Here is a 459,916-nt window from a genome sequence, read left to right on the forward strand (position 1 = left end):
CGGTGCCGACCACGGCTCCGGCGTCACGGGCCAGGCCGGCCATGGCGTCGACCAGCACCCGGAACCCGCCCAGCGGGTAGCGGACGCCGTCGGCCAGGTCGAGGTGGCTCATCAGGTGGTACATCGCGGGGGCCCGGTCGGGCGAGGACCCGAGGAAGACGGCCGGGTAGCCGAGCACCTGGCGCAGCCGCCGGTCGCGGAACCGCGAGGCGACGAAGGACTCGAGCGACCGCGACAGCAGCCCCGCCAGCCGCGGACCGTTGCGCAGCACCCGGCGACCGACGTACGCCGCGGCGGAGTCGAAGCTGGTGTAGAGGAACTGCTGCGTCGCCAGGTCGTAGACCTCGCGCGCCGAGGTCAGGTAGTCACCCAGCGCCGCACCGGCCCCGGGCTCGATGGCCTCGAACGCCGCCCGGTTGCCGGCCTCGTCGGCGACGACGTCGAGGGTCGCCAGACCCTCGCTCCAGACCCGGTAGCCCGGGTCGAGGGTCACCAGCTCGAGCTGCTCGGCGGTCGTGGTGCCCATCATCGCGAAGAAGTGGTCGAAGACCTCGGGCATCAGCCACCACGACGGGCCGGTGTCGAAGCGGAAGCCGTCGCGCTCCCACAGCCCGGCCCGGCCGCCCAGGTCGGCGCCCTGCTCGAGCAGGTGCACCTCGTGCCCGTCGCGCGCCAGCAGTCCCGCCGTGGCCAGCCCGGAGACGCCGCCGCCGATGACGACGACACGGCTCATCCGGCGAACCGCCGGACCCGGACCGTGGCGCCGCGCGGTCGCCCGCGGCGTACGACGGCCCCGCCGAGCACCCGCAGCTTGCCGGCCGTCGGCACCCGCACCCGCCGTGAGGTCAGCTCGGCGGCCGGGGTCGCCCGCAGCCGCTCGGACAGCCGGGCGAACAGGTCGTGGGCGGCGCACACCGCGAGCCGGCTCCCCCGCGGCAGCAGCGGCACCACGCCGGCGGCCGCGTGCAGGTCGGCGTCGATGTCGTCGAGCAGCCGGTCGCGCTCGGCGTCGGTGAGCCGCTGGGGGTCGATCCCGGGGAAGTAGCGCCGGCCGAGCAGGTCGGCGTCCTCGCCGAGGTCGCGCAGGAAGTTGACCTTCTGGAAGGCGGCCCCGAGCCGCTGCGCGCCGGGGGCGCACCGCGCATAGGTCCGCTCGCGATCGGGGTCGTCGGCCAGGAAGGCCCGCAGGCACATCAGCCCGACCACCTCGGCCGAGCCGTGGACGTAGGCCGCGAAGCTGGCGTCGTCGTGGGCACGTCGGTCGAGGTCGGTGCGCATGGAGGCGAAGAAGGGGCGCACGAGGTCGGCGCGGAGGTCGCAGGCCCGGGCGGTGCGGGCGAACGCGTGCACGACCAGGTTGCTGCTGTGGCCCGACTCGAGCGCGGCCAGGGTCTCCAGCTCGAGCTCGTCGAGGACGGCGGACTGGGCTCCGCGGGCCGCCCCGGGCCGGGGCGCATCGACGATCTCGTCGGCGACCCGCACCAGGGCGTAGACGTTGCGCACGTGGGTGCGGACGGGCTCGGCCAGCAGCCGTGAGGCCAGTCCGAAGGAGGACGAGTAGGCCCCGATCACCACCGCCGCGCTCGCGCTGGCCACGGCGTCGTAGCTCTCGTGCGCGGCCGGTCGCGTCCCGCGGGTCGCCCGGTCCAGTAGTCCACTCATCGTCGTCCTCCCGACCCCAGTCTCGGGGCTCGGGGCTCGTGACGGTCCACCCCTTCGACGCGCCGTCCGGCGCTCGTGCCGTCGGTGGCGCCCGCCTTCCCCGGGACCACGGCGTACGGGGTCCCGGGGAACGACGAACCCGGCCTGCGGGTGCGGAGTGTCCTGCGTGGTCACCCGACCTGGGCGGAGCCGGCCCGACGGTCCTCGGTGCCCGTCTCCGGGTCCCGAGGCCGCACGGTCGAGCGTGGCGCAGGGCGAGGCGGACGGCCAGGGCCCTTCGACCCTGGTGACGGGCGGCGCCGCGACGGGAGGCGTCAGGCCGGCACGCGACGGGTGTAGACCACGACGTTGGACTGGTAGCCGCCGCGGGCGGCGTCGTACTCGCCGCCGCAGGTGACCAGGTTGAGCGCCGCCCGGTCGTCCTCACCGGCGTAGACCCGGTCGGCCGGGAAGTCCTGGTTGGGGTACGACGCCACCTGGCGCACCTCGAAGACCTCGGTGCGGCCACCCTGGAGGTCGACCTCGACCCGGTCGCCGGGGCGCAGCTCGGCGAGCCGCGCGAAGACCGCGGGCCCGTCCACGGAGTCGACGTGGCCGAGCAGCACCGACGAGCCGACCGAGCCCGGGGTGGGCCCCAGGGAGAACCAGCCGACCTGCTCGGGCCGGTCGGGCACCTCCACGGTGCCGTCGTCCTGCAGACCCAGGCCGACGATCGAGGACGACACCCCGATGCGGTCGATCCGGACCCGCCGCGGGAGCGCGGGTGCCGCGGCGACCGCGGTCGGCGGCCGCGCGGTGTCCCCCACGTCCGCCACGCCTGCCACGTCCTGCGCGGTGGTGACGGCCGCCCGCGGGGGCCGTGGGACGGCGAGGTCGCCGACCGAGCCGCTGCCGACGCCCTGGACCAGCAGCACCAGGCCGACCGCCACGAGCGCGACCACCCCGATCAGACGCGCCAGCGGCAGCCGGGCGCGGTGCCGGGGTCGTGCACCGGTCGAGGGAAGGTTCACACCGACCGCGTCGAGCGCGTCGGCCGCGTGCGCGGCGTACGCCGTCCGCTGCCGACGGCGATGGCACCGACCGCGCACAGCACGGCACCGACGAGCAGGCCGATGCGCAGCGGCTCGGCGCCACTCGGAGCGACGCTGGGAGCGGCGCCGGTGTCGGGGCGTCCGAGGGGGACGACCGGGCCGGATCCGCTGTCCGAGCCGCCGGACCCGCCGGACCCGCCGGACCCGGTGGTGGAGCCGTCGCCCGGGGTGTCCGTGCCGCCACCGGTGCCGCCACCGGTGCCGCCACCGGTGCTGGAGCCGTCGCTCGGGGTGTCGTCACCACCCGTGGTGGGACCGGAGCTGGGCGACACACCCACAGCGCTGGGGACGGTGCTGGGGGCCGAGCTCGGCACGACCGGCGCGCACCCGGGCCGGGTGATCACGTTGTTGTCGAGGGTGACCGACCCGTTGCGGGCCAGGACACGTCCTTCGACCGTGGCGCCGTTGCGGATCGTGGCGCTGGTCAGGGCCATGATCGTGCCGACGAACCGGGTCGAGGTCCCGAGGGTCGCCGAGCTGCCGACCTGCCAGAAGACCCGGCAGGCGCGGGCGCCGCCGACCAGCGCGACGCGGCTGCTCGAGGCGGAGATGAGGGTGGAGCCGGCCTGGAAGACGAAGACCGCGTCGGGGTCGCCCTGGGCGTCGAGGGTCACGGTGCCGGTGAGGGACATCGCGCTGGAGGCGCGGTAGACGCCGGGCAGCAGCCGCTGGCCGCCCAGGTTCTTGCCGGTCTGGTCGGCGGCGGGGCCGCGGCCCGCGGCGTCGTCGTACGCCGTCACGAGGTCCTGCTTGGCCTGCAGCGCCTCGGCGTCCCCCAGGTGCTGCGCACCGCCGACCTGGCCCGGCGGGAAGCCGGTGACCGCGGTGCCTGGCGCGACGCCCAGGTCACCGGCCAGGACCGACGGCCCGGTGTTGGTGACCCGCTGGCCGGCGAGCACAGAGTACGAGGACGCGGTCCCCAGGCCGACCGGGGCGGTGACCGCCGCGGTGGCGTCGGGCGCCGTGACGACGAAGGCGAGCCCGGCCGTGCCGGCCGCGCCCAGCAGGAGCAGCGTCTTCAGCCGGGCGGAGACCCGAGCGGCGAGTGTCGAGCGCGCGGACCTCGAGGTCGGGTCAGGCGTCGAGTCAGGGGTCGCCGCGGGGGGATGGGATGTCATGAGGGGGGCTCCAACGGGGTCGGAGCGCGGTTCGCAGGACCGACCACCAACCGCAACTGAGTACGTCTGAGACCCCACGGCATCGCGCCGTAGTCGCAGTAGACAACGACAGGCGCGGCGCGAGCACACCCCTAATGGTCAACTTCAGGCATACCGGCGGTACGGCCCGGGCCCCCGACGAGCTTGTCGGATGGCTCACGTCGCCGATCGGAACACTCCTGCGGACGCGAGCGCTCTACCCCGTACGACGTCCCCGCATCCCATCCGCCCAGCACCCCAGGAGTCACCATGTCCCACGTCCTCGTCATCGGCGCCCACGGCAAGGTCGCCCTGCTCGCCCAGGAGCTGCTCGTCCGCGACGGCCACGCGGTCACCGGGCTCGTGCGCAAGGCCGAGCAGGCCGACGACGTGCGCGCCACCGGCGCCGAGGTCGTCCTCGCCGACATCCAGACCATCGGCGACGACGAGCTGGCCGCTCTGCTGGGCGAGCACGACGTGGTCGTGTGGTCCGCCGGGGCCGGCGGCGGCAGCACCGAGCGCACCTACGCGATCGACCGCGACGCCGCGATCCGGACCGTCGACGCCGCGCAGGCCGCCGGCGACACCCACGTCGTGCTGGTGTCCTACTTCGGCGCCGGGCCGGACCACGGGGTCAGCCCCGACAGCGACTTCTTCGCCTACGCCGACGCCAAGAGCGCCGCCGACGCCCACCTCCAGGCGTCCTCGACGGCGTGGACGCTGCTGCGTCCCAGCGCGCTGACCGACGGGCCGGCGACCGGGGTCAGCACCTCCGACGACGAGGCCGCCGAGGTCTCACGCGCCACCGTCGCGGCGGTCATCGCCACCGTGGTGTCCGCTCCCGCGGCTGCCGCCGGTCGGGTGATCACCTTCAACGCCGGCGACGACGACGTCACCACCGTCGTCGACTGAGCGGCCCCGACGAGTCCCGACGAGTCCACCGGGCCGGACCGGCCCACCAACCGGGCCCGGCAGGCACCGACGTTTGGAGTCGACGGCGTGGGCGCGGACCGGCTGCCCGAACACTCGGGAGCAGCTCACGGCTGGTGGGCGGTTGCCGGGCGGGGGACAGCTCCCGACCCCTCGATCATCCCCTCCCGCAGGGGGCCGGGCATCCCCGACCGTGGGGATATCGCCCGACTGCCCGTCCGGCCACATACCCACGATGGGGTACGCCGCTCGGCTCGCGACGCGCTCTCGCCCCTAGCGTCCCTCGGGCGCGGCCGCTCGGGCCGTTCCACAACAGAGGCGACGCATGCACCCCACCACCACACTCGTCAGGACCACGGTCGCGGCAGCCATCCTGTCCCTGGTCGCCGGACTGGCCCTGGTCGTCCCGCTGTCCCGGGAGTCCCAGGCAGCCGTCCGACCAGGACTGGTCAACGGTCGCGTCGAGGCCGGCACGACCGGCTACCGGGTCTCCTCGTTCGGCGACGTGTCGCTGAACCCGTCGCGCGTGGCCCACTCCGGGGCCCGGGCGCTGCGGGTCCACAGCGCGCAGCCGGCTCGAGCCCGGCTGCACACCACCAGCACGCGGGCGGTCGTCGCGAAGGGGACCACGGCCAAGGCCCGGATCTGGGTGCGCACCGCCCACACCGGCCAGCGGGTCACGCTCTCGCTGCGGGAGACCGCGGCCGACGGGAGCATCCAGACCCGCAGCGCGTCGGTGACCCTGCGCCGCGGGGCCTGGCGGGCCGTGCGGACCGGCCTGGTCACCCGGGGCAGCCGGTCCACCCTCAGCGTGACCGCCCTGCTCCCCCAGACGTGGCACAGGCTCGACGTCCTCGTCGACGACCTGGCGCTGTCCACGGCGCGGCCCGGGAGCTCGGGCGCTCCGTCGGACCCGAGCGTCGCCGGCCGGCTGAGCAACGGCTGCACCTACGACCGGCGGGGGCTTCCCTCTTGCGGGGCCTATCTCGGCGCGACGTACAAGTCCAACACCGACCCGGCGCCGCTCGAGTCGCAGGTCGGCCGCCGCCTCGGCGTGCGTCGCACCTTCTGGACCGCCACGGGCGTCCAGAAGGCCGTGGCCACGGCCCGGTACGACGTCAGCCACGGCCGGCTGCCGTGGATCAGCTTCAAGCTGCCCCACTCGTGGGAGGCGATGACCGCGGGCCAGGGCGACGCCTGGGCCCGCGACCTCGCGCGCCGGCTCGCCACCGTCCCCGGACCGGTGTGGGTCGCGTTCCACCACGAGCCCGAGGGCGACGGCGACATCACCGCGTGGCGCACGATGCAGGAACGGCTCGCGCCGATCGTGCGCCGGGCCGCACCCAACGTCGCCTACACCGTCGTGCTCACCGGCTGGAACCAGTTCTTCGGCGAGACCAAGTACGACCTGGCCCACGTCTGGCCCCGCGGCGTCACGATCGACGTCGCCGGGTTCGACCTCTACAACGAGTACGGCGTTGTGAAGAACGGCAAGACCATCACCGCGTGGCCCGACTTCGACCGCGACTACTACCGGCCGATCCAGGCCTGGGCCGCCAAGCACGGCGTGGCCTGGGGCGTCGCCGAGACCGGGTACACCAACCGGGGGCACGCCTACCGACCCACCTGGATCGAGCGGAGCTACGACCAGCTCGTGGCGCGCGACGGTGTGGCCTACGCCTACTTCGACACCACGCTCAACCAGGGTGGCGGGTCGTGGGCGCTGAGCTCGGCCTCGAAGCGGGCGGCGTTCGCGGAGCCGCTGCGCGGCTCCGCGACGCTCCCCCGGCCCTGACCCGGCTCTCGACTACCCGACGCGCAGCAGCGCCCCGGGGCCGAACAGGGGTCCGGTCACGTAGACGTCGCGACCGACCACGTCCACCCCGCCGGGCGTGAGCAACCGGTCGGTCGCCAGCTCGTGCAGCCGCGTGCCGTGGCGGTGCTTGCCGATCAGGTAGAGGCCGCCGATCTCGGAGCCGGGGAGCCCGAGCTCGGTGGCGAACCAGCTCTGCTTCGACAGCTCCAGGGCGTAGACGCCCCGGCTCCCCGCAGCCAGGTCGACGACCGAGGTGAGGCCGTCGGCGTACCGGGTGCACCGGCCGGTCCACGGGGCCTCGGGGTCGCAGGTCGCCCCGACGGTCCCGGGCTTGATCCGCCACACCTGCGAGGTGCCCGGGGTCGCCGGGAAGCCGCGCAGCTCACCGACGTACCACGCCCCGTCCGGGCCCACGGTCACCGACGTGGCCACGGCCTCCGACGGGATGGGGGTGCCTGCGGGGGGCAGCGGCCCGCCTGCCTCCGGCGGCAGCTCGGGCAGGCCCTCCGGCACCTCGACGACCCGCGGCAGCAGCCTGGCGACCGTCGTGATGTCGCCGTGCTTGTCGACGCGGAGCAGGTCGTTGCCGGCCGCGTCGGCCACGAGCACGCTGCCGTCCGCGAGGGCGGCGAGCCCGAACGGGTTGCTGTCGGCGGGCAGGTCCTCGAGGTCGGCCGGGTCGGGGTCGCCGACCTGGTAGGCGCCGATGTCGGCGAACGGTCGCGGCGCGTCCCATCCCGGCCGCCACCGGTAGAGCGTGGCGCCGGCGGCGGGCTCGGGCTCGACCTCGTCGGCGGTCAGCACGCTCGCCGCGCGTGCATCCTCCGGTGGGCCGCTGCTCGCTCCTGTGAGCAGGAAGACCGTGCCGTGGCGCCCCAGGGCGACGGCCGGCGGGAAGTCGGTCGCCAGCGCGCCGAGCCCGATCACCTTCGCGGGGCCGTGCCGGCGCTCGACGACCATGCTGAAGGATCCGTCGGACTCGGTCACCAGGGTCCGGCCGTGACCCAGGGCGTCGACCCCGCGGGGCCCGTCCAACGCGGTGACGACCCGGGGCTCGTCGTACGACGGGCCGTGGTGTCCGCCGGCCGCCGCCGGGGAGAGCCCCGGAATCACGAGCGCCGAGACGGCGCCGGCGGTGACGAGTGCTGCTGTGGTCCTGTTCATGCGTGCTGCCTTCCGAGGTGGGGGGTGTGATGGTGCTCCCGGCGGAGGGGACCGGGGGGCGAGGAGGGATCGGTCAGGGGGACGCGACGGTGACCGATCTGGTCGTCGTCGCCGCCTTGCCCCAGCCGTCGGTGACGGTGAGGGTCACCAGGTAGGTGCCGGCGGCGGGGAACGTGTGTGCCGGCGAGGTCGCGGTGCTCGTGGGGGTGCCGTCGCCGAAGGACCAGAGGTAGCCGAACGTGTCCCCGGTGTTGGGGTCGGCCGAGCCCACGCCGGAGATGTTGCACGCCAGGGCCGCGCACGCCGGCTGGTTGATCACCGGCACCGGTGGCAGGTTGCCGGCCGGCTCGACGATCTGGACCTGGTGCGCGGCCGTCGCGGTCAGCCCCCACTCGTCGCGCACGGTGAGGGTCACCGTGAAGGTGCCGGGGACCGCGTAGGTCCGGGTCGGCAGCGGCCCGGTGCCGGAGCCGTTGCCGAACGCCCAGCTGTAGGTCAGGGTCGGCGCGTTCTCGTCGGTGGATCCGCGACCGTCGTAGGTGCACACGTTGGTGGCGCCGCAGGCGACGGTGAAGCTCGCGACCGGAGGGAGGTTGCCCGGCGGATGGGTGACCGTCACGCGCCGCTCCGAGGGCACCGCCGTGACGAGGTCGTGCTGGTCGACGGCGCGCACCCGCACGGTGTAGGTCCCCTCGGGGACGACCGGCGTGGTGAACGAGAAGTTGGACCCGGGCGTGCCGGGGCTGGTCAGGAACGCCGTGCGCCAGCTGGCTGTCGTGCTGGTGAACGTTCCCGACGACGACATGTACTGACCCGCGGCGTTGACCACGCCGACCTCGACGCGCTGCATCGCCTGGTCGTCCTCGGCGCGGCCGCTGATGAAGATCTTGCCGTCGGCGAACGTCGTGCCCTCGAGGGGGTTGAGCAGGGCGTCGGTCAGCACCGGGGGCGTGTCGCCCGGATAGATCCGGTAGCGGGCCGTGGCGCCGCTGGTCGAGGTGTCCTGCTGGCCGGCCGTGTCGTAGGCGTAGACCGTGACGGCCCAGTCGCCCTGCGTGGGCAGGTCGATCGGCAACGTCCACCCGGTGCTCGTGCCGTGGGGCGTGGCCAGCACCGCGCTGCGGGTGGCGTACGCCGCCGCGAGGCTGCCGTTGGGCTGCAGGTAGCGGCTGGAGTCCTGCTCCTCGAGGGCGACCCTGACCTCGGCCACCCCCCGGTCGTCGGTGGCGGTGCCGGCCAGGTCGAGGTGCAGCGACTGACCGCCGGTGACGGTGCCGGTGACGCTGAGCAGGCCGTTGGGCGGTGCGTCGCCGATGACCTGGACGCTGATCGTCAGCCGGCCCTGGTTGGCCGTCGACGTGGTCAGGCCGAGCTTGTCGGTGGCCCGCACCGTGAACGAGTAGGTGCCGGGCCGCAGGTCGAAGGGCGTCGTGTAGCTCCACGCGTGGCTGCGCCCGGTCAGGTTGAGGGGCGAGACGCGGTACGCGCCGGCGATCGCGTCGGTGCCCCAGGTCCCGTCGGAGGCGAGCTGCTCACGGGTCGTGGCGTTGCGCAGCGAGATCTCCACCGTGTCGAGCGCCTCGTCGTCGTCGGCCGAGCCCGAGAAGGTCAGCGGCTGGCCCGGCGCCAGGACGAGGGTGGGGACCGACGTGGGCGGGACCATCGTCGTGGGCGCACTGATCGAGACCGAGGGGGCGACGCCCGTCTCGCTGACGATCCAGGACCGGTCGGAGGTGTCGAGGTCGGACTGCCCTGCGGTGTCGGTGGCTCGCGCCTGCGCCTGCCACTCCCCCTCGTAGGGCAGGGTGACCTCGTAGGTCCAGGTGGTGCTCGTCGCCCCCACCACGTCGGGCGTGATGCGGAACGCGTTGTAGGTGGCGCTCGCCGTCCCGTCGGCCTGGAGGTAGCGGTTGTTGACGTCGCGCACCGTCAGGCTGACCGAGTTGACCCCCACGTCGTCGGTCGCCGTCCCGGTGATGGTGAACGTCATCGTGCGTACCGGGCTCGCGGGTCCGCTGATGCCGGTGTTGGGCGGTTGGTCGTCGAGCCCGAAGGTCTCGAACTTCTTGGTGTCCTTGGTCGGGTCGCTCGCGCCCGTGCTCGAGATCGTGCGTGCGAGCAGCTTCATCTTGCGGTTGCCGGTGACGGTGAGCGGAAGCGACCAGGTCGCCGTGCGCGCCCCGGTGGAGGTGAGGGTCGCGTTGATCGTGTTGGCGGCGGTGCCCCACGTGGTCAGGTCGTCCTGCAGCCAGCGCTGGCGGTCCCGGTCCTGCACCTCGACCTCGACGCGGCCCACGCTGCCGGTGGTGACCGAGGCGGTGCCGGTGACGGTGAAGGGCGCGTCGGCCTCCCTGACCCGGCCCTCGATCGGGTCGGTGATCGTGGTGTCGATCCCGTTGGCCGCCGGCAGGCTGTTGAAGTCGTAGATCGCGATGCGCCCGACGTTGTACTCGCCCTGGGTCGTCGCGTCACCGCCGGTGACGAGCCCTCGTGCGGTCACCTCCATGGCCTTGTTGCCCTCGAAGGAGTTGCTGCCGGGGTTCCAGTCGACCGCGGTACCGTCGACCGGGTTGAGCGCGCCGATGTGCTCGCGGTTGACGACCGCGTCGCCGAGGCCGTAGCCGGACAGTCCCTGGCCGGTGCCGTAGCCGACGTCGTCGAGGCCCGGCCAGGGCAGCGGAGCGGTGGGCGACTCCTGCCAGGCGAAGTGACCACCGACGTAGATCGCCTTCTCGGAGATCGCGACGGAGTAGACGCTGTCGAAGTGACGGGAGATCCACAGCGGCCGGCTGTCGGCTCCGCCGTCCATCGAGAAGGCGATCACCGTGTCGTTGATCGGAGGCCGGTCGCCCCCGGAGCCGCTGGTCACGACGAAGTAGCTGCCGTCGGGCGAGATGTCCCCGCCGTAGATGCGCTGGATGCCGCCGACGAACTGCAGGTTGTCCTCCCAGATGTCGGAGGTGAACGGCAGCACCTTCGCGCTGCGCGTGTTGATCAGCGCCACCCCGTAGTGGTCGACCCCGTTGACCTGGCGACCGGTGTGCACGACCAGCAACCGGCTCTCGTCGCGGGAGAGCTTGAGCCGCTGGACCGTCAGCTCGCCGTTGGTCCCGATGCCTCCGGTGATGTCGTTGACGAAGCCGGGGACGACCGAGCCGGTCACGCCGTCGAGAGCCACCAGCGACTTGCGCACCACGTTGTTGACGAGGTCGAAGCGGCCACCGGCGTAGACGGTCGTGCTGCTGACGGCGAGCTCGGAGGCACGGGCGTTGGTGTTGGCGGTGAACTCGGCGACGGGGGCGCCGGTGGTCGGGTCGAGTCGGGCGATGGCCTTCTTGCTCACGCCGTCGACGGTGCCGAAGCTGCCGGCGACGTAGAGCCTGGTGCCGTCGGGCGAGGCCTCGACCGCCTCGACGCCGCCCAGCCCGAACGTCGGACGGAACGTGGCGTCGACCAGCCCGGTCGTCAGGTTGAACGACGCCAGTCCTGCCTGCTGGTAGGTCGTGGAGCTGCCGGTGGTGCGGTTCTGGATCGTGGTGAAGTTGCCCGCCACGAAGACGCGGTTGCCGACGACCTCGAGGTCCCAGATCTCGCCGTCGACGATCCGCGGCGTGTTGGTGCGAGGGATGTCGGGCACGAGCCGGGTGTGACCGGGTGGCGGTTGCGGGGCCGACAGCACGACCGACCGGGTGGCCTGGTCGGTCGCCGTGCCGTCGCCGACGGTGAGCGTGATCGTGCGCGTGGTCGCGGCGGCGTAGGTGTGGGTGGCCGTCACCCCCGTGGCAGTGCCGCCGTCACCGAACGTCCAGGCGTAGGTGAGCTCCTCGTCGTCGGGGTCGGTGGAGGTCGAGGCGTCGACGTCGCACGCCAGCGTCGCGCACGACACCGTGAACGCGGCGTCGGGGGGCTCCTGACCCACGTCGTCGCCCGCGCGGACGACGACCGAGAACATCAGGCTGCGGCTCGACGGGGCGCTCGTGGTCGCCGTACGCCCCGCGGCGGTGCCGGGCGGCACCGCCCCGGCCGAGTCCCCGACGACCGAGCTGACCTTGCCGCTGCCGGTCGAGGCCGCCGCGGTCCGCGAGGTGACCGAGCCCGGCGCGGTCCACGTGGAGACCGCCGAGGACTTCTCGCTCCAGTAGCTGACGAGCCAGGCGTTCGTCTCCGTGACCGGGACCGAGGGGGTGGTGTGGCTGGTCGCGGCCGTGTTGACCGCACTGCCGGCGGAGGCCACCGCCGCGGCGCCGTCGCTGCGGTAGGCGGTGATGCTCATCGCCGACTTGACGTAGGCGCTCGAGGCGACCGTCACGTCGCTCCCGGCGTCGCTCGGACCAGCCTCCTTGGTCCACACCCGGCCCCGGATGCCGTTGCCCTCCCGGGTCTGCAGCAGCGTCCAGCCGGGCACCTGGTCGGGCAGCGTCCCGGTCGTGTCGTTGGTGGTGAGGAACAGCAGCAGGGTGTCGCGGGTCCGGACGCCGGCCGGGACGCGCACCGTGTGGGCGCTGCGGTTGCCGGCGGTGCTGTCCGCGGCCACGAACTCGAGCTCGCCCTGCGTCTGGGTCGGAGCGCTCACGACCGTGCGGGTCGTCTGCGCGGTCGTGCTCCCGTCACTGGCGGTGAGCGTGACCGTGCGGGTGCCCCCGGTGGCGTAGGAGTGCGAGGGCGCGGCCCCCGTCGCCGTACCGCCGTCGCCGAAGGTCCACGAGTAGGTGAGGGTGTCACCGTCCGGATCGGTCGAGGACGTGGCGTCGAAGGCGCAGACCAGGCCGGTGCACGACGCGGTGAAGGCCGGGACAGGTGCGTCGTTGACGTCGACCCCGGGGCTGACGGCGAAGGAGAACAGGACGCTCCGGCTGACCGCGACGCTGGTGGTGGCGGTGGCCCCGGATGCCGTCCCGGCGCCGACCGGTCCGGCCGAGTCCCCCAGGACCGCGCTGATCCGGCCCGAACCCGTGCCGGCCGCGGCCGTGCGCTGGGTGGTCGCGGCGGGCACGGACCAGGTGGCGTCGCTCGTGGACTTCTCGCTCCACACGTCGACCACCCAGGACCCGGGGTCGCGCACCGCCACGTCGGGAGTCTGGTGACTGGTCGCCGGGGTGTTGACCGCGAGGCTGGCCGATCCCGTCACCGAGGCGGGACCCAGCGAGCTCCGGTAGGACGCGATCCCGACGACCGACTTGGTCGCCGTGGAGGTGCTCACGGTGACGTTCACGCCGGCGTCGGCGGCCGTCGCGGTCCGCGTCCAGGCGGTGCCGCGGGCGCCGTTCCCGTCACGGGACTCCAGCAGGGTCCACCCGGCCGGCGCCGTCACGACCGGGCCCGTGTCGTTGACCACGAGGTAGAGGACGAGCGCATCCCCCGCCCGGACCGCGCTCGGGGCTCGGACGACGTGGGCGGTCCGGTTGCCTGCCGTGCTGTCCCCTGCCACGAAGCTCACCACCCCGTCCACAGCCCTGGCCGGTGCGGCGCCGAGCAGGGCCAGTGTCGACACCACCACGACCGTGAGGGCCACCAGGGCGACGGCGGGGCTGCCGAGCCCCGGGCGGAGGCGGGGACGGGGACGGGGGTGCGACCCTGGCTGGTGCAACGCTGGCTCCCGCCGACCGTCGGGCCGCCGGATGCGGACCTCGCGACGAGGGTCCCAGCGCCGGGGGCCGCCCCGCATGCCCCAATTTGGTCAAGCGCCGCAGGTCCCGAGCCGACTCGTCACCACTTCTGGGTACCTGCGACGCGACGGCACCGAGAGCAGTGCTCTGCGACCTAGGGTCGCGTCCTCCGGGGCCGCGCGCCCACCTCCACCTCCGGGGCGACGATGCGATCAGGTGCCACCCACGTCCGACTCGCGCTGGTCTGCGCCCTGATCGGCGCTCTCGTCGTCGCGCAGCCGGCGGCAGCGCCCGTGCGGGCCGAGGCATCGCTCCCCCTCGTCGGGCGAAGCGATCCGGCTCGGCCCGTCGCCGGGCTCGTCTCCGCCTCGGTGGCGGCAGGCACCCCGCACGTGCTGGACGGCCGGGTGCTGTCCGTGGCCCAGGTGGGTCGGACGATCGTGCTGGGCGGCACCTTCACCCGGGTGCGCGAGGCCGGTCGTCCCCACACGTTCGTACGCCGCGGCCTGGTCGCCTTCGACGCCGTCACCGGCCGGGTCCGGAGGGGGTTCGACCCCGGCCCCAGCGGCGACGTCCGGGTCGTGCTGCCCGCGGCCGACGGGCTGTCGGTCTACGTCGGCGGCAAGTTCACCTCGATCGCCGGCACGCGGCAGGGGCACCTGGCCCGGGTCCGCATCGGCGACGGGTCCCCGGTCCGCTCCTTCCGCCCGGGCCGGGTCACCGGATCGGTCAAGGACCTGGCGCTGGTGCGCGGCCGGCTCTGGGTGGCGGGGGCGTTCACGCACGTCGACGGACACCCGCAGCGCGCCCTGGCGACCCTCTCGCCCCGGACCGGGCGCTGGTCCGGCTACATGTCCCTGGCGCTGCGGGGGCACCACCGGCGCGGGGTCACCCAGGTCCTCAAGATCTCCGCGACGCCCGGCGGCGGACGCGTCGTCGTGATCGGCAACTTCGACACCGTCGCCGGCACGAGCCGGCACCAGCTGGCCGTGCTGGACACGACCGGACGCAGGGCCCGGACCGGCGGCCTGCGCACGACCTTCTACACGTCGCGGTGCTCGCCGCGCGTCGACACGACGATGCGTGACGTCGACGTGTCCCCCGACGGCCGCTACTTCGTCGTGGGCACGACGGGGGGCTACGGCGGCCACTCCGGCTCCTGCGACACGGTGGCCCGGTTCGAGACCGACGCCGTCGGCCGCGACGTCGTCCCGTCGTGGGTCGACTACAGCGGCGGGGACACCACCTTCTCCGTCGAGGCGACCACGGCAGCGGTCTACGTCGGAGGGCACCAGCGCTGGTGGAACAACCCCGACCGGTCCGGCGCCCCCGGGGAGGGCGCGGTCGCCCGGCGCGGTGTCGCCGCCCTCGACCCGCTCAACGGGCTGCCGCTGACGTGGAACCCGGGTCGCGACCTCGGGGTCGGGGTGTTCGACTTCCTCGCGACCCCCGACGGCCTCTGGGTCGCCTCCGACACCACCCGGATCGCCGGGCGCACCCGGGGGCGGATCGCCCGGTTCCTGCCCGGCGGGGCGGCCGTACCGGCAGCGTCCGCGGCCACCCTCCCAGCCGATGTCTACGTCGGCGGCGCCGTCGACGACACCCTCGATCCGCCCCCGTCGGCGTCCGGCGCCCGCTCGACCCTGCGGCGCCGGGAGTTCACCGGCGCCGGTCCCGCCGCACCTGCCACCCCCGCACCCGACGGCGACCTCGACTGGACCACGGTCCGGGGTGCGTTCGTGGCCGCGGGCGACCTCCACGTCGCCGGCGGCGACGGCCGGCTCACCCGGCGGTGCTTCGACGGCGCGAGCTACGGCCCCGCCACCGACGTGTCGACGTCCGACCGGCTGGTCGCGATGCGCGGCTGGGCGAGCGACGTACGCCGCGCCAGCGGCATGTTCTTCGACCAGGGCCGCATCTACTTCACCCTCGTCGGGTCGCCGTACCTCTTCTACCGCTACTTCACCCCGGCCAGCGGCGTGGTCGGGGCCCGGCGCCTGGTCGCCTCGAGGTCGGTCCCCGGGTTCGACCCCGCCCGGGTCCGCGGCATGTTCGTCGGGTCGGACACGCTGTTCTGGTCCGACACGCACGGCACCCTGCGCTCGGTGGCGTGGCGCCCCGGCTGGCCGTCGGGCCACCCGGGCGGCGCGCCGAGCGTGCAGGACGCGACCGGGGGCGACTGGACCGCGCGCAGCCTCTTCGTCCTGCCGCGCGTCGACCGGACCTGCTAGGGATGCTCGAGCCGATGCCGAAGAATTGAAGATTTCCCCGAGGTGAAATGCAGGTGACCCGTGATATGCCGTAGGTGGAACAGAGGCCGTCCTGCGACTGCGCCACGACGGCACGACCGATCGGGGGGCGATCGTGACCGGAGAACCGCCGCGCACCGCCGCGGGTGAGCTCGCCGACCTCACGGCGCTGCTGCCCGGCATCACCACCGTCGACGACGCCGCCGAGGCCGTCCTCACCTGTGCCCGACGCTGTCTGGACGCGGAGGTCGCCGCGGTCGCCCGACACGGGTCCGGCGGGCCGGTGGTGCTCGCGCAGACGTCGCCCGGCGTCACCGATCTCTACGCGCTGGCCCCGCCCGGCACCTTCTGGGAGGCCACGGGTGGGCGCGAGCCGGGGCGGGCCCCCGTCCTGACCGGCACCAGCACCAGCACCCGCACCAGCACCGGGTTGTCCCGCCACCTGGGGGCGCGGGGGGTCGAGGCCGTCGCGAGCACCGTGCTGACCACGACCCGCGGGCGTCCGGTCACCCTCGACGTGTTCGCCGCGACCGTGGAGCGACTCGTCCCCCACCCCCCGCACGTGCGGCTCTTCCTCGACTTCGCGGGCCTGGTGATGACCACCCTGGACCGGGCGGAGCACCTCGACGCGGCCCTCGAGAGCCGCGAGGTGATCGCCCAGGCGCAGGGCATCCTGCGCGAGCGCTTCGCGCTGACTCCGGCCGAGGGCATGAGCGTGCTGCGCCGCTACTCCCAGCAGTCGCACACCAAGGTCCGCGACGTCGCCCGCGAGATCGTCACCCAGCAGTCGTCTCCGGCACCGACGACGGTCCCGCGTCACCCGGACGACACCTCGTGTTCGGTTTGACGTTCCTTTGACGTTTCTTTGAGCGTCGTCCCCCAACTTGGGGAGATGCCGAGGAGCAACAAGGGGGCATGGGCCACCCGACACGCAGCGCCCATCTCGTTCCACGGCGGACTCAGGATCCTCGGGCGACGGTTCCGCCACCTACGTACGCACCGTCCCGCGCCACCACCACCCTGGTCCACGATGGTCGTGGTCTCGCTGCCCACCCTGCTCGGCCTGCTCCTGCAGTCGCCGGCCGACGGTGAGCGCACCCTGGGCGACGTCGCCGCGGCCGCGTGGCCATTCATGATGCTCGCCGCCGCCGTCGGGCTCGCCGTGCACCGGTCGGTGTGCGAGGCACCGGCCTCCGGGTGGCTCGCGGCTGCGACCGCGCTGCCGCCGGTCGGCGTGGGGTTGATGTCACTGGCGACCACGGCCGCGCCGACCACCGCGACCCCCGCGGCCCTCCACCTGATGGGGCTGCTCAGCGGCGCCCTCGCCCTGGGCCTGGTCGCGCTGGCGTACGGCGGCTCACCGCCGCCGCGAGATCCGCTGCTGGTCAGCCTCGTCGGCGGCACCGTCGCGTGGGGCGCGGCGATCGCGGCCTCGTGGGCACCGGTGCCCGACGCCCGGGTGGGCGAGGCGGCCCACGCGACCATCGTGATCCTCGTGATCTGCGGACTCGCCCTCGCCGGTCTGGCGGGTGCCATGATCCCCGCGACGTGTGCCGTCCTCGAGCGGACCGGCCTGCCCCAGCCGGCCCGGGGCGCCCTGGTCGTCGGTGGCTGCGCCTTGGCCGTCGAGGCCACGGCGGACGCCTCGCTGACCTCGTGGTCCCGGGTCCCGGCCGCCGACACCGCCCTCCAGCTGCTGGCCGCGGTGTGCTTCCTCGCGGTGGCCCTCCAGCTCTCGTCCCTCGTGGGCGACGCCACGAGGGCCGGCCGGCACCGCGACCTCGTGCGCCTGCGCACGCACGAGGAGGACCTCCGCCGCGCCCGGTCGACCCTGCACGAGGCACGGTCCACGGTGGCCGGCATCGCCAGCGCCTCCCGCTTGATGGTGGAACGTGACGACCTTCCCGACGAGACGCGGCAGCGGCTGCTCGCGATGAAGCGCGCCGAGGTGGCCCGGCTCGAGCGCATGCTCGCCGACGTCACGCCGATCACCCCGTGCGTCACCGACCTGAGTGACGCCCTGCTCCCGGTGGTGGAGTCGGTCCGGGCCCGTGGCCACCAGATCGACCTGCGCACGGTTCCCGGCCAGCCGCACGAGGACGCCGACGAGGTGGCGCGCATCGTCCACCTGCTGCTCGACAACGCAGCCACGCACGGGAGCGGACCGATCGCGGTTGACCTCGAGCACGGTGACACCGGCGTACGGATCAGCGTCACCGACGCCGGGCCCGGCGTGCCCGTCGACCTGGCCGACCGGGTCTTCGACTGGGGGGTCAGCGGGGCCGGCTCCTCCGGGATCGGCCTCCACGACGGCCACAGCCGGGCCGAGGCCCTCGGCGGCCGCCTGCGCCTGGACGACCGGTCGCCGGGGATCACCCGGTTCGAGCTGCTGCTCCCCCACCCCGGCGAGGAGGCCCGATGACCCGCCAGCTCGGTGCCACCCGGGTCGCCATCGTCGAGGACCACACGCTGTTCGCCGAGTCGCTCGACGTCGCCCTCACCTTCGAGGGCCACGACGTACGACGCATCGCCCCCGGCACGAGCCACTGCACGACGACCGGCTCCCTCCTGCGCACCGTCCTGCAGCTCAAGCCCCGGGTCGTGCTGCTCGACCTCGGTCTGGGTCCCACCGGCAGCGGCCTGCCGCTCGTCGAGCCGTTGACGCGGGCAGGCGCGGCCGTCGTGGTCGTCACCGGGTCGAGCGACCGCGTCGAGTGGGGCGAGTGCCTGCGGGCCGGGGCCAGCACGGTGCTCTCGAAGTCGCAGCCGCTCAACGACATCCTGGCCACGATCCGCCACCTGGGCGAGGGCCGGGCGGTGATGTCGCGCGACCGGCGCGACGAGCTCACCGCGACGTTCCTGCGCGACCGGTCCGAGCGCCACGAGCTGCGACGGCAGCTCGAGACGTTGACGACCCGCGAACGCCAGGTCCTCGAGCAGCTGATGTACGGCCGGACGGTGCGTGAGATCGCCGCGGCGAGCGTGGTGTCCGAGGCGACCGTGCGCACGCAGGTGAAGTCGATCCTGGCCAAGCTGCACGTCTCCTCGCAGCTCGCCGCGGTGGGGATGGCGCACCGCTGCGGCGGGCTGTCGTACGACAGCGCGTCCTGACCACGTCTCCCCGCCGGATCTCCCCGCCGGTTCCCCAATTTGCGGCATGCCCGGCGGTCCGGCGGTTCCTAGGTTGAGGACATCCCCCTCGACCTCCAGGAGATGTCATGAGAGTGCTGCTCGTCTGCTCGTCCGGGGGCCACCTGGCTCAGCTGATGTGCCTGGAGCCGTGGTGGGGCGAGCAGGAGCGGCAGTGGGTCACCTTCGACACCACCGACGCCGTCGGCAAGCTCGACGGCGAGGACGTCGTCTGGGCCCACCACCCGACCACCCGCAACCTGCGCAACCTGGTGCGCAACACGGCGCTGGCCTGGCGGACCCTGCGCCGGTTCCGCCCGGACGTCGTGGTCACCACCGGCGCCGCGGTCGCCGTGCCGTTCTTCTGGATGCACCGGATCTTCGGCGCCAGGACGATCTACCTCGAGGTCTTCGACCGGATCGACTCCCGGACCCTGACCGCCCGCCTGTGCCGGCCGGTGACCGACCTCTTCCTGGTCCAGTGGCCCGAGCAGCAGCCGCTCTACCGGCGCAGCGTCGTCCTGGGTGGTGTCTGGTGACGTCGTTCGGGACCAGTCCCTCCCCGTTGGTCGCGGTACTGGTCGGCACCGACCACCACCCGTTCGACCGGCTGGTGGACTGGGTGGCCACCCTGGCCGCGGCCGGCTCGACACGGTGGTTCGTCCAGCACGGCACGACCGCGCTGCCGGCGGGGGTCGACGGCGCGCCGATACTCAGCCCGGACGCGCTGCAGGACCTCCTGGTCCGAGCGGACGCCGTGGTCTGCCACGGCGGCCCCGGCCTCATCATGGAGGCGCGCTCCCTCGGCCACCGTCCCATCGTCGTGGCTCGGGACCCCGCGCGCGGCGAGCACGTCGACGACCACCAGCAGCGGTTCCTGGCGTTCCTGGGTCCCCGGGGCCTGGTGACCCCGGCCGGGTCGCTCCGCGAGCTCGACGAGGCCGTCCGGACCGCCGTCGCCACCGACGACCGCCAGCTCCTGGCGGCCACCGCCGGAGCCGCTGCGTCAGCGCGCTTCGGTGACCTGGTCGACCTCCTCCTGCAACGTTCCTGACGCCCGTGACGACGGCCCCCCACGTCGGTCTGCTCCAGGCGCCACCGGCGACCCGGGCCGGCTCACCGTCAGCGTCGTCAGCCGGGCGTACGCCGCAGGTCGAGGTGCCCGCCAGCGTCCGCGATGCGCTCCCGCCCACGGGCCGGCGCACCGAGGTGCTGACCGTCGTCGTCGACCTGGTCGCGGCCGCCGTGCTCTCCGCCCTCCTGGTCGCTCCGACGGCATCGTCGGCGCCGGTCCACGTCGTGGTCGGCGTCGTCTGGGTCGTGCTGCTGTCCGGCGCACGCTGCTACGCCCCCGGACCGCTCGCGAGCGGGAGCGGCGGGCTGCGTCGCATCGTGCGGGCGGCGACCGCCCTGGTGGCCGTCCTGGCCCTGCTGCCCGCGGTCGTCCCCGATCGGCTCGCCCCGCCGACCGACCCGACGCGCCTGCTGCTGGTGGCCGGTGGCTGCGCGGCGGTGGCGCTCCTCCAGCGCAGTCACCAGCTGAGCCTGCTCCACGTGCTCGGCCTGCCCACGGGACGGCGCACGGCCCGGGGGCGCCCGCCGCGGGCCATCGTGGTGGGCCACGGTCGCGACGTGGCGCGAGTGCTGGCCGAGCTCGCCGCGGACCGCCGGCCCGGCCTGCAGGTCGCCGCCGTGTGCACCCCGGCCAGCTCACGTACCCGGTTCGAGGTCCCCGCCGTCCGCGGCTTCGACCTGGTGCCCACGGCCGTGCTGGCCCAGCGGGCCGAGGTCGTGGTCGTGCTGCCCTGTCACCACTTCGACCCACTGACCCTGCGTCGGCTGGGCTGGCAGCTCGAGAGCGCCGGCGCCCACCTCGTGGTGGCCTCGGGCCTGCTCGACGTCGACCGGTCCCGGGCCCGCACCCTGCGGGCGGGCGGCATGCACCTGGTGCACGTGCGTCATGCCGAGCTCACCGGGGCGCGGCGGCTGCTCAAGCAGCTGTGGGAGCGGCCCGCCGCCGCCCTGGCCCTCGTGCTGCTCGGTCCCCTGCTCGCCCTCCTGGCCGTGGCGATCCGCCTCGACTCACCGGGCCCGGCGTTCTTCCGCCAGGTGCGCATCGGCAAGGACGGCCAGCCGTTCGTGATGATCAAGGCGCGGACCATGGCCGACGGTGCCGAGCACCAGCTGGACGACCTGACCAACGACCTGACCCGGGACCCGACCGGTGACCCGACCGGTGACGGCGGCCGGGCCCACGTGCTGTTCAAGATGCGCGGCGACCCCCGGGTGACCCGGATCGGGCGGGTCCTGCGGCGCTACTCGGTCGACGAGCTGCCCCAGCTGGTCAACGTCGTACGAGGCGAGATGTCGTTGGTGGGACCGCGGCCGGCGCTGCCCGCCGAGGTGCTCCAGTACGACGGCGACACCCTGCGTCGACTCGCCGTGCGTCCCGGCATGACGGGGCTGTGGCAGGTGTCCGGCCGCTCCGACCTGCCCTGGGACCGGACGGTCCGGCTGGACCTGAGCTACGTCGACAACTGGTCCCTGAGCCTCGATGCGGCCATCGTGCTCCGCACCCTGCGGGCCGTGCTCAGCCACCGCGGCGCCTACTGAGACGCGCGCCGGCGAGCCCCGAGTCCCGACGAGCCCCGACGAGTCGTCGTCCTACCGGTAGCCCGCCTCGCCGAGCTGCGGCGGGACGTCCTCGGGCCGCGCCCGCGCCACCAGGGCGACCGCCGCCAGCTGCGAGGTGACCTCCAGCTTGCGCAGGATGGCCTTGACCTGGGTCCGCACGGTCGTCTCGGCGACGTCGCGCAGCTCGGCGATGCGGCGCACGGACAACCCGGCGCTCAGCAGCTGCAGCACCTCGGCCTCACGCGGCGTCAGCCGACCGAGTCGCCGCGCCACCTCGTCCATCCGGTCGCGCCGCACCCGCCAGTCGCGCACGATCCGCTGCCGGGAACCCGGTGACATGAGGTCGGCTCCCGCCATCAGCCGCACCAGCCCCGAGGAGAGGTCGTCGAGCGAGATCCAGGTCGGCAGCAGGGTGGCACCCGCCTCGACCAGCTCGCCCCACTCCACCTCGTCGTGGTGGCTGACCACGAGCACCCAGCGCAGCGGCACGGTCCCCACGAGCATCCGGGCCTGGGCCCGCCGGCGAGGGTCCTCGAGGTCGCCGAAGACGACGCCGACATGAGGGCGCAACGACGTCACGGCGCGGCGCAGCTCGGTGGCGGGACGGTGGGCGGGCGGCCAGGGGACCAGGACGACGTCGAGGTACCGACTGCTCAGCGCGGCGCGGACCGCGTCGCCCACGAGGCGTTGCTCCGCGAGGAGCACCACACGGGGCCGACGTTCCACGGCCCGCAGGTGACCCGTCGGCGTACCTCCGAGCTCCCCCGTCACCGGGTGCTCCCTCCCTCGAGGGCCGTCCCGTCCGGGAGCACGTCGACGAACACGTTGTCCACGGCACCGTTCAGCAGGTCGCTGCTGCCGTCCGGGATCCGGCCGTCGGCGCCGACCTTGCCACCCACGGACAGCGGTACGACGGTCCCGTCGGTCCGGTCGAACGACATCGCCCCGACCGGGCGTCGCGACACCGTGCGGGTGCTGTCGGCCCACGAGTCGCCCCACGAGTCGCCCCGCCACGCACGCACCTCCAGGACGAGCTCGTCGCCGTGGCGCCGGCACCTCAGGCGGTACCACCGCCCCCGGGTCACCGGGGCGTCGGCCTTGGCCACGGCCGTGCCGCCGGCGCCCGCCAGCCGGCACGACGGCCTGCCGTGGTCCAGCTGCAGCTTGTACTGCACCGCATCGGCGAACAGGCCCCGTTGCAGGACGTTGTCACCGTTGTCCCCCGGTCCCTCGCTGACCTCGTCGAGCACGACGTCGGCACCGAAGGAGAAGTCGTCCTCGCCCGGGGAGAGCCGGTCCGGCTCGGTCGGTACGACGACCACGACGGCCAGCGGCCGGTTCGGTCCCCCGACGGCCGGGAACCGTCCCACGAGACCGTCGGGGCCCTGGTCGGCGACGACCCGGCCCCCGCCGCTGGTCCGGACCCGGGTCTGGCTGGGCGCCGTACCGAGGTCGCGCGGGCCGGGGAGCACGGCTCCGGAGCCCGGGGAGTCCTCGAAGGTGAGGAGCATCTCGGCTCCCGACGGCGCCGGTGGTGCGAGGTCGGCCTCCCGCGACCGGGAGGCCCCGGCCGACGGACGGCAGCCCGTGGCGGCGACGACGGTGACCCCGACAACGGCGACGAACCCCACCCACGGTCGCCGGGTCGTGCTCATCCCGGGCTGATCGCCGTCGTGAACATCACCGTCCGGGTCACCGCGGGGCTCGACGTGGCCGTGACGTCACCGGTCGGGCCGGACGCGCGCGGTCCGCCCGAGTCACCGACCACCGTCGTCAGCCGACCACCGCCGGTGCCGGTGACCCCGGAGCGGGGCACCGTCGGCGACGAGGCGACCAGCTGGGTGTCGACCGAGGACTTGGCGGTCCAGGACGTGACGACCCAGGCGCCGGGGTCGGGCAGCACGACCGACGGAGCGGTGTGCGAGGTGCCGGACACGGCGTCCACGGAGGCGGCGTGGGCGACGATGGTGCTGGTGCCCGTGCTGGACCGGTACGCCGACACCGACACCGCGCTCTTGGCCGTGGCCGAGGTGGTGGCGGTGACGCTCGAGCCGAGGTCAGCCGCGGTGGCGATCCGCGTCCAGCTGCGGCCGAGGACCCCGGACCCGTCGACGGAGTCGACGCTGGACCATCCCGGCGGTCCCGCCGCGACGACGGTGCTGTCGTTGACGGTCAGGTGCAGGAGCAGCCGGTCGCCGGCCTGGACGCCGCTCGGCACGGTGACCCGGTGGGCCGTGCCGTTCGCCGTGGCGGACGCGCTCGCGACGTGGGCGAGGGTCCCCGTGACCGGCTGGCCGGTCCCCTGGCCGTCGGCACCCTGGTAGACGAACAGCGAGCGCGCCCCCCAGTCCGTCCCGTCGAGGGCGGGACCGGAGACCGTCGCCGACGTGCCGGCGACCGGGTAGCCGGCCGGCCCGGCCTGCGCCCAGCCGATCCGGTGCAGGCTGCCGTCGCTCTCGCCCCAGTAGAGGTGGGTCGGCGTGACGAACATGCCGCGGACGTCGCCGAAGCGCGATCCGACGACGGGACCCGAGGCGACGAGCCGCTTGGCACCGACCACGCCGCTCTGAGGCGAGAAGTAGCGGTAGTAGAGCTCCGCCGACCCGGTCAGCGTGTAGTAGATGCGACCGCGGTCGAAGAACATCCCGGTGGCCTTCTGGATGTCGTCGCGCCACGACGTGAGCGGCACGATCGCGTCGGAGGTGGCGACCGGCGACGCAGCCCCGTAGGTACTGCCGTCGAACGGGCGCTGGGTGAGGGTGCCGTCGGCACCCGCGACGTAGAGCGACCCGTTGACCATGAACGCACCGCGGGTGGCGGCCCAGTCGATGCCTCCGTCCGCCGCAGTGACCGTCGGCCCGGCGGTCGTGCCGTCGTACGCGCGACGGCGCAGGCCCGAGGGCGCCGCGGGCGGCGCGACGTCGGTCCGGACGATCTCGATGCCGTTGAGGAGCGGGTTCTCGATCTCGTGGCGGAGCACCACGTCGACCGTGCCGTCGCTGGTGACCGGGAAGGACCGCATCGTGCCGACGTCGTGGCCGACCGACTGGACCAGGTCGAGGTCGGACAGCACCCGGGTGCCGTCGACGTCGACGTCGAAGGTCCGCTGACCGACTCCCGAGGTGCAGCCGCAGCGGTTGGCGAAGTAGAGCCGCACCTCGACCGGCGTGCCGGCCGGCACGGGGAAGGCCCAGGTCTGGTCGGGCCCACCGGAGGGGTCCCACAGCTCGTCGTCGAAGAGCGCCGACGGCGTCCCGGTGGGAACGGTGGCATCCACCGTGGTGATCGGGGCGTAGCCGGCCCGGTTGCTGCCCGGACCGTGGAGCGCGGACGGCTGGGCGTCGGTGTCGGCGGCCCAGTCGGGGCCGGTCGCGGCCGCGAGCGCGGGACCGGCGGCGTTGACCCGGTACAGGACGCCGGGGGCCGTGGCCGCGCCGACGGGGCCGCCGACGTAGACGTCGCTCGGCAGGGTCGGCGTCCGCACCGCTGGGAAGGTGACGCCCTGCGGGTTGAACCGCGCGATCCGGCTCTTGAGCTGGAAGTTGCCGATGCGGTCGGTGTCGGAGGCGACCCAGAGTCCCTGGGTCGTGGAGAGGAAGTCGAAGACCCCGACACCCTTGGCGCGCCCGGGGTTCCACGTCAGCGGGAGACCGTTGACCGGGTCGAGCGCGGCGATGCCCTCGCGCGAGATCGCGCCCTGGCCCGCACTGTCACCAGCGAAGGGGTTGTTCCACCAGCGCTGGTGGCCGCCGACGTAGACCACCCCGGGCGTCGCCTCGACGCTGTACGTCGTGTCGCCGCCGGTGTAGTCGACCCACGACGGCCGCACGTCGCTGCCGCCGGTGCCGAGGTCGAAGCGGGCCACGGTGTCGCACGCCGCCTCGGGGCCGCCGTACGCCCCGGTGGTCCCCACGACGAAGTAGGAGCCGTCCGGGGAGAAGTCGACGTCGCGCATGTAGGTGTCGAAGGACCCGGAGCAGGGCGTCGTGTAGAACGAGGTGCGGAAGGTGCTCGGTGCTGCGCTGGTGCCCGTCAGGTCGAGCACGAGGAGCTGGTGGTTGGTGGCCCCCGCGAGCGTGTCGAAGTTGCCGATGGCCACGAGCCTGGACCCGTCGGGGGTCACGTCCATCTTGAGGACCTGGGTGGCGCCCTCGTTGTGGTAGCCGGCGATCGGCAGCGACATGTAGGGGCTCACGGCGCCCGTGGTGGGGTTGACCGTCGCGAGCGCCGGGTGGGACACGCCCCCGACGTGGGTGAAGGCGCCGCCGAGCCACAGCCGCCCCGAGCGCAGCGAGAGGTCGCGGACCTCGCCGGTGACGCCGCCGGCGTTGAAGGTCGTCACGAGGGAGCCGTCGGACACCCGGACCCGGGCGACCCGCTGTCGCGCGACCCCGGCGATCGAGGTGAAGGAGCCCCCGACGTAGACCGTGGTGTCGTCGCCGCTGGGCAGGACGACCCGCACGCCCCCGTTGGGGTTGGGCGCGAAGGTCGTGCTGATCCGTCCGGTGACGGCGTCGAACGCCACGAGACCGTTGCGGGTCAGCTCGGTGGTCTCCCCGTCGTTGCGCACCCGGGTGAAGGTGCCGCCCAGGACGATCGTGCCGCCGACCTGGACCACGGAGTAGACGCGGCCGTCCAGGACGTGGGGCGTGCCGGGGGCGGCGACCTCCGTGACGAGCCGACCGGCCGGCGCGTCGGTGTCGGCCGCCGAGGCCGTCGGTCCGGGCACCGCCGTGACGAGCAGGAACGCGGCGGCCGCCGCGAGGATCTTGGACATACGCATCGGGACCACCCAGGCTCTCCGTGGCACAGCCTCACGGCTCGGATCTCGGACAGTAGGGAGCCGGAATCCCCCCGGGACCGACCTCGACGCCAGTTACCCACTTTCGGTGACGGTCGGGACCCGCGCACGGGGTTGGGTGGGGGCGGTGACCCTGGTGGCCCCGAGCATGCGCGTCGAGCGGGGCCCCGCCGTCCTCTCCCCGTCGAGCAGCAGGCGCACCGGGGGGTGGCCCGCGCACTGGCCGCTGACGGTGCTGGTGCTCGGCTACCCGGTCTGGTGGCTCCTCGGCATCGACTCGCTGCTCCCGTTCGTGCTCGCCGTACCGATGTGGTGGCAGCTGCGGGCCCGCCGTCGGTGGCGACTGCCCCCCGCGACCGGGTGGTGGCTGCTGTTCGTGCTGTGGGTCGCCCTGGGGGTCACCATGCTCTGGGTGGACGCCCCGGGCGGCGTCCCGGGCGGCGGGGCCTCCCGGCTGCTGGTGTTCGGCTACCGGCTGGCCTGGTACGCCGCCTGCGGGATCGTCCTGCTGTGGGTCACCAACCTGGACCGGTCGGTCACCGACCGCCGGCTGCACGCCCTGCTGGGCTACCTGTTCGTGGTGTGCGTGGCCGGCGGCCTCCTCGGCCTCGCCGCGCCGGGGTTCGAGGTGCGGTCGGCGGTCGAGCTGCTGCTCCCCCGGGGACTCACCTCCAACGAGTTCGTGTCCTCCCTGGTGCACCCCCAGGCCGCCGACGTGCAGACGGTCCTGGGTCGCCCGGAGGCCAGGCCCAAGGCGCCGTTCCCCTTCACCAACACCTGGGGCAGCTGCCTGTCGATCACCCTGGTCTTCTTCGTGGTGCTGCTGGCCCAGCACAAGCGGTGGCGCGGCCCGGGCGCGGTCGTCCTGGTCCTGGCAGCGATCCCCGTCGTCTACTCGCTCAACCGTGGCCTGTGGGCGTCCATCGCGCTCGGGGTCGTCGGGATGACCCTGCTGGCCGTGCGTCGGGGCAGCCGCGCCGCCGTCCTGGGCGTGATCGCGGGGACCGTCCTCGGCGTGGTCCTGCTGCTCGCCAGTCCTCTCGGCACGCTCTACCAGGACCGGCTCGACCACCAGCACAGCAACGACCGGCGCGCCCAGCTCCTCGAGGCCACGGTCGGCTCGGTGTCCACCGGATCCCCCGTCCTCGGGTTCGGCACGACGCGCGACGTCGAGGGCAGCTTCGCCTCGATCAGCGGTGCCGCGACCCCGGACTGCCCGGCCTGCGGGGTGCCGCCCCTCGGCACCCAGGGACAGCTGTGGCTGGTCGTGTTCTCGCAGGGCTGGCCCGGGCTCCTGTTCTTCCTGGGGTTCCTGTTCCGCAGCCTGGCCGCCGTCTGGCGGTGCCGCACCGCGACGCAGGCCGCGGCCAGCTTCGCGATCGCGTTCTTCGTGCTCCAGCTGCCGATCTACGACACCCTCGGGCTGCCCCTGTACGTCGTGATGGTGGCGATCGGCATGGCCGCACGCGAGCAGCTCCCCGCCCGGGCGCCTACCCCCGCCCCGTTGACGCCGACCGCGGTCGTGGTCGCCGTCCTCGCACTGGCCTCGGTCGCGGGGGCGGTGGCGGGGCGGGCCGTGGGCGGGGCCGAGCGGACCACGGAGTACACCAGCCGGGTCTCGGTCCTCATCACCCCCGCTCCGGTCTACCTCGACACCGGTTCGACCCTGGACGGCGGCCGGCTGGCGGCGGCGCCCGTGCCGCGGGAGGTCACCGTCGACACCGAGGCCGCCCTCCTCCGGTCGCAGCCGGCGCTCTCGCAGGCGGCCCGCGCCTCCGGGGTGCCCGTCGCGGCGCTCCGCACCGGGGTCACGGTCACCGCGCCACCGAGCTCGCAGGTCCTCGACGTCGACGTCCGCGCCCCGGGGGCACCGCAGGCCGAGCGGGCCTCGGCCGCCGTCGCCACGGCGTACCTCGACGTGCGTCGCTCCTACCTCGAGAGGCGTCGCGACGAGACCCTGGCCGCGCTGCGCGACCAGCTGCGCCATCTCGGCACGGGCTCGGCGCGTCTCACGACGGCCCGGGAGGTCCTGTCCTCGCGGATCACCTACCTGCTCGTCTCGCGTCCCACGATCGGCCGGGTCATCCGCCACTCCGACGCTGTCCCGGTCGGCAGCCAGCCCCTGGTGCCCGTCGCCTCCGGCGCCGCGCTGGGGCTGCTCCTCGGGATCCTCCTGCTGCGCCGCATCCGTCCCGTCCCGTCGACCACGAGGAGCCGTCCATGACGCCCAGCACCGAAGGCACCCGAACCCGTCGCGATGTCGACGTCGTCATCGCCACCCGGCACCGCCCCGAGATGGTCCGCGAGGCCATCGCCGCCGTCGGCGCCCAGGAGTACGACGGCACCGTGCGCTGCCTCGTCGTGCACGACGGGACCGAGCCCGACGCCGACCTCGTCAGCACCGACCGCGACCGGCCGGTACAGGTGCTCGGCAACGTGGGCACTCCGGGGCTCGCGGGAGCCAGGAACACCGGGGTCCGGGCCGGGTCCGCGCCCTACGTCGCGTTCTGCGACGACGACGACCTGTGGCGTCGCGACAAGGTGGCCCTCCAGGTCGGTCTCCTCGAGAGGGAGGGGGTCGACACGGTGGTGACCGGGGTCCGGATCCACTACGGGGAGGGGTCCGTCGACCGGGTCCCGCGCCCCGAGGAGCTCCGGGCCGAGGTGCTGGCCCGGCGCCGGGTCGTGGCCGCCCACCCGTCCACGGTCCTCGTACGGCGCTCGGCCCTCGAGGGCGACATCGGCCCGTTCGACGAGGCCATCCCGGGGAGCTACGGCGAGGACTACGACTGGATGCTGCGCGCGGTGGCGGTGGGCCCGGTCGCGGTGGTCGAGGCGGCCCTGGTGGACGTGCGGTGGGGCTCCTCGCAGTTCTCCCGACAGTGGCGGACCATCGTCGACGCCCTGGACTACCTGATGGCCAAGCACCCGGTCTTCCAGGCCGATCCGCGGGCCGTGGGCCGGCTGCACGGGCAGCAGGCCTTCGCGCTCGCCGCGCTGCACCGGGGCGGCTCGGTGCCCGCCATCGCCCGCACGCTCCGTGACGCGCCGACCGAGCCGCGCGCCTACCTCGCCGCCGCGGTCGCGCTGCGACTGGTCAGCGCCGACCGGGTCCTCGACCTGGTCAACCGCCGCGGCCGGGGGATCTGACCCGCCGGATCCGGGCCTCCAGCGCCGAGACCATCACCTCGGCGGGCCCGGTGATGTCGGCGCCGCGCTCGGCGTCGAGGAGCGCGGCGTAGCGACCGGCCACCGCCGCCAGGTAGAGGTCGGCCACGAGGCCGGCCCGTGGGTCCGCGGACCCGCCGGGCTGCAGCGCCGAGAGCACCACCGCGACGTCGATCCCGCGGGCCCGGGTGGCGGTCTGGACCCGGTGGTGCCACGGGTCGAGGCCGACCGGGACGCCCGACTCGAACCGTTCCCAGTCCCACAGCATCACGCGCGACCGGTGCCGCGCCATGTTCCAGGGCGTCCAGTCGCCGTGCCATGCCCCGACGTCGACCGTCGTGCGTCCGTGCTCCTCGTCGAGCGCCGCCAGGCAGCGGACCAGGCGCCGGCGCAGGTCGCCGTCGTCGCCCGCACGGGCGGTCGTCAGCTGCCGGCGCCACCACGCCAGCTCGGCCAGCGGCCGCGGCGCCTCCCCGAAGGCGCCCGACAGCTCCGCCATGGCCTCGAGCGGCGGCCGTACGGCGGCGCGCCGGCGCAGGGTCGGCACGCCGCGCAGGGGCGAGACCACCAGCACGTCCATGCCGTTCCAGGTGGAGGCGGCGAGCACCGCCGGCACCTGCAGGTGCTCGAAGCGGTGGCCTGCGAGACGTCGCAGCGCCCGGGTCTCGGCGCGCACGTCGCAGCGCGCCTGGGCCGAGTCCCCGACCTTGGCGAAGGCGACCGTCCGACCGTCGCCGTCGAACACCTGGAGGACCGGCTTGCGGTTGACCCGCGCGGGCCCCACCCCGAGCGCGATGTCGACCGGCATCCCCAGGACCCGGCCGAGGTGGTCGCGCAACGCCGTGTCGTGCGGCGCGCGCTCCACCACGACCCGGTCGCGCAGCACCGCGCCTCCCGTGGCCCGGGTGAGCGCCGCCGCGGCGAGTCGCGTGACGACGTCGCGGCCGCTGCTGGCCGCGCTGAACCGGCGCACCGCGGACGACGCCGCGGCGGCCGGACGCACGGGCACGAGGAGCTGGGCCCGGCGGGCGTCGGGCAGCAGCGCGTAGTGCTCACCCCCGCTCCCGGGGTCGGCCCGGCCCCGGGCGACCAGCTCGACGCTCGCGCCGGGCCACAGCGAGCGCGCGGTCGCCAGCAGCGCGGGAGCGCCCTCCGCGGGCCCGGGTGCCGATCTGTCGACCGGCGCCGTACCCGACGTCATCGGTCCCGGACGCAGGCGAACAGGTGCCTGCCGTAGTTGCCGTCGTACGGCGCGACGTCGTCCTGGTCGGCGCCGAGGTCGATGACCCGGTCGAAGGTGCCGTGACGCACGAGGAAGTCGCGCACGTGGTCGGTGTCCCACTCGCGCAGCGAGTCGCGGAACCACGCCTCGTGCGCCTGTCCGGTGTCGAGGAACAGCACCCGCCCGGTGACCCGGTCGAGCAGGCTCAGCAGCCCGACCGCGTCGACCTCGCCCCGGCCGAGCGCGAAGTGGTGCAGCAGGCTGAAGCACGACACCACGTCGTAGGTGCCCTGGCGCTCCCGCAGGAGCTGGACGGCGTCGCCGGTCGTGACGCGCTCGGGCGCCAGCCCGTAGGCCGCCGCCGCCAGGGTCGGCGCCAGCGGGTCCCGCTCGATGCCCTGGACGTCGTGGCCGGCGTCGGCCATGGCGGCCAGGAACCAGCCGTAGCAGCTCGCCACGTCGAGGTACGTCGCGCCGTCGAGGTGCAGGTCGCGCAGCACGGCGCGCATCTTGTCGAGGCGGTCGGTGCAGCGTCGTACGGTCGCCCACGACGTCGCGAGCTCGGGCGCGTCCACGGGCTGGTAGAGCTCGCGCTCACCGCCGATCCACGACATCCGGTCCAGGAGGTCCTGCAGGGGCGTGGTCACCGCCCGGCGTCGTACCCGCACCTCGACCGTCGGCGCCCCGTCCACGGCCAGGCGGGCGACCCGGTGGTGCCCGTCGACCACCTGGTAGCAGTCGGACCCCTGGATCGGCGCCACCAGGATCGGGGCGCCGGGCCGCGAGCCGGCGGGACGCACCGGCGTGTCCTGGCCCGGGGGCAACGGGGCGGGGTCGAGGAAGCCCCGGGCCACGCGCACGATGCCGGCGTCGTCCGTGGCACCGAACCAGTGGCCGGACACCGCGATGCTCCGCCGGGCCATGGCGGCGTAGTCCGTGCCGAGCAGCTCGTCGTCGCGCAACGGGCCGGCGCCCGCGGCACGCAGGAGGTCGGCGTGCGGACCGTCGGCGACCCGACGCGAGGTCCACATGAGGTCGCCGGTCGCCCGGGCGTAGTCCGCCCCGCGCAGGCCGTTCTGGCCGCCCAGCAGGATGCGTGGCACCGGCACCGACCGCGGGTGCGGCTCCCAGACCAGGGGGTCGGCCAGCCGGGCGCGGACCGGGGCCGGGACGGGCAGCTGCCCGGCGCGCGCCGCCCCTGCCGAGAGCCGGGCCTGCAGCACGCTGGCGCCCCGGCGTCGGGCCCGACGCAGCCGCAGCCGGGTGCCGGTCGGTACGCCGATCACGACGCCGCCCCGACCCGGCGCCACGAGGGCTCCCGACCGATCAGCTCGGCCAGCTCGCCGTCGTACGGCTCGAAGTGGCGCCTCAGGCTCCGGCGCAGCTCGTCGTCGGGCGGGGGGCCGGGCCGCGCGTTCCACGCCTCGACCTCCGTCGGCACCCAGGGCGTGAGGCCGAGCTCCTCCTGCAGCTGCAGGAAGCGGCCCCGGGTGTCGGTGAAGAAGTCGTCGGCGTCGACCACGTGGACCCGGGAGGGCCCCAGCGCGGTGAGGTAGCGCCGTACCTGGGGGGCGTACTCCCCGCGCTGGAGGTAGGCGTGGTGGCGGTGCGCGAAGCTGCGGTAGCCCGGCTCGTGGCGCAGCCGCTCGGACTCCCCCGCGGTCCGGACGCCCTCGGCGTCCAGCGCCTCGCGCAGCGGCAGCGTGTCGAAGCCGCGCGCCACCTCGTGCCGGTGTGCGGACAGGGCCCGGCTCACCGGGTCCCGGAGGAGCACGACGACGTGGGCGTCGGGGAGGTCCCGGGCGATCCGCTCGGCCGCGAGCGGGTGGAAGAGGTAGTAGCCGCTGCACTCGAAGGCGATCGGCGCCTTCCCCGACGCCCCCGGAAGGCCACGACGGACCGGGAAGTGACCCAGGTACCAGTCGCGGGGGCGGGCGTACTCGTCGTCGAAGTAGCTGGTCCCCTTGCTCAGCGTCGGGCGCCGTAGGTCGGGGTGGGCCGCCATCAGGCGGAACATCGTGGTGGTCCCGCACCGTTGCGCACCGACCACGACGATGCCCGGCCCCGGCCGCAGCCCCCAGGTCGCCCGACCCCAGGCCAGGGCCGCGTCGCGGACGCGGCCGGACGCAACGGGGCCCAGACGGTCTCCTACGGCACGTACGGCGTCTCGAGCCCGCATGTCGGGTCACGCTCCTCAGCTGGGGTGGTGGGTCGGTCGGTCGGTGGCGTGGGGGCCGTCGTGGGGGCCGTCGTGGGGGTCCGGGGCGGACGGGCCGGGAGCAGCAGGGGCAGCGCCAGCTCGTGGCGCCAGTGGTGCAGTGCCGCTGCGTAGGCGGTCAGGCCCACGCCCAGCCCGACGCACCACGACCACGGGGCGGGGCCGAGGACCGCGGAGGCGGTCACCGCCGGCGGCACGAGGCAGAGCGGCGGCAGGGCCGCGGCGAGCAGGACCTGCCGGTCCGGCCCGACGCCGAGGTCGGCGCGCACCTGCCAGGTCGCCAGGCCGCACCGGGTGACCACGGCCACCGCCCAGGCGACGGCGGCCCCGGTGATGCCCCATCGCGGGACGAGGACCACGCACAGGGCCACGTCGAGGACGAGGGTGCCGACGGCGTTGAGCATGCTGAGGTCGCTGCGTCCGGCCATCACCAGCAGCGTGTCCACCGGACCGGTGGCGACGGCCACCAGCATCGCCAGGCTCATCACCACGACCACGGCGGCGGCGTCGGCGTACCGCTCCCCGAAGAGGGCGAGGTAGCGCGACGGCGTGGTGGCCACGACGAGGTAGAGCGGCCAGGCGAGCAGGATGCCCCACGACGTGGCGACCCCGAACACCGTGGTCAGGGTGCGTCGGTCCTCGTGGACCAGGATCGCGGTGAAGCGGGGCTGGAGCACCTGCTGCAGCGCCTGGACCGCGAGCTGCCCCACCGGCACGAAACGCGTCGCCGCGGCGTAGAGCGCCGCGTCCACCGGCGTCAGCAGCACGGCCACCACGACGATGTCGGCCTTCTGGATGCCCATCTGGGCCAGCGACCCGACGCCGCGGGGCCAGGTGAATCGCCAGTACTGGCGGCCGATCCCCGACCCCTGGTCCAGCGCCGACTCCTGCAGCGACGGTCGTCGCGTCGCAGGGGCCGCGCCGGCGCGGCCCCGCAGCGACCGGACGGCGGTGACGGCCGCGTACGGCGCGGAGACGAGGTACGCCGCGGCCCACCCGAGCACGGCGGCCACGAGCCCGCCGCCGCCCGCGAGGAGCGCGGCCGGCACCGCCACCTGCAGCCCGCTCCGCACGAGGCGGTCGCCGATCACCGTCGGACCGAGCGATCCGACTCCACGTGTCGAGGCCAGCAGCACGTCGGCGAGGACCGCCGCGGGCAAGGCCAGCGCGATCCACCCGAGGAGCCGGGCGCGACCGCCCTCGATCCCGATCCAGGCCGCCACGGTGTCGCCGTGCGTCACGAGGAGGACGGCCCAGGCGGTGGCCACCAGGCTGGTCGGGACCACGGCCCACAGCACCACCCGCCGTACGGCGTCGTCGTCCGAGACCGACTCGAGGCGGAGCATGAACCGGGCCAGACCCGCCTCGGTCCCGAAGGTGGACGCGCTGACGAGCAGCGCGAACCCGGACGTGAGGGCGAAGAACCGTCCGGCGTCGGCCGGGTCGAGCCCGTGCGTGATCGTGACGGCGAGCCCGAAGCCGGCGACCGCCGCGAACCCGGACCCGGCGAGGCCCAGGGTGGCTCCGCGGGCGACGTGACGGAGCTGGACGACCGCAGGATCGGCCGGGATCACGCGCCCTCCCGCGGCCGGACGCCGACCGGTGCGGCGTCGCGCGGGGCCAGTCGGGCGAATCGGGCGAGCCGCGCGAGCCTGGCGAGACGGCGGGTGGCCCGGACGTCCCGGCCCTGGGTCCGCTCGAGCGGGTCGGCCTTCAACGGCCGGACGTTGTTCGACGGCGTACCCGCGCGTGGTTCACCGGGCCGCGGCGTCCCGCGCTCGCGCGGGTCACGGGACACGAGCACCAGCCCGATGGACCCGGCGCCGGCACGCGACAGGCTCTCCAGGTCGCTCCTGAGGGAGGCGAGGCTCACGACGCCGACCGGCACCTCGAGGACGACCAGGTCGGCACCGGCCGCCAGGGCCTGCGCCCGCGGCGAGGCCGGCGCGTCCGCGTGCAGCAGCACCAGGTCGGCGGTGGCGCGGAGCTCGAGCAGGACGGCGTCCATCTCGGGCGTGGCCACGAGGTCGTCGAACGCCGCGCCGTCGCGGCCCAGGCCGAGCCGGCCGAGCTCACCGTCCCAGTCGAGCGCCGATCCCGGGTCCGACGTCCCCTGCACGACGTCGACCAACCCCGCGGCGCCACCGCGCGGATCGTCGCCGGTGTGCCCGCCCACGTCGACGAGCACGGTGCGCAGTCGGGCGGCCGCCAACGACGTCGCGAGCGACTCCACGCACGACGTCGCGAGCGCGCGCCTCCCCGACGGTGCCCCGGCCGGACCGGCGCGACAGACCAGGACGACGGTGGTGGGACCCTGCCGTGCCGCCAGCAGGACGGCCCGCAGTCGCGCCGCGCCGGCGCGGTCGGACGCGGCGATGCTGCCCCAGCAGAGCGCGTCGAGGTCGTCCAGGTCGTCGCGACCGCGCACCAGGTCACCGCGTCGGCTCAGCTGGGCGGCGCCGACCCCACCGCAGACGGCCCCGAGCAGCAGTCCGAGGCCGGCCGGGGCCCACGGGCCCGCCGGCAGCAGCCCGCCGCCCGAGGCGGACGCCGGGGTCACCAGCTGGCCCGGGTCGAGGGAGACCGAGCCGACCTCCCCCAGCTGGGTCCGCAGCTCGCTGATCTGGGTGACGGCCGCCAGGATCTGCTGGGTCAGCAGGGAGCTGCCCGGCGAGCCGGGCTCGAGGGCGTCGAGACGGGAGACCAGGGCGGAACGCTCGGTCGTGCGCTGCTGGATCTGCTCGTCGATGTTGGCCCGCTGGTTGAACAGGGCCGACTGGGTGCGCGCCTTGCGGTAGTCGAGGTAGAGCGTCGCCAGGGCCTGGGTCGCCGCCTCGGCCTCCTGGTCTGTCGCCCCGGTCACCGAGATCGAGAGCAGCTGGGTGTTCGGCGGGACCGCGACGGACACGTCGTCCCCGGTGACGACCGGGGCCCGCGGCAGCGTCGCCGCGAGCTTGTCGAGGACCGAGTCGGAGGTGACCAGCTGCGCCTCGGTCTCGAGGTTGACCAGGTCGTCGCCGCGGGCGTCCGGGCTGAACGGGTTGCCCTGGAGCGGGTTCAGCAGGATGACGGCCGTGGCCTGTCTCTCCACCGACTGCCGCTCGCCCCACCACGCTCCGACCGCAGCCCCGGCCACGGCCAGGAGCAGCGCGGTCACCACGACCAGGCGGGGCACGGTCGCCCCGTCGAGCCGGCGGACCGTCGCCCCGACGAGCCGGCGGACGGGTCGGGCGCCGGCGGGCTCGTCGTGCGGTCGGCTGCTCACGGCCCTCACCTGGTCTCCTCCCGGCGTCGCGTGGACGCATGCTCTCCCGGCCACGGGCGGGGCAGGGACGGGATCTGGGCGACTTCCCCACAATTGGGGACGGCGCGGCGCCGGGGATCCGGTCACACTGGCGGGGCGAGGAAACGCCTGCGGCAAGCAGCCGGATGACGTAGCCTCGACGGGCGGTCAGACCGGAGCTGCGAATCAATACCACGGCGCGCGTCTGATCAGCGCACGGGGTAGGTGGTCGGGGGGCGATGGATGGATCGTGAGCTGAGCTGTTCGGTGCGCGTCCTGGGGGGACTCGAGGTGACCCGTGCCGATGGCACGGGCGTCGAGCCCAGCGCGTGGGGCACCAGCAAGACCATGGACCTGCTGCGGATCCTCGCCCTCGAGCAGGGCCGCGCCATCCGGTCGAGCACCCTGGTGGGACTGCTCTGGCCGGACGTCCCACCCGAGCGCGGGCGAGGAAGCCTGCGTACAGCGGCCAGCCGCATCCGGGTGGCGATCGGAGCCGACTGCGTGGCCCGCCGGCACGGCGAGCTCCTGCTCGTCAACGCGACCGTGGACGTCAGCGAGCTGCGCCAGCTCGCGGTCGCCGTCCGGCACGCGGCGGCTCGCCGCAGCTGGGACGAGACGATGCTGCTCACCGAGACGGCCGAGACCGTCTACCGCGGCGACTTCCAGGCCAGCAACGACGAGGCCGGCTGGGCCGTCCTCGCCCGCGAGGACCTGCGGCAGGTACGCCTGCGCATCCTCCTCGACGCCGCTCAGTGCGCGATCGAGACCGGCCGCTTCGTCGAGGCGCGCGACCTGGCCCAGACCGTCGTGACGGTCGACCCCGCCTCCGAGACCGCGCACCGCAACCTGATGCGCGCCCACGCCGAGCTGGGTGAGATCGGCCAGGCGATCCGGGTCTTCGAGGGCTACCGCACGGTCCTGGCCGACGAGCTCGGCATCGACCCGTCCCGGGTCACCCGGGAGCTGCACCTGCGTCTGCTCCAGGACCGGACCATCTGAGCGACCCGCGCGGGTCGCTCAACGTTGGTCGGTGCTCATGCCCACGGCGTCCTGAGGCGGAGCCTGCGTCGTGCCGGCGGCCGGGGAGATGTGCCACTGCAGGTGGGTCATCGGGTCGCCGAGCACGGCACCGCACACGTCGCACGTCACGTTCGGATCACCACCGCACGACTCTCGTTGCTCACGAACCACCAGGGACCTCTCAAGTCTGCGGGTCGGAAGGCAACCCCGTCAATACATGTCAACTCTGACTGCGTCCAGTGCTGCACCTTGCGCCGCGGTCAATCGTCCGTACCCCGGCGCACCGCGACCCATGCTCCCTCACGGCTCCTTTCGACCCCACCCCGGCCCGGGTGGCCGACACCCCGCCACCTCACGCCAGAGCGACGCCCGTCCGGGCGCTGCCCCGGTCCGCCGACGGACTCGCCAGCACCACGAGCACCACGAGCACCACGACCATGCCGGCCGAGCGCGCTCCCCAAGGCTGCTCGCCGGGCGTGGAGCACGGCCGGCCGTCCCGCCCCGGGTTCGCCGACGTGCCGTGCCGAAAGCGGGAAGTGACCCACCCCACGTCGCTTTCGCACCCTGCCCAAAACCGAAAACGACCCACCCCACGTCACTTCCGCACCCTGCCCAAAACCGAAAACGACCCACCCCGGGTCGGTTCGCGATCCCGGGGTGGTCGAGAAACCGAGGCACCCCGGGTCAGTTCACGATCCCGGGTGGTCAAGAAACCGAGGCACCCCGGGTCAGATCACGATTCCGGGCGGTCGAGAAACCGACGCACCCCGGGTCACGGGCCGGTGGCGACCGGCCTGTCGAGGTTGCTCCACTGCGACCACGACCCCGGGTAGAGCGCAGCCTCGAAGCCGGCGACGGCGAGAGCGGCGATCTCGTGGGCGGCGGTGACGCCCGACCCGCAGTAGGCCGCCACGGGCGCGTCCGCGGTGACACCGAGAGCCTCGAACCGGGCCCGCAGCTCGTCGGCGGCGAGGAACGTCCCGTCTGCGGCGAGGTTGTCGGTCGTGGGAGCGCTGACGGCGCCCGGCACGTGGCCGGCCTTCGGGTCGATCGGCTCGACCTCGCCGCGGAACCGCTCCCCCGCGCGCGCGTCGAGCAGGACCCCGGCGAACGACGGGACAGCGTCGGCCTCGAGGACCGGCACGGCCCCGGCGCCGAGCACCACGTCGCCCGGCTCCGGCACGACGTCGTCGGTCGCCACGGGGCGCTCGGCCCAGGTCCACGCCGACCACGCCCCGTCGAGCAGACGCACGTCGTCGAACCCGGCCCATCGCAGCAGCCACCAGGCACGCGCCGCCGCGAGGCCGCCGTTGTCGTCGTAGGCCACGACGGTGCTCCCGGCGCGCACGCCCCAGCGGCGCGCAGCCGCCTCGAGGTCGGCCGGCGACGGCAGCGGGTGCCGGCCCCGGGTCGGCTCGCCGGGCGCCGCGAGCTCCGCCTCGAGGTCGACGTAGACCGCCCCGGGGACGTGGCCGGTCAGGTAGGCGGCGTGACCCGGCGGTCCCCCCAGGGCCCAGCGGACGTCGAGCACGACGACGTGTCGGTCGTCGTCCGCGAGCAGGTCGGTCAGCTGGTCGGCCGTGACCAGCACGGAGTTGTCGGGCATGTCGGGCATGTCGACCAGTCTCGACCACCTGCGCGACCATGGCCACGTGACGACCAGCCACCGCCCCCTGCGACGACTCGGGTTCCTGACCATCGGGCTCTTCGACCCCGCCGACCCGGGTCCCGGCCACGAGTCGGTGCTCTCGATCATCGAGCTCGGCGAGCGCCTCGGGTTCGACAGCGCGTGGCTGCGACACCGCCACCTGCAGCACGGCATCTCCTCACCGCTGCCGGTGTTGGCGGCTGCCTCCCAGCGCACCAGCCGGATAGAGATCGGCACCGCGGTGACCCCGCTCGGCTGGGAGAACCCGCTGCGCCTGGCCGAGGACCTCGCCACGGTCGACGTCCTGTCCGGCGGGCGGCTCAACCCTGGTCTCAGCGTCGGGCCGCCGATGCACCTCGACGACGTCAAGGGCGCGCTCTACCCCGACACCGCCGAGCTCGAGGACTTCACCTACGGCCGCGTCGAGCGGCTCCTGCGCCTGGTGCGGGGCGAGCCGGCCAGCTCGTTCTCCGGCGTCCAGGGGATCGAGACGTTCTCCGAACGCGTGGAGCCGCACTCCCCCGGCCTGGCGTCGCGACTGTGGTACGGCGCCGCCAGCACCCGCTCCGCGCAGTGGGCCGGGGAGCAGGGCCTCAACCTGCTGACCAGCAGCGTGGTCAAGGCCGAGTGGGCCGAGGGCGAGGAGCCGCTCGACTTCGCCGAGATCCAGCGCGGCCAGATCGAGACGTTCCGCGCGCACCACCCCCTCGGCGCCGCGGCCCGTGTCTCCCAGGGCCTCGTGGTCGTCCCGACCGACTCGGCCACGCCCGACCAGCGTCGGCGGTACGCCGACTACGCCGCGTCGCGCCTGACCCGCACCGCGACCCCGCAAGGACCGGGGCGGCTGATGTTCGCGCCCGACCTCGTCGGTCCCAGCGACGAGCTCGCCGAGCGCCTGCGCGCCCACGCGGGCTTCCGCGAGGTCGACGAGGTGGCCGTCGCGCTGCCGTTCACGTTCGGGCACGACGACTACGTGCAGATGCTCACCGACCTGGCGACGCGTCTCGGTCCCGCGCTGGGCTGGTCGCCGGCTGGCTGATCGGCCGCGTGAGCTCGTGGACACAGGTCGCAGCGGTCGGCCGGTAGCCGAGTGCCTCGTACAAGTGCAGCGCCCCGGAGGCGTTGTCGGCGTCCACCCCCAGGCCGGCCGCGTCGAGGCCGGCCGCCGCGAAGCGACGCATCGACTCGGCCAGCAGCGCCGAGCCGATCCTCCGCCCGCGGTGGCTGGCCGCGACGGCGAGCTCGTCGGTGTAGCCCTCGGTGTAGCCCTGCACCGCCCAGTCCTGCTCCCACGCGCAGTTGATCGCGGAGCCCACGACGGCGCCGGTCTCCTCGTCGAGCGCGAGCACGCTCCAGTCGGCCCGGAAGGCGTGCGAGCCCACGTGCTCCGCCCACATCTCCTCAGTCCGGTCGACGTGGCCCCAGTGGTCGCGGAAGGCGAGATCGACGAACCGGTGCAGCTCGGGCCCCCGCGTCGGGTCCCAGCCGACGAGCCGCACCCCCGGCACGACAGGACCCGACGTCCCCGGGTCGATGTCGTCGAGGCGGCGCGACAGCTCGAAGAAGAACCGCTCGACCACGAGCCCGTGCCGCGTCGCCAGGTCGCGTACGTCGTCCTGCCCGGTCGGGGCGTAGAGGCGCAGCACGAGCGGGCCATAGTCGTCCTCGCGCGACGCGGCGTCCCAGGCGAGCCCGTGGGCGAGCTGCCAGCGCAGCACCGCCCGGCCGATGCCCTGTCCGCGGCGGTCGGGCCGCACGGCACCCCCGAGGTGCACCCCGCGGCGCTCGGTCACGGCCCGGTTGCACCCGGACCACGCCACGGCCACCGCCGCCCCCGCCTCGTCGCGCCCGAGCAGGGTGTCCTCGTCGGGCCGCGAGCGCGGGGAGTCCCAGTACTCCTCGAGGTCGGCCAACGACTGCCGCTCGGGGTTGGCGTCGTACGTCTCGCACTCGGCGTAGAGGGCGGCCACCTCCGGCAGGTCGTCACGCCCGAGCGGGCGCCAGGTCAGTCCGGGGAGGGCGTCGAGGTCGTCTCGGCACTGTCGTTCGGCATGGGGATCGTCGAGGAGCACCTGGTGATCCTGGGTGCTCGACCACGGCGGGCACAACCCGATTGCCCGCACCTCGCGGGTCCGGGTCGCGGTCCGCGTCGGCGTCGGCGTCGCCACCGTCCCTCCGAGACGACCTCGACTCTTAGATCCGGCTCATGACCCCTCGCTACCGTTCGGGCATGAGCCTGTTGAGCAAGCTGACCAAGACCGGGATCGCCGCCAAGGCGATCAGCGAGGCCCGCAAGCCCGAGAACCAGGCGAAGGCGAAGGCCGCGCTGCAGAAGCTGAAGGACAAGCGCAAGCCGCGTCCGCAGGCCCGGTGACGTTCGTCAAGATCTGCGGCCTGAGCACCCCCGCCGACGTCGACGCCGCGGTCGAGGCCGGCGCCGACGCGGTCGGGTTCGTGATGAGCAGCCGCAGCCCGCGCCACGTCACGCCCGCGCTGGCCACGACGCTCGTCGACCACGTGGCCGGCCGGGCGCTCACGGTCCTGGTGACCAACGACCTGCCCGTCGACGAGGCGGTGACCCAGGCCGTCGCGACCGGTGTCGACGTCCTGCAGCTGCACGGTCCGGCGTACGACGCAGGCGCGTTCGCCGTCGCCGCCGAGGCGGGCGTCCGCACCTGGCGGGCCACGTCGCTCGCGCAGGATCCGCACCCCCGCACGGGCAGCCACGGCGAGGACGCGCTGCTGCTCGACTCCCCCGTGCCGGGCTCGGGCCACCGGTGGTCCGCCGCCGACCTCACCACGCGGCCGACCGGGCGGTGGCTGCTCGCCGGCGGGCTCGACCCGGACAACGTCGCGGCGGCGGTCGCCGAGCTGGCGCCGTGGGGCGTCGACGTCTCCAGCGGTGTCGAGAGCAGCCGCGGCGTCAAGGACCACACAGCAGTCCAGCGGTTCGTGGCCGCCGTCCGCGCCTGAGGCTCAGGCGGTCGCGCCCTTGGCGGCCAGTCGCTGCCAGGTCGCCACGACCGTGTCGGGGTTGAGCGACATCGACTCGATGCCCTGCTCGAGCAGCCAGTCGGCGAGGTCGGGGTGGTCCGAGGGGCCCTGGCCGCAGATGCCGACGTACTTGCCGCGGGCCTTGCAGGCCCTGATCGCCAGCTCGAGCATGTGGAGCACCGCGGGGTCGCGCTCGTCGAAGCCGTCGGCGACCAGCGCGGAGTCGCGGTCGAGGCCCAGGGTCAGCTGGGTCATGTCGTTGGACCCGATCGAGAAGCCGTCGAAGTGGTCGAGGAACCGGTCGGCCAGCACCGCGTTGGACGGCACCTCGCACATCATCACGACCTTGAGGTCGTTCTCGCCGCGCACCAGGCCGTTCTGGCCGAGCAGGGCGATGACGCCCTCGGCCTCCTTGAGCGTGCGGACGAACGGGATCATCACCCAGACGTTGGTCAGGCCCATCTCGTCGCGCACGAACCTCAGCGCCTCGCACTCCATCGCGAAGCACTCCGCGAAGTCCTCCGACAGGTACCGCGACGCGCCGCGGTAGCCGATCATCGGGTTCTCCTCGTGCGGCTCGTAGTGCTCGCCGCCGACCAGGTTGGCGTACTCGTTGGACTTGAAGTCGCTCATCCGCACGATGACGGGGTACGGCGCGAACGCCGCCGCCAGCATCGAGACGCCCTCGGCCACGCGCTGCACGAAGTACTGCCGCGGCGAGTCGTACGCCGCCACGGCGGCCTCGACCTCGGCGCGCAGCCTGGGCTCGAGGCGGGACGGGTCGGCCTCGAGGTCGAGCAGGGCCTTGGGGTGGATGCCGATCTGGCGGTTGATGACGAACTCGAGCCGCGCGAGCCCGACCCCGCGGTGGGGCAGCTGCGCGAAGGAGAACGCCTGCTCGGGGGTGCCGACGTTCATCATGATCTTGACCGGCACCTCGGGCATCGCGTCGAGCTCGGTGCGCTCGATCGCGAAGTCGAGGATGCCGCCGTAGACCAGGCCGGTGTCGCCCTCGGCGCACGAGACGGTGACCTCGGCGCCGTCGGCGAGCTCCGTGGTCGCCGAGGTGGTGCCGACGATCGCGGGGATGCCGAGCTCGCGGGCGATGATCGCGGCGTGGCAGGTGCGTCCGCCGCGGTTGGTGACGATCGCCGAGGCCCGCTTCATGATCGGCTCCCAGTCGGGGTCGGTCATGTCGGCGACGAGCACCTCGCCCTCGACGAAGTCGCCCATCTGGTCGACCGACCGCAGCACCCGCACCGGACCGGCGCCGATCTTCTGCCCGATCGCGCGCCCCTCGACCAGCACCGTCGCGTCCTTGGTCGTCGCCGCCTCGATCGAGAACCGCTCCTGCGCGCCGGAGCGCCGCGACTGCACCGTCTCGGGGCGGGCCTGGAGGATGTAGAGCAGGCCGTCGACGCCGTCGCGCCCCCACTCGATGTCCATCGGGCGCCCGTAGTGCTCCTCGATGACCAGGGCGTGGCGGGCCAGCTCGGTGACCTCGGCGTCGGTCAGTGACAGCCGCTGCGACTGGGCAGGGTCGACGTCGACGAACTCCGTCGTCCGGCCCACGGTCGGGTCGTCGGTGTAGACCATCTTGGTCAGCTTGGCGCCCAGGCCGCGCTTGAGGATCGCCGGCCGGTCGGCCCGCAGCGCCGGCTTGTAGACGTAGAACTCGTCGGGGTTGACCGCGCCCTGCACCACACCCTCGCCCAGGCCCCAGGCCGAGGTCACGAACACCGCGTCGGTGAAGCCCGACTCGGTGTCCATCGTGAACATGACGCCCGAGGCACCGACGTCGGAGCGCACCATCTTCTGCACGCCCGCCGACAGCCCGACGTCGGCGTGCGCGAACCCGTGGTGCACCCGGTAGGCGATCGCCCGGTCGTTGTAGAGGCTCGCGAACACCTCACGCACCGCGTGCAGCACCGCGTCGATCCCGCGCACGTTGAGGAACGTCTCCTGCTGCCCCGCGAAGCTCGCGTCGGGCAGGTCCTCCGCCGTCGCCGAGGAGCGCACCGCGAACGAGGCCTGGTCGCCGGAGCCGGCGGCGAGCGTGTCGTAGGCCGAGCGGATCTCGGCCTCGAGGTCGGCCGGGAACTCCTGGAGCACAACGGCCTCGCGGATCTCCTTGCCGACCTCGGCCAGGCGGCGTACGTCGTCGGTGTCGAGGCCGTCGAGCAGGCCGGTGATGCGCTCGGCCAGGCCCGTCTCGCCGATGAAGCGGTGGTAGGCCTCCGACGTCGTCGCGAAGCCGTCGGGCACGCGCACCCCGAGGTCGGTGAGGTGGGAGACCATCTCGCCCAACGAGGCGTTCTTGCCCCCGACCTGCTCGAGGTCGGCCAGGCCGATCTCGGAGAACCAGCGGACGTTGCTACTCGGGGTGCTCACGGGGTGCCTCCTGGGCGTCACGGGCCTTGATGCGCTCACGGCTGGGGACGCCGCCGCTGCGCTTGAGGGTCTGCAGGACGAGGGTGGCCATCTCCTCCACCGACTTGGCCGAGGAGTCGATGACCGGGATCCGGTGGGCGGCGTAGAGCTCGCCGGCCTGGCGCAGCTCCCACCGGCACTGGCTGATGTCGGCGTACTTGGAGCCCGGCCGGCGCTCGTTGCGCACCCGGCTGAGCCGCTCGACGGTGGTGGTGATGCCGAAGCACCGGTCGGCCAGGTCGGCCACCGGGCGGGGCAGGTCGCGGGACTCGAGGTCCTCCTCGACGAGCGGGTAGTTGGCGACGAAGAGCCCGTGCTGCAGCGCGAGGTACATGCTGGTCGGCGTCTTGCCGCAGCGCGACGGCGCCAGCAGCACCACGTCGGCCCGGTCGAGCGCGCGCAGGCTCTGCCCGTCGTCGTGCTCGATGGTGAACTCCACCGCGGCCATCCGGGTGTTGTAGCGCTTGATGTCGCCCACGCCGTGCAGCCGCGCGACCTCGCGCACGCCGCGCCGGCCGAGCACGCCCTCGACCTTGGCCATGTGCATCTCGAAGAAGTCGATGATGGGGGCGCGCGTCTTGGCCAGCTCGGTGCGGATGTGGTCCTCGGCCGCCGTGGTGAAGGCCAGCGGTGTGACCGGCCCGTCCATCGCCTCGTCGAGGATCTGCACGACCTCCCGCGCCTCTTCGACGCTCTTGATGAACGGGATCGTGGTGCGCTCGAAGACCAGGTCGGGGAACTGGATCAGCAGGGCGTTGCCCATCGTCTCGGCGCTGATGCCCGTCGAGTCGGACAGGAAGAACACCGGCACCGGAGCACCGTTGCGCGGGTCGGGCTCCTCGAGGATCACCGCTGTCCCCCTTTCCTCGTGAGCGGTCGCCACGCGTTCGTCGACCATCGCTGGACCCTAGTCCGCGCCTGCCCCGGAGGGCGTGTCATCTCGCCCATCACGACCACCCCTGCGGGCGAAGGGTGCCGACAGCAGCCCCCCGGCCGGGTTAGTTTCACCCCACCACCCACCGACGGAAGTGCGCCATGACCGAGACCCCGCTGCGCGTCGGCGGCCGCTACGACCTGGCCGAGGTCCTCGGCCGGGGCGGCATGGCCGACGTACGACGAGCGCGCGACTCGGTCCTGGGCCGCGAGGTCGCGATCAAGCTGCTGCGCACGACCGACGAGCTCGACCGGTCCCGCTTCGACTCCGAGGCCCGCCTGCTCGCGCTGCTGTCGCACGAGAACATCGTGACGGTGCTCGACGCCGGTGTCGACGACGGCCGGGCGTGGCTCGCCCTGGAGCTGATCGACGGCGACACGCTGGCCGACCGCTACCGTCTCGGGCCGCTCGACGCGACGTCCCTCGCCGCGCTCGGCGCCCAGGTCGCCGCCGCCCTCCAGCACGCCCACAGGCACGGCATCGTGCACCGTGACGTCAAGCCGTCCAACGTGCTGGTCGACGGCACCGATCGTGCCCGGCTCACCGACTTCGGGATCGCCCGGCTGGTCGACGACCGGTCGGCGCTGACCATGACCGGTCACGCGGTCGGCACCGCCGCCTACATCGCCCCGGAGCAGGTGAGCGGCGAGCCGGTCACCACGGCCAGCGACGTCTACGCCCTCGGCCTGCTGCTCCTCGAGGGCCTCACGGGCCGCCGGGAGTACCCCGGTCCCCCGGTCGAGGCCGCCCTCGCCCGGCTCCAGCGCAGCCCCCTCGTGCCCGTCTCGCTGCCGACCGGCTGGCCGTCCCTGATCGCGGCGATGACCGCACGCCGACCCGAGGACCGCCCGACCGCCGACGCCGTGGCCCAGCGGCTGCAGGCCCTGGGATCGGTCCGAGCTCCCCAGGTCGCCGGTCCCCTGTCCACGGCCTCGCTCCCGGTCCTGGTCCCGCCCCCGGCCCCCGTCGGAGCCGAGCGTGGCTCGAGGCGCCGCCCGGGCTGGGTGCTCGCCGGCGTGGCCGCTGCGGTGGCACTCGTCGTCGCCGGGAGCGCCCTGCTCCTCAGCGGCTCACCGGGCGAGTCGCCGGTCGACTCCGTCGTCGAGACGACCCGGCCGCCCACCTCCGCACCGGCCCCGGTCGCGCGCACCACGACCCCGGTGGCCACCTCGGCACGGGCCAGCTCCACGGCCAGCTCCACGACCGTCCCCGTGGTCACCGACCCCGACCCGACCACGCCCGCAACGCCCACCCGACCCACCAAGCCCACGACGACGAAGCCGAAGGGCCCGACCAAGCCGAAGGGCAGCGACAAGGACACGACCGGCCCGAAGGGCCCGGGCAAGGACAAGGGCAAGGGCCCGGGCAAGAGTCCGGGCAAGGGCCCGGGCAGGCGCTGACCACAGCCTTCTAGGCTGCCCGGGTGACCTCCCCCGACGACCGCACCATGCGCGAGCGGATGCTCGCCGGCGACGACTACATCGCCGACGACCCCGAGCTGACCGAGCTGAGCCACGCCGCGCGCGACCTGACGACGGCCTACAACGCCACCGGGTCGCGCGAGCAGCCGCTGCGCCGCCACCTGCTCGAGCGGCTGCTGGGCGCGGTCGGCGACGACACCGAGATCCGGCCGCCGTTCCAGGTCGACTACGGCACCCACATCTCCATCGGTGCGCGGTGCTTCGCCAACTTCGGGCTCGTCGCCCTCGACGTCGCCACGATCACCATCGGCGACGACGTGCAGATCGGACCCCACGTCCAGCTCCTCACCCCCACCCACCCGCTCGCCCCCGAGCCCAGGCGCGCCAAGTGGGAGGGCGCCCGGCCCATCGTGATCGGCGACAACGTCTGGCTCGGCGGCGGCGTGATCGTCTGCCCCGGCGTGACCATCGGTGCCGACACGGTCGTGGGCGCCGGCTCGGTCGTCACCAAGGACCTGCCGGAGCGGGTGCTCGCCGTCGGCAACCCCGCCCGGGTGATCCGCGAGCTGTGAGCTGGACGACGTGCTCGCTCGGGCACGCCCACTGGGGCCGGTACGGCGCCGCCGGGCTGCTCGCGCGCGACGCCACGGTGCTGCTGCAGCTGCGGGCGGGCTGGGCCCACCAGGGCGGCACCTGGTCGGTCCCGGGAGGCGCCCTCGACCGCGGTGAGTCCCCCACGCAGGCCGCGCTGCGCGAGTCCCACGAGGAGCTGGGGCTCGACGCCGGCGCCGTCGTCGTCCGCGGGTCGCGGGTCGCGCTGTGCGGCGGGTGGGCCTACGAGACGGTGCTCGGCGAGCCGGCGACCGCGTCGTGCGAGATCGTGCTGCGCGACCGCTCCGAGAGTGCCGGGCACGGCTGGGTGCCGGTCGACGAGGTCGACGCCCTGCGGCTGCACCCGGCGTTCCGGCGGGCGTGGAACGACCCGGACCGGGTGCTGCGCGACTTCGCGTCAGGCATTACGACGTAAGGTGGCCGCATGATCGGATTCCTCGTCGCCGGACTCATCATCGGAGCGCTCGCGCGCCTGCTCAAGTCGGGCAAGCAGGACCTCGGCCTGCTCGGCACGCTGGGCCTGGGCGTGGTGGGCTCGATCATCGGCGGCACCATCGCCTCGATCATCGGCAGCGGCGACATCTGGGAGCTCAACGTGCTGGGCTTCATCTTCTCCGTGATCGCCGCCGTGCTGCTCATCGGCGTGGCCCAGACCATCGTCGGCGACCGGTCCAAGGGCCGCGTCTGAGCCAGCCGGTCGATCCGGGCGAGCCGGTCAGCCGACCAGCTCGAAGCGGACCGTCCGGGTCGCCACGTCGGCGGCCGTCAGGCGCACCGTGACGTCGTGCCCCAGCGGCAGCGCGGTCGTCCCCGTCACCGGCGCCTCGACACCGAGCGACCCGACGGTGACCTTGCCGCGCGTCTCGTTCTTGTCGTCGACGGTGACCACGACGCCCTCGAACGTCTCGCCGACCCGTCCCGACAGCAGCCCCGCCTCGACGAGGTCGACGACCGCGCGCTCGTAGGCCGAGGCCTTCTGCCCCGACGTACGCATCTCGTCGGGGAGCGCCGGCAGCGCGGCCAGCACCCACCCGGGCACGGGCTGCTCGGCACACAGGGCGACGCACACCTCGCCGCCGTAGCGGTCGACCAGGCGGCGCAGCGGGGCGGTCACGTGGGCGTACTCCGAGGCCAGGGCCGAGTGCTGCGGCTCGGCGGGGACCTCGCCGTCGAAGGCGACGTAGCCGCTGCCGCGCAGCAGCCGGGCACTGGCCACGATGACCGCGGCGTGGGCCGGGTCGTCGGGGTCGAGCGAGCGGATGAAGTCGGGGTGCAGCTGCTCGGCGGGCCAGTCGACGCCCAGGGCCCGCGCGGTGCGGTGCAGACGCTGCACGTCACGCGGGTCGGGCGGCGGCAGGGTGCGCAGCACGCCGACGCGGGCGTAGACCATCAGTGCGGCGGCCCCGAAGCCGGTGAGCAGCGAGACCTGCGCGTTCCACTGCTCGACCGGCAGCAGCGTGCGGAACTCCAGGCGCCACGCACCCGGCTCGCCCTCGACGCAGGTGTCGACCTCCTGCTCGGGCAGCGGCAGCGAGACACCGCCGCGGGCGGCGTCGCGCGCCAGCCGCTTCTCGCCGATCTCCTTGACCAACATCAGCACCTCGGAGGCCGACCCGTCGTCGATCGCGGCCTGCGCGCCCTCGTAGGTGAGCTGGGCGGTCGAGCGGACCAGCGCCCGCTCGACGTGCACGTCGGTGCCCTCGCCGTCGGCGTCGACCCGGATCGTCCAGAGCAGCGCCGGGCGCACCTGGTCGGGCAGCAGCGACGCCGCGTCCTCGCTGATGACGGGCGGGTGCAGCGGCACCTTGGAATCGGCGCCGTAGAGGGTCTGCCCACGCCGGTGGGCCTCGAGGTCGACCGGGTCGCCGGCGGTGACGAACGCCGCCACGTCGGCGATCGCGTAGTGCAGGACGTAGCCACCGGGCCGCTCGGCGTCGCGCTGCACGTGCAGGGCCTGGTCGAGGTCGCGCGCACCGTCGGGGTCGATGGTGACGAACGGCAGGTCGGTCCGGTCGAGATCGGGAAGCCGGGGTGCGGCGGCGGCACGCTCGGCGGCCTCCTGGACCTCGGGCGGGAACTCCGGCGTCACCTCGAGCTCGGCCTGGATCTGCTCGATCCCGTGGCGGAGCGTGGTGACGACGGCACTGTCGTCGGTCCGGACCCGGACCACGCGGCTGCTGGACATGGCTTTAACCTAGCGCCGTGCCGCAGCCCGGGATCGAGACATGCTGATCCTCCTGCCGCCCAGTGAGGGCAAGGCCGCGCCGCGGCGCGGCAAGCCGCTCGACCTCACCGCCCTGTCGTCGCCAGGCCTGACCGAGGCCCGCACCCGGGTCCTCGACGCGCTCGTCGCCCTCTGCGAGGGCGACCCGGAGGTGGCCGCCAGGACCCTCGACGTGCCGAGGTCGCAGCTCGACCTCGTCGCGCTCAACGCCCGGGCCGCGTCGGCCCCGACCGCGCGCGCCGACGCCGTCTACACCGGCGTCCTGTACGACCACCTCGCCCTCCCCACGCTGACGCCGGCCGCCAAGCGACGCGCCACCACGCGGGTCGCGGTCAGCTCGAGCCTGTTCGGCCTGCTCCGTCCGGGTGACCGGATCCCGGCGTACCGCCTGTCCGGCGACGCCACGCTGCCCGGACTCGGGCCCGTCGCAGGGGTCTGGCGCGACGCGCTCGGGCCGGCGGTCCACGACGCGCTCGGCCGCGGGCTGCTGGTCGACCTGCGCTCCGCGATGTACGCCGCCTTCTGGCGTCCGCCGGCCGGGCTCGCGAGCCGCGTGGCCACCGTGCGGGTGCTGCACGAGGTCGACGGCCGACGGTCCGTGGTGAGTCACTTCAACAAGGCCACCAAGGGCCGCATCGTGCGTGCGGTCCTCGAGGACGGCCGCGACCCGCGCACCCCCGCTGCGCTGGCCGCCCTGCTCACCGACCTCGGCTGGACCGTCGAGGTCGGGCCGGTCACGACCAAGGGCACCCAGCTCGACGTCGTCGTCACGCAGGTCTGAGCGAGACCAGCCGGTCGAGGAGCTCGACGCTGATGCCGGCCAGCTCCCAGCGCGCCCAGGCCGGCTGTGCGCGGTAGATCCCCTCGTAGGACACGAGCGTGAACACCCGGTCGCCCACCTCCGCGAGGTCCCAGGCCCGGTCGAGGTCGACGTCCGGGTAGGCCTGGCGCCACACGTCGAGGTAGGCCCCGCGCACCACGACCGCCACCGTCTCGCCCAGGTGGTGCCCGACACTGGAGGCGAGGTGGCGGGCGTCGAGGAACGGGTGGGCGAGACAGGCGTCGGTCCAGTCGAAGAGCAGCGGGACCGCGTCGCGCCACGTCACGTTGCCGAGGTGCAGGTCGCCGTGGACCAGGGTGAGCGGGAGCCCGAGCCCGTGCAGCTCGGCGACCCGGTCGGCCCACCACGGCTCGGCGTCGGCCGCGGCCCTGCGCTGCTCGTCGGTCATGGTCGGACGCTCGACGCCGTCGGCGACGACCCGACGCAGTCCGGCCACGGTAGGAGCGAGTCCGCGGTCGGGTGCGCCCGCAGCGACGAGCGCCGGCAGGTGGGCGAGCGAGGCGAGCTGGAGTCGGGCATGGGCGGCGGCGACGTCGGCGACCTGCTGGGCGGTGGGGTCGTCCTCGGACTCGGGGAACGCCTCGAGCAGCATCCAGGCGCGCGACGCGTCGAGGGCGAGGACCCCCGGCACGGTCACGGGGTCGATCGTCGCGATCGCGGCGGTCAGGGTCGGCTCGGCCCGGAACGCCGCGCCGGTCGCCTTGAACCACACGTCGGTGCCGTCGCCGACCGGGTAGCGCACGACGGCCGACAGGCTCCAGACCTTCACCAGCTCCCGTGGTCCGCTGCGCACGCGGCCGAGCCCCTCGAGCGCACGCTCGACCCAGGCGTCCACCTCGTCGATCCAGCCCGCGACGAACCACGGCTCGCGCCCGTCGTCGGGAACCACCCCGGTGCGCAGCTCGGCGACCCGCGCGGCCAGCGTGGCCGGCGCCTCCACCTCGGCCACCGGGAGCCATCGCGTGCCGTCGCCCGTCGGTCCGCCCGACCAGGCGAGGACGTCGAGCACGGTGCCGTCGGGCTCGCGCACCGGCGGGGCGGCCAGGACGGCTCCGGGGTCACCGACCGCCGCCACGAGGGCCGGGTGGGCGGGCCACTCGTCGTCCAGCGTCGGAAGGTGCCCCTGGGCGTCGACCAGGACGCGCTCGCCGGACACGTCGAGCAGCGCGGCGAGATGGCGTCGGGTGACGGGCACGGGTCGGAGGCCGGATCTACCAGGTCGCGGCGACGAACGCGTCGCGCGCCGGCGGCAGGGCGTTGTAGAGCCGCAGCGACGCGCGGCCGTCGTCGAACCACGACAGCACCGTCACCGAGGCCGGCGTGAGCTCCATCTTGTAGACCGCCTCGAGCGGGGCGTCGAGCGCGTGCGCGACCAGGGTCTTGATGGGGGTCACGTGGCTGACGACGACCACGGTGCCGCCGGCGTGCTCGGTCAGCACCCGGTCGAGCCCGGCGAGCACCCGCGTCTGCACGGTGCGGAACGACTCGCCACCGATCGGAGCGACGTCGAGCGAGCCGAGCCAGGCGGACAGCTCGTCGCCGTGCTGCTCGCCCACCTCGGCGAAGGTCAGGCCGTCCCAGTGTCCGAACTCCATCTCGGCGAAGCCGGGCTCCTCGACGACCTCGACCCCGATCGCGGCGCCGATGATCTCGGCCGACTCGCGCGTGCGGCGTACGGGCGAGGCCACGACGGCGTCGACCCGCTCGGCGAGCGGCTGGAGCCAGTCGCCGACGGCGGCGATCTGCTCGCGGCCCTCGTCGCTCAGCGGCGGGTTGTCGCCGCCGAGCCCGCCGGAGAAGCGCTTGGCCGACGTGTGGGTGGTGACCCCGTGGCGGACGACGACCAGCGTCGTCGTCGACCCGGCCCCGCCCCAGCCACGTGCGGGCGGCTTCTCGACCTCGGCGATGACCGAGTCAGAGGTGTCGGAGGTGTGGGCGGAGCCTGTCGGCCCGGCCACCGTCAGACGCCCGACTCGGCGGTGCGCACGAGGATCCGCTGACACTCCTCGCAGCGCACCACGGTGTCGGCGGGCGTGGCCCGGATGACGCCGATCTCGGCGGGGTCGATGGCCATCTGGCACCCCGTGCACCGGCGCTGCAGCATCTCGGCGGCACCGACGCCGTTCTTGGTGGCGCGCAGCTTGTCGTAGAGCGCGACCAGGTCGGCGGGCAGACCCTCGGCGGCCTGCTCGCGCTCGGCGACGAGGCGGTGGAGCTCGTGGTCGATCACCGCGGACTTCTCGTCACGCTGCACCGCCAGCTCGGCCAGCCGCTCGTCGGAGGCGGCCAGGCGCTGCTGCAGCTCGGCGAGGACGGCCTGCGCCTCCTCGAGCTGCTCCATGATCTCGAGCTCCTCGTCCTCGAGGGTGCCGATGCGACGCTCGAGCGACTCGAGCTCGCGCTGCATCCGCTCGAGGTCCTTGGGGTTGCTGATCAGGCCCTGGGCCATCCGGTCGGTGTCGCGCGCACGCCGGGCCCTGACCTGCTCGACGTCGACGTCGGCCTTGCGCTGCGCGGCCGTGAGGTCGTCGACGACGACCTGCTGGTCGCGACGCTGGTCGTCGACCTCGCGACGGCTGGCCGCGAGGACCTCCATCTCGGCGAGCTCGGGCAACGACCGGCGCTGGTGACGCAGCTGGTCGGCCCGCGCGTCGAGCCGCTGGACCTCGAGGAGCTGACGCTGGGCCTCGACCGGAGCCTTCACGGTGTGGCCTGGAGGAACGGTGGGGCGTACATCGAGTCGGTCACAACCGCATTGTCCACGGATCGGTGACGAGCTCGCTGACCCGGGTCTGCACGCTGTCGCCGAGCTCGGTGCCCAGCCGCGCCGACAGCACCGGGAGCCAGGTCCACTCCGCGGCCCAGTGGGCGACGTCGACCAGGGCCGGGCCGCCCTTCTCGACGAACTCCGCCGTGGGGTGGTGCCGCAGGTCGCTGGTCACGTAGACGTCGGCGTCGGTCCGCAGCACCTCGTCGAGCAGGAAGTCCCCGGCGCCTCCGCACACCGCGACCCGACGCACGCGCCGCTGCGGGTCGCCGGCCACCCGGACGCCGTGGTGGGTCGTCGGCAGCGCCGTGGCGACCACCCCGGCGAACTCCTCCAGGGTCATCGGCGTGATCGTCCCGATCCGGCCGCTGCCGGTCACCGCGGCACGGGTGTCGATACCGGGCGCGACCTCGACGACGTCGTACGCCGGCTCCTCGTAGGGATGCGCCGCGCGCAGCGCCGCGACGACGGCGCGGCGCCGGTCGCGGGGCAGCACGACCTCGATACGCGTCTCGTCGACCTCGGCGATCTCGCCGACCGTGCCGATCGTCGGGTCGGCCCCCTCGAGCGGACGGAAGCGGCCCTGCCCGCGGGAGGAGAAGGACGCGAAGTCGTAGTCGCCGATCGCGCCGGCCCCGGCCTCGGCGAGGGCCGCCCGGACGACGGCGGCCGCGTCGAGCGGGACGTAGACCGTGAGCTTGTCGACCCGCTGGCCCTCCCCCGGCACGATCGGCGCCTGGTCGGCGAGTCCCAGCGCGGTGGCCAGCGACTCCGAGACACCACCGACCGCGTGGTCGGCGTTGGTGTGGGCGGTCAGCAGCGCACAGCCGGCCTCGACGAGGGTCGCCAGGGTGCGGCCCTTGGGGGTGGTCGCGGCGAAGCCGTGGACCCCCTTGAGGAACAGCGGGTGGTGGACGACCAGCAGGTCCGCACCCCAGTCGGCCGCCTCGGCCGCCACCTCGGCGGTGACGTCGACGGCGAGCATGACCTTGCGCACGTCGTGCTCGGGGTTGCCCCACACGAGCCCGACGGCGTCCCAGGACTCGGCCGTGTGCGGGGGGTACCAGGCGTGGAGGAGATCGGTGACGTCTTGCAGGCGGGGCACCGGATCACCCTAGAGGCAGCTGTGCCTACGCTTCCCGCATGCTTCTCATCTGGGGCTTCAAGTCCTACGTCACCCTCCTCGCCTCCGGCAACCTGGTCTGCGCTCGCTGCGGCAACCCGGCGGCCCACCGGCTGCACCAGCTGCGGAAGAAGTTCACGTTCTTCTGGATCCCGCTGTTCGCGACCTCCACCAGGTTCTTCCTCGACTGCACGTTCTGCGGCCAGCAGACCAAGCTGACCAAGGAGGAGGCCGACCAGTGCGCCGAGCGTCTCAACGCCGCGCACCCGGCACCCCAGCAGCAGCCGCTGCCGTCGTACGAGCAGCAGCCGCTGCCGTCGTACGAGCAGCAGCCGCCCCAGGCCTGACCGCCCGACCCGCCTCGACGCCGGTCGAGGAGGTTGCGCTAGCAACCGTCTCGAGACCATCCGACCGCCACCGCGCGGTCAGACTGGGCGGATCCTGCGGTCGCGTGGTCTCGAGACAGGCGCGGGCACCTTCCTCGACCACCGGTCAGTTGATCTGGCGGTCGCGACCCTCCCAGTACGGCGCCCGCAGCTTGAACTTCTGCAGCTTGCCGGTGGCGGTGCGGGCGAGCTCGTCGCGGAACTCGATCGACGTCGGCGCCTTGTAGCCGGCCGCCTTGTCCTTGCACCAGGCGATCAGGTCGGCCTCGGTGGCCTCCTCGCCCGGAGCCAGCACGACCAGGGCCTTGATGGTCTCGCCCCACTTCTCGTCGGGCACGCCGATCACGGCGACCTCGGCGACGGCGGGGTGGGAGAACAGCACGTCCTCGACCTCGATCGAGGAGACGTTCTCGCCGCCGGTGATGATGACGTCCTTCTTGCGGTCCTGGATGGTGACGTAGCCGTCGTCGCCGATGACCGCCCCGTCGCCGGTGTGGAACCAGCCGCCGGCCAGGGCCCGGGCCGACTCCTCCGGCTGCTCCCAGTAGCCCTCGAGCACCACGTTGGACCGGGCCAGCAGCTCTCCCCCCGCCGTGGGCTCGCCGTCGGCGTCGGTCGACCCGTCCGACACCGACAGCCGTACGCCGAGCGCGGGCGCCCCCGCACGGGTCAGCTTTTGGGCTCGCTCCTCGGGGCTCAGGTCGTCCCACTCCGCGCGCGAGCGGTTGACGGTGAGCAGCGGCGAGGTCTCGGTGAGCCCGTAGATCTGGATGAACTCCCAACCGAGCTCGGCCTCGACCCGGGCGACGGTCTTGGTCGGCGGCGGCGCCCCGGCCATGATGATGCGCACGGTGTCGCGCCCCGGGATCTCCCCCTCCCAGGACTGGGCGGCCTCCAGCACCGCGGCCGCCACGGCGGGAGCCGCGCACATCACGGTCACCCCGTGGTCGCGGACCCGGCGCAGGATCTCCGCGCCGTCGACCTTGCGCAGCACGACGTGCTTGACGCCGAGCCCGGTCATCGCGAAGGGCATCCCCCAGCCGTTGGCGTGGAACATCGGCAGCGTGTGGAGGTAGACGTCGCGGTCGGTGACCCCGGCGTGCAGCGCGAAGGTGACCGCGTTGGTCCAGATGTTGCGGTGGGTGATCTGCACGCCCTTGGGCCGCGCGGTCGTGCCCGAGGTGTAGTTGATCGTCGCTGTGGCGTTCTCGTCGGGCTCCCACGGGCGCGGCTGAGCGTCCTCGCCGTCGGCGAACAGGTCCTCGTCGTCACCGAGCACGAACCGGTGCTCGGCGCCCACGTCGGCCAGGACCTCGTCGAGCTCGGGGTCGACGTAGAGGACCCGGGCGCCGGAGTGCTCGACGATGTAGCGGACCTCGTCGGGCCGCAACCGGAAGTTGACCGGCACCAGGACCCGCCCCGAGGCCACCACCCCGAAGAACGACGTCAGCAGCCGAGCGCTGTTGTGGCTCACGACCGCCACGCGGTCACCCACCTCGATGCCCAGCTCGTCGAGCCGGACGGCCTGACGGCGTGCGAGCCTCCCGAGCTCGGCGTACGAGAGGTCGCCGAGGGAGGACGCCGGTTGGTCGGGCTCGTCCACCACCCCGACGCGCTCGCCGTAGACCTGGACGGCGCGGTCGATGAAGTCGCGGACGGTGAGCGGAACGAGCATGCGGACTCCTGTGATCGAGTCGAGCGGTGACCCGGGTCACTGTAGTGACGACCCTCCACGGCCGACGCCATGAGAGTCCTCTCATCCGTGGCTCACGCCCAGCCCACGATGGGGCAGGATCGTCCTCGACATGACGAAGTGGCAGACCATCCTGATCGCGGCCGTCGTGCTGCCCGTCGCGGGCTTCACGGCCGGCACCGTCATGTCCTCCCAGGCCGACACCCCGCCCGACCGCGGCGACATCGTCGTCCCGGCGGACGCCCCGGGCAGCGACGCTCCCACCTCCCCCGGCTCGGCCCCGACGTCGGCGCCCACCTCCGACCCGACGTCGGACCCGACGTCAGACGACGAGCCGACGTCGTTCACGAGTGTCACGCCCTCGCCCGACAGCTACGACTACGACGACGACCGGGGCGACGACCGGGGCGACGACCGGGGCGACGACCGGGGCGACGACCGGGGCGACGACTCCGGCTCCGGCCGCTCCGGCGGCGACCACTCCGGCGGCGGTCACTCCGGTGGCGACCGCTCGGGGTCCGACTCCGGACACGGGAGCGACGACGACTGACGTCGGTGCCCCCGCGCCCACCCGACCGTCCCGGTCGGGGTTCTCGGTGCGCGTGCGCATCACCGCGACCGTCGCCCTGCTGACCCTGGCCGGCCTGGCCCTGGCCGGCTTGAGCGTCTACGTCATCGAGCAGCGCCGCATCGACGACCGCAGCGTCGAGGGCGCCCAGCAGGAGCTCGACGAGTTCGCCAAGCAGCTCGACCTGCTGACCACGGCCTCCCCCGGAGGTCTGAGAGCCGCACTGGAGACGTTCCTGCAACGCAACGTCCCCGACCCCGACGAGGCCCTCATCGGCTTCGTCGGCACCCAGCCGGCGGTCGGCAACGGCAACGACGCGGCGGAGCTGCAGGACGAGGCCGTGTTCCGCGAGGCCGCCGTCCCCCTCGTCGACTCTGGCGGGACCACCCGCGTCGACCACTCCGAGCGTGGTCCCCTGCTGCTCAGCTCGCAGCCGGCCACCGTCGCCGGCCAGCACGGCGCCCTGGTCGTCGTGACCTACCTCGACGTCGGGCGCTCCGACCTGCGCGACACCATGCGCACCTACGCCGTCGTCGCCGCACTGGCCCTGCTGCTCATCACCGGCGTGGCCTTCAGCCAGGCCGGGCGGCTGCTGCGTCCCCTGCGGGCGCTGCGTACGACGGCCGACGACATCAGCGAGAGCGACCTGTCCCGTCGGCTCCCCACGACCGGCAACGACGACATCACCGCCCTGACCCGTACGTTCAACGGCATGCTCGACCGGCTCGAGACCGCGTTCGTGGCCCAGCGCCAGCTCCTCGACGACGCCGGTCACGAGCTGCGCACCCCGCTGACGATCCTCCAGGGCCACCTCGAGCTGCTCGACACCGACGACGCGGTGGAGGTCGCCGAGACGCGCGACCTGCTGCTCGACGAGGTCGACCGGATGGCGCGGCTCGTCGACGACCTCATCCTGCTGGCCAAGACCGAGCGGCCCGGGTTCCTCGACCTCGCACCGGTCGACGTCGCCGCGCTCACCGAGTCGGTCGCGGCCAAGGCGACCGGGCTCGGCGAGCGCGACTGGTCCGTCGACGGAGTCGCCGACGTCAGCGTGCCTGCCGACCAGCAGCGCATCACCCAGGCGTTGCTCCAGCTGGCCCACAACGCGGTCAAGCACACCCGGCCGGGCGACGCCGTGGCCATCGGCTCGACCCGCGAGGCCGACGCGGTGCTCTGGTGGGTGCGCGACACCGGCCCCGGGGTCCCTCCCGACGACCGGGCGCGCATCTTCGAGCGGTTCGGGCGCGGCAGCGCGGCCGAGGAGCGCCACGCCGACGGGTTCGGCCTGGGGCTGTCCATCGTCACCGCGATCGCCCGCGCCCACGGCGGAGACGCCTGGCTCGACACCGACTACACCGCCGGCGCACGCTTCGTGCTGTCGGTCCCCCTGCCCGCCGGGTGGGCCGAGCCCGCCCGTCCCGTCCCGTCCTACTCGGAGGTCTGACCCGTGGCACGCATCCTCGTCGTCGAGGACGAGGCCCGCATCGCGGCCTTCCTCACCAAAGGACTCCGGGCCGAGGGCCACACCACCACCATCGCCACCGACGGCCGGGCCGGCCTCGACGAGGCGATGAGCGGCGGCCACGACCTGGTCATCCTCGACCTCGGCCTGCCGCTCCTCGACGGCCACGCCGTCCTCGAGCGGCTGCGCGACCAGGGCAGCCGGATCCCGGTCATCGTGCTCACCGCCCGCGACTCGGTCACCGACACGGTCTCCGCGCTCGAGGGCGGGGCCGACGACTACATGCCGAAGCCGTTCCGCTTCGCCGAGCTGCTGGCCCGGGTCCGCCTGCGGCTGCGCCAGCAGTCCCCCGACGCCGGAGCCCCCGGGCAGGAGGCGCTCGAGGCCGGCGGCGTACGCCTCGACCTGCGTTCGCGACGGGCCCTGGTCGACGGCAAGGAGATCGACCTGTCGGCGCGCGAGTTCACCCTGGCCGAGACGTTCATGATCAACGCCGGCAACGTCCTGTCGCGCGAGCAGCTGCTCGACCACGTCTGGGGCCTCGACTTCGACCCGGGCTCCAACGTGGTCGACGTCTACGTCGGCTACCTCCGCAAGAAGTTCGGCGCCCACACCATCGCGACCGTGCGTGGCATGGGCTACCGGTTCGTGGCGAGCGCCCCCGCCGCCGCACGCCCGGACTAGCCGGAGCGGGCCGGGGCCCGGCGACGGTAAGGTGTCCTCCGGTCATCACGGGCGTGTAGCTCAGCGGTAGAGCCCCTCGCTTACAACGAGGTGGTCGGGGGTTCGATCCCCTCCGCGCCCACCAGACGTGTTTCGGTCGACCCGCCGACCAGCGGATGACCGGTGGTTCATCGTTCCCAGAGCGCGCTGCCCTGGGCATCCCGGCCGTCCAGCGAAGCCGAGTCCGGCCAGGGCTCGAAGCTCCCGGGTCAGTACTGGAACGGGCCTACGACATCAGACACCACGGTGCCGCCAGTCCCGGAGAAGGTCACCCGCAGATATCCCGAATAGTTGTCCACCGAGGCGGGCAGGTTCCGACACGTCTCCGAGTTGTCGCCGCCGTTGTCCGCGACGTCGATCTGTCCGGTGGCCGGCGTGGTGATGGACGCGTAGGCCGTGGCGCCGTTGACAGCGTTGAAGGCCTTCGCGCAGAGCTGGTTGGCCCCGTCGTTGTAGTCCGCGCGGGCCTTGAGGGCTCCGTTGACGGAGACCTGTGCCGTACGGGAGTCGGCCGCGGCGGGCAACGCGGCCGCCAGGACGAGGCTGCTAGCGACCGCTGACAGGGCAAATACGCTTTTCGAGGTGTGGGAGAACATCGCCTGGCTCCTTCGTCGGCACCACCCGACTGGCAGTGACTCCCTCCACCATAGACATGAAACGGCAAGATTGAACAGGTTTCGATTGCCCGATATTGGCAACGCGTTTCCTATTTGATCGAACGGAGATGACTCGTCGCGAAGCGACGAACAGGGGAAGCGCCTCGCGGGCTCCGACACGTCGAGCCGGCACACAGAAACGTCGCCCCATCTCCAGCACGCAGCTTCGGAGACGGGGCGACGCTATTCGACGCTATTCAGCGCGTTGACGGCACCACGCCGGACCTAGTGGACGGCGTCGTACGCCTCTCGCACCGCCGCAGGGATCCGGCCGCGCTCGGGCACGTCGTGCCCGTTGGACTGGGCCCACGCTCGGACCTCGGCAGCCGACGGCCCAGAACCAGAAGGAGCCTTCTTCTTGCCGGTGCTTGACTTGGTGACCTTCGTAGCCACGCTGAGGTACTTCTCGAGCGAGTTGTAGAACTTCTCTGCCTCGCCAGCGGTCAGGTCGATCGTGTAGTCAGTGCCGTCCCAACCGAACGAGACGGTCGGCTGATCGCTGTCGACAATCTCCTTGCCGGACAGGTCGGAGACATAGGTAATGGTGGTGTTCTGTGCCATGCACATAATGAAAGCACATCTCCTCGCAGCTGGTTATCGCAGGTCGGCCGACGGTGATTGGATACCCGCCCGGGCCGCGACCCCACAGGGTTAGGCCAGAGCTGAGTCAGGGGCTTACGACGTGATACTCCTGAGCATGATTTGCTTTGACAAGTTTCATATTGATCGCTCTTGTCACCCACGAGGTCGTGTGGAAGCCTGACGCCATCTCGGGCTCCTTCCACGATTGGACGACGCCATGTCGATCTCCGCGATGACGACCCTGAGCCTGGTGCGAGACACCAGGAACCCGATGAAGTCCGACATCGGCGCGCAGCCGCCCGCCGGCCCCCAGGCTCCGTCGGATCCACCGGGAGACGGAGGAAAGAAGCCCTCGCTCCCCGAGCTGCTCGCCAAAAGCCTGCCGACGGAGATCATCGTCCCCTACACGGCATTCATCGCAGTCCTTGCCCAACTCACGAAGCCCACTGCTGACGACCCCCACCCCGACCAATTGCTGCTCTACCGCTGGCTTGGGTTTGCGGTGCTGGTGGGTGGCACGGCAGCTCTCAGCTACGTCTCGTACCGCAAGAAGGCGACTGCTGCGAAGCAGCCCAGCCAAGCCAAGGACATCGGCTCGCCGCTGGTCGAGGCGTCCGCCTTGACCGTGTCAGCGATCGCGTGGGGGCTGTCGATTCCCGAGTCGCCTCTCCTGACCAAGCTGGATGGCGTCGAAGGCGTGGTCTCGCTCGCGCTGGTCTCCCTGGTCGCCCTGGTGATCAACGCAGTCTTGGCGAAGACGATGACGACGGCGAAGAGTGGGGGCTGACGGCAGATCGGATCTGGTCCGGTCGAGCACGCGGCGCGTCGTCAGGCGTCGCGGGTTCGGTCGGCCGGCCCGCCACGTCCAGCTGATCAGTGAATGAGCTGCGAGCAGTAGTAGATGGCCGGGTACGTCGCCAAGAACGCCCACAAGAACGTGTTGAGACCCATGCAGATGGCAATGCCGACATGCATCAGGGCGCCAGCGATGAAGAAGGCGATCGCCGTAGGGCCACCGACCAGGGCCGCCGCGAGAAACGTGCACTCGAACGCCACGACTCCCCAGGTGAGGAGCTGTCCCAGTAGGGGCTTCGCGGCCAGCAACGCGGCCACATCGCGACGTCCGTAGGTCGAGGTGTTCACGATGGCCCCGACAGCTTCGCCACGGCGCCACGTGGGTGAGACCGCCTTGGCCACACCGGACGCGAGATAGGACAGGCACGATTGTGCGGCGATGAACGCGATCGCCGCAGTGCCGGCGAAGGAGCCGACCGGGCTCCATGCGTAGACGGCCGTGGCGGTGACGATGATGAGCGACATCTGGTCGGAACCGTCGAGCCCGTAGGAATGACGAAAGCTCACCGCGAGGGACGTCAGCAGCAAGAGAGCCGCTCCGACGGGCGGGATCGAGCCGTCGACGACGACGGCACACGCCACCCAGGCCGCTGACAGCAGTCTCAACCCGAGCAAGAACCAGACTCCTGGCGTATCCAGGAGCCGGTTGCCGATCCGCCACACCAGTGGTCGACGAACCAGGAATTGCCTCTCGCCAGCGATCGCCCACGAGTAGAGCCCGCCTGCGGCGTACGACCGATAGGTGGTCAAGAACTCCAGGCTGGCGACACCCACCCCCAGCGATCCCACGAGGGCGGTGAGCTGGAAGGCTTGGTCCAGGGTCAGGTACGAGCTCATCAGGGGAGACCGTGCAGGCCCGAGTGCAGCACGGTCCGCGGTGCTCGTGTGGTGTGAAATCCGAAGGTCTGCAGGACAGCGAACTGAGTGGCTACTGCCTCGCTGGCATGGCCGTCCGCGTTCGACACATAATGCAGCAGGCCGATGTAGGGCAGGCTGAGCTGAAGCGTCTCGGGGTCTGAGCCGAGATTGCGGTAGGTGCGACTCAGGCTTCGCATGAAGTCCGATATCGCTTTCTGTCGGCGCTTTCCCGGATTCCATACACTGACGATCAACCGCCGCTCCCCAGGACTGTTGAGCTCGGACCACGGCGTCAAGCTCCCACCAGGGAGCTGATCGCGGTAGTAGAGGTGGTAGTCGCTGCGCGCCGGGTTGGGTGCGAAGAAGGTCCACCGGGGAATCAGTCCGAAGTAGTCCTTCCGTTTGAGCTTCTTGACAGCCGGCATCTGAAATTGATTGAGCGCCGAGACGATCAACCAGACCGAGAACGTGACGGCGACAGTCACGCTCCAGGCAGCGCTCAACGGCGAACGACTGCTGCTCGCCGGGCCGCGATCAGATCGCTCGCGGTCGGGTTGCTCGGGAGTCCCTGCGCGCTGGCCTTGAGCCTGCCCCGTGCCGTCGGTTGGTCGATGAGCTGCTCGGCCTCCGCCAGGATCGCCGCCTCCGCGATGTCCTCGGTGACTGCCTCGGCTTCGTCCGCAAAGTCGTCGATGTCGTTGCAGTCCTCGCAGCCGTGGAAGTCGTCGTCATTGCCCGGGGAGCTCTCGATGTCGCAATCCGGGCAGGCTTCAGACGCCATCCACACGCTTCCGGGGATGTCCGAGGTCAGTGCCTCGAGCTTGTTGTCAATGGTCATGATGTCTCCTGTGGGGTTGGGCTGAAGCAGACGAGTCTCGTGGTAGGTGGGCAAGAAAACTGGTGTCGTCGAATACGACGTCGATCGGCGGGCCTGACATTGTCCGAGACCGATTCCGATCTCCGGCCGCACCTACGACGTGCTCGAAAGTGACGTATTGAATGCCGTCCCTCCCCATGTGGAATCCTGGTCCATCCGGACGTCAGCTCGATCAGACAGCACCCCGCGGGGGACGACGCCGCCGGGTTTGTCGATGACGTCGAACAGGTGGGAAGCGGAGAAACAGTAGTCATGAAATAGTGCGTCAAACCACGTCAGCAGCACAGGTCTTCTGAACCCGGTCGTGAATCCCCGATATGGCGAACGCGATCGGGCGCCCATGCGGCGGCGCGCGGAGGAGGTCGAGCCAGCTCCACCCTCTTCGGAAATCCGTCGACCGGGCCGGACTTCGGGACGGCGGAGGAACGAACGTGGTGACGCCCATGCCCAAGAACGGCTCGTCACGGCAACGAGTGTATGGCGACATGCTGGCTCCTCGGGATGCCTGCGGACACGTATAGTCAAGCACCGACGATATCAAGAATCACCCAAAAATGTCTTTGCGTGCCAGAGATTTACCGGTTGATCAGATGAGTCGGTCCGCCCGGGGCACGCGTAAGGCCCGCCACCGCTTCGTCGTGAACGGGCCACGACTGCGCGCAGACTCGTGCACCGCAGCACAGGGCCTGGTGCTGCCCTGCGAAGCCGAGAAGTTCATCGCCGGCCCCGGCGTCTACATCTGCAACGAGTGCGTCGAGATCTGCGTGAACATCCTGGCCAGCAGACCCACGACGTCTTTTCCTCCACTCGACGAGAGGAGCGACGACGAGCTCCTCACCGACATGGCCCAGATCGCAGCGTCCCGCGACCAGGTGGAGGAGGCAGTCATCGATCGTGCCCGACGACTACGGGCCCGCGGTGTGACCTGGGCCAGGATCGGCGAGAACCTGGGGATGACTCGTCAGTCGGCGTGGGAACGCTTCTCGACCGACTCGGACTGACCCCCGCACGTGCCGCCGCGCATCGTCGTGCAGACAAGGTGCTCCGTGCCCCGCGACGGCGTCGTACGGGAGAACGGGCGTCGCCACTCGCTCCGGTCGTCGGGCCTCTAGAGTCCGTGGGTGCACAGACTGGTGGCAAGGCTCGCGTGGGCGGTGCACATGCTCTTCGTGGCGTTCGTCGTCTTCGGCGGCTTCCTGGCCTGGCTGGTTCCCTGGGTCCTCATCCCCCACCTCGGCACCGCCGCGTGGGGCGCACGGATGGCGGCGTTCAGGCCCGCCTGTCCCCTGTCGAGGATGGAGAACTGGGGACGCCGCGGCGCGGGCGAGGATCAGCTGGACAAGGCCGGGTTCGTGGCGCACTACTTCGAGAACAGGGTCTACCCGGCACGATGGTCCCGCCGCGTGGAGATCGGCGTCGGGACCCTGGTCCTCGGGTCCTGGATCGGGCTCTCACTGAGGTGACCGGAAGGGGCGGTGCTGGGCGGCGATTCATGTGCGCGTCATGTGGTGGTGCGTCGGGAGGTCGGATCGTAGAGTCTCGACGTGATCGAGCCCGTGCCCTTCGACAGGGTGGGACATCAGGTCCGGATACCCGTGACCGCTGGGCATCTCGAGGGCCGGTTCCTGCTCGACAGCGGGATCGGACTGACCACTGTGTCCACCGACCTGGCCAGACGGCTCGGTCTGGAGCTCACTCGCACGTCGTTCACCGGTCATCGAATGTCGGGTCAAGAGATCACGGTGCCGCTGGCCCGGCTCCCGCGACTGACGGTCGGGGGGCACGTCGTCAGGGACGGTCTCGTCGGCGTGTTCGATCTGGGGCCGACCGAGGGAGAGTCCGGGCTCGACGGCATCCTCGGACTCGATCTCCTGGGTGACGTCGTGGTCCAGGTGGACCCGTCCGCGCGGCTCGTCGAGCTCCAGCCCGACCCACTGCTGGTACACCGCTACGACAACGAGGTGCCGGTCCGGGTCCACCGCGATGGACCGTCGGTAGCCCTCTTCGTCGAGCTGCGGCTGCCCAGCGGTCGCGTCGTCGACGTCGAGGTCGACACCGGCTCGCGCTGCCTGATCCTCGACACGCGGTTCATGTCCGACTGCGGGGTAGGTCCGGACGACGTCACCGAGACGCTGACCGGGACGGACGAGACGGGCCACGACTACTCGCGTTCCTTCGCCACTGTCCGAGGTGCCGTGGGCGTGATCGGCGCGCCATCGGCCGACCAGCCGAGCCCGCGCGTGATGTTCCAGAGCATCGTCCACGACGGTCTGCTCGGCTCGGACTTCCTCGACCGGTTCGTTCACGGTTTCGACGTACGTCGCCGTCACCTCATGTTGTCGGCACTCGAACCCCTTCGGAGTGCGCCCGGCCGTGCCGCGAGCTGACCCGGAGCGGGGAGGCTCGGCACCGGGGTGCTCTCGACCCGTCCTGGTGTCACTCTGTCGTCGATGCCGGTGGCCGGACGACTGGCGGAGGTGGGACCAGGGGTCGCTAGTTTGATCGCGTGACGACGGCAGCCACTCGAGGCGGCACCCGTCTCGGGCTGCTCCAGGTCTGCACTGCGGGGGTTCTCTGGGGCACCGGTGGCCTCGTCGTGACCGTGCTCAACGACCGTGACGGACTGGGCGCGATGACGGTCAGTGCGTGGCGCATGGCCCTGGCCGCACTGGCGCTGCTCGGATTCGTGGTCGCCACCAGGCGGGCCGCGCTGACCGTCTCCACGATGCGGGCTCACCCCGTGCTCGCGACGTCGGTGGGGGCCGGTACGGCCGTCTATCAGGGGCTCTACTTCGTCTCGGTCCTGCTCGTGGGTGTCAGCATCGCCACCGTGGTCTCGTTGGGACTGGCGCCCATCCTCACGGCGAGTTGGGAGCACCTGGCCTCTCGCACGCTGCCCTCGCTGCGCGAGGTGATGGTCCTGTCCGCCGCGCTGGTCGGCCTCGTGCTCATCAGCGCGACAGCCGGGCCCGGATCGAGCTCTCCAGGTGACAACCCCACCCTCGGACTCGCTCTCGCGGTCATGGCAGGAGCGACCTACGCGGCGACCACGGTGCTCGGCCACAGCCTCGCCCAACGCGTCGACCCCGTTGCACTGACCATGTGCGCCACCGTCGCCGGGACCGTCGTCCTCCTCCCGTTCCTCGTGGTCGCCACCGGAACCGGAGACCAGGTCCTGCCGTCCTCACCGTCGTCGTACGCACTGTTGGTCTATCTCGGGGTGGCGACCATGGCGCTGGCCTACGGGCTGCTCTACGCGGGACTACGGACCACGTCTGGGTCCGCGGCCACCGTCGCCACGCTCGTCGAACCGTTGTCGGCAGCGGTCCTTGCTGCGGTTCTGCTCGACGAGCGGTTGCCCTGGCCCGCCTTGCTGGGCGGGGCCTTGATCTTGATGGCCGTCGTGGCCTTGCGCCCGGCCGAGGAGACCCCTGCTTTGACGTGAGCGGAGCCTCCTGGGCCGTGGCGATCCAGGTCGCAGCCGTCGAGTCCGTCGCGGCTCGGCCGACGATAGGGTCGCGCACCGTGGCCGACACCCTCCGACTGGCGATCGCCCAGCTGCCCGTCACCGGTGACCCACGGCGCAACGGCGCGGCCGTGCGGGAGGCGATGCGCGAGGCGGCCGGCCAGGGCGCTCGGTTGCTGCAGCTGCCCGAGGGTCTGCTGTCGGGCTACGCCCTCAACCCCGTCCAGGACTGGGCCGAGGTCGACTGGGACGTCGTCCGCGACGAGCTCGACTCCATCACCCGGCTCGCCGGTGAGCTACGGCTGTGGGTGGTGCTCGGCTCGGCCCACCCGCTGACGCCGCCGAGGTGGCCGCACAACAGCCTGTACGTCGTGTCCGACGAGGGCGCGGTGGTGACCCGCTACGACAAGCGGTTCGTCTCGCACACCGAGGCCACCCGGTTCTACACAGCCGGGTCGGACCCCGTCACGTTCGAGGTCGACGGCTTCCGGTTCGGCTGCGTGATCTGCGTCGAGATCAACTTCCCCGAGCTCTTCATCGAGTACGCCGGGCTGGGCGTCGACTGCGTGCTGCTGTCGGCGTACCCCGTCGACGCGATCTTCGCGGTCAAGGCCCGGGCGTACGCCGCCCTGCACTGCTCCTGGGTGACCCTGTCGACGCCGTCCGACACGGCGTCGTTCATCGCGTCGTCGGCGTTCGCCCCCAACGGCGACGTGCTGGGCGAGGTGGCCGGCAGCGAGGGCCTGCTCGTCGTCGACCTCGACCGCACCGCACCCGAGCTGCAGGTGGCGCTGACCAAGGCCCGGCCGTGGCGCGCCGCTGTGTCCGCGGACCCGACCTACCGCAGCGGCGCCCCCGACGACGCCCGCAGCGTCGACCGGACCTGCCGGTGACGCCGGTGACGATGCGTCGACCCGGTCAGCCGAGCTTGCGGTCGGGGTTCTCCAGCTCCCACTGACCGAGCTGGGCCTGCAGCGCCTTCATGACCTCCCACACCTGGGCGGCGGGGATCCTGACCCGGGTGACGACCTGCGCGTCGATGCGCGCGACCTGCCCGCCCTCCTCGGTGCGGGTGGGCTGCGCCGGTCGGCTCATCGACACGAAGTCGAGGATGAAGGTCTCGTTGTTGTGCCACACACTGGCGAAGTCGGCGTAGTGGCCCTCGAGCTTCTCGGGCGGGACGGTGATGTTGAAGGCGGGCGTCAACGGCTTCTCGGTCATGGCGCCAGTGTGCCGAGACCGCCAAGAGCGGGTGACGGAGCCCGCACCAGTCACCCCCACGGAAGCCGGCGCGGGCTCCGAGAGTGGTTCGGCACCGACGCCCGACCGGATGGGACCAGATCGCGCCGCAGCCACCCGTGATCTCGAGACAGGCGCCAGCGCGCCTTCCTCGACCACCGTGTGGTCGCCCGACCCGCGACAGCGGAGTCGGCGAGCCAGCCGCGGCCAGCCGGAGACGACCATCCCGGCCGCACCGCCCACAAGGCGCCCCAACCCCTACCCAGGCCGACCACAGTGCGCAGGAGTCGCAGGCCGACCCGGCGGCTGGGCGGCCGACTGCCACACCGGCGGCAGCGAGGCCAGGCGGAGTCGGCCAGCCAGCCGTGGGAGGCCGGAGACGACCAAATGAATCGAACCGCTGGAGTCTCGGGTCTCCAGCGGTTCGACGTGAGGAACTCTACTGACGCCCGGCCGATGGTCAACCGGTTGCGGACAACTCCAGCGAATTCGCCCCGGCCGGTCTAGGCCAGCGCCTGCAGCTGACGCAGGTGCTCGTCGAGGTCGCGGGCCTGGGAGGTGGCGTTGTGGACCGCCCACCGCACCGTGCCGTCGCGGTCGACGACGTACGACGAGCGCCGCGGGCAGCCGCGCTCCTCGTCGAGCACGTCGTAGGCCCGGGCGACCTCGCCGTGCGGCCAGAAGTCGCTGAGCAGGGGGAAGTTGAGCCCGTCCTGGTCGGCGAAGGCACGCAGCGCGAACATCGGGTCGCACGAGATGCCGAGCACCTCGGTGTCGAAGGTCATGAACTCGTCGAGCCGGTCGCGGATGCCGGACATCTCGCCGGTGCAGACGCCCGAGAACGCGTAGGGGTAGAACAGGATCGCGACGGCCTTGCGGCCCCGGTAGGCCGACAGCGTGACGTCCTGGCCGAACTGGTCGCGCAGGGTGAAGTCGGGGGCGGGGCCACCGAGCAGGAGGCCGCTCACCGGTCGCTCGACCCGCTGTCGTCCTGGGCGAGCTCGCGCTTGAGGACCTTGCCGGTGGCGTTGCGGGGCAGCTCGTCGAGGAAGACGATCACCCGGGGCACCTTGTAGCGGGCGAGGTTGCTCCTGACCCAGTCCTGGAGGTCGGCCTCGGTGACGTGGGCGTCGGCCTTGACGACCACGAACGCCTTGAGCCGCTTGCCGAAGTCGTCGTCGTCGATGCCGACGGCGGCCACCTCGGTGACGGCCTCGTGGCGGGCCAGGCAGTCCTCGACCTCCTGGGGGAAGACGTTCTCGCCGCCGGACACGATCATCTCGTCGTCGCGTCCCTCGACCATGAGCCGGCCGTCGTCGTCGAAGCGGCCCACGTCGCCGGTCGACATGAGGCCGTCGACGACCTCCTTGTGGCCGCCGCCGGTGTAGCCCTCGAAGAGCAGGCCGTTGCCGACGAAGATCCGCCCGGAGGCGCCCGCGGGCACCTCCGCGCCCTGGTCGTCGAGGATCTTGACGGTCGTGGCGTACGGCGGCCGCCCGGCCGTCGCGGGGTTGGCCCGCAGGTCGGCGGGGCCGGCGATGGCGGCGTAGGCCACCTCGGTCGAGCCGTACGTCGAGTAGAGGTGGTCTCCGAACTGGTCCATCCAGGTCAGCGCGAGGTCACCGGGCAGCGCGGACCCGGAGCTGGCCACGACGGTCAGCGAGCTGACGTCGTAGCGGTCCTGGGCCTCCTGCGGCAGGGCGAGGGTGCGCTGCAGCATCACCGGGATCACCGCGGCGGCCTCGCAGCGGTGCTGCTGGACGGTCTCCAGGAACGACTCGGGCTCGAAGCGCCGGCGCAGCACCACCGTGGAGCCGAGCAGCATCGACAGCGCTAGGTGGGCGTAGCCCCAGGTGTGGAACAGGGGCGCGGCGATGTGGACCCGCTGCCCGGCCTTGAGCGGGATCGACCCGAGCAGCGCGACGGCGGCCTCGACACCGGCCTCGCTGCGCGGGGCGCCCTTGGGCGTGCCCGTGGTGCCCGAGGTGAGGATGATCAGCCGCCCGTGGCGCGACGGGGGGTCGAGGTCCGGGGAGTCGTGCGACTCGATCAGCGACTCGAGCGTGGGGACGTCGCCGACGGTCGCGCCGTCGGTCCAGGCGACGACGCGGATGCCGACCGACGCCTGCGCCACCAGGTCGGTGAACTCCTCGTCGTAGATCAGCACCGTCGGCTGGTCGCGCTCGAGCACCTCGACGAGCTGGGGCCCGGCGAACGCGGTGTTGAGGTAGATGATGTCGGCGCCGAGCTTGGCCACCGCGATGCTGGCGTCGACGAAGCCGCGGTGGTTGCGGCACATGATCGCGACGCCGTCTCCCTCGCCCACACCGAGGTCACGCAGCGCATGCGCCAGGGAGTTGGACCGGGCGTGCAGCTCTCCCCAGGTGAGCTCGCCGAGCTCGTCGACGATGCCGACCTGGTCGGGCACCCGCAGCGCCAACGAGGTGAACCCGCCCGCGGGACCAGTGCCCCACGCCTTGAGCGTGCGGGCCAACCGGGCCAGCGTGAGCGGGGAGTAGGGGCGGATCACCCCAGCACCCCCGAGGACCTTCAACGAGGTGGCGGCAGCGGCGGCGCCGGACGTCAGCTTCTGGAGCACGACGTCACCTTAGACCTGGGCCCGGGCGCACCCGGGCCGGGCTCAGGCGACCGTCTTGGGCGCGACCAGGCGGGTCGCCGACCAGTCCTTGCTGACCGCGGCGGACGTCGTCTGCGACAGCCCCGCGATGGGTGCGGCCTCGGCGATGTCGGCGGCGTCGACCGAGTTGGGCCGGCCGATCTTGGGGGTCAGCAACCAGATCACCCCGCCGCCGACCAGGTCGGTCAGGGCCTCGACCAGGCCGTCGACCAGGTCGCCGTCCTCGTCGCGCCACCACAGCAGGACGGCGTCGACCACGTTGCCGTAGTCGGCGTCGACCATGTCGGCGTCGATCCCGTCCTCGATGGCGACCCGGAGGGCGTCATCGGTGTCGTTGTCCCAGCCGAGCTCTTGCACGACCAAGCCCTTGGTCAGGCCGAGCCTCTCGGCCGGACCCGTCTGGCCAGTTGGGGTTTGGGTGCCGCCACCGGCGGTCGAGCTCACGGGAGATTCCTCCTGAAGGAATGGGAGAGAAAGAAGAGGTTGTCGGGCGTAGTCCATCGGACTGGGGCGCAACCTGCAAGACCCGGGCGATCCGCGTCCCGGTGCTGGACACCGGCTGGACACGGGCTGGGCACCTCCGGGCGACCGGATGCCGGGGCTACCGGCAAGTAGGCCGGGCGTCTCATTCGCACGCCCGGATGCGTGCCAGGATGGCGGGGTGAGCGGCGAGACATCCACCTCCCCCGACCAGACCAGCCAGAGCGACGGACAGGCCGACCAGACCCGGTCGACTGCCCGCGCGGTGATCCACGAAGGGCTGCCCACCCAGCTGCCCGACATCGATCCCGACGAGACCCAGGACTGGCTCGACTCCTTCGACTCCATGCTCGACGAGCGCGGCCGCGAGCGTGCGCGCTACGTGATGCTGCGCCTGCTCGAGCGGGCTCGTGAGAAGCAGGTCGGCGTGCCCGCCCTGCGCAGCACCGACTACATCAACACGATCCCGCCCGAGCGCGAGCCGTGGTTCCCCGGCGACTACGAGGTCGAGCAGCGCATCCGCGCCTTCCTGCGCTGGAACGCCGCCGTGATGGTCTCCAGCGCCAACCGCAAGGGCCTGGAGGTCGGCGGTCACATCGCGACCTACCAGTCCTCGGCGTCGCTCTACGAGGTCGGCTTCAACCACTTCTTCCGCGGCAAGGACGCTCCCGGCGGGGGCGACCAGCTCTACATCCAGGGCCACGCCGCGCCGGGCATCTACGCCCGCGCCTTCCTCGAGGGCCGGCTCAGCGAGCAGCAGCTCTACCGCTTCCGCCAGGAGGTCCAGCACGGTCCGCACGCCGGGCTGTCGTCGTACCCGCACCCGCGGCTGATGCCGGAGTTCTGGGAGTTCCCGACGGTGTCGATGGGCCTGACGGCGATCAACTCGATCTACCAGGCGCGCTTCAACCGCTACCTCCACAACCGCGGTATCAAGGACACCTCCGAGCAGCGCGTGTTCGCGTTCCTCGGCGACGGCGAGATGGCCGAGCCCGAGTCGCTCGGCGCGATCCGGGTGGCTGCTCGCGAGGAGCTCGACAACCTCACCTGGGTCGTCAACTGCAACCTGCAGCAGCTCGACGGACCGGTCACCGGCAACGGCAAGATCATCCAGGAGCTCGAGGCCAACTTCCGTGGCGCCGGCTGGAACGTCATCAAGGTCATCTGGGGCCAGGGCTGGGACGCCCTGCTCGCCCGCGACGTCGACGGCGTGCTGGTCAACAAGATGAACACCACGCCCGACGGCGCGTTCCAGACCTACTCGGTCGAGGACGGCGCCTACGTGCGCGAGAACTTCTTCGGACCCGACCCCCGGCTGCGGCGGATGGCCGAGCACATGAGCGACTCGCAGATCCAGAAGCTCCCCCGCGGTGGCCACGACTACCGCAAGGTCTACGCCGCCTTCGACTCCGCCACCAAGCACGTCGGGCAGCCGACGGTGATCCTGGCCAAGACGATCAAGGGCTGGACGATCGACTCCCTGGAGGGCAAGAACGCCACCCACCAGATGAAGAAGCTCACCCCCGAGGACCTCAAGCGCTTCCGCGACCGGCTCAAGCTGCCGATCTCCGACCGCGACCTCGAGCGCTCCTACGAGGAGACCGGCTCCGCGCCGTTCTTCCACCCGGGCGAGAAGTCCCCCGAGATCGAGTACATGATGCAGCGCCGCGAGGCCCTGGGCGGCTCGGTGCCGCGCCGCGTCGTCCGTGCCAAGGCGCTCAAGCTGCCCGGCGACGCCGTCTACAGCGAGCTCACCAAGGGCGGCGGCAAGCACGCGGTCGCCACCACGATGGCCGTCGTCCGGCTGCTCAAGGACTGGATGAAGGACCCCGAGATCGGTCAGCGCCTGGTGCCGATCGCGCCCGACGAGTACCGCACGTTCGGCATGGACTCGATGTTCCCGAGCGCCAAGGTCTACAACCCGGGCGGCCAGCAGTACGAGTCGGTCGACCGCAAGCTGCTGCTGAAGTACACCGAGTCCGAGAAGGGCCAGATGCTGCACGAGGGCATCTCCGAGGCCGGCGCGATGGCCTCGGCGACCGCAGCCGGGTCGGCGTACTCCACCCACGGCGAGCACATGATCCCGTTCTACATCTTCTACTCGATGTTCGGGTTCCAGCGCACGGGCGACTCGATCTGGGCGATGGCCGACCAGCTGGCCCGGGGCTTCCTGATCGGGGCCACCGCCGGGCGGACCACGCTGACCGGCGAGGGCCTCCAGCACGCCGACGGCCACTCCCCGCTGCTCGCGGCGACCAACCCCGCGATCGTCCACTACGACCCGGCGTTCTCCTACGAGGTCGGCCACATCATGCGCTCGGGCCTCGAGCGGATGTACGGCGAGGGCGGCAGCGACGGCACCGGTGAGAACGTCATCTTCTACGTCACCGTCTACAACGAGCCGGTCGAGCAGCCCGCCCAGCCCGACGACGTCGACGTCGAGGGCATCCTGCGTGGCGTGCACCGGGTCTCCGTGGCCGAGGGCGAGGGGCCGCGCGTGCAGCTGCTGGCCTCCGGCGTCGGCTTCCCCTGGGTCAAGAAGGCCGCGCGCCTGCTGGCCGAGGAGTGGGGTGTACAGGCCGACACCTGGTCGGTCACGTCGTGGAACGAGCTGGCCCGCGACGCCGTCGCCGCCGAGGACCACAATCTCCTCCACGCCGACGACGCCCCCCGCGTGCCCTACGTGACGTCGAAGCTCGACGGCTCCGGCGGACCGTTCGTGGCCGTGTCCGACTACATGGCCGCGGTGCCGCTGCAGATCGCGCGCTGGGTCCCGGGCGACTACTGCGTCCTGGGCGCCGACGGCTTCGGCTTCGCCGACACCCGCCCCGCCGCCCGCCGGTTCTTCAAGATCGACGCCGAGTCGGTCGTCGTCCGCGCCCTGCAGGCGCTCGCCGACGCTGGCGAGATCGACCCGGCCCTGGTCGCCAAGGCCGCCCGCCAGTACCGCATCGACGACCCGATGGCTGTCGCCGACGTCAAGCAGGAGGGCGCCGGCGCCTGACGCCGGCCCCCGGGGCTCTCGGGGCCGCCCGCTCCCGCCCGGCACTTACTGACCGTCGTGACCACTACCTGACAGCTACAGCCGTCAGGTAGTGCATCGGACAGTCAGTAAGTGGCCGGGCCGGGCGGGCCGCAGCGTCAGACCACGACGACGGTGGTGCCGAGCGGGGCGAAGGCCCACAGCGCCTTGGCGTCGGGGGTGGACTGGCGGATGCAGCCGTGGGACCGGGGGGTGCCGAGCTCGGCGCGGCTCTGGACGACGCGGCCGTCGTCGACGGGGATCGTGTGGAAGCCGATCGCGGCACCCGACGGACCGCGGGTGAAGCGGACGAACCACTGCATGGTGCCGGAGTCGTCGATGCCGACGGCGTTCTCGGAGCGGGAGTAGACCTCGTAGGTGCCGGGGTCGAGGTTGTCGGTGACGCTGCCCGACACCAGGTAGGTGCGTCGGATGGCCCCGGTGCTCGACACCAGCCAGACCCGCTGCCGGTCCTCGCTGAAGACGACCCGACGGCCGGTCCCGGACCGGGCCGGCAGCGTCTTGTCGTCGGCCGGGTCGACCCGGGCCGGTGTCTGAGTGGTCGGCTCGGACGTCGGCTTCGCAGCGGGCTCGTCCGGCAGCTCGACCGGCGCCGCGGCACCGACCCTGGTGTCGGCGACGTTCACCCCGGTCGCCGAGGCGGTCGTCCGGATGGCGGAGACGAGGACATCGGTACGGTCGCGGCCGTCGCTGTCGGCGGCCGAGGGCAGCACGCCCACCCCGCCGAGCAACGCGACCGCGGTCGTCAGCAGCGACACCGTCAGCACGACGATGCGGCCGTAGTGGGTCTGGTGGTGCTGCGGGGGCTCGGAGCGGTGGCGGCTCATCGCGACCTCACCGAGCCGCTCGGGTGACCAGGTTGGCGGCCACCTGTCGGTACGCCGCGGCGCCCTTGCTGCTGCGGCTGGTCGACAGGATCGACCGGCCCGCGGCCGGGGCCTCGGCGAACTTGATGGTCTTGGGGATCGGCGGCTCGACGACCTCGAGGTCGTAGGTCTCCGAGATCGTCTCGAGCACGGTCCGGGCGTGGGTGGTGCGGCCGTCGTAGAGCGTCGGCAGCACGCCCCACACCTCGAGCTCACGGTTGGTGAACCGGCGTACGTCGTGGACGGTGTCGAGGAGCTGGCCGACACCACGGTGCGACAGGGTCTCGCACTGCAGCGGGATGAGGACCCCGTCGGCGGCGGTGAGCGCGGCGACGGTCAGCACGCCCAGCGACGGCGGGCAGTCGAGCAGGATCCAGTCGAAATGGACGCCCTTGGCGGCGAGGTCCTCGAGCATCGAGCGCAGCACGTGCTCACGGCCGGTACGGGTGAGCAGGTCGGCCTCGGCGCGGGCCAGCTCGATCGTGGCCGGCAGCAGCGAGACGCCGTCGTCGGTCTCGACGATGACCTCGGTCGGGTCGAGGCCCTTGGTGAGCACCTGGTGGACGGAGAGCTCGAGGTCCTCGGGATCGATGCCGAGGGAGAACGTCAGGCAGGCCTGCGGGTCGAGGTCGACCAGGAGCACCGCATGACCCAGCTCGGCCAACGCGGCACCGATCGAGGCGACACTGGTCGTCTTGGCGACGCCGCCCTTCTGGTTGGCGATCGCGAGGGTGGTGCTCGGCGGGCTCATCCCGGGTCATTGTGCCCGACCGACCGCGTCGAGGGCAGGCGACACGGCGTGGTCCGAGGTCCGGTGCGCGATCACCGGAGCAGGTCCTGGGCGTCCCTGGTTGGATCACAGCCATGCCCACCGCACTCGTCACCGGCGCGACCGCCGGCATCGGCCACGCCTTCGCCGTCCACCTCGCCCGCCGCGGCCACGACCTGGTCCTGGTCGCCCGCGACGGCTCCCGGCTCGAGGACGTCGCGGCCACCCTGCGCACCGACCACGACGTCGACGTCGAGACCCTCGTGGCCGACCTCGTCGTCCCCGACGACCTGCTCCGCGTGGAGGACCGGCTGCGCGACGTCTCCCGCCCGGTCGACCTGCTGGTCAACAACGCCGGGTTCGGGCTCAAGAAGCGGTTCCTCGACAACTCCGTCGGCGAGGAGGCCGCCATGCTCGGCGTCCTGGTCACCGCCGTCCTGCGCCTCAGCCACGCCGCGCTCGGACCGATGACCGAGCGTGGCAGCGGCGGCGTCATCAACGTCTCGAGCGTCGCGGCCTTCCTCCCCCGTGGCACGTACGCCGCCGCCAAGGCCTGGGTCAACAGCTTCAGCGAGTGGGCCGCCACCGAGTACCGCAGCCAGGGCGTCACCGTGATGGCACTGTGCCCGGGGTTCACCAAGACCGAGTTCCACGAGCGGATGCAGGTCAAGCGCGGCGACAGCTTCATGTGGCTCGACGTCGACTTCCTCGTCGACAAGGCCCTCAAGGACTTTGACAAGGGTCGCGCCCTGTCGATCCCCGGCGCCCACTACAAGGCCATCGCGGGCCTGACCCGGCTCATCCCCTCTCGCGCCCTGCAGACCTACCAGTCCATCGGCCGCAAGTAGCCGACAGACCGGCCCCCGGCGTCGGTCGAGGTGCGAGGAGCCCCGGCGACGAGCCTCGAGACCACCCCAGCCGGCAGACCGACCCCCGGTGGAACGTCCGGCTGCGGTGGTCTCGACGCGCCTGCTCAGGAGCGGCGCTCGTGCCTCGCGCGGTCCTGAGCATCACCCCACGTCGGTCGAGGTGCGAGGAGCCCCAGCGACGAGCCTCGAGACCACCCCAGCCGGCAGACCAGCCCCGGTAGGACGTCCGGCTGCGGTGGTCTCGACGCGCCTGTCGCGGGTTCGTTCCTCACCCGCGACGCTTGCTCGACCCTTCGGCGCCCACGCCGTCCGCTCGTTCCTCGCGACCGGCTGCGCCTCACCCCTCGCCGGCGATGAAGGCTCGGACCGCGTCGGCGACGAGCTGGACGGCGATCGCGGAGAGCAGCAGGCCGGCGATGCGGGTGACGAGCAGGACCCCGCTCTCGCGGATCACCTTGAGGATCGGCAGCGAGAAGCGCATCGCCGCCCAGAGGCTGGCGTGCACCGCGACGATGCCGAGCGCGACCGCGGCGAAGGTCGACCAGCCGTCGACGTCCTCGACGAACAGCATCGTCGCCACGATGGCGCCGGGCCCGGCGAGCAGCGGGGTGCCGAGCGGCACGAGCGCGACGTTGGTGCCCGCCGCGGCGGTGGGCTCCTTCTCGTTGCCGGTCAGCAGCTCGAGGGCGACCAGGAGCAGCAGCAGGCCGCCGGCGCACTGCAGCGCCGGCAGCGAGATGTGGAGGTAGGACAGGATCTGCTGGCCGAAGAAGGCGAAGACCGTGATCACCAGGAACGACACGGCGACGGCCTGCCAGGCCGCGCGCTTGGCCGCAGCGGGCGAGCGGCCGTTGGTGAGGGACAGGAAGATCGGCACGGTGCCGACGGGGTCCATGATCACGAAGAGCGTCACGAAGACCTCGACGAGCAGCACGGTGTCGAGGACCGAGCTCATGACCCGACGACCTGGGGCGTCTTACGGCCGGACGCGGCCGAGGCGGCCGCCGCCCGCTCGAGCAACCGCGCGTACTGCTCCGGGTCGGTGGTGTTGACGCCGAGCCCGTGGTCGACCTTGCCCAGGCCGTGGTGGTCGCTGGACCCGGTGGCGACGAGGTCGAGGGCGCCGGCGATGGCACGCAGCTCGGCACGGGCGTCGGCGTCGTGGTCCTGGTGGTCGACCTCGATGCCGGCCAGGCCGACCTCGGCCAGCCGGCCGAGCTCGGCCACGGGCAGCGTGTCGCGACGCCCCCGTCCCCACGGGTGGGCGATGACGCTGGCGCCGCCTGCCTCGGCGACGAGGCGGATCGCGGTGGTGAGCGGGGTCGCGTAGCGGTCGACGTACGCCGGGCGCCCGGGGTTGAGGTAGCGCTCGAAGGCCTCGTCGCGCGAGGCCACCTCGCCCCGGCGTACGAGTGCGTCGGCGACGTGGGGTCGCCCGGGCACCTCGGCGACGATCTCGTCGGCGTGCAGGTCGATGCCGAGCCGGCGCAGCGCGGCCAGGATCGCCGGCGCACGCGATCCGCGACCGTCCAGCACCCGGGCCAGCTCGGCTGCGAGACCGGGGTGGGTCGGGTCGGGCAGGTAGGCCAGCAGGTGCACGCCGCGGCCGTGGTGGTGGGTGCTGAGCTCCATGCCGCGCACCAGGCCGATGCCGGTCTCGCGGGCCGCGGCCACCGCCTCGTCCCACCCGGCGGCGGTGTCGTGGTCGGTCAGGGCCAGGACGTCGAGTCCCGCCTCGTGGGCCGCGCGCACGAGCTCGGTCGCGGTCTGGGTGCCGTCGCTGACGACCGAGTGGGTGTGGAGGTCGATGCGCACCGGCCAACTCTACGGAGAGCCGCGCTCACCAGGCGGGAGCGGGACCGCCGAACGGCAGCTCGACCAGGTGCGGACCCGCCTGCGAGGCGTCGCGCAGGAACCAGTCGTTGCGCAGCAGCAGGATCGCGGACGCCGGACGGAGCACCAGCCACAGCCAGCGCCCGTCGGCCTCCCCCGCGACCACCGAGCGGTCCCACTCGGCGGTGGCGGCGCTCGTCGACACCGGCCACAGCGGCACGACCTGGCGGTCGAGACGCACCCGCACGCTCGGGGGCCCGTCGCCCAGGTCGGCGCCGGGATCGTCGTGGGCCGTGCCGGCGATCCGGGCCCCGAGGCCGGTCCCGGCCTCCTCGGTCACCACGATGACGTCGACCGGCCCGTCGAGCTCGCTGGGTCCCGACGAGCAGGTCATGGTCGCGCGGGCCCGGTCGGGGTCGGCCCCCACGGCGGCGAAGTCGCTGACGCTCCACCCCGGGCTCAGCGGCCAGGGCAGGTAGGTCGGCACCGACGACGAGCGACGCAGGTGGTCGGCGAAGGCGTCGTACGACGGCTCCGCGGGACGCCACAGCGGCTCGATCTCGGCGTGCTCGACGCACACCCAGCCGGCCGGGGTCTCGGTGACCGGGGCGGCGCAGCGGGGGCACCCGATCAGCAGGGACATGGCCCTACGGTCCTGTCCGCCACCGGCAGGAGTCAAGCGTTCCAGCGCCGGACGACGGGGGCGCCGCGGTCCTCACCGAGCACCGACACCGTCGCGGTGTCGAGGTGGAAGTGTCGGCCGTCGGCCACGGGCAGGCCGAGCCAGCGGGCGGCCAGCACCCGCAGCGAGTGACCGTGGGCGAAGGCCAGCACCGGCCCGTCGGCGGCCCGGGCCCGGGCGACGATGCGGTCGAGCCGGGCGCCGACCTCGTCGGGCGACTCCCCCGGCGACTCGCCGTCGGGGCAGCCGTCGGTCCAGATCGACCACCCGGGCGCACCCTCGCGGATGTCGGGCGTGGTGACGCCCTCGTAGGCGCCGTAGGCCCACTCGGCCAGGTCGTCGTCGACCTCGGCGTCGGCGAACCCCGCCAGCTGCGCCGTACGACGCGCCCGCAGCCGCGGACTGGTCAGCACGAGCACGGGGTCGACGTCGGCCAGGCGCGGCGCGAGGGCCCGGGCGTCGTCCTCGCTGTCGGGCAGCAGCGGCAGGTCGGTGATCGACGTGTGCCGCCCGTTGCGGCTCCACTCCGTCGGTCCGTGCCGGACGACCCAGAGCTCACCCTCGTGTTCAGCCACGGTCAGGAGTCTGCCAGCACCACCACCCGGTCCCCCGCACCGACGTCGAGGACCGAGGACTTGTCGGGGTTGACGGTGACCTGCTGACCGGTCTTGAAGCCGATCGCGGTCTCGCCGCGGCGGGTGGCACCGGCCACGACCGTCGCCCAGGAGACCTGGCCCGGGCGCACGTAGAGGTCGGCCGGGCGCAGGTAGACCTCGGCGCCCTCGTCGCCGAGGAGCTGGTCGAAGACCGCCTCGAGACGCTGGTCCTCGGAGAGCTGGGTGACGAGCAGGCTGATGATCTCGCCGCTCACCACGACGTCGTCGACCTGCGCGACCTCGGCGAGGACCCGGTTGCGGTCGTCGAGCATCTCGCTGACGACCGGGGTCGAGACGCCCAGCCGGCCGAGGATGTCGCGCACGTGGAGCAGCGTGACGAGCGTCTTGGCGTCGGCGGCCTGCTGCTCGAGGTGCTCGGAGTAGCAGAGCACCATCACCTGGTCGAGGTCGGCGGTGACGTGCCGGTCGAGCGTGGCCCGGTCGGTCGTCGGGCCGGCCTGCACGGTCACCGCGAGGTGCTCGAGCGGGGGCAGCTCGGAGGCGAGGTCGTCGCCGTACGACGTGAGGACGGTGAGGGTCGAGCCGGCGGGCGCGTACTTGTCGAGCTCGCGCAGCACGATCGGGGCCCGCTCGTTCCAGCCGACGAGCAGCGCCTGGGTGGGCTCGGGCTCGCTCTCGACAGCCGTGCCCAGGGCGCCGAGGTCGGGGCGGGTCGTCGAGCGCGGCGAGGCGGCCAACCCGTCGTCGTCCTCGGCGACCAGGATCAGCGTGCGGTGGCCGATCACGGTGTCGGGGGCCGGGTTGAGGACGGGACCGCCCGGGTCCACGACCCCGATGACCGAGGCCTCCTCGAACGCCAGCTGCGCCTCGGCGTACGTCGAGCCCGCGAGGTCGGGTGCGTCGAGGAAGTAGATCTCGTCGCCGTCGTAGTCGAACAGCTCGACGTAGACCGCGGCGGCCCCGGACTGCCGCGACGTCTGCACCAGCAGCTTGGCGACGGTGTCGCGGATGTCGAGGAGCACCGTGCGGTCGGTGCCGACCAGGCGCGCGGCCTCGAGGTTGGACGGGTTGCGGATCTCCGCGACGATGCGCGGGCCCTCGGCCTCGGGAACCTCGCCGGTGCGGTGGGTCAGCGCCAGCAGGGCCTTGATGACCTCGCTGTCGGGGTCCTCGGACTCGGGCGAGAGCAGGATGACCGAGCGGGCCGTCGTGGGGCTGCTCAGCCCCAGGTCGTCGACGTCCATCGGCGAGCCCGACCGGCAGATCACGCGGGTGCCGCGCAGGTCGGGCACCTTGGCACGCAGGGCGTCCTCCATCTCGACCTTGTCGCGGGGGGCGAGCACCACCACGACCGGACGGCGGCGGCTCTCGTTGGCGATCGTGAGCTCGCTGATGATGGTGAAGATCGAGTCGGACCAGCCGAGGATCACGGTGTGGTCGGCCTCGATGACGACCGACCGGCCGCGGCGCAGCTCGGCCAGCTTCTCGTCGATGCCGGCGGCGATCACGCCGATGAGGGCGCTGACGATGAACAACCCGGCCAGCGTCAGGGCGAGCATGGTGAGCAGGAACTGCCACGACCCGGTGTCACCGCCGATGAAGCCGGCGTCGAGGGCGTGGTTGAGGCTGAGGAAGAGCTCCTTCCAGAACCCCTCGTCGCTGTCGCCGCGCAGACCGGTGAGGGTGGTGATGACCGCGAAGGCGACGATCAGGACCAGCGTGACCACCGCGAGCCAGGCCACCAGCGCCGGCGTGCCCCGCGACATCGAGTTGTCGAACGCGTAGCGCAGCCGGTCGGCCAGGCTCGATCGCGGTTCGCGGGCCGCCGCGGTGGGCTGGGCGCTGCCGGCCGCACGGGCGCCGACCTTCTTGGCGGTGCGGCTGCGCAGCTGCTGGGACGTCTTGGGCATGAGCGCATCGTGACGGACCGACGACGGGTCGGACTGCCGTTCGGCCGAATTGGGAGCCCGTCCGTGCCACGATCCTCCGGTGAGCCCGCTCGTGCAGCACCGTCGCGCCGCTGCCGCGGCGTTCGCCAGTCAGGGGCTGGTCTTCATCAGCCTGACCACCCGCCTGCCCGACACCGCCGACCGGTGGGACCTCGGCGAGCTCGAGCTGTCGGCACTGCTGCTGATGATGGTGCTGCTCGCCGGGGCCGGGTCGGTGCTCGCCGAGCGCCTGGCCGCCACCCGCGACAGCGCGCTGGTGCTCCGCGCGGGGCTGTTGCTGACGGCGGTCGCCGTACCCGCGCTGCTGCTGGCGCCCGTGGTCGCCGGCTTCGTCGTCGGGCTCGCGGCGTACGGCGTCGCGCTGGGTCTCGTCGATGCGACCACCAACATGCAGGCGGTGGCCGTCGAGCACGCGGCCGGGCGGCCCCTGCTCCCGTCGTTCCACGCGGCCTGGACCCTCGGGGGGCTGCTCGGTGCCGGCCTGACCCTCGCGACCTCGGGCCTGCCCGACCGGGCCGGGGCCGCGGTCGCCGTCGTCCCGCTGGTGGTCGCCTTCGGCGCGTTCGTGACCCGGGCCGAGGTGCCCGGCACGGCGGTCGCGCTCGACGACGCCGTCCCGTGGCGCCCGATCCTGCTGGTCGGGCTCGGCATGGTCGTCTTCTACATGGTCGACACCGCCGCCACCACGTGGGGCGCGACCTACCTCGACCGCACCGTCGTGGCCCCCGAGCGCCTGGTGGCGCTGGCGACGCTGCCCTACCTGGGTGCGAGCCTGGTCGTGCGCCTGGCCGGGGACGGCCTGGTCGCGCGGCACGGCGTCGTGCCGGTGCTGCGCGTCGGCACCGTCGTGGGCTGCCTCGGCCTGGTCACGGTGGTGGCGGCGCCGACCTGGCCGGTGGCGGTGCTGGGGTTCGCGATCACCGGTGCCGGCATGGCGGTGGTCGCCCCGCTCAGCTTCTCCGCCGCGGGCCGGATCGCCGGCGGGTCACCGTCACGCACCGATGCCGTGGTGGCCCGCTTCAACCAGTTCAACTACGCCGGGGCCCTGGTGGGCGCGGTCCTCACCGGCGTCGTCGGCAGCGGCTCGCTGCGGTTCGGCTTCGCCGTACCGGCCGTGCTGGTGCTCGCCCTGCTGCCGCTGGCCCGGGCGTTCGCCGCCGAGGTGCCGGGCCGCAGCGGGTCTCAGACGGTCTGAGGACCGGGCCAGTTCTTGTCCGGCTGCGGGACGGGGCGACCGGGCTGCTCGCCACCGCGCGCCTGCAGGTAGCTGTCCTTGGGCACCATCACCTTGCGGCGGAAGACGCACACGACCTTGCCGTCCTGGTTGTAGCCGATGGTCTCGACGTAGACGACCCCGCGGTCGTCCTTGCTCCTGCTCTCGGTCTTGTCGAGCACGGTGGTCTCGCCGTAGAGCGTGTCGCCGTGGAACGTCGGCGCGACGTGGCGCAGCGACTCGACCTCGAGGTTGGCGATCGCCTTGCCCGAGATGTCGGCGACCGACATGCCGAGCAGGATCGAGTAGACGTAGTTGCCCACCACGACGTTCTTGCCGAACTGCGTCGTCTTCTCGGCGTAGTTGACGTCGAGGTGGAGCGGGTGGTGGTTCATCGTGAGCAGGCAGAAGAGGTGGTCGTCGGCCTCGGTGACCGTCTTGCCGGGCCAGTGCTTGTAGGTCGCACCGACCTCGAACTCCTCGTAGCTTCGACCGAACTGCACGACTGGCTCCTGACCTCGTCTGGGGTACGACGGGGGTCAGTCTGGCAGGGCGTGACCGGCGGCAGTCTCGAGGGCCGTGATGCGGTCGAGCTGACGCTGCGGTGGTTTCGACTCGCGGTCGCGACCTCGTTCCTCGGTCGCGCGCTCGCTCAACCCTCCGCTTGCGCGACCCGGCCTCGTTCCTCGGCCGGCTCGCTACGCTCCGCCACCGCCGGCCTTGCGCCGGTGCATCTTCGGCCCGCCGGCGGCGACCTCGGAGCCGTGGGCCTTCTCGTGGAGCGGCGCGTCCTCGTGGACGCCCTTCTCCTTGCGGTTCTTGCGGTCGAGCGCCTCGCGCATCTTGGCCTTCAGGTCCTCGTTGGCGTCGGTCATGCCTCCACCTTGGCACTCCCCTGGTCATCCGTCGACGGGGTTGCTGCTCAGACGGACAGCCAGTCGACAGGGACGCCGTGGGCCCGAGACCGCGCCAGGAACCGCGACTCCGCGCCCGGCCAGGTGCGCAGCACCAGCCAGAACTGGCGGTCCTCCTCGGGCGTACGGCGCCGCGGCTCGAGGCTCAGGTGGGCCAGGGGCGTCTGCGCGGTGGCCTGCGCCCCCAGCTCGTCGAGGCAGGTGAGGACCTCGTCCTGCTCGGCTCGGTCGAGGTACTGCCACATCACGCTGTGCCAGACCACGGTGACCAGGCCGTCGGCCAGCGAGAGGCCCCGGACCAGCTCGCGGGCACTCTCGCGGCGCAACGTCACCGGCGTGTCGGCCGCCACTCGCAGCGCCCCGCGCAGGCGCTCGTGGCGCGCCGTCTGGTCGGGCCAGACGTAGGCGGTCAGGGTGAGCCGGCCGGCCGTGGTCGCCACGTCGACCGGCATCACGTCGGAGCCGATCCGCTCCACGACCCGAGGCCAGCGGGCGTCGGGATCGGTCCATGGCCCCGGCCCGGTCCACGCGCCCTCGAGTCGCACCGGAGACCCCTGGTCGCCGTACGCCACATCCGCGTCGTCGACGTACGAGTAGCGGTCGGCGAGCAGGTTGAGCCCGCCGGAGGACCCGATCTCGAGGAGTCGCAGCGGGAGGTCGGTCCGCCGGGTGATCTCGAGCAGCCCGGCCATCAGCGCGGCGGACCGCCCGACCTCGTTGGTCTGCGGCGGCCGGTCGAGCCACTCGCCCACGGCGTCGGGCTCGTCGGCGACGAGTGCCCGGAACGCCTCCCAGCACCCCTCCGGCTCCCAGGTGCCGCCCACGCTCGGGTAGTACGCCGCCAGCGCACCCGCCCGGCGCTCGAGCACCAGGCGATGCACCGAGCCCGCCAGCCGCAGCGCCAGCGCCGACGGACCGGCCATGCCCTCGTGCCCAGCGAGCACGCGCGCGAACGGCGCGGCCGCCTCGCCGCCCTGGTGCAGCGCGTCCGCGACGCGGCCCAGCAGGTCGGCGTACATCGGGGAGCCGAGGTGGCCGCACGCCTCGGCCTGGCTACGGAACGCGTCCTCGAGGTCCATGCGACCAGCCTGCACCACCCCACGTCGGTCGAGGTGCGAGGCCGGCCACGGCCGAGCCTCGAGACCACCCCAGCCGACGATCCCGGGTCGACCTGAGGCTGCGGGGTCTCGAGGCTCGTCGCTAGCGCTCCTCACACCTCGACCGGCGTCGTGTGCGTCAGCCCTTGAGCTTGTAGTCCTTCAGCAGCGAGCGCCCGATGATCATCTTCTGGATGTCGGCGGTGCCCTCGCCGATCAGCATGAACGCGGCCTCGCGGTAGAGGCGCTCGATCTCGTACTCCTTGGAGTAGCCGTAGCCGCCGTGGATGCGGAAGGAGTCCTGGACGACCTCGTTGCAGTACTCCGCAGCGAGGTACTTGGCCATGCCCGCCTCGACGTCGTTGCGCTCGCCCTTGTCCTTGATGCGGGCCGAGCGGACCATCATCGCGTGGGCGGCCTCGACCTTGGTCGCCATCTCCGCGAGGCGGAACAGGATCGCCTGGTGCTCGGCGATCGGCTTGCCGAAGGTCTCGCGCTGCTGGGCGTAGGCGATGGCCAGCTCGAAGGCCCGGTTGGCGATGCCGCAGGCCCGGGCCGCGACGTTGACGCGGCCGACCTCGACGCCGTCCATCATCTGGTAGAAGCCCTTGCCGGGCTCCCCGCCGAGAATCTGCTCGGCCGCGACCTGGTGGCCCTCGAGGACCATCTCGGTGGTGTCGACGCCCTTGTAGCCCATCTTGTCGATCTTGCCGGGGATGGTGAGCCCGGGCGCGGTCTCGCCGAAGCCGGCCTCCTTCTCGAGCAGGAACGTCGTCATGTTCTTGTAGACGCTGTCGCTGCCCTCGTCGGTCTTGACCAGGGTCGCGACCAGGGTGGAGGTGCCGCCGTTGGTCAGCCACATCTTCTGGCCGTCGATCGTGTAGTCGCCGGCGTCGCCCCGCACGGCCTTGGTCTTGATCGCCGCGACGTCGGAGCCCAGCCCCGGCTCGGACATCGAGAACGCCCCGCGGACCTCGCCGGTGGCCATCCGCGGGAGGTACTTCTGCTTCTGCTCGTCGGTGCCGTGCTGCATCAGCAGGTAGGCCACGATGAAGTGGGTGTTGATGACCCCCGAGACGCTCATCCAGCCGCGGGCGATCTCCTCCACGCACAGGGCGTAGGTCAGCAGCGACTCGCCGAGGCCGTCGTACTCCTCGGGGATCATCAGCCCGAAGATGCCGAGCTCCTTGAGCCCGTCGACGATCTCCTGGGGGTACTCGTCGGCGTGCTCCAGCTCCGTGGCGACCGGGAGGATCTTGTCCTCCACGAACGTGCGGACCGCCTTGAGGATCTCGGTCTGGTCTTCGGTGAGGCCTTCGGTCTCGCAGAGGCGACCCATGATGGGTCCTTTCTCGTCGGGGCTGTCGATGTCGGCGCAGTGTTACCGGTCGGTAATCCTGCTGGACACGGTAGACGCGCGGGCCACCCCGTCCGGGCGGACCCATGGTGAGATGCGTCACCGCGGATCGCGCCGGCGTCGACCGTAGCGTCCTGACCGAGCACGACCCGGCAGGTGGTTGAATCGTCGCGGACCGAGACGACCGAGGAGGCCGCGTGAGCAGCACACCCAACCGCGTGTACGCCGCCCGGCTGGTCGGGCTCCCCATCTTCGACCCCCAGGGCGACCAGGTCGGCAAGGTGCGCGACATCGTCGTGACCATGCGCTCCGAGGCGAGCCAGCCGCGCGTGCTCGGCCTGGTCGGCGAGGTCTTCGGGCGCCGCCGGGTCTTCGTGCCGATGACCCGGGTCACCAACGTCGACAGCGGCCAGGTCTACACGACCGGGCTGCTCAACATGCGCCGCTTCGAGCAGCGCTCGACCGAGACGCTCGTGATCGGCCAGATGCTCGACCGGCACGTGACGATCCCCCACGGCTCGAGCAACGACGTCCGCATCGCCGGCACCGTCTACGACGTCGCGATGGAGCAGGGCCGCACCCGCGACTGGGTGCTCAGCCGGGTCGCGGTGCAGGAGCCGGCCAAGGCGCTGCGCCGGCGCGGCCAGACCCACGTCGTCGAGTGGCGCGACGTGCAGGGCCTGACCCGGCCAGGCGGCGAGACGCAGGGCGCGACCGCCCTGCTCCACGCCCTCAACGAGATGCGTCCCGCCGACGCCGCGACGATGATCCACGACCTGCCGCTGGAGCGCCGTACGGCGGTGGTGGCCGCCCTCGACGACGAGCGACTGGCCGACGTGCTCGAGGAGCTGCCCGAGGAGGACCAGGTCGCCATCCTCGAGCGGCTCGACGCCGAGCGCGCCGCCGACGTCCTCGAGGAGATGTCGGCCGACGACGCCGCCGACCTGATCGCCGACCTGCCGCCCGAGACCGCCGAGATCCTGCTCGACCTGATGGAGCCCGAGGAGGCCGAGGACGTCCGGCGCCTGATGTCCTACGTCGAGAACACCGCGGGCGGGATGATGACCCCCGAGCCCGTGGTGCTCGGCACCGACGCGACCGTCGCCGACGCCCTCGCCCACGTGCGCAACCCCGACCTGACGCCGGCGCTGGCGGCCCTGGTCTACGTCTGCCGCCCGCCGCTCGAGACCCCGACCGGCCGGCTCATCGGCGTCGCCCACATCCAGCGGCTGCTGCGCGAGCCCCCGTCGAGCCTGGTGGCCGGCGCGCTCGACGACTCCATGGAGAACCTGCGCCCCGAGGCCACCATCGACCAGGTGGCCGCCCACCTGGCGACCTACAACCTCGTGTGCGCCCCCGTGGTCGACGAGAACGGCCACCTGCTCGGCGCCGTCACCGTCGACGACCTGCTCGACCACATGCTGCCCACCGGGTGGCGTGACCAGGCCCTGAGCAGCTCCGGGGGCCGCGGCCGTGGCTGAGCGCTCCGACCGCTCCGGTCGCCTCGACACCCCCCGCGACAACCGACGTCAGATCGTCCGGCGACCGGCCTACGACTCCGACGCCTTCGGGGTGTTCGCCGAGCAGTTCGCGCGCTTCATGGGCACCGCGACGTTCCTGATCTACATGACCCTGTTCGTGGTCGCCTGGGTCGGGTGGAACGCGCTCGCGCCGGGCGACGCACAGTGGGACGGCTACCCGTTCATCTTCCTCACCCTGATGCTGAGCCTCCAGGCGTCGTACGCCGCCCCGCTGATCCTGCTCGCGCAGAACCGTCAGGAGCAGCGCGACAAGGTGGTCAACGAGCAGGACCGCCAGGCCAACGCGCGTGCGCACGCCGACATGGAGTTCCTGGCCCGCGAGGTCGCCTCGCTGCGCATGGCCGTCGGCGAGGTCGCGACCCGCGACTACGTGCGCGGCGAGCTGCGCTCGCTGCTCTCCGAGCTCGACGACCGGGTCGAGGACGTCGCGCACCGGGTGCTCGACCGGCGCCAGGGGCTGAGCGACGACGCCGAGGGCGGTTCCGCGACCCCCCACTCGTAGACTGGGGACATCATGACCGCACCCACTCGCGAGCAGCTCGACGCCGCTCTGGCCACCGTCAACGACCCCGAGATCAAGCGACCGATCACCGAGCTGGGGATGGTCGACTCGGTCGAGATCGACGAGGCCGGCATCGTCCACCTCACGGTGCTGCTCACCGTCGCGGGGTGCCCCCTCAAGGACACGATCACCCGTGACGTCACCGGGGCCCTCACGCCGCTCGACGGCGTCACCGGCGTCGACCTCACCCTCGGGGTAATGACCGCCGAGCAGCGCTCCGGCCTGCGCGAGACGCTGCAGGGCGGTCAGGCGCAGCGCGAGATCCCGTTCTCCCAGCCGGGCAACCTGACCAAGGTCTTCGCCGTGGCCAGCGGCAAGGGCGGCGTCGGCAAGTCGTCGGTGACCGTCAACCTCGCGATCGCGATGGCCAAGCAGGGCCTGCGGGTCGGCGTGCTCGACGCCGACGTCTACGGCCACTCGGTGCCCGCCATGCTCGGCGTCGCCGACTCGCGTCCCACCCAGGTGGACGACCTGATCATGCCGGTGCCGACGGCCTCCGGCGTCTCGGTCATCTCGATCGGCATGCTCAAGCCGCGTCGCGACCAGGTGGTCGCCTGGCGCGGCCCGATGCTCGACCGGGCCCTGGTGCAGATGCTCTCCGACGTGTTCTGGGGCGACCTCGACGTCCTCCTGCTCGACCTGCCCCCGGGCACCGGTGACGTCGCCATCTCCCTGGGCCAGCACCTGCCTGGCGCCGAGGTCGTGGTCGTCACGACCCCGCAGGAGGCCGCCGCCGAGGTCGCCGAGCGCGCCGGCACGATGGCCTCGATGATGCACCAGCGCGTGGTCGGCGTCGTCGAGAACATGAGCTACCTGCCCTGCCCGCACTGCACCCCGGCGGGCCCCGACCACGCCGACCACCGCATCGAGATCTTCGGCTCCGGTGGCGGCGACCGCGTCGCGGCGACCCTCGGGCAGCGGTTCGGCTACGACGTGCCGGTCCTGGGCCGGGTGCCGATCGACATCTCCCTGCGCGAGGGCGGCGACGTCGGCAAGCCCATCGTCGAGTCCGACCCCACGGCCCCGGCGGCGCTCGAGCTGACCTCGATCGCCGACCAGCTGTCCGGTCGCAGCCGCGGGCTGGCCGGCATGCAGCTGGGCCTCACCCCGAGCAGTAGGTTCTGACCCATGACCGGCCCGTCGCCCCTGCTCATCGGCGACGTCGGCTTCGGCGAGCTGATGGTCATCGCCCTGGTCGCCGTGCTGGTCTTCGGGCCTGACAAGCTGCCCGAGCTCGCCAAGCAGGCCGGGGCACTCCTGCGCCAGGCCCGCGCGTTCGCCAACTCCGCGCGCGACGACCTGCGCGAGGAGCTCGGCCCCGAGTACGCCGACCTCGAGCTGCGCGACCTCGACCCGCGCGCCATCGTGCGCAAGCACATCGTGGAGGCCATGGAGGACGCCGGCGACGAGGCCACCAAGCCCAAGAAGCGGGGCCTGCGCCCGCTCCTCGAGGGCGAGACGCCGCCGTACGACCTCGAGAGCACCTGACCGAGGGACGAGGTCAGGTGCTCTGACGGAGGTCGAGCGAGCCGTCGTGCCCTGAGCCTGCGGACGGAGACGCGCCAGCGGCTCCGTCGACGGTGATCGAGCGAGCCGTCGTGCCCTGAGCCTGCGAAGGGCACGAACCGGCGTGTCGAGATCTCTGGCCGGACGCTGCCAGGTCTCGACGCCGCTGAGTCACACTTCCCGGCTCTGCACCGCCGCCACCGCGTCGTAGGCCACCAGGACCACCCGGGCGGGCTCCCCCTCGAGCACCTCCACGAAGTCCGCACCGACCCGGCGCAGGGCCCCGTCGTGGCGCCCCCCGTCGAGGCGGTGCACCACGCACCGCTCCCCCGCGTCGGCCAGGCGGCGCAGGGCCGACCCGAGCCCCAGCCGCGCCACCGGTGACCACGCGACCTCCGGCACCGCGCGGTCCGAGGCCCCCTCGACGGCCATGATCGCGGCCAGCCGGACGATCCAGTCCTGGGCGGGCCCGGCGAGCAGGCACCACCCGTCCGCGACCCGTTCGAGTCGTCCCGCCAGGGTTCCGACGCCGGCGACCAGCAGGGTGAGGTCGAGGTCGACGGAGGCCATCAGCCGGGTCGACAGCGCCACCTGCTGGTACTCCGACCGCTCGCGGTCGGCCAGCTCGGGAGCCCGATCGGCGTCGTAGAGCGCTCCGGCCCGTTCCTCGAGGTCGTCGAGGAAGGCGAACAGCTCGTCCTCCCACGCCATGGGATGACTGTATGACGCGGGGCCGAACCTGTGGACAAACGATTGACGAAGGCGTTCAACAGGCGTTGAGTGGCTCAAACACACGCAAACGCATGGTTTGCCACGTCACACGAGGTCTCGGGATGTTTCTTCGCTGTCGCTGCCTGCTCGTCTGGCTTGCGCTCACCGCCAGCGCCGCCGGCGTCGCCGGGTGGGCCGGAACTGCCGCCGAGCCGGCCGTCGGATCGGTCGTTGGGCCGACCGCCCGTTTCGACGAGCTGGTGGTCGCGATCGCCGCGATCTCCCTCGTGGCGTGCGCCGCCTGGGCCTGGGTCGTCGGCTCCGTCGTGGTCGTGCAGGCGCTGCGCCGCCCGGGGCGACCCCCGACCTCGACCCGAGGAGTGCCGTCCTGGGCGTCACGGGTGGTCCTGGCCGCCTGCGGGCTCGCGCTGGTCGCGACGGTCCCCGCGCAGGCGTCGTACGACGTCCACCACCCGCCCCGGCACCCGCCCCGAGCAGGGCAGTCCGTCGACGGGCTGCCGTTCCCCGACCGGGCCGTCGGGCCTGCCACCGCCGCCCGAGCCCCGCAGGCGCTCCGCCCGGCACCCGCGCAGGCATCGCTGGCCGCCGCCTCTGTCGTCGTCCGGCCCGGCGACAGCCTGTGGCGGATCGCCGAGCGCCTGCTGGGGGCCGACGCCTCCGCCGCCGAGGTCGCCACCGCGACCCGGACGCTGCACGACCTCAACCGCGCTGCGATCGGCCCCGACCCCGACCTGATCCACCCCGGACTCCGGCTCCGCACGCCCGGGTCCTGACCAGAGGAGACACGACATGTCCACCCCGCTGTTCCACGAGAACGTCGTCCCGCTGCACCTGCCGATGCCGGTCGCGATCACCCAGGGCACCCTCGCGCTCGACCTGCAGCCGCGCCTGGAGCCACCGTCCCCCGCGCCCGGCGACCTGCGCCGCCGACGCGAGGTCGATGCCTGGGCACACCGGTTCGTCCAGGCTGCCGTCGAGATCGTGGGCGGCGACCGGCCACCCTCCCAGCTGGTGCGCCACACCTCCCGCGAGGTCTACGCCGACCTCGAGCGTCGCGCCCAGCTCGTCGCGCGGGCGGGCGGCCACGTCCCGGGTGCCGCGCGCGTGCAGCCGGTGCGACCGCGGGTGCTGTCGGTGCGGTCCGCCTTCCCCTCGGCGCAGGCCGCCGAGGTCAGCGTGCACCTGCGGTACGGCGCCCGCTCGCGGGCCGTGGCGGCGCGCTTCGAGCGTCGGTCGGGGCGGTGGCTATGCACCGCGCTGGAGTTCGCCTGACTCGCACCGCGCGAGGGACGAGCGCGGTGCGAACGTCAGGCGGGTCGAGGGAGCGCGCGACCGAGGAACGAGGTCGCGACCGCGGCTCGAGACCACCTGACGACACGTGCGCGAGGGACGAGCGCGGTGCGAACGTCAGGCGGGTCGAGGGAGCGCGCGACCGAGGAACGAGGTCGCGACCGCGGCTCGAGACCACCTGACGACACGTGCGCGAGGGACGAGCGCGGTGCGAACGTCAGGCGGGTCGAGGGAGCGCGCGACCGAGGAACGAGGTCGCGACCGCGGCTCGAGACCACCGCAGCGACACGGCCACCGGACCGTGGTCGGGTGGCCGTGAGGCGGCAGGGGTCTCGACTCGGGCTCGCTGGCGCTCGCCCGGCTCGACCACCGTGGGGCGGCGGGAGGGTTACCCGATGCGGGCCGTGACGCCCTTCGGGCCACCGGGTGCACCGTGGCACTGCTTGAACTTCTTGCCCGAGCCGCAGGGGCACTTGGCGTTGCGGCCGATGCCGGCGTACTCGTCGTCGGCATCGAGCGGGCCGGTCTCGACGACCTCGTTGTCGCCGTCGATGCCCGGCGCCGAGGTGCGCAGGTTGCTCGGCAGCGACTGCTTCTCCAGGCCCTTGGCCCGGATGTGCGGCGCCGCCTGCTTCGTCAGGACGGGGCCGGCGGCGGGCTCCTCGTCGGGCTGCGGCTCCGAGCGCAGCTCGCGGGCCAACGGCTCCTCGACCTCGACCTCGACGGGGACGTCGTCCTCGTCGTCGTCGACCTGCACCTCGAGGTTGAACAGGAAGCCGACCGCCTCCTCCTTGATGCCGTCCATCATGGCCGCGAACATGTCGAAGCCCTCGCGCTGGTACTCGACCAACGGGTCGCGCTGGCTGTAGGCGCGCAGGTAGATGCCCTCGCGCAGGTAGTCCATCTCGTAGAGGTGCTCGCGCCACTTGCGGTCGAGCACCGAGAGCAGCACGCGCCGCTCGAGCTCGCGCATGACCTCGTCGCCGACCTCGGCCTCACGGGCGTCGTAGGCCTCCTGCGCGTCCTTCTGCAGGACCTCGATCAGGTGCTCCTTGGTCAGCCCGCCCTGCTCGCCGCCGGCCTCCTCGATCAGCTGCTCGCGGGAGATCGACACCGGCCAGAACTGCTTCAGGTCGGTCCACAGCTGCTCGAGGTCCCACTCCTCGGCGAAGTCCTCGAGCGTGCCGCGCACGGTGCCCTCGACGACGTCGTCGACGAAGGTGCGGACCTGCTCCTCGATGTCGGCGCCCTCGAGCACCTCGCGGCGCTCGCTGTAGATCACCTTGCGCTGGCGGTCCATCACGTCGTCGTACTTGAGGACGTTCTTGCGCGACTCGAAGTTCTGCGACTCGACCTGGCCCTGGGCGTTGGCGATCGCGTTGGTGACCCGCTTGTTCTCGATCGGGACGTCGTCGGGGATCTTGAGCATGGTCAGGACGCGGTCGACCCACTCGGACTTGAACAGCCGCATCAGCTCGTCCTCGAGCGAGAGGTAGAACCGGGACTCGCCCGGGTCGCCCTGTCGTCCGGACCGGCCGCGCAGCTGGTTGTCGATGCGGCGCGACTCGTGGCGCTCGGTGCCGACGACGTAGAGGCCGCCGAGCTCGCGGACCTCGTCGTGCTCGTTGCCGACCTGCTCCTTGATCTTGTCGAGCATCTCGGGCCACGCGGCCTCGTAGGCCTCGGCGGTCTCGCCGGCGGGCTCGAGGCCCTGCTTGCGCAGCTCGGCGTCGGCGAGGAACTCCACGGACCCGCCGAGCATGATGTCGGTGCCACGGCCGGCCATGTTGGTGGCGACCGTGACGGCCCCCTTGTGACCGGCCATCGCGACGATCTTGGCCTCGTCGGCGTGGACCTTGGCGTTGAGCACCGAGTGGGCGACGCCGCGGATCTTGAGCTGGTCGGAGAGGTATTGCGACTTCTCGACCGAGACCGTGCCGATCAGGACGGGCTGGCCCTTCTCGTGACGCTCGACGATGTCCTCGACGACGGCTTCGTACTTGGCCTTCTCGGTCCGGTAGACAAGGTCGGCCTGGTCGCTGCGGATCATCGCCCGGTTGGTCGGGATCGGCACGACGCCCAGGCTGTAGATCTTGTCGAACTCGGAGGCCTCGGTCATGGCCGTGCCGGTCATGCCGGAGAGCTTCTCGTAGAGACGGAAGTAGTTCTGCAGGGTGATCGTCGCCAGGGTCTGGTACTCCTCGCGGACCGTCACCCCCTCCTTGGCCTCGATCGCCTGGTGCAGGCCGTCGTTGTAGCGGCGACCGGCGAGCATGCGGCCGGTGTGCTCGTCGACGATGAGCACCTCGCCGTCCATGACGACGTACTCCTTGTCGTTGCGGAACAGCGCCTTGGCCTTGATGGAGTTGTTGAGGAACGAGATCAGCGGGGTGTTGACCGACTCGTAGAGGTTGTCGATGCCGAGGTGGTCCTCGACCTTGGTGATGCCGGGCTCGAGGACCGAGATGGTGCGCTTCTTCTCGTCGACCTCGTAGTCCTCGTCGACGACGAGCTTGGCGGCGATCTTGGCGAACTCGTCGTACCACTTCACCTCGTCCTGCGTCGGGCCGCTGATGATCAGCGGGGTCCGCGCCTCGTCGATGAGGATCGAGTCGACCTCGTCGACCACCGCGTAGAAGTGGCCGCGCTGCACGCACTCCTCGATCGAGCCGGCCATGTTGTCGCGCAGGTAGTCGAAGCCGAGCTCGTTGTTGGTGCCGTAGGTGATGTCGCAGTTGTAGGCCTCACGACGCTCCGCCGGGCGCATCGACGGCATGATCACGCCGACGCTCAGGCCCAGGAAGTGGTGGATGCGGCCCATCTGCTCGGACTGGAACTTGGCGAGGTAGTCGTTGACCGTGACGACGTGGACGCCCTTGCCCGCCAGGGCGTTGAGGTAGGACGGCAGGGTCGCGACCAGGGTCTTGCCCTCACCGGTCTTCATCTCGGCGATGTTGCCGAGGTGGAGGGCCGCGCCACCCATGATCTGGACGTCGAAGGGCCGCATGCCGGTGACGCGACGCGACGCCTCACGGACCGTGGCGAACGCCTCGGGCATGATGTCGTCGAGCGTGGCGCCCTCGGCCAGGCGCTCCTTGAACTCGCCGGTCATCGCCTGGAGCTCGGCGTCGCTCATCGCCTTGAACTCGTCCTCGATGGCGTTGACGGCCTTGGCGATGGTCTCGAGCTGACGCAGGGTCTTGCCCTCGCCGATGCGGAGGAGCTTGTCGATGATGGCGGGCACGTCGGTGACATCCTCTGGGGTGGGCTGCTGATCCGGGAGGCCCGAACAGGGCCACCGTCCATCTTAACGAGCCGTGGTGGCGGACCGTTCCTCGGCAGTGACCTCGGCAGTGACCTCGGCAGTGAGCTCGACGCTCACCTCGGCCGCCAGGGCGGGCGCCAGGTCGCCGCGCGCCTCGACGACGACCTCGGCGAGGCCGAGCCAGCCGGCCAGCCGCCGTAGCTCGGCCGCCAGCTGTGGCGCGGTGTCGTGGGGCGCGCCGTCCTCGGCGTAGACGCCCCGGACGAGGAGTCGGCCGGTGGCGCGGTCGGCCTTGAGGTCGGCCCGGGCGACGAGCTCGTCGCGCAGCAGGAACGGCAGCACGTAGTAGCCGTGCACCCGCTTGTCGGGCGGGGTGTAGATCTCGATGCGGTAGTGGAAGTCGAAGAGCTGCTCGGCACGCTCGCGGCGCCACACCACCGGGTCGAACGGGCTGAGCAGCGCCCGCGCGCCGACCGCCCGCGGCCGGCGCGCGTCGCGGTGGAGGTACGCCGGGCGCGCCCACCCCTGGATCGAGACCGGCTCGAGCTCCCCCGACTCGACCAGCGTCGCGACGGCGCGCTCGGTCGGGGTCACCCGCATCCGGTAGTAGTCGGCCAGGCAGCCGACCGTGGCCACGCCGTGCGACATCGCGGCGCGTCGTACGAGGGCGAGGTGCTGCTCCTCGACCGTGAGGTCGGGCGCGGCCAGGACGTGGTCGGGCAGCACCCGCTCGGGCAGGTCGTAGCGCACCTCGAACTGGCTCGTGCGGCCCGCGATCGCCAACCGGCCGGTCATGGAGAGGTAGTCGAGGCCCTTGCGCGCCTCGGACCAGTTCCAGCCCCAGTGCTCCTTGGACCGCGGCGCACCGTCGTCGAGCTCGCGCGCGGTGGACGCCCCGAGGTCGGTGACCTGGTCGACCAGGCGGTCGGCCAGCTCGTCGCTCACCCCGCCCCACCACGTGCTCCGGCCCTCGACGTAGTGCCGGCGCCGATGGTCCATGGCCGGCCACAGCTCCACCGGCATGAACGCCTGCACGTGTGCCCAGTACTCGACCAGCCGGCGCCGCTGCCGCCCCGTCGACGCCCGCTCGAGCAGCGCCGGGTCGTAGGCCCCCATCCGGGAGTAGAGCGGCATGTAGTGCGCCCGCGTCAGCACGTTGACCGAGTCGACCTGCAGCACCCCGGTGCGCTGCAGCGTGCGTGCCAGGGTGCGCATGGTCGGCGCCTCGTGCGGCTTGTCGAGGAAGCCCTGCGCCGCCAGTGCGACACGACGCGCCTGCGCGCGCGACAGGGACGTGGGTCGTGGGGACACACCACCGTTCTACCGTGTTCCGCGGACGGTTTCGGGCCGTATGCCGTCCGCCCCACGCCGGTCGAGGTGCGAAGGCCGCCAGGCCTGAGCCTCGAGACCCCCGCAGCGTCGCTGGAGACCGCGGGACGCTGCGGTGGTCTCGAGGCTCGGCGCTAGCGCGCCTCGCACCTCGACCGACGTGCGCCTCGCACCTCGACCGACGGGGGTGGGCTACGGGAGCTCGAGCAGGTTCTCGCGCACGGCGTACATGACGGCCTCCATGCGGGAGTGCAGCTGCAGCTTCTCGAGCATGTTGCGCACGTGGTTCTTGACGGTGTTCTCGCTGATGAACAGCCGCGCAGCGATCTCCTTGTTGCTGTGGCCCTGGGCCACCAGGCGCAGCACGTCGAGCTCGCGATCGGTCAGGCGCAGGGCGGGTCCGGTCTCGCGCTCGGGGCGCGCCATCTGCTTGAACTCGTCGATGAGCTTGATGGCCATCGACGGGCTGATGAGGGACTGGCCGTCGGCGACGACGCGGATGGCCTGGGCGACCTCCTCGATCGAGGAGTCCTTGAGCAGGTAGCCGGAGGCGCCGCTCTTGACGGCCTCGTAGAGGTCGGCCTCCTCGTCGGAGACGGTGAGCATGATGATCTTGGCCGACGGGACGCTCTGCTTGATGGCCAGGCACGCCTCGATGCCGGACCGCTTGGGCATCCGTACGTCGAGCAGGACCACGTCGGGGGCGGCGGTCTCGGCCAGCACGGTGCCCTCGACGCCGTCGCCGGCCTCGCCCACGACCTCGAGGCCGGGCTCGACCGCGAGGAGCATGGTCAGTCCGCGACGGAACAGCTGCTGGTCGTCGACGACCAGCACCCGGATGGGCTCGCGCTCGCCCTGACCTGGTACCGCGGGATCTGCCACGGGGCGATCATCGCACGCCCCGCGGCCGATCCCGCTGCTGTGGCTCGCTCAGGCCAGCTCGTCGGCCTCGAGGTCGAGGGAGATGACGCCGTAGTCGTAGCCGCGGCGACGGTAGACGACTGCGGGCCTCTCGCTCTCCTTGTCGACGAACAGGTAGAAGTCGTGACCCACGAGCTCCATCTCGTAGAGCGCCTGGTCGAGGGTCATCGGCGTGGCCGGGTGGGTCTTCTCGCGCACGACCAGCGGCCCGTCGCCGGTGACGTCGATCGGGCCGACGGAGCGCTCGATCACCTCGTCGGCGACGGGGTCGGGCGTGAGGTCGGGCGTGGTCGTCACGTCGGCGAGGGCCTCGCCCACCGAGACGGGGGCGCGTCGGCCGTGGTGGACGCGGCGGCGGTCGGCGGCGCGGCGCATCTGGGAGGCCATCTTGTCGAGCGCGAGGTCGAGGGCGCCCATCTGGTGGTCGGCGGCCGCCTCGGCCCGGATCACCGGTCCCTTGGAGAACGCGGTCAGCTCGACGTGGATGGACTTGTCCTGCTGGCGCCGGTTGGTCTCGCAGTCGACCTCGACGTGGACCCGTTGGATCCGATGGTCGTGCTTCTCCAGCTTGGCCAGCTTCTCCTCGCAGTGACCCCGGAACGAGTCCGTGATCTCGCAATGGCGCCCGGTGACGACAACATCCATGGTGAACCTCCCGCTAGCGATTGGTTACTCGTTGAATCAGCCGTGGCCGGTGTCCTTCACCGTGCGCACGACGAGAGGAGTCCGTCCGGCCGACCTGGTCTTCGACCCCACAACCGCCTGCTGAGGTGCTCGCGGCTCAGTGCCACTACTGACCTTCTCCCGACGCCCCGAGGGGCTGGCCGTATCTGACGGCCGGGACGGGGCAGGACTTACTACTAAGCCGCACCGTGATCCCCTTGCCCTTCCCTTGCGGGGGGCACACGGGGGGCGAGGCCCTCCGTGCATCGGGTTACGTGGACCGTTTCGCCTGCGACTGGCATCGGCTAGCCGAGCCGGGGGGGACCCCGGTTCGACGCAACCACGGACCCGGACGGACTCCATACAGAGACGTTAGTGCGTGGGCGGGGGTGGCGGAACCTCTGAACCTGAGTTGTCGCCGTGAAACCGGTCGTCGCCCCGAGCCGGCGTACGACGAACGGTCGCGGCGACCACCGCCACGGCGAGCACGTCGATCCCGACGGCGCGCAGCGCGCGTTGGGCCTCTCGCGCGGTGCTGCCCGTGGTCAGGACGTCGTCGCACACGACGACGTGGACGGCCTCACCGCGCCGCGCCAGGCCGCGCAGGGCCCGCGGTCGTACGGCCATCGAGCCGGCCAGGTTGGCCCGCCGGTGGGCGATGTCGAGACCGGCCTGGTCGACGACGCCCGGCCGCGACCGCAGCAGGGGTACGACGCACACGCGGGTCCCGAGCAGGGCCGCGGCGACCCGGGTGGTGGCGAGCATGGGGTCGTGCCCGCGGGCCCGCACGGTCGCCGGACGCGAGGGCACCGGCACCAGCACGACGGGCGCCTCGCCGGACACCGGGGCGAGGGCGGCCGCGACCGAGCACGCCAGCAGGTCGCCCAGCAGCGGGGTGAGCGCCAGCAGGCGGTGCTCCTTGTGCCCGATCACCAGGGCGCGCACGAACCCGTCGTAGTCGGCGACGGCGTACGGCGTGACCAGACCGGGCGGAGGCGGGCTCGGCCAGCGCGGACCGGCCCGGGTCGGCAGCGCGTCGCGGCAGGCCGGGCACACCAGCCGGCCCGGCAGGGCGCAGCCCAGGCAGCTGCCGCCGAGCAGCAGGTCGGCGGCGGCGTCACGCATCCGCGCGGGGTCACGTGACATGCCGTCGATGGCACCAGGGATCGCCGGTCGTGACCAGCGCCCACCGCCGCCCTGTGGACAGCCGGTCAGCCGGCGTAGTCGACGCTGGTCGCCGGCGAGCCCACGAACCCGTAGGACCCGCCGTCGGTGAGGTCGACGAGGTTGTCCTTGGTCACGACGTAGAGCGGCAGCGTCGTGATCGGGGACCCGGCGAGCCCGATCACCGGGCCGACCACCGGCGTGGGGAGCGACTCGGCGCTGCTCGGGGAGCCGTCGACGCCGATCTGGCGGACCCCGTAGATCCGGTCGGGACCCAGGGGGCTCAGCACCGCGAGCGTGGTCGGCGAGGTCCAGGCGATGTCGTCGATGCGCAGGCTGGTGCCCGGATCGACGTCGATCACCCGGGTGCTGCGCACCCGGACGACGTCGCCGACCCCGTCGGCCTCCACCCGGCCGACGCGAAGCTCGTCGCGGTTGGCCCCACGCACGACGGCCACGAAGCGCGTGCCGTCGCGCGAGACGAGGAACGAGCGCACGTCGAGGCCGCTCACGCCGGCGACCTCGACCACACGGTCGCGCCCGTCGACGACGAGGTGGACCACCGCGCCGGCCTTGGTGCGGTCGACGACCCAGACCCGGTCGGCGAAGTCCCAGGCCGGGGTCAGCAGCGAGGTGCCGGTGAGGACGACGTCGGGCTTGGCCGGCGGCTCGCCGTCTGGCTCGTCGGAGTCGGCGGGTCGGACCAGGTCGGCGACGAGCAGGTCGCGACGGCCGACGGCCACCGCGGCCGCGCGCGCGCCGTCGATGTTGGGCGTGGCCGTGCTGATCGGGACGTCGCCGTTGCCGAACACCCCGGGCACCGCCTTGAGCTCGTTGCCGTCGCGCCGCTGCAGCCGGTGGTCGCGTACGGCGAACAGGTCGGTGGACGGGGCCGGCCCGTTGGGGCCGTAGCGATCGGCCTCGCTGACGTCGTAGCGCTCGTCGCCGTCGGGAGCCAGGACGGCCGCGCCGCCGAGCGTGACCTGGATGGCGCGCACGCCCGACTGCTGGCGCAGCGTCCACGCGAGCTGGGCCAGCAGCCGTTCCGAGGCGGCCTTGCTGATCTCGGTGGCCTCGCCGCCGAGGTCGATGTCGGCCACCCCGTCGGCGATGGACACCTGGACCTGCCCGTCGAGACCGGGTGGGAAGTAGGACTGCACCAGCCCGGTCAGCGACGACCGGCCGGTGCTCTCGACGAGTCGGCGGACCAGGGTGGCCGGCAGCTCCTTGCCCCGCGGGACGTAGACCGGCTGCGGCACCAGGATGCGTCCGCTGGGGTCGAAGAAGTAGAGCGACGCCGTGCGGAAGCGCTGGGTGAACCAGCCGCGGGGCACGACGAGCGCGTCGGGTGGGTTGTCGATGCGGTACTCGCCGTCCTCGAGCTCGAGGTCGAAGCGCAGGTCGCCACCGGCGAGGTTGTCGTCGTAGCCGCCGTAGCGGTCGAGGTGCTCGGCGTCGACGAGCTGCACCGACACCGACAGCTGGGTCTCGCGCGGCTGCTGCCGGTCGAGGTAGGTGATGGTCCCGTCCTCGGGGTCCCACGCCGTGGCCGCGGCGGGCGTGAGGTACTGCTTGGCGACGTCGAGGCGGATCGGCGAGGCGTACAACGAGTCGAGGAACCCGTTGACCACCGCACTCGGGGTCATCCCCGGGGTCGGCGGGACCGCGTTGATGTCGCTGGCCTGCTCCTCGTCGACCGTCGAGCGGGCCCCGCCGTCGACCACGGGGCCGGACTCGGGCAGGCCGCTGCACCCTGCGAGCACCAGGCCGGCGAGCAGGCCGACCACGAGGGCGGACACCGGTGCCGGTACGCCGCCGCGGCGGCGGGTCCTGCTGGTCGCGCTCGTCGCCGCCCTCATCGCCGTCCTCATCGCCGCACCGTCTCGGCGGCGGGGTCGACGGCGTCCTCGGGCTGCAGCGGGAGCGGGCTGCGCCGCAGGGCGAACCCGGCGCGCCGGGGCAGCGTCAGGCGGAACTGCGCGCCGCTGCCCGGTCGCCCCCACGCCTGCAGCCAGCCGCCGTGCAGGTGGGTGTCCTCGAGCGCGATCGACAGCCCGAGGCCGGTGCCGCCGCTGGTGCGCGCCCGGGCCGGGTCGGCGCGCCAGAAGCGGTTGAAGACCATGGCCGACTCCCCCGGCTCCAGGCCGACGCCGTAGTCGCGCACGGCGACGGCCGAGGCGTCGTCGTCGACGGCCAGGCGGACCACGATGCCGGGCTCGCGACCGCCGACCGCGGCGTGGTCGATCGCGTTGGTCACCAGGTTGCGCACGATCCGCTCGACCCGCCGGGCGTCGGCCTCGGCCAGGCACGGCCGGCCGGCGTCCTCGACGGCGATGCTGACGCCGCGCTGCTCGGCGAGCGCCCGGGTCGAGTCGACCACCCGGCGTACGACGTCGCCGAGGTTGACGTCCTCGAGGTCGAGCACCGCGGCGCCAGCGTCGAAACGGCTGATCTCGAGCAGGTCGGCGAGCAGGACCTCGAAGCGGTCGAGCTCGGTCTGGAGCAGCTCGGCGGCCCGGGCGGTCCCGGGGTCGAACGTGCCGCGGGCGTCGTGGAGCACGTCGCCGGCCATCCGGACGGTGGTGAGCGGGGTGCGCAGCTCGTGGGAGACGTCGGAGACGAAGCGGCGCTGGACCCGGCTGAGCTCCTCGAGCTGACGGATCTGGCGCTGCAGGTTGCTGGCCATCTGGTTGAACGAGATCGCGAGCCGCGCGACGTCGTCCTCGCCCTTGACGCGCAGGCGCTCCTGCAGCCGGCCGGCCGCGAGCCGCTCGGCGACCTGGCGGGCGAGCCGGACCGGTGCGACGACCTGACGGGTCACCAGCCAGGTGATGCCCGCGACCAGCACCAGCAGCAGCACCGCGGCCGTGAGCAGTGCCCGACCCACGAGGTCGAGGGTCTCCTGCTCCTCGACCAGGGGGTAGATCAGGTAGATGACGTAGATCCGGTTGTCGGCGGGCAGCCGTACCTGGGAGCCGACGACGATGGCGGGGGTGCGCTGCACCGTGCCGTCGGCGGTGGTCACGACGCTCGTGTAGGTCCAGGCGGGGGCGGCCCCGATCGTGGCCAGCCGGTCCTGGAGCTCGGCCGGGACGCTCGCGGCCAGGTCGAGGCCCGCGCTGTAGGTGGCGGTGCGCTCGGCGATGGGGCGGTCGTCGTCGACGGGGCCGGCGACCGCCACGCTGTAGCCGCGGGTCTCGGCCCGGGTGATGATCGAGTCGGCCAGGGTGCGCAGCTGGGCTTGGGCGTCGGTCTCACGGCCGGACTCGGTCTCGAGGCGGCCCTCGGCCTCGGTGGTCTCGTTGGCGGCCTCGGCGAGCACGGTGTCGACGCGGCTGTCGAGCAGGCCGTCGCGGGTCTCGCGCAGGAGGTACCAGCCGACGGCGCTGATCACGATGGCCGACAGCACGAGGGTGCTCACGACGACCCGGGCCTGGGTGGAGCGGCGCCAGAAGGTGAGCGCACGGCGTACGCCGGACGGCAGGCGGGGCCCGCGGCGCGGCCTCACCACGCGCTAGGCCTTGCCGGCCTTGTAGCCCACGCCGCGCACGGTCACCACGATCTCGGGGTGCTCCGGGTCGTGCTCGACCTTGGAGCGCAGCCGCTGCACGTGCACGTTGACCAACCGGGTGTCGGCGGCGTGCCGGTAGCCCCAGACCTTCTCGAGCAGCATCTCGCGGGTGAAGACCTGCCAGGGCTTGCGGGCCAGGCAGAGCAGCAGGTCGAACTCGAGGGGGGTCAGGCTGATGATCTCTCCGTCGCGCGCGACCGAGTGGCCGTCGATGTCGATGGCGAGGTCGCCGATCGACAGCGACTCCTGCTGCTGGGCGGGTGTCGTCGCGGCGTCCTTGCGGCGCACGCGCGCCCGGATCCGGGCGACGAGCTCCTTGGGCTTGAACGGCTTGACGACGTAGTCGTCGGCACCGGACTCGAGGCCCACGACGATGTCGACGGTGTCGCCCTTGGCGGTGAGCATCACGATCGGCACGCCGGACTCGGCGCGGATCTCCTTGCACACGTCGATGCCGTCGCGTCCCGGCAGCATCAGGTCGAGCAGCACGACGTCGGGGCGGTAGTCGCGGAACGCGGCCAGGGCCTGGTCGCCGCGTCCGACGGTCTGGGAGTCGAAGCCCTCCTGGCGCAGCACGATCGACAGCATCTCGGCCAGGGCGGCGTCGTCGTCGACGACGAGCACACGACCGTTGGTCGCCAGGTCGCTCGTCGGCTCACTCATGCTCACCATTGTGTCAGCACACCTCGAAACGACTGGCCCCGGAGACACACGAACGCCACCACGGGGATCGTGGTGGCGTTCGTGACGTTGCAGGCTTGCCGACTGCCTCTACCCGCGTGAGGCGCCCCGACCCGAGCCGGAGCCGACCACACGGCGCACGTCGCGGAGGGTGGCCCCCCGCGCCGGTCGGGTCCGCCGGACCAGGCCGGCGGCAGCCCTACGAGGATGGTGCGGACCGCGCGGCGCGGGGCCGCCCGTAGCGACCATTCAGTCAGTACCGGTAGGTGTCGGCCTTGTAGGGCCCCTCGACGGCGAGGCCGAGGTAGGAGGCCTGGTCGTCGGTGAGGGTCGTCAGCTTGACGCCGAGGGCGTCGAGGTGGAGACGGGCGACCTCCTCGTCGAGGTGCTTGGGCAGCACGTAGACGCCGACCGGGTAGTCCTCGGTCTTGGTGAAGATCTCGATCTGGGCCAGCACCTGGTTGGTGAAGGAGTTGGACATCACGAACGACGGGTGGCCGGTGGCGTTGCCGAGGTTCATCAGACGACCCTCGGACAGCACGATGATGGCCTTGCCGTCGGGGAACGTCCACAGGTCGACCTGCGGCTTGACCGTCTTGCGGACGGCGACGCCGTCGGCCTCGAGGCCGGCCATGTCGATCTCGTTGTCGAAGTGGCCGATGTTGGCGACGATCGCGTTGTGCTTCATCGACCGCATGTGGTCGACGGTCACGACGTCGCGGTTGCCGGTCGCGGTCACGATGATGTCGGCGAAGGGGAGCGCCTCCTCCAGCGTGGTGACCTGGAATCCGTCCATCGAGGCCTGCAGCGCGCAGATCGGGTCGATCTCGGTGACGATGACGCGGGCGCCCTGGCCGCGCAGGGACTCCGCGGAGCCCTTGCCGACGTCGCCGTAGCCGGCGACGACCGCGACCTTGCCGCCGATGAGGACGTCGGTGGCGCGGTTGATGCCGTCGATGAGCGAGTGGCGGCAGCCGTACTTGTTGTCGAACTTCGACTTGGTGACCGAATCGTTGACGTTGATGGCGGGGAAGAGGAGCGACCCCTCCTTCATCATCTCGTAGAGACGGTGGACACCGGTCGTGGTCTCCTCGGTGACGCCCTTGATCGAGTTGGCGATCGGGCCCCAGTAGTCCTTGTTCTGGGCCAGGACGTCGTTGAGGACCTGGAAGATGATCTTCTGCTCGCCGCTCTTGGCGGAGGCCGGGTCGGGCGCGACGCCGGACTTCTCGGCCTGGACCCCGAGGTGGACCAGCAGGGTCGCGTCACCACCGTCGTCGAGGATCATGTTGGGCAGCTCGTTGCCCCAGTCGAGGATCTGCTGGGTGCACCACCAGTACTCCTCGAGCGACTCGCCCTTCCAGGCGAAGACCGGCGTGCCCGACGGGGCGTCGACGGTGCCGTGGGGGCCGACGACGACGGCGGCCGCCGCGTGGTCCTGGGTCGAGAAGATGTTGCACGAGGCCCAGCGGCACTCGGCGCCGAGGGCGGTGAGCGTCTCGATCAGCACGGCGGTCTGGATCGTCATGTGGATCGAGCCGACGATGCGGGCGCCGGCGAGGGGCTGCGAGTCGGCGAAGCGCTCACGCATCGCCATCAGGCCGGGCATCTCGTGCTCGGCGAGCTCGATCTCGGTGCGGCCGAAATCGGCCAGGGAAAGGTCTGCGACCTTGTAGTCCACGGTGTCTCCTCAGGAGGGCGAAGCTGGCGTCTGCGTCGCGCATCTGCGCGTTGTCGGGATCTCCCACGCGACGAAATTCAGCGTAGGACAGCGCCGGGCCGATCCAGGAATCCCCAGAGGGGTGGCGAGACCGCGAGGGCGTGTCTCTAGTGGGCCGCGGCGCCCTTGCGCGGGACGACGTGCATGACCGCGACGACGACAGCGCCCACGACGATGCCGACGACGGCGGAGAGCGCGGTGTTGACCAGCCACCCGGCGACACCACCGACGGCTCCCAGCGCATGTGCGACCTCCTCCTCGAGGTGGTGCACGGCGTCGTACGGCGGATCGACGCCGAGCTCGTGGAGCTGGACGAGCAGGATGTGGCCGCCCACCCACAGCATCGCGGCCGTGCCGACGACCGAGATGACGGCGAGCAGGCCGGGCATGGCGCGCACGAGGGCGAGGCCGACCTTCTGGGCCGCGGCCGAGGAGCGCTGCGCCAGGGCGAGCCCGACGTCGTCCATCTTCACGATCAGGCCGACCACGCCGTAGACCAGGACCGTGATGCCGATCGCGACGACCACCAGGATGATGGCGCGCGACAGGAACGCCTCGTCCTTCACCTCGTTGAGCGCGATCACCATGATCTCGGCGGAGAGGATGAAATCGGTCCGGATCGCCCCGGCGACCATCGTCTTCTCCTGCTCGGGGCTGATCTCCGACGACTTCTCGGCCTCGTCGGGGTGGTGGCCGCGGACGCGCTCCCAGACCTTCTCTGCGCCCTCGTAGGCGAGGAACGTGCCACCGCACACGAGGATCAGCGGGAGCACCCAGTCGGGGGCGAACTGGCTGAGCAGCAGCGCGGCCGGGAGGATGAAGAGGATCTTGTTGCGCAGCGAGCCGACGGCGATCTTCTTGATGATCGGCAGCTCGCGCTGGGCCGCGACGCCCTGGACGTACTGCGGGGTCACCGCGGTGTCGTCGACGACCACCCCCGCGGCCTTCGCGCTGGCCCGACCCGCGGCAGCGGCCACGTCGTCGACCGAGGCCGCGGCCAGGCGGGCGATCGCCGCGACGTCGTCGAGAAGTCCGAACAGGCCAGCGCTCACCCGCGTCAGCGTAGACGAGTGTGGTGGGCGAGCTCGGGTCGTGGTGCCCGCAGCGGCGTCACGTCGACCCGCGGGCCGACGACGACGCCGTCGCCACGGCGGGTGCGCCAGGCCCCGACGGGGTCGACCAGCGGACCGAGGCGACGGATCGCGGGCGGGGTGGCCAGGAGCAGCGCCAGGGCCACGGCGCACCCGACGACGACGAGACGACCGAGCATCGGGTGCACGACGGCCCAGTCGAAGACGCCGAAGGCGTCGGCCGCCCGGATGACGAAGGGGTGCCCCAGGTAGACGATCATCGTCGCCGAGCCCATCCGGGTGAACCAGCTGTCGCGGCTCGGCACCAGGGCGAGGGCACCGAGCGCGCAGCCCAGGCCGAGGAGCAGCAGCGAGCTGCGCACGAGCGCACCCTCCACCAGCCCGGCGCCCAGGACGTCGTAGGGGCGGTAGTAGAGCCACCACGTGCCCGCCCACGAGTCGAGGTCACGCACCAGGACCAGCGTGAGCAGCAGGCAGACCACGCCGGCCTGCTGGGCCGCGGGCGTGCGGATCCGGTCGATCCGCTCCGGGGTGGCGAGCAGTCCGATCACGAAGAACGGCAGCAGGCCCAGCACGCGCGACAGGGAGAGGTAGGGGATGTCGACCATCCCACCGAACAGGCTGATCGCGAGCGCCGCGCCCATCGCCACGACGGGCGGGACCGCGAGGAACGCCGGGGCGGCCAGCCGCCAGGCCGCGAGCGCGACGAGGTACCAGAGCGGCCAGAGCGGCTCGAGGAACGGGTGCTCCGGCGGCGCCCACCCGAGCAGGCCCTGGAACCCGACGAGGGCCGCCTGGTAGAGCACGAACGGGACGACGACCGTGGCCACCAGGGCCCGCACCCGGCGCGAGGACCAGTCGAACGAGCGGGAGAAGTAGCCGCTGACCATGATGAACGCCGGCATGTGCCAGACGTAGAGGTAGTCGTAGAGCCAGCTATTGGTCGCCGAGTCCGGCAGCAACAGGCTCCAGGCGTGCCCGACGACCGCCAAGGTGACCAGGGTCATCTTGGCGTTGTCGAACCACGGGTCCCGAGCAGCCATTCGCACGACCGTAGACACGGTGCCTGAGAGGCGGCCAATCGTTCACCCGCCCGGAGAGGTGCGTTCCGCGTCGTCACGCGGTGTCGCGGTGCGGGACGTGGTCGAGGTCACTCCTTCGGTGCGCCCGCCGGTGGCCGGAGCCGGGGCCGGGGTCCGGGTGACCCGGGGTGGGTCATCAACGCAAGATCCCTACACACGAACTGACCCACCGTGCGTCACTCTGCGTAAGCGGCCTCTCCGCATCTGATGCAGGGTGGGTCACTGTGCGAAGACGGCCCCGTCCACATCCGATGCAGGGCGGGTCACCTTGCGAAAACGACCCCCTCCACATCCGATGCAGGGCGGGTCACCTTGCGAAAACGACCCCCTCCACATCCGATGCAGGGCGGGTCACTGTGCGAAAACGACCCCCTCCACATCCGACGCAGGGTGGGCCACTCTGCGAACCCGGCCTTTCCACCACCGGCGCCAGGCGGAGGAACCCGCGCTCCGGGACGCGCCCGGGCCGGTCAGTCGTCGACGAGACCCAGTCGGAGGAACTCGGCTGCGTAGGTGCCGGTGAGGAGCAGCTCGGCGTAGCGGGCGACCTCACCAGGGGCGTCGGCGGTGACGGTCTCGATGCGGACGCCGCGTGCGGTGGCCGCGGCCTGGAGCAGGCCACGGTGCTCGCGGACGACGGGGTCGTCGGCGCCGTCGTCGAGGACGAGCAGGACCGGGCGCAGGTCACCGGGACCGCCGTCCTCGGCGGCGAACGGGTCGTCGAAGACGTCGCGCTGGCGGGTGGCCTCCAGGACGGGCAGCAGGTGCTCGGCGTCGCCGGCCAGGGCGGTGCGCCCGCTGGCGCGCCGGATCGACTCGGCGACACGGCGGGCGGCGCGGGCGGCCAGGACCGAGCCGCCCCACACGAGCGGGTTGGCGTCGGCCAGGGAGATCGCGAGGATCTTGGCGGGGTTGATGGAGATGTCGCGGTGCGGCGAGCAGGAGATCGCGACCGCGTCGAGGGCCTCGGCGACGGTGTCGGCCTCGGCCTCGGGCCCCAGCCCCACCTGGTGCAGGTAGGACAGCATCACGACGGCGGTGGCGAGCTGGTCGTCGGTGACGGTCGGGAGCACGGTGGTCCAGCGACCCTCGGCGTGCTCGGCCACCATCGAGGCGGGCGGGCAGGCGACGACGACCTGGCAGCCCCGGCGTACGGCCTCGGCGACCGCGGAGGCGGCACCGGAGTCGGACCCGACGGGGGCCAGCACGACGACCAGGTCGAGGCTGCCGGCCCAGCCGGGCAGCGCGGGGCCGGGCCAGGCCACGAACGGCACGGGGCAGAACGGCTCGAGGACGGCGCGCAGCAGGCGGGAGTCGGGGCCGGCGGCGATCACGGCGCGCGGGCGCGCGTCCTGGGCCCGGGTCACCCCGATGGCGGTGGCCTCGGCGGCACCCGCGGCCTCGCGGCGTACGCGGGCACCGGACTCGGCGAGGGTGCGCAACCGGAGGTCGGCGGCACCCAGCGCCGTCTCGTCGTCGAGGCGCGACTCGTCGAACCAGGTCATCGCGCGCTCACGGCTTGCGGGCCTCGTCGACCAGGAGGACCGGGATGTCGTCGCGCACCGGGTAGGCCAGGCCGCACGAGCCGCAGACCAGCTCACCACCGTCGGCGGCGAGCGTCAGGTCGCCGTGGTCGGCCGGGCACACGATGATCTCGAGCAGCGCAGGGTCGATCGCCATCAGTTGTCGCCTTCGCGGATCAGGGCGAGCACGGTGTCGCGCATCGCCGTCATGGTGGCCTCGTCACGGCCCTCGACGTTGAGCCGCAGCAGCGGCTCGGTGTTGGACGGACGGACGTTGAACTGCCAGTCGGCGTGGCTGACCGACAGCCCGTCGAGGTGGTCGATGGTGACGCCGTCGCGCCCGGAGTAGTCGGCCTGGATCGCGGCGACCACCGCGGCCTGGTCGGCGACGGTGCTGTTGATCTCGCCCGACAGCGGGTAGCGCTCGTACTGCGCGAGCAGCTCGCTCAGCGTGCCGTCGTACGACGCCAGCGCAGCGAGCGCGTGCAGCGCGGCCAGCATGCCGGAGTCGGCACGCCAGAAGTCGCGGAAGTAGAAATGGCCGCTGTGCTCGCCGCCGAAGATCGCGTCGGTCTCGGCCATGGTGGCCTTGATGAAGGAGTGGCCCACCCGGGTGCGCACGGGGGTGCCGCCCAGCTCACGGACGAGCTCGGGGACGGCGCGGCTGGTGATCAGGTTGTGGATGACCGTGGCCCCGGGGTGCTTGGCCAGCTCGCGCTCGGCGATCAGCGCGGTCAGCGTCGACGGCGAGACCGCGCGGCCGCGCTCGTCGACCAGGAAGCACCGGTCGGCGTCGCCGTCGAAGGCGAGGCCGATGTCGGCGCCCTCCTCGAGCACCTTGGCCTGCAGGTCGACCAGGTTGGCGGGCTCGATCGGGTTGGCCTCGTGGTTCGGGAAGGAGCCGTCGAGCTCGAAGTAGAGAGGCACCAGCTCGACGGCGTCGCCGATCCGGCCGAAGACCGCCGGGGCGGTGTAGCCGGCCATGCCGTTGCCGGCGTCGGCGACGACCTTGAGGCGGCGCCCGGTGACCGGGGCGAGCGCGAGGAGGTGGGCGGCGTAGGCCTCGAGGACGTCGTGCTCGGTGATCGAGCCGATGCGGGTCGGCGGGGCGACGTCGCCCGAGACGACCAGGTCGCGGATCTCGGCCAGGCCGGTCTCGAGACCCACGGGCTGGGCGTGGGCCCGGCACATCTTGATGCCGTTGTACTGGGCGGGGTTGTGGCTGGCGGTGAACATGGCGCCGGGCACACCGAGGTGGCCGGAGGCGAAGTAGAGCTGGTCGGTCGAGGCGAGTCCGATCAGGGTGACGTCGGCGCCGGCCTGGCTGGCCCCGTCGGCGAACGCCCCGGCGAGCCCGGGCGAGCTGGGCCGCATGTCGTAGCCGACGACGACCTCGGTGGCGCCCACGACCTGCACGAAGGCCCGGCCCGTGGCCCGGGCCAGGTCGTCGTCGATCTGGTCCGGAACGGTGCCCCGCACGTCGTACGCCTTGAAGACGGCCTGGATGGTGGCGGGGTCGAGAGCCATGCGGCAGACCCTAGTGGGCCACGCGACGACGCGGATCGTCAGTCGGTGGTCAGCACGCGCAGGTGGCCGCGGCGTCCGGTCTCGCGCCCGGTCTCGTCGGCGGGAGCGGGCCGGGGCTGCGGCGCCGGGCGCCCGGCCTCGCGGACGGCGTCGGCCAGCGCGAGCAGGTCGTCGTGGTTGGGGCCGCGGTCGACCAGGTCGCTGGCCAGGCGCAGGACCTCCCAGCCGCGCGGAGCCGAGAGGCGCTCGCTGTGCACGGCGCACAGGTCGTAGGCGTGCGGCTCGGCGTAGGTCGCCAGCGGGCCGAGCACGGCGGTCGAGTCGGCGTAGACGTAGGTGAGGGTCTGCACCGCGGGTCGACCGCAGGGGGTGCGCGAACAGCGCCGGGCGAGACTCACGTGAGGGAGGCTACCCGTCAGCGGCACCGGCCTGACCTAGGCTCGCGGTCGTGGGGAGCAGACGTCGTACGCGTGACCGGCGCGACCGGGGCATGCGGGGTCCCGGCGTCGTGCCGCGCGACCCCGGCACCCCCGAGCTGCGCGGCCCCCGGGAGCGATTCGACGCCCTGGTGCTCGCGGTCGTCGGAGACATCGAGGAGCGCTGGCAGGAACACCTCGGCCTGCTCGAGTACGCCGTCGAGGACACCCCCCAGGTGCCCGACGACTGGGACGCGACGTCGGTGCCCCTGGCCTCGCTGGTGCGCGGCTCGGGGGCGACCCCGTCCCGGCTCGTGGTGTTCCGTCGCCCGATCGAGCACCGCAGCACCTCCCGCAGCGAGCTCGAGGCGATCGTCCTCACCGTCGTGGTCGAGCAGGTCGCCGAGCTGCTGGGCGTGACGCCCGAGACCGTCGACCCCCGGGTCGTCGACGACGACGACTAGTCGCCGGCCGTCAGGGCCGGCCCGGCGCGACGTCGGGCACCAGGCTGGTCGTGGGCGCCTCGCGCAGCCGCACCACCGTGGCGCCGCGCGTGCTGGTGACCAGCACGACCGCGGCGATCGGGGTCCGGGTCGGGGTGACGGTGACGAGCCGGGCCCGGCGCGACAAGTCGAGCGTGTCGCCGCGCCCCGGGGCCACCTCGACCCGCTTGCGGGACAGCACGGTGCCGCCGGCATCGCGGGTCTCGACGGTCACCACACCGGCCGCGCGGGCGCCGCCGAGGACGAGCTGCTGGGAGCCGCCCGGCAGGACCGCGGTGGCGGCCGTGGTGAGCGGCGCGGGGGGCACGGACGTGGCGAGGTCGCGGTCGACGTAGGTCGACAGGTTGCTGGTGACGGGGACGGTCGAGCGGATCTGGAGCCCGACCGCCGCCTCGTCCCCGGTGCCGGCCGAGCGGATCGCGCTGGCCACGGGGACCTCGACGACGCTGCGCGGCGGCAGCGTGATCGGCTTGAGCCCGACCGGCGCGAACACGGCGTCGCGGGTCACCAGCGACACCGTCGCCCGGCCCTGCGACCCACCGGGGTTGGCCAGGACCAGGGTGCGCGAGCCGCCGCCCTCGGGGATGCCGAGCACGAGGTTGCCCCTGGCCGGGGCGGCCTGGGAGGCAAGCCCGTCGTCGCCGGTGCGACCGCTGCTGAGGTCACGGGTGGTGTCCAGGACGCTCGCGGCGACCCGGCCGCGACCCACCGTCACGTGGAGCGCCAGCTCGTCGGAGCGGGGCACGACCTCGGCGAGCCGGAGCGTGCGGACCGAGCCGCCCTCGACGGTGATGCCGCGCAGCCGCGGAGCGTCCACGGTGCCCTCGCCTCCCAGGACGGTGACGTCGACCACCGCGCGTCCCGCGTCGGGGTTGACGAGCCGGAGGACCGAGCGGTGCCCGGCGCCGGCGCCGACCCCGGTGAACCACTGGTCGAACTGGGGGGCCTGGCACTCGACGCCGGCCGGCGGCGTCGCGAAGCGGCCGGCGACCAGCCCGGGGGCCACGTCGCCCTCGCCGGTGAGGACCACGACGCCCCCGCCCAGGCGGACGCTGCCCGTGGTCCCGGGTGCCACCCGGGCCTCGGCGGAGGCGTCGCCGGCGCGGGCCCGGATCGACCCGGACGCCCCGGAGGTCGAGGCCACGAGGACGGGGCTGCCGCCCGGCGGGCACACCACGGTGCTGCGGGTCAGCCGGGTGTCCTCGGGCTGGCTGCCGACGCGTGCGGTCGTCGTACCGGTGTGGGCGAGGAACGCCACGAGGAGGGCGAGCACCGGCACCAGCACGGCGACGACCGTGATGGCGTCGGGACGGGTCCGTGCGCCGGGCGCCGTACGACGTCCGGCCCGGCGGCTGCCGGGAGCCCGGTCGGGGGCGCGGTCGGGGGCGCGGTCGGGGGCGCGGTCGGGGAGGTCCGGGGTGCTCATGACTCCCTCTCGGTCCGCAGGGTGGGCGCGGCCAGCACCAGGACGGCGAGGAACGCCAGGCCCTGCACGACGAGCAGCAGCACGCGGAACCACGAGGTGCCGTCACCGTCGACGGCGCCGGCGGCCAGCGGCCGGTCGACCTGCCAGGCGCGGCTGCGCGGCCCCGAGCTCGACTGGACCAGACCGGTGGCCCCGTCGAGGGCCGCCGCGACGGTCCCGTCGGCGGGCGCGACCAGCAGGACGTACTCGACACCGAGGTCGCCGAGTCGGTCGACCACCTCGGGTGTCGGTCGCGAGAGCAGGGCCCGGACGGTGGCGGTGACGTCGGAGCCGGGGGTCGTCAGGTCGAGGACCTCGTCCTCGCCCAGCGTGAGGCCGTCGCCGCGACGCACGGTGTAGATGAGACCGTCGTCGACGCTGCCACGGACGACGAGCACGCCGTGCTCGGGCCCGAGCTCGGAGCGCTGCACCATGTATTCAGGCACGATCGAGGCGTCGCTGCTGGTGAGGCTGTCGTCGGCGGTCGCCCACCACGCGGCGCCGGCGATCGGCACCGCCAGGGCGGCGACCGCGCCGGCTGCGGCGAGGACCCGCCAGCCGGTCGCGAGCCGGCCGCGCACCGCCCCCTGGGCGCCCAGCACGACGGCCGTCACCAGGCAGGCCTGGACGACGAGCATCGGGGCGCCGAGGCCCGTCGGGGTGTCGGTGCCGGTCAGCCCGATCGTCACCGGCGTGAGCAGCGCGCCGACCACGACCGCGACGAGCGCGACGATCCAGCACAGGATGACGGGGATGCGACTGGCTCGGGGCAGCAGCGCGAGCAGGCCGACGACGACCAGCACGACGCCGATCCAGGCCGGGGCGCCCAGGTCGCCCAGACGACCCAGGAGCAGGCCCCACCGCCCGGTCCCCGGTGCGGGCGCGCGCCCGGTCTCGAGCAGCAGCGCGCCGCCGTGGCCGCCGACCAGGGCCGGCAGCCACCAGGGCGCGTGCAGCACGAGCGGGACGCCGAGCGCGGTGGCCGGAGCGCCCCACACGTCGCGTGAGGTGACCGCGTCGCGTGCCAGCGCCAGCGCGCCGACCAGGGCCACCGCGACCAGGGCGAGGGCCACGAACCAGGCGACCGGCGCGAACGCCGCCACCAGGGCCAGGAGCAGGCCGACCCGCCAGCCGGCCCGCCGCCGCCGGTCGACGCCCGGATCGGCGAAGCCGAGTGCGGCGTGGGCGAGCCACGGCAGCAGCGCTGCTGCCACCACCAACCCGAGGCGTCCCTCTCCCCAGGCCCCGGAGGTCACCGGTGCGAGGGAGTACGTCGTCGCGCCGCCCACCAGGAGCCAGCGCGGCGCGCCCCGGGGGCTGACCAGTCGGCCGGCGACCCGCAGGAACCGGAACGCGCCCCACAGCCCCAGCGGCAACGACAGCACGAGCAGCGCGCTGACCGTGGCGGTCGGACCGAGGACGCTCGCCAGGAGCGCCAGCAGGACGACGTACGGCGGAGCCGGCACGTCGGTGCCGAAGCCCAGGGGGTGCCAGGTGTCGTAGTGCAGGGCCCACCACGAGCCGGTGTCGTCCGGCACCGGTGACAGGGCTCCCCCGCTGACCTCGCCGAGGGCGGTGCGGGAGGCGACGAGCATGCCGACGACCACGAGGACCAGCAGCAGCGCGACCGGGTTGGTGAAGAAGCGGGCGACGGCACCGGAGTCGGCGAGGTCGTCCTCCTCCTCGCGGGCCGCGCGCTCGGCGCGCAGCCGGGCGGCGGCCTGCGAGGACGGATCGAGCTCGGCAGCGGCGACCCGTCGGCGCTCGGCGACGTCGGCCGCCTGGCTGGTGAGGGCCGAGACCAGGTCACCGACGAAGTCGAGGCCGTGGCGGTAGGGCACCCACGCCGGGGCGAGCAGGCGGCGTACGCGCTCGGTGTCGGGCGCCCGTCCGGCCCGCTGGAGCCACTCGCGTCGCTCCCGGCGTCCGGCACGCAGCGCCCGCGGCTGGAACACCACGGTCACCAGTGCGGCGAGGTCGTCGACCGCCTCGCCCGGTGAGCGGATGACGAGGAACCCGAGCATCCGCACCACGGTGCCCAGGGTCAGCCGCAGCAGCCGCCACGGCAGTGCGGCGGCGCTGCTGTTGACGAGCAGCGTGTAGAGCGCGGCCCGGCGCTCGTGGACGTGGGTGTGGCCGCCGAGCGTGGTCTCCCGTACGCCGCGGTGCGCGGCCTCGGCGTGGAACACCACGGCCGACGGCACGACGAGCGTCGTGTGCCCGGCCGCCGCGGCCCGCCACCCGAGGTCGAGGTCGTTGCCGAACAGGGGCAGCCGCGGGTCGAACCCGCCGAGATCCTCGAGCACCCGCCGGCGCACCAGCATCCCGGCTGAGCTGACGGCCAGCACCTCGCGCTCGTCGTCGTGCTGGCCCTGGTCGTACTCCCCGCGCTCGAGACCCGTCTCGCGACGCCCCGTGCCCGAGATCGTCACGCCCAGCTCGAGCAGCCGGCGCAGCGACGGCCACTCGCGCAGCTTGGGCCCGAGCAGGTCGACGTCAGGACGCCGGGCCGCGGCGTCCAGCAACGACGAGAGCGCCCGCGGCGCCGGGCGCGAGTCGTCGTGCAGCAGCCAGACCCACTCGGCGTCGGCGTGCGTGACCGCGATCCGCTCGAGACCGCGCCGCACCGCCTCGGGGTACGACGTGCTGGCCGCCACACTCACGACGTCGTGGTGCTCCGGGAGCAGGTCGACGCTCTCGTCCCGGCTGCCGGTGTCGACGACGACGACCCCGTCGGGCACCACGACCTGCTCCCCCAGCCCCTCGACCACCCCGGGTAGCCAGCGCGCGCCGTCATGGCTGACCAGCAGCACGACGACACCGCTCGAGGACCCCAGGGAAGACACGGTCGCCGACACTATCGGGGTGGTGGAGGGCGAGCGATTCGTCTGTCGAGGTGTCTGCTCCGCACCGGGTCCCAAAAACGCGAGGGCCCCGACCAGACGGTCGGGGCTCCCTCGAATGAGCGGGTGGTGCTCAGACCACCTTCTTCTTCAGCTTGCGGCGCTCTCGCTCGGAGAGCCCGCCCCAGATGCCGAAGCGCTCGTCGTTCATGAGTGCGGACTCCAGGCAGTCGTCGCGGACCTCGCACGTGAGGCAGACCTTCTTGGCCTCGCGGGTGGATCCGCCCTTCTCCGGGAAGAACGCCTCGGGGTCGGTCTGGGCGCACAGTGCGCGCTCCTGCCAACCTGCTTCTTCATCGTCCCCTGGGGCTTCCAGGAGGAACAGCTCCCTCATGATGGTGACCTCTCGACCCGGCATTCGACCCCGAACAACATTGTTCGAATTACATGCCTGTCATACCCGGAAGTCAAGCGGAACTCTGATAAGGACCTGAGATCAACCGCCCCGGTCCAGACGGCTCGGGGCGACCCGGCAGAGTAGGCCCATGTCGATCACGCGGATCACCGTGCTCTCCGGTGGCATGGGCGGGGCCCGGTTCCTGCAGGGACTGCTGCACGGGATCGCCGCCGGGACGGTCCCCGGGGTGAGTCCTGGGGCCGAGGTCACGGTGGTGGCCAACACGGCGGACGACCTGTGGATGCACGGGCTCAAGATCTGTCCCGACCTCGACACCGTCATGTACACCCTGGGCGACGGCATCGACCTCGACCGGGGCTGGGGACGTCGCGACGAGACGTGGAGCGTCAAGGCCGAGCTGGCGGCGTACGGCGTCGAGCCGACGTGGTTCGGGCTCGGCGACCGCGACATCGCGACCCACGTGGTCCGCACGCAGATGCTCGACGCCGGCTACCCGCTCTCGGCGGTGACCGAGGCGCTGTGCCGGCGCTGGCAGCCGGGGGTGCGGCTGCTGCCGATGAGCGACGACCGGGTCGAGACCCACGTGGCGATCGCCGACGAGGCGGCGCCCAGCGGGCGTCGGGTCGTGCACTTCCAGGAGTACTGGGTGCGGTTGCGCGCCGAGGTGCCGGCGGAGTCGGTGATCGTCGTCGGGCTCGACGCGAGCAGCCCGGCCCCCGGCGTCCTCGAGGCGATCGCCGAGGCCGACCTCGTCGTGCTGCCCCCGTCCAACCCGGTCGTGTCGGTGGGCACCATCCTCGGCGTGCCGGGCGTGCGCGAGGCGCTGCGGACGACCGCGGCGCCGGTGGTCGGCCTGTCCCCCGTCGTCGGCGGCTCCCACGTGCGCGGCATGGCCCACCAGATGCTGACGTCGATCGGGGTCGAGGTGAGCGCGGCGGCAGTCGGCCTCCACTACGGCGACCGGGCGACGACCTCCGAGGGGGTGCTCGACGCCTGGTTGGTCGACGAGCGCGACGCAGACCAGGTCGACCGGGTCCGCGGGGCCGGCCTGGCCTGCGCCGCGGTCCCGCTGATGATGAGCGACGTCGACGCCACGGCCGCCATGGCTGCCGCTGCGGTCGCGCTGGTCACCGACCGCGGGTCGGTGGACGGCGCCCGGTGACGGTCTCGGCCACCGCGCCCGACGGCGTGCCCGAGGTCCGGGCCGGTGACGACCTGGTCGACCTGCTGCTCGCGGCGATCGGGACCGCCGGCCTGCGCGACGGCGACGTCGTCGTGGTGACCAGCAAGGTCGTCAGCAAGGCCGAGGGCCGCGTGGTCGCCGGCTCCCGCGAGGAGCACCTGGTCGCCGAGACCGTCCGCGTCGTGGCCCGGCGCGGCCCGACCACCATCGTGCGCACCCGGCACGGCCTCACGATGGCCGCCGCCGGCATCGACGCCTCCAACGTCGCGCTCGGCTCGGCCGTGCTGCTGCCGCTCGACCCCGATGCCTCGGCCCGCCGGCTGCGTACGACGCTGCTCCAGCGCACCGGGCACAACGTCGGCGTCGTGGTGACCGACACCGCGGGCCGGGCCTGGCGCGAGGGCCAGACCGACATCGCCGTGGGCGCGGCCGGTCTCGTCGTCGCCGAGGACTTCGCCGGCCGTCTCGACGCCCACGGCAACGAGCTCGCGGTGACCGCACCGGCCGTCGCCGACGAGATCGCGGGACTCGCCGAGCTGGCCCAGGGCAAGCTCGGCGGGCGACCCTTCGCCGTCGTGCGCGGACGCGCCGACCTGGTCCTGGCTCCGGACGACCACGGACCGGGGGCCGCCGCGCTGGTCCGGCCCGAGGGGGCCGACCTCTTCGGCTACGGCGCCCGTGAGGCCGTCGTCCGCGCGCTGGGCGGCGTCGCCTCCGACGCGGTGCCGTTCGGCGCCCCCGTCGCGGTCGGCGAGCTGCTCGACGTCGCCGCCCGGGCGCTGGGCGTGACCCTGCGTGTGCTCGACGACGACGTGGTCGTCGCGCCGGCCGACGCCGACCCGCGGCTGACGGTCCTCGCGTTCGCCCACGGCTGGCTACCGCACCCCGCGACGGGTGACCACGACACCGACCTGCGCTTTGCCAGGTCGACTCCGTAGACTCTGCGCGTTCCCCACCCCAGAAGAGGTATGTCGAGCGTGGCCAAGCCGTCCAAGACCGCCAAGACCGAGCGTCAGCGGCTGATCGACGAGACCCTGAAGAAGCAGAAGTCCGCCGAGAAGCGCCGCGGCAACGCGATCGTCGCCGGGGCCGTCGTGATCGCCCTGGTGATCATCGGCATCGCCGCCGTGCCGCCGCTCCTGGGCAGCTTCAAGGAGGCGGCGTACGCCGACACCCCGATCAACGAGATCGGCGCGAAGGCCTCGGTGTGCCAGAAGCCGATCGAGAAGGCCGGCAAGGACGTCGGCACCCACGTGGAGCAGCCGCAGACCGTCGACTACGACACCGCCCCGCCCGCGTTCGGCGCCCACTGGAACGTCGCGGGTGTCGCACCGGCGTCGTTCCGCGAGAAGTTCTACGACGCCGACGACCGTCCCCCGCTCGAGGCGCTGGTGCACAACCTCGAGCACGGCTACACGATCATGTGGTACGACGAGACCATCGCCGACAACACCGGCAAGCTCGCCCAGGTCAAGGCCATCGCGCGCAAGTACAAGGACTCCGGCGACAACCAGAACTTCCGCAACAAGTTCATCGCCGCACCGTGGACCGACGACGACGAGGGCGGCAAGAAGTTCCCGAAGGGCCAGCACGTCGCCTTCACCCACTGGAAGGGCGACTCCGCCACCTCCACCGGTGTGTGGCAGTACTGCTCCGACGTGTCCGGCCAGGCGCTGGTGTCCTTCACCGACACCTACCCCTACACCGACGCGCCCGAGGCCACCGTCCCCTGACCCGCCGACCCGGTCGGGTCCCCCGGGACCCGCTCGGTCAGGTCAGGTCGGCGCGCCCGGAGTCCTTCAGGGCCGCCACGATGGCCTTGACGTCCTGCGCCCGCGCCCGCGTGGTGACGAGCAGGGCGTCGGGGGTGTCGACGACGACGACGTCGTCGAGCCCGACCACGGCGACGACCTTGCCGCTGGCCGGTACGACGAGCCCCGTGGCCGCGCTCGAGCGGACCAGGTCGGCGTCGCCCAGCACGGTGATCGAGGCGGAGTCGGTGTCCTCGAGCAGGGTGGCGAGGGAGTCGAAGTCGCCGATGTCGTCCCACCCGAACGACGCCGGTACGACGGCCACCCGGCCCGCGGCCGCGGCCGGCTCGGCGACGGCGTGGTCCAGGGCGATCTTGGGCAGCCCGGCCCAGGCCGCCTCGAGCGTGTCCGGGTCGGCGGCGATCGCCCGCAGCGCCGCGGCGAAGCCGGGGTCGCCCTCGGCGAGCAGGTCGAGCAGCACCGTGGGGCGCACGACGAACATGCCGGCGTTCCAGCGGTAGCGTCCGGTGGCGAGGTAGCCCGTGGCCACGTCGACCGACGGCTTCTCGACGAACTCGACCACCGCGTGGGCCCCGGGGTGGCCCGCGAGGTCGTCTCCGAGGTGCACGTAGCCGAACGCCGGGGACGCGAAGGTCGGCTCGATGCCGATCGTCACCAGCCAGTCGTCCCGCGCGGCGGCGCAGGCCAGCCGCACCGACGCGCCGAAGGCGACCGGGTCGGCGATCACGTGGTCGGCCGCGAAGGACCCCATCACCGCGTCCGGGTCGCGTCGCTCGAGCATCGCCGCGGCGAGGCCGATCGCCGCCATGGAGTCGCGGGCCGACGGCTCGGCCACGACCGAGGCGTCGTCGACGTCGGGCAGCTGGGCGCACACGGCGTCGCGGTGGGCGCGACCGGTCACCACGACGAACCGGTCCTCGACCAGCGGGGCCAACCGGTCGTGGGTGCCCTGGAGCAGGGTGCGGCCCGAGCCGGTGAGGTCGCGCAGGAACTTCGGCGAGGCCGACCTCGACAGCGGCCACAGTCGCGTCCCGGCCCCGCCGGCGGGCACCACCGCCCAGAAGCCCTCGATCGGGCCGTCGAGGGAAGCCGTGCCGGGGCTGGTCGTCGCAGTCATGGCCGGAGCGTAGTGACTCCCCGTGGCTCGTCGGTGCGGGTTCGGGAGACTGGACCCGTGACCACCTTCACTGCCGTCCTCACCGATCTCCTGCGCGGCGACTCGGGGCGCCCGCTCGTGACGTTCTACGACGACCACACCGGCGAGCGGACCGAGCTGTCGGTGACGACGTACGCCAACTGGGTGGCCAAGGCCGCGTCGCTCCTGGTCGACGAGCTCGACCTCGAGAAGGGGCAGACGCTGCGGGTCGACCTGCCGGCGCACTGGCTGGGACCGGTGTTCCTGGGAGCCGCGTGGACGGCCGGTCTCGTGGTCACCGAGGACGACGACCCCGATGCCGTGGTCTGCGGTCCCGACACCCTCGAGCGGTGGGCTCCTCGGGCCGACGACCTCGTGGTGCTGGCCTCTGCGCTGCTCCCGATGGGGGTGCGACACCCCGACGGTGTTCCTGCCGGCGTGCACGACGTGGGGGTGGAGATCTGGTCGCAGCCCGACGCGTTCGTCGCCTGGGACCCGCCGACGGGCGCCGACACGGCGCACGACCTCGGGGGCCGGCCCGTCTCGCAGGACGACCTCTGGTCGGCGGCCGCCGCCGGCACTCTCGTGTCCGACGGCGACCGCCTCCTGACGGAGGCGAACCCGGCTTCCCCACCGGGGATCGCCACCTTCACCGAGCCGCTGCTACGCCGCGGCTCCCTTGTCCTGGTCGCCCGGGCCGAACGGGAGCGCCTCGAGGCGACCTACGTCGCCGAGCGCGCTACCGCTCGCTTCCCTGCCTGAGCGACCAGACATCTCTCTCGATCCTCTCGGCCCGATCAGCCGAACAGGTCGAACTTCCCGTAGCCGACCCCGATCGCCTGGGGAGCGGCGAGCTTGGTCGACGAGCCGGCGATGAACACCAGGGTGCCGGTGGAGCGCCGCCGGGCGATCAGGTCGGGGTGCCCGGTCAGGTCGATGTCGCTGACCCCCATGATCTTGTCGTACGGCGTGGTGTTGAACGGCAGGGTCCGCGCTCCGGTCAGGCCGCCGGGCCCGTTGCCGGGGTAGAGGATCAGCTTGGAGCCGTTGCGGACCAGGCTGTCGGGCGCGCCGTCGCCGTCCCACAGCCCGACCGGGATCTGGTTGGTGCCCTTGATGCCGCTGTAGGCGACGTAGCTCGGCCGGAGGCCCTGCTTGCCGCGGCCGGGATAGATCCGCATGTCGCCCTTGACCGGCTGTCCCATCAGGTCGGGCCAGCCGTCGCCGGTCATGTCCCCCACCGCGGCCAGCAGCCCCACGCCCTTGAACTTCCCGATCCGGACCGCGTCACCGAACCGGCCGTTGCCACGGCCCGGTCGGAAGTAGAGGTTCCCCGAGCTCGCGAGCCGGGTGATCATGTCCGAGGTCCCGTCACGGTCCCAGTCGCCGGCGTTGAAGATGCGGTCCATGGCGGACAGGTTCACCTTCATCGGGATCGCCGTACCGCGCACGACCTTGCCGTTGACCCGCCGCAGCGGGATGACGTAGCCCTGCCCGTCCGAGGCACGACGCGCGAGCAGGTCGGGCGGATCGCCCGCGACCACGTTGGACTCGAGCTGGCGCCCCGAGAACGAGGCCTGCGCCTGCTTGGCCAGGGTCCGGATCTGCGGGATCTTGGCGTAGAGGTACTTGCCCGGGCACGCGGTCGAGCCGGCGTCGCGGTGGCCGTTGATCGCCTTGAAGTACTTCTTGGTGACGTACTGCCTGGTCGAGGACGCCTTCACGCCGTGCAGCGCGAGCTTCCAGCCGAACAGCGCCCCGTAGGCCTGCACCATCGCGTTGGTGGGCTTGGCCTCCTCGAAGTTGCCGATCGCCGACATCGCGAACGAGTCGTCGTTGTAGCCCAGGGTGTGCGCACCGACCACCGGGCGGTCGACACCGCCGTAGCGGCCCTCCCAGATCCGGCCGAACCGGTCGACCAGGAAGTTGTAGCCGATGTCGGACCAGCCCTTGGACTTGGTGTGGTAGGCGTAGATGCCGCGCAGGATCGCCGGCACGTCGGAGGCCTTGTAGTTGTTGGCGTTGACCGTGTGGTGCACGAAGCCGGCGTGCACCTCGAAGTAGTGCAGCGAGCTCTTGTCGCGCAGCTTCTCGTCGGCGCCCCACTGGGCGCGGGAGTAGATGACCGGCTTGCGGGTGTAGGCGGCCGCCGAGAGCTGGACGTCGCCCGCGGACGTCGGCAGCGTGCCGGCGGCGGGGGGTGCGGTCGACTCGGTCGGCTCGGTCGGCTCGGTCGGCGTGGCCGGCTCGGTGGGCGTAGCCGGCTCGGTCGGCGTGGCCGGCTCGGTCGGCGTCGTGGGCTCGGTCGGCGTCGTGGGCTCGGCCGGGGTGGCCGGCTCGGTCGGCGTCGTGGGCTCGGCCGGTGCGGTCGGCTCGGGGGCTGTGCCCGACTCGTCGAGCGTGCTGGTGTCGATCGCGGGCAGCTCCTCGGCCGAGGTGGCCGCGACGCCCGGGTCGATGACGGCGAGCTTGAGGTCGGCCGGTGCGGCGTGCACCGTGGTGACCTTGACCTGCACCTGGTCGACGTCGCCCACCAGCAGCTCGTCGGTGCCGGGGCGGGCGTGACGGGCCTCGTCGCTGTCGGGGTCCGGGCCGTGGTCGTCGTGGTAGTCCATCGGCGTCCAGCCCGACCAGGCGCCGTTGTCGAGCAGGCGCACCTGAGCGGTGATCTCGCCGTCGGGCACGACCTCGCCGTGCTTCCAGGTCAGCCCGACGGCGCCGTACCCGGTCACGTCCTGGGGGGCGCTGATGATCTCCTGGCCGCTCACGCCGACCGACCGGGAGCTGTCGAGCGCGCGGCGCGACACCGCCCCGCTCGCGGCGGAGGTCAGGGCGACCTCGCGGACGACCGGGTCGACGACCGCGGTCGGCACCAGGGTCGGGATCGTCTGGGCCTTCTCGTACGCCGTCATCGACAGCGCCGGCAGGGTGCCGGTGGCGGGCGCGGCGTCGCCGTCGTCGGGCGACGGCGCGAAGTCGATGGAGACGACTCCGGCCGCAGGGGTCAGGGCAGCCACGATGACGCCCAGGACCAGCAGCTGCTGGCAGGTCGTCACGAAGCGCGGGCGGACGTCGCGCGACCGGGGTCGGTCCGGGTCGGCGAGCGTGGGGGAAGGGGGGAAGAACGGCATTCGAAGTCAGCTCCTGTGCGAGGGGAAGAGTCACACGGGAAGCAACTGTCACAGCAGTCACACGACCTGGGAAGAGGATCTGAGTAACTACAGATCTGTAATTTCCACTCGACACGCCGATGTCTGTGGAAAAGATTGTGGAGGACGGGCACGGTGCACGTCGATCGAGGTGCGAAGGCCGCTAGGCCTGAGCCTCGAGACCCCCGCAGCCGACACGCCCAACCCGACCGAGCGTCCTAGATGTCGGCGCCGATCTCGTCCTCGAGGACCTCGTCCTTCTCGCCCTTGTCGTAGCCCAGTCGCTTGATGCCCGCCTTGGGCTCCCCGTCGAAGACGAGCTTGCCGTCCTCGAGGACCAGGACGCGGCTGCACATGCGACGCACCGACCCTGCGGAGTGCGAGACGTAGAAGAGGGTGCGCCCGCTGTCGCGGATCGCCTCCATGCGTTCCATGCACTTGGCCCGGAAGGGCTTGTCCCCCACCGCGAGCACCTCGTCGGCCAGGAAGATGTCGGAGTCGACGTGGATCGCGATGGCGAAGCCCAGGCGGGCGGCCTGCCCGGACGAGTAGTGACCGACCTGCTGGTCGAGCTGCTTCTCGACGCTGGGTCCGGCGAAGTCGACGATGGCGTCGAACTTGCGGCGGGTCTCCTTCTCGGTCATGCCGAGGATCGCCGCGTTCAGGATGATGTTGTCGCGCCCGGAGAGCTGGGTGTGGAACCCCGCGCCGGTGGCGATCAGCCCGGCGATGCGGCCGCGGACGAGGATCGAGCCGTCGTCGGGCTTCATCACGCCGTTGATCATCTTGAGCATGGTGCTCTTGCCGGAGCCGTTGAGGCCCATCAGCCCGATCGACTCGCCCTGCTCGACGGTGAACGAGACGTCGTCGACGGCCTGGAAGGTCTCGACCGTGCGCTGCCGCCGCACCTTCGCGACGGTGATCTGCTTGATGGTGCGCTGGTAGCGCCGGGTGAACGTCTTCGAGACGTTCTCGACACGGATGGCGTCGGCCACGACTCAGAGCCTCTCGGGGATCTTGTTCTCGAGCCGGGAGAACACCACCTGCCCGATGGCGAGCACCACGAGGCTGATCCCGACCGCACCGAGGCCCACGAGCAGCAGGTGGTCCGGCAGCAGCGCACTCGTGTCGCCGTCGATGGTGCCGATCCAGAAGGCGCGCTGCGAGAGCATCACGGCGTCGGCGATGGGGTTCCAGACGTAGTAGGGGGCGACCGGACCGAAGCGGTCCTGCACCTGGGTGTAGCTGTAGATCATCGGGACGACGAAGCGGATCAGGTTCTGCACGATGCTGACGGCGTTGCCGACGTCGGCGAAGAACACGTTGGCCGCGCTGAGGAGCAGCGCGATGCCGAGGCCGAGGATCATGATGATCAGCAGGGCGAGGACGAAGGCGGCCACCCCGTAGAGGTCGGGCCTCCAGCCGGCCAGCGCCGACACGACCGCGAGGATCACGACCTGCGGCCCCACGTGGTAGAGGGAGGTCAACATCGTCGCCACCGGGAACATCTCCCGCGGCATGGCCATCTTCTTGACGATGCCGCCGTTGCGCACGATCGAGCGGGTGCCGGCGCCCATGGTCTCGGTGAAGAAGTGCACGATCACGATGCCCGAGAAGATGTGGATGGCGAAGTTGGGGATCGCTTTGTGCAGGCCGAAGATCGTGCCCATGATGAAGAAGTAGATGCAGAACTGCGACAGCGGGTTGATGTAGGACCACAGCAGGCCCAGGATCGAGCGCTGGTAGCGGGCCTTGATCTCGCGCTGGACCAGGAGCTTGAGGATGTAGCGGCGCTCGAACGCCGCCTTCAGCCCGGTGACGTCGGACGGCGGCCGCAGCGGCGGCAGGTGGGACGGGTCGAACGTCGCGTGGCCGAACTCGGGCAGGCCGGCGTCCGCGTCGGCAACGACGCGGGAGCCCAGACCTTCGGTTGCGGCAGACACGATCGCTGAGTCTACGGATCGGTGGGCGCGGGCTGGAAACCGCCGCGCGCCGACCGCATCACATCACGCGTGGATAGCACGCGCGGATACCGATTTCGGCCGAATCCGGCTTTACGCTGGCTCTCATGGAGGAATCTCGACCGCACCGCGGCCTGCGTGGCGCGCTGGAGCGCAACTTCGGCTACGCCTGGGCGGCCGGCCTGGTGATGGCCGCCGCCACCGTGATGTTCTCGGTCGTCGCCGAGCTGCCGATCCGCGACCCCGACAGCCTGATCCCGGGCTATATCCGCTTCCCGGCCATCGTGCTCGGTGCCGTCGCCCTCGACGTCGTCCCCCGCGTGGTCGCCCGGGCGCGTGGTCGGCTCTCCGACTACGGCTCGACCTTCGCCGCGGTGCTGCGCGAGCGCTGGACCCGCGCCCACTGCCTCTACGCCCTCGGCGGGGTCGGTGCCTGGTACCTCACCTACGCGACCTTCCGCAACCTCAAGAGCTTCGTGCCGTTCGTCAACAGCCACAACTGGGACACCGAGCTGCGCCACCTCGACCGGTTCCTGTGGTTCGGCCACGACCCGGCGGTCGTGCTGCACCACCTGTTCGGCACGGGGTGGGCCGCCCAGTTCTTCTCCGGCGTCTACTTCGTGTGGATCGGGCTCGTGCCGATCAGCATCGCCATCGCCCTGGTCTGGACCCGTCGTACCACCGCGGGCTCGTGGTACGTCACCGCCGTGGCCTTCGACTGGATGCTCGGCGCCGCGGTCTACCTGATGGTGCCGTCGACCGGTCCGATCTACACCGCCGCGCAGCGCGGCCAGTTCGCCGACCTCCCCCACACCTACAACACCGACCTGGCCGACTCGCTGTGGGACGACCGCGTCACCGTGCTGGGCGACGTGTTCGGCTCGGGCACCCTGCAGACGATCGCGGCGTTCCCGTCGCTGCACGTCGGGATCATGGTGACGATCTGCCTCATCGTCCAGTACGTCGGGCTTGCCCGCTGGATCCGCGTCGTGTCCTGGGTCTTCCTCGGCCTGACCGTCCTGGCCACCATCTACCTCGGCTGGCACTACTTCGTCGACGTCCTCGCCGGCGCAGCCGTCGGCTCGGTGACGGTCTGGGCCGCGGCCCTGGCCACCGGCAACCACGTGGGCCTGCGACCCAGGCTCGCGCAGGAGAGTGACGAGCTCGTCGACGCCTGACGCGGCCTGACGACGGGCCCGTCCGGGGCCGCCCCTAGGGTGGTCGTGTGGACACCGACGCGATCACCACACTGCTCCAGGACGTGGCCGCCGAGGTCGTGACACCGCGGTTCCGGAGCCTGTCGGCCGACCAGGTGAGCGAGAAGAACCCCGGTGACCTGGTCACCGTGGCCGACCGCGAGGCCGAGGTCCTGATCACCGACGCGCTGACCTCGGCCTACCCCGACGCGGTGGTCCTGGGCGAGGAGGCCTCCGCAGGCGATCCCTCGGTCCTGGAGCGTTACGCCGCCGCCGAGCACGCCTTCACGGTCGACCCGGTCGACGGCACCCGCAACTTCGTGCACGGCTCCCCCGACCACGCCGTGATGGCGGCCGAGCTGCGCGGTGGTGAGGTCGTGCGGTCCTGGATCTGGCAGCCGCAGCACGCACTGATGTACGTCGCCGAGCGCGGCGCCGGCGCGTTCTGCAACGGGCAGCGACTGTCCACCACCCCACCCACGGGCGAGCCGGCCTCGTGGGACGTGCGGACCTCGCGTCGGTCGTGGGTCGGTCGGCGGCACGCCGCGGTCGGTGTGCTGTCGCTGACGTGGGTCTCGTGCGGCATCGACTACCCGCGCCTGGTCGAGGGCCGGTGCGACGCCCTGCTCTACAAGTCCACCAAGCCGTGGGACCACGCCCCCGGGCAGCTGCTGCTGACCGAGGCGGGCGGGGCGCTGCGCCACCACGGAGGCGACGACTACGACCCCCGACGGACCGCCGATCGCTGGCTCGTCGCGGCGGCCGACGAGGCGACGTACGACGTCATCGACCGGGGCTGGGACGTCACCTGACCAGGGCCGACGGCACCAGCGTGACCGGGAACGGGTGGCTCAGCACCAGTGCCTCGGCGCCCGAGGCCCGACCGCTCTCGACGTAGCCGCCGTCGACGAGGTCCCAGGCCACGACTGACGGCGCGGCCGGGTCGACCACCCAGTAGGACGCCACCCCGGCCACCTCGAACCGGCTGCGCTTGAGCCCGAGGTCGATGTGGCGGGTGCTGGGCGAGAGGACCTCGACCGCGAGCAGCGGGACGCCCTCGTGGTCGTCGCCGGATGCCTGGGCGGCGGTGGTGACCAGCAGGTCGGGCTGCACGACCGTGCGCTCGCCGAGCACGACGTCGAGCGGGGCGACGTAGACCCGCATCGTCTCGGGACAGGCGGCTCGCAGTGCCAGGTACAGCTCGCCGACCGCGCCCTGGTGCGGCAGACGGGGCGACGGCGTCACGACGATCGCCCCGTCGATGAGCTCGTAGCGGTTGCCGTCGTCGGGCATCGCGTCGAGGTCGGCGCGGGTGAACTCACGTCCGCGCGGCAGCGTGGTCATGGTCTCCATGGTGCCCCCTGCTCGTCATGCGGACCAGGGTGCACCGGACGACGCATGGCTGCCGGCGTCATCAACAGGGCCCTGCTCAGCAGGCGCTGGCGACGTCCTCGGAGTCGTTGGCGGCGTAGCCCTCCTTGAGGGTCCCCCGCGAGCCGCCCGTCATCGAGGTGCTCGACGCGGACCTCTTGCGCTTGGCCGGGGCCTTCGCCTTGCCCTCGGAGCGGTCGATGGCGTTGCGGACCATCTGGCGCACCTTGGCGATGTCGGGGTGGGCGGTGACGATGGCCGGTGGCACCAACGAGATCGAGCCGATCTTCTGGCTCTTGGCCTTCATGCCCAGGTCGAGGAACGTGTCGAACTCCGAGGCCGGGATGCTCGTCTGGACCATGTCGGAGGTCGCCTTGGCGATGGAGGCGAAGTTCCTCACCGCCGAGGCCGGGCTGACCTGGGCCAGCATGGCGCTCATCACGCACTTCTGCCGGGCCATCCGCGAGTAGTCGTCGGACCCCTCGCGGGACCGGGCGTACCAGAGGGTCTGGTAGCCGTTGAGCCGGCGCTTGCCGGCGGGCAGGGTGTTGACGACGCCGTCGTGGGCGTTGCCGATGTTGAGCGGCTCGCGGACGTCGAGGGTCACGCCGCCGACCGCGTCGACCAGGCCGCGGAAGCCGTCGAGGTTGACCATGACCCAGTAGTTGATGGTGAGGTCGGTGATGCCCTCGATCGCGGAGATCGTGGCGTCCATCCCGGGGTCCTTGATGTCACCGAACAGCTTGGTGTTGTCCTGCGCCCAGGTGCTGACACCGTTGAGCATGCACCCGTCGCAGTCGAAGCCGTCGGGGAACTGCTCGGCCATCACCGAGCCCTTGCGGAACGGGAAGTTCGCCATGTTGCGCGGCAGGCCGACCAGGACCGTCTTGCCGGTCTCCTCGTCGATCGAGGCGACCGTCATCGAGTCGGTGCGCAGCCCGAACCGGTCGTCGCCGGAGTCGCCGCCGATCAGCAGCACGTTGTAGCGGCCGTGGGTGGCCGAGGTCGCCTCGCCGTCCCCGGACACGGCCACGATGAAGCCGCGCTGCACCGCGACGATGTGGGCGCTGAACAGCAGCACCCCCGCGACACCGAGCGCCAGGACGCCGTTGAGGCCGACCGACAGCCGACGGTGGCTCATCGAGTAGCTCTGCGGCTGCCCGATCCGCCAGGCGTCGACGAAGAGGTACGCCCAGCCGATCGCCACGGCCATCAGGACGATGTTGAGCCAGAACAGCAGGGTCGTGTTGACCGCCAGGTCGAGCGCGAGCCCGTGGTCGAAGGCGATCATGACCACGGTCACCGCGCCGATCGCCAGGAGACCGAGATAGGTGCGGAACGCCACCAGCCCGACCCTGCGGTTGCCGGCGACCAGCTGGGCCGTGCCCGGCGCGACGAGCGTCATGGCCATCAGCGACAGGGCGCGGCGAAAGCGCACCTGGGCGGCACGATCGGCCAGGGGGGTGGCGGGGGCGCCCGAGGGTCGACCGAGGCCGGACGGGCTGGACGGACTGGACAGCGAAGACATCAGGGGAAGAGCTCTCTGCTGGGGAAGGAAGCAGACTGCGGCTCAGTATCACCAGTCACACGCGCCACATCGGGCATGACGCGCCGCCCGGGGTGGATTGCCCGGATTGGTCGGTCCCCCCGGCCGTCGGGCACGACCGGGTCCCCGGGTTCCCACGCCTCGGGCGGTAGCGTCACGCGTCATGAGCGATCGTCCCGGCAACGGCGGACCCGACGAGGGTCCTGAGTTCGGCTGGCTCTACGGCCGGCCCGGTGCCGGCGACGAGCCGGCGCCCGAGGCCACCCGTCGCATCCCGGTGCAGCCGCGTCCCACGCAGCCGCGGCGGACCGAGCCGCGTCCTGCTCCCCAGGGCGCCGGCGTCGAGCCGCGCCCACCCGTGCCGGCCCCGGCGCCGTACCAGCAGCCGTACGAGCAGCCCCAGCCGCAGCCGCCTCATCAGCCACCCCAGCAGCCGGGTCGGGGAGGCGGCGGCTTCTGGGCGCGCCGGCTGCGCCGCCCGGGGTTCTACCTGCGGATGGCCCTGGTGCTGCTCCTGCTGTGGGCGACCTACATCGTGGCGGTCCCGTTCATCACCTGGCGCAGCTCGGAGAAGGTCGCCTACGCACCCCAGGGCGACCGACCCGCCGAGCAGGACGGCACGACGTACCTGCTGGTCGGCAGCGACTCCCGCAAGAACCTGTCGGCCGCGGAGCGCAAGAAGTACCGCACCGGCAACGTGACCTCCGTGCTGACCGACACCATCATGCTGCTCCACACCGGCGGCGGGCCGAGCGTGCTGCTGTCGATCCCCCGCGACACCCGGATCGACGAGTCGTTCTACTCCGGCAAGATCAACGGCGCCTTCAGCCGGGGCGGTGCGCCGCTGCTGACCAGGATCATCGAGGCCGAGACCGGCATCCGCATCGACAAGTACGTCGAGATCGGGCTAGGCGGCGTCGCCGACGTCGTCGATGCGGTCGGCGGCATCGAGGTCTGCCCCAAGGAGCGGCTCCTGGACGGCCAGGCGGGCCTCAACATCTACAAGGGGTGCCAGGAGGTCGACGGCACCACCGCCCTGGCCTACTCACGCTCCCGCAAGAAGTCGGCCCTGGGCGACCTCGAGCGCGTACGCCGCCAGCGCGAGGTCATCGGGGCGATCGGCAAGAAGGTGCTCTCCCCGTGGTCGGTGGCCAACCCGGTCCGCTGGTGGCGGCTCAACAAGGCGGTCCCGTCGTTCTTCACCTTCGGCGAGGGCACCAGCGCCCTCGACGCCAGCAGGTGGGCGCTGGCGATGACCAGGACCGGGAGCGGCGACAACCTGACCTGCACCATGCCGGTGACCGACGGCACGGCCGAGACGTGGGACCGCGACCGCGCCGACCCGATGTTCGCGGCCATCATCGACGACAAGACCGACGAGATCACCAAGGACCAGTGCACCCCCAACGGCGTCAAGCCCTGACCGTCCGGTGAGGATGGGCTCCATGGCCACCGCTGCGAGCTACGAGACCCTGGACTGGTCGGTCGACGCCGACGGCGTCGCGACCCTGACCCTCAGCCGACCCGACGCGCTCAACGCCTTCGACCTCACCATGGCGCGCGAGCTGCTGAGCGTCTTCACGACCGACGCGCTCGACGACGACGTGCGCGCCGTCGTGGTGACCGGGGCCGGCCGGGCCTTCTGCGCCGGCATGGACCTCTCGGCGCCGGGCAACGTGTTCGGGCTCGACGAGTCCCTCGAGGTCACCCCCGAGACCCTGCGGGACCACCTCTCCGACCCGGCGTACGACGACGGGGTCCGCGACACCGGCGGCAAGGTCACCCTCGCCATCCACGCGCTCCCCAAGCCGGTCATCGCCGCGATCAACGGCGCTGCCGTCGGCATCGGCGCGACGATGACGTTGGCGATGGACCTCCGACTCGCCTCGACCAAGGCCCGCATCGGGTTCGTCTTCGGTCGGCTCGGCATCGTGCCCGAGGCCGCCTCGACGTGGTTCCTGCCGCGCATCGTGGGCGTGCAGCAGGCCCTCGAGTGGGTCTACGCCGCCGACATCCTCACCGCCGAGCAGGCCCTGGCCGGGCGGCTGCTGCGCTCGGTCCACGAGCCCGACGAGCTGCTCCCGGCCGCGCTCGAGCTGGCGCGCTCGTTCGTGGTCGACCGCTCCCCCGTCGCCCTCGCGCTGGCCAAGCAGCTCGTCTACGCCAACAGCGCCGCCGACCATCCGCTCGACGCCCACCTCGCCGACTCCGTCGCCATGTGGCACACCTCGATCGGCGACGGCAAGGAGGGGGTGGCCGCGTTCCGCGAGAAGCGCACCCCCCGGTTCACCGGCCTGGCGTCCCAGGCGCCCCGCATCCTCCCGGAGTCCTGAGCCCGGCCCGCTCAGGCGACCCCTCGGCGAGGGTCAGGCGGCCAGCGACGCGCGCAGCCGACGCAGGATGCCGCTGATCAGGCGCGACACCTGCTCCTGGGTGACGCCGACCTCAGCACCGATCTCGGACTGGGTCCGGTTCTCGAAGTAGCGCAGCTCGAGGATGCGACGGTCCCGCGCGGGCAGGGACCGCATCAGCGGCACCAGGGCCAGGCGCGCCTCGGCGCTGGCGAAGGCGGGGTCGAGGTCGCCCATCCGCTCGATCGGCGCCTCGGCGGTCTCGGCACCGGCTCGCGGTGCGTCGAGCGAGTCGGGGCTGAAGCAGCCGTGGGCCGACAGGGCGTCGGTGACCAGCCTGAGCGGGACGTCGAGGTGGTCCGCGAGCTCGCTGGGGCGTGGGCCGCGTCCCCACCGCTGGGTCAGCTCGACCTCGGCCTCGCCCAACCGGGCCTGCACCTCCTGGACCGACCGGGGCGGGCGTACCGCCCAGCCGGCGTCGCGGAAGTAGCGGCGGATCTCGCCGCGCAACGTCGGCACGGCGTAGCTCAGGAAGTCGACGCCGCGGGCCGGGTCGAAGCCCCGCACCGCCTTGACGAGTCCCAGGTAGGCCACCTGGTCGATGTCCTCGGCGGGGATGCCCCGACCGTGGTAGCGACGCGCGACCTCGGAGGCGACGACCATGTTGGCCTGGATGGCCTGTTCCTCGTAGCGGGCCCGGACCTCGCCGCGACTGGCCCGGGCGCGGGAGAGCAGCAGGGCGGTGTCGACGCGGCGGCGCGCCTCACTGGTGGTGCGATGCGACCCCATGTCGACTGACCTTCCGCGCTGGACCGCGACTACCACCGCGGGGCGCACATGCTGACACGGCCCACGGGCCCGGCACAACAGCCTTGTGGACGCCGGGTCGTCATGGGTCGCGGTCGGGGAGGAAGGGGTGGAGGCGCCGCCGAACGGGGGGATCCCGGCGGCGCCTCCACGCTCGCCGTACCCGGCGGGGCCGCGGGTATGCGTTGACTACGCTGGAGATGTGCCCACCGACCCGACGAACACCCCCGCCAGCGGCGCGGCGGCGAGCTGGCAGGACCCCGCCGCGGTCTCGTTGATGCTCGACGACTGCCAGACCTGGGCCGTGGTCGGGCTGACGACCAACACCGGGCGCACGGCCCACTCCATCGCCGCCCTGCTCCAGCACCGCGGCAAGCGGATCGTCCCGATCAACCCCGACGGGGCCGAGGTGCTCGGCGAGACCGGCTACCAGCGGCTGTCCGACGTGCCGTTCCCGGTCGACGTCGTCGACGTCTTCCGCCGCTCCGAGGCCGCGGGCGAGTTCGCCGACCAGGCCGTCGCGATAGGCGCGCGCGGCGTGTGGTTCCAGCTCGGGGTCGTCGACGAGGCCGCCTTCGCACGCACCCGGGCCGCCGGCGTCGCGATGGTGATGGACACCTGTCCCGCCATCGAGTTGCGCAAGCGCTGAGGCCGGCGTGGCGGGCCCCGGTGACGACCTGGAGGTGCGGCCCGGGGTGGTGATCCCCGCGGTCGAGCTCGTCGAGCGGTTCAGCCGCTCGTCCGGCCCGGGCGGCCAGTCGGTCAACACGACCGACAGCCGCGTCGAGCTGGAGTACGACGTCATGACCACGATCGCCCTGACCGACGCCCAGCGGGTGCGGGTCGTCGGCCGGCTGAGCTCGCCCGTCCTGATCGTCGCCTCGGAGCACCGCTCGCAGCACCGCAACCGGGTCGCCGCGCGCGAGCGGCTCGCCACCCGTCTGCGCGACGCGCTGCTCCCCCCACCGCCTCCGCGGCGGGCCACCAAGCCCACCAAGGGCTCGCAGCGACGTCGCCTGGAGGCCAAGAAGCAGCGCGGGACGACGAAGTCGCTGCGCGGGCGCGTCCGCGACGAGTAGGGCGGTACTTCGGGCCAGCCGACCGGCACTTGCGGCCGATGCCGCGCCGCCCCGCCGGTTCCTAACGTCCTCCTTGTGCTGACCGACACCGTCCTCCTCCTGTCCGACCCGTGCGTGGCCGCGGTGCCGGTGCTCGACTCCGGCGAGCCTCTGGTGCGGCTGCCGCGCTACCTCTCCCCCGGTCGCGTGCCGGTACGACGTGGTCTGGCCGACCGGCTCGCCCGCGCCGCGGACCGCCTGCCCGCGGGCATCGGCCTCCGGGTCGTCGAGGGCCATCGCTCCGCCGCCGACCAGGAGGCCATCGTGGCGTCGTACTCGGCCGAGCTGCGGACGCTGCACCCCGGCATCGACGACGCGTCCCTGCGGGTGCTGACCAGCCGGTTCGTCTCGCCGCTCGAGGTGGCGCCCCACGTCGCCGGGGCGGCGGTCGACCTCACCCTCGTCGACGCGTGCGGGGAGGACCTCGACCTGGGCACCCCGATCGACGCGACCCCCGAGCAGAGCGACGGCCGCTGCTGGACGGCCGCCGACGGCATCGGGGCCGACGCCCGAGCCCACCGTGACCTGATGGCCCACGCGCTGGGCGGCGCGGGGCTCGTCAACTACCCCACGGAGTGGTGGCACTGGTCCTACGGCGACCGCTACTGGGCGCTGTCGACCGGCGCCGACCACGCGCTCTACGGTCCCCTGCGATGACCGCGGTGCTCGCCACCCGTGCCCCCGCCGGGGCCCGCCTCGAGGTCGACCTCGGCGCGGTCGCGAACAACACCCGCCTGCTCTCGGCGTGCACGCCCGGCGCCCTCATGGCCGTGGTCAAGGCCGACGGGTTCGGCCACGGCGCCGTCGGCGTCGCGCGGACCGCACTGGCGCACGGCGCCTCCTGGCTCGGGGTCACCAGCATCGACGAGGCGCTGGCACTGCGGGCCGCGGGCCTGCGGGCGCCGGTGCTGAGCTGGCTCAACACGGTCGACGCCGACTTCGTCGCGGCCGTGGGTGCGGGCGTCGACGTCGCCGTACCGAGCCTGGCGCACCTCGAGGCCGTCACCCGGGCCGGCATCGGGGCGCGCGTGCACCTCCACCTCGACACCGGCATGGCCCGCGACGGGGCCGCACCGCACGAGTGGCCGGCGCTGTGCCGGGCCGCTCGCCGGGCGGAGCGGAGCGGGGTGCTGCGGGTGGTCGGCGTGATGGGGCACCTGGGGTGCTCCGACGTGCCCGACGATCCCGCCAACGCTGCCGGCCGCACGGCGTTCGACTGGGGCGTCGGCGTCGCCCGCGGGGCCGGTCTGCGGCCGCCGCTGCGCCACCTCGCCGCGACGGCCGCGACCCTGACCGACCCCGCGTCGCTGCACACGATGAGCCGTGTCGGCGCCGGGCTCGTGGGCATCGACCCGAGCGGCACGACCCGCCTGTCCCCCGCGCTCACGCTGACCGCGCCCGTCGTCGGCACCCGGCGCGTGGCCGCCGGCACCTCGGTCGGCTACGGGCACGCCTGGCGCGCCGACCGCGCCACGACGCTCGCCCTGCTGCCCCTCGGGTACGCCGACGGCCTCCCCCGGACGACCGGCGGTCGCGCGCAGGTCTGGCTGGCCGGACGACGCCGCGCGGTCGTCGGCCGGATCTCGATGGACCAGGTCGTCGTCGACCTCGGCGACGACGCGGTCCTGCCGGGGGCCGTCGCGACCGTCTTCGGCCCCGGCCACCACGGCGAGCCGACGGCCGCGGAGTGGGCCGCCTGGGCCGACACCATCGAGCACGAGATCGTCACCGGAATCGGCGCACGGGTGGCCCGCGGATGACCGCGCGTACCCGCGTCGCGGTCATCGGCGGCGGAGCCAGCTGCGAGCACGAGGTGTCGCTGGCCAGCGCCGCCTCGGTCGCCGACGCCCTGGCCGGTGCCGCCGACGGCGAGCGCTACGACGTCGTCCGTCTCACCATCGACCCGCACGGCACCTGGCTCGACGTCGGCGGCCGGCCGGTCGGACTCACCGGTGCCGCCTGCCTGCTGCGGCGCTGCGACGTGGTGCTCCCCGTCGTGCACGGCCCCCACGGCGAGGACGGCACGCTGGCCGCCCTGTGCGACCTGGCCGGACTGCCCTACGTGGGGTCCGGGCTGCGTGCCGGCGCCCTGGCGATGGACAAGTGGACGACCAAGCTCGTCGCCGCCGCGGTCGGTGTCGCCACGGCCCCCGGCGTCCTGCTGACGCCCGGCACCCGGGCGGCGTACGCCTGGACGCACCCGGTCGTCGTCAAGCCGGTCGCGGCCGGGTCCAGCCACGGGGTCTCGATGGTGGCGCGCACCGAGGACCTCGACGCCGCGCTGGCCGCGGCGTTCGCGCTCGACGACCGGGTCCTGGTCGAGGACGTGGTGGTGGGCCGCGAGATCGACGTCGCCGTGCTCGCGCGCCCCGACGGCAGCCGGGTCGTGGCCCCGACGCTCGAGATCGTGACGGCAGCGTCGGACGGCGTGTTCGGCTACGAGGAGAAGTACGGCGGCACCGCCGACTTCCGGATCCCCGCGCCCCTCGACGAGACCGACACCAAGACGCTCGAGGACGCGGCGGTCGCGGTGTTCGACGCACTGGGGTGCGCCGGGGTGGCCCGCGTCGACTTCTTCTGGACCCAGGACGGGCCGGTGCTCAACGAGGTCAACACGATGCCGGGCTTCACCGAGCAGTCGCAGGTCCCGAAGATGTTCGCCGCAGCCGGTCTCGCCTACGCCGACCTCCTCGACCTGCTGGTGCGCGACGCCGTGGCGCCGGGCATGGAACGATGACCGCACCATGAGTCCCCGCCCCGTCCCGCACCCGTGAACGACCGGGTGCGCGCCTGGGCCCCGTCGGTCTCCCTCGGGCTGGTCGTGCTGGTCCTCGGCGTGGTCGAGCTGCTCAACACCGACCCCATCGTCGACCGGGCCTACGACCGCGGCCTGGCCGTCCTGGTGCTCGCGACGGCGGTGGCCGTCGGGCTGGCGCGCCGGGCGCCGGCGGCGGCGCTGGCCCTGTCGGGCGGCATCGGCCTGGTCCAGTACACGACCGACAACCAGATCATGCTGATCGAGGTCGCGTTCTTCGTCGTGGTCTTCGCCGCCGCCCGGTGGGGTCACGTCGTCACGGTCGTCGCCGCTGCCCTGGCCGTCCCGCTCGCGGCCGCCCTGGCGGTCCACCTCGCCATCACGCAGGAGTACGTCCCCCTGTTGTCCAACGACGACATCCGGACCCTGCTCGACACCGCCGAGCGCGTCGGCAACTCCTCCGCCCGGGCCGGCATCACGGTCTTCCTGGTGCTGGTCCTGGCCTCGCCCTGGCTGCTCGGGGTCGCGTTCCGCTTCGGCGATCGCGCCCGCGCGTCGCGGATCTCGCAGGTGCGGGCCGAGGACTCGGCTGCGGTGGCCGTCCAGCAGACCGAGCAGGCCCGCGAGATCGCCCGGTTGCGCGACGAGCAGGCCCGCCTGGCCCGCGACGTCCACGACGTCGTCGGGCACTCCCTGGCCGTGATCCTGGCCCAGGCCGAGTCGGCGCAGTACCTCCCGGACGACGACCCCGACCGGCTCAAGCAGACGATGGCGACGATCGCGGGCTCGGCCCGCTCGTCGCTGCAGGACGTGCGCCAGGTGCTCTCCGCCCCCGACGCGCCCACCGTCACCCGCCCCCTCGACACCCTGGTCGACGGCGTCCGCGCGGGCGGTCACGAGGTCGTGGTCCGCGAGCTCGGCACCGCCCGGCCGCTGCCCCCCGAGCTGGAGGTGACGGCCTACCGGGTGCTGCAGGAGATGCTCACCAACGCCGTCAAGCACGGTCGCCGCGAGGAGCCGGTCTTCGTCGAGCGGCACTGGCCCGACGACTCGCTGTCCGACGAGCTGCGCATCGAGGTCCGCAACTCCGCGTCGAGCGCCGTCGGTGAGCGCGGCTCGGGCCTCGATGGCATGCGCCAGCGTCTCGCGGCGGTCGGCGGACGCCTCGACGTACGCCGCCGCGAGGAGCCCGACACCACGACGTTCACCGTGACGGCATGGATACCGTTGGTCCCGAGATGAGCGACATCAGGGTGCTGCTGGTCGACGACCAGGACCTCTTCCGCGAGGGCGTCCGGGTCATCATCGACGCCCAGGAGGGCATGGGGGTCGTGGGCACGGCGGGTGACGGCGTCGAGGCGGTGCGGCTCGTCGACGAGCTCGCCCCCGACGTGGTGCTCATGGACATCCGGATGCCGGAGATGGACGGCGTCGAGGCGACCCGTCAGCTCCTCGCCCCCGACCGGGTGGCCCGCCGCGCGGCCACCGGGGCGGCGCCGGTCCGCGTCATCGTGCTGACGACGTTCAACCTCGACGACCGGGCCGCGACGGCGATCCGCCACGGCGCGAGCGGCTTCCTGCTCAAGGACACCACCCCGCTGCAGCTGCGCGACGCCATCCGCACCGTCCACGCCGGCAACGCCGTCCTGGCGCCCGACGACCTCACGGCGCTGATGGCCGGCAGCTTCGTGGCGCCGACGCCCACGCCCACGGCGTACCTCGAGCTGACCGACAAGGAGCGCGAGGTCTTCGCCGCGGTCGCGCGCGGGCTGTCCAACATCGAGATCGGCGCTCTCGTCTTCGCCTCCGAGTCCACGGTGAAGACCCACGTGGGGGCGATCCTGCGCAAGCTGACCCTGCGCGACCGGGTGCAGATCGTGGTCTACGCCCACGAGCACGGGCTCGTCTCCTCGTGAACCCGGTGCCGTCACCCGGCACAATCGGCACCATCGACACCGTCGACACCGCGACGTGAGTCCCTGCACTCAGGCGCGCCGACCGTCTGCCCACCAGGCTCCGGACATGCCCACGATCCCGCGTGCCCCGCGCCTCGTCCTCGTCCCCTCCCTCCTGCTCGTCGGCCTCGCCGCCACCGCCTGCGGCAACGACGTCACCACCGACATCATCGGGAGCGCCGGCGTCACCGTCGACGCCCAGGGCGGCGCCGTCGTGCTCGTCACGGTGTGCCGGGACGACGTCGACTCGATCGACCTCCTGGGCGGCCGCGGCGGCCTGGAGCCGGATCAGCCCAACCCGACGATCGCCTCCTGGTCCGCGAGCACTCCGCAGCGCGGCACGATCGTCCTCGACCTCGACACCCCCACCCCGACCTGGGACGGGCCCGCGTCGGTCGACCTCGAGGACTCCGAGCTCTACATCGTGTCGGCCGACCGCTCCGACGCCGACGCCGAGGTCACCCAGACCTCGTTCCGGGGCCGTGACCTCGCTGCCCTGTCCCCCGACCAGGTCATCGTCCGCGACGGCACCGTCGTGACCCGCGCGGCCTTCGACGCCGAGGCCTGCGACTGACTCGACGACCTCGTCGCGGTCCGCAGCCAGGGGGCCTCGAACAGCCAGGTCCCGCCGAGCCGGCGCACGCCGCCGTGCAGCGCCAGGCAGACGGCGAGCACGACGCCCGTGACCACCGCCGGGTAGAGCACGGCCAGCGGCAGCGACCGGGCCGGGGCCGAGCCCTCTCCCACCAGCTGCACCGACCCGAGGTGGACCAGCGCGACCAGCGGCAGGTGCAGCACGTAGACGGGCAGGGTGCGGCGTCCCAGGCCGGCGAGCGCCGACCCGAGCCGCGGCACCCGGGCCAGCGTGGCGGCGACGGTGAGCCCGGCCGCGATACCGAGCGCGCCGAGTGCCGGGCGCACGCCGAGCCACTCGTCGGCACCCAGCACCTGCCACAGCGCCGCCCCGGCCGCGAACGCAGCCACTGCGGCGACCAGCGTGGCGCGGGTCGGACGGGTGAGCCGGGTGACCCAGCGGGTGAAGTGGGGCAGCCGGGTGCCGAGCAGGAACCACACCAGGTTGGTGAGCAGCCCATAGCGGTTGCCGGGTGTCGGCACCCACCCGGCCGCGGCGACCGCGCTCAGCAGCAGCGCGACGCCCAGGGCCCAGTGCGGGGCCCGGCGCGTGGCCCGCGCCACGACGACGTACGACGCCAGGGCCAGGAGGTACCAGAGGTTGCCCGGGGTGATCGTCAGCTGCACGAGCAGCTCGCCCGGCGACCCGGCGACGGCGGTGTCGAAGCCCGGCGTCAGCTGCAGGAGCAGGGTGTGGAGCAGCGTCCAGAGCACGAACAGGTAGAGCAGCGGCGCCACCCGCCCGACCCAGACCTGGCGCCACGGGCGCGCGAGCCGGCCGACCGCGAACAGGCCGGAGATGAGGAAGAACAGCGGCATCCGCACGGGCAGCAGCACCTCCGACAGCGTCCCCCAGCCTCCGGTCACCGGGCCCTCCCCCGCCCACGGGAGCAGCAGGAAGTCCTTGCGGGTCACGTGCCAGAGCACGACCAGGACGATGCAGAGACCCTTGGCCACGTCGGCCCACCGTTGACGTTCGTTCACGCCCTGATCCTCGGTGGGCGGGGACCGCACCGGGATCGGTCCGAGGTGCCGGTGACGTGGTCGCAGGTACCGGGTCTCACGTGGTGACGACCAGGGTGAACCCCGGAGTCGTTTAAGCGTAGTGTTTCACGTAACTTAGTCTCCACAAGGAGGGAGGAACCATGACCAGCACCCTCGACCGTGCCGACCTGCGGGTCCGCCAGGTCGGCGGCCGGGTGGGCGCCCACATCGAGGGCGTCCGGCTGGGTGGCGACCTCGACGAGGCCACCGTCGCCTCGGTCCGCGCGGCCCTCCTGCGGCACAAGGTCGTCTTCTTCCGCGGCCAGGACCACCTCGACGACGCCGAGCACCAGGCCTTCGCGGCCCGGATGGGCCCGCTGACCACCGCCCACCCGACGGTCGACACGGGCTCCGGCCGGGTCCTCAAGGTCACCGCCGACAAGGGCATGGCGGCCAACGCCTGGCACACCGACGTGACCTTCGTCGACCGGGTCCCCGCGATCAGCGTGCTGCGCGCCGTCGCCCTGCCTCCCTACGGCGGCAGCACCGTGTGGGCCAACTGCGTCGCGGCCTACGAGGCGCTGCCCACCTCGCTGCGCGCCCTGGTCGACGACCTGTGGGCCGTGCACACCAACAGCTACGACTACGCGCAGCTCGACGAGGAGTCCGAGGAGCCCGACGCCCACTACACCCGGGCCGACTTCACCTCGCAGGTCTTCGAGACGGAGCACCCCGTCGTCCGGGTGCACCCCGAGACCGGCGAGCGGGCGTTCGTGCTCGGCCACTTCGTCAAGGGCTTCACCGGACTCAGCACGAGCGAGTCGACGGCGATCTTCCACCTGCTGCAGAACCGGATCACCAAGCTGGAGAACACGGTGCGCTGGACCTGGGAGCCGGGCGACGTCGCCATGTGGGACAACCGCGCCACCCAGCACTACGCCGTCGCCGACTTCGACACCCACTACCGCGAGATGCGGCGGATCACCGTCGCCGGCGACGTGCCGGTCGCGATCGACGGGCGTCGCAGCCGGGTGGTCCGGGGCGACGCGACGGCCTACTCACGCCTCGACGAGCTCATCTCCTGACCTCGTCGCGGGACTGCGACCGGATCCGCGCCGGTAGCCAGCCGACCAGCCGCTCGAGCGGGCCTCGACGTCGCAGGGCGGCGTACACGCTGCCGATCCAGAGCACGACCACGACGTGCCACACGTACGACGACGGCACCTCGTCGGGCCAGACCCGCTCGGTCCTCATCACCACGTGGAGCGTGTAGAGCGTCAGCGTCATCGCACCGGCCCCGAAGGCCACCTGCACGGCGCGCTCGGCGTGGTCCGAGAGGTCGCCGAGCCAGTCGACGACCAGCAGGCAGAGCCCGATCACCAGGGCCGCGCTGCCCGCGGTCTGGGCCAGGTCGAACGGGGTCGAGGAGTGGGGCGCGACGACGGTCAGCCACCGCCAGCCCGAGCCCGGCCCCTCGGTCGGGGTCTGGCCGTACATCCCGCCGGCCATCTCGTCGAGCTCGCGCACGGTGAACCGGCTGCGTGTCAGGGCGTCGGAGACGAGGACGGCGGCGACCGCCACGGCCAGTCCCGCCGCCGCCAGCACCGCCGCGACCCGGCGTGAGCGCAGGTCGAGGCGCCCGATCGCCAGGCCGAGCAGGAGGTAGGTCAGCCACGGCACGGCCGGGTAGTAGCCGGTGAACAGCAGCTCGGACAGCAGGGGCCAGGGCGTCTCGACCTGGTCGAACCCCGGGCTCGCGAACTGGCGGACGGGCAGGTGCGGGACCAGCAGCCGGCTCGCCACGGGAGCGGCGACCGCCCACCCGGCCGCGAGCGCCAGGAGCGGTCGCCAGGTGAGCCCGAGGAACGGCAGGCCCAGCACGAACAGCACGGCGTAGTAGGTGAGGATCACCGCGATCCCGGTCTCGAGCCGGCCCAGCGCCAGCCCCAGCACCGCGATCGCGAGCGACCGTACGGCGATCGCCAGGCTCACGCGCACCCGCACCTGGCCCCGGACCGGCGTACGCCGCCCGGAGACGAGCGCCAGGGCCACCCCGGCCAGCACGGCGAACAGCGCCGAGGCGCGGCCGCCGGCCAGCCAGTGCGACGTGGTGATCTCGCCCGCGGGCGTCCGGCCGTCGAGCACGTGGGTGGCCATCATGCCCAGCAGCGCCAGGCACCTCGCGACGTCGAGACCGACGAGTCGGGGGCTCCTCGTCGAGCTGTCAGAAGCCGAGGCGGCGGCCACCGGTGTCTCCGCGCACGGCCGCTCCCTTGTCCTGTGCCGCCTTCTTGAGGTCGGCCTGGAAGGTCACCATCTGCTCCTGCAGGGCGGGGTCGGACGCCGCCAGGATGCGTACGGCGAGCAGCCCGGCGTTGCGGGCGCCGCCGATCGCGACGGTCGCGACCGGCACCCCGGCCGGCATCTGCACGATCGAGAGCAGCGAGTCCATGCCGTCGAGGGTCTTCAGCGCCACCGGCACCCCGATGACCGGCAGCGGCGTGACGGCGGCGAGCATGCCGGGCAGGTGGGCGGCACCGCCGGCGCCGGCGATGATCACCGACAGACCGCGACCGGCGGCCTGCTTGCCGTAGGCCAGCATCTCCTCGGGCATCCGGTGCGCCGAGACGACGTCGGCCTCGTGGGCGACGCCGAACTCGGCGAGTGCCTCGGCCGCCTGCTTCATCACCGGCCAGTCGGAGTCGCTGCCCATCACGATGCCCACGCGGGGGCCGGTCTCGCTGCTCATGTCGTCACTCGCTTTCGTTGCCGAGGTCGCCACGGAACCACGCGGCGGCGTGCCGCGCGCGCTCCAGGCAGTCGTCGAGGTCGTCGCCGTAGGCGTTGACGTGGCCGACCTTGCGGCCCGGGCGCAGGTCCTTGCCGTAGAGGTGCACCCGCAGGTGGGGGTCGCGGGCCATCGCGTGCGGGTAGCCGTCGTAGAGGCGGCCGACCTGGTGGTCGGGCCCGCCGAGGATGTTGACCATCACGGTCCACGAGGCGCGCGCCGCGGGCGAGCCGAGGGGCAGGTCGAGCACGGCGCGCAGGTGGTTCTCGAACTGCGAGGTGACGGCGCCGTCCTGGGTCCAGTGGCCGGTGTTGTGGGGTCGCATCGCGAGCTCGTTGACGAGGATCCGACCGTCCTGGGTCTCGAACAGCTCGACCGCGAGCACCCCCGTCACGTCGAGCTCGCCGGCGATCGTGAGCGCGACCTGCTGGGCCTGGGTGGCGAGCTCGGGGTCGAGGTCGGGCGCCGGGGCGACGACCTCGTGACAGATGCCGTCGACCTGCGTCGAGGCCACGACCGGGTAGGCCGCCGCCTGGCCGCTGGGCGAGCGCACCACCAGGGCCGACAGCTCGCGGCGGAAGTCGACGAGCTCCTCGGCCAGCAGTCGGACGCCCTTCTCGGCGGCGACACGCAGCGGCTCGGCCACGTCGGCGGCCGAGCGGACGAACCAGACTCCCTTGCCGTCGTACCCGAGGCGGGTGATCTTCAGGACGCACGGGAGCCCGAAGGCCTCGACGTCGGCCGGTGAGGCGACGATGGCGTTGCGCGGGCACGGCAGGCCGAGCTCGGCGAGCCGCTCGCGCATGACGCCCTTGTCCTGGGCGTGCACGAGCGCGCTGGGGCCCGGGCGGACGGCCACGCCGTCGGCCTCGAGGGCGTGCAGGTGCTCGGTCGGGACGTGCTCGTGGTCGAAGGTGACCACGGCCGCGCCGGCGGTGACCGCGCGCAGGTCGGCGAGGTCGGTGTGGTCGCCGACGAGCTGGTCGACGATCACCTGGGCGGCCGAGACCCCCTCGGCCTCGGCGAGCAGGCGGAGCGGGACGGCCAGCGCGGCGGCCGGCTCGGCCATCATCCGGGCGAGCTGTCCGCCCCCGACGACCGCGACGAGCGGAGCAGAGGTCACGGGACGAGACTAGTGAGAGGTCACGTGGCCCTCACGGGCGCCTCGGTCTCGAAGCGCAGACCGCGCCCGCGCAGGGTGGTGATGAGGTGGGGACGCCGGCTGTCGTCGTGGAGCTTGCGGCGGACCCACCCCAGGTGCACGTCGATCGTCTTCGACGACGTCCAGAAGGTGGTGTGCCAGACATCGCGCATCAGGTCCTCGCGGGAGACGACCTCGCCGGCGCGCGAGATCAGGGCGAGGAGCAGGTCGAACTCCTTGCGCGAGAACGTGACCTCGTCACCGTCGACCCAGACCCGGCGGTCGACGGGGTCGACCCGCACTCCCTGCACCTCGTGCACGGTCCCCAACGTAGGAACGCAGCCCGCCGCGCACACCCGTTCGGCCAAAACCGGGCCGGGTGATCTAGACCGGTCGGTGCCGTCGGTGCCCCGTCGGTGACCCGTCAGTGCCGTCGTACGGCGACGGGCTCGACCAGGCCGAACCCGCGGACCGGCCGCTCGGGCAGCCGGCGGGTCTCGAACTGGTCGCTCGGCAGCAGCTCGGCGGTGGCGGCGTCGATGATGATCCGGTTGCGGCGGGCGACGGCGGTCAGCCGCGCGGCGAGGTTGACCGGGGGGCCGAAGACGTCGCCCAGGCGCATCACCACGTTGCCGCTGGCCAGGCCCAGACGTACGTCGGGCATCCGGCTGTCGCGGCCGATGACGTTGATGATCCCCTCGGCGGTGTCGTAGGCCCGGATCGGGTCGTCGTTGACGAAGAGGATCGAGTCTCCGATGCTCTTGATCACCCGGCCGCGCTGCGCGGCGACCACGTCGGCGCACCGCGACTCGAACAGCTCGACGAGGTCGCCGATCCGCTCGCGCGAGATCTCGTTGCTCAGCGCGGTGAAGCTGACGATGTCGGCGAACCCGACGGTGAGCTGCGTGGTGTGCAGGTCGTCGGCCTCCCCCAGCGCCACGATGCGCGACACCGCGGCCGCCAGGTGACGGCGCCAGGCGTAGATCATCATCGCCTCGAAGCCGTCGCTTAGGTCGTCGAGCATGCGCAGCGCGGTCGTCGTACGGTCGGCGGCCTGCTCGCCGTTCTCGGCGGACTGCTGCTCGAGCTCCTCGACGCGGTGCACCAGCGCCGCGACCTCCCAGTCGGCCAGCCGGGCCATCGTCTGGCCCAGGGCCCGGGTGATGGTGATCGCGAGGTCGAAGTCGAGGAGCCCGGTGTCGATCGCGGCGCTCAGCGCGCGGATCGCCTCGACGTCGGAGGCGGTGTAGACCGCCGCCCCCTCGGCCTCGGGGAAGCCCAGCGCGCGCCACAGCCGGCGTGCCTCACCGAGGGTGATCCCGGCCTCGCGGGCCACCTGCGAGGCGGAGTACGACGGCACCTCGCGCAGGATCGCCTCGACGATCTCGTTGGGGTCGCCCCACGCCCGCGGGGTGGGGTCGGCAGGCTCGTCGATCAGTGGCCCTCGGCGCTCTGGGTCTCGCCGCCGTGGAGCTTGTGCAGCAGCTGGTTGAGGTCGCGCTGGGTCTCCTCGACGTGCGGGATGTCGTAGATCAGCACCTGGCCGTTGGTGCTCGCGTCACTGATCACCAGCGTGCCGCAGCCCAGCATCCGGTCGATGAGGTCGCGCTCGTAGGCCACGTCGCTGATCCGGCTCAGCGGGATGTCGTGACCGCGGCGGGTCAGGATGCCGTTGCGGGTGATGAGGCGGCGGTTGGTGATCGTGTAGGACGCCATCAGCCAGTCGAGGGTCGGCCACACGACCCGCCACAGCACCAGCACCAGCACGACCCCCCAGATGATCAGCTCCAGGATGCGCTCGGTGTCGGCGTCGTCGAGGTCGATGAGCACCTGCGCCGCGACCCCCACCGCCAGCAGCACCACGAGCGTCAGCAGCGGCAACAGCAGCGCCTTGGCGTGCGTCCGGGTGCTGACCATGATCTCTTCGCCGGGGTTGAGCAGCTTCTGGGAGATGGCCACCCCGGGATCATTCCACCTTCGCGGCGTCCGCGGGACGCAACCGGCGGTCGGGGTGTCTCGGAACCACCCGCCGCGAGGTGAATGCCCACGTCGGTCGAGGTGCGAAGGCCGCCAGGCCTGAGCCTCGAGACCCCCGCCGCCGACGCACCCGACCCGACCGCGGTGTCGTTGGATCGGGGCTCTCGACGGCGCGGGTCTCACGGGGTCGGGGTGTCCGCGCGCCTACCATTCCGGTCCTCGCCGTCAAGGACGTCGCTTCGCTCCGCCGCTACGCGGTCGCTACGCGATCCTTGACCGCGAGCCTCTCCCGGAATGGTTGACGGCGCAGACAAGGGCGGGCTCCGCCGCGCCCTCGTCCAGCGCGGACACCCCGACACCCAGGTCTCTGGCGACTGGAGAGAATCCCGTGAACCTGGTTCACGAGAATCTCTCCAGTCGAGCCACCCGCCACGTGAGCGGTGCGCCAGCCACCGAACCCACCCGCCCCCAGACCCCAGAACTGTGGCTCACGCGCCGCCGCCCGACCCGGACGACGTGAGACCTAGGGACGAAAGACGTCGCTGCTGACCGGCGTACCCCTGCGGAGGTCTCGAGGCTCGGCGCTAGCGCGCCTAGCACCTCGACCGACGTCGGGCCTGGCGGCTTCGCACCTCGACCGACGTGGGGAGCCGACGTGCGCTCAGACGGCCCGCACGTGGACGACGTCACCGGCCGAGACGAAGGTCCGCCTGCCGTCGGACTCGACGACGAGCTGGCCGGCGGGGTCGATCTCGGTGGCGCGGCCCTCGAGGACCGAGCCGTCGGGGAGGTCGACGCGGACGTCCTGGCCGACGGTGACGCAGGCGGCAGCGTACGACGAGTGCAGGCGCATGCCGCTGTCGTCGCCCCCGAGCTCCCAGGCGTCGACGGCCTCGCGGATGGCGTTGAGGCTCTCGACCAGGACGTCGGTGCGGTCGACGGGTCGGCCGAGCTCGAGCTCGAGGGAGGTGGCGGTAGGCACCGGGAGCTCGTCGGCGGTGAGGGAGACGTTGATGCCGACGCCGACGACGGCGGCGGGGCCCTGGGGGGTCTCGACGCGCTCGACGAGGATGCCGGCGACCTTCTTGTCACCGACCAGGACGTCGTTGGGCCACTTCACGCCCGCCTCGAGACCGGAGGCGCGGATGGCCTTGTCGATGGCGTACCCGGTGAGCAGCGGCAGCCACGGCCAGGCGCGGGTGGGCGTCGTGGGGCGCAGCAGGATGGAGAAGGTGACCGAGGTGCCGGCGGGTGACTCCCACGTGCGGTCGAGCCGGCCCCGGCCCCCGGTCTGGTGGTCGGCGACGACGACGAGCCCGTCGGGTGCGCCCTCGAGCGCGCGACGGATCACCTCGGCGTTGGTGGACCCGAGGGAGTCGACCACCTCGACGGTGAGGTCGGGCATGAGCTCGGGGTTGCCGCTGCCGAGGCGGGCCTTGTCGAGCGGTGGGCGTGCGGCCGAGTCCGTGGTCACGAGGTCTAGCCTGTCCTACCGAACCTCCCAGTCCAAGCACCCCCTCAGTTCAGGAGAGCCGTGAGCGCACAGCCAGGAGTCGGCATCGAGGTCCCGGACGATCTCGACCTCCACACGACCGCGGGCAAGCTCGCGGACCACGAGCGCCGGATCGACGCGGCCATCCACGCCGGCTCCCAGGCGGCGATCGAGAAGCAGCACGCGAAGGGCCGGCTGTCGGCCCGCGAGCGCATCGAGCTGCTCTTCGACGAGGGCTCCTTTGTGGAGCTCGACGAGCTGGCCCGCCACCGCTCCACAGCGTTCGGGCTGGAGAGGACCCGTCCCTACGGCGACGGCGTGATCACCGGCTACGGCACCATCGACGGCCGCCAGACGTGCGTGTTCAGCCAGGACTTCAGCGTCTTCGGCGGCTCCCTGGGCGAGGTCTACGGCGAGAAGATCGTCAAGGTCATGGACCTGGCGATGAAGGTTGGCTGCCCGATCATCGGCATCAACGAGGGCGCCGGCGCCCGCATCCAGGAGGGCGTCGTCTCGCTCGGCCTCTACGGCGAGATCTTCCGCCGCAACGTGCACGCCTCGGGCGTCATCCCCCAGATCTCCATGATCATGGGCAACTGCGCCGGCGGTCACGTCTACTCCCCCGCGGTCACCGACTTCACCGTCATGGTCGACCAGACCTCGGCGATGTTCATCACCGGGCCCGACGTCATCAAGACCGTCACCGGCGAGGACGTCTCGATGGAGGACCTCGGCGGCGCGCGCACCCACAACACCAAGTCCGGCAACGCCCACTACCTGGCCGCCGACGAGGCCGACGCGGTCGACTACGTCAAGGCGCTGCTCTCGCACCTGCCGCAGAACAACCTCGACGAGGCCGTCGTCCTCGACGACGAGACCGACCTGGCCGTCACCGACCTCGACCGCTCGCTCGACACCCTGATCCCCGACAGCGCCAACCAGCCCTACGACATGCGCGACGTGATCACCGCGGTGCTCGACGACCAGGACCTGCTCGAGGTCTCCGAGCTCTTCGCGCCCAACATCATCACCGGCTTCGGCCGCGTCGAGGGTCGCCCGGTGGGCGTCGTGGCCAACCAGCCGATGCAGTTCGCCGGCACCCTCGACATCGACGCCTCCGAGAAGGCCGCCCGGTTCGTCCGGTTCTGCGACGCCTTCAACATCCCCGTGCTCACGTTCGTCGACGTGCCCGGCTTCCTGCCCGGCACCGACCAGGAGTGGAACGGCATCATCCGCCGCGGCGCCAAGCTGATCTACGCCTACGCCGAGGCCACCGTCCCGCTGGTCACCGTGATCACCCGCAAGGCCTACGGCGGCGCCTACGACGTGATGGGCTCCAAGCACCTCGGCGCCGACATCAACCTCGCCTGGCCCACGGCCCAGATCGCCGTCATCGGCGCCCAGGGCGCCGTCAACATCGTGCACCGCAAGACCCTCAAGCAGGTCGAGGCCGACGGCGGGACCCCCGAGCAGGTCGAGGCCCGGCGCGCCGAGCTGATCGACGAGTACGAGACCACGCTGGCCAACCCCTACATCGCGGCCGAGCGCGGCTACGTCGACGCCGTCATCAGCCCCCAGGAGACGCGCGCCGAGATCATCAAGGCGCTGCGCCTGCTGCGCTCCAAGCGCGCGACCCTGCCGCCCAAGAAGCACGGGAACATCCCGTTGTGACCGGTCAGCCACCCCCGTCGGACGACCCGCGCCCGACGCTGCGCATCGTCAACGCCGACGCGACGCCCGAGGAGATCGCCGCGGTGGTCGCGGTGTTCGCCGGCCTGGGCGGCGACGAGGCGCCGACCCGGCGTCCCCGGGCCCAGTGGGGGGCGCCGCACCGTCACGTACGCCGTCCGCTGTCCCACGGCGCCGGCGGCTGGCGGTCCAGCTCGCTGCCCGGCTGACCCCGACCCCGAACCCGGGCCCCGGCTGGGGACCGGTCGCGGGCCACCGGGCGAGAATGGGACCCGTGCCGATCTTCGTCCTCGCCTCCGCCTCCCCCGCCCGCCTGCAGACCCTGCGCAGCGCCGGCCTCGACCCGCTCGTCGTCGTCTCGGGGGTCGACGAGTCGCAGGTCGCGGGGGTCCCGCCCGCCGAGCTGGCGCTGGCGCTGGCCGAGCTCAAGTGCGCCGCCGTGCTCGACCGCAGCGAGGTGCCCGACGGCGCCCTGGTGCTGGGGTGCGACTCGGTGCTCGACCTCGACGGCGTGGCGCTCGGCAAGCCCGACGACGCCGCCGACGCGGTCTCGCGGTGGCGCGCGATGCGCGGACGCTCCGGTGTGCTGCGCACCGGTCACAGCCTCCGCGACACCTCCTCCGGCCGGGTCGTCTCGGCGACCGCCTCGACCACGGTCCGCTTCGCCGATGTCACCGACGCCGAGATCTCGGCGTACGTCGCCACCGGCGAGCCGCTGCACGTGGCGGGCGCGTTCACCGTCGACGGGCTCGGCGGCGCGTTCGTGACCGCGATCGAGGGCGACTTCCACAACGTGGTCGGGGTGAGCCTGCCACTGCTGCGCACGCTCGTGGCCGACCTCGGCCACGCCTGGACCGACCTGTGGGCCGCGAGCGCCCGGCAGGGCTAGCGACACGCCCTACGGCGCGGCTAGCCGAAGAGCGCCGACGCCTTGCGGATGGTCTCGACGAGGCCGTAGACGAGCGGGATCCCGACCAGGGCCCAGGCGGTGACGAGTCGCGCACTCATGCCGCACTCCTCTCGTTCAGCTTGCCGGTCGGGCTGTCGTCGTCGGACCGGGGTTCGTGGAAGCGCTCGGCGACCGGGCGCACCAGGAGGTTGGCCACCAGGCCGACGGCGAGCACGCCGACCATGGTCAGCAGGGCCGGACGGTAGGCATCGGCGGTGAGCGAGCCGGGCTCGCCCTGGGCGTCGAGGAAGCGGTTGACGATGAACGGTCCGGCCACGCCCGCCGCCGACCACGCCGTGAGCAGGCGGCCGTGGATCGCGCCGACCTGGAAGGTGCCGAACAGGTCGCGCAGGTAGGCCGGGATGGTGGCGAAGCCGCCGCCGTAGAAGCTGATGATCACCGCCGCGAGCAGCACGAAGAGCGCGGTGGAGGTCGAGCCGACCGTCGACAGCAGGACGTAGAGGGCCAGGCCCAGGCCCAGGTAGATCAGGTAGATGGGCTTGCGGCCGACCACGTCGGAGGTGGACGACCACACGAACCGGCCGGCCATGTTGGCGATCGACAGCAGCCCGACGAAACCGCCGGCTGCGGCGGCGCTCACGGTCGACGTCTCGCCCTCCCGGAAGAAGTCCTGGATCATCGGCGAGGCCTGCTCGAGGATGCCGATGCCCGCCGTCACGTTGCAGAACAGCACGACCCACAGCAGCCAGAACTGCGGGGTGCGGATCGCGTTGCCGGCCGACACCTGGGCGGTGGTGACGAGCTTCTTGGCGCGCACCGTCGACGGGTCCCAGCCCGCCGGGCTCCAGTCGTCGGCGGGGACCCGCACGGTGAACGCGCCGAACAGCATGAAGACCGCGTAGCCGGCGGCCAGGGTGACGAACAGCAGCGCCACCGCACGGCCGTCGGCGAGCGAGGTCGCGTCGGTGGAGTCGTACGCCGAGTCGTAGAGCGACATCAGCCGCCCGCTGAGCGGGCTCGCGACCAGCGCACCGCCGCCGAAGCCCATGATCGCCATACCGGTCGCGAGACCAGGCCGGTCGGGGAACCACTTGATCAGCGTCGAGACCGGCGAGATGTAGCCGATGCCGAGCCCGATGCCCCCGATGAACCCGTAGCCCACGAAGACCAGCCAGAGCCAGCCGAGGGCGATGCCGAGAGCGGCCACCAGGAAGCCGGTCACCCAGAAGCAGGCGGAGACGAACATCGCCGCGCGCGGGCCGTTGCGGTCGACCCAGGTGCCGCCGAACCCGGCCGCGAGGCCGAGCATCACGATCGCCAGCGAGAAGACGAGCCCGATCGTGGTCAGGCTGCTGTCGAAGTGGGCGACCAGCGCGGTCTTGTAGACGCTGGTCGCGTAGACCTGACCGATGCACAGGTGCACGGCGAGGGCTGCCGGTGGGACCAGCCAGCGGTTGAAGCGAGGACCAGCGACCGTGCGGTCGCGAGCGAGGAACGAGGGGAGCACGGTGGACCTTCCGAGACGGAAAGGCCCAGCGTGGGCGTCAGGCGGAGACGGTCGCCACACCCCTCAGGACGGGGCGCTCACCGCGGACGTGGGCGCCTCGAGCGGCCGGCGGAACACGAACCGCTTGAACAGGTAGAACCGGGCTCCGAAGGCGAGCACCAGGCCCACCCCGTTGGCCGACAGGTTGTCGGCGAGCATCGAGTCGAGGTGGAGCACGTGGCGGGTCAGGAACAGGCAGCCCACGGGCAGCACCATCGCGAGCAGGTTGATGACGACGTAGGCGGTCCACCCGCCGTCGGCCTGCCGGGGCGGGCGGTGCGGGAACACCCAGCCGCGGGCGCCGTGGTAGCTGATGACCATGCCGACGCAGTTGGCCAGGACGTAGGCGACGATCGGCTGGTCGCCCATCACGGTGGTGCCGACGAGCCAGCCGTGGGCCAGCACGTTGAAGATCACGAACGACACCCACGTCGCCAGCTGGGCGACGGCGAAGAATCGCCACACCTCGCCCAGGAGGCGCTGCCAGCGGTCGGACATGGGGCGATCCTATACGGAGAGCGACTCCGGTCGTGGCAGCGGCGCTACTCGACGGGCAGGCCGAGGCTGCGCGCGATCAGCATCCGCTGGACCTCGGAGGTGCCCTCGCCGATCTCGAGGACCTTGGCGTCGCGGTAGAAGCGCGCCACGGGGTACTCCTCCATGAAGCCGTAGCCGCCGAAGACCTGCGTCGCGATGCGGGTCGCGGTGACGGCGGACTCGGTGGAGTAGAGCTTGGCCACCGAGGCGGCACGCTTGACCTCCTGGTGCGGCGCACCGGCGTCCTTGAGGGCCGCAGCCTTGTAGGTCAGCAGTCGCGAGGCCTGGAGCATGACCTCGAGGTCGGCGATCTGGAAGGCGACCCCCTGCTTGCGCCCGATCGGCCCGCCGAAGGTCTGCCGCTCACCGGCGTAGGCGACCGCCATGTCGAGACAGGCCTGGATGCAGCCGACGGAGAGCGCCGAGATCGCGATCCGGCCGTCGTCGAGGGTGGCGAGGAACTGCGCGTAGCCGCGGCCCTCGTCGCCGAGCAGGTGGTCGGCCGGGACGTGGACGTCCTCGAACGACAGCGGGTGCGTGTCGGAGGCGTGCCAGCCGAGCTTGTCGTAGGCCTTCTCGGCGGTGAAGCCGGGCGTGCCGCTCGGCACCATGATCGCGCTGATCGCCGGTCGGCCGTCGTCGCGAGAACCGGTACGGGCGGTGACGGTCACCAGGCTGGTGATCTCGGAGCCCGAGTTGGTGATGAACTGCTTGGCCCCGTTGACGACCCACTCGTCACCGACGAGCTCGGCCTTGGTCTGGGTGGCCCCGGCGTCGGAGCCTGCTCCGGGCTCGGTCAGCCCGAACCCCGCGAGCGCCTCGCCGGCGACGAGCGCCGGGAGCCAGCGCTCCTTCTGCTCGGTGGTGCCGTAGGCCAGCAGCGGGTTGATGCCCAGGCCGACCCCGGCCTGCAGGGTGATGCCCATCGACTGGTCGACGCGACCGAGCTCCTCGATCGCGACGCAGAGGCTGGTGAAGTCGCCGTCGTCGCCTGCTCCGCCGTACTCCTCGGGGGCGGTGAGGCCGAAGAGGCCCAGCTTGCCCATCTGGTGCACCACGTCGACCGGGAAGTGGTGCTCGCGGTCCCACTGCGCCGCGTGCGGCGCGATCTGCGCCTCGGCGAACTCCCGGACACTGCGGCGGAACTCCTCGTGCTCACGACTCAGCTCGAACGTCATGCCGGAGATCATGCCACGGTGGTTAACGTTTGTTAACCACCCGGGCGGGGTGCCGACGAGGTCGGCGTCAGGTGCGCAGGTGCCGCACGGCCTGCCACCCGGGATCGGGGGTGTGGACGACCTCGACGCGACCCTGGGTCCAGCCGCCGACGGCGGCCTCCACCATGCCGGCGGTGGGTCGGGCGGAGTCGACGTAGTAGTGGAGGGTACGGCGACCACGACCGGTCTCGTGGGCGACCAGGCGCCCCGAGCCGGCGAGCCGGGTGGTGACGTGGTCCTCCAGCGCGCGCAGGTCGTCCAGCGCACCGGGGGCCGGCAGCCCCTCGTCGGTGGTGTCGGTGAACGGCACGTCGACCGCCAGGTGGGCGTCGAGGTGGGGCGCGAAGCTCGAGGCCAGGGGCACCTGCGCGACCGCCATCAACGGGGACCCGTCGAGCTCGCCCTGCAGCATCACCCAGGTGGGCTCGCCGTCCTCGCCGATCGCGTCGGCACGCACCTCGGCGACCAGGTCGCGCAGGCCGGCCAGGGTCACCGCGTCGGCCGGGGGGTCGAGGGCGGGCTCGACGTTGCCGATCCACGTCTCGCAGTCGGTCTCACCGAGGGTGTGGTCGAGGGAGATGAACACGACCACGCCGCGCGCCTGCTCGGGCAGGTCGCGCAGCAGCGGGTGGTGCACCGCGACGTCGACGTGGTGGCCGACCCGGGTGGCGGCGACACGGATCTCGGCGAAGTCGACCTCGGTGTCGCCGACCCGGATCGAGCCCGACTCCGGGTCGGGGTCGGCGGGGCGGGCGTCGGCGTAGGTCCAGGTCTCGGTGGGCTCTGGCGCCGCCAGCAGCCACCGCCGCGCCGTGGCCCGGGCCGCCGGGTTGCCCTCGGGGCTGACCACCAGCCGGTGGGCCGAGGTCTCGCTCGGCCCGAGCTCCCAGGTGAGCTCGGGCGACAGCGCGTGCACGCGGGCGTTGAGCTCGTCGACCAGGTCCTCGATCGTGCCGGCCTCGATCCCGGCCTCGCACGCCGCGGCACCCCCCGCGCCCCACCAGGCCCAGAACGCGTCGAAGTCGGGCGGGTTGGTCCCTTCGTCAGCCATGCGTCCGAGCCTAGGAGGTAGGCCGGCTGCGGTGGCTTCGAGGCTCGTCGCCAGGGCTCCTCGCTCCTCAGCCGACGTGACGACCCAACCCCTGAGAGGCGCCCCACGCCCCACCCAGGCCGACCACACGGCGCACGGAGACGGAGGCCGGCCGGAGTCGACCAGACCGACTAGCCGCAGTTGTCGCAGACGCCGGTGGCGGGGATGGCCATGAAGCACGTGGGGCACACGTTGACCGGGCGGTCGGAGGCGGCGATCCGCTTGGGCGCGGCGACCGTGGGCTCCTTCGGGGCGCGCGGCGCCTTGGGGGCGCGGGTGCCGGCCGCGGTCGTGGAGCGGGGGGCCCTGCTGCGGGTGGTCGAGAGCACCTCGGCCGGCACCCCGCCGTCCTCCGGCGCCGAGCCGGCCCACTGGTAGCACTCCAGGCGGGCGCGGGCAGCGTGCCGCTCGCGGGCGGCCGGGGTGGCGATGGGCAGCTCCTCGATGGCGCGCAGCACGTCGTCGTACCGCTCCCCCACCCAGCCGTGGCCGTCGACGACCAGCGCGGTCAGCGGCGGGTAGCCGTCGCGGTGGTGCAGGTGGGCCAAGGGCTGGAGCACCTTGGGCAGCCACCGCTCGAGCGGCCGGGTGGTGCGGATGGCGCTGGCGGCCTGCACCCGTTCGGCGAGGTCGGCCTCGCGGACGACGGCGTGGTAGGTCGTCGCCGTCTCCTCGAGTACGTCGTGGGCCGCGCGGGCCCAGTGCTCCAGGGCGATCGCCTCGGTGGTGGGCCGGCCCTCCGGCTCGTGCCAGAAACCCTTGCGCTCCTGCATGTACTCGGACATCCCGCCCAGGATATGCCCCCGCCCGGAGGTCCCCGACACGGAGTCAGGTCCCGTTCGGCGATCTGCCACCCGCGGAGCCTTCCGGACCAGATAACGTGCCCGACGGCCCCGGACCGCCACTAGTCTGCGCCAGTCCCCACGCCAGCGCCCGCGCTGGCACCGAGTCGCACCAGGAGCACGTGTTGCCCGACGTCAAGCCGTTGCAGAAGGTCCTGATCGCCAACCGCGGCGAGATCGCGGTCCGGGTCATCCGGGCGTGCAAGGACGCCGGGATCGGCAGTGTCGCCATCTACGCCGACCCCGATCGCGACGCCCAGTTCGTCCGGCTCGCCGACGAGGCGCACGCCCTCGGTGGGGCCACGCCCGCTGACTCCTACCTCGACATCGCCAAGATCATCGCGGTCGCGGAGCGCTCCGGGGCCGACTCGGTCCACCCGGGCTACGGCTTCCTGGCCGAGAACGCCGACTTCGCCCAGGCCGTGCTCGACGCCGGGCTGATCTGGATCGGTCCCCCGCCGGCCGCCATCGAGGCCCTCGGCGACAAGGCCAAGGCCAAGCACATCGCCGAGAAGGCCAACGCCCCGCTCGCCCCCGGCACCAAGGACCCCGTGAAGGACGCCGACGAGGTCGTCGCCTTCGCCAAGGAGGCCGGGCTGCCGGTGGCCATCAAGGCCGTCTTCGGCGGCGGCGGCCGTGGCCTCAAGGTCGCGCGCACCCTCGAGGAGATCCCCGACGCCTACGAGTCCGCGGTCCGCGAGGCGATCAGCGCCTTCGGCCGCGGCGAGTGCCTGGTCGAGAAGTTCCTCGACAAGCCGCGCCACGTCGAGACCCAGTGCCTGGCCGACTCCCACGGCAACGTCGTGGTCGTCTCCACCCGCGACTGCTCGCTCCAGCGCCGCAACCAGAAGCTCGTCGAGGAGGCGCCCGCGCCGTTCCTGACCGACGAGCAGGTCGCCGAGCTCTACGCCTCGTCCAAGGCGATCCTGCGCGAGGCGGCGTACGTCGGCGCCGGCACGTGCGAGTTCCTCGTCGCCTCCGACGGCACCATCTCCTTCCTCGAGGTCAACACCCGCCTCCAGGTCGAGCACTGCGTCTCCGAGGAGGTCACCGGCATCGACCTGGTCCGCGAGATGTTCCGCATCGCCGCCGGCGAGGAGCTCGGCTACGACGACCCGCCGGTCACCGGGCACGCCATCGAGTACCGCATCAACGCCGAGGACGGCGGCCGCAACTTCATGCCCGCTCCCGGCACCCTCTCGGCCTGGGGCCCGCCCTCGGGCCCGGGCGTGCGCGTCGACGGCGGCTACGAGAAGGGCGAGACCATCCCCGGGGCGTTCGACTCCCTGATCGCCAAGCTCGTCGTCAGCGGCCGTGACCGTACCCAGGCCCTCGAGCGCTCGCGTCGCGCCCTCGACGAGTTCGTCGTCGACGGCATGCCCACCGTGATCCCGTTCCACCGCGCGGTCGTGCGCGATCCGGCGTACATCGGCGACGGCACGACGTTCCACGTCTACACCCAGTGGATCGAGACCGAGTTCGACAACCGGATCGAGCCCTACGGCGGCGACGTGGCCGAGGCCGAGGAGCCGCAGGAGCGGCAGACGGTCGTCGTCGAGGTCGGCGGTCGGCGCCTCGAGGTGGTCATCCCCTCCGGTCTCGGCGGCCTGTCGTCCGGGGGCGCCGCGGGCGGAGCCCGGAAGCCGAAGCGTGCGGGCGGCAAGAAGGCCGGCGCGGCCGCGTCGGGCGACTCGGTCACCAGCCCGATGCAGGGCACCGTCGTCAAGGTCGTCGTCACCGACGGCCAGGACGTGGCCGAGGGCGACACCATCGTGGTCATCGAGGCCATGAAGATGGAGCAGCCGCTCAAGGCCCACCGGGCCGGCACCGTCACCGGGCTGGCCGCGGAGGTGGGCGCGACCGTGACGAGCGGCCAGACCATCTGCGACATCAAGGACTGACACATCAACAACCGCTCCTCCCGCGACCCGCAGCTGGGTCAGGCGGTCGTCGCCGGCATCGTCACCGCCGTCGTCGGCTTCACCTCCTCCTTCGCGGTCGTCCTGGCCGGACTGGACCACGTCGGTGCCTCCGCCGGCGACGCGGCCTCCGGGCTGCTGGTCGTCACCATGACGATGGGTCTGGGGTGCCTGCTCTTCTCCTGGCGCACCCGGATCCCGGTGACGATCGCCTGGTCGACCCCGGGCGCGGCCCTCCTCGCCGGCGCGACCGTGCCCGACGGCGGGTACGCCGACGCCGTCGGCGCCTTCGCGCTCGCCGGCCTGCTCTACCTGGCGACCGGCCTGGTCCGGCCGCTGGGCGACCTGGTGCGCCGGATCCCGACCGCACTGGCCAACGCGATGCTCGCCGGCGTGCTGCTGAGCCTGTGCGTCGAGCCGTTCCTGGCCGTGGTCGACCAGCCGGGTGCCGTCGCTCCCGTGCTCGTGGTCTGGCTGCTGCTGCTGCGGGTCGCCCGCCGGTGGGCCGTGCCCGGCGCCTTCGCCGCCGCGATCGTGGTCATCGTGGCCTCCGGGTCCCTCTCCGAGGTCGCCGGGGGCGACCTCGCCCCGACCCTGACCTGGACCACCCCCACCGTCGACGTCGCCACCATGGTCGCGATCGGGGTGCCCCTCTACCTGGTGACGATGACGAGCCAGAACATTCCCGGGGTCGCGGTCCTCGGCTCGTTCGGCTACCGCGCGCCGCTCGCCCCCGCGCTGATGTACACCGGCGTCACGACCGTCGCCACCGCGCCGCTCGGCGGCTTCTCCATCAACCTCGGGGCGATCTCCGCGGCCATCTCGGCCGGGCCGACCGCCGGGGAGGACCCCGATCGCCGGTGGGTGGCCGGCGTCTCCACGGGCGTCACCTACATGCTGCTGGGTCCGCTGACCGCGCTGGTGACCGCCGTGTCGGCGGCCGCCCCGGCCGGTGTCATCGCGACGGTCGCCGGGCTCGCCCTCATCGGCACCTTCGGCTCGGCGGCGGCATCGGCCCTGGGCGACGACGGCTACCGCGAGGCCGCCGCCGTCGCGTTCGTCGTCGCGGCGTCCGGGCTGACGATCGCCGGCGTCGGGGCGGCGTTCTGGGCGCTGCTCGCAGGCGGCGTGTTCGTGCTGGTGATGCGCGTCGGCGCGTCGCCCGCCCCCGCCGCGCGGTGACCCTCGTCAGGGCCGGGTCGAGGTCGCCCACGCGGCGAGGTCCTGCTCACCGAGGAGTCGCCGGCCCAGCCGCCGACCGGCCTCCACGAGCTCGTCGACGGTGGAGGCGACCGTGACCGAGGACAGTCCGAGCGCTCCGGCCTCGGCGGCGCTCAGCCGGGTCTGACCCACCACGGCGTGGACCGGCAGGGGCCCCTCGGCCCGACGGCACGCCTCGAGCACGCCGGCGATCACCTTGCCCTCCCGGGTCTGGCCGTCCAGACGCCCCTCGCCGGTGATGACGGCGGCACAGGGCCGGGCTGCGGCAGCGAAGCCGAGAGCGTCGAGCACCACCTCGATGCCCGACCTGAGCTCGGCGCCGAACCGGGCCCACAGGCCACCCGACAGGCCGCCCGCGCACCCGGTCCGGGGCACGCCTCGTGGGTCGCGCGGCAGCCGTCCGGCCAGCGACGCCAGTCGCTCCTCGAGCCGGGCGACGGTCACGGTGTCGGCGCCCTTCTGGGGTGCGTAGACGGCGGCGGCCTGCTCGAACGGGGTGGTCACGTCGCAGAGCACCTCGAGGCGGCAGCCCCCCAGCCCGCCGTGCTCGAGGATCGACTCGATCGCCCCGGCACCCCCGTCGGTGGTGGCACTGCCACCGACACCGAGCAGGATGCGTTCGGCTCCGCTGGCCACGGCGGCCGCGACGAGCTCGCCGGTCCCGCGGGTGCTGGCGTCCCAGGCGCTCCTCGGGTCCGGTACGACGAGCGAGAGGCCACTGGCCGAGGCCGTCTCGACCACCGCCGTACGGCGGTCCTCGGAGACCAGGAAACGCCCCACGACCGGCGTCCCGAGGGGGCCGGTCACCGGCACGTGGTGGACCGCACCGCGGAAGGCGCGACGCAGCACGTCGAGGGTGCCCTCGCCGCCGTCGGCCAACGGCAGCCGCACCGGCTCGGCGCCGACGGATCGCAGCCCGGAGGCCACCGAGGCGGCCACGACGTCCGCGCCGTGGGTTCCCTTGAAGGAGTCGGGGGCCACCAGCACACGGACCACGCGGTCGGCCCCGGCGGCCGCGTCCATCAGGCGGCGAACGGACCGACGGTGATCTTCCACTCCTGCAGGACGCGGTCCTTGGTCACGTCGAGCTGGGTGTAGGGGTCCTGGTCGACGAGTGCCTGCGCGGCGTCGAGGTCGTCGGCGGAGAAGACGATGATGCCCCCGGTGAGGTCGGCCAACGGCCCGGCGAGGACGACGGAGCCGGCCTCCTCGAGCGTGGCGAGGTGGCTCATGTGGTCGGGACGCCGCTCGGCCCGCAGAGGGGTGTCGTGATAGCCGTAGGTGAGGACGAAGTAGGCCATGGTCGTTCCTTTCGTAGGTGGATCAGGGTGGGAACAGTGGGCTCAGCCGGCGATGACCGACTGGCGTTGACGGCCGAGACCGTCGATCGAGATCTCGACGACGTCGCCGTCGCGGAGGTAGGGGTAGCGGCCGGAGAGGGCGACACCCTCCGGGGTCCCGGTGAAGACCAGGTCCCCCGGCTCGAGGACCAGCACCTGCGAGAGCCACCACACCAGGTGGTCGACGCCGAAGATCATGTCCCCGGTGTGGGAGTCCTGACGGGGCTCGCCGTTGACCCAGGACCTGATGGCGAGGTCGTCGTGGTCGACCCGGTCGAGCACGATCGAGGGCCCGAGCGGACCGAAGGTCGCGAAGCTCTTGCCCTGCGACCACTGGCCGCCGTCCTTGCCGAGCTGCCAGCTCCGCTCCGACACGTCGTTGCCCACGGTGAACCCGGCGATGACGTCGGCGGACTGCGCCGGCGAGGCGAGGCGACTGGCGCGGGCGCCGATCACGACGACCAGCTCGGCCTCCCAGTCGCTCTGGGTGCTCGCCGGGGGCAGGACGATGTCGTCGTCGGCGCCCACCAGGCAGCTGCGGGCCTTGAAGAACAGGATCGGCTCGCGCGGGGGCTCGCTGCCGGACTCCGCCGCGTGCGCGGCGTAGTTCTGGCCGATGCACAGCACCGCTCCCGGCCGAGCGACCGGCACGCCGACCCGGAGCCCCTCGGCTCCGTCGAGCAGGTGCAGCCGGCCGGCGTCGTGGGCCTCGCGCACGCGGTCGACACCGCCGGCTGCGAGGAAGTCCGGATCGATGTCGTCGGTGACGGTCCGCAGGTCGTAGACCGCCTCGTCGACCCGCAGGGCCGGGACCTCGGCGCCGAGGGGCCCGAGTCGCAGTAGTTCCATGTCGTCTCCTGGGTTCGTGTGGTCAGCGCCCGCTGGGGGCGTGGACGGGGTCGTGGATGCGGGCGTGGACGGGGACGTCACGCACCGGCGGTTCCCAGCCCGTAGACGCGACGGGCGGTGTGCGAGAAGACGTCGGCCTGCTCCCGGGGCATGCGGTGACCCACCGCCCGCTTCCACGCCCGGGTCAGCTCGGGCATCGAGGTCCACAGCTTCTCGACCGGGAAGTTGGTGCCGAACATCGCCCGGTCCGACCCGAAGCGGTCGAGGACCTCGTCGGCGACGAAGCGCAGGAGGTCGGGGTCGAGGCGGTGCACGAACGTGCCCTGTCCGGTCAGCTTGACCACCACGTTGGGGAGGGCGGCGAGCAGGTCCATGCCGAGGCGCCATCGGCTGAGCTCGTCGGCGTCGCCCCGGTCGACGAGCATGCCGGCGTGGACCAGGACGAAGGTGACCTGGGGGTGCGCCCGGACCAGCGCGGCAGCGTCGGACATCTGGCCGGCGAAGACCTGCAGCTCGAAGAGCCAGCCGAGATCGGGCAGGCTCGCGAGGTTGCGGTCGAAGACCGGGTCCTTCATGCGGTCGGGGCCGTCGGCGAAGCGGAACTCCGGGCGCTCGTGCCAGTGCAGCTGGAGTCGCGTCCCGACCACGAGCGGGCTCAGTGCCTGCTGGGTCCGCATGACCTCGCCGGCGTCCTCGGAGAACAGGTCGGCACAGCCGACCATGGCCATCGGCCAGCCGGTCCTCTCGTGGAGCTCGGCGATCCAGCGCACCTCCTCGACGACCCGGTCCAGCGGCCAGTTGGGTTGCACGTAGACCGAGGTCCCGATGCCGGAGGCGCGGGCGTCCTCGACGTACTCCTCGACCAGGTAGTCGCGTCGGATCGGCTCGTAGGGTCCGAAGATGCGGGGCACCATGGGACCGGAGAGCCACGGCATGTCGGCCTGCCGCCATACGTGGTGGTGGGCGTCGACGATGTCGCCGTCGTACAGCTCCTCAGCCATGGTTCCTCCTGGTGGGGTGGTGCGCGGGAGCGCGGGAGAACGAGCTGCGCACCTGGGTCAGCGCGGTCTCGAGGTCACGGACGCCCGCCAGGGCGTCGAGGTCGCCGACCACCGCGGCCATGCCCCGGGTCAGCGGCCGGTAGGCCGGGTCGCACGCCAGGGGGGACCACCAGACGAGCCGGTGCGCGAGCCGGGAGAGGCGCCCGACGGCCCCGACCATGGCCGTGCAGTCGCCGCGCTCGAGGCCGTCGGAGAGGACCAGCACGAGCGCGCCCCGCGCCATGGTCACGAAGTGCGCGTCGCGCAGGAACTCCGTCAGGCTCTCGCCGATGAGCGTCCCCCCGTCAGCGTCGAGGACCAGCGGCGCCAAGGAGCCCAGCGCCTCGTCTACGTCGCGGTGGCGCAGGGCCGAGGTCACCCGGGTCAGCCGGGTGCCGAAGGTGAAGACCTCCACGCCCGAGCATGTTGCGAGCACGGTGTGCGCGAAGCGGAGGTAGTCGGGGCTGTGCTGCTTCATGGAGCCCGAGACGTCGATGAGCACCAGGACGCGACGAGTCTGCGTCGGCCGGTGCCGCCACCGCAGCCGGACGATCTCGCCCTGGGTGCGCCGAGACTCGAGGTAGACCGCGCGCAGGTCCACCCGGTCGCGCCGACGTCCTGGTCGGTAGCGGCGCGAGCGCGCCCGGGGAACCGCGCGGGGCAGCTCAGCGGCGATCTCGCGCATCACCGCGCGTGCCGACGCCGAGGTGCCCCCGAAGCGCTTGGGCAGCTCGGGGCTGCTCAGCCCGGCCCGCAGGCCCGAGCCGCTCGTCTCCGCGACGAGGAGGTCCTCGGCCTGGCTCTCCCCCGGCGCCGAGCTCTGCTCCTCCTCCGCATCTGCGTCCGCGTCGGGGTCCTCCGCAGGCTCGTCGATGACGAGGACGGCGTCCTCGGGTGAGCCGAAGAAGCGGCGGAACACCTCGTCGAAGACCTGGTGCCCGGACTCGGAGGTGACGATCGTGGCGACCCCCACCCAGTAGAGCTGCCCGGTGGTGGACGGCGCGATGGTCTCGATGCCGGCGAGGAAGTCGCGCTGCTTGGTGGCCGGTACGGCGAGCCCCGCGTCGTGCAGGGCCCGCAGGAAGGCGAACAGGTGGTCCTGGGTGCGGGAGACGAGGCGCGGGTCGACCGTCGCCGGGCGCACCGCGGGACTAGTCGTCGGCATCGGTGAACACCTCGCGGTCGTGGGTCGCGACCAGCTCGACGTCCTCCTCGTTCTTGACCAGGAGCCCGAGGGACGCGCGCAGCGACTCGCCCCACGCGGTGCCGTCCTCCGAGAGCGCCACGGCTCCCTGGGCCCACGCGATCGACTCCGCGATCCCCGGCCGCTTCACCGGCCCCAGGCTGCGGATGACGTTGACCGAGCGCACCAGCTGTGCGGCGCTGCGTGCGCTCAGCCCGGGCGCCTGGGCCTCGACGATGGCCCGCTCGCGCTCGGGCTGGGGGAAGGGGATCCAGTGGTAGAGGCAGCGACGCTTGAGCGCGTCGTGCAGCTCGCGGGTCCGGTTGGAGGTCAGGACCACGACCGGCGGCACGGTCGCGGTCACCGTGCCCGTCTCGGGGATGGTGATCTGGAAGCCGTCGAGGAACTCCAGCAGGAACGCCTCGAACTCGCTGTCGGCGCGGTCGATCTCGTCGATCAGCAGGACCGCTCCCGCCGGGCTGCGCAGGGCCTTGAGGAGAGGCCGCTCCAGGACGAACGCGTCGTCGTACAGGTCGGGGACCACGGCACCGTCCACCTCGGCGGCACGCAGGCTCAGCAGCTGCTTGGGGTAGTCCCACTCGTAGAGCGCCTGGGACACGTCGATCCCCTCGTAGCACTGCAGGCGGATGAGCTCGCGGCCGAGTACGTCGGCGAGCACGTGCGAGACCTCGGTCTTGCCGACTCCGGGCTCGCCCTCCAGCAGCAGCGGGCGTCCCAGGGCGACGGCCAGCCGTACGGCGGTCAGCAGGCCCTCGTCCGCGAAGTACCGGCGCTCGGACAGCTCGCGGTCCAGCGTGGCGTGGTCGATGAGCATCAGGTCGACGGCTCCGCGGCGCGCAGCTCGTCAAGACCGCGCAGGATCGACTCCGGGGTGAACGGCATCACGGTGATCCGCACGCCGCAGGCGTCGAAGATGGCGTTGGCGACGGCCGGGATCGGGGCGTTGGCGGTCATCTCACCGATGCCCTTGGCGCCGAACGGGCCGTTGGCCGCCGGTCGCTCGAGGATGACGCTGGTCTGGACGGGGGTCTCGGCCGGTCCGGGCATCAGGTACTCGCAGAAGTCGGTGGGGCCGTGGGCCCGTGAGCTCGGGTAGTAGGGCTCGGTCGACTCGAACACGGCGTGCGAGACACCCATCCAGGCCCCGCCCTCGACCTGCTGGGTCACCATCGCGGGGTTCAGGGCCCGGCCGATCTCGTAGGCGTTGTGCAGGCTGAGGACGGTGACGATGCCGGTCTCGTCGTCGACCTCGACCTCGGCGACCGTGCACGCGTGCGCCTGGGCCGAGTCGGGGTCCATCTCACCGGTCTCGGGGACCGGGTAGCTGCGCTCCTTGAGGAAGATGCCGCGCCCGGAGATCGTCTTGCCCTGCTTGAAGTGCGCGGCCAGCGCGATGTCCTGGATGTGGATCTTGGTCTCCGGACTGCCCTTGAGCCTGACGAAGCCCGAGCCGTCGGTCTCGAGGTCGTCCGCGTCGACCTCGAGCTCCTCGGCCGCGACCTGCAGCATCACCTCCCGGGCCTCGCGCGCCGCCATGATCACGGCGTTGCCGACCCGGTGGGTGCCGCGGCTGGCGAAGGTGCCCATGCAGTGCGGGCCCGTGTCGGTGTCGGCGGTGTCGACGATGACGCTGTCCATGGGCATGCCCAGGGTCTCGGCCGCGCACTGGGCCGCGATGGTCTTGAGGCCCTGGCCCAGGTCGACCGAGGAGAGGCTGACGACGAAGCCGCCCATGGTGGTGGCGTGGATCAGGGCCTGGGAGGGGTCGCCGCCGAGGTTCATCCCGGTGGGGTAGTTGACGGACGCGTAGCCGCGCCCACGCAGCAGGGCCATGCTCAGGCCTCTCTCGGGGTGGACGACGACATGGCGAGGTACTCCGGTGGGAGGTCGTGGCCCACCAGGGCAGCCGCCCGCTGGATGACCTCGATCAGGGCGGTGCCCGACGCGACCTTGCGGTGGGCCTTCAGGTCCCCGTCGCGGTAGGCGTTGCGCAGCCGGAACTCGAGCGGGTCGAGGTCGAGGGCCCGGGCGATGCGGTCCATCTGCGACTCGATGGCGAAGTCGGCGATGGTCACCCCGAAGCCGCGCATCGCGCTGGACGGGGTCCGGTTGGTGTAGACGCAGTGACAGTCGGCGTGGACGTTGGGGATCGTGTAGGGGCCGGGCAGGTGGGCGGCCGCCTTCGTGGTGCCGTACGGCGTGTGCCGCGAGTAGGCGCCGGAGTCGACGTAGAGCATGACCTTGCGGGCCACGATCCGGCCGTCGGCCATCACGCCGTCCTTGATGTAGATGCGCTCCGCGGCCCGGGGAGAGGAGACCTGCATCTCCTCCTCGCGGCTGTAGACGAACTTGACCGGACGGTTGGTCAGCGTCGCGGCGATGCAGGCCAGCGGCTCGACCATCACGTCGACCTTGCCGCCGAAGCCGCCGCCCACGGTGCCGCCCTTGACCTGGAGGTCGGTGAACGGGCGGTCCAGGATCAGCGCGGTGTTGTCGAGGGTGAAGAACGCGGCCTGGGTGTTGGAGTGGATGAGCAGGCGGTTGCCGGCCTGCGGGACCACGATGCATCCCGTGGTCTCGGTGGGCGCGTGCTCGATGGGTGCCGAGCTGTAGCGCCACTCGAAGACGTGGTCGGCCTGCGCGAACCCCTGCTCCACGTCGCCGAAGCGGATGCGCCGGGCGTGGTGTCCCTCGTAGACGAAGTAGTTGGTGCCGTCCTTCTTGATGACCGGCGCGTCCGGTGACAGTGCCTCCTCGACGTCGAGGACCGCAGGCAGCTCGGTGTAGGACACCTTGACGCGACTGGCCCCCTCGATGGCCGCCGCCTCGGTGTCGGCCACCACCGCGACGATCGGCTCCCCCACGTAGAGGACACGGTCCTCGGCCAGGACCGGCTCGTCGTACGGCTCGACGCCGATCAGGCGCAGCACGAGGTACCAGTTGGCCGGGACGTCGCGGTGGGTGATGACCCGCAGCACGCCGGGGACCGCGAGCGCCTCGGAGCAGTCGACGCTGTCGATGAGGGCGTGGTGGTGGACCGAGCGGTGGATCTTGACGTGAGCCAGGTCGGGGAACGCACGATCCTCGAAGAACTCGGTCTTGCCGGTGACGTGGCCCAGCGCGTCGGACCGCTGCGCGGGCGTGCCGATGACGGTGAAGCTCGACGAGCGCTCGTCCTTGAAGAACTCGCTGTCGATCGGGTTGATCTTGGCCATCAGACGTCCGCCCGCATGCCCTCGGAGGACTCGTACGCCGTGGTCGGCGGCGGACCCGCGTCGGTCTCGGGGGTGGTGGCGGCGATCGCACCACGACGACGGGCGGCGGCATCGAGGATCGCGGTGACGATGGGCTCGTAGCCGGTGCACCGGCACACGTTGCCGCTGATGGCCTCGTGGACCTCGTCGGTCGTCGGGTCGGGGTTGCGCTCCAGGAGCGCCTCGGCGGAGATGATCATGCCGGGGGTGCAGAAGCCGCACTGCGTCGCGAACCCGTCGAGGAACGCCTGCTGCACGTCGCTGAGCGCCTGACCGTCGGACAGGCCCTCGATGGTGCCGACGGCGCAGCCGTCGACCGTGACGGCGGGCACCAGGCAGGACACCACCGGGCTGCCGTCGAGCAGCACCGTGCAGGAGCCGCAGGCGCCCTGGGCGCAGCCGCGCTTGGCGCCCGTCATCCCGAGCTGGTCGCGCAGACCGAGGAGCAGGGTGGTGTCGGGCCGGGCCATGAACGCCCTGTCGACGCCGTTGAGCTTGAGGTTGACGATCTTGACCGTCATCGCGGGACCTTCTTCTCGGTCAGCGCCCGAGCAGGGCTCGGCGCAGGTGGACGGGGAACACGCGGGCTCGGTACCAGGCCGAGGCGTAGGCGTCGTCGGCCGGGGCGAGCTCGCCGAGACCGGCCTGCGCGGCTGCCGCGACGGCGTCCTCGTCGAGGGGCCGGCCGACCAGGGCCGTCTCGACGGCGACCGCACGGACGATCTGCGGGCCGACTCCCCCGAGCGCGACGCGGACGGCGGACACGACGCCGTCGTGCTGCTCGACGACCGCGGCGACCGTCACGATCGAGGCCGAGTTGAAGCGACGCCGGGTCGCCTTGAGGTAGCGGAAGGTGCCCGGGGCGGGAGCCTCGAGCAGGACCTCGGTGACCACACCGTGGTGCTGTCCGACCAGCGTGTCCACCGCCTCCTCGCGGACGCCGGACGCGTCGGCCACCGACGCCCGGGCGTCCAGGGCGACCAGCGCCACGGTCAGGTCGCCGTACGGCTGCCGGGCGAAGAGGTTGCCCCCCACGGTCGCCAGGCTGCGCACCGGCACCGAGGCGATCGAGCGCACCACCGGCGACAGGAACGCGATCCGGTCGTCGTGCTCGACCTGCGCCAACGTGGTCGTCGCGCCGATCCGGACGGTCGTCCCGTCGACGCGGACGCCGGCCAGGCCGACGCGGCGCAGGCTCACCAGCTCGGTGGGCGGCGACGCGTGGTCGTTGAGCCGCGGCATCACGCTGGTGCCGCCGCTGAGGACTCCCGCCCCACCCCCGACGAGCCGGACGGCCTCGGACAGGTCGTCGGGAACGTGCACCTCGGTGAGCATCTGGCCTCCATTATCGATATCGATAATGACCGTATCCGGTGGCCCTATGCTGGTCAACACCGCCGTCCGGAGTCGTGCGACGGCCGCACCTCCTCCACGGGAAGAAGAGCCCTTGCGCATGACGACCTCCGGGCCCGCAGAGCGCACCCCCACCGGCCGGGTCGCCAAGCCGACGCTCAGCGAGCGGATCCGCGACGGCCTCGTCGAGTCGATCGTCTCCGGCGAGCTGGAGAGCGGGGAGCGGCTGGTCGAGACCAAGATCGCCGCCGACTTCGGCACCAGCCAGGCCCCGGTCCGCGAGGCGCTGCGCGAGCTCGAGGGCCTGGGCCTGATCGAGAGCCGTCCACGACGGGGCCGACACGTGCTCCCCTTCGTCGAGCAGACGCTGCGCGAGGCCTACGTGGTGCGGGCCGCCCTCGAGGAGACGGCCACCCGGCTGGCGATGATCGGCGGGAGGCTCCCCTGGGAGGCGCTGGAGGGCGACGTGGCCGACATGTACCGCAGCGCCGAGGGCGGGGACCCGCACGCCATGGGCCTGGCCAGCAGCCGGTTCCACCGGCGCATCGTCCAGGCCAGCGGCAACTTCCTCCTCGACCGCGCCTGGGAGGGGCTGCAGATCGAGGCCCGGACCGCCATCGCGCTGGTCGTCGCCGGCCCCGACCTGAGGCACGTCGCCGACGAGCACGCCGAGCTGCTCGAGGTGCTGCGAGCCGGGGACGTCGAGGTGGCCTGCCTGCACGCACGCGTGCACCAATGGGCCTACGCCGACCTGCCGCACGACCTCAACGGCGTCGCCCACCCGGTCGAGACCGACCGCTCCGACTGACGGGGTCGGCCTGCCCGCTCCTGGCGCCGCTGACGGGGTTCAGCGCATCACCATCGACCCGACACCGACGTCGCTCGGGGCCAGGCCCGCGAGGGCGAGCTCGGGGCCGTCCGGGCCGTCGGCACACCAGGACACGACGGTGGCGGTCCTGGCGCGCGTGCCGAGCCAGGCCTGCGTCTGCTGCTCAGCGAGCTCGGCGGCCGGCAGGGACGGGTCGATCTCGGCCATGCCGGGCGCCAGGACCACCAGCCCGACCAGGTCGTCGGGCCCGACCGCACCCTCGTGGACGCCACCGGTCAGGACCACGGCCCCGTCGGCGCCCGCCCGGACCGCGGTCACCTCGAGCATGAAGTGGCCGGCCTCCCCCTCCGGGGTCGCCGGCCCCATCAGCTCCTCGAGCTCGCGGATGACCTGGTTCATGTGCTCCATCCCCTCGGCCTCGCGGGGGGTCAGGGGCTGGTCGGTCGGCGTGGTCGGCGTCCGCACGGTCGCCTGCTCCTGGAGGGCCGCCAGGCTCCGCTCGGCGTCGGTCGGCTCTCGCTTCCAGAACTTCCATCCCATGGGCGAACCCTAGGCGGCGACTCTCCTGCTGGCCCGCTGACGACTCACATCTCCGGGCGCGCCGGCGCCCTGGCGTCACGCAGCGCGGTAGGAGTCGAGCACCGCGGTGACGCGCCGCTCGACCGGACTCATCAGGTCGACCTGGGCAAGCCGGTTGTCACGGGGTACACCGGCCGGACGTGGTGGGGCGGGGGCCCGAGAGCGATATCGCTGACCGGCGGGGGTGGTGGTCTCGACGGCATGGCGGCCGCTGTCGTCGTCGGCGACCCGCTGGCGCCAGCCGGGGGCCTGTTTGGCGTAGTCGCAGGCCTCGCAGAGGCCCTGCAGCTGATCGGCGTCGGTCGGCCCGCCGTCGGCCCACGCCACGACGTGGTCGGCATGGCGGATCGGGGCGTCGCACCACGGGGTGCGACAGGTGCCCTGGTCGCGCACCGACAAGAAGGTGGCCAGACCCTCGGTGGCGAGCCGCTGTCGGGTCGTCATCGCGACAAGGTGGCCGGCGGGGTCGGCGTACAGACGACGGACCCAGGCCTGCAGCGCGTCGGAGGCCCGGGCGACCATCTCGCGCGCGACCTGGGCGGGCACCGGCCCCCAGCCCGGCACCGTCGCCGGCTCGGGGTCGGCACCGAGCAGGGAGCCGTCGGACATGACGAGGTCGACGACGACGGGAACAGCGTCGGCCTCGGCCTGACCGGTCAGTCGCTCGACCATGAGGTCGGCCATCACCTGACCACGTCCGCGACCCTCTCCCCCGGCCCGCGCGGTGTCGGCGGACCTGGAGAGGTTGGCCCAGCAGGCGACGGCCTGCGGCATCGGCAACAGCCCCGTCAGGTAGGCCATGCCCTCGGGAGCGGGGCGGACCGAGACGGTCCGCTCGGACACGGCGCGCTCGTGGCGGCGTACGACGGAGGTCGGGTCGGCGGCGTAGGCCCGCCTGCGCAGCTCGGCGACCAGCTCTCCGGTGCCGAGACCGTGGAGGAAGTCGGCGTCACCGCACACCTCGCCGTCGACCACCACCCGGTCGTCGCGGTCGAGGCACCCGGTCTCACGCGCGACCACCATCGCCCGGAACTCGTTGAGCCGACCCTCGCGCAGCGCCGTCCGGGTCGCGGGCAGGTCGGTGGCCAGGTCCTTGGCCAGGCCCAGCAGCACCTGACCGCGGTGGGGCGACTCCTGCCTGGCCAGCGCGACCTCCGCTGCGACGCCTCGACCCCGCCGACGGGTCGGGACGTCCGCTGCGGACTGCTGCTCGCGGACCGAGGCGTCGAGGCCGACCGTCAGGTCGGCCTGTGCGGCGCACGCGGCCGACTTCAGCCGCTCGAGGGCGGCGATCAGCTCCACCCGGGCCGCGTCGGCGGCTGGGTCGTGGGCGCCTGGGTCGATCCGTTCGTCGACCAGCACAGCACGCAGGCTGCGGACCTGATCGAGAAGGGAGGGCATGGCAGTACTTTATTCGAACATCTGATCGACCACAAGGCATCTGGACGCCTAGTTAGCGAGCAAGCACTCGCCAAGTTAGGGTCGGGGGCGTGCCCACCCAGCTCGAGCGTCGTACGGCGACCGTGACCCGGCTGCTCGACGCGACCGAGGTCGTCGTCCATGTGCGCGGGTACGCCGACACGACGGTCGCCGCGGTCTGCGCCGAGGCCGGGGTCAGCCAGGGCGGGCTGTTCCGGCACTTCCCGCACCGCCGGGCCCTGCTGGTCGCGACCGCCGCCCGGGTCGCCGAGCGGCAGACCGACCACGTGCCCGACGGCCTCGGCCTCCTCGACGCGCTGCGCCACCTGCGCGCGCTGGTGCGCTCACGGCCCAACCAGGTCTGGCACGAGCTGGTGCGCGCCGCGCGCACCGACGCCGAGCTGCGCGCCGACCTCGCCCCGGCACTGCGCGACTACCACCGGCGTACCGGCTCGGCCGTCGCCGCGCTCGCCCCCGCCGGCCGCCCCTGGACCACCCACCACCAGGCGGCGCTGCGGATCGTCGTCAACTACCTCGACGGTGAGGCCGCTGTCGCACACGTCCTGCCCGACCCCGACCGCGACGAGGCGACCCTGCGCGCCCTCGCCGACCTGCTCCGCCCACTCTTCGAGGAGAACCCGTGACCACCTCCCCCCGCTCCCCCCGTGACTTCGAGCCCGACGCCATCGTCGTCGGGGCCGGCCTGGCCGGCCTCGTCGCGACCCACGAGCTCGTGCTCGCCGGCAAGAAGGTCCTGGTGCTCGACCAGGAGAACCGCGCCAACCTCGGCGGCCAGGCGTTCTGGTCGCTCGGCGGGCTGTTCCTGGTCGACTCCCCCGAGCAGCGCCGGATGGGCATCAAGGACTCGAAGGAGCTCGCCCTGCAGGACTGGTGGGGCTCGGCGCAGTTCGGCGACTCCGTCGACGAGCGGGGCGACGACTGGGGCCGCCAGTGGGCGCGCGCGTACGTCGACTTCGCGGCCGGCGAGAAGCGTGACTACCTCCACGAGCTCGGCCTGAGGTCCGTGCCGATGGTCGGCTGGGCCGAGCGCGGCGGCGCCGACCCCCAGGGCCACGGCAACTCGGTGCCACGCTTCCACCTCACCTGGGGCACCGGCCCCGAGGTGGTGCGGGTCTTCGAGGAGCCCGTGCTGGCCGGCGAGGCGCGCGGCCTGGTGCGGTTCGCGTTCCGACACCAGGTCGACGAGGTGATCGTCGAGGACGGCACCGTCGTCGGCGTCCGTGGGTCCGTGCTGGAGCCGAGCGACGAGGTCCGCGGCGCGGCGTCGTCACGGGTCGTCGTCGACACCTTCGAGCTGCGCGGGCCGGCCGTCATCGTCACCTCCGGCGGCATCGGCGGCAACCACGACCTGGTGCGCCAGACGTGGCCGACCGAGCGGATGGGGGCAGCCCCCGAGCACCTCATCTCCGGCGTACCGGCCCACGTCGACGGGCGGATGCTGGCGATCAGCGAGGCCGCCGGTGCGCGCGTGGTCAACCGCGACCGGATGTGGCACTACACCGAGGGCATCCACAACTGGGACCCGATCTGGCCCGACCACGCCATCCGGATCATCCCCGGCCCGTCGTCGCTGTGGCTCGACGCGACCGGCAAGCGGTTCGCAGCCCCCAACTTCCCGGGCTGCGACAACCTGCAGACGATGCGGGAGATCCTCAAGACCGGCTACGACTACTCGTGGTTCGTGACGACCCAGACGGTCATCGAGAAGGAGTTCGCGCTCTCCGGCTCCGAGCAGAACCCCGACATCACCGAGAAGGACCTGCGGGTGCTGCTGCGCGAGCGGCTCTCGAAGGGAGCGCCGACGCCGGTCGAGAAGTTCAAGGAGCACGGCGAGGACTTCGTCGTCGCCGACACGATCGACGACCTCGTCGCCGGCATGAACAAGCTGTCGCGCGGCGGCGCCCCCGACCTCGACGTGGCCACCGTCGAGGCGATGATCGTGGCCCGCGACCGCGAGCTCGACAACGGCTTCTCCAAGGACGCCCAGCTGATGCTCGTCGCCAACGCCCGGCGCTCGCGCACCGACAAGATCGTCCGGGTCGCCAAGCCCCACAAGGTGCTCGACCCCGACCACGGCCCGCTGATCGCCGTCCGCCTCAACATCCTGACCCGCAAGACCCTCGGCGGCATCCAGACCGACCTGTCCTCGCGCGCGCTCGGTGCCGACGGCTCCCCGGTCCCCGGCCTGTACGCCGCGGGTGAGGTCGCCGGGTTCGGCGGCGGTGGCGTGCACGGCCACAACGCGCTCGAGGGCACGTTCCTCGGCGGGTGCATCTTCTCCGGGCGTGCGGCCGGGCGGGCTGTCGCGAACGGCTGACAAGACGGCGCCCGACGCGGATGATCTGCTCGTGAGCACTCCTGCCGACCTCCTGATCACCCGCCTCCGCTTCGCCTGGGCGACCCTCGCCGTCGTCGCGGCGGGAACCATCGTCCTCGGGTGGCCTCGCGACGTCGTCTGCAAGGTCGACAGCCCGAGCTGCTCCGAGGACACCACCTCCGGCGCCTGGGCCGTCGTGAGCATCGGCGCCTTCCTGGCCGTCGTCGCCCTCGGCGTGCTCGTGGTCTGGGCCTCGGCCGTCGGCACCCGCCTCGGCAACCGCGCCGACCGGGAGGCGGTCTCCCCGAGCGAGGTGCCGGCCGGCGCCTGACCGGCCTGGGCGCTGGCTGCGGGGGTCTCGAGGCTCAGGCCTGGCGGCCTTCGCACCTCGACCGACGTGGGTGACAACTCGGTTGCTGCCGCGTTCCCCGACCGCGAGGCTCCTCCTCGTGCCCGACCTCGACCCCGCAGTCCTGCTCGCCGCCTACGACAGCCAGCTGCGCGAGGAGGCCGAGGTGGCCACGATGGCGCACGTCGAGCGCCACGGTCCCCTGCTGTGGGCGCGGTCGGGCAGTGGACGCGGGTTCGTGACCTACCGCGACCTCGACGGCGCGACGGGCGTGGCGCTGCGCGAGCTCGTGTCCGCCACCGTCGCGCACTACGCGGCCGACCCCGAGGTCGCCAGCCTGGAGTGGAAGACGCGCGGTCACGACCACGCGCCCGGGTTGCACGAGCTCCTGCTGGAGCACGGGTTCGAGCCCGAGGAGCCGGAGTCGGTGATGGTCGGGCGCGCCGAGGACCTCGTCGGCGACGCCCCCCTTCCCGACGGCGTCGTCGTCCGGCAGGTCAGCGAGCCCGACGATGTGCGCCGGATGTGCGCGATGGCCGACGTCGCGTTCGGGCGGCCCTTCGCCGGCATGGCCGACCACCTCGTCCACCGGATGCAGTCCGCGGACAGCGAGATGGAGATCTGGGTGGCAGAGGTGGACGGCGAGATCGTGTCCTGCGGACGACTCGAGCCGGTCGCGGGCACGGACTTCGCCGGGCTCTGGGGCGGCGCGACGCTGGCCGAGTGGCGCTCGCGCGGCATCTACCGCGCGCTGACCGCCGAGCGGGCGCGGTCGGCCCTGCGCCGCGGCAGGACCCTGGTCAACAGCGACAGCACCGAGTACTCCCGGCCGATCCTCGAGCGCGCCGGGCTGGTGAAGGTGACCACCACGACGCCGTACGAGTGGAGCCGCTGACCCTCAGTCGGTCCCGGGCATGGCCACCCGGAGCGGCACCGTCACGACGTCGTCGAGCTCGATGCCCTCGGCGCGGCGTACGGCGTCCTTGACCGGCACCACGTAGCCGCCCTCTCGCGGCCACAGCGACGTGGTGAAGTCGGTGGCGCCGATGCGGCCGGCCACCGGGATCATCCCCCAGCCGTAGGACACCAGCCGGGCGACGTCGGCGAGCTCGGTGCGCTCGGGCTCGGGCACCGCCACGAAGTGGTAGGGCGCCGGCCCGCGCCACGAGTAGACCGCACCGCTGAACTCCAGCTCCACGGCCGCCAGACTACGGAGCCTAGGAGCCTGGTGAACAAGAGCGTGGATGCCCGCGTCGCGAGAGTCGTGCGATGGCAAGGCGCCGCTTCGAAGGTCGGCCGTCGCCTTGCGAGGAGCGGCAACGCCGCCAGCGTGCGGCTGTCGCGGCGTGGGCGCCGCGCGGTTGTTCAGCAGGCTCCTAGGCTCGGGCGCATGTCCGAACCCGGGATCAGCCTGCGCGACCCCGCCCACCGGGTCAGCCCGCGCGCCCGCGCCATGTGGACCGTGTCGGCCGTCGTCGAGGGTGCGGTCGCGCTGGGCGTGCTGCTCGTGGCGGTGCTCGTGTGGGAGGTGCCCGCCTGGACCCTCGCCGTGCTGGGCGCGGTGGTCGTGGCCTGGGCGGCCGTCGTACCGCGGTGGCGGTTCCTGGTGCACCGCTGGGAGACCACCGAGACGGCCGTCTACACGCAGACCGGCTGGTGGGCGCGCGAGCGCCGCATCGCGCCGATGAGCCGCATCCAGACCGTCGACTACGCCGAGAGCGCGGTCGCGCGCCTCTACCGGTTGGCCAGTGTCACCGTCACGACCGCGTCGGCCGCGGGCGAGCTGCGCATCGACGGTCTCGACCGCGACGTCGCGCGGCGCCTGGTCGACGACCTCACCCGGCAGGCCGACGCCGTCGGCGGCGACGCCACGTGAGCGCTCCGACGCCCCCCGTGACGCCCCCTGCGACGGTGGAGTGGCAGCGGCTCGATCCCCGGATGCTGCTGGTGCTGCCGATCCGCGAGCTGGTCCGGTTCCTGCCGGCGCTGATCGCGCTGCTCGTGGCCGGTACGACGTCCGGCGGCGCGCCCTGGCAGCTGCTGGGCGTCCTGGTGCCGGTCGCGCTCGGGGTGCTGCGCTACCTCACGACGCGCTACCGCATCGGCGCCGGCCGGATCGAGCTGCGCCGCGGGCTGCTCAGCCGCAAGATCACCTCGACGCCGCTCGACCGGGTCCGCACCGTCGACCTCACCGCGTCGCTCACCCACCGCGTGCTCGGGCTGACCACGCTGCGCATCGGCACGGGCCTGGCGGCGTCGGCGGACGGCGACGCCCTCGACCTCGACGGCCTCCCTGTGCAGCGCGCCCGCGCGCTGCGTGCCGAGCTGCTCCACGCCGCGCCGGTCACCGGGGACGACGCAGACGGATCGGGCGGCCCGGGCGGATCGGGCGGCCCGGACGACCCTCCCCGAGCCGCGTCGTACGACGTGCAGACGGTCGTCGCGTTCGACCCGCGGTGGCTGCGGTTCGCGCCGTTCACCGGCACCGGCCTCGTCGTCCTCGCCGCCACCCTCGGCGGCGCCAGCCAGCTGCTCGACTCGTTCGACGCCTGGGACGACCTCGGCAGCGGCGGCGTGCACGTGCCGTCGATGGTCGGGATCGCCGTCGGCCTGCTCGCCCTGCTGGTCGTGCTCCTCGTGGTGTCGGTGCTCGGCTACCTCGTGACCAACGGGGGTTTTGCGCTGACCCGGCAGGCGGGCGCCTGGCACGTGCGCCGCGGGCTGCTCACCACCCGCGAGACCAGCATCGACGAGGAGCGGCTGGCCGGCGTCGCGATCGGCGAGCCCCTGGCCCTGCGGCTCACCGGCGGGCGCCACCTGCAGGCGATCGTCACCGGCGTCGACCGCTCCGAGACCGGCAGCTCCATGCTGGTGCCCCCGTCGTCGGCCACCGTCGCCCCCGCGGCCGCCCGGTTGCTGCTCGGCACCGCGGCCCCCGTCGACGTCGCCCTCACCACGCACGGGCCGGCGGCGGCGCGCCGTCGCTGGACCCGCGCCCTGCTGCTGCCCTTAGTCCTCCTCGCCGCTGCGGTCGTGGCCGTCGTGGCCGGGGGTCCCTGGTGGCTCCTGCTGCCGACCCTGGTCGTGCTCGCGGGGGCAGCGGTGGTCGCCGCCGACCGGGTCGCGGGCCTGGGGCACGCCCTCGTCGACGGCCACCTGGTCAGTCGCTCGGGCAGCCTCGTACGCCGCCGCGAGGTCCTCGACGTCGACCACGTCATCGGCTGGAACCTGCGCGCCACCTGGTTCCAACGCCGCGTCGGGCTCGCCACCCTGGCCGCCACGACGGCCGGCGGCGGCGGGTCGGTCGGGCTGCTCGACGTGCCCGAGGACGCGGCCGCGCGGCTGGCCGACGCGGCCATCCCGGGGCTGGTGTCGCAGTTTGCGACGGGCGGTTCGCCCGGGGTCTGAGATCGGCAACGGGACCGCACCACCCGCCCCACTAGGTTGACGCCCATGTTCTCGAAGGTGCTGGTGGCCAACCGTGGCGAGATCGCGATCCGGGCGTTCCGCGCGGCCTACGAGGTGGGTGCGCGCACCGTCGCCGTCTTCCCCCACGAGGACCGGTGGTCCGAGCACCGCCTCAAGGCCGACGAGGCCTACGAGATCGGCGAGCGCGGCCACCCGGTGCGCGCCTACCTCGACCCCGAGGCGATCGTCGCCGTGGCCGTCAAGGCCGGCGCCGACGCCGTCTACCCCGGCTACGGCTTCCTGTCCGAGAACCCCGCCCTCGCCGAGGCCTGCGCCAACGCCGGCATCACCTTCGTCGGGCCCACGTCGACGGTCCTGGAGCTGACCGGCAACAAGGCGCGCGCGATCGCGGCGGCCAAGGCGGCCGGCGTACCCACGCTGGCCAGCGTCGAGCCCGGCACCGACGTCGACGCCCTGGTGGCCGCGACCGAGGCCGCGCGTGACGGCGCCGGGATGCCCTATCCCCTGTTCGTCAAGGCCGTGGCCGGTGGCGGCGGCCGCGGGATGCGCCGTGTCGAGCGCCCCGAGGACCTCCGCGAGGCGGTCGAGACCTGCATGCGTGAGGGCGAGGGCGCCTTCGGCGACCCGACGGTGTTCATCGAGCAGGCCGTCGTCGAGCCGCGCCACATCGAGGTGCAGATCCTCGCCGACGGCGAGGGCAACGTCATCCACCTCTTCGAGCGCGACTGCTCGGTGCAGCGCCGGCACCAGAAGGTCGTCGAGATCGCCCCGGCGCCCAACCTCGACCCGGAGCTGCGCGAGCGGATGTGCGCCGACGCGGTGCGCTTCGCCCAGGAGATCGGCTACCGCAACGCCGGCACCGTCGAGTTCCTGCTCGACCCCGACGGCAACTACGTCTTCATCGAGATGAACCCCCGCATCCAGGTCGAGCACACGGTGACCGAGGAGGTCACCGACGTCGACCTCGTCCAGTCCCAGCTGCGGATCGCCTCGGGTGAGACCCTCGCCGACCTCGGCCTGTCGCAGGACAACATCGTGCTGCGCGGCGCCGCCCTGCAGTGCCGGATCACCACCGAGGACCCGGCCAACAACTTCCGTCCCGACACCGGGATCATCACGACCTACCGCTCCCCCGGCGGCGGCGGCGTCCGTCTCGACGGCGGCACCGTCTACACCGGCGCCGAGGTCTCGGCCCACTTCGACTCGATGCTGGCCAAGCTGACCTGTCGCGGCCGCACGTTCGAGAAGGCCGTGGAGAAGTCGCGCCGCGCCGTCGCGGAGTTCCGCATCCGCGGCGTGGCCACCAACATCCCGTTCCTGCAGGCGCTCCTCGACGATCCCGACTTCGCCGCCGGGCGCGTCACGACGTCGTTCATCGAGACCCACCCCCACCTGCTCAACGCCCGCAGCTCGGGCGACCGCGGCACCAAGCTGCTCAGCTACCTGGCCGACGTCACCGTCAACCAGCCCCACGGCGCCGCTCCCGTCACGCTCGACCCGGCGACCAAGCTGCCCGACGTCGACCTCGACGTCCCGGCGCCCGACGGCACCCGGCAGCTGCTCCTCGAGCTCGGCCCCGAGGCCTTCGCCCGCCGGCTGCGCGAGCAGAACACCGTGGCGGTCACCGACACGACCTTCCGCGACGCCCACCAGTCACTGCTCGCCACCCGGGTCCGCACCCGCGACCTGCTCACGGTCGCCGGCCACGTCGCGCGCACCACCCCTGAGCTGTGGTCGCTCGAGGCCTGGGGCGGGGCGACGTACGACGTCGCGCTGCGCTTCCTCGGCGAGGACCCCTGGGACCGGCTGGCCGCGCTGCGCCAGGCAGTGCCCAACATCCAGCTGCAGATGCTGCTGCGCGGCCGCAACACCGTCGGCTACACGCCCTACCCCCGCGCGGTCACCGAGGCGTTCGTCGAGGAGGCCGCGGCCACCGGCATCGACGTCTTCCGGGTCTTCGACGCGCTCAACGACGTCGAGCAGATGCGCCCCGCCATCGAGGCCGTGCGCGCGACCGGCACCACGCTCGCCGAGGTCTGTCTCTGCTACACCGGCGACCTGTCGAGCCCGGGCGAGAAGCTCTACACCCTCGACTACTACCTGCGGCTCGCCGAGCGCATCGTCGAGGCCGGCGCCCACGTGCTCGCGATCAAGGACATGGCCGGCCTGCTGCGCGCCCCCGCCGCCCGCACACTGGTCACCGCCCTGCGCGAGCGCTTCGACCTGCCGGTCCACCTGCACACCCACGACACCGCCGGTGGCCAGCTCGGCACCCTGCTGGCCGCCATCGACGCCGGCGTCGACGCGGTCGACGCCGCCACCGCCTCGATGGCCGGTACGACGTCGCAGCCGCCCCTGTCGGCGCTGGTCTCCGCGACCGACCACTCCGCCCGCGAGACCGGTCTCTCGCTCGCGGCGATCAACGCCCTCGAGCCCTACTGGGAGGCGACCCGGCGGGTCTACGCGCCGTTCGAGTCGGGGCTGCCGTCGCCCACCGGCCGCGTCTACCGCCACGAGATCCCCGGCGGCCAGCTGTCCAACCTGCGCCAGCAGGCGATCGCGCTCGGCCTCGGCGAGAAGTTCGAGCAGGTCGAGGACATGTACGCCGCCGCCAACGACATGCTCGGCCGGATCCCCAAGGTCACCCCGTCGTCCAAGGTGATCGGCGACCTCGCCCTGTCGCTGGTCGGCATCGGCGCCGACCCCGCGGAGTTCGCTGCGTCGCCCGAGAAGTTCGACATCCCCGACTCGGTCATCGGCTTCCTCAACGGCGAGCTGGGCGACCCGCCCGGCGGGTGGCCCGAGCCCTTCCGGACCAAGGCCCTCGAGGGACGCACCTGGAAGGCCCCGGCCGAGTCGCTGACCCCGGAGGCCGAGGCCGGTCTCGCCGGCGGGTCGCCCTCGCGGCGTCGTACGCTCAACGAGCTGCTGTTCCCGGGCCCGACCAAGAGCTTCCTCGAGGTCCGTCAGACCTACGGCGACGTGTCGGTGCTGCCGACACTCGACTACCTCTACGGACTTCGCCAGGGCGACGAGCACGAGGTCGAGATCGAGCCGGGCAAGACCCTGCTGATCGGGCTGTCGGCGATCAGCGACCCCGACGAGCGCGGCTACCGGACCGTGATGGCCATGATCAACGGCCAGATGCGGCCGATCTCGGTGCGCGACCGCAGCGTCTCCTCCGAGGTCGCGGTCGCCGAGAAGGCCGACCCCGCCAACGACCGGCACGTCGCGGCGCCCTACCAGGGCGTCGTCACCCTGGCCGTCGCCCAGGGCGACACCGTCGAGGCCGGCCAGACCCTCGCCACCATCGAGGCGATGAAGATGGAGGCCTCGATCACCGCTCCCGCCGCCGGCACCGTCGAGCGGCTCGCGGTGTCGGTCACCCAGGCCGTCGACGGCGGCGACCTGGTGGTCGTGCTGGGCTGAGCGGCCCGGTCAGGCGCGCACGACGAACCAGGTCGAGTTGAGCCCGAAGAACGACCGGAACTGGTCGCCGGTCAGCGTGGAGGTCGCCTTCGACCCGACCACCCGGATCGACGTCACCCGGCCGCCCCACTCGCCGTGGCCGTCGCGGCGGATCGTGTCGAGGCGGACGAAGGTGCCGATGGCCGGCAGCGCGCGCTCGAGCTCGGCGGGCGCGATCGAGTCCTCGACGCCGCGGAACACCTTGTCGGCGTTGTCCTGGCGGGCGACCTGGTAGGTCTGGGAGCCGCCGGCCGTCCAGCCGCCGTTGCTGGCCGAGAACTGGGTGAACGCCGGCCGGCCGCCGCTGGTGAGCACCTGCCCGGCCGTCGCCTTGATCGCGGCGTCGGTGGTGTCGACCTCGTCGGCGTAGCCGCCGTAGACCTGCGACGACGTCGTGTCGTCGACGTGGAAGTAGCGCGTCGAACGGTCGTTGCGCTCGAAGGCGGCATAGGTGCGGGCGGCGACCGCCTGGGCCTGTAGCGCGGCGGGGCGCCACGACGCGAAGACCTCGCGGGGCACCACGCCGCGCAGGTAGGACTCCAGCGGGACGACGTTGACGGTGTCGCGCGTGGTCGCGGACGACGACGGCAGAGCCGAGCGCAGGGCTCCGCGGTAGGCCTTGGTGCCCGTCGGTGTGACCAGGGTGATCGGCAGTCCGCCCGCGGAGAACTCGGCCTGCCCGGCCAGGGTGCGCCACGTGCGCCACGACCCGGTGGCGGCCCGCCACGCGACGGTGCTGCGCCCGCCGGACGCCGCGACGATCTTCCAGCGCTTCGCCGCCACCGGGCTGTCGAGGCGGTAGGCCTTGCCGGTGCCGAGGCTGCGCACGCTGAGGCCGGCGCGGTCGACGATCACGACGTCGGACGACGTGTCGGCGGTGATCAGGACCTTCATCGAGCCGGTGCTGGTGCCGGTCGCCAGGCCTGGGTAGTAGAAGCGCAGGATCTCCTGGCGCGTGTGTCCGAGCTTGGCGCGCGCCTGGGCGCCGTACTGCGACAGGCCGCGGCCGTGGCCGAACCCGTTGGTGAGCAGGCGCACCGTGGCCGCGCGCGGCTCGGCGGGGTCGGCGGGGTCGGCGGCCTGCGCCGTCGCGGGCAGCCCGAGGTGGGCCGAGAGCGCGACGGCGGCGGCGGTGGCTGTGGCGGCGACGAGACGTCTCACCGGGACTCCTGGGCGTGGGGGGAGGTTTGCGGGGGGCCGGGTGGTGCGAAGGGGTGGAGGCCAGGTGAGAGTACGTCAGTGGCTGCCGCAGCCGCAGCCGCGGAAGACCACGACCGCTCCGCACGCCGCGACCACCCCCACCCCCGCCCGCAGGAGGCACCGTGAACCCGTTCGCCCCCCGGAGGCGTCGCCGGCAGGAGCGCGCGGAGGCCTACGAGCAGTTCTCGGCCCGGCGCCGCTACCTGCGCGAGGACATCACGGTCTTCGGCGAGGAGCTCGGCCAGCTGCACCTGGACACCCTGGCCGACACCCTCGGCCCCGACGCCACCGCCTACTACCGCCACGCCCTGGAGTCCTACGAGCGCGCGAAGGCCGGCCTCGTGGCCGCCGAGGTCGCAGCCGACCTCGACCCGGTCGCCGCCGACCTCGTCGACGGACGTCACCAGCGCGCGTGCGTGCTGGCCACCGTCGCCGGCTCTCGCCGGCCGGACCGGCTCGCGGAGTGCTTCTTCAACCCCCAGCACGGACCCTCGTCGACCGAGGTCACCTGGGCACCGCCCGGCGGGGTCGAGCGCCGGGTCCCCGTCTGCCGCGCCGACGCCAACCGGCTGCTGCACGGCCAGGCCCCCCGGATGCGACTGGTGCTGGTGGGCTCGCGCTACGTCCCGCTCGCGATCGCGCGCGACGCCGACGACGAGCGGTTCCCGGTGTACGTCGACGAGCACCTGGTCCGCGAGGTCCGACACCACGCCCACGCGCAGGCCGAGCTCTACGGGTTCCAGCAGGGTAGGGTCGGCGGGGGCAACGAGTTCTTCGGCGGCTGACGCGCGCTCAGAAGCGGTGCAGGCGGCGGGCGGCCTCGGCGATGGAGCCGCTGACCGACGGGTAGACCGTGAACGCCTGGGCCAGCTGGTCGGCGGTCAGGGACTCCGCGACCGCGATCGACACCGGGTGGATCAGCTCGCTGGCGCGCGGGCCGACGACGACACCCCCGACGACGATGCCGGTGCCGGGGCGGCACAGCAGCTTGACGAACCCGTCGCGCACGCCCTGCATCCGGGCCCGGGGGTTGCCCGACAGCGGCAGGGTGACGACCTCGGCCTGGATCTCGCCCGCGTCGACGGCCTGCTGGGTCCAGCCGACGGTGGCGATCTCGGGAGCGGTGAAGACGTTGGAGGAGACCTTCTTGAGGTCGAGCGGGTGCACCGTGTCGCCGAGGAAGTGCCACATGGCGATCCGGCCCTGCATGGCGGCGACGCTGGCCAGCATCAGCACGCCGGTGCAGTCGCCCGCGGCGTAGACGCCCCGCGCGGAGGTGCGCGAGACCCGGTCGACGTTGACGAACCCGTTGTCCTTGAGGACCACGCCGGCCTCCTCGAGACCGAGGTCGACGGTGTTGGGCACCGACCCGAGGGCCAGGATGCAGTGACTGCCCTGCACCTCGCGGCCGTCGGTCAGGCGGACCGTGACGACGTCGCCGTCGCGGGTCACCGACTCCATCCGCGACTTCGACAGCACGGTCATCCCGCGCCGGATCGAGACGTCCTCGAGCACCTTGGAGGCGTCGGCGTCCTCGCCGGGCAGCACCCGGTCGCGGCTCGACACCAGCGTGACCGGGATCCCGAGCGCGAGGTAGGCGCTGGCGAACTCCGCACCCGTCACGCCGGAGCCGACGACGATGAGCTCGGTCGGCACGTCGGTGAGGTCGTAGACCTGCTCCCAGGTCAGGATCCGCTCGCCGTCGGGCTGCGCGCTCGGCAGCGTGCGCGGCGCGGCGCCGGTGGCGACGAGGATCGCGTCGGCGTCGTACGACGCCCCGTCGACCACCACGCAGCCGGGGCCGTCGAGGCGTCCGCGCCCCTGCACGACGCGCACGCCCTCCTTGTCGAGGCGGCGCGCGATGTCGGCGCTCTGCTCGCCCGCCAGCGCCTTGACGCGGGCGTTGACCCGGGCCAGGTCGACCCGGATCGTGGTGGCGGCGTCGCCCTCGTGGTCGTGGAAGTCGATGCCGAGCTCAGCCGCGGCCGCGACCTCGGTCATCACCTCGGCCGTCGCGATCAGCGTCTTGCTCGGCACGCAGTCGGTCAGCACCGCCGACCCACCGATGCCGTCGGAGTCGACCACCGTGACCTCGGCCCCGAGCTGGCTCGCGACCAGGGCTGCCTCGTAGCCACCGGGTCCTCCACCGAGGATGACGACCTTGTCGCTGCTCATGGGCTCAGGCTATCGAGGGCGATCCCGCGCCCGGTCGGGGCGTCGCGGGCGGGCCGGGACGGGGTCGTGTGCCCCACACCGACCCGAGGACCGTCCTCAGGCACACGACCACACCCGCCCGCACCCGACCCGATCAAGCCACTGACAAACCGGCGCCCCAGCACGCAAGCGGGCACAGGCGCCCGGGCCACACGTCGAAGCAACCACACGGCGCACGCCGACGGCGACGGTCCCCCGCGCGGGTCGGGCCCGCCGTACCAAGCAGCGGCAGCCCTACGAGAGTGCGGCGGGCCCGCCGCGCGAGACCGTTGCCGGCGGCACGTCAGATCAGAAGTTGATCATGTGGCCGGAGATCCCGTGCACGGCCTCCTTGACGGCCTCGGACAGGGTCGGGTGGGCGAAGATGTTGCGCGAGACCTCGTCGGCGGTGAGGTCCCACTGCTGGGCGAGCGTCAGCACGGGCAGCTGCTCGGTGACGTCGGGGCCGATGAGGTGGGCGCCCAGGAGCTCCTTGTGCTCGGCGTCGGCGACGACCTTGACGAACCCGACACCCTCGCCGAGGCCCTGGGCCTTGCCGTTGGCCGAGAACGGGAACGTCGCCGTCCGGACGTCGTAGCCCTTGTCCTTGGCCTGGGCCTCGGTGTAGCCGAACGACGCGACCTGCGGCTGGCAGTAGGTCGCGCGCGGCACCATCACGAAGTCGATCTCCATGGTCTCGGCACCGGCGATGGTCTCGGCCGCGACGATGCCCATGGCCTCGGCGACGTGGGCGAGCATGAACTTCCCGGTGACGTCGCCGATGGCGTAGACGTTGTCGACGTTGGTGCGGCCGCGGCCGTCGACGTCGATCGCGCCGCGCTCGGTGGTCGCGACGCCGATCGCGTCGAGGCCGTAGCCCTCCAGGCGCGGGGCGAAGCCGAAGGCCGCGAGGAACTTGTCGGCCTCGAGCACCTGCTCCTCGCCGCCGGCGGCGGGGGCGACGGTGACCTTGACGCCGGAGCCGGTGTCCTCGACGCCCTTGACGGCGGTGGAGGTCAGCACCTTCACGCCGAGCTTCTTGTAGTGCTTGGCGAGCTCCTTGGACACGTCGGCGTCCTCGGTGGGGACCATCCGGTCGAGGTACTCGACGATGGTGACGTCGACGCCGAAGTTCTTCATCACGTAGGCGAACTCGACGCCGATCGCGCCGGAGCCGCCGATGATGATCGAGGACGGCAGCTCCTCGTCGAGGATCTGCTCCTCGTAGGTCACGACGTTGCCGCCGATGGTGACGCCGGGCACGGTGCGCACGGTGGCACCGGTGGCGATGATCAGGTTGTCGAAGGTGTGGGAGGCGGTCTCGCCGTCCTTGGTCTTGACGTCGATGCCGGTCGACGAGGTCAGGGTGCCCCAGCCGTCGATCTCGGTGATCTTGTTCTTCTTCATCAAGAAGTGGACGCCCTTGACGATGCCGGCGCTGACCTGGCGGCTGCGCTTGAACGTCGGCCCGTAGGACATCGTCGCGTCGCCCTCGATGCCGTACTTGGCCTTGTCGTGGGTCAGCGTGTGCGCCAGCTCGGCGTTCTTGAGCAGCGCCTTGCTGGGGATGCACCCGACGTTGAGGCAGACGCCGCCCCAGTACTTGTCCTCGACGACGGCGACGGACTTGCCGAGCTGGGAGGCGCGGATGGCGGCGACGTAGCCACCAGGGCCGGCACCGAGGACGAGGACATCGAAGTGGCTCACGTCCTCGATCGTAGTGCGGGCCCCAGGCCGCCCGGCCGCGGGCACTACGCTGCGGTCCGTGACGCTGTACGCCGCCTACGGGAGCAACCTCGACCCGGCCCGGATGAGCGAGCGTTGTCCTCACTCCCCGCTGCAGACGACCGGCTGGCTGACCGGCTGGCGCCTGACGTTCGGCGGCGAGGACCTCGGCTGGGACGGCGCCCTCCCGACCCTGGTGCAGGACCCGCTCGAGCAGGTCTTCGTCGCGGTCTACGACGTCGGCCCCAAGGACGAGGCGACGCTCGACGGCTGGGAGCAGGCCGACTCCGGTCTCTACCGCAAGACCAAGGTGCGGGTCTCCACCATGACCGGTGAGCTCGTCGTGTGGACCTACGTCCTCGACGCCTACGAGGGTGGACTGCCCTCGGCCGTCACCCTCGGCGTCCTCGCCGACGCCGCGGAGGCCGCCGACGCCCCCGAGGACTACGTCGGCGCGCTGCGCCGACGGCCGTGCCGCTCGATGGGGCTCTGAGCGTCACCCAGGCCGACTCCTCGGTACGACGTCCTAGAGTCACGCCTTGTGAGTGACTCCACCCCGACCCCCCATGACCTGGCCCGTGCGGCCGCCGCCCGCCTCGCCGAGCTGACCGGCGTCGAGCGACACGACGTCGCGCTGGTGCTCGGCAGCGGATGGCTGCCCGCCGTCGGCGCGCTCGGCGAGGCGACCGCCGAGATCGACACCACCGACCTGCCGGGCTTCTCGGCGGCCGCGGTCGTCGGCCACTCCGGCAAGATCCGCAGCATCCGGGCCGGCGACAAGCAGCTGCTGGTCTTCCTCAGCCGCACGCACTACTACGAGGGCAAGGGCGTCGCGGCGGTCGTGCACGGTGTCCGGACCGCGGCGGCCGCCGGGTGCCGGGCGATCGTGCTGACCAACGGCTGCGGCGGGCTCAAGGAGACCTGGAGCCCGGGCACGCCGGTCCTCATCAGCGACCACATCAACCTGACCGGTCGGTCCCCCATCGAGGGGGCCCACTTCGTCGACCTCACCGATCTCTACTCCCCCCGGCTGCGGGCCATGTGCCAGCAGGTCGACCCGAGCCTCGACGAGGGCGTCTACGTCCAGTTCCCCGGGCCCCACTACGAGACTCCGGCCGAGATCGGCATGGTCCGCGCGATCGGCGGCCACCTGGTCGGCATGAGCACGACCCTCGAGGCGATCGCGGCCCGCGAGGCCGGGCTCGAGGTCCTCGGCATCAGCCTGGTCACCAACCTGGCCGCGGGCATCAGCGGCGAGCCGCTCGACCACAGCGAGGTGCTCGAGGCCGGGCGCGCCGCGGCCAGCCGGATGGGCGACCTGCTCGGGCGCGTCGTACCCGGGATCTGAGCGAGCCCGCCGTGACCGACACCCCGTCCAGCTCTGCCGACGAGACCCGCCGCCGTCTCGTCCACGCCGCGACCGTGGGGTTCGCCGAGAACGGGGTCCACACGGCCTCGCTCCTCGAGATCACCCGCAAGGCCGGCCAGCGCAACCGGGGCGCGGTCCACTACCACTTCGCCTCGCGCACGGGCATGCTCGTCGCGGTCCTCGAGCAGCACGTCGAGATGCTCGCCGCACGCGAGCGCGAGCTGCTCGCCGTCGCGCAGGCCCGACCCGACACCGACATCGCCTCGGCGGTGGAGGCACTGGTGCGACCGGCGGTCGAGCTCGCCGAGCTGGGCAGTGAGGGTCGGGCCTACCTGATGATCCTGGCCCAGCTGGTCGAGGAGAACCCAGAGACGATGGACCCCGACGTCCTCGGCGCCCTCGAGCGGCTGGGCGGGTACGACGCCTACGCGCTCCTCGAACGACGAGTGCCCCCGCTCCCCGACGACGTGCGCTCCGAGCGCCTGTCGCTGGTGACGGCGTTCATCCTGCGCACCATCGCCGACCGCGGCCGGGCCGGCGAGCGCCCCTCGTCGCGCCGCCAGCTCGAGCCCGAGCCGTTCACCGCCAACCTGGTCGCGATGGTCGTCGGGATGCTGAGCGCGCCGGCCCCCTGAGCGCCTGCGTGGGCCGGGAGACCACCGGGGCTACGTTGAGGTTAGGCTAACCTTAATCAGTTGCCTTGCCGTGCTCTCGGGCCTCCCAGACTCAGGACCCAGCGTTGACCACTCGTCCCACCGTGCGCGCCGTCGCGAGCGCGCTCGCCGTCCTCGTCCTCGCCGGCTGCGGCCCGGTCCTCGGCTCCGACGAGGAGCAGAAGACGCAGGACCGAGCGCAGACCCGGGTCCCGACCCTGGGCGAGGTCACCCCGCTCGCGGACCCGCGCTCCTGGGACGGGGTGGTCGACCTCGCCCTGCCCGATCCCGAGATCGTCCCGGTCGAGTCCGACCCGCGGCCGGTGCTGCCGGCGACCGTCACCGACGCCCAGGGCGAGAAGGTCGTCGTCGACGACGTCAGCCGGATCCTCGCCCTCGACATCTACGGCACCCTGGCCCACACCGTCTTCGACCTCGGACTCGGCGACCACGTCGTCGGCCGCGACCTGTCGGCGTCGTTCCCCGAGATCGAGGACCGCCCGCTGGTCACCGAGAACGGCCACGAGCTCAACGCCGAGGCGATCCTCGACCTCGACCCCAGCGTGATCATCACCGACACCTCCCTGGGCCCCTACGACGTCCTGCTGCAGCTGCGCGACGCCGGCATCCCCGTGGTCTTCGTCGACTCCCACCGCGGCACCGACAACCTCGCCTCGCTGACCCAGGAGGTCGCCGACGCCCTCGGTGTCCCCGAGGCCGGCCGGGTGCTCGGCGCCCGCATCGAGAAGCAGGCCAAGGCCACCGAGGCGGCCATCGCCGAGGTGGCCCCGGCCGACGTGACCGGCAAGCTGCGCACGGTCTTCCTCTACGTGCGCGGCCAGGCCGGCGTCTACTACATGTTCGGCGAGGGCTCCGGCGCCGACTCCCTCATCGAGGCCGCCGGCGGCTACGACGTCGCCGGCGAGATCGGGTGGAAGGGCATGCGCCCGGTCACCGACGAGGCCCTGATCGAGGCCGCACCCGACGTGCTGCTGATGATGAGCAAGGGCCTGGAGTCGGTCGGCGGCGCCGACGGCCTGCTCGAGCGGTTCCCGGCGCTGGCCAACACCCCGGCCGGCGAGCGCGAGCGCATCGTCGCCATGGACGACGACGTCGTGCTGAGCTTCGGTCCCCGCACCTCCGACGTCCTCAACGCCCTCGCCGTCGCGCTCTACGCGCCCGACGCGCTCTAGACGCTGCGCCCACGATGACCCAGACCGCGCCCTCCCCGGCCACGACGACGACCGGGCCTGCCGCCGTACGCCGACCGCGCCGGCACCCGGGCCGACCCACCGTCCTCCTCACGGTGCTGGCGGTCGGCCTGCTGGTCGGCTCGCTCGTGGCCGCCGGGTCCGGCCAGCTCGTCATCCCCTTCGACCAGGTCCTCGGGTCGGTGCTGCACCGCCTGGGCCTCGACCTCGGTCCGATGCCCACCCACCCGCGCGGCGACGACACGCTGTGGTCGGTGCGCTTCCCGCGCGTCACCATGGCGATCCTCGTCGGCGCCGCGCTCGGGGTCGCGGGCGCGCTGATGCAGGGCGTCTTCGGCAACCCGCTCGCCGAGCCCAGCGTCGTGGGCGTCTCCGCGGGGGCCGCGGTCGCCGCCGCCGCCTCGATCGCGTTCTCGTGGACCTTCGCCGGGCAGTGGACCATCGCCGTCTGCGCCTTCGTCGGCGGGCTCGCGACGACCCTGGCCGTCTACGCCCTCTCGCGCGCCGACGGCCGCACCGAGGTGGTCACCCTCGTGCTCACCGGCATCGCCGTCAACGCGGTCGCCGGGGCCGCGCTGGCGTTCCTGCTCTTCGTGGGCGACACCCAGGCCCGCGAGCAGATCGTGTTCTGGCAGCTCGGCAGCCTCAACGGCAGCCGCTGGCAGTACGTCGCCGTGGTGGCCCCGTTCGCCGTCGTCGGCTGCGTCGTCGCGCTGCTGTGCGCGCGTCGCCTCGACCTGCTCGCCCTCGGCGAGCGACCCGCACGCCACCTCGGCGTCGACGTCGAGCGGCTGCGCGTCGGGCTGATCGTCGTGGTCGCGCTGCTGACCGCCGCGGCCGTCAGCTTCTGCGGCATCGTCGCCTTCGTCGGGCTCGTCGTCCCCCACCTGGTGCGGATGGTCGTGGGGCCTGCACACCGCGTCGTGCTGCCCGCCTCGATGCTCGCGGGGGCGCTCGTGCTCGTCGTCGCCGACACCGTGGCCCGGTCCTTCGTCGCCGGCGCCGACCTCCCCATCGGCATGCTGACCTCGCTGGTCGGCGGTCCGTTCTTCTTCTGGATGCTGCGTCGTACACGCCGCTCGGCGGGGGGCTGGGGATGACGCCACCGCCCTCCGCGCTCGTGGCCCGCGGGGTCGTCGTGCGCTTCGGCACGACCACCGTGCTCGACGGGGTCGACCTCGACGTGCGCCACGGCGAGGTCCTCGCGCTCGTGGGACCCAACGGTGCCGGCAAGTCCACGCTCCTCGCGGTCCTCGCCGGCGACGTCGTGGCCGACGAGGGCAAGGTCGAGGTGCTGGGTCGTCCGCTCGACGAGTGGCGGCTGCGCGACCTGGCCCGCGAGCGCGCCGTACTCACCCAGGAGCACGCCGTCGCCTTCCCGTTCCCCGTCGAGCACGTCGTCCGGATGGGCCGCGCGCCCTGGCGCGGCCGGCCCGAGGAGGACCACGACGACGAGGCGGTCCTCGACGCCATGACGACCACCGACGTCACCCACCTCGCGCCCCGCCCGTTCGGCGCGCTCTCCGGCGGCGAGAAGGGCCGCACGTCGTTCGCGCGGATCCTCGCCCAGCGCACCGGCGTCCTGCTGCTCGACGAGCCGACCGCCGCGCTCGACCTCGGGCACCAGGAGGCCGTGCTCGCCCGGGCCCGCGCCCAGGCCGACGCGGGCGCCGCGGTGGTCGTCGTCCTGCACGACCTCAGCCTCGCCGCCGCGTGGTCCGACCGGGTCGTGCTGCTGCGGCACGGTCGCGTCGCCGCCGAGGGCCCGCCACCCCGGGTGCTGCACGGGCCACTGCTGAGCGAGGTCTACGACTACCCCGTCGAGGTGCTCCCCCACCCCGTCACCGGCGACCTGCTGGTGCTCCCCGACCGCCTTACCGCGAAGGAGCAGCCATGAGGCGCACGCTCGGCCGCCGCACCACCGTGCTCGTCACCCTGGGGCTGCTCGCCCTGGGCGTCGCGCCCGCCCACGCCGACTCCCGCGTCGAGGTGACCAACGACCGCGGCACCAGCAGCGCCGACCTGACCTACCAGACCCGGCTCACGATCGACGGCCGCGGCTTCCAGGTCGTGCGCGGCGGCTTCGGCGGCGTCTACGTGCTCTTCGGCTGGGTCGACGACCCCACCGGCAGCTCGTGGAAGCCCTCGCGGGGCGGGCTCACCGGTCGCGACTACCAGTACATCCCCGACGCCGAGACCACCGCGGACAGCAAGGGCTACCTGCGCTTCGTCGCCTTCCCCGGCAGCTCCACGGCCGGCGAGGCCGCGGCGGTGCTGTCGGGCTCGGGGGGCTTCCGCGTCGAGCTGACCGTCCCCGGCCCGGTCTTCCAGAGCGTCGACCGCGACGGCAAGGTCGCCGAGGTCGACTGCCGCACGGTCACCTGCGGCGTCATCACCGTCGGCGCGCACGGCGTCAAGAACGCCCGCAACGAGACCTTCACCCCCGTCGCCTTCGACCGCGTGTACGACGCCGCGCCGGCCGGGACGACCGCACCGACGGGGTCGCCCTCCACCGCACCGTCCGCCGCACCGTCCGCCGCGCCCACCACCTCGCCCACCGCTCAGCCCACTGCCGCGGCCTCGAGCGGGACGACCTCGGGAGCGTCACAGGCTGGTGCGGGCCGGGTCGGCGCCGCGGGCGTCACCGTCGACCGGACCACCGCCGTCCGCGGACACGCCATGACGTTCTCGGCCCGCGGCTTCTCCCCCGGCGAGCAGGTCGTCGCGGTCCTCGACGACGGGGCCGTCGCGCTCGGCCCGATGGCCGCCGGCACCTCCGGCGAGGTGGCCGGGGTCCTGCAGCTGCCGCTCGACCTCGAGGTCGGCACCCACGAGCTGAGGGTCACCGGTGCCGCCTCGGGCACCACGCGGACCGAGCGGTTCCCGGTCGCGGCCGGCGATCCGACGCCTGCCAGCACGGCCGGGGCCTCGACCTCGACCGACGGCTCCTCGCCCTCGGGCGCGCTGGTCTTCCTCGCCGTCGCGGTCGGCGTGTTCGTGCTCGCGGCGCTGGCGTTCCTCCGCACGAGACTGCGCGGCCGCAGCCGCCGTACCGCTGCTCCCGCGGTGACCACGTGAGCGCCCGCGCACACGGCCTCGTCGCCGCAGTCGCCGCCCTCGTCGTCCTGCTGCTGGCCGGCCTGGGGCTCACCGGCATCGCGGTCGCCGACGAGACAGCCACCCCCGACCCGACCCCCACCACCGCACCCACCACCGCACCCACCACCGCACCGACCGGGACCCCGCCGGCCGGCCCGACCTCGCTCGACGACGCGGTCCTCTCGTGGAGCGTCAACAACGAGAGCAACAACAAGGCCTTCGCCCCAGGCACCTACAACTTCCTGTCCGCCGGCGCGGTCCCGGACCCCGGACGAGGCGGGCAGAGCATCGTCAGCCCCGGCGTGTGGCGCGGCACCAGCACCCGGGCCTGGCGCGCCCGCGTCGGCGACGTGGCCCTGCAGAAGCGGCGTACCGACGGCACCCTCGCCGCCGCCACCTTCGGCGGTCTCGCGACGGGACCCGACGGCACGCCGCTCACCTCCACCACAGGACCGTTCTCCGGTCACCGGATCGTGCTCAGCGGCGGCCGCGGCACCGTCGACGCGAGCGCCGGCACCGCCTCGATCGCCTGGACCGGCACCTTCTCCGTCGTCTACTACTCAGGGCTCACCTTCTTCACCGTCACCGACCCCACCCTCGACGTCGCCGACGGCACCGGCCGGCTGCGCGCGACCGTCGCCGGCTACGCCGCCGACCGCACCGACCCCGAGACGTGGTCGGCCGTGCCCGCCCGGCGCGTCGTGCTCGCCGACCTGCCCGCCGTCGACCTCCGCCCCACGACCGGCTTCACCGCACGACCCGCCTACCTCGGCGTACGCCGCGACGGCGGCGACCAGGTGCGCGAGGGCAGCTCGTGGGGCGCGTTCCCGGCCTCGTTCCTCGACTACATGGACCGGGTCGGGTCCGCCGCCTTCTGGTACTCCACCGGCGGGGCCGCCGACCCCCACAAGGTCCCCCTGCCCGTCACCGTGTCGTACGACGCAGCCCGCCCCGTCACCCCGCCGACCGAGCAGCCCACCGACGGCCCCGGCGGCGACCCGAGCGGCGCGCCCACCGCCGAGCCCACGACGTCGGTCGGCCCGACCCCGCCGGAGCCGACCACGCCGTCGGCCCCCGCCTCCCCCTCCACCACGCCCGCACCGACCGCACCCACCCAGCCACCGGGCCCCGCCCTGCCGGCGCAGCCGCTGTCGCCCGTCGCGGGTCCCCCGGTCGCCGTCGTCGCCCCGGCCGCCGTACCCCAGCCCACGGTGCCGCCGACCGTCTACCGCCTCAGTGCCGCCGAGACAGGTGAGACCGGCGAAGCGGCTGCCCCGGCCGGGTCCGGCGCTGCCTGGGCCTGGTGGCTCGGGGGCCTCCTGCTGGTCGCCGCCGCCGGACTCGCCCGGACCGTCGCGCTCGCGGGCCGGTGATGCGCGGCTAACCTCGGAGCGTGCCGAGGATCAGCGCCGGCTCCGTCGAGGAGCACCGCGAGCAGGTTCACCAGCGCGTCTTCGACGCCCTGGCGACGCTGCTCGGCGAGCGCAGCCTCGACGCCATCAGCATGGCCCAGCTCGCCGCCGCGGCCGGCCTGGGGCGCACGGCGATCTACCACCACTTCCCCGACAAGGAGGCGGTGGTGGTGGCGTTCGCGTCCCACGAGACCAGTCGCTACCTCGAGGGGCTGCGGGCGGGGCTCGCCGACGTGGAGGGGCCGGTCGAGCGGTTCCGCGTCTACGTGCGCCACCAGCTCGAGGCGGGCCAGCAGTTCCACATGGGCCTGGGCAGCCAGCTCTACGCCGCCCTGTCCCGCGACTCGATGCTCGCCATCCGCGACCACGTCGTCGAGGTCGAGCAGGTGCTGCGCGACCTCCTCGCCGACGGCGTCGCCTCCGGTGACTTCACGGTGGAGGACGAGGCGGCCACGATGTCGCTCGTCCACGCCTGCCTGTCCCCCCGCACCCTGCCCCCCGACGCGGTCGAGCGCTTCGTCCTCCGCGCCCTCGGCTCCTCCCACCCGCCGGGATAGTCCCTGACGTAGATCAAGGCGGGAAGCCGACCCGCCTTGATCTACGTCAGGGACTATCGCGCCGACCCGGCCAAAGTAAGGCGAGGCTAACCACATGCTGGTACGGTTGTTGACAGACCGTCAGCATCTTGCCGACACTATGTCAGTAACCTCGGGACCCGCCGCCAGTACTGGAGACGCCGCATGACGATCACCGCCGACAGCCTCGCCACCGACCACCCGACCGGCACGACGAGCCTGTCCACCGCGATGCGCGAGGGGTCGAGGGCCGAGCACGAGGCCGCGGAGAGCACCTCCTTCATGGCCGAGCTGCTCGAAGGCCGGCTCGTGGCGCAGGCCTACGTCGACTACCTCGCGCGCTACCGCGGCATCTACGCCGCACTCGAGGACGCGCTCCGCACCCACGCCGGCGACCCGCTGGTCGGCGCCGTCCACGACGGTGCGCTCGAGCGCCTCGAGGCGATCGACGCCGACCTCGCCCACTGGGCCCCCGACCGCGACCCCGCCGCCCCGGTCGACTCCCCCGCCGCGACGGCGTACGTCGCGCGCATCCGCGCCGCGGCCGACGAGGCCGCGGCCGGCTGGGGCGGCGCCCTGGCCGCCCACCACTACACGCGCTACCTCGGCGACCTCTCCGGTGGCCAGGCGATCGGCCGCATCCTCGACCGCAGCTTCGACCTCGACGGCGCCGGCGTCGCGTTCTACGACTTCGCCGAGATCCCGAAACCCAAGCCCTACAAGGACGCCTACCGCGCCCGGCTCGACGCCCTCCACCTCGACGAGGCCGCCGTCGCGCGCGTGGTCGCCGAGGTCAAGGTCGTCTTCGGTCTCAACCAGGCCGTCTTCGTCGAGCTCGGCGAGAGCCTCCCGGCCTACCGCCGCTGATGCGCCCTGTTGCCGCCTTGTGCTGGAGCGTGCTCCAGGGTTGACTGGTCCGATGACCGACGGGCTCACCATCGCCGAGGCGGCCGAGCGGCTCGGGCTCACCCCCGACACGCTCCGCTACTACGAGAAGGACGGGCTGCTCCTGCGTCCCGTCGGCCGCGCCGCCAGCGGCCACCGCCGCTACGGCCCCCACGACCTGCGCTGGATCGAGCTGGTCACCCGACTGCGGTCCACCGGCATGGCGATCCGCGACGTACGCCGCTACGCCGACCTGGTCCGTGAGGGCGACGGCACCGAGGCCGCCCGGCTCGAGCTGATGCGCGAGCACCGGCGCAAGGTGCTGGCCCAGCTGGCCGAGGTCCAGGAGCACCTGGGCGCGATCGACCACAAGATCGGGATCTACACCGACATCCTCGAGGGGCGCGACGTCGGCGCTGCCTGACCCATGCCGGTCGTCGACCCACGCCGGTCGAGGTGCGAGGCGCCCCGGCGCCGAGCCTCGAGACCCCCGCAGCCGGCGCACCTGGCCCGATCGCACGGGTCGCGTCGCTGGGATCGGCTGCGGTGGTCTCGGCTCACTCGCGCGGGTTCGCAGGCTCACCCGCGTCGCTCGCTCGACCTGCGCACGCCACGACACACCGCTCGTTCCTCGCGGTGTGTCTGCGTGCTTGACCTGGAGCGCGCTCCAAGGGACAAGGTGGAGGACATGACACTCCAGACCCGCACGCTCGGTACCGACTCCCCGCTCGACGTCTCAGCCCTCGGCCTCGGCTGCATGGGCATGTCGGAGTTCTACGGCACCCCCGACGAGGCGGGCGGCATCGCCACCATCCACCGCGCCCTCGACCTCGGGGTCACCTTCCTCGACACCGCCGACATGTACGGCCCGTTCACCAACGAGCGGCTCGTCGGCAAGGCCATCGCCGAGAGCAGCCAGGGCCGCGACGGCGTCGTGCTCGCGACCAAGTTCGGCAACGAGCGCGGCGAGGACGGCTCCTACCTCGGCGTGAACGGCCGCCCCGACTACGTCCGCTCGGCCTGCGACGCCTCGCTGCAGCGGCTCGGCGTCGACCACATCGACCTCTACTACCAGCACCGCGTCGACAAGACGGTCCCGATCGAGGAGACCGTGGGCGCCATGAAGGAGCTCGTCGAGGCCGGCAAGGTGCGCCACCTCGGGCTCTCCGAGGCCGGGCCCGACACGATCCGCCGCGCCCACGCCGTCCACCCGATCACCGCCCTGCAGACCGAGTACTCCCTGTTCACCCGCGACCTCGAGTCCGAGATCCTCCCGGTGCTCCGCGAGCTCGGCATCGGCCTGGTGCCCTACTCCCCGCTCGGGCGCGGCATCCTCACCGGCACCATCACCCGCGGCTCGCTGAGCGACGACGACTCGCGCAACAGCCGCTTCCCGCGGCTCAACGGGGCCGCCCTCGACGCCAACCTGGTGCTGGTCGAGCGGGTCAAGGAGATCGCCGCCGAGAAGGGCGCTACCCCGGGCCAGCTCGCCCTCGCCTGGGTCCTCGCCCAGGGCGACGGCCACGTCGGGGTCGCCCCGATCCCGGGCACCAAGCGGGTCGCCTACCTCGAGGAGAACCTCGGTGCCGCCGACGTGGAGCTCACGACCGGCGACCTGGCCCGCATCGCGGACGCGGTCCCGGCCGACGCCGTCGTCGGCGACCGCTACGGCGACATGAGCACCGTCGAGGCCTGAGCCGTCTCGAGCCGCCCACCGAGGTACGGCCTCGGTGGGCGGGGCTGGTTCACGGACCGACCCGGCCACCTCCCAGGTCCAGGCGACGCTCCAGCGCCTCCCAGGCGCGCGCCGCCTGACGTCGTACGTCGGCCCGGTCGTCGTCGAGACCGGCCCGGACGGCCCCGACGTGCTCGCGGTCGCCGCAGACGGCCAGGCACCGCAGGGCCTGCACGCGGACCCGGGGCAGGGCGTGCCCGGCCAGCCGCGCGGCCCCGTCACCCGCACCGGCCACGTCGTGGCGGGTCGCGACCTTGAGGCACATCTCGGCGGGACGGTAGTGCTCGTCCTCGAGCCCCCGCACCACGGCCGCCGTGGCCGCGTCCGACCACACGTGGAGCAGGCCCCGTGCGCCCCACGAGCGCACCCAGTGGTCCTTCCAGGCGTCGTGGTCGAGCACCGGGTCGCCCGGGCGCCAGCCGTGCCCCGTCAGCATCCGCAGCTCCTCGACGTACCGCTCGCGCGGAGCCCCGTCGAGCAGGTCCACGCACACCGCCACGAAGGCCGGTACGCCGATCCGCCCGGCCAGCTCGCGGATCGACCCGGCCACCGGTCGACGCTCGGGCCGGTGCTCCGGAGGCGGGTCGGGCATGGCGCTACGGTGCCTCACATGAGTCCCGACGTCGACGTGCTGCTCCAACGCGCCCGGGCCTGGATGGCCGAGGACCCCGACCCGCAGACGCGCGCCGAGCTCGAGACCGTGGTCGCCGACGTGACGGCCGGCGGCCCCACCGACGACCTCGCCGACCGGTTCCGCGGCACCCTCGAGTTCGGCACCGCGGGCCTGCGCGGCGCCCTGGGGGCAGGGCCGAACCGGATGAACCGCGTGGTCGTGCTGCGCGCGGCGGCCGGCCTGGCGGCCTACCTGCGCCAGCTGGACCGCCACGGCCAGTCGGGCCAGCAGTCGGTCGTCATCGGCTACGACGCCCGGCACAACTCCGACGTGTTCGCCCGCGACACCGCCGAGGTGATGACCGGCGCCGGTTTCACCGCCTGGGTCATGCCGCGCCCGTTGCCGACCCCGGTCCTGGCCTACGCCATCCGCGAGCTGGGCTGCGCCGCCGGCGTCATGGTCACCGCCAGCCACAACCCACCGCAGGACAACGGCTACAAGGTCTACCTCGGCGACGGCAGCCAGATCGTGCCGCCCGCCGACCACGACATCGCCGCCCACATCGACGCGGTCGGCCGGCTGGCCGACGTCCCGCGCGGTGACTCCGGCTCGGTGCTGAGCGAGGAGCTGGTCGACCACTACCTCGACACGGTCGCCGCGCTGGCGCAGGACGGTCCCCGCGACCTCAAGGTCGTCTACACGCCCCTGCACGGCGTCGGCGGCACCTCGGTGCTGCAGGTGCTCGAGACCGCGGGGTTCGGCGAGCCGCGGGTGGTCGCGGAGCAGTTCGAGCCCGACCCGGACTTCCCGACCGTGGGCTTCCCCAACCCCGAGGAGCCGGGTGCGATGGACCTCGCGCTCGCGCTGGCCGAGGAGTCCGGCGCCGACCTGGTCGTGGCCAACGACCCCGACGCCGACCGGTGCGCGGCCGCGGTGCCCGTGACCTCCGGCTCCGGCTGGCGGATGCTGCGCGGCGACGAGGTCGGCGTCCTGCTCGCCCACCACCTGCTCTCCCGCGGGCGCGTCGGCACCTACGCCACCTCGATCGTGTCCTCGTCCCTGCTGGCCAAGCTCGCCGCCGCGGCCGGCCAGCCGCACGAGGAGACGCTCACCGGGTTCAAGTGGATCGGTCGTCTCCCGGGGCTGGCGTTCGGCTACGAGGAGGCGCTCGGCTACTGCGTCGACCCCGAGCACGTCAGCGACAAGGACGGCGTCTCCGCCCTGCTCCTGCTCTGCGAGCTGGCCGCCCGGCTCAAGGCCGAGGGCCGCGGGCTGCCCGACCTGCTCGACGACATCGCCCGCGAGCACGGCCTGCACGCGACCGACCAGGTGTCGGTCCGGGTGGCCGACCTCGACGTGATCCCCGCGGCCATGGCCCGCCTGCGCGCCCAGCCGCCCACCAGCCTGGGTGGGCTCGACGTGCTAGCCGTCGACGACCTCAGTGCCGGCAGCGGCGGTCTCCCGCCGACCGAGGGCCTGCGCTACCGCCTGGCCGACGGCGCTCGGGTGATCGTGCGGCCCAGCGGCACCGAGCCCAAGATCAAGTGCTACCTCGAGGTCGTCGTCCCCGTCGAGGACGGCGTCGAGGACGGCGTCCAGGCCGCCCGCATCAACGCCGCTGGTCGCCTCGACGCCCTCGGCACCGACATCCGGGCCGCTGCGGGGCTCTGACCCCGACGACCCCGGTGACCCCCGGGGCCGGTCAGAGCACGACCGCGAGCACGACCGCGAGCACCGAGGCGCTCAGCGCGGCGATCTCGGGCCACGCCCACGTACGCCGGATGCCCTCGGCCAGGGCGTCCTGCTCGCGCGAGCCGACCCTCACGCCCGCACGGGTGCGGGCGTCGGCGGCCAGGGAGCTCAACCGGCTCTCGACGTAGAGCCCGAAGGACGCTCCGTCCGCGTCACCCGCGTCGGCGCCGATCGCGCCTCCCAGCGTGCTCGCCCCACCGAGCGCGCCCGCGCCGCCCGCACCCCCGCCTCCTGCGCCGGTGCCGCGGACCTGGTCGCGGAACATCTCCCGGCGTCCTCGACCCACGGCCGCGGACGAGTACTTCCGGTCGCCGGCGACCACCGACAGCACCTGGCGCACCGAGACCTGCTCGATCGCGCCCAGCGGGATCGAGACGGTGTCGACCATCCCCCGCAGCATCAGGTCACCGCCGGCGACGCTGACCGACGGGCGCAGCAAGGCCGTCCACGACAGCACCAGGATCAGGACGCCGATGCTGGGCACCTCCCAGGTGATCGGCGAGCCGGACAGGCCCCCGACGACGAGAGCTGCTCCGACGAGCAGGCCGATGATGCCGAACACCCGGCCGCTGGTCGCGCCGAAGCTCTCGCGCTGGTTGTCCCCGTCCATGTCGTCAACCCTATGCTGGGCCGATGCCCGCACTCGCTACGGACTTGTCCGACGTCACCCGGTCCGAGGCCTCGCTGCGTCGCTTCCTGCACGGCCTGTCGGGTGTCGACCAGGTCGGCGCCGAGGCCCGAGCCGCCTCGCTCGGCACCCGCTCGATCAAGACCACGGCCAAGGCCCAGGCCCTCGACCTGGCCATCTCGATGGTCGACCTGACCACGCTCGAGGGCTCCGACACCCCCGGCAAGGTCACGGCGCTGGCGTCGAAGGCGATGCGGCCCGACCCCGCCGACGGCTCCTGCCCCCAGGTCGCCGCGGTCTGCGTCTACCCCGACATGGTGGCCACGGCCAAGGCGACGCTCGGCTCCTCCGGCGTCAACGTCGCGGCTGTCGCCACGGCGTTCCCCAGCGGCCGCGCGGCGCTCGACATCAAGCTGGCCGACACCCGTGACGCGGTGGAGGCCGGGGCCGACGAGATCGACATGGTCATCGACCGCGGTGCGTTCCTCTCGGGCCGCTACCTCCACGTCTTCGACGAGATCGTCGCCGTGCGCGAGGCGTGCGTCCGCACCGACGGCGAGGACGCCCACCTCAAGGTCATCTTCGAGACCGGCGAGCTGCAGACCCTCGACAACGTACGCCGGGTGAGCTGGCTGGCCATGCTGGCCGGCGCCCACTTCATCAAGACGTCGACCGGCAAGGTCCAGCCGGCCGCCACGCTGCCGGTGACGCTGGTGATGCTTGAGGCCGTCCGCGACTTCCGCGAGTCGACCGGCCAGATGGTGGGCGTCAAGCCCGCCGGTGGCATCCGCACCGCCAAGGACGCGATCAAGTACCTCGTGATGGTCAACGAGGTCACCGGCCCCGACTGGCTCGACCCCGACTGGTTCCGCTTCGGCGCCTCGACCCTGCTCAACGAGCTGCTGATGCAGCGCACCAAGCTGACCACCGGGCGCTACTCCGGTCCCGACTACTTCACCCTGGATTGAGAAACATGGTCTCGACAAGCTCGACCACCGACCTGTTCACCTACGCCCCCGCGCCCGAGTCGCGCAGCGTCCTCGACCTCAAGCCGTCCTACGGCCTGTTCATCGGCGGCGAGTTCGTCGACGGGCACGGCTCGGCGTTCAAGACGATCAGCCCGGCCACCGAGGAGGTCCTCGCCGAGGTCGCCGAGGCCGACGCCGCCGACGTCGACGCGGCGGTCAAGGCCGCCCGCCGTGCCTACGACCGCGTGTGGTCGCGGATGCCGGGCAGCGAGCGCGCCAAGTACCTCTACCGCATCGCCCGGATCATCCAGGAGCGCGCCCGCGAGCTCGCCGTGCTCGAGTCCCTCGACAACGGCAAGCCGATCAAGGAGTCGCGCGACGTCGACGTCCCCATCGTCGCCGCGCACTTCTTCTACTACGCGGGGTGGGCCGACAAGCTCGAGCACTCCGGCTACGGCACGACCCCGATCGGCGTGGCCGGCCAGATCATCCCGTGGAACTTCCCCCTGCTGATGCTGGCCTGGAAGATCGCGCCCGCCCTGGCCTGCGGCAACACCGTCGTGCTCAAGCCCGCCGAGACCACGCCCCTGACCGCGCTGCTGTTCGCCGAGATCTGCCAGCAGGCAGACCTGCCGGCCGGCGTCGTCAACATCGTGACCGGCGCCGGTGCCACCGGCCAGGCGATCGTCGACCACGCCGGCGTCGACAAGGTCGCCTTCACCGGCTCGACCGCCGTCGGCAAGGCCATCGCGCGCTCGGTCGCCGGCTCCACCAAGAAGGTCACCCTCGAGCTGGGCGGCAAGGCCGCCAACATCGTCTTCGACGACGCCCCCATCGACCAGGCCGTCGAGGGCATCGTCAACGGCATCTTCTTCAACCAGGGCCACGTCTGCTGCGCCGGCTCGCGACTGCTGGTCCAGGAGTCGATCGCCGAGGAGCTGCTCGCCAAGCTCAAGACCCGGATGGGCACCCTGCGCCTCGGTGACCCCCTCGACAAGAACACCGACGTCGGAGCGATCAACTCCGCCGCCCAGCTGGCGCGCATCCGCGAGCTGAGCGACATCGGCGAGGTCGAGGGAGCCGGGCGCTGGTCGCCGCCGTGCGACCTGCCCGAGCGCGGGTTCTGGTTCCCGCCGACGCTCTTCACCGGTGTCACCCAGGCCCACCGGATCGCCCGCGAGGAGATCTTCGGACCGGTGCTCTCGGTGCTGACCTTCCGCACGCCCTCCGAGGCCGTCGAGAAGGCCAACAACACGCCGTACGGCCTGTCGGCCGGTGTCTGGACCGAGAAGGGCTCGCTGATCCTGCACATGGCCGGCGCGCTCAAGGCCGGTGTGGTCTGGGCCAACACGTTCAACAAGTTCGACCCCACGAGCCCGTTCGGCGGCTACAAGGAGTCGGGCCAGGGCCGCGAGGGCGGTCGCCACGGACTGTCCGCCTACCTGAAGGGCGGCGACCTCTGATGGCCCGCGACACCACCCGCATCGACGTCCGCAAGACCTACAAGCTGTTCATCGGCGGCGCGTTCCCGCGCTCGGAGTCGGGATACTCCTACGTCGTCAACGACGCCAAGGGAGAGTTCGTGGCCAACGCAGCCCTCGCCTCGCGCAAGGACGCCCGCGACGCCGTCGTCGCCGCCCGCAAGGCCGTCGGCGGCTGGTCGGGTCGCACCGCCTACAACCGCGCGCAGATCCTCTACCGCGTCGCCGAGCTGGTCGAGGACCGCCGCCCGCAGTTCCTCGCCGCGGTCCAGCAGTCCGAGGGGCTCAGCTCCAGCAAGGCCACCGCGGCCGTCGACGCAGCCGTCGACCGCCTCGTCTGGTACGCCGGCTGGGCCGACAAGCTGACCCAGGTCGTCGGCAACGCCAACCCGGTGGCCGGGCCGTTCTTCAACCTCTCGACCCCCGAGCCGACCGGCGTCGTCGCGGTGCTGGCCCCGCAGGCGTCGTCCCTGCTGGGCCTGGTCTCGGTGATCGCCCCCGCGATCGTCACCGGCAACACCGTGGTCGTCGTGTCCTCCTACGAGCGGCCATTGCCGGCGGTCACGTTCTCCGAGGTCCTGGCCACCTCCGACGTGCCCGGCGGGGTCATCAACATCCTCACCGGCTCGGCCGCGACGATCGGCCCCTGGCTCGCCTCGCACATGGACGTCAACGCCATCGACCTCACCGGCGCGGCCGGCGACACCGACCTCACCACCGCCCTCGAGGTGGCCGCGGCCGACAACCTCAAGCGGGTACGTCGCGCACCGGCCGCCGAGCCCGACTGGACCGTGACGCCCGGCCTCGACACCATGACCGACTTCGTCGAGATCAAGACGGTCTGGCACCCGATGGGTGTCTGAGACACACACCCATGCCTGCCCGCGTCATCGTGCTCGCCGGTCCCTCGGGGTCGGGCAAGTCGCGCCTCGCCGAACGCCTCGGACTGCCGGTCCTGCGGCTCGACGACTTCTACAAGGACGGCGGCGACCCGACGCTCCCCCGCATCACCGAGGGCGCCAACGCCGGCCTGGTCGACTGGGACCACCCCGACTCGTGGCTGTGCGACGACGCCGTGGCCGCCGCGATCGCCCTGTGCCGCGACGGGGGCGGCGACGTCCCGGTCTACGAGCTCGCGCGTGACGGTCGCACGGGCTGGCAGCACCTCGACCTCGCCGGGGCCCCGTTCGTGGTCGCCGAGGGGATCTTCGCCCAGGAGGTGGTGCCGCGGCTGCGCGAGGAGGGTCTGCTCGCCGCCGCCTACTGCGTGCGACGGGCCCCGATCGTCACGTTCTGGCTGCGACTGGTGCGAGACCTGCGCGAGCACCGCAAGCCGCCCCTGGTGCTCGTGCGACGCGGCCTGGCGCTGATGCACGAGCAGCGCCACGTCGTCGCGCACGCGGCCGAGCTGGGGTGCCGCCCGGTCAAGCCCGACGAGGCCGCCGCCGAGGTCGAGCGCCTGCGCGCCACGGTCTCCTGAACCTGGCCTGGCCCCGGCCTGACACCGGCCCGGTCCTGGCCGGGCCCGGCGGCACTACCCGTGGTTCAGCGTCGACCCGCGGCCCGGGCGGCGGCCTCGGGGACCAGCTCGGCGTAGACGTCGTCGACGATGCCGGTGATGTGGGACCAGTCGCGCTCGGCGCGCACCCACGTGCGGGCGTTCTCGCCCATGCGGGCCCGGAGGTCGGCGTCGTCGGCGTACCGCTCGATGACGCGGGCCAGGTCGCTGGCGTCGCCCTTCTCGAACACCAGGCCCGTGTTGCCGTCGTCGACGATCTCGGTGAGGGCGGCGACGGAGGAGACGATGACCGCCTTGCCCATGGCCATCGACTCGAACGGCTTGATCGGCGAGATGGCCTCGCACACCGGCAGCGGCAGCCGTGGGAACGGGGCGATGTCGACGAGCGAGAGGTAGCGGGCGACGTCGTCGTGCGGCACGCGGCCGGTGAAGGTGACGTGCCGGCCGAGGTCGAGCTGGTCGGCGAGCGCGTGCAGGCGGCCCTCGACGTGGCCGTCGCCGACCACGACCAGGTGCAGGTCGTCGCGACGCGAGACCAGCTCGTGCACGGCCCGCAGCAGCAGGTCGAGGCCCTCGTAGTCGACGAGCCCGCCGGCGTAGCCGATGACGGTCTTGCCGACCACGCCGAGCTCGGCGGCCAGCTCGGGGTCGCGCGGACGGCGCTCGAAGCGGTCGGTGTGGACGCCGTTGGGGAGCACCACGAGCTTCTCGGCCGGCACCCCACGCTCGATCATCAGCTCGCGCAGGGCGTGGGTGATGACGAAGACGCGGTCGGCGTGCTGGGCGATGCCGGTCTCGAGCCCGGCGGTGAACGCGTGCCGCTCGGAGGTCTCGAACGACGGGTCGCGCGAGACCTTCATCAGCTCCTCGAGGCCACGCATCTCGTAGACGAACGGCACGCCGAGCTTGGCGGCCACGGCCTGGGCGGCGAGCCCGTTGACGTGGAACGAGCTGGCGTGGATGACCGCGGGCCGGTGCTCGCGGGCGATGACCTCGAGCGCCTTCGTGTAGCGGTCGATGTAGTTCTGCAGGGGGAACTGCGGGTAGCGCCGGTCCTGGGTCAGGATCCGCTGGTAGGTGATGCCGTCGACCACGTCGACGGGGGCGACGACGCGGCGGTCGCTGCTCGCCCACCGGTCATGGGGGAACCCGGGACGGGTGACGGCCCGCACGTCCCAGCCGCGGGCCGCGAGGCCGGTCAGCACCCCGTGGGTGCGGGTGGCGTAGCCGCCGGAGGTGTGGGGCATCGACTGCGCCAGCACCGAGAGCACCGCGTCGGGGCGCGGGAGGTAGCGGCGGGTCGGGTTGACCGGGGTGAAGGACCAGCCGTGGTCGACGACGTCGACGAGGTCGCGCGCCGTGGTCCAGGTCTCGCGAGCCCATGTGTCGTCGGGCGCGAGCGCGAGCGCGTGCGCGGCGAGCCGGCGGGCGACGCGGGCCCGGCCCTTCTTGAGCGCGGTGCTGGCCGCTCGGCGCAGCTCGAGCGCAGCGGCGGCGACGTGCACACCGGCACCGGCCCGGTTGACCGGGTGGGCGTCGACGTAGTCGGCCAGCAGCTCCCACTCGCCGCGACGGACCAGGGCCCGGGCCACCACGGGCACCGGACGCAGCAGCGTCTGCGTCGCGGTCTCCAGCGCCGCCGGCAGGTCGGTCGCGTCGACGAGGACGATCTCCTGCGCGGCCTCGGCCAGGACGGTCTCGAGACCGTGGCGGCCCCACGCGGCCAGGCGGGCGCGGTAGGCCTCGATCTCGTCCAGCGTGCTGTAGGGCAGGACGGCCAGGGCCCGGTCGAGGTTCTTGCGGTTGCGCGGCTCGGCGCGCAGGATCGCGGTCAGGGCGGCGAAACGGTGGGTGTCGTCGGGCCCGGTCGGGTTGCCGAGCACGCGATGGCGCTCGAGCAGCGCCGTGAAGGCCACCGGCTCCGACGCGACGGCCTGGGCAGCCGCCTCCCGAGCACCCGCCTGGTCGCCCGACGTACGACGGACCTCGGACAGCAGCGACCACGCCTCGCTGCGCTGGGTGCCGGTGAGGTCGTCACCGAGCACCCGCTCGATCAGGCGCGTGGCCTTGGCGGCGTCCTTCTCCAGGCGCAGGGCCCGCCGGGCGTCGGCCAGGAGGGCGCGGGCCACGAGGGGGTGGGCGGCGCCGGGGCCGGGCACGCCCTCGCCGGGCAGGCGGTCGGCAGCGGCGCTGACGACCGCCGCCCCGGTACGGCGGACGTAGCGACGGGTGCGCAGGCGCAGGCTCTGGGCCATGGGTCAGACCTCGACGTGGGTGCGGGGGTCGCCGTGGAAGACCAGGCGGCCGGTGGCGGTCATGAAGGTGCGCTCGGCGACGGTCCAGGTGTGCCCGGAGGTGTCGGACTCGCGGATGGAGACGTAGTTGAACCGGTCCCCGGACCAGACCGGGACGCCCTCGGCGAGGGCGCGGTCGAGCACGTCGGAGTCGACGCCCCGGGGCAGGTCGCTGAAGCGGATGCGGCGCAGGAGGTCGCCGTCGAAGACCATCGACCCGCCCTGGATGCGTCGCTGGTAGGTGTTCTCGGCGTCGGGGTAGCGCAGCACGACGGCCTCGCTGCCGCGCAGCCAGACGTAGTGGGCCCACTTGCCGACGACGCCGGCACCGGTCGAGTCGAACGCGTCGACGAGGTCGGTGAGGTAGTGGGCGCCGTAGTAGTTGTCGTCGTCGAGCTTGGCGAGGTAGTCGCCGCCAGCGGCGTCGATGCCGAGGTTGAGGCAGGCCCCGAGCGTGAGCTCGACGGGCGCCTCGACGACGGTCAACGACGTCACCCCGGCCGCGGTGGCGCGCTCCTTGAGCTCGCCCTGGTCGAGGTCGAAGCCGTGCAGCACCAGGACCAGCTCGACCGCAGGGTGCACCTGGCGGCCGACGTTGGCCAGCACGGTGTCGAGCTCGTGCGGCCGGTTGGTCGCGACGATCGCCGAGACGCTGCGCAGCGGTGCCGGACGCTCGAAGCCGATCGCGTCGGCCATGGTGGCCACGCGCGAGGTCAGCGAGTGACCGTGGCGCACCGCACGCGCCAGGGCCAGGCCCTCGCGGTCGCGCAGCTCGGGCTGGTGGATGCGGGCGACCAGGTCGCCGCGCCAGGTGCGCGCGTCGACGTGCGTCGGTACGTCGAGCCCCTCGGGCGTCGTCAGGTCACCGAGACCGACGACGGGCGTGCCCGCGGCGGCGGCGGCGAGCAGGGTCCAGGTGTCGTCGGGCGCGCGACGCGGGCCGTCGGCCAGCACCGCGGCGTCGGACAGCAGGTCGTCGAGGCCGGCGGGCTCGGTGAGGTCGGTGACCCGCTTGGCCAGGACGCGCGCGACGCGCACGGTCGGGTCGAGACGGGCCAGGCGGAGCAGCTCGGGGTCACCGGTCTCGGGGTCGATGAGCGGACGCAGGCCGGGCAGCAGCACCGCGGCGGTCAGCGCCGCGGGCTCGGGCGCGACCGGGCCGTCGACGACCAGGACCGCACCGTGGCGCGGCTCCGGCGGGGCGGGACGCAGCCGGCTCGAGCCGGCCGGGGCCAGCAGCCGGGCCGAGGGCGCCACGGCCTGCCATGCGGCGAGCTGGGAGGCGAGGGCGACGTAGACGTGGGTCGCCTGCGCGAGCAGCGCGGTGTGCTTGGCGGCCGGGCGGGCCGCGGTGACCCACACGACCAGGGGGACGTCGCCGAGGTCGAGCCCCTCGGGGACCTCGACGCCGTCGGCGACCTCGACCAGGGCCAGGTCGGCCCGGGGCCGGACGCCGGGAGCCAAGGGCACCTGGCGCCACTCGCGGTCGAGCGCGGCGCTGAGCCGCTCGGAGGCGTGGACGGCCACCCGCAGGCCGGGCAGGGCCGGCTCGATCCGGTGGGGCACGACGGGGACGGGCCCGGTCGGCTCCTCCTCGGCGGCGCGGCTCCAGGGCAGGACGGCGGACAGCGACTCGGGCCAGGTGAGCTTCATCAGTTGTCTCCCTGCTTCTCGGACCAGGTGACGGCGTTCTCGAGGGCGCGGCCCAGGACCGGGGCGAGCGACTCGACGTAGGTCTTGGTGATGTGGGAGCCCTGTCGGTAGACGAGGATGTTGCCGACGATCGGCGGGCAGGTCTTGCCCTCGGGGCAGATGTAGTCGGTCATGTCGAGGAACGGGATCTTGGCCTTCTCGGCTGCCTCCCGCTGCACCGAGAGCCCGCTGGCGTCGACGCCCTTCTGGCGGTCGTAGCCGCACGGGGTGACGTCCTTGTCGAACTCCTCGGACACGCAGGTGTAGACCTCCTTGAACGTCTGCGGGGTGTCGGCGAGGCCGACCACCTTGACCCCGGCGTCCTGGAGCTTCTTCCAGTAGGACTCCATGCCGGCGCGCATCGCGTCCTCGCTGGTGTCCTTGGGGTCGCCGTTCTCGTCGACGATGGCGGTCCGCCGGGCCTGGGCGGTGAGCACGACGTCGGGCTTCTCGTCGCCGGTCAGGCGGCTGAGGACGTCCTTGCCCCAGTCGCGGCAGGTCGAGTAGGCCTCGCCGTTGAGCGTGACGGAGGCGTCGACGAACGGGCACGCCGACTTGGTGTAGGTCGTGACCTTCCAGTTGTTCTTCTCGGTCAGCGCCTGCAGGGCCGGCACCCACTGGGCCGCCTTGGAGTCGCCGACGACCGCGATCGTGAGGTCGGCGTCGTCGGGGCCGTAGGTGCACACGTTGACCTCGGCCGAGTCCTGGGCGGTCTGGCAGCCCTGGTCGTAGAGGTCGGGCACGTCCTCGACGGCCGCGAGCGGGTTGGGGGTGATGTCACCCAGGCTGCCGTACGTCTTCGGTGGGGTGGGCAGAGGAGGAGCCGGGAGCGCGTCGTAGTCCCAGGGCTCGTCGGGTGCGACGGCCGACGGGAGGTCGGTGGCGAACGGACTGGTCGGCGCCGGTCCGCTGCTCGTCGAGCTCGCGTTGGCGAAGCCGAGCGCCAGCATCAGCCCGGCCACCACGGCGATCAGCGTCGACACGACGCCGACACCGAGGGCGACCCGGACGTGGTCGGAGACGAACTTCGAGTGGCGGATGGGGTTCTCGACGAACTTGTAGGACAGCCACGCCGGGATCACGCACAAGATCACGATGAGCATGCCGACCGGGACCGAGATGCCGTCGTAGCGGTCGCGGGCCACGGTCAGCAGCGGCCAGTGCCACAGGTAGAGCGAGTAGGTCAGGGCTCCGATGAACTGGATCGGCCGGTTGCCGAGGATGAGGACCGGCCCCTTGGACCCGGCCGCGGCGCCACCCGCGATGAAGAAGCTGGCGCCGAGGATCGGCAGCAGCGCGGCCGCGCCGGGCCAGGTCGTGGCGTCGGTGTAGAAGAAGCCGGCCGCGAGGATCATCAGGAGCCCGGTCCAGGCCAGGGCCGCGCCGAACCACTGCGGGAACCGGTCGAAGCGGGTGATCAGGATCGCCACGATGGTGCCGGCGGCGAACTCCCACATGCGTCCGGTCGTGTCGAAGTAGGCCGAGTCGGGCGAGTGGTGGGCGGAGTAGGTCGACCAGATCAGCGAGACCAGGGCGAGGCTCCCGATCACGGCCAGGAGCACCGGGCGGAAGAGCGGGGGCCCCGACGGGCTCTCCCCGGAGTCGACCGCGCCGGCCGCGGCGGTGGCCTTGCGGTGCATCCGGTTGGTGATCCAGATGGCCAGGAGCACCAGGAGCGGCCACACGAAGTAGAACTGCTCCTCGACCGACAGCGACCAGTAGTGCTGCACCGGGGACTTGGCGATGTCCTCGTTGAGGTAGTCGACCGCCCGGCCGGTGAGGTGGTAGTTGATGAAGTAGAGGGCCGAGGCGACGATGTCGCCACCGGTGTTGGCCCACCGGATTTTGGGGACCAGGAAGTAGACCATCGCCGCGGTCGCGACCAGCACCAGCCCGGCGGCCGGCAGCAGGCGCTTGGCGCGCCGGGCGTAGAAACGGCCCAGCGAGACGTGACCGTCACGGTCGGCCTCGCGCAGCAGCTGCGCGGTGATCACGAACCCGGAGATCACGAAGAAGACGTCGACGCCGACGAAGCCGCCGTGGAGCAGCTTGAGTCCGGCGTGGTAGGGCAGCACCAGCAGGACGGCGATGGCGCGCAGGCCCTCGACGTCCTTGCGGATCCGGTGGCCGCCGACGGCGCCGCTGGGTCGGGCCGCGCGCTTGCCGGAGGGCCGGCCGTCGTCGGAGCTCCCGGGGTTTCCGGGGCGGTCGAGCAGGGTCATCAGGCCTCCGCGTGTCGGGCAGGGTCACCGTGGAAGAGCAGTCGCGAGGAGCGGCGCAGGATCTCGTTGTCGGAGATCGACCACGTGTGGCCGCCGGCCGCGCGACGCACGGACACGAAGTTGAACCGGTCGGCGGCGTAGACCGTGCCGCCTCCGGCGTGGATGGAGCGCAGGAAGTTGGTGTCGACCGCGCGCGGCAGGTCGGGGAAGCCGACCTCGCGGGCCCGCTCGCGCGAGGTGAGGATCGTGCCGCCCTGGACCAGGTCGGTGTGGCGGTGCTCGTGCTCGGCGAAGCGGAGCAGCACGGCGCCGCTCTGCTCGAGGTGGACGAAGTGGGCCCACTTGCCGACGACGTCGGCCTGCGCGTAGGCGTGGGCGCGGACCAGGTCGGTCAGGTAGTGCGGCAGGTAGAGGTTGTCGTCGTCGAGCTTGGCGACCAGGTCGCCGTCGGCGGCGTCGAGCGCGACGTTGAGGCAGGCACCGAGCGTGAGCGACCGGTCGGCAGGGCGGACGACGAGGTCGGGCACGCCGATCTCGGCCGCGCGCTCGGCGAGGTCGTCGGGCACGTCGAAGCCGTGGGGCACCAGCACGAGCTGGCGGTTGGTCCACGACTGCGCCGCGACGAACCGCAGCACGTGGTCGAGCTGCTCGGGGCGGCGCGTCGGGATCAGTAGGCTGACCGACTTGCCGAGGTCGGCCTCGTGCGGCACGTCGACCGCGCGCAGCACCGCGGCGACGCGGTGCTCGTAGAGGTGGTCGTCGAAGACGGTGCGGTGGGCGTGCAGGGCACGCCGCTCGCGCAGGTCGTCGTGGCCGAGCAGGACCTCGAGGGCGGCCCGGGTCTCGTCGGAGTCGTGGACGACCTCGACGTCGGCGCCGAACACCGGGGCGATCGCCGGGGACGGCGTGGAGATGATCGCGGTCTGCGCCGCGGACAGCTCGAAGAGCCGGCGGCTGCACATGGTCTTGCTGGTGGTGACCGAGTTGACGTTGAGGAACACCTGGTAGGCGGTGTAGCCGGCCAGCATCTTGGGGTAGGGCAGGCTGCCGACCACGTAGGGAGAGAACTCCCGCGGGAACTGGTAGCGCTTGTCCTCCGACATCATCCGCGACCAGATGTGCAGGCCGAAGTCGCGCGCCGGGCTCAGCAGGTAGGTCAGCTGACGGCGTCGGTCGGGGTGCTTGTCGGCGAACCACGTGCCGGCGAAGGCGACCGGGTAGACCCGGCCCTTGCCGCGGCGTACGGGGTTGTGGATCTGGGGCTGCGCGGCGAACTGCAGCAGGTCGACGCGGTCGTGGCCCAGGTCGGACTTGTAGTGCGGGATGCGGTCGGCGTCGACGGTGAAGACCTGGTCGAACAGCCGTGCGGTCTCGAGGAACAGGTCGTAGTTGGGCGGGTCCTCCTTGTTCCAGAAGACCGTCGGGACCTGCTGCTCGCGGCACCAAGCCACGAGGGCCTGCAGCTCCTCGCTCGGGCTCCCGGTGAGGTGGAGCCGCCAGGTGCCGTCGTTGCCGTTCCAGGCCGACTCGACGAACAGGACGTCGGGGCGGTCGGCCTCGAGCGCGGCCCGCCAGGAGTCGGGGCGCACCGGGGTCTGGCGCCACTCGTAGCCCAGGGCCAGCACGGAGAACTCGTCGAGGACGACGGCTGCGTGCACGTCACGGGCGGGGGCGTGACGCGGCAGGGTCACGGCGTCGAGCTTGGGGACGTCGCGTCGCCCGCCGAGCACCCGGGTGCGGGTGCGGGCCCGGCGCAGGGTGACGACGGCGCGCTTGGCGCCCTTGCGGGCTCGTCGCTTGAGGGCGTCCTGGGCCCGACTCACACGCTCTCCCGCTCCGCCAGGAAGGACACGATGACCTCGGCGATGCGAGGGCCGGCGTGGCCGTCCCAGAGCGGGGGCACCGGGTGGTCGCCACCGGGGGCCGCGAGGACCTCCTTGACGGCCTGCGCGAGGTTGTCTCGGGTCACGAGCTGGTTGGTGCCGTGGGTGATCGTCACCGGGCGCTCGGTGTTGGGCCGCAGGGTCAGGCAGGGCACGCCCAGGACGGTGGTCTCTTCCTGCACGCCGCCGGAGTCGGTCACCACGACGGACGCGCCGCGGACCAGGCCCATGAAGTCGATGTAGCCGATCGGGTCGACCACGCGGATGCCGTCGTGGTCGAGCAGGCCGGCGGCCTCGAGGCCCGCGCGACCGCGCGGGTGGAGCGGGATGACGACCGGCAGCTGGTCGGCGACGCCGTGGAGCGCACGGACCAGGGCCTTGACGTCCTCGGGGTCGTCGACGTTGCCGGGGCGGTGGAGCGTGCCGACGGCGTAGGGACCGGTCAGGCCGTGCGCCTCGCGGGCCGCATCGACGTCGTAGCGGTCGATGTTGGCCAGCAGGGTGTCGATCATCGGGTTGCCGACCAGGTGGATGGCCTCGGCCGGGGTGCCCTCGTGGGTCAGGTGCTCGACGGCGTCGGCGCTGGTGGCCAGCAGCAGGTCGGACAGGCGGTCGGTGACGAGTCGGTTGACCTCCTCGGGCATCGAGCGGTCGAAGCTACGCAGACCGGCCTCGACGTGGGCCAGCGGGATCTGCAGCTTGGCGGCGACCAGGGCGGCCGCGACGGTGGAGTTGACGTCGCCGTAGACGACGATGACGTCGGGGCGCCCGTGCTCGCCGTTGAGGACGAGGTCCTCGATGCCGACCAGCACCGCGGCGGTCTGCGTGGCGTGGGTGCCCGAGCCGACGCCGAGGTTGATGTCGGGGCGGGGGATGCCGAGCTCGCGGAAGAAGACGTCGGACATGGCGTCGTCGTAGTGCTGCCCGGTGTGGACGAGCACGTTGCGCACGCCGCGCTCGGCGAGCGCGGCCAGCACGGGCGCGGCCTTGGGGAAGTTGGGGCGCGCGCCGGTGACGTGCAGCGCGGTCAGCGCCGGGGTCGGGGCCGAGGTCGGCTCCGAGGTGGGCGGGAGGCCAGCGGGGTCAGGCACGAGCGAGATCTCCAGTCATCGGGAACGGGTGACAGGGGTGACACGAGGCGACACGGGTCGACACAGGTGAGGCGGGGCGACACGGCAGGCCGAGTCGCGGAGGCGGGAAAACCTGCTCTAATCTACTGGGAATCGGTGGCGTGTTACGCATCGGCGCGGCGGGTCCGGCCACCTCGCACCCTGAGCCATCGCCCCAGCCGAGCCAAGACCCCGAGGAGGAAGCCGAGTCGTGCCCTGGCACCCCCTCATCGCCGCCTCGGTCGCGCGCCGACACCTCGACCAGGGTCCGGGCCACGCCCTCCGCATCGCGCGGCGGGTCCTGCCCGCCCGTGCCCGCAGCGTCCTGCCGGCCCCGTCGAGCGACCGTGCCTCGGCCACCCGGGAGTGGCCCACGGTGGCCGCGACCCAGGCGCGGCGGAGCGGACGACGCCGGCGCGCCGCCCGCCTGCAGGGCGAGGTGGCCGCCCTGCGGCCCGATCTGCGGCCCGACCCGCGAACCGCGGCCGCGCCGTCCCCGGGGCCCCGCCACGCTCCCGTCCGCGCCCGTGCCGACGTCCCGGTCGGCGTCACCCACCTCGTGACGGCCGCCCTGCCCGAGACGGTGGCCGGCTACACCGTGCGCACCCACCGCATCGCCCGCGCCCAGGCCGCGGCCGGGCACCGGGTCCAGGTCGTCACCCGACTCGGCTTCCCGGTCACCCGGGGCCACCTGCGGGCCGACGCCCTCGTCGCCCTCGACGGCGTCGACTACCGACGCCTGCTGGCGACGCTCCCCGCGCGTGCCGACCACGGCCTGGCCCGTGACGCTTCTCTCACGCAGGCGCTGGTCGAGCAGGCCGGCGCCGGCGTGCTCCACGCCCACAGCACCCACGTCAACGCCCAGGTCGCGCTGACCGTGGGCGGTCGGCTCGGCGTCCCCGTCGTCTACGAGGTGCGCGGCTTCCAGGAGGAGACCCGGCGCAGCGCCGACCCCGACCGCACCCTCACCGAGCACTACCGGCTGACCCGCGACGCCGAGACCTGGTGCGCACGACACGCCGACGCCGTGGTCACCCTGTCGCCCAGCATGCGCGACGAGCTCGTGGCCCGCGGGATCGACGGTGACCGCATCCACCTGGCCCCCAACGCCGTCGACGAGGCCTGGCTGAGGGTCGACGACGCCGACCGCGCCGCCGCGGCCGCGCTGCGCGCCTCGCTCGGCTTCGCCGACGACGACCTCGTCGTCGCGGCCGTCGGCACGCTCAACGCCTACGAGGGCCTCGACGTGCTGGTCGGGGCCATCGGTCTCCTCGCGTCCGAGGCGGCCGCGTCCACGACGCCCGGCGGGCCGACGGTCCGGCTGCTCGTGGTCGGCAACGGCCCCGAGCGCGACCGGCTCGCCCGGCTCGCCGAAGGCCTGCCGGTGACGCTGCTCGGAGCCGTGCCGCCCGACGACGTACGCCGGTGGCTGCTGGCCGCCGACGTGTCCGCCCTCCCCCGCCTCGACCTGCCGGTCACCCGGCTGGTCCCGCCGCTCAAGCCCGTCGAGGCGATGGCCCTCGGCCGGCCCGTGGTGGCCTCCGACCTGCCGCCGACCCTCGGGCTGGTGCGCGACGGCGAGACCGGGCTCCGGGTCGCCCCCGGCGACCCCGTGGCGCTGGCCGCCGCCCTGCGCACCCTGGCGACCGATCCCGACCTGCGGCGCCGGCTCGGCCGGGCCGCCGCCGAGCACGTCGCGGCGACCCACACCTGGTCGGCCGTCGCGTCCCTCTACTCAGACCTCTACACCCAGCTCATCCACCAGCGCGAGGAGACACCCGCATGAACAGCCCCACCGCCGCAGACACCGCCACCGACCAGATCGACCTGGTCGTCATCGGGCTCGGCTACGTCGGCCTGCCCCTGGCCCACGAGGCGGCCCTGTCGGGACTCCGGGTCGCCGGGTACGACGTGACCGCAGCCGTCGTCGACGGCCTCAACTCCGGTCGCTCGCACGTCGACGACCTCAGCGACCAGGACGTCGCCGACATGGTCAGCCGCGGCTTCGTGGCCACCCGCGACGAGAGCATCCTCGACCGAGCCACCACCGCCGTCATCTGCGTGCCGACGCCGCTGTCGCCCGAGGGCGGCCCCGACCTCGGCGCCGTCAACTCCGCGACCGCTGCGATCGGCCGTCACCTCAAGGCCGGCCAGCTGGTCGTCCTCGAGTCGACGACCTACCCCGGCACCACGACCGACGTCATCCGCCCGGCCCTCGAGGCGGCGTCCGGCCTGGTTGCCGGCACCGACTTCGCGCTGGCCTTCTCGCCCGAGCGGATCGACCCCGGCAACAAGGTCTACACGCTGCGCACCACGCCCAAGATCGTGGGCGGCCTGACCGAGGGCTGCACCAAGCGCGCGGCCGCGTTCTACAGCCAGGTCGTCGACACGGTCGTCGAGGCCGCCGGCCCGACCGAGGCCGAGACGGCCAAGCTCCTCGAGAACACCTACCGCCACATCAACATCGCGCTGGTCAACGAGATGGCCCGGTTCTGCCACGACCTCGGCATCGACCTGTGGGACGTCATCAACGCCGCGGCGACCAAGCCGTTCGGCTTCCAGGCCTTCCGCCCGGGTCCCGGCGTCGGCGGCCACTGCATCCCGATCGACCCCAACTACCTCTCGCACAACGTGCGGGCGCGCCTGGGCTACCCGTTCCGGTTCGTCGAGCTGGCCGAGGAGATCAACGCCACGATGCCGGCCTACGTCGCCCAGCGCGCGCAGAACGTGCTCAACGAGGTCGGCAAGCCGATGAAGGGCAGCAAGGTCGTCCTGCTCGGCATCACCTACAAGCCCGACATCGCCGACCAGCGCGAGTCGCCGGCGGTCCCGCTGGCCAAGCGGCTCAGCGAGCTGGGGGCCGACCTCGGCTACCACGACCCGCACGTGACCGAGTGGACCCCGGGCGTGCCGGTGACCCGCGTCGAGCTCGACCAGCTCGGCGACGCCGACCTCGTCGTCCTGGTGCAGCAGCACACCGCCTACGACGTGCAGGCGCTGGTCGAGGCCTCCGCCCTGTTCTTCGACACCCGCGGCGCCACCAAGCGCGGCACGGCGCACCGGCTCTGATCCCGGTGCCGGACGACGGGACGACCGGGGCGGGCCACGTGCCGAGTGCCCTGGTCGTCACCGTCGTGCACCGCCCCGACGACGCCCGCATCCGGCAGCGTCAGATCGCCGCGCTGCTGGCCCACGGCTGGCGGGTCACCTACGCGGCGGCGTTCGACGGGCACGGGGTCGTGCCGGCCGACGCCCCCGGCCTGACGTCGGTCGTCCTGCCGCGCGCGGCCGGGAGGCGGCGACTGACCGCCCTGCGCGCCGCCCGTCGGCTCCTGGTCGCCGAGGCCCCGCGCCACGACGTGGTCGTGCTCCACGACCCCGAGCTGCTGCTGGCGACGGTCCGCCTGCCGTCGGGGTCGGCACCGGTGGTCTGGGACGTGCACGAGGACACCGCCGCCGCGCTGGCGACCAAGGCGTGGGTGCCGCGCCCGCTGCGACGTCCGGCTGCCGCGGGGGTGCGCGTGGCCGAGCGCGCCGCGGAGCGCCGGGTCCACCTGCTCCTCGCTGAGACGGCGTACGCCGAGCGGTTCCGTCGGCCGCACCCCGTCGTGCCCAACCTGTCCCCGGTCCCCGGCACGACGCCTGCGCCCGACGTGCCCCGCGCGGTCTACGTCGGCCACCTGACCCGGGCTCGCGGGGTCGCCGAGATGCTCGAGGTCGCCCGGTCGGTGCGGGCCGACGGGATCCGCGTCGAGCTCGTCGGCCACGCCGACGCCGAGTCGACCGCCCTGATCGAGCGCGCCGTGGCGGCCGGCGAGGTCACCTGGCACGGCTTCCTCCCGCTGGCGCAGGCGATGACCGTCGTCGACGGGTCCTACGCCGGGTTGTCGCTGCTGCACGACCTGCCCAACTACCGGCACAGCCAGCCGTCGAAGGTCATCGACTACCTCGCCCACGGGGTGCCGGTCGTGACCACGCCGCTGCCCCTGGCCCGCGAGCTGGTCGAGCGCTCCGGCGGCGGGATCGTGGTCCCCCACGCCGACAGCGCGGCGGCCGCCGACGCGCTCAGGCGCCTGGCGGACGACCCGGCGCTGCGTCGTCGCCTGGGCGCTGCGGGTCATTCCTACGCTCGGGACCACCTCGACTGGGGCCGAGCGGCGGAGGGGTTCGTTGCGGCCCTTGCGGACGTGGCCGCATCCGGCGCCGCTCCCGCGGGATCGAGCGCAGGAAGCCCGCCCCCCACGTCAGGTGCATGATCGCGACCACCACCGGCAGCCGGAGCCTGACGCCGCGCGGCAGCCCGCGGCCCATCGCCGCGGTGGCGGCCAGCACGCCGAGGCCGTAGCCCACCGGGGCCAGCCAGCCCAGCAGCAGCACCACCGCGACCGGCGTCGGCGCGACGGGCAGGGCGACGAGGCCGGCGATCCCCAGGGCCGTGCCGAGGGCGACCGCGGCGGTGACGATCGGAGGGGCGAGGTAGCGCAGCGAGGCGGTGTCGGGGTGCAGGCGCACCATCTCGCGCCGCCAGCGGCCCGAGCCGTGGAACTGCCGGGCCAGGGCCCGCGGTGAGCGCCGCGGCGCGTAGCTGACCGCGAGGTCGGGGGTGAACCAGATCGTCTCCCCCGCCGCCCGCAGCCGGTAGTTGAGCTCCCAGTCCTGGGCGCGCCAGAAGTGCTCGTCGAACCCCCCGACGGCCTCGAGCGCGTCGCGCCGGAAGGCCCCGAGGTAGACCGTCTGGGCGGGGCCCGCCTGCCCGCCGACGTGGAACGACGCGCTGCCGATGCCGAGCGGCGAGGTCATCGCCCGCGCGACCGCGCGACCGAAGTCGGTGTCGCCCTCGGCGTGCATCAAGCCGCCGACGTTGGCCGCGCCTGTCTCCTGGAGCAGCCCGACCACCGTCCGGAGGTAGTGCGGCGGGATGAACCCGTGGGCGTCCACGCGCACCACGTAGTCGTGCGAGGCTGCTGCGATCGCCAGGTTGAGGGCGTTCGGGGTCCGCCGCGCCGGGTTGGCCACGACCCGGACGCGGGGGTCCGCGGCGGCGAGCCGCTCGGCGATCTCGGCGGTCCGGTCGCTCGAGGGCGCGACGGCCAGGACCAGCTCGATGGGGCCGTCGTAGTCCTGGTCGAGCACCCGGCGTACGGCCTGCTCGAGGTGGAGCTCCTCGTCGAGCACCGGCATCACGAGGGAGACCGGCACCGGCGGCGTCGAGGGCCCCGGCTCAGCCATCGAGCAGGGCGGCGTACGCCGGCTTGATCACCTGGTCGATGATCGCGAGCCGCTCGTCGAACGGCAGGAACGCCGACTTCATCGCGTTGATCGTGAACCAGCGCAGGTCGGCGAACCCGTAGCCGAACGCCTCGACCAGGGCCGTCATCTCGTCGGTCATCGAGGTCCGGCTCATCAGCCGGTTGTCGGTGTTGACGGTGACCCGGAAGCGCAGGCTCTTGAGCAGCCCGATGGGGTGCTCGGCGATGCTCGTGGCCGCGCCGGTCTGCACGTTGGAGGCGGGGCACATCTCGAGCGGGATCCGCTGGTCGCGGACGTAGGACGCGAGGCGGCCCAGTGCGACGGTCCCGTCGTCGTGCACGGTGATGTCGTCGACGATGCGGACGCCGTGACCCAGCCGGTCGGCGCCGCACCACTGGATGGCCTGCCAGATCGACGGCAGCCCGAACCCCTCGCCGGCGTGGATCGTGAAGTGGGAGTTCTCACGCTGGAGGTACTCGAAGGCGTCGAGATGTCGGGTGGGCGGGTAGCCCGCCTCGGCCCCGGCGATGTCGAACCCGGCCACGCCCCGGTCGCGCCAGGCGACCGCCAGCTCGGCGATCTCCATGGAGCGGGCCTGGTGGCGCATCGCGGTCAGCAGCTGGCGTACGACGATCGTGCGGCCGGCGCTCACCGCGGCCGCGACCCCCTCCTCGAACCCGGCCTGCACGGCCGCGACCACCTCGTCGAGGCTCAGGCCCTCCTCGACGTGCTGCTCGGGCGCGTAGCGGATCTCGGCGTAGACCACGCCGTCGGCGGCGAGGTCCTCGACGCACTCGCGCGCGACCCGGGCCAGCGCCGGCGCCGTCTGCATCACCGCCACCGTGTGGTCGAAGGTCTCCAGGTAGCGCTCCAGCGAACCCGAGTCGGCCGCCGACGCGAACCAGTCGCCCAGGGCCTCGGCGCTCTCGTGGGTGGGCAGCTCGTGCCCGATCTCCCCGGAGAGCTCGAGGATCGTCGCCGGGCGGAGCCCACCGTCGAGGTGGTCGTGCAGCAGCACCTTGGGTACGGCCCGCACCTGCTCGCGTGTAGGTTCCATCCGATCATCCAACCACCCCTGACGGAGGCACCGATGCGCACCTTCAGCACCCTCGACGAGGTCGCCTCCGCGGCCGGTGAGGAGCTCGGCACCGGGGAGTGGCTCGAGGTCACCCAGGACCGCGTCGACACCTTCGCCGACGCCACCGACGACCACCAGTGGATCCACGTCGACGTCGAGCGCGCCAACGCCGGCCCCTTCGGCGGCCCGATCGCCCACGGCTACCTCACGCTCTCCCTCATCCCCCACCTCGGCACCAGCGTCTTCGCCTTCGAGACCCCCGGCGCCAAGCTCAACTACGGCCTCAACAAGGTCCGCTTCCCGAACCCCGTCAAGGTCGGGCAGCGCATCCGCGACGTCGTCACCCTCCTCGCCGTCGACGACCTCCCCGCCGGCAAGCAGCTCACCATGAAGCACGTCATCGAGATCGACGGCGAGCCCAAGCCGGCCTGCGTCGCCGAGATGCTGGTCGTCCTGCTCGCCGACTGACCGCCGTACGGCGACGGACGAGAGCCCACGTCGGTCGAGGTGCGAAGGCCGCCAGGCCTGAGCCTCGAGACCCCCGCAGCCAACCCACCCGACTTCACCCCCACGTCGGTCGAGGTGCGAAGGCCGCCAGGCCTGAGCCTCGAGACCCCCGCAGCCAACCCGCCCGACTTCACCCCAGGTTTCGCCGGATCGGGGCTCTCCCCGGCGCGGGATCCGCGGGGTCGTGGTGTCCGCGCGCCTAGCATTCCGGGTCTCGCCGTCAAGGACGTCGCTTCGCTCCGCCGCTGCGCGGCGCCCTGCGGGCGTCCTTGACCGCGAGCCTCTCCCGGAATGCTTGAGGGCGCAGACAAGGGCGGGCTGCGCCGCGCCCTCGTCCAGCGCGGACACCCCTTTCCGCCGACCTGAGAGCACTCTCGGGAACCATGGGACCTGCGGGACATCTGAGGGTCGGGCGGCGGCGCAGGCGACGGCGAGCGAGCGAAGCGAGACCTCGCCGTTGGTGCGCGCGCCGAAGCAGACCGCGAGAGGCTCGGGGTCAAGGACGGCCGAAGGCCGCCGCGAAGCGGCGCGAAGCGTCCTTGACGCCGAGACGCGGTCTGCTACGCGCGCCGCCGCCCGACCCGAACGACCAGTGACCCGCGACGAGAAGACGTCGCTACAGACCGGCGTACCCCTGCGGTGGTCTCGAGGCTCGACGCTGGCGCGCCTCGCACCTCGACCGACGTGGGATCAGCTCACCCGGTCGATGACCAACGCCGACGCGGCGGGAGCAGCGGACCCGATCTCCCAGCCGCCCTCGAGCGAGGCGAGGGCGCGGTCGAAGCGGGCGGGCTCGTCGGTGAGCAGCGTGAAGAGCGGCGCCCCGGCTACCACCGGGTCACCGGGCCGCGCGTGCCAGACGACGCCGGCTCCCGCCTGCACGGGGTCCTCCTTGCGGGCGCGGCCGGCGCCGAGGCGCCAGGCGGCGAGGCCGACGGCCATGGCGTCGAGACGGGTCAGCACGCCGGACGACGGCGCCACCACCACGTGGGACTCCCGGGCCACCGGGAGCGCGGCGTCGGGGTCGCCGTCCTGGGCGCGGATCATCGCCTTCCAGGCGTCCATGGCGGAGCCGTCGGCGAGGCGGTCAGCGGGGTCGACGTCGTCGCGGCCGGCGCCGGCGAGCATCTCGCGGGCCAGGGCGAGGGTGAGCTCGACGACGTCGGCGGGGCCACCTCCGGCGAGGACCTCGACCGACTCGGCGACCTCGATGGCGTTGCCGGCGGTGAGGCCGAGGGGCACCGACATGTCGGTCAGCAGGGCCGTCGTACGGACGCCGGCGTCGGTGCCGAGGGCGACCATCACCTCGGCGAGCTCACGGGCCCGCTCGACGTCCTTCATGAAGGCGCCGGTGCCGACCTTGACGTCGAGGACGAGCGCGCCGGTGCCCTCGGCGATCTTCTTGCTCATGATCGAGGAGGCGATCAGCGGGATCGCCTCGACGGTGCCGGTGACGTCGCGCAGCGCGTAGAGCTTCTTGTCGGCGGGGGCCAGGCCGTCGCCGGCGGCGCAGATGACGGCGCCGACCGACTCGAGCTGCGCCATCATCTCGGCGTTGCTGAGCGCGGCCCTCCAGCCGGGGATCGACTCGAGCTTGTCGAGGGTGCCGCCGGTGTGGCCGAGCCCGCGCCCCGACAGCTGGGGTACGGCGACGCCGCACGCCGCCACGAGGGGCGCCAGCGGCAGCGTGATCTTGTCGCCCACCCCGCCGGTCGAGTGCTTGTCGGCGGTCGGGCGCGAGAGCGAGGAGAAGTCCATCCGCTCGCCCGAGGCGATCATCGCCCCGGTCCAGCGGGCGATCTCGGGGCGCTCCATGCCGTTGATGAGGATCGCCATGGCCAGGGCCGACATCTGCTCGTCGGCGACCTCACCCCGGGTGTAGGCGTCGACCACCCAGTCGATCTGGGAGTCGCTCAGGGTGTGGCCGTCGCGCTTGGCGATGATCACCTCGACCGCGTCGTGACTGCTCATCCGACGACCCTACTGAGCACGGACCCGCACCGAGGAGTGACCCCGCAACACGAAGGTGCCACGACTGCGGGGCTCCTCGAGCAGCTCCAGGCCGGGGTACGTCGCCACGAGGGCGGTGAGCGACTCGGCCAGCTCCATCCGCGCCAGCGGGGCGCCCAGGCAGAAGTGGACGCCGGCCCCGAAGGCCAGGTGCGGGTTGGGGTCGCGGTCGAGCAGCAGCTCGTCAGGGCGTGCGAAGGCCACCGGGTCGCGGTGGGCGGAGCCGATCAGGGCGGCGATCCGCTGGCCCGCCTCGACGACGACACCGGCCACCTCGACGTCCTCGGTAGCGGTGCGCTCGAAGAGCTGCAGCGCGGAGTCGAAGCGCAGCATCTCCTCGACCGCGAGCCCTGCGTCGGGCCCGGGCACGGGCTCGGGCACGAGACCGTGGCGCAGCATCGCGGCGAGACCGTTGCCGAAGACGTTGACCGAGGCCTCGTGCCCGGCGTTGAGCAGCAGCACCACGGCGGCCACCACCTCGTCGTCGCTGAGCTCGGTGGCGGCCAGGTCGCTCGTCAGGTCGGTGGACGGCGTACGCCGGCGCTCGGCGACGAGCTCGCGCACCAGGCCCGCGAAGTCGGTCGCGGCGGCGACGGCCGCGGCCTGCACCTCGGCGTCCGGCGCGACCTCGTACATCCGCACGATCGCCTGGGACCAGCGGCGCAGGTCGTCGGTGTGGGCGGCCGGCACCCCGAGCAGCTCGGCGATCACGAGCACCGGCAGCGGCTCGGCGTAGTCGCCGACGACGTCGAAGTCACCTGGGTCGACCCGGTCGAGCAGCTCGCGCGCGAGCTCGCGCACCCGGGGCCGCAGCCGCTCCACGTGGCCGCGGTTGAAGGCTCTCGACACCGGCCGGCGCAGCCGCGTGTGGACCGCCTGCTCGTTCTCCATCATCTGGTTGCGGTGCAGCAGGTTGAAGGGCTCGAGCACGTCGAGCGGCTCGCGGTCGCGCCACAGCCGGCCCAGCCGCCGGTCGCGGAGCACCTCGCCGACGGCGGCGTGGCTGAACGCCAGGAACCTCCCGGACGCCTCGTGCCACGCCACCGCGTGGCGGGCGCGGTGCTCGGCGAGCTGGGGATAGGGGTCGGCGACGAGCTCGGCCGACCCGAGGTCAAGCGAGGTCGTCGGGACCGAACGCATCGGGCAGGACCTCGGCCATCGTGCGCACGCCCCGCGGCGTCTCGACGAGCAGGTCGGCACCGCCGTTCTCCCACAGGAGCTGGCGGCAGCGCCCGCACGGCATGATCACGTCGTCGTCGCCGTTGACGCAGACGAAGTGGGTCAGCCGGCCGCCTCCCCCGGCGTGCAGCGACGACACCAGCCCGCACTCGGCGCACAGCGTCACGCCGTACGCCGCGTTCTCGACGTTGCAGCCGACGACGACGCGACCGTCGTCGACGACCGCGGCGGCCCCGACCCGGAAGTTGCTGTAGGGCGCGTAGGCCCGGGCAGCCACCTCGACGGCCGCGGCCCGCAGCCCGGACCAGTCGAACGTCTCGTCGCTCATGACTTCACGTACGGCTCGCCGTCCGCGGCCGGCGGGCGGACCCGGCCCACGAAGCCGGCCACCGCGATCACCGTGGCGAGGTAGGGCATCGCCGAGATGAACTCCGACGGGACGCGGCCCAGCGTGGAGAGCTGCACCTCGAGCGTCAGCATGAACCCGAAGAACAGCGCTGCGGCAGTGGCGCCGATGGGGTGCCAGCGGCCCATGATGACGGCGGCCAGCGCGATGAAGCCGTAGTTGGCCGTGACGCCGTTGTCGAAGGTGCCGTTGGAGCCCACGGTGAAGTAGGCGCCGCCGAGACCGGCGAAGACACCGCCCAGGAGCACGGCCTGCCAGCGCACCCGGGTGACCTTGATGCCGACGGTATCGGCGGCCTTGGGGTGCTCGCCGACCGAGCGCACCCGCAGGCCCCACCGCGTCTGGTAGAGCAGGAACGACACCACGATGATCGAGAGGTACATGAGGTAGACGAGCACGTTCTGGTCGAAGAACGTCAGGCCCACGACCGGGATGTCGGAGAGTCCCGGGATCTCGATGCGGTCGAGGATCAGCGGCGCGTTGAGGTACTTGCGGACGTCGGGGTCGTCGGGGATCTGGCTGAGGAAGAAGCTGGTCAGACCGCCGGCGAAGGCCACCAGGACCACACCGAGGACCACCTGGTTGACGTGGTACTTCATGGCGAAGACGCCGAGCAGTGCGGCGATGAAGACACCGGCGAGGACACCGCCCACCAGGCCGGCCTCGGCGCTGTAGGCCAGGCTGGAGGCGACCGAGGCGAAGAACGCCCCGGCGATGAACTGGCCCTCGATGGCGATGTTGATGACGCCGGCGCGCTCGCACAGCACCCCGGCCAGGGCCCCCAGGATGATGGGCGTCGAGCGCCGGATCGCCTCGGGCATGGGGTTGAAGAACACCCGGCCCGCGCCGGAGCCGGCCTGGTCGGTGAAGTTCCAGATGATGAAGCCGGCCAGGAACGCGACCCCGACCAGCACGAAGAGCACCAGCGCCCAGCCGTTGCGTGGCACCAGGTTGGCTGCGGCGAGCCCGAGCGCGACCACGACGAGCACGAGGCACCCCAGCAGGAGGCCGTGGGCGTCGAAGTCCTTGGGCAGGTCGTCCTTGGTGATCCGCTCGGCGAGCGAGTAGCGGATGCCGAAGTCGTCGATGTCGACGAGGAAGAAGGTCAGCAGCGCCGCCACGACCGCGAACACCACGACCAGGCGGACCTGGCGGCGTACGTCGGCCCGGTCGCGCACGTCGGGTGCGGCGGTCTCGAGCGGCTTGTCGAGGTCGATGCTCACGAGCCCCATCCCTTCGCCATGACGGTCGACCCGCCTCCGGCTTCCTTGAACCGCAGCACGCCCTTGACCAGCGCCGGGGCCGCCACGAACAGCACGATCAGCGCCTGCAGCACGTCGGTGAGCTCCTCGGGCGTGCCCGAGGCCTCCATCGCGACGCCACCGACGGCCATCGCCCCGAAGAGCAGGCCCGCCAGGACGGTGCCCAGCGGGGTCGCCCGACCGAGCAGCGCGACGGTGATCGCGTCGAAGCCGATGCTGCCACCGACCCCGAGGCTGATCGAGTCACCGCGACCGAGGATGTTGCTGACGGCGGCGAGCCCGGCGAGGCCGCCGGCCAGCACCATGGCCAGGGTGTAGACCTTGGCGATGTTCATGCCGGCCGTGCGGGAGGCGTCGGCGTTGGCGCCGACCGCGCGCAGCTCGAAGCCGAGGGTGCTGCGCTCGAGGACCCACCACACGAACACGGCCGCGGCGAAGGCCAGCAGCACGCCCACGTGGACGTCGAAGACCTGGGGGAACCGCGCCGAGTCGTCGACCGGGGGCGAGAGCGGGTTGTCGCTGCCGGGGCGCTGGAAGGCGTCCTTGCCGAGGGCGTAGAGCACCACGGACGCGGCGAGGTAGTTGAACATGATCGTGGTGATCACCTCGTGGGCACCGGTGCGCGCCTTGAGCACCCCCACGATGCCGCCCCAGAGGGCGCCCCCAAGGATGCCGGCGACGGCGGCGACGAGCAGGTGCAGGCCACCGGGGAGGTCCCAGGTGAACCCGACGTAGCCGGCGGCCATCGCCCCGACCAGCAGCTGGCCCTGGGCGCCGATGTTGAACAGCCCGGCCCGGAACGCCAGGGTGACGCCGAGCCCGGCGCAGATCAACGGCGCGGCCCGCTCCAGCGTCGTGCTGATCGCGCCCCAGGAGCCGACGGACCCGGTGACCAGCGAGGAGTACGCCGACCAGATGGCGTCGCCGGAGCGGCTGAAGAAGTCCCACGGGTAGGAGAAGAAGTAGGGCAGCGACTCGATCACCCGGTCGTCGCTCAGGGCGATCAGCACGGCCCCGATCAGCAGGGCGAGCAGGACGGCACCGAAGGTGACCTTGAGCGTCGGCAGGTAGGACGCCAGGTCGAGCGGGCTGGTCGTCCGGTCGGCCCGGGCCAGGGAGGCCTTGACCTCCTCGTCGGCCACGCTGTCGGCGGGCGGCACCGTCTCGACCGCCGCGGTCTCGGGACCGGGCGCCTCGGGGGTCTCGGAGGTCGGCTCGGCGTCGCCGGGACGGGCGCCGCGCCCGCCCTCGTCGGGGTTGCTCATCGTGCGGGGCTCCCATCGTCGGTGGCGGGGCGGCTCGGGTCGTCGGCGGGGACGGCGCCGGCCATGAGCAGGCCGATGTCCTCGCGCGCGATGTCGGGGCTGACGGTGGCCACGATCCGGCCGTCGTACATGACCGCGATCCGGTCGGAGAGCGCGAAGATCTCGTCGAGCTCGGTGGACACGATGACCACGGCGGTCCCCTTGTCGCGCTCGGCGACGATCCGCTTGTGGATGAACTCGATGGAGCCGACGTCGACCCCGCGGGTGGGCTGCGAGGCGATGAGCACCTTCAGCGGGCGTGAGAACTCGCGGGCGACGACGACCTTCTGCTGGTTGCCGCCGGACAGCGAGGAGACCGGGGTGCTGGCGGACTCGGTGCGGATGTCGAACTCCGCGATCCGGGCGTCGGCGTTGGCCTTGATCTTGTCGAGGCGCAGCGCGAGCCCGTGGGAGAAGTCGTCGTGGCGGTAGAGGTCGAGGATGAGGTTCTCGCGCACGCTGAAGCCGCCGACGTAGCCGTCGTGGCTGCGGTCCTCGGGGATGTAGCCGATGCCGTTCTCGAGGCTCTGGCGCGGGCCCTGGTTGCTGATGTCGCGACCCTCGACCAGGATCCGGCCGGCGTCGGGCTTGATCAGCCCGAGCAGCGACTTGATCAGCTCGGTCTGGCCGTTGCCCTGGACCCCGGCGACGCCGAGCACCTCGCCGGCGCGGGCCTCGAAGGAGACGTCCTTGACGACCTGGTGCCCGCGCGGGTCGATGACGGTGACGTTGCGGACCTCGAGGACGGGGTCGCCGGCGCGGGCGGCGTCCTTGGTGACCCGCAGCGAGACCTCGCGACCGACCATCATCTCGGCCAGCTCGGCCTCGGAGGCGGTGGGATCGGCGGTGCCGACGACCTTGCCGCGGCGGATCACGCTGATCCGGTCGCCGACGGCGCGCACCTCGCGCAGCTTGTGGGTGATGAAGATGATCGAGGTGCCCTGGGCCTTGAGCTCGCGCATGATGCCCATCAGCTCGTCGATCTCCTGCGGCGTCAGCACCGCGGTCGGCTCGTCGAGGATCAGCACCTTGGCGTCGTTGGCGAGCGCCTTGAGGATCTCGACGCGCTGCTGGACGCCGACCGGCAGGTCCTCGACGAGCGCGTCGGGGTCGACGGCGAGCTTGAACCGCTCGGACAGCTCGCGGACCGCCTGGGAGGCCTTGCGCCGGTTGAGGATGCCGGCGCCGCGGGTCTGCTCGCGGCCCAGCATGACGTTCTCGGCGACGGTGAAGACCGGGACGAGCATGAAGTGCTGGTGCACCATCCCGATGCCGGCGTCGATCGCGTCGCCGGGGGTGGCGAAGGTGACCGGTCGACCGTCGACCACGATCTCGCCCTCGGTGGGGTCGAGCAGGCCGTAGAGCATGTTCATCAGCGTCGACTTGCCGGCGCCGTTCTCACCGAGCAGGCAGTGGATCTCGCCGGGCTCGACGGTCAGGTCGATCTGGTCGTTGGCGGTGAACGAGCCGAACCTCTTGGTCAGGCCACGGATCTCGAGCTTCATCGCGCTCCCTCGCATTGCGCACGACGTCGTGGCGGGTTCCGGACGGGGACACCCACGCTAGTCGATGCGACTGGTCGATGACGGAGGCCGGGGTGAGGGAAAGTCCCTCACCCCGGCCTCCGTCGTGGTCGGATGACCCGCAGGTCAGCTCGTGGTGATGTCGCCCGAGATGATCCCGGCCTTGAGCTCCTCGAGCTTGTCCTTGACCTCCTGGTCGATGGACCCGTCGAAGTCGTGGAACGGGGCCAGGCCCACGCCGTCGTTCTCCAGCGTGCCGGAGAACGGCTCGTTGGTGAAGGTGCCCTCGGCGGACTCCTTGATCGCCTCGGTGACCGAGACGTCGAGGCCCTTGACGACCGAGGTCAGCAGGATGTCGCCGTACTCGGTGGACTCGTAGCCGTCGGTGTCGACCCAGATGCCCTTGGCACCGGCGTCCTTGGCGGCCTGCAGGCCACCGAGGCCGGCGGGACCGGCGACCGGGAACAGGATGTCGGCACCCTGCTGGATCAGGTCGGCGCCGACGCTCTGGCCCTTGCCCTTGTCGTTGAAGTCCTCGGTGAAGGAACCCTTCTTGCCGTCCCAGCCGAGCAGGGTGACGTCGTCGCCGTCGTTGTCCTTGTTGTACTGCTCGACGCCGAGGCGGAAGCCCTCCATGAAGATGGTCACGGTCGGGATGTTGAGGCCGCCGAAGGTGCCCACGAAGCCGCTCTCGGACTGGCTCGCGGCGAGGTAGCCGGCCAGGAAGGAGGGCTGGTCGGTCGCGTAGTTGAGGCCCTTGAGGTTGGCGGCGGGCTTCTCGTAGCCGAAGTCGACGATGGCGAAGTCGACCTTGGGGTTCTTCTTGGCCGCGGCCTCGGTGGCGTCACCGAGCAGGAAGCCGACCGTGGTGATCTCGTTGCAGCCGTCGGCGATCAGCTGGTCGATGTTGTCGGCGTACTCGGTGTCGCTGTCGGACTGGACCTTGGCGGTCTGGACGCCGAACTGGGCGGCGGCGTCCTCCTGGCCCTTGAGCGAGGTCTGGTTGAACGACTTGTCGTCGAACCCGCCCGAGTCGGAGACCATGCACGCCTTGAAGTCGGGGAACTGCTCGGCCGCCTCGGACGGCGTGGCCGACTCCGACGCGGCGCTCGAGGTCGAGGGGTCGTCGGAGCCCTCGTCGTTGTTGTCGTCGCGGTCGCCGCACGCGGAGAGCGACAGGGCGAGCAGCGTGGCTGCCGCAGCGATAGTGGCCGTCTTCTTCACGGCGTTCCTCCTGGGGTTGATCGAGAGAGCGTGCACCATGGGGAAAGCACGTCGCGTCACCATAGTGTGGCGATCGCGCCGACGGGCCGATCGCGCAGGAAAACCCCTGACTGTTACCTGTCGGTGACATACGCGCCCCGCCTCGGGCACGACGCGCAGCCGGATCGGCCCCTCAGACGGGCTGCTGGGCGCCGATCGCCGTCTCGGCGAGGACCCGCGCGCCGATGGCGATGGCGCGCTCGTCGACGCGCAGGTTGCCCTGGTGCAGGTCGTACGTCGGTCCGCCCGGTGTCCGGGTGCCGAGCCGGAACATGGCGCCCGGCACCTGCTCGACGTACCAGCCGAAGTCCTCGCCGCCGAGGCTCTGCGGCACGGCGGTCTGCCCGGCCGGGCCCAGGACCGAGCGGACGGCGGCCTCGACGACGGCGTTGGAGGCGGGGTCGTTGACGACCGGCGGCACCCCCTGGAGGTAGTCGACCCGCGCGGTGACGCCGTAGGGACGCACGATGTCGTGGACGGCCTCGCGGATGATCGGCTCGCACTGCGTCCATGCGACGGCGTCGAGGATGCGGACCGTGCCGGCGACCATGCCGCGGTCGGGGATCACGTTGGGGGCCGACCCGGCGCGGACGACGCCCCACACGACGCTGACGCCGGCGCGGGGGTCCATCCGGCGGCTCAGCACGGCCGGCAGCTCGCTGGTCACCTTGGCCAGGGCGAAGGTGAGGTCGCCGGTGAGGTGGGGGCGCGAGGTGTGGCCGCCGGTGCCCTCGAGGTGGACCTCGATCTTGTCGGCGGCGCTGGTGAGCGGCCCGGTGCGCATGCCGACCCGACCGACGTCGACGGCGGGGTCGCAGTGCAGGGCGAAGACCCGGCTGACGTCGTCGAGGTGGCCGTGCGCGACGAGCTGCTTGGCCCCGCCCGGCATCACCTCCTCGGCCGGTTGGAAGAGCAGCCGCACCCGGCCGGGCAGCTCGCCGCGCTCGGCGAGCTCGCCGAGCGCGAGGCCCGCGCCCAGGAGGGCGGTGGTGTGGACGTCGTGCCCGCAGGCGTGGGCCACCCCGGGCACCGTGCTCGCCCACGGCTCCCCCGTCACGTCCTGCACGGGGAGCGCGTCCATGTCGGCCCGCAGGGCGACGACCGGCCCCCGGTCGGGTCCGAGCTCGGCGACCACGCCGGTCGGCGAGGGGTAGGCGACCCGCCAGCCGGCGACCTCGAGGCGGTGCCCCACGAGCTCGGTGGTCCGCGTCTCGCCCCACGACAGCTCGGGGTGCGCGTGCAGGTCGCGGCGCAGGTCGGTCAGCTCGGCGGTGTACTTGTCGACGACGTCGGCGATCACCGCGGAGGAGTCGGTGAGGGAGCCAGGCACCTCGTCAGGCTAGTCGACGTCCGTGGCCGGGCCGCCGTCGTACGCCGCGAGCAGCCGGTCGGCGGCGATCGTCGCCGGCAGCCCGCCGCCCAGCACGTCGCGTCGTACGTCGTCGCGGATGGCGCGCACCCCGGGCGAGTGCCGCAGCCGCTGGTCGAGCTCGTCGCGGACCAGCGCCCAGGTGAAGTCGAGCTGCTGGGCGGCGCGCTTGGCGGCCAGCCCGTCGACACCGAGGTGGTCGCGGTGGGCGAGCACGTGGTCCCAGACGTCGTCGACGTGCCGGTCGTGCAGCGCCGAGCAGGTGACCACCGGCGGCGCCCACTCGTCGTGGCCGCGCACCAGGCGCAGCGCGCCCGCGAGCTCGCGGGCGGCGCCCCTGGCCTCGACCTCGTGGTCGCCGTCGGCCTTGTTGACCGCGACGACGTCGGCGATCTCGAGGATGCCCTTCTTGATGCCCTGCAGCTGGTCGCCGGTGCGGGCCAGGGTGAGGAACAAGAACGTGTCGACCATGCCGGCGACGGTGACCTCGGACTGGCCGACGCCGACGGTCTCGACCAGCACCACGTCGTACGACGCCGCCTCGAGCACCGCCATGGCCTGCACGGTCGCCCGCGCGACCCCGCCGAGCGTGCCGGCCGACGGCGACGGCCGGATGTAGGCGGCCGGGTCGGCGCTGAGCCGGGACATCCGGGTCTTGTCGCCGAGCACCGATCCGCCCGTGCGCACGCTGCTCGGGTCGACCGCGAGCACGCCGACGCGGTGGCCGGCGGCGGTCAGCCGCGACCCGAGGGCCTCGATGAACGTGGACTTCCCGACCCCGGGCACGCCGGAGATGCCGACGCGCACGGCGGGCGAGCGCACGCCCGACCGCTCACCGGTGAGCTCGGTCAGCAGCTCGCGGGCCGCCGTACGACGCTCGGGCTTGGCCGACTCGACCAGGGTGATCGCCTGCGCGACCGCCGCGCGACGTCCCCCGCGGACCCCGTCGACGAGCGAGGCGACGTCAACGGGCATCAATGCCCGAGCTGCTCGCGCAGCTTGGCCAGGAGGGCGAGGGCCGACTCGGCGATGACGGTGCCGGGCAGGAACACCGCGGCGGCGCCCATCTCCTGGAGCACCGGCACGTCGTCGGGCGGGATGACGCCGCCGATGACGGTCATGATGTCGGGCCTCCCCTGCTCGGCGAGCGCGGTCTTGAGCGCCGGCAGCAGCGTGAGGTGGCCGGCGGCCAGCGAGCTGACCCCGACGATGTGGACGTCGGCGTCGACGGCCTGCTGGGCGACCTCCTCGGGCGTGGAGAACAGCGGGCCGACGTCGACGTCGAAGCCCAGGTCGGCGAACGCCGAGACGATGACCTTCTGGCCGCGGTCGTGACCGTCCTGGCCCATCTTGGCGACGAGGATGCGCGGGCGGCGCCCCTCGGCCTCCTCGAACTCGGCGGTGGCGTCGAGGACCTGCGTGAGCAGGGTGCCGTCGCCCTCGCCGGCCGTGTCGCGGTACACGCCGGAGATCGTACGGATGACCGCCTGGTGGCGGCCGTAGACCTTCTCGAGGGCGTCGGAGATCTCGCCGACGGTCGCCTTGGCCCGCGCGGCGTCGACCGCGAGTGCGAGCAGGTTGCCGTCGAGGGAACCCTTGGCCGCGCCGCGGTCAGCACTGTTGGTCAACGCTTCGAGAGCACTGCTCACCGCGTTGTCGTCCCGCTCGGCGCGCAGACGCTCCAGCTTGGCGACCTGCTGGCGGTAGACGTCGTCGTTGTCGACGCGCAGCACGTCGAGCTTGTCCTCGGCGGCGAGCCGGAAGGTGTTGACGCCGATGACCTTCTGGGCACCGGAGTCGATGCGGGCCTGGGTGCGCGCGGCCGCCTCCTCGATGCGCATCTTGGGGATGCCCTGCTCGATGGCCTTCGCCATGCCGCCGGCCTGCTCGGCCTCCTGGATGTGCGCCCAGGCCTTCTCGGCGAGGTCGTGGGTGAGGCGCTCGACGTAGTAGGAGCCGGCCCACGGGTCGATCGTGCCGGTGGTGCCGGACTCCTGCTGCAGCAGCAGCTGGGTGTTGCGCGCGATGCGGGCGGAGAAGTCGGTGGGCAGCGCGATGGCCTCGTCGAGGGCGTTGGTGTGCAGGCTCTGGGTGTGGCCCTGGGTGGCTGCCATCGCCTCGATCGCCGTGCGCCCGACGTTGTTGAAGACGTCCTGCGCGGTCAGCGACCAGCCGGAGGTCTGCGAGTGGGTGCGCAACGAGAGCGACTTGGGGTTCTGCGGAGCGAAGTCGCGCACCAGCCGTGACCACAGCGCACGAGCGGCGCGCAGCTTGGCGACCTCCATGTAGAAGTTCATCCCGATGGCCCAGAAGAAGCTCAACCGTGGGGCGAACTGGTCGATCGTCATCCCGGTCTCGAGGCCGGCGCGGATGTACTCGACCCCGTCGGCGAGCGTGTAGGCCAGCTCGAGGTCGGCCGTCGCCCCGGCCTCCTGGATGTGGTAGCCGGAGATCGAGATCGAGTTGAAGCGCGGCATCTTCGCCGAGGTGTAGCTGAAGATGTCGGAGATGATCCGCATCGACGGCGCCGGCGGGTAGATGTAGGTGTTGCGGACCATGAACTCCTTGAGGATGTCGTTCTGGATCGTCCCCGCGAGCTGCTCCGGCCTCACCCCCTGCTCCTCGGCCGCCGCGATGTAGAGCGCGAGCACCGGCAGCACCGCGCCGTTCATCGTCATCGACACCGACATCTCGTCGAGCGGGATGCCGTCGAACAGGGTGCGGGTGTCGTAGATCGAGTCGATCGCCACGCCCGCCATGCCGACGTCGCCACGCACCCGCGGGTGATCGGAGTCGTAGCCGCGGTGGGTCGCCAGGTCGAAGGCGACCGACAGGCCCTTCTGGCCCGCCGCGAGGTTGCGGCGGTAGAACGCGTTGGACGCCTCGGCGGTGGAGAAGCCGGCGTACTGGCGGACCGTCCACGGCTGCGTGGTGTACATCGTCGGGTAGGGCCCACGCAGGAACGGGCTCAGGCCCGGCCAGGTGTCGAGGGCGTCGAGGCCCTCGAGGTGCTCGGGTCCGTAGACCGGCAGGATGTCGATGCCCTCGGGGCTGGTCCACGCCTTGCCAACGCCCCTCGAGCCACCCTCGGTGGTCGAGCTTGTCGAGACCCCGCGCAGCGGCAGGCCGGAGAAGGACTTCGGTACGCCGCTCATGACAGGGCCTCTCTCGTGCGGGCCAGGAACGCGAGCGCATCGACACCCATCGCGCAGGAGTCGTCGGCCACGTCGAAGAGGTCGGTGGTCGAGCTTGTCGAGGCCCCCGCGACGACGACCCGGGTCGCCCCGGCCTCGCGCAGCGCGCTCGCCGCGACCTCGCCCCACTCGGCGTACGCCGCGTCGGCGCCGGCCAGGCAGACCACCGCCTGCCCGTCGTACGCCGCGACGAGGGCCGCCACGGAGTCGGTCGGGCCCGCGACGTCGACGGCCACGCCGCCGGCCGCGAACAGGTTGGTGGCGAAGGTGGCGCGGGCCGTGTGGGCGGCGACCGGGCCGAGCGTGGCGAGGAAGACGTGGGCGGCCGGCGGGTCGTCGCGCAGTGCCTCGAAGCTGGCGCCGTAGGCCCGGACCCCGGTGGTCGAGCCCGTCGGGACCCGCTCGGGCAGCGTCTCGTCGAGGTGGGGGAACTCGCTGAGGCCGGTGAGCGGCCGTTTGCGGGTGGCGACGAGCCTCTCGCGGGCGGCGACGACGTCGGCGATCGCCGCGTCCCACGCATCGCCCGCGCCACCGTCCTCCAGCTCGCCCAGGACGGCCCAGGCGGCGACGGCGAGGTCGTCGGTGAACCTCTCCACGGCGTAGGAGCCGCCGGCCGGGTCGGCGACCCGGGCGACGTGGGACTCGCTGATGAGCAGGTGGGAGGTGTTGCGTGCGATCCGGCGACCGAAGGCGTCGGGCCGACCGAGGGCCGAGTCGAACGGCAGGACCGTCACCGCGTCGGCGCCGCCGACGCCGGCCGCGAACGCGGCGACCGTCGTACGGAGCATGTTGACCCACGGGTCGTAGCGCGTCATCATCGGCCGGCTGGTCACGGCGTGCAGGCGCATCGGCACCGGGTCGGAGCCGCTGAGCTCCTGCACGCGGGCCCACAACCGTCGCGCGGCGCGGAGCTTGGCGATCCCGGCGAACTGGTCGTCGGTGACGGCGAGCCGGAACTCCACGAGCCCAGCGGCCTCCCCCACCGACAGCCCGGCGGCGGTGGCGTCGCGCAGGTAGGTGGCCGCGGCCGCCATGGTCCAGCCGAGCTCCTGTCCGTCGGAGGCGCCGGCGTCGTGCGTCCCGAGCCCATCGATCACGAAGCCGAGCACCCCCGCGGCCGAGGCGCGCGCGGCGACGGCGGCGTCGAAGGTGGGCAGGCCGAGGTTGGTGCCGGGGTGGATCTCGCGATCACCGGCCCAGTCGAGGAAGGCCGTGGCTGTCGTCGTCGGATCGTCGCGGGCGTCGAGCACGACCGGCGCGAGGTCGAGGAGGACGCCGTCGAGCGTGCCGGCGAAGTCGGTGCCGGACGCGGCGTGGAGCCACAGGGAGGTCACGCCGCCCTCGAGGTCGCCGAGGACCTCCTCGTTGACGACCTTCGGGTCGCCGTCCGACACATGGGCCCGGATGTCCCAGTCGCCGGCGCGGGCCGGGCGACCGGAGGTCTGCAGGCCGTCGAGCAGCTCGGGCGTGCCGAGGGGTGGCACCGCGATCGCGTCGAGGGTGGTGCGGGTGAGCTTGTCCCACACCAGCCGGTCGGGGTCGTCGTCGGTCATCCGACGCGCCTTGCGCAGCACCTGGGCGGTCTCGCGCTCCCAGTCCTCCCGCGAGTGCCGGTCCTCCGGCTGCGCCAGGCGGAGCGTGCCCTGCTCGGGCTCCAGCTCGCGGGGCTCGTCCAGACCACCCTCGACGGCGGTCCCCTCGGTCGTCATGGTCCGAACAGTAGGAGGCGTCTGTGACCACGACCACCCGGTGTGACCTTTTCGGTACGCCGCCCCGCCGCGGGCCGACGCCCTACCCTCACGCCATGAAGGTCTCGGACCCGACCGGCCAGGTGTGGCGGGTACGCCGCCGGTGGGTGCCCTGGCGGCGGCGGCTGACGGGCTGGCTGAGCGACTCGTGGGGGTGGGCGAGCCTGGGCGACGACCCGATCAGCCTGATCGTCTTCGTGGTCATCGGCATCCCGGTGCTCGTCATCACCGCGATCGCCTTCGCCGAGCTGCTGCTCCTGCTGCTCCTGCTGCCGTTCGTCCTGCTCGGCCGGGTGCTGCTGGGCCGGCACTGGACCGTCGAGGCGCGCAAGGGCCTCACGATCTGGTGGGAGGAGACGTCCGGCGACTGGCGGGCCAGCGCCACCCGCATCGCCGACGTGGCCGCCGCGATCGAGCGCGGCGCGGTGCCCGAGCAGAACGTCGACCGGCCCGATCCCGCCGCACCTCAGTGACGGGTCGACGTCGTCTCGGTCGGGTAAGCCGTCGGGACTGGGGGCGGACCGTGGCAGCAGCACGCGGACCCACGTGCCGTGGTCGGGGGTGCTGCCGATCTCGATGCGTCCCCCGTGGGCGGCCACGATGCTCCGGGCGATGCCGAGGCCGAGGCCGGCCCCTGGCGCGGCCCGCTCCAGCGCACCCTTCGCGCGGAAGAACGGGGTGAAGACCCGGTCGAGGTCGTCGCTGTCGATGCCGATCCCGGTGTCGGTGACCACGATCTCGACCTCGGCGGCCGCGACGTGCTGGCGGACCTCGACCCGGCCGCCGCGCTCGGTGTACTTGAGCGCGTTGGAGATCAGGTTGTCGAGGACCTGGCGCATCCGCTCGCGGTCGACGACCAGCGAGGCGGCCTCCGAGGCGGCCTCCAAGGCGGCCTCCGAGGCGGGCGCCGGCAGGTCGGTGACCAGCTCGACCCCGCAGGTGGACGCCGTCGGTACGGCGGCCTCGACGGCGTCGCGCAGGACGCCGGTGAGGTCGGTGGCCGACCGGGTCAGCGCGACCGTCCCGTCACGGCGGCTCGCCGACAGCAGCAGGTCGGCGACCAGGCCCTGCAGCCGGTGCGAGTTGCGCTGGACCACGCGCAGCTGGTGCCGGACGTCGGGGGGCAGGTCGTCGCGGTCGGTCAGCAGCTCGAGGTGACCGAGGACCGAGGTCAGCGGGGTGCGCAGCTCGTGCGAGACCAGGGCCAGGAACTCCTCTCGGGACCGCAGGGCACGCATCAGGTCGGTGATGTCGCTGTAGCCCAGGACGGCTCCGGTGAAGGCCCCCGAGGGGTCTCGCACGGCCCGGGCGGAGACGGCGAGGGCCCGGCGCGTGGTCGGGTCGTCGCCGACCCAGATCCGGTAGTCGTCGAACTCCTCGCCGCGGACCGCCCGGGTGGTCGGCATGTCCTCGGAGGCCAGGACGGTCACCCCGTCCGCGGCGAAGACGTGGCCGGTCTGGCCGGCCTGCCCGAGGTGGCCCTCGGGATAGGCGAGCTCGAGGAAGTCGCTGTGGCGTCGGTTCCACTGCTCGTAGTGGCCGTCGCGGTCGATGAGGACCATGCCGAGGTCGACCGTGTCGAGGATGGCCTCGGCCGTGCGCCGATGACGATCGATGACCCGGCTCGCCTCGGACAGGCGCTCGCGGTCCTCACGAGGCCGGCTGACGTCGTTGATCTGCCCGATCAGGTGCAGGGGCCGGCCGTCCTCGTCGCGCAGCAGCACCACCGACAGGTCGCCCCACAGCGTGCTGCCGTCGGCCCGCACGCAGCGCTTGGTGATGCGGTAGCTGGAGCGCGAGCCCGCGATCGTCTCGTCGAACAGGCGCTGGTGGGCGGCCAGGTCGTCGGGGTGGGTCAGCACCTGGAAGGCGGACCCGCGCAGCTCCTGCTCGGTCCGGCCGAGCATCGTGCACAGGGATCGGTTGGCCGAGAGCAGCAGACCGTCGGGGCTGACCAAGGTCATGCCGACCGGCGAGTGCTCCATGGTCAGCTGCCACAACCGCTCGGCGCCAGAAGGCTCGCTCACGTCACCCCCACCGGTTCGTCCCGTGGCCCCACACTGCCACCACCGGGCCCGGATGTCGCCTGCCCGCCCAGAACCTCCCGACTGGGCCAGACCAGCCGTACGACGACCGCAGACGGCCCCGGCACCCCGACCAGGGCGCGGTGCGCCCTGAGAGTTCACGCGGCGGACACGCCCGCATCGGCATCAGGTCGTTCGGCCACCGCATGGTCGGAGCATGCGGATCGCCTTGGTCACCGAGACGTTCTATCCCGCCGTCGACGGCACCACGACCACGCTCAAGGCGGTCGCGGACCGGTTGGTCGACCTCGGGCACACGGTGCGCGTGGTCGCGCCGGGGCCCGGGCTGACGACGTACCGCACCTCCCAGGTCGTGCGGGTGCGTCCCCTCGAGCCGGTCGGCCCGCAGGTGCGGGCCGCCCTGGACCAGTTCGCGCCGGACGTCGTGCACGTGACCTCCCCCGGCGCCCTGGGGCGCAAGGCGCTCAAGCACACCCGGCGTACGGGCATCCCCTCCGTCGTCGTCGAGCAGTCGGCCGTGCTCGACCAGAGCGCTGACTACTGGCGCTCGCGGGTCGCCGACCGGGCCGACCGGGTGCTGGTGACCTCCGACTGGATGGTCCACCGGCTGGGTGAGTTCGGGGTCGAGGCCGGGCTGTGGCGTCCCGGGGTCGACACCGCCGCGTTCACGCCGGCCCTGCGCGACCAGTGGCTGCACGACTCCTGGTCGCGGGCCCGGGCCGCCGGCGGTCCTCGCGTCGTGGTCGGCTACGTCGGGGGGCTGCACCGCCGTCACGCCGTACGCCGGCTGGCCGAGCTGGGCTCGGTGCCGGGGATCCGCCTGGTCGTCGTCGGCGCCGGCCCCCAGCGCGACTGGCTCGAGAGCCGCCTGCCGGGTGCGCGGATGACCGGCCCTCTGTCCACCGGTGACCTCACCATCGCCCTCCCGACGCTCGACGTGCTGGTTCACCCGGGGGAGCACGAGACCTGCAGCCACGCCCTGCGCGAGGCGGCGGCGTCCGGTGTGCCGGTGGTTGCGCCGCGCGCCGGCGGTGCGCCCGACGTCGTGCGCCACCTGGAGTCGGGGCTGCTCTACGACCCCGCCGACCACCGCGCGTTCCGGCGCAGCGTCGAGGCCGTGGTGGCCGACCGGCACCGCGGTCTGCTCGGCCAGCGTGGTCGCGAGCTCGCGGCGGAGCGCGGCTGGAGCGAGGCCGTGGACGAGCTCGCCCTGCACTACACGAGCCTCGTGGGGTCGCTCTCGCCTCTATGATCCGCGCATGAGCTCGGCCTCTCAGATCCTGGAGCGCGACACCGAGCTCGCCCGGATCGCCGAGGCCCTCGACAGCGCCACGGCCGGCCACGGCCGGGTCCTGGTCATCGAGGGGCTGGCCGGCATCGGCAAGACGCGGCTGGTCCGCGAGGCCCGCGAGCTGGCGCGCGCACGCGGCTTCGGACGACTCCAGGCCGCGGGCGACGACACCGAGACCGCGATGGCGTGGGGCGTCGTACGACAGATGGTGGAGCGCTCGGTCTCGCGCTACAGCGGCGACGTGCGGCGCGCCATCCTCGACGGGCCGGCCGGCGCCGCTCTGCAGGCCCTCGACGTCGCCCCGGAGAGCTCGGCGACCGACGCCGAGGTCGCCCGCACCCTGCACGCCCTGTGGTGGGTCGCGATCGACCTGTCCTCGACGCGCCCGCTGCTGATCACGGTCGACGACGCCCAGTGGAGCGACCAGCCGTCGCTGCGCTTCCTCGGCTACCTCGCCCGACGGGTCGCCGACCTGCCGATCGCGCTGGTCGTCAGCACCCGCCCGCCCACCGGCGCCACGGGCCCGCTCACCGACCTCACCGTGTCGCCGTACGTCGAGAGGCTGCTCCCCGAGACCCTGTCGGCGACGGCGGTGGCCGCCTTCCACACCCCCGAGGGCGTCGTGCCGTGCCCCGACGTCGTGACCGCCATGCACGCGGCCTGCGGCGGCAACCCGTTCCTCACCGGAGCGCTGCTCGACGAGCTGGTCAGCGCGGGTCACGACGTGAGCAACCCGGTCACCGCGGCCGCCATCGGCGGGCTGGGCCCCGCGACGATCTCGCGCGCCATGCTGAGCCGGCTCTCGCCCGAGGCCCTCGCCCTGGCCGGGGCGGCGGCGGTGCTCGGCGTCGACGCCAGCCCGTGGCTGGCCCGCCGGGTCGCGCAGGTCGACGAGGAACGGCTCGAGCCGGCGGTCGCCGACCTCGTGCGGGCCAACGTGGTGCTCGGCGGTGCTGACGGGCTCACGTTCGTCCACCCGGTGATCCGGGAGGCGACCGTGGCCGCCCTCGGCTCGCTCACCGTCGCCGGGATGCACGCCCGTGCCGCGGTCGAGCTCCGCGCGCGGCACGCCCCCGCGACCCAGCTCGCCGTCCACCTGCTCGTCGCGCCCGTCGGCACGCTCCCCGACGCCGCCGACCTGCTGTCCGAGGCCGCCCGGTTCTCCCTCGCGGCCGGCGACCGCGAGGTCGCCGCCGACTGCCTGGCCCGGGCGCTGCTCGAGCGTCCCGGCGACCTGGTCGTGCGCGAGCGGCTCGGCGCGACCCTGCTGCGGGCCGGCCGTCCGGCCGAGGCCCGCCCCCACCTGCTCGAGGCCGCCGAGGCCGAGACCGATCCCCGACGTCGCGCCGAGATGCAGGCGGCCGCCGCCTCGGCGACGCTCGCGACGGCCGGCGCCGAGGCCGCGGTCGCCGAGCTCGTGTCGGTCCTCGACCGCTGGCCGCCCCTGGACCACGAGCCGGCCCGGCTGACGCTCGAGGCCGCCCTCGGGGTGACCCGCCAGTTCGTGCCCTCGCAGCGCCCGCTGTCCCTCGAGCACCTGAGCCGCTTCGAGCAGCTGCGGGGCGACACCGCCCAGGAGCGCACCCTGCTGGCCCTGCTCGCCCAGCGCGCCCGCCACGAGAACCAGCCGCACACCCGGGTCGCCGACTACGGCCTGCGGGCGCTCGGCGACGGCGCGCTCTTCGACGACTGCGCCCGTGGCGACGGCCTGGTGCCCTGGACGCTGGCGATGATGGCAGCGATCACCGCCGACGCTGTCGTCGAGGCCCGCCACGAGCTCGACCGGGCCCGCGCCCGGATCGTGCGCGGCGGGTCCCCGGTCGACTACGCCATGGCGGCCAACGCCGCGCAGGTCCTCGCCTGGCGGCTCGGCGACGTGGTCGCCACCGACACCGAGTCCGAGGCCGTCCTGGCCGCGGTCGCCCTGGAGCCCCTCACCCCCGAGGTCCTCTCGCTCCGCACGACGGCCGCGCAGTTCGCCTGCTACGTCGCCATGGAGCGGCGCGACCTGGCGGCGGCCAAGGCGGCCCTGGCCGGTGTCGACTCCGGCACGCAGGGCATCCGGGTGATCCCCCTGATCTGGCTCCACGAGGTCCGTGCCCGGGTGAGCCTGGCCGAGGACGACCCCCACGCCGCGCTCGGTCACCTCGCGACCCTGCAGCGCGAGACGCAGGCGGTCGGGATCGACCCGGCCGGCCTCGCGTGGCGGCTCCCGGCCGCGATCGCCTGCTCCCGGCTCGGTCGCGACGACGAGGCCCGTGCCCATCTCGCCGCGCAGGTCGACCGCGCCCGCGCCTGGGGCTCGCCGACCGAGCTCGGGGAGGCGCTGCGGGTGGCCGCCCGCTTCGACCCCGACCCCGATGCCCGCGCCCAGCGTCTCGACGAGGTGGTCCTGGTGCTGGCGGGCTCGCCCGACCGGCTCGAGCACGCCAAGGCCCTGGCCGACCAGGCCGAGTCGTGGCGCGCGCAAGGACGTCGTACGGAGTCGCGCGAGCTGCTGGCCGAGGCAGCCGACCTCGCCCGGGCCTGCGGCGCCCGGGCTCTGGAGACGCGGATCTCGGGCGCCCTGGCCGCCCTGGGCGACCGACCCCGCCGTACGACCAGGGCGGGGAGCGAGTCGCTCACCGCCAGCGAACGACGGGTCGCCACGCTGGCCGTCGTCGGCCGCAGCAACCGCGACATCGCCCACGAGCTGTTCGTCTCCCCCAAGACCGTCGAGAACCACCTCGGCCGCGTCTACACCAAGCTCGGCATCGGCAGCCGCCGCGAGCTGGCCGGGGCGCTGGCGCCGTAGCACCCGTCGAGGGCCCCGACCTTGCGCCGTCCCCGCGACGTATGTCACACCTGGGGGGTGAACACGTCTCCTAGCACGGTCGTAGAGTGAACTCTCGTGGCAACAACGACCCGGCCCGCCCTCGTCACGGGCTCACGATCGACTCGTTCTACGGTCGCCCTCAAGATCGCGATGGCCGCCAGCGGCCTCGTCTTCGTGGCGTTCGTGCTCGTGCACATGTACGGCAACCTCAAGGCCTTCTCGGGCCAGGAGTCGTTCAACGGCTACGCAGAGCACCTGCGTGAGTTCGGTGAGCCGATCCTCCCGCACGAGGGCTTCCTGTGGATCTCGCGAGCCGGCCTCCTGCTGGCGCTCGTCGTGCACGTCACGTCGGCCGTGATCCTGGCCCGCCGGGCCGGCCGGGCCCGCACGACCAAGTACGTCGTGAAGAAGAACCGCAGCTCGAGCCTGTCGTCGCGCACGATGCGGTGGGGCGGCGCCACGCTGTTGCTCTTCATCATCTGGCACCTGCTCAACTTCAGCTTCGGCAAGATCAACGTCAGCAACGGCAACACCGGCGACGCCGCCGGCGATCCCTACACGCTGATGGTCGACAGCTTCGACGTCTGGTGGCTGACCGCTATCTACCTCGTCTCGATGGCGGCGCTGGCCCTGCACCTGCACCACGGCACGTTCAGCGCCACCCAGACCCTCGGCTTCACCAACTCCGCCAAGGCCCGCCGCAACGCCCGGGCCGCCGGGATGGTGCTGGCGATCGTCGTCGCCGGCGGCTTCTCGCTGGTCCCCATCGGCGTCCTCGCCGGCATCATCGACTGACTGAAGGGCTCACACCATGGCCGGATCGACCTTCCACGAGGGCCTCACCCCGCTCAACTCCGCGCCGACCCAGACGTCGGACGACGCCCACGACTACTACACCAAGGGCGACAAGATCGTCGACGCCGTCGCGCCGACCGGTCCGATCGCCGACCGGTGGACCACCCGCCGCTTCGAGAACCGGCTGGTCAACCCGGCCAACCGCCGCAAGTTGACGGTGATCATCGTCGGCACCGGCCTGGCCGGTGGCGCGGCCGCCGCGACGCTCGGCGAGGCCGGCTACAACGTGAAGTCCTTCTGCTACCAGGACTCCCCGCGGCGGGCGCACTCGATCGCCGCCCAGGGCGGCATCAACGCGGCCAAGAACTACAAGGAGGACGGTGACTCCACGTTCCGGCTCTTCTACGACACCGTGAAGGGCGGCGACTACCGCGCCCGTGAGTCCAACGTCTATCGGCTGGCCGAGGTCAGCACCAACATCATCGACCAGTGCGTCGCGCAGGGCGTCCCGTTCGCGCGCGACTACGGCGGCCTGCTCGACAACCGCTCCTTCGGCGGCGTGCAGGTCTCGCGCACCTTCTACGCCCGGGGCCAGACCGGCCAGCAGCTCCTGATCGGCGCCTACCAGGCCATGGAGCGCCAGGTCGCGGCCGGCACGGTCACCCAGTACACCCGCCACGAGATGCTCGAGCTGGTCGTCGTCGATGGCAAGGCCCGCGGCATCATCGCCCGCGACCTGGTCACCGGCGAGATCGAGACCCACCTGGCCGACGTCGTCGTCCTGGCCTCGGGCGGCTACGGCAACGTCTTCTTCCTCTCCACCAACGCGATGGGCTCCAACGTCACCGCCGCGTGGCGTGCGCACCGCAAGGGCGCCTACATGGCCAACCCCTGCTACACGCAGATCCACCCGACCTGCATCCCGGTCTCGGGCGAGCACCAGTCCAAGCTCACCCTGATGTCGGAGTCGCTGCGCAACGACGGCCGGATCTGGGTGCCCAAGAACCGCGACGACTGCGACAAGGACCCGCGCGACATCCCCGAGGAGGACCGCGACTACTACCTCGAGCGCATCTACCCGTCCTTCGGCAACCTCGTCCCCCGCGACATCGCCTCGCGCCAGGCCAAGAACGTCTGCGACGAGGGCCGCGGCGTCGGTCCCCTGGTCGGCGACTTCCGGCGTGGTGTCTACCTCGACTTCACCGACGCCATCGCGCGCTACGGCAAGGCCGGCGTGGAGGAGAAGTACGACAACCTCTTCGACATGTACGAGCGGATCACGGGTGAGAACCCCTACGAGGTGCCGATGCGCATCTACCCCGCCGTGCACTACGTCATGGGCGGTCTGTGGGTCGACTACCACCTGCAGTCCAACCTGCCCGGCCTGTTCGTGACCGGCGAGGCCAACTTCTCCGACCACGGCGCCAACCGCCTCGGGGCGTCGGCCCTGATGCAGGGCCTGGCCGACGGCTACTTCGTGCTGCCCAACACGATCCGCGACTTCCTCGCCGACGGCCCGTTCCCGGCCATCGACGAGTCGCACCCCGAGGTCGTCGCCGCCCAGACCTCGGTCAAGGAGCGGGTCGACCGCTTCCTGTCGATCGGCGGCACCCGCTCGGCCGACAGCTTCCACCGCGAGCTCGGCAACATCATGTGGGAGTACTGCGGCATGGAGCGCACCGAGCCCGGGCTGCGCAAGGCCATCGACATGATCCGTGAGCTCAAGCAGGCCTTCTGGTCCGACCTCAAGGTGCTCGGCACCGGCGACACGCTCAACCAGTCGCTCGAGCGAGCCGGACGCGTCGCCGACTTCATCGAGCTCGGTGAGCTGATGTGCATCGACGCCCTCAACCGGCGCGAGTCCTGCGGCGGCCACTTCCGCGGCGAGTCGCAGACCGAGGACGGTGAGGCACTGCGTCACGACGAGGAGTTCGCCTACGTCGCGGCCTGGGAGTGGGGTGGCGACTCCCTGGAGGGCGGCCAGCCCGTGCTCCACAAGGAAGACCTCATCTACACCGCCATCGAGATGAAGCAGCGGAGCTACAAGTAATGAACCTGACCCTGAAGATCTGGCGGCAGTCCGGCCCCACCGCCCCCGGCGCGATCCACACCTACCAGGTGGGCGACGTCTCGGAGGACATGAGCTTCCTCGAGATGCTCGACCACCTCAACGAGGACCTCAACGAGAAGGGCGAGGAGCCCGTCGCCTTCGACTCCGACTGTCGCGAGGGCATCTGTGGCTCGTGCGACCTGATGATCGACGGCCAGGCCCACGGCCCCGAGGTCACCACGAGCTGCCAGCTGCACATGCGGTCCTTCAAGGACGGCGACTCGATCACCGTCGAGCCGTGGCGCGCCGACCCGTTCCCGGTCATCAAGGACCTCATCGTCGACCGCTCGGCCTTCGACCGGATCATCCAGTCCGGCGGCTACATCTCGGCCAACACCGGCTCCGCGCCCGAGGCCAACTCGGTGCCGGCCCCGCGCGACAAGGCCATGCGTGCCTTCAACGTCGCCACCTGCATCGGCTGCGGCGCCTGCGTGGCGGCCTGCCCCAACGGCTCGGCCTCGCTCTTCCTCGGCGCCAAGATCACCCACCTCGGCGAGCTGCCCCAGGGGCAGCCCGAGCGGTGGTCGCGGGTGACCGCCATGGTCGCCCAGCACGACGCCGAGGGCTTCGGCGGCTGCACCAACATCGGTGAGTGCACCGCGGCCTGCCCCAAGGAGATCCCGCTCGACGTGATCTCGCAGCTCAACAAGGACTTCCGCACCGCGGTCAAGAACGGGCACTGACACCCGTTGGGAAAATCTCCGCTGTAGCGGTGAAACTCCCACCTCCTCGACGAAGCTCCGTCGAAGGGGAATGAGTTTCACCGCTACAGCGGTGAAACTCCCACCGCATCGACAGAACTCCCACCCGCCCCCACCCCCGCCATCCAGACCGCCCGCCGCGCGAAGGCGTCACGCAGCTCGGCGGGCTTCTCGACCGTCATCGGCAGGGTGTGGTCCGAGAGCCGCAGCACCGTGGCGTCCAGGTTGCGGGTGGTCAGCCGCAGTCGGGTGCAGGTCGCGTCGACCGGCTCGGCGACCCCGACCCACCTCGGGATCGTGGCGCGTACGACCTCGAGCGGGGCGTGGAGCAGTACGCTCACCGTCCACTCCTCCCAGCTCGTGGCGAGCGAGGTCTCGACGGCGGCCGCCACGTCGAGGCCGGACGGCGTACGGAAGGTCTCCGCGAGGAGGTCGGCGGCGCTGATCCGGTCGACGCGGAAGGTGCGTCGCGCGCGGCGTAGGTGGCACCAGCCGTGCAGGTAGAGGTGACCGCGCACGACCGCGACGCCGTAGGCGTTGACGTCACGGGTGGTCGACCCGTGCCGGATCCGGCAGACCCGCTCGCCCACCACCCCCGCGGCCAGCGTCGCGAGCAGCGAGGGGTCGGGGGTGGCGCCGGGGGCGAGCCGGTCGCTGCGCTCCGGGGGTACGACGGCCGCGAGGACGTCGTCGACCCGCTCGGCCACCGCGCGTGGCAGCGCCCGGCGCAGCTTGCCCAGCGCCGCAGCCGCCGGCCCGGGCGGGCCGTCGGGAGCCCGACCGGTCAGGACCGCCATGGTCAACGTCAGCGCGACCGCCTCGTCGGTGCCGAGCATCAGCGGCGCCATCCGGTAGCCGGCCTCGAGGTGGTAGCCGCCGACCCGGCCCCGGTGGGCGGTGACCGGGATCCCCAGCTCCTGGAGGGTGCCGACGTAGCGGCGTACGGTGCGCTCCCCCACGCCGAGCTCGGCGGCGAGCTGGTCGGCGGTCAGCCCAGGGCGTTCCTGGACGCGTTCGAGCAGGGCCAGCACCCGACCCGACGGGCTCGCCAATCCGGTCGGGAACTGTCCGCTCACCCGGCTAGCGTACGGCGCATGACCACGGCACTGATCGTCATCGACGTCCAGGAGGGCAACACCTCCGGCGCCCACGACCGCGACGGCGTCGTCGCCCGCATCCGGGGTCTCATCGACCGGGCGCGAGCCGACGACGTCCCCGTGATCTGGATCCAGCACGAGGCCGGTCCGTTCGTGCCCGGCTCCGACCCGTGGCAGATCGTCGAGGAGGTCCGGCCCGGCGCCGGCGACCCGGTCGTCGCCAAGCTCTACCTCGACGCCTTCGTCGAGACCGACCTGCGGGCGCGCCTCGACGCCCTCGGCGTCACCCGACTCGTGCTGTGCGGCGCGGCGACCGACGCGTGCGTCCGCAGCACCGCCGCCCGCTCCCAGATCGAGGGCTACGACACGGTGCTGGTCGCCGATGGCCACACCACCGACGAGGGTCCGTGGGACCTCGACCTGCCCGACGGCACCACCGTGCCGGTCGGGGCCAAGGAGATGATCGCCTACACCAACTTCTTCGTCGCCGACACCGAGTACCCCGGCGTCACCACCGAGGTGGTGCCGGCGGCCGACGTCACCTGGTGACCGACGTCCGCTCCTCGGCAGCCGCAGCGGCGCGCGAGGCCCGCAGCGCCTTCCAGCCCAGCGAGCCGAGCACGCCCGCGATGGCGAAGTTGACGACGATGAGCACCGTGTGGGCGACCCAGTAGCCCGTGGGTCGGTCCTCGCCGGAGTCGTAGGCGGCGTAGAGGTTCTTGGCGAAGGTGCTGAAGGTGACGACGTTCCAGACCGCGACCCCCAGCAGCAGGACGGCGTGCTTGCGTTCGAACCTCATGGCTTGTTCCTCCGCAGGAAGGCGACCACGGCCAGGGTGACCGCGCTGCCGGCGGCGAACGGCGCCGGCCACGTACGACGCGCCGCGGCTGTCTCGTTGCCAGCGGTGACGATCGCGGGGAGCTCGGTGAGGTCGGGGGTGGCCGGGCCCTGGACCGGGTCGGCGGGCGCCCCCTGACGCAGCGCGATCGCCGCCGGCGTCGTGTAGGCCCACGTGGCGGCGTAGAGCACGAGGCGGGAGAAGTAGTTGATCCAGACCAGCAGGATCAGCGCGATGCCGAACGCCTGGAAGGCCGGCTGGCCCTTCGTCGAGCCCAGCAGCAACCCCGAGAGCTGCTTGAGCACCTCGAAGCCGACCGCGCCGAGGAGCGCGCCCGACCACAGCGACCGCGACGGCGGGTCGGGCTCGGCGAGCAGCTTGAACAGCGCGTAGAAGAGCAGGGCGTTGGCGGCCAGGCCGAGGACGATCGCCAGCAGCCTGACCAGCCAGCCCAGCTCGGAGCCCAGGCCCAGGAAGTCCAGCACGTCCTCGGAGAACCCGGAGACGAACCCAGCGACGGCCACCGCGACGACCAGGACCAGGCCCACGACCACGAGCGCCTCGAGGTCGCGCAGCTTGCCCTTGACGAACGACGGCTGCTCGCGCTGCGGGGTCTCGAAGACGACACCGAGCGCGTCGCGCAGCGCCGAGACCCAGCCGAGACCGGCGTACAGGACACCGAGGAGACCGACGACGCCGGCCAGCCCGGAGAAGTCCTGCACGTCGTCGATCGAGATCTGGCTCTCGCCGTCGCCGATGATGCCGGGCAGGACCGAGTCGATCGCGGTGACGACGTTCTCGCGGGCGTCGGGGTAGACGCCGGCGATGAGCCCGACGGTGAAGAACGCCAGGGCCAGGATCGGGAAGAACGACAAGAACGCGAAGTAGGTGACGGCCCCGGCCTGCTGGCCCGCCTTGACCCGGCCGTAGTGCTCGTTCATCAGCAGCACGTGGTCGAGGGCGGGGTGCTCCTCGCGCGCCTCGCCCAGCCGCTCCTTCACCGAGACCATGCCGGTCAGCCTCGGGCCAGGGCGAAGTCGCGCGAGGGTCGCCAACCGCGCTCGTGGTCGTGGACGTAGAGGTGGAAGTCGGAGACGGTGAACTGGCACTCGAACGCGGCCAGCTCGGAGAACGCCAGGTCGAGGCGGTCGTCGGGCAGGTGGTGGGCCACCGTGACGTGGGGGTGGTAGGGGAAGTCGAGCGCGACGTCGAGCGGTCCGCGGCGTACGGCGTCGGCGAGCTGCTCGCACTGGGAGATGCCCTCGACCAGGCTGACGAACACCACCGGCGAGACGGGACGGAACGTGCCCGTGCCGCGCAGGTGCACGTCGAACGTGGCGATCTGGGACGCCGTCTCGGCGAGGTGCTCCTCGACGACGGCGAGCTCGTCGTCGATCTCGACGGGCGGGACCAGCGTGATGTGGGTCGGGATCATCGTCGCGGTGAGGTCGCCGACGGTGGTGCGGTAGTCCTGCAGCTCGGACGCCCACGGCTCGGGGATCGCGACGGCCACTCCGATCGTCGGCATCAGGCGACCCTAGCGCTGCGCGGGGGCCACGAAGCCCACCCGCTGGTAGACGTCCCTGAGCGTGGTCCGAGCCACGTCGCCGGCCTGCTCGGCGCCCTGGCGCAGCACCTCGCTCAGGTAGGCCTGGTCGTCGAGGAGCTCGAGCGTGCGGTCGCGGAACGGCGTCACGAAGGTGACCACCGCGTCGGCCAGGTCGCCCTTGAGCGCACCGTAGCCCTGACCGGCGTACTCCTGCTCGAGGTCGGTCACGGTGGTGCCGGACAGCGCCGAGAAGATGGTGAGCAGGTTGCTGATGCCGGGCTTGGTCTCGGGGTCGAAGCGGATCTCGGCCTCACTGTCGGTGACCGCGGAGCGGATCTTCTTGGCGCTGACCGAGGGCTGGTCGAGCATCTCGACGATGCCGGCCGGGGAGGACGCCGACTTCGACATCTTCGACGTGGGGTCCTGCAGGTCGGCGATCTTGGCGGTCGCCTTGAGGATGTAGGGCTCGGGCAGCCGGAAGGTCTTCTTGTAGCGGTGGTTGAAGCGCTGGGCCAGGTCGCGGGTGAGCTCGAGGTGCTGGCGCTGGTCCTCGCCGACCGGCACGTAGTGCGGGCGGTAGAGCAGGATGTCGGCGGCCTGCAGCACCGGGTAGGTGAACAGCCCGACCGACGCGGCACCCTCGCCGCCCTTGGCCGACTTGTCCTTGAACTGCGTCATCCGACGCGCCTCGCCGAAGCCGGTCAGGCACTGCAGCACCCAGCCGAGCTGGGCGTGCTCGGGAACCTGGCTCTGCACGAAGATCGCCGAGCGGGCGGGGTCGATGCCCATGGCCAGCAGCTGGGCGGCGGCGCGCAGGGTGCGCTCGCGCAGCACCTTGGGGTCCTGCTCGACCGTGATGGCGTGCAGGTCGGCGATGAAGAAGAACGGCTGGTGGTCGCGCTGGAGGTCGACCCACTGTCGCAGCGCGCCGAGGTAGTTGCCGAAGTGGAACGAGTCGGCGGTGGGCTGGATCCCGGACAGGACACGGGGCCGCGCCCCTCCCGCCGCCAGCGTGGGCACACTGACCTCGGGCTGGGTGGTCGCAGACATGGCGACCATTCTTGCCGATGCCCTGGGAGACTCCTGACGTGCCCACCGACCTGACGTTCTCCCAGCACCTGGCGGGCCTCCACACGGCCATGCTCGAGCTGGCCCGCCACGCCGGCCGGTCCGGCCTCGACGTGCCGGTCCCGTCCTGCCCGGAGTGGACCGTACGCCGCCTCGTCGGCCACCAGGGGGCCGTGCACCGCTGGGCGGCTGCGTCGTTCCGCGGCGAGGACCTGGAGTGGACGCCGATCGAGAAGGCCGGGCGCAGCAGCAGCGACCCTGTCGAGTGGCTGCGCGACGGGGCGATCGCGCTGGTCCGGACCCTGGTCGAGGCGGCGGACGACGCTGACGCCCCGGTCTTCCTGCACGACGCTGCCCCGCCCAAGCGCTTCTGGGCGCGGCGGCAGTGCCACGAGACGACCATCCACGCCGCCGACGTGCTGGGCGCCGCGCTCGGACGGCCGGCCCGGGCCGAGGAGACCTGGGTGACCCCCGACGTCGCCCTCGACGGGGTCGACGAGCTGCTGCTCGGCTTCGTCCCGCGCTCCACGTCGCCCCTGCGCTCCGCCGAGCCGGTGCGGGTCGCCGTACGCCCCACGGACGCGGCGCGCTCCTACTCCGTGCTGGTGACCGACGAGGCGCCGGTGACCACCCGGCACGACGACGGCGACGCGCCCGGCGACCTGGTCGTCGAGGGCACGTCGGCCCAGCTCTACCTGTGGCTCTGGAACCGCACCGACGAGCTCGACAGCGACGCCACCGACCTGTGGCGCACGATGATCGTGACCTGAAACCCGGGCGCGGAGCCGGGGTCCGGCGTGACAGGGTCGTGGCCATGGACGTCCCCATCCTCACCGACGGCACCGTGACCCTGCGGGCGCTCGACGACCGCGACCTGGCCGGGGTGCTCGAGCAGTGCCTCGACCCGGTGTCGATCGAGTGGACGCAGGTGCCGGTGCCGTTCGGGCTGGCCGACGCCGTCGAGTTCGTCGACGTGATCGCACCCGGCGCCTGGGCCGACGGGTCGCAGTGGATCTTCTGCGTCGACGCGGTGCTGCCCGACGGCTCGCGCTACGCCGGCAACATCGCCCTGCGCGACGAGGGCCACGGCCGCGCCGAGATCGCGTACGGCGCGCACCCGGCCGCCCGCGGCACCGGGGTCATGGAGGCCGGGCTCCGGCTGCTGCTCGAGTGGGGCTTCACGCAGCAGGGCCTGCAGACCGTCGTGTGGCGGGCCACCGTCGGCAACTGGGCCTCACGCAAGCTCGCGTGGCGCCTCGGGTTCAGCCTCGACGGCGTGCTGCGGCACTCCCACGTCTCACGCGGCGAGCTCGTCGACGCCTGGGTGGGCACCCTGCTGGTCGACGAGCCACGGGAGCCGTCCGGGCGGTGGCTGTCGGTGCCCGTGCTGGAGGGAGGCGGCCTGCGCCTGCGGCCCTTCGTCGACGACGACCTGCCACGGGTCGTCGAGGCGTGCTCCGACGAGCGCACCCAGCAGTGGCTGGGGCGGATGCCGGCGCCCTACACCGCGTCGAGCGCGCAGGCCTGGATGGCCGCCAACACCGAGAAGCAGGCGACCGGGCGATCGGTCACCTGGGCGATCACCGACCCGGCCGACGACGTGGCACTCGGGTCGATCGAGGTCTTCGACATCGCGCCCGAGGACGCCGAGATCGGCTACTGGTCGCACCCCGACGCCCGTGGCCGGGGAGTGATGACCGGCGCGCTGCACCTCGTCACCGACTGGGCGTTCGCCGAGCTCGGATTGGGCCGCGTGCGTGCGTTCGCCGCCGTCGGCAACGCTGCGTCACGTCACGTGATCGAGGCGGCCGGGTTCCGCCAGACCGGTGTCGAACGTCTCGGCACCGTCCTGCGCACCGGCCTCGCCGACGTGGCGATCTACGACGTGCTGGCGGAGGAGTGGTCGCGCCGCTGAAGCGCGAGTGACACGAGGACCACGACCAGGCCGGTGGCCGACAGCCCGATGCCGACCAGCGCCGGCGCCCGGTAGCCGTAGCCGGCCGCGATCACCAGGCCACCGAGCCACGCACCCAGGGCGTTGGCGACGTTGAGGCTCGCGTGGTTCATCGCGGCGCCGAGGGTCTGCGCGTCACCGGCGACGTCCATCAGCCGCAGCTGGAGGTTGACCACGAGCACCGAGCCGAGCGCGGTGACGAGGAAGGCGATCGGCAGCAGCCCCCACCCGGTCGGCGCGAGGAGGAACCACGCGACCAGCGCCAGGCCCATCCCCCCGGAGCCGAGAATCAGCGCGCGGAACACCGACCAGTCGGCCAGCTCACCGGCGACCCAGGTGCCGGCGACCATGCCGAGGCCGAAGACCAGCAGGAACACCGGGACCGCACCGTCGCCCAGCCCGCCGGCCTCGGTGACCGTCGGGGCGACGTAGGAGAAGACGGCGAACATGCCGCCGAAGCCGATCGCGCCGGCCAGGAGCGTCAGCCAGACCTGCGGCTTGCGGAGTGCGGCGAGCTCGCGGCGGCCGGTCGCGTCGGCGTTGCCGGGGAGCGAGGGGACGAACGCCCACAGCATCACGACGGTGGCCAGCGACAGTGCCGCGACCGCCCAGTACGCCGAGCGCCAGCCGAGGTGCTGACCCAGCCAGGTGGCACCGGGCACCCCGACCACGTTGGCGACCGACAGTCCGAGCATCACCGACGCCACGGCCCGACCCTTGCGGCCCGGAGCCGCGAGGTCGGCGGCGACCAGGGACGCGACCCCGAAGTAGGCGCCGTGCGGCAGCCCGTCGAGGAACCGGGCCAGCAGCAGCCAGTGGAAGCTCGTCGCGACCGCGCTGAACGCGTTGAAGACGGCGTACGCCGCCATCAGCCCGACCAGCAGGGCACGACGCGGCAGCTTGGCGCCGAAGAACGCCAGCAGCGGAGCCCCGACCACGACCCCGACGGCGTACGCCGAGATCACGTGTCCGGCGCTGGGGATCGACACCCGCACCCCGCCCGCGATCTCGCGGATCAGGCCCATCGTCACGAACTCCGTGGTGCCGATGGCGAAGCCGCCCAGCGCCAGCGCCAGCACGGCGAGGACGAAGTGCGGCGTGCGCACCGACGGCTCGGCCCGGTCGGCCCGGTCGGCCCGGTCGGCCCGGTCGGCCCGGTCGGCCGGGTCGGCTGCGTCGGTGGTGCCTGGCTCGGTGGGGGCGGTGGTCATGTCGGCTTCCGGTCGGGGACGTCCATCCTCCAACCGGCAGCCGAGCACGACCTATTCCGAGTCGGTGTGATCTCGGTCGTGGCTCAGCCGGCGACCGCCGAGGCGAGGTTGCCGAGGGACGCCTCGAGGGCCTCCTGCGGGACCAGCGGGAAGCTGAGCTTGGCGAGCAGGTCCTTGTCGGTCACGTTGCTCCAGTCGTAGACCAGGGTCACGTGGGTCGAGTCGGGCCCCTCGGCCTTGAGCTCCCAGACCCACTCCCAGCCGGGCGGCTCGGCGCCGGCCGGCGCGGTCTTCCAGGCCAGCAGCTTGTTCTCGTCGTAGCCGATGACGTGGTTGTCGGTCTGGTAGTCGCCGCCCATGTGGTCGCCGCTCATGTTCATCGTGAACTTCTGCCCGGTGCCGGTGATCCGGTCGGAGCGGTCGTCGCCGATCACGAACCCTGACCCGTCGAGCTCGGCGTGGCGAGCGGGGTTGGAGAGCACGTCGAACACGGCGGTCGTCGGCGCGTCGATGGTGCGGCTGACGGTGATCCTCTTGTCGTCGGTCATGTGTCCACTGTGGTCACGTCCGGCGACGGGGTTGACCACCCGTCGGGGTTAGCAGGCACTGCGCGGGTGAGCCCTCGTCCGTCGTATCCCAGCATCATCGGCGTCATGGACCTCGACGGGGCACGAACACTGGTGGCGGGCGCGAGCGGCGCCCTGGGTGGTCGCCTGGCGGACGCACTGCACGAGCGTGGGGCGCGGGTGGTGGTCGGCGGGCGCCGACGTGACTCGCTCGACGCTCTCGCGGACCGCTTCGGCACGCAGCCGGTGCTCTTCGACGCCGTCGACGGCGACTCGTGCCGCCGTGCGGTCGACGAGGCGGTCGATCAGCTCGGCGGCCTCGACCTGCTGGTGGTCGCGGTCGGCGTCGCCGCGTTCGGGCCGGCCGCCGAGGCAGACGCGGCGGTCGTGGACGAGCTGTTCGCCGTCAACGTGCTCGGCCCGATGTCGCTCGTGCGGGCCGCGGCGCCCGCGCTGGAGGACAGCGACCGTGGGCGGGTCGCGGTGCTGTCCGCGATCCTGGCGGACCTGCCGACCAACCAGATGGGCGAGTACTCCGCCACCAAGGCCGCCCTGTCCGCCTGGCTCGGGGTGCTGCGCCGCGAGAACCGCCGGGGCTTCGGCGTGCTCGACGTCCGCCCTCCCCACCTCGACACCGGGCTCGAGACCCGAGCCCTGGCCGGCTCCCCTCCCCCGCTGCCCGAGTCGTGGCCGGCGGGCGAGGTGGTCGACGCCGTCGTGGCCGCGCTGGCCGACGACACCCGGGTGCTCGGGTGGGACCCGAAGCTGAAGCAGCTGGTCAGCAGAGCTGCTTGACGTCCGCGACCGCCCGGTCGAGGTCGCCCTTCGCGTCCTGGACCGCGGTGGTGTCGACCTCCGCGCCCCGGGCGGCGTCCTCGGCCTGACCCAGGAGCCTCTCGACGGCTGACCTCGCGTCGGCGAGCTTGTCCTTGGTGTCCCCGCTGACGCCCTTCTCGGCCGTCGCCAGCGCGTCTCGGACGTTGCGCAGGTCGCCCTCGGCGGCCTGCGGGTCGGCGCCGATCTCGTCCACGGCGTTGCCGGCCTGCCGACCGGCCTCGTCCACCGCGCTGCGCGCGACCGAGCACGCCGCGTCGCCGGCGGCGTCCTTGGCGGCGTCCTCGGCCTGGGAGCAGGCGGTCAGCGCGACGGCAACGGTCAGGGTGACGGCGACGAGGGCACGGGTGGGGCGCATGGGGCCAGGGTGCCAGGTGGCCGGTGGCGGTTGCGTCATACGAGACGGCGGCGGGCGCCACCACGACGTATGACGTCCCGACCCCACGCTCACCCCGGCGTGATGACCAGGAGTCGTCCACAGGCCGCGTGCCGACGCCGTCGTCCACAGGCGGCGCCCGACATCGACGCGATGGTCGGCGTTCGAGCCGATCGTCGGTGCCATGCCCGATGCCCAAGCCCTCGCACCCCTGCGCCGTCGCCGTCGCCGTGCCCTGGTCGACGCTCTCTCCCAGGAGCAGGCCGGGATCGTCTCGCTCCGCCGGCTCTACGACGAGGGCATCACCCGAGGTGAGGTGCGGGCCAACGTGCGAGCTGCTCGGTGGCGACGGTGCGGCACGCACGCCGTGGCCCTGCTCACCGGTCCCCTGTCCGACGAGGCCAAGCACTGGGTCGCCCTGATCGAGGGCGGCCCGCGGGCCATGCTCGACGGCGAGTCGTCGTTGCTGGTCGGCGGGCTCCAGCGCTACCGCGTGCGCCTCATCCGCGTCACCGTGCCGCGCGGAGCGCGCATCCGCCACCGGGGGTCCTCGGTCGACATCCGGCAGACCCGGCGATGGCAGGCCACCGACCTCGATCCGGAGTCCCCGATCCCCCGCACCCGCACCCCGATCGCCGCGGTCCGGGCGTTCCTGTGGGCGTCGACAGCGCGGCAGGCCACCTTGGTGCTCACGATGGTCGTGCAGCAGGAGCTCGCCACCGTCGAGGAGATCGCCGAGGCGGCGCTACGCATCCGACGCGATCCTCGCCGCGACCTCCTGCACGCCGTCATCCTCGAGCTCGCCGGCGGCGTCCGCTCGCTCGGGGAGCTCGACGTGGTCCGCCTGTGTCGAGCCCGACATCTCCCTCCGCCGACGAGCCAGACCGTGGTGAGGACCACCGACGGCCGCTACTACCTCGACCTGCGGTGGGCCGAGTTCGGACTGGTGGTCGAGGTCGACGGCATCCAGCACACCTGGGCGGAGCAGGTCGTCCCGGACTCGTTGCGCCACAACGAGATCGCGCTCGGTGACCAGACCGTGCTGCGGATCCCCCTCCTCGGGCTCCGTCTCGCCCCCGACGCCTTCTTCGAGCAGATCGAGGCGGGACTGCGCGCGGGCGGTTGGACACCTGACGTGGCGGCCTGAGGAGTCGGCTGACGGGGGGCGGTCGGGCGGGTGGGCCTGTCGGACGTCATACGGAGCGGCCGCGCGAGCCACCACCTCGTATGACGCACCGGACGACCGGGGTGTCATACGAGCTGGCTCCCAGAGCCGCCAGGACGTATGACGCACACCTCAGCCCGCGAGGTGGCCCCAGGCCCCGGACAGCTCGCGCCACGGGCCGGAGGCGGCGACCTCGCCGTCGACGAGGACGACGACGGTGTCGGCCTGTTCGAGGGCGGCCCGCTTGGAGGTGGCGCCGATGACGGCGGCGCCGCGCTCGCGCAGGGCCGCCCACAGCTCGACCTCGGTGGCCGCGTCGAGGGCGCTGGAGACGTCGTCGGCGAGCAGCAGCTCGGTGTCGGCGGCCAGGGCGCGGGCCAGGGCGAGCCGCTGGACCTGTCCGCCCGAGAGGCGTACGCCGCGGTGGCCCACCACGGCGTCGGCGCCGCCGGCGTCGTCGAGGTCGCGCTCGAGGCGGGCGTCGGCGACGGCGCGGTCGAAGACGCGGTCGTGGCCGAGCAGGACGTTGTCGCCGAAGGTGCCGGAGAGCACCCGCGGGACCTGGGCGACGTGGGCGACCTGGCCGGGTCGCAGGAAGGCCTCGGCGTCGGTGACCTCGACGTCGTTCCACCGGATCGAGCCGGTGTGCTCGACCAGACCGGCCAGGGCCGAGAGCAGGCTGGACTTGCCCGACCCGACCTGACCGAGCAGCAGCACGAGCTCGCCGGCGCGCACGGTGAGGTCGACGCCGACGACCCCGCGGGTGCCGTCGTCGTGCACGGCCGCGACGTCACGCAACGTGAGGGCCTGCAGCGGGGTGCGGGGCACCTCGGCCGGGGCCGGGGCCGTCCCGGCGACCAGGTCGACGCCGGGACGCTGCGACACCAGGTCGACGCCGCCGGCCAACCGGCTGGACGCCTTCTGCCAGGCGCGCACGCCGGGTGCCTCGGTGACGACGGCGCCGGCCACCCGGCCGAACCAGTCGAAGCCGTTGACCGCGCCGGAGACGAGGATGGCGGTGGCGAGGTTCCAGCCGCCGAGGAAGTAGGTCGCCCAGGCAGCGACCACGCCGGCCTGGACCATCACCACGGGCACCCCGTCGAGGACGGCCTGCACCCGGTGCTCGAACACGGCGGCCTCGACCCGGCCCTGGTCGACCGACTTGAGGTGTCGGTGGACCGACGGCGTGGCGGCGGCGAGCTTGACGGTGCGTGCGGACTCGAGGGCCGAGACGAGCGAGCGGCCGAACCGGGCGCGCGCCGCCGAGGACTCCGCGGCCGAGCGGCCGGCGATCGGCCGGCCGAGCGAGGACGCCGCGGCGGACCCGATCATGACCGCGAGCAGCACGCCGCCGGCGAACAGGCTCTGGCCCGCGATGCAGGTCACCACGACGATCGCGAGGCCGTTGATGAAGTCGACCCAGCGGTCGGCGTAGCGCGCGTAGCGGTCGGCGTCCATCGAGCGCGCCACGACCTCACCGGGCGGGGTGCGGGTCAGGCGGTGCTGCTCGGTCTGGCCGATCAGCATCGACATCCGCACCCGCAGCATGACCTCGATCCACCAGCGCGGGTAGCGCTTGATGGCCTCGGTGATGATGACGGGGGCCGCCATGATGCACAGCGCGAGCGCGATCGAGAGCCACCACGTGGTGGGGTGTCCGCCGCGGCCCTCCTGGAGGTCCTGGACGAGGTTGCCCCAGACCCAGCCGGTGATCGCGCCGAACGCGCCCACCAGGGCCTGGAGCAGGAACAGCCCGGCAGCGAACGCGCCCCACCACGGCCGCACCAGCAGCGCGTGGGTGATGCCGCGGGCCAGGCTCGGGCCGTTGCCGACGACGGGCAGCACGGGAGGCTCACCGGTACGGCGGGCACCGCCCACCGCACCCGCCGGACCGACGTCGGCAGGGTCGACGGGGTCGGCGTCGACAGGAGCGACGCCCGCGACGGGCTCTGCGGGCTCGGCGGGCTCGGCGGTCGGGTCGATCTCGTCACCGTGGCTGGCGTCGAGGAGCCGGCGGAACGGCCCCGGCTGCTGGGCGAGCACCTCACGGGGTCCGGTCTGCACCACGCGCCCGGCCTCGAGGACCGCGACCAGCTCGGCGCGCGCCGTCGTGGAGAGCCGGTGCGCGACCAGGAGGCCGGTGCGGCCACGCAGCAGCCGATCGGAGGCGAGCACCACGAGCGACTCGGTGAGGGGGTCCATCCGCGCGGTCGCCTCGTCGAGGACGACGACCTGGACGTCGCGCACGAGCAGGCGGGCGAACGCGACGAGCTGCTCCTCCCCCGCGGACAGCGTCGTGCCACCGGGCCCGAGAAGGGTGTCGACGCCCTCGGGGAGGCCGTCGACCCACGCGTCGAGGCCGAGCTCGGTGACCGCGGCCAGGACGCGCTCGCGGGGCACGTCGGTGAAGAGCGTGATGTTGTCGGCCAGGGTGCCGGCCAGGATCTCGGTGCGCTGGGTGACCACGCCGACGGCGGCGCGCAGCTGCTGCAGGTCGAGGTCGAGGACGTCGACCCCGCCGACGAACAGGGTGCCGGGGTGGGGGTCGACCGCGCGCGAGACGAGCGAGGCCAGCGTCGACTTGCCCGAGCCGGTGCGACCGACCAGGGCGATCGTGTGGCCGGCAGGGACGTGCAGGTCGACGTCGCGCAGCGCGAAGGAGCCCTCGTCGTAGGCGAAGTGGAGGTCGCGCAGCTCGACGGCGAGGGAGCCCTCGGGCAGCGGCAGGCCCCCGACCGGCTCGGGCTCGGTGTCGAGCACCTGGCGCAGCCGGATCACGGCCCCGAGCCCGGCCTGCAGGTCGGGCAGGTGGCGGGCCATCTGGTCGACCTGGCCGACGAAGGTGCTGGTCACGAGGAACAGCGTCACCAGGCGACCGACGGACAGGTCGTCGTCGACGACCAGCGCGACCCCGGCGATGGCGATGCCGGTGAGCAGGGCGTGGAGCAGGAGCCCGGTGCGCAGGGTGATCTTGGTCTGCATGCGCAGCAGGTCGGCGAAGCGGTGGTGGACGGCGCCGGACAGCGCGGCCAGCCGGCGTACGACGTGGGCCTGGCCCAGGCTGGTGCGCAGGTCGTCACGGCCCGAGACACCCTCCTCCATCGCGGCGGCGTGGTCGGTCCAGGCCATCTCCTCCAGGACGGTGAGCCGCTTGACCTCGGGCAGCAGGGGCCGCATGACCCGCCAGGCGACGTAGCCGAAGATCGGGAAGAGGAACCACGCCGGCCACCAGGTCAGGCCGGCGACCACCCACATCGGCACGGCGGCGAAGACGGTGCGCAGCGCGTCCCAGACCTGGCGGCGCAGCAGCGCGCCGACCTCGTGCGTGTCGTCGTCGACCCGGTCGAGGACCTCGCCGACGGCCTGCTCGTGCAGCTCGACCAGGGGCTGGTGGAGCGCGGCCTCGAGCAGGTCGCCGCGCAGCTTGCCCTCGGCGCGGTCGACCACGGCCGACCAGACCGTGCGTCCGACGGTGTCGAGCACGGCCCCGCCGACCACCACCAGCGCAAGCAGCCAGACCAGGGCCTCGGTCGGACCGTCGGCGAGCGAGCCGGCGACCACGGTGCCGAGGGTCTTGCCGAGGGCACCCAGGAAGGAGGCTCCCATGGCCCACCCGACCGAGGCCTTGCGCAGCCGTCGCCAGTCGACCGTGCGGGCGGGGGTGGCGACCCGACCCGTCGGGCCCTCGGGGTCGGGCTTGGTGGGTCGCGCGGCGGTCGAGGTGTCGGTCATCGCCGTCGAACCTACGCGCTCCCACCGACAGTCTTCACCCCGGTTTCCGGGTGGTCGGGAGGACGTGGCGCGGAGCACTCGCACCCCGCCCGCCGAGCGGTGCGGGCCACGCCGGGCCGCGCCGGGCCGCGCCGGCCACACAGACGTCCGCCCCGCGGCGAGCCGAGGCTCACCGCGGGGCGGACGACCAGGACGGGTGGCTCAGAAGGCCGCGAGCGCCTCGTTGAGCGTGGCCGAGGGACGCATGACCTGCTCGGCCTTGGCCTCATCGGGGCGGTAGTAGCCGCCGATGTCGGCGGGACTGCCCTGGACGGCGTTGAGCTCGGCGACGATCGTGTCCTCGGCCGCGGCCAGCCGCTCGGCGAACGGCTTGAACACCGCGGCGAGGTCGGTGTCGTCGGTCTGGGCCGCGATCTCCTGGGCCCAGTAGAGGCCGAGGTAGAAGTGCGAGCCGCGGTTGTCGATGCCGCCGATCCGACGGGTGGGCGACTTGTCGTTCTCGAGGAACGTGCCGGTCGCCTTGTCGAGGGTCTCGCCGAGCACCTTGGCGCCCTTGTTGCCGGCGTAGTCGGACAGGTGGTCGAAGGAGGCGGCCAGGGCGAAGAACTCACCCAGGCTGTCCCAGCGCAGGTAGTTCTCCTTGACCAGCTGCTGCACGTGCTTGGGCGCCGAGCCGCCGGCACCGGTCTCGAACAGCCCACCGCCGTTCATCAGGGGCACGATCGACAGCATCTTGGCCGACGTGCCGAGCTCGAGGATCGGGAACAGGTCGGTGTTGTAGTCGCGCAGCACGTTGCCGGTGACCGAGATGGTGTCCTCGCCCTTGCGGATCCGCTCGAGGGAGTACGCCGTCGCCTCGGCCGGGGGCATGATCTCGATGGTCAGGCCGTCGGTGTCGTGCTCGGGCAGGTAGGCCTCGACCTTGGCGATCAGGTTGGCGTCGTGGGCGCGGTTGGCGTCGAGCCAGAAGACGGCCGGGGTGCCGCTGGCGCGGGCCCGGGTGACGGCGAGCTTGACCCAGTCACGGATGGGGGCGTCCTTGGTCTGGCAGGCCCGCCAGATGTCGCCGGGCTGCACGTCGTGCTCGATCAGGACGTCGCCGTTGCTCGCGACGACCCGGACGGTGCCGGCGGCCGGCACCTCGAAGGTCTTGTCGTGCGAGCCGTACTCCTCGGCCGCCTTGGCCATCAGCCCGACGTTGGGCACCGAGCCCATCGTGGCCGGGTCGAAGGCGCCGTGGGCGCGGCAGTCGTCGAGCACCGTCTGGTAGACGCCGGCGTAGGACGAGTCGGGGATCACCGCGAGGGTGTCGGCCTCCTCGCCGTCGGGGCCCCACATGTGGCCCGACTGGCGGATCATCGCCGGCATCGAGGCGTCGATGATCACGTCGCTCGGCACGTGCAGGTTGGTGATGCCCTTGTCGGAGTCGACCATCGCGATGGCTGGGCCCTCGGCCAGGCCCTGGGTCACCGCGGCGCGGATCGCCTCGCCCTCGGGCAGCGAGTCGGCCGCCGCGAGCAGCGCGCCCAGGCCGTCGTTGGGGCTGATGCCCGCGGCCTTGAGCTGCTCGCCGTACTGGTCGAAGAGCGTCGGGAAGAACGCCTGCACGACGTGGCCGAAGATGATCGGGTCGCTGACCTTCATCATCGTCGCCTTGAGGTGGGCGGAGAACAGCACACCGTCGGCCTTGGCGCGGGCGATCTGCTCGGTCAGGAAGCGGCGCAGCGCGGCGACGTCCATGAACGTGCCGTCGACGACCTCGCCGGCCAGGACCTTGGTCTCGGCCTTCAGCACGGTGACCGTGCCGTCGACGCCGACGTGCTCGATGCGCAGGGTGTCGTCGGCGGGGATCACCACGGACTTCTCGTTGGAGAAGAAGTCGTGCTCGCCCATGGTGGCGACATTGGTCCTGGAGTCGGCCGACCAGGCCCCCATGCGGTGCGGGTGGGCCTTGGCGTAGTTCTTGACCGACAGCGGCGCACGTCGGTCGGAGTTGCCCTCACGCAGCACGGGATTGACCGCGGAGCCCTTGGTCCGGTCGTACTTGGCGCGGACCTCGCGGTCCTCCTCGGAGGACGCGCTCTCGGGGTAGTCGGGCAGGTCGAAGCCCTGGTCCTGCAGCTCCTTGATGACGGCCTTGAGCTGGGGCACCGACGCCGAGACGTTGGGCAGCTTGATGATGTTGGCCTCGGGCCGGGTCGCCAGCTCGCCGAGCTCGGCGAGGGCGTCGTCGGCGAGACCGAACTGCGCCAGGACCCGCCCGGCCAGGGAGATGTCGCGCGTCTCGACGTCGACGCCCGCCTTGGCGGCGTACGCCGCGATGATCGGCAGCAGGGAGTACGTCGCCAGCAGCGGCGCCTCGTCGGTGTGGGTGTAGATGATCTTCGACGTGTCAGCCATGGGTGGTGATCAGCTCCTGGGCGATCGAGGTGGGACGATCGAATGGTTTCTTGACGTCAAGATACCTGACGTCCCGGGCCGGGCCTCAGTCCGTCGGGCCCAGCCTGCCAGCCGGGGCAGCACCGGCGCACGCCTGCGCCCCACTAGAGTCGGGCCACTCAGGTTTGGCCCCCCAGTCCGAAGGGCAGTCCCCGCGCCATGGAAGCAACCCCACCCACCACCGTCCACAAGCTCGCCGGCGAGGCGATCGGCACGCTGATCCTCGTGGTCGCCGCCTGCGCGAGCACGATCGGGACCACCGGCGTCAACCCGGCCGCTGCCGGCTTCGCGCTCGTCGCCCTGACCTACGCGTTCGGGCGGTTCGCGGGCGGTCACTTCAACCCGGCCGTCACGCTCGGCTCGATCCTCGCCGGCCGCACCGCGTGGTCCGAGGGCGGCAAGCTCATCGGCGCCCAGTTCGTCGGTGGCCTCGTGGGCGGGCTGCTCCTGCTGATCTTCGCCTTCGGCAACGACGGCTTCGAGGCCTTCGACACCCCCCTGGGCACCAACGGCTGGGGAGACGACGGCACCGGCTACGCCCTGTGGGCAGCGCTCCTGCTGACCCTCGTGGTGACCATGTTCTTCGTCCTCATCTGGCTCGCCCTCACCGACGTGCGCAACGAGATCGTCACGTTCGCCCCGCTCGCGATCGGCCTGGCGCTCGTCGCCGCCCTGACCGCGACCTCGGCCGCCACCGGCGGCACGGTCAACCCCGCGCAGTCGCTGGGCACCGCGGTGTTCTCCGGGTCCGACCCGCTGATCCAGGTGTGGGTCTTCCTGATCGGCACGATCCTCGGTGGCGTCGCTGCCGGTTTCGCCTACCCCGCGCTCTTCGGCGCCGACCGCGACAAGGTGCCCGGCTCGGGCCTCGACTTCGGCGGCCCCAAGGCCCCGCAGCAGAACTTCGGCCCCGGCGGCTACCAGCAGCAGTGGAACCAGCCCGGCGGCTACCAGCAGCCCGGCGGCTACCAGCAGCCCGGTCAGCCCGGTCAGCCCGACCAGTTCGCCCAGCCGCAGTCCGGCGGCTACTCCGCGCCGGCCGCTCAGGCGGCGACGCCCCAGCCGGCCGCCGAGCCGCCGATCATCCAGGACGGGTGGCAGTGGGACCCGCAGGCCCAGCAGTGGATCCCCGCCCAGCAGCAGGCGCCGCAGCAGTCGTGGCCCAACCCGGCCAGCGGTGAGCAGACGCAGGTCCGCCCCAACGACGGAGTCTGACCCCGACCACGCCCTGCACGCGCCCTACTCGCCCGCCTCCTGGCGGGCCAGCACGACCGAACCGGTGTCGGTCTCGACGAGGTCGAGGCCGACACCGTTCGTGTAGGTGGACCGGGTGACGACCCCGTCGGTGACGTCCTGGACCACGACGCTGTCGCGGTCGACCGAGAGGACCGTCGAGCGCAGGTCCTGGCCCGGGACGTCCGCGCGCCGGTAGCCGTCGCCACGGCGCGGCGAGGCCGCCATGACCAGGCCCGCCACGGCACCCCCGGAGCCGGCCCGCCAGGTCGCGCCGGGGGCCGCGTGGCCGAACCACCACACGTCCCCGAGGGCGTCCTGGGCGTAGAGGTCGGTCACACCGTCGAGCGTGACGGCGGTGGTGGGGACCCCGCCCACGTCGGGCCCCTTGCTGACGACCCGCTCGACCCGCGACCCGCTGCCGTCGGCGTACGTCGCGTCGTCGAGGCCGAACCACGGGTTGTCGATCGCGTCGACGAAGTCGGCCGGACCAGGTGACGGGGTCGGGATCACGAGCTCGTCGACGCCGGTCGAGGGGCTCGGGGCAGAGCCCGTGGAGCAGGCCGTCGTCCCTCCCAGGACGAGAGCCACCGCCACACCCACCCGCACCACTCGTCTGCGCACGGCCCCATCGTCGCTCAACGTCGGCGCGCTGCTAGCGTCGGGAGGCGTCAGCCACCCACCTTTCCTCGTCCCAGGAGTCCACGTGAGCTCTGCTCCGTTGAAGGTCGCCGTCACCGGCGCCGCCGGCCAGATCGGCTACAGCCTGCTCTTCCGTCTCGCGAGCGGCGCGCTCACGAACGGCCGTCCGATCGAGCTGCGACTGCTCGAGATCACCCCGGCCCTCAAGGCGCTCGAGGGGGTCGTGATGGAGCTCGACGACTGCGCCTTCCCGAGCCTCGCGGGTGTCGAGATCGGTGACGACGCCGAGAAGATCTTCGACGGCGTCAACCTCGCCCTGCTGGTCGGCGCGCGCCCGCGCGGCCCGGGCATGGAGCGCGGCGACCTGCTCTCGGCCAACGGGGCGATCTTCACCGCGCAGGGCAAGGCCCTCAACGCGGTCGCGGCCGACGACGTCCGCATCGGGGTCACCGGCAACCCGGCCAACACCAACGCCCTGATCGCCCACAAGAACGCCCCCGACATCCCGGCCGAGCGGTTCTCGGCGCTGACCCGCCTCGACCACAACCGGGCGATCTCGCAGCTCGCCGCCAAGACCGGCGCCCCCGTCACCGACATCACCAAGATGACGATCTGGGGCAACCACTCCGCCACCCAGTACCCCGACCTGTTCCACGCCGAGGTCGCCGGCAAGAACGCCGCCGAGACCGTGGGCGACCAGGACTGGCTCGAGAACACCTTCATCCCGACGGTCGCCAAGCGCGGCGCCGCGATCATCGAGGCGCGTGGCTCCTCCTCGGCCGCGTCGGCCGCCTCGGCCACCGTCGACGCCGCCCGCGACTGGCTCTTCGGCTCGGCCGAGGGCGACTGGGTCTCGATGGCGGTCGTGTCCGACGGTTCCTACGGCGTCCCCGAGGGTCTCGTGTCCTCGTTCCCCGTCACCACCAAGGACGGCGACTGGTCGATCGTCCAGGGCCTCGACATCGACGACTTCTCGCGCGCCCGCATCGACGCCTCGGTCGCCGAGCTCGCCGACGAGCGCGACGCGGTCACCGAGCTCGGCCTCATCTAGGCCCCATCAGCTCACACCACATCGACCCGTCGCCCGTGGGCGACGGGTCGATGTGGTTTTCAGGGCTGGTCGGGGATCGACCCGGCCAGCCACCACAGCGACGTCCCCACGACCAGCAGGAGCAGCACGTCGATCGAGCGGCGGCGTACGGCGAGCATGCCGGCGTCGTCCTGTCGCAGGACCAGGCGGAGCACGCCGGCCGCGATCAACGCCGAGGCCAGCACCCGGACGCCGACGCGCCAGTCGCCGAGCACGATCACCAGGAACGCGGTGCCGGAGGCGGCCAGGACGCCGAGGTAGAAGACGCCACCGATGCGCTCGGGCCAGAGCCGTCGGCGCCGACGGGGCGCGACGGCCTCGTCGATCGGCTCCGGCACGGCGGCGGGCTCCACGGGGTCGGTCACCGGGATCAGGACGCCGCGTCCTCGAGAGCCCGCTCGGCGCGGGCGACGATGTTGGTCAGCAGCATCGCGCGGGTCATCGGGCCGACGCCGCCGGGGTTGGGCGAGACCCAGCCGGCGACGTCCCAGACGTCGGGGGCCAGGTCGCCGGCGATCTTGCCGTCGACGCGCGAGACACCGACGTCGAGCAGCGCGGCCCCGGGCTTGACCATGTCGGCAGTGACCAGGCCGGGTACGCCGGCGGCTGCGACGACGACGTCGGCCTCACGGACGTGGGCGGCCAGGTCGCGGGTGCCGGTGTGGCACAGGGTGGTGGTGGCGTTCTCGGACCGGCGGGTCAGCAGCAGGCCGAGCGGCCGGCCGACGGTGAGCCCGCGTCCGACGACCACGACGTGGGCGCCGTCGAGCTCGACCCCGTGGCGGCGCAGCAGCTCGATGCACCCGATGGGCGTGCACGGCAGCGGGCCGGCCTCGCCCAGGACGAGCTTGCCGAGGTTGACCGGGTGCAGACCGTCGACGTCCTTGTCGGGGTCGACGCGCGAGAGCAGCCGGAACTCGTCGAGACCGGTGGGCTGCTGGACCAGGAAGCCGGTGCACGACGGGTCGGCGTTGAGCCGGTCGATCTCGGCCTCGACCTCGGCCTGGGTCGCGGTGGCCGGCAGGTCGACCCGCAGGGACTCGATGCCGATCTCGGCGCAGTCCTTGTGCTTGGCGCCGACGTACCAGTGGGAGCCGGGGTCGTCGCCGACCAGGACGGTGCCGAGCCCGGGCACGACGCCCTTCTCACGCAGCAGGGCGACCCGCTCGGTGAGCTCGGCCTTGATGGTCTTGAGGGTGGCGGTGCCGTCGAGCCTCTGCGCAGTCACGGGCCTCAGTCTAGGGACGCCGTACCTCACACCCCGACCGGCGCTCCGACCTTGACGAGGTGGCGCTCGGCGGCGCGGGCAGCGGGGTGGGAGACGACGGCGGCGGTCACGGCGATGACCGCGATCACGGCCCACCCGGGCGGGCCCCACTCCAGGGCGAGGAAGGTGAACAGCGCCGGGAAGATGATCGACTCGACCTGACCGCCCATGCCCCACACGCCCTGGTAGTCGCCGAGGCGGCGGTGGTCGGAGAGCTCCGAGGCGAACCCCCAGCTGGCGGCGGACTGCCACAGCTCGGCGCCGGTGATGGTGACGTGGCCGACCCAGATCAGCGCGATCGAGACCCAGCCGACGGTCTCGTGGGTGATGCTGATGACCAGGCAGGACAGCACGAACGCCCAGCCCGACCAGCGCACCGCCCGCAGCGCCCCGGCGACCGTCTCGGAGCCGCGCGACGCGCGCACCTGCAGGCAGACCGCCAGCACGGTGTTGGTGCCGAACAGCCAGGCGAGCAGCTGGTGCGGGGCGTCGGTGCGCTCGACGAGCCACAGCGGGACCACGACGTTGAGCAGCACCTGGTTGGACTGCAGCACGCCGTTGCACAGCGACAGCACCACGAAGCCCGGGTTGCGCAGCGCCGCTCCCCCGGCCAGCTCGAGGTCGCCGTGCGCCTTGGGTGGCCGGGTGATGGTCGGCAGGAACGAGACCATCACCGCGTTGAGCACGAGCAGACCGCCGGTGAGCAGGGGGACGCCGATGATCGCCTCGCGGCTGCCGACGCCCAGGGCGATGCCGCCGGCGGCCGCCCCGAGCGTGTAGCCGACGTTGCGGGCGGCGCGCATGTAGGCCATCGCCCGGACCCGGGTCTCCCGCGGGAACACCGCGATCCGATAGACCTCGCGCGCCGAGCGCGCCGCGGTCTCGACGCAGGCCAGCACCGCCAGCATGGCCACGAACGCTGCGAAGGAGCCGATCAGCGGCCAGATCAGGTAGAGCCCCGCCTCGAGCAGCGAGGCGACGACCCAGAGCCGCTTGGCGCCCACGACGTCGGTGAGCCGACCGAGCGGGATCGACAGCGCGAGACTGACGGCCGCCGCCACCGACATGCCGAGGCCCACCTGGGCGCCGCTGAGCCCCACGATCTGGGTGAAGAACACCGCCGTCCCGGTGAGGAACGACCCGGTCGCGAACGCCGACAGCACGCACTGGAGGGCCAGGTCGCGCTCGAGCTTGGACTTCGGCAGCACGTTGCTCAACACACCCACGGCGTCATCCTCTCAACTCCCGTCCACCGGGTTTGCGACCGGCGTACGCCGTTCTCGACCGCACGTCCCGCCCGGGCGTCGCCGTGCGACTCCGGGGGCGGCTCATCCGCTTCTGGGGCGTTGCAACGGGCCCGGAGTGCAGGAGTCCCCGGGTACCCGGGGATCCCTGCCACCCGCGAATCAATGCGCGAAGTGCCGCGTCCCGGTGAAGTACATCGTGACCCCCGCGGCCTCGGCGGCCTCGACGGTCAGGTTGTCGCGCATCGACCCACCGGGCTGCACGATCGCCGCGACTCCGGCGTCGATGAGGATCTGCGGGCCGTCCTCGAACGGGAAGAACGCGTCGGAGGCGGCCACCGAGCCGGCGGCCCGATCGCCGGCGCGCGAGACCGCGAGCCGGCAGGAGTCGACGCGGTTGACCTGGCCCATGCCGACGCCGACGGACGCGCCGTCCTTGGCGAGCAGGATGGCGTTGGACTTCGCCGCGCGCACCGCGCGCCACGCGAACGCGAGGTCGGCGAGGACCTCGGGCGAGGCGGGCGTGCCGGTGGCGAGGGTCCAGGTGGTCGGGTCGTCGCCGTCGGCGTCGATGGCGTCGCGGTGCTGCATCAGCAGGCCTCCCGACACCGGGCGGGTCTCGACGCCTCCGCGGGTGGGCGCCTCGGCGACCAGGACCCGGATGTTCTTCTTGCGGGCCAGTACCTCGACCGCGCCGTCGTCGTACGCCGGGGCGACGATGACCTCGGTGAAGACCTCGGCGACCTGCTCGGCCATGGCGACCGTGACCGGCCGGTTGGCCGCGATCACGCCACCGAACGCCGAGGTCGGGTCGCACTCGTGGGCGCGGCGGTGGGCCTCGGCGACGTCGCTGCCGACGGCGATGCCGCACGGGTTGGCGTGCTTGATGATCGCCACGGCCGGCTCGTCGAAGTCGTAGGCGGCGCGGCGGGCGGCGTCGGTGTCGAGGAAGTTGTTGTAGGACATCTCCTTGCCGTGCAGCTGCTCGGCCTGGGCGAGCCCGGCCGGGCCGTGGTCGTCGACGTAGAGCGCGGCGGGCTGGTGCGGGTTCTCGCCGTAGCGCAGGCCGGTGGCCTTGGTCCAGGTCGCCCCGACCCACGCCGGGAACCCGTCGCCCTCGGAGGTGTCGGTCAGCACGCTGCCCATCCACGAGGCGACCGCGACGTCGTACGTCGCCGTGTGGACGAACGCCTCGGCAGCCAGCCGCTGCCGCTGGGCGAGGGTGAACCCGCCCGCGGAGACCGCGGCGAGCACGGCGTCGTAGGAGGCGGGCGAGGTGATCACGCCGACCGACGGGTGGTTCTTGGCCGCGGCGCGCACCATCGACGGGCCGCCGATGTCGATCTGCTCGACGCAGTCGTCGGGTGCGGCCCCCGAGGCGACGGTCTCGGTGAACGGGTAGAGGTTGACCACGACCAGGTCGAACGGCTCGACCTCGAGATCGGCGAGCTGCTGCACGTGGGCGGGGAGGCGGCGGTCGGCGAGGATGCCGGCGTGCACGCGGGGGTGCAGCGTCTTGACGCGCCCGTCGAGGCACTCGGGGAACCCGGTGAGGTCCTCGACCCGGGTCACCGGCAGACCCAGGCCCTCGATCAGCGCGGCCGAGCCGCCGGTCGAGACGAGGGCGACGCCCGCGTCGTGGAGGCCCCGGACGAGCCCCTCGAGCCCGGTCTTGTCGTAGACGGACACGAGGGCCCGCTTGATCTCGATGCGGTCGGGGCGGTCGGGTGTCTGGTCAGCCATGGGGCGTCTCCTGGGTCGAGGGTTCGAGGACGGAGGGTCACCCAGGCGGACGATGACCTCGACGTTCACTCCCCGGTGGTTGCCCACCTGCGCCAGTCGTGTGGCCGCAGCCTATCGCCCGAACCGGACCCGGCGACCCTCGACGGTGAAGCCCTCGCGGGCCATCCGTCCGACCGCCTCGACGAGCATCGTGCGCTCGGCGACCTTGATCCGGTCGTGGAGGGAGTCGACGGTGTCGTCGTCCTCGACGGGGACGGTGGTCTGCGCCACGATCTGGCCGGTGTCGACCCCGGCGTCGACCATGAACAACGTGGCCCCGGTGACCTTGACGCCGTAGTCGAGCGCCTCGGCCGGGCCGCGCATCCCCGGGAAGGACGGCGACAGGGCGGGGTGGGTGTTGACCACGCGCCCGCCGTGGGCGGCCAGGAACGACTCCCCCACCAGCTTCATGAAGCCTGCGAGCACGACGAGGTCGGGCCGGTGCGCGGCCACCTCGGCGGCCAGGGCGGCGTCCCAGTCCGCCCGCGTCGGGTGGTCCTGGACCCGGCACACGAACGTCGCGACCCCGGCCCGCTCGGCCCGCGCCAGACCCTCGATGCCGGGCCGGTCGGCACCCACGGCGACCACCTGCGCGCCGTACGACGGGTCGGCGCAGGCCTCGAGCAGGGCCTGCAGGTTGGTGCCGCCGCCGGAGACGAGGACGACCAGGCGCGCGGACACGCCCGGGACACTACTGGTCGAGCGTGACCTCGACCGGCATGGTCCGCCGCTGCCACCACGTCACGGCGAGGCCGCCGAGCAGTCCACCGATGCCGAAGGCGGTGACGGCGTGCAGCAGCACGTCGAAGGCGTACGGCGCCACGTCGGCCATCCGGCCCGGCCCGACCGCTCCACCGGCGAGGGAGGTGGCCAGCCCGAACAGCACACCGGCGGTGATGCCGCCGGCGGCACCGCGCACGGCGCCCTCGGCGTAGTAGGCCGTCGGCCACACCCACTGCGACCAGGCGGCCGCGGCGAACGCCACGACCGGCGGCAGCAGGAACACCCACCCGGTCCAGGCCGGGGTCGGGCCCTCGTCGGGGAGGGCGGCGAGCATGGGGAACGCCGGCAGCGCTCCGAGGACCACGGCGCCCGGGGAGACCAGGGTGCCGGTGCCGACGGTGAAGCCAGGGCCGAGGAGGTAGGAGCTGCTGAACAGCACGGCGTTGGGCAGCAGGACGATGCTGAGGACGATGACGAGCGCGAGCGCTCCGCCGCCCCCGCCGACCTGACCCATCACGTTGGCCGCGGTCGAGAAGTCGACCACCAGCGCCACGACGAACGCCGCGAGGGACACCACGAGCCACACCGTCACGATCCGGCGCGCGACGGCGGCAGAGGCCCGCACCGTCACCGGGACGTACGCCGTCCAGATCGCCAAGCGACCCGCTCCGGCCGCGATCGCGGGGACGCCCACGACAGCACACAGCAGCAGCGACCACAGCACGACCCGCGGGGTGCTCGGCGCGGTCGCCGCGGAGGCGGCGAGCGTGATCGTCACCACGGCCACCAGGACGTAGCCCGCGGCGAACATCAGCGCCGCCAGCGGCACCACGACGTCGCGCTGGCCGTCGGCGATGCCGTCGGCGTCGGGCCCGTGGCCCGAGACCGACCAGCCGATGCGTTGACCGACGCGCCAGATCGCCCAGGCACACATCAGGGTGACGCCGAGGGGCATCGCCGTGATCGGGACTCCCCCGACGCTCACGCCGGAGCCGTGCCCCATCAGCCAGCCCAGGGCGCCGATGCGCAGACCGTCGCGAGGGGCCCCGTGCGCGCCGCCGTCGCTGAGGTACCAGCCGGCGACCCCGGTGGCCAGGCAGACCAGCAGGGTGGCCGCAGCCGCGGTCGCGCCGCCGGCGACGGAGACCAGCACCAGCGGGCGTCGGGTCGCCAGGTCGTGGCGGACCTGGTCGCTCGAGCGGCCGGCAGATCGGGCCGAGGACCGGTGGGGAGGCGGGAGCAACGTGGTCATGGCCGGTCCATCGTGACCCGACGGGGCGGCGTACCGGTGCTCCCACGCCGACCACGGCTCCCTCGTGCCGGTCGTCTACCGTGAAGGCCGCCATGAGACAGCCCGACGACTTCGACGCGTTCTACAAGGACGCCCGAGAGCGCCTGCTCGTGCAGACCTACGCGCTGACCGGCGACCTGGCGGCGTCGCGGCGGGCCGTGCGCGAGGCGTTCGTCGTCGCGTGGCACCACTGGCGCAAGCTGTCGCGCCACGAGCACCCCGAGGACCAGGTGCGCCCCCACGCCTGGCGGCTCGCGCAGCGCAAGCACACGGCCCGGGTGTGGCACCGCGAGAAGGACATCGCCCCCGAGACCCGCGCGATCCTCGACGCCCTCGGCCGACTCTCGATGACCCAGCGGCGCGTGCTCGTGCTGACCCAGCTGGCGTCGGTGTCGATGGGCCAGATGGCCCGTGAGGCGGGGCTGCCCCTCGAACGCGCCGAGCAGGAGCTCCAGACGGCCGCCACGTCGGTCGCGGTCGCCCTCGACACCCAGCCGTCCCAGCTGCCGCTCGTGTTCGAGCAGCTGGGTGCGTCCATCGCCGGTCGCGGCCGCTGGCCGCGCCCCTCGATCGTCCGGCGATCGGGCGCCGCACGGCGCCGCGCCCACACCGTCGCCGGGGTGCTCGGGACCGTCGGGCTCGTCGTCGCGTCGGGCTCCCTGGTCAGCGACGCGACCGGCGTCCGCCCCTCCCTCGCCGAGGCCGGGCCCAGCCGCTCGGCCACGCCGGGCACGACCGGCTCGCCCGGCTCACCAGGCGGCTCGACCCCCACGGTCGTCGAGCTCCCCAGCTCGACGCTGCTCGGCACGTCCGACCTGGAGGACGCCTACCCGTCACGGCGGTGGACCTCGATCAGGACCGGCGACAACAGCACCGGCAACGGGCTCGTGGTGCCCTGCCAGCAGGAGCGGTACGCCGACCCGCGCGGCCGAGCCATCCTCGTGCGCGACCTGCAGGGCACCGCCCGCTCCGGCAGCGCGACGCCCGCGTCGGTGACCCAGCTCACCGAGGCCTCCGGCTCGACCCGCGCCGCGCAACGCACGTTCCGCACCATGTCGGCCTGGGTCGCCGGGTGCACCGACCCGCGGGTCCAGCTGATCGCCACCCGCACCCCGGTCTCGGTCGCCGACGAGGCGATCGAGTTCGTGCTGCGGCGCTGGGACTCGCCGGTCACGACCTACGTCGTCGGGGTGGCTCGCACCGGCGGCTACACCACCACGACCGCGGTGCGGCTGCCCGGCTCGACCGCGCCTCCCCGTACGGCGGGGGCGGCGCTGCTCGGGACGGCGACCGACCGCCTCTGCGCACTGCCCAGCGGCGGTGCCTGCGCGCCCGACAGCCCCCAGGTCACCAACCGGACCCCGCTGCCGACCGGCAAGCGCCCCGCCCTGCTGTCCGAGGTCGACCTGCCGCCGGTCCGCGGCGTCCGCGCCCCGTGGGTCGGCACCCCGCCCAGCGCCCCGACGACCAACGACGCGGCCACGGCCTGCGACGACACCTCGTTCGCGACGCGGTTCCGGGGCGCGCGGATCACCCGCGCCGCCACCCGGACCTTCGTGGTGCCCGAGGCCGACCTGCCGAAGGAGTTCGGGCTCACCGAGACGGTGGGCGCGCTGCCGGCCGCCCAGGCAGGCGCCCTGGCCGCCCGCGTGCGCAGCCGGCTCGCCACCTGCTCCGACCGCGAGCTCAACACCGACGTCACCCAGCTCGCCAGCCGCGACGGGGCCGGCACGTCGCTGCGCGCCTGGCGCCTCGACGTCCAGCTCCCCGGCAAGCGCTCGGTGGTCTTCTACATGGCGTTCGTCCGCTCCCGGACCGCCGTGGCCCAGGTCGGCTTCGTGCCCGGGCCGAAGGCCGACCTCCCCGAGGGGGCCTTCGTCGAGCTGGCCGAGCGGGCGCAGCAGCGACTGAGCCAGCTCCCGGCACCCTCCTGACCTCTCGCGTCCCCTGCGAGCCGGGCTGACGGCCCGGACGACGAACGGCCCGCCGCCCCGGGTGGGGTGGCGGGCCGTCGTACGACCTCGGGGTGGCTGGATCAGCCGGCGGAGGTCACAGGCTCTGCAGGACCTCGCGCATCAGCGCCGCTGTCTCGGACGGCGTCTTGCCGACCTTGACGCCCACGGCCTCGAGGGCCTCCTTCTTGGCCTGCGCGGTGCCGGACGAGCCCGACACGATCGCGCCGGCGTGGCCCATCGTCTTGCCCTCAGGGGCGGTGAAGCCCGCGACGTAGCCGACGACCGGCTTGGTGACGTTGTCCTTGATGTAGGCCGCGGCCCGCTCCTCGGCGTCGCCACCGATCTCGCCGATCATCACGATCGCCTTGGTGTCGGGGTCGGCCTCGAACGCCGCCAGGGCGTCGATGTGGGTGGTGCCGATGATCGGGTCACCACCGATGCCGATGGCGGTCGAGAAGCCGTGGTCCTTGAGCTCGTACATCATCTGGTAGGTCAGGGTGCCCGACTTGGAGACCAGGCCGATCGGCCCCGTGCCCGCGATGGTGTGGGGCGTGATGCCGGCCAGCGACTCACCGGGCGTGATGATGCCCGGACAGTTGGGGCCGATCATCCGGGTGCCGGCGGTGTTGGCGTCGCTCTTGAGGTAGGACCACACCTCGGCGGTGTCCTGCACGGGCACGCCCTCGGTGATCACGACGAGCAGGCCGATGCCGGCGTCGATGGCCTCGATGCAGGCGGCCTTGGTGAAGGCCGGCGGCACGAACGCGACCGAGACGTCGGCGCCGGTCTCCTTCATCGCCTCGGCGACGCTGCCGAACACCGGCAGCTCCTTGCCGCCGAGCTCGACGCTGGTGCCGGCCTTGCGGGCGTTGACGCCACCCACGATGTTGCTGCCCGACTCGACCATCAGCGTGGTGTGCTTGGCACCCATGCCACCGGTCATGCCCTGGACGATGATCTTGCTGTCCTTGTTCAGGTAGATCGACATGTCAGCGCCCCTCAGCCGTTCGCGAGCTCGGCGGCCTTGTCGGCCGCACCGTCCATGGTGTCCACCTGCGTGACCAGCGGGTGGTTGAGCGTGTCGAGGATCTCGCGACCCTTGTCGACGTTGTTGCCGTCGAGGCGTACGACGAGCGGCTTGGTGGCCGCGTCGCCGAGGATCTCGAGGGCCCCCTTGATGCCGTTGGCGACCTCGTCGCAGGCGGTGATGCCGCCGAAGACGTTGACGAACACGCTCTTGACCTGCTCGTCGTTGAGGATGACGTCGAGGCCGTCGGCCATCACCTGGGCGTTGGCGCCGCCACCGATGTCGAGGAAGTTGGCGGGCTTGACCCCGCCGTGCGCCTCCCCGGCGTACGCGACGACGTCGAGGGTCGACATGACCAGGCCCGCGCCGTTGCCGATGATCCCGACCTGGCCGTCGAGCTTGACGTAGTTGAGGCCCTTGGCCTTCGCCTTGGCCTCCAGCGGGTCGGACTCGTCCTTGATCTCGAAGGCCTCGTGCTCGGGGTGCCGCACCTCGGAGGCGTTCTCGTCGAGGGAGACCTTGCCGTCGAGCGCCTCGAGCCGGTCGCCGGCCAGCCGCGCGAGCGGGTTGACCTCGACGAGCGTGGCGTCCTCTTCGACGAAGACCGTGTAGAGGGCCGTGATCATCTCGACGGCCTGCTCGAAGACGGCCTCGGGGAACTTCGCCTCGGTCGCGATCTCGCGGGCCTTGGCGGCATCGACACCGGTGCCGGGGTCGATCGCGATCTGCTTGACGGCGTCGGGGTTGGTCTTGGCGACCTCCTCGATCTCCACACCACCCTCGACGGAGGCGATGCAGAGGTACTGCCGGTTGGCCCGGTCGAGCAGGAAGGAGAAGTAGTACTCCTCCTCCGGCGGCGTCGCCGGCGTGACGAGCACCCGGTTGACGGGCAGGCCCTTGATCTCGAGGTCGAGGATCGCGGTGGCGTGCTCGAAGGCCTCGTCGGGCGTCTTGGCGAGCTTGACGCCGCCGGCCTTGCCGCGACCGCCGGCCTTGACCTGCGCCTTGATCACGGTCACGCCGCCGATCTTCTCGGCTGCTGCCTTCGCGTCCTCGGCGTTCTCGACGACGATCCCGAGGGTCGTTGCCACGCCGTGCTTCGCGAAGAGCTCCTTCGCCTGGTACTCCATCAGGTCCACTGGTCCACCATGTCTCTCGGTGTCGTCTGGGTGCCTCTCGGTTGCGCGGCAGGTACGCCGTCGCGCAAGGCATTTACCTCGCCGCACCCTAGACCCGCTCCACGGCCGCCGACGGACGAGGTCCGCGGGACGCCGCCGGGTACGTCGCGCGGCTCACACCGGACGAGGATCGGCGAGTTCTCGCGTTTCGCCCCCACGGGTGTCGCGACCTGTCCACAATCGGGTCGCGGCGGATTACCGGCCCCGTCACCCATCCGTTACAGTCGGGGCCGCGTCGAGACGAGCAGCCGGCATCCGGCAGGTCGCTCGACACCGCGCGTCCAGCACCAGCGTCCACCAGTCCCCGACCCGGAGTCGTCTGTCCATGGGAAACCACCGAGCGGAACCGAGCGGCCACGGCCGCCGTCCCTCGGACTCCCGACCCGACACCGCCTACGTCGGACGCCGCATCGCCCGCCCCGCCGAGTCTCCGGCGCAGCCCGCGGCGACGCCTGCTCCCACCGGCACCGGCACGCACTACTTCGGCGACCTCGACCACACGGCCGAGCTGCCGCTGGTTCGCGCCCAGGCTCCAGGCAAGCGCCGGGCGGTCCGTCACGCCGGGTCGCGCGGTCCGCTCTTCCGCGGCCTGCCGTCGGCACCGGTCCTGCTCGGTGTCGCCACCATGGCGGTGGCGATCGGCGGCGTGCTCGTCTCCCCCAGCAACACGCCCGCCACCACCCTGACCAGCGCGCAGGTCAACACCGTGCGCCCCGCCACCGCCCTCAGCGGCTCCGGCGGCATCGGCACCGTCGGCGACTCCCGCACGACCCTCAGCCGTAGCGGTGAGCGCGACACCCTCGCCCAGGCCAGCGGCGACGAGCTCGTGGCTGCCGCCGAGGCGCAGGCCGAGGAGCGCAACGCCGCCCTGGGCCAGCTCGCCGCCCAGGCCGAGAAGCAGGCCGCCACGATCAAGGAGAACCGCTGGTTCCTCCCCACCGACCCGGTCGTCCTCACCGCCCGCTTCGGCGAGTACGGCCTGTGGGCCAGCTATCACACCGGCCTCGACTTCAACGGTGAGGACGGCGACCCGATCCACGCGATCGCCAACGGCGTCGTGACCTTCGCCGGCTTCGACGGCTCCTACGGCAACAAGACCGTCGTGACCCTCGAGGACGGCACCGAGATCTGGTACTGCCACCAGACCGACCAGTACGTCTCCGTCGGCGACGTCGTCACCGGCAACGAGATCATCGGCACCATCGGTTCCACCGGCCACGTCACCGGCTCCCACCTCCACGTCGAGGTCCGCCCCGGCGGCGGCGACCCGGTCGACCCCTACGCCGCCTTCGTCGCCAACGGCGTCACCCCCTGACCTGACCCGACCTGATCTGCGCCGGTCGAGGTGCGGCACGCCGGTCGAGGTGCGAAGGCCGCCAGGCCTGAGCCTCGAGACCACCGCAGCCGACGCTCTCACTCCACCAAGGCTCCGTCGGATCGGGGCTCTCCCGGCGCGGGACTCACGGGGTCGGGGTGTCCACGCGCCTACCATTCCGGTCCTCGACGACTGGAGAGAATCCCGTGAACCTGGTTCAGGAGAATCGCTCCGGTCGAGTCACCCGCCACCTGAGCGGTGCGTCAGCCACCGAACCCACCCGCCCAAGGCCCCAGAACGGTGGCTCACCCACCGCCCGATCCACGCGGCCAGACCAGCGGTGCGTCAACCACCGAACCCGCCCGCCCGAGACACCAGAACGGTGGCTCACCCACCGCCCGAACCAGGAGGCCCGAGGGGGGCGGCGGCGCAGGCGACGGCGAGCCGAGCTTGCGAGGCCTCGCCGTGGTGCGCGCCGAAGCAGACCGCGAGAGGCTCGGGGTCAAGGACGGCCGCAGGCCGCCGCGCAGCGGCGCGAAGCGTCCTTGAAGCCGAGACGCGGTCTGCTACGCGCGCCGCCGCCCGACCCGGACGTCGCGACACCTGGCACGAGAAGACGTCGCTTGAGTCCGCAGGACGCTGCGGTGGTCTCGAGGCTCGGCGCTAGCGCGCCTCACACCTCGACCGACGTGAGGGCGCGGACTAGAGCTTCTGGATCGGGGCCACGCGCAGCAGCAACCGCTTGACCGGGCCGGACCCGAAGTCGATGGAGGCGATCGTCTTGTCGCCCTGGCCCTCGAGGGCCACGACGGTGCCGAGGCCGAAGGAGTCGTGGGTGACGCGGTCGCCGGGGTCGAGGGAGGGGATCGTGCGGTTGCGGATCGACTTGGCGTCGGCGTCGGCACGGGCCGCGGCCGCGGAGAAGTGGCGTCGGCCGGCGGCGGTCGGCTGGCCGAAGCCGCCGCCACCACTGCCGTACGCCGGGGAGGACGAGGCGAGGTCGGGGCGGTTCCAGCTGGTCTGCGCGGCCTCGGTACGGCGCCAGTCGACGAGGTCGACGGGGAGCTCGTCGAGGAAGCGGCTCGCCGGGTTGTGCGACGGCGCGCCCCAGGCCGAGCGGACCACGGCCCGGGAGATGAAGAGTCGCTCGCGGGCCCGGGTGATGCCGACGTAGGCGAGGCGGCGCTCCTCCTCGAGCTCGACGCGGTCACCGAGCGAGCGTGAGTGAGGGAAGACGCCGTCCTCGAGGCCGGTGAGGAAGACGGTGGGGAACTCCAGCCCCTTGGCGGTGTGGAGGGTCATCAGGGTGACCACGCCCTGGGTGTCGTCGTCGTCGGGGATCTGGTCGGAGTCGGCGACGAGGGCGACGCGCTCGAGGAAGTCGGAGAGGCCGGGGGCGACCAGGTCGGCCTCGACGTCGGCGGGGTCGGCCGAGGGCCCGGCCAGGGGGTCGTCGGAGAACTCGCGGGCCACGGCCACCAGCTCGCCGAGGTTGTCGACGCGGGTGGCGTCCTGGGGGTCGTCGGAGGCCTCGAGCTCGGCGAGGTAGCCGGACTTGAGCAGCACGTGGTCGAGGACGACGTCGGCGCGCTCACCCGCCTCGACCATCGCCTGCAGCTCCTCGACCATGGCGACGAAGCCCCGGATGTTGGTCAGCGACCGGGTCGCCAGGCCGGGGGCCTCGTCGGCGCGGCGCAGTGCGTCCCAGAAGGTGACCCGCTCGCGCACGGCCAGCTCGTTGACGCAGGCCACCGCCCGGTCTCCGATGCCCCGCTTGGGCACGTTGAGGATGCGGCGCAGCGAAACCGAGTCGTCGGCGTTGACGAGCATCCGCAGGTAGGCCAACGCGTCGCGGACCTCGCGGCGCTCGTAGAACCGCACGCCCCCGACCACCTTGTAGGGCTGGCCGGTGCGGATGAAGACCTCCTCGAACACCCGCGACTGGGCGTTGGTGCGGTAGAAGACCGCGACGTCGCCGGCGCGCTTGCCGTCATCGGTGAGCTTGTCGATCTCGTCGCTGACGAACCGGGCCTCGTCACGCTCGTCGTCGGCGACGTAGCCGACGATCCGCTCGCCGTCACCGGCGTCGGACCACAGCTTCTTGTCCTTGCGGCCCTGGTTGTGGCCGATGACCGCGTTGGCTGCGGTGAGGATGGTCTGGGTCGAGCGGTAGTTCTGCTCCAGCAGGATCGAGGTGGCGTCGGGGAAGTCCTGCTCGAAGTCGAGGATGTTGCGGATGTTGGCGCCGCGGAACGCATAGATCGACTGGTCGGCGTCACCGACCACCATCAGCTCGGCCGGCTCGATCCGCTCGCCCTCGGTGAGCTCGGGGTCGTCGGCGCACAGCTGGTGGATCAGGGCGTACTGCGCGTGGTTGGTGTCCTGGTACTCGTCGACGAGCACGTGGCGGAACCGGCGGCGGTAGGTCTCGCGCACCTCGGGGAAGGTCTGCATCAGGTGGACCGTCATCATGATCAGGTCGTCGAAGTCGAGGGCGTTGGCCTCACGCAGGCGCCGCTGGTAGAGCGTGTAGGCGGCGGCGTAGCTCTCCTCGACGCCGTTCTTGGCGTCGGCGGCGGCCTGCTGGGCGTCGCGCAGCTCGTTCTTGTGGTTGCTCACCCAGTGCAGCACCGGCCCGGGCTGGAACTGCCGCGCGTCGAGATCGAGGTCCTTGACCACCAGGGCCATCAGCCGCTTCTGGTCCTGGGCGTCGTAGATGGAGAAGCTCGACTTGTAGCCCAGCTTGTCGATCTCCTTGCGCAGGATGCGCACGCACGCGGAGTGGAAGGTGCTCACCCACATCAGCCGGGCGCGCCGGCCGACGAGCTCCTCGACGCGCTCCTTCATCTCGGCCGCGGCCTTGTTGGTGAAGGTGATGGCCAGGATCGAGCCCGGGTGGGCCTTGCGCTCGGAGATCAGCCAGGCGATCCGCCGGGTCAGGACCCGGGTCTTGCCCGACCCGGCACCCGCCACGACGAGCAGCGGGTGCCCCGCGTGGCGTACGGCGGCCCGCTGCGGGTCGTTGAGACCCTCGAGCAGCTCGTCGGGCGTGGGCCCGCGGCGGGCCGGGCGCTCGTCGGGGTCCTGGGGGTCGCCGACGGCGAGTCCGTCGAGGGAGGGTTGGGCACTCATGCTGCGCCCAGCCTACGACCGCCCACCGACAGCCGCAGACCGCCACCGGCTACCCCAGCCTCACGCCAGCCTCACTCCAGGCTGTGCTCCCACTCGGGCGCGCTGGCGCCGGGCACCTCGGGCGGGTACCACCGGCTACCGAGGCCCTCGATCACCGACCGCACCTCCTGGGTGCGCGTGGCCATCTCGGTGAGGCTGTCGTCGAACGGCGTCAGGTGCTTGTCGTAGAGCGTCGAGGTCAGACCGGTGTAGATCTCCTCGGCGGTCGAGACCTTGAACGGTGCCGGCTGGGAGAGGTCGGGATCCACCCCGAACAGGGCCAGGACGTCACCGGTCAGCCCGACCACGTCCTCGACCGTCGAGACGGCCTTGTCGGCGGGCGGGATCAGCCCGATGATCTGCCGGCCGATCGAGAGCACGTCGGCGACCTTCGGGTTGGGCCCGGACCGGTCCATCGGGCTGCCCTGGGTGATCGACCACTCCTTGAGCTGCAGGTCGAGCTGGTCGTCGACCTCGCGCAGGAAGGGCAACAGCCCGTTCTGGGTCTGCAGGGCGAAGGCGGACGCCGAGGCGAACCAGTTCTCGGCGTGCGCGAGGTAGAGCTCGTACTGCTGCATGGAGTCGAAGAGCTGGGCGATGAACGCCTGGAACTGGTTGTGCGCCTCGCCCTGCCAGTCGTCGACGTTGAGCTCGGTCCAGTTCGCCGGGACGGCGCCCTGCAGCAGCGTCCGGACACTGGAGAAGTCGTCGGCCGCCTCGCGCAGGTAGCTGGCCTGGGGACGGGTGAACGGCGAGCACATGTCGATCAGGTAGCCGCCGATGCCCGATGCCCACCCGCGGCCGTTGTTCCAGGCCTGTTCGGCCACGGCCTGCACCTGGGCCGCCTGGGGACCCTGGGCGTCCAGGTCACCCTCGAACTCGGGCATCCCCGTGTAGTAGAAGTCGACCCAGTAGTCGACCTCGGCGGGGGTCGACTGGTAGCCGAGGGCGAAGGGGCTGCGCGGGTAGTTCGGCCCCAGCTCGGCCTGGTAGGAGTGCCACCACTCGCGCACGGCCTCGTTGGCCCGCAGGATCCCGAGGCGGTGCTCGATGGACAGGCAGACGTCGTTGAACTCGCCGAGGTCGAAGGTCATCCGGCCACCTCCACGTCGGGCTCGGGCAGCGCGTCCTGGTCACTGTCGAGCTGGTCGTTGCGGTCGTCGAGCTCGTCCTCGGGCGACTGCACGTCGGGGGCCGAGGTGTACTCGTCCCCGTCGCCGTCCTGGAGGAGGTGCTCGGGGATGATCTCGTTCGGCACGGTGGCCTGGGCGATCGGCCCCGTGGTCAGGCCCTGGTTGAGCCCGTTGAAGACCTCACGGGCGAACTCGTCGCGGGCCACGAAGTCGTCAGCGATGTGGACCAGCCCGACGGCGCAGTCGTTCAGCGTCGTCACGGTGCGGACCAGGGCGTTGTGCACGTCGGCGCACGTCGCGAGCATGTGCTGGGTGACGTCGGGGTCTCCGAGCTGGGCGGCGCGCCCGTTGAGGTTGTCGATCAGCTCGCTGAGACGGGAGGTCACCGTCGCCACGTCGGCAGCGCGGTCCGGGAAGTCCATCCGTCCGGCGCGGTACAGCAGCGTGATGTCGCTGCGGATTTCGCCCTTCTCGGCTTCGGAGTAGGTCATGGGACGGACCTCTCCGCGCCAGGGCAACGGTGGGCGGCGTCGTGGTGAACACCCGGTGAACGCGTCAGCGACGCGTCGGACTCACAGCAGCCGACGGTCGGACGCCCAGCGCGCCAGCTCGTGGCGCGAGGAGAGCTGCAGCTTTCGCAGCACCGAGGACATGTGGGTCTCGACGGTCTTGATCGAGATGAACAGCTCCTTGGCGACCTCCTTGTAGGCGTAGCCGCGGGCGATCAGGCGCATCACCTCCCGCTCGCGCTCGGTGAGCCGGTCGAGGTCCTCGTCGACGGCGGCCGGCACGATCGAGCCGGCGAACGCGTCGAGCACGAAGCCGGCCAGGCGCGGCGAGAAGACGGCGTCGCCCTCGGCGACGCGCCTGATCGCGGCGACCAGCTCGGCACCGGTGATGGTCTTGGTGACGTAGCCGCGCGCTCCGCCGCGGATGGTCCCGATGACGTCGTCGGCGGCGTCGCTCACCGAGAGGGCCAGGAACCGGGCCGACGTGCCGGGCGAGCGGCTCATCACCGCCGCTCCCCCGCCGCCGGGCAGGTGCACGTCGAGCAGCACCACGTCGGGTGCGTGCTCGGCGACGGCGCGCACGGCCTCGTCGACGTCGGCGGCCTCGGCGAGCACCCGGACGACGCCCGCACCGGCGGCCTCGAGCTCGGCGCGCACGCCGCGGCGGAACATCGCGTGGTCGTCGACGATGACCACGGTGACCAGGTCGTCGGCCAGGTCGTCGGCCAGGTCGTCGGCCGGGTCGTCGGCCGGGTCGGCCAGCTCGTCGGTCAGGTCGTCGGTCCGGTTGGCGCCGGCGGGCTCGGGGGCAGTCATGTGGGGTCTCCGTGTCGGGTGCGGGGCAGGTGGAGCCGGACCTCGGTGCCGCTGCCGGGCTCCGAGCGGACCTCGGCGGTACCGCCGTGGCGGCGCATCCGGTCGATGATGCTGTGTCGCACTCCGTGGCGGTCCTCGGCGACGTCGGCGAGGTCGAAGCCGACCCCCCGGTCCCGGACGAACACGTCGACGGCGGCGTCGGTGATCTCGGCGTAGACGTCGACGCGGGGCACGCCGGCGTGCTGGGCGGCGTTGGTCAGCGACTCGCGGGTGGCCGCGACGACGGCGCGCAGGGAGTCGTCGTACGCCGCGTCGCCGACGGTGACGACGTCGACGCTGGTGCCGTGGGCGTCCTCGACCTCGGCGGCCACACCGCGCAGGGCGCTGGCGACCGAGGACTCGTCGGTCGCCTCGTCGGCGAACAGCCACGACCGCAGGTCGCGCTCCTGGGCGCGGGCCAGCCGCGACACCGTCGCCTGGTCGCCGGCGTTCTTCTGGATCAGGGCGAGGGTCTGCAGCACCGAGTCGTGCAGGTGGGCGGCGACGTCGGCCCGCTCCTGGGTGCGCACGCGCTCGGCCCGCTCCTCGGTGAGCTCGGTGGCCAACCGCCACACCCACGGCCCGAGCACGAGGCCGATGGCCAGGACACCCAGCCCTCCGGCGATGACCGAGCCGCGCGCCTGGCGCAGCGAGCCCTGGTCGAAGCCGAGCACGAACAGCGCCGCCAGCAGCAGGGCCAGGCCGATCCCCACCCGGGCGTAGGAGGCCCAGCCGCCCGAGCCGAAGACGATGCGCACGGGGTCGACCCGCCCTGTGTCGAACCAGCGCTCACGCTGCGCCTCGTCGGCCTGGCGCCACAGCAGCGCCACCCCGACGACGGCGATCGCCACGGGCCAGAACACCGCGCCGCGGCCCAGGACCGCCTCGACGGTGAGGATCGCCGCGACACCCATGGCCCCGAGCACGATCACCGGACCGGCGTCGCTGAGCCGGCGGCGTACGCCGGGGCGCCGGCCACCACGGGTGGCGCTCTCGAGACCGGGAGCCGCGTGGGTGAAGCCCGGCCCCGCCGGGAGCAGCACCCAGAAGGCGGCGTACAGCGCGAGGCCGAGCCCGCCGAGCGCGGTGGTCACCACGAACCCGAGCCGCACCCACAGCACCGGCCAGGCCAGGTGGTGCGCCAGCCCGGAGGCCACCCCGCCGACCGTGGCGTCGTCGAGGTCGCGCGACGCGCGGCGGTGCTGGCGCACCGGGGCATCGGGGAACGTGGTCATCTCGGATCCATCGTCACACAGCGAGCGGCGCCGCCCCATGAGGTGAGACCCCGGTCCGACCCTGAGGCCGAGCCCCCCGGCGGGGCGCGAGGATCAGGGGCGTCCCCGATGGTGGGACGGCCGCCCGAGGACCACGCTGGAGCCATGACCACCAACCCCACCGAAGCACCCCCGGACCCGACCGGGCCGCGGGTCACCCGCGACGAGATCCGCGACCTGACCCGGCTGCGCCGCTCCCGCGACGACCGCAAGATCGCCGGCGTCGCCGGCGGCCTGGCCCGTCACCTCGACATCGACCCGGTCATCCCCCGGGTCCTGCTGGTGGTCCTGATCTTCTTCGGCGGCGCCGGCATCCTGCTGTACGCCGTCATCTGGCTCGTCGTGCCCACCGAGGGCACCGAGGAGGTCCCCGTCCGGCTCGACGAGCGCAGTCGCAGCGTCGTCCTGGTCATCGCCGGGGCCATCGCGGCGCTGGCCCTGGTCGGCGACAGCCTCGGCGGGTGGGGACCACCGTGGCCGATCGTGGTGGCCGGGGTGGCGGTCCTCGTGGTGCTACTCGCCCGGGGTGGCGAGCCCCGGCTGCACCCGCTCCTGCGCGAGCCCGTCGTGCCCCCGGGCGGGCCGGCGTACGGGCCTTCTTACGGGCCGGCGTACGTGCCGTCCTACGTGCCGTCGGTCAAGCCCGTGGCGACGCGGCGCCGCGGGCCGGTGCTGTTCTGGTACGCCCTCGCGCTGATCGCGTTGGGCACCGGCACCCTCGGGGTCGTCGACCTCGCCGGGGCGGACGTCGCCGGCTCGGCGTACCCCGCCGTGGCCCTGGGCACGAGCGCCGCGCTGCTGCTGCTCGGCGCGTTCTGGGGACGGGCCGGCGGCCTGATCCTGCTCGGGCTCGTCTCCGCGGTCGCCACGGCCGGGGCCACGGTCGCGGCCGAGGCCGACGCGGGCCACATCGAGGCCACCCCCACCACCGCGAACGGCGTCCAGGACCGCTACGACCTCGCCTTCGGCGCGATCGACCTCGACCTCACCGAGGTCGTCGACCCCGAGGCCCTGGACGGGCGCACCGTCGAGGTCGAGCTGGGCGTCGCGGGCCGGATCGAGGTGCGGGTGCCGGACGACCTCGACGTCGTGGTGCGCAGCACCATCGACGAGGGCTCGGTCCGGGTCTTCGGCGACCGGCTCGGCGACGGCGAGCAGACCACCACCCTCGACGGCGGCGCGGACGCGCCCGAGCTCACGCTCGACGTGAGCACCGTCTTCGGCGAGATCCACGTCATCCGAGAGGACCCGAACCGATGAGCACCCCCACCCCCGATCCCACGTCCGCCCCCACCCCCGACCCCGACCCCGCACGCGGGTCCGGCCGCCACCCGGTCACCATCGCCCACCTCGTCATGGGGGTCGCGTTCGCGGGCCTCACCGTCGTGTGGGCGCTCATCGCCGGTGACGTCGTCCAGGGCGACGACGTGCGCTGGCTGCTGCCGGTGCCGTGGGTCCTGGCCGGCCTCGCCGGCCTGGTCGGCCTGATCACCTCCGACCGGCGCCGCGTCGCCCAGCAGCAGACGGGATGGGTGGGCCCGGCCGGCGAGCCGGCGGGCAGGATGACGGAGTGAGCACTCCCTCCCTCGGCCGGATCACCACCGTCCCCGCCCTCGACCGCACCGACCTCCTCGCCCCTCCCGTCGCCGCCGTCCTGGCCGGCTGGGAGCACGCGGCCGAGGTCGGCGTCGTCGAGATCGACCCCGCCGTCGCCGACACCGCCGCGATGGCCGAGGCCTACGAGATCGGGATGGACACCGGCGCCAACTGCGTCGTGGTCGCCGGGAGGCGCGACGGTCAGGAGCGCGTCGCGGCCTGCCTGGTGCGCGCCGACACCCGCGCCGACGTCAACACCCTCGTCAAGCGCCTGCTCGACGTGCGCAAGTGCTCGTTCCTGCCGATGGACCGCGCCGTCGAGGAGTCCGGCATGGAGTACGGCGGCATCACCCCCGTCGGCCTCCCGGCCGACTGGCGCCTGCTGCTCGACACCCGGGTGGCCGAGATGGACGTGGCCGTCATCGGGTCCGGCGTACGCCGCTCCAAGCTGCTCGTGCCCGGCCGCCTGCTGCCGCTGCTGCCCGGTGCCGAGGTCGTGGAGGGGCTGGCCGGCTGAGCCGTCGCCCATGGGCGACGGGTCACCGCGAGATTGAGATCGACCCGTCGCCCATGGGCGACGGGTGAGCGATAACGGTTGGATCACGAGGGGTCGGAGTCCGTACCGTCGCCGGGTGCGACGCCTCCCTCTCGACCATCCCGGGACGGCGGACCACCGCTCGCCGATGCGGTTCCTCTGGTGGCTGGCCCAGGGCCAGCGGCAGACCCTGCTGGGGGGCATGGCGTTCGGGATCGTGTGGATGAGCTGCCAGGCGGTGATGCCGGCGGTGATCGGGCGTGCCATCGACCGGGGTGTCTCCGATAAGGACGGCTCGGCGCTTCTCGGGTTCGCTGCGCTGATGCTCGGCATCGGTCTGCTGCAGGCGTTCACCGGGATCATGCGCCACCGGTTCGCGGTGACCAACTGGCTCACGGCGGCCTACCGGACCGTGCAGCTGACCGGGCGGCACGCCGTCCACCTGGGCGGCACGCTGTCGCGCAAGGTGTCGACCGGCGAGGTCGTCGCGATCGGCAACAGCGACATCTCCCACCTCGGGCAGGTGATGGACGTCAGCGCCCGGTTCAGCGGGGCCGTCGTGTCGTTCGTGCTGGTGGCGGTGATCCTGCTGCAGACCTCCACGCCGCTCGGGCTCCTGGTGCTGCTGGGCGTGCCCGGCCTGATGCTGCTGATCGGGCCGTTGCTCTCGCCCCTGCAGAAGCGCAGCGCGGCCCAGCGCCAGCTGACCGGCGAGCTGTCCAACACCGCCAGCGACATCGTCGGCGGGCTGCGCGTGCTGCGCGGCGTCGGCGGCGAGGAGGTCTTCCTCGACCGCTACCGCCGCGAGTCGCAGGCCACCCGTCGCGCCGGGGTCTCGGTCGCGCGCGTCCAGTCGCTGCTCGACGCGCTGCAGGTGTTCCTGCCCGGGGTCTTCGTGGTCGTCGTCGTCTGGCTGGGTGCGCGGTACGCCGTCACCGGCCGGATCAGCCCCGGCGAGCTCGTGGCGTTCTACGGCTACGCGGCGTTCCTGATGATCCCGCTGCGCACCGCGACCGAGTTCGCCAACAAGGTCATCCGGGCGCGGGTCTCCGCCTCCCGGGTCTGCCGGCTGCTGGCCCTGGAGCCCGAGGTCGAGGAGCCCGCCACGGCGACCGAGGCTCCCCCGTCCGGCGCCGAGCTCGCCGACGCCCGGTCGGGCCTGCGGGTGCGCCCCGGCACGATGGTCGCCGTCGTGAGCGAGCCCACCGACGACGCGGCCGACCTGGCCGACCGGCTCGGGCTGTGCGCGCCCGAGCCCGACGACGACGTGACGCTGGGCGGCGTACCCCTGACGGCGCTGCCGCGGGCCGACGTACGCCGTCGCATCGTCGTCTCCGACACCGGCGCGACCCTGTTCTCCGGGCGCCTGGGCGACCGCCTCGACGTGACCGGCGCCGGCGGTGCGCGCCTCGAGCGGGCGCTCGAGACCGCCAGCGCCGACGACATCCTCGACGCCCTGCCCGAGCGTCTCGACACCGTCGTCGCCGAGCGCGGCCGTACCTTTTCCGGCGGTCAGCGGCAGCGGCTCGTACTCGCCCGCGTGCTCACCGGCGACCCCGAGGTGCTGGTGCTCGTCGAGCCGACGTCGGCCGTCGACGCCCACACCGAGGCGCGGATCGCGTCGCGGCTGCGCGAGCACCGCGCCGGCCGCACGACCGTCGTGGTCACCAGCAGCCCGCTGATGCTCGACGCCGTCGACGAGGTCGCGTTCCTGCGCGACGGGGTCGTCGTCGCGGTCGGCACCCACGCCGACCTGCTGCGCGAGGTGCCGGCCTATCGCTCGGTCGTCACGCGCGAGGAGGTGACGACGGCATGAGCACCGCCGGGACCAAGCTGCCCGTCGCCGACAGCCGTTCACTGCGCCGCTACGCCGTCGACCTGGCCAAGCGCCACCCACGGCTGCTGTGGAGCGCCCTGGGCCTGCACGTGCTCGCCGCCGTCGCCGGCCTGGCCGCGCCGCGCCTGCTCGGCGGGCTGGTCGAGTCCGTCGAGAACGGCACCACCACCGGCCACGTCGACCGGATCATCCTGCTGCTGGCGGGGTTCCTGGTCCTGCAGACGCTCCTGACGCGCTACGCCCGACTGGTCAGCCAGGTGCTGGGCGAGCAGGTGCTGGCCGAGCTGCGCGAGGACTTCGTCGAGAACACGCTGGCCCTGCCGGTTGGCGTCGTCGAGTCGGCCGGCTCCGGCGACCTGCTGACCCGCACCGGGCGCGACGTCGACCAGCTCGGCTGGTCGGTGCGCTGGGCGCTGCCCGAGTGGACGATCGCGGTCGTCACCGCGGTGCTGACCTTCGCCGCGGCGATCAGCGTCGGGTGGTGGGTGGCCCTGCCGTGCCTGCTCGGCGTGCCACCGCTGGTGATCGGGCTGCGCTGGTACCTCGCCCGCGCCAAGGACGGCTACCTGCGCGAGTCCGCGTCGTACTCGCAGATCAACGCGACCCTCACCGAGACCGTCGAGGGCGCCCGCACCGTCGAGGCCCTCGGCCTCGGACAGGAGCGCGTCGACGCGATCGACGACGACGTGCGCGAGTCGTACGCCGCCGAGCGCTACACGCTGCACCTGCGTACGGTGTTCTTCCCGAGCATGGAGATCAGCTACCTCGTCCCGACCGTGATGACGCTGCTCTTCGGTGGCTACCTCTACACGCAGGGGTCGGTCTCGCTGGGCGACGTCACCGCCGCGACGCTCTACGTGCAGATGCTCATCGACCCCGTCGACCGGGTCGTGGCGATCCTCGACGAGCTGCAGATGGGTGCCGCGTCGCTGGCCCGGCTCCTCGGCGTGGCCCAGGTGCCCGACGACCGCTCGGTGTCGGGACGGGTCCCGAGCGGCGAGGCCATCGCCGCCGACGACGTCCGGTTCTCCTACGTCGAGGGTCGCGACGTCCTGCACGGCATCGACCTCACGGTCGGCGTCGGCGAGCGGATCGCCATGGTCGGCCCCTCCGGGGCGGGCAAGTCGACGCTGGGCCGCCTGCTCGCCGGCATCCACCCGCCGCGCACTGGGTCTGTCACCGTCGGCGGCGTCGGGCTGGTCGAGCTGCCGCTCGGCGACCTGCGCGGCCACGTCGCCCTGGTCACCCAGGAGCACCACGTCTTCGTCGGCACGCTGCGCGACAACCTCGCGCTCGCCGCCCCGCCGGGCGCGGGCGAGGCCGAGGTGCGGTCCGCGCTCGAGGCTGTCGACGCCCTCGACTGGGCCGACGCGCTCCCCGAGGGCCTCGACACGGTGGTCGGCTCAGGGGGTCGCGCGCTGAGCGCGGCCCAGGCCCAGCAGGTCGCGCTCGCGCGCCTGGTCCTCGCCGACCCGCACACCCTGGTGCTCGACGAGGCGACCTCGCTCATCGACCCGCGGGCCGCGCGCCACCTCGAGCGCTCGCTGGCCGCCGTGCTCGAGGGGCGCACCGTGATCGCCATCGCCCACCGGCTCTTCTCGGCCCACGACGCCGACCGCGTCGCGGTCGTCGAGGACGGCCGGATCGCCGAGCTCGGCTCCCACGACGAACTCGTCGCCGCCGACGGCTCCTACGCCGCCCTGTGGCGGTCGTGGAACGGCGGCTGAGCGGGCGCGGCCGGGCTGGCTTGTTACTGACCGTTCGGACTGCTGGGCAGCGCTTCAACGCGCATGCCAGCAGTCGCAACGGTCAGTAACAAGCCCGGTTGACCCCGGGCCGGGCGATCAGTGGGCGTCGAAACCCGTGATCCGGATGCCGGAGTGGATCTTGTACTTCTTGTTGATCGAGATGAGTACGGCGGTCAGCGGCTCGAGCTGACGGGCCAGGCGGAGGCGACCGGCGTCGATGCCGTCACGGCCCGACAGCGAGCGGGCGAGCTCGATGACGACGGCCTTGGCGTCCTTGTCGTCACCCACGACGAGGACGTCCTCGTCCTCGATCAGGTCGCGGTCGCCCCACAGGGTGACCGCCGAGACGTGGTGGAAGGCGCCGACGACGTGGGCACCGGGGGCCAGGCGCTGCGCCGACTCGGCGGCCGAGCCCTCACCGGCGTCGACCACCTGGCCGCTGGGGCCCTGCTTGTCGAAGGCCAGCGGGTTGACGCAGGAGACGACGACCTTGCCGTCGAGAGCGCCGCTCTCGGCAAGCGACGCGACCAGCTCGTCGTGGCCGTCGTACGGGACGGCGAGCAGCACGACGTCGGCGCCGGCCAGCGCGTCGGAGTTGCTCGCGCCGGTGACCTCGCCGGCGCCGTCGACGCCGGCGAGCCGCTCGGTGACCTCGGTGGCGACGGGCACGGCCTTCTCGGCGGCGCGCGAGCCGAGGACGACGGTGTGGCCGTGGCGGGCGAAGCGGTAGCCCAGGCCCTTGCCCTGCGGGCCGGTGCCCCCGATGACGGCGATGCGGTAGCTGCTCATGGCGGCGATGATGCCAGCCACCGGTCACCCCTTCGGAGCCGGACCGCCTCCTGGGCTATCGTGACAGTTCCACTGTCAGTGTCGACTCCCAGGAGCGCCCATGAAGCTGTCCACGATGCTCATGTACGACGGCAACCCGCGTGCCGCCGCCGACCAGGTCGTCGACCTCGAGAGGGCCGGGCTCGACGTGGTCTGGGTCGCCGAGGCCTACGGCTTCGACTCCCCCACGCTCATGGGCTACCTCGCCGCCAAGACCGAGAAGGTCCAGATCGGCTCGGGCATCCTCAACGTCTTCTCCCGCACCCCCGGTGCGCTGCTGCAGACCGTCGCCGGCCTCGACAACGTCTCCGGCGGCCGCGCGATCCTGGGTCTCGGCGCGTCCGGCCCGCAGGTCATCGAGGGCTTCCACGGCATGCCCTACACCCGACCCCTCGGCCGCACCCGCGAGATCATCGAGGTCGTGCGGATGGGCCTGCGCCGCGAGAAGCTCGAGCACCAGGGCCGCGACATCACCCTGCCACTCCCAGCCGACCAGGGACTCGGGCTCGGCAAGCCGCTCAAGCTGCTCACCAAGCCCGAGCGGGCCGACGTACCGATCTGGGTCGCCGCACTCGGCGACAAGAACGTCGAGATGACCGCCGAGCTCGCCGACGGGTGGATGCCGCACCTGGTCTACCCCGAGAAGGTCAAGGAGACCTGGGGCGGTCCGCTCGCGGCCGGTGCGGCCAAGCGCTCGGCCGACCTCGGCCCGCTGCAGATGACCGGCGGCGGCGTCCTCGCGATCGGCGAGGGCCCCGAGGTGAAGTCGATGCTCGACTTCGCCCGACCGATGTTCGCCCTGTACGTCGGCGGCATGGGCGCGCGCGGCAAGAACTTCTACAACGACCTCGCGGTCCAGTACGGCTACGAGAAGGAGGCCGCCGAGATCCAGGACCTCTACCTGTCCGGCAAGAAGGACCAGGCCGCTGCGCTCGTGCCCGAGGAGTGGCTCGAGGCGGCCAACCTCGTCGGCCCCGCGTCGTACGTCGCCGAGCGGGTCGAGGCCTTCCGCGAGGCCGGCATCACCCACCTCAACGTGATGCCCGCCTCCGCCGACCCCGCCAAGACGCTGGCGGAGCTCAAGGAGATCGTCGGCTAACCCGTTGGGAGTTTCACCGCTGGGGCGGTGAAACTCTTGGTTCTAGGACGAAACTTCGTGTGGGCGGCGGGAGTTTCACCACTTGAGCGGAGAATTTCCCAACGCCTGCGCGGATCAGTCGCGCGCAGCCAGCGACCGGGTGATGACCGCGTTGGCGGCGCGCTGGAAGCCGTGGACGACGGCCTCGAGGGTCAGCCGCCGCAACGTGGAGACAGTCTCCTCCAGGCGGCGGGCGTCGTCGGGCGAGGTGCTCTCACGGCGGTAGGGCTCGAGGACCTGCTCGTGCAGGATCGTGGTGAGCTCGTCGGCCAGGGCCTCCATGTGGCGGCGGATGGCGGCCTCGGCGAGGCCGAGGCTCTCGCGCGGCACGTCGACGTCGAGCAGCCCCAGGCCGACCGGCAGCGACGCCATCACCCGCCAGCCGCCGTCGGCCTGCTCGACGGCACCCAGCCGGGTCAGCAGCTCCAGGTCGGCCGCGGAGAGCCGGCGTCCGGCCTTGGCCTCCAGCGCCCGTCGGGTGAGGACCTCCGGGGGCTCGGAGGACCACGAGGTAAGCATCGCGCGCTGCAGCGCGAGCTCCTCGACGCTGGCGTCGACCGGGATGGAACCGAGCACGCGCTCGGCGGCCTGCAGCGTGAACCCGTGGTCCTGCAGCGCGCGGACCAGCTCGAGCCGCGCCCGGTGGACCGGGCCGTAGTAGGCGATGCGCCCCTGCCGCACCGGCGGCGGGACGAGACCGAGGCTGGCGTAGTAGCGCGTGGTGCGGACCGTCGTACCGACGGCGGCGGCGAGCTCGTCGATCGTCAGCAGGTCGGGGTCGACCTCGGGGGCTGCGCTCATGACGATGACAGTAGTACTGTCACATCAAGAGTGGCACACCCGCACTGGCGACACCGATGACCCATGGAGGACAGCATGCCCGAGACCCCGACCATCTACGAGCAGGAGCACGAGGACTTCCGCTCCTCGGTGCGCGCGTTCATGGACAAGGAGGTCGTCCCCCACCACGCCCAGTGGGAGAAGGACGGCCAGGTCAGCCGCGAGGTGTGGACGAAGGCCGGCGAGATGGGCCTGCTGTGCTTCGACGTCGACGAGCAGTACGGCGGCGCCGGCATCAGGGACTTCCGCTACAACGCGATCGTCGCGGAGGAGATCAGTCGGGTCGGCGCGAGCGGGCTCGGCTTCCCGGTCCACACCGACATCATCGTCCCCTACATCAGCTCCCTGGGCACTGAGGAGCAGAAGCAGCGCTGGCTGCCCGGCCTGGTGAGCGGTGAGCTCATCTCCTCGGTCGCGATGACCGAGCCCGGCGCCGGGTCCGACCTGCAGGGCATCCGCACCAGCGCGATCGACAAGGGCGACCACTACGTCCTCAACGGCTCCAAGACCTTCATCTCCAACGGCATCATGAGCGACCTGGTCATCGTCGTGTGCCGCACCGACCCCGACGCCGGCCACCAGGGCATCAGCCTGCTCGTCGTCGAGCGCGGCATGGAGGGCTTCGAGCGCGGCCGCAACCTCGACAAGATGGGCATGAAGGCCCAGGACACCGCCGAGCTGTTCTTCGACAACGTCCTGGTGCCCAAGGAGAACCTCCTCGGCAAGGAGGGCGAGGGCTTCATCCAGCTGATGGTCAACCTGCCCCAGGAGCGCATCTCGATCGCCGCGATCGCCGTCGCCGCGATGGAGAACATCATGGAGATGTGCCTGACCTACGCCAAGGAGCGCGAGGCCTTCGGCAAGCCGATCGGCAAGTTCCAGCACAACCGCTTCATGCTGGCCGAGATGGCCACCGAGGTCTACATCGCCCGCCTGTTCGTCAACGACTGCATCCTCAAGCTCAACGCCGGCGAGGTCGACACCTCGCTGGCGTCGATGGCCAAGTGGTGGACCACCGAGCTGCAGAAGAAGTTCGCCGACCAGGGCGTCCAGCTCCACGGCGGCTACGGCTACATGTCCGAGTACCCCATCTCCAAGGCGTACGTCGACTCCCGCATCCAGACGATCTACGGCGGCACGACCGAGATCCAGAAGGAGATCATCGGCCGGATGCTCGGCGTCTGAGCCGACCCTCCCCGATCGGGAGGAAACCTTCCGCGCGGGTCGCACGTTCGCCACACTGTGGCCACGTGTGACGCGCGCCACGCCTGCAGTCGACGGAACCCACCAGGAGAGACATGCCCCAGAGCCCCGACGTCCTGTCCGAGCGAGCCCGGGTCCAGGCCCTGGTCGAGGGGCGCACCCTGCCCACCGCCCTGGCCGAGACCGCCGCGTCGGCGGCCGACCACCCGGCGTACTCCGACAAGCACGACGTCCCCGAGGGCGAGGCGTGGCGCACCCTGACCTGGAGCCAGACACGCGAGCTGGCGCTCGACGTCGCGGGCGCGCTCATCGGTCTCGGCGTCCAGCCGGGTGACACGGTCGCGATCATGGCGACCAACCGCATCGAGCACTTCGTCGCCGACATCGCGGCCGTGCACGCGGCGGCGACGCCGATGTCGATCTACAACACCCTCTCGCCCGACCAGGTCGCCTACGTCGCCTCCGAGTCGCAGCCCAAGGTCGCGTTCCTCGAGACCCCCGACCACCTCGCGCGCTGGCAGAGGGCGCTGGCCGAGACGCCCAGCACGACGACCGTCGTCCTGATCGACGCCGAGGCGCCGGCCGGCGACGACCGGTTCACGACGTGGACCCAACTGCTGGCCGACGGGGCGGCCTACCGCGCCGAGCACGAGGCCGAGGTCGCCGCCCGCGCCGGCGAGCTGAGCCCCGACTCGCCGGCGACGATCCTCTACACGTCCGGTACGACGGGCAACCCCAAGGGCGTCGTGCTCACGCACCACAACGTGCTCTACGAGGCGCAGTCCACCCTCGAGGCGGCCGGACTGTTCGACCCGCAGGTGGGTGTCAGCTACCTGCCGCTGGCGCACATCGCCGAGCGGGTGCTGGGGCTCTACGGCCCCCAGATCCAGGGCAGCCACGTGCACGCGATCGGCGACCCGTCCCAGCTGCTGGCCACGCTGGGCGAGGTGCACCCGACGGCGTTCTTCGGCGTCCCGCGGGTCTGGGAGAAGATCAAGACCGGCATCTCCGCCAAGCTCGCCGCCGACCCCGACCCGGCCAGCCGCAAGCTGGTCGAGGACGCCATGGCGGCCGGGCTCGCCTATATCTCCGCCCAGGAGGTGGGCGGCGTGATGACCCCCGAGATCGAGCAGGCGTACGCCGAGGCCGACGCCGCCATGCTCGGCTTCCTACGCCTGATCCTCGGGCTCGACCAGGTCACCTGGTGCGGCTCGGCCGCGGCACCGATGCCCGTCGACGTCGCCCGGTTCATGGCCGGGCTGGGGCTGACCGTCTTCGACGTCTACGGCATGACCGAGACCTGCGGCGCGATCACCGCCAACGGCCCCGGCGGCTTCCGTCTCGGCACGGTCGGGCGCGCGACGCCCGGCATGGAGGTCAAGCTCGGCGACGACGCCGAGATCCTCGTGCGCGGACCGGTCGTGACGCCGGGCTACCACCGCCAGGCCGAGGCGACCGCAGCCCTCATCGACGCCGACGGCTGGCTCCACACCGGTGACATCGGCACCCTCGACGACGACGGGTTCTTCGCGGTCGTCGACCGCAAGAAGGAGCTGATCATCACCTCGGCCGGCAAGAACATCGCGCCGTCCAACATCGAGAACTACCTCAAGGAGTCGCCGATCATCGGCCACGCCATGGCCGTGGGCGACAACCGCCCCTACGTCGTGGCGATCCTGACCCTCGACGGCGAGGTCGCCCCGGTCGTCGCCGCCAGCATGGGCATCGAGTTCAGCGACCTCGCCGAGCTCGCCCAGAACCCGCAGATCCTGGCCATCGCCCAGGCCGCCGTCGACGCGGCCAACGAGCGGCTCTCCCGCCCCGAGCAGGTCAAGGCCTTCGAGCTGCTGCCGACCGAGTGGACCGCCGAGTCCGAGGAGCTGACCCCGACGCTCAAGCTCAAGCGGCGCGTGGTCAACACGAAGTACTCCGACGTGCTGGACCGGCTCTACGGCTGAGGCCCGACCCCGTTGGGAGTTTCACCACCGCGGTGGTGAAACTCCTGCCGGTACGACGAAACTTCGTGACAGATGCGGGAGTTTCACCGCTGAAGTGGTGAAACTCCCACCGGGGGCGCTGGGGCGCCCCACACCTCGGCCGACGCAGGTCGAGGTCAGCTCGTCGCGTACTCCTCCCTGAGCCTCCCCTTCACCATCTTGCCGGTGGGGGTGCGAGGCAGCTCGTCGCGGAAGTGGATCTCGCGCGGCACCTTGAAGTGCGCGATCCGCTCGCGGGCGTAGGACGTCAGCTCGGTGGCCAGGGACTCGTCGCCCTCGACGCCGGGGGCCGGCTGCACGAAGGCGACGACGCGCTCCCCCATCTCGTCGTCGGGGACCCCGAGCACGGCGATGTCGAGGACGGCCGGGTGCAGGGAGAAGAGGTCCTCGATCTCCTGCGGGTAGATGTTGACGCCGCCGCTGATGATCATGAAGGCCTGGCGGTCGGTGAGGTAGAGGAAGCCGTCGGGGTCGAGGTAGCCGAGGTCGCCGACGGTGGTCCAGTTGGGGTGGTCCGGGTGCTGCGTGGACGCCGTCTTGTCCGGGTCGTTGTGGTACTCGAACGGGGCGCCCTCGAACTCCTCCCGCTCGAAGTAGAGCGTGCCGATCTCGCCCGCCGGCAGCTCGGCGCCGTCCGGGCCACAGATGCGCGGCCGGCCGATGAGCGGCACCCCGACCGATCCGGGGTGGGCCAGCCACTGCTCGCTGTCGATCATGGTGCCGCCGTTGGCCTCGGTGGAGGCGTAGTACTCGTTGACGATCGGGCCGAGCCACTCGATCATCCGGTGCTTGACCTCGACCGGGCAGGGCGCGGCCGCGTGCACCACGCACCGCAGCGACGACAGGTCGTACGACGCCCGCACCGGCTCGTCGAGCTTGAGCAGCCGCACGAACATCGTCGGGACCATCTGGGTGTGCGTGACCCGGTGCTCCTGGACGGCCGCGAGGAAGTCCTCCGGGTCGAACCTCTCCATCATCACCAGCGTCCCGCCGAGCGCGTGCACGACGCCGCCGAACCGCAGCGGCGCCGCGTGGTAGACCGGCGCCGGCGACAGGTAGACCGTCGAGGTGTCGAAGCCGTAGAGCCCGCCGAAGATGGTGACGTACTTGTAGCCCGGCTCGTCGACGGCGTAGTCGGGCAGCGGCAGCTTGATGCCCTTGGGTCGCCCGGTCGTGCCGGAGGAGTAGAGCAGGTCGTCGCCGTGCGGCTGCTCGGGGAGCGGGTCGTCGCCGGCGTCGGCCAGCGCGGCCTCGTAGTCGCCGTACGACGCGACCGGGCCGCCGAAGGCCAGCCGCTCCTCGACGTCGACGTCGAGGGCCTCGACGAGCGCAGCCTTGGCCGCTGAGACCACCAGGGCCCGCGCCCCGCAGTCGCGCACGATGTAGGACGCCTCGTCGGCGCTGAGGTGGTGGTTGACGGCGGTGATGTAGAGACCCGAGCGCAGCGCCGCCCAGTAGACCTCGTAGGCCTCCGGCGTGTTGTCGCTGACCAGGGCGACGACGTCGCCGGGCCGCAGGCCCGCCGCGCGCAGCCGGTGGGCCAGGCGCAGGCTGCGGTCGTCGAGCTCGGCGTAGGTCAGGGTGCGGCCGGACCCGGCCATCACCAGGGCGGGCTTGTCGGGGTGGGTCGTGGCCCAGGTGCCGGGATACATGTCACGACTGTGTCAGTCGCCACGTCAGGGAACCAGAGATGAGTTTGCGTCCCGGCGCCGGTCTATCGGGGGAAACCCCGATGCCGAACGTCGACACCCCTGGAAGGGTGACTCCATGCACCGTCAGATCGCCGGTCGGCTGACCGGCCGCATCACCAAGTGGATCGTGCTCGTCGGGGTGCTCGTCATCGCCGGCCTCATGGGCTCCTTCAGCTCCCAGCTGGCCGACGTCCAGAACAACGAGGCGTCCTCGTGGCTCCCCGAGTCCGCCGAGTCCACCAAGGTGGCCGACGCCCTGTCCGCGACGGTCGACCCCAACGACATCCCGACGCTCGTGGTCTACAGCCGCGACGAGCCGCTCAGCGACGACGACTTCGCCGCCATCGAGGAGCAGGCCGGCAAGATCGCCGAGATCTCCGGCGTCACCGAGGCCGGCGTGCTGACCCCGGCCAAGGCCGAGCAGCTGGCCGCGACCGGCGCCCCGGTCCCCCCGCTGGTCTCCGAGGACGGCGAGGTGGCCTACGTCTACCTCACCTTCAACTTCGGCAAGGACGGGTGGGCCAAGATCCCGGCCGCAGCCGACGAGATCCGCGACATCGCCACGATCGACGGCGTCCAGGTCCACCTCGCCGGGTTCGGCGGGCAGGCCGCCGATGCCGCCGAGGTGTTCGAGGGGGTCGACGGCGCCCTGCTCGGCGCCACGTTCCTCGTCGTCATCGTCATCCTGCTCTTCACCTACCGCAGCCCGGTGCTGTGGGTCCTCCCCATCGTCAGCGCGGCGGTCGCCTACACCGTGGCCGCCGGCGTCATCTACCTGCTCGCCAAGTACGCCGGCCTCACCGTCAACGGGCAGAGCCAGGCGATCCTCGGCATCCTGGTCATCGGCGCGGGCACCGACTACGCCCTGCTGCTCGTCGCCCGCTACCGCGAGGAGCTGCGCCGCCACGAGGACCGGCACGAGGCCATGGCGTTCGCCCTGCACCGCGCGGCGCCGGCGATCCTGGCCAGCGCGGCGACCGTGGTCGTCGGCCTGCTGTGCCTGGTCTTCGCCGACCTCAACTCCACCGCCGGGCTCGGCCCGGTCCTGGCCGTCGGGGTCGCGGTCACCGTGCTGGTGATGGTCACCCTGCTGCCGGCCATGCTCGTCATCTGCGGACGGTGGCTGTTCTGGCCGATGCGACCCCGGTTCGGCAGCCCCGAGCCGACCGCGTCCGGGTTCTGGTCTCGGGTCGGCAACCGCATCGTGCCCCGGGCCCGCATGGTCTGGGTGGTGACGGCCGGGATCCTGGTCCTCGCCTGCCTCGGCCTGTTCAAGCTCGACGCGTCGGGCATGTCGACCGAGGACAGCTACACCAAGGAGTTCGACTCCATCATCGGGCAGCGCATCCTCACCGAGCACGGGCTCCAGGACTCCTCCAACACCGTGCAGGTGGTGGCCGAGACCGACCGGTTCGACGAGGTCACGGCCGCGCTCGAGAGCGTCGACGGACTCGGGTCGCTCACCGAGGTCCGTGACATCGGCGGTGGCCGGTCCTACGTCGAGGCCGCCCTCTCCGAGGACATCTCGTCACCGGCCGCGTTCGACATCGTCGAGGCGACGCGCGACGCCGTCCACGGCATCGACGGTGCGGGTGCGCTCGTCGGCGGCGGGTCGGCGTTCTACCTCGACACCAAGGTCGCCTCCAACCGCGACAACCTGGTGATCATCCCGATCGTCCTGGTGGTCGTGTTCCTGATCCTGATCGGACTGTTGCGCTCGCTTCTCGCACCGGTCCTGCTCATGGGCACGGTGGTGCTGTCGTTCGGTGCCGCGCTCGGCATCTCCACGGTGCTGTTCCAGGAGGTGTTCACCCGGCTGCCGATCTTCGACAACGCCGACGGGTTCAACTACGCCGATCCCGGGTTCCCCCTGTTCACGTTCGTGTTCCTGGTGGCGCTCGGCATCGACTACAACATCTTCCTGATGACCCGGATCCGCGAGGAGACCGCCACCCACGGCACCCGACGCGGCACGCTCATCGGGCTGTCGTCGACCGGCGGCGTCATCACCTCGGCCGGCCTGGTGCTGGCCGCGACCTTCCTGGTGCTGGGCACGATCCCGTTCGTGTTCCTCACCGAGCTCGGCGTCGCGGTCGCGCTCGGCGTCCTGCTCGACACGCTCATCGTCCGCTCGGTCCTGGTGACCGCCCTCAACCTCGACCTCGGCGGCCGGATCTGGTGGCCGAGCAGGCTCGACGCCGACAACCGGCCGCTGGAGCCGGAGGACGACGAGCCGACCAAGGAGTCGGTCGGCGTGTGACCACCTTCTCAAAGCCTGCCTAGAACACGTTCCGCCCAGCGGGCCACCCGGTCCGCCGGCGGGGGGTGAGCGTTACCGTTGACCGAGATGAGCGACGCCGCCCCCACCCCCCAGCAGGTACGCCGCGCCCTGGCACGCGCCGAGCGGGGCGCCGCACTCGACGTGGCCGAGGCCACCGTGCTGCTGGCCGCCACCGGCGCCGACCTCGACCGGCTGACCGCCGCCGCGGCCAAGGTGCGCGACGCGGGCCTGGTGCACGCGGGGCGTCCGGGCGTGGTGACCTACTCGCCCAAGGTCTTCATCCCGATCACCAAGCTGTGCCGCGACCGGTGCCACTACTGCACGTTCGTGGAGACCCCGGGACACGCGGCCCGCGAGGGCCGTGAGCCGTTCATGTCGCCCGACGAGATCCTCGAGATCGCCACCCAGGGCGCCGCGATGGGGTGCCTCGAGGCGCTGTTCACGCTCGGCGACCGGCCCGAGGACCGCTGGCCCGAGGCCCGCGACTGGCTCGACTCCAAGGGCTACGACTCCACCCTCGCCTACGTGCGCGCGATGGCCGTGCGGGTGCTCGAGGAGACCGGGCTGCTGCCCCACCTCAACCCCGGCGTCATGTCGTGGGAGGAGATGAACCGCCTCAAGCCCGTCTCGCCCTCGATGGGGATGATGCTCGAGACCACCTCGCGTCGGCTGTTCGAGACCAAGGGCGAGGCCCACTTCGGCTCCCCCGACAAGGACCCCGCGGTCCGCCTGCGCGTGCTCGAGGACGCCGGGCGCCTGTCGATCCCCTTCACCACCGGCCTGCTGGTCGGCATCGGCGAGACGCTCACCGAGCGGGCCGAGACGATCTTCGCGCTGCGCAAGGTCTCCACCCAGTTCGCCTCCGTGCAGGAGGTGATCGTGCAGAACTTCCGCGCCAAGCCCGACACCGCGATGCGTCACACCGACGACCTCGACCTCGACGACTACCGCGCCGCGATCGCGGTCACCCGTCTCGTCCTGGGGCCCAAGGCCCGGGTCCAGGCGCCGCCCAACCTCGTCGACCTGGCCGAGTGCCGCGCCCTGCTCGACGCCGGCGTCGACGACTGGGGCGGGGTCTCACCCCTGACGCCCGACCACGTCAATCCCGAGCGTCCCTGGCCCTCGCTCGAGCGGCTCCGCTCGATCACGGCCGAGTGCGGCTTCGACCTGCAGGCCCGGCTCACCGTGCACCCCGAGTACGTGCGCGCCGGCGAGCCGTGGCTCGACCCGCGCGTCTCGGCCCACGTCGCGGCGCTCGCGACCGACGAAGGGCTCGCCGTGCCCGGCGTACGGCCCGTGGGGTCGCCGTGGCAGGAGCCCGACGGTGGGTTCGCGTCCGTGGGCCGCACCGACCTGCACGCCTCGGTCGACGCCGAGGGCCGCACCGACGACCGCCGCTCCGACTTCGCCGACGTCTACGGCGACTGGGACCAGGTCAAGGACGCCGCCGCCGGCACCTCCCTGATCGACGGCGCCCCGTCGGTGCTGCACGCCGAGGGCCGCGAGGCCCTGGCCGCCGCCGAGGCCGACCCGGGCCACCTGTCCGACGAGCACGCGCTGACCCTGATGACGGCCGAGGGACCGCTGCTCGACCAGGTGGTCGCGCTCGCCGACGGCCTGCGCCGCGACGTGGTCGGCGACGACGTGACCTACGTGGTCAACCGCAACATCAACTTCACCAACGTCTGCTACGTCGGCTGCCGGTTCTGCGCGTTCGCCCAGCGGCGTACCGACGCCGACGCCTACTCGCTCTCGCTCGACGAGGTCGCCGACCGCGCCGTCGAGGCCTGGGACCTCGGCGCCACCGAGGTCTGCATGCAGGGCGGCATCGACCCCGAGCTGCCCGCCACGGCGTACTTCGACCTCGTCTCCGCGGTCAAGCAGCGCGTGCCCGACATGCACGTGCACGCCTTCAGCCCGATGGAGGTGGTCAACGGCACCGCCCGCACCGGCCTGTCGGTCGAGGACTTCCTGATCAAGGCCCGCGAGGCCGGCCTCGGCTCCCTGCCCGGCACGGCCGCGGAGATCCTCGACGACGAGGTCCGCTGGGTGCTCACCAAGGGCAAGCTGCCGGCACGCTCCTGGATCGACATCGTGAGCACCGCTCACCGCGTCGGCATCCCGACGACCTCGACGATGATGTACGGCCACGTCGACAACCCCCGACACTGGGTCGGCCACCTGCGCGTGCTGTCCCGCATCCAGGACGAGACCGGTGGCTTCACCGAGTTCGTGCCGCTGCCGTTCATCCACACCAGCGCGCCGATCTACCTCGCCGGCGTCGCGCGCCCCGGCCCCACCCAGCGCGACAACCTGGCGGTCCACGCGATGGCGCGCATCCTGCTCCACGGCCGCATCGACAACATCCAGACCTCGTGGGTCAAGCTCGGCGTCGACGGGACCCGCGCGATGCTCCGCGCCGGCGCCAACGACGTCGGCGGCACCCTGATGGAGGAGACCATCTCGCGGATGGCCGGTTCCGAGCACGGCTCGGCCAAGACTGTCGCCGAGCTCGTCGAGATCGGGGCCGGCATCGACCGCCCGGTCCGCGAGCGCACCACCCTGTACGGCGTACCCGCGACGCGCTGAACCGGCTCAGCCGGTCTCCGGCACCGTCGACCACGGCTCCTGAGAGCCCTCTTCACGACGGTTTCCGTTGCGCCCGTGGGGGTGAGGCGATGGTCCCGGCTGAACGGCAGGGTCGGGGTCGCCCGAGATCCGGGCCGGGCCCACACCCCCACACGCGGGCCCACCAGCAGTCAGGAGCAACACCATGGGCTTCCTTCTTTGGATCCTTGCCGTCATCCTCGTCGTCGTCGGCGTCGTCCAGCTCATCCAGGGACAGATCCTCTTCGGCATCGTCCTCATCGTCGTCGGCCTGGCCATCGGCCCCGGCGGCTGGAGCATCTTCAACAGCCGCAAGGGAAGCCGCGTCTGACGCTCGTGCCGCCCCTCGGGGCCGCGAGCACGACCACCCGTGAGGGCGTCTCCCGTCTCGGGGGGCGCCCTCGCGGCGTCGTGGCGTCACTGCTCGCCGAGGCGCTCAGACGTCGAGGACGATCTCGACCTCGAAGCCCTCGGAGCTCTCCAGGTAGAGCGCCGTGTGCTCGTCCCCGCCAGCGTGCGGGTAGCGGTCGGCGTACATCTCGTGCCAGCCGTGGGCCGTCGACTCGGCCCGGATCCGGTCGAGCAGGACCCGGGTGTCGACCGTGACCGCCAGGTGGTTGACCCCCGGCCGGTGCCGGTCGTAAGGCTCGTCGACCTGGTCGGCCGAGCGCTCGAGGAAGAGGTAGGTGCCGTCGGGGTGGACCCACGACGAGCCGGGCACGTCGATCTCCCAGCCGGCCTCGCCGAGCAGCCAGCCCCACTCGTCGGCGGCCAGGCCCGCGTCGGCCACCCACAGGTCCACGTGATGGATCGCTCGTCCCATGCGCGCAGCCTAGGACGCCGCACCAGGCCGTGCCGCTGATCGGGCCTACTACGGTGGGGCCATGAGCGAGTCCGGCGGCACCGACGAGTACGGCACCTACGACACCGACGACAGCGACCAGCTGACCGGCGAGGACACGCTGGGCGACGGAGCCGGCAACGACGTGGCCGACGAGCTCGACCGCGGCTACTCGCCGCCCGAGAAGTGGTCGGTGGCCGAGGGGTTCGGCAACACGCCCTACGAGGAGTCCGTCGGCGAGAGCTTCGACCAGCGCCTCGCGCAGGAGGAGCCGGAGGCCGAGGTCGACCTGCCCGAGCCCGACGAGCAGAGCGAGTCGGCGATCGACGACGGTGAGGTCGGGCGGGCGCGGGCCGGACGGCTGGTCGCCCCCGACCAGGGGTTCGGCGAGGACACCGAGAAGGACCTGATCGGCTTCGACGTCGGCATCGACGGTGCCGCCGCCTCGGCCGAGGAGGCGGCCATGCACGTCGTCGACGAGGACGACCACGTGCTCGACGACTGACCTCAGCCCGCGAACGAGAACACGTTCTAGTTGGGTCCTCTACGCTGGCGCGGTGCGCTTCTCCATCGTCACCGCCTTCCAGCCGGCCGACCAGCTCGTGGCGCTGGCCCGCGCCGCCGACGAGCTCGGCTACCACGCCGTCTCGGTGCCCGACCACGTCGTCGACCTGGAGGAGCTGTCGACGCCGTACCCCTACACGCCCGACGGCGCCCGGCGCTGGGACATCGAGGCTGAGTGGCCCGACCCGTGGGTGCTGATCGGCGCCCTGTCGTCGGTGACGACGCGGATCCGCTTCTTCACCTCGGTCTACGTCGCCGCCCTGCGCAGCCCGTTCCAGGTCGCCAAGTCCGTCGGTACGGCGGCCGTCCTGTCCGGTGGCCGGGTGTCGCTCGGCGTGGGGATCGGCTGGTGCAAGGAGGAGTTCGAGCTGCTCGGCGCCGACTTCCACACGCGCGGCCGGCGTACCGACGAGGGCATCGCCCTGATGAAGGCCCTGTGGGAGCCGGGCTGGACCGAGTTCGAGGGTGAGTTCTACTCCGCGCCGCGGATGCAGATGAACCCCTCTCCCCCGTCGCAGGTCCCGATCCTCGTCGGGGGGCTGTCCGAGATCGCCTTCCGGCGCGCGGTGCGCCACGACGGCTGGGTCGGCGACATCTACAGCGTCGAGGAGGCCTGCGGTCACGCCGCCCGGCTGCGCGAGCTGCGGGCCGAGGCCGGCCGCGCGGACGAGCCGTTCGAGATCATCACCGCCCTGTCCGACGCGTTCCTGCCCGAGCACTTCGCGACCGCCCGCGCCGCCGGCGTCACCGAGGTCTGGACGATGCCCTGGGCCTACTACAGCGGGCTCGACGCGAGCCTGGAGCAGAAGCTCGACGGGATGCGGCGCTTCGCCGAGGACGTGATGGCGCCGGCGCAGGGGTAAGGGATCTCGACAGGCTCGATCACCGAGTATGTCGTCGGCCGAGGTACCTCGTCGGTCGAGCCTGTCGAGACCCGCCGGTCACCCAGGCGGAGGTGGGTCAGCAGGCGCGGCAGCCGCCACACTGGGCGGAGATGGAATCCGAGGCCTACTTCCTGCTGGCGGGTGCGTGCCTGCTCGGGGCCGTGGCCCTTCCAGCCCTCCTGCACCGCTACGCGGTGTCCCCTGCGATGGTGCTGCTGCTCACCGGGGTCGTGCTCGGGGCGACCCCGCTCGCCGACTCGTTGGTGATCTACGTGCCCGACGAGGGCGACCGGCTCGTCGTCGAGCACGTCACCGAGCTCACCGTCATCGTGGCCCTGATGGGCGTCGGCCTGGCGATCGACCGGCCGCTCGACCTGCTGCGCCCCTCGACGTGGCGACGCTGGTCCCCGACCTGGCGGCTGCTGCTGGTCGCGCTGCCGGTGACGATCGGCCTGGTGGCGCTCCTCGGGTGGGCCGCGTTCGGGCTCGCTCCGGCCACGGCCCTCCTGCTGGGAGCAGTGCTCTCCCCCACCGACCCCGTGCTCGCCTCCGACGTCCAGGTCGGTGGCCCCGGGTCCTCGATCGGCGACGACGAGCCCGACGAGGTGCCCTACGCCGAGGACCGCACGCAGGTCGACCTGGCCGGCGAGGTGCGGTTCGCTCTCACCTCCGAGGCCGGGCTCAACGACGGTCTGGCGTTCCCCTTCGTTCACCTCGCCGTGCTGGTGCTGGCCGGCGGGTCCTTCTGGGCCGGGGCCGGTGAGTTCCTCGGCTGGTACGTCCTCGGCAAGGTCCTCATCGGCGTGGCCGTCGGCGTCGGGCTTGGCCGGCTGCTCGGCGCGGTCGCGTTCCGCAGCCGCGCCGAGTCGCTCCGCCTGGCCGAGCAGGGCGAGCCGTTGCTCGCGTTGGCGGCCCTGCTGACGGCGTACGGCCTCACCGAGCTCGCCCACGGCTACGGCTTCCTCGCGGTGTTCGCCTGTGCGATGGCGCTGCGCGCGGCCGAGCACCGCCACGACTACCACCGCGAGATGCACGAGGTCGTGCAGCGCCTCGAGCGACTCCTGACCCTGGTCGTGCTGCTGCTGCTCGGCGTCGCGTTCTCCTCCGGCCTGCTCCAGGACCTCGACTGGCGCGGCGTGACCATCGGTGTCGTGCTCGTCCTCGTGATCCGACCCGTGGTCGCCTGGCTCTCGCTCGCGATCGTGCCCCGGCTCAACTCCAAGGCCGGCGGGCTCGACACCCGAGGTCGGTTCGCGGTCGCCTTCTTCGGCATCCGTGGAGTCGGCAGCCTCTACTACATGGCCTGGGCGACCAACGAGGCCGAGTTCCCGGACGCCGGCTGGGTGTGGGCGACCGTCGGGTTCACCGTGGCGTTCTCGGTGATGGTGCACGGCATCGCCGCGACGCCGGTGATGCGACGCCTCGAGTCCGTGCCGTCCGGCAACAGCGACTGAGCTCGTTGCAGGCCTGTCGCACTCAGGGCCCCAGCAGGCCGAGCGGGACGACCGCCACCCCGTCCGGACGGCGGTAGGCGCGGCTGCCCGACGTGATCACCACGAGGCCCACGACGTCGCGGGGCAGCTGCTCGCGCAGCCAGTGCAGGTGCCGTACGTCGCGGTCCTCGACCGCGGCGGCGAGCTTGACCTCGATGCCCACCACGCGCCCGTCCGGCCCCTCGACCACGAGGTCGACCTCGTGGTCGCCGTTGCGGGTGCGCAGGTGGCCGACCGTCGCCTCGGCGGTCTGGGCGAGCTCGGCGTCCAACGACCTGACCGCGTAGTCCACATCGCAACGCAATCTTTAGCTCATCGCTCACGCTACTTTGAGCAGCAGCCCTAGGCTACCGTGAGCATAGTCGACTGAGTCGCCCACCGAAGGTCGCGACTATGGGCTGCAGCGCTATGTGGCGGCGCTCTGTTCGCCTTCCGTGGCAGTTCGGCTTACCGATCGCGGTGGTTCGCAACTGATCACGGGACATGGTGAACCACCATGAGCCTGCCGTGTGCCACGGATGCGCCCGACAATGTCGCGCTGCCGGCTCCGCGCGACCACCCCGCGCAGCGACATCCCGCTTGAGTCGCCTAGATGTCCTCGTCGTCCTCCACCTCCTCGCCGAGTTGTCGTCGCTGGTTTGTGCTGAAGTACCAGTCGGCAGCCTTCCAGCCTGGTGGCAGAGTGTCGGCTTGGACGCGGTAGCGGGCGTTCAGGCGGAAGGCCTGAAAGTGGTCCCAGTCATCGGTCATCTGCATAACTGCCGATTCCGAGAGTGTGATTCGACCATCTTGTTGGAGGGCACCGCCGAAATCCCACCGTGCCGTTCGACCAGTGTCGACGTTGTGCCATCGAGACTTATTGAAGAGGACGTCGTAGGCGGCCTGTTCAAGCCGTGGCAGCCTAGGCTCGACGTCGGGGTCGAGCAGGATGCGCTTGGACCGTGACAGGTCGGCGTGGGTGGCCGGATCGCGTAGTTCGCGAACCCAACTATTGACCTCACCGCGGGTGTACCCGGCGCGGTAAGGGTGGGTGCGGAGAAAGTCGGTAAGTGGGTCGACAAGTCGGTGCCCCGCGACGGCGAAGGCATTCTCGAATAGGCGCATAAGCTCGTGCAGCTTGGCGACTCCGTGCCCGGCCGCGAGTGCGGCGCCAAGCAGCGTGATGCCGGCTGGCCGGTCGTCCAGCAGGGCCTGAAAGTTCACTTGTTGGTGACTGCCCGGTGCGAGGCGTAGCGGTCCAGGCCGGAACGAGGGCAACTCGATCTTGACGCACTGCTCGAGTTGGTCGACCTCTTGCGCGGTCTCAGCCTCCAGAAACAAGTATGGGCGTGGTGAGTAGACGTCGTACTTGGCCTGGCATATGACCGACAACAGATTCGCTGCTTGCGCGAGACCGGCCTCGGCCGCGGCGAGCGTCTCGCGGGGCACTCGGATTCTGAGGCCGTCCACCTCCACGTCCACCGGCGCCGAGGCTTCAAGCATGACCCGGGTGGGCGTCGATTCCGCCGGCCTGGCCCACGACATCGTAAGTCCCGGGGCGTGCTCGAAGACGGTGTAGTCCTCGCAGCCCTCGAAGTTGTTGATGGCGACCACGGTGTCGCCGTTTACATAGAGGACACAGCGACGGAGACCGACCGGCGGGGGCACGAGTTCGGTGACCGCTAGGCGGTGCAATTTCATGTGCCAAGAAGATCACGACAGTTGGCGGTATGTCGCGTGCCGGATCTGATGGAGGCTCGGGACTGCTGCGCGAACCGGTGACAGGTTCGGTCAGGCCGCTTGGGTCGCGGTTGGCTTCATGATCAGTTCGTATTCGACCGGGGTCAACCTTCCAAGAGCAGCTTGCCGACGGCGTCGGTGATAGGTCCTCTCGATCCAGGTCACGATGGCGATCCGCAGCTCCTGACGTGTCGCCCACGCCCGTTGGTTGAGGACGTTCTTCTGCAGAAGCGCGAAGAACGACTCCATGGCCGCGTTGTCGCCAGCGGCTCCGACTCGACCCATCGAGCCGATCATCGAGTGGCGGTTGATGTTGTGGACGAACTTCCTGCTCCGAAACTGCGACCCGCGGTCGGTGTGGATCACACAGCCGGCCACATCGCCACCCTCGAGTCGGCGGCGAGCAACGGCGTTATTCAGCGCCGTTACCGCCAGCGACGACTTCATCCGCGAATCGATGGAGCAGCCGACGATCCGGTTGGAGTAGACGTCCTTGATCGCGCAGAGGTAGAGCTTGCCTTCGCCGGTCCAGTGTTCGGTGATGTCGCTGAGCCAGAGCTTGTTCGGGCTGCTGGCCTTGAACTCGTGGCGGGTCACCCCGTGTTTGTCGGTGACCGCGCACAGGTCGTCGTGGACCGGCGGGCCTGGCTTTTTGCCGTTGCCGCCGCGCTTCTTACCGTGCGAGGACCACCAACCCAGTTGCGAGCAGATCTTCCAGGCCGTCCGCTCGGCCATCGACTCGCCGACTTCTCTGGCCTCGTCGAGCAGGAACCGGTATCCGAATTCAGGGTCGTCGCGGTGAGCGTCGAACAGGGCATTGGCACGGTAGGCCGCAGCCAGTTCGGCGCGGGTGACCGGACTGAGGAGCCAGCGGTAGTAGGGCTGGCGGGCGATCTTGAGGACCCGGCACGTCACCGCGACGGGGACCCCGTCAGCGGCCAGCTCGCGGACGAGCGGGTACATCATTTTCCCGGCAGGTTCGCCTGGGACAGGTAGGCCGCTGCGCGGCGTAGGACCTCGTTCTCCTGCTCGAGCAGCTTGATCCGCTTGTTCGCCTCGCGCAGCGCCTCGGACTCGGCGCCGCTGCTGCGCGAGCCCGACGACCGGGTCGAGGTCTTCTCATCGACCGCAAGCCAGCGCTTCAGGCACGACGGCGAGATACCGAAGTCCTTCGCGACCTGGGCCATCGAGGCATCGGAGTCCTTGTAGACCCGGATCACGTCCTCGCAGAACTCCTTGGGGAACGCCTTCGGCATGGTGCACATCCTTCCAGCGCCGACCCACATCGACGCAGATCAGATGTCACCTATCCGTGCAGCAGTCCCGGATGTCGACCAATGGGTGCCAGGTCCGCTGTCTCGCGTCTATGGTCCTTGGAGTCGACTGGGGAGGGCCTGCGGTGGCGATAGAAGATCTCGGCACGCCCGACGGGGCTGCGGTCGGTGTCGATCGTGCTCGTGAAGCGGCTGGGCATCTTGTTCGCGAGCCGGATGACCCGGTGCTGCATGAACCACAGGGTGCTGCTGAGTGCTTCGCTGCCGTTGAAGGTCTAGCGGAAGCGTTTCGTGCGGCTGGGAAGACGTTCGAGGAAGTGATCGACAACAGTCGAGGCGGCGCAGAGTCGCTGTCGACTGACGCGTTCCAAGGACTGTCGGAGGTTGTGCAGAACGCCAACGACGTGGCCGCCACGGTGGTGTCGTTCATGCTCGATGACGACGTGTTGGAGGTTCGGCACAACGGCCGTGCCGTCAATCTCCGGGACCTGCGGGCGATGGCCGTGCCGTGGCTGACGACCAAGTCGGATGACGCTGCGGCAACGGGACGGTTCGGTGTCGGGTTGAGCACGCTTCACCGGTTCGCTGAAACCTTCGAGGTCCACAGCGGCCACTATCACGTTCAGGTGGGTGACCCCTTTGTGTCGAACCTGCTGTCGACTCCCGATGAGAGCGTGTACGTCGAGGAAACCGTGCTGAAGGTCGCCTTCCGCGAGGGCGCCGCGACCGAAGCCGAGTTCTTGGAGTGGTGCGACCGCTGGGATGACGCCGCGCTCATGTTCCTCGGCCACGTTCGCAAGGTCGTGTTCGCGACCCCTCATCGGTCGCGGACGCTGCAACTCGATGTCGGCAGGGAAGCGAAAGTCGAGTGGGAGCTCGACACGAACACCCCCGAGTCTGGGATACCGACGGCCGAGCAACCTGCCGACGCCCAGTCCGAGTTGATCGCGAACCGGCCCGATCGCGTGTCAGTAACGGTCCGTCGCGTAACCGCTGCGGACGGGCGCCGATGGCTTCTCTCGACGTGTGAGGTTCCGAGTCCGCCAGACGTGGATCGAGTCAGAAAGCGGAAAGGGGCTACGACGCCGATCGGAATCGCACTGCCATTGTTCAATCGACAGTCGAGCCATGGCGTCATGTATGCCGGGCTACCCGTGGTCGACCTGCCAGTGGTCCCGGCACTCGTCAACGCCCAGTTCGATCCGTTCACCACACGTCAGGGGCTGCAGAACAGCGACTGGAACTTCGCCGTCGCGCGACTCGCCGCCGGGCTCTGGCTTCGCACGATGGCCCACTTGTTCGACACTCAGCCTCGGAAGGCCTGGCGCTGCGTCCCTGCCCTGGCAACCGCACCGAACGCGGCGACCAATCACGGCTCAGCAGAGGCGTCATCGACCGACGACCTTGTCGACGCGTTTCGGTTGGACCTGATCGATCGCGCGACCAACCTGGCGTCACACATCACGTTCCCCGTTGACGGTGAAGCAGTGCCCCTAGGGAGTCTCGCGGTGGAAGCAGCACCGTTGAGCAGGCATCTGACCGATGATGAGGTCGCCCGGCTTGCCGAACTGCCTCGTCGCCTCCCAGAAGAGGCGCGGGACAAGCGTGGAGTGTGGAGATCAGTGCTCACACAGTGGCGGGCCACCGAAGCCGCCCTACCCGCTGAGGTCACCGTTGCCGACGCACTGAGACTGTTCGACGGCCAGGTCGCCGCCGAACCCGACATCAGCCGAACCATCAACCTCACCGCAGTTGCTCTCGACGCTGGACTGGCGACTCTTCTTGGAGACCACACGTGCGTCATCAACGATCGGGGCGAACGGGTCAAGCCACCACAACCCCACCACCCCCGGGTGCTCGTACGGGAGAGCGGCAGCCTCGCCCAATCGCTCGGCTTCGGCGAAGTCATACATCCGGAGTACCTCATGTCGACCGGACCATCCACCGCCGTTCTGGACTGGCTCACCACAACACATCGGCTGATCGGGCCAGACGATGTTGCCTCGCTCGAACGGCTCGCCACTGCCGGAGCACATGGCAACCCGATCGAGGCGCCCCTCAAAGACGAACACCTCGCGGCACTACGCACCGCGATGGAGCCTCTCGGAACGACCGAATGGAGACGCCTCGGCCCAAACCTCGGAAGGGCGATCTTCATCCGCGTCACCTTCTACGACACCACGGGCACGGAGAAGGAGGGCCACGCCCTGCCCTGCCAGGCCTACCAGCCACGCCAGATCGAGGGCAACGCCGACGGCTTCCAGACCGCTGCCGGTCCGACTCCGGGCCTCAGGTGGGCACACCGGCGGTACAACACACTGTTGAAGTCGGAACTCAAACGCGACGGCGGGCTGGGCGCGTCGCGACTACTGCGCGTCCTGGGTTGTCTGACCGCACCCCGACTCGCACCTCACGCGGCGGGCAACCAGTACTACCGGAGCAGTTATCGCAAGGGAGTTCCGCAATACCTCAACGGTGGTCCGGCCGCGCGAAGTCGCGCGCTCGTGGACCTCGACGCCAACTGGACGCTCGACGACTACGACTACGACAGCCTCGACCTCACCGCAGTGCTGCAGAACATCGCACGGGACACGAACAACGACCAACGGCGAAAGCGCGCCTCAGCGATACTCGCAACACTGCGACGCGGATGGCGTGAACTCAGCGAACACGCTTCCGTCGATGCAGCGCACGCACACCACACGTGGCATCACCGAGGGACCACCCGAGCCTTCTGGCTCTGGCGGGCATCCTCTATTCCGTGGCTCGAAAACGCAGCCGGGCAGGCGTCGACACCATCGAACCTCCGCCGCCAAAGCGAGTCGAACCGAGCCCTGTTCGGAAACGACCCGAGCGCTCTTGTCCATCCTGGGTTCGCAGACACACGCCCGGAGATCCTCGACGCCCTCGGCGTGTACGGCGAACCAAACACGATGGACCTCGTCCGACGGCTTCGCGAACTACGCGGCGAATCCGCGACCGACGAGACGTTCGCCGAGTGCGGAGTCATCTACCAAGCCCTCGCGAACCGGGTCAGGGCGGGCCGGGAGTCTCTCGGCCTGACCGAACGACAACTAGTCGACCACCTATCGCAGCGTGGCGGACTGATCCGCATCAGCGAGGGATGGTGCACCCCGGCCGAACTCCTGCGCGGACGACCCATCTTCGGCACACGACGACAATTCACGCCACCGATCCCCAGAACCGACCCACTCTGGCGGGCGCTTCGCATTCCCGAACCGAGGCTGGAGGACTGCATCAACGTACTTGTCGAGATCGGGAAGACAAAGCACCAACCCACATCGGACGACGAAACGATCATCGTCGACACGCTCCGCACCATCGACCAGTTGCTCCAGGCGCGTCGACAACCACTCCCTCGGCGCCTCAAGGACAAACTCCGCACACTCCCCCTTTGGACCTCCATCGGATGGCATGCTCGCCGTCCCGTCTACTCAACCGATGACCACCAACTGGCACTGGGGATCGGCACCGACCGACCCATGTGGCTACCCGGCGTCGACCCTGCACAGTTCCAAAGGCTCTTCAACGACCTAAGGATCACCGCCCTTGACCGCGACCTCGTCCGCGTCGCCGATCCGAGCGCAGGAGCGATCGACGAAACAACGACGCGGACCTTCACCCGGATCCTGGACCAGTTCAAGTCCGACCTGACACGCAACGCACCGGTGCTCGTAGACACGATGCGGATCGCCTGGACTGACGCGGCCGCATACGAGGTTCGCATCGACCCGGCCCTCAAAGCCACACTCACCCTCCCCAACGACAAGACGCCGCTCACCATCCCGATACGAGCGATGTTCGACGCTCAGGAGGCGGCGCTGTTCATCTCTGACATCGAGGAGATCGAACGTGTCGAAGGAGTCGCACGTGCTCTCGCAACACTCTTCACGGGCGACGCACGGCCAGTCACTCACGCCTGGCTGGCAGCCGTCCTGGCCGATCGGGAAGGGCAGCACATCAATGCGCTCACCCTGGCCGCAGAGCACGCCGAACGAGACGCCGCAGCAGCCGCACTCGCCATAGCCCGCCTCGAAGCACTCTCCACCGACGCAGCAGACGCTCACGACAAGAAGCAACAGGCTGCCAAGAAGACAGCCGCCGCCAAGAACGGAAAGAAGGCGTCCACCGCAGCCACACCCGCACAAGCGAACGACACGGCCGGTAACGACGCAGCCGAGAACGATACGACGACCCCTGCGGACGCAGAAGCATCACCAGTCCGCAAACCAAGATTCCTCGTCAACCCGGACAACCTCTTCGTCAAGGACATCAAGGGCAAGATCGTCCACGGAACGGCCTCGTCATCCGACCCTCCCCCCGATCCCTCCGACGCGGCCGACGGCGCCAGCGCCAGCGGCGCCGTCCACGGCAATGGCTCCTCCCCGAAACACCCGAAGAGCAAAGCGACGAACGACAGCGGCACGGCGCCTGTGGACAAGTCGAAGCCACCACCCAAGCGCTCAACTACCTACCGCGCGTACAGCGAGGACGAGAAGGAACGGCTAGGCATCGAGATCGCCAGTCGCGTCCTGAAGGGCGACGCACAAGCCCTCCAGGACATCCGCAACCAACGAGGAGTCGGCGCCGACGCCATCGACGACCTTGAACGGTTCTACGAGTTGAAGGTATTCGGTCGCGAGGAGCACAACACAGTACGGCTGGAGCCATCGCAGATCCGACTCGCGCTGACAGAGCCGAACTTCTTCCTCGTCATCGTCTCCAACCTCGAAGGACCCGACGCACGTCCAACGGTCCGTGTCATCAGCGACCCCATCAACCAACTCACCATGAAAGAGACGAGCGTCATCACATACAGCGGGATCCAGGAAGCGACGAGTCTGATGTTCACGCTCGACCAGGACGAAGAAGACGGACCTGCACCGGCCGCCGATTAGCAAGGACCCGATCTAGGAACTTGAGATTGGTGGCGAGGTCATTCTCGTGGCTATGCGTGCCGCCCTTGGCCTCTGCGACGCCCCATCCGTGACGGCCGTCGATCACTCTGTCGCCTGACAACCTATAGACCACGCGCCGGAACCGATTGTCCTGGTGCGAATTGGGTGGCGTCGCGGCGTGCCGAGGCGTGTCGACCGGGCAACGGGTCGATGTGTGGAAACGTCGTGCAGGTGCCGAACACGCTGGTTCCCGGTCAGTCCCGGTTGGGACACGTCCTCCACGATGACGAGGGCGGCCCATTCCCAGCGTCGCTGAGCCTCGAAGATCGGAAACTTAGGCTGACCGTGCCGTGGTTTGGCGACGAGGAGCAACGGCACGAGCGGCGGTTCATAGGCGATGCGGCATGGTGGGGCGACGACCCGGACGGAACCAGATTCCGTTACTCGATACCGAACGAGTTGCTGTTCGTTGACCCTGCCGGGACTGTCGTCCTTACGGGCTGCCGCAGCGTCGGCTGGACGACGAGTTTCGGCGTCGGGGCCGGAACCGGTCAGATCGCAGTCGACTTCGCAATCCTCGGAGCCAACGACACCTCGCACTTCACGAGGATCAACGGCCTCCAAACGCAGGTCGAAGGCCTCGGCATGTGGCTGCGGTCTAGCAGCATCGACGAGCAGGTCGAGAGCAATCCCGACGGAACTCTTCGGGCGCTCATGTTGCGTCTTGAGTCACCACCACCAATTGCCGGGTCGCCGATTCTGAACTTGGAGTTCCATCCCTCCTTCATGCGCGCTCACGAACGCGCCGACCAGATTCTGGTTCACGACGGAGTGTCGGTGCAGACCATGACCGGGAAGGTGCGGTCTTGGGGTGAACACCTCGACTGCCACTTCGCAGTGCGCGACCTGATGCGGATCGCGGCGTGGCGGGCTGTGAACTTCGTGGATGCGAAAGCCACGCGCAACGCGTCGCCAGAGCGGCTCATGAGTGGCGAGATCGTTGGACGCGCCTGGCGTCCCGTGGTGTCACCGCTGCTCGGGGCCATGGGGTCGTCTACGGAGTTGCGACGCTCGGATCTCCTGTTCTCCCACGCCGACGCGGCGCCCGGAGGCGTCCACCGGTGGGTGAAGATGCATCGTGAGGCGCCGCGAGCGATCCAGCCCGTGCTGCGGCTTCTCGACTTGGAGGGCGCCAGCCTGGAGACCCACGTCGCGCAACTCGGCATGGGGTTGGAGGCGCTTGCCTACCACCTGGCAAGGGGTGCTGGAGTCGGCGCCCAGGATGCTGGCAACGAGTCTTTCCGAAGCCGGATCGAACGCATCTGTGCGCTCCTGCCATCGGGTCTGTCGGTTCTCGAGCCGAACGACTCACTTCCGGCGGACCTTGCCCAGGGGTACAACGCGGTCAAGCACGCGAACCGGCCCCTCCCAGACGCCGACTTCCTCCTGAACGTCTACCGGCGCGGAATCCAACTCTTCCGAGCGTGGGTCCTCACCCTGATCGGCGTCCAACGAAACACGCTCCGGTCGCGTATCAACGGTGACCGGATCACCCGGCTGCTCAATCAGTAGGGCACCGGGACCGAGGCGTAGGTGGGCGGCAATTGCGGAACCCCACGGACCACCGTCGATCGTGCCTTCGAGCAGACGGCAGATGTGCAGCCGTCGCACGGGGGCGGACGAACTGCGACATGGGCGCCGTTCGCCGTAGCGACCGTTGAGTGCAAGGTAGGCAGGTGACCGAGACCCCTCCGGATATGCAACCGGTAGTGCAGCCACATGCGGTGAGCGTGATGCGCACGCGAGTCGAGGGATCCTGGGCGCCAGCGTCGTCCGACTCGAATCTGGCGGCGCCACCACCGCAGGGGCGGCCCGCGTTTGCGCCTGCTGGCGCTGACCTCGACCTCCGTCTGGGGTGGGATCGGTTCGAACAGTTCGTCTTCGCGCTCATGAGACGTACGCATGGCGCTAGGGACTTCCAGTTCCGCCGCTACGGGGTCCAGGGCCAGGCGCAGCATGGGATCGATCTTGCGGGCCGGATGCCGGACGGCTCGTGGCTGGTCGCCCAGTGCAAGGACTACATCGCATTCACCGCCAGTGACCTCCGCTCCGCAGTCGAGACGTTCGCCGTCGGGACGCGGCCCTTCGGCGCCCAGACATTCATCGTGGTGACGTCGGCATCGACGCAGACCACCCAGTGCGCAGACGAACTCGCCGTGCTTCAGGAAGAACACCCCGACCTTGTTCTGGACCTATGGGGCAGCGAGCAGATCAACGAGCGATTGCGTGACCTCCCCGACGTGGTGGGCCGATTCTGGACTCGCGAGACCGCTGACGCCTTCTGCACCGGCGCACCACTACCGGGGATCCCGGCCCCGCCACTCGACCGGCAGCAGCGGGCAGAACGTATCCTGCTCGGACCACTCAGCACCACAGACGTCGCCCCCGTGCTCCGAGAGGCGGAGGCCCTCATCGGTTCCGATCCCGTCCGGTCAGCACAACTCTTCGGTGAGGTCGCTCAACGGCTTCACGATGACCACTTCCTTGGTCACGCGTTTGTCTTGCGACGTCGTCAACTGGAGGTCCTGGCCTCGGCGGCACGTCCGGAGGACGCGGTCGCATTGGCAGGCGGCCTGACCGCTACCGCACTGATGCGTGGCGATCGTGACGCAGCCAGCGAACTCGCCCGCCGAGTCCGCGCCATAGCCGAACAGACCGCCGAAACATCGACTGCTGAACAGGCCCGGCACGTTCAATTGATCGAAGCGGCCGTGTACGACGCCCTGCGACCTATCGATGGCCCCTCGCGTCTAGAAGCAGCACTCCCCCCAACGCCGGACGCCCCCAATCCGCCCTACCACTCGACACTCGTCCTCCTCCTCGCAGAGGACATGCTTGCCACCGACCCCGGACGGCTTAGCCACATCGACGTCCATATCCAGACGGCGATTGCCGACGCGGCTGCACGGGAGCCGGACTCTGACCTCCTCCTGCAACTTCGCCTGGTCCGGGCGGAATACGACGCCGACGAACGACTCGACCTGAACATCAAGGCGCGCCGCTACCAGGTCCCCCGTCGTGCCGCAGCGCTCATCGCATCCCGCGAAGCGCGACGCTGTGCCAACGATGGACGGACCGAAGACGCTTTGGATGGCTGGCGGGATGCCGTCAGCCACGGCATCGAGAGCGACCTAGACAGAGAGGCAGCAGGATGGCTCTACTCCATCCGCGCGCTGAACTCCCGGTACGGGCCGCTGACAGATCACATCGATGACGAGCACCGACTGGCGCAGGCGTTGCGGGCGACTGCCACCGGCACATACCTGCACCGCGTCCGGAGTCCGCGTGAAGCAGCGATGGCTGCACTGGTGTCAGACCGCCCGATCGAATCTGTATTGCATGCGCGGCGATGGCTGATCGACGCGTGCATCACAGGTGCGTGGGCCAGCGAGGTCGAGGCCATCACGTTTCTGGCCGACAGATACGCACAGAACCGTGAACCGCTCCGAGCGGCGCTGCTCTACCAGCGGGCGGGCGACGGCAAGAAGATCGTCGCTCTAGCCGAAGCACTGGGTGACACGCCGTTGCCGTTCGGGCCTCTCGCAGACCAGCCATGGTGGGTAGCCTCCACGATCTTGAAGCAGGTTTCCGCACAAGAGGACCTGCTGCCCGCTGAAGTTGTACGCGCTCTGCTGCGGTCGTCGATCGCGTTGGCGCGACGCGGCCAGGTCGGGGAACTCATCGACTCTCCGTTTGGTCATCTGGCGACACAATCAATTAAGACGACATGCGAACTCGCGCACCGAGGATCGTCGGAGCAGGCCGTCGAGGTTCTCGAACTGTTGGCGCCGTATGTGGAGCGCCAGCCGAACCATGGGTGGAGTACCGACAAACCGCAGGCAGGATGTTGTGTCCCGATTGCGATCGAGCATCCGACGCTCGCCTACCTCGCCCTGACACGCTTGATCGCACTCGCAGCGGCTGGCTCACAGGATGCCCAGAAGGCCCTACTTCACGATCAGGTTCGACCGCTGATCACTGGTGACGACGCGGACCAAATCCTTCCACCGACTTACATCTCGACGATCACACCGTCCGAACGAGAAGACCTCCGATCACGAATCATCCGGCTTGCGGAGGAGGGGCAGTACCTCAGCGACGTCGCTCTGCAAACGATCGTCCCTGACCACGACATCGTCCAGCATCGGGCACGCGTTGCACGCGACCGCATCCTCAACCGTGAGGACCCAAGACCTGGCGTGACGACCTTCGGAACAGGGATTCCTAGCGACTCGTACTTGGTCAGCCTCCTCCCGGTTGACGAGTCGCAGCCATGCCTCGACAAGTTGCTTTTCATCGCCACCGACCCCCGTGAAGCGGCGCTCAACCGACAGGATGCCCTGATTGGTGCAAGGAACCTGGTCATCGATCAGGCGCCTGGCGCCAGGGCAGCCGCCTTTGAGACGGCCTGGATGCTGCTCTCCGAAGCGCCAGGCCCGAGCGCCCTTGACCAGTTCACGGGCACACCACATCCACTCAGCGCTCTCCAGGTTTCGATGGGCTCAGCATCCTTGCGCGGCGAGGCGCTCCGCCTGGCACACGCCGCGATCGCGCATGACGGCGATCCCGAGCAGGAGCGGAGGATTCTTCGAGCGGCGATCGACCTGTTCAACTCGACCGAGGGTCGCGACCATTACTGCGCCGCTCTCACCATCCATCAGTTGCCGCACGATGTCACCACGAGCGTCGACGCAGCGCTTCTCGCGAGCCGTGACCAGAACGTCCTCCGACAAGTGGCAGCGACTCTCACGGTCCGAGAACCTGATCGATACGTCGAGGTCCTGCTCGCCCAGGCACATGATCACGCCCACCAGGTACGTCGGACGCTAGCCGAAGCCATTGCCCGTCTCGACGTTCCACTGCCACCGCCGCTGGCCGCGATCCGCGACATCCTGATCACCGACATCCGGCATTCAGTCAGACGATGCTTCGATCGACCGTCAGTTGAGGGTGCATAGATGCCGTGCGGCGGGCCCGTTCCTTCGCACCAAGCCGATGGGCTCCGGGTTGGCGACTCTCCGCTGTGAGGCTTGTACCAGTAGCGCACCTGATGGCGGTGTGGCTGCGTTGCGGCGATGCGAATCAAGACTTGAAGCCCGTGCCGTATCCGAGTCGTCCGGCGCTGGAGCCGTTGCCGGAGTTCGTGGGGACGTCGGGTAAGCGCGGGCAGACGGCCATCCCGTGCCTGTGATGTACGGCTGCGACGACCACGACTGATCACAAGTCGACACCTGCCGACCTACACAATCACCATCAAAACCGGTACCAACGCACACACGATCACCAACCGAACCTGCGCCGGAACGCCGAGCACGCCATATCCTTGGCCGATCACCCTGACGACTGACGACACCAACAAGTCAGTCGTCACCGTCACGGCCACCGACCGGGCGAGCACCGTCCCTACCACCGTGACCTGAACCTACATGCCAGCGACGTGCTCACTTCTGCCACTATTGCCGTTCTGCCAATGACCGCCAGCGCAGTCACCTCACTCACGTGAATGTGCTGAGTGACCACTCGAACGCCCAGCAACACTGGGGCACCAAACCGGCCACCGGCCGCTCCAACGAAGCAACTCGGGTTGAGACGTGGCCACGTCTCGCCCCGCGTCCAGCAACCGCGCTGAATATGCGTCTCGCGAGTCCTCCGGGGATCCGTCGGACCGCTCGGCTAACGTGTGCCTACGTCGATGGTGATCGACGGCGACACTCGTTTCTGCAGGTCAGAGTTGGTGGCTCACTCCCACTCGATCGTGCCCGGCGGCTTGGAGGTGATGTCGACGGTGACCCGGTTGACCTCGGCGACCTCGTTGGTGATGCGCGTGGAGATCCGCTCCATCAGGTCGTAGGGCAGGCGGGCCCAGTCGGCGGTCATCGCGTCCTCGCTGGTGACCGGCCGCAGGACGACGGGGTGGCCGTAGGTGCGGCCGTCGCCCTGGACGCCGACGGAGCGCACGTCGGCCAGCAGGACCACCGGCATCTGCCAGATGTCGCGGTCGAGACCCGCCCGGGTGAGCTCCTCGCGGGCGATGGCGTCGGCCTGGCGGAGCAGGTCGAGGCGCTCGCGGGTGACCTCGCCGATGATCCGGATGCCGAGGCCGGGGCCGGGGAACGGCTGGCGCCAGACCATCGTGGACGGCAGGCCGAGCTGCTCGCCGACGGCGCGCACCTCGTCCTTGAACAGCGTGCGTAGCGGCTCGATCAGCTCGAAGTCGAGGTCGTCGGGCAGACCGCCGACGTTGTGGTGGCTCTTGATGTTGGAGGCACCGGCTCCCCCGCCGGACTCGACGACGTCGGGGTAGAGGGTGCCCTGGACGAGGTAGGCCGTCGCGGCCCCGGCCTCGAGGTCACCGAAGACCCGGGCCTCGGCAGCCTCGAAGGTGCGGATGAACTCGCGCCCGATGATCTTGCGCTTCTCCTCGGGGTCGCGGACCCCCGCGAGCGCGTCGATGAACTGGTCGGCCGCGTCGACGACGTCGAGGACGTCGAAGACCTCCTCGAAGTCGTGGCGGACCTGCTCGGTCTCGCCCTGACGCATCATCCCGTGGTCGACGTAGACGCAGGTGAGCCGGTCACCGATGGCGCGCTGCACGATCGCCGCCGCGACGGCGGAGTCCACGCCGCCGGACAAGGCGCAGATGGCCCGGCCCTCACCGACCTGGGCCCGGATGTGCTCGACCTGCTCCTCGACGATGTTGAGCATCGTCCAGGTCTGGCGGCAGCCGGCGATGTCGTGGAGGAAGTGCTCGAGCACGGCCTGGCCGTGCTCGGTGTGCAGCACCTCCGGGTGCCACTGGACGCCGGCCATCCGCCGGTCGAGCGACTCGAAGGCCGCCACGGGGGTGCCGGCGGTCGCGGCGAGCACCTCGAAGCCGGACGGCGCCGCGGTCACCGAGTCGCCGTGCGACATCCACACCGAGTGCTCGGCCGGGAGCTCGGCGAGCAGCGTGCCGGGGGTGCCGACCGCGACCGGGGTGCGGCCGTACTCCCGGGCGCCCGTCGCGGCCACCTCACCGCCGAGACCCTTGGCCATCAGCTGGAAGCCGTAGCACATGCCGAAGACCGGCACGTCGGCCTCGAAGATCGCGGCGTCGATGCCGGGGGCCCCCTCGGCGTAGACCGAGGACGGCCCGCCGGACAGGATGATCGCCTTCGGCTTGCGGGCCAGCATGTCGGCCACCGGCACGTGGTGGGCGACGATCTCGGAGTAGACGCGCGCCTCGCGCACGCGGCGAGCGATCAGCTGGGCGTACTGGGCGCCGAAGTCGACCACCAGGACCAGGTCGTGCTCGGCAGGGGTCTCGGTCGCCGTCATGGTCGAAGGGTATCGAGGCCCGCGCCCACGCCGTTCCTAGACTCCCTGCATGACTCCCCCCGCAGACCAGCCCGCCGAGTTCGTCGCCACCGCCGACCTCCACGACGAGCACGGGGACGCGCTCGGGTCGTGCGACCTGCAGCTGCGCCAGTACGGCGGGAGGACGAGGTTCCGGGGCGAGGTCGTCACGCTGCGCTGCCACGAGGACAACGTGCTGGTGCGCCAGACGCTCTCGGAGCCGGGGCACGGCAAGGTGCTGGTCGTCGACGGCGACGGCTCGCTGCACCGGGCGCTGATGGGCGACGTGATCGCCGACCTCGCCGTCGGCAACGGCTGGGAGGGCGTCGTCATCCACGGCGTCGTCCGCGACTCCGCCCTGCTCGCCGGGCTCGACCTCGGCGTGAAGGCCCTCGGCACCAATCCGCGCAAGAGCACCAAGCACGGCACGGGTGAGCGCGACGTGCCGGTGGCCTTCGGCGGCGTGGTCTTCACCCCGGGCGCGACGCTGGTCAGCGACGAGGACGGCGTGGTCGTGCTGCCGTAGCCCCGTCAGGGGATCAGGGCCAGCTTGCCGCCGGGGTGCTGCTGCTGGAGCAGCGTGGCTGCTTGGACGGCGTCGGCCAGGGCGAAGGTGCGCGCCATCGGGACCACCAGCCGCCCGGCCGCGGCGAGGTCGACCAGGTGGGCGCGGACGCCGTCGCGGAAGGCCGCGCTGGCCGGCATCGCCCCGCCGATCGCCCGGAACCCGTCGGTGCCTGCTCGGGCGGGCGCCGCGATCGTGACGATGCGGTCGCGGTCGGCGACCAGGGCGAGCGAGACGTCGACGGCCTCGTCGGTGCCGACGCAGTCGAGGGCGGCCACGACGCCGTCGGGCGCGAGCTCGCGGATCCGCTGCTCGAGCCCGTCGCCGTACTCGACGGGCGTGCCGCCGAAGCGGCGTACGACGTCGGCGCGCGCGGCGCCCGCCGTGCCGACCACGCGAGCGCCGAGGAGCGCGGCCTGCTGGAGCACGCTGACGCCGACCGCACCCGAGGCACCGTGCACGAGGATGGTGTCGCCGTCGGCGACCCCGGTCACGTGGAGCATCTCGGCCGCGGTGGTGCCGGCCAGGAGAAGGTTGGCGGCCTCGGGGAACGACAGGCGCGGCGGCTTGGCGAACACGTCGCGCGCCGGCACGGTCAGCTCCGTGGCCCAGCCGCCCACGACCCGGAAGGCCAGCACCTCGTCACCGACCGCCACGGCGCCCGAGGCGATGGCGGTGTCGGGCCCGACCGCGCTCACGACCCCGGCGACCTCGTAGCCGAGGCGCTTGGGGAAGTCGGCGGCGTCACCGCGGGCCACGTGCTTGGCGTCGGCCGGGTTGAGCCCGGCAGCGCGTACGGCGATCGTCACCTCGCCCTGCCGCGGCGGCGCGAGGTCGTGCTCGACCAGCTCGAGGACGTCGAGGCCGCCAGGACGGGTCGCGATCCAGCACTGGGCCATCAGGCCACCGTAGCCAGGCGGGACGGTCCGCACAGCACCCAGCCCCGCCGGGAGGGAGGGTGGCGGGGCTGGCGCGTCCACGTGGATGCGGGCATCACACGGGCATGAACTCGGCCCTTCGGGAGGGAGCAGGTGTTCACCGAGTTCGTGGGTTCAACGAGGCTCCCGCGAGGGGGTTACGCCTCAGGACACCTTGACGATGGGCAGCCGGAGCGCACCGGACGCGGTCGGCGGCACCGCGGGGTGACGGGGCTGCACGGGCTCGACCCGGCGGTAGTCCTCACCGAGGGCGGGCCGCTGGTCGACGTCGCCCTTGTTGGGCCACAGCGCCATGGCCCGCTCGGCCTGGGCGGTGATCGTGAGCGACGGGTTGACGCCCAGGTTGGCCGAGATCGCCGAGCCGTCGGCGACGTGGAGGCCGGGGTGGCCGAAGACCCGCTGGTAGGGGTCGACAACGCCCTCCTCGGGCGAGGTGCCGATCGCGCAGCCACCGATGAAGTGGGCGGTCAGCGGCATGTTGAAGGGCTCCCCGATGTTGCCACCGGGCGTGCCCCCCGTGATGCCGGCGATCCGGCGTACGGCCTCGTTGGCGACCGGGATCCAGGTCGGGTTGGGCGCGCCGTGTCCCTGGCGCGACGTCATCCGCCAGCCGAGCAGGGACTTCTTGCCGTAGGTGGTGATCGAGTTGTCGAGGCTCTGCATCACCAGGGCGATCACGGTGCGCTCGGACCAGTGCTGCATGTCGTAGAGCTCGCGGATGTTGGCGCGCTGCTTCCACAGCTCCTTGAGCCAGGACTGCCAGCGGGGCACGTCGCCGTCGCCGTCGGTGAGGACGGTCTGCATCAGGGCCATCGTGTTGTAGCCCTTGCCGTAGCGGCAGGGCTCGATGTGGGTGTGCTCGTCGGGGTGGAAGCTCGACGTGATCGCGACGCCGTAGGAGTAGTCGGTCTTGTCGGTCCTGGGAGCGATCGCGCCGAGGATCGACTCGGAGTTGGTGCGCGACAAGAAGCCCAGCCGGTCGGACAGGCGGGGCAGGTGACCCTCGTCCTTCATCCGGTGGAGCAGCTTCTGGGTGCCGAGCGAGGCGGCCGCCATCACGACGTGCTCGGCGGTGATCGTGCGGGTGTTCTTGGCGGTGGCGCGCTTGGCCTTGGTGTACTTGACCTTGACCTCGTAGCCACCCTGCGCGCGCGGGCTGATGCGGGTCACGGTGGTCAGCGGGAGCACCCGGGCACCGCGCTTCTCGGCGAGGTAGAGGTAGTTCTTGACCAGCGTGTTCTTGGCGTTGTGGCGACAGCCCGACATGCACTCGCCGCAGTTGAGGCAGGCGTTGCGGCTCGGGCCCTCGCCGCCGAAGAACGGGTCCTCGACCTGCTCGCCGGGCTTGGCGGACGGACCACCGAAGAACACGCCCACCGGGGTCGGGTGGAACGTGTCGGCGACGCCCATGTCGCTGGCGACCTTCGCCATGACGTCGTCGGCCGGGGTGTGCACGGGGTTGTCGACCACGCCGAGCATCCGCTTGGCCTGGTCGTAGTAGGGGGCCAGCTCGTCCTTCCAGTCGGTGATGCCGGACCACTGCGGGTCCTTGTAGAACTGGTCGAGCGGCTCGTAGAGCGTGTTGGCGTAGACGAGGGACCCACCGCCGACCCCGGCGCCGGCGACGATCAGGGTGTCGCGCAGCGCGTCGATGCGCTGGATGCCGTAGCAGCCGATAGCCGGGGCCCACAGGTAGCGCTTGAGGTCGAAGGTGCCCGAGGCGAAGTCCTTGTCCTCGAAGCGCGGACCGGCCTCGACCACGCCGACCGTGTAGCCCTTCTCGATCAGCCGGAGGGCGGCCACGGACCCACCGAAGCCGGAGCCGATGACGAGTACGTCGAAGTCGAAGTCGTTGCTCATGCGCGTCCCAGCTTCTTCATGATCGTGAGGTTGGCGGTCATCATCTTGGCGTAGGTCTCGTCGGACATCCCGAGCATCGGCGCGAACCGGATCAGCCGCTGCGTGGCGACCGACTGCGACTCGGTGTAGCGGTGGATGCCCTCGCTGCCCTGGCGGCGGCCCATCCCCGACTCGCGCATGCCGCCCATCGGGGAGTCGATGCTGGCGAACGTCGCGCCGAACGCCTCGTTGATGTTGACGGTGCCGCACCTGACGTGACGGGCGATGGCGCGGGCCCGGTCGCCGTCCTGGCTGTAGATCGAGGCGTTGAGGCCGTAGTCGCCGTCGTTGGCCCGGGCGACCGCGTCGGCCTCGTCGTGGAACCGGTAGAGCGACACCACGGGGCCGAAGGTCTCGCGTCCGAAGCACGTCATCTCGGGCGTGACCCCCTCGAGGATCGTGGGCTCGTAGTAGTAGGGCCCCAGGTCGGGCCGGGCCCGACCGCCGGTCAGCACCCGCGCCCCCTTGGCGACGGCGTCGTCGACGTGGGCGGCGACGGTGTCGAGCTGGTCCTGGCTGATCAGCGAGCCCATGTCGTTCTCCCAGGCCAGGGTGGCGCCGAGCGTCATCGCCTGGGTACGGGCGACGAAGCGCTCGACGAACCGGTCGTAGACCTGGTCGGCCACGAACATCCGCTCCATCGAGACGCAGAGCTGGCCGGCGTTGGAGAACGAGGCGCGTACGGCGCCCTCGGCGGCCTTCTCGAGGTCGGCGTCGCGCAGCACGAGCAGGGGGTTCTTGCCGCCGAGCTCGAGCGAGCAGCCGATCAGCCGCTCGGCGCACTGCGCCGCGATGAGCCTCCCGGTGGCGGTCGAGCCGGTGAAGCAGACGTAGTCGGCGCGCTGGACGATCGGCCCGCCGATCTCGGGCCCCCCGCCGGCGACGACCTGCCACAGGCCCTTCGGGAACCCCGCCTCGTCGAGCAGCCGGGCGCCGAGCAGCGCGGTGAGCATCGTCTGGGCGTCGGGCTTGGTGACCACGGCGTTGCCGGCCAGCAGTGCCGGGAGCCCGTCGCACAGCGCCATCGTGAAGGGGTAGTTCCACGGCGAGATGATGCCGACGACGCCCTTGGGGACCCGGTTGACCTCGACCCGCGTGAGGCCGGGTACGACGCCGAGCCTGCGCCGGGTGTCGAGGTGGCGGTGGGCGGTGCGTGCGTAGTAGCGGGCGGTGAGCGCGATGTGGAGCGGCTCGTCGAACGCGTGCTTGCGGGCCTTGCCCGACTCGAGCACGGTCAGGTCGATGATCTCGTCCTGCCGCTCGAGGACCAGGTCGTGCAGGCGCAGCAGCATCGCGGCCCGCTCGTCGATCGGCGTACGCGCCCAGGCGGCCTGCGCACGACGGGCCCGGACGAACGCCTCGGCCACGTCGTCCTCGCTCGACTGCGGGATGTGCGCGAGCGGGGCGCCGTCGAGCGGGCTGCGCACCGCGGCGGTGCGACCGGTGGTGGCCACCAGCCGCGAGGTGAGGCCCGCGACGTAGTCGGGCTCGAGCGCGTAGACGGCGGTGGGGTCGTGCTCGGGATCGGCCGGCCCCTCGACCAGTGGTCCACCTGCGGGCATCGGGTTCTGGGGCGGGGCCATATACCGAGAGTATGTGACCAGCGTCTCCGAGGCTACCGATCGGTCACTTTTGTGGTTCTTTACATGGGACGGGTGGTTGTCAATCGGTGTGACCCCGGTGGGAGTTTCACCACCGACGTGGTGAAACTCCCACGTCTATGACGAAGGTTCGTCGAGGCGGCGGGAGTTTCACCGCCGAGGTGGTGAAACTCCCAACGCCTCACCGCCGCCCATTCGGGCGCTCAGCCACCTGCCACCTGCGACCGACGTCAACCCGCGGGCGCCTCGAGGTAGATCGACTTCAGCTCGGTGTACTGACCCAGCCCCTCGGGGCCGAACTCGCGCCCCAGGCCGGAGGCCTTGTAGCCGCCGAACGGCGCGGCGAAGTCCATCGTGTAGGTGTTGACGCCGTACGTGCCGGTGCGCACGCGGCGGGCGACGTCGAGCCCGGCGGCCTGGTCGCCGGTCCACACGGTGCCGGCCAGGCCGTAGTCGGAGTCGTTGGCGATCCGGACCGCGTCGTCGACGTCGTCGAAGGGGATGACCGAGAGGACCGGGCCGAAGATCTCCTCCTGGGCGATTCGCATCCGGTTGTCGACGTCGGCGAACACCGTCGGGCGGACGTACCAGCCGCGGTCGAGCCCGTCGGGCCGACCGTTGCCGCCGGCCACGAGGCGGGCGCCCTCCTCCTGGCCGATCGCGATGTACTTCTCGACTCGCTCCTGCTGGCGCTGGGCGACCATCGGACCGATCTCGGTGGCGGGGTCCATGGGGTCGCCGACCTGCATGCCGCTCACAGCCTCGGCGAGCGCGTCGACCACCTCGGCGTAGCGCGTGCGGCTGGCCAGGATGCGGGTCTGCGCGACGCACGCCTGGCCAGAGTTCATCAGCGCGGTGAACTTCAGGCCCTCGATCGCGATGCCCAGGTCGGCGTCGTCGAGCACGATCGCCGCCGACTTGCCGCCGAGCTCGAGGCTCACCCGCTTGAGCTGCTGACCGCAGACCGCGGCGATCTTGCGGCCGGCGTCGGTCGAGCCGGTGAAGGCGACCTTGTCGACGCCGGGGTGGGCGACGAGGTGCTCGCCGACCTCGCGGCCGCCGGCGACGATGTTCACGACGCCCGCCGGTACGCCGGCCTCCCGGAGCAGCTCGGCCATCAGGTAGCCGTCGAGCGGTGTCTCGGGCGCCGGCTTGACCACGACGGTGCAGCCGGCGAGCAGGGCCGGGATCACCTTGGACATGATCGTGAACTGCGGGACGTTCCACGGCGGGATGGCGGCCACGACCCCGACCGGCTCGCGGCGCACCATCACGGGCGTGCCGAGGACGCCGGTGCGGGTCTCCTCCCACGGGTAGTCGCGGGCGATGCCGAGGAACGCCTCGATCTGCATCCACGGCGCCGGCGACTGCGCGAGGTTGGCGAACGACGTCGGCGAGCCCATCTCGGTGGTGATCAGGTCGGCCATCTCGGCCAACCTCCCGGCGTACAGCCCGGAGAAGACCTGGACGACGTCGATGCGCTCCTGCGGCGTCAGGCGCGGCCACGGGCCGTGGTCGAAGGCCCGACGGGCGGCGGCCACCGCGGCGTCGATGTCGGCCGGTGTGCCCTCCGGGACGGTTGCCACGACCTGCTCGGAGTGGGGCGACACCACCTGGATGGTCCGGCCCGAGGCGGGGGCGGTCCAGGTGCCGTCGATGAAGAAGGCGTCGCGGTCGAGGGTCATGAGGTTCTCCGTTGTCGTGGCGGGCTAGGGGGCGAGGGTGAACCAGTCGGCGAAGCCCGACGGGTCGTGACGGCCGATGGCGCCGTGCTCGAACAGGCCCCATCCCTCCTGGCCGTCGAGGGTCGCGCGGCCGACGTGGTCGACGACGCCGAACATCACACGGCCGGCGACGTCGGGCGCGGTCATGTCGTAGGTGACGCGCTCGGTGAACCCGGCGCCCTTCCAGAGGCCGTGGCTCCAGTCGGAGTCGCCGCCGTAGCCGCCACCGACGTGGAGCGGGACGGGCAGCAGCGACTCGACCTCGACGACGAGGGGCTTGCCCTCGGGGGTGGTGCAGGTGATGGTCGCGCCGGTCGGCACGCGGGTGCCGGACCCGTAGCGGACCTGGACCTGCGGCCAGCCGAGCTGCTCGATCCGGCCGTCCTTCCAGACGCGGTGGCAGTCGTTGAGGGCGCGGTAGCCGTCGGGCTCCTCCTGGATGATCAGGCAGATCATGAAGTCGTCGAAGCGCATCGGCACGTAGAGCCACCACATGCCTTCGAACTCGGGGGTCAGCGGGGCACCGGCGGGCGGGGCCTCCCCCACCGGCCGGATCCCCCAGGAGCGGTCGCGGCTGCCGAGCCACCGGTCGGGGGTGACGGCGATCTCGGTGCCGTCGACGGTGATGTGGCCCTCCCACGTGCCGACCTGGGCGAAGCGCTGGGCGTCGAGGGTGACCCGCGAGCCGGCGCGCATCACGTGCGGCATCTCCTGCAGGGCCGGGAAGGAGCCGTTCCACGTCAGGTCGGCGGAGATGCCCTCGGTCTCGTCGAGGACCATCCGCACCTGCTGCAGCGGCTCGACCACCTCGAGCCGGTAGCCACCGACGTGCTGGTTCATCCGGTCGCCGTCGATGGCGTCGCCGAGGTGGACCGCCGTCTGCTCGTCACCGCGGCGGATCATGAAGAACGCGTCCTTGGTGCCCAGGTTGGGGTAGTAGCCGTGGCCGAAGATCGCGAAGACGTCGCCGGTGCGGTCGTGGGCGTTGAAGTAGGACCGGTCGTAGAAGTTGCGGTCGCTCGAGGCGGCGTACGCGATCGGCAGCGGGGCCTGGTGGATCGGGTACTCGTCGAGACCGGTCAGGCCGTGGTGGCTGGGGTTGCGGGGATCGCTCATCACGCACCGGCCCTCTCGAGGATCGACTCCATGAGCATCTTGTGGTGCATGAGGGTCTCGATGTCGTCGGGCCTCTCGATCTCGCCGAAGTGGATCGACCGGGCGCCGGTGCGCATGAAGACGACGCACCACTGGACCGCGTTGTAGACGTGGAACCAGGTGAGGTCGGCGAGCTTCACGCCGGTGATCTCCTCGTACGTCGCCGCGATGTCGTCCTCGTGCATGAAGTGCGGCATCCCCGGCATGCCCATCACCCCGGTGATGGACTCGAAGACCATGTGGGCGAAGGCGATCCACGACAGGTCGAGCTCCCGGGGCCCGATCGCGGCCATCTCCCAGTCGAGCACGGCGACCGGCTCGAAGTCGCGGTAGATCATGTTGCCGATGCGACTGTCGCCCCAGCAGAGGACGACGTCGCCGCTGCCGCCCGCCTCGGCCTCGTGCAGGTGGGCGTCGAGCCAGTCGAGCCCGCGCTCGGCGAGCGGCGAGCGGCCGATGTCGGGGACCGCGAAGTCGTACCAGGCGCGCACGCGGGCGAGGTTGCGCGCCAGCGGGGTGTCCCCCGGCTGCTGCGGGTCCAGGAAGGAGAACGTGCGCTGGGCGTCGGGGATCGCGTGCAGGTCGGCGATCACCCGGACCGAGGCGTCCTGCAGGCGGCGCTGGTCCTCGTGGCTCGCGTCGTGCAGCCAGTTGTCGCCGAAGTTGTAGGGCAGCACGTCCTGCGGGATCACCCCGTCGACGCGGTCCATCAGGAAGAACGGCGTGCCGAGCACGGTGCCCGAGGACTCCATGTGACTCACCCTCGGCACCGGCACGTCGGTGAGCTCCGCGACCAGCCGCATGGCGTCGTACTGGTCCTGCAGTGCGTACGTCGGGAACACCGGGAAGTCGTCGGCCGACGGCGCCACGCGGGCGACGTACTCGTGGGTGGCGCGGTGTCCACCCTCGGTCCAGGTCGCGTCGAAGATCAGCGTCTCGGAGCTCATCCCGTTCGCGTCGATGCCGGAGTGGAGCACGACCTCCGGCTCGGCCCCGGCCGGGAGCAGCGCCGCGAGCCATTCGGCCAGCAACCGGGGGACGGTCTCGGCGTCGCGGCTGGACCGCTGGAGCTTGAAGTCGGCGGCGGGCGGTGTGGCTTGGGTCACGTTCTGGAGTGAAGTGGAACGTGTTCTAGTTGTCAACGTTGCACGAAGGACTGAACCGGGGTTCACTTGTTGGGTGCCCTACCGCCGTACGCTCGCCGTGCAGGAGCGGCTCGACGCGACCCGCGCCTCGCTCGTCGCGGCCGCTCACGCGCTGGTCGCCGAGCGCGGGTACGCCGGGTGCTCGATCGCCCTGGTGGCCGCGGGCGCCGGGGTGGCGACGGGCACGGTCTACCGGCACTTCCCCGACAAGGGCGCGCTGTTCGCCGAGGTCTTCCGCGGCGCGACCCAGCGCGAGGTCGACGCGGTCGCCGCGGCGGTCGCGGGGCCCGGGTCGGTGGCCGAGCGGGTCGGCCGGGCGGTCGAGACGTTCGCCCGCCGTGCGCTGGCCTCGCCGCGGCTGGCCTATGCGCTGATCGCCGAGCCGGTCGACCCGCAGGTCGAGGTCGAGCGGCTCACCTACCGCCGCGCCTACCGCGACATCTTCGCCGCGCTGATCGACGACGCCGTCGTCGGCGGCCACCTGCCCGTCCAGGACGCCCAGGTCTCGGCCGCCGCCGTCGTCGGCGCGATGGCCGAGGCGCTCGTCTCCCCGCTGCACGCGGTCTCGACGGGCTCGACCACCGACCGCGTCGTTCCCGAGCTCACCGCCTTCGTCACCCGATCGATCGGAGCCATCTCATGAGCAGCACCCACGAGGTCACCAACCAGGTCCCGCCGCTGGTCGGGCACGACACCGCGCAGGACCCGGCGCTGCTCGCCGCGGTCGAGCGCGAGGGCGCTGGCTGGGCGCTCGACGAGATCAGTGCTCTCGGTCGGCTCGGCGGCTCCGAGGAGGCCCAGGAGTGGGGGCGCCTCGCCGAGCGGGTGCCGCCGGTGCTGCGCACCCACGACCGCTACGGCCATCGCGTCGACGAGGTCGACTACGTGCCGGCCTACCACTCGCTGATGACCACCGCCGTCGAGCACGGCCTGCACGCCGCACCCTGGGCCGACGACCGGCCGGGCGCCCACGTCGCCCGCGCCGCCAAGTTCCTGGCCTGGAACGTCGACGCCGGCCACGGCTGCCCGATCTCCATGACGTACGCCGCCGTCCCGGCCCTGCGGATGGCGCCGGACCTGGCGGCGACGTACGAGCCGTTGCTGACCTCTGCGACCTACGACCCCGGGCTGCGGGTGCCCGGCGGCAAGGCCGGTCTGATCGCCGGGATGTCGATGACCGAGAAGCAGGGCGGCTCCGACGTCCGCGCCAACACGACGCAGGCGGTGCCGCAGACCGACGGGTCGTGGCGGCTGACCGGTCACAAGTGGTTCACCTCGGCCCCGATGTCCGACCTCTTCCTGGCGCTGGCCCAGGCGCCGGGCGGCCTGTCGTGCTTCCTCGTCCCGCGCGTGCTGCCCGACGGCAGCCTCAACCCGATGCGCCTGATGCGGCTCAAGGACAAGCTCGGCAACAAGTCCAACGCCTCCGCCGAGATCGAGTACGACGGAGCTGCGGCCTGGCTGGTCGGCGAGGAGGGACGCGGCGTACGGACCATCGTCGAGATGGTCAACCTGACCCGCCTCGACTGCACCCTCGGCACCGCCTCGGGCATGCGCCTGGCGACCGTCACCGCGGTCCACCACGCCCGCCACCGCTCGGCGTTCGGCAGGCACCTGGTCGACCAGCCGCTGATGAGGAACGTCCTCGCCGACCTCGTCGTCGAGTCCGAGGCGGCGACGACGGTGGCGATGCGCCTGGCCGGGGCCACAGACCGCGCCGTACGCGGCGACCTCGACGAGGCGTCGTTCCGGCGGCTCGGCCTGGCCGTGTCGAAGTACTGGGTCTGCAAGCGCGGCCCCGCCCACGCCGGCGAGGCGATGGAGTGCCTCGGCGGCAACGGCTACGTCGAGGAGTCCGGCATGCCGCGCATCTACCGCGAGCTGCCGCTCCTGTCGATCTGGGAGGGCTCCGGCAACGTCGCCGCCCTCGACGCCCTGCGCGCGATCGGCCGCGAGCCCGAGTCGCTCGAGCGGTTCTTCGCCGAGGTCGAGCTCGCCGCCGGTGCCGACCACCGCCTCGACGACGCGATCTCGCTGGTCAAGAAGGAGCTCTCCGACGGCGCCGAGCTCGAGCTGCGCGCCCGCCGCATCGTGGAGCAGCTGGCGCTGGTGCTCCAGGGCTCGCTGCTCGTCCAGCACGCACCCTCCGCCGTCGCCGACGCCTTCTGCGCCTCCCGCCTCGGCCGCGACTGGGGCGGCGCCCTCGGCACCCTGCCCCCCGGTCTCGACCTCGACGCGATCCTCGAGCGCGCGTACGTCGACCTCGCCTGACCTCCCGCTCCCACGCCGGTCGAGGTGCGGGCCCCACGTCGGTCGAGGTGCGAAGGCCGCCAGGCCTGAGCCTCGAGACCTCCGCAGCCGACGCGTCGACTCCACCGGTGTCCCGCCGGATCGGGGCTTTGAACGGCGCGGGTCTTGCGGGGTCGGGGTGTCCGCGCGCCTACCATTCCGGGTCTCGCCGTCAAGGACGTCGCTTCGCTCCGCCGCGCCCTCGTCCAGCGCGGACACCCCTCGACGCACGTGGTCCGAGCCTTCGGTGCGCTCGATCCGCGCTCCCGACGTACCTGGCACGTCGCGAGCAAACATCGAGCGACCGGCCGCCGGGCGGTGCGTCAGCCACCGAACCCACCGACCCGAGGGGCCAGAACAATGGCTCACCCACCGCCCACGTGGCACGACCCGCACACAGTGAGACCTACGACGAGAAGACGTCGCCTCAGACCGCAGGACGCTGCGGTGGTCTCGAGGCTCGGCGCTAGCGCGCCTCACACCTCGACCGACGTGAGGGGTGGTCTCGAGGCCCGGCGCCAGCGCGCCTCACACCTCGACCGACGTGAGGGGTGGTCTCGAGGCCCGGCGCCAGCGCGCCTCACACCTCGACCGACGTGGGTGCAGCGCGCCTCACACCACGACCGACGTGGGGTGGGCGGAGGCGCGCGCCATACGATCGACCCGTGACTGCCACCCTTGTCGCCAAGGACCTGTCCGGGGGGCACGGCCACCGCGTGCTGTTCGAGGGGCTCGACCTCACGGTCGCGCCGGGTGACGTGGTCGGGGTGGTGGGGGCCAACGGGGCGGGCAAGTCGACGCTGCTCGCGCTCCTGGCCGGGCAGGCCGACCCCATGGACGGCACGATCACCACCGCACCCAGCGATGCGTTCGTCGGATGGCTGCCGCAGGAGCACGAGCGGGTGCCGGGCGAGACGGTCGCGGCCTACCTGGCGCGGCGGACCGGCGCCGCAGAGGCCACCGTCGCGATGGAGACCACTGCCGCCGCGCTCGGCAGCGACGAGCCCGGCGCCGACGACGCGTACGCCGTCGCGTTCGACCGCTGGATGGCCAGCGGTGCCGCCGACCTGGAGGACCGCACCGGGTCGGTGCTGGCCGACCTGGGCCTCGACGTCGGCGCCGACGCCCTGATGACCAGCCTGTCGGGCGGACAGGCGGCCCGGGTCGCCCTGGCCGCACTGCTGCTGAGCCGGTTCGACGTGGTGCTGCTCGACGAGCCGACCAACGACCTCGACCTCGACGGCCTGGCCCGTCTCGAGCGCTTCGTGCAGGGCCTGCGCGGCGGGGTGGTGCTGGTGTCGCACGACCGCGAGTTCCTGTCGCGCTGCGTGACCCGCATCGTCGAGCTCGACCTCGCCCAGCAGCAGGTGACGGTCTACGACGGCGGCTACGACGCCTTCCTGGTCGAGCGCGAGGTGGCGCGGCGGCACGCCCGCGAGGCCTACGACGAGTACGCCGAGACCCGCGCCGACCTGGTCGGGCGGGCCCGCACCCAGCGCGAGTGGAGCTCGCAGGGCGTGCGCAACGCCATGAAGAAGAGCCCCGACAACGACAAGATCCGCCGCAAGGCCGCCACCGAGTCGTCGGAGAAGCAGGCGCAGAAGGTGCGCCAGATGGAGTCGCGGATCGCCCGGCTCGATGAGGTGGAGGAGCCGCGCAAGGAGTGGGTGCTCCAGTTCGACATCGCGGCCGCGCCGCGCTCGAGCGCGGTGGTCGCAACGCTCAACGAGGCGACGCGCCGGCTCGGCGACTTCGTGCTCGGCCCGGTGTCACTGCAGGTCGACGCCCGCGAGCGGATCGGCATCACCGGGCCCAACGGCGCCGGCAAGACGACCCTGCTGCGACTGCTCCTGGGCGACGACGCCCCCGACTCGGGCACCGCCTCGCTCGGGGCGTCCGTCGCGGTCGGCGTGATCGACCAGGCCCGCACCGGCCTGGCCGACGACGAGCCGCTGGGCGAGGCGTTCGAGGCCGTCGTACCGGAGTGGACGCAGGCCGAGGTGCGCACGCTGCTGGCGAAGTTCGGGCTGCGGGCCGACCAGGTGTCGAGCCTCGTCGGGCGTCTCTCCCCCGGCGAGCGCACCCGCGCCGCAATGGCCCTGCTGCAGGCCCGCGGCGTCAACCTGCTGGTGCTCGACGAGCCGACCAACCACCTCGACCTGCCGGCGATCGAGCAGCTCGAGCAGGCGCTGGAGTCCTACGACGGCGCACTGCTGCTGGTCTCGCACGACCGGCGGCTGCTCGAGAGCGTCCGGCTCGACCAGCGGTGGGAGGTCGACGCCGGCCGGGTCACGACCTCAGTCGGCGGAGTCGGCGGAGTCGGCGAGTCCGTCGGCCGGTAGGTCCGCGAAGGCCTGCTTGGTGTCGCGGTACCAGCCCATCGCCTTCTTGGGGTGGCGCCACCGGCCCTTCATGTCGTTGCGGGCCGGCTCGTGGGCGGTGTCACCGGCCTTGACCGCCTCCTTGAGGTGCCGGTCCTGGGCGTTGATGACGTCGTCGGCACTCTCGCCGTGGTGCTCGAGGTCGCAGGGACCGCCGAGGTCACGGCAGGTCATGGTCTTCATGTCGTCTCCTTCGTGGGCGTGTGTCGTGGGTACGACGACCGGGCCGGGTCGGGTGTGACGCCTCACCCGCGGCGCGCGCCGCCGTCGCGGCGTACGACGTCGGCGAGCACCTCGGGAGCGGCGCGGAAGGTGATGGCGACGACCTGGCCGTCGCTGATCGTGAAGTCGAAGACGACCTTGGCCCGGCCCAGGTGGTACCACGCGGCGCCGGGCCGGTCGCCGACGAAGACGGCGAGCGCCGAGCTCGCGCCGCCGTTGAAGAACGCGGCGACGTCGTCGCGACCGTCGATGCGCGCCGGGGTGCCGACCAGGATGGCGGCGTCGTCGGCGGTCACCGCGGCGTCGGGGGCCAGCAGCTGCAGCAGCCGGTCGAACTCGGCGTTGCGAGCTGCGGCCATGAACGCGTCGACCACCTCCCAGTCGGCCAGCCGGTCCTCCGCACGGGGTTGGGCGACCTTGGCCCGGGCCCGCGAGGCCAGCTTGCGCGCCGCCGCGGGTGTCGTGTCGAGCACCGCGGCGATGGTCGGGAACTCGAAGCCGAAGCTGTCGTGCAGCACGAACGCGACCCGCTCGCGCGGCGAGAGCCGGTCGAGCACGACCTGCAGGGCCATCCCGACCGTGTCGGCGAGGACGACGTCGTCAGCGGGGTCGTCCGAGGTCTCGGCGAGGGCATCGGCCTCGTCGATCTCCTCGACGGGGACGGGGGTGCGGGCCCGCAACCGGTCGAGGCAGAGCCGGGTGGTCACGGTGGTCAACCACGCCGGGAGGCTCTCGATGACGGTGTCGGTCGTGGTGGCGGTGTGGTGCAGCCGCAGCCACGCGTGCTGCACCACGTCCTCGGCCTCGGCGTGGTCGCCCAGCACCCGGCTCGCGATGCCGACGAGTCGGGGCCGCTCGACCTCGAACTGCTCGGTCTGGTCCTGCGGCTCGTGCTGGTCCACGTCGGTCACCCTTCCACGCCGGCTCGGTCAGAGGGTTGACGCGCGAGCGGGCCCGCGTGTGACCGGGTGTGACCGGGTGTGACCGGCTCAGACGTGACCGTCTCAGAAGCGTCCGGCCGCCACCAGCGTCGGGCGGCGCTCGTCGGGCAGCGTCTCCTCGACGACGAAGCGCCGCGGCCCTGAGTCGGGTGCGTGCAGCAGGGTGTCGGGCCCGGTCCAGAAGCCGACGTGGGTGATCCGGCCGCCGGCGCCGTCGCGGGCGAAGAACCACAGGTCGCCGGGGCGCTCCTCCCCCAGTGGCACGGACTCGCAGCGCGCCGCCTGGTCGGAGGCGTCGCGCGGCACGGCGACCCCCACGGCGCGGAAGCTCGCGTGCACCAGGCCGGAGCAGTCGATGCCGTCGTGGGTCAGGCCTCCCCAGACGTAGGGGGTGTCGAGGTAGGTGCGCGCGATCTCGACCACGGCGTCCTCGTCGAAGGCGAGGTCGGCAGCCAGGACCCAGCCGGGGTAGCCGATCGGGTCCTTCGCCGACCACTGGCCCGGCGCGACCACCTTGAGCCAGTCGCCGTCGCGGGCCTGCACCTCGACGTGCTCGCCGGGCAACAGCTGGGTGACCTGCTCGGCGGACCCCTCGGGTCCGGCCAGCACGCCGGTGACACGGATCGCTCTCACTTCACTCCTTCGATTCCCAGGCCGGGTCGTTCGGACAGGACGAGCCGGTCGCCGTCGTACGACGCCCCACCGACGTACGGCGACGAGACCGACCACCACGCGGCGTCGAGGTCGGGCAGGCTCGAGGTGCCGACGGCGGCGACGAGTGCGGCGGCGGCAGCCACCCCGAGGTGGGACTCCATCATCGAGCCCACGAAGGTCCCGAACCCGTGGAGGTGGGCGACCCGCAGCAGCTCGAGCGCGGGCGTCAGCCCGCCGCACTTGGCGAGCTTGACGTTGACCAGGTCGGCGGCGTCGAGGCGGATGATCTCGACCAGGTCCTCGAGCGTGAAGAGCGACTCGTCGGCCATCACGGGCGTCTCGACGTGAGCGGTGACGTAGGCCAGACCGATGACGTCGGCTGCCGGCACGGGCTGCTCGACCACCTCGACGTCGGTGCCGGCCGCTTCGAGAGCACCGATCACCCGGACGGCCTCGAAGGCGTCCCACCCCTGGTTGGCGTCGAGGCGGAGCGCCACATCGGGCCCGACCGCGGCGCGCACCGCGAGGACCCGGGCCACGTCGGTGGCGGCGTCGGTGCCGACCTTGAGCTTGAGGGTCGCGAAGCCGTCGGCGACCCGGCCCGAGGCGGCCGCGGCCAGCTCGGCCGGGGTGCCGGCGGCCAGGGTGACGTCGGTGCGGACGTGGGTCGGGGGCAGCGTGGTCACACCCGCCCACGACGCGAGGTGCTCGGCGAGCGTGAGCCCCGTACGGCGGGCCGCGAGGTCGTGCAGGGCGATGTCGGCGGCCATCTTGGCCGACCTGTTGGCCACCACCGCCCGCTGCACGAGAGCAGTGCTCTCACGAAGGTCGGGGGTGCGGCCGACGAGGGCATCGCGCAGCGGACCGTCGAGACAGGCCTGCGAGCCGGCGAGCGAGTCACCGGTGACCTGCCACACCTGCGGCGCCTCGCCCCAGCCGACGGCGCCGTCGCTGTCGACGACCTCGACGACGACCGTCTCGACCGTCGTCGTACGCCGCAGCGCGGTGACGAAGGGCGTGTGCAGCGGCACGCTCAGGCGGCGGGTGCGCACCTCGGCGATCGTCGTCATCGCCGACGCCCCCAGGCCTCGGCGGCCAGCCCGGCGATGCGCTTCTCGGCGACCTCGTGGGGGTCGTCGGTGCGCGTGAGCACCACCAGCGCGAAGGGCGCGCCACCGTGCTCGTCGGTGGGTCGCACGATCGCCATGTCGTGGGTGATGCCGTCGACCCAGCCGGTCTTGTTGGCCACGTGGGTGCCGGCGGGCAGGCCCGCGGGGATGGCGTCGCGGTAGCGCTGGCCGAGCATGATCTCCTCGACCGACGCCGGCGTGTGGGCCAGGACCCACCCGAGGTCGCGAGCGGTGACCTGGTTGGCCAGCCCGGCGTCGCGGGCGGCCAGGTCGCCGATGCCGCGGGTGATGGTCGTCCGGTCGCTGACCCCGGCGGCGCGCAGCACGTCGTGGACCGCGGCGATCCCCACCTGCTCGAGCAGCAGGTTGGTGGCGATGTTGCTGGACTCGACGATCGCGCGTCGCCGCAGCTCGCCCAGCGTCTCGGTGCTGCCGAGCGCGTCCCACGTGGCGTCGTCCTGGTCGTCGTCGCGCTCGATCGTGAAGCGGCCCCCGGCCGCGGACGCGAAGTCGGCGTGCACCGGCACCCGACGTTCGAGGTCGAGCACCTCCGCCGCGGTCGCCAGCGGCACCTTGACCAGGCTGGCGGCGTACGCCGGTTCGTCGGCGTCCTGCTCCCACCAGGTCTCGCCGTCGAGACCGCCGAGCCAGACCGCGACGAGCTGTTCCACGGACCAAACCCTAACGGGCCCTGCCTAAGACGACTCCGTCACTTCAATCGCCTGCCAGCGGACTAGCCGCTGGATTATGCCACGGACACGCACGGATGGGCCGTCAGAACGTACCCGCCTGAATTGCGAATGCTACTAACCGGTTGAACTCTTCCGCTACAAAATTGTCTGCCTGGCGGGAGGCGGAATAGTTCTGCCGAAACGCGGTCCCGTTATATTGCCCCAACCCCTTGCCGAGACTGAAGGAAGCCCGACCTGATTGCGACCACTCAAAACCGATAAATCGGTCGTGCATTTCCGAGGAACGCTTGGACGTCGGAAGCACATGCAGATCTATCTGCGGCCGCGTCACTAGACCAAGACCTCTGACGAAATTATCAAAGAGATTAACGAGCGATGCGGCACTCGGGACTGATCCGGCGAGCGATCCCCCTACGCCTGACACCAAGCCAATCTTTGGTAGCCCGCAGGACGCAGCCAATCGAATAAACTTCTCCAATCCCGAATTTGGTTTTCGAACGGCATCCGTAACTAAGTACGGATCAATCACCCAACACTGTTCCGAAACGGCAAGAACTGTGGCGAAACGGCGGACAAGGTCCAAATTGCAACTGTTGGATTTCGCACATCCAGTGTGTTGCAATTGCGTAGCCGCGTGGAGTGGGGTGCTCGTGATAAGGGATGCGAATGATTCAGGTAAAGTATTGCAGCCCGCACATTCGACAGGGTTCGCGACTACGGACAGGGCCACCGCACCGACGCATCCACAGGTCGAACAAGATGGTCGACGCACAGAGGCCATTCGGCGGCGCAACAAGTCGATCCACCTGTGCTGAGTATCTAAGGGAGCGTTGGCTATTATGCGACGGAGGTGGTCCATGAATTGTGCGTCAGCGGCTCGCATAAACACGGTCGACTCTGATCGGTAGGCAACGGAGTTTAGTACGGCCGGGCTAATTTCTGAGATTTCACCGAGCCCGAGTGAACTACCGTTCAACAGCTCAAACATTGGTTGCGTTCACGAACAGGTCGTCAAACTTCTCGTCAAAAAATCCACCGGGCCACGGTGTCAACATTTGCCCATCGGCACTGAGTTCAATTTCTTTGACGAAACTCCCCTCTGAGCCGACGCCGACGTAAGAGATACCAAGTTCATCCAAGCCGATGACCTTCTCGCGGATTCGACGTTGTGCTCGCAACGCGAGGTGCTCGCTATGGGTTTCAATTAACAGCTGGTTTCCGTTGTGCGCCACAGAGGAGACAAGAATATCCGTTAGGCGGCTCTGCATGCGAGGATGAAGGTGAATTTCAGGCTGCTCGATGAGAATTAGGCGCTCCCTGTTGCCAAGAAGTTGCACTACTACCGGTAAAACCTGACTCAAACCGAATCCAACATCTGTCGGACTGAGATCAACACCGGATTTGTTATCCCTAAGCACCGCGAACGCGACATCACCCAATGCATCTTGCATGCGTTCAGAACTGATTCGTTCGACCGAGAGTTTATAGTCAATTTCCAAGTCCTTAAACGCCTCGTTGATTGCATCGACAAGATCCGGACGCCGTCCTAGGTAGAGCACAAGACGTTCGCCGCGTGTCCCGAGTCCGGCATCCTCGCTTGCCTCCGCGGCTACCCTTCGGGGGAAGTCGCGAAGTGGACCCACGTAGACGATACCTTCGAGAAAATCACTGAACTGGGTCGTAAAGTGGAAGACCCACTGTTGCCACCACCACAAGAATATTTGCAACTGTTGGTTGCGGTCAGACTCCAAGCGACCACCGAAAGGTCGCCCCATCTTGCCTGCTCCGTACTCGGCTGGAACCCAGAATGGAAGCCATCCATGCAGGCGACACCCATGCTTTCTTGCCCATTCTCTTAGCCACCTTCGATCAGCGTCATTCGGCAACTTGAATGGCAGCCGTTGATTCTCGGAGACTCTCCTGAGGAGTTCAATAAATCGATCGACCAGTACGGCCGAAGAAGTCGCATCCGCTAGCCTCAATTGACCAAGATCTTTATCGAACTTGAACGAGACCTCTCGATCATCGGCGAGAGTTACTCCCAAGACGTGCGGCTCTACGTCAGACGACGACCGCAGTCCGAACCGAAAGCGAACGCTCATCTCAGGCGTGAAGAATGGAATGCCAGACAGTTCCAGGTCCTTCAGGCTTAGACCTATCTCGATTGATCGATCAGTTTGGTGGCCGTGCACGAACGTCCTAAACCCACCCAGATCTGCGCTACCTCCACGGAATTCCAGCACGCCCGGGTCCGTACTGAGCGCGCGAGGAAAGCTCTGCTTCAGGAGGAGGAGCGACTGGATTATCGAACTCTTGCCGCTCGAGTTGGCACCGTAGAGCAGATTTACGCCTGTTAGTGGGATCTGCGCAAACTGATCAAAGCCCTTGACTGACCCCAGTCCTACGCTCGTCAACTTCATCTGGACGGTCTATCACACCAGCAAGCTGGCCGTCGGGAAACATCGGCATTGCATCGTTCGCGAGGTCGCTGAGCTATAGATGCACGGGTTTGCAGGCACTGGACGTGACCGCCGCCTGAGCGGACATCCATCGCACCGACCCTTGGCCGTATCACGTGCTGATACGAGTGCGCCCGGCCAAACTGACCCAGCCGGGCCGCGGCCCAGCGGTGTCCACGAGGCTCGGCGAGTCCGTCGCACGATCCAAAGATCGTCCTATCGCAGCCTGTGTCCGACTTCGCGACGTCAGAACGTCACCGGGGGGTATCGATCGGTCAGACGGGTACCAGGTCAGCCGCTCAGCAACATCTCGGACTGGGGCCCCACCGCTCGTGCAGCGTGCGTACCTACAGGAGCAAACTCAATGCTGGCTACATGTGGTTGGTGCATAGACCTCCGGACGTGACCTGATCTTGCTGATCTTCGCCCGGCAGGAGGGGCGGACAAGCTTCCATACCTCCAAGCGCGTATCAGCAAGCCGATCACGTCTACGCTGCCGTGCGCTGGTCCGCCTGAGCCCAACCCCCGGACGGCACGACGCCCCGGACCGTGGTGGTCCGGGGCGTCGTACGACGGGCGATCAGCGCTTCGGGTAGGCGAACGCGGTGTTGTTCTGCGTGTCCTCGGTGCCGGTGAAGCCCTCCGCCGGGCTGTAGACGTCCTCACCGAAGCGGACGTCGAGATCGTCGGCGGTGCCACCGACGTTGTCGGGCCCGACCCCGAACAGGTTCTGGAAGTTGGCGCCACCACTGTCCATCAGGTTGACGTCGTCGGAGGCGTTGTCGGTGTGGTAGCTGCCGACCAGGTGACCGATCTCGTGAGCGGTCACGTTGCCGACCGCACGCCCGACGAACCTCTCACGGTCGCTCGCGGCGGTGAGGTAGGTGTTGAGCGACGCCGGCCCGTCGGGGTCGCTGAGCACGTCGAGCAGCACCAGCGCGGTGTCCTCGTGGCCGTAGTTGCCCGGATCGATGTACTGGGCGATGCCGATCGTGGAGATGCCGGACTGGTCGATGGTGCCGCCGACGATCACCCGCGAGACGTTGGCGCGACCACGCAGCTCGGGGTGGGTGCGTGAGTTGACGACCGTGACCTTCGGGTTGTTGAGCCCGTTCTGGCCCGCCTCGAGGAGGTTCTGGCGCACGACGTAGGTGATCTTGTCGATCATCGCGCGCTCACGGGACTGGGAGATGCCCCACTTGCCGAGGAACGACTTGAACGGCGACAGCTCGCGGACCCCGGCCCCGCCCCACACGGCGGTGTTGACGCGGCCGCCCTCGAAGTCGAGGTAGACCACCTGGGACTTGTTGGTGTCGACCTGGGCGCCGGGCCGGTAGCCCTCGACCTGGACCGTGTAGGAGCCGATGGCCCCGGACACGTCGATGACGTAGAGGCCGCCCTGCTCGGCGACGTAGCCGAAGCTCGTGTTGCCGCCACCGGGCAACGGCGAGTCGGGCGGATAGAGCGAGGAGGCGTCGACGCCGGGAGCGCCGACCGCCTGGGTGCCGTCGGGGCGCGTCACCGTGAGGGTGTCGGCACCACCCTGGGCCACGGCGCCGATCACGTCGCCGGGGTGCAGGTTGATGGAGTACTTGTCGCGGTCGCTGGCGCTCTGGGTGATCGCGAGGCTGTAGTCGCCCTCCTCGGCGCCTCCGGCACCCGAGCCGCTGTCGGTGGGGTCCTCGGGCAGCGGCCCCAGGTCGGCGTAGCCGGCGACCAGCAGGTAGTAGGTGCCGCTCGCGGCGACGTCGTACTCGAGCAGGCTGGCCGTTCCGGTGCCACCGTCGTCGTCGGACGCGACGATCTCGCCGTCGGCGTCGTAGAGCACCGCCACGGTGTCGGTGCCGTCGGGCGTGCCGCTGTCCGCCGAGGACGTGTCGGCGGTCAGCGTCAGGCCCTCGGTGAGGTCGACGGCGTAGAAGTCGAAGTCGTTGGTGCCGTCGCCGGCCGAGCCGTGGGGCCCGTCGCCCAGGACGCCGGTCGTGGTGAGCGCGGAGCTGCCGTCGATGTCCGTGGGGGTCGCCAGCGGGATCGCGCCGTTGTCCTCGGCCCCCGTCGGCAGGGCCACGGGGGTGGGGGTCGGCAGCTCGGCCCGGGTGCCGTTGATCCGCACCACGTTGCGCTTGCTCTTGGTGGTCCCGAAGACGCTGATCCGCTCGGCGGTCGCGTCGGTGTCGTTGGACCCGGAGGTGCCGGTCGGCTCCTGCTCGTCGTAGGACACGACGGTGGCCGCGGCCGGCGTGACCGCGTTGGCCTCGCTGCGCGCCTGCCGGTAGGCCGCGGAGCCGGCCCGGCGGTCGGCCGCGGACGACAGCCGCTGACGCCAGGCGGCGAAGTCGACCCGGGACTCGTCGGGAAGGTTGGCGAGGTAGGGATTGGCGCCGGTGGCGCCGGCATCGGTCTTGGGCCCGACCTGCAGGCCGGCGGCGAGGGCCCGCTGCTGGTCGCTGCTCGCGCCGGCGTCGTGCTGCGCCGGCGCGGCGAGCGAGGCCCCGCCGACCGCCAGGGCGGTCAGGGCGATGCCGACGGACCCGGCGGCCCGTGCTGGTCGGCGCGATCGGCGTACTGGTCTGGTCATGAGGTTCCCTCCCACGAAGTCGGCCGGGGAGGTCGGTGCCGCGCTCGTGCCCGAGAGCCGCCGCCGACGAGCCCCCGATGGCCCGGAAGGTGAACCTAAGCCGAACTCTCGTCCGGGGTACAGGGTGCGGCCGACCAGCAAGGGAAACCCCTCAGCAGAGGGTGGCCAGAGGGCTACTCGACGACGACCTCGACGCGCTGGAACTCCTTGAGATCGGTGTAGCCGGTGGTTGCCATCGAGCGACGCAACGCCCCGATGAGGTTCATCGTGCCGTCGGCGACACGGGACGGCCCGAAGAGGATCTCCTCGAGGCTGCCGACCTGGTCTAGCTTGACGCGCTGCCCGCGCGGCAGGGCCTCGTGGTGGGCCTCGGCGCCCCAGTGGAACCCGTGCCCGGGGGCGTCGGTGGCGCGGGCGAACGGCGAGCCGACCATGACCGCGTCGGCGCCGCACGCGATGGCCTTGGCCAGGTCACCGGACTTGCCGATCGAGCCGTCGGCGATGACGTGGACGTAGCGCCCGCCCGACTCGTCGAGGTAGTCGCGGCGGGCGGCGGCCACGTCGGCGACCGCGCTGGCCATCGGCACCGCGACGCCCAGGACCGTGCGGGTCGTGTGGGCCGCGCCGCCGCCGAACCCGACGAGCACCCCGGCCGCACCGGTGCGCATCAGGTGCAGCGCGGCCTGGTGGGTCGCGCACCCGCCGACGATGACCGGCACGTCGAGCTCGTAGATGAACTCCTTGAGGTTGAGCGGCTCGGCCTGGCTGGAGACGTGCTCGGCGCTCACGGTGGTGCCGCGGATGACGAACATGTCGACGCCGGCGTCGACGACGACCTTGGCGAACTCCTTGGTCCGCTGCGGCGACAGCGACCCCGCGACGGTCACCCCGGCCTCGCGCACCTCGCGCAGCCGCTCGGCGATGAGCTCGGGGCGGACCGGCTCGGTGTAGATCTCCTGCATCCGGGCCGTCGCGTCGATGCCCTCGAGCTCGGCCACCTCGGCGAGCAGGTCGCTCGGGTCGTCGTACCGGGTCCAGAGGCCCTCGAGGTTGAGCACGCCCAGCCCGCCGTGGCGCCCGAGCGCGATCGCGGTCGCCGGCGACATCACCGAGTCCATCGGGGCCGCGAGCACCGGCAGGGAGAAGCGGTAGGCGTCGATCTGCCAGTCGATGCTGACCTCCTCCGGGTCGCGCGTGCGCCGCGAGGGCACGATCGCGATGTCGTCGAAGGAGTAGGCCCGGCGGGCCCGCTTGGCCTGGCCGATCTGGATCTCGGTCATGGCCCGCAGTCTTCCACGCGCCGCCCCCAGAGGCCCCGCAGGCCTACACCGGCCGGGACACGGAGCCCGCCACACGTCGGTCGAGGTGCGAGGCGCGCTAGCGCCGAGCCTCGAGACCCCCGCAGGCGTACGTCGGTCCGACGCGACGTCCTCTCGTCGTGGGGGTCGAGCGGGGTCCGTCGGCGGCGGGGGTCTCGAGGCTCAGGCCTGGCGGCCTTCGCACCTCGACCGACGTGGGGTGGACCGGCGTACGGGTCCCGACGTGGGTCGCTCAGGCCCTGGCGGCGGCCACGGCCTCGCGCAGGCCCTGGGAGGCGAGCCGGTCGGCGCGCTCGTTGCCCTCGTTGCCGGCGTGACCCTTGACCCAGTGCCACTCGACGTCGTGCTGGGCGCAGGCCTCGACGAGGCGCTGCCAGAGGTCGACGTTCTTGACGGGCTGCTTGGCCGAGGTGCGCCAGCCGTTCTTCTGCCAGTTGACGACCCACTGGGTGATGCCGCTGCGCACGTAGACACTGTCGGTGTAGAGCTGCACCGTCGAACGGCGGGTGAGCGACTCGAGCGCCATGATCGGCGCCATCAGCTCCATGCGGTTGTTGGTGGTCGTGGTGGCCTCGCCGCCGCACAGGTCCTTCTCGTGCGGTCCCGACCTCAGGTAGGCGCCCCAGCCACCGGGACCGGGGTTGGGCTCGCAGGCGCCGTCGGTGTAGATCACGACCTCGGCCGGAGTCGACGTCACGTGGTCAGGCGCCCGTGTAGTTGGGCGCCTCGACGGTCATCTGCACGTCGTGCGGGTGGCTCTCCTTGAGCGAGGCCGACGTGATGCGCACGAACCGGCCCTTGTCCTGCAGCTCGGGGACGGTGCGCGCACCGACGTAGAACATCGACTGGGTGAGCCCGCCGATGAGCTGGTGGGCGACGGCCTCGAGCGGACCGCGGAAGGCGACCTGGCCCTCGATGCCCTCGGGCACGATCTTGTCGTCGGTGAGGACCTCGGCCTGGAAGTAGCGGTCCTTGGAGTAGGACTTCTTGCCGCGGCTCGACATCGCGCCCAGCGAGCCCATGCCGCGGTAGGCCTTGTACTGCTTGCCGTTGGTGAACACGAGCTCGCCCGGCGACTCCTCGCAGCCGGCGAGCAGCGAGCCCACCATCACCGAGTCGGCGCCCGCGACGAGGGCCTTGGCGATCTCGCCGGAGTGCTTCATCCCGCCGTCGGCGATGACGGGGACCCCGGCCGGCCGGCAGGCCAGGGAGGCCTCGTAGACCGCGGTCACCTGGGGCACGCCGACGCCGGTGACGACCCGGGTGGTGCAGATGGAGCCGGGGCCGACGCCGACCTTGACCGCGTCGGCTCCAGCGTCGACGAACGCCTGGGCGCCCTCGCGGGTGGCGACGTTGCCGCCGATGACCTGCACGTGCCGGGTGGCCGGGTCGGACTTGAGTCGGTGGACCATCTCGAGCAGCATCCGGACGTTACCGTGGGCGGTGTCGGCGACCAGCACGTCGACGCCGGCCTCGACCAGGGTCGTGGCGCGCAGCCATGCGTCGCCGAAGTAGCCGATCGCGGCGCCCACCATCAGCCGGCCGTGGGCGTCATTGGAGGCCAGCGGGAACTGCTCGCCCTTGACGAAGTCCTTGACGGTGATCAGGCCCGCCAGGCGGCCCTCGGGGTCGACCAGGGGCAGCCGCTCGCGCTTGTGGCGGCGCAGCAGCAGGGTGGCGTCCTCGCGGGAGATGCCGACCTCACCGGTGATGAGCGGCATCGGGGTCATCACCTCGTCGACCTTGGTGGTGGCCCACTCGGCGACCGGCGTGAAGCGCAGGTCGCGGTTGGTGCAGATGCCGAGGAGGCGGTTGTCGGTGTCGACGACCGGGAGCCCGGAGACGCGGTACTCGCCGCAGATGCGGTCGAGCTCCTCGAGCGTCGCGTCGGGCCCGATGGTGACGGGGTTGGAGATGATGCCGGTCTGGGTCCGCTTGACCAGGTCGACCTGGTAGGCCTGGTCCTCGATCGACAGGTTGCGGTGCAGCACCCCGAGGCCGCCCTGGCGGGCCATCGCGATCGCCATCCGCGACTCGGTCACGGTGTCCATCGCGGCGCTGATGATCGGCACCTTGATGGTGATCTCGCGGGTCAGCCGCGTCGAGGTGTCGATCTCGTCGGGCGCCAGGTCGGAATGACCCGGCAGCAGCAGGACGTCGTCGTAGGTGAGACCGAGGGCAGCGAACTTCTCAGGTACCTCCACGCGTCAAGCCTACGCGGAGACCTGGGTCACCCACCCCAGGGGATGACTCGGGAGGACTACTCTCCGCGCGGGCGCAGCTCGGTCACCGAGATCCGCACCGTCAGGGTCTCCCCCGCCATCCGGATCCGCCCGCGCATGCCGGCCGCCAGCACCATCGGCATCACCGCCCGGTTGTCGTGGGCGGTGGTCAGCACGACCTCGGTGGCACCCATCCCGCGAGCCAGACGAGCCGCGTCGCCGAGCAGCTTGGTGCCGATGCCGCGCCGCTGCCAGGAGACGTCGACCTCGAGGTCGATGGTGTGGACGCTCGGGTCCGCCGCCGTGGGTACGACGTGGGCGTGGCCCACCGCGACGCCGTCGGCGAGCACGGTGACCCGGCCGCCGTCGACGACGTACTCGGGGACGGCACCGCTTCCCATCCGCCGGCCGCCCGACGGCGCGAACGCCGGTCGGTCGCGACCCAGCACGTCGCTGACCAGGTCGGCCATGGCCGCCCCGCGGGCGCGCTCGACGGCGGTGAACGGTGCGGCGCGGCGGACCTGCACCTGCACGTCGCCGACGCTCATCTCCATCACGTCCTGCGCCTCGTCGCCGGGGTGCACGTCGGCGTCGAACAGCGCTGCGACGACGTCGGGGAACGACGCCGGCTGGGCCAGCACGGCACGCGCGGCCGCGACGTAGCGGGTGGGCTGGTCGACCAGGGCCGCCTCCGAGCAGGCACTGGCCGCGACCTGGTCGGCCCCGGCCCGCTCGACGAGGTCGACCAGGTCGGCGGCGTCCCACCCGTCGGGGGTGCGCAGCACGAGCTCGTCGGTGACCTGCTCGACGTCGGGGAAGACCTGGAAGCCGACGATGTTGGCCCCGGCCTTGCCGCACTCCTGGGCGAGACCGGCGAGAGCACCGGGCCGGTCCGGCAACGTCGCACGCACTCTCCACAGCATGTCGCGAGCGTGCCCCGGTGGCGTTGCCGCCGCAAGTCCCCATCGTTTCGGCAACGGAAAGATCCTGCGGTCAGAGCGCCTCGATGCCCCTGATCCTCCACACCCCGCCGCTCAGCACGACGTCGACCCGGGCGCGGCTGCGCGACAGCACCCGTGGCTCGCCGGCGCGGACCCCGCGCCCCGCGACGAGGAGCTGGTCGACGTAGAGCAGGCAGACGACCCGGGTGTCGCCCCGGGTGCGGACGATCCCGGCGCCGCGGACCAGACCCTGGGCCACCGCCCGCCGCTGTCGCGCGAAGGGACGGACCCGACGGTCGAAGGTGCGGGCGAACACGCGGGAGTACGCCGGGGTCATCAGCGCGGTCGCCCGGGTGAGCGAGCCGTCGAGGTAGCGGTAGTCGTAGCTGAGGCTCGTGGACACCCCGGTGACCGCCGCGGCCAGGGCGTCCCCGCCGGGCCCGCGCAGGTCGGCGGTGCGGAAGCCGGGCGCCCGGTCACCGGTGCTCCCGGGAGGTACGCCGGCCCCCTCGGCCTGCGAGCGGGTCAGGGCCAGCAGCACGCACAGCGCCGAGCCCGCCAGCACCAGGACGAGCAGGACGGCGACCCGGCGGTCGCGCAGCACGCCCATCTCAGGTCACCTCGCCCTCGACGTCGTCGACGAGCCACGCACCGTCGACGAGCTCGACGGTGATCCGGGCGCGGTAGCGGGTCGTGCTCCGCTCGCCGGCCCGCGTGGTCGTGACGTCGACCGAGACGAGCACGATCGCCCGGTCGCTGACGAGGTACTCGGTGGCGGTCCCGTCACGCGGCAGCCGACCTGTGAGCCGGAGCCGCTGGCTGGTGATCCGCTTGGTCAGGGCCCGCACGCCGGCGTCGTACTGCTCGACGAACTCGGGGGTCCCCAGCCGGCGCATGCGGGTCATGTCGGCCTTGACCGTGCGGTGGTCGAGGGTGAAGTACGTCGTCGCGGCGGTCCGGGCGGCCTGCACCGCCTGCCCGGAGCGGGTCCGGGTCCAGCCGGCGGCACCGATGTCGGCCGGCCGCAGGCTGATCGCGTCACCGCCCCGGTCCCGGTCGCGGACCAGGACCACGTCGGTCGCGACGACCAGGAGCAGCAGCACCGCGAGCAGGCCGCAGAGCAGGCCGGAACGTCGCGGCGTGGCGTCGTCCATCGCTCCTCCCAGGGCTCACGGGCTGACCGGGCCACCCTGGCACGAAGCGGACCGGCGTGCGTGGAAAACGGCCGGCGGCCCGGTGCCGAGGCACCGGACCGCCGGGGGTGGAGCAGGTGGATCAGTGACCGTGGCCGTGGCCGTGGCCGCCGGCGCCGGCGGCCTCGTCCTCGTCCTCGGGCTTCTCGACGATGAGCGTCTCGGTGGTGAGCAGCATCGCGGCGATGGAGGTCGCGTTGATGAGCGCGGAGCGGGTGACCTTGACCGGGTCGAGGACGCCCTGGGCGACCAGGTCGCCGTAGGTGTCGTCGGCGGCGTTGTAGCCGTTGCCGACGCCGAGCTCGCGGACCTTGCTGGTCACGACGTAGCCGTTGACGCCGCCGTTCTCGGCGATCCAGCGCAGCGGCTCGTCGGCGGCCTTGCGGACCACGCGGACGCCGAACGCCTCGTCACCGGTGAGGCCGAGGTCGCCGTCGAGCACGGACACGGCGTGGATCAGCGCGGAGCCACCGCCGGGGACGATGCCCTCCTCGATCGCGGCGCGCGTCGCGGAGACGGCGTCCTCGATGCGGTGCTTCTTCTCCTTCAGCTCGACCTCGGTGGCCGCGCCGACCTTGATGACGCAGACGCCGCCGGCGAGCTTGGCCAGGCGCTCCTGGAGCTTCTCGCGGTCCCAGTCGGAGTCGCTGTTGTCGATCTCGGCCTTGATCTGGTTGACGCGGCCCTCGACCTCGGCGCTGTCGCCGGCACCGTCGACGATGGTGGTGTCGTCCTTGGTGACCACGACGCGGCGGGCGGTGCCGAGCACGTCGAGACCGACCTGGTCGAGCTTGAGACCGACCTCGGGGGCGACGATCTGGCCACCGGTGAGGGTGGCGATGTCCTGCATCATGGCCTTGCGGCGGTCACCGAACGCGGGGCTCTTGACCGCGACGGCGTTGAAGGTGCCGCGGATCTTGTTGACGACCAGGGTCGACAGCGCCTCGCCGTCGACGTCCTCGGCGAGGATGAAGAGCGACTTGCCGGCGGCGATGACCTTCTCGAGCAGCGGGAGCAGCTCGGACACCGAGGAGATCTTGCCCTGGTGGAGCAGGATGTAGGGGTCCTCGAGGACGGCCTCCATGCGCTCCGGGTCGGTGACGAAGTACTGGCTGATGTAGCCCTTGTCGAACTGCATGCCCTCGGTGAACTCGAGCTCGGTGCCCATGGTGTTGGACTCCTCGACCGTGATCACGCCGTCCTTGCCGACCTTGTCGAAGGCGTCGGCGAGCAGGTCGCCGATGTGGTTGTCGCGGCTGGAGATCGTCGCGACCGAGGCCATGTCGTCGCGGGTCTCGACCTCGCGGGCCGACTCGAGCAGGGCGTCGCTGACGGCCTGCGCGGCGAGGTCCATGCCGCGCTTGAGGCCCATCGGGTTGGCACCGGCGGCGACGGCACGCAGGCCCTCGTGGACCATGGCCTGGGCCAGCACGGTGGCGGTGGTGGTGCCGTCACCCGCGATGTCGTTGGTCTTGGTCGCCACCTCCTTGGTGAGCTGGGCGCCGAGGTTCTCGAACGGGTCGTCGAGCTCGATCTCACGCGCGACGGTCACACCGTCGTTGGTGATGGTCGGCGCGCCCCACTTCTTGTCGAGGACGACGTACCGGCCCTTGGGGCCGAGCGTGACCTTGACGGCGTTGGCGAGCGCATCGACGCCGCGCTCGAGCGCGCGGCGGGCGTTCTCGTCGAACTCCAGGATCTTGGGCATCTGGGTGTGGCTCCTTGCGAATCAGGTGCTTGAGGTGGTGCGGGGGCGAAAAGCGGTTCGGGTCGTGTGCCTGGCACCGGTCCTCAGACCGGCCGCAGGCACACGACCCGAGAGATCAGGAGACGACCGCGAGGACGTCGCGCGCGGAGAGGATGAGGTACTCCTCGCCGGCGTACTTGACCTCGGTGCCGCCGTACTTGCTGTAGATCACCTTGTCGCCGACGGAGACGTCGACCGGGATGCGGCCGTCGCCGTCCTCGTTGGAGCGACCGGGACCGACGGCCACGACCTCGCCCTCCTGGGGCTTCTCCTTGGCGGTGTCCGGGATGACCAGGCCGGAGGCGGTGGTCTGCTCGGCCTCGAGGGGCTTGACGACGATGCGGTCCTCGAGGGGCTTGATGTTGACCGACACGATGTCGACCTCCACTTTCACTGTTGTCACTGGTGCGGTGGGCTCAGGTGGCGCTCGCGGGAGTACGCCGTCGCGGGGGTCGCACGTTCGCAAGCGCTGGCACCCTCGGGTCGAGAGTGCCAGTTCCGAAACTAGCACTCCCCCCACGCGAGTGCCAGGGAGGGTTGGCCGGGCCGGACTGGCAGGATCGCGGCATGGACCTCGACGCCTTCCGCTGGCTGCTGACCGACGACGGCCAGGCGCTGCTCGCGTCCGCGACCACCGCCACGGCCGAGGCCGGCGGCGACGCGGGCGGGCTCGCGGTCCAGACGGCACTGCGCCGGCAGGCGACGCCCGAGCACGTCGCCGCGGCCCTGACCCAGGTCGGGCTGCGCCGCCGGGCCGAGGTCAAGCTCGGTCCCAGCGCAGCGAAGATGTACTTCACCCCCGACGGCCTCGAGCAGGCGACCAGGCTCACCGTGGCCCGCCACCGGGCCGGGCGGCTCACGGCGTTCGACGCCCACACCCACGTCGACCTCGGGTGCGGCATCGGCGGCGACCTGATCGCGGTGGCCGAGGCCGGCATCACCTGCGTCGGCTTCGACCTCGACCCCGTCCGGGTCGCGGTGGCCGAGGCCAACCTGGCGGCGCTCGGGCTGCCCGGCGCCGTGAGCGTGGCCGACGCGACGACGGTCGACACCTCGCCCTTCGACGTCGCGTTCGCCGACCCGGCCCGGCGTACGGGCGCGGGGCGGACGTTCCGGGTGGAGGACTGGACCCCGCCGTGGTCCTTCGTCGAGACGCTGCTGCGCCGCGACTCGTGCGTCAAGGTCGCCCCGGGCATCCCCCACTCGCTGGTGCCCGACGGGGTCGAGGCCGAGTGGGTCAGCGACCACGGCGACGTCAAGGAGGCGGCCCTGTGGTCGGGCCGGCTCGCGACGACCGCGCGCCGCGCCACCGTGATCGGCGACGGCGGCCTCGCCACGCTCACCGACGAGGACGACCCCGGCGCCGCGTCGGTCGGGGTGCGCGAGGTCGGCGACTTCCTCTACGAGCCCGACGGCGCCGTGGTCCGCGCCGGGCTCGTCACAGCCGTGGCGGCCGGCGTGGGCGGTGGCCTGGTCGACGAGCACATCGCCTACGTCACCTCCGACACCTCGTTCCGTACGCCGTTCGCCCGCGGCTACCGCGTGCTCGACGAGCTCCCCTACCGCGAGAAGCTACTGCGGGCCGCGCTGCGCGAGCGCGGCGTCGGGCGGCTGACCATCAAGAAGCGCGGGGTCGACGTCGTGCCCGAGCAGCTGCGCAAGCGGTTGGCCCTCTCCGGCGACCGCGAGGCGACGATCGTGATGACCCGGGTCGCCGGAGTCGGCACCGCGTTGCTCGTGCAGCCGTTCTAGGCCTCAGCGGTTCCAGGCCTCAGCCGTCGAGAGCGGTGCGCTCGGCCCCGATGGTCGTGTCGTCGCCGTGGCCGGTGTGGACGACGGTCTCGTCGGGCAGCGCGAACAGCTTGGCCCGGATCGATGCCTCGATCGTGGGCCGGTCGCTGAAGCTGCGGCCGGTGGCACCGGGGCCGCCCTGGAAGAGGGTGTCGCCGGTGAAGACCGCACCGAGGTCGTGGACGTAGAGGCAGACGGCGCCAGGAGCATGGCCCGGGGTGTGCAGCACCTTGACCGAGGCCCCGGCGATCTTGAGGCTCTGCTCGTCGGAGAGGTCGACGTCCCACAGGTAGTCGGGGTGGGTGAGCTCCCAGACCGGCTTGTCGTCGGGGTGCAGCAGGATCGGCGCGGTCACCCTCTCCCGCAGCGCCGGGGCCACCCGGCTGTGGTCGTCGTGGGCGTGGGTGAGCACGATCGCCTTGACCTGGCGGCCCGCGACGACGTCGAGGATGGCGTCGACGTCGTGGGGGGCGTCGATGACCAGGCACTCGTCGTCGTCGCCGAGCACCCAGACGTTGTTGTCGACGTCGTGGGTCTCGCCGTCGAGGCTGAAGGTGCCCGAGACCACCGCGTGGTCGATGCGCAGCGTGCCCATCAGAGGATCACCACCGAGCGGAGCACGTCGCCGCCGTGCATCTTGTCGAAGGCGGCCTCGATGTCGTCGATGCCGATCTCCTCGGTGACGAACGCGTCGAGGTCGAGGCGACCCTGCAGGTAGAGGTCGACGAGCATCGGGAAGTCACGCGAGGGCAGGCAGTCGCCGTACCAGCTGGACTTGAGCGCACCGCCGCGGCCGAAGACGTCGATCAGCGGGATCTCGGGGATGGTCATGTCGGGGGTGGGCACGCCGACCAGCACCACGGTGCCGGCGAGGTCGCGGGCGTAGAACGCCTGCTTCCAGGTCTCGGGTCGGCCCACGGCCTCGACGACGACGTCGGCGCCCTCGGCGCCGGGGTAGGTCTCGGCGCAGATGCGCTTGATCTCCTCGACCGGGTCGACCTTCGAGGAGTCGACCGTGTGGGTCGCACCCAGCTTGGTGGCCGTCTCGAGCTTCTTGGCCGAGATGTCGACGGCGATGATCGGGCTGGCGCCGGCCAGCGCCGCACCGGCGATCGCGGCCACCCCGACGCCACCGCAGCCGATGACGGCGATGCTGCGACCGCGACCGACCTGGCCGGTGTTGATCGCCGCACCGATGCCGGCCATCACGCCGCAGCCGAGCAGGCCCACGGCCGCCGGACGGGCCGCCGGGTCGACCTTGGTGCACTGGCCGGCCGCGACGAGGGTCTTCTCGGCGAACGCGCCGATCCCGAGCGCGGGGCTGAGCTCGGTGCCGTCCTCCAGCGTCATCTTCTGGGTGGCGTTGTGGGTGTTGAAGCAGTACTGCGGCTCACCGCGGTTGCACGCGCGGCAGTCGCCGCACACCGCGCGCCAGTTGAGGATCACGAAGTCGCCGGGCTTCACCGACGTCACGTCGGGGCCCACGGCCTCCACGATGCCGGACGCCTCGTGGCCGAGCAGGAACGGGAAGTCGTCGTTGATCCCGCCCTCGCGGTAGTGCAGGTCGGTGTGGCACACCCCGCACGCCTGCACCTGCACGACCGCCTCGCCCGGACCCGGGTCGGGCACGTTGATCGTGACGAGCTCGACCGGAGCTCCCTTGGCCTTCGCGACGACGGCCTGGACCTGCTGCATGTGTGCTCCTCGTTCGTGGGACTTCGGTGTCTCGGTGGTGTCGGGTCCCATGCAACCGCATGGACGGTTGCGCGGCACGGGGGGTGAGGTCAACCGCGCTACCGGGTCGCGCCCCCACGGGCCCGGGGGCGACCGGCTGGACGCGGTCGACCGCGACGACCGATCGACCATCGTGCGGACCCGCCGTGACGGCTCACGAGAGCTGGCCGCACCGTTCGTACGACAGGGCGCGGCGAGTGGGACGGGCGCCCGCACGCTCACCCTCCCCCGGCGCGACTGACGGCGTGCCGGTGGCCCCGCGGTCCTGGTGGACGGCGGGGTGTGGGGCGTTCAGGGTCGTCGGCGTCGGTCGACGAGGTAGGTCGCACCGGTGGGGCTGGTCCATTCGTAGTGGCCGGGTTCGAGCATCCGGTAGGACCAGGATCCGTGGGTCTTGGCGCGGTGGTGCCTGCGGCAGAGCATCGCGAGGTTGTGAGCGCTGGTTGGTCCGCCGAGGTCGAACGGGTGGATGTGGTCGAGGTCGACCTTGCGTCTGCCGCAGTCGGGGAACACGCACGTCCGGTCGCGCAGGTGGACCTGTTCGCGCATCGTCTCGGTGGGTCGGTAGGCCGTGGTGGTCGGGTCGGAGGCGAGGTCGATGACGGGCTTGAGGGTGACCGTGGTGCCAGCGGTCTCGCACCACTGGCGGATCTGCTCGACGAGGACCGGGGTGAGGGTGTTGTCCAGGACCGCTGAGGTGTCCTCGGCGGTGAGGTGGGCGTAGATCGTCACGCCTCTGCTTGCCCCGGTGGTGTCGAGGTCGAGGGTGAGCTGGTGGAGGGACACCTCGCCGAGGGCTTGGGAGCGGCGTACGTCGAGGGTCTCGGTGGAGCCGAGGTCGGCCAGCACCTGGGCGCCCTCGCGCAGGGCGGTCTCGAGGTCGAGGGCGTCGGCCAGGTCGAGGGTGGCGGTGACGTCGACGGTGCCGGTGGTCGTGGCGTCGGTGAGGTGGACTGAGGCGTGGCGTCCCTCGGCGGCGACCAGGCGGCGGCGTTCGGCCTCGGCGGGGTCGTAAGCCGCTCGGGCGGCCTCGACAGCACGGTCGACCTGGGCCCAGGAGCAGGTGTGCAGGAACGGGCTGATGACCCGGTCCACGTGGGTCGCACCGGCGGGTGGCAGGGCGATGGTCTGCTCGGCGACCCGGAACGCCTTCCACAGCGAGACCTCGAGACCCACGACCCTCGCGTACAGCCGCGGCAGCCGGTGGCGCAGCTCCAACGCCTTGCCGAGGTAGGCCAGCCCGCCGTCGGTCGACATCCCCAACGACAGGGCCAGGTCCAGGGCGGCGTACTCACCGATCACCGGGCAACCGGGTCCACCGAGATGCAGGGCGGGCTCGACCATCGGGTCCAACAGCCCGGCGGTCTCGACCTCGTCGGCGGTGTTGGCGACCGCCCAGTCCAGCACGGCGGTCAGGGTCGCGACCTGGTCCCGTGCCTCGGCCTGCCGGCGCGTGTGCACCGACTCCAGCAGCGGGTCGCTGCTGCGGGTGCGGGTCGTGGTCGCCATGGGCCCATTCTACCACTTGGTTCGAACCTGTGTTCGAATCGAGGGAGATTGTGGATACCGGACTTGCACGCGGGGTGTCCGCGCATGGCAAGGGCGCGGCGCAGCCCGCCCTTGTCTGCGTCATGAAGCATTCCGGGAGAGGCTCGCTGTCAAGGACGGCTGCAGGCCGCCGCGTAGCGGGCGCGCGAAGCGCGATCCTTGACGGGGAGGCCCGGGATGCTAGGCGCGCGGACACCCCGACCCCGTTGAACCCGCTCTGCGATAGCCCCGATCAGGCGAGACACCGGGCCAGTTGGCAGCGTCGGTTGCGAGGGTCTCGAGACGGCCGCGGGCGGCCTCCTCGACCGACGTGTGGCGGCTGCAGCGGTCTCGAGACGGCCGCGGGCAGCCTCCTCGACCGACGTGTGGCGGCTGGAGCGGTCTCGAGACGGCCGCGGGCGGCCTCCTCGACCACCGTCGGGTCCGGTCGGTAGAGGGCTTTGCAACCTTCGCGACGACGGCCGCGTCTTGGTGGCGTGACCGAAGGAGGAAACCGATGATGCAGCTCCACAGCCGGGAGGTGCCCGAGACTGGTGGCGTGAGCGGGCGGCCGAGGGATGCGGTGAGGGACGCCGAGTTCACGGCGTACCTGCACGCCCGGCAACCGAGCCTGCTGCGCACGGCGTACCTGTTGACCGGCGACCGCCACACCGCCGAGGACGTGCTCCAGACGTCGCTGGCCAAGCTCTACCTGGCCTGGGACAAGGTCCGCGACCGCGACTCGGTCGACGCCTACGTACGGCGGATCATGGTCAACGAGAACAACTCGCTCTGGCGCCGGCCCTGGAAGCGACGCGAGCACGCCAGCGACACGATGCCGGAGACCGCCTACGCCGACGAGTACGACGACGGCCGCGGCTCGGCCCTGTGGCAGGTCGTGCAGTCCCTGCCACCGAAGGCCCGCGCGGTCGTGGTGCTGCGCTACTACGAGCAGCTCAGCGAGGCCGAGACGGCCGACGTGCTCGGCATCTCGGTCGGGACCGTGAAGTCCCAGTGCAGCCGCGCGATCGCGGCGATGCGCGAGCGCGTGCCGGCCGACCTGCACCCCGGACACCCCGGACGACCGGAGGAGACCCGATGAGCGACACCCCGAACAACACCCCGAACAACCCAGACAACAGCAGCAGCGACCCGTGGGGGGACGAGATGACGAGCGAGTTCGACCGCCGCGTCCGTGACCTCCACGAGGCGCCGCTGACCCTCGACCAGGTGAAGGGCAAGGCCGTGACCATCAAGAACAAGCGCCGAGCGGCCGTCGCCGGCGCCGTCCTGGCCGCGGCGGCGGTGATCGTGCCGGTGGCGGTCGCCGCCGGCAACGGCTTCGGCCACGACAAGGCCGACGTCGCACCGGCGACCAGCACGCCGTCCGAGACCGCGACCGACCCGGCGACGCCCGACCCGACCCCGGACCCCACGCCACCTCCGGCCGCGGGTGCCGGCGTGGCTTACCTCGAGGGCGCCGACTACCACCGCGCCGACGGCACCGTGACGACCCTGCCGAGCGCGGACTACCTCGACGCGGCGGTGCTCGGCGACCAGGTGGCGGCGTACCGCTTCGCCGGCGAGAACGGCGTAGTCGACCTCATCGACGGCCAGACCGTCTCGCAGACCTACGAGGTCCGCACGTCCATGGTGACCGCCCCCGACGGGGCGACGGTCGCGTTCGTGACCACGGACGACGAGCTGGTCTTCCTCAACGGGGAGCACGGCGAGCAGAGCCTCGGCAAGGTCGACCCCGACGTCACCCTGTCGGCGATCATCGGCGACGGCGACTGCGGGCTCGAGTCGGGCTGCCACCCCTTCCTCGAGCACGCCGACTTCACCACCGGTGACGCTTTCGAGATCAACTACGAGGGTCCCGAGACCGCCCCGGCGCCCGGCGCACTGCAGGTGCACGACGCCGACGACCGCTTCCTGGTCTCGGTGACCACCAAGGTCACCGACGACTCGACGTGCGGCGGTCTCTTCGAACGTCGGAGCCAGCAGTGGGTCTTCCAGACCTGCGAGCACCAGGTGCAGGAGATCTCGCCGACTGGGGAGTTCACGACCGCGTTCCCGTCCTACTACGACGGGCTGGGGCCGGGTTCGTTCAGCATCCTCGGCACCGACGGCGAGCCCGTCGCCGAGAAGACGGCGAAGGACGGGGTCGTGGAGCGGGTGGGCTGGCTCGACGACACCCACGCGGTCGCCACGGTCTACGACGACGGCGCGTGGAAGATCATCTCCCTCGGTGTCGACGGCGAGGAGAAGGTGCTCGTCGAAGGTGCCGCGGGCGCCATCGAGGAGTCGCCCTACCACCTCACCGGTCTGTGACGGCCGGTCCGGCGGCCCCGCCGCCCCCGCCGGCTCCGTCGGGCAGCGGCAGCAGCAGCACCACGGCGGTGGCGCCGTCGCGGTAGTAGCGGCGCCGCCGGTCGATCTCGCCGAAGCCCTGGCCCTCGTAGAAGGCCAGGGCTTCGGCGTTGTCCTCCCGCACCTCGAGCAGCACCCGGTCGGCGCCGTCCGCCCGGGCGACGGAGACCAGCTCGGCCAGCAGCCGCGCAGCCAGTCCCGTACGACGATGGGCCCGGTCGACCGCGATCCGCTGGAGCTCGGCGATGTCGCCGGCGATGCTGGCCGCGAGGTAGCCGACCGCGACCCCGTCGACCTCGGCCACCCACCAGGCGACGGTCGGCAGGTCGCCCGAGACCCCCGCGGCGACCAGGCCCGGCGACCAGGCGTCGATGCCGAGGTTGTCGGCCTCGAGGTCGGCCAGGACCTCGGCGTCGGCGGGCCGCGCCCGCCGGATCACGAGACCGGCTTGGGCGCCCGGGGCACCTCGGCGTCGGGACGCCGCAGGTAGAGCGGCTCGGGGTCGAGCAGCTCGACCCGCTCCTCGACCACGGCACGGCCCAGCCAGCCGGCGCTCGGCCGCACGGGACCGACCGGCTGCGGGAACGCCTCGGGGTAGAGCATGGCGCCCTCCCCCACCACGGGGTCGCTGCTGGCCGCGGCCTCCGGGCGCTCGACGAACGGTCCGCTCATGCGGTCGCCGTTCTCGTCGTACGTCGCCAGGTAGACCTCCTTGCGCCGGGCGTCGGTCGCCACGACGAAGGGCGTGGCGACGGCCCCGGTCTCGGCCGCCTCGAGCGCGAGTGCGTCGAGGCTGCAGACGCCGTAGACGGGGACGTCGAGCACGAACCCCAGCGTGCGGGCGGTGACCAGCCCGACGCGCAGCCCGGTGAAGGGCCCCGGCCCGGCGCCGACGGCGATCGCCGTCACGTCGAGACGGGTCGCACCAGCCTCGGCGAGGACCCGCTCGATCAGCGGGGCCAGCTGCTCCCCGTGGCGCATGGTCTCGGCCGAGACGAGCTCGGCGAGCACGTCGCCCACGTCGTCGAGCAGGGCGACGGTCACCTGGGGCGAGGCGGTGTCGAAGGCGAGCAGCACGCCTCGACGATAGTGGCGACGGCGCTCGCGTCAGGTCTGGGCCCAGCGTGGGCCAAGCCGCAGGATCTCGACGGTGCGCGGCTCGACCTCGTCGGTCACCTCACCGCGCGCCCCGGACGACACCGGGTCGCGGGTGATCCGGATCTGCAGCCGCGAGTCGGCGAGGTCCTCGGCGACGCCCTCGCCCCACTCGACGACGGTGACGGCGCTGTCGAGGGAGGTGTCGAGGTCGAGGTCGTCGAGCTCGGCGGCGCCGCCGAGGCGGTAGGCGTCGACGTGGACGAGCTCGGGCCCATCGCCTCGAGAGCGGTGCTCTCGCGCGATCACGAACGTCGGCGAGGTGACCGCTCCCTCGACACCGAGGCCGAGCCCCAGGCCCTGGGTGAAGGTCGTCTTGCCGGCTCCGAGGTCGCCGGTGAGCACGACCAGGTCGCCGGGCCGCAGTGCGGTCGCGACCCGGGCGCCGAGCGCCTTCATGTCGTCGGCGGTGCGGACCTCGTGGAAGGTCGGGACCGGCCGCACCAGCTCGACGTACGGCGAACGCCGGTCGGTCTGCCAGAAGCCGCGGTGCACCCAGAAGCCGACCGTCTGCGGCAGCTCCTCGCGGGCGACGACCCGCAGCCAGCGGTGTCCGCCGATGGTCACCGCCGCCTCGGTCGCGGCCTGCACCATCGCCCGGGCCACGCCGTGCCCGCGGGCCGCGGTGAGCACCCCGAACCGGCGCAGGTAGACGGAGTCGCCGACGGCGTCGAGCAGCAGCGCCCCGACCGGCACGCCGTCGAGGCGCGCGACGAGGCCGCCGCCGAGCGCGAGACGGGTGGCGATCGAGGCCTCGGTCTCGGTGAGGGCGTCAGCGGGTGGGTCGAGCGGCGGCCGGCTGCCGAACGCCTCGTGGACGATCGCCAGGACGACGGCCGCCGACTCGGGACCGACGCGGCGCACGGTGAGGTTGCTCAACGGGTCACCGGGCGCCCGCGCGGGTCGTGGCCGCGGTGATCAGCTGGTCGAGCTCGGCGTTGACCTGGTCGTGACGCTCGAGCGGCACCATGTGCCCGGCACCCTCGCACTCGAGCAGCCGCGAGGAGGGGATGCGCGCGTGGAGCTTGCGCGAGTGACCCACCGACGTCAGCTTGTCGGCGGTGCCGCAGATCACCGAGACCGGCACCTGGTCGAGGACCTCGACGTGGTCGAACTTGTCGAGCCCGGAGAAGCTCGGGAAGAAGTCGGCAACGACCTCGAACGGCGTCGCCGCCAGCATGTCGTCGACGAACGACACGTAGGACGGGGGGACGTCGCCACCGAAGGCGAACCTGCTCGTGGCGACGTTGGCGATGAAGCGGCCCACCCGGCGTACCTGGTCGACCGCGCCGTGACCCACGGCCAGGGTCGCGACCGCGCGGTGCGTGGCGCGGTTGGTGAGCCGGGCGGGCAGCAGCGGCAGCAGGATCCGGCTGACGTCGAGACCGCCGGCCGTGGTGGAGAGGAGCGCGACGCCGATGACCTTGTCGCCGATGAGCTCGGGGTAGTGCTCGGCGAGCGCACAGACGGTCATCCCGCCCATCGAGTGGCCCACGAGCACCACCGGGCCGTCGGGGACGACCTGCTCGATGACCGCGCGCAGGTCGTGCCCGAGCTGGTCGATCGTGGCGTGCTCGCGCTCGGACCGGCCGGAGCGGCCGTGGGAGCGCTGGTCGTAGTAGACGGTGCGGACCAGGCCCCGGTAGGCGGCGCGCTGGAAGTGCCAGGAGTCGAGGTTGAGGCAGTAGCCGTGGGCGAAGACGACGGTGACGGCCGGGCCACGGCCCTGTCCCCGGCGCCGCCGGGGCTGGTCGTCCTCCTCGACCTCGTCGACCTCGACGTGGAGCGGGAGGCCGTCGTCGGCCACGACCGTGATCGGGCTCGACCGCAGCGTGCCGAACGCGACCTCGTCACCCGCGTCGCGGCCCACCGAGCGCTGCTGGCGCAGCAGGCCGACCGCGGTGCCGGCGGCGGCCAGCCCGACCGCACCGCCGATCGCGCCGAGCAGGCGACGGCGTCCGGTGGTCACGAGGTGGCTCCTGTGTAGCGACGGGTCATCCGTCCTCCGATGCGGGTCACGATCTCGTAGTTGATGGTGCCGCACGCCTCGGCCCAGTCCTGGGCGGTGGCCCGGCCGCCGCCCGGCGGACCGAACAGCACGACCTCGCTGCCCTCGGGCGGGGTGTCGCCGCCCAGGTCGACGAGCACCTGGTCCATGCAGACCCGCCCGCGCACCGGGCGACGCTTGCCGTCGACGGTCACCTCGAGCCGGTTGCTGCCCGCGACGGGCACACCCTCGGCGTAGCCGGCGGGCACCAGGCCGATCGTCGTGCGCTCCGGGGCGGTCCAGGTGTGGCCGTAGGACACCGCGTCGCCGGCCTCGAGCTGCTTGACCAGGGCCAGCTCGGCGCGCACGGTCATCGCCACCCGCAGGTCGGTGCCGTGGTCGACGCCCGGCGCGGGGTCGAGGCCGTACGTCGCCAGCCCGACGCGCACGGCGTCGTAGCGGCTCTGCGGGCGCAGGATCGCCGCGGCGGAGTTGGCCAGGTGACGGATCTCGGGGGTCAGCCCGATGTCGTCCGCGAGGGCGAGCGCGTCGTCGAAGGCTGCCTGCTGGGCGTCGTTGGCCGGGTGGGCGGGCTCGTCGGCGCAGGCGAAGTGGGACCAGATGCCGGTGACCTTCCACTGGCCGGCCTGCTCGCCGGCCCGGGCCCGCGCCAGGAACGGCTCCCAGTCGGCACGCGCGGCTCCCCCGCGCGACAGGCCGGTGTCGACCTTGAGCTGCACCCGGGCCGGCGCACCGACGTGGGTCGCGGCGGCGGCGATCTCGTCGAGCTCGGCGACGGAGTAGGCGGTGAGGTCGACGTCGGCGCGGATCGCGTGGTCGTACTGCTCGTCGGGGACGGTCAGCCAGGTCAGCAGCCGACCGGTGTCGCCGGCCGCGCGCAGGCGGCGTACCTCGTCGAGGGTCGCCACCGCGAGCCACTCGGCGCCGGCGGCGCGAGCCGCCCGAGCGACCGGCAGCATGCCGTGGCCGTAGGCGTCGGCCTTGACGACGGTGATCATCGCGACGCCGGTGAGCGCGCGCAAGGTCGACACGTTGTGACCGATCGCGTCGAGGTCGACGACGATCTCGGCTCGGGACCCTCCGCTCATGGGGTCGATTGTCGCAGCAGCGCCCGCAGGACCTCCGGCACGGCTGCCGCCACGGCGCCGGCGGTGATCGGGCCACCCTGCGAGGCGTGCGTGGCGGCAGCCCCGTGCAGCCACGAGCCGACGCTCGCGGCGTCATAGGGGTCGAGGCCGGCGGCGGCGAGGGCACCGACGACCCCGCCGAGCACGTCGCCCGCGCCGGCGGTGGCCAGCCAGGGGGTGCCGGTGGTCGTGGCGCGCACCCGGCCGTCGGGGTGGGCGACGAGGGTATGGCGCCCCTTGAGCAGCACGACGCAGCCGTAGCGGTCGACGGCGATCCGGGCGTGGGCGAGCGGGCGGGCCTCGACCTCGGCCCGCTCGACGTCGAGCATCGTGGCCAGCTCGCCGGCGTGGGGGGTGAGGATCGCGTCCGGCCGGTCGCGCGGGGCGTGGGCGAGCGCGTCGGCGTCGACGACGGTCGGGACGTCGTCGGCCAGCGCCTCGGCCAGCATGCCGCGCGCGCCGTCGCCGCTGCCGCTGCCGACCACCCACGCCTGCACCCGCCCGGCGCCGACCACCTCGGGGTGCTGCGCGCGGACCAGGTCGCGGACCACGTCGTCACCGACGTAGCGCACCATCCCCGCCAGGCCGCAGCCGGCGCCGGCCACCGACAGCAGCCCGGCGCCGGGATAGGCCGCGGACCCGGCGCGGACGCCGACGACGCCGCGGGAGTACTTCTGGGCGTCGGCGGTCGGACGCGGCAGCAGGGCGGTGACGTCGACGGGCTGCAGCGCCTCGACGGCCGGTGCCGGCAGGTAGGGGCCCAGCCCGAGGTCGACGAGGTGGACGGCGCCCGCGGCGGCGGCGGCCGGGTCGACGAGGTGGGCGGGCTTCAGGGTGCCGAAGGTGACGGTCAGGTCGGCGCGGACGTGGGGCGTGTCGGTCGGCAGCTCGCCGGTGTCGACGTCGATGCCGCTGGGGGTGTCGACGGCGACGAGGGGCACGCCGGCCAGGGCGTCGAGCGCCGCGGCCGCGTCGGGTCGCAGGCCGGGGCGACCGCCGATGCCGACCACGCCGTCGAGGACGAGGTCGGGTCGCTGCGTGGGGGCCCGCGTGGTCGTCGTACCCCCGGACGCGCGGAGCGCGGCGAGCCCCGCCTCGTGGGCCCGGTCGGAGAGCAGCCAGGCCACGACCGACACGCCGCGGCGGGCCAGGACGGCGCCGGCCAGGAGCGCGTCGCCCCCGTTGTCGCCCGAGCCGACCAGCAGCAGCACCCGCCGGCCGTAGGCGCCGGGGCCGAGCAGGTCGAGCACCGCGTGGGCCAGCCCGTGGGCCGCGCGCTGCATCAACGTGCCCTCGGGCAGCGTCGCGGCCAGCTCGCTCTCGGCCGCGCGGACCTGGTCGACGGTGTGTGCCTGCCTCACCGTGCCCACGCTAGTGGGCACGCGGCCGGCGCCCGGGACGGACCGGTCAGCGCACGGTGACGGCGAGGACGCCCGACCGGGCGCCGGTGGCGGCCTCCGAGCCGGTGACGGCCAGGCGGTAGTCGTAGTGGCCGCGGCGCGTCTGGGTCGGGAAAGTGACGCGGCCCGCGCCGTCGGCGTTCGTGCTGACGGCCTTGACGGTGCGCCAGGTGCTCCCGCTGCGCTGCTGCAGGACGACGTCGGCCGCACCGGCCTGCCTCACCACGACCGCGTCGGTCGCGGCGGCCCGGCCGCGGGCGACGGTGACGGTGCCGGCACGGAAGCCGTCCACCCGGGTCACGGCGACGGGCGCGTCGTACGTCGCGGGGTCGCCGTCGGTCGTGGCGCGGCAGCGCAGGGCGCCCTGCCAGTGGTAGTTGGTGCCCGCGACCTGGATCCAGCTGACGGTGTAGTCGGTGACGCCGGCCGGCCACTGGCGGTGCTGGGAGTAGGTGAAGCCGACGGTGCCGTCCCAGGTGCCCTGGTCGAGGTGGTAGTTGAGCGAGACCTGGCCGCGGTTGGTCTCCAGGCGGATGTTGACGTCGTTGGCCTGGCCGCTGGGCAGGTCCGAGGGGTAGGCCACGGTGAGGGCGTCGCAGGCCGGGGCCGGGTAGGTCCAGTTCCAGTCGAAGGAGCCGGTGCTCGACGACGGCGGGTTGTCGGGGATCACCGGGTCGGTGGTGGGCTCGGTGGGCGTCGTCGGCTCGGTCGGCGTCGTCGGCGTCGTCGGCGTCGTCGGCTCGGTGGGCGTCGTGGGCGTGGTCGGCGTGGTCGGCGTCGTCGGCGTCGTCGGCTCGGTGGTGGGGGTGGTCGGCGTCGTGGCCGAGGTGAGTGACAGCGAGTAGTGCGTGAGGTTGCCGCCGTCGGTGTGGGTCAGCGACAGCTGGGCGACCGGAGTGACGAGCGTGACGTACTGGGGGGCGCCGGTGGTGCCCCTGAGGCCGGCGGACTTCACGCAGTAGCCGGTGATGAGCTTGCCGGTGGCGGCCGTGACCGTGATGCGGTCCTGGTTGCCGGGCACGACCTGGCGGCCGGAGTCGAGGTCGGCGCAGTTGCCGACGGGAGCAGCAGCGACTGCGGTGGTCGGCAGGGAGACGAGGGCGGCGAGCGGCAGGGCGACGAGGGCGACGACGGCTGCGAACGTGGGGGCTACGCGGGTCATGGGTCAAGAGTGGGGCCGGTTCCGGCCCTCGAGCCCGTCCTTGAGCCAATCCCCCAGACGGCGGACCCAACCTTGGGCTCCCCTTGAGGATTCGCAGAGGCTGGGGTCAGGACTCGAGCACCACGACGGCCGAGGCGATCCCCGCGTCGTGCGAGAGAGACACGTGCACGTGCCGTACGCCGAGCTCGTCGGCCCGCGCGCGCACCGTGCCGCGCAGCTCGAGGAGCGGCCGACCGGACTCCTCCGAGACCACCTCGGCGTCGTGCCAGGCCAGTCCCCCGGGCGCGCCCAGGGCCTTGGCCAGCGCCTCCTTGGCGGCGAACCGTGCGGCGAGCGACGCGGGCGGGCGGGTGGCCTCGGCGGGGGTGAACAGCCGGTCGAGCAGGCCGGGCGTGCGGGCCAGCGACGCCGCGAACCGGTCCAGGTCGCACACGTCGATGCCGACCCCGATGACCGCCACTGAGCGATCCCTACTCGACCGTGACGGACTTGGCCAGGTTGCGCGGCTGGTCGACGTCGTGGCCCATCACGGTGGCCAGCTCGCAGGCGAAGAGCTGCAGCGGGACGGTGGCGACGAGCGGCTGCAGCAGCACGGGCACGCGCGGCAGCCGGATCAGCACGTCGGCGTACGGCTCGATCTTGGTGTCGCCCTCCTCGGCGAGGCAGATGGTCCGGGCGCCGCGGGCCCGGACCTCCTGGATGCCGCTGATCATCTTCTCGTGCAGCTGGTCGCGACCGCGGGGCGGCACGACGCACAGGATCGGCAGGCCGGGCTCGACGAGCGCGATCGGGCCGTGCTTGAGCTCGCCGGCGGCGAAGCCCTCGGCGTGGATGTAGGCGAGCTCCTTGAGCTTCAGCGCGCCCTCGAGGGCGACGGGGTAGCCGGCGTGGCGACCCAGGAAGAGCACCGAGCGCGTGTCGACGTGCTCGGCGGCCAGGTCGTAGATCTGCTGGGCGCCGGCCAGGACGGTCTCGATCTGCTCGGGGATGGCCTCGAGCTGGGCCATCACCTCGTCGACCTCGTCGCCGTAGCGGGTGCCCTTGACCTGCGCGACGTAGAGGGCCAGCAGGTAGCAGGCCACCAGCTGGGTGAGGAACCCCTTGGTGGAGGCGACGCCGATCTCGGGACCGGCGTGGGTGTAGATCACCGCGTCGGACTCGCGCGGGATCGTCGAGCCGTTGGTGTTGCAGATCGCGAGCACCTTGGAGCGCTGGGTGCGGGCGTGCCGGATGGCCTGCAGGGTGTCGGCGGTCTCGCCGGACTGGCTGATCGCCACGACGAGGGTCGAGTAGTCGAGGATCGGGTCGCGGTAGCGGAACTCGCTGGCCAGCTCGACCTCGACCGGGATGCGGGTCCAGTGCTCGATGGCGTACTTGGCGACCATGCCGGCGTAGAAGGACGTGCCGCAGGCGATGATGATGATCTTGTCGATGTCGCGGATCTCGTCGTCGGAGAGCCGCATCTCGTCGAGCTGCAGCAGGCCCGACTGGCTGCGCCGCCCCAGCAGCGAGTCGGCGACGGCGCGCGGCTGCTCGAAGATCTCCTTGCGCATGAACCAGTCGTGGCCGTCCTTCTCGGCGGCCGAGAGGTCCCAGTCGACGTGGTAGGCCTGCGCCTCGGCGGGCTCGCCGTGGAAGTCGGTGATCTCGACGCCGTCGCGGGTGATGGAGACGACCTGGTCCTGGCCCAGCTCGAGCGCCTCGCGGGTGTGCTCGATGAACGCCGCCACGTCGGAGCCCAGGAAGTTCTCGCCCTCCCCCACGCCGACGACCAGGGGGCTGTTGCGGCGGGCCGCGACGACCCGGTCGGGGTCCTGGCCGTCGATGGCGACCAGGGTGAAGGCGCCCTCGAGGACCTGGCAGACGCGCTGCATCGCGGTCGTCAGGTCGACCCCGGACTGCACCTGCAGCTCGACGAGGTGGGCGACGACCTCGGTGTCGGTCTCGGAGACCAGCACGTGGTCGTCGGCCTCGAGGCGCGAGCGCAGCTCGGCGAAGTTCTCGATGATGCCGTTGTGGACGAGCGCGACCCGGCGCTCGTGCCCGAGGTGGGGGTGGGCGTTGACGTCGTTGGGCGCACCGTGGGTCGCCCAGCGGGTGTGGCCGATGCCGGTGTGCGACGGCGGCAGCGGGGCGTCGGCGACGTGCTTCTCGAGGTTGGCGAGCTTGCCGGCCTTCTTGGCCTCCGCGATCCGGCCGCCCGGGCCGGCGCCGTCGGCATCGGGGACGACCAGCGCCACCCCGGCCGAGTCGTAGCCGCGGTACTCGAGGCGGCGGAGCCCCTCCACCACGACGTCCTGCGCCTGGCGCGGCCCTACGTATCCCACGATCCCGCACATGGGCCACGATCCTACGTGCCATCGAGCCGTCGAGCCGACAGGCTCCCCGGTCGCGCGGCCTGCAAGGATGACGCCCATGTCCCACGGCGGAGGCCATCGCCTCGACGAGGCGCACCGGGAGGCCTCGCCCTACATCGAGCTCGACCGCTCGGCCTGGGCGGCGCTGGCGCACGAGACCACCAACCCGCTGCGCCAGGACGAGATCCAGGCCCTGAGCGGGCTGGGCGACGCCCTCGACCTCGAGGAGGTCCAGGAGGTCTACCTCCCCCTCTCCCGCCTGCTCAGCCTGTACGTCGAGTCGGCCAGTCGCCTGCACCGCGAGCAGGAGCAGTTCCTGCACCAGCGCACCCCGCCGCGCACGCCGTTCGTGATCGGTCTCGCCGGGTCGGTCGCCGTCGGCAAGTCGACGACCGCGCGCGTGCTCCAGCAGATGCTGGCCCACTGGCCCGAGCACCCCAACGTCGCCCTCATCACCACCGACGGGTTCCTCTACCCCAACGCCGAGCTCCAGCGGCGGGGGCTGCTGCAGCGCAAGGGCTTCCCGGAGTCCTACGACCGTCGCGCGCTGCTCCGCTTCGTCGTCGACATCAAGTCGGGCAAGGACGAGGTCGAGGCGCCGACCTACTCCCACCTCGTCTACGACGTCGTCCCCGACGAGAAGGTCGTGGTCAAGCGCCCCGACATCGTGATCATCGAGGGCCTCAACGTCCTGCAGCCCGCGCGGGTGCGCGACGACGGACGGGCGGGGCTGACGCTGAGCGACTTCTTCGACTTCTCCATCTACGTCGACGCCGGGCGCGACAAGATCCGCGACTGGTACGTCTCCCGCTTCCTGCGACTGCGCGAGACCGCCTTCCGCGAGCCGGGCTCCTACTTCGCGAAGTACGCCGCCCTCACCCACGACGAGGCCGTCGTCGAGGCGACCCGCATCTGGGACACCATCAACGGCCCCAACCTCGTCGAGAACGTGCTGCCGACCCGCTCGCGCGCGACGCTGGTGCTCCGCAAGGACCGCGACCACTCGGTGCGCTACGTGCGGATGCGCAAGCTCTGAGCGCACCCGCCGACACCGGCGTGGCTCAGGTGCCGTCGTCGACCGAGAGGATGTCGACCACGAAGAAGAGCGGCGCGTTGGCCGGGATGACCGGCGGGCTGCCGGCGGCGCCGTAGCCGAGGTCGGGCGGGATCGACATGATGATCCGGCTGCCGACGGGGATGCCGGGGATGGCCTGGTCCCAACCGGGGATGACCTGGCCGACGCCGATGGCGAAGGTCGCCGGCTGGCCGCCGCTGTAGCTCTCGTCGAAGGGCTTCTCGCTCTGGTAGAGCGAGCCGTAGTAGTGGACGGTGATCGACTGCCCGGCCTCGACCTTCGGCCCGTCGCCCTTGGTCACGGTCGCGACCTGCAGCTCGGCGCCCGGCTTCGGGGTGTCGGTGAAGTCGAGCCCGGTGACGGCGTCGCCCTCGGTCAGGATCTTCGGGGACCACGCAGGCAGCTCGGCCCCCTGCTCACCCGACTCGGAGCCGGCCGTCGACGAGGCCGACGTGGTCGGCGTGGTCGGCGCCGGGTCGGTGCCCGACTCGTCGTCGTCCTCGCTGCCGCAGCCCACCAGGGTGACGGCGAGGAGCGCTGCGGACGCGAGCAGCGGCCAGCGCCGGGCGCGGGTCAGGGTCCGGGATCGGGTCATGGGGTTCCTCCATGGGTTGGGTCGAGCGGGTTCGGGAGCTCGAGGCCGACCTCGAGGGGCACGACGGGGTACGGCGGGGCGTCGCTCACCCGAGCGCCAGGCGGGTGCGCACGACGCCGGCGAGCCGGTCGGCCACACCCTGGGCGCCCTCGGACGTGGCGGCCTCGACCATCACACGCACGAGCGGCTCGGTGCCCGAGGGCCGCAGCAGCACCCGGCCGCTGTCGCCGAGGGCGGTCTGCTCGGCGGTCACGGCGGCGACCAGCTCGGGGTCGTCGCACCGGTTCTTGTCGACACCGGGGACGTTGACCAGCACCTGGGGGAACCGGGTGACCACGGCGGCCAGGTCGCGCAACGACTGGCCGGTCACCGTCATCCGCTGGAGCACGTGCAGCGCGGTGAGCAGGCCGTCGCCCGTGGTGGCGTGGTCGGACATGATGACGTGACCCGACTGCTCGCCACCGAGGTTGTAGCCGCCGGTGCGCATGTCCTCGAGGACGTAGCGGTCGCCGACCGCCGTCTGGCGCACGGTGATGCCCGCCGCCTCCATGGCCCGCACGAAGCCCAGGTTGCTCATCACCGTCGCGACCACGGTGTCGTCGGCCAGCCGGCCGGCGTCGCGCAGCCCGACGGCCAGGATCGCCAGGATCTGGTCTCCGTCGACGACGGTGCCGGTGGCGTCGACGGCCAGGCACCGGTCGGCGTCGCCGTCGACGGCGAAGCCCGCGTGGGCACCGTGGTCGACCACGGCCTGCTGCAGCCGCTCGAGGTGGGTGGAGCCGTAGCCGTCGTTGATGTTGAGGCCATCGGGCTCGGCGCCGATCGTCACCACGTCGATGCCGGCGTCGGCGAACGCGCGGGGGCCGACCTCGCTGGCCGCCCCGTGGGCGCAGTCGAGCACGACCCGCAACCGCTGCCCCCCGGCGTCCGAGTCGTCGAGCGACCCGTCGAGGGAGCCGTCGAGCGTGCGTACGAGGTGGGCGGCGTACTCCTCCGAGGTGGGGGCGTAGGGGCGCACCCGGCCGACGTCACCGCCGGTGGGTCGGTCCCATTCCTGACCGAGGTGGGCCTCGATCTCCCGCTCGAGGGCGTCGTCGAGCTTGACGCCGCCACGGGCCAGGAACTTGATGCCGTTGTCGGGCATCGCGTTGTGGGACGCACTGATCACCACGCCGATGTCGGCGCCCAGAGCGTCGGTGGCGTAGGCGACGCCGGGGGTCGGCAGCACCTCCAGCAGGAGCACGTCGACACCGGCCGAGGCCAGGCCGGCCACGATCGCGTGCTCGAGGAACTGCCCCGAGATGCGGGTGTCGCGGCCGACGACCGCCAGCGGACGTCGGCGTGCGTAGTCACCGTGGTCGACCAGGACTCGCGCCGCAGCCACGCCCAGGTCGAGCGCGAGCTCGGCCGTGAGGTGGCTGTTGGCGAGTCCGCGGACTCCGTCGGTGCCGAAGATGCGCGTCATCAAACCTCCTGGAACGACGAAGGTCGGCGGTCCGGGGAGGACCGCCGACCGACGTGGGCAGCCACGTGCCGAAGCACGCGGCCAGTGATCAGCGCTTCGAGAACTGCGGAGCCTTGCGGGCCTTCTTCAGACCGGCCTTCTTGCGCTCGATGACGCGCGAGTCGCGCGTGAGCAGCCCGGCCTTCTTGAGCGTGGCGCGGTTGGTCTCGAGGTCGATCTCGTTGAGGCACCGGGCGATGCCGAGGCGCAGCGCGCCGGCCTGGCCGGTGATGCCGCCGCCGTGGATGCGGGCGATGACGTCGAAGCGACCCTCGAGCTGCAGGGCGGCGAACGGCTCGTTGACCACCTGCTGGTGCAGCTTGTTGGGGAAGTAGGAGTCCATCGTGCGGCCGTTGATGCGGAACTGGCCGGTGCCGGGGACGATGCGCACGCGGGCGACCGCCTCCTTGCGACGGCCGGTGGCCGCCGCGGGGGCGATGGTCGCGGGACGGGCGGGGGTGTCGGCCGACGCGGAGCTCTCGGACGTGTAGGACACGCCGGACTCGTCGGGGGTGAAGGTCTCGTCGACCTCGGTGGCGTTTTCGGTCATGGGGTTTCTACCTGCTCAGTCTGTGGTTGAAGGTCGCGACTACTGGGAGATCTGCTTGATCTCGTGGGGCACGGCCTGCTGAGCGGCGTGCGGGTGCTCCGGGCCGGAGTAGACCTTGAGCTTGCCGAGCTGCTGACGGCTCAGCTTGTTCTTGGGGAGCATGCCCCAGACGGCCTTCTCGACGACCTTGCGGGCGTCCTTGACCAGGATGTCGCCGATGGAGGTCTCGGTCAGACCACCGGGGAAGCCCGAGTGGCGGTAGACCTTCTTGGTGACCTTCTTGTTGCCGGCGAGGGCAACCTTCTCGGCGTTGATGACGACGACGAAGTCGCCGCCGTCGACGTTGGGCGCGTAGGTGGCCTTGTGCTTGCCACGAAGGAGCGTCGCGCACTCGACGGCGAGACGGCCCAGTACGATGTCCTCGGCGTCGATGACGTGCCACGTGCGAGTGATGTCGCCGGGCTTGGGGGCGTAGGTACCCATGACCTTGCTTTCTGCGTTCGTAGGATCCGACCCGGGAATCCTCCCGGCGGAGGTGCTGCTCGCGTCTCTTGACGAACTCGGCCCGGCTGCCCTCGTGGTGGAGATGTGGTCGAGCTGGTGGTGCGGAGGGCTCCGGGACTGCACCGGCCCGGGTCAGGGGCACGGCACGGTAGGGACGCGACCGCCAAGACTACGGCCGGGCGCCGGTGTCCGCCAATCGACGGGCGTCGTGCGGGCCTCTGGCGGCGACGACTACCTTGGGAGGGTGACCGATTCCCTCACCGTCCGCGACAACCGCACCGGCACGGAGTACGACGTCCCGATCACCGACGGCACCATCAAGGCCGCCGACATCGGGAAGATCCGACCCGACGAGGAGTCCTCCGGACTCGCCGTCTACGACCCGGGCTTCGTCAACACCGCCTCGTGCCGCTCCTCCGTCACCTACATCGACGGCGACAAGGGCATCCTCGAGTACCGCGGCTATCCGATCGAGCAGCTCGCCGAGAAGTCGAGCTTCCTCGAGGTGGCCTACCTGCTGGTGCACGGGGCGCTCCCGACCAAGGCCGAGTACGACGCGTGGGTGCACGAGATCACCTACCACACGTTCGTCCACGAGAACGTCAAGAGCTTCATGCAGGGCTTCCGCTACGACGCCCACCCGATGGGCATGCTGATGGCCTCCGTGGGCGCCCTGTCGACCTTCTACCCCGACGCCGGCCGCATCGGCGACGCCGACAACCGGCACATCCAGGTCGTCCGGATGATCGCCAAGATGCCCACGCTGGGCGCCTGGGCGTTCCGCCACGCGCAGGGCAAGCCCTACGTCTATCCCGACAACGACCTGAGCTACACCGCCAACTTCCTGTCGATGCTGTTCAAGATGAGCGAGTCCAAGTACGAGGCCGACGAGCGCCTGGTCAAGGCCCTCGACGTGCTGTTCATCCTGCACGCCGACCACGAGCAGAACTGCTCGACCAACGCGGTCCGCTCGGTCGGCTCCTCGCAGGTCGACCCCTACTCGGCGGTCGCGGCCGGCGTCGGCGCGCTCTACGGCCCGCTGCACGGCGGCGCCAACGAGGCCGTGCTCAAGATGCTGCGCCGGATCGGCTCGAAGGAGAACATCCCCGCCTTCATCAAGGGCGTCAAGGACGGCAACGAGCGGCTGATGGGCTTCGGCCACCGCGTCTACAAGAACTTCGACCCGCGGGCCACGATCATCAAGAAGGCCTGCGACGACGTCTTCGAGGTCACCGGGGTCAACCCGCTCCTCGAGATCGCCCTGGAGCTGGAGAAGATCGCGCTCAACGACGAGTACTTCATCAAGCGCAAGCTCTACCCCAACGTCGACTTCTACTCCGGCCTGATCTACGAGGCCTTCCAGTTCCCGCCCGAGATGTTCACCGTGCTCTTCGCCATCGGCCGTACGCCGGGCTGGCTCTCGCAGTGGTCGGAGCTGGTGCAGGACAAGGAGCAGAAGATCGCGCGCCCCAAGCAGATCTACACCGGCGACCGTCAGCTGACGTTCGTGCCGGCCTCGGAACGCTGGGCCTGACCCGTCGTACCCCGCTGACCCGTCGCCCGTGGGCGACGGGTCAGCGTGTTTTTGGCGGTGACCCGTCGCCCATGGGCGACGGGTCAGCGTCAGGGGAGGTCGGGCAGGGGCTTCTGGTGCAGCCAGGTGACGAACAGGTCGGTGAGGTCGGGGCCGTCGGGGGCGGTGCGCTCGACCGCCATCGACACGAAGTCGGCGGTGGTGACGTTGCCGCCGGCGTGGGTGCTCACCCACGCGCGGAGCAGGTCGAAGAACGCGTCGTCGCCGATCGTGCGACGCAGGGCGTGCAGGGTGAGCGCGCCGCGCTTGTAGACCCGGTCGTCGAACATCAGCTCGGGCCCGGGGTCGGCGAGCAGGAGGTCCTGGTCGTCGTCGGCGAGGCGGGCGTGGTGGTGGTCGGCCCAGTCGTCGGCCGACTCGCCGCCGGAAGCCTCCGACCACAGCCACTCGCTGTAGCAGGCGAAGCCCTCGTGCAACCAGATGTCCTGCCAGCGCCGCAGGGTGACGGCGTTGCCGAACCACTGGTGGGCGAGCTCGTGGGCGACCAGGCGGACGGCCTCCCAGTCGTCGGTGAGGAAGTTGCGGCCGAACGTCGACAGGCTCTGCGACTCCAGCGGGATCTCGAGCTCGTCGTCGGTGACGACGACCGAGTAGGTCGGGAACGGGTAGGGCCCGAAGAGCTCGCTGAACGTCGTCAGCATCTCGGCGTTGCGGCCGAAGCCGGCCTCGAACCCCTCCCCCGCGTCGTACGGGATCGCGGCCAGCAGCGGCGGGTCCTCGGCGAGCTCGCGGACGTCGTAGCGCCCGATCTGGACCGTGGCGAGGTAGGTGGCCATGGGGGCCTGCTGCTCGTAGACCCAGGTGGTCGCGCTGGAGCCCCGGCGCCGGGAGGTCAGGGTGCCGTTGGCGACGACGGTGTAGTCGTGGGGTGCGGCGATCGTGAGCGAGTATGACGCCTTGTCGTCGGGCCGGTCGTTGCAGGGGAACCAGGTCGGGGCCCCGTGGGGCTGGCCGGCGACGATGACGCCGTCGGTGAGCTCCTCCCACCCCGCGTCGCCGTGGTGCTTGTCGATGAGCGGCTGGGGCGTGCCGGCGTAGGTGATCCGCAGCTCGAACGTGGTGCCGGCGCGCAGCGTCTGCTTGGGCGTCACGACCAGCCGGTGCCCGCGCGCGGCATAGCGCGCCGGCGACTTGCCGTCGAGCACCACCTTGGTGGCGCGCAGGGACGAGAGGTCGAGCACGATCCGCGAGAGGTCCTCGACGGCGACCGCACGGATGACGGCCTGGCCGCGCAGGTGGTTGCGGACCAGGTCGTAGCCGAGGTCGAGGTCGTAGTGCTGCGCGCTCCAGGACGGGTCGCCGTGGTCGGGCAGGTAGGGGTCGGCGGTGGGGAGGCTCGTCACCGGGTCTGGTCCCAGGGACCGATCGGGTTGCCGATCCAGGTCGTCTTGTCCGGCACCGACTCGCCCCTCATCACCAACGACACGGGGCCGACCGTAGCGTGCCGACCGAGGGTCGCCGCGGGCAGGATGACGCTGTTGGGGCCTAGCGTCGCCCCCCGCTTGAGCACCACGACGTCCTTGGCGAACCGGCGGTCGTGGAACAGGTGGGTCTGCACGACGCTGCCCTGGTTGACGGTCGCCCCGTCGCCGAGCTCGACCAGGTCGGCCTCGGGCAGCCAGTAGGTCTCGCACCACACGCCACGACCGATCGTGGCGCCCATCAGGCGGAACCACGCGTTGAGGACCGGGGTGCCGCTGACCGCGCGGGCGAACCACGGCGCCGCGACGACCTCGACGAAGGTGTCGGCCAGCTCGTTGCGCCACACGAACCAGCTCCACAGCGGGTGGCTGCCGCGGCGCATCCGGCCCACCAGCAGCCACTTGGCCGCCACCGTGACCAGGGCGGCGGCCAGCCCGGCGCCGACCAGCAGCGGCCCGGTGAGCAGCAGCGCGAGCAGGACGTGGTCGTCGAGCAGCGCCACGAGGGCGATCGCGACGATGCCGCCGAGCGCGAGCGAGACCATCTGCGGCACCAGGCGGCACACCTCGACCAGGGCGCGATAGACCCGCAGCCGGGTGGGCGGGTCGTAGGTCGTCGTGTGGTCGGCGTCGGTGGCCGCCGTACGGCGCAGCGGGGCGGGTGGGCTGCCGAGCCACGACTCCCCCTTGCCCGCCGTACGCCGACGGGGCGCGGCGGACAGCACGGCGACCAACGACGCCTTGGGGACCTTGCGCCCGGGGGCGGCCATGCCGGAGTTGCCGACGAAGGCCCGCTTGCCGATCTTGACCTTCTCGGCGCGCAGCCAGCCGCCGCCGAGCTCGTAGCCGCCGATGAGGGTGTCGTCGGCCAGGAACGCCTGGTCGTTGACCTGCGTGAGCGACGGGATCATCAGGACCGTCGACGCCTCGACGTCCTTGCCGATGCGGGCACCGAGCGCGCGCAGCCACACCGGCGTGAGCGTCGAGGAGTAGAGCGGGAACAGCCAGGTGCGGGCCTCGTCGAGCACGCGCATGGTCGCCCAGACCGCCAGCGCCGGGCGGCTGCGGACCGGGAACGCCCCCGAGGTCACCGATCTCCCGGCGAGCCGGACGACGGCCCAGACCAAGCCGGTGAGGACGACGAGCCCCAGGACCGTCGAGAGCGGCAGCCACCACAGCAGCCGGAGCAGGCCGTGGGCGTCGTCGGGCGCGTCGGCGAGCAGCAGCGGCGGCAGTGCGCCTGCGACGACCGCGACCAGCGGGAGCAGGCCCAGCAGCGCCGCGACCACGGCGTACGCCGCCACCCAGGCCCGGCTGCTCACCGGGCGCTCGGAGAACCACGGGCCGCGGGCGTCGTCGGAGACCCGCTCGGCCGGCGAGCCCGACCAGAACTCGCCGGGCGGGACCTCGCCGAAGACGGCCGAGCCGGGGGCGACCTCGGCGCCGGCTCCGACCACGGCACCGGGCAGCAGCATGCTGCGGGCGCCGACGCGGGCGCGGGCGCCGACGCTCACCTCGCCGAGGTGGAGGACGTCGCCGTCGACCCAGTAGCCCGTGAGGTCGACCTCGGGCTCGATCGAGCAGCCGCGACCCAGCCGGAGCAGGCCGGTGACGGGCGGGACCGAGTGGAGGTCGACGTCGCGACCGATGCGGGCGCCGAGGAGGCGGGCGTACCAGGTCATGAACGGCGCGCCGCCCAGGCCGATGGCACCGACCTCGTCGACGACGTGGCTCGCGAGCCACAGCCGCAGGTGGGTCTTGCCGCCGCGCGGGTGGTCACCGGGCTCGACGGTGAGCAGCAGGAGGCGGGCGGCGCCGGCGGCCACCAGCATCCGCCCCGGCGGCAGCACGAAGCCCGCACCGAGGACGGCCAGCAGCCAGACGGGCACGTCGGGCAGCCAGCCCCAGCCGTCGAGCGAGCCGACGAGCAGGCAGACCAGGCCCACCCAGAACACCCAGCGCGGCGCCGCCAGGCACCGCACCAGGAGGGTCGCGACGACCTGGCCGTTCTGGGTCTTGAGGGGCGTGGGGCGCACGCTGCGGTCGCTGGCCGGTCCGGCCGCGGCCATGCCGTCGAGGTGCGCGGCGATCGCGCCGAGCGTCGGGTGCTCGTAGAGGTCGCCGACGACGACCTCGGGGTGACGCTCGCGCAGCCGCGAGACCAGCTGGGCCGCCGACAGGCTGCCGCCGCCGAGGTCGAAGAACTCCGCCTCGCGGGTGTCCACGGCCGCCCCGAGGATGTCGAGCCACAGTCCGGCGACCCAGGTCTCGGTGTCGGTGAGCCCCGCGGCAGCGGTCGCGTCGGCCGCGGACGGGAGCGGCCACGGCAGCGCGTCGCGGTCGACCTTGCCGGAGGTGCGGGTGGGCAGGGTGTCGACGACCGCGAGGCGGGGCACCAGTGCTGCCGGCATGGACGCGCGCAGGCTCGCGACGGCGGCAGGCTGGTCGAAGGTGGCGTCGACGGCGACGTAGCCGACGAGCAGGCTGTTGCCGGCGGCGGTCCGGCGTACGGCGGCGGCCGCGCTCTGCACCCCGGGCAGCGACAGGAGCGCGCTGTCGATCTCGCCGAGCTCGATACGTCGACCGCCCAGCTTGACCTGGTCGTCGGCCCGGCCGCCGAACAACAGCCCCGCGGGGTCGTTCACGACCAGGTCGCCGCTGCGGTAGGCGCGCTGCCAGCCGAGCGTGGGCATCGCGGCGTACTTCTCGGCGTCCTTGACCGGGTCGAGGTAGCGCGCCAGGCCGACCCCGCCGATGATCAGCTCGCCGGTCGCCCCCTCGGGGACGGGGTGGCCGTCGGCGTCGACGACCGCGAGGTCCCACCCGTCGAGCGGCAGCCCGATCCGCACGGGCCCCTCGCCGGTGAGCTCGGTGCCGCAGGCGACGACGGTGGCCTCGGTCGGGCCGTAGGTGTTCCAGACCTCACGACCCGGGGCGACCAGGCGGGCGGCCAGCTCGGGCGGGCAGGCCTCGCCGCCCATGATGAGCAGCCGGACGGCGGCCAGCGCCTCGGCGGGCCACAGCGCCACCAGGGTGGGGACCGTCGAGACCACGGTGACCCCGTTGGCGATCAGCCAGGGGCCGACGTCGATGCCGCTGCGCACCAGGGCTCGCGGCGCCGGGACCAGGCAGCCGCCGTAGCGCCAGGCCAGCCACATCTCCTCGCAGCTCGCGTCGAAGGCGACCGACAGCCCGGCCATCACCCGGTCGCCGACGCCGAGGGGCTCGCGGCCGGCCGACCCCTGCAGGAACATCCGCGACTCGGCGTCGACGAAGGCGGCCGCGGACCGGTGCGACACCGCGACGCCCTTGGGCTTGCCGGTCGAGCCGGAGGTGAAGATGACCCACGCGTCGTCGTCGAGACCCGGGTCGGACGGCTCCCGCGGCTCGGCGGTATGCCGGGTCGCCACCGTCAGGCCCGCCCCCACGACCGCGGCGACGTCGGCCTCGCCGAACACCAGGCGGGCCCGCTCGTCGGGGTCGTCGGCGTCGACGGGGACATAGGCGGCACCGGCCAGCAGGATGCCGATGATGGCGACGTAGAGGTCGGTCGTGCCCGACGGGACCCGGACGCCCACCCGGTCGCCGGGCCCGATGCCGAGCGCGGCGAGCTCGTCGGCGAGCCCGTCGGCGGCCTCCTCGAGCTCGGCGTAGGTGAGCACACCGGTGCCGGCGTCGACCGCGGGCTCGTCGGCGGCCTGCTCGACGGTGGCGCGGAAGATCTCCACGAGGGTCCGCGGGGCCGGTGCGAGAGCCCCGCGGCGCAGCGGGTCGTTGGGCGGGATCACCGGGCCACCCTTGCGGAGGAGGGTGAACGGTCGGTGACCGCGTCCCGGTCCGCGGTGCGGGTCGTCAGCGCAGCAGGGCGTCGAGGTCGACCTCGACCTCGACGTGGTCGCCGTAGGACGCCACCACGACCCCGGACGTGTGCACGGCTGCCACCCGGAACATGTCGTCGTGAAGCTCGTGGACCACGAGCTCGTGGTCGCGCCGGTCGACGGTCCAGTAGGTGGCCGCGCCCCAGCGGGCGTAGCGGAACATCTTCTCGACCAGGTCGGTGCGTCGGTTGGACGAGAGCACCTCGACGACCAGCAACGGGGTGGATGCCGTCAACCGCTCGTCCTCCTGGGAGGTGTGCACCATCAGGTCGGGCCCGAGCTCCTCGCGGACGCCCACGGGCGACCAGCCCCAGGACGGGAGGACCTCCGCCCCGGGCGGGAGGGTCTCCTTGATCAGGATCGCGAGATCGAGGACGATCCGCTGGTGGCGCCTGCTGGGGAACCCGGTCACGACGAGCTGGCCTCCGAAGTACTCGCCCCGGACGTCCTCGAGCGCCTCGTAGTCCTCCCAGGACATCGGGGTCCGGGTCTCGTCGAGCGTCTCGGTGGTCATCGGGCTTCCTGTGCTCACGGAGGTGATCGTGCCGACACAGCGTACGCCGCACCACCGGCGCCGCGCAGCCTGTGGACAGCCGCCCGGACCGTGCTCATCCGCGGGCTCCGATGACGTCGACGGGGCCGTCTGCAGCGTCGCGCATCGCCCCCGCGATGCAGCCGAAGTCGCCGGACGGGACCTCGAACAGTCCCCGCCGGAACGGCAGGCCCCAGTGCTCCTCGTCATCGATGAACCCGAGCATCGGCAGCAGCGGCTTGACCGGCACCGCCGCCACCGCCTCGAAGTCGACCCGGCGACGCCACGGGCGGAACCCCTCGCGCACGTCGACCCGGAAGGGCTCGTCGTCGGCCACCACGCCGAGCGCCGTGAACTGCTGGAGCGGCCGGCCGGTGCGCATCGCCGTGCGCGGGGAGTAGAAGGCGATGCCGTCGCCGTGGCGCAGGCGCCGCAGCCGGGTGTCGGCGCCGTGGTCGGCCTGCGTGAAGCCGCCCTCGACGCCGAGCAGCACGTGATCGAGGCTGATGGTGTTGACCCAGTAGCGGGTGCGGTCGCCGGTCATGGGCCCATCACAGCAGCGACCACCGACAGGATCAGTCCGCGACGTCCTGGTGGTGCGGCCGGCCGGGGTCGGGCTCGGCCGGCTCGGGCTGGTGGGCCCGCAGCGCCTCGAGCTGGGCGCACACCGCGACCCCGAGGAACAGCGAGATCGCCGACATCAGGCTCCACAGCAGCAGCGCGACGATGCCGGCCAGCGGCCCGTAGGTGCTGTCGAAGGACCCGCTGACGTTGACGTAGAGCGCCAGACCGGCGGCCGCGGCCATGCTGAGCACGACGGCGACCACCGAGCCGAGGGCCAGCCAGGACAGCGCGGGCTGCCGACGGCGTGGGGCGTGGTCGAGCAGCACCGCGATCGTGCTGACCAGCAGGACCAGACCCGCCGGCCACCGCAGCACCTGCCACGTGGCGTGGGCGCCGTCCGACCAGCCGTACTCGCGGACCATCGCGTCGCCGAAGGCGCCGCCCGCGACCAGCAGGAAGAACCCCAGGCCGACCGGGACCGCCAGGATCGCGGTGAGCACCGCGGCCCGGCCGTACTTGGCCGGCGCCGGCCGGTCGCGGCGGATGCCGTAGATCCGGTTGCTCCCCCGCTCGACCTGCGCCATCGCCGTGGTCATCGACACCAGCGCGAGCAGCAGGCCGAGGACCAGGGCCACCTCGCCCGCGCCCTCCGAGCCGCCGGACACCGCCCCGGCCAGCGCGTCCTCGCCATCGCCGCCCGGCGACACGGCATCGACGGTGAACGAGACGACCCGCGACCACCGCTCGTCGTCGACGTCGGCCGCGAGCCCGGTCGCCGCGAGCAGGAACGGTACGACGCCCAGGCAGGTCTGCAGGGCCAGGGCGCGGCTGTTGGTGAACCCGTCGCCGTAGCGGAACCGGACGAACGCGCCGACGAGCACCGCGCGGACGCCGTGGCGTCGCACCAGGTGCCAGGCGTCCTCGGCGTCGAGCTCGTCGCCGTCCATCTCGATGGTGACCGGCACCAGCCGTGCGGTGGTCATCAGCTGGCCAGGTCGAGGAGCCCGAACAGCACCAGGACGGCGCCGATCACGATCACGACCACGCCCGACACGACGTTGTTGGCCCGCGACAGCCCCGCACGCACGCGCGACGACGACCCGGGCGAGGTCCGGCGTACGAGGACGGTGCCGAGGACGACGACGAGCAGTCCGAGGGCGAGCTGCAGCACGAGATCTCCGATGCGTGGGCGGACCCGAATCCCATCACGACCGGCCGGCGGGCGGTCAGTTGACCTGCCGGTCGCGGCCCTGCCAGTAGGGCGTGCGCAGGTCGCGCTTGAGGATCTTGCCGGTGGGGTTGCGCGGCAGCGGGCCGGTGACGTCGACGCTTCGCGGGCACTTGAACGCCGCGAGGTGCTCGCGGCAGTAGCCGATCAGCTCGTCCTCACTCGCCTGCTGCCCCTCGTGGAGCGACACCACCGCCTTGACCGACTCGCCCCAGACGTCGTCGGGCACGCCGATCACGGCGACCTCCATCACGGCCGGGTGCTCGGCCAGGACCCGCTCGACCTCGGGTGAGTAGATGTTCTCGCCACCGCTGATGATCATGTCCTTCATCCGGTCCTCGACGTAGACGAACCCGTCGGCGTCGACCTTGCCGAGGTCGCCGGTGCGGAACCAGCCGTCGTCGGTCACGGCCTCGGCGGTGGCCTCGGGCTTGCCGAGGTAGCCCTGGAAGAGCTGCGGGGTGCGAAGCCAGATCTCGCCGTGCTCGCCGGTGCCGACGTCGGCGCCGGAGCCGGGGTCGACGATGCGCACCTCCACCTCGGGGATCGGCTTGCCGGCCGACACCAGCCGCTCGGGGTGGCCGTCGGCCACGGCGGTGCGGTGGTCGTGCGAGCCCAGCTGGGTGACGACGCCGGCGACCTCGGTCAGCCCGTAGACCTGGAGGAAGTCGGTGTCGGGCCACGCCTCCATCGCCGCGCGCAGCAGCGGCGGAGGCATCGGGGCGGCGCCGTAGGTGTAGGTCTTCAGCGCGCCGAACAGCCGGATCGCGTCGGGTCCGGTCTGCAGCACCTGGGCCAGGACCGCCGGCACGAGGAACGTGCGGTTGGCCCCGGCCAGGATCGCCGCGGCCAGGGACGCCCCGTCGGGGTCGCGGGTCATCACGATCGGCACGCCGTCGTGGATCGGGAACATCACGTACGACGACCCGCCGACGTGGAAGAGCGGCATCGCCACCATGCACTTGTCCCCCGGCTCGAAGCGCCAGCCGTCGTGGGCGTTGCGGGTGTGGCTCAGCAGGTTGCGGTGCGACAGCATCACGCCCTTGGGACGCCCGGTGGTGCCGGAGGAGTACATGACCAGGCAGGTGTCGTCGGGGGTCACGTCGTCCCGACGCCCGACCGGGGTGGACGCCGCCAGCCAGGCCTCGTAGGCGTCGCCCTCGCCGCCCTCGGGGGTCACCTCGATGATCCGCTCGACACGGGTGAGCCGGTCGCGGATCCGCTCGATGGTCGGCATCAGCTCGGCACCGACGAACAGCACCCGGGCACCGCAGTCGTTGAGCGCGTAGTCGACCTCGTCGCCGGCCGAGCGCCAGTTGACGATCGCGTTGGCCGCGCCGAGCGACGCCGCGGCGAGAGTGGTCTCGACGCAGGCCGGGTGGTTCTTGTCCAGGAAGGCCACGACGTCGCCCCGGCCGATGCCGAGCGCCTGCAGGCCACCGGCGTTGCGGCGTACGCGGTCGTCCCACTCGCGCCAGCTGAAGGTGCGCGACAGGTAGGTGATCGCGTCGGCGTCGGGGGTCTCGCCAGCCCAGTGGGCCAGTCGGTCGTCGAGGAACTGGGGCTCGGGGGCGGTCACGTCGTCATTGTGCCGGGAGAGTGTGAGCGAGGACACAGCAAAGCCACCACGAGGACCGAGATCGCGCCGGGTTCTTCTCACTCCCCCAGCCCGGTCTCAGCCCAGCCACAGGGTCAGGCGCGAGGCTCGGGAGCATGAACGACACGCCCTCTTCGACCCCGCCGCCCTCTGGGCCCCCGGAACCGCAGCAGCCGCGGTTCCACGACTACCACGACGCCCCGCCCCCGCCGCCGGCGTACCCGCCCTTCGAGCACCAGACCCAGATGCTCGCCCAGCAGTCGCGTCCGGCGCTCCCGCCGCGACGTGGGCGCAAGGGCTTCGCGGCCGCCGTGGTCGCTGCCGCCCTCGTGGTGGGTGGCGGAGCCGGGCTCGGCGGCGCCGCGGCGTACGACGCCATGAACGGCGACGACTCGTCGGCCACGTCGTCGTCGTCGACGGTCTCCGCGAGCCCCGTCGTCGCCCGCGGCGACAACGACCCGGCCTCCGGGAGCGGCGTCGAGGCCGTGGCCTCGGCCGTGCTGCCCTCGGTCGTCAAGCTCGACGTGAGCAGCGGCCAGGAGGCCGGCTCGGGCTCGGGCATCATCCTGAGCTCCGACGGGCTCATCCTGACCAACAACCACGTGGCCGAGGTCGCCGGCGACAACGGCAGCATCACGGCGTCGTTCGCCGACGGCAGCCACGCCAAGGCCACGATCGTGGGCCTGGACCCCCTCACCGACACCGCCCTGGTGAAGGCGCAGGGCGTCTCGGGCCTCACCCCGGCCACCATCGGCGACTCCGACGCGGTCAAGGTCGGCGAGGAGGTCGTCGCGATCGGCTCGCCGTTCGGCCTCGACGCGACGGTCACCTCCGGCATCGTGAGCGCGCTCAACCGCCCGGTCGGGGTCGGCTCCGACAGCCAGGGCAACGCGACGGTCTACCCCGCGATCCAGACCGACGCCGCGATCAACCCGGGCAACAGCGGTGGCCCGCTGGTCGACAGCGACGGCCACGTCATCGGCATCAACTCCTCGATCCAGTCGACCTCGTCCGGTGGGTCCGGCGAGTCCGGCTCGATCGGGCTCGGGTTCGCGATCCCGATCGACGAGGTGCTGCCGGTCATCGACCAGATGAAGAACGGCGACAAGCCGACCCACGCCCGGATCGGCGTGTCGGTGCAGGACGTCGCGGCCACCGGCGGGGCCCAGGTCGTCGACGGCGCCAAGATCTCCGAGGTGGGCGCCGACTCCGCGGCCGGCCAGGCCGGGCTGCAGGACGGCGACGTGATCACCAAGGTCGACGACCACCTGATCACCGGGTCCGACTCCCTAGTCGCGACCGTGCGGTCCTACCGGCCCGACGACAAGGTGACCATCACCTACGAGCGCAACGGCCAGGAGAAGACCGTCCAGCTCACCCTCGACTCCGACGCGGACCCGGCTTCCTGACCAGGGGGTAGGACTCCGCGCTCGGACGGCCCCCCGAGGGGCCCGCGTCTGGGAGGGCGCGCCGACGGCCACCGGTCTCACCAGACCGGTGGCCGTTCGGCGTCAGGCGAGGAAACGCTGGAACTCGCCCATCCGCGAGACCGGCCGGAAGCCCAGCTGCTCGTTGACGCCGATCATGTGGTCGTTGACCTCGGCGTTCCAGGTGGACACCCGCGTGGTGTCGCTGCGCTCGCGCTGCAGCAGCCGCTGGTTGGCGACCTTGACCGCCAGGCCGAGCCGGTGGCCACGGTGGTCGCGGTGCACGAGCGTGCCCCACTGGTAGGCGACCGTCGAGGCGTCACCCTGCACGAGCATCGAGTAGGCGGCCACCGTGCCCGCGCCGTCGAGCGCGACAGAGTGGTACGCCGTGCGCTGCTGTCGCGCGATGCTCTCCTCCTGCTCGCGGAGCCGGGCGACGTCGACGTTCATCGCCTCGTGCTCCATCTCGCCCATCGGCGCCTCGGTCATCAGGCTGCCGTCGAGCTCGGCCCAGCCCTGGGCCAGCTCGTCGGGGACCGGGCCGGCCCACGACCGGAGCTCGTAGCCCTCGTGGCGCGTGGCGGCCTCGGCCGCGAGCTCGTCGAGCAGGGCGTCGGCGACCGGGAGGTCGAGCCAGCGCTGGACGTCGCTGATGCCGAGCCGGTAGCCCGCTGCCTCGGCGAAGGCCACGTCGCGCGAGCCGTCTGCGTCATGGCCCGACGTGCCGTGCTCGTAGCGGAACACGACCTCGCTCGTGAGGCGGGTGCGGCCAGCTGTGGCGACGGCCCGCTCGACGTGCGCGAGCATCGTCCGCCCGTGCCCGCGCCGCTGGTGCTCGGGCGCGACGGCCACCTCCACGGAGGCTGCGGTGAGGTTCTCGAGCAGGGGTAGGTCGACCGCACCCATCGCCACGACCTCCCCGTCGACCAGGCCGGCGTAGGCGGTGCGGACCTCGTCGGAGGTCGGCTGCTGCCACTGCACCCGCGTCTCGCCGAGGCCGTAGACCTGGGCCTCCTCGACTCCCACCGCCGCCTCGAGCGCGGCCTTGTAGACGGCGTACCAGGCCTCGAAAAGCCGGTCGTCGAACGGGTCGACGGTGACGATCTCCAGGTCTCCGGGGCTGCTCATCGGCTGCGGACCACCCGTCCCTCGTCCCAGACGGGCCCGTCAGACTCGTAGACCTCACCGTCGGCGCCGTAGACCAGGAACCGGTCGAAGCCGCGGGCGAACCATCGGTCGTGGGTCACCGCGAGGACCGTGCCGTCGAAGGCGTCGAGCCCCTCCTCGAGCGCCTCGGCCGACTGCACGTCGAGGTTGTCGGTGGGCTCGTCGAGCAGCAGCAGCGTCGCGCCGCTCAGCTCGAGCAGCAGGATCTGGAAGCGGGCCTGCTGCCCGCCGCTGAGCGACTCGAAGACCTGCTCGGCCTGCGCGCTGAGCTCGTAGCGGTCGAGCACCCGGCTGGCCTGCTCGCGACCCATGCCGGTGCGGCCCACCCCAGCGGTGCCGCCGTCGCCGCGGTGCAGGATCTCGACGAGGGTGCGACCGACGAGCTCGGGGTGGTCGTGGGTCTGCACGAACCAGCCCGGGCGCACCCGAGCGCCGAGCTTGGCGACGCCGCGGTGCTCGACCGGCTTGATCGTCACCTCGCCGACGGGCTGGTGCTCGACGTCGGGGTCGCTGCCGCCGTTGGCCAGCAGCCGCAGGAAGTGGGACTTGCCGGAGCCGTTGGACCCGAGCACGGCCACGCGCTCGCCGTACCAGACCTCGAGGTCGAACGGCCTCATCAGCCCGGTGAGCTCGAGGTCGGTGCAGACGACCGCGCGCTTGCCGGTGCGGCCGCCCTGCAGGCGCATCGAGACCTGCTGCTCGCGGGGCTGCTCGATCGGCGGCCCGGCCTCCTCGAACTTGCGCAGCCGCGTCTGGGCGGCGCGGTACTGGCTCGACATGCCGTCGTTGTACTCGGACTTGATCTTCAGCCGCAGCACGAGCGCCTTGATCTTGGCGTGCTCCTCGTCCCAGCGTCGGCGCATCTCCTCGAAGCGCGCGAAGCGGTCCTTGCGGGCCTGGTGGTAGCTGGTGAAGCCGCCGACGTGGGTCCACACGAGGTTGCCGCCGCCACCGGCGCCGAGCTCGACGGTGACGACCCGGGTGGCGGTGTTGTCGAGGAGCTCGCGGTCGTGGCTGATGAACAGGATCGTCTTGTCGGAGGCGCGGATCTTCTCCTCCAGCCAGATCTTGCCGGGGACGTCGAGGTAGTTGTCGGGCTCGTCGAGGAGCAGTACCTCGTCGGGGCCGGCGAGGAGGTACTCGAGCACGAGACGCTTCTGCTCGCCGCCGCTGAGGGTCCGCAGCTCGCGGTACTTCGCCTTGTCGTAGGGCACGCCGAGCGCCTTGATCGTGCAGACGTCCCAGGTGACCTCGAGGTCGTAGCCGCCGGCGTCGGCGTAGTCGTGCAGCGCCTCGGCGTACTTCATCTGGGTCTTCTCGTCGTCGGTCTCCATCAGCGCCAGCTCGCAGGCGTCGACCCGGGCGGCCGCCGTACGGATGCGGGGCGGGCTCACCGACAGCAGCAGGTCGGCGACGGTGGGCTCGTCATCGGTGATCGAGCCTGTCGAGATCCCCGCCTTGACGTCCTGGCGCATCACGCCGAGCCCGCCGGTGCGGGTGACGGCACCCGCGTGCGGCACGAGGTCGCCGGTGACGATGCGCAGCAGCGTCGTCTTGCCGGCCCCGTTGGCCCCGACCAGCGCGACCTTGGCACCCTCACCCACCCGGAACGACACGTCGTCGAGCAGCACCCGCCCGTCGGGCAGCTCGTACCTGATCCCGCTCACGTCCACATGGCCCACGAGAGGCCATTGTCCTGCACTGCCGGTGTCAGGCGCACATCGTTTGTGCCAGGTCGTCGAGGACCGCGCGCACGTACGGCGCCGACGCAGCCAGACACCGGTCGGTCACACGTCGGTCGAGGTGCGAGGGCCTCTGGGCCCGAGCCTCGAGACCCCCGCAGCCGGCGTGCCTGGCTCGATCGAGGCGTCGTCTGATGTCGCTCATGGGTGCCAGACGTGCAGGGGCGGCAGTCCTCACATCGACGACCGGAGCGATTCCCATGCACCGGGCGCACGCGAATCACTCTGATCACCACTCCCGGCGACCGCCGCGTTCGACAGACGCTCGGCTCAGTAGCCCTCGACCTGGCTCGCGACGAGGTCAGCGAGCGCCTGGGTGGGGGCGGTGACGGTGACGATGTGGTCGGCGCAAAGGCCGACCTGCCACCGGCCGTCGGCCGCGGGCCGGGCGAGCGCTCGATCGCCCGTGCACGACGGGATAGCGCCCGAGACCGTGACCTCAACTGCGGGGTCGCCGGGCACGACGGCCGTGATGCCGTCCTCGAGCCGGACGGTGCGCCACTCGGTCACGTCGGGCGGACCGGTCCCGACCGGTCGGGCGCTGGCCAGGATCCGGCGGCGGGTCGGGGTCGAGACGCCGTCGACGCCGACGGTCTGCGTGCCGACGAAGACCCAGCCCTGGCGGGCGCCGACGCCCGGCGGGGTCCACGTCGCGTCGATCGTCTTGGAGACCACGACCCCGGGAATCCTGCCGTCACAGACGTTGCTGCCCGGGGGCTGGACCGACCCGCCGCTGGCGCCGAACGAGCAGCCGGTGACGTCACTCCAGTCACTCGGCACGTCCACGGAGATGCCTCCCACCGACATCGTCGTCCAGTCGTCGACGTCGTCGGACTCGCGCTCCCGCTCGCGGACCGAGAGGGCGACCAGGTCGGTGAGGGCCTGGGTGGGGCCGACGACGTCGACGAAGCGGTCGCCACAGTAACCCGCGGCCCACCGGCCGTCCTCGCGCTGATAGGCCCGGGACGGCCCGCCGGGATCGCGGCAGTCGACGTCGGCCTCGCTGAGAGACACCTCGACGGCGCCATCGACCGGCACCTCGGCCAGGTAGACCTCGCCGACCTCGACGCCCTCCCACTCGGCCAGGTCAGGGACCGCAGTGCCGACGGGTCGAGCCGAGGCGAGGATGCGGCGTGCGGTCGCGAACGGCGCGCCCTCGACGCTCACGATCTGGCTACCGGCGAGCACCGATCCGAGGCCCTTGTCCAGGTATGGCCCGACATAGCGGGTCGAGGACTCGTCGAGGACGGTCGCTCGAGGTCCGGTCGAGGCGCAGGTGCCTCCCGCTGGGAGCAGGGTGCCGACCCTTGCGCACCCGACCTGCCGCCAGCCCGGCGGCACGTCCACCGCCACGTCGGCGACAGTCAGCGTGGTCCAGCCGTCGGTCGTTCCCTCGCGGACCGAGGCGGCCGCGACGTCGGTGAGCGCCTGCGTGGGGCCGACCAGGTAGTGGCGGTCGCCGGTGCAGAGCGCCACGGTCCAGCGCCCGTCCCCGCGCTCGATCGCGCCGGCGCCCCCGCCCGAGCACCGGCGGTCCCCCGACGGCACCTCCACGTCCACCTCACCGCCGACCGGTACGTCGGCCACGAAGCCGTCGCCGACGGCGAGGCTCTCCCACGTCTCGACGTCCGGGACCGGATCGCCCTCCGGCCGGGCCGAGGCCAGGATGCGGCGAGCCGTCGCGTGGTCGAGGCCGGCCGAGTCCGCGACGTCGACGACGACGTCGCCGACGTCGACGTACCCGGACGTCTCGTCGGCCGTCAGACCGGGCCTCGACATCCCGGTCGACAGCTGCTTCGCCGCCCGGGACACCGTGACCGCCCACGCGCACCGGTCGGCGGTCGGGGAGGCCCACCCGACGATGTCGCGACCGCAGTCGGACGGACCGGGAACCGAGAGTGCAACAGGAAGGTCGAGGTCTACCCCCATCGCAGAGACGGTGGTCCACTCGGCGGCCGCCGGCGTGGTGTCCGACTCCGACGGGCGCCGGTCGGTGTCGGACCGGTCCGCGGCCAGCACGCCGACCGGCACGGCGGCCACCACGACGGCGACCGCGGCGGCCAGCGACACCCGCCGGCGTCGACGTACGGCGGCCCGACGGCGGGCCCTGTCGGCCAGCCCACCGACCCCCGGGGCGGACTCGGCCCCCTCGGCCAGCGCCTCGCCCAGCCGCGACTCGAAGTCACTCATCGTCGTCCCCCTCCCCCAGCCCGGAGCCCAGCTCGATCCTCAGCGTCGCCAGCCCACGCGAGACGCGCGAGCGGACCGATCCCTCCCGGACCCCCGTCAGCGCGGCGATCTCGGCGTACTCCAGCTGCTCGTAGAAGCGCAGCACCACGGCCGTGCGCTGGATCTCGGGCAGCGCGCGGCAGGCGTCCCAGATGCGGCGGCGCTCGTCGTGCTCGGGACCGGATCGGTCGGGTACGACGACGTCGGCGACCTGCTCCACCGGCGTGACGCGACGGCGCCAGGCCCGCCAGCGCGAGGTGTGGGCGTTGACGACCATCCGGCGCACGTAGGCGTCGACGTCGTCGACCGCACCGACCCGTGACCACCGGGGCAGGGCCCGCGAGAGGGCCTCCTGGACGACGTCCTCGGCCTCGCCGGCGTCGCCGGTCAGCGTGTAGGCGAGCCGCAGCAGCGCGGGTCCGCGAGCCGCGACCCAGTCGTCGAAGGCCGGGTGGGCCGCTCGTGCTGCACTCCCCACGCCCCGCTCCGTCCGCTCGGCCACCGTCTCCACGCATCTTCAACGGTCCGGCCCCCGATCGTGTTGCGAGGGCACCCGGAGGCGGGTAGCGGCGTCTTGCTACTGACGAGTTAGATAGGTGTGACCGTTCGCATCAGCACCGACGCCGTCGCAGGAGGCAACCGCATGCAGCTCGCCCTGTCCGAGGAGGACCAGCAGTTCCGAGAGGAGATGCGTTCCTACTTCACGACGAAGGTCTCCGAGGAGATCCGCACGACCGTCGCGGAGGGGCGCGAGCTCACCCGGGAGCAGATCGTCCAGAGCATGCAGGAGCTCAACGCCGGCGGGCTCGCCGTACCCCACTGGCCCGAGGAGTGGGGCGGCCGCGGGTGGAGCGAGCTCAAGCGCCACATCTGGCACGAGGAGATGCAGGCGGCGTGCGTGCCGGTGCCGCTGGCCTTCAACGCCAGCATGATCGGGCCGGTCATCGCGCAGTTCGGCACCGATGAGCAGAAGCAGGAGTTCCTGCCCAAGACCGCCAACCTCGACATCTGGTGGAGCCAGGGCTTCTCCGAGCCCGATGCCGGCTCCGACCTCGCGAGCCTGCGCACCACCGCGGTCCTCGACGGCGACGACTGGGTCGTCAACGGCCAGAAGACGTGGACGACGCTGGGCCAGTACGGCGACTGGATCTTCACGCTCGTGCGCACCGACCCCGAGGTCAAGAAGCAGGCCGGCATCTCGATGCTGCTCATCGACATGAAGTCGGAGGGTCTCGAGGTCCGTCCGATCGAGCTCATCGACGGCGGCCACGAGGTCAACGAGGTCTGGTTCACCGACGTCCGCGTCCCGGCCAAGAACATGGTCGGCGAGGTCAACAGCGGCTGGACCCAGGCCAAGTTCCTGCTCGGCAACGAGCGCGTCGGCGTCGCACCGGTCGGCGCCACCAAGCGCGTGCTGGCCCGGGCCAAGGAGGTCGCCGCGGCGACCATCGCCGAGGACCCGCTGTTCCGCGCGCGCATCGTCGAGCTCGAGAACGAGCTGCTGGCCCTCGAGCTGACCGCCCTGCGCGTCGCGGCCCACTCGGCCGGCGGCGAGCCCCACCCCGCCTCCTCGGTGCTCAAGCTCAAGGGCACCGAGCTGCAGCAGGCGGTGAGCGAGCTGGTCGTCGACCTCGGCGGCCCGGCCACGCTCGCCTCGGGCGAGGGCGACGCCACCCTGGCGTGGTACCGCCGGAGCACCCCCACCTACCTCAACCTCCGCAAGGCGTCGATCTACGGCGGGTCCAACGAGATCCAGCGCCAGATCATCAGCCGCGGCATCCTCGGACTCTGAGCAGGGAGCACAGACATGGACTTCAGCTACGACGACGAGCAGAACGCACTCCGCGACGCCGTGAAGGGCCTGGTCGGCAAGCAGTACGCCGACTGGGAGAAGCGCCGCCAGACGGCGGCCGAGGACCCCGGCTTCGACGAGAAGCTCTGGACGCAGATGGCCGAGATGGGCCTGCTGGGCCTGCCGTTCAGCGAGGACGACGGCGGGGTCGGCGCCGGGCCGGTCGAGATCGGCATCGTGTGCCGCGAGCTCGGCCGGGTGCTCGCGCCCGAGCCCTACCTCGGCTCCGTGGTCTACGCCGGCGGCCTGGTCGCCGCCGTCGGCACCCCCGAGCAGCGCCAGGAGATCCTCGGCGCCCTGTCCGGCGGCGAGAGCGTGCTGGCCTTCGCCCACGACGAGCCCGGCCACCGCTGGGGTCCCGAGGCGCACGACGTCACGGCCGACGGCGAGGGCCGGCTGACCGGCGTCAAGGACGGCGTCCTCCACGGCGCCCGCGCCGACGTGCTCGTGGTCAGCGCGGTGCTGCCCGACGGCGGCACCGGCCTGTTCCTGGTCACCGACGGTGGCGGCGAGCGCACCGGCTACTCGACCCCCGACGGCGGTCGCGCCGCCCGCATCACCTTCGACTCCACCCCCGCGACACCGCTCGGTGCGGCCGCGGCCGACGTCACCTCGAGCATCGCCACGGTCCAGGACATCACCCGGATCATGGCCGCCAACCAGGCACTGGGAGCGATGCAGACGCAGCTCAAGGCGACGGTCGACTACCTCAAGAGCCGCAAGCAGTTCGGGGTCACGCTCAATACCTTCCAGGCCCTCAACTTCCGCGCCGCCGACATGTACACCAGCCAGGAGCTGACCCACAGCCTCGTCGACTGGGCGACCATGGTCGTCGCCGCCGGCGACCCGACCAAGGTGGCCGACGCGGCCGCGCGGGTCGGTCTGCAGGTCTCGCGCGCCGGACGCCACGTCGGCCAGGAGGCGATCCAGCTGCACGGCGGCATCGCCATGACGGCGGAGTACAACGTCGGCACCTTCACCGCCCACCTCACCGCGCTCGACCACCTGCTGGGCGACGCCGGCCACCACCTGCGCACCCTCGACGCGCAGCTGACGTCGTACGACGCCATCGACCCGCTCGACGTGGCGGCCACGGCATGACCCCCGCACGATGAGAGGTCTCGCGGGCAAGGTCGCGGTCGTCACCGGCGCGAGCCGCGGCATCGGCCTCGGGGTCGCCCAGCGGCTCGTGGCCGAGGGCGCCCGGGTCGTGATCACGGCCCGCAAGCCCGAGCCGCTGGCCGAGGCCGTCGAGCTGCTGGGTGGCGCCGAGCACGCGCTCGGCGTCCCCGGCAACGCCGGCGACCCCGCCCACCGCGCCGCGGTCGCCGCGGCCGCCGTCGAGACCTTCGGCAGCCTCGACCTGCTGGTCAACAACACCGGCATCAACCCGGCGTTCGGGCTGCTGATGGACCTCGACCTCGACGCCGCCCGCAAGATCATGGACGTCAACGTGGTGGCGGCCCTCGGCTTCACCCAGGAGGCCTACCGGGCCTGGATGAAGGAGCACGGTGGCGCCGTCGTCAACGTCTCGTCGCTGGGCGGCGTGCGCCCGGCGCCGTTCATCGCGTTCTACGGCGCCAGCAAGGCCGCGCTGATCTCCCTGACCGAGACCCTCGCCCAGGAGCTCGGCCCCGACATCCGCGTCAACGCCGTCGCGCCGGCGGTGGTCAAGACGAGGTTCGCCGAGGCGCTCTACGTCGGTCGCGAGGAGGAGGCCTCGGCCAACTACCCGCTGAAGCGGCTCGGCGAGACCGACGACATCGGCTCGCTGACCGCGTTCCTGCTCTCGGACGACGCGTCCTGGATCACCGGTCAGACGATCGTCGCCGACGGCGGCATCTCGTTGCAGGGCCAGCACTGATGGGACAGCACTGATGGGCCACCGATCCCTGCAGGGCAAGGGCGTCGTCGTCACCGGCGCCGCCGGCGGCATCGGCCGCGCGCTGGCGGCCCGGGCGGTGGCCGAGGGCGCGCGGGTCGTCGTCAACGACGTCGACGCCGACCTGCTCGCGACCACCGCCGACGAGATCGGCGCGATCGCCGTCCCCGGCGACTGCGCGTCGGCCGAGGGCGTCGAGGAGCTCGTCGCCGCGGCCGCCCACGCGCTCGGCCGGATCGACGTCTACTGCGCCAACGCCGGCATCGACCGCACCTCCCCCGACAGTCTTCAGCTGCCCGACGAGGAGTGGGCGCGGATGCTCGAGGTCAACGTGATGGGCCACGTCCGGGCCGCCCGCGCCCTCGTGCCGACCTGGCTCGACGGCACCGGCGACGGACAGGGCGGCCGTTTCGTCGTCACCGCCTCGGCGGCCGGACTGCTCACGATGATCGGCGCGGCGGCGTACTCCACGACCAAGCACGCCGCCGTCGGCTTCGCCGAGTGGCTGTCGGTGACCTACGGCGACCGGGGGGTCGTCGTCCAGGCGATCTGCCCCCAGGGCGTGCAGACCGCGATGCTCGACCAGGCCGGTCCGCTCAAGGACCTGCTCTCGCACGACGAGGCGCTCGCCCCGTCGGCCGTCGCCGACGCCTGGGTCGCCTCGCTCGACGACGACGCGTTCCTGGTGCTGCCCCACCCCGAGGTCGCCGGTTACTACGCCGCGCGCGCCGCCTCGACCGATCGGTGGCTGGCCGGCATGCGCCGGCTGCAGACCAAGGTCGACGGGCTGTCGTGAGCGAGCCCGTGAGCGTGCCCGGCTTCGACGCCGACGCCTTCGGTCGTTGGTACGACGGCGTCCGGCCGGGTGAGCTCGCCGGACCCGTCACGGCGACGCTGATCGCGGGTGGCAAGTCCAACCTGACCTACAGCGTCACCGACGGCACCTCGACGTTCGTCGTGCGCCGTCCGCCGCTGGGCCACGTGCAGGCCACCGCCCACGACATGGGCCGCGAGTACACCGCGATGTCGGCGCTCGCGGCCTCCGACGTCCCCGTGCCGCGGACCCTGGCGCACTGCACCGACGACACCGTGCTCGGCGCGCCGTTCTACGTGATGGAGAAGGTCGCCGGCGAGGCCTACCGCACGGCCGGCCAGCTCGAGCCGCTCGGCCCCGACGCGACGGCCCACCTCGCGCGCTCGATGGTCGAGGTGCTCGCGCGCCTGCACGCCGTCGTCCCCGCCGAGGTCGGCCTCGGCGACTTCGGTCGCCCGGCCGGCTTCCTCGAACGACAGGTACGCCGCTGGGGCCGCCAGCTCGAGGGCTCGGCCACCCGCCCGCTGCCCGACGCCGAGGCACTGCTCGCCCGGCTCTCAGGGTCGGTGCCTCCCGACGGCGAGCCCGGCATCGTGCACGGCGACTACCGCCTCGACAACCTGCTCTGCGTCGCGGCCGACGACTCGCCGGTCAAGGCCGTCGTCGACTGGGAGATGGCCACCCTGGGCGACCCGCTCACCGACGTCGCCCTGCTGCTCGTCTACGACAACCTCGGCCACATCACGGGTGGTGGCGCCGTGGCCGACGCCAGCGCCGCCCCCGGCTACCCCGACCGCGACACCCAGCTGTCGACGTACGTCGCCGCGGGTGGCCGCGAGCTCGGCGACCTGTCCTTCCACCTGGGCCTGGCCTACCTCAAGATCGCCGTCATCCTCGAGGGCATCCACCACCGCTACCTCGCCGGCCAGACCGTCGGCGACGGGTTCGACCGGGTCGGCGAGGCCGTCGAGCCGCTGCTGGCGGCGGGGCTCGACGCGACGGCCTGACCGCAGCCGGGTCCGGCCGACGCCTCGTCCGGTCGGGCCACCTCGCCATTCGGCCACGGCGGCGCTGCATTGCTCCTACGGTGCGTACGTGACCTCCCACCCGCACCCGCGCCGAGCACCTCTCCTGATCGTCGCCCTGCTCGTCGCCCTCGCGGGCTGTGCCAGCCCGGACCCCGTGCGTGGCGGCCCGCCGGAGCCCGCGGCCCCCACGACGACCACGACGACGACCGCGACCACCGGGCCCACCCCCGTGGCCGACGTGACGAGCGCGGCGCCGAAGGCACCGACGATCAGCTACCGCACGGAGCGCAAGCGCCAGTCCGTGTCGTTCCGGTCACGCACCCGGTCGACGAACGAGCTCGACCGTGGGGTGACCAAGGTGTCGCGGGCCGGCCGTGTGGGCCTGCGCGTGGTGGTCTACCGGATCAAGCTGCGCAACGGGATCCCGGTCGGACGTGAGCGCGTGCGCATCGAGACGGTCCGGCGACCGGTCGACAGGCTCGTCCTGCGGGGCACCCACGTCGACCCGCCGCCGGAGCCGGACCCGGCCCCGGAGCCGGACGACGACTGCGATCCGAACTACTCCGGTGCCTGCGTCCCCACCGACAGCGACGTCGACTGCGCAGGAGGGAGCGGCAACGGGCCGTCGTACGTCGGCGGACCCGTGACCGTCGTCGGCAACGACATCTACGGCCTCGACGCCAACAACGACGGGTACGGCTGCGAATGAGGTGATCCTGCGCCGATCGACACCGTGAGAGTGTCGTGGCATGGACCTCTCACTCAGCGACGAGCAGACCGCGTTCCGCCAGGCCGCGCGCGACTTCCTCGACAAGGAGGCGGTCCCGCACCGCACCCAGTGGGACCGTGACGAGTCCGTCGACCTGGCGATCGTCCCCAAGATGGCCGAGCTCGGGTTCTTCGGGCTCACCATCCCCGAGCAGTACGGCGGGCTCGGCGGCGACTACGTGACCTACGCGCTGGCGATGGAGGAGCTCGGTCGGGCCGACTCCGCGCTGCGCGGGATCGTGTCGGTGAGCAGCGGGCTGGTCGGCAAGTCGATCCTCTTCCACGGCACCGAGGAGCAGCGGCGGGAGTGGCTGCCGCAGCTCGCGACGGCGGCCAAGCTCGGCTGCTTCGGGCTCACCGAGCCCGGCACCGGGTCCGACGCCGGCAACCTCACCTCGCGCGCGGTCCGCGACGGCGACGACTACCTGATCACCGGGCAGAAGCTGTTCATCACCAACGGCACCTGGGCCGACCTGGCCCTGGTCTTCGCCCGCACCGGTGCCCCCGACAGCGGGCCCCGGGGCGTCAGCGCGTTCCTGGTGCCGACCGACTCCCCCGGCTTCGAGGCCCGCGAGATCAAGGGCAAGCTGGGCCTGAGAGGCCAGGCCACGGCCGAGCTGTTCCTCGACGACGTGCGCGTGCCGGCCTCGGCCATGCTCGGCGGGCCCGAGGGCGAGGGCCGCGGCTTCAAGGTCGCGATGTCGACCCTCGACAAGGGGCGGCTCGCGGTCGCCGCCGGCTGCGTCGGCATCGTGCAGGGCTGCCTGGAGACCTCGGTCGACTACGCCAAGAGCCGCACCCAGTTCGGCCGCCCGATCGCCGGCTTCCAGCTGGTGCAGGACATGATCGCCGACATCTCCCTCGACGCCGACGCGGCCCGGCTCCTCGTGTGGCGCTGCGCCGACCTCGTCGACCGGCACGAACCCTTCGGTGTCGCGGCGTCCAAGGCCAAGCTTTTCGCCTCCGAGGCCGCCGTACGCGCCGCCAACCTGGCCATCCAGATCCATGGTGGCGCGGGCTACGTCGACGACTACCCCGCCGCGAAGTACCTGCGCGACGCCCGGGTGATGACCCTCTACGAGGGCACCTCGCAGATCCAGAAGCTGCTGATCGGCCGCGACGAGACGGGTATCAGCGCGTTCGTCTAGACCGACGTGCTCAGGACCCGTGGTCGGACGCGGCTCGCAGGACTAGCGTGCGGACATGGCAGACCCCGTCACGACCAACCCGGACCACTACCGGGTGGTGTTCGAGAACGAGCGGGTCCGGGTGCTGGAGTACCTCGACCACCCCGGGGCCCAGACCACCCCGCACCAGCACCCCGACAGCGTGATGGTGACGCTGTCGTCCTTCCGCCGCCAGCTGTACGCCGGCGACGCCGAGGTCGAGGTGGAGATCCCGGCCGGCTCGGCCCGGTGGCTCGACGCCCAGGAGCACAGCGGGCACAACATCGGCGACACCGACACCCACGTGGTGTTCGTCGAGCTCAAGGAGCCCCGCCCGGGCGGCGTCGTACACCCACCACGGCTGGGGCCGTCCTGACGGAGTCGGCCCGACCTGACCTCAGGGCGCGCGCCGGCTCCAGCGCTCGACGACGCCGCGTGCCGCGCGGCCGTGCAGGGAGTGCGCACGGAGCGTCGCGGAGACCAGCGGGTCCCTGCTCGACATCAGCGAGAGCAGCAGGTGGCTACTGCCGACCCGGACCGCCTGGGTCGGCCCGCGCACCGCGAGCGCCCGCATCAGCAGGTCCCTCGTGGCCACGGTCAGCTGCCGCCCTCCCCAGTCGGGCGGCTCGTCGAACGGCGGGTTGATCGCAGCGAGCACCGTCGGGAGGTCGATCCCGACCGCCTCGATCTCCTCGACGTCGATGGTGTCCGCCGCGGCCAGCCAGTGCTGGTCGAGCGTCACCAGCACCTCGTCGGCGTCGACGTCGAGGTCACCGAGGATCTCGCGCACCAGTCGGTCGCCGAGCACCGCGCGGAGCAGGTGGTGCGGGTGCACGTCGCGACGGTCCATCACGACACCGCCGGTGGCTTCACCGGACCAGTCTCACCGACGACGTGCGCCCTGCGTCAACGCCGTCGCGACTCGAGCACCCGGAAGCCCTTGTGGCTGGCCAGCCGCTCGGTGGGGTAGCCCTGCTCGCCGAGCCACCGCTGCAGCGAGTCGGCGCCGAGGTTCTTGCCCACGACCAGCACCGCGCGACCGCCGGGCGCCAGGCGCGGGAGCCAGGTCAGCAGCAGCTCGTGCAGGGCCTGCTTGCCGATCCGGATCGGCGGGTTGGACCAGATCTCGTCGTACGTCGCCTGCGCGTCGACCCGGTCGGGGGTCAGCGCCGTGAACCGGTCGGTCACGCCGAGGGTCGCGGCGTTCTCGCGGGCGAGCAGCAGCGCGCGCTCGTTGACGTCGACGGCGGTCACCCGCAGCCCCGGCACGACGGCGGCGAGCGCGAGCCCGATCACGCCGTACCCGCACCCGAGGTCGAGGACCGACCCGATGCCGGTCGGCGGCGGGACCTCCCGGAACAGCGCCGAGGTGCCGATGTCGACGCGGCCCTGGGCGAAGACGCCCGAGCCGGAGACCAACGACAGCCGCCGACCCCACACCTCGGCCTCGACGGGCGCGCGCCGGAACGGCACCGAGGGGTCGGCGGTGAAGTAGTGCTCGGCGTCGGTCTCGGCCGGCTCGGGCCCGGTCTCAGGCATCGGCCACCCGCTTCGCCATCGTCTGCGTCGCGCGTGCCACGAGCTCGTCGTCGGCCGGGTAGGCGACCTCCTCGAGGGTCAGCCCGTGGGCGTGCGCGACCGCTGCCGCCCCCTCGCGCCGCCCGGCCCGCAGCACCTCGCCGACCCAGTCGGGCGAGCGGCGGCCGTCGCCCACCGCCAGCAGGCAGCCGACCAGCGCGCGCACCATCGAGTGGCAGAACGCGTCGGCCCGCACCGTGCCGACCGCGACGCCCGCCTCGTCGCGGACCCACGCGAGGTCGAGGAGCGTGCGGATGGTGGTGGCCCCCTCGCGCTGCTTGCAGAAGGCCGCGAAGTCGTGGCGCCCCAGCAGCAGCGCGGACGCCTCGTTCATCAGGTCGAGGTCGAGGGGCCGCGCCCAGGTCAGCACGTGGGACCGGGTCAGCGGGTCGACGAGGTCGAGCCGGTCGGCCACCCGGTAGGCGTAGCGGCGCCAGAGCGCGCCGAAGCGGGCGTCGAAGCCCGGGGCCGCCTCCACCACCCGGCGGACGCGCACGTCCTGCGGGAGCACCCCGTTGAGCCGACGGGCCAGGCCGGCGGGCTCGGTCGTGTCCGGTACGTCGGTGTGCACGACCTGGCCACGGGCGTGCACCCCGGAGTCGGTGCGGCCGGCACAGACCACCGCCACCTCGGGCGTGCGCAGGATCGTCGCGAGCGCGCCGGTCAGCTCACCCTGGACCGTCCGCAGGCCGGGTTGCGTGGCCCAGCCCCGGAAGTCCGTCCCGTCGTAGGAGAGGTCGATCCGCAGGCGCACCCGGTGATTCTGTCAGCGTCCGGGTGTGGACCGAACGCCGGCGGACGAGGGCGTCGCCCGAGGGACACGCCGGTCGCTGCTCCTGCCGAGCTGCGGGCGGACGACCTCGGTCCGATGACGCTCGACGAATCGGGTCACCAGGTGGCACGAACCTTCGAGCCTGGTGGCCGCGCCTCCCGAGACCGACTGACACAACCCGGACGTCATGACGCGGTGGCATGCTCGTCGCGTGCCCACCCGTGTGCCCAACCCCACCATCCTCCTGGTCTCGGCCCAGCACGCCGAGTTCCTCCTCGACGAGTTCGGTCGCTACGCCCGCGACTACGACCTGCGCACCGCCGGATCGGCCGCCGAGACGATCGAGGTCGTCCTGGCCGTCAAGGCCGAGGGCGGGACCGTCGCGCTGTTCGTCCAGGACGGCGACCTGCCCGACGCCCACCCGCTCGAGGCGTTCCATCACTGGCGCAAGAAGGTCCCGACGGCTCGGCGCGTCATCGCGGCGCCGTACGACCGGTTCCTCGTGCACGCCGCCGAGCTGCGCCCCGGCCTGGCCAAGGGCAAGTACGACGCCTACCTGCTGATGCCGCGCGGGGTGCGCGACGAGGAGTTCCACGGCGCGATCACCGAGATGCTGTCCGACTGGGGCTCCACGGTCGCGGCACCCGAGGTCGAGACGGTGCGGATCGTGTCGCCGCCAGGACACCCGCTGACCACGGCGGTGCGTGAGTACACCGAGCGGATGGGCATGCCGACGCGGGTCTTCGCCCCCGAGACCGACGAGGGTCGCGAGCTCGTCGAGGAGGTCGAGGCGGCCGGCCGCCCGGTGACCTGGCCGCTGGTGCGCACGATGGGGCGACCGGCGTACGCCCCCACCACGGTCCGTGACGTGGCCACCCAGATCTACGGTGCCCCCGGTGACTTCAAGGTCGACACGGTCGTCGACCTCGCGATCGTCGGCGCCGGACCGGCAGGCCTCGCCGCAGCGGTGTACGGCGGCAGCGAGGGTCTGTCCACCGTCGTGCTCGAGGCCGAGGCGATCGGCGGGCAGGCCGGGACGAGCTCGATGATCCGCAACTACCTGGGGTTCCCGCGTGGCATCTCCGGGATGCGGCTCGCCCAGCGGGCGCGCAACCAGGCGATCCGCTTCGGCGTGCAGTTCTTCACCGGCTGGGAGGTCGACGCGCTCGAGCGCGGACCCGAGGGGCACCACCTGCTGCGCACCGAGGGCGGGGTCGTCGAGGCGCGCTCGGTCGTCATCGCGACCGGCGTCGCCTACCGCAAGCTCGGGCGCGACAGCATCGAGGCCCTCGTCGGGCTCGGCGTCACCTACGGCTCGGCGATGTCGGTGGCGCGCGAGATGGAGGGCGCCGACGTCGTGGTCGTCGGCGGCGGCAACTCCGCGGGCCAGGCGGCGATCCACCTGTCGCGCTTCGCCCGGTCGGTGACGATCATGGTGCGCCGGCGCGCGCTCGAGGAGACCATGTCGTCGTACCTGATCAACGAGATGTCCTACAACCCGCGCATCACGGTGCAGACCTGCGCCGAGGTCGTCGACGGCGGTGGCGAGGGCCGGCTGGAGTGGCTCGAGGTCCGCGACCTCGAGTCGGGCGAGGTCGCGCGGCGCGAGGCGGGCGGGCTGTTCCTGCTGCTCGGCGCCGAGCCGCACTGCGACTGGCTCCCCAGCGGGGTCGCCCGCGACTCCCACGGCTTCGTGCTCACCGGCCGCGACGTCCCGCCGTCGCACTGGGCCGACGGGCTCCCCCCGGCCAACCTCGCCACCACGATGCCGGGCGTCTTCGCCGTCGGCGACATCCGGGCCGGGTCGATGAAGCGGGTCGCCTCGGCGTCCGGCGAGGGCGCGAGCGTCGTGCCGCTCGTGCACTCCTGGCTGGCGCCCTGAGAGCCGCTACAGGTCGGCCCGCGTCGGCGGGTCGGCGCCCGGCCGGGACACGGTGACGGCGGCGGCGCGCGCTGCGTGCGCCACGGTGGCGGCGGGGTCGAGGCCGTCCCAGAGCGCGTCGAGGACCGCGGCCGAGAAGGTGTCGCCGGCGCCGATGGTGTCGACGACGGTGGTCCTGACGGCCTCCCCGTCGGTGCGGCCGTCGGCGTCCCACCAGGAGGCGCCCTCACCACCGCGGGTCACGACCACCGCGCGCGGTCCGAGCGCGCGCAGGTGCGCGACGGCCTCGTCGAGCCCGTACGTCGGGTAGAGCGCGGCCAGGTCCTCGTCACTGGCCTTGACCACGTGGGCGCGTCGGCACACGGACTCGACGCGCCCCAGCACCTCGGGTCCGGTGCCGGTGATCGCCGGACGGGCGTTGACGTCGTAGGTGACCGTCGTCGACGGGTCGAGCGCGTCGAGCAGGGCGAGCACGTCGTCGGCGCCCGGCGCGAGCACCGCGCCGATCGAGCAGACGTGGACGTACGCCGGGGGCTCCTCCAGCACGACCGGGCCGATCTGCCAGTCGAGGTCGAACACGTAGCTCGCCGAGCCGTCCGGTCCGATCGTCGCGGCGGCCGAGGAGGTGCGGACCAGCACGTGGGGGTCCGTGGCGAGCACCACGCCCGAACCGGCGAGGTGGGCCGCGATCGACGCTCCGCGCGCATCGTCGGCGTACGACGTCACGAACCGCACCGACCGGCCGAGGCGGGCCAGGGCGACCGCGACGTTGGCAGCGCTGCCGCCGGGCCGCTCGACCGCCGTGCCCGACGCATCGGTCACCACGTCGACCAGGGACTCACCGACCACCAGCGCGTAGGGCACACCCCCCGTCCTACCACCCTCTACGGTGCCACCGTGACGATCCAGCCGCTCGACCCCGACGCCGCCACCCCGCTCTACGAGCAGCTGCGGGCCCAGATCGCCGGTCGCGCCGCCACCGGCGACCTGCCCGCCGGCACCCGGCTGCCGACCGTGCGGCAGCTGGCCGTCGACCTCGGCGTCGGTGTGCGCACCGTGCAGCGCGTCTACACCGAGCTCGAGGCCGACGGCGTCGTGGTCACCGAGGGGCGCCGGGGCACCTCGATCGCCGCCGCGACCGCGCCGACCGACGCCACCGAGCTGGCCGGGGAGTACGCCGCCGCCGCGCGCCGCCTCGGGCTGACCCTGCCCGAGGCGACCCGGCTGCTCGAGCGGGTGTGGTCCGTCGGGCCTGTCGGGCCTGTCGGTGGCGACCAATAGGGTCGGACGCCATGGCCATGGAGACGTCCCCCGAGCAGCCGGCGCCCGTCCGGCAGGTCGCCAACGCCATCTCGGGCTGGATCGACCGGCTGGGCTCGATCTGGGTCGAGGGCCAGGTGGCCCAGCTCAGCAAGCGTCCCGGGCTGCAGACGGTGTTCCTGACCCTGCGCGACTCGGTGGCCGACATCTCGATCCCGGTGACGGCCTCGCGCACCCTGGTCGACTCGATGAACCCGCCGTTGGTCGAGGGGGCCAGCGTGCTCCTGCACGCCAAGCCGACGTTCTACGCCAACCGGGGCAGCCTGTCGCTGCAGGCGCGCGAGATCCGGATGGTCGGTCTCGGCGAGCTGCTCGCCCAGATCGAACGGCGCCGTCAGCTCCTGGCCGCCGAGGGTCTCTTCGACCCGGCGCTCAAGCGGCGGCTGCCGTTCCTGCCTCGGCGGGTCGGCCTGGTCACGGCGCCGAGGTCGGCGGCCGAGCGCGACGTCCTCGACCTCGCGCAGCGGCGGTGGCCGGCGGTCGAGTTCACCGTCGCGCACGCCACCATGCAGGGCACCCGCGCCGCCGGCGAGGTGATGGAGGCTCTGGCCCGGCTCGACCGTGACGCCGAGGTCGACGTGATCGTGATCGCCCGCGGTGGCGGCTCGGTCGAGGACCTGCTGCCCTTCAGCGACGAGGGCCTGCTGCGTGCGGTCGCTGCGGCGCGCACCCCCGTCGTCTCCGCCATCGGGCACGAGCCCGACCAGCCGCTGCTCGACCTGGTCGCCGACGTCCGCGCGGCCACGCCCACCGACGCCGCCAAGCTCGTCGTGCCCGACGTGGCCGCCGAGGCCTTCGCCGTCGCGTCCGCGCGCGAGCGGCTCCGCTCGCTGGTGCTCTCCGCGCTCGCCCGCGAGCAGGCAGGGCTCGACGCCCTGCGCTCGCGACCGGCGCTGGCCGATCCCCGCACCCTCGTCGACCGGCGCCACGACGAGCTCGACGCCCTGCGCGAGCGCGCCCGTCGCAGCCTGGGCCACCGGCTCGACCGCGCGGCCGACGACATCGGCCACCAGCGTGCCCGCGCCCGGGCGCTCTCCCCGTTGGCCACCCTCGAGCGCGGCTACGCCGTGCTGCAGGACGCCGACGGCCACGTCCTGACCTCCGTCACCGCCACCCGCGCCGGCGCCGCGGTCAGCGTCCGGGTCGCCGACGGCCGGGTGCACGCCGACGTCACGTCCGTCCAGACCAGCCACGAGGAGACCCCATGAGCGAGCCGACCCAGACCTACGAGGAGGCCCGCGAGGAGCTGATCGACGTCGTCCGCCGTCTCGAGACGGGGGGCACGACGCTCGAGGAGTCGCTCGCGCTCTGGGAGCGCGGCGAGGCGCTGGCGACGGTCTGCCAGGACTGGCTCGACGGCGCCCGTCAGCGCCTCGATGCCGTGGTCACGAAGCAGGCGACGGATCCGGCGACGAAGAAGGCGTAGTCAGCGAGTCGGTCGTCAGCCGGCCGACCACGTCGGCCAGCTCGTCGGCCGAGACGCCGCCGTAGACGAGGACCGTGTCGCCGGCGACGGTCGTCGTGTAGGCGTGGTCGCCGTCGGGGTCGGCCCAGGAGTCCCAGCGGTCCGCGACCGACCCGGCGGCCGGTCCGGTCAGGGGGGTGCCCTCGTCGGCGTCCTCGATGCCGGCCTCGGCCAGCAGGTCGTCGACGTCGTCGTCGACCTGGCGGATGCCCACGAACTCGTCGTCGTCGGTGTAGAGGTTGATCTCGACCCGCGGCCGCTCACCCGGGTCGTACTGCACCTTCGAGGCCTGCCACCCCTCGGGCAGGTCGGCGGGGTAGACGACGTCGACGCCGATGTCCTGCAGGCCGCGCACCAGCATCACGTAGTCGACCTCGGGGACCTCCTGCTCGGGCGGGTCGCTGAACAGGCCCCGGAACACCACGAAGCCGAGCACGGCCACCACGATGACGATGATCGCGCCGATCAGCCCCTCGAAGGACCGGTTGTAGCGGCCACCCTGCTCACTCACGCCGTCATCACCCCGCCATCGTCCCAGGTCGGCGTCCCCGAGGGCTCCCCCGGTACGTTGCACCCGTGCCTGTGCTCGACCTCGTCGCAGTCGCGGCGCTGCTCGCCCTGCTCGTCGTCGCCTACCGCCACCCACCTCGCCTGGTCGAGGCCCTGGTGTCCGTGGGGGCGAGCGTGCTCGTCCTCGCGACCGGGCTGGTCGGGGTCGGCCACGCCCGCGACACCGTCGTCGAGCTCGCGCCGGTCGTGGCCTTCCTGGTGGCGATCCTGGTGGTGGCCCAGGTCTGTGGCCGGGCCGGGCTCTTCACCGCGGCCGGGAGCCTGCTGCGCGGCGGCGGCGCCGTACGCCTGCTCACCGTGGCGTTCCTCCTCGCGGCCGCGGTCACCGCCGTCCTCAGCCTCGACGCCACCGTGGTGCTGCTGACCCCGGTGGTCGTCGCGGCAGCCGCGTCGTCGGGGGTGCCGAGCCGGCCCGCGGCCTACGCCTGCCTCCGGATGGCCAACTCGGCCTCCCTGCTGCTCCCGGTCTCCAACCTGACCAACCTGCTCGCGCTGCCGTCGCTGGGGCTGACGTTCGCGGGGTTCGCGGCCACGATGGCCCCGGTCCTCGTGGTGGTCCTCCTCGTCGAGTACGCCGGCCTGCGACTGCTCTTCCGGCGTGAGCTCGCGGTGCCTGCCCGCCCCGCCCCCACCGACCCGGTGCCGCTGCCCGTGGTGCCGGCGAGCGTGGTGGGGCTGATGCTCGCCGGCTTCGCCGCCACCTCGCCGCTGGGTGTCGACCCGTGCTGGGTCGCCGGCGCCGCCGCGGTCGTGCTCGTCGTCTGGGCGCACCGCCGTGGTCTCCTCGGCCTCGGTGACGCCGTCACCGCCGCCCACCCCGAGTTCGCGCTCCTCGTGCTGTCGCTCGGGGTCGTCGTGGCGGCGATCGCCGACGGCTTCCTCGGCGACGCCGTCGACCACCTGGTGCCGTCGACGACGTCGTACGTGGCCCTGCTGGTGATCGCGGTGCTGGCGACCGTGCTGGCCAACGTGCTGACCAACCTCTCGGCGACCCTGCTGCTGGTCCCCCTCGTCGCGCCGCTCGGCGACGTCGCCGTCCTCGCGGCCCTGATCGGCCTCAACGTCGGCTCCGGCCTGACCCTGTCGGGCTCGCTGGCCAACCTGCTGTGGCGCCGTACCCTGCGCGACGTCACCGCCCCCGCCGACCGCACGGACGAGGACGAGCGCACCACCTCGCTCGCCGAGTTCCACCGGGTGTCGCTGCTCCTGACGCCGGTGAGCCTGGTGGCGGCCGTCTCGGCCCTGTTCCTCGTGACGTGAGCCGTGCCTGCACCGCCACCAGTAGCATCCGTGGCATGAGCCCGACCGCGCTGCCGCCCCAGTTCGAGGTCGACTCGACCTCCCCCGACCGCAACCTGGCGCTCGAGCTCGTGCGCGTCACCGAGGCGGCCGCGATGGCCGCCGGGCGGTGGGTCGGGCGCGGCGACAAGAACGGCGCCGACGACGTCGCGGTCAACGCGATGCGGGTGATGATCTCGACGATCCAGATGCGCGGCACCGTGGTCATCGGCGAGGGCGAGAAGGACAACGCCCCGATGCTCTACAACGGCGAGGTGGTCGGCGACGGCACCGGTCCCGAGTGCGACGTCGCGGTCGACCCGATCGACGGCACCACCCTGACCGCCAAGGGCATGACCAACGCCGTCTCGGTGCTGGCCGTCGCCCCGCGCGGCTCGATGTACGACCCGTCGGCGGTGTTCTACATGGAGAAGCTCGTCACGGGTCCCGAGGCCGCCGACGTCGTCGACCTGCGCTACCCGGTGGCCGAGAACATCCACCAGGTCGCCAAGGCCAAGGGCTCCAAGGCCTCCGACCTCACCGTCATGCTGCTCGACCGGCCGCGCCACGAGGGCCTCGCCGAGGAGATCCGCGCGACCGGCGCGATGATCAAGTTCATCACCGACGGCGACGTCGCCGGGGCCATCGTGGCCGCCCGGGCCGACACCGGCATCGACCTGCTGCTCGGTACCGGCGGCACCCCCGAGGGCATCATCGCCGCCTGCGCCCTGAAGTGCACCGGCGGCGTCATCCAGGGCCGCCTGGTGCCCCAGGACGAGGCCGAGCACGAGCGGGCCGCCGCCGCGGGCCTCGAGATCGGCCCCGACGCGGTGCTCTCGACCGACGACCTCGTCACCGGCGACGACTGCTTCTTCGTGGCCACCGGCATCACCGACGGCGACCTGGTCAAGGGCGTCCGCTATCGCGCCGGCGGCGCGACCACCCACTCCCTGGTGATGCGGTCGCGCTCCGGCACGATCCGCACGATCACCTCCGAGCACCGCCTCGAGAAGCTCCGCGCCTTCGCGGCCATCGATTTTGGCGGCTCGTAGGTCGGCGGACTGACGGCCGAGCCTGCGAGGCCGTCTGCCGGCGACCTACCCACAAGCCGCCAGGTCGAGGAGACGAAGGCCCGGACGGAGCTTGCTCCGGCCCGGGCCTTCGACGTCTCGAGACCCTGGCGCCCTCTGAATGACATGGGGTCGGCGTCGTGGGGTTCGGTGCCTCGGCTGCGGTGGTCTCGAGGCTCGTCGCCGGGGCTCCTCGCACCTCGACCGCCGAGGGGTCGCTCAGGCGATGCGCAGGCGCTGCTGGCCGGAGTCGATCTGGCGGCGCAGGGCGGCGGTGACGTGGTCGATCACGCGCGGGTCGAGGGCCATGCCGACGTGGGAGGCGGTGACCTCGACGGGGACCGCAAGCGGGTCGATGCAGGCCCGCCAGTCGACGATGCCGTCGCGCCGGGAGTAGATCGCGGTGAAGCCGACGTCGGCGGGCATCGGCGCGCGGCTCTCGTCGAAGCTCAGCCGGGCACAGTCGCCGGCCACGCAGTCCTCGGCCATCAGCCCGGGCACGCCGGCCTTGCTCAGCCGCACCAGCGTGTCGACGCCCCACGACAGGGCGACGTGGTGGGCGGCCGGGGCGAGCATCGGGCTGCCGAGGGTGACGATGCCCGAGACCAGGTCGGGGCGGCGTACGGCGACCCCGCGCGCCAGCATGCCGCCGAGGCTGTGCCCGACGATCTGGACCCGGGTGCCGCGGCGCAGCGCGATCGCCTCGAGCCGCGACTCGAGCTGCGCGGCCGCGTTGGCGGTGCAGCCGACGTTGGCGTGAATGTGGGAGCGGTAGGTGCGGAAGCCCCCGGCTCGCAGCGTGCGGGCCATCAGGGTCAGCGACCCGTCGCCGGCCATGAACCCGGGCACCAGGATGACCGGCTCGACGGCTCGGGCGGCGGACCTGTCGGTGTAGGGGCGCGCGCGGCGCGACCGGCGCTCGTCGCGGGCGCGCAGGACGTAGCGGCCGGCCTCGGCGGCCACGCTGCCCTCGCGCAGGACGGCGGCCAGCGGCGGGCGTCCGAAGCCGTCGGGCATCAGGAAGGACCCGAGGGGGTTGTCGCTCATGTGACGCACGTTACGACGCGAGACCCGCCGGTCGCTGCCCGAACCGCCAGGTAGGACGCGTGCTTGGATGGAGCAGTGCCGAACGCGCCCGTCTCCCAGCCCCGACCGGTCAAGGTCTCCGACGAGCTGTTCGCGCCGGTCTCGCCCGACATCGAGCTCTGCTACCAGACCTTCGGCGACGCCGACGACGAGCCGCTGCTGCTCGTGATGGGGCTGGGCGCCCCGATGACGTGGTGGGACGACGAGCTGTGCGAGCAGCTGGCCCGCGAGGGCTTCCTCGTGATCCGCTTCGACAACCGCGACGCGGGCCGCTCGAGCCGCGGCACGGGGCGGGTGACCCGCCGGTTGCTCGTGCGCGCCTACACCGGGCTGCCGGTGCGGGCGCCGTACACCCTGGACGACATGGCCACCGACGCGTTCGGCCTCCTGGACCACCTCGGCCTGGAGTCGGCGCACGTCGCCGGGGTCTCGATGGGCGGGATGATCGTGCAGTCGATGGCGCTGCAGAGCCCGGCACGGGTGCGGTCGATGGCCAGCATCATGTCGACGACCGGACGTCGTTCGGTCGGCTGGCAGCACCCCGTGCTCTTCCGCAACCTGCTGGCCTCGAGCCGGGGCCGCGAGGGCTACCTGCGCTCCAGCGTCGCGACCGCGCGGCTGATCGGCTCCCCCGGCTACCCCCAGTCCCTGGAGAAGACCGAGCAGCGCGCCGCCGACACCTACGACCGCGGCGTGTCCCTGGCCGGCCTCACCCGGCAGATGGCCGCGATCGTCACCCAGCCGGACCGTACGCCGCGGCTGCGGGCCCTGCACGTCCCCACGGTGGTGGTGCACGGCCTGGCCGACAAGATGGTCCACGTGTCCGGCGGGCGCGCCACCGCCGCCGCGGTGCCCGGCGCCGACCTGCTGCTCGTCGACGGCATGGGCCACGACCTGCCGCCGCAGCTCTTCGACACCTTCACCCGGGCGATCGCGACCAACGCACGGCGTACCACCCCACGCTGACGCACGCCGAGCGCATACGTGCAGGTCAGCGCGCACCACCGCCACCCGTCGCTTCACCCGAGGTGGTCTGGACAACGTGCACCCGGCCAGGCCAGGGTGTGACGAGATCCACGACCCGGGAGGGGATCCTGCGATGGAGCCGAACACGACCGGACGAGCGGAGCGCACACCGCGCCCGACTCGTCGAGCACGACGACGCGGGCGGGGTGTGGCTGCGGCTGCGGCCCTGACGCTGACCGGCACCCTGCTGTCCGCGTGCGGCAGCGACGGCAAGCCGGTCGTCAACTGGTACATCAACCCCGACGGACAGGCGACGCTCGGCGCCCTGGCGAAGAAGTGCAGCACCGACGACTACGACATCAAGATCCAGCTGCTGCCCGCCAGCGCCACCGACCAGCGCACCCAGCTCGCGCGCCGCCTCGCCGCCAAGGACTCCTCGACCGACCTGATGAGCCTCGACCCGGTGTTCGTCGCCGAGTTCGCCAACGCCGGTTGGCTCGAGCCGTTCGAGGGCGCCGACGCCGACGCGCTCGTCGACGACGACGTCCTGGCCGGAGCGGCCGAGACCGTGAAGTGGGACGACAAGATCTTCGCGGCTCCCCAGTGGGCCAACACCCAGGTCCTCTGGTACCGCAAGTCCCTCGCCGAGGCCGCCGGCCTCGACATGACCCAGCCCGTCACCTGGGACCAGGTCATCGACGCCGCCTCGTCCCAGGGAGGCACGGTCGGGGTGCAGGCCAACCGCTACGAGGGCTACGTGGTGTGGATCAACTCCCTCATCCAGGGGGCCGGTGGCAACATCCTCGACCCCGACACCGTCGAGGAGGGTCGTGACGCCAAGGTCACCATCGACTCCGACGCCGGCAAGGCCGCAGCCGCGGTGATCGAGAAGCTGGCCGACTCCAAGGCCGCCCAGCCCGACCTCACGACGTCCAACGAGGGCACCAGCCTCGGCGCGATGTACCCCGCGGACGGTCCCGGCGAGTTCATGACCAGCTGGACCTTCGTCTACAAGAACTACGTCGACCTGCTCGGCAAGCCGGGCGGGCCGGCCGACGAGGCCGCGCTGAAGGACCTCGGCTTCGCCCGCTACCCCGAGACCGTCCAGGGCGAGGAGTCCAAGCCCCCCATCGGTGGCATCGACATCGGCGTGGGCGCCTATTCCAAGAACGTCGGCTGGGCCAAGGAGGCCGCCAAGTGCGTCACGACGCCCGAGGCGCAGGCCGAGCTGGCCGTCAACGAGGGCCTGATGCCGTCGCGGGCCTCGGTCTACGACGAGAAGGCCCTCAGCGAGGCCTACCCGACCGAGCTGCTCAAGCTGTGGCGCGACAGCATCGACTCCGGTGGCCCGCGACCCAAGAGCGCGTTCTACAGCCAGATCTCCAGCGCGGTGCAGTCGCGCTGGCACTCCCCGACCCAGGTCGACCCCGACAGCACCCCGGAGAAGTCCGCGAAGTTCCTGCGTGACGTCCTGAGTGGGAAGGCCCTCCTGTGAGCCTCACCAAAGCACCCCCGCAGACCAGCAGCCCGCGCCGCGACGCGAAGCCCGAGCAGAGCGACCGGATGGTCGCCGAGAACCGTCTCGGCCGTCGACTGGTGGCCCCGGCACTGCTCCTGATGCTGCTGGTCACGGCGTTCCCGATGCTGCGGGCGCTCTACCTGTCGCTGTTCCAGTACTCCCTGACCGCGCCCGACGACCGCGAGTTCATCGGGCTGAGCAACTACCTCACCGCGCTGAGCGACCCGCTGTTCTGGAAGACCACGCTCAACACGGTCTTCATCATGATCGTCACCGTCGGGGTCGAGCTCGTCATCGGCTTCGCCTTCGCGATGGTCATGCACCGGGTGATCTTCGCCCGCGGGCTGATCCGGACCTCGATCCTGATCCCCTACGGCATCATCACCGTGGTCTCGGGCTTCGCCTGGCAGTTCGCGTTCTCCAACAACAACGGCTTCGTCAACTCGTGGCTCCCGTTCGTCGACGAGACCTTCAACTGGTTCGACGGCTACAGCTCCTCGATCGCGGCGATCATGATCTCCGAGATCTGGAAGACCACGCCGTTCATGTCGCTGCTGCTGCTGGCCGGGCTCGCCCAGGTGTCCGAGGACATGATCGAGGCCGCCAAGGTCGACGGGGCCACGTGGCTCCAGCGGCTGACCAAGGTGATCCTGCCCAATATGCGCGCCGCGATCATGGTCGCCGTGCTGTTCCGCGCCCTCGACGCCTACCGGATCTTCGACAACATCTTCGTGATGACCGCCGGCGCCTACAACACCGAGTCGATCTCGTTCCTGACCTACCGGCAGGTGATCGAGCAGTTCCAGCTGGGCATCGGCTCGGCGTTGTCCGTGCTGCTGTTCCTGTCGGTGCTGGTGGTCGCCTTCGTGATCGTCAAGCTGTTCCGGGTCGACCTCGCAGCCGCCAGGCAGGAGAGCTGAGATGCTGAAGAACAAGATCGGCCTCACGGTCGGCATCGCCTTCGTGCTGGCCTGGTGCCTGCTGCCCATCGCATGGATCGTCTCGCTGTCGTTCAAGTCGCAGGAGTCCATCACGGTCGGCAACCCCGGCTTCCTGCCGGCCGACGGCACCGGCGCCGGGTGGACCAACTACCACGACGTCCTGGCCGACGAGCAGTTCCGTCGCGCGATCATCAACTCGATCGGCATCTGCCTGATCGCGACCGCCCTCTCGGTCATCCTGGCCACGCTGGCGGCGTACGCCATCGCGCGGCTGGAGTTCAAGGGCAAGAAGTTCGTGCTGACCACCGCCCTGGTGATCGCGATGTTCCCGGTCGTGTCGCTCGTCGGGCCGCTGTTCGACCTGTGGCGCACGATCGGCATCTACGACACCTGGATCGGCCTGATCATCCCCTACATGTCCTTCACGCTGCCCCTCGCGATCTGGACGCTGTCGGCGTTCTTCCGCGAGATCCCGTGGGAGATGGAGCAGGCCGCGCAGGTCGACGGCGCGACGTCGTGGCAGGCCTTCCGCAAGGTGATCGTGCCCCTGGCCGCACCCGGTGTCTTCACCGCGGCGATCCTGACGTTCTTCTTCGCGTGGAACGACTTCGTCTTCGGCATCTCGTTGACCTCGACCGAGAACGCCAGACCGATCCCAGCGGCGCTGTCGTTCTTCGTCGGCGCCGACCCGTTCAACCGGCCGGCGTCGCTGCTGGCCGCGGGAGCCGTCGTCGCGACGATCCCGATCATCGCCATCGTCCTGATTTTCCAGCGCAAGATCGTCGCCGGCCTCACCTCCGGCGCAGTGAAGGGGTGATCCGCTCATGGCCGGTATCGACATGAGGAACATCGTCAAGAAGTACGGCGACGGCTTCCCTGCCGTCAACGACGTCAGCATCGACGTCCAGGACGGCGAGTTCATGATCCTCGTCGGCCCGTCGGGGTGCGGGAAGTCGACCCTGCTGCGGATGATCGTGGGGCTCGAGGACATCACCTCGGGCGACATGATGATCGGCGACAAGCGGGTCAACGACCTCGCCCCGCGCGACCGCAACCTGGCGATGGTGTTCCAGAACTACGCGCTCTACCCCCACCTCACCGTCTACGAGAACATCGCGTTCCCGTTGCGGCTGGCCAAGGCCTCCGACCAGGAGGTCGACGAGAAGGTGCGGGCCGCGTCCAAGACGCTCGAGCTCGACGAGCACCTCGAGCGCAAGCCCGGCAACCTGTCCGGTGGTCAGCGACAGCGGGTCGCCATGGGTCGCGCGATCGTGCGCGAGGCCGACGCGTTCCTCTTCGACGAGCCGCTGTCCAACCTCGACGCCAAGCTGCGCGGTCAGATGCGCTCCGAGATCGCCCGGCTGCAGAAGCGCCTGGGCATCACCACGGTCTACGTCACCCACGACCAGACCGAGGCGATGACCCTGGGCGACCGGGTCGCGGTGCTCAAGCGCGGCATCCTGCAGCAGCTGGCCACCCCGCGCGAGCTCTACGACAACCCCGGCAACCTGTTCGTCGCCGGCTTCATCGGCTCGCCGCCGATGAACTTCCTGCCCGCCACCGTCGAGGGCACCTCGGTCAAGCTGCCGTTCGGCTCGGTCGAGATCCCGGCCGACAAGGCCGCCCGCGCCGAGGGCCGGGGCCTGCTCATCGCCGGCATCCGTCCCGGTGACTTCGAGGACGCCTCGGTCGTCGACCAGGACACCACCGGGTCGACGTTCCGCGCCACGGTCGAGGTCGTCGAGTGGCTCGGCAACGAGGCCTACGCCTACATCCCCTTCGAGGCGCCGCCCGAGGTGCAGTCGCAGCTGCAGGAGCTCGAGCGCGACCTCGACGGCGAGTCGCTGCGCACCCAGCTCGTGGTGTCGCTCGACGGGTCCAGCACGGTCCGCGAGGGCGACGAGGCCGAGATCTGGGTCAACACCGCCAAGATCCACCTCTTCGACCCGACCACCGGTGAGAACCTCACCATCGACCGCGAGCGGGCCGGTCGGATCACCGAGCTCGACAAGCAGGGCGCGACGGTCTAGCTGGTCCCGCACGTGCGAGGGTCGGGCTCCGGGCAACCGGGGCCCGGCCCTCGTGGCGTGTCGGCGGGTGGGTCGGTGCGCGTGAGTCAGGCGGGCGGGCGGGTCAGGCCGGCGTGCCCCCGCCGGCGGCGGTGCCGCCGGCGCACGAGGCGAACGGCTCCGGCGCGGTGACACCGTCGTCGTACTCGTCGACGAACGTGGCAAGCCGCGGGTCGTCGGCACCGGTCAGGGCCAGCTGGACGCCCCACACGGTGACGACGACGGGCGCCGGAAGACCGTCGTACGGCGACAGGATGCCGTTCTGCGGGAGCGCGTCCGCGAGCGTGGCGACGTCGTCGTCGCCCAGGGCGGGGTCGTAGGTGATCCACACGGCGCCGTGCTCGAGGTCGTGCACGGCGTTCTCGTCCTGCACCGGGGAGTCGTAGACGCCGCAGTCGAGCCACTCGCCGAAGTGGGGGCCGCCGACGGGCGGGGTCTGCTCGTAGTCGACGGGGTCGGTGACGTGGGTGGTCGGCAGGCCGGGGTAGGTCCGCACCTCGCCCAGGCCGCCGGATGGCGCCCCGCCCTGTCCCGGCGACGGGGTGCTGCTCCGGGCGCTCGCGGGGGCGTCGTCCTCGTCGTCGCGCAGCAGCACGACGGGCACGACGACCGCGGCCGCCAGCACCGTGAGCGCGGCGGCCAGGGCCAGCACCAGCCGCAGGCGGTTGGTGGGGGGCAGCCCGGCCGGTGGGTACGGCGGCGGGTACGGGGAGTAGGCCGGGTACGTCGGCGGGCCCTGCGGCGGGCCCTGCGGCGGGCCCTGCGGCGGGCCCTGCGGCGGGCCGTTCCAGGGGGTGCCTGCGGGGGGCGGGGGCTGCTCGGTCATGTCAGGGCAGCTTGCGCGGTGCGCGGTCGTCGGGACGCCCGTCGCGGGGTCGGCGCTCGACCGAGACCCCGCCCCAGACGGCGAAGCCCTTGATCCGCAGCACGGGCGAGTCGGGGGTGAGCTCGGCCTCGACCTCGTGCTTGCGGCGCGGGTCGGGGCCGGAGTAGCCGCCCATGATGCCGACGCCCTCCATCACGACGTCGACGTCGGGGCCGACCACGATCGAGGCCCCGCCCATGAAGGCGTTGACCGTCAGCACGCACTCACGAGCCGACCAGCGGGCCTCGCGCAGGTCGAGGTCGGCGCCGCCCATGAGGCAGGTGACGCTCATCGAGACCGGGACGGTCCAGGCGCCCTTGCGCTCCAGGCCGCCCATGATCGCGAGGTGCCGCTGGGGCTGGGTGTCGCCGGACGGCACGATCTCGCTGCGCGCAGCGGCCGGGGGTGCGGAGCTGGCGGGCAGGTCGCTGGTGAGGGGCACCAGGTCGGCGTAGGTGCGGGCGGCGTACGTCGCCTCGAGCCGCTCGTCGAGCTCGTCGAGGTCGATGCGCCCGTCGCCGGCCGCCTCGCGCAGGATCTCGGCCACCTGGTGACGCTCGGCGTCCGAGATGCGCAGGTCGGGCGTCTTGTCGGGCTCGGTCACGGGCCCAGACTACGAGCACTAATCTGGTCGGTCGTGACCGAAGCCGAGTTCCGCTACTCCGACCTCCTCCCCACCGGCCCCGACGCCACGCCGTACCGGTTGGTGACCACCGAGGGCGTCTCGACGGTCGAGGCCGGCGGGCGCACGTTCCTGCAGGTGGCGCCCGAGGCGCTGCGGCGTCTGACCGCCGAGGCGATGCACGACATCAGCCACTACCTGCGTCCGGCCCACCTGGCCCAGCTGCGCAAGATCATCGACGACCCCGAGGCCTCGGGCAACGACCGGTTCGTCGCGCTCGACCTGCTCAAGAACGTCAACATCTCCGCCGGCGGCGTGCTGCCGATGTGCCAGGACACCGGCACCGCGATCGTGATGGGCAAGAAGTCCGAGGGGGTGCTCACCGGCGTCGACGACGCCGAGGCGATCTCGCGCGGGGTGCACGACGCCTACACGCGGCTCAACCTGCGCTACTCGCAGCTGGCGCCGCTGACGACGTACGAGGAGAAGAACACCGGCACCAACCTGCCGGCCCAGATCGAGCTCTACTCGACGCCGACCGGCGCCGACGGCACGCCGGAGTACAAGTTCCTCTTCATGGCCAAGGGCGGCGGGTCGGCCAACAAGTCGTTCCTGTTCCAGGAGACCAAGGCGATCCTCAACCCCCAGCGGATGCTGGCCTTCCTCGACGAGAAGATCCGCTCGCTCGGCACCGCCGCGTGCCCGCCGTACCACCTGGCGATCGTCATCGGCGGCACCTCGGCCGAGTACGCGCTCAAGACCGCGAAGTACGCCTCGGCGCACTACCTCGACCACCTCCCGACCGAGGGATCGATGGACGCCCACGGGTTCCGCGACCTCGAGCTGGAGGAGCAGGTCTTCGAGCTCACGCAGTCGTTCGGGATCGGCGCGCAGTTCGGCGGCAAGTACTTCTGCCACGACGTGCGGGTGGTGCGGCTCCCCCGCCACGGTGCGTCCTGCCCGGTCGCGATCGCCGTGTCGTGCTCGGCCGACCGTCAGGCCCTCGGCAAGATCACCGCCGAGGGCGTCTTCCTCGAGCAACTGGAGACCGACCCGGCCCACTACATGCCCGACGCCGGGGTCGCCGACGACATCGCGGGCGGCGAGGTCGTCGCTATCGACCTCAACCAGCCGATGGCCGACATCCTGGCCGAGCTGTCGCGCCACCCGGTCAAGACGCGGCTGTCGCTGACCGGGCCGCTGGTCGTCGCCCGCGACATCGCGCACGCCAAGATCCAGGAGCGCCTCGACGCGGGCGAGCCGATGCCCGACTACCTCAAGGACCACCCCGTCTACTACGCCGGGCCGGCCAAGACCCCCGCCGGGATGGCCTCGGGGTCGTTCGGCCCGACGACCGCCGGGCGGATGGACTCCTACGTCGAGGCGTTCCAGGCCGCCGGCGGCTCGATGGTGATGCTCGCCAAGGGCAACCGCTCCAAGGTCGTCACCCAGGCGTGCGCCGCGCACGGCGGGTTCTACCTCGGCTCCATCGGCGGGCCGGCCGCCCGTCTGGCCCAGGACTGCATCCGCAGCCAGGAGGTGCTCGAGTACGCCGAGCTCGGCATGGAGGCCGTCTGGAGGATCGAGGTCGAGGACTTCCCGGCCTTCATCGTCGTGGACGACAAGGGCAACGACTTCTTCACCGATCCCGGCGGCGCGGTCACCGTCCCGCTCAGCGGGATCCGGGTGCGCTCGGACGGCTGAGCGCCGGGCCCGGCACCCCGCGCCCGGGCACCACCCCTAGTGGGTGTCCTGGCCCTTGTTGGGGTTGGCGTTGGGACCGGCCTCGCCGAGCTCGTCCGGGGTGGGCGCGTCGGGGTTGCCGGCGACGCCCTGGCTGTCGTCGATCGGGGTGTCGGCATCGGCCGGGTCCATCTTCTGGACCTCGGAGACCTGGCCTGCGGACTCGTTGTTCGTCATGTCCACCACGCTCGCAGGTCCCGGCGAGCTCGACACCACCCGCCGGGACCTCCGCACGGGTCAGGCCAGCGGGCGCAGGCCGTCGACGAGCGGCGTGGTCGGACGACCGAGGAGACGCGACAGCGTCCCGTCGGGGCCGGCGAGGACGCCGCGGCGGATGCCGTCGTCGATGCCCGCGACGAAGCCCGCCGTGCCGGCGTCGAGGCCGAACGACTCGAGCAGGGCGACGTGCTCCGCGGTGGTGAGCTGCTGCACCCGGACCTCCCGGCCGAGCACCTCGGCGAACGCGGCGGCGAGCAGGTCGAAGTCGAACTCGACGTCGCCGGCCAGCTCGTAGACCTGGCCCGCGTGGCCGTCGGTGGTGAGCACGACGGCGGCACCCTCGGCGAAGTCCCGCCGGGCGGCGCCGGCGACGCGACCGTCGCCGGCACTGGTGGTGACCAGGCCGGTGTCGCGCGCGGTGGCGAGGGCATCGGCGTAGTTCTCGTGGTACCAGTTGTTGCGCAGGATCGTGGCCGGGACACCGGACGCGGCGATGGCCTCCTCGGTCGCCTTGTGCTCGGGCGCGAGCACGAAGTCGGCGGTAGTCGCCTGGGGCGCACTGGTGTAGACGAGGTGGCCGATGCCGTGGGCCACGGCGGCGTCGATGACGCTCTGGTGCTGGGCGACGCGCTGTCCGACCTCGCTGCTCGAGATCAGGAGCACCCGGTCGACTCCCTGCGCGGCCGCGAGGACCGTGGCCGGGTCGGAGTAGTCGAGGTGCACCACGTCGACGCCGCGCTCGGCGTACGACGCCAGGCTGGCCGGGGTGCGCGCGCCGGCGCGCAGGGTGGTCGGGTCGACCCCGCGCTGGAGCAGGGAGTCGAGGACGAGGCGGCCGAGCTGGCCGGAGGCTGCGGTGATGAGGATGGTCATGACCGGCTCAACGACCAGCCCCTGCTGATGCTTCCCATCGGGAGGTACCCACCTTTCGGTAAGGTAGTGGCATGACGGTGAGTCTTGGATCCCTGCGGGCCGACCGGCCCGACATCTATGTGACCGGCTGCCCCAGCCGGGTGGTGCTCGACCACGTGACGAGCAAGTGGGGGGTGCTGGTGCTGGCGGCCCTGGCCGGCGGCACGCTGCGGTGGGGCGAGCTGCGCCGCGAGGTCGACGGCATCAGCGAGAAGATGCTCGCCTCGACGCTGCGGACCTTCGAGGCCGACGGTCTCGTCCAGCGCACGGCCTATCCCGAGGTGCCGCCGCGGGTCGACTACCGACTCACCCCGCTGGGCCGCGACCTGGTGGAGGCGATGACACCCCTGATCACCTGGGTCGCGGCCCATGCCGAGGAGATCGTCAGCGGCTGAGCACGTCCTCGCGCTGCCCGGCCGAGGCGTCCGAGCCGGTGGCGCCGGCATCGGGGGCAGGCGTCGGGACCAGGAGGCGGTCGACCGAGAGCCGGCCGGCACCGGTCGCCGCCAGGGCTGCGCCGAGGACGCCGAGCACGAGGACGAACTCGTAGCCGCCCTCGGTGGCGAAGAACGCGTCGCGGTGGACGTACCAGAACGCACCGGCCATGTCGGCGGCGACGAGCAGGCCGACGAGCGGGGTGAGCACCCCGACCAGGAGCAGTGCGCCACCGACCAGCTCGACGCCGATCGCGTAGGCCGCCGCCGCCTCCGGGGCGGGGATGCCCATCGCGTCGAACCCGTCGGCGGTGGCCGTGAAGCCCTGGGTGTCGAGCTTCTGCCAGCCGTGGGCGATCATCACGACGCCGAGGACGAGGCGCAGGCCGAGCAGCCCGAGATCGGTGCGCAGGGTGGTCGGCTGGATGCCGAGGACGTGCTTCATGGAACTGCCTCCGAGTAGGTAGTTGATGTTTCCACGACCGTAGGGAGGCTTCATGAGGGAAACATGAGAAGTCCGGCAGGGTGGGGGCATGGACTACGTCGAGATCGCCCGAGTCGAGACCGACCGCGGGGAGCTCGTGCTCCGCGAGCGCCGGCCCGCACCGGAGCAGTCCGGTCCGGGTGCGCCCGTCCTCGAGCTGCGCGCCAACGGGGTCTTCGTGATGGACACCGTCGAGGTGTCCTCCGAGCGGGCCCTGGCCACCGCCGCCCTGGCCCAGGTCGCGTCACCGCGTGCGGTCGTCGTCGGCGGACTCGGGCTCGGGTTCACGATGCGAGAGGTGCTCGCCGACCCGCGCGTCGAGGTGTGTGCGGTGGTCGAGGTCGAGCCGGCACTGGTCGCCTGGATGCGTGACGGGACCATCCCCCACGGCCCGGCACTGCTGGCCGACGAGCGGGTCCGGGTCGTCGTCGCCGACGTCGCGGTGGCGGTCGCGGAGGCTCGCGCGGCGTCGTACGACCTGGTCCTGCTCGACGTCGACAACGGCCCGGGCTACCTGGTGCACGACGCCAACGCCGCCCTCTACGCCCGGCCGTTCCTCGAGTCGGTGCGGGCCGTGCTGCGTCCGGGCGGTGCGGTGGCGGTGTGGTCGGCGGCCGAGGCGCCCGATCTCGAGGCGACCCTGGGCGAGGTCTTCGCCGCCACCCGGGCCGTGCCGCTCGAGGTGCGGCTGCAGGAGCGCGACGAGCGGTACTGGCTCTACGTCGGCTCGCTCTAGTGGTCGCTCCCGTGGTCGGCTAGGAGCGCCGGGCTCGGTCGACCGGCGCCGAGGCGGGGATCGGGTCGGCGGGCTTCATCGGGGCCGCCCCCTCGTGGGCGCGGTCGCGCACCGCGAGCTTGATCTGCTCGAGGTTGTTGCGCAGCAGGTCGGAGACGAGCTCGTCCATGCGGGGATCGCTGAGCATGTCGATGAGGACGCGCAGCACCGTCTCGGAGACCTCGCCGACGATCGCGTCGTAGCCCGGCAGCTTGCTGACCAGGCGGGCGTTGGGGTCGGCGCGCACCTTCTCGGCGACCAGCGACTTGAGCTCGTCGTGGTTCTCCAGGAGGGCGTCGGAGATGTTCTTGGTGTAGTGGCCGGTCTGGATCACCGCGGCCACCTCGTCGAGCACCACGATCGTGAGCGGCCGCTTGACCAGTCCGAGCAGCCGGAAGGACAAGCGGCTCGCGCGGTCGACGACCCACGGACGACGCATCCCGAGACGGACCAGCACCGCCCCGACGAGCGCGGCGAGGAGCGATCCACCCACGAGCACTCCGCCGATGAGCAGGAGCACCTGCAGGGTGCTGAGGTCCTCCAACCACTGGGACATGCCCGAAGCCTAGGCAGTCGTCGTAGGGTCCGACCCATGACCCGGTACGTCGCGCTCGGCAGCTCCATGGCGGCTGGTCCGGGCATCGCCCCCCGCGCGCCCGGCAGCCCGCGCGCGGCGATGCGCTCGGCACGCAACTACCCCCACCTGCTCGCCGCCGACCTGGGGCTCGAGCCGGGACCCGAGTTCGTCGACGTCTCGTTCTCCGGGGCGACCACCGCACACCTGCTGACCGACAGCCAGCTCGGCGCCCCGCCGCAGGTCGAGGCGCTCGACGGCACCGAGACCCTGGTGACCATCACCATCGGCGGCAACGACGTCTTCTACGTGCCGGGCCTGCTCGTCGCCACGATCCCCTCGCCGCTGCGCCTGCTGCCGGTGGTCGGTCCGAGGCTGCGGCACGCGCTCGACCCGACCGCCCGCCAGGTCGCGCTCGCCGGGCTCGGCGGGGCGATGCGGGCCGTCGCGCGCGCCGTACGACGTCGCTCGCCGCAGGCCAGGGTCGTCTTCGTCGACTACCTGACGCTGCTGCCGCCCGCGGGCCAGGCGGCCTTCCCGCTGCGCGAGCGCTACGTCGACCAGGGCCGTCGTACGGGCGAGCGGCTCGCGGCGGCCACCGCCGCCGCGGCAGCCGCGACCGGGTGCGAGCTCGTCGCCGCCGGCGCGGCCAGCCGCGAGCACCACGCCTGGTCCGCGGACCCGTGGTCGGTCGGCGCCCGCGTCCCGCTCCCCGGGCGCCCGCTGGCCTACCACCCCAACGCGACCGGGATGCGTGCCGTGGCGGACCTCGTCAAGGCCCACCTCGAGGCCGGCTGAGAGTCAGCCGAACAGCGCCCGGTAGTGCTCCGAGCGCTCGAGGTAGGGCTCGAAGTCGATCCCGGCGACGTCGGCGCCACCGAGGTCGGCGGTGAGCCGGTCGAGGTAGTAGTCCCAGCCGGGGCCGACGCTGGCGACCATGGCGGCGCCGGTGGGGCCCTCGGGGACGGCCTGGGTGAAGCGCAGCGTGGTCAGGCCGTCGGACTCATCCAGCTCGAGCGTGTGCCGCCAGTGCACCCGGGGGCCCGAGCCGTCCTCGGAGAACGGCGCCGCCTCCCGGCTGCGCAGCACGAAGCGTCGCGGCGGCTCGCACAGCTCGACGTCGTAGACCTCCTCGGGCACGTCGTCGCCCTCCGCGGTCATCCGGAACCTCACCTCACCGGCGGCCGGGTCACCGGCCCAGGTGCCGATCCAGCGCTCGAGGCGCGCGGGCTCGGTGCAGGCGGCCCACACGTCGTCCAGGGGCGCGGCGTAGGTGCGGGTGAAGACGAGGCTCCGGCCCTCGCGGGTGCCGAGCACGGTCATGCGGTCTCCTCGGTGGTGGTGGTGCCGGTGGTGGTGCCGACAGTCGTACGGCGGTCGCGAACCGTCCGGCGGACCTCGAGGTCGAGGCCGTCGAGGGCCGACTCGGCGAAGCGGGCCGGCGCGTGCAGGTCGTCGAGGAGTCCCTGGACCGGTCCGAGCCCGGTCCGGTCGAGCGCGTAGTGCCGCTCACGGCCCCGGTCCTCGACGGTGGCCAGCCCGGCCTCGACGAGCAGACGCAGGTGCCTGCTCACGGCCGGTCGGCTGATCGGGTGGGCCGCGGCGAGGTCGACGACCCGGGTCGGGCCGGGCGTGAGGGACCGCAGGAGCTCCCGGCGTACGGGGTCGGCGAGGGCGGCGAACGGGTCCACGGCCTATTGGTAACCGATTGATTACACGTTCGTCAAGGGCGGCTGGTTACGTTGGCCCCATGGACTTCAGGATCGAGCACGACTCCATGGGCGAGGTCGAGGTGCCGCAGGCGGCCCTGTGGCGGGCCCAGACCCAGCGCGCGGTCGACAACTTCCCGATCAGCGGCACCCCGATCGAGCCGGCGCTCGTGCACGCGCTGGGCCACGTCAAGGCCGCCGCGGCCGTCGTCAACGGCGAGCTGGGCGTCATCGCCGCCGAGCTCAGCGACGCCGTGGCGACCGCCGCCCGCGCCGTGGCCGCCGGCGAGCACGACGCCGAGTTCCCCGTCGACGTCTTCCAGACCGGCTCGGGCACCAGCAGCAACATGAACGCAAACGAGGTGATCGCCTCCCTGGCCGCCCGCGCCGGCACCGAGGCGCACCCCAACGACCACGTCAACGCGAGCCAGTCGAGCAACGACACGTTCCCCACCGCGATCCACGTGGCGGTGACGCTGGCGGTCGTCGACGACCTGCTGCCGGCGCTCGCCACGCTGCACGACTCCCTGGCCGCCAAGGCCGAGGAGTTCTCCGGCCTGGTGAAGTCCGGACGCACCCACCTCATGGACGCCACCCCGGTCATGCTCGGCCAGGAGCTCGGCGGGTACGCCGCCACGCTGGCCTACGCGGGCGAGCGGCTGCAGTCGGTGCTGCCGCGGGTCCGCGAGCTGCCGCTGGGCGGCACCGCCGTCGGCACCGGCATCAACACCCCGCCCGGCTTCGCGGCGCGGGTGATCGAGGTGCTCTCCGAGGCCACCGGCCAGGAGTTCACCGAGGCACGCAACCACTTCGAGGCCCAGGGCACCCGCGACTCCCTGGTCGAGCTCAGCGGCGTGCTGCGCACGATCGCGGTCGGCCTGACCAAGATCTGCAACGACCTGCGCTGGATGTCGTCGGGTCCCACGACCGGCCTCGCCGAGATCCACCTGCCCGACCTGCAGCCCGGGTCCAGCATCATGCCCGGCAAGGTCAACCCGGTGCTGCCCGAGGCGACCCTGATGGTCTGCTTCCAGGTCATCGGCAACGACGCGGCGGTCACCGCCGCCGGCGCCAGCGGCAGCTTCGAGCTCAACGTCGCCATGCCCGTCATGGCCCGCAACGTGCTCGAGTCCGTGCGCCTGCTGGCGTCGTCGACCACGCTGCTGGCCCACCGCTGCGTCGACGGCATCACCGCCGACGCCGAGCGGATGCGCCGCTACGCCGAGTCGTCGCCCTCGGTCGTCACGCCCCTCAACAAGCACCTGGGCTACGAGGCCGCCGCCACGATCGCCAAGCAGGCGCTCGCCGAGGGCCGCACCATCCGCGAGACGGTGCTCGCCCTGGGCTACGTCGAGCGCGGCGAGCTCACCGAGGCCGAGCTAGACGCGGCTCTCGACGTCGAGTCCATGACCCACCCGTGACCCGCCGGTGAGCGATCCACGCGCCTACTGGGACGGCGAGGCCGACACCTTCGACGACGAGCCCGACCACGGCCTCGGCGACCCGGCCACCCGCGAGGCGTGGCGCCAGCTCCTCGCCGCCCACCTGCCGATGCCGCCCGTCGACGTCGTCGACCTCGGCTGCGGCACCGGCACCCTGTCGGTGCTGCTCGCCGAGGCTGGCCACCGGGTCCGCGGGCTCGACCTCTCCCCCGCGATGATCTCGCGCGCCCGGGCCAAGGCGGGTGCCGCCGGGCTCGAGGTCGCCGTCGACGTCGGCGACGCCGCGCAGCCGCCGTACGACGCCGCGTCGGCCGATGTCGTGCTGTGCCGTCACGTGCTGTGGGCGCTGCCCGACGCGCCCGCCGCGCTGGCCCGCTGGGTCGGGCTGCTGCGTCCCGGCGGGCGGCTGGTCCTGGTCGAGGGCCGCTGGCACACCGGCGCCGGCATCGACGCCGCCACCTGCCGACGGCTCGTCGAGCCGCACGCGAGCCGCGTGGACGTCGTACCCCTGGTCGACGAGGTCTACTGGGGCGGCCCGATCACCGACGAGCGCTACCTGCTGGTCGCGCACTGACGGTTCGACCCGCAGCGTGCGGGCAGGATGGCCGCCGTGCCCGAACGCCACCCCGTCATCCGTCAGGTCTACGCCGTCGGCGCGGTGCTCGCGTTCGTCGGCACCTTCATGCCGCTGTTCGCCGTCGAGGCGCTCGGGAGCGACTACACCACGCGCAACCTGTGGGAGCTCATCGGCGAGGACGGCGGCTGGGCTGCCGGGGTGGGCCTGCTCGTCATGCTGGCCACGGTCGCGACCGCGCTGCTCGCGACCGCCGCCGAGCGCGGCTTCGCGGCCCCCAGCGGTGTGCTGGCCCTGGCTCTCGTGTCACTGCTGATGCTGGTGCTCAAGCCGGGCACACCGGCGGCTCCCCGCCCTCGCTCGGCGCGGGCGGCGGACTGCTGCTCGGGACGGTGCTCGTGCTGGCGGTGGCCGCGCTCGTCGACGTGCTCGGCACGTCGCGGGCGAACGCGCCGTACGACGACCCGCCGATCAGCCTGCCGGGCTAGGTGGCGGCGGCCATGAGTGGCATCCGTTCAGGGTTTGCCTGCTGGCCGGGGAAGTCTGAACCTGGCAGGCAATGCATTGCCTGGGAACTTCAGACTTCCCCGGCTCACAGGCAAGACCTGAAGGGGCCGACGCCGCCCGCTCCGCTCCAGCGACCGACTTAGTACCAGCCGGTGGCCTGGGAGTGGCCCCAGGCGCCGCAGGGGCTGCCGTAGACGTCCTGGATGTAGCCCAGGCCCCAGCGGATCTGGGTGACCGGGTTGGTCGCCCAGTCGGCGCCCGCGGAGGCCATCTTCTCGCCGGGCAGGGCCTGCGGGATGCCGTAGGCGGAGGACGACGGGTTGTCGGCCGAGACGTTCCAGCCGGACTCGCGGGTGTAGAGGGAGTCGAGGCAGCTGAACTGGTCGGCACCGAAGCCGTACTCGGCGAGCAGCGACCGGGCCACGTCGCGCGGGTCGGCGTCGGAGAGGTCCTTGCGGCCGGCGTCGACCTCGCCGGCGGGCTCGGCCGACAGGGCGGCCGCCTTGACCGGGTCGGTGCCGGAGCGACGGTCGGCCGAGCGCGACAGCGTCGGCTGACGTCGTACGGCGGGCGCGGCGGCCAGCTGGGCGGCCGACGGGTGCCCGAGCTGGGCGGCGGTGGTCGTGTCCTTCGCCGCGGCCACGGGGGCGGCATCGGCACCGGCGGCCACGTCGGGGTTGGTCAGGTCGCTGGCCCGCGAGGTGTCGGCCGCGGAACCGGCGACGCCGGTGCCCACGGTCAGGCCGGTGGCGGCGACGGCGAGGGACCCGAGAAGGGCGGTGGTGCCGAGCACCTTGCGCGGCGCGGCATCGAGGATCTCGGGGACCGCGGGCCGCTTGGGCGCACCACGGTGCTGCGGGACGTGCTTCACGTGCTTCGGCAAGAGGGAATACCCAGAGGATGGACGACAGTCGGTCGGTGGAGAGATCGGCTGGGTCCACGGTGGGACCGCTCGAGTTCCCCTCCACCATGCACGCTCACCCGGGACGGCGCAAACCGAACGCCCGAATCTGTGGACAGTCTGAGGACAACCTGAGGAAAGCCGGGCGGGTGCGTCCCGTGAGTCACACGGGACGCACCCGCCACAGGTGCTGTCGGGGAGCCGACATCGGCTCGGACGGTGACCTCAGACGGTGACGTTCTCGAGCATCTCGGTCACCAGGGCCGCGATCGGCGAGCGCTCCGAGCGGGTCAGGGTCACGTGGGCGAAGAGCGGGTGCCCCTTGAGCTTCTCGATGACCGCGACGACGCCGTCGTGCCGGCCCACCCGCAGGTTGTCGCGCTGGGCGACGTCGTGGGTGAGCACGACCTTGGAGTTGGCGCCGATGCGCGACAGCACGGTCAGCAGCACGTTGCGCTCGAGGGACTGGGCCTCGTCGACGATCACGTAGGAGTCGTGCAGCGAGCGCCCGCGGATGTGGGTGAGCGGGAGCACCTCGAGCATGCCGCGGTCGAGGATCTCGTCGACGACCTCCTTGGAGGCGATCGAGCCGAGCGTGTCGAAGACCGCCTGGCCCCACGGCGACATCTTCTCGGTCTCCGAGCCGGGCAGGTAGCCGAGCTCCTGGCCGCCCACGGCGAACAGCGGCCGGAACACGACGACCTTCTGGTGCTGACGGCGCTCCATCACCGCCTCGAGACCGGCGCACAGCGCGAGCGCCGACTTGCCGGTGCCGGCGCGCCCGCCCAGCGAGACGATGCCGACCTCGGGGTCGAGCAGCATCTCCAGCGCGATCCGCTGCTCGGCGCTGCGGCCGTGGATGCCGAAGGCCTCGCGGTCGCCCCGGACCAGGTGGACGTGCTTGTCGGGACCGACCCGGCCCAGCGCCGTACCGCGGTCGGAGAGCAGCACCAGGCCCTGGTGGCAGGGCAGCGCCCGGGCCTCCTCGAGGTCGACGGTGCCGTCGTCGTAGAGCTCGTCGAGCACGGCGGCCTCGACGTCGAGCTCGGTCATGCCGGAGTAGCCGGTGTCGGAGTCGCTGATCGCCTCGGCGCGGTACTCCTGGGCGTCGAGGCCGACCACCGAGGCCTTGATGCGCATCGGGAGGTCCTTGGAGACCACCGTGACGTCGAAGCCCTCCTCGGCCAGGTTGTAGGCCACGGCAAGGATGCGGGTGTCGTTGTCGCCCAGCCGGAACCCGGACGGCAGCGCACCCGGGTCGGTGTGGTTGAGCTCGACGCGCAGGGTGCCGCCGTGCTCGCCGATCGGGACCGGCTCGTCGAGCCGGCCGTGCAGGACGCGCAGGTCGTCGAGCATGCGCAGGGCCGAGCGCGCGAAGAAGCCGAGCTCGGGATGGTGCCGCTTGGCCTCGAGCTCGGTGATGACCACGACGGGGAGCACGACCTCGTGCTCCTCGAAGCGACGCATCGCCCCCGGGTCGGCGAGCAGCACGCTGGTGTCGAGCACGTAGGTCCGGACGTCAGCCACGGTGATCCCCTTACGTGACCGCGCGCGCACTCCTCGCCCGGTCCTGAGTCAGCAGCAGGTGGACCGGAAGGGGACCCGAGCGCCGGAGTGCCGGCGTCCTCCCACCACGACGACGACAGCGCCGTCGGCGGTGGTGCGTAGGTCGTGATCGCTCACGCTCGGGCCTCCCGGTTGCGGCGAGCTTCCCCACTCGCCACTGCCTCGAAAGTACGTCGGCCGCTGGGGCGATCCGTGGCGACACGCCCGAACGCGGGATGACGGGCAGGTGACGGTCGTGTTGCACCCGACCGCCCTCCGGTCAGACCCCGTGTCGCCGCTCGCGCAGTGCGTAGGCCCGGATCGCGCGCAGGAAGTCGACGCGACGGAAGTCGGGCCAGTAGGCCTCGCAGAAGTAGAACTCCGACTTCGCGCTCTGCCACAGCAGGAACCCGCCCAGGCGCTGCTCGCCGGAGGTGCGGATGACGAGGTCGGGATCGGGCTGGCCCTTGGTGTAGAGGTGGTCGGCGATGTGCTCGACGTCGAGGATGTCGGCGAGCTCCTCCAACGAGGTGCCCAGGGCGGCGTGCTCGTAGAGCAGCGAGCGCACGGCGTCGGCGATCTCGCGGCGGCCGCCGTAGGGCACGGCGACGTTGACCAGCATGCCGTCGACGTCGGCGGTGGCCTCGGCCGCGGCCTTGAGCCGACGCGCCATGTCGTCGGGGAGCAGGTCGAGCGCGCCCACCGGGTGCAGGCGCCAGCGGCGCTGGGCGGCGAGGGAGTCGACCGCGTCGGCGATGATCGAGAGCAGCGGCTCGAGCTCGGCGGCCGGCCGGTTGAGGTTGTCGGTGCTGAGCAGCCACAGGGTGACCACCTCGATGCCGACCTCGTCGCACCAGCCGAGCAGCGGCTCGATGTTGGCGGCCCCGGCCTCGTGGCCGTGGGAGGTGTCGCGGCCCACCGCCCGGGCCCAGCGGCGGTTGCCGTCGAGCATCACGCCGACGTGCTTGGGGAGGCTCTCGGACAGCGGGCCGATGCGGCGCAGGACCCGCGCCTCGTAGGCCGGGTAGAGCACCTTGCGCAGTCCCCGCTTCCAGTCGGCCACCCGGCGATGGTAGGACACCCGGAGAGCCCCGTGCTTCTCATCGGGGCAACCTGTCGGGCCCACCCGGAGCCCGATCCCCCGTCACACCGACCGAAACGAGCGACGTACCGATGACCGCTGACTGGCACCCCGACCCGACCGGCCGCCACGAGCTGCGCTACTGGGACGGCTCGCAGTGGACCGAGCACGTCGTGGACAAGGGCGTGCAGTCGACGGCGCCGATGGACGCCGCCGGCGGCCAGCCCGGCTCGCAGCAGGGCTTCACCGGGGACGCCTTCGCCGGCATCACCGGCGAGCTCATCGACGGACGCTTCTCCGAGGTCGAGGGGGCCGGCCCGCGCCTGCAGAACAGCAAGCTCCTGCGGGTGCGCGTGACCGAGCCGTTCATGGCCCGCCAGGGCTCGATGGTCGCCTACCAGGGCAACGTCTCGTTCGCCTACCAGGGCGCCGGCGGTGCCGGCCGGGTGATCAAGAAGGCGCTGACCGGCGAGGGCCTGCCGCTGATGCGGGTCGAGGGCCAGGGCGACGTCTTCATCGCCGACACCGCCAAGCACGTGCACCTGCTGCACCTCAACAACACCGGCATCTCCGCCAACGGCAAGAACGTCCTCGCCTTCTCCTCCTCCCTGCAGTGGAACATCGAGCGGGTCAAGGGCGCGAGCATGCTGGCCGGCGGACTGTTCAACACGACGCTGCGGGGCAGCGGCTGGCTCGCGATCGTCACCGACGGCGAGCCGGTCGTGCTCAACGCGGCCGAGGCGCCGACGTACGCCGACACCGACGCGATCGTGGCGTGGTCGGCACACCTCGACACCTCGCTGAAGTCGACGATGAGTGCCGGCGCGCTGATCGGGCGCGGCTCGGGCGAGGCCGTCCAGGTCGCGTTCCAGGGCCAGGGCTTCGTCATCGTGCAGCCCTCCGAGGGCCTCAACCTGCCCGGCCAGGCCTGAGGACTCCCCGAGGGCCGTCGTACCGGGGTGAAAGCCAACACACCTGAGTGCGATCTCATTCCCGGCGGCGCCCCGCGGCACCCACCCCACCGATACGCTCGTCCCATGAACCAGGCCCTCCACGACGCCAACGAGGCCATGCGAGCCGGGCTGGATTCGTTGGGCGAGAAGGCGGCCGAGAAGTTCGCTGCGGTCAAGCCCAAGCTCCGCGGCTGGCTCCACCTCGGCACGGCTCCCATCGCCCTCGCCGGCGGCATCGTGCTCATCGTGCTGTCCCCCACGGCCTCGACGCGCTGGGGGTCGGCGATCTTCGCCCTCAGCGCGCTGCTGCTCTTCGGGGTCTCGGCGATCTATCACACCGGCACGTGGTCGCCGCGGGTCTGGGCGTTCCTGCGCCGCTTCGACCACGCCAACATCTTCATCCTCATCGCCGGCACCTACACGCCGCTGACCCTCATGCTCCTCGACGGCACCCAGCGGGTGGTGCTGCTCGCGACCGTCTGGACGTGCGCGATCCTCGGTGTGCTGTTCCGGGTGTTCTGGACCGACGCCCCACGCTGGCTCTACACCCCGATCTACATCGGGATGGGCTGGGCCGCGGTGTTCTTCCTGCCGGGCTTCGTCGACGGCGCCGAGAGCGTCCTGGGCGGCGCGACGGCGGTCGCCGTCCTGGTCCTGATCGCGGTCGGCGGCGGGCTCTACACCCTGGGCGGCATCGTCTACGGCTTCAAGAAGCCCAACCCGTGGCCGCAGTACTTCGGCTTCCACGAGGTCTTCCACACCTTCACGATCCTGGCCTTCGCCGCCCACTACGTCGGCGTCTCCATGGCGACCTACTCCCTGCGCTGACGGCGGCTGCGCTCGCGGCTGACACCCGCCGTCTACCGTGGACGCATGGCCACGATCGAGCTGACCGGTGACAACTTCGCCTCCCACGTCGCGGACGACGACATCCTGTTCGTCGACTTCTGGGCCAGCTGGTGCGGGCCCTGCCAACAGTTCGCGCCGACGTACGAGGCGGCCTCCGAGGCCCACCCCGACATCACGTTCGGCTCGATCAACACCGAGGAGCAGCGCGAGCTCGCGTCGGCCGCCGGGATCCGCTCGATCCCGACGCTGATGGTCTTCCGCGAGGGCGTGCTCGTCTTCTCGCAGCCCGGCGCACTGCCCCCGGCGGCCTTCGACCAGGTGATCGACGGCGTGCGCGGGCTCGACATGCAGGACGTGCACCGGCAGGTCGCGGCGGCCGAGGCCGCCGAGTCCACCAAGCCCGCAGATCAGGCTCCGCCGGGGGCCTGAGCCCCGGGGGCGATCGGCCCGGCCCCCGACTCGAGCAATCGAACGGGTCGGGTCGGGTTCGGTGGGGTTCGAGCCGACCAACTCGTTCGATCGAACGAGTTGGTCGCCCACACCGCCCACCCGACCCCACCAACCCGTTCGATTGAACGAGTTGGCGGCCGAATGAGTTGCCGGCCGAACCAGCCCGCCGAGCCCCGCCCGACCCTCAGGCCTTCTTGCCCCGACCCTTGACCGGCTTGCCGAGCTTGGGCAGCGTCGTACCGCGCCCGTGCAGCATCGTCATCAGCTGCACCAGCTGCTGCTCGTGCTTCGCGGTCCGCTTGAACGACGTCAGCGGCATCACCGGCTTGAACCGCTGGCGGGCGATCGACTTGGCGTAGGTGAACTCCTTGAGCCCGTCGGGGCCGTGGATGCGCCCGAAGCCGGAGTCGCCCACCCCGCCGAACGGCAGCGACGGGACGCCGGCGAAGGTGATCACGCCGTTGACGGCGGTCATGCCCGAGCGGATCCGCTCGGCGATCTCCATGCCGCGGGCCTTCGAGAACACCGTCGAGCCCAGGCCGTACGCCGTGGCGTTGGTGCGCCGGACGGCCTCCTCGACCGTGCCGACGCGGGCGATCGTGACGGTCGGCCCGAAGGTCTCCTCGCAGACCGCGAGGGAGTCCTCGGGGACGTCGACCAGGATGGTCGGCTGCACGAAGCGGTCGCCGACGGCGCCGGCGCCGCCCACGAGCGCGCGACCACCGCGGGCCAGGGCGTCGTCGATGTGGGAGCGGATCACGTCGAGCTGCTTGGGCATGGTGATCGGGCCGAGCGGGCTGTCGGCGGAGTCGTCGGCGCGCAGCGTCTCGGCCTGCTTGACGATCTCGGCGACGAACGCGTCGTAGACCTTCTCGTGGACGTAGACGCGCTCCACGCCGGTGCAGGTCTGGCCGGCGTTGGCGCAGGCGCCCCACAGCACGGCGTCGGCGGCTGCCTCGATGTCGGCGTCGTGGTCGATGATCACGGCGTCCTTGCCGCCCGCCTCGATGACGACCGGGGTCAGGTGCTCGGCGCAGGCGGCCATCACGCGCTTGCCGGTGGCGGTCGAGCCGGTGAAGGCGATCTTGTCGGCGCCGGCGTGGCACAGCGCGGCCCCGGTCTCGCCGAGCCCGGTCACCACGGAGAGCACCGGGCGGCCGACGGCCTCGTGGAAGGTGCGGGCGAGCCACTCCCCCACGCCGGGGGTGTACTCCGAGGGCTTGAAGACGACCGCGTTGCCGGCGGCGAGGGCGTAGGCGATGGACCCCATCGGCGTGAAGACCGGGTAGTTCCACGGCCCGATGACGCCGACGACGCCGAGCGGCTTGTACTCCACCGTCGCGGCCTGGTTGGCCATCAGCAGGCCCGACGGGACCTTGCGCCGCTTGAGGACCTTGTCGGCGTTCTTGGCCGCCCAGTCGAGGTGGTCGATGGCCAGGGTGGCCTCGAGCAGCGCGTCACCGTGGGGCTTGCCGGTCTCCTGGTGCATCACCTCGGCCAGCTGCGCCATCCGCCGGGTGATGACGCCCTTCCACGTGAGCAGCTGCTCGGCGCGCTCGTCGAACGACAGGGCCGACCACCAGGCCGCCTCCTCGTGGGCGCGGAGCACCGCGGCCGACACGTCCTCGGCGGAGTGGACGGGATGGGTGCCGACGACGTCGCCGTTGATCGGGCTCAGCGAGTCGAAGGTCTGCTGCGAGGTCTGGTCCACGGTGCTGTCCTGGGTGCTGTCCTGCATGGTCATCGGGCACTCCTGATGAGGTCGGCCGCCTTCTCGGCGAGCATGACGGTCGGGGCGTTGGTGTTGCCGCGCGGGACGGCCGGCATGACCGAGGCGTCGACGACGCGCAGGCCGTCGAGACCGCGCACGCGCAGGTCGGGGTCGACCACGGCGTCCTCCTGGTCCGGGCCGCCCATCGCGCAGGTCGAGGTCGGGTGGAACGTCGTCTGCGTGTAGCGCCGGACGTGCTCGATCAGGTCGTCGTCGGACGGCGTCGTGCCGAGCTCGAACGGGCGGTCGATCATCGCCGAGATCGGGCCCTGCTGGGTGATCTCGACGATCCGGCGACAGCCGGCGACCATGGCGTCGAGGTCGGCCGGGTCGTCGAAGTACGCCGCGTCGATGGCCGGGTGCCAGGTCGGGTCGGCCGAGCGCAGCCGCACCGACCCGCGGCTGGTGGTGCCGACGAGCGTCGAGAGCACCGTGACCATGCGGGTGGTCGGCTCGACCATGCCGTCGCCGTAGAGGCCCGTCGGCAGCACGTGCGCCTGCAGGTCGGGCGCCGGGAGGCCCTCTCGCGAGGACCAGAAGCCGCCGGTCTCGGCTACGTTGGAGGTCAGGGGCCCCTTCTTGCGCGTTTTCCACCTCACGAAGTTGCCGAGGGTGTTGAGGTCGGCGAGGTCCGTCGTGTCCTTGGTGTGCCAGAGCATCGGCGTGTAGGGGTGGTCCTGCAGCCCGGCGCCCACACCCGCGAGCTCGACCTTGGCCGTGATGCCGTGCTCGGCCAGGTGGCTGGTCGGACCGACGCCGCTGAGCATCAGCAGCTGCGGGCTGTTGATCGCTCCCCCGCTCAGCAGCACCTCGTGACGGGCGTGGACCGTGTGCTCCCGACCGCTCTGGCGGAACGTCAGACCGGTCGCCCTCATCGCGCTGCCGTCGATCTCGATGCGCGAGGCCAGCGCCCCGGTCGCGATCGTCAGGTTGGGGCGCCCCATGGCCGGCTTGAGGTAGGCGTCGTACGTCGACCAGCGCTGGCCGCCGTTGCAGGTGACCTGGTAGGCGCCGGCCCCCTCCTGCTGGGCCCCGTTGAAGTCGTCGTTGCGCTTCAGCCCGCTCGCGACCGCGCTCTCGACCCAGCTGCTGGTCAGCTCGTGGGTGTAGCGCCGGTCCTCGACGACCAGCGGGCCGTCGGTGCCGTGGAAGCGGCCGCCGAGCCGGGTGTTGCCCTCGGCCTTCTTGAAGTAGGGCAGCACGTCGTCGTAGCCCCAGCCGGTCGCGCCGTAGCTGTCGCGCCAGGAGTCGTAGTCGACGGCGTTGCCGCGGATGTAGATCATCGCGTTGACCGCCGAGCAGCCGCCGAGGGCCTTCATCCGGGGCCACGTCGTACGGCGCCCGTGCAGCTGCTTCTGCTCGGTCGTCTTGTAGTTCCAGTCCCACTTGGTCTGCACCAGGCCCACGAACGCCGCCGGGATCATCACCTCGTCGACCTCGGGCGCACCCCCGGCCTCGACGAGCAGCACGGTGGTGGTCGGGTCCTCGGTCAGCCGGGCGGCGAGCACGGCGCCCGCGCTGCCGGCGCCGACGACGACGTAGTCGTAGGTGTCGTAGGTCACGTCCCGAAACCTACTCCGCAGTACGCGACCGCGGGCAGGTCTCAGCCGATGATCAGCTGTCGCGCGCCTCTGCGGCGGCGGCCTGCTCACGCTGGTGGCGCGCCAGGGCCAGGCCGCGCAGCGGCCGTCCGTCGGACGACTTCGGGTCCGAGGGGTCGTAGAGCCCGGCGGCGGCGGCCTTCTCGACGTTCTTGAGCCGCTTGGTCAGGCTGAAGCCGAGGATGGCGACGGCGAGCGCCAGCAGGCCGAAGATCGCGAAGGCGGTCCAGCCGGCGACGACGTCCTTGTCCTCGGGAGCGGCGGTGATGAGGAACGCGAGCACGGTCATGGCTCGAGTGTCCCACTCGGGTCCTCGGTCAGGACCACCCCCGCGAACAGGTCGTCCTCGGGCAGGGTCGACTCAACGTGGCTGGTGACCAGCTCGTAGTCCTCGGTGGGCCACACCGAGGTCTGGATCTCCCGCGGGATCGAGAACCAGAACCCGTCGGGGTCGATCTGGGTGGCATGGGCCAGCAGCGCCTGGTCACGCACGCCGAAGTAGTCGCCGCACTCGACCTTGGTCGTCACCCGCTTGTCCCAGTCGGGCTCGTGCACCCACTCCTTGAGCCGCTCCTCGTAGGGCGACTCGAGGCCGTGGTCGAGCATCGCCTGGTGGATCGCGGTGATCTTCGGGTAGCTCCAGCCGTGGTGGTAGTAGAGCTTGAGCACCTGCCACGGCTCGCCCGCGTCGGGGAACCGCTCGGGGTCGGCCGCTGCCTCGAACGCGGCCACACCGACCTCGTGGCAGCGGATGTGGTCGGGGTGGGGGTAGCCGCCGCGCTCGTCGTACGTCGTCATCACGTGGGGGCGGAAGGACCGGATGAAGCGGACCAGCCGCTCGGTGGCCTCCTCGAGCGGCACCAGGGCGAAGCAGCCCTCGGGCAGCGGCGGCTTGGGGTCGCCCTCGGGCCAGCCGGAGTCGACGAACCCCAGCCAGTCCTGGCGCACGCCGAGGATGTCGCGGGCGCGCTCCATCTCCTGCCGCCGGATCTCGGTGATGTTGGCCAGCACGTCGGGCCGGTCCATCTTGGGGTTGAGGATCGAGCCGCGCTCACCGCCGGTGCAGGTGACAACGTGGACGTCGACCCCCTCGGCGACGTACTTGGCCGTGGACGCGGCGCCCTTGCTCGACTCGTCGTCGGGGTGGGCGTGCACGTGCATCAGCCGGTAGCCCGCGCGGGGCGGGGTGGTCCGGGAGTCCTGCGCCATGTCGGCCATCCTAGGAGCGGCCTAGGATCGACTCGTGACCACCACGGACCTGGCTGCGCGCTACGGCGCTCCTGCCCCCTGGCGCACCCGCGTCCTGCTGGGCGCGATCGCCGTCGTGGTGCTGGGTTTCGGCGGCTGGCTCGGCTGGGCGACCCTCCTGCAGGCCAACCCCGACGTCGCCTCCGGCGACCTCACCTTCACCATCGTCGACGACGGTACGGCGGTCGCCCGGTTCACCGTCGACCTGAGCGACGACACCGTCGAGGCGACCTGCACGGTCAAGGCCTACGCCGAGGACCACTCGCTGGTCGGGTCCGCCTCCTTCCGGCCCGAGCCCGGCCCGGGCGACGTGGTCGAGCAGGTGGTGCGGACCGAGCGGCGGGCGACCTCGGTCGAGCTCGTGGGCTGCACCGCCCCCGGGCAGAACCGCCCGCGCTGACCAGTCGTCCCAGTCGTCGTCGGCCGGCTTGATAGGGTCGACCATTCGGCTGCCGCAGTGAGCAGGCCGCCGCGCGTGATCACCCGCACAGCACATGTCGCCATCGTCGAGCACCACACAGGAGCACCCATGTCCCAGTCGACCGAGCAGAGCAGCACCATCTGGCTGACCGCTGGCGCCCACGAGAAGCTCAAGGCCGAGCTCGACCACCTCAAGGGTCCGGTGCGCGAGGAGATCGTCACCCGCATCAGCGAGGCCCGCGACGAGGGCGACCTGAAGGAGAACGGCGGCTACCACGCCGCCCGCGAGGAGCAGGGCAAGAACGAGGGCACCATCCGCCAGCTCGAGGCCGTCCTGCTCAAGGCCGTCTCCGACCAGCCCGCCGACGACGACGTCGTGGCCGTCGGCAAGGTCGTGACCTACAAGTTCGAGGGCGACGACGACGACGAGGCCGAGACGTTCCTGCTCGGCGCCCGCGAGAACGAGGACTACGTCGACGTCGCCGTCTACTCCCCCCAGGCTCCCCTGGGCGAGGCCCTCCTCGGTGCCAAGAAGGGCGAGACCGTCGCCTTCGAGGCCCCGACCGGCAAGACCCTGCAGGTCGTCGTGCTGGGCGCGACGCCGTACACGGACTGATCGAGCCGTCGGGCGGGCGGTGAGCTGGCGACCATCCACGGACGTGGACCGGTCGCTATCCCACCGCCACCCCGAGCCGCCGTGGTCCCGACCGCTACTCCAGGACCCGGTAGCCCCGTTCGCGCAGCCGTGTCTTGACCAGCTCGGCGTGCGGCTCGCCGCGGGTCTCGAGCTGCAGGTGCACGTCGACCTCGTCGAGGTGCAGCGACGGCGAGATGCGCTCGTGGAAGACCTCGAGCACGTTGGCGCCGGTCTCGCCGACCTCGGCGAGCAGCAGCGCGAGGCCACCGGGCACGTCGGGGATGTTGACGTTGAGGTTGAGGTAGCGCCCCGCCGCGGCCATGCCGTGCTGGATCACCTTGCCGAGCAGGATCGGGTCGATGTTGCCGCCGGAGAGGACCGCCACCGCCGGGGTGCGGTAGTCCGTGGGGCGCGACATCATGGCCGCCACGGCGGCCGCGCCGGCCGGCTCGACGATCATCTTGGCGCGCTCGACGAGCGCCAGCAGCGCCCGTGACATCTCCTCCTCGGTCACGGTGACGATCTCGTCGACGTGATCGCGTACGGCGGCGAAGGTCAGCTCGCCGGGGAGCCCGACGGCGATGCCGTCGGCGATCGTCTTCATCTGCGTCAGGGGCACCGGGGCCCCGGTGGCGAGGGAGCCGGGGTAGGCCGCGGCGCCCTTGGCCTGGACGCCGATGACGCTCACCTCGGGACGCAGCGCCTTGATGGCCACGGCGATCCCGGCGAGCAGCCCGCCGCCACCGGTCGGTACGACGACGGTCTCGACGTCGGGCACCTGCTCGAGGATCTCGAGCCCGACCGTGCCCTGGCCGGCCATCACGTCGAGGTGGTCGAAGGGGTGGATCAGGACGGCGCCGGTCTCCTCGGAGAACCGCCGGGCCGCGATCAGTGCGTCCTCGAGGTAGCGGCCGTGGAACACGACGTCGGCGCCGTACCCGCGGGTGGCCTTCTCCTTGGGGATGGGCGCCCCCTCGGGCATGAACACGGTGGCCTTGATGCCGAGCCGCTGGGCCGCGAGCGCGACCCCCTGGGCGTGGTTGCCGGCGGACGCGGCGACGACGCCGCGGGCGCGCTCGTTGGCGCTCAGCCGCGAGATGCGCACGTAGGCACCGCGGGCCTTGAAGGAGCCCGTGCGCTGGAGGTTCTCGCACTTGAGCCAGACGGGCCCGCCGACCACCGAGGACAGCCAGCGCGACTCCTCCATCGGCGTCTCGATGGTGATGCCGTCGAGGACGCGGCGCGCGGCCTCGATGTCGGTGAGCCCGATCGTGGGCGGCAGGTCAGCGCTGGACATCGTCCTCGACCTCGGCCTGGGCGGTCTGGTGGTCGGCCTTCATCACGGCGTCGACGTCGGACCGGTCCTCCACGGGCTCGGTGGACTCCTGCTCGCCGTAGTCCTCGGCGAGCTCGTGCACCGGGTCCGCCCCCGGCCCGGTGTAGCTCGCGAGGTGGGTGACGACCGCGTTGACGACGGCGGTGAGCGGGACGGCGATCAGCGCGCCGGTGATGCCGGCCAGCACGATGCCGGTGGCGATCGCGATGATCACGGCGAGGGGGTGGACGGCGACCCAGCGGCCCATCAGGAACGGCTGGAGGATGTGCGACTCCAGCTGCTGCACCAGCACGATCACGCCCAGCATGAGCAGGGCCACGACCGGCCCCTCGGCCACCAGGGCCACCAGCACGGCGACCCCGCCGGCCACGAACGCGCCGACGAGCGGCACGAAGGCGCCGAGGAACACCACGACGCCGATCGGGAAGACGAAGGGCACCCCGAGGACGGCGGCGCCGATCATCACCCCGGCCGCGTCGGTCGCTGCCACGATCACGGTGGCCCGCACGAACTGGGTCAGCGAGGTCCAGGCCACCCGGCCGCTGCTGTCGACCCGCGCACGGGCGGCGCGCGGCGACAGGCGCACGAGGAACGCCCAGATGCGGTCGCCGTCGGCGAGGAAGAAGTAGGTGGCGAACAGGACGATGAAGAGCCCGGTGAAGATCTGGCTGATGGTGCTGCCGACCTCGGTGACCCGGCCGGCGATGTCGCCCTGCTGCACCTGAGCGGTGATCTCCTTCTGCGCCGACTCGATGTAGTCGTTGATCTGCGAGTCACTGGCGTGCAGCGGCCCGGTCTTGAGCCAGTCGCGGATCTGGCCCAGGCCGTCGGCCGTCGACGACGCCAGGTCGTCGGCGCCGGCGGCGATCTGCTGGCCGGCCAGGGTGAGCAGGCCCGCGATGACCCCGAGCGTCAGCAGCACGGTCAGCAGCGATGCCGGGCCGCGGGGCACCCCGATGCGACCGAGCGCACGCACGAGGGGACTCACCAGCGCAGCGATGAGCAGGGCGATGGCGAGCGGCACGGTGACCTCGCGCAGCCGGTCGATGGCCATCACGATGAAGTAGCCGGCCACCACGATCACCAGGAACCGCCACGCCCACGCGGCGGCCAGGTCGACGCCCCACGGCACCTGCGCCCGGCTGAAGTTGGAGGGACCCGAGACGATGACGGCCGGCGCCGGCTCGCCGCGTCGCTCGTCGCGCAGCTGCGCCCAGTGGTGGGCGATCCGCGCCGTCACGCGCTCCTCGCGCTCGGCGTCCTCGATCTCCTGGCGGCGACGGAGACGTCTGCGGCGCTGCTGCTCGGGCTCGGCGTCGTCGGCCGGACGGACCGGCTCGTGGGGGGCGTCGTCGTTCACCCGCTCACCCTAGGGTCGGACCACGTCGCCAGCACCGTCCGCAAGGGTGCGTGCCAGGCGACGGGCCACCTCCGGGTGCTCGCCCACGAGCAGCCCCACCGCGGCGAGGACGTAGTCGGCGTCGACCACGACGGCCGGGCGCTCGGGAAGCTGCCAGCCGCCCTCGAGATCGGGCCCGATGCTCCCGTCGAGGACCCGCGCGGTCACGCCCGGACGACCGTGGCGGAGCACGCCGCCGGAGGCCACCACCAGCCCCACCTCGCGCAGGTCGGTGCCGGTGCGCTCGATGACCCGTCCCCCGGGTCCCACGACGACCCGCGAGCGCCCCGCGTGGCGACGCAGCGCGAGCCCGATCGCGACCCGGGCGATCGCCTCGTCGTCGTCGCGGTCGCCCTCGCTCTCCGGGAGGTACGACGGCCGCTCGGCCCGGGCGCGGGCCGCCGGCTCGAGGTCGCGCAGGCCGGTGCTCGAGGAGGGCCCCCCGGGCCCGTCTCGAAGGGCGGCCTCCACGGTCGTCAGCGCCGACCACCGCATGCCGAGGTCGGCCTCGACGGTGCGGGTGACCGCGGTCGGGGCCACGACGTCGCGGGCCAGCGCGCCGTCCTCGGGGTCGAGCTCGACGATCGAGTGCACGTCGGTGGTCGCGCCGCCCACGTCGACGACGACGACGTCCTCGGCGTGCTCGCGGGCCAGCACCTCGACCCCGGTCAGCACGACGTCGGGCGTGGCGCCGCGCACCATCGAGACGAAGGCCGCGCCGCCGTCGCGGGCGCTCAGCTGCTTGCCGCCGATGACGTGGGCGAGGAACACCTCGCGGATCGCGGCCCGGGCCCCCTCGGGCCGCAGGACGCCGATCCGGGGCACCACGTTGTCGGCGGTCACCACCGGCAGGCCGGCGAGCACCTCGGACACCGCCTGGGTCGCGTCGACGTTGCCCGCCACGACCACCGGCCCCGACCAGCCGGTCGCGACCAGCGCGACGGCCGCGGCCAGGATGACCTCGGTGTTGCCGCCGTCGGTGCCCCCGGTCAGCAGCACCACGTCGGGCTGGGCCAGGTCGTCGAGGCCGAACCCGCCCGCGGCCGCCGCCACGACCGCCACGACCTTGCCGCCGCTGGACAGCGCCACCCGGCGCCCTGCCTCGGCGGTGACGAGCTCCTCGTTGCCGACGACGGCGACCCGCAGGCCGCCGCCCGCGCTGGAGCAGGCCAGCAGCGGCACGCCCGCCGCGTCGAGGGCCGCCACGCACGCGTCGACGCCGTCGAGGACGTCGGTGTCGATCGTGGTGCGGTGCTCGGCGTGGCCGACGACGCGCGCCGACGTCAGGTCGACCAGGGTGGCCTTCGTGAAGGTCGATCCGACGTCGACGCAGAGCACCAGATCCGTCGGGGCGGGAGCGTCAGCCGAGGGCACGATCGAGGTCCGCGAGCAGGTCGTCGATGCTCTCGATGCCCACCGACAGCCGGACCAGGTCGGCCGGCACCTCGAGGGCGGTGCCCGCGACGCTCGCGTGGGTCATCCGACCGGGGTGCTCGATGAGCGACTCGATGCCGCCCAGCGACTCGGCGAGGGTGAAGACCTGGGCGCGCTCGCACACCGCGAGCGCCTTGTCCTCGCCGCCGACGACCCGGAACGCCACCATGCCGCCGTACCGCTTCATCTGGCGCGAGGCGACCGCGTGACCGGGGTGCTCCGGCAGGCCGGGGTAGATCACCTCGACCACGCCCGGGTGCTCGGCGAGGAAGGCCACGACGGCCTCGGCGTTGTCGCAGTGGCGGTCCATCCGCACGCCCAGGGTCTTCAGGCCGCGGTGGGTCAGGAAGCTGTCGAACGGGCCGGGGACGGCGCCGATCGCGTTCTGGTGGAACGTGAGCTTCTCAGCCAGGTCGAGGTCGCGGACCACGAGCGCGCCGCCGACCACGTCGGAGTGGCCTCCGACGTACTTGGTGGTCGAGTGCACGACGACGTCGGCGCCGAGGGTCAGCGGCTGCTGCAGGTAGGGCGAGGCGAAGGTGTTGTCGACGACGAGCAGCGCGCCCGCCTCGTGGGCCACCGCGGCGAGGGCCTCGATGTCGCCGACGTTGAGCAGCGGGTTGGTGGGCGTCTCGAGCCACACCAGCCTGGTCTGCCCCGGGCGGATCGCGGCCCGGACGGCGTCGACGTCGGTGACCGGCGCCGGGGTGTGCTCGACGCCCCAGGCCCGCTCGACCTTGTCGAAGAGTCGGAAGGTGCCGCCGTAGGCGTCGTCGGGCAGCACGACGTGGTCGCCGGGACGGCAGGTGGCGCGCACCAGGGTGTCCTCGGCGGCCAGGCCGGAGGAGAACGTGAAGGCGCGCTCCCCCTCCTCCACGGCGGCCAGGGCCCCCTCGAGGGCGGTGCGGGTGGGGTTGGCCGAGCGGCTGTACTCGTAGCCCCCGCGCAGCCCCCCGACGCCGTCCTGCTTGTAGGTGGAGGTCGCGTAGATCGGCGGGATCACCGCACCGGTGGTCGGGTCGGGCTCGTAGCCGGCGTGGATCGCCCGGGTCTCGAACCCGGCCTTGAGGTGGTGCTCCTGCTCGCTCACCTGTCGAGGGTATCCAGACCGTCGCGCCCCATCGTGTGCGCCGTCACCCGTTCGTCGGGCCGCGGGTGGAACGAAGCGTCTACCGTCGCGGTTGTAGTGGAGGCCACGACCCGATCCCGCCAGGAGGCGACGAGATGTTCAGCCGCAAGTCCGAGATGGTCACCCCCGACCGTGCCCTGCCGGGCCGCGTGAGCGACCCGTTCCAGCGCAGCGACGTGCACCGCGTCCTGAAGACCCCGGTCGTCACCGACGAGGTCCCCGCCGGCCACGAGGTCGCCGTCTTCGGCCTCGGCTGCTTCTGGGGCGCCGAGGAGATCTACTGGCAGGTGCCCGGGGTCTGGTCCACGTCGGTCGGCTACGCCGGCGGCTTCACCGCCCACCCGTCGTACGAGGAGGTGTGCTCGGGACGCACCGGCCACACCGAGGCCGTGCGGATCGTCTTCGACCCGGCTGTCGTCTCCTACGCCGACCTGGTCAAGACGTTCTTCGAGGTCCACGACCCGACGCAGGGGATGCGCCAGGGCAACGACGTGGGCACGCAGTACCGCTCCGCGATCTACTTCACGACGCCCGAGCAGGAGCAGACGGCCCGTGACCTGACCAAGATCTACGGGGACGAGATCGGACGCCGCCGGCTCGGCGACATCACGACCGAGATCCGGGCCGCCGCCGACGTGCCCTACTTCTACGCCGAGGAGCAGCACCAGCAGTACCTCGCCAAGAACCCCCACGGCTACCGCTGCCACGCCAACACGGGCGTGAAGTTCCCCGCGACCCACTGACCGGCGCAGGAGACCAGGCACCTAGTCAGATCGTCTCCTCGTATTCGAGCAGCCCATGCTCGAGCACGTGCCGGCGGAATCCTCCGGGACCGAACGGCAAGTAGTACTCGTTGGCCAGCAACTCGTCCGCCACATGCTCCACCATGGGGAGCGTGAGCTGCTTCGCCCGAATCGCGTCACACAGGATCGGAACGGTGGCAGTCACCCGGAGCCCCTCCTCCTCCGCGATCCCCCGTGGCGTGCTGTCGTCTATCACCATCTCGCAGCCGAGGGTCGCACCCATGGCGAGGACGCCACACTCGCCCTCGTTCTGTCCATCCGCGACGAGTCGGTGTGCGTAGCGAGCGAACGATGCCATGTACGCCGTGTCGCTCGACGTGAACACATGCACCCATTCGGCATCGAGTACCGATCCGATCGCGTGATCATCCGCAGCCTGGCGCCGCAGCTCTCGTTGAACGACGTCTGGAATGAAGACTGGGCGCTCACCGGCGAGAAACTTCAGGACTCCGAGCCAGCCACTCAGCACGAAGGTTCTGAGCGGGCCGGTGTCGAAGACCCAGGCATCGTCACCTGGGATCATCAGTAGACGTATTTCCAGATCTCGCCATCGCGACGAGTTCTAGGAGCGGGGAGGTCGTCGTCACCCAACGTCCCCTGGAGCAGGTCCAGAGCGCGTTCGCGACTGATGCGCTCGTGCTCGAGCAAGAGCAGGACTGCCTTCTCGTAGGAGCGCGGAACTGTGGTGCCAGCCATCTCCTCGGCCGGAACGTACAGGTCGAGCTCCACGATGTCGGACCTCGTGGTGCGGTGCGAGCGCACGATCCCGGCAGTCTGGTGATCGGCAAGACCCGTCTCTCGAAGTCGTCGGGCGAGCGTCGCCATGTCGACGCGATAGTGGTGTGCGACCCAGGCGGCTGCCCTGCGCGGCCCGTGCTCCTCCAGTCGCGATGCCCACGCCTCTTCCAGCGCATCCGCAGGCAGCAGGAGGGCACGGGCAAACCGGTCGAGAAGAGCCTCGATGGGTGCCGTCTTGGGCTCGTAGAGGTCAACTCGCCAGTCGATGACGTAGTCATCGGCGCAGAGATAGTGGCCGAGTTCGTGCGCAAGAGCGAGGCGCCTACGACCGACGTTCGAATGGCTGTTGACGAAGGCGACGGCCCCACTCCGCAACAGGACGGTCCCGGCGTCTGCGAGGTCCTTGCCGACATCCGCCGAGAACGCGATCAGACCGACCCGGCCGACCACCTCGACCAGATGCGGGATGGGCTCGAGCGAGTCCAGGCCGAGCAGTGCCCGTGCCGTGGCGGCCAGGCTCTCAGCCTCCTTGACGGTCGTCGGGGCACTCTGCTCCTGGGGCCCTCGCTCGAGTCCGAGACCGTCACCACCGTCCAAGGAGTCGACGAACTCGACCTCCCGCGCCAGCAGCGCGAGTCGGGCGTCAACCGTCGAGTCGGTCGCGCCAGGGGTCCGACTCTCCCGGTGCGACACGATCGCTGGTGCTGGCTCCTCGAAGAACTCGATCATGTGGATACCGATCGCGGCAGCGATGTCGGACAGCTCGAGCGCACTGACCTTGCGTACGCCGGTCTCAATCTTCGCGACGACCGAGTGCCCAGAGAAACCGACCCGGGAGGCCAGCTCCTCCTGACTCAGGTCAGCCCGCACCCGCGCCTCGCGGATTCGTACACCAAGTGCGGCAGCGTCAGGATGAGCCATGTGTGCGATTCTGGCACACCCTTGTGAACCACGTTTTTGAGCCGGTGAAGTGTCCCGCCTGTTGCTCCCCCCGAGGGTGTCGTATCCGCGCGATGCTGTTCGTAGGACAGGTGACGGCGGACACGAGGTCCGCCCCCGCGAGGAGGAGCAGCCATGACCGAGTACCTCATCTTCTTCAACCAGCAGTGGGTCGGTGACCACTCCGAGGAGTGGTTCCAGACTCGGGGACCGACGTCGCGGGCGAGGCCGTCCACCGGCTCCGTACGGCGGGGGTCGAGGTCGTCGTCGGCACCTGTCCCGACCTCGGCACCATCAAGCCGATCGCGCCGCCGCTGAAGCAGGTCGCCCGGGCCTGGTCGCGCCGTCTCGCGGCCGCGCAGACGATCGCCGTCATCCAGCAGGGCGGCCGCACGGTCTCGCTCGGCTCGGTCCTGGGGCCCGAGTTCGCAGCAGCGCCCGCGATCCTCTTCGGCCCCGACCAGTTCCACCCCTCGGCCGAGGGCTACCGCGCCCTGGTCCGCATCCTGCTGCCGTCGGTGCTCGTCGCCCTCGGCCTGGGTGCCGACGACGAGGAGCGACCGGAGACCCACCGCGGCGAGGGCGTCCTGCCCGTCACCAAGGCCGCCCTCGCGGCGGTCAACGAGCCCGGTACCGAGCTGGACGGCACCGAGGTGGGCGGGCGACGCCACGGCGTACGCGGGCGCTGGGTCGAGCTGCGTCACCGTCGTCGTCGTCCACAGACCGAGGGTGCCGCGCCCGAGCTCGAGGAGAGCCCCGCCTGACCCCACGCCGGTCGAGGTGCGAGGAGCCCGGCGACGAGCCCCCACGTCGGTCGAGGTGCGAGGAGCCCCGGCGACGAGCCTCGAGACCCCCGCAGCCGGAGCACCCGGCCGCACCCGACGTACGACGAAGGCCCCGGACACGAGGTCCGGGGCCTTCGGCTACGCGCCGACGTCGGGGCGGGGCGGCCCGTCTGTCAGGTGGATCAGTTGTCGCTGAAGATCGCCAGGAGGCGCAGCAGGTTGGTGTAGATCCAGACCAGGCTGACCGTCATGCCGAACGAGGCACGCCACGACTCGCGCTCGGGCAGGCCGTTGCGGATGCCCTGCTCGACGAAGTCGAAGTCCATGATCAGCATGAAGACACCGAGCAGCAGGCCGACGCCGGCGAAGAGCGCGCCCATCGCGCCGAAGCCGTAGATGCCCATCTGGCTGCCGAAGAGGCCGAGGACGAGCTCGAGCAGGCTGAGGCCGATCATGCCGAAGACCGCAGCCATCACGAAGGTCTTGAACTTCTGGCCGACCTGGATGTTGAGGAACTTGTAGGCGGCCAGGGTGCCGGCGAAGGCGGCGAAGGTGCCGAGCACCGCGTGGATGACGATCGAGTCACCGAAGTAGGCGTCGAACACCTTGCTGATGCCGCCGAGCGCCACGCCCTCGAACGCGGCGAAGGCCAGCACGAGGGCTGGGCTGATGACCCGCTTGAACGAGTTGACCAGCGACAGGACGAAGGCCAGGACGCTGCCGACGACCGCCACGCCGTAGATCGACGAGGCGGCCTCGTTGCTGGTCACCGCGGGGGTCAGGAACCAGGTCGCGAAGGCCGCGACGAAGACGACACCGAGCGTGATCGACGTCGTCTGCACCACCGAGTCGATGGTCATGGCGCCGCCGCGCGTGGAGGCCGGGCGCTGGTCGTCGTACCCGAGCGGGCTGCCGGGCTGGCCGGTGCCCCACTGGGCAGGCTGACCGTAGCCGGCGTAGGTCTGGGTCTGGGCGGCTCCGCCGGCCCGGTTGAACTCTTCCGAGCGACGGAACACCGGGTTGTTGCTCTGCATTGGTCTCCTCCTTGGAGGCCTGGATGGCCGTCATCGTGACGGGCCTACCGTGACGGGCTCCATCCTAGACGGCCCGTCACCCGGTGAAACGCAGCAGCGGGCTCGATTAGTTCCGTTCTCATCAAGCTCTCACGAACGGCGTACGGCGCGCACGACGGTGTCACTCACCTCGTGCTCGACCCCCTCGTGGACCTGGGTGCGCGAGACGACGCGCGAGGTGACGACGGTCCACTCGTCGGGGTCGAGGACCGCGGTGACGGCCTCGGGGGTGAACAGCAGGTGGGAGAGCTCGGTGTTGCGCAGGCCCGTGTGGACGTCGTCGGGGTGGTGGGCCAGCACCGCGAGCGTCCCGCCGGGCGCCACGGCGGCCGCGAGGTGGCGGTAGACGGCGTCGAACTGCTCCGGCGGCACGTGCATGAACGAGGCGGTCACCAGGTCGAACCCGCCCGCGGGCACCGGCAGCGGCTCGAGCGCGAAGACGTCGACGCGAGCCCAGGAGGTCCGCTCGGCGACTCCGGCCTCGGCCGCGTGCTGCGCCGCCCGGGCCAGGGCGACCCCGGAGACGTCGACCCCGGTGACGGTCCAGCCCCGCGACGCCAGCCAGACGACGTCGGCCCCCTCACCGCAGCCGATGTCGGCGGCGGTGCCGGGGGCCAGCTCGGCGAGCTCCTCGACCAGGCGGGCGTTGGGCCGACCCGACCAGATCCGGTCCGAGGTCGCGTAGCGCTCGTCCCAGAACTCCTGGGTGAACATCTGGCGCAGGTCGTCGCCGGTCGTCTGCTGGTGGTCGTGGGTGCTCATGGTGACCACGGTGCCACTTCAGGTCGACCTGAGCACAAGGCGTCGCGCCCGACCCGGTCGGCGAGCGGAGGACTAGCCTCTCCGGATGACGCCGGACGAGGTCGGTCGGTACGCCGAGTCGTTGCCGCGGGTCAAGCGCAAAGGGACCGAGTCGCGACCCGCGTGGTACGTCCGCGACCGCCTGGTCGCCCGCCTGCAGGAGCCGGACGTCCTGGTCGTCAGGGTCCCCATGAGCAGGCGGGAGTCACTGCTCGAGGCGTACCCGGACAGCTTCGGAGTGCCGCCCCGCATGGAGTCGCACCACAAGGTCGAGGCGTATCTGGATCGGGCTTCGGCTCAGGCCGTGCGCACCGCCATCGACCTCGCCTGGGAGATGCAGCAGCCCTGACCTCGGCCCGACCCGGACCGCACGTCGGCTGAGGTGTGGGAAGCGGCAGCGAGTCCGAGTCGAGACGCCCGCAACCGACCCGTCCGACCCGGCCACGGCTGTGGAATTGACCAGGTGTCGTCCACAGGTCAGGGTGCCTGTCGGGTTGTCCACAACCCCTGTGGTTGAGCGGGAAAGTCGTCCCGAGACTGTCGGTGGTCGGTGCTGGAATGGACCCATGGCCGAGCACACCGACACCCCCGGATCGGGACACCCGATCGAGGCAGTGCTGTGCCGGTTCCTCGACGAGCTCAAGGGTCTGACCGACGTCGCGACTTGGACCATGGACGCCACCACGACCACCCGAGTCGTGGCCCTGGGCGCCCGGGTCGGCGCCGGTGTCGCCGAGCTCGAAGCCAGGTCGATCAGCCATGCCGAGACCCTCGACCTCCCCGGTGCCGCGCAGTGCCGCGACGTCGCCCGCTGGGTCCAACGCACTACCGGGGTGACCGGACGGTCTGCTCGAGCAAAGGCCAAGCTCGCCACCGGCCTGGCCAACCTCGAACCCACCCGCACCGCGACCGCTCGCGGCGAGATCCACGCCGAGCAGGCCCAGGCCATCGCCAATCATGTCGCGGTGTTGGACGACGAGAAGGTCTCGGCCCACGACCAGGCCCGCGCCGAGACCTTCCTCCTCGGGGAAGCCAGGCACGGTCACGACGCGGACGCCCTGGCGACCCTGGGCCACGCGATCTGGGAACGCCTTGACCCCGAGGGCGCCGACGAACGCGAAGCCAGAGCCCTCGAAGCCCAGGAAGAACGCGCCCGCAGACGCACCCGACTCACCATGGGGGATGACGGTGACGGGTTGACCCACGGACGGTTCAGCATCCCGACCGCCGCGGCCGATGCGTTCAGAAAGCAGCTCCACGCCTTGGCCGCCCCCAAGCACGTCCGCGCCGAACAGGGTGCGGGGGCCTATGACTGGCAGAAGCCGTCCGCGGACCGGTTGGGTCAGGCGTTCACCGACTGGATCGAGGGCTATGACCCCGCCCAGCTACCCAAGATCGGCGGCCTGACCGCCACGGTGGTGGTGGTCGGCGACTACGACCTCCTGCGGGGGAAGGTGAAGGCTGCCCGGTTGGAGACGGGCACCAAGATCAGCCCCACCGAGTACCTCCGCCTGGCCTGCGGGGCCGGGATCATCCCGGCCTGGATGAACGCATCCGGGGAAGTCCTGGCGCTAGGACGCAAGCACAGGTTCCACACCCCCGCCCAACGCCTGGCCGCGATCGTCGAGCAACGCCACTGCCAACACGAGTCGGGCTGCGACGTACCTGGCTACCTGTGCCACGCCCACCACGACATCCCCTGGGCCCAGGGCGGCACCACCGACCTGAGGACGACCACGCTCTACTGCCCGTTCCACCACGCCCGCGTCCACCAACCCGGCCACGACCCCACGCGCACCTGATGTCGCAGGATGCCTCACACCCACAGCCGCCGCCATGACGACCAGATCCGGCGCGACTCACGTGGTCGTGACTGCGGGCAGCTGCTAGGGCGTGGGCGCGTACTCACCGTTCTGCGCCCGCACCACGAGCTCGGCAATCCGGGTTTGTGGCGCGTGACCCCGCCCCAACGTCTCGCGGCACACCACCCGCGGTGTGCGGTCGTTCCAGGTGGAGACGTCCCCGATGCGGACCACGCCGATCACCCACGGGCGACGACCGGAACGAGCTCGACGGAGAGCACGGGTCACCAGTCGGAGGGCGTCGACGAGCAACTCCCCGCCTGGCTGCACGCCCCGAGCCGTGAAGTCCTGCTCCCACTTCACGGCCCGGATGTAGTAGACCCACCCGCCCCGCTGCACGCGCTGGTCGTGGGGCCCCAACAGCGCGTCGTACATGTCGTGGCGACGCTCGCTCTCGTCCACCGCCACGAGTTCAGGGTGCCACGCCCACGACGCCCGACCTGCGGCGGTGAGCCCGGGCCGACGCTCTCCACCGCGCCCGCCTGCTGCTTGACTCCAGCCATGGACGACCGCGCGCCGGGCAGCTCACCCGATGCCCTCGAGATCACGGTCGACGGCGTCCGGTTCGAGGTCACCCACGACCCGGAGCAGCCGGGCGCCTACCACTACAGCCGTCTGACTCCGCCCGCCGAGGACTACGGGTTCACCAGCAGGGGCTCCGACCACGCAGAACGCTCGACCGAGCAGCACGTGGACTCGATCCGCAACTTCTTGAGCCTCGTGGACCCGGAGACCGGCTACATCGAGGACTACAGCCGCTGGGAGCTGTTCGTCCGCTGGTGGCGCCGGCGCCGCGGGCCATCCCCGCGACGCAGATGACGCCGTGACCTCACGCCCCCGGTGGGGTTAGGTGGGGCCATGCAACTCGGACGCCTTCTCGTGGCCCTCCTGGGGCTGATCGCCCTGCTCTCGCCGGTCACCGACGCTCGGGCCGACGACCCGCGGTGGGTGTTCTACACGGGCAACAAGACCCGCTACGTGTCGCCGTGGTTCGAGGGGGCGCACCGGATCATGGTCCCGTTCGGCTGCACCCGGGCGCCCTACTACGCACCCGACTCGCGCTGTCGCGACAAGCAGGGCTTCCACCACGGGATCGACGTCGCGATGGACTGCGGCACGCTGCTGTACGCCGGGCGCGACCTGCGCGTGGTCTCCCCCAGCACCCTCGGGCCGGCGTACGGCACGCGACCGCTGCGGCTGCGCAACAGCGCGCTCGGCTGGGACGTCGTGATCGGCCACGCCAGCAAGGTCTACGTCAAGGAGGGCCACGGCGCACGCCGTGGCTGGCGGATCGCCCGGGTGGGCGACAGCGGCGCACCCGACGGGTGCCACCTGCACTTCGAGCGGCGCAAGGTCGGCGGCGGGCTGTCCACCGCCGCGCACCCGGTCAAGCTCCTCGGGCTGAAGCCGCGACCGCAGAACTGAGCAGGACCGAACGGGTGCCCCCACTGGGACTCGAACCCAGACTGAGTCGCTTTTAAGGCGATTTCCTCTGCCGATTGGGATACGGGGGCGGGCCGGCGGACCGGTTACAGGTAGGTCTGGCTACAGGTAGGTCTGGCGAGCGTAGACGGCGTGGGCGCCGGCGACCCGGTCCAGGAACAGCAGGCCGGCGCAGTGGTCGATCTCGTGCTGCAGGGCACGGGCCTCGAACGCGTTGGCCTCGACCTCGACACGCTCGCCCGTGCCGGGGAGGTGCCCGGTCACCACCAGTCGGCTCGCCCGCTTCACGTCGCCGGTCAGGTCGGGGACGCTCATGCAGCCCTCGCGGCCCTTCTCGTTGCGCGAGCTGGAGACGACCTCGGCGTTGACCAGGACGAAGGTGCCGTGGTGGTCGCGGACCTTGGGGTGCTGCGACACGTCGACGCAGAACACCATCGAGCTCACGCCGACCTGTGGGGCGGCGAGGCCGACGCAACCGGGGCTGACGCGCATGGTGGCGACCAGGTCGGCGGCGAGCTGGACGACCTCCGGGGAGGTCGGGTCGACGGCGCTGGTGGGGGTGGAGAGCACGGGGTCGGGGGCGCGTACGACGTCGAGCACGCGTCCGGCGACGCCGAGGTCGAGCTCGGTCCAGCGAGCCACCGGGTCGTCGAGCAGCGACATCACAGCTCGTCGGTCTCGACGGGACGCAGGGAGGCCCCCACCCCGAGGCCGCCGGCGACCTCCCGGATCGCGACGTCGAGGCCGGCCTGGTCGACGTCGAGCGGGAGGTCGATCTCGGCGATCAGCAGGTAGAGGTCACCGGCCAGGCGGGTGGTCAGGTCGGTGATGTTGCCGCCGACGCGGGCGACCTCGGCGACCACGGCCGAGACGATGCCGGCGCGGTCGCCGCCGTGGACGGTCAGCACCCACGGCGTACCGGCTGCTGCGGGGGCGTCCTCGACGGGCACCTCGCGGACCGTGACGGACAGCGTGCCGTCGGTGGTGAGCGGCTCGAGGGCCGCGGCGATCTCGGTGTCGGACGCCGTGCCCGACCCGACCAGCATCATCGCGAAGTGACCCCGCAGCAGGGTCATCGTCGAGTCCTCGAGGTTGAGGCCCAACCCGGCGAGGCGCTCGGTGGTCTCGGCGATGATGCCGGGACGGTCGTGGCCGAGGACGGTGATGGCGTGGAGGGTCTGACTCACGGGGCCGATCATCGCAGCCGGGCCGCGCGGCCGAGCACGGCGTCGAGCATGGGCTCGGTCAGCCGCCCGGTGAAGGTGTTCTGCTGGCTGGGGTGGTAGCTGCCGAGCAGCAGGACCTCGCCGTGCGGGGCACCCAGCACCGCCTCCGCGCCGTGGCCGAAGCGCGGCTTGGGCCGCGGGACGGTCCACCCGGCGCGACGGGCCGCGGCGAGGCTGGCGTCCCAGCCGATCGATCCGAGCGCGACGACCACCCGCACCGAGGGCGCCACCAGCGTGAGCTCGGCGTCGAGCCACGTCGCGCAGCGCGCCTTCTCGTCGGTGGTCGGCTTGTTGTCGGGCGGCGCACACCGCACGGCCGCCACCACCCGGGTGCCGAACAGCTCGAGCCCGTCGTCGATGCTCACGCTGGTGGGCTGGTTGGCCAGGCCGACGCGGTGCATCGAGGCGAAGAGCCAGTCGCCGGACCGGTCGCCGGTGAACATCCGCCCGGTCCGGTTGGCGCCGTGGGCCGCGGGCGCGAGCCCGACGACCAGCACCCGCGGCTCGGCGGCGCCGAATCCCGGGACCGGGCGTCCCCAGTAGGTCTCCTCGGCGTACGACGCCCGCTTGTCTCGCGCGACCTGCTCGCGCCACCGGACCAGCCGGGGGCAGCGCCGGCAGGAGACGACGCGGGAGTCGAGGTCGTCGAGCGACCTCACGCGAGGAGCGACCACGCGATGCCGTCCAGGATGTCGGACTCCGAGACCACCAGCCGCGACCCCCCGCTGCGCTCGAGCACCCGACCGAGGATCAGCGCACCGGCCCCGATGACGTCGGCACGACCCGGGTGCATCCACGGCAGCGCGAGCCGCTCGGCCACGGTCATGGCCACCAGGCGGTCGACGAGCGCCATGACATCGGCGGTGGCCAGGACGGACTGGTCGATCGCGCTCCGGTCGTACGACGCCAACCCGAGCACCCCGGCCGCGATCGTGGTCACGGTGCCCGCGACGCCGACCACCGACGCGGCCGCCGCGGGATCGACGGGGCAGGCGTCGAGGGCCCGGTCGACGTCGTCGAGGACCGCGGCCACCTCGGCCGTGGTGGGCGGGTCGGAGCGCAGGTGGCGCTCGTGCAGGCGCACCGAGCCGATGTCCATCGAGTGTGCGGCCGTCGGGCCGGACGCGTCGCCGAGCACCAGCTCGGTCGACCCACCGCCGACGTCGATGACGAGCACCGGGTAGCGGGGCGCGTCGCGCAGGTGGCGCACGGCGCCGCCGTAGGCCAACCCGGCCTCCTCGGCCCCGCTCACCACCTCGGGCTCGACGCCGAGCCGCGCGCGCACCCCGGCACGGAAGACCTCGGCGTTGCGGGCGTCGCGACTCGCCGACGTCGCGCAGAAGCGCACCCGCGACGGCGGCACGGCGTGCTCGTGCAGCAGCTCGGCGTACTCATCGATGGCCGAGAAGGTCCGCTCCAGGGCCGCGTCGGAGAGCAGGCCCGTGTGGTCGACGCCCTCGCCGAGGCGCACCATCCGCATCTCGCGGACCAGCTCGCCGGCGGGCCCGGTGACCAGCAGCTTGATCGTGTTGGTGCCGCAGTCGATGGCGGCGACCGGCCTAGTCATCGACCGAGACGCACGGGCCGCTCGCCCACCACTCCCCCAGGCGCTCGAGCACCTCGTCGCCCAGCGGGTTGACGCCGGGACCCGCCGCGAGGGCGTGCCCGGCTAGCACGTGCAGGCACTTGACCCGGTCGGGCATGCCACCGGCGGAGACCCCGTCGATCTCGGGCACGTCGCCGAGGGTCGCCCGGAAGGCGAGGTAGGCCTCGTGTGCGGCGCGGTAGCCGGCGGCGAGCTCGGGGTCCTCGCCGAGACGCGCCTGCATCTCCTTCATCACCCCGCCGCCCTCGAGGGTGCCGATCAGCGACGCGGCCCGGGGGCAGGTGAGGTAGAAGGTCGTCGGGAACGGGTCGCCGTTGGGCAGCCGCGGCTCGGTGGTCACGACGTCGGGGTTGCCGCAGGGGCACCGATGACCTACCCCGTGGATGGCGCGCGGCGGCCGACCGAGCTGGGCCCGGATCGCCGCCTCGTCGGCGGGCTCGATCACTCCGCGGACTCCTCGGCCGGGGCGCCCTCGGGGTCCTTGATCATGGTCTGCGGCAGCGGATCGGTGCGCCGGGGCGGGTTGCCGGCGACCTTCATCGACTGCCACGCGCCGTCCCACCACGCCTTCGGCTCGGCCGGGTCGACGGTGCTGGGGTCGCTCAGCCTCGCCTCGACGTCGAGCGGCTTGCCGCCGTCGACGGCGACGTAGGGAACCTCGCCGGGGCGGACGTAGCCGAGCTTGCGCAGCTCCTGCTCGGCGTACTCGTCGGTGCTCTGGCGGGCGATCTCGCGCTCCATCTCCGCGTTGCGGGCCTCCTTGGCCCGGTTGCCCTCGATGTTGGCCTGCATGCCGTCGCGCAGCGGGAGGTAGGCGCGGGCCAGCGAGGAGGCCGAGATGGCCAGCACGGCCAGGACCAGCACCAGGATCGCCGCGCGACTCGTCAGCCGCGGCGACGGCCTCGCAGCAGCCGGGGCGGCCCCGCGCGTCGCCACCGGGGTCGTGCGCGGCCGCGGGGTGCGGGCGCGACCGGGACCGCCGCCGCGGCCCGCGGGACGCGACCCGCGTGACGGCGTACGGCGACCCGATCCCGACGTGGACATGGAGACCATCCTCCCCCGAGAGGGGCCCGGATCAGCGCGCGAAACGCGGGAAGGCGGCAGCTCCGGCGTAACGGGCGGCGTCGCCCAGCTCCTCCTCGATGCGCAGGAGCTGGTTGTACTTGGCCGTGCGGTCGCTGCGGGCCGGGGCGCCGGACTTGATCTGGCCGCAGTTGGTGGCCACGGCGAGGTCGGCGATCGTGGTGTCCTCGGTCTCGCCCGAGCGGTGGCTCATCATGCAGCGGAAGCCGTTGCGGTGAGCCAGGTCGACGGAGTCGAGGGTCTCGGTGAGCGAGCCGATCTGGTTGACCTTGACCAGCAGCGAGTTGGCGTTGCCGCCGGTGATGCCGCGCTGCAGCCGCTCGACGTTGGTGACGAACAGGTCGTCGCCGACGATCTGGATCTGGGAGCCGAGCTGGTCGGTCATCGCCTTCCAGCCCTCCCAGTCGTCCTCGTCGAGGGGGTCCTCGATGCTGACGATCGGGTACGACGCCACGAGCTCGGCGTAGTAGGCCGTCATCTCGGCGGCGGTCTTGGGCGCGCCCTCGAAGGTGTAGGTGCCGCCCTCGCAGAACTCCGAGGCCGCGACGTCGAGGGCGAGCGCGATGTCGGTGCCGACCTGGTAGCCGGCCTTCTCGATCGCCTCGGAGATGAGGTCGAGCGCGGCCCGGTTGGAGTCGAGGCTGGGCGCGAAGCCGCCCTCGTCACCGACGCCGGTCGCCAGTCCGCGGCCCTTGAGCACGCTCTTGAGCGAGTGGTAGACCTCCGCGCCGGCGCGCAGCGCCTCGCGGAACGTCGGCAGCCCGATCGGCGCGATCATGAACTCCTGCACGTCGACGTTGGTGTCGGCGTGGGCGCCGCCGTTGAGGATGTTGAGCATCGGCACCGGCAGCACGTGGGCGTTGGGACCACCGATGTAGCGGTAGAGCGGCAGGCCGCTGGAGTCGGCCGCGGCGCGGGCCACGGCGAGCGAGACGCCGAGGATGGCGTTGGCGCCGAGGTCGGCCTTGTTGGGGGTGGCGTCGAGGTCGATCATCGCTTGGTCGATCAGGCGCTGGTCGTCGACCGTCATGCCCTCGATGGCCGGACCGATCTTGTTGATCACCGCGTCGACCGCCGTCGCCACGCCCTTTCCGCCGTAGCGGGGACCACCGTCACGCAGCTCGACGGCCTCGAACGCGCCGGTCGAGGCGCCGCTCGGCACCGCCGCGCGGGCGAACGCGCCGTCGTCGAGGGCCACCTCGACCTCGACGGTGGGGTTGCCGCGCGAGTCGAGGATCTCGCGTGCGCCGACGGCTTCGATCGATGCCATGTGACTGCTTCCTGCCAGGGGACGAGGGGTCGCCTCACGCTACCGCTGACCCCCTCGTCGTACGACGCCGAGTCGACGTGCGGGACGTCAAGACGAGGGTTTGCCCGGTAGTCGCCCACCCGTCACCCAGGAGAGGTTGTCTAGACCGGCGGTTCGCCCAGCCGGTTGCCATTGCCAGGAAACCCACAAGGAGCCCCCGCATGAAGCACACCCGACCGTTCCAGGTCGTCGTCGCCGGAGCCGCAGCCTGTGCGGCGCTGCTCGCCTCCCCCGCCGCACAGGGCGCGAACGACGACTCCGCAGGCAGCTCGGTCAAGGCACCGCAGCCGCCGACCTTCGCGGAGTTCGAGGCGGCCACCTACCGCGACCACGACGGCCAGTACATCGTCAACGGCGACGAGCCGCTCGCGACCACCGCCGAGCTGCGGGCCTACTACGACCGCATGGTCAGCTCGGGCGACACCGACTCGCAGAGCCTCATCGTCAATCAGGACGGCGGCGTCGACGACGTCTGGAGTGCCAGCCAGGCCCTCGACCTGACCTACTGCGTCAGCGACGACTTCGGCGCCGAGAAGGACACCGTGGTCGACGCGATGGCCGCCGGTGCGGGCCAGTGGGAGGCGGCCTCCTCGGGCGTCGACTTCACCTACGTCCCCTCCGAGGACGCCGACTGCGTGACGAGCAACGACAACGTGCTGTTCTCCGTCGAGCCCGTCGTCACCAGCGAGTACATCGCCCGCGCGTTCTTCCCCAGCAGCCCCGACTCCGAGCGCAACGTGCTCGTCGCCGACTCGCTCACGACGTCCGGCTGGGCCCCCGAGAACATCCTGGCCCACGAGCTCGGCCACGTCCTCGGCTTCCGCCACGAGCACACCCGGCCCGAGGCCGGCACCTGCTTCGAGGACAACAACTGGCGGCCGCTGACGCCGTACGACGCGGCGTCGATCATGCATTACCCGCAGTGCAACGGTGCGACCGAGGACCTCAGCATGTCGGGCACCGACCGTGAGGGTGTCGCCTCGATCTACGGCTGACCCACAGCACGACTGATCCATCGCACGACCGCACCACCACCACGAGAGCCCCCGACGAGCACCGCTCGTCGGGGGCTCTCGTCGTCAGTCCTGCGCGAGCAGCACGCGTACGGCGTCGCGCAGCTCCTGCTCGGGGTCGACGCCTGCGTCGTGGGCCTCGGCGACCAGGGCGAGCAGCCGCTCGCCGATGCTGCCGTCGCCACCGCTCCCCGCGGTGGGTGCGGCCCGGCCGGCGCGCGCGAGCCGGTCGAGGACCTTGTCGGCGTAGAGCAGGGCCGGCAGCGTCGGGGCGATGCCGTCGGTGATCTCGTCGCGCCGCTTCTCGGTCGCCTTGACCGACTCCCACAGCTCGTTGACGTCCGCGGCCGAGGCCGCCGAGACACCGGCGCCGCCGTCGCCACCGCCGAGGGTCACGTCGCCGAAGACGTGGGGGTTGCGGCGACGCATCTTGGCCACGATGCCGTCCGCCACGTCGTCGAGGTCGAAGAGCCCGTCCTGCTCGGCGATCGCAGCGTGGAAGTAGACCTGGAGCAGCAGGTCGCCGAGCTCCTCGCGCAGGTCGTCGGGCGTGCCGGTCTCGATGGCGTCGACGGTCTCGTGGAGCTCCTCGACCAGGTAGCGCACCAGGGAGCGGTGGGTCTGCTGCTGCTTCCACGGGCACTCCGCACGCAGGCGCCGCATCACCTCGCGGAACTCGAGCAGCGGCTCGGCGCCCGGGTCGGTCATCCCTGAGGGGCGCTCGGGGTGCTCGGGTCGCTCGGGGTGCCGCAGACCTGGTCGGCGGGCAGCGAGGCGTTGGCCTTGGCGAGGGCCGCCTGGAGCGCGGTCGCGTCGGTGGCGCCGCTCAGGTCGATCGCCGTGACGGCGCTGGCGTCGCGCGCCTGGGTGCTGACGGGCACGGACAGGCCGTCGTCGGCCTTGAACGTGCCGTCCTCGAGCCGCAGACCGAAGGTCGGGTTGAGGTCGACATCGTGGTCGGCGATCCACGTGGTGATGGCCTGGTTGCCCCGCGCGCTGATCTTGTCGGCGTCGGCGGGCTCGGTACCGGTCTCCTCGCGCAGCAGCACGTTGCCGACGGCGGCCGCGGCGTAGGCGACGAAGTAGCGGGCCTGGTCACCCTCGCGCATCGCCTTGGCGACGTCGGCGGGGGCGGCGGCGTAGGTCTCGGTGAGGCTGGCGACCGCCTTGGTGTAGTCGTCGGGCAGCGTGGCGTCGAGGTCGTCGAGGAGGTGCTTGGCCGCCTCTTGGCGCACGAGCGTCTCGAGGGAGAGCCGGCGCACGGTGAAGCGCGGGTAGGCCAGCGTGTTGTCGGTCGTGTCGAGGTAGTCGCACGTGCCGGAGGTGAGGTCGTCGACCTCGGAGACGCTGAAGTCGGTGCCGTCGACCCGGGCGGCGACGCCGGGACGGACCTGCTCGTCGGCGACCCCGCACCCGCTGAAGGCCGTGGCGACCAGCAGGAGGGGGGCGACGAGCGCAGCGCGACGGGGGGTGATGCTCACGACGAGGTCTCCTGGGGCGGTGCGACGGCTAGACGGCGGGCGGGTCGATGACGCTGTCGATGACGACCCGCGCCCATTCAAGCAGGGCGATCCCCTCCAGGGGGGTCCCGGTCTTGCCGGGGGTGCCGGGTCGGGGCACCAGGATCGTGTCGGCCGCCTGCTTGACGATCGACTTGGGATACATCCGCAGCAGCCGGACCTGGCGCGACTCGGGCAGCGACACCGGGGCGAAGCGGACGTTGCGTCCGGCGATGGTGACCTCGCCGATGCCGGCCTGCCGGGCCCGGGCCCGGAACCGGGCCACGAGCTGCAGCGACAGCACCTCGACCGGCGGCTCGCCGTAGCGGTCGACCATCTCCTCGGCGAGCGTGTCGACGTCGTCGTCGCTGCGGACCTCGGCGAGGCGGCGGTACATCTCCAGGCGCAGGCGCTCGCTCTCGATGTAGTCGTGGGGCAGGTGGGCGTCGACCGGGAGCTCGATGCGCACCTCGTTGAGCTCGGGCTCGGAGTCGCCCTTGAACTCCGCGACCGCCTCGCCGACCAGGCGGACGTAGAGGTCGAAGCCGACGTCGGCGATGTGGCCCGACTGCTCGCCGCCGAGCAGGTTGCCGGCGCCGCGGATCTCTAGGTCCTTCATGGCGATGGCCATGCCGCCGCCCAGGTCGGAGTGCTGGGCCAGGGTGGCCAGCCGCTCGTGGGCCGTCTCGGTCAGCGGCTTCTCGCCGGGGTAGAGGAAGTAGGCGTAGGCGCGCTCGCGGGAGCGGCCCACGCGACCACGCAGCTGGTGCAGCTGGGACAGCCCCAGGGTGTCGGAGCGCTCGATGATCATGGTGTTGGCGTTGGAGACGTCGAGCCCCGACTCGACCAGGGTGGTGCAGACGAGGACGTCGAAGCGCTTCTCCCAGAAGTCGAGCATCGTCTGCTCGAGGTTCTTCTCGTTCATCTGGCCGTGGGCCGTGCCCACGCGCGCCTCGGGCACCAGCTCGCGGATCTTGGCCGCGGCCTTCTCGATCGAGTTGACCCGGTTGTGGATGTAGAAGACCTGCCCGTCGCGCAACAGCTCACGGCGTACGGCGGCGGTGACCTGACGGTCCTCGTAGGCGCCGACGTAGGTCAGGACGGGGTGGCGTTCCTCGGGCGGGGTGGTGATCGTCGACATCTCGCGGATGCCGGTGATCGACATCTCGAGCGTGCGCGGGATCGGCGTGGCGCTCATCGAGAGCACGTCGACGGAGGTGCGCATCCGCTTCATCTGCTCCTTGTGCTCGACACCGAAGCGCTGCTCCTCGTCGACGATGATCAGCCCGAGGTCCTTGAACCGGATGTCGGGGTTGAGCAGGCGGTGGGTGCCGACGACGATGTCGATGCTGCCCTCGGCGAGGCCTGCGGCGACCTCCTTGGCCTCCTTGTCGCTCTGGAACCGGCTGAGCGCCTTGATGACCACCGGGAAGCCGCTCATCCGCTCGGCGAAGGTGCTGAGGTGCTGGGTGACCAGCAGCGTCGTGGGCACCAGGACCGAGACCTGCTTGCCGTCCTGGACCGCCTTGAACGCAGCGCGCACGGCGATCTCGGTCTTGCCGTAGCCGACGTCGCCGCAGATGAGGCGGTCCATCGGTACGACCTGGCGCATGTCGGACTTGACCTCGTCGACGGTGCTGAGCTGGTCGGGGGTCTCGGTGAACGGGAAGGCGTCCTCGAGCTCGCGCTGCCACGGGGTGTCGGGACCGAAGGCGTAGCCCTTGGTGGCCTGGCGGGCGGCGTAGAGCTTGATCAGCTCGGCGGCGATCTCGCGCACGGCCTTGCGGGCTCGGGCCTTGCGCTTGGTCCAGTCGGCACCGCCGAGGCGGTCGAGGCCGGGCTGCTCGCCGCCGACGTAGCGGGTGACCTGGTCGAGCGCGTCGGCCGGGACGTAGAGGCGGTCGGGCGGGGCGCCGCGCTTGGTGGCGCCGTACTCGAGGACGAGGTATTCGCGGGTGGCGCCCTGCACCGCGCGCTGCTTCATCTCCACGAAGCGCCCGACGCCGTGCTGCTCGTGGACGACGAAGTCGCCGGCCTTGAGCTCGAGGGGGTCGATCTGCTTCTTGCGGCGGGCCGGCATCTTGCGCATGTCGCGCGTGGAGGCCTTCTGGCCGCTGATGTCCTCGCCGGTGACGACGGCGACGCGGGCGACGTCGTCGACGAACCCGTGGGTGAGCGAGCCGCAGGTGACGGTGACGACGCCGGGGTCGAGGGTGTCACCGGTCTCCTGGAGCTTGGCCGGCACGTCGTGCTCGCCGAGCGCCTCGACCAGCCGTTGGGCGGGTCCGTGGCCAGGGTGCACCCCGACGACGGTGTAGCCCTCCTCGCGCCAGCGACCGAGGTCGGCCAGCGCCTGCTCGACGTCGCCGTGGTAGGCCGCAGCGGGAACGGCGGGCAGCGCGATCGGTGCGATCTCGCCCGGCACGGGCTCGTCGAGACCGAACGGGCTGAGGGTCCACCACGCCTGGCCCCGGGCCAGCACGTGCTCGCGCACCTCACCCAGCGAGCGGTACGACGCCGCGCCGAGATCGATCGGGGCGACGCCACCGCCGGCCGCGGCGGCCCAGCTGGCCCCGAGGAACTCGTCGCTCGTGGCGACCAGGTCGTGGGCCCGGGAGCGGACCCGCTCGGGGTCGAGCACCAGCAGGTGGGCGTCGGTCGGGAACAGGTCGACGAGCAGCTCCATCTCGTCGACGAGCACCGGTGCGAGCGACTCCATGCCCTCGGCCGCGATGCCGGAGGCGATCTTGTCGGTCAGCTCGAGCAGCTGCGGGTGCTGGCGGCCCAGCGCCGCGGCGCGGGCGCGCACGGCGTCGGTGAGCAGCAGCTCGCGGCACGGCGGCGCCCAGAGCCGCTCGGCCTTGTCGAGGGTGCGCTGGTCGGCGACGGAGAACGAGCGGATCTCCTCGACGTCGTCGCCCCAGAGCTCGACGCGCAGCGGGTGCTCCTCGGTGGGCGGGAACACGTCGACGATGCCGCCGCGCACGGCGAACTCGCCGCGCCGCTCGACCAGGTCGACGCGCGAGTAGGCGGCGTCGGAGAGCCGTCGCACCAGGTCGTCGAGGGAGATCGAGTCGCCGGTCACGAGCTCGACGGGCTCGAGGTCGGCCAGGCCGCTGACCTGCGGCTGCAGCAGCGAGCGGACCGGAGCCACCACGACCTCGAGCGGCCCGTTGGTGGCGTCGGTGCCGGGGTGGACCAGGCGGCGCAGCACGGCCAGGCGCTTGCCGACGGTGTCGCTGCGCGGGCTGAGCCGCTCGTGGGGCAGCGTCTCCCAGCTCGGGTAGTAGGCCACGACGTCGGGGCCGACCAGGTCGGCGAGCTCGGTGGTGAGCTCCTCGGCCTCGCGGGTCGTCGCGGTGACCACCAGGGTGCGGCGGCCGGCGCCGACCAGTGCGGCGGCCACGAACGGGCGCAGCGCCGCCGGACCGGTCAGGTCGAGGCTGCGGTGGCCCACGCCGGTCGCGCGCTCGGCGAGGTCGGCGTAGGCGGGGCTCGCGAGGAGGAGCTTGGCCAGGGCGGCGAGGGACACGAGGACTCCGGGTGGTCGGGCAACACAAGAGACCCCCGATCGGCGAGGACCCGGGGGATGCTCCCCGAGTCTAGGAGCACCCACCGACAGTTGCTCACTCGCGCGGATCGACGACCCGGCCGAGGAGCAGCGGTCGGCGACGAGGTCGGGTGGGCGATCCGCTTCACCGGCCGTTCACCGGGGTGCGCCACGATCCGCCCGTGCCCGCCCGAGTCGTCCTGGCCCTCCTCCTCCTGCTCGGCGCCGCGGGATGCTCGACGGCTCAAGGCGATCGCACCTCCGACCGCACCTCGGAGCGCACCAGCGGCAACATGGTCGTGGGCGCGCCGGCGACCGCGCCGGAGCGACCACACTGGGTCACTGGTCGGCTCGTCGTCGAGCCGGTCACCGCCGGTCGGGCCTGCCTGCTGCTGCGCACCACGTCCGGTACCTACGTGCTGCGGTCGGCCAGCCGTCGCCTCGTGCCCGTCGCCTGGCAGAGCGAGGGCACCTTCGACGCCACCCGATCCGGCATCGCCCGCGGACGCCGGCTCGTGGCCGCCTACTCCGACGAGTCCACCTCGGTGCGGGGTGCCGTCTCCTCGGCCACCGACCCGGTCTGCCCCACCTACCCCACCTTGTCCTTCGTCGCGGCCGCCCGACCCCGCCAGGAACCCTCCGCCCCGACCGCCACGCCCGTCGCACCCGTGACCCCCGTCGTACCCGCTACCGACCCGGCCGACGGCCCGGTCCTCCCTGGCGTGACCGACCCGGAGCTCGTCCCGGTCCGCATGTCGGGTCGCATCACCGTGGTGCGCGGCAACCAGGGCGAGGGCTGGTGCCTGGCGCTCGAGACCGATGCGGGCGCCTACACGCTCTCCGAGGACACCCGCGACTACGACGCCGTCCTCACCACCGTCGACGGCCGGATCGACGAGCGGCGCACGGGCCTGCACCACCACGGCCGCAGCTCGCTGGGCATGGCGGCGTCATACGGCCAGCGGGTCGCCCTGCGCGGGACCCTGTCCTCGGACACCGACGTGCAGTGCAGCCGCTACCACGACCTGCGCGTGACCGGCCTGGGCTGAGGCGCGTCGCCGGCTGGTCGGGTCCCGCAACCGCGATCAGTCAGCCGGGCGTTCCTCGCCGTCACCTAGCCCGGTGATCTCCAGGCCGAGGTTCGCGCTCCGGAGCACCTAGGGCAGT

General features: G+C 72.2%; 413 protein-coding genes, 2 tRNA genes, 1 pseudogene and 1 riboswitch (1 of these 417 cut by a window edge). Of the genes and pseudogenes, 172 read left to right on the top strand and 244 right to left on the bottom strand.

Translation table 11 applies throughout. The annotated features are described in order from the left end of the window. From crtI to FJQ56_RS01585, 4 genes are all read right to left on the bottom strand, one after another. Positions 1-733, bottom strand: partial view of a phytoene desaturase family protein gene (crtI, locus tag FJQ56_RS01570; RefSeq protein ID WP_140007449.1) — the beginning only. Its footprint begins 875 nt before the window's first position; the window shows 733 of its 1,608 coding nt (coding positions 1-733); the start codon lies at positions 731-733; its stop codon lies beyond the left edge, outside the window. Beyond that, complete coding sequence (locus FJQ56_RS01575; protein WP_140007450.1) at positions 730-1,662, bottom strand: phytoene/squalene synthase family protein; 933 nt, start codon at positions 1,660-1,662, stop codon at positions 730-732. The genes crtI and FJQ56_RS01575 overlap by 4 nt, the downstream gene beginning before the upstream one ends. 314 nt (positions 1,663-1,976) lie before the next feature. Beyond that, the gene (locus FJQ56_RS01580) at positions 1,977-2,672 is read right to left on the bottom strand and encodes a class F sortase (protein WP_140007451.1); all 696 of its coding nucleotides are present in this window, start codon (positions 2,670-2,672) and stop codon (positions 1,977-1,979) included. Further along, positions 2,669-3,871: an ice-binding family protein gene (locus FJQ56_RS01585; protein WP_140007452.1), complete on the bottom strand. Its 1,203-nt coding sequence runs from the start codon at positions 3,869-3,871 to the stop codon at positions 2,669-2,671. Before FJQ56_RS01585 ends, FJQ56_RS01580 begins: the two co-directional genes overlap by 4 nt. Before the next feature lie 288 nt (positions 3,872-4,159). Between FJQ56_RS01585 and FJQ56_RS01590 the strand changes: the two genes are divergently transcribed. Together FJQ56_RS01590 and FJQ56_RS01595 are read left to right on the top strand one after the other, a co-directional pair. Further along, a complete protein-coding gene (locus FJQ56_RS01590) occupies positions 4,160-4,801 on the top strand; it encodes an SDR family oxidoreductase (RefSeq protein WP_140007453.1) in 642 nt (213 codons plus the stop codon). 343 nt (positions 4,802-5,144) lie between these two features. After that, positions 5,145-6,614, top strand: a complete 1,470-nt coding sequence (locus tag FJQ56_RS01595; RefSeq protein ID WP_140007454.1) for a carbohydrate-binding protein CenC — start codon at positions 5,145-5,147, stop codon at positions 6,612-6,614. Between the two features lie 12 nt (positions 6,615-6,626). Here FJQ56_RS01595 and FJQ56_RS01600 read toward each other — a convergent pair whose 3' ends face one another. Next, positions 6,627-7,799, bottom strand: a complete 1,173-nt coding sequence (locus tag FJQ56_RS01600) for a ScyD/ScyE family protein (protein WP_140007455.1) — start codon at positions 7,797-7,799, stop codon at positions 6,627-6,629. Between the two features lie 73 nt (positions 7,800-7,872). After that, positions 7,873-13,311: a PKD domain-containing protein gene (locus tag FJQ56_RS22345; protein ID WP_211350722.1), complete on the bottom strand. Its 5,439-nt coding sequence runs from the start codon at positions 13,309-13,311 to the stop codon at positions 7,873-7,875. A gap of 300 nt (positions 13,312-13,611) precedes the next feature. On the opposite strand from FJQ56_RS22345, the gene FJQ56_RS01620 reads away from it, so the two are divergent. From FJQ56_RS01620 to FJQ56_RS01650, 7 genes are all read left to right on the top strand, one after another. Continuing rightward, on the top strand, positions 13,612-15,636 hold the full coding sequence (locus FJQ56_RS01620) for a hypothetical protein (RefSeq protein WP_140007456.1): 2,025 nt from the start codon (positions 13,612-13,614) through the stop codon (positions 15,634-15,636). Positions 15,637-15,769: 133 nt separating this feature from the next. Continuing rightward, on the top strand, positions 15,770-16,501 hold the full coding sequence (locus FJQ56_RS01625; RefSeq protein WP_140007457.1) for an ANTAR domain-containing protein: 732 nt from the start codon (positions 15,770-15,772) through the stop codon (positions 16,499-16,501). A gap of 183 nt (positions 16,502-16,684) precedes the next feature. Next, entirely contained in the window at positions 16,685-18,076 is a 1,392-nt protein-coding gene (locus FJQ56_RS01630) for a sensor histidine kinase (protein WP_140007458.1), read from the top strand. Further along, positions 18,073-18,765 carry a LuxR C-terminal-related transcriptional regulator gene (locus FJQ56_RS01635; RefSeq protein WP_140007459.1) on the top strand — a complete coding sequence of 231 codons (693 nt, stop codon included), beginning with the start codon at positions 18,073-18,075 and terminating at the stop codon, positions 18,763-18,765. The genes FJQ56_RS01630 and FJQ56_RS01635 overlap by 4 nt, the downstream gene beginning before the upstream one ends. A gap of 107 nt (positions 18,766-18,872) precedes the next feature. Continuing rightward, positions 18,873-19,322 (top strand): UDP-N-acetylglucosamine--LPS N-acetylglucosamine transferase, encoded by a 450-nt coding sequence (locus tag FJQ56_RS01640; protein ID WP_140007460.1) that lies wholly within the window; start codon positions 18,873-18,875, stop codon positions 19,320-19,322. Next, complete coding sequence (locus FJQ56_RS01645; protein ID WP_170215220.1) at positions 19,319-19,837, top strand: glycosyltransferase; 519 nt, start codon at positions 19,319-19,321, stop codon at positions 19,835-19,837. The genes FJQ56_RS01640 and FJQ56_RS01645 overlap by 4 nt, the downstream gene beginning before the upstream one ends. A 5-nt stretch (positions 19,838-19,842) precedes the next feature. Next, a complete protein-coding gene (locus FJQ56_RS01650; RefSeq protein WP_170215221.1) occupies positions 19,843-21,396 on the top strand; it encodes an exopolysaccharide biosynthesis polyprenyl glycosylphosphotransferase in 1,554 nt (517 codons plus the stop codon). A gap of 51 nt (positions 21,397-21,447) precedes the next feature. On the opposite strand, the gene FJQ56_RS01655 is transcribed toward FJQ56_RS01650, so the two are convergent. Genes FJQ56_RS01655 through FJQ56_RS01665 form a run of 3 tightly spaced genes read right to left on the bottom strand, consistent with a single transcriptional unit; the run spans position 21,448 to position 26,200 of the window. Further along, the gene (locus FJQ56_RS01655; protein WP_140007463.1) at positions 21,448-22,143 is read right to left on the bottom strand and encodes a helix-turn-helix transcriptional regulator; all 696 of its coding nucleotides are present in this window, start codon (positions 22,141-22,143) and stop codon (positions 21,448-21,450) included. A gap of 41 nt (positions 22,144-22,184) precedes the next feature. Next, entirely contained in the window at positions 22,185-23,072 is an 888-nt protein-coding gene (locus tag FJQ56_RS01660) for a LamG domain-containing protein (protein ID WP_140007464.1), read from the bottom strand. Beyond that, positions 23,069-26,200 carry a malectin domain-containing carbohydrate-binding protein gene (locus FJQ56_RS01665; protein ID WP_140007465.1) on the bottom strand — a complete coding sequence of 1,044 codons (3,132 nt, stop codon included), beginning with the start codon at positions 26,198-26,200 and terminating at the stop codon, positions 23,069-23,071. Before FJQ56_RS01665 ends, FJQ56_RS01660 begins: the two co-directional genes overlap by 4 nt. A gap of 145 nt (positions 26,201-26,345) precedes the next feature. On the opposite strand from FJQ56_RS01665, the gene FJQ56_RS01670 reads away from it, so the two are divergent. Then, complete coding sequence (locus FJQ56_RS01670) at positions 26,346-28,442, top strand: hypothetical protein (RefSeq protein WP_140007466.1); 2,097 nt, start codon at positions 26,346-26,348, stop codon at positions 28,440-28,442. Further along, positions 28,439-29,368 (top strand): glycosyltransferase family 2 protein, encoded by a 930-nt coding sequence (locus tag FJQ56_RS01675; protein ID WP_140007467.1) that lies wholly within the window; start codon positions 28,439-28,441, stop codon positions 29,366-29,368. The genes FJQ56_RS01670 and FJQ56_RS01675 overlap by 4 nt, the downstream gene beginning before the upstream one ends. Here the strand turns inward: FJQ56_RS01675 and FJQ56_RS01680 are convergent. Genes FJQ56_RS01680 through FJQ56_RS01700 form a run of 5 tightly spaced genes read right to left on the bottom strand, consistent with a single transcriptional unit; the run spans position 29,343 to position 36,091 of the window. Beyond that, positions 29,343-30,587 carry a phosphotransferase gene (locus FJQ56_RS01680; RefSeq protein WP_140007468.1) on the bottom strand — a complete coding sequence of 415 codons (1,245 nt, stop codon included), beginning with the start codon at positions 30,585-30,587 and terminating at the stop codon, positions 29,343-29,345. The genes FJQ56_RS01675 and FJQ56_RS01680 overlap by 26 nt on opposite strands. Further along, positions 30,584-31,894 carry a class I SAM-dependent methyltransferase gene (locus tag FJQ56_RS01685; protein WP_140007469.1) on the bottom strand — a complete coding sequence of 437 codons (1,311 nt, stop codon included), beginning with the start codon at positions 31,892-31,894 and terminating at the stop codon, positions 30,584-30,586. Before FJQ56_RS01685 ends, FJQ56_RS01680 begins: the two co-directional genes overlap by 4 nt. Then, positions 31,891-32,787 (bottom strand): sulfotransferase family protein, encoded by an 897-nt coding sequence (locus FJQ56_RS01690; RefSeq protein ID WP_140007470.1) that lies wholly within the window; start codon positions 32,785-32,787, stop codon positions 31,891-31,893. The genes FJQ56_RS01685 and FJQ56_RS01690 overlap by 4 nt, the downstream gene beginning before the upstream one ends. Then, the gene (locus tag FJQ56_RS01695) at positions 32,757-34,400 is read right to left on the bottom strand and encodes a polysaccharide biosynthesis C-terminal domain-containing protein (RefSeq protein ID WP_140007471.1); all 1,644 of its coding nucleotides are present in this window, start codon (positions 34,398-34,400) and stop codon (positions 32,757-32,759) included. The genes FJQ56_RS01690 and FJQ56_RS01695 overlap by 31 nt, the downstream gene beginning before the upstream one ends. After that, positions 34,397-36,091 (bottom strand): hypothetical protein, encoded by a 1,695-nt coding sequence (locus tag FJQ56_RS01700; protein ID WP_140007472.1) that lies wholly within the window; start codon positions 36,089-36,091, stop codon positions 34,397-34,399. Before FJQ56_RS01700 ends, FJQ56_RS01695 begins: the two co-directional genes overlap by 4 nt. 309 nt (positions 36,092-36,400) lie before the next feature. On the opposite strand from FJQ56_RS01700, the gene FJQ56_RS01705 reads away from it, so the two are divergent. After that, positions 36,401-37,111: an AfsR/SARP family transcriptional regulator gene (locus FJQ56_RS01705; RefSeq protein ID WP_170215222.1), complete on the top strand. Its 711-nt coding sequence runs from the start codon at positions 36,401-36,403 to the stop codon at positions 37,109-37,111. Between the two features lie 18 nt (positions 37,112-37,129). Here the strand turns inward: FJQ56_RS01705 and FJQ56_RS22840 are convergent, their stop codons facing one another. Then, positions 37,130-37,261 (bottom strand): hypothetical protein, encoded by a 132-nt coding sequence (locus tag FJQ56_RS22840; protein WP_281284650.1) that lies wholly within the window; start codon positions 37,259-37,261, stop codon positions 37,130-37,132. Positions 37,262-37,904: 643 nt separating this feature from the next. Beyond that, positions 37,905-38,747 carry a sulfurtransferase gene (locus FJQ56_RS01710; protein WP_342776402.1) on the bottom strand — a complete coding sequence of 281 codons (843 nt, stop codon included), beginning with the start codon at positions 38,745-38,747 and terminating at the stop codon, positions 37,905-37,907. 37 nt (positions 38,748-38,784) lie between these two features. Here FJQ56_RS01710 and FJQ56_RS01715 point away from each other — a divergent pair, with 37 nt between their 5' ends. Then, positions 38,785-39,819, top strand: coding sequence for an LLM class flavin-dependent oxidoreductase (locus FJQ56_RS01715; RefSeq protein ID WP_140007475.1), 1,035 nt, complete (start codon positions 38,785-38,787; stop codon positions 39,817-39,819). Here the strand turns inward: FJQ56_RS01715 and FJQ56_RS01720 are convergent. Then, positions 39,764-40,852 (bottom strand): GNAT family N-acetyltransferase, encoded by a 1,089-nt coding sequence (locus tag FJQ56_RS01720; RefSeq protein ID WP_140007476.1) that lies wholly within the window; start codon positions 40,850-40,852, stop codon positions 39,764-39,766. The genes FJQ56_RS01715 and FJQ56_RS01720 overlap by 56 nt on opposite strands. Positions 40,853-41,010: 158 nt before the next feature. On the opposite strand from FJQ56_RS01720, the gene FJQ56_RS21950 reads away from it, so the two are divergent. Together FJQ56_RS21950 and FJQ56_RS01725 are read left to right on the top strand one after the other, a co-directional pair. Then, a complete protein-coding gene (locus FJQ56_RS21950) occupies positions 41,011-41,154 on the top strand; it encodes a hypothetical protein (RefSeq protein WP_170215223.1) in 144 nt (47 codons plus the stop codon). Continuing rightward, positions 41,151-41,753: a phosphoribosylanthranilate isomerase gene (locus FJQ56_RS01725; protein ID WP_140007477.1), complete on the top strand. Its 603-nt coding sequence runs from the start codon at positions 41,151-41,153 to the stop codon at positions 41,751-41,753. Before FJQ56_RS21950 ends, FJQ56_RS01725 begins: the two co-directional genes overlap by 4 nt. A gap of 3 nt (positions 41,754-41,756) precedes the next feature. Here the strand turns inward: FJQ56_RS01725 and ppsA are convergent, their stop codons facing one another. Then, on the bottom strand, positions 41,757-44,165 hold the full coding sequence (gene ppsA / locus FJQ56_RS01730; RefSeq protein ID WP_140007478.1) for a phosphoenolpyruvate synthase: 2,409 nt from the start codon (positions 44,163-44,165) through the stop codon (positions 41,757-41,759). Continuing rightward, positions 44,149-45,054 (bottom strand): pyruvate, water dikinase regulatory protein, encoded by a 906-nt coding sequence (locus FJQ56_RS01735; RefSeq protein WP_246083939.1) that lies wholly within the window; start codon positions 45,052-45,054, stop codon positions 44,149-44,151. The genes ppsA and FJQ56_RS01735 overlap by 17 nt, the downstream gene beginning before the upstream one ends. A gap of 185 nt (positions 45,055-45,239) precedes the next feature. On the opposite strand from FJQ56_RS01735, the gene FJQ56_RS01740 reads away from it, so the two are divergent. From FJQ56_RS01740 to FJQ56_RS01755, 4 genes are read left to right on the top strand one after another with little or no spacing between them, the layout of a single operon-like run. Next, entirely contained in the window at positions 45,240-46,538 is a 1,299-nt protein-coding gene (locus FJQ56_RS01740; RefSeq protein ID WP_140007480.1) for a serine/threonine-protein kinase, read from the top strand. A 23-nt stretch (positions 46,539-46,561) separates the two neighbouring features. Then, on the top strand, positions 46,562-47,131 hold the full coding sequence (locus tag FJQ56_RS01745) for a sugar O-acetyltransferase (RefSeq protein ID WP_246083940.1): 570 nt from the start codon (positions 46,562-46,564) through the stop codon (positions 47,129-47,131). Then, the gene (locus tag FJQ56_RS01750; protein ID WP_140007481.1) at positions 47,128-47,586 is read left to right on the top strand and encodes an NUDIX domain-containing protein; all 459 of its coding nucleotides are present in this window, start codon (positions 47,128-47,130) and stop codon (positions 47,584-47,586) included. Before FJQ56_RS01745 ends, FJQ56_RS01750 begins: the two co-directional genes overlap by 4 nt. Before the next feature lie 9 nt (positions 47,587-47,595). Beyond that, the gene (locus tag FJQ56_RS01755) at positions 47,596-47,859 is read left to right on the top strand and encodes a GlsB/YeaQ/YmgE family stress response membrane protein (protein WP_140007482.1); all 264 of its coding nucleotides are present in this window, start codon (positions 47,596-47,598) and stop codon (positions 47,857-47,859) included. Between the two features lie 27 nt (positions 47,860-47,886). Here FJQ56_RS01755 and FJQ56_RS01760 read toward each other — a convergent pair whose 3' ends face one another. Next, positions 47,887-49,356, bottom strand: a complete 1,470-nt coding sequence (locus tag FJQ56_RS01760) for an RNB domain-containing ribonuclease (RefSeq protein WP_140007483.1) — start codon at positions 49,354-49,356, stop codon at positions 47,887-47,889. Between the two features lie 40 nt (positions 49,357-49,396). Between FJQ56_RS01760 and yaaA the strand changes: the two genes are divergently transcribed. Further along, positions 49,397-50,176 carry a peroxide stress protein YaaA gene (gene yaaA / locus FJQ56_RS01765; protein ID WP_140007484.1) on the top strand — a complete coding sequence of 260 codons (780 nt, stop codon included), beginning with the start codon at positions 49,397-49,399 and terminating at the stop codon, positions 50,174-50,176. Here yaaA and FJQ56_RS01770 read toward each other — a convergent pair. From FJQ56_RS01770 to FJQ56_RS01785, 4 genes are read right to left on the bottom strand one after another with little or no spacing between them, the layout of a single operon-like run. After that, positions 50,163-51,431: a phosphotransferase family protein gene (locus FJQ56_RS01770; RefSeq protein WP_140007485.1), complete on the bottom strand. Its 1,269-nt coding sequence runs from the start codon at positions 51,429-51,431 to the stop codon at positions 50,163-50,165. The two genes, yaaA and FJQ56_RS01770, sit on opposite strands and share 14 nt — an antisense overlap. A 16-nt stretch (positions 51,432-51,447) precedes the next feature. Continuing rightward, complete coding sequence (locus FJQ56_RS01775) at positions 51,448-52,194, bottom strand: histidine phosphatase family protein (protein WP_170215209.1); 747 nt, start codon at positions 52,192-52,194, stop codon at positions 51,448-51,450. Between the two features lie 2 nt (positions 52,195-52,196). After that, on the bottom strand, positions 52,197-52,940 hold the full coding sequence (locus tag FJQ56_RS01780; protein WP_246083941.1) for a zinc ribbon domain-containing protein: 744 nt from the start codon (positions 52,938-52,940) through the stop codon (positions 52,197-52,199). A gap of 40 nt (positions 52,941-52,980) precedes the next feature. After that, positions 52,981-54,108, bottom strand: a complete 1,128-nt coding sequence (locus FJQ56_RS01785; protein ID WP_140007487.1) for a Nif3-like dinuclear metal center hexameric protein — start codon at positions 54,106-54,108, stop codon at positions 52,981-52,983. A gap of 38 nt (positions 54,109-54,146) precedes the next feature. Between FJQ56_RS01785 and FJQ56_RS01790 the strand changes: the two genes are divergently transcribed. Beyond that, on the top strand, positions 54,147-54,473 hold the full coding sequence (locus FJQ56_RS01790) for a zinc-ribbon domain-containing protein (RefSeq protein ID WP_140007488.1): 327 nt from the start codon (positions 54,147-54,149) through the stop codon (positions 54,471-54,473). Between the two features lie 145 nt (positions 54,474-54,618). On the opposite strand, the gene FJQ56_RS01795 is transcribed toward FJQ56_RS01790, so the two are convergent. After that, entirely contained in the window at positions 54,619-56,187 is a 1,569-nt protein-coding gene (locus FJQ56_RS01795; RefSeq protein ID WP_140007489.1) for an AMP-binding protein, read from the bottom strand. Positions 56,188-56,317: 130 nt separating this feature from the next. On the opposite strand from FJQ56_RS01795, the gene FJQ56_RS01800 reads away from it, so the two are divergent. From FJQ56_RS01800 to FJQ56_RS01815, 4 genes are all read left to right on the top strand, one after another. Next, the gene (locus FJQ56_RS01800; RefSeq protein ID WP_140007490.1) at positions 56,318-56,755 is read left to right on the top strand and encodes a hypothetical protein; all 438 of its coding nucleotides are present in this window, start codon (positions 56,318-56,320) and stop codon (positions 56,753-56,755) included. A gap of 46 nt (positions 56,756-56,801) precedes the next feature. After that, complete coding sequence (locus tag FJQ56_RS01805; protein ID WP_246083942.1) at positions 56,802-58,217, top strand: sensor histidine kinase; 1,416 nt, start codon at positions 56,802-56,804, stop codon at positions 58,215-58,217. Between the two features lie 3 nt (positions 58,218-58,220). After that, on the top strand, positions 58,221-58,919 hold the full coding sequence (locus tag FJQ56_RS01810) for a response regulator transcription factor (protein WP_140007492.1): 699 nt from the start codon (positions 58,221-58,223) through the stop codon (positions 58,917-58,919). Positions 58,920-58,968: 49 nt separating this feature from the next. Beyond that, positions 58,969-59,043: transfer RNA gene (locus FJQ56_RS01815), tRNA-Val, on the top strand. A gap of 124 nt (positions 59,044-59,167) precedes the next feature. Here FJQ56_RS01815 and FJQ56_RS01820 read toward each other — a convergent pair. Both FJQ56_RS01820 and FJQ56_RS01825 read right to left on the bottom strand, forming a co-directional pair. After that, on the bottom strand, positions 59,168-59,554 hold the full coding sequence (locus tag FJQ56_RS01820; RefSeq protein ID WP_140007493.1) for a hypothetical protein: 387 nt from the start codon (positions 59,552-59,554) through the stop codon (positions 59,168-59,170). Between the two features lie 285 nt (positions 59,555-59,839). Continuing rightward, positions 59,840-60,175 (bottom strand): histone-like nucleoid-structuring protein Lsr2, encoded by a 336-nt coding sequence (locus tag FJQ56_RS01825; RefSeq protein ID WP_140007494.1) that lies wholly within the window; start codon positions 60,173-60,175, stop codon positions 59,840-59,842. A 238-nt stretch (positions 60,176-60,413) separates the two neighbouring features. Here FJQ56_RS01825 and FJQ56_RS01830 point away from each other — a divergent pair, with 238 nt between their 5' ends. Next, complete coding sequence (locus tag FJQ56_RS01830; protein WP_140007495.1) at positions 60,414-60,983, top strand: hypothetical protein; 570 nt, start codon at positions 60,414-60,416, stop codon at positions 60,981-60,983. Positions 60,984-61,069: 86 nt separating this feature from the next. Here the strand turns inward: FJQ56_RS01830 and FJQ56_RS01835 are convergent, their stop codons facing one another. Genes FJQ56_RS01835 through FJQ56_RS01845 form a run of 3 tightly spaced genes read right to left on the bottom strand, consistent with a single transcriptional unit; the run spans position 61,070 to position 62,747 of the window. Then, entirely contained in the window at positions 61,070-61,888 is an 819-nt protein-coding gene (locus FJQ56_RS01835; protein WP_140007496.1) for a hypothetical protein, read from the bottom strand. Continuing rightward, on the bottom strand, positions 61,888-62,394 hold the full coding sequence (locus FJQ56_RS01840; protein WP_140007497.1) for a hypothetical protein: 507 nt from the start codon (positions 62,392-62,394) through the stop codon (positions 61,888-61,890). Before FJQ56_RS01840 ends, FJQ56_RS01835 begins: the two co-directional genes overlap by 1 nt. A 14-nt stretch (positions 62,395-62,408) precedes the next feature. Continuing rightward, positions 62,409-62,747, bottom strand: a complete 339-nt coding sequence (locus FJQ56_RS01845; RefSeq protein WP_140007498.1) for a hypothetical protein — start codon at positions 62,745-62,747, stop codon at positions 62,409-62,411. 593 nt (positions 62,748-63,340) lie between these two features. On the opposite strand from FJQ56_RS01845, the gene FJQ56_RS01850 reads away from it, so the two are divergent. From FJQ56_RS01850 to FJQ56_RS01870, 5 genes are all read left to right on the top strand, one after another. Then, positions 63,341-63,787, top strand: coding sequence for a ClpX C4-type zinc finger protein (locus tag FJQ56_RS01850; RefSeq protein WP_211350725.1), 447 nt, complete (start codon positions 63,341-63,343; stop codon positions 63,785-63,787). A gap of 120 nt (positions 63,788-63,907) precedes the next feature. After that, entirely contained in the window at positions 63,908-64,249 is a 342-nt protein-coding gene (locus tag FJQ56_RS01855) for a DUF2784 domain-containing protein (protein WP_140007499.1), read from the top strand. Between the two features lie 81 nt (positions 64,250-64,330). Further along, positions 64,331-65,173 (top strand): retropepsin-like aspartic protease, encoded by an 843-nt coding sequence (locus FJQ56_RS01860; RefSeq protein WP_140007500.1) that lies wholly within the window; start codon positions 64,331-64,333, stop codon positions 65,171-65,173. Positions 65,174-65,292: 119 nt separating this feature from the next. Next, positions 65,293-66,231: a DMT family transporter gene (locus tag FJQ56_RS01865; protein ID WP_140007501.1), complete on the top strand. Its 939-nt coding sequence runs from the start codon at positions 65,293-65,295 to the stop codon at positions 66,229-66,231. A gap of 80 nt (positions 66,232-66,311) precedes the next feature. Continuing rightward, a complete protein-coding gene (locus tag FJQ56_RS01870; RefSeq protein WP_211350726.1) occupies positions 66,312-67,145 on the top strand; it encodes a carbon-nitrogen hydrolase family protein in 834 nt (277 codons plus the stop codon). Positions 67,146-67,170: 25 nt separating this feature from the next. Here FJQ56_RS01870 and FJQ56_RS21955 read toward each other — a convergent pair whose 3' ends face one another. The 4 genes from FJQ56_RS21955 to FJQ56_RS01890 all read right to left on the bottom strand — a co-directional run bounded on the left by FJQ56_RS21955 (position 67,171) and on the right by FJQ56_RS01890 (position 70,573). Next, positions 67,171-67,473, bottom strand: coding sequence for a DUF3467 domain-containing protein (locus tag FJQ56_RS21955; RefSeq protein ID WP_170215224.1), 303 nt, complete (start codon positions 67,471-67,473; stop codon positions 67,171-67,173). A gap of 521 nt (positions 67,474-67,994) precedes the next feature. After that, positions 67,995-68,459: a peroxiredoxin gene (locus FJQ56_RS01880; RefSeq protein WP_140007503.1), complete on the bottom strand. Its 465-nt coding sequence runs from the start codon at positions 68,457-68,459 to the stop codon at positions 67,995-67,997. After that, on the bottom strand, positions 68,456-70,090 hold the full coding sequence (locus FJQ56_RS01885; protein ID WP_140007504.1) for an AMP-binding protein: 1,635 nt from the start codon (positions 70,088-70,090) through the stop codon (positions 68,456-68,458). Before FJQ56_RS01885 ends, FJQ56_RS01880 begins: the two co-directional genes overlap by 4 nt. A 42-nt stretch (positions 70,091-70,132) precedes the next feature. After that, complete coding sequence (locus tag FJQ56_RS01890; protein ID WP_281284651.1) at positions 70,133-70,573, bottom strand: DUF3052 domain-containing protein; 441 nt, start codon at positions 70,571-70,573, stop codon at positions 70,133-70,135. Positions 70,574-70,874: 301 nt separating this feature from the next. Here FJQ56_RS01890 and aceE point away from each other — a divergent pair, with 301 nt between their 5' ends. Next, positions 70,875-73,613 carry a pyruvate dehydrogenase (acetyl-transferring), homodimeric type gene (gene aceE / locus FJQ56_RS01895; protein ID WP_246084099.1) on the top strand — a complete coding sequence of 913 codons (2,739 nt, stop codon included), beginning with the start codon at positions 70,875-70,877 and terminating at the stop codon, positions 73,611-73,613. A 137-nt stretch (positions 73,614-73,750) separates the two neighbouring features. Here the strand turns inward: aceE and FJQ56_RS01900 are convergent, their stop codons facing one another. After that, on the bottom strand, positions 73,751-74,479 hold the full coding sequence (locus FJQ56_RS01900; protein WP_140007507.1) for a L,D-transpeptidase: 729 nt from the start codon (positions 74,477-74,479) through the stop codon (positions 73,751-73,753). A gap of 7 nt (positions 74,480-74,486) precedes the next feature. Beyond that, the gene (locus tag FJQ56_RS01905; protein WP_140007508.1) at positions 74,487-75,269 is read right to left on the bottom strand and encodes a ParA family protein; all 783 of its coding nucleotides are present in this window, start codon (positions 75,267-75,269) and stop codon (positions 74,487-74,489) included. A gap of 113 nt (positions 75,270-75,382) precedes the next feature. Here FJQ56_RS01905 and FJQ56_RS01910 point away from each other — a divergent pair, with 113 nt between their 5' ends. After that, entirely contained in the window at positions 75,383-76,135 is a 753-nt protein-coding gene (locus FJQ56_RS01910; protein ID WP_140007509.1) for an SDR family NAD(P)-dependent oxidoreductase, read from the top strand. A 358-nt stretch (positions 76,136-76,493) separates the two neighbouring features. On the opposite strand, the gene FJQ56_RS01915 is transcribed toward FJQ56_RS01910, so the two are convergent. Genes FJQ56_RS01915 through FJQ56_RS01935 form a run of 5 tightly spaced genes read right to left on the bottom strand, consistent with a single transcriptional unit; the run spans position 76,494 to position 81,198 of the window. Next, positions 76,494-77,111, bottom strand: coding sequence for a MarC family protein (locus tag FJQ56_RS01915; RefSeq protein ID WP_140007510.1), 618 nt, complete (start codon positions 77,109-77,111; stop codon positions 76,494-76,496). Further along, on the bottom strand, positions 77,108-77,971 hold the full coding sequence (locus FJQ56_RS01920; RefSeq protein ID WP_140007511.1) for a PHP domain-containing protein: 864 nt from the start codon (positions 77,969-77,971) through the stop codon (positions 77,108-77,110). The genes FJQ56_RS01915 and FJQ56_RS01920 overlap by 4 nt, the downstream gene beginning before the upstream one ends. A gap of 25 nt (positions 77,972-77,996) precedes the next feature. Next, positions 77,997-78,632 carry a DUF6758 family protein gene (locus tag FJQ56_RS01925; RefSeq protein ID WP_170215225.1) on the bottom strand — a complete coding sequence of 212 codons (636 nt, stop codon included), beginning with the start codon at positions 78,630-78,632 and terminating at the stop codon, positions 77,997-77,999. Positions 78,633-78,664: 32 nt separating this feature from the next. Beyond that, on the bottom strand, positions 78,665-79,246 hold the full coding sequence (locus tag FJQ56_RS01930) for a histidine phosphatase family protein (protein WP_140007512.1): 582 nt from the start codon (positions 79,244-79,246) through the stop codon (positions 78,665-78,667). A 2-nt stretch (positions 79,247-79,248) separates the two neighbouring features. Beyond that, the gene (locus FJQ56_RS01935) at positions 79,249-81,198 is read right to left on the bottom strand and encodes a CASTOR/POLLUX-related putative ion channel (protein WP_140007513.1); all 1,950 of its coding nucleotides are present in this window, start codon (positions 81,196-81,198) and stop codon (positions 79,249-79,251) included. 79 nt (positions 81,199-81,277) lie between these two features. Here FJQ56_RS01935 and FJQ56_RS01940 point away from each other — a divergent pair, with 79 nt between their 5' ends. Next, a complete protein-coding gene (locus FJQ56_RS01940; RefSeq protein ID WP_140007514.1) occupies positions 81,278-82,432 on the top strand; it encodes an MFS transporter in 1,155 nt (384 codons plus the stop codon). Here FJQ56_RS01940 and FJQ56_RS01945 read toward each other — a convergent pair. From FJQ56_RS01945 to FJQ56_RS01955, 4 genes are all read right to left on the bottom strand, one after another. Then, positions 82,420-82,953, bottom strand: a complete 534-nt coding sequence (locus FJQ56_RS01945) for a MaoC family dehydratase (protein WP_140007515.1) — start codon at positions 82,951-82,953, stop codon at positions 82,420-82,422. The two genes, FJQ56_RS01940 and FJQ56_RS01945, sit on opposite strands and share 13 nt — an antisense overlap. A 195-nt stretch (positions 82,954-83,148) precedes the next feature. After that, the gene (locus FJQ56_RS21960) at positions 83,149-83,325 is read right to left on the bottom strand and encodes a DUF5302 domain-containing protein (RefSeq protein ID WP_170215226.1); all 177 of its coding nucleotides are present in this window, start codon (positions 83,323-83,325) and stop codon (positions 83,149-83,151) included. A gap of 47 nt (positions 83,326-83,372) precedes the next feature. Further along, the gene (locus tag FJQ56_RS01950; RefSeq protein WP_140007516.1) at positions 83,373-84,443 is read right to left on the bottom strand and encodes a DUF2332 domain-containing protein; all 1,071 of its coding nucleotides are present in this window, start codon (positions 84,441-84,443) and stop codon (positions 83,373-83,375) included. A 157-nt stretch (positions 84,444-84,600) separates the two neighbouring features. Continuing rightward, positions 84,601-85,800, bottom strand: coding sequence for an acyl-CoA dehydrogenase family protein (locus FJQ56_RS01955; protein WP_140007517.1), 1,200 nt, complete (start codon positions 85,798-85,800; stop codon positions 84,601-84,603). Between the two features lie 215 nt (positions 85,801-86,015). On the opposite strand from FJQ56_RS01955, the gene FJQ56_RS01960 reads away from it, so the two are divergent. Genes FJQ56_RS01960 through FJQ56_RS01975 form a run of 4 tightly spaced genes read left to right on the top strand, consistent with a single transcriptional unit; the run spans position 86,016 to position 89,409 of the window. Further along, complete coding sequence (locus FJQ56_RS01960; RefSeq protein ID WP_140007518.1) at positions 86,016-87,299, top strand: magnesium transporter MgtE N-terminal domain-containing protein; 1,284 nt, start codon at positions 86,016-86,018, stop codon at positions 87,297-87,299. Then, positions 87,292-87,861 (top strand): DUF1003 domain-containing protein, encoded by a 570-nt coding sequence (locus tag FJQ56_RS01965; RefSeq protein WP_140007519.1) that lies wholly within the window; start codon positions 87,292-87,294, stop codon positions 87,859-87,861. Before FJQ56_RS01960 ends, FJQ56_RS01965 begins: the two co-directional genes overlap by 8 nt. A 12-nt stretch (positions 87,862-87,873) precedes the next feature. Beyond that, on the top strand, positions 87,874-89,046 hold the full coding sequence (locus FJQ56_RS01970; protein WP_140007520.1) for an Mrp/NBP35 family ATP-binding protein: 1,173 nt from the start codon (positions 87,874-87,876) through the stop codon (positions 89,044-89,046). Between the two features lie 3 nt (positions 89,047-89,049). Further along, positions 89,050-89,409 carry a sec-independent translocase gene (locus FJQ56_RS01975; protein ID WP_140007521.1) on the top strand — a complete coding sequence of 120 codons (360 nt, stop codon included), beginning with the start codon at positions 89,050-89,052 and terminating at the stop codon, positions 89,407-89,409. Positions 89,410-89,598: 189 nt separating this feature from the next. Here the strand turns inward: FJQ56_RS01975 and FJQ56_RS01980 are convergent, their stop codons facing one another. Further along, positions 89,599-90,138, bottom strand: coding sequence for a hypothetical protein (locus FJQ56_RS01980; RefSeq protein WP_140007522.1), 540 nt, complete (start codon positions 90,136-90,138; stop codon positions 89,599-89,601). Positions 90,139-90,260: 122 nt separating this feature from the next. On the opposite strand from FJQ56_RS01980, the gene FJQ56_RS22350 reads away from it, so the two are divergent. Both FJQ56_RS22350 and FJQ56_RS01990 read left to right on the top strand, forming a co-directional pair. Continuing rightward, complete coding sequence (locus FJQ56_RS22350; RefSeq protein WP_140007523.1) at positions 90,261-90,932, top strand: LysM peptidoglycan-binding domain-containing protein; 672 nt, start codon at positions 90,261-90,263, stop codon at positions 90,930-90,932. A 16-nt stretch (positions 90,933-90,948) separates the two neighbouring features. Next, positions 90,949-91,431 carry an Rv3235 family protein gene (locus FJQ56_RS01990; protein WP_140007524.1) on the top strand — a complete coding sequence of 161 codons (483 nt, stop codon included), beginning with the start codon at positions 90,949-90,951 and terminating at the stop codon, positions 91,429-91,431. Positions 91,432-91,837: 406 nt separating this feature from the next. On the opposite strand, the gene secA is transcribed toward FJQ56_RS01990, so the two are convergent. The 15 genes from secA to FJQ56_RS02065 all read right to left on the bottom strand — a co-directional run bounded on the left by secA (position 91,838) and on the right by FJQ56_RS02065 (position 110,384). Further along, on the bottom strand, positions 91,838-94,693 hold the full coding sequence (gene secA, locus FJQ56_RS01995) for a preprotein translocase subunit SecA (RefSeq protein WP_140007525.1): 2,856 nt from the start codon (positions 94,691-94,693) through the stop codon (positions 91,838-91,840). Positions 94,694-94,756: 63 nt separating this feature from the next. After that, entirely contained in the window at positions 94,757-96,025 is a 1,269-nt protein-coding gene (locus FJQ56_RS02000; protein WP_246083943.1) for a winged helix-turn-helix domain-containing protein, read from the bottom strand. 210 nt (positions 96,026-96,235) lie between these two features. After that, entirely contained in the window at positions 96,236-96,925 is a 690-nt protein-coding gene (locus tag FJQ56_RS02005; protein WP_246083944.1) for a response regulator, read from the bottom strand. Between the two features lie 48 nt (positions 96,926-96,973). After that, on the bottom strand, positions 96,974-97,609 hold the full coding sequence (hpf, locus tag FJQ56_RS02010) for a ribosome hibernation-promoting factor, HPF/YfiA family (protein WP_140007526.1): 636 nt from the start codon (positions 97,607-97,609) through the stop codon (positions 96,974-96,976). Positions 97,610-97,999: 390 nt separating this feature from the next. Continuing rightward, entirely contained in the window at positions 98,000-98,773 is a 774-nt protein-coding gene (locus tag FJQ56_RS02015) for a ComF family protein (protein ID WP_140007527.1), read from the bottom strand. A gap of 65 nt (positions 98,774-98,838) precedes the next feature. Continuing rightward, positions 98,839-100,650 (bottom strand): LpqB family beta-propeller domain-containing protein, encoded by a 1,812-nt coding sequence (locus tag FJQ56_RS02020; RefSeq protein ID WP_170215227.1) that lies wholly within the window; start codon positions 100,648-100,650, stop codon positions 98,839-98,841. An 8-nt stretch (positions 100,651-100,658) separates the two neighbouring features. After that, entirely contained in the window at positions 100,659-102,302 is a 1,644-nt protein-coding gene (gene mtrB / locus FJQ56_RS02025) for an MtrAB system histidine kinase MtrB (protein ID WP_140007529.1), read from the bottom strand. 3 nt (positions 102,303-102,305) lie between these two features. After that, positions 102,306-103,025 (bottom strand): MtrAB system response regulator MtrA, encoded by a 720-nt coding sequence (gene mtrA, locus FJQ56_RS02030; protein ID WP_140007530.1) that lies wholly within the window; start codon positions 103,023-103,025, stop codon positions 102,306-102,308. A 271-nt stretch (positions 103,026-103,296) separates the two neighbouring features. After that, complete coding sequence (gene ahcY / locus FJQ56_RS02035; protein ID WP_140007531.1) at positions 103,297-104,724, bottom strand: adenosylhomocysteinase; 1,428 nt, start codon at positions 104,722-104,724, stop codon at positions 103,297-103,299. A gap of 146 nt (positions 104,725-104,870) precedes the next feature. Continuing rightward, a complete protein-coding gene (locus tag FJQ56_RS02040; RefSeq protein ID WP_140007532.1) occupies positions 104,871-105,815 on the bottom strand; it encodes a DUF808 domain-containing protein in 945 nt (314 codons plus the stop codon). Between the two features lie 5 nt (positions 105,816-105,820). Further along, entirely contained in the window at positions 105,821-106,897 is a 1,077-nt protein-coding gene (locus FJQ56_RS02045) for an acyltransferase family protein (RefSeq protein WP_140007533.1), read from the bottom strand. 509 nt (positions 106,898-107,406) lie between these two features. Beyond that, entirely contained in the window at positions 107,407-108,441 is a 1,035-nt protein-coding gene (locus FJQ56_RS02050; protein WP_140007534.1) for an SIS domain-containing protein, read from the bottom strand. A gap of 7 nt (positions 108,442-108,448) precedes the next feature. Then, positions 108,449-108,616, bottom strand: a complete 168-nt coding sequence (locus tag FJQ56_RS02055) for a Trm112 family protein (protein ID WP_140007535.1) — start codon at positions 108,614-108,616, stop codon at positions 108,449-108,451. Then, positions 108,616-109,986 carry a phosphomannomutase/phosphoglucomutase gene (locus tag FJQ56_RS02060; protein WP_140007536.1) on the bottom strand — a complete coding sequence of 457 codons (1,371 nt, stop codon included), beginning with the start codon at positions 109,984-109,986 and terminating at the stop codon, positions 108,616-108,618. The genes FJQ56_RS02055 and FJQ56_RS02060 overlap by 1 nt, the downstream gene beginning before the upstream one ends. A gap of 38 nt (positions 109,987-110,024) precedes the next feature. Then, entirely contained in the window at positions 110,025-110,384 is a 360-nt protein-coding gene (locus FJQ56_RS02065; protein WP_140007537.1) for a DUF3499 domain-containing protein, read from the bottom strand. Between the two features lie 50 nt (positions 110,385-110,434). Here FJQ56_RS02065 and FJQ56_RS02070 point away from each other — a divergent pair, with 50 nt between their 5' ends. Next, entirely contained in the window at positions 110,435-110,866 is a 432-nt protein-coding gene (locus FJQ56_RS02070; protein ID WP_246083945.1) for a metallopeptidase family protein, read from the top strand. A gap of 10 nt (positions 110,867-110,876) precedes the next feature. Here FJQ56_RS02070 and FJQ56_RS02075 read toward each other — a convergent pair whose 3' ends face one another. From FJQ56_RS02075 to FJQ56_RS02085, 3 genes are all read right to left on the bottom strand, one after another. After that, a complete protein-coding gene (locus FJQ56_RS02075; RefSeq protein WP_140007538.1) occupies positions 110,877-112,331 on the bottom strand; it encodes a DUF5719 family protein in 1,455 nt (484 codons plus the stop codon). After that, entirely contained in the window at positions 112,328-115,216 is a 2,889-nt protein-coding gene (locus FJQ56_RS02080; protein WP_140007539.1) for a glycosyltransferase family 2 protein, read from the bottom strand. The genes FJQ56_RS02075 and FJQ56_RS02080 overlap by 4 nt, the downstream gene beginning before the upstream one ends. A gap of 130 nt (positions 115,217-115,346) precedes the next feature. Further along, the gene (locus FJQ56_RS02085; protein ID WP_140007540.1) at positions 115,347-115,607 is read right to left on the bottom strand and encodes a WhiB family transcriptional regulator; all 261 of its coding nucleotides are present in this window, start codon (positions 115,605-115,607) and stop codon (positions 115,347-115,349) included. 151 nt (positions 115,608-115,758) lie between these two features. On the opposite strand from FJQ56_RS02085, the gene cofD reads away from it, so the two are divergent. From cofD to FJQ56_RS02100, 3 genes are read left to right on the top strand one after another with little or no spacing between them, the layout of a single operon-like run. Beyond that, the gene (cofD, locus tag FJQ56_RS02090; RefSeq protein ID WP_140007541.1) at positions 115,759-116,793 is read left to right on the top strand and encodes a 2-phospho-L-lactate transferase; all 1,035 of its coding nucleotides are present in this window, start codon (positions 115,759-115,761) and stop codon (positions 116,791-116,793) included. Further along, a complete protein-coding gene (locus FJQ56_RS02095; protein ID WP_140007542.1) occupies positions 116,790-117,752 on the top strand; it encodes a coenzyme F420-0:L-glutamate ligase in 963 nt (320 codons plus the stop codon). Before cofD ends, FJQ56_RS02095 begins: the two co-directional genes overlap by 4 nt. Before the next feature lie 39 nt (positions 117,753-117,791). Next, complete coding sequence (locus FJQ56_RS02100) at positions 117,792-118,547, top strand: DUF3105 domain-containing protein (protein ID WP_140007543.1); 756 nt, start codon at positions 117,792-117,794, stop codon at positions 118,545-118,547. A 37-nt stretch (positions 118,548-118,584) separates the two neighbouring features. Here the strand turns inward: FJQ56_RS02100 and FJQ56_RS02105 are convergent, their stop codons facing one another. Beyond that, entirely contained in the window at positions 118,585-119,703 is a 1,119-nt protein-coding gene (locus tag FJQ56_RS02105) for a mannose-1-phosphate guanylyltransferase (RefSeq protein ID WP_140007544.1), read from the bottom strand. A gap of 57 nt (positions 119,704-119,760) precedes the next feature. On the opposite strand from FJQ56_RS02105, the gene FJQ56_RS02110 reads away from it, so the two are divergent. Beyond that, positions 119,761-120,483 (top strand): TIGR03089 family protein, encoded by a 723-nt coding sequence (locus FJQ56_RS02110; RefSeq protein ID WP_140007545.1) that lies wholly within the window; start codon positions 119,761-119,763, stop codon positions 120,481-120,483. A 35-nt stretch (positions 120,484-120,518) separates the two neighbouring features. On the opposite strand, the gene FJQ56_RS22355 is transcribed toward FJQ56_RS02110, so the two are convergent. From FJQ56_RS22355 to FJQ56_RS02125, 3 genes are all read right to left on the bottom strand, one after another. Further along, a complete protein-coding gene (locus FJQ56_RS22355; RefSeq protein ID WP_140007546.1) occupies positions 120,519-122,852 on the bottom strand; it encodes an N-acetylmuramoyl-L-alanine amidase in 2,334 nt (777 codons plus the stop codon). Between the two features lie 236 nt (positions 122,853-123,088). Continuing rightward, positions 123,089-123,865: an ABC transporter ATP-binding protein gene (locus FJQ56_RS02120; RefSeq protein ID WP_140007547.1), complete on the bottom strand. Its 777-nt coding sequence runs from the start codon at positions 123,863-123,865 to the stop codon at positions 123,089-123,091. 3 nt (positions 123,866-123,868) lie between these two features. Beyond that, positions 123,869-124,813 (bottom strand): ABC transporter permease, encoded by a 945-nt coding sequence (locus tag FJQ56_RS02125; RefSeq protein ID WP_246083946.1) that lies wholly within the window; start codon positions 124,811-124,813, stop codon positions 123,869-123,871. 125 nt (positions 124,814-124,938) lie between these two features. Between FJQ56_RS02125 and FJQ56_RS02130 the strand changes: the two genes are divergently transcribed. Continuing rightward, positions 124,939-126,009: a phosphatase PAP2 family protein gene (locus tag FJQ56_RS02130; protein ID WP_140007548.1), complete on the top strand. Its 1,071-nt coding sequence runs from the start codon at positions 124,939-124,941 to the stop codon at positions 126,007-126,009. Between the two features lie 47 nt (positions 126,010-126,056). Continuing rightward, complete coding sequence (locus FJQ56_RS02135; protein WP_140007549.1) at positions 126,057-126,839, top strand: inositol monophosphatase family protein; 783 nt, start codon at positions 126,057-126,059, stop codon at positions 126,837-126,839. On the opposite strand, the gene FJQ56_RS02140 is transcribed toward FJQ56_RS02135, so the two are convergent. Next, entirely contained in the window at positions 126,832-127,371 is a 540-nt protein-coding gene (locus FJQ56_RS02140) for a Uma2 family endonuclease (protein ID WP_246083947.1), read from the bottom strand. The two genes, FJQ56_RS02135 and FJQ56_RS02140, sit on opposite strands and share 8 nt — an antisense overlap. 85 nt (positions 127,372-127,456) lie before the next feature. Then, positions 127,457-128,926 carry an LCP family protein gene (locus FJQ56_RS02145; protein ID WP_140007551.1) on the bottom strand — a complete coding sequence of 490 codons (1,470 nt, stop codon included), beginning with the start codon at positions 128,924-128,926 and terminating at the stop codon, positions 127,457-127,459. Between the two features lie 181 nt (positions 128,927-129,107). Here FJQ56_RS02145 and FJQ56_RS02150 point away from each other — a divergent pair, with 181 nt between their 5' ends. Continuing rightward, a complete protein-coding gene (locus FJQ56_RS02150) occupies positions 129,108-130,367 on the top strand; it encodes an LCP family protein (protein ID WP_140007552.1) in 1,260 nt (419 codons plus the stop codon). A 22-nt stretch (positions 130,368-130,389) separates the two neighbouring features. Next, positions 130,390-131,277 carry a crotonase/enoyl-CoA hydratase family protein gene (locus FJQ56_RS02155; RefSeq protein ID WP_140007553.1) on the top strand — a complete coding sequence of 296 codons (888 nt, stop codon included), beginning with the start codon at positions 130,390-130,392 and terminating at the stop codon, positions 131,275-131,277. Positions 131,278-131,310: 33 nt separating this feature from the next. Here the strand turns inward: FJQ56_RS02155 and FJQ56_RS02160 are convergent, their stop codons facing one another. Then, complete coding sequence (locus tag FJQ56_RS02160; protein WP_140007554.1) at positions 131,311-132,084, bottom strand: sigma-70 family RNA polymerase sigma factor; 774 nt, start codon at positions 132,082-132,084, stop codon at positions 131,311-131,313. Positions 132,085-132,304: 220 nt separating this feature from the next. On the opposite strand from FJQ56_RS02160, the gene FJQ56_RS02165 reads away from it, so the two are divergent. The 7 genes from FJQ56_RS02165 to FJQ56_RS02195 all read left to right on the top strand — a co-directional run bounded on the left by FJQ56_RS02165 (position 132,305) and on the right by FJQ56_RS02195 (position 137,891). Beyond that, the gene (locus tag FJQ56_RS02165) at positions 132,305-132,751 is read left to right on the top strand and encodes a CoA-binding protein (protein ID WP_246083948.1); all 447 of its coding nucleotides are present in this window, start codon (positions 132,305-132,307) and stop codon (positions 132,749-132,751) included. 7 nt (positions 132,752-132,758) lie between these two features. Next, complete coding sequence (gene arfB / locus FJQ56_RS02170) at positions 132,759-133,181, top strand: alternative ribosome rescue aminoacyl-tRNA hydrolase ArfB (RefSeq protein WP_140007555.1); 423 nt, start codon at positions 132,759-132,761, stop codon at positions 133,179-133,181. 75 nt (positions 133,182-133,256) lie between these two features. Beyond that, on the top strand, positions 133,257-133,877 hold the full coding sequence (locus FJQ56_RS02175) for a M15 family metallopeptidase (RefSeq protein ID WP_246083949.1): 621 nt from the start codon (positions 133,257-133,259) through the stop codon (positions 133,875-133,877). After that, the gene (gene alr / locus FJQ56_RS02180; RefSeq protein WP_140007556.1) at positions 133,874-134,980 is read left to right on the top strand and encodes an alanine racemase; all 1,107 of its coding nucleotides are present in this window, start codon (positions 133,874-133,876) and stop codon (positions 134,978-134,980) included. Before FJQ56_RS02175 ends, alr (FJQ56_RS02180) begins: the two co-directional genes overlap by 4 nt. Next, positions 134,977-135,957, top strand: coding sequence for a D-alanine--D-alanine ligase family protein (locus FJQ56_RS02185; RefSeq protein WP_140007557.1), 981 nt, complete (start codon positions 134,977-134,979; stop codon positions 135,955-135,957). The genes alr (FJQ56_RS02180) and FJQ56_RS02185 overlap by 4 nt, the downstream gene beginning before the upstream one ends. 33 nt (positions 135,958-135,990) lie before the next feature. After that, the gene (locus FJQ56_RS02190; RefSeq protein ID WP_170215228.1) at positions 135,991-137,217 is read left to right on the top strand and encodes a sensor histidine kinase; all 1,227 of its coding nucleotides are present in this window, start codon (positions 135,991-135,993) and stop codon (positions 137,215-137,217) included. Beyond that, positions 137,214-137,891 carry a response regulator gene (locus FJQ56_RS02195; RefSeq protein ID WP_140007559.1) on the top strand — a complete coding sequence of 226 codons (678 nt, stop codon included), beginning with the start codon at positions 137,214-137,216 and terminating at the stop codon, positions 137,889-137,891. Before FJQ56_RS02190 ends, FJQ56_RS02195 begins: the two co-directional genes overlap by 4 nt. A gap of 456 nt (positions 137,892-138,347) precedes the next feature. Here the strand turns inward: FJQ56_RS02195 and FJQ56_RS02200 are convergent, their stop codons facing one another. Further along, positions 138,348-139,547, bottom strand: a complete 1,200-nt coding sequence (locus FJQ56_RS02200) for an acyltransferase family protein (RefSeq protein WP_170215229.1) — start codon at positions 139,545-139,547, stop codon at positions 138,348-138,350. A 161-nt stretch (positions 139,548-139,708) separates the two neighbouring features. Between FJQ56_RS02200 and FJQ56_RS02205 the strand changes: the two genes are divergently transcribed. Next, the gene (locus tag FJQ56_RS02205; protein WP_140007561.1) at positions 139,709-140,632 is read left to right on the top strand and encodes a TauD/TfdA dioxygenase family protein; all 924 of its coding nucleotides are present in this window, start codon (positions 139,709-139,711) and stop codon (positions 140,630-140,632) included. Here FJQ56_RS02205 and FJQ56_RS02210 read toward each other — a convergent pair. The 7 genes from FJQ56_RS02210 to FJQ56_RS02240 all read right to left on the bottom strand — a co-directional run bounded on the left by FJQ56_RS02210 (position 140,622) and on the right by FJQ56_RS02240 (position 146,927). After that, positions 140,622-141,794, bottom strand: a complete 1,173-nt coding sequence (locus FJQ56_RS02210) for a heparan-alpha-glucosaminide N-acetyltransferase domain-containing protein (protein ID WP_170215230.1) — start codon at positions 141,792-141,794, stop codon at positions 140,622-140,624. The genes FJQ56_RS02205 and FJQ56_RS02210 overlap by 11 nt on opposite strands. Next, entirely contained in the window at positions 141,772-142,296 is a 525-nt protein-coding gene (purE, locus tag FJQ56_RS02215; RefSeq protein ID WP_140007563.1) for a 5-(carboxyamino)imidazole ribonucleotide mutase, read from the bottom strand. Before purE ends, FJQ56_RS02210 begins: the two co-directional genes overlap by 23 nt. A gap of 4 nt (positions 142,297-142,300) precedes the next feature. Beyond that, entirely contained in the window at positions 142,301-143,458 is a 1,158-nt protein-coding gene (locus FJQ56_RS02220; RefSeq protein WP_140007564.1) for a 5-(carboxyamino)imidazole ribonucleotide synthase, read from the bottom strand. Between the two features lie 20 nt (positions 143,459-143,478). Next, positions 143,479-143,796 (bottom strand): winged helix-turn-helix domain-containing protein, encoded by a 318-nt coding sequence (locus FJQ56_RS02225; protein ID WP_140007565.1) that lies wholly within the window; start codon positions 143,794-143,796, stop codon positions 143,479-143,481. 104 nt (positions 143,797-143,900) lie between these two features. Beyond that, entirely contained in the window at positions 143,901-144,836 is a 936-nt protein-coding gene (locus FJQ56_RS02230) for an adenylate/guanylate cyclase domain-containing protein (protein ID WP_246083950.1), read from the bottom strand. A 74-nt stretch (positions 144,837-144,910) separates the two neighbouring features. Continuing rightward, on the bottom strand, positions 144,911-145,435 hold the full coding sequence (locus tag FJQ56_RS02235; protein WP_140007567.1) for a PH domain-containing protein: 525 nt from the start codon (positions 145,433-145,435) through the stop codon (positions 144,911-144,913). Positions 145,436-146,114: 679 nt separating this feature from the next. Then, on the bottom strand, positions 146,115-146,927 hold the full coding sequence (locus tag FJQ56_RS02240) for a biotin--[acetyl-CoA-carboxylase] ligase (RefSeq protein WP_246083951.1): 813 nt from the start codon (positions 146,925-146,927) through the stop codon (positions 146,115-146,117). A 60-nt stretch (positions 146,928-146,987) separates the two neighbouring features. Here FJQ56_RS02240 and FJQ56_RS02245 point away from each other — a divergent pair, with 60 nt between their 5' ends. Genes FJQ56_RS02245 through FJQ56_RS02255 form a run of 3 tightly spaced genes read left to right on the top strand, consistent with a single transcriptional unit; the run spans position 146,988 to position 149,523 of the window. Beyond that, positions 146,988-148,616, top strand: a complete 1,629-nt coding sequence (locus FJQ56_RS02245; protein ID WP_342776407.1) for an acyl-CoA carboxylase subunit beta — start codon at positions 146,988-146,990, stop codon at positions 148,614-148,616. After that, positions 148,613-148,843, top strand: a complete 231-nt coding sequence (locus tag FJQ56_RS02250; RefSeq protein ID WP_140007568.1) for an acyl-CoA carboxylase subunit epsilon — start codon at positions 148,613-148,615, stop codon at positions 148,841-148,843. The genes FJQ56_RS02245 and FJQ56_RS02250 overlap by 4 nt, the downstream gene beginning before the upstream one ends. Before the next feature lie 56 nt (positions 148,844-148,899). Beyond that, positions 148,900-149,523, top strand: a complete 624-nt coding sequence (locus FJQ56_RS02255; protein ID WP_140007569.1) for a Maf family protein — start codon at positions 148,900-148,902, stop codon at positions 149,521-149,523. 20 nt (positions 149,524-149,543) lie between these two features. Here the strand turns inward: FJQ56_RS02255 and FJQ56_RS23040 are convergent, their stop codons facing one another. From FJQ56_RS23040 to FJQ56_RS02280, 6 genes are all read right to left on the bottom strand, one after another. Further along, positions 149,544-149,642 (bottom strand): MFS transporter small subunit, encoded by a 99-nt coding sequence (locus FJQ56_RS23040; protein ID WP_417605941.1) that lies wholly within the window; start codon positions 149,640-149,642, stop codon positions 149,544-149,546. Then, positions 149,639-151,051 carry an OFA family MFS transporter gene (locus FJQ56_RS02260; RefSeq protein WP_140007570.1) on the bottom strand — a complete coding sequence of 471 codons (1,413 nt, stop codon included), beginning with the start codon at positions 151,049-151,051 and terminating at the stop codon, positions 149,639-149,641. The genes FJQ56_RS23040 and FJQ56_RS02260 overlap by 4 nt, the downstream gene beginning before the upstream one ends. A 63-nt stretch (positions 151,052-151,114) precedes the next feature. Next, positions 151,115-151,588, bottom strand: a complete 474-nt coding sequence (locus FJQ56_RS02265) for a GtrA family protein (protein ID WP_140007571.1) — start codon at positions 151,586-151,588, stop codon at positions 151,115-151,117. A gap of 44 nt (positions 151,589-151,632) precedes the next feature. Next, the gene (locus tag FJQ56_RS02270) at positions 151,633-152,805 is read right to left on the bottom strand and encodes an acyl-CoA dehydrogenase family protein (protein WP_140007572.1); all 1,173 of its coding nucleotides are present in this window, start codon (positions 152,803-152,805) and stop codon (positions 151,633-151,635) included. A 67-nt stretch (positions 152,806-152,872) separates the two neighbouring features. Next, positions 152,873-153,895, bottom strand: coding sequence for a DUF695 domain-containing protein (locus tag FJQ56_RS02275; protein WP_140007573.1), 1,023 nt, complete (start codon positions 153,893-153,895; stop codon positions 152,873-152,875). Between the two features lie 170 nt (positions 153,896-154,065). Next, a complete protein-coding gene (locus tag FJQ56_RS02280; protein WP_140007574.1) occupies positions 154,066-154,719 on the bottom strand; it encodes a hypothetical protein in 654 nt (217 codons plus the stop codon). Between the two features lie 182 nt (positions 154,720-154,901). On the opposite strand from FJQ56_RS02280, the gene FJQ56_RS02285 reads away from it, so the two are divergent. Together FJQ56_RS02285 and FJQ56_RS02290 are read left to right on the top strand one after the other, a co-directional pair. Beyond that, positions 154,902-156,677: an acetyl/propionyl/methylcrotonyl-CoA carboxylase subunit alpha gene (locus FJQ56_RS02285; RefSeq protein WP_140007575.1), complete on the top strand. Its 1,776-nt coding sequence runs from the start codon at positions 154,902-154,904 to the stop codon at positions 156,675-156,677. A 33-nt stretch (positions 156,678-156,710) separates the two neighbouring features. Then, positions 156,711-157,877: a benzoate/H(+) symporter BenE family transporter gene (locus FJQ56_RS02290; RefSeq protein ID WP_281284673.1), complete on the top strand. Its 1,167-nt coding sequence runs from the start codon at positions 156,711-156,713 to the stop codon at positions 157,875-157,877. Between the two features lie 6 nt (positions 157,878-157,883). Here the strand turns inward: FJQ56_RS02290 and FJQ56_RS02295 are convergent, their stop codons facing one another. From FJQ56_RS02295 to FJQ56_RS02340, 10 genes are all read right to left on the bottom strand, one after another. After that, a complete protein-coding gene (locus FJQ56_RS02295; RefSeq protein WP_140007577.1) occupies positions 157,884-158,939 on the bottom strand; it encodes a glycerate kinase in 1,056 nt (351 codons plus the stop codon). Further along, positions 158,939-159,217 carry a YciI family protein gene (locus FJQ56_RS02300; protein WP_140007578.1) on the bottom strand — a complete coding sequence of 93 codons (279 nt, stop codon included), beginning with the start codon at positions 159,215-159,217 and terminating at the stop codon, positions 158,939-158,941. Before FJQ56_RS02300 ends, FJQ56_RS02295 begins: the two co-directional genes overlap by 1 nt. A gap of 42 nt (positions 159,218-159,259) precedes the next feature. After that, entirely contained in the window at positions 159,260-160,105 is an 846-nt protein-coding gene (locus FJQ56_RS02305; protein WP_140007579.1) for a fumarylacetoacetate hydrolase family protein, read from the bottom strand. Between the two features lie 77 nt (positions 160,106-160,182). Then, on the bottom strand, positions 160,183-161,106 hold the full coding sequence (locus FJQ56_RS02310) for an amidohydrolase family protein (RefSeq protein ID WP_140007580.1): 924 nt from the start codon (positions 161,104-161,106) through the stop codon (positions 160,183-160,185). Then, positions 161,099-162,310, bottom strand: coding sequence for a vWA domain-containing protein (locus tag FJQ56_RS02315; RefSeq protein WP_140007581.1), 1,212 nt, complete (start codon positions 162,308-162,310; stop codon positions 161,099-161,101). Before FJQ56_RS02315 ends, FJQ56_RS02310 begins: the two co-directional genes overlap by 8 nt. Continuing rightward, positions 162,297-163,163 carry an AAA family ATPase gene (locus tag FJQ56_RS02320; RefSeq protein WP_140007582.1) on the bottom strand — a complete coding sequence of 289 codons (867 nt, stop codon included), beginning with the start codon at positions 163,161-163,163 and terminating at the stop codon, positions 162,297-162,299. The genes FJQ56_RS02315 and FJQ56_RS02320 overlap by 14 nt, the downstream gene beginning before the upstream one ends. Further along, on the bottom strand, positions 163,163-164,182 hold the full coding sequence (locus FJQ56_RS22845) for a xanthine dehydrogenase family protein molybdopterin-binding subunit (RefSeq protein ID WP_140007583.1): 1,020 nt from the start codon (positions 164,180-164,182) through the stop codon (positions 163,163-163,165). Before FJQ56_RS22845 ends, FJQ56_RS02320 begins: the two co-directional genes overlap by 1 nt. Before the next feature lie 2 nt (positions 164,183-164,184). Further along, positions 164,185-165,564 carry a xanthine dehydrogenase family protein molybdopterin-binding subunit gene (locus FJQ56_RS22850; RefSeq protein WP_140007584.1) on the bottom strand — a complete coding sequence of 460 codons (1,380 nt, stop codon included), beginning with the start codon at positions 165,562-165,564 and terminating at the stop codon, positions 164,185-164,187. Continuing rightward, on the bottom strand, positions 165,564-166,124 hold the full coding sequence (locus FJQ56_RS02335; protein WP_140007585.1) for a (2Fe-2S)-binding protein: 561 nt from the start codon (positions 166,122-166,124) through the stop codon (positions 165,564-165,566). Before FJQ56_RS02335 ends, FJQ56_RS22850 begins: the two co-directional genes overlap by 1 nt. 19 nt (positions 166,125-166,143) lie before the next feature. Further along, a complete protein-coding gene (locus tag FJQ56_RS02340; RefSeq protein ID WP_170215231.1) occupies positions 166,144-166,938 on the bottom strand; it encodes an FAD binding domain-containing protein in 795 nt (264 codons plus the stop codon). Between the two features lie 118 nt (positions 166,939-167,056). Here FJQ56_RS02340 and FJQ56_RS02345 point away from each other — a divergent pair, with 118 nt between their 5' ends. Beyond that, positions 167,057-167,764, top strand: coding sequence for a GntR family transcriptional regulator (locus tag FJQ56_RS02345; RefSeq protein ID WP_170215232.1), 708 nt, complete (start codon positions 167,057-167,059; stop codon positions 167,762-167,764). Positions 167,765-167,803: 39 nt separating this feature from the next. Here the strand turns inward: FJQ56_RS02345 and FJQ56_RS21975 are convergent, their stop codons facing one another. Together FJQ56_RS21975 and FJQ56_RS02355 are read right to left on the bottom strand one after the other, a co-directional pair. Beyond that, complete coding sequence (locus tag FJQ56_RS21975; protein WP_170215233.1) at positions 167,804-168,325, bottom strand: hypothetical protein; 522 nt, start codon at positions 168,323-168,325, stop codon at positions 167,804-167,806. 75 nt (positions 168,326-168,400) lie between these two features. Then, complete coding sequence (locus tag FJQ56_RS02355) at positions 168,401-169,765, bottom strand: HNH endonuclease (RefSeq protein ID WP_140007589.1); 1,365 nt, start codon at positions 169,763-169,765, stop codon at positions 168,401-168,403. 89 nt (positions 169,766-169,854) lie between these two features. On the opposite strand from FJQ56_RS02355, the gene FJQ56_RS02360 reads away from it, so the two are divergent. From FJQ56_RS02360 to FJQ56_RS02375, 4 genes are all read left to right on the top strand, one after another. Then, entirely contained in the window at positions 169,855-170,427 is a 573-nt protein-coding gene (locus FJQ56_RS02360; protein ID WP_140007590.1) for a TetR/AcrR family transcriptional regulator, read from the top strand. After that, positions 170,424-172,121: an FAD-binding dehydrogenase gene (locus tag FJQ56_RS02365; protein WP_140007591.1), complete on the top strand. Its 1,698-nt coding sequence runs from the start codon at positions 170,424-170,426 to the stop codon at positions 172,119-172,121. Before FJQ56_RS02360 ends, FJQ56_RS02365 begins: the two co-directional genes overlap by 4 nt. Before the next feature lie 31 nt (positions 172,122-172,152). Beyond that, on the top strand, positions 172,153-172,452 hold the full coding sequence (locus FJQ56_RS02370) for a hypothetical protein (protein ID WP_140007592.1): 300 nt from the start codon (positions 172,153-172,155) through the stop codon (positions 172,450-172,452). 118 nt (positions 172,453-172,570) lie between these two features. Continuing rightward, positions 172,571-173,365 (top strand): GNAT family N-acetyltransferase, encoded by a 795-nt coding sequence (locus FJQ56_RS02375; RefSeq protein WP_246083953.1) that lies wholly within the window; start codon positions 172,571-172,573, stop codon positions 173,363-173,365. A 3-nt stretch (positions 173,366-173,368) separates the two neighbouring features. Here the strand turns inward: FJQ56_RS02375 and FJQ56_RS02380 are convergent, their stop codons facing one another. Continuing rightward, positions 173,369-173,668 carry a DUF1905 domain-containing protein gene (locus FJQ56_RS02380; protein WP_140007593.1) on the bottom strand — a complete coding sequence of 100 codons (300 nt, stop codon included), beginning with the start codon at positions 173,666-173,668 and terminating at the stop codon, positions 173,369-173,371. 192 nt (positions 173,669-173,860) lie between these two features. Between FJQ56_RS02380 and FJQ56_RS02385 the strand changes: the two genes are divergently transcribed. From FJQ56_RS02385 to FJQ56_RS02395, 3 genes are read left to right on the top strand one after another with little or no spacing between them, the layout of a single operon-like run. Next, the gene (locus FJQ56_RS02385; protein WP_140007594.1) at positions 173,861-174,346 is read left to right on the top strand and encodes a PH domain-containing protein; all 486 of its coding nucleotides are present in this window, start codon (positions 173,861-173,863) and stop codon (positions 174,344-174,346) included. A gap of 17 nt (positions 174,347-174,363) precedes the next feature. Further along, entirely contained in the window at positions 174,364-175,878 is a 1,515-nt protein-coding gene (locus FJQ56_RS02390; protein ID WP_140007595.1) for a PH domain-containing protein, read from the top strand. Positions 175,879-175,923: 45 nt separating this feature from the next. After that, the gene (locus FJQ56_RS02395) at positions 175,924-179,328 is read left to right on the top strand and encodes a pyruvate carboxylase (protein WP_140007596.1); all 3,405 of its coding nucleotides are present in this window, start codon (positions 175,924-175,926) and stop codon (positions 179,326-179,328) included. Between the two features lie 9 nt (positions 179,329-179,337). Here the strand turns inward: FJQ56_RS02395 and FJQ56_RS02400 are convergent, their stop codons facing one another. Continuing rightward, entirely contained in the window at positions 179,338-180,528 is a 1,191-nt protein-coding gene (locus tag FJQ56_RS02400; protein ID WP_140007597.1) for a SpoIID/LytB domain-containing protein, read from the bottom strand. Positions 180,529-180,689: 161 nt separating this feature from the next. On the opposite strand from FJQ56_RS02400, the gene FJQ56_RS02405 reads away from it, so the two are divergent. Further along, a complete protein-coding gene (locus FJQ56_RS02405; RefSeq protein ID WP_140007598.1) occupies positions 180,690-181,352 on the top strand; it encodes a hypothetical protein in 663 nt (220 codons plus the stop codon). A gap of 7 nt (positions 181,353-181,359) precedes the next feature. Here FJQ56_RS02405 and FJQ56_RS02410 read toward each other — a convergent pair whose 3' ends face one another. Both FJQ56_RS02410 and lpdA read right to left on the bottom strand, forming a co-directional pair. After that, positions 181,360-182,742 (bottom strand): NAD(P)H-quinone dehydrogenase, encoded by a 1,383-nt coding sequence (locus FJQ56_RS02410; RefSeq protein ID WP_140007599.1) that lies wholly within the window; start codon positions 182,740-182,742, stop codon positions 181,360-181,362. A 327-nt stretch (positions 182,743-183,069) separates the two neighbouring features. After that, positions 183,070-184,467, bottom strand: coding sequence for a dihydrolipoyl dehydrogenase (gene lpdA, locus FJQ56_RS02415; RefSeq protein ID WP_140007600.1), 1,398 nt, complete (start codon positions 184,465-184,467; stop codon positions 183,070-183,072). 58 nt (positions 184,468-184,525) lie between these two features. Here lpdA and FJQ56_RS02420 point away from each other — a divergent pair, with 58 nt between their 5' ends. The 12 genes from FJQ56_RS02420 (at position 184,526) to FJQ56_RS02475 (ending at position 195,385) form a co-directional block, all read left to right on the top strand. Further along, positions 184,526-184,978, top strand: coding sequence for a gamma-glutamylcyclotransferase family protein (locus tag FJQ56_RS02420; RefSeq protein ID WP_140007601.1), 453 nt, complete (start codon positions 184,526-184,528; stop codon positions 184,976-184,978). 48 nt (positions 184,979-185,026) lie between these two features. Further along, entirely contained in the window at positions 185,027-185,833 is an 807-nt protein-coding gene (locus FJQ56_RS02425) for a purine-nucleoside phosphorylase (RefSeq protein ID WP_140007602.1), read from the top strand. A gap of 11 nt (positions 185,834-185,844) precedes the next feature. Further along, positions 185,845-186,489, top strand: a complete 645-nt coding sequence (locus FJQ56_RS02430) for a TetR/AcrR family transcriptional regulator (protein WP_140007603.1) — start codon at positions 185,845-185,847, stop codon at positions 186,487-186,489. A gap of 104 nt (positions 186,490-186,593) precedes the next feature. After that, a complete protein-coding gene (locus FJQ56_RS02435; RefSeq protein ID WP_246083954.1) occupies positions 186,594-187,700 on the top strand; it encodes a heme/hemin ABC transporter substrate-binding protein in 1,107 nt (368 codons plus the stop codon). 14 nt (positions 187,701-187,714) lie between these two features. Next, entirely contained in the window at positions 187,715-188,818 is a 1,104-nt protein-coding gene (locus FJQ56_RS02440; RefSeq protein ID WP_140007604.1) for a FecCD family ABC transporter permease, read from the top strand. Further along, on the top strand, positions 188,815-189,615 hold the full coding sequence (locus FJQ56_RS02445) for a heme ABC transporter ATP-binding protein (protein WP_140007605.1): 801 nt from the start codon (positions 188,815-188,817) through the stop codon (positions 189,613-189,615). Before FJQ56_RS02440 ends, FJQ56_RS02445 begins: the two co-directional genes overlap by 4 nt. Continuing rightward, positions 189,612-190,796, top strand: a complete 1,185-nt coding sequence (locus FJQ56_RS02450; RefSeq protein ID WP_140007606.1) for a hypothetical protein — start codon at positions 189,612-189,614, stop codon at positions 190,794-190,796. The genes FJQ56_RS02445 and FJQ56_RS02450 overlap by 4 nt, the downstream gene beginning before the upstream one ends. Continuing rightward, complete coding sequence (locus FJQ56_RS02455; RefSeq protein ID WP_140007607.1) at positions 190,793-192,190, top strand: hypothetical protein; 1,398 nt, start codon at positions 190,793-190,795, stop codon at positions 192,188-192,190. The genes FJQ56_RS02450 and FJQ56_RS02455 overlap by 4 nt, the downstream gene beginning before the upstream one ends. Before the next feature lie 20 nt (positions 192,191-192,210). Next, on the top strand, positions 192,211-192,786 hold the full coding sequence (locus FJQ56_RS02460; protein ID WP_140007608.1) for a TetR/AcrR family transcriptional regulator: 576 nt from the start codon (positions 192,211-192,213) through the stop codon (positions 192,784-192,786). Between the two features lie 183 nt (positions 192,787-192,969). After that, positions 192,970-193,671, top strand: coding sequence for a biliverdin-producing heme oxygenase (locus FJQ56_RS02465; RefSeq protein ID WP_140007609.1), 702 nt, complete (start codon positions 192,970-192,972; stop codon positions 193,669-193,671). Positions 193,672-193,723: 52 nt separating this feature from the next. Further along, the gene (locus FJQ56_RS02470; RefSeq protein WP_140007610.1) at positions 193,724-194,113 is read left to right on the top strand and encodes a MerR family transcriptional regulator; all 390 of its coding nucleotides are present in this window, start codon (positions 193,724-193,726) and stop codon (positions 194,111-194,113) included. 264 nt (positions 194,114-194,377) lie between these two features. Further along, positions 194,378-195,385, top strand: coding sequence for an aldo/keto reductase (locus FJQ56_RS02475; RefSeq protein ID WP_140007611.1), 1,008 nt, complete (start codon positions 194,378-194,380; stop codon positions 195,383-195,385). Between the two features lie 49 nt (positions 195,386-195,434). Here the strand turns inward: FJQ56_RS02475 and FJQ56_RS02480 are convergent, their stop codons facing one another. Beyond that, positions 195,435-196,016 carry a HEAT repeat domain-containing protein gene (locus FJQ56_RS02480; protein ID WP_140007612.1) on the bottom strand — a complete coding sequence of 194 codons (582 nt, stop codon included), beginning with the start codon at positions 196,014-196,016 and terminating at the stop codon, positions 195,435-195,437. Positions 196,017-196,034: 18 nt separating this feature from the next. Here FJQ56_RS02480 and FJQ56_RS02485 point away from each other — a divergent pair, with 18 nt between their 5' ends. Further along, entirely contained in the window at positions 196,035-197,708 is a 1,674-nt protein-coding gene (locus tag FJQ56_RS02485) for a phospho-sugar mutase (RefSeq protein WP_140007613.1), read from the top strand. A 31-nt stretch (positions 197,709-197,739) separates the two neighbouring features. Here the strand turns inward: FJQ56_RS02485 and FJQ56_RS02490 are convergent, their stop codons facing one another. Then, positions 197,740-198,399, bottom strand: a complete 660-nt coding sequence (locus FJQ56_RS02490) for a hypothetical protein (protein WP_140007614.1) — start codon at positions 198,397-198,399, stop codon at positions 197,740-197,742. A gap of 23 nt (positions 198,400-198,422) precedes the next feature. Between FJQ56_RS02490 and deoC the strand changes: the two genes are divergently transcribed. The 4 genes from deoC to FJQ56_RS02510 are packed head-to-tail and all read left to right on the top strand — an operon-like array spanning position 198,423 to position 202,346. Continuing rightward, a complete protein-coding gene (deoC, locus tag FJQ56_RS02495; protein WP_140007615.1) occupies positions 198,423-199,385 on the top strand; it encodes a deoxyribose-phosphate aldolase in 963 nt (320 codons plus the stop codon). A 5-nt stretch (positions 199,386-199,390) separates the two neighbouring features. Beyond that, positions 199,391-200,848: an aldehyde dehydrogenase family protein gene (locus tag FJQ56_RS02500; protein WP_211350728.1), complete on the top strand. Its 1,458-nt coding sequence runs from the start codon at positions 199,391-199,393 to the stop codon at positions 200,846-200,848. Continuing rightward, positions 200,848-201,729 carry an aldehyde dehydrogenase family protein gene (locus FJQ56_RS02505; RefSeq protein ID WP_140007616.1) on the top strand — a complete coding sequence of 294 codons (882 nt, stop codon included), beginning with the start codon at positions 200,848-200,850 and terminating at the stop codon, positions 201,727-201,729. Before FJQ56_RS02500 ends, FJQ56_RS02505 begins: the two co-directional genes overlap by 1 nt. An 11-nt stretch (positions 201,730-201,740) precedes the next feature. Then, positions 201,741-202,346: an ATP-binding protein gene (locus tag FJQ56_RS02510; RefSeq protein WP_140007617.1), complete on the top strand. Its 606-nt coding sequence runs from the start codon at positions 201,741-201,743 to the stop codon at positions 202,344-202,346. A gap of 65 nt (positions 202,347-202,411) precedes the next feature. Here the strand turns inward: FJQ56_RS02510 and FJQ56_RS02515 are convergent, their stop codons facing one another. From FJQ56_RS02515 to wecB, 5 genes are read right to left on the bottom strand one after another with little or no spacing between them, the layout of a single operon-like run. Then, complete coding sequence (locus tag FJQ56_RS02515) at positions 202,412-204,640, bottom strand: glycosyltransferase family 4 protein (protein ID WP_140007618.1); 2,229 nt, start codon at positions 204,638-204,640, stop codon at positions 202,412-202,414. A 3-nt stretch (positions 204,641-204,643) separates the two neighbouring features. After that, complete coding sequence (locus FJQ56_RS02520; protein ID WP_140007619.1) at positions 204,644-206,332, bottom strand: glycosyltransferase; 1,689 nt, start codon at positions 206,330-206,332, stop codon at positions 204,644-204,646. Then, positions 206,332-208,593 (bottom strand): acyltransferase family protein, encoded by a 2,262-nt coding sequence (locus FJQ56_RS02525; RefSeq protein ID WP_140007620.1) that lies wholly within the window; start codon positions 208,591-208,593, stop codon positions 206,332-206,334. The genes FJQ56_RS02520 and FJQ56_RS02525 overlap by 1 nt, the downstream gene beginning before the upstream one ends. Continuing rightward, the gene (locus FJQ56_RS02530; RefSeq protein ID WP_140007621.1) at positions 208,593-210,416 is read right to left on the bottom strand and encodes a glycosyltransferase family protein; all 1,824 of its coding nucleotides are present in this window, start codon (positions 210,414-210,416) and stop codon (positions 208,593-208,595) included. The genes FJQ56_RS02525 and FJQ56_RS02530 overlap by 1 nt, the downstream gene beginning before the upstream one ends. Then, positions 210,413-211,567: a non-hydrolyzing UDP-N-acetylglucosamine 2-epimerase gene (gene wecB, locus FJQ56_RS02535; RefSeq protein WP_211350729.1), complete on the bottom strand. Its 1,155-nt coding sequence runs from the start codon at positions 211,565-211,567 to the stop codon at positions 210,413-210,415. The genes FJQ56_RS02530 and wecB overlap by 4 nt, the downstream gene beginning before the upstream one ends. A 229-nt stretch (positions 211,568-211,796) precedes the next feature. Between wecB and FJQ56_RS02540 the strand changes: the two genes are divergently transcribed. From FJQ56_RS02540 to FJQ56_RS22580, 3 genes and pseudogenes are all read left to right on the top strand, one after another. Further along, entirely contained in the window at positions 211,797-213,371 is a 1,575-nt protein-coding gene (locus FJQ56_RS02540) for a glycosyltransferase family 4 protein (protein ID WP_140007622.1), read from the top strand. Then, positions 213,368-214,654, top strand: a complete 1,287-nt coding sequence (locus tag FJQ56_RS02545) for a nucleotide sugar dehydrogenase (protein ID WP_140007623.1) — start codon at positions 213,368-213,370, stop codon at positions 214,652-214,654. The genes FJQ56_RS02540 and FJQ56_RS02545 overlap by 4 nt, the downstream gene beginning before the upstream one ends. A 638-nt stretch (positions 214,655-215,292) precedes the next feature. Continuing rightward, a pseudogene (locus FJQ56_RS22580) lies at positions 215,293-215,685 on the top strand (glycosyltransferase); the annotation flags it as partial. Here the strand turns inward: FJQ56_RS22580 and FJQ56_RS02555 are convergent. Both FJQ56_RS02555 and FJQ56_RS02560 read right to left on the bottom strand, forming a co-directional pair. Next, entirely contained in the window at positions 215,651-216,814 is a 1,164-nt protein-coding gene (locus FJQ56_RS02555; protein ID WP_140007625.1) for a glycosyltransferase family 2 protein, read from the bottom strand. The pseudogene FJQ56_RS22580 and the gene FJQ56_RS02555 overlap by 35 nt on opposite strands. Then, positions 216,807-217,892 (bottom strand): adenosine deaminase, encoded by a 1,086-nt coding sequence (locus tag FJQ56_RS02560; RefSeq protein ID WP_140007626.1) that lies wholly within the window; start codon positions 217,890-217,892, stop codon positions 216,807-216,809. The genes FJQ56_RS02555 and FJQ56_RS02560 overlap by 8 nt, the downstream gene beginning before the upstream one ends. A gap of 33 nt (positions 217,893-217,925) precedes the next feature. On the opposite strand from FJQ56_RS02560, the gene FJQ56_RS02565 reads away from it, so the two are divergent. Further along, a complete protein-coding gene (locus FJQ56_RS02565; RefSeq protein ID WP_140007627.1) occupies positions 217,926-218,381 on the top strand; it encodes a MaoC family dehydratase in 456 nt (151 codons plus the stop codon). A gap of 729 nt (positions 218,382-219,110) precedes the next feature. On the opposite strand, the gene FJQ56_RS02570 is transcribed toward FJQ56_RS02565, so the two are convergent. The 12 genes from FJQ56_RS02570 to FJQ56_RS02625 form a co-directional block, all read right to left on the bottom strand. Next, positions 219,111-220,391 carry a thymidine phosphorylase gene (locus FJQ56_RS02570; RefSeq protein ID WP_140007628.1) on the bottom strand — a complete coding sequence of 427 codons (1,281 nt, stop codon included), beginning with the start codon at positions 220,389-220,391 and terminating at the stop codon, positions 219,111-219,113. 9 nt (positions 220,392-220,400) lie between these two features. After that, positions 220,401-221,570 (bottom strand): cytochrome P450, encoded by a 1,170-nt coding sequence (locus FJQ56_RS02575; protein WP_140007629.1) that lies wholly within the window; start codon positions 221,568-221,570, stop codon positions 220,401-220,403. Beyond that, positions 221,542-221,937, bottom strand: a complete 396-nt coding sequence (locus tag FJQ56_RS02580) for a cytidine deaminase (RefSeq protein WP_140007630.1) — start codon at positions 221,935-221,937, stop codon at positions 221,542-221,544. The genes FJQ56_RS02575 and FJQ56_RS02580 overlap by 29 nt, the downstream gene beginning before the upstream one ends. Beyond that, positions 221,934-223,238 carry an ABC transporter permease gene (locus FJQ56_RS02585; protein WP_246083955.1) on the bottom strand — a complete coding sequence of 435 codons (1,305 nt, stop codon included), beginning with the start codon at positions 223,236-223,238 and terminating at the stop codon, positions 221,934-221,936. The genes FJQ56_RS02580 and FJQ56_RS02585 overlap by 4 nt, the downstream gene beginning before the upstream one ends. Continuing rightward, positions 223,235-224,542, bottom strand: a complete 1,308-nt coding sequence (locus FJQ56_RS02590; protein ID WP_140007632.1) for an ABC transporter permease — start codon at positions 224,540-224,542, stop codon at positions 223,235-223,237. The genes FJQ56_RS02585 and FJQ56_RS02590 overlap by 4 nt, the downstream gene beginning before the upstream one ends. After that, entirely contained in the window at positions 224,539-226,086 is a 1,548-nt protein-coding gene (locus FJQ56_RS02595; protein WP_140007633.1) for an ABC transporter ATP-binding protein, read from the bottom strand. Before FJQ56_RS02595 ends, FJQ56_RS02590 begins: the two co-directional genes overlap by 4 nt. Positions 226,087-226,230: 144 nt before the next feature. Further along, a complete protein-coding gene (locus FJQ56_RS02600; protein ID WP_246083956.1) occupies positions 226,231-227,328 on the bottom strand; it encodes a BMP family lipoprotein in 1,098 nt (365 codons plus the stop codon). Positions 227,329-227,500: 172 nt separating this feature from the next. Beyond that, entirely contained in the window at positions 227,501-228,697 is a 1,197-nt protein-coding gene (locus tag FJQ56_RS02605; protein ID WP_140007635.1) for an amidohydrolase, read from the bottom strand. Between the two features lie 9 nt (positions 228,698-228,706). Next, positions 228,707-229,711 (bottom strand): methylmalonyl Co-A mutase-associated GTPase MeaB, encoded by a 1,005-nt coding sequence (gene meaB / locus FJQ56_RS02610; RefSeq protein WP_140007636.1) that lies wholly within the window; start codon positions 229,709-229,711, stop codon positions 228,707-228,709. Continuing rightward, positions 229,711-231,891 (bottom strand): methylmalonyl-CoA mutase, encoded by a 2,181-nt coding sequence (gene scpA / locus FJQ56_RS02615; protein ID WP_140007637.1) that lies wholly within the window; start codon positions 231,889-231,891, stop codon positions 229,711-229,713. The genes meaB and scpA overlap by 1 nt, the downstream gene beginning before the upstream one ends. After that, positions 231,888-233,639, bottom strand: a complete 1,752-nt coding sequence (locus tag FJQ56_RS02620; RefSeq protein WP_140007638.1) for a methylmalonyl-CoA mutase family protein — start codon at positions 233,637-233,639, stop codon at positions 231,888-231,890. Before FJQ56_RS02620 ends, scpA begins: the two co-directional genes overlap by 4 nt. Then, positions 233,636-235,705, bottom strand: a complete 2,070-nt coding sequence (locus tag FJQ56_RS02625; protein WP_140007639.1) for a sensor histidine kinase — start codon at positions 235,703-235,705, stop codon at positions 233,636-233,638. The genes FJQ56_RS02620 and FJQ56_RS02625 overlap by 4 nt, the downstream gene beginning before the upstream one ends. Before the next feature lie 214 nt (positions 235,706-235,919). Between FJQ56_RS02625 and FJQ56_RS02630 the strand changes: the two genes are divergently transcribed. The 5 genes from FJQ56_RS02630 to FJQ56_RS02650 all read left to right on the top strand — a co-directional run bounded on the left by FJQ56_RS02630 (position 235,920) and on the right by FJQ56_RS02650 (position 243,417). Beyond that, positions 235,920-236,975: a glycosyltransferase gene (locus FJQ56_RS02630; RefSeq protein ID WP_140007640.1), complete on the top strand. Its 1,056-nt coding sequence runs from the start codon at positions 235,920-235,922 to the stop codon at positions 236,973-236,975. A 7-nt stretch (positions 236,976-236,982) separates the two neighbouring features. Next, positions 236,983-239,808: a helix-turn-helix transcriptional regulator gene (locus FJQ56_RS22855; protein WP_140007641.1), complete on the top strand. Its 2,826-nt coding sequence runs from the start codon at positions 236,983-236,985 to the stop codon at positions 239,806-239,808. A 96-nt stretch (positions 239,809-239,904) separates the two neighbouring features. After that, complete coding sequence (locus FJQ56_RS02640; RefSeq protein WP_140007642.1) at positions 239,905-240,624, top strand: succinate dehydrogenase cytochrome b subunit; 720 nt, start codon at positions 239,905-239,907, stop codon at positions 240,622-240,624. A gap of 16 nt (positions 240,625-240,640) precedes the next feature. Next, complete coding sequence (locus FJQ56_RS02645) at positions 240,641-242,674, top strand: fumarate reductase/succinate dehydrogenase flavoprotein subunit (protein WP_140007643.1); 2,034 nt, start codon at positions 240,641-240,643, stop codon at positions 242,672-242,674. Further along, entirely contained in the window at positions 242,674-243,417 is a 744-nt protein-coding gene (locus tag FJQ56_RS02650) for a succinate dehydrogenase/fumarate reductase iron-sulfur subunit (protein ID WP_140007644.1), read from the top strand. Before FJQ56_RS02645 ends, FJQ56_RS02650 begins: the two co-directional genes overlap by 1 nt. A gap of 83 nt (positions 243,418-243,500) precedes the next feature. Here the strand turns inward: FJQ56_RS02650 and FJQ56_RS02655 are convergent, their stop codons facing one another. Next, positions 243,501-244,511 carry a helix-turn-helix transcriptional regulator gene (locus tag FJQ56_RS02655; RefSeq protein WP_170215234.1) on the bottom strand — a complete coding sequence of 337 codons (1,011 nt, stop codon included), beginning with the start codon at positions 244,509-244,511 and terminating at the stop codon, positions 243,501-243,503. 18 nt (positions 244,512-244,529) lie between these two features. Between FJQ56_RS02655 and FJQ56_RS02660 the strand changes: the two genes are divergently transcribed. Continuing rightward, positions 244,530-245,081, top strand: coding sequence for an isochorismatase family protein (locus FJQ56_RS02660; protein ID WP_140007646.1), 552 nt, complete (start codon positions 244,530-244,532; stop codon positions 245,079-245,081). Here the strand turns inward: FJQ56_RS02660 and FJQ56_RS02665 are convergent. Genes FJQ56_RS02665 through trpS form a run of 4 tightly spaced genes read right to left on the bottom strand, consistent with a single transcriptional unit; the run spans position 245,071 to position 247,969 of the window. Continuing rightward, positions 245,071-245,331, bottom strand: coding sequence for an SCO4848 family membrane protein (locus tag FJQ56_RS02665; protein ID WP_140007647.1), 261 nt, complete (start codon positions 245,329-245,331; stop codon positions 245,071-245,073). The genes FJQ56_RS02660 and FJQ56_RS02665 overlap by 11 nt on opposite strands. Further along, positions 245,328-246,380 carry a YihY/virulence factor BrkB family protein gene (locus tag FJQ56_RS02670; protein ID WP_140007648.1) on the bottom strand — a complete coding sequence of 351 codons (1,053 nt, stop codon included), beginning with the start codon at positions 246,378-246,380 and terminating at the stop codon, positions 245,328-245,330. The genes FJQ56_RS02665 and FJQ56_RS02670 overlap by 4 nt, the downstream gene beginning before the upstream one ends. Positions 246,381-246,385: 5 nt before the next feature. Continuing rightward, positions 246,386-246,898 (bottom strand): 2'-5' RNA ligase family protein, encoded by a 513-nt coding sequence (locus FJQ56_RS02675; protein WP_140007649.1) that lies wholly within the window; start codon positions 246,896-246,898, stop codon positions 246,386-246,388. 9 nt (positions 246,899-246,907) lie between these two features. Beyond that, positions 246,908-247,969 (bottom strand): tryptophan--tRNA ligase, encoded by a 1,062-nt coding sequence (gene trpS, locus FJQ56_RS02680; protein ID WP_140007650.1) that lies wholly within the window; start codon positions 247,967-247,969, stop codon positions 246,908-246,910. A gap of 38 nt (positions 247,970-248,007) precedes the next feature. Between trpS and FJQ56_RS02685 the strand changes: the two genes are divergently transcribed. Both FJQ56_RS02685 and FJQ56_RS02690 read left to right on the top strand, forming a co-directional pair. Further along, the gene (locus FJQ56_RS02685; RefSeq protein WP_211350730.1) at positions 248,008-248,757 is read left to right on the top strand and encodes a maleylpyruvate isomerase family mycothiol-dependent enzyme; all 750 of its coding nucleotides are present in this window, start codon (positions 248,008-248,010) and stop codon (positions 248,755-248,757) included. A gap of 44 nt (positions 248,758-248,801) precedes the next feature. Continuing rightward, positions 248,802-249,902, top strand: coding sequence for a GNAT family N-acetyltransferase (locus tag FJQ56_RS02690; protein ID WP_140007652.1), 1,101 nt, complete (start codon positions 248,802-248,804; stop codon positions 249,900-249,902). Here the strand turns inward: FJQ56_RS02690 and FJQ56_RS02695 are convergent. Together FJQ56_RS02695 and FJQ56_RS02700 are read right to left on the bottom strand one after the other, a co-directional pair. After that, positions 249,866-251,152: an MFS transporter gene (locus FJQ56_RS02695; protein WP_140007653.1), complete on the bottom strand. Its 1,287-nt coding sequence runs from the start codon at positions 251,150-251,152 to the stop codon at positions 249,866-249,868. The two genes, FJQ56_RS02690 and FJQ56_RS02695, sit on opposite strands and share 37 nt — an antisense overlap. A gap of 83 nt (positions 251,153-251,235) precedes the next feature. Then, the gene (locus FJQ56_RS02700; protein ID WP_140007654.1) at positions 251,236-251,700 is read right to left on the bottom strand and encodes an SRPBCC family protein; all 465 of its coding nucleotides are present in this window, start codon (positions 251,698-251,700) and stop codon (positions 251,236-251,238) included. A 105-nt stretch (positions 251,701-251,805) separates the two neighbouring features. Between FJQ56_RS02700 and FJQ56_RS02705 the strand changes: the two genes are divergently transcribed. Continuing rightward, a complete protein-coding gene (locus FJQ56_RS02705; RefSeq protein WP_140007655.1) occupies positions 251,806-252,513 on the top strand; it encodes an SDR family NAD(P)-dependent oxidoreductase in 708 nt (235 codons plus the stop codon). Here FJQ56_RS02705 and FJQ56_RS21980 read toward each other — a convergent pair. Further along, complete coding sequence (locus FJQ56_RS21980) at positions 252,497-252,910, bottom strand: hypothetical protein (protein ID WP_170215235.1); 414 nt, start codon at positions 252,908-252,910, stop codon at positions 252,497-252,499. The genes FJQ56_RS02705 and FJQ56_RS21980 overlap by 17 nt on opposite strands. A gap of 202 nt (positions 252,911-253,112) precedes the next feature. On the opposite strand from FJQ56_RS21980, the gene FJQ56_RS02715 reads away from it, so the two are divergent. Continuing rightward, positions 253,113-254,075, top strand: a complete 963-nt coding sequence (locus FJQ56_RS02715) for a PDDEXK family nuclease (protein WP_140007656.1) — start codon at positions 253,113-253,115, stop codon at positions 254,073-254,075. Between the two features lie 150 nt (positions 254,076-254,225). On the opposite strand, the gene FJQ56_RS02720 is transcribed toward FJQ56_RS02715, so the two are convergent. After that, positions 254,226-257,825 carry an ATP-binding cassette domain-containing protein gene (locus FJQ56_RS02720; protein ID WP_140007657.1) on the bottom strand — a complete coding sequence of 1,200 codons (3,600 nt, stop codon included), beginning with the start codon at positions 257,823-257,825 and terminating at the stop codon, positions 254,226-254,228. Between the two features lie 201 nt (positions 257,826-258,026). After that, entirely contained in the window at positions 258,027-260,225 is a 2,199-nt protein-coding gene (locus FJQ56_RS02725) for an NADP-dependent isocitrate dehydrogenase (protein WP_140007658.1), read from the bottom strand. A gap of 198 nt (positions 260,226-260,423) precedes the next feature. Between FJQ56_RS02725 and FJQ56_RS02730 the strand changes: the two genes are divergently transcribed. After that, positions 260,424-261,479: an aquaporin gene (locus FJQ56_RS02730; protein WP_140007659.1), complete on the top strand. Its 1,056-nt coding sequence runs from the start codon at positions 260,424-260,426 to the stop codon at positions 261,477-261,479. Positions 261,480-261,503: 24 nt separating this feature from the next. On the opposite strand, the gene FJQ56_RS02735 is transcribed toward FJQ56_RS02730, so the two are convergent. Next, positions 261,504-262,088, bottom strand: a complete 585-nt coding sequence (locus FJQ56_RS02735) for a hypothetical protein (protein ID WP_170215236.1) — start codon at positions 262,086-262,088, stop codon at positions 261,504-261,506. Positions 262,089-262,203: 115 nt separating this feature from the next. Between FJQ56_RS02735 and FJQ56_RS02740 the strand changes: the two genes are divergently transcribed. Further along, on the top strand, positions 262,204-263,190 hold the full coding sequence (locus tag FJQ56_RS02740) for a malate dehydrogenase (protein ID WP_140007661.1): 987 nt from the start codon (positions 262,204-262,206) through the stop codon (positions 263,188-263,190). 59 nt (positions 263,191-263,249) lie between these two features. Here FJQ56_RS02740 and FJQ56_RS02745 read toward each other — a convergent pair whose 3' ends face one another. From FJQ56_RS02745 to FJQ56_RS02770, 6 genes are all read right to left on the bottom strand, one after another. Then, complete coding sequence (locus FJQ56_RS02745; protein ID WP_170215237.1) at positions 263,250-263,594, bottom strand: DUF3017 domain-containing protein; 345 nt, start codon at positions 263,592-263,594, stop codon at positions 263,250-263,252. A gap of 5 nt (positions 263,595-263,599) precedes the next feature. Next, a complete protein-coding gene (locus tag FJQ56_RS02750) occupies positions 263,600-264,457 on the bottom strand; it encodes a bifunctional methylenetetrahydrofolate dehydrogenase/methenyltetrahydrofolate cyclohydrolase (protein ID WP_140007663.1) in 858 nt (285 codons plus the stop codon). Between the two features lie 26 nt (positions 264,458-264,483). Next, positions 264,484-265,722 (bottom strand): MFS transporter, encoded by a 1,239-nt coding sequence (locus FJQ56_RS02755; protein ID WP_140007664.1) that lies wholly within the window; start codon positions 265,720-265,722, stop codon positions 264,484-264,486. Between the two features lie 180 nt (positions 265,723-265,902). Beyond that, positions 265,903-267,483, bottom strand: a complete 1,581-nt coding sequence (purH, locus tag FJQ56_RS02760; protein WP_140007665.1) for a bifunctional phosphoribosylaminoimidazolecarboxamide formyltransferase/IMP cyclohydrolase — start codon at positions 267,481-267,483, stop codon at positions 265,903-265,905. 32 nt (positions 267,484-267,515) lie between these two features. Continuing rightward, a riboswitch (ZMP/ZTP riboswitch) is annotated at positions 267,516-267,593 on the bottom strand. 1 nt (position 267,594) lies between these two features. Continuing rightward, complete coding sequence (gene purN, locus FJQ56_RS02765; RefSeq protein WP_140007666.1) at positions 267,595-268,203, bottom strand: phosphoribosylglycinamide formyltransferase; 609 nt, start codon at positions 268,201-268,203, stop codon at positions 267,595-267,597. Positions 268,204-268,213: 10 nt separating this feature from the next. Next, entirely contained in the window at positions 268,214-269,497 is a 1,284-nt protein-coding gene (locus tag FJQ56_RS02770) for a cell division protein PerM (protein WP_140007667.1), read from the bottom strand. Between the two features lie 92 nt (positions 269,498-269,589). On the opposite strand from FJQ56_RS02770, the gene FJQ56_RS02775 reads away from it, so the two are divergent. After that, positions 269,590-271,470, top strand: a complete 1,881-nt coding sequence (locus tag FJQ56_RS02775; protein ID WP_140007668.1) for a SigE family RNA polymerase sigma factor — start codon at positions 269,590-269,592, stop codon at positions 271,468-271,470. 115 nt (positions 271,471-271,585) lie between these two features. Here the strand turns inward: FJQ56_RS02775 and sucD are convergent, their stop codons facing one another. Then, complete coding sequence (gene sucD, locus FJQ56_RS02780) at positions 271,586-272,479, bottom strand: succinate--CoA ligase subunit alpha (RefSeq protein WP_140007669.1); 894 nt, start codon at positions 272,477-272,479, stop codon at positions 271,586-271,588. Positions 272,480-272,490: 11 nt separating this feature from the next. Next, positions 272,491-273,657, bottom strand: coding sequence for an ADP-forming succinate--CoA ligase subunit beta (gene sucC / locus FJQ56_RS02785; protein ID WP_140007670.1), 1,167 nt, complete (start codon positions 273,655-273,657; stop codon positions 272,491-272,493). A gap of 364 nt (positions 273,658-274,021) precedes the next feature. Here sucC and FJQ56_RS02790 point away from each other — a divergent pair, with 364 nt between their 5' ends. Continuing rightward, positions 274,022-275,011: a M23 family metallopeptidase gene (locus FJQ56_RS02790; RefSeq protein WP_140007671.1), complete on the top strand. Its 990-nt coding sequence runs from the start codon at positions 274,022-274,024 to the stop codon at positions 275,009-275,011. Positions 275,012-275,713: 702 nt separating this feature from the next. Here the strand turns inward: FJQ56_RS02790 and pcrA are convergent. From pcrA to FJQ56_RS02815, 5 genes are all read right to left on the bottom strand, one after another. Next, positions 275,714-278,143, bottom strand: a complete 2,430-nt coding sequence (gene pcrA, locus FJQ56_RS02795; protein WP_140007672.1) for a DNA helicase PcrA — start codon at positions 278,141-278,143, stop codon at positions 275,714-275,716. A gap of 71 nt (positions 278,144-278,214) precedes the next feature. Continuing rightward, positions 278,215-279,276, bottom strand: a complete 1,062-nt coding sequence (locus FJQ56_RS02800; RefSeq protein WP_140007673.1) for a hypothetical protein — start codon at positions 279,274-279,276, stop codon at positions 278,215-278,217. After that, positions 279,273-279,806 carry a hypothetical protein gene (locus tag FJQ56_RS02805; protein WP_140007674.1) on the bottom strand — a complete coding sequence of 178 codons (534 nt, stop codon included), beginning with the start codon at positions 279,804-279,806 and terminating at the stop codon, positions 279,273-279,275. The genes FJQ56_RS02800 and FJQ56_RS02805 overlap by 4 nt, the downstream gene beginning before the upstream one ends. A gap of 81 nt (positions 279,807-279,887) precedes the next feature. Then, positions 279,888-280,496, bottom strand: coding sequence for a LuxR C-terminal-related transcriptional regulator (locus tag FJQ56_RS02810; RefSeq protein WP_281284674.1), 609 nt, complete (start codon positions 280,494-280,496; stop codon positions 279,888-279,890). Between the two features lie 140 nt (positions 280,497-280,636). Beyond that, positions 280,637-281,914, bottom strand: a complete 1,278-nt coding sequence (locus tag FJQ56_RS02815; protein ID WP_140007676.1) for an ATP-binding protein — start codon at positions 281,912-281,914, stop codon at positions 280,637-280,639. Positions 281,915-282,058: 144 nt separating this feature from the next. Between FJQ56_RS02815 and FJQ56_RS02820 the strand changes: the two genes are divergently transcribed. The 5 genes from FJQ56_RS02820 to FJQ56_RS02840 all read left to right on the top strand — a co-directional run bounded on the left by FJQ56_RS02820 (position 282,059) and on the right by FJQ56_RS02840 (position 287,648). Further along, positions 282,059-283,213: a PspC domain-containing protein gene (locus FJQ56_RS02820; protein ID WP_170215238.1), complete on the top strand. Its 1,155-nt coding sequence runs from the start codon at positions 282,059-282,061 to the stop codon at positions 283,211-283,213. Then, on the top strand, positions 283,210-283,527 hold the full coding sequence (locus FJQ56_RS02825) for a hotdog family protein (protein ID WP_140007678.1): 318 nt from the start codon (positions 283,210-283,212) through the stop codon (positions 283,525-283,527). The genes FJQ56_RS02820 and FJQ56_RS02825 overlap by 4 nt, the downstream gene beginning before the upstream one ends. Next, on the top strand, positions 283,524-284,066 hold the full coding sequence (locus FJQ56_RS02830; RefSeq protein ID WP_140007679.1) for a YbaK/EbsC family protein: 543 nt from the start codon (positions 283,524-283,526) through the stop codon (positions 284,064-284,066). The genes FJQ56_RS02825 and FJQ56_RS02830 overlap by 4 nt, the downstream gene beginning before the upstream one ends. A 115-nt stretch (positions 284,067-284,181) precedes the next feature. Continuing rightward, a complete protein-coding gene (locus tag FJQ56_RS02835) occupies positions 284,182-285,900 on the top strand; it encodes an ABC transporter ATP-binding protein (protein ID WP_246083958.1) in 1,719 nt (572 codons plus the stop codon). Further along, entirely contained in the window at positions 285,897-287,648 is a 1,752-nt protein-coding gene (locus FJQ56_RS02840; protein WP_140007680.1) for an ABC transporter ATP-binding protein, read from the top strand. The genes FJQ56_RS02835 and FJQ56_RS02840 overlap by 4 nt, the downstream gene beginning before the upstream one ends. 117 nt (positions 287,649-287,765) lie before the next feature. Here FJQ56_RS02840 and npdG read toward each other — a convergent pair whose 3' ends face one another. Then, complete coding sequence (npdG, locus tag FJQ56_RS02845) at positions 287,766-288,458, bottom strand: NADPH-dependent F420 reductase (protein ID WP_140009666.1); 693 nt, start codon at positions 288,456-288,458, stop codon at positions 287,766-287,768. A gap of 100 nt (positions 288,459-288,558) precedes the next feature. On the opposite strand from npdG, the gene FJQ56_RS02850 reads away from it, so the two are divergent. Continuing rightward, a complete protein-coding gene (locus tag FJQ56_RS02850; protein WP_140007681.1) occupies positions 288,559-289,596 on the top strand; it encodes an LLM class F420-dependent oxidoreductase in 1,038 nt (345 codons plus the stop codon). A 114-nt stretch (positions 289,597-289,710) separates the two neighbouring features. Here the strand turns inward: FJQ56_RS02850 and FJQ56_RS02855 are convergent, their stop codons facing one another. Then, complete coding sequence (locus tag FJQ56_RS02855) at positions 289,711-290,436, bottom strand: MerR family transcriptional regulator (protein ID WP_140007682.1); 726 nt, start codon at positions 290,434-290,436, stop codon at positions 289,711-289,713. 75 nt (positions 290,437-290,511) lie between these two features. On the opposite strand from FJQ56_RS02855, the gene FJQ56_RS02860 reads away from it, so the two are divergent. Then, positions 290,512-291,660, top strand: coding sequence for an acyl-CoA dehydrogenase family protein (locus tag FJQ56_RS02860; RefSeq protein ID WP_140007683.1), 1,149 nt, complete (start codon positions 290,512-290,514; stop codon positions 291,658-291,660). Positions 291,661-291,773: 113 nt separating this feature from the next. Continuing rightward, positions 291,774-293,636 (top strand): AMP-dependent synthetase/ligase, encoded by a 1,863-nt coding sequence (locus FJQ56_RS02865; RefSeq protein ID WP_140007684.1) that lies wholly within the window; start codon positions 291,774-291,776, stop codon positions 293,634-293,636. Positions 293,637-293,791: 155 nt separating this feature from the next. Here FJQ56_RS02865 and FJQ56_RS02870 read toward each other — a convergent pair whose 3' ends face one another. Then, positions 293,792-295,327: an acyl-CoA synthetase gene (locus FJQ56_RS02870; protein ID WP_140007685.1), complete on the bottom strand. Its 1,536-nt coding sequence runs from the start codon at positions 295,325-295,327 to the stop codon at positions 293,792-293,794. Positions 295,328-295,442: 115 nt separating this feature from the next. On the opposite strand from FJQ56_RS02870, the gene FJQ56_RS02875 reads away from it, so the two are divergent. The 3 genes from FJQ56_RS02875 to FJQ56_RS21985 all read left to right on the top strand — a co-directional run bounded on the left by FJQ56_RS02875 (position 295,443) and on the right by FJQ56_RS21985 (position 300,585). Continuing rightward, a complete protein-coding gene (locus FJQ56_RS02875) occupies positions 295,443-297,626 on the top strand; it encodes an MMPL family transporter (protein WP_140007686.1) in 2,184 nt (727 codons plus the stop codon). Positions 297,627-297,713: 87 nt separating this feature from the next. Then, on the top strand, positions 297,714-300,236 hold the full coding sequence (locus FJQ56_RS02880) for a bifunctional FO biosynthesis protein CofGH (protein WP_140007687.1): 2,523 nt from the start codon (positions 297,714-297,716) through the stop codon (positions 300,234-300,236). Positions 300,237-300,420: 184 nt separating this feature from the next. Then, positions 300,421-300,585, top strand: coding sequence for a GPGG-motif small membrane protein (locus FJQ56_RS21985; RefSeq protein WP_170215239.1), 165 nt, complete (start codon positions 300,421-300,423; stop codon positions 300,583-300,585). Between the two features lie 105 nt (positions 300,586-300,690). Here FJQ56_RS21985 and FJQ56_RS02885 read toward each other — a convergent pair whose 3' ends face one another. Next, positions 300,691-301,077 (bottom strand): VOC family protein, encoded by a 387-nt coding sequence (locus tag FJQ56_RS02885; RefSeq protein ID WP_140007688.1) that lies wholly within the window; start codon positions 301,075-301,077, stop codon positions 300,691-300,693. A 61-nt stretch (positions 301,078-301,138) separates the two neighbouring features. Here FJQ56_RS02885 and FJQ56_RS02890 point away from each other — a divergent pair, with 61 nt between their 5' ends. From FJQ56_RS02890 to FJQ56_RS02900, 3 genes are all read left to right on the top strand, one after another. Further along, a complete protein-coding gene (locus FJQ56_RS02890) occupies positions 301,139-301,600 on the top strand; it encodes a DUF5709 domain-containing protein (RefSeq protein WP_140007689.1) in 462 nt (153 codons plus the stop codon). A 52-nt stretch (positions 301,601-301,652) separates the two neighbouring features. Further along, the gene (locus FJQ56_RS02895; RefSeq protein ID WP_140007690.1) at positions 301,653-302,522 is read left to right on the top strand and encodes a TIGR03619 family F420-dependent LLM class oxidoreductase; all 870 of its coding nucleotides are present in this window, start codon (positions 301,653-301,655) and stop codon (positions 302,520-302,522) included. A gap of 131 nt (positions 302,523-302,653) precedes the next feature. After that, positions 302,654-303,997: a cation:proton antiporter gene (locus tag FJQ56_RS02900; protein WP_140007691.1), complete on the top strand. Its 1,344-nt coding sequence runs from the start codon at positions 302,654-302,656 to the stop codon at positions 303,995-303,997. A 22-nt stretch (positions 303,998-304,019) separates the two neighbouring features. Here the strand turns inward: FJQ56_RS02900 and FJQ56_RS02905 are convergent, their stop codons facing one another. From FJQ56_RS02905 to FJQ56_RS02915, 3 genes are all read right to left on the bottom strand, one after another. Then, positions 304,020-304,328: a DUF4143 domain-containing protein gene (locus FJQ56_RS02905; protein ID WP_170215240.1), complete on the bottom strand. Its 309-nt coding sequence runs from the start codon at positions 304,326-304,328 to the stop codon at positions 304,020-304,022. Between the two features lie 296 nt (positions 304,329-304,624). Next, positions 304,625-305,716, bottom strand: coding sequence for a hypothetical protein (locus tag FJQ56_RS02910; RefSeq protein ID WP_140007693.1), 1,092 nt, complete (start codon positions 305,714-305,716; stop codon positions 304,625-304,627). A 90-nt stretch (positions 305,717-305,806) separates the two neighbouring features. Continuing rightward, positions 305,807-307,011, bottom strand: a protein-coding gene (locus tag FJQ56_RS02915; protein ID WP_140007694.1) for an IS3 family transposase whose coding sequence is annotated in 2 segments (ribosomal slippage) — positions 305,807-306,724 and positions 306,727-307,011 — 1,203 coding nt in all. Because the reading frame shifts where the segments join, the coding sequence is not laid out codon by codon here. A 143-nt stretch (positions 307,012-307,154) separates the two neighbouring features. Here FJQ56_RS02915 and FJQ56_RS02920 point away from each other — a divergent pair. From FJQ56_RS02920 to FJQ56_RS02930, 3 genes are all read left to right on the top strand, one after another. Next, on the top strand, positions 307,155-311,948 hold the full coding sequence (locus FJQ56_RS02920) for a sacsin N-terminal ATP-binding-like domain-containing protein (protein WP_140007695.1): 4,794 nt from the start codon (positions 307,155-307,157) through the stop codon (positions 311,946-311,948). Positions 311,949-312,179: 231 nt separating this feature from the next. Continuing rightward, positions 312,180-313,520 (top strand): ApeA N-terminal domain 1-containing protein, encoded by a 1,341-nt coding sequence (locus FJQ56_RS02925; RefSeq protein ID WP_140007696.1) that lies wholly within the window; start codon positions 312,180-312,182, stop codon positions 313,518-313,520. A gap of 164 nt (positions 313,521-313,684) precedes the next feature. Next, on the top strand, positions 313,685-316,966 hold the full coding sequence (locus FJQ56_RS02930) for a hypothetical protein (RefSeq protein WP_140007697.1): 3,282 nt from the start codon (positions 313,685-313,687) through the stop codon (positions 316,964-316,966). Between the two features lie 781 nt (positions 316,967-317,747). On the opposite strand, the gene guaA is transcribed toward FJQ56_RS02930, so the two are convergent. Next, positions 317,748-319,325, bottom strand: coding sequence for a glutamine-hydrolyzing GMP synthase (guaA, locus tag FJQ56_RS02935; protein WP_140007698.1), 1,578 nt, complete (start codon positions 319,323-319,325; stop codon positions 317,748-317,750). 49 nt (positions 319,326-319,374) lie between these two features. Here guaA and rraA point away from each other — a divergent pair, with 49 nt between their 5' ends. Further along, positions 319,375-319,869, top strand: a complete 495-nt coding sequence (gene rraA / locus FJQ56_RS02940; RefSeq protein WP_140007699.1) for a ribonuclease E activity regulator RraA — start codon at positions 319,375-319,377, stop codon at positions 319,867-319,869. Between the two features lie 5 nt (positions 319,870-319,874). Here rraA and FJQ56_RS02945 read toward each other — a convergent pair whose 3' ends face one another. The 6 genes from FJQ56_RS02945 to FJQ56_RS02970 all read right to left on the bottom strand — a co-directional run bounded on the left by FJQ56_RS02945 (position 319,875) and on the right by FJQ56_RS02970 (position 328,331). Next, positions 319,875-320,807, bottom strand: coding sequence for a quinone oxidoreductase family protein (locus FJQ56_RS02945; protein ID WP_140007700.1), 933 nt, complete (start codon positions 320,805-320,807; stop codon positions 319,875-319,877). 183 nt (positions 320,808-320,990) lie between these two features. Next, on the bottom strand, positions 320,991-322,706 hold the full coding sequence (locus FJQ56_RS02950) for a GMC family oxidoreductase N-terminal domain-containing protein (protein WP_140007701.1): 1,716 nt from the start codon (positions 322,704-322,706) through the stop codon (positions 320,991-320,993). Further along, positions 322,703-324,328: a succinic semialdehyde dehydrogenase gene (locus FJQ56_RS02955; RefSeq protein WP_140007702.1), complete on the bottom strand. Its 1,626-nt coding sequence runs from the start codon at positions 324,326-324,328 to the stop codon at positions 322,703-322,705. The genes FJQ56_RS02950 and FJQ56_RS02955 overlap by 4 nt, the downstream gene beginning before the upstream one ends. Positions 324,329-324,576: 248 nt before the next feature. Further along, positions 324,577-326,031, bottom strand: a complete 1,455-nt coding sequence (locus FJQ56_RS02960) for an aldehyde dehydrogenase (RefSeq protein ID WP_140007703.1) — start codon at positions 326,029-326,031, stop codon at positions 324,577-324,579. A gap of 24 nt (positions 326,032-326,055) precedes the next feature. Then, complete coding sequence (locus FJQ56_RS02965; RefSeq protein WP_140007704.1) at positions 326,056-327,186, bottom strand: Rv3169 family protein; 1,131 nt, start codon at positions 327,184-327,186, stop codon at positions 326,056-326,058. Then, positions 327,186-328,331, bottom strand: a complete 1,146-nt coding sequence (locus FJQ56_RS02970; protein ID WP_140007705.1) for a phosphotransferase family protein — start codon at positions 328,329-328,331, stop codon at positions 327,186-327,188. Before FJQ56_RS02970 ends, FJQ56_RS02965 begins: the two co-directional genes overlap by 1 nt. A gap of 73 nt (positions 328,332-328,404) precedes the next feature. Here FJQ56_RS02970 and FJQ56_RS02975 point away from each other — a divergent pair, with 73 nt between their 5' ends. The 3 genes from FJQ56_RS02975 (at position 328,405) to FJQ56_RS02985 (ending at position 333,001) form a co-directional block, all read left to right on the top strand. Then, the gene (locus FJQ56_RS02975) at positions 328,405-329,013 is read left to right on the top strand and encodes a TetR/AcrR family transcriptional regulator (protein ID WP_140007706.1); all 609 of its coding nucleotides are present in this window, start codon (positions 328,405-328,407) and stop codon (positions 329,011-329,013) included. After that, positions 329,010-330,641, top strand: coding sequence for an acyl-CoA dehydrogenase family protein (locus FJQ56_RS02980; protein ID WP_140007707.1), 1,632 nt, complete (start codon positions 329,010-329,012; stop codon positions 330,639-330,641). Before FJQ56_RS02975 ends, FJQ56_RS02980 begins: the two co-directional genes overlap by 4 nt. A gap of 683 nt (positions 330,642-331,324) precedes the next feature. After that, positions 331,325-333,001 (top strand): ABC-F family ATP-binding cassette domain-containing protein, encoded by a 1,677-nt coding sequence (locus tag FJQ56_RS02985; RefSeq protein WP_140007708.1) that lies wholly within the window; start codon positions 331,325-331,327, stop codon positions 332,999-333,001. On the opposite strand, the gene FJQ56_RS02990 is transcribed toward FJQ56_RS02985, so the two are convergent. The 16 genes from FJQ56_RS02990 to groES form a co-directional block, all read right to left on the bottom strand. Beyond that, positions 332,957-333,223 (bottom strand): DUF1059 domain-containing protein, encoded by a 267-nt coding sequence (locus FJQ56_RS02990; RefSeq protein WP_140007709.1) that lies wholly within the window; start codon positions 333,221-333,223, stop codon positions 332,957-332,959. The genes FJQ56_RS02985 and FJQ56_RS02990 overlap by 45 nt on opposite strands. Before the next feature lie 62 nt (positions 333,224-333,285). Next, positions 333,286-334,164 carry a sigma-70 family RNA polymerase sigma factor gene (locus FJQ56_RS02995; RefSeq protein ID WP_140007710.1) on the bottom strand — a complete coding sequence of 293 codons (879 nt, stop codon included), beginning with the start codon at positions 334,162-334,164 and terminating at the stop codon, positions 333,286-333,288. Between the two features lie 102 nt (positions 334,165-334,266). Next, positions 334,267-334,836, bottom strand: a complete 570-nt coding sequence (locus tag FJQ56_RS03000) for a C40 family peptidase (protein ID WP_140007711.1) — start codon at positions 334,834-334,836, stop codon at positions 334,267-334,269. Next, positions 334,833-335,927: a dipeptide epimerase gene (locus FJQ56_RS03005; protein ID WP_140007712.1), complete on the bottom strand. Its 1,095-nt coding sequence runs from the start codon at positions 335,925-335,927 to the stop codon at positions 334,833-334,835. Before FJQ56_RS03005 ends, FJQ56_RS03000 begins: the two co-directional genes overlap by 4 nt. Continuing rightward, complete coding sequence (locus FJQ56_RS03010; RefSeq protein ID WP_140007713.1) at positions 335,924-336,658, bottom strand: serine hydrolase; 735 nt, start codon at positions 336,656-336,658, stop codon at positions 335,924-335,926. The genes FJQ56_RS03005 and FJQ56_RS03010 overlap by 4 nt, the downstream gene beginning before the upstream one ends. A gap of 103 nt (positions 336,659-336,761) precedes the next feature. Further along, positions 336,762-337,262 (bottom strand): hypothetical protein, encoded by a 501-nt coding sequence (locus FJQ56_RS03015; protein ID WP_140007714.1) that lies wholly within the window; start codon positions 337,260-337,262, stop codon positions 336,762-336,764. A 397-nt stretch (positions 337,263-337,659) separates the two neighbouring features. Then, positions 337,660-339,099, bottom strand: a complete 1,440-nt coding sequence (locus tag FJQ56_RS03020; protein ID WP_140007715.1) for an AAA family ATPase — start codon at positions 339,097-339,099, stop codon at positions 337,660-337,662. Between the two features lie 619 nt (positions 339,100-339,718). Continuing rightward, a complete protein-coding gene (locus FJQ56_RS03025) occupies positions 339,719-341,716 on the bottom strand; it encodes a hypothetical protein (RefSeq protein ID WP_140007716.1) in 1,998 nt (665 codons plus the stop codon). A gap of 173 nt (positions 341,717-341,889) precedes the next feature. Then, positions 341,890-342,996 carry a GuaB3 family IMP dehydrogenase-related protein gene (locus FJQ56_RS03030; protein ID WP_140007717.1) on the bottom strand — a complete coding sequence of 369 codons (1,107 nt, stop codon included), beginning with the start codon at positions 342,994-342,996 and terminating at the stop codon, positions 341,890-341,892. A gap of 271 nt (positions 342,997-343,267) precedes the next feature. Continuing rightward, positions 343,268-343,732 carry a ribonuclease HI gene (gene rnhA / locus FJQ56_RS03035; RefSeq protein WP_140007718.1) on the bottom strand — a complete coding sequence of 155 codons (465 nt, stop codon included), beginning with the start codon at positions 343,730-343,732 and terminating at the stop codon, positions 343,268-343,270. 4 nt (positions 343,733-343,736) lie between these two features. After that, entirely contained in the window at positions 343,737-345,239 is a 1,503-nt protein-coding gene (guaB, locus tag FJQ56_RS03040) for an IMP dehydrogenase (RefSeq protein ID WP_140007719.1), read from the bottom strand. Positions 345,240-345,295: 56 nt separating this feature from the next. Beyond that, positions 345,296-346,180, bottom strand: coding sequence for a GNAT family N-acetyltransferase (locus FJQ56_RS03045; RefSeq protein ID WP_140007720.1), 885 nt, complete (start codon positions 346,178-346,180; stop codon positions 345,296-345,298). Positions 346,181-346,250: 70 nt separating this feature from the next. After that, on the bottom strand, positions 346,251-346,808 hold the full coding sequence (locus tag FJQ56_RS03050) for a hypothetical protein (protein ID WP_140007721.1): 558 nt from the start codon (positions 346,806-346,808) through the stop codon (positions 346,251-346,253). 1 nt (position 346,809) lies between these two features. Beyond that, positions 346,810-347,352 (bottom strand): hypothetical protein, encoded by a 543-nt coding sequence (locus tag FJQ56_RS03055; protein ID WP_140007722.1) that lies wholly within the window; start codon positions 347,350-347,352, stop codon positions 346,810-346,812. 121 nt (positions 347,353-347,473) lie between these two features. Next, complete coding sequence (groL, locus tag FJQ56_RS03060; protein ID WP_140007723.1) at positions 347,474-349,099, bottom strand: chaperonin GroEL; 1,626 nt, start codon at positions 349,097-349,099, stop codon at positions 347,474-347,476. 115 nt (positions 349,100-349,214) lie between these two features. Next, entirely contained in the window at positions 349,215-349,511 is a 297-nt protein-coding gene (groES, locus tag FJQ56_RS03065; protein WP_140009667.1) for a co-chaperone GroES, read from the bottom strand. A gap of 194 nt (positions 349,512-349,705) precedes the next feature. On the opposite strand from groES, the gene FJQ56_RS03070 reads away from it, so the two are divergent. Continuing rightward, positions 349,706-350,890: a class I SAM-dependent methyltransferase gene (locus tag FJQ56_RS03070; RefSeq protein ID WP_140007724.1), complete on the top strand. Its 1,185-nt coding sequence runs from the start codon at positions 349,706-349,708 to the stop codon at positions 350,888-350,890. A 19-nt stretch (positions 350,891-350,909) separates the two neighbouring features. Here FJQ56_RS03070 and FJQ56_RS03075 read toward each other — a convergent pair whose 3' ends face one another. The 3 genes from FJQ56_RS03075 to FJQ56_RS03085 form a co-directional block, all read right to left on the bottom strand. Further along, positions 350,910-351,524 (bottom strand): MBL fold metallo-hydrolase, encoded by a 615-nt coding sequence (locus FJQ56_RS03075; protein WP_140007725.1) that lies wholly within the window; start codon positions 351,522-351,524, stop codon positions 350,910-350,912. Next, a complete protein-coding gene (locus FJQ56_RS03080; RefSeq protein WP_140007726.1) occupies positions 351,524-352,624 on the bottom strand; it encodes an S-(hydroxymethyl)mycothiol dehydrogenase in 1,101 nt (366 codons plus the stop codon). The genes FJQ56_RS03075 and FJQ56_RS03080 overlap by 1 nt, the downstream gene beginning before the upstream one ends. 330 nt (positions 352,625-352,954) lie before the next feature. After that, positions 352,955-354,172 (bottom strand): HNH endonuclease signature motif containing protein, encoded by a 1,218-nt coding sequence (locus FJQ56_RS03085; protein WP_140007727.1) that lies wholly within the window; start codon positions 354,170-354,172, stop codon positions 352,955-352,957. Positions 354,173-354,707: 535 nt separating this feature from the next. Between FJQ56_RS03085 and FJQ56_RS03090 the strand changes: the two genes are divergently transcribed. Continuing rightward, positions 354,708-355,292: a SigE family RNA polymerase sigma factor gene (locus tag FJQ56_RS03090; RefSeq protein ID WP_246083959.1), complete on the top strand. Its 585-nt coding sequence runs from the start codon at positions 354,708-354,710 to the stop codon at positions 355,290-355,292. Next, a complete protein-coding gene (locus FJQ56_RS03095) occupies positions 355,289-356,524 on the top strand; it encodes a hypothetical protein (RefSeq protein WP_140007728.1) in 1,236 nt (411 codons plus the stop codon). Before FJQ56_RS03090 ends, FJQ56_RS03095 begins: the two co-directional genes overlap by 4 nt. On the opposite strand, the gene FJQ56_RS03100 is transcribed toward FJQ56_RS03095, so the two are convergent. The 9 genes from FJQ56_RS03100 to glmS form a co-directional block, all read right to left on the bottom strand. Further along, complete coding sequence (locus FJQ56_RS03100) at positions 356,511-357,002, bottom strand: GNAT family N-acetyltransferase (RefSeq protein ID WP_140007729.1); 492 nt, start codon at positions 357,000-357,002, stop codon at positions 356,511-356,513. The two genes, FJQ56_RS03095 and FJQ56_RS03100, sit on opposite strands and share 14 nt — an antisense overlap. Beyond that, the gene (gene tsaB, locus FJQ56_RS03105) at positions 356,999-357,640 is read right to left on the bottom strand and encodes a tRNA (adenosine(37)-N6)-threonylcarbamoyltransferase complex dimerization subunit type 1 TsaB (RefSeq protein ID WP_140007730.1); all 642 of its coding nucleotides are present in this window, start codon (positions 357,638-357,640) and stop codon (positions 356,999-357,001) included. Before tsaB ends, FJQ56_RS03100 begins: the two co-directional genes overlap by 4 nt. A gap of 30 nt (positions 357,641-357,670) precedes the next feature. Continuing rightward, entirely contained in the window at positions 357,671-358,597 is a 927-nt protein-coding gene (gene tsaE / locus FJQ56_RS22860; RefSeq protein WP_140007731.1) for a tRNA (adenosine(37)-N6)-threonylcarbamoyltransferase complex ATPase subunit type 1 TsaE, read from the bottom strand. Positions 358,598-358,601: 4 nt separating this feature from the next. Next, on the bottom strand, positions 358,602-359,687 hold the full coding sequence (locus FJQ56_RS03115; RefSeq protein ID WP_246083960.1) for an alpha/beta fold hydrolase: 1,086 nt from the start codon (positions 359,685-359,687) through the stop codon (positions 358,602-358,604). Continuing rightward, positions 359,684-360,814, bottom strand: a complete 1,131-nt coding sequence (gene alr / locus FJQ56_RS03120; RefSeq protein ID WP_140007732.1) for an alanine racemase — start codon at positions 360,812-360,814, stop codon at positions 359,684-359,686. The genes FJQ56_RS03115 and alr (FJQ56_RS03120) overlap by 4 nt, the downstream gene beginning before the upstream one ends. Further along, on the bottom strand, positions 360,811-362,214 hold the full coding sequence (locus tag FJQ56_RS03125) for a bifunctional ADP-dependent NAD(P)H-hydrate dehydratase/NAD(P)H-hydrate epimerase (protein ID WP_140007733.1): 1,404 nt from the start codon (positions 362,212-362,214) through the stop codon (positions 360,811-360,813). Before FJQ56_RS03125 ends, alr (FJQ56_RS03120) begins: the two co-directional genes overlap by 4 nt. 46 nt (positions 362,215-362,260) lie before the next feature. Beyond that, the gene (locus FJQ56_RS03130) at positions 362,261-363,415 is read right to left on the bottom strand and encodes a hypothetical protein (protein WP_140007734.1); all 1,155 of its coding nucleotides are present in this window, start codon (positions 363,413-363,415) and stop codon (positions 362,261-362,263) included. Positions 363,416-363,521: 106 nt separating this feature from the next. Continuing rightward, positions 363,522-363,875 carry a holo-ACP synthase gene (locus tag FJQ56_RS03135; protein WP_140007735.1) on the bottom strand — a complete coding sequence of 118 codons (354 nt, stop codon included), beginning with the start codon at positions 363,873-363,875 and terminating at the stop codon, positions 363,522-363,524. 10 nt (positions 363,876-363,885) lie between these two features. Next, positions 363,886-365,754: a glutamine--fructose-6-phosphate transaminase (isomerizing) gene (gene glmS / locus FJQ56_RS03140; RefSeq protein WP_140007736.1), complete on the bottom strand. Its 1,869-nt coding sequence runs from the start codon at positions 365,752-365,754 to the stop codon at positions 363,886-363,888. A gap of 76 nt (positions 365,755-365,830) precedes the next feature. On the opposite strand from glmS, the gene coaA reads away from it, so the two are divergent. Then, the gene (coaA, locus tag FJQ56_RS03145; RefSeq protein WP_140007737.1) at positions 365,831-366,808 is read left to right on the top strand and encodes a type I pantothenate kinase; all 978 of its coding nucleotides are present in this window, start codon (positions 365,831-365,833) and stop codon (positions 366,806-366,808) included. A gap of 25 nt (positions 366,809-366,833) precedes the next feature. Here the strand turns inward: coaA and FJQ56_RS03150 are convergent, their stop codons facing one another. The 4 genes from FJQ56_RS03150 to rplM form a co-directional block, all read right to left on the bottom strand. Further along, positions 366,834-367,442, bottom strand: a complete 609-nt coding sequence (locus FJQ56_RS03150) for an FKBP-type peptidyl-prolyl cis-trans isomerase (protein WP_140007738.1) — start codon at positions 367,440-367,442, stop codon at positions 366,834-366,836. 85 nt (positions 367,443-367,527) lie between these two features. After that, positions 367,528-368,907, bottom strand: a complete 1,380-nt coding sequence (gene glmM, locus FJQ56_RS03155; protein WP_140007739.1) for a phosphoglucosamine mutase — start codon at positions 368,905-368,907, stop codon at positions 367,528-367,530. Between the two features lie 88 nt (positions 368,908-368,995). Beyond that, a complete protein-coding gene (gene rpsI, locus FJQ56_RS03160; protein WP_140007740.1) occupies positions 368,996-369,496 on the bottom strand; it encodes a 30S ribosomal protein S9 in 501 nt (166 codons plus the stop codon). Between the two features lie 39 nt (positions 369,497-369,535). Next, complete coding sequence (gene rplM / locus FJQ56_RS03165; protein ID WP_140007741.1) at positions 369,536-369,979, bottom strand: 50S ribosomal protein L13; 444 nt, start codon at positions 369,977-369,979, stop codon at positions 369,536-369,538. A gap of 265 nt (positions 369,980-370,244) precedes the next feature. Here rplM and FJQ56_RS03170 point away from each other — a divergent pair, with 265 nt between their 5' ends. Continuing rightward, complete coding sequence (locus FJQ56_RS03170) at positions 370,245-371,534, top strand: citrate synthase (RefSeq protein WP_246083961.1); 1,290 nt, start codon at positions 370,245-370,247, stop codon at positions 371,532-371,534. Between the two features lie 89 nt (positions 371,535-371,623). Here FJQ56_RS03170 and FJQ56_RS03175 read toward each other — a convergent pair whose 3' ends face one another. From FJQ56_RS03175 to FJQ56_RS03205, 7 genes are all read right to left on the bottom strand, one after another. Beyond that, positions 371,624-372,937: a M1 family metallopeptidase gene (locus FJQ56_RS03175; RefSeq protein ID WP_140007742.1), complete on the bottom strand. Its 1,314-nt coding sequence runs from the start codon at positions 372,935-372,937 to the stop codon at positions 371,624-371,626. Next, positions 372,934-376,803, bottom strand: a complete 3,870-nt coding sequence (locus tag FJQ56_RS03180; protein WP_140007743.1) for a Pls/PosA family non-ribosomal peptide synthetase — start codon at positions 376,801-376,803, stop codon at positions 372,934-372,936. The genes FJQ56_RS03175 and FJQ56_RS03180 overlap by 4 nt, the downstream gene beginning before the upstream one ends. Before the next feature lie 64 nt (positions 376,804-376,867). Continuing rightward, positions 376,868-377,425: a Uma2 family endonuclease gene (locus FJQ56_RS03185; protein WP_170215241.1), complete on the bottom strand. Its 558-nt coding sequence runs from the start codon at positions 377,423-377,425 to the stop codon at positions 376,868-376,870. A gap of 76 nt (positions 377,426-377,501) precedes the next feature. Further along, the gene (locus FJQ56_RS03190; protein ID WP_140007745.1) at positions 377,502-377,969 is read right to left on the bottom strand and encodes an EVE domain-containing protein; all 468 of its coding nucleotides are present in this window, start codon (positions 377,967-377,969) and stop codon (positions 377,502-377,504) included. Between the two features lie 31 nt (positions 377,970-378,000). Continuing rightward, positions 378,001-378,972: a YihY/virulence factor BrkB family protein gene (locus tag FJQ56_RS03195; protein ID WP_140007746.1), complete on the bottom strand. Its 972-nt coding sequence runs from the start codon at positions 378,970-378,972 to the stop codon at positions 378,001-378,003. Continuing rightward, on the bottom strand, positions 378,972-379,160 hold the full coding sequence (locus FJQ56_RS03200; protein ID WP_140007747.1) for a hypothetical protein: 189 nt from the start codon (positions 379,158-379,160) through the stop codon (positions 378,972-378,974). Before FJQ56_RS03200 ends, FJQ56_RS03195 begins: the two co-directional genes overlap by 1 nt. A 55-nt stretch (positions 379,161-379,215) precedes the next feature. Continuing rightward, a complete protein-coding gene (locus FJQ56_RS03205; RefSeq protein WP_140007748.1) occupies positions 379,216-380,796 on the bottom strand; it encodes a long-chain-fatty-acid--CoA ligase in 1,581 nt (526 codons plus the stop codon). Between the two features lie 134 nt (positions 380,797-380,930). Between FJQ56_RS03205 and FJQ56_RS03210 the strand changes: the two genes are divergently transcribed. Next, positions 380,931-382,223: a S1C family serine protease gene (locus tag FJQ56_RS03210; protein ID WP_140007749.1), complete on the top strand. Its 1,293-nt coding sequence runs from the start codon at positions 380,931-380,933 to the stop codon at positions 382,221-382,223. A 102-nt stretch (positions 382,224-382,325) separates the two neighbouring features. Here the strand turns inward: FJQ56_RS03210 and FJQ56_RS03215 are convergent, their stop codons facing one another. The 4 genes from FJQ56_RS03215 to FJQ56_RS03230 all read right to left on the bottom strand — a co-directional run bounded on the left by FJQ56_RS03215 (position 382,326) and on the right by FJQ56_RS03230 (position 387,881). Beyond that, positions 382,326-383,369 carry a GNAT family N-acetyltransferase gene (locus FJQ56_RS03215; RefSeq protein WP_140007750.1) on the bottom strand — a complete coding sequence of 348 codons (1,044 nt, stop codon included), beginning with the start codon at positions 383,367-383,369 and terminating at the stop codon, positions 382,326-382,328. Beyond that, positions 383,366-385,090: an ABC-F family ATP-binding cassette domain-containing protein gene (locus FJQ56_RS03220; protein ID WP_140007751.1), complete on the bottom strand. Its 1,725-nt coding sequence runs from the start codon at positions 385,088-385,090 to the stop codon at positions 383,366-383,368. Before FJQ56_RS03220 ends, FJQ56_RS03215 begins: the two co-directional genes overlap by 4 nt. A 330-nt stretch (positions 385,091-385,420) precedes the next feature. Then, a complete protein-coding gene (locus FJQ56_RS03225; protein WP_140007752.1) occupies positions 385,421-387,340 on the bottom strand; it encodes a hypothetical protein in 1,920 nt (639 codons plus the stop codon). Further along, positions 387,333-387,881, bottom strand: coding sequence for a SigE family RNA polymerase sigma factor (locus FJQ56_RS03230; protein WP_246083962.1), 549 nt, complete (start codon positions 387,879-387,881; stop codon positions 387,333-387,335). Before FJQ56_RS03230 ends, FJQ56_RS03225 begins: the two co-directional genes overlap by 8 nt. Before the next feature lie 141 nt (positions 387,882-388,022). On the opposite strand from FJQ56_RS03230, the gene FJQ56_RS03235 reads away from it, so the two are divergent. The 8 genes from FJQ56_RS03235 (at position 388,023) to FJQ56_RS03270 (ending at position 395,265) form a co-directional block, all read left to right on the top strand. After that, positions 388,023-389,171 carry an acyl-CoA dehydrogenase family protein gene (locus tag FJQ56_RS03235; protein WP_140007753.1) on the top strand — a complete coding sequence of 383 codons (1,149 nt, stop codon included), beginning with the start codon at positions 388,023-388,025 and terminating at the stop codon, positions 389,169-389,171. 15 nt (positions 389,172-389,186) lie between these two features. Then, complete coding sequence (locus FJQ56_RS03240; RefSeq protein WP_140007754.1) at positions 389,187-390,332, top strand: acyl-CoA dehydrogenase family protein; 1,146 nt, start codon at positions 389,187-389,189, stop codon at positions 390,330-390,332. A gap of 10 nt (positions 390,333-390,342) precedes the next feature. Next, a complete protein-coding gene (locus tag FJQ56_RS03245; protein ID WP_140007755.1) occupies positions 390,343-391,095 on the top strand; it encodes an SDR family oxidoreductase in 753 nt (250 codons plus the stop codon). Between the two features lie 13 nt (positions 391,096-391,108). Beyond that, entirely contained in the window at positions 391,109-391,909 is an 801-nt protein-coding gene (locus FJQ56_RS03250) for an SDR family oxidoreductase (protein ID WP_140007756.1), read from the top strand. Then, the gene (locus tag FJQ56_RS03255) at positions 391,906-392,934 is read left to right on the top strand and encodes a phosphotransferase family protein (RefSeq protein ID WP_140007757.1); all 1,029 of its coding nucleotides are present in this window, start codon (positions 391,906-391,908) and stop codon (positions 392,932-392,934) included. The genes FJQ56_RS03250 and FJQ56_RS03255 overlap by 4 nt, the downstream gene beginning before the upstream one ends. An 88-nt stretch (positions 392,935-393,022) precedes the next feature. Further along, positions 393,023-393,664, top strand: a complete 642-nt coding sequence (locus tag FJQ56_RS03260) for a G5 domain-containing protein (protein ID WP_140007758.1) — start codon at positions 393,023-393,025, stop codon at positions 393,662-393,664. A 40-nt stretch (positions 393,665-393,704) separates the two neighbouring features. Then, a complete protein-coding gene (locus tag FJQ56_RS03265; RefSeq protein ID WP_140007759.1) occupies positions 393,705-394,871 on the top strand; it encodes an acyl-CoA dehydrogenase family protein in 1,167 nt (388 codons plus the stop codon). 55 nt (positions 394,872-394,926) lie between these two features. Then, positions 394,927-395,265: a cupin domain-containing protein gene (locus tag FJQ56_RS03270; protein WP_140007760.1), complete on the top strand. Its 339-nt coding sequence runs from the start codon at positions 394,927-394,929 to the stop codon at positions 395,263-395,265. 21 nt (positions 395,266-395,286) lie between these two features. Here FJQ56_RS03270 and FJQ56_RS03275 read toward each other — a convergent pair whose 3' ends face one another. From FJQ56_RS03275 to truA, 3 genes are read right to left on the bottom strand one after another with little or no spacing between them, the layout of a single operon-like run. Continuing rightward, positions 395,287-395,739: a hypothetical protein gene (locus FJQ56_RS03275; protein ID WP_140007761.1), complete on the bottom strand. Its 453-nt coding sequence runs from the start codon at positions 395,737-395,739 to the stop codon at positions 395,287-395,289. 56 nt (positions 395,740-395,795) lie between these two features. Beyond that, the gene (locus FJQ56_RS03280) at positions 395,796-396,428 is read right to left on the bottom strand and encodes a class I SAM-dependent methyltransferase (RefSeq protein ID WP_140007762.1); all 633 of its coding nucleotides are present in this window, start codon (positions 396,426-396,428) and stop codon (positions 395,796-395,798) included. After that, positions 396,421-397,221, bottom strand: a complete 801-nt coding sequence (gene truA, locus FJQ56_RS03285; RefSeq protein ID WP_140007763.1) for a tRNA pseudouridine(38-40) synthase TruA — start codon at positions 397,219-397,221, stop codon at positions 396,421-396,423. The genes FJQ56_RS03280 and truA overlap by 8 nt, the downstream gene beginning before the upstream one ends. 229 nt (positions 397,222-397,450) lie before the next feature. On the opposite strand from truA, the gene FJQ56_RS03290 reads away from it, so the two are divergent. After that, positions 397,451-399,121 carry an NAD(P)/FAD-dependent oxidoreductase gene (locus FJQ56_RS03290; RefSeq protein WP_246083963.1) on the top strand — a complete coding sequence of 557 codons (1,671 nt, stop codon included), beginning with the start codon at positions 397,451-397,453 and terminating at the stop codon, positions 399,119-399,121. Positions 399,122-399,127: 6 nt separating this feature from the next. Here FJQ56_RS03290 and FJQ56_RS03295 read toward each other — a convergent pair whose 3' ends face one another. Next, positions 399,128-399,985: a PfkB family carbohydrate kinase gene (locus FJQ56_RS03295; RefSeq protein WP_140007765.1), complete on the bottom strand. Its 858-nt coding sequence runs from the start codon at positions 399,983-399,985 to the stop codon at positions 399,128-399,130. Between the two features lie 33 nt (positions 399,986-400,018). Here FJQ56_RS03295 and FJQ56_RS03300 point away from each other — a divergent pair, with 33 nt between their 5' ends. Genes FJQ56_RS03300 through FJQ56_RS03310 form a run of 3 tightly spaced genes read left to right on the top strand, consistent with a single transcriptional unit; the run spans position 400,019 to position 401,867 of the window. After that, entirely contained in the window at positions 400,019-400,402 is a 384-nt protein-coding gene (locus tag FJQ56_RS03300) for a GntR family transcriptional regulator (RefSeq protein ID WP_140007766.1), read from the top strand. A gap of 11 nt (positions 400,403-400,413) precedes the next feature. After that, entirely contained in the window at positions 400,414-401,649 is a 1,236-nt protein-coding gene (gene xseA, locus FJQ56_RS03305; RefSeq protein ID WP_140007767.1) for an exodeoxyribonuclease VII large subunit, read from the top strand. Continuing rightward, a complete protein-coding gene (locus FJQ56_RS03310; protein ID WP_140007768.1) occupies positions 401,646-401,867 on the top strand; it encodes an exodeoxyribonuclease VII small subunit in 222 nt (73 codons plus the stop codon). Before xseA ends, FJQ56_RS03310 begins: the two co-directional genes overlap by 4 nt. Here the strand turns inward: FJQ56_RS03310 and FJQ56_RS03315 are convergent. Beyond that, complete coding sequence (locus tag FJQ56_RS03315; protein WP_170215242.1) at positions 401,827-402,417, bottom strand: DUF4245 family protein; 591 nt, start codon at positions 402,415-402,417, stop codon at positions 401,827-401,829. The genes FJQ56_RS03310 and FJQ56_RS03315 overlap by 41 nt on opposite strands. Before the next feature lie 65 nt (positions 402,418-402,482). Between FJQ56_RS03315 and FJQ56_RS03320 the strand changes: the two genes are divergently transcribed. Both FJQ56_RS03320 and glpX read left to right on the top strand, forming a co-directional pair. Further along, entirely contained in the window at positions 402,483-403,736 is a 1,254-nt protein-coding gene (locus FJQ56_RS03320; RefSeq protein ID WP_211350732.1) for an SLC13 family permease, read from the top strand. A gap of 35 nt (positions 403,737-403,771) precedes the next feature. After that, a complete protein-coding gene (glpX, locus tag FJQ56_RS03325; protein WP_140007770.1) occupies positions 403,772-404,806 on the top strand; it encodes a class II fructose-bisphosphatase in 1,035 nt (344 codons plus the stop codon). Between the two features lie 237 nt (positions 404,807-405,043). Here the strand turns inward: glpX and FJQ56_RS03330 are convergent, their stop codons facing one another. Continuing rightward, positions 405,044-405,871 (bottom strand): esterase/lipase family protein, encoded by an 828-nt coding sequence (locus FJQ56_RS03330; protein WP_140007771.1) that lies wholly within the window; start codon positions 405,869-405,871, stop codon positions 405,044-405,046. 75 nt (positions 405,872-405,946) lie between these two features. Here FJQ56_RS03330 and FJQ56_RS03335 point away from each other — a divergent pair, with 75 nt between their 5' ends. From FJQ56_RS03335 to FJQ56_RS03355, 5 genes are all read left to right on the top strand, one after another. After that, the gene (locus FJQ56_RS03335; protein ID WP_140007772.1) at positions 405,947-406,876 is read left to right on the top strand and encodes an alpha/beta fold hydrolase; all 930 of its coding nucleotides are present in this window, start codon (positions 405,947-405,949) and stop codon (positions 406,874-406,876) included. A 208-nt stretch (positions 406,877-407,084) separates the two neighbouring features. Continuing rightward, on the top strand, positions 407,085-408,371 hold the full coding sequence (locus tag FJQ56_RS03340) for an extracellular solute-binding protein (RefSeq protein ID WP_170215243.1): 1,287 nt from the start codon (positions 407,085-407,087) through the stop codon (positions 408,369-408,371). After that, entirely contained in the window at positions 408,368-409,315 is a 948-nt protein-coding gene (locus tag FJQ56_RS03345; protein WP_246083964.1) for a carbohydrate ABC transporter permease, read from the top strand. Before FJQ56_RS03340 ends, FJQ56_RS03345 begins: the two co-directional genes overlap by 4 nt. 1 nt (position 409,316) lies before the next feature. Beyond that, a complete protein-coding gene (locus FJQ56_RS03350; RefSeq protein ID WP_140007774.1) occupies positions 409,317-410,153 on the top strand; it encodes a carbohydrate ABC transporter permease in 837 nt (278 codons plus the stop codon). Positions 410,154-410,160: 7 nt separating this feature from the next. Beyond that, positions 410,161-411,366, top strand: coding sequence for an ABC transporter ATP-binding protein (locus FJQ56_RS03355; protein ID WP_140007775.1), 1,206 nt, complete (start codon positions 410,161-410,163; stop codon positions 411,364-411,366). A gap of 103 nt (positions 411,367-411,469) precedes the next feature. Here the strand turns inward: FJQ56_RS03355 and FJQ56_RS03360 are convergent, their stop codons facing one another. Next, entirely contained in the window at positions 411,470-412,231 is a 762-nt protein-coding gene (locus tag FJQ56_RS03360; protein WP_140007776.1) for a thioredoxin-like domain-containing protein, read from the bottom strand. Between the two features lies 1 nt (position 412,232). Continuing rightward, positions 412,233-412,874, bottom strand: a complete 642-nt coding sequence (locus FJQ56_RS03365) for a DUF1707 SHOCT-like domain-containing protein (protein WP_140007777.1) — start codon at positions 412,872-412,874, stop codon at positions 412,233-412,235. Positions 412,875-412,907: 33 nt separating this feature from the next. Here FJQ56_RS03365 and FJQ56_RS03370 point away from each other — a divergent pair, with 33 nt between their 5' ends. After that, positions 412,908-414,596: a fumarate hydratase gene (locus FJQ56_RS03370; protein ID WP_170215244.1), complete on the top strand. Its 1,689-nt coding sequence runs from the start codon at positions 412,908-412,910 to the stop codon at positions 414,594-414,596. A 36-nt stretch (positions 414,597-414,632) separates the two neighbouring features. Here the strand turns inward: FJQ56_RS03370 and FJQ56_RS03375 are convergent, their stop codons facing one another. Beyond that, positions 414,633-414,812, bottom strand: coding sequence for a hypothetical protein (locus FJQ56_RS03375; RefSeq protein ID WP_140007778.1), 180 nt, complete (start codon positions 414,810-414,812; stop codon positions 414,633-414,635). A gap of 60 nt (positions 414,813-414,872) precedes the next feature. Then, on the bottom strand, positions 414,873-415,727 hold the full coding sequence (locus tag FJQ56_RS03380; RefSeq protein WP_140007779.1) for an SDR family oxidoreductase: 855 nt from the start codon (positions 415,725-415,727) through the stop codon (positions 414,873-414,875). Positions 415,728-415,798: 71 nt separating this feature from the next. Here FJQ56_RS03380 and FJQ56_RS03385 point away from each other — a divergent pair, with 71 nt between their 5' ends. Beyond that, positions 415,799-416,161, top strand: coding sequence for a winged helix-turn-helix transcriptional regulator (locus tag FJQ56_RS03385; RefSeq protein ID WP_140007780.1), 363 nt, complete (start codon positions 415,799-415,801; stop codon positions 416,159-416,161). On the opposite strand, the gene FJQ56_RS03390 is transcribed toward FJQ56_RS03385, so the two are convergent. Continuing rightward, the gene (locus tag FJQ56_RS03390; RefSeq protein ID WP_140007781.1) at positions 416,151-416,645 is read right to left on the bottom strand and encodes a DoxX family protein; all 495 of its coding nucleotides are present in this window, start codon (positions 416,643-416,645) and stop codon (positions 416,151-416,153) included. The two genes, FJQ56_RS03385 and FJQ56_RS03390, sit on opposite strands and share 11 nt — an antisense overlap. A gap of 88 nt (positions 416,646-416,733) precedes the next feature. On the opposite strand from FJQ56_RS03390, the gene FJQ56_RS03395 reads away from it, so the two are divergent. Further along, positions 416,734-417,420, top strand: a complete 687-nt coding sequence (locus FJQ56_RS03395; protein ID WP_140007782.1) for a spermine/spermidine synthase domain-containing protein — start codon at positions 416,734-416,736, stop codon at positions 417,418-417,420. Between the two features lie 19 nt (positions 417,421-417,439). On the opposite strand, the gene FJQ56_RS03400 is transcribed toward FJQ56_RS03395, so the two are convergent. Further along, complete coding sequence (locus tag FJQ56_RS03400; RefSeq protein WP_140007783.1) at positions 417,440-418,015, bottom strand: NAD-glutamate dehydrogenase; 576 nt, start codon at positions 418,013-418,015, stop codon at positions 417,440-417,442. 36 nt (positions 418,016-418,051) lie between these two features. On the opposite strand from FJQ56_RS03400, the gene FJQ56_RS03405 reads away from it, so the two are divergent. Next, entirely contained in the window at positions 418,052-418,831 is a 780-nt protein-coding gene (locus FJQ56_RS03405; protein WP_140007784.1) for an SGNH/GDSL hydrolase family protein, read from the top strand. 3 nt (positions 418,832-418,834) lie between these two features. Here the strand turns inward: FJQ56_RS03405 and FJQ56_RS03410 are convergent, their stop codons facing one another. Both FJQ56_RS03410 and FJQ56_RS03415 read right to left on the bottom strand, forming a co-directional pair. Then, positions 418,835-419,356, bottom strand: coding sequence for an SRPBCC domain-containing protein (locus tag FJQ56_RS03410; protein WP_140007785.1), 522 nt, complete (start codon positions 419,354-419,356; stop codon positions 418,835-418,837). Then, entirely contained in the window at positions 419,353-419,724 is a 372-nt protein-coding gene (locus FJQ56_RS03415) for an ArsR/SmtB family transcription factor (RefSeq protein WP_140007786.1), read from the bottom strand. Before FJQ56_RS03415 ends, FJQ56_RS03410 begins: the two co-directional genes overlap by 4 nt. A 59-nt stretch (positions 419,725-419,783) precedes the next feature. On the opposite strand from FJQ56_RS03415, the gene FJQ56_RS03420 reads away from it, so the two are divergent. The 3 genes from FJQ56_RS03420 to FJQ56_RS03430 are packed head-to-tail and all read left to right on the top strand — an operon-like array spanning position 419,784 to position 422,262. Further along, positions 419,784-421,163, top strand: coding sequence for a class II fumarate hydratase (locus tag FJQ56_RS03420; RefSeq protein ID WP_140007787.1), 1,380 nt, complete (start codon positions 419,784-419,786; stop codon positions 421,161-421,163). Between the two features lie 7 nt (positions 421,164-421,170). After that, positions 421,171-421,758: a class I SAM-dependent methyltransferase gene (locus tag FJQ56_RS03425; protein WP_140007788.1), complete on the top strand. Its 588-nt coding sequence runs from the start codon at positions 421,171-421,173 to the stop codon at positions 421,756-421,758. A 36-nt stretch (positions 421,759-421,794) separates the two neighbouring features. Further along, positions 421,795-422,262, top strand: a complete 468-nt coding sequence (locus FJQ56_RS03430; protein ID WP_140007789.1) for a hypothetical protein — start codon at positions 421,795-421,797, stop codon at positions 422,260-422,262. A gap of 142 nt (positions 422,263-422,404) precedes the next feature. Here FJQ56_RS03430 and FJQ56_RS03435 read toward each other — a convergent pair whose 3' ends face one another. The 3 genes from FJQ56_RS03435 to FJQ56_RS03445 form a co-directional block, all read right to left on the bottom strand. After that, complete coding sequence (locus tag FJQ56_RS03435) at positions 422,405-423,148, bottom strand: aggregation-promoting factor C-terminal-like domain-containing protein (protein ID WP_140007790.1); 744 nt, start codon at positions 423,146-423,148, stop codon at positions 422,405-422,407. 243 nt (positions 423,149-423,391) lie between these two features. Continuing rightward, positions 423,392-424,693 carry an RNA 5'-3' helicase PhoH2 gene (gene phoH2, locus FJQ56_RS03440; protein ID WP_140007791.1) on the bottom strand — a complete coding sequence of 434 codons (1,302 nt, stop codon included), beginning with the start codon at positions 424,691-424,693 and terminating at the stop codon, positions 423,392-423,394. Between the two features lie 298 nt (positions 424,694-424,991). After that, positions 424,992-425,774 (bottom strand): isoprenyl transferase, encoded by a 783-nt coding sequence (locus FJQ56_RS03445; protein WP_140007792.1) that lies wholly within the window; start codon positions 425,772-425,774, stop codon positions 424,992-424,994. Between the two features lie 110 nt (positions 425,775-425,884). Between FJQ56_RS03445 and FJQ56_RS03450 the strand changes: the two genes are divergently transcribed. From FJQ56_RS03450 to FJQ56_RS03460, 3 genes are all read left to right on the top strand, one after another. Next, positions 425,885-426,724 (top strand): AIM24 family protein, encoded by an 840-nt coding sequence (locus FJQ56_RS03450; RefSeq protein ID WP_140007793.1) that lies wholly within the window; start codon positions 425,885-425,887, stop codon positions 426,722-426,724. 105 nt (positions 426,725-426,829) lie between these two features. Next, a complete protein-coding gene (gene trhA, locus FJQ56_RS03455) occupies positions 426,830-427,573 on the top strand; it encodes a PAQR family membrane homeostasis protein TrhA (protein ID WP_246083965.1) in 744 nt (247 codons plus the stop codon). A 45-nt stretch (positions 427,574-427,618) separates the two neighbouring features. Next, positions 427,619-428,023, top strand: coding sequence for a thioredoxin family protein (locus FJQ56_RS03460; protein ID WP_140007794.1), 405 nt, complete (start codon positions 427,619-427,621; stop codon positions 428,021-428,023). 205 nt (positions 428,024-428,228) lie between these two features. Here FJQ56_RS03460 and FJQ56_RS03465 read toward each other — a convergent pair whose 3' ends face one another. From FJQ56_RS03465 to mca, 4 genes are read right to left on the bottom strand one after another with little or no spacing between them, the layout of a single operon-like run. Beyond that, entirely contained in the window at positions 428,229-429,788 is a 1,560-nt protein-coding gene (locus FJQ56_RS03465) for an aldehyde dehydrogenase family protein (protein WP_246083966.1), read from the bottom strand. Further along, positions 429,785-431,377, bottom strand: coding sequence for a GMC family oxidoreductase (locus FJQ56_RS03470; RefSeq protein WP_140007795.1), 1,593 nt, complete (start codon positions 431,375-431,377; stop codon positions 429,785-429,787). Before FJQ56_RS03470 ends, FJQ56_RS03465 begins: the two co-directional genes overlap by 4 nt. A gap of 52 nt (positions 431,378-431,429) precedes the next feature. Beyond that, positions 431,430-431,705: a hypothetical protein gene (locus FJQ56_RS03475; RefSeq protein ID WP_140007796.1), complete on the bottom strand. Its 276-nt coding sequence runs from the start codon at positions 431,703-431,705 to the stop codon at positions 431,430-431,432. Next, the gene (mca, locus tag FJQ56_RS03480) at positions 431,702-432,625 is read right to left on the bottom strand and encodes a mycothiol conjugate amidase Mca (protein ID WP_140007797.1); all 924 of its coding nucleotides are present in this window, start codon (positions 432,623-432,625) and stop codon (positions 431,702-431,704) included. Before mca ends, FJQ56_RS03475 begins: the two co-directional genes overlap by 4 nt. A 34-nt stretch (positions 432,626-432,659) precedes the next feature. Here mca and FJQ56_RS03485 point away from each other — a divergent pair, with 34 nt between their 5' ends. Further along, positions 432,660-433,064 (top strand): DUF4307 domain-containing protein, encoded by a 405-nt coding sequence (locus FJQ56_RS03485; protein ID WP_140007798.1) that lies wholly within the window; start codon positions 432,660-432,662, stop codon positions 433,062-433,064. A gap of 129 nt (positions 433,065-433,193) precedes the next feature. Next, the gene (gene greA, locus FJQ56_RS03490) at positions 433,194-433,700 is read left to right on the top strand and encodes a transcription elongation factor GreA (RefSeq protein WP_140007799.1); all 507 of its coding nucleotides are present in this window, start codon (positions 433,194-433,196) and stop codon (positions 433,698-433,700) included. 94 nt (positions 433,701-433,794) lie between these two features. Here the strand turns inward: greA and ilvA are convergent, their stop codons facing one another. The 4 genes from ilvA to FJQ56_RS03510 are packed head-to-tail and all read right to left on the bottom strand — an operon-like array spanning position 433,795 to position 438,980. Beyond that, positions 433,795-435,018, bottom strand: coding sequence for a threonine ammonia-lyase (gene ilvA / locus FJQ56_RS03495; RefSeq protein WP_140007800.1), 1,224 nt, complete (start codon positions 435,016-435,018; stop codon positions 433,795-433,797). Next, entirely contained in the window at positions 435,005-436,417 is a 1,413-nt protein-coding gene (locus FJQ56_RS03500; protein ID WP_140007801.1) for an AI-2E family transporter, read from the bottom strand. The genes ilvA and FJQ56_RS03500 overlap by 14 nt, the downstream gene beginning before the upstream one ends. A gap of 9 nt (positions 436,418-436,426) precedes the next feature. Beyond that, entirely contained in the window at positions 436,427-437,830 is a 1,404-nt protein-coding gene (locus FJQ56_RS03505; RefSeq protein ID WP_140007802.1) for a glutamate mutase L, read from the bottom strand. Continuing rightward, positions 437,817-438,980: a cystathionine gamma-synthase gene (locus FJQ56_RS03510; RefSeq protein WP_140007803.1), complete on the bottom strand. Its 1,164-nt coding sequence runs from the start codon at positions 438,978-438,980 to the stop codon at positions 437,817-437,819. The genes FJQ56_RS03505 and FJQ56_RS03510 overlap by 14 nt, the downstream gene beginning before the upstream one ends. 134 nt (positions 438,981-439,114) lie before the next feature. Here FJQ56_RS03510 and msrA point away from each other — a divergent pair, with 134 nt between their 5' ends. After that, positions 439,115-439,762, top strand: a complete 648-nt coding sequence (gene msrA / locus FJQ56_RS03515; protein ID WP_140007804.1) for a peptide-methionine (S)-S-oxide reductase MsrA — start codon at positions 439,115-439,117, stop codon at positions 439,760-439,762. Positions 439,763-439,787: 25 nt separating this feature from the next. Here msrA and FJQ56_RS03520 read toward each other — a convergent pair whose 3' ends face one another. Both FJQ56_RS03520 and FJQ56_RS03525 read right to left on the bottom strand, forming a co-directional pair. Further along, complete coding sequence (locus FJQ56_RS03520) at positions 439,788-440,345, bottom strand: PIN domain-containing protein (RefSeq protein WP_211350733.1); 558 nt, start codon at positions 440,343-440,345, stop codon at positions 439,788-439,790. Further along, complete coding sequence (locus tag FJQ56_RS03525; RefSeq protein ID WP_140007805.1) at positions 440,345-441,481, bottom strand: helix-turn-helix domain-containing protein; 1,137 nt, start codon at positions 441,479-441,481, stop codon at positions 440,345-440,347. The genes FJQ56_RS03520 and FJQ56_RS03525 overlap by 1 nt, the downstream gene beginning before the upstream one ends. A 209-nt stretch (positions 441,482-441,690) precedes the next feature. Between FJQ56_RS03525 and FJQ56_RS03530 the strand changes: the two genes are divergently transcribed. Continuing rightward, positions 441,691-442,263 carry an SGNH/GDSL hydrolase family protein gene (locus FJQ56_RS03530; RefSeq protein ID WP_211350734.1) on the top strand — a complete coding sequence of 191 codons (573 nt, stop codon included), beginning with the start codon at positions 441,691-441,693 and terminating at the stop codon, positions 442,261-442,263. Positions 442,264-442,466: 203 nt separating this feature from the next. On the opposite strand, the gene FJQ56_RS03535 is transcribed toward FJQ56_RS03530, so the two are convergent. Continuing rightward, positions 442,467-443,318: a Bax inhibitor-1/YccA family protein gene (locus FJQ56_RS03535; protein ID WP_140007806.1), complete on the bottom strand. Its 852-nt coding sequence runs from the start codon at positions 443,316-443,318 to the stop codon at positions 442,467-442,469. A 129-nt stretch (positions 443,319-443,447) separates the two neighbouring features. Further along, complete coding sequence (locus FJQ56_RS03540) at positions 443,448-444,119, bottom strand: SAM-dependent methyltransferase (RefSeq protein ID WP_140007807.1); 672 nt, start codon at positions 444,117-444,119, stop codon at positions 443,448-443,450. 85 nt (positions 444,120-444,204) lie between these two features. Here FJQ56_RS03540 and FJQ56_RS03545 point away from each other — a divergent pair, with 85 nt between their 5' ends. Both FJQ56_RS03545 and FJQ56_RS03550 read left to right on the top strand, forming a co-directional pair. Beyond that, on the top strand, positions 444,205-444,507 hold the full coding sequence (locus FJQ56_RS03545) for an MmcQ/YjbR family DNA-binding protein (RefSeq protein WP_140007808.1): 303 nt from the start codon (positions 444,205-444,207) through the stop codon (positions 444,505-444,507). Positions 444,508-444,724: 217 nt separating this feature from the next. After that, positions 444,725-445,960: an HNH endonuclease signature motif containing protein gene (locus FJQ56_RS03550; protein ID WP_140007809.1), complete on the top strand. Its 1,236-nt coding sequence runs from the start codon at positions 444,725-444,727 to the stop codon at positions 445,958-445,960. Between the two features lie 84 nt (positions 445,961-446,044). On the opposite strand, the gene FJQ56_RS03555 is transcribed toward FJQ56_RS03550, so the two are convergent. Next, on the bottom strand, positions 446,045-446,428 hold the full coding sequence (locus tag FJQ56_RS03555) for a hypothetical protein (protein WP_140007810.1): 384 nt from the start codon (positions 446,426-446,428) through the stop codon (positions 446,045-446,047). 93 nt (positions 446,429-446,521) lie between these two features. Here FJQ56_RS03555 and FJQ56_RS03560 point away from each other — a divergent pair, with 93 nt between their 5' ends. After that, the gene (locus FJQ56_RS03560) at positions 446,522-446,839 is read left to right on the top strand and encodes a hypothetical protein (RefSeq protein ID WP_211350735.1); all 318 of its coding nucleotides are present in this window, start codon (positions 446,522-446,524) and stop codon (positions 446,837-446,839) included. A 39-nt stretch (positions 446,840-446,878) separates the two neighbouring features. Then, the gene (locus FJQ56_RS03565) at positions 446,879-447,445 is read left to right on the top strand and encodes a M23 family metallopeptidase (protein ID WP_140007811.1); all 567 of its coding nucleotides are present in this window, start codon (positions 446,879-446,881) and stop codon (positions 447,443-447,445) included. Positions 447,446-447,460: 15 nt separating this feature from the next. On the opposite strand, the gene FJQ56_RS03570 is transcribed toward FJQ56_RS03565, so the two are convergent. The 8 genes from FJQ56_RS03570 to eno all read right to left on the bottom strand — a co-directional run bounded on the left by FJQ56_RS03570 (position 447,461) and on the right by eno (position 452,648). Next, positions 447,461-447,534: transfer RNA gene (locus FJQ56_RS03570), tRNA-Leu, on the bottom strand. Between the two features lie 31 nt (positions 447,535-447,565). After that, positions 447,566-448,126 (bottom strand): peptide deformylase, encoded by a 561-nt coding sequence (gene def / locus FJQ56_RS03575; RefSeq protein ID WP_140007812.1) that lies wholly within the window; start codon positions 448,124-448,126, stop codon positions 447,566-447,568. After that, on the bottom strand, positions 448,126-448,650 hold the full coding sequence (locus tag FJQ56_RS03580) for a glycine cleavage system transcriptional repressor (protein ID WP_246083967.1): 525 nt from the start codon (positions 448,648-448,650) through the stop codon (positions 448,126-448,128). Before FJQ56_RS03580 ends, def begins: the two co-directional genes overlap by 1 nt. Before the next feature lie 8 nt (positions 448,651-448,658). Then, on the bottom strand, positions 448,659-449,348 hold the full coding sequence (locus FJQ56_RS03585; protein WP_211350736.1) for a uracil-DNA glycosylase: 690 nt from the start codon (positions 449,346-449,348) through the stop codon (positions 448,659-448,661). Continuing rightward, positions 449,345-450,256 carry a Ppx/GppA phosphatase family protein gene (locus FJQ56_RS22360; protein WP_140007815.1) on the bottom strand — a complete coding sequence of 304 codons (912 nt, stop codon included), beginning with the start codon at positions 450,254-450,256 and terminating at the stop codon, positions 449,345-449,347. The genes FJQ56_RS03585 and FJQ56_RS22360 overlap by 4 nt, the downstream gene beginning before the upstream one ends. Beyond that, the gene (locus FJQ56_RS03595; protein ID WP_140007816.1) at positions 450,249-450,740 is read right to left on the bottom strand and encodes a DUF501 domain-containing protein; all 492 of its coding nucleotides are present in this window, start codon (positions 450,738-450,740) and stop codon (positions 450,249-450,251) included. Before FJQ56_RS03595 ends, FJQ56_RS22360 begins: the two co-directional genes overlap by 8 nt. Then, the gene (locus FJQ56_RS03600; protein ID WP_170215245.1) at positions 450,737-451,339 is read right to left on the bottom strand and encodes an FtsB family cell division protein; all 603 of its coding nucleotides are present in this window, start codon (positions 451,337-451,339) and stop codon (positions 450,737-450,739) included. The genes FJQ56_RS03595 and FJQ56_RS03600 overlap by 4 nt, the downstream gene beginning before the upstream one ends. 31 nt (positions 451,340-451,370) lie before the next feature. Next, positions 451,371-452,648, bottom strand: coding sequence for a phosphopyruvate hydratase (gene eno / locus FJQ56_RS03605; RefSeq protein WP_140007818.1), 1,278 nt, complete (start codon positions 452,646-452,648; stop codon positions 451,371-451,373). 200 nt (positions 452,649-452,848) lie between these two features. On the opposite strand from eno, the gene FJQ56_RS03610 reads away from it, so the two are divergent. Next, on the top strand, positions 452,849-453,682 hold the full coding sequence (locus tag FJQ56_RS03610; RefSeq protein WP_140007819.1) for a zinc metalloprotease: 834 nt from the start codon (positions 452,849-452,851) through the stop codon (positions 453,680-453,682). 84 nt (positions 453,683-453,766) lie between these two features. Here the strand turns inward: FJQ56_RS03610 and FJQ56_RS03615 are convergent, their stop codons facing one another. From FJQ56_RS03615 to mfd, 3 genes are read right to left on the bottom strand one after another with little or no spacing between them, the layout of a single operon-like run. Then, entirely contained in the window at positions 453,767-454,408 is a 642-nt protein-coding gene (locus FJQ56_RS03615; protein WP_140007820.1) for a nucleoside triphosphate pyrophosphohydrolase, read from the bottom strand. Continuing rightward, the gene (locus FJQ56_RS03620) at positions 454,405-455,181 is read right to left on the bottom strand and encodes a hypothetical protein (protein WP_140007821.1); all 777 of its coding nucleotides are present in this window, start codon (positions 455,179-455,181) and stop codon (positions 454,405-454,407) included. Before FJQ56_RS03620 ends, FJQ56_RS03615 begins: the two co-directional genes overlap by 4 nt. A 28-nt stretch (positions 455,182-455,209) precedes the next feature. Continuing rightward, the gene (gene mfd / locus FJQ56_RS03625) at positions 455,210-458,731 is read right to left on the bottom strand and encodes a transcription-repair coupling factor (RefSeq protein WP_140007822.1); all 3,522 of its coding nucleotides are present in this window, start codon (positions 458,729-458,731) and stop codon (positions 455,210-455,212) included. 200 nt (positions 458,732-458,931) lie between these two features. Between mfd and FJQ56_RS03630 the strand changes: the two genes are divergently transcribed. Further along, complete coding sequence (locus FJQ56_RS03630; protein ID WP_140007823.1) at positions 458,932-459,798, top strand: hypothetical protein; 867 nt, start codon at positions 458,932-458,934, stop codon at positions 459,796-459,798. The last annotated feature ends 118 nt before the right edge of the window (positions 459,799-459,916 follow it).

The sequence above is a fragment of the Nocardioides plantarum genome, from assembly GCF_006346395.1.
In the GTDB taxonomy this organism is placed as follows: Bacteria; Actinomycetota; Actinomycetes; order Propionibacteriales; family Nocardioidaceae; genus Nocardioides; species Nocardioides plantarum.

Bases quoted from the DNA above. Each gene is read 5' to 3' on its own strand.
- FJQ56_RS01800 (WP_140007490.1), top strand. From the start codon at position 56,318: ATGACGAAGTGGCAGACCATCCTGATCGCGGCCGTCGTGCTGCCCGTC.
- FJQ56_RS02320 (WP_140007582.1), bottom strand. From the start codon at position 163,163: ATGCTCATCGACCACGCCACGCTGGACCGCGAGCTGTCCGAGCGCCGG.
- FJQ56_RS03030 (WP_140007717.1), bottom strand. From the start codon at position 342,996: ATGACCGAGATCCAGATCGGCCAGGCCAAGCGGGCCCGCCGGGCCTAC.
- FJQ56_RS02140 (WP_246083947.1), bottom strand. From the start codon at position 127,371: ATGACCACGCTGCCGCGCGGACGTGAGTTCACCCGCGCCGACCTCGAC.
- FJQ56_RS01620 (WP_140007456.1), top strand. From the start codon at position 13,612: ATGCGATCAGGTGCCACCCACGTCCGACTCGCGCTGGTCTGCGCCCTG.
- FJQ56_RS01595 (WP_140007454.1), top strand. From the start codon at position 5,145: ATGCACCCCACCACCACACTCGTCAGGACCACGGTCGCGGCAGCCATC.
- FJQ56_RS03270 (WP_140007760.1), top strand. From the start codon at position 394,927: ATGGCAGACCCCGTCACGACCAACCCGGACCACTACCGGGTGGTGTTC.
- FJQ56_RS22845 (WP_140007583.1), bottom strand. From the start codon at position 164,182: ATGGCCCTGCTGCGTGGGCGCGGCTACGCGTCCGTCAACTACCCCACC.
- FJQ56_RS01630 (WP_140007458.1), top strand. From the start codon at position 16,685: ATGGTCGTGGTCTCGCTGCCCACCCTGCTCGGCCTGCTCCTGCAGTCG.
- alr (WP_140007556.1), top strand. From the start codon at position 133,874: ATGACCGCGGTGCTCGCCACCCGTGCCCCCGCCGGGGCCCGCCTCGAG.
- FJQ56_RS02825 (WP_140007678.1), top strand. From the start codon at position 283,210: ATGAGCACCCCCACCCCCGATCCCACGTCCGCCCCCACCCCCGACCCC.
- FJQ56_RS01820 (WP_140007493.1), bottom strand. From the start codon at position 59,554: ATGTTCTCCCACACCTCGAAAAGCGTATTTGCCCTGTCAGCGGTCGCT.
- FJQ56_RS01910 (WP_140007509.1), top strand. From the start codon at position 75,383: ATGCCCACCGCACTCGTCACCGGCGCGACCGCCGGCATCGGCCACGCC.
- FJQ56_RS02960 (WP_140007703.1), bottom strand. From the start codon at position 326,031: ATGACCCTCGACCGCGACGCCTTCTTCATCGACGGCACCTGGACCGCC.
- FJQ56_RS03045 (WP_140007720.1), bottom strand. From the start codon at position 346,180: ATGCTGTGGAGAGTGCGTGCGACGTTGCCGGACCGGCCCGGTGCTCTC.
- FJQ56_RS02300 (WP_140007578.1), bottom strand. From the start codon at position 159,217: ATGGCCTACTTCGTCCTCACCTACGGCTATCACGACACCCCTCTGCGG.
- FJQ56_RS01825 (WP_140007494.1), bottom strand. From the start codon at position 60,175: ATGGCACAGAACACCACCATTACCTATGTCTCCGACCTGTCCGGCAAG.
- FJQ56_RS01915 (WP_140007510.1), bottom strand. From the start codon at position 77,111: ATGAGCTCGGTCCTCGACACCGTGCTGCTCGTCGAGGTCTTCGTGACG.
- FJQ56_RS02510 (WP_140007617.1), top strand. From the start codon at position 201,741: ATGCCTGCCCGCGTCATCGTGCTCGCCGGTCCCTCGGGGTCGGGCAAG.
- cofD (WP_140007541.1), top strand. From the start codon at position 115,759: ATGTCGATCACGCGGATCACCGTGCTCTCCGGTGGCATGGGCGGGGCC.
- FJQ56_RS01950 (WP_140007516.1), bottom strand. From the start codon at position 84,443: ATGGACCTCGAGGACGCGTTCCGTAGCCAGGCCGAGGCGTGCGGCCAC.
- FJQ56_RS02980 (WP_140007707.1), top strand. From the start codon at position 329,010: ATGAGCAGCACCCACGAGGTCACCAACCAGGTCCCGCCGCTGGTCGGG.
- FJQ56_RS03275 (WP_140007761.1), bottom strand. From the start codon at position 395,739: ATGGACCGTCGCGACGTGCACCCGCACCACCTGCTCCGCGCGGTGCTC.
- FJQ56_RS02520 (WP_140007619.1), bottom strand. From the start codon at position 206,332: ATGAAGCTCACCTGGCCCGAGTCGCTGTCCGCCGTCCTGCCCTGGAGC.
- FJQ56_RS02130 (WP_140007548.1), top strand. From the start codon at position 124,939: ATGGAGGAATCTCGACCGCACCGCGGCCTGCGTGGCGCGCTGGAGCGC.
- FJQ56_RS03225 (WP_140007752.1), bottom strand. From the start codon at position 387,340: ATGAGTGACTTCGAGTCGCGGCTGGGCGAGGCGCTGGCCGAGGGGGCC.
- FJQ56_RS02385 (WP_140007594.1), top strand. From the start codon at position 173,861: ATGTCCGAACCCGGGATCAGCCTGCGCGACCCCGCCCACCGGGTCAGC.
- FJQ56_RS02620 (WP_140007638.1), bottom strand. From the start codon at position 233,639: ATGACGACCGAGGGGACCGCCGTCGAGGGTGGTCTGGACGAGCCCCGC.
- FJQ56_RS01925 (WP_170215225.1), bottom strand. From the start codon at position 78,632: ATGTCCCTGCTGATCGGGTGCCCCCGCTGCGCCGCCCCGGTCACCGAG.
- FJQ56_RS03360 (WP_140007776.1), bottom strand. From the start codon at position 412,231: ATGACCGAGCAGCCCCCGCCCCCCGCAGGCACCCCCTGGAACGGCCCG.
- FJQ56_RS02890 (WP_140007689.1), top strand. From the start codon at position 301,139: ATGAGCGAGTCCGGCGGCACCGACGAGTACGGCACCTACGACACCGAC.
- FJQ56_RS02345 (WP_170215232.1), top strand. From the start codon at position 167,057: ATGACGACCTCCGGGCCCGCAGAGCGCACCCCCACCGGCCGGGTCGCC.
- FJQ56_RS02355 (WP_140007589.1), bottom strand. From the start codon at position 169,765: ATGCCCTCCCTTCTCGATCAGGTCCGCAGCCTGCGTGCTGTGCTGGTC.
- FJQ56_RS02720 (WP_140007657.1), bottom strand. From the start codon at position 257,825: ATGACCGACACCTCGACCGCCGCGCGACCCACCAAGCCCGACCCCGAG.
- FJQ56_RS02820 (WP_170215238.1), top strand. From the start codon at position 282,059: ATGACCACCAACCCCACCGAAGCACCCCCGGACCCGACCGGGCCGCGG.
- FJQ56_RS02505 (WP_140007616.1), top strand. From the start codon at position 200,848: ATGGCCCGCGACACCACCCGCATCGACGTCCGCAAGACCTACAAGCTG.
- sucD (WP_140007669.1), bottom strand. From the start codon at position 272,479: ATGTCGATCTACCTGAACAAGGACAGCAAGATCATCGTCCAGGGCATG.
- FJQ56_RS03025 (WP_140007716.1), bottom strand. From the start codon at position 341,716: ATGACCAGACCAGTACGCCGATCGCGCCGACCAGCACGGGCCGCCGGG.
- FJQ56_RS03550 (WP_140007809.1), top strand. From the start codon at position 444,725: ATGGCCGAGCACACCGACACCCCCGGATCGGGACACCCGATCGAGGCA.
- FJQ56_RS03090 (WP_246083959.1), top strand. From the start codon at position 354,708: ATGATGCAGCTCCACAGCCGGGAGGTGCCCGAGACTGGTGGCGTGAGC.
- FJQ56_RS02885 (WP_140007688.1), bottom strand. From the start codon at position 301,077: ATGGGACGAGCGATCCATCACGTGGACCTGTGGGTGGCCGACGCGGGC.
- yaaA (WP_140007484.1), top strand. From the start codon at position 49,397: ATGCTGATCCTCCTGCCGCCCAGTGAGGGCAAGGCCGCGCCGCGGCGC.
- FJQ56_RS02665 (WP_140007647.1), bottom strand. From the start codon at position 245,331: ATGAGGTTCGAACGCAAGCACGCCGTCCTGCTGCTGGGGGTCGCGGTC.
- FJQ56_RS02660 (WP_140007646.1), top strand. From the start codon at position 244,530: ATGACCACGGCACTGATCGTCATCGACGTCCAGGAGGGCAACACCTCC.
- FJQ56_RS03250 (WP_140007756.1), top strand. From the start codon at position 391,109: ATGGGCCACCGATCCCTGCAGGGCAAGGGCGTCGTCGTCACCGGCGCC.
- trpS (WP_140007650.1), bottom strand. From the start codon at position 247,969: ATGTCTGCGACCACCCAGCCCGAGGTCAGTGTGCCCACGCTGGCGGCG.
- FJQ56_RS03545 (WP_140007808.1), top strand. From the start codon at position 444,205: ATGACGCCGGACGAGGTCGGTCGGTACGCCGAGTCGTTGCCGCGGGTC.
- FJQ56_RS02050 (WP_140007534.1), bottom strand. From the start codon at position 108,441: ATGACCTGGTTCGACGAGTCGCGCCTCGACGACGAGACGGCGCTGGGT.
- FJQ56_RS02490 (WP_140007614.1), bottom strand. From the start codon at position 198,399: ATGGACGGGGACAACCAGCGCGAGAGCTTCGGCGCGACCAGCGGCCGG.
- FJQ56_RS01710 (WP_342776402.1), bottom strand. From the start codon at position 38,747: ATGCCCGACATGCCCGACAACTCCGTGCTGGTCACGGCCGACCAGCTG.
- FJQ56_RS03390 (WP_140007781.1), bottom strand. From the start codon at position 416,645: ATGAAGCACGTCCTCGGCATCCAGCCGACCACCCTGCGCACCGATCTC.
- FJQ56_RS02060 (WP_140007536.1), bottom strand. From the start codon at position 109,986: ATGGCTCTCGACCCCGCCACCATCCAGGCCGTCTTCAAGGCGTACGAC.
- deoC (WP_140007615.1), top strand. From the start codon at position 198,423: ATGCCCGCACTCGCTACGGACTTGTCCGACGTCACCCGGTCCGAGGCC.
- FJQ56_RS02850 (WP_140007681.1), top strand. From the start codon at position 288,559: ATGAAGCTGTCCACGATGCTCATGTACGACGGCAACCCGCGTGCCGCC.
- FJQ56_RS02525 (WP_140007620.1), bottom strand. From the start codon at position 208,593: ATGACCCTGCTCGACCGCCCCGGAAACCCCGGGAGCTCCGACGACGGC.
- FJQ56_RS02475 (WP_140007611.1), top strand. From the start codon at position 194,378: ATGACACTCCAGACCCGCACGCTCGGTACCGACTCCCCGCTCGACGTC.
- FJQ56_RS01795 (WP_140007489.1), bottom strand. From the start codon at position 56,187: ATGCTCGTTCCGCTCACCGTCCGCGACTTCATCGACCGCGCCGTCCAG.
- FJQ56_RS02565 (WP_140007627.1), top strand. From the start codon at position 217,926: ATGCGCACCTTCAGCACCCTCGACGAGGTCGCCTCCGCGGCCGGTGAG.
- pcrA (WP_140007672.1), bottom strand. From the start codon at position 278,143: ATGAGTGCCCAACCCTCCCTCGACGGACTCGCCGTCGGCGACCCCCAG.
- FJQ56_RS02810 (WP_281284674.1), bottom strand. From the start codon at position 280,496: ATGTTCCGCCGCGGCGTGCGCGCCGAGCTCGAGGCCGCCGGTGCGGGC.
- rraA (WP_140007699.1), top strand. From the start codon at position 319,375: ATGACTCCCCCCGCAGACCAGCCCGCCGAGTTCGTCGCCACCGCCGAC.
- FJQ56_RS02480 (WP_140007612.1), bottom strand. From the start codon at position 196,016: ATGCCCGACCCGCCTCCGGAGCACCGGCCCGAGCGTCGACCGGTGGCC.
- FJQ56_RS03210 (WP_140007749.1), top strand. From the start codon at position 380,931: ATGAACGACACGCCCTCTTCGACCCCGCCGCCCTCTGGGCCCCCGGAA.
- FJQ56_RS01790 (WP_140007488.1), top strand. From the start codon at position 54,147: ATGCTTCTCATCTGGGGCTTCAAGTCCTACGTCACCCTCCTCGCCTCC.
- FJQ56_RS02410 (WP_140007599.1), bottom strand. From the start codon at position 182,742: ATGAGCAGCGACAAGGTCGTCATCCTCGGTGGAGGACCCGGTGGCTAC.
- guaA (WP_140007698.1), bottom strand. From the start codon at position 319,325: ATGACGGCGACCGAGACCCCTGCCGAGCACGACCTGGTCCTGGTGGTC.
- FJQ56_RS02900 (WP_140007691.1), top strand. From the start codon at position 302,654: ATGGAATCCGAGGCCTACTTCCTGCTGGCGGGTGCGTGCCTGCTCGGG.
- FJQ56_RS03535 (WP_140007806.1), bottom strand. From the start codon at position 443,318: ATGCAGAGCAACAACCCGGTGTTCCGTCGCTCGGAAGAGTTCAACCGG.
- greA (WP_140007799.1), top strand. From the start codon at position 433,194: ATGTCCCAGTCGACCGAGCAGAGCAGCACCATCTGGCTGACCGCTGGC.
- FJQ56_RS02595 (WP_140007633.1), bottom strand. From the start codon at position 226,086: ATGAAGCTCGAGATCCGTGGCCTGACCAAGAGGTTCGGCTCGTTCACC.
- FJQ56_RS02805 (WP_140007674.1), bottom strand. From the start codon at position 279,806: ATGACCTACTCCGAAGCCGAGAAGGGCGAAATCCGCAGCGACATCACG.
- FJQ56_RS02965 (WP_140007704.1), bottom strand. From the start codon at position 327,186: ATGAGCGATCCCCGCAACCCCAGCCACCACGGCCTGACCGGTCTCGAC.
- meaB (WP_140007636.1), bottom strand. From the start codon at position 229,711: ATGCCCGTTGACGTCGCCTCGCTCGTCGACGGGGTCCGCGGGGGACGT.
- FJQ56_RS03615 (WP_140007820.1), bottom strand. From the start codon at position 454,408: ATGACCGACCCGGGCGCCGAGCCGCTGCTCGAGTTCCGCGAGGTGATG.
- FJQ56_RS02335 (WP_140007585.1), bottom strand. From the start codon at position 166,124: ATGACGGTCAAGATCGTCAACCTCAAGCTCAACGGCGTCGACAGGGCG.
- FJQ56_RS03150 (WP_140007738.1), bottom strand. From the start codon at position 367,442: ATGACCCGATCCCGGACCCTGACCCGCGCCCGGCGCTGGCCGCTGCTC.
- FJQ56_RS03565 (WP_140007811.1), top strand. From the start codon at position 446,879: ATGCAACTCGGACGCCTTCTCGTGGCCCTCCTGGGGCTGATCGCCCTG.
- FJQ56_RS01845 (WP_140007498.1), bottom strand. From the start codon at position 62,747: ATGACCATTGACAACAAGCTCGAGGCACTGACCTCGGACATCCCCGGA.
- FJQ56_RS02715 (WP_140007656.1), top strand. From the start codon at position 253,113: ATGCCCGATGCCCAAGCCCTCGCACCCCTGCGCCGTCGCCGTCGCCGT.
- FJQ56_RS03525 (WP_140007805.1), bottom strand. From the start codon at position 441,481: ATGGCTCATCCTGACGCTGCCGCACTTGGTGTACGAATCCGCGAGGCG.
- FJQ56_RS22850 (WP_140007584.1), bottom strand. From the start codon at position 165,564: ATGGCCAAGATCAACCCGATCGACAGCGAGTTCTTCAAGGACGAGCGC.
- FJQ56_RS03375 (WP_140007778.1), bottom strand. From the start codon at position 414,812: ATGACGAACAACGAGTCCGCAGGCCAGGTCTCCGAGGTCCAGAAGATG.
- FJQ56_RS21950 (WP_170215223.1), top strand. From the start codon at position 41,011: ATGAGCCTGTTGAGCAAGCTGACCAAGACCGGGATCGCCGCCAAGGCG.
- glpX (WP_140007770.1), top strand. From the start codon at position 403,772: ATGAGCCCGACCGCGCTGCCGCCCCAGTTCGAGGTCGACTCGACCTCC.
- FJQ56_RS01675 (WP_140007467.1), top strand. From the start codon at position 28,439: ATGACGCCCAGCACCGAAGGCACCCGAACCCGTCGCGATGTCGACGTC.
- FJQ56_RS02445 (WP_140007605.1), top strand. From the start codon at position 188,815: ATGACGCCACCGCCCTCCGCGCTCGTGGCCCGCGGGGTCGTCGTGCGC.
- FJQ56_RS02945 (WP_140007700.1), bottom strand. From the start codon at position 320,807: ATGGCCCAGTGCTGGATCGCGACCCGTCCTGGCGGCCTCGACGTCCTC.
- rpsI (WP_140007740.1), bottom strand. From the start codon at position 369,496: ATGACCGAAAACGCCACCGAGGTCGACGAGACCTTCACCCCCGACGAG.
- FJQ56_RS03395 (WP_140007782.1), top strand. From the start codon at position 416,734: ATGGACTACGTCGAGATCGCCCGAGTCGAGACCGACCGCGGGGAGCTC.
- FJQ56_RS02910 (WP_140007693.1), bottom strand. From the start codon at position 305,716: ATGAAATTGCACCGCCTAGCGGTCACCGAACTCGTGCCCCCGCCGGTC.
- FJQ56_RS02545 (WP_140007623.1), top strand. From the start codon at position 213,368: ATGAACAGCCCCACCGCCGCAGACACCGCCACCGACCAGATCGACCTG.
- FJQ56_RS02055 (WP_140007535.1), bottom strand. From the start codon at position 108,616: ATGGCGATCGACCCTGCGCTGCTCGAGATCATCGTGTGCCCGGCCGAC.
- FJQ56_RS01575 (WP_140007450.1), bottom strand. From the start codon at position 1,662: ATGAGTGGACTACTGGACCGGGCGACCCGCGGGACGCGACCGGCCGCG.
- FJQ56_RS02280 (WP_140007574.1), bottom strand. From the start codon at position 154,719: ATGTCCGAGTACATGCAGGAGCGCAAGGGTTTCTGGCACGAGCCGGAG.
- FJQ56_RS02700 (WP_140007654.1), bottom strand. From the start codon at position 251,700: ATGACCGACGACAAGAGGATCACCGTCAGCCGCACCATCGACGCGCCG.
- FJQ56_RS03235 (WP_140007753.1), top strand. From the start codon at position 388,023: ATGCAGCTCGCCCTGTCCGAGGAGGACCAGCAGTTCCGAGAGGAGATG.
- FJQ56_RS02160 (WP_140007554.1), bottom strand. From the start codon at position 132,084: ATGGGGTCGCATCGCACCACCAGTGAGGCGCGCCGCCGCGTCGACACC.
- hpf (WP_140007526.1), bottom strand. From the start codon at position 97,609: ATGGATGTTGTCGTCACCGGGCGCCATTGCGAGATCACGGACTCGTTC.
- FJQ56_RS02340 (WP_170215231.1), bottom strand. From the start codon at position 166,938: ATGCTCACCGAGGTGCACGTTCCCGACGACCTGTCCGAGGCCGTCCGG.
- FJQ56_RS02575 (WP_140007629.1), bottom strand. From the start codon at position 221,570: ATGCGTTCGGTCCCGACGACCTCGCTTGACCTCGGGTCGGCCGAGCTC.
- FJQ56_RS01600 (WP_140007455.1), bottom strand. From the start codon at position 7,799: ATGAACAGGACCACAGCAGCACTCGTCACCGCCGGCGCCGTCTCGGCG.
- alr (WP_140007732.1), bottom strand. From the start codon at position 360,814: ATGAGCGGAGGGTCCCGAGCCGAGATCGTCGTCGACCTCGACGCGATC.
- FJQ56_RS02725 (WP_140007658.1), bottom strand. From the start codon at position 260,225: ATGGCTGACACGTCGAAGATCATCTACACCCACACCGACGAGGCGCCG.
- def (WP_140007812.1), bottom strand. From the start codon at position 448,126: ATGTCGCTGCTCGACGACCCGGTGGCTCGCTGGACCGAGCTCGACCTC.
- FJQ56_RS03600 (WP_170215245.1), bottom strand. From the start codon at position 451,339: ATGTCCACGTCGGGATCGGGTCGCCGTACGCCGTCACGCGGGTCGCGT.
- FJQ56_RS01975 (WP_140007521.1), top strand. From the start codon at position 89,050: ATGACCGGCCCGTCGCCCCTGCTCATCGGCGACGTCGGCTTCGGCGAG.
- FJQ56_RS02045 (WP_140007533.1), bottom strand. From the start codon at position 106,897: ATGGCTGCTCGGGACCCGTGGTTCGACAACGCCAAGATGACCCTGGTC.
- FJQ56_RS02590 (WP_140007632.1), bottom strand. From the start codon at position 224,542: ATGAGCAACCCCGACGAGGGCGGGCGCGGCGCCCGTCCCGGCGACGCC.
- FJQ56_RS01660 (WP_140007464.1), bottom strand. From the start codon at position 23,072: ATGAGCACGACCCGGCGACCGTGGGTGGGGTTCGTCGCCGTTGTCGGG.
- FJQ56_RS01760 (WP_140007483.1), bottom strand. From the start codon at position 49,356: ATGTCCAGCAGCCGCGTGGTCCGGGTCCGGACCGACGACAGTGCCGTC.
- FJQ56_RS21960 (WP_170215226.1), bottom strand. From the start codon at position 83,325: ATGACCGACGCCAACGAGGACCTGAAGGCCAAGATGCGCGAGGCGCTC.
- FJQ56_RS03475 (WP_140007796.1), bottom strand. From the start codon at position 431,705: ATGACCGTGCTCGCGTTCCTCATCACCGCCGCTCCCGAGGACAAGGAC.
- FJQ56_RS02675 (WP_140007649.1), bottom strand. From the start codon at position 246,898: ATGCCGACGATCGGAGTGGCCGTCGCGATCCCCGAGCCGTGGGCGTCC.
- FJQ56_RS02790 (WP_140007671.1), top strand. From the start codon at position 274,022: ATGGGAAACCACCGAGCGGAACCGAGCGGCCACGGCCGCCGTCCCTCG.
- FJQ56_RS03215 (WP_140007750.1), bottom strand. From the start codon at position 383,369: ATGAGCAGCCCCGGAGACCTGGAGATCGTCACCGTCGACCCGTTCGAC.
- FJQ56_RS01850 (WP_211350725.1), top strand. From the start codon at position 63,341: ATGTCTTTGCGTGCCAGAGATTTACCGGTTGATCAGATGAGTCGGTCC.
- FJQ56_RS02515 (WP_140007618.1), bottom strand. From the start codon at position 204,640: ATGGCCCAGAGCCTGCGCCTGCGCACCCGTCGCTACGTCCGCCGTACC.
- FJQ56_RS01835 (WP_140007496.1), bottom strand. From the start codon at position 61,888: ATGAGCTCGTACCTGACCCTGGACCAAGCCTTCCAGCTCACCGCCCTC.
- FJQ56_RS03055 (WP_140007722.1), bottom strand. From the start codon at position 347,352: ATGGACGACGCCACGCCGCGACGTTCCGGCCTGCTCTGCGGCCTGCTC.
- FJQ56_RS03385 (WP_140007780.1), top strand. From the start codon at position 415,799: ATGACGGTGAGTCTTGGATCCCTGCGGGCCGACCGGCCCGACATCTAT.
- FJQ56_RS03310 (WP_140007768.1), top strand. From the start codon at position 401,646: ATGAGCGAGCCGACCCAGACCTACGAGGAGGCCCGCGAGGAGCTGATC.
- FJQ56_RS01970 (WP_140007520.1), top strand. From the start codon at position 87,874: ATGACCGCACCCACTCGCGAGCAGCTCGACGCCGCTCTGGCCACCGTC.
- FJQ56_RS02880 (WP_140007687.1), top strand. From the start codon at position 297,714: ATGAGCGACGCCGCCCCCACCCCCCAGCAGGTACGCCGCGCCCTGGCA.
- FJQ56_RS03240 (WP_140007754.1), top strand. From the start codon at position 389,187: ATGGACTTCAGCTACGACGACGAGCAGAACGCACTCCGCGACGCCGTG.
- FJQ56_RS22855 (WP_140007641.1), top strand. From the start codon at position 236,983: ATGAGCTCGGCCTCTCAGATCCTGGAGCGCGACACCGAGCTCGCCCGG.
- FJQ56_RS03095 (WP_140007728.1), top strand. From the start codon at position 355,289: ATGAGCGACACCCCGAACAACACCCCGAACAACCCAGACAACAGCAGC.
- FJQ56_RS03400 (WP_140007783.1), bottom strand. From the start codon at position 418,015: ATGTCCCAGTGGTTGGAGGACCTCAGCACCCTGCAGGTGCTCCTGCTC.
- FJQ56_RS02870 (WP_140007685.1), bottom strand. From the start codon at position 295,327: ATGTATCCCGGCACCTGGGCCACGACCCACCCCGACAAGCCCGCCCTG.
- coaA (WP_140007737.1), top strand. From the start codon at position 365,831: ATGTCCCACGGCGGAGGCCATCGCCTCGACGAGGCGCACCGGGAGGCC.
- FJQ56_RS21985 (WP_170215239.1), top strand. From the start codon at position 300,421: ATGGGCTTCCTTCTTTGGATCCTTGCCGTCATCCTCGTCGTCGTCGGC.
- mca (WP_140007797.1), bottom strand. From the start codon at position 432,625: ATGGCGCAGGACTCCCGGACCACCCCGCCCCGCGCGGGCTACCGGCTG.
- glmM (WP_140007739.1), bottom strand. From the start codon at position 368,907: ATGACGCGCATCTTCGGCACCGACGGAGTCCGCGGACTCGCCAACAGC.
- FJQ56_RS01740 (WP_140007480.1), top strand. From the start codon at position 45,240: ATGACCGAGACCCCGCTGCGCGTCGGCGGCCGCTACGACCTGGCCGAG.
- FJQ56_RS03560 (WP_211350735.1), top strand. From the start codon at position 446,522: ATGGACGACCGCGCGCCGGGCAGCTCACCCGATGCCCTCGAGATCACG.
- FJQ56_RS01690 (WP_140007470.1), bottom strand. From the start codon at position 32,787: ATGCGGGCTCGAGACGCCGTACGTGCCGTAGGAGACCGTCTGGGCCCC.
- npdG (WP_140009666.1), bottom strand. From the start codon at position 288,458: ATGAGCAGCTACCGCATCGCCGTCATCGGGGGCACCGGCCCGCAGGGC.
- FJQ56_RS03405 (WP_140007784.1), top strand. From the start codon at position 418,052: ATGACCCGGTACGTCGCGCTCGGCAGCTCCATGGCGGCTGGTCCGGGC.
- FJQ56_RS02450 (WP_140007606.1), top strand. From the start codon at position 189,612: ATGAGGCGCACGCTCGGCCGCCGCACCACCGTGCTCGTCACCCTGGGG.
- FJQ56_RS03080 (WP_140007726.1), bottom strand. From the start codon at position 352,624: ATGCAGCAGGTCCAGGCCGTCGTCGCGAAGGCCAAGGGAGCTCCGGTC.
- FJQ56_RS01590 (WP_140007453.1), top strand. From the start codon at position 4,160: ATGTCCCACGTCCTCGTCATCGGCGCCCACGGCAAGGTCGCCCTGCTC.
- FJQ56_RS21975 (WP_170215233.1), bottom strand. From the start codon at position 168,325: ATGGGATGGAAGTTCTGGAAGCGAGAGCCGACCGACGCCGAGCGGAGC.
- FJQ56_RS02015 (WP_140007527.1), bottom strand. From the start codon at position 98,773: ATGTCACGTGACCCCGCGCGGATGCGTGACGCCGCCGCCGACCTGCTG.
- purE (WP_140007563.1), bottom strand. From the start codon at position 142,296: ATGAGCAGCGAGACCGGCCCCCGCGTGGGCATCGTGATGGGCAGCGAC.
- FJQ56_RS02650 (WP_140007644.1), top strand. From the start codon at position 242,674: ATGAACCTGACCCTGAAGATCTGGCGGCAGTCCGGCCCCACCGCCCCC.
- FJQ56_RS03195 (WP_140007746.1), bottom strand. From the start codon at position 378,972: ATGACCACCGCACGGCTGGTGCCGGTCACCATCGAGATGGACGGCGAC.
- FJQ56_RS02950 (WP_140007701.1), bottom strand. From the start codon at position 322,706: ATGAGCAACGACTTCGACTTCGACGTACTCGTCATCGGCTCCGGCTTC.
- FJQ56_RS21955 (WP_170215224.1), bottom strand. From the start codon at position 67,473: ATGACCGAGAAGCCGTTGACGCCCGCCTTCAACATCACCGTCCCGCCC.
- FJQ56_RS01955 (WP_140007517.1), bottom strand. From the start codon at position 85,800: ATGGGTCGCCTCTGCGAGACCGAAGGCCTCACCGAAGACCAGACCGAG.
- FJQ56_RS01585 (WP_140007452.1), bottom strand. From the start codon at position 3,871: ATGACATCCCATCCCCCCGCGGCGACCCCTGACTCGACGCCTGACCCG.
- FJQ56_RS02270 (WP_140007572.1), bottom strand. From the start codon at position 152,805: ATGACGTTCGAGCTGAGTCGTGAGCACGAGGAGTTCCGCCGCAGTGTC.
- FJQ56_RS01680 (WP_140007468.1), bottom strand. From the start codon at position 30,587: ATGACGTCGGGTACGGCGCCGGTCGACAGATCGGCACCCGGGCCCGCG.
- FJQ56_RS02255 (WP_140007569.1), top strand. From the start codon at position 148,900: ATGGGACCCGTGCCGATCTTCGTCCTCGCCTCCGCCTCCCCCGCCCGC.
- FJQ56_RS02560 (WP_140007626.1), bottom strand. From the start codon at position 217,892: ATGGAACCTACACGCGAGCAGGTGCGGGCCGTACCCAAGGTGCTGCTG.
- groL (WP_140007723.1), bottom strand. From the start codon at position 349,099: ATGCCCAAGATCCTGGAGTTCGACGAGAACGCCCGCCGCGCGCTCGAG.
- FJQ56_RS02645 (WP_140007643.1), top strand. From the start codon at position 240,641: ATGGCCGGATCGACCTTCCACGAGGGCCTCACCCCGCTCAACTCCGCG.
- FJQ56_RS22360 (WP_140007815.1), bottom strand. From the start codon at position 450,256: ATGACTAGGCCGGTCGCCGCCATCGACTGCGGCACCAACACGATCAAG.
- xseA (WP_140007767.1), top strand. From the start codon at position 400,414: ATGGCCATGGAGACGTCCCCCGAGCAGCCGGCGCCCGTCCGGCAGGTC.
- FJQ56_RS22355 (WP_140007546.1), bottom strand. From the start codon at position 122,852: ATGCCGTTCTTCCCCCCTTCCCCCACGCTCGCCGACCCGGACCGACCC.
- FJQ56_RS02855 (WP_140007682.1), bottom strand. From the start codon at position 290,436: ATGAGCGCAGCCCCCGAGGTCGACCCCGACCTGCTGACGATCGACGAG.
- FJQ56_RS03410 (WP_140007785.1), bottom strand. From the start codon at position 419,356: ATGACCGTGCTCGGCACCCGCGAGGGCCGGAGCCTCGTCTTCACCCGC.
- FJQ56_RS01900 (WP_140007507.1), bottom strand. From the start codon at position 74,479: ATGAGCCGCCACCGCTCCGAGCCCCCGCAGCACCACCAGACCCACTAC.
- FJQ56_RS02315 (WP_140007581.1), bottom strand. From the start codon at position 162,310: ATGCCGACGACTAGTCCCGCGGTGCGCCCGGCGACGGTCGACCCGCGC.
- FJQ56_RS02150 (WP_140007552.1), top strand. From the start codon at position 129,108: ATGAGCGATCGTCCCGGCAACGGCGGACCCGACGAGGGTCCTGAGTTC.
- FJQ56_RS02815 (WP_140007676.1), bottom strand. From the start codon at position 281,914: ATGACCACGTTCCCCGATGCCCCGGTGCGCCAGCACCGCCGCGCGTCG.
- FJQ56_RS23040 (WP_417605941.1), bottom strand. From the start codon at position 149,642: ATGAGTGCGCGACTCGTCACCGCCTGGGCCCTGGTCGGGATCCCGCTC.
- FJQ56_RS03280 (WP_140007762.1), bottom strand. From the start codon at position 396,428: ATGCCTGAGACCGGGCCCGAGCCGGCCGAGACCGACGCCGAGCACTAC.
- FJQ56_RS02105 (WP_140007544.1), bottom strand. From the start codon at position 119,703: ATGACTGCGACGACCAGCCCCGGCACGGCTTCCCTCGACGGCCCGATC.
- FJQ56_RS03610 (WP_140007819.1), top strand. From the start codon at position 452,849: ATGAAGCACACCCGACCGTTCCAGGTCGTCGTCGCCGGAGCCGCAGCC.
- rplM (WP_140007741.1), bottom strand. From the start codon at position 369,979: ATGGGTACCTACGCCCCCAAGCCCGGCGACATCACTCGCACGTGGCAC.
- FJQ56_RS03540 (WP_140007807.1), bottom strand. From the start codon at position 444,119: ATGAGCACCCACGACCACCAGCAGACGACCGGCGACGACCTGCGCCAG.
- FJQ56_RS02705 (WP_140007655.1), top strand. From the start codon at position 251,806: ATGGACCTCGACGGGGCACGAACACTGGTGGCGGGCGCGAGCGGCGCC.
- FJQ56_RS02275 (WP_140007573.1), bottom strand. From the start codon at position 153,895: ATGGCTGACGAAGGGACCAACCCGCCCGACTTCGACGCGTTCTGGGCC.
- FJQ56_RS02185 (WP_140007557.1), top strand. From the start codon at position 134,977: ATGACCGCGCGTACCCGCGTCGCGGTCATCGGCGGCGGAGCCAGCTGC.
- FJQ56_RS02485 (WP_140007613.1), top strand. From the start codon at position 196,035: ATGAGTCCCGACGTCGACGTGCTGCTCCAACGCGCCCGGGCCTGGATG.
- FJQ56_RS03190 (WP_140007745.1), bottom strand. From the start codon at position 377,969: ATGACCGGCGACCGCACCCGCTACTGGGTCAACACCATCAGCCTCGAT.
- FJQ56_RS02195 (WP_140007559.1), top strand. From the start codon at position 137,214: ATGAGCGACATCAGGGTGCTGCTGGTCGACGACCAGGACCTCTTCCGC.
- purH (WP_140007665.1), bottom strand. From the start codon at position 267,483: ATGGCTGACCAGACACCCGACCGCCCCGACCGCATCGAGATCAAGCGG.
- FJQ56_RS01980 (WP_140007522.1), bottom strand. From the start codon at position 90,138: ATGGCGTGGGAGGACGAGCTGTTCGCCTTCCTCGACGACCTCGAGGAA.
- msrA (WP_140007804.1), top strand. From the start codon at position 439,115: ATGTTCAGCCGCAAGTCCGAGATGGTCACCCCCGACCGTGCCCTGCCG.
- FJQ56_RS02580 (WP_140007630.1), bottom strand. From the start codon at position 221,937: ATGAGCGACGAGACGTTCGACTGGTCCGGGCTGCGGGCCGCGGCCGTC.
- FJQ56_RS02840 (WP_140007680.1), top strand. From the start codon at position 285,897: ATGAGCACCGCCGGGACCAAGCTGCCCGTCGCCGACAGCCGTTCACTG.
- FJQ56_RS01635 (WP_140007459.1), top strand. From the start codon at position 18,073: ATGACCCGCCAGCTCGGTGCCACCCGGGTCGCCATCGTCGAGGACCAC.
- FJQ56_RS21980 (WP_170215235.1), bottom strand. From the start codon at position 252,910: ATGCGCCCCACCCGTGCCCTCGTCGCCGTCACCCTGACCGTTGCCGTC.
- FJQ56_RS02085 (WP_140007540.1), bottom strand. From the start codon at position 115,607: ATGAGGGAGCTGTTCCTCCTGGAAGCCCCAGGGGACGATGAAGAAGCA.
- FJQ56_RS03465 (WP_246083966.1), bottom strand. From the start codon at position 429,788: ATGACCATGCAGGACAGCACCCAGGACAGCACCGTGGACCAGACCTCG.
- FJQ56_RS01665 (WP_140007465.1), bottom strand. From the start codon at position 26,200: ATGCGTATGTCCAAGATCCTCGCGGCGGCCGCCGCGTTCCTGCTCGTC.
- FJQ56_RS02145 (WP_140007551.1), bottom strand. From the start codon at position 128,926: ATGTCTTCGCTGTCCAGTCCGTCCAGCCCGTCCGGCCTCGGTCGACCC.
- FJQ56_RS02695 (WP_140007653.1), bottom strand. From the start codon at position 251,152: ATGACCACCGCCCCCACCGAGCCAGGCACCACCGACGCAGCCGACCCG.
- FJQ56_RS01830 (WP_140007495.1), top strand. From the start codon at position 60,414: ATGTCGATCTCCGCGATGACGACCCTGAGCCTGGTGCGAGACACCAGG.
- FJQ56_RS03070 (WP_140007724.1), top strand. From the start codon at position 349,706: ATGGACCTCGACGCCTTCCGCTGGCTGCTGACCGACGACGGCCAGGCG.
- FJQ56_RS03460 (WP_140007794.1), top strand. From the start codon at position 427,619: ATGGCCACGATCGAGCTGACCGGTGACAACTTCGCCTCCCACGTCGCG.
- FJQ56_RS02155 (WP_140007553.1), top strand. From the start codon at position 130,390: ATGGCCACCGCTGCGAGCTACGAGACCCTGGACTGGTCGGTCGACGCC.
- FJQ56_RS02875 (WP_140007686.1), top strand. From the start codon at position 295,443: ATGCACCGTCAGATCGCCGGTCGGCTGACCGGCCGCATCACCAAGTGG.
- FJQ56_RS02865 (WP_140007684.1), top strand. From the start codon at position 291,774: ATGCCCCAGAGCCCCGACGTCCTGTCCGAGCGAGCCCGGGTCCAGGCC.
- FJQ56_RS02305 (WP_140007579.1), bottom strand. From the start codon at position 160,105: ATGGAACTACTGCGACTCGGGCCCCTCGGCGCCGAGGTCCCGGCCCTG.
- FJQ56_RS02955 (WP_140007702.1), bottom strand. From the start codon at position 324,328: ATGGCCCCGCCCCAGAACCCGATGCCCGCAGGTGGACCACTGGTCGAG.
- FJQ56_RS01990 (WP_140007524.1), top strand. From the start codon at position 90,949: ATGTCCACCCCGCTGTTCCACGAGAACGTCGTCCCGCTGCACCTGCCG.
- FJQ56_RS03130 (WP_140007734.1), bottom strand. From the start codon at position 363,415: ATGACCCGCGTAGCCCCCACGTTCGCAGCCGTCGTCGCCCTCGTCGCC.
- mtrA (WP_140007530.1), bottom strand. From the start codon at position 103,025: ATGAGTGAGCCGACGAGCGACCTGGCGACCAACGGTCGTGTGCTCGTC.
- eno (WP_140007818.1), bottom strand. From the start codon at position 452,648: ATGGCATCGATCGAAGCCGTCGGCGCACGCGAGATCCTCGACTCGCGC.
- FJQ56_RS02500 (WP_211350728.1), top strand. From the start codon at position 199,391: ATGGTCTCGACAAGCTCGACCACCGACCTGTTCACCTACGCCCCCGCG.
- FJQ56_RS02075 (WP_140007538.1), bottom strand. From the start codon at position 112,331: ATGAGCACCCCGGACCTCCCCGACCGCGCCCCCGACCGCGCCCCCGAC.
- FJQ56_RS03355 (WP_140007775.1), top strand. From the start codon at position 410,161: ATGGCCGGTATCGACATGAGGAACATCGTCAAGAAGTACGGCGACGGC.
- FJQ56_RS02630 (WP_140007640.1), top strand. From the start codon at position 235,920: ATGCGGATCGCCTTGGTCACCGAGACGTTCTATCCCGCCGTCGACGGC.
- FJQ56_RS02440 (WP_140007604.1), top strand. From the start codon at position 187,715: ATGACCCAGACCGCGCCCTCCCCGGCCACGACGACGACCGGGCCTGCC.
- FJQ56_RS22350 (WP_140007523.1), top strand. From the start codon at position 90,261: ATGTTTCTTCGCTGTCGCTGCCTGCTCGTCTGGCTTGCGCTCACCGCC.
- FJQ56_RS03420 (WP_140007787.1), top strand. From the start codon at position 419,784: ATGGACTTCAGGATCGAGCACGACTCCATGGGCGAGGTCGAGGTGCCG.
- FJQ56_RS02860 (WP_140007683.1), top strand. From the start codon at position 290,512: ATGCCCGAGACCCCGACCATCTACGAGCAGGAGCACGAGGACTTCCGC.
- trhA (WP_246083965.1), top strand. From the start codon at position 426,830: ATGAACCAGGCCCTCCACGACGCCAACGAGGCCATGCGAGCCGGGCTG.
- FJQ56_RS02800 (WP_140007673.1), bottom strand. From the start codon at position 279,276: ATGACCTTCGACCTCGGCGAGTTCAACGACGTCTGCCTGTCCATCGAG.
- FJQ56_RS02295 (WP_140007577.1), bottom strand. From the start codon at position 158,939: ATGGACGCGGCCGCCGGGGCCGACCGCGTGGTCCGTGTGCTGGTGGCC.
- FJQ56_RS03265 (WP_140007759.1), top strand. From the start codon at position 393,705: ATGGACCTCTCACTCAGCGACGAGCAGACCGCGTTCCGCCAGGCCGCG.
- FJQ56_RS02570 (WP_140007628.1), bottom strand. From the start codon at position 220,391: ATGAGCAGTCACGACGCGGTCGAGGTGATCATCGCCAAGCGCGACGGC.
- glmS (WP_140007736.1), bottom strand. From the start codon at position 365,754: ATGTGCGGGATCGTGGGATACGTAGGGCCGCGCCAGGCGCAGGACGTC.
- FJQ56_RS02990 (WP_140007709.1), bottom strand. From the start codon at position 333,223: ATGAAGACCATGACCTGCCGTGACCTCGGCGGTCCCTGCGACCTCGAG.
- ilvA (WP_140007800.1), bottom strand. From the start codon at position 435,018: ATGTCCAGCGCTGACCTGCCGCCCACGATCGGGCTCACCGACATCGAG.
- FJQ56_RS03450 (WP_140007793.1), top strand. From the start codon at position 425,885: ATGACCGCTGACTGGCACCCCGACCCGACCGGCCGCCACGAGCTGCGC.
- FJQ56_RS01640 (WP_140007460.1), top strand. From the start codon at position 18,873: ATGAGAGTGCTGCTCGTCTGCTCGTCCGGGGGCCACCTGGCTCAGCTG.
- FJQ56_RS02470 (WP_140007610.1), top strand. From the start codon at position 193,724: ATGACCGACGGGCTCACCATCGCCGAGGCGGCCGAGCGGCTCGGGCTC.
- FJQ56_RS02310 (WP_140007580.1), bottom strand. From the start codon at position 161,106: ATGGCTGAGGAGCTGTACGACGGCGACATCGTCGACGCCCACCACCAC.
- FJQ56_RS03020 (WP_140007715.1), bottom strand. From the start codon at position 339,099: ATGAAGTTGACGAGCGTAGGACTGGGGTCAGTCAAGGGCTTTGATCAG.
- FJQ56_RS02395 (WP_140007596.1), top strand. From the start codon at position 175,924: ATGTTCTCGAAGGTGCTGGTGGCCAACCGTGGCGAGATCGCGATCCGG.
- FJQ56_RS03330 (WP_140007771.1), bottom strand. From the start codon at position 405,871: ATGAGCGACAACCCCCTCGGGTCCTTCCTGATGCCCGACGGCTTCGGA.
- FJQ56_RS02555 (WP_140007625.1), bottom strand. From the start codon at position 216,814: ATGGCTGAGCCGGGGCCCTCGACGCCGCCGGTGCCGGTCTCCCTCGTG.
- FJQ56_RS03520 (WP_211350733.1), bottom strand. From the start codon at position 440,345: ATGATCCCAGGTGACGATGCCTGGGTCTTCGACACCGGCCCGCTCAGA.
- FJQ56_RS03350 (WP_140007774.1), top strand. From the start codon at position 409,317: ATGCTGAAGAACAAGATCGGCCTCACGGTCGGCATCGCCTTCGTGCTG.
- FJQ56_RS01905 (WP_140007508.1), bottom strand. From the start codon at position 75,269: ATGAGCCCGCCGAGCACCACCCTCGCGATCGCCAACCAGAAGGGCGGC.
- FJQ56_RS02020 (WP_170215227.1), bottom strand. From the start codon at position 100,650: ATGAGGGCGGCGACGAGCGCGACCAGCAGGACCCGCCGCCGCGGCGGC.
- FJQ56_RS03085 (WP_140007727.1), bottom strand. From the start codon at position 354,172: ATGGCGACCACGACCCGCACCCGCAGCAGCGACCCGCTGCTGGAGTCG.
- FJQ56_RS03380 (WP_140007779.1), bottom strand. From the start codon at position 415,727: ATGACCATCCTCATCACCGCAGCCTCCGGCCAGCTCGGCCGCCTCGTC.
- FJQ56_RS03245 (WP_140007755.1), top strand. From the start codon at position 390,343: ATGAGAGGTCTCGCGGGCAAGGTCGCGGTCGTCACCGGCGCGAGCCGC.
- FJQ56_RS02690 (WP_140007652.1), top strand. From the start codon at position 248,802: ATGGACGTCCCCATCCTCACCGACGGCACCGTGACCCTGCGGGCGCTC.
- FJQ56_RS02670 (WP_140007648.1), bottom strand. From the start codon at position 246,380: ATGGTCTCGGTGAAGGAGCGGCTGGGCGAGGCGCGCGAGGAGCACCCC.
- FJQ56_RS02775 (WP_140007668.1), top strand. From the start codon at position 269,590: ATGAGACAGCCCGACGACTTCGACGCGTTCTACAAGGACGCCCGAGAG.
- FJQ56_RS02205 (WP_140007561.1), top strand. From the start codon at position 139,709: ATGACCAGCACCCTCGACCGTGCCGACCTGCGGGTCCGCCAGGTCGGC.
- FJQ56_RS03075 (WP_140007725.1), bottom strand. From the start codon at position 351,524: ATGGGCACGCTGCGCATCGACCACGCGGTGGTCTCGGGCACCTTCAGC.
- FJQ56_RS01755 (WP_140007482.1), top strand. From the start codon at position 47,596: ATGATCGGATTCCTCGTCGCCGGACTCATCATCGGAGCGCTCGCGCGC.
- FJQ56_RS02265 (WP_140007571.1), bottom strand. From the start codon at position 151,588: ATGTCCGACCGCTGGCAGCGCCTCCTGGGCGAGGTGTGGCGATTCTTC.
- FJQ56_RS02465 (WP_140007609.1), top strand. From the start codon at position 192,970: ATGACGATCACCGCCGACAGCCTCGCCACCGACCACCCGACCGGCACG.
- FJQ56_RS02730 (WP_140007659.1), top strand. From the start codon at position 260,424: ATGGAAGCAACCCCACCCACCACCGTCCACAAGCTCGCCGGCGAGGCG.
- FJQ56_RS03005 (WP_140007712.1), bottom strand. From the start codon at position 335,927: ATGACGACGATCGCCGAGGTGCGCACCCGCCGCCTGAGCGTGCCGCTG.
- FJQ56_RS03050 (WP_140007721.1), bottom strand. From the start codon at position 346,808: ATGGGCGTGCTGCGCGACCGCCGGGTCGCCGTCCTGCTCGTCCTGGTG.
- FJQ56_RS01935 (WP_140007513.1), bottom strand. From the start codon at position 81,198: ATGCCCAAGACGTCCCAGCAGCTGCGCAGCCGCACCGCCAAGAAGGTC.
- FJQ56_RS02770 (WP_140007667.1), bottom strand. From the start codon at position 269,497: ATGACCACGTTGCTCCCGCCTCCCCACCGGTCCTCGGCCCGATCTGCC.
- scpA (WP_140007637.1), bottom strand. From the start codon at position 231,891: ATGAGCGGCGTACCGAAGTCCTTCTCCGGCCTGCCGCTGCGCGGGGTC.